The organism is Mesorhizobium sp. L-2-11 (assembly GCF_016756595.1).
Taxonomy (GTDB): Bacteria; Pseudomonadota; Alphaproteobacteria; order Rhizobiales; family Rhizobiaceae; genus Mesorhizobium.
Genome location: NZ_AP023257.1, coordinates 2,035,125 through 2,489,797, shown reverse-complemented (window position 1 = coordinate 2,489,797; position 454,673 = coordinate 2,035,125). Strand labels below are relative to the sequence as shown.

General features: G+C 62.7%; 424 protein-coding genes, 1 tRNA gene and 17 pseudogenes (2 of these 442 cut by a window edge). 247 read left to right on the top strand and 195 right to left on the bottom strand.

Features of this window, described 5'->3' with window-relative positions:
* On the top strand, positions 1-117 hold the 3' end of the coding sequence (locus JG739_RS11955) for a glycoside hydrolase family 5 protein (RefSeq protein ID WP_244749830.1). 1,128 nt of this gene lie to the left of the window's left edge; the window shows 117 of its 1,245 coding nt (coding positions 1,129-1,245); the start codon falls outside the window, past its left edge; the stop codon is at positions 115-117.
* On the opposite strand, the gene JG739_RS11950 is transcribed toward JG739_RS11955, so the two are convergent.
* Both JG739_RS11950 and JG739_RS11945 read right to left on the bottom strand, forming a co-directional pair.
* The gene (locus JG739_RS11950) at positions 111-1,529 is read right to left on the bottom strand and encodes a phenylacetate--CoA ligase family protein (RefSeq protein WP_202366628.1); all 1,419 of its coding nucleotides are present in this window, start codon (positions 1,527-1,529) and stop codon (positions 111-113) included. The genes JG739_RS11955 and JG739_RS11950 overlap by 7 nt on opposite strands.
* Positions 1,526-2,644 carry a glycosyltransferase family 4 protein gene (locus tag JG739_RS11945; RefSeq protein WP_202366627.1) on the bottom strand — a complete coding sequence of 373 codons (1,119 nt, stop codon included), beginning with the start codon at positions 2,642-2,644 and terminating at the stop codon, positions 1,526-1,528. Before JG739_RS11945 ends, JG739_RS11950 begins: the two co-directional genes overlap by 4 nt.
* Before the next feature lie 166 nt (positions 2,645-2,810).
* Here JG739_RS11945 and JG739_RS11940 point away from each other — a divergent pair, with 166 nt between their 5' ends.
* On the top strand, positions 2,811-4,259 hold the full coding sequence (locus JG739_RS11940) for a lipopolysaccharide biosynthesis protein (RefSeq protein ID WP_202366626.1): 1,449 nt from the start codon (positions 2,811-2,813) through the stop codon (positions 4,257-4,259).
* A 152-nt stretch (positions 4,260-4,411) separates the two neighbouring features.
* Here JG739_RS11940 and JG739_RS11935 read toward each other — a convergent pair whose 3' ends face one another.
* The 4 genes from JG739_RS11935 to wecB all read right to left on the bottom strand — a co-directional run bounded on the left by JG739_RS11935 (position 4,412) and on the right by wecB (position 9,322).
* A complete protein-coding gene (locus JG739_RS11935; protein WP_202366625.1) occupies positions 4,412-5,572 on the bottom strand; it encodes an acyltransferase family protein in 1,161 nt (386 codons plus the stop codon).
* A 471-nt stretch (positions 5,573-6,043) separates the two neighbouring features.
* Positions 6,044-6,847 carry a WecB/TagA/CpsF family glycosyltransferase gene (locus JG739_RS11930; protein WP_202366624.1) on the bottom strand — a complete coding sequence of 268 codons (804 nt, stop codon included), beginning with the start codon at positions 6,845-6,847 and terminating at the stop codon, positions 6,044-6,046.
* Positions 6,844-8,175, bottom strand: coding sequence for a UDP-N-acetyl-D-mannosamine dehydrogenase (gene wecC / locus JG739_RS11925; RefSeq protein ID WP_202366623.1), 1,332 nt, complete (start codon positions 8,173-8,175; stop codon positions 6,844-6,846). The genes JG739_RS11930 and wecC overlap by 4 nt, the downstream gene beginning before the upstream one ends.
* Positions 8,168-9,322 (bottom strand): non-hydrolyzing UDP-N-acetylglucosamine 2-epimerase, encoded by a 1,155-nt coding sequence (gene wecB / locus JG739_RS11920; protein WP_202366622.1) that lies wholly within the window; start codon positions 9,320-9,322, stop codon positions 8,168-8,170. Before wecB ends, wecC begins: the two co-directional genes overlap by 8 nt.
* A 264-nt stretch (positions 9,323-9,586) precedes the next feature.
* Between wecB and JG739_RS11915 the strand changes: the two genes are divergently transcribed.
* Positions 9,587-10,966: a glucosamine inositolphosphorylceramide transferase family protein gene (locus JG739_RS11915; RefSeq protein ID WP_202366621.1), complete on the top strand. Its 1,380-nt coding sequence runs from the start codon at positions 9,587-9,589 to the stop codon at positions 10,964-10,966.
* A gap of 17 nt (positions 10,967-10,983) precedes the next feature.
* Here JG739_RS11915 and JG739_RS11910 read toward each other — a convergent pair whose 3' ends face one another.
* Complete coding sequence (locus JG739_RS11910; protein WP_202366620.1) at positions 10,984-12,291, bottom strand: VpsF family polysaccharide biosynthesis protein; 1,308 nt, start codon at positions 12,289-12,291, stop codon at positions 10,984-10,986.
* Between the two features lie 291 nt (positions 12,292-12,582).
* Between JG739_RS11910 and JG739_RS11905 the strand changes: the two genes are divergently transcribed.
* The 7 genes from JG739_RS11905 (at position 12,583) to JG739_RS11875 (ending at position 21,095) form a co-directional block, all read left to right on the top strand.
* The gene (locus tag JG739_RS11905) at positions 12,583-14,022 is read left to right on the top strand and encodes a GumC family protein (protein WP_244749828.1); all 1,440 of its coding nucleotides are present in this window, start codon (positions 12,583-12,585) and stop codon (positions 14,020-14,022) included.
* 7 nt (positions 14,023-14,029) lie between these two features.
* The gene (locus JG739_RS11900) at positions 14,030-15,136 is read left to right on the top strand and encodes a glycosyltransferase (protein ID WP_202366618.1); all 1,107 of its coding nucleotides are present in this window, start codon (positions 14,030-14,032) and stop codon (positions 15,134-15,136) included.
* Positions 15,137-15,205: 69 nt separating this feature from the next.
* Positions 15,206-16,414: a mannonate dehydratase gene (uxuA, locus tag JG739_RS11895; RefSeq protein WP_202366617.1), complete on the top strand. Its 1,209-nt coding sequence runs from the start codon at positions 15,206-15,208 to the stop codon at positions 16,412-16,414.
* A gap of 182 nt (positions 16,415-16,596) precedes the next feature.
* Positions 16,597-17,760, top strand: coding sequence for an IS4 family transposase (locus tag JG739_RS11890; RefSeq protein ID WP_199202850.1), 1,164 nt, complete (start codon positions 16,597-16,599; stop codon positions 17,758-17,760).
* Between the two features lie 280 nt (positions 17,761-18,040).
* Positions 18,041-19,012: a tripartite tricarboxylate transporter substrate-binding protein gene (locus tag JG739_RS11885; protein WP_202366616.1), complete on the top strand. Its 972-nt coding sequence runs from the start codon at positions 18,041-18,043 to the stop codon at positions 19,010-19,012.
* Positions 19,013-19,114: 102 nt separating this feature from the next.
* Complete coding sequence (locus tag JG739_RS11880) at positions 19,115-19,576, top strand: tripartite tricarboxylate transporter TctB family protein (protein WP_202366615.1); 462 nt, start codon at positions 19,115-19,117, stop codon at positions 19,574-19,576.
* A gap of 10 nt (positions 19,577-19,586) precedes the next feature.
* Entirely contained in the window at positions 19,587-21,095 is a 1,509-nt protein-coding gene (locus tag JG739_RS11875; protein ID WP_202366614.1) for a tripartite tricarboxylate transporter permease, read from the top strand.
* Positions 21,096-21,545: 450 nt separating this feature from the next.
* Here JG739_RS11875 and JG739_RS11870 read toward each other — a convergent pair whose 3' ends face one another.
* Positions 21,546-22,139 (bottom strand): DJ-1/PfpI family protein, encoded by a 594-nt coding sequence (locus JG739_RS11870; RefSeq protein ID WP_095518861.1) that lies wholly within the window; start codon positions 22,137-22,139, stop codon positions 21,546-21,548.
* Between the two features lie 63 nt (positions 22,140-22,202).
* A complete protein-coding gene (locus tag JG739_RS11865) occupies positions 22,203-22,904 on the bottom strand; it encodes a GntR family transcriptional regulator (RefSeq protein ID WP_202366613.1) in 702 nt (233 codons plus the stop codon).
* Between the two features lie 142 nt (positions 22,905-23,046).
* Here JG739_RS11865 and JG739_RS11860 point away from each other — a divergent pair, with 142 nt between their 5' ends.
* From JG739_RS11860 to JG739_RS11850, 3 genes are read left to right on the top strand one after another with little or no spacing between them, the layout of a single operon-like run.
* On the top strand, positions 23,047-24,273 hold the full coding sequence (locus JG739_RS11860; RefSeq protein WP_202366612.1) for an iron-containing alcohol dehydrogenase: 1,227 nt from the start codon (positions 23,047-23,049) through the stop codon (positions 24,271-24,273).
* Between the two features lie 18 nt (positions 24,274-24,291).
* Positions 24,292-25,779, top strand: coding sequence for an NAD-dependent succinate-semialdehyde dehydrogenase (locus JG739_RS11855; RefSeq protein WP_202366611.1), 1,488 nt, complete (start codon positions 24,292-24,294; stop codon positions 25,777-25,779).
* An 11-nt stretch (positions 25,780-25,790) separates the two neighbouring features.
* A complete protein-coding gene (locus JG739_RS11850) occupies positions 25,791-26,615 on the top strand; it encodes an alpha/beta hydrolase (protein WP_202366610.1) in 825 nt (274 codons plus the stop codon).
* 38 nt (positions 26,616-26,653) lie between these two features.
* Here the strand turns inward: JG739_RS11850 and JG739_RS11845 are convergent, their stop codons facing one another.
* The 5 genes from JG739_RS11845 to JG739_RS11825 form a co-directional block, all read right to left on the bottom strand.
* Entirely contained in the window at positions 26,654-27,463 is an 810-nt protein-coding gene (locus JG739_RS11845; protein WP_202366609.1) for a formylmethanofuran dehydrogenase subunit C, read from the bottom strand.
* Positions 27,460-28,368 carry a formylmethanofuran--tetrahydromethanopterin N-formyltransferase gene (fhcD, locus tag JG739_RS11840; protein WP_202366608.1) on the bottom strand — a complete coding sequence of 303 codons (909 nt, stop codon included), beginning with the start codon at positions 28,366-28,368 and terminating at the stop codon, positions 27,460-27,462. Before fhcD ends, JG739_RS11845 begins: the two co-directional genes overlap by 4 nt.
* Positions 28,356-29,987: a formylmethanofuran dehydrogenase subunit A gene (locus JG739_RS11835; protein WP_202366607.1), complete on the bottom strand. Its 1,632-nt coding sequence runs from the start codon at positions 29,985-29,987 to the stop codon at positions 28,356-28,358. The genes fhcD and JG739_RS11835 overlap by 13 nt, the downstream gene beginning before the upstream one ends.
* Positions 29,981-31,084, bottom strand: a complete 1,104-nt coding sequence (locus JG739_RS11830; RefSeq protein WP_202366606.1) for a tungsten formylmethanofuran dehydrogenase — start codon at positions 31,082-31,084, stop codon at positions 29,981-29,983. Before JG739_RS11830 ends, JG739_RS11835 begins: the two co-directional genes overlap by 7 nt.
* A 118-nt stretch (positions 31,085-31,202) precedes the next feature.
* Positions 31,203-31,583: a 4a-hydroxytetrahydrobiopterin dehydratase gene (locus JG739_RS11825; RefSeq protein WP_202366605.1), complete on the bottom strand. Its 381-nt coding sequence runs from the start codon at positions 31,581-31,583 to the stop codon at positions 31,203-31,205.
* A 138-nt stretch (positions 31,584-31,721) separates the two neighbouring features.
* On the opposite strand from JG739_RS11825, the gene JG739_RS11820 reads away from it, so the two are divergent.
* On the top strand, positions 31,722-32,300 hold the full coding sequence (locus JG739_RS11820; protein WP_244749826.1) for a beta-ribofuranosylaminobenzene 5'-phosphate synthase family protein: 579 nt from the start codon (positions 31,722-31,724) through the stop codon (positions 32,298-32,300).
* Positions 32,301-32,361: 61 nt separating this feature from the next.
* Here the strand turns inward: JG739_RS11820 and JG739_RS11815 are convergent, their stop codons facing one another.
* On the bottom strand, positions 32,362-32,742 hold the full coding sequence (locus tag JG739_RS11815) for a 4a-hydroxytetrahydrobiopterin dehydratase (RefSeq protein WP_202366605.1): 381 nt from the start codon (positions 32,740-32,742) through the stop codon (positions 32,362-32,364).
* A 138-nt stretch (positions 32,743-32,880) separates the two neighbouring features.
* Here JG739_RS11815 and JG739_RS11810 point away from each other — a divergent pair, with 138 nt between their 5' ends.
* The 7 genes from JG739_RS11810 (at position 32,881) to fae (ending at position 39,489) form a co-directional block, all read left to right on the top strand.
* The gene (locus tag JG739_RS11810; protein WP_202366604.1) at positions 32,881-33,849 is read left to right on the top strand and encodes a beta-ribofuranosylaminobenzene 5'-phosphate synthase family protein; all 969 of its coding nucleotides are present in this window, start codon (positions 32,881-32,883) and stop codon (positions 33,847-33,849) included.
* Positions 33,850-33,909: 60 nt separating this feature from the next.
* Positions 33,910-34,803, top strand: coding sequence for an NAD(P)-dependent methylenetetrahydromethanopterin dehydrogenase (locus JG739_RS11805; protein ID WP_202366603.1), 894 nt, complete (start codon positions 33,910-33,912; stop codon positions 34,801-34,803).
* A complete protein-coding gene (locus JG739_RS11800; protein WP_244749824.1) occupies positions 34,781-35,929 on the top strand; it encodes an ATP-grasp domain-containing protein in 1,149 nt (382 codons plus the stop codon). Before JG739_RS11805 ends, JG739_RS11800 begins: the two co-directional genes overlap by 23 nt.
* Entirely contained in the window at positions 35,926-36,882 is a 957-nt protein-coding gene (gene mch / locus JG739_RS11795; RefSeq protein WP_202366602.1) for a methenyltetrahydromethanopterin cyclohydrolase, read from the top strand. The genes JG739_RS11800 and mch overlap by 4 nt, the downstream gene beginning before the upstream one ends.
* Positions 36,883-36,961: 79 nt before the next feature.
* Entirely contained in the window at positions 36,962-37,918 is a 957-nt protein-coding gene (locus tag JG739_RS11790; protein WP_202366601.1) for an ATP-grasp domain-containing protein, read from the top strand.
* 59 nt (positions 37,919-37,977) lie between these two features.
* A complete protein-coding gene (locus JG739_RS11785; protein ID WP_244749822.1) occupies positions 37,978-38,814 on the top strand; it encodes a triphosphoribosyl-dephospho-CoA synthase in 837 nt (278 codons plus the stop codon).
* 168 nt (positions 38,815-38,982) lie between these two features.
* Positions 38,983-39,489, top strand: coding sequence for a formaldehyde-activating enzyme (gene fae, locus JG739_RS11780; protein ID WP_095489033.1), 507 nt, complete (start codon positions 38,983-38,985; stop codon positions 39,487-39,489).
* Between the two features lie 556 nt (positions 39,490-40,045).
* Here the strand turns inward: fae and JG739_RS11775 are convergent.
* Positions 40,046-40,744 (bottom strand): HisA/HisF-related TIM barrel protein, encoded by a 699-nt coding sequence (locus JG739_RS11775; protein WP_202366600.1) that lies wholly within the window; start codon positions 40,742-40,744, stop codon positions 40,046-40,048.
* 56 nt (positions 40,745-40,800) lie between these two features.
* On the opposite strand from JG739_RS11775, the gene JG739_RS11770 reads away from it, so the two are divergent.
* Positions 40,801-41,835 (top strand): hydantoinase/oxoprolinase family protein, encoded by a 1,035-nt coding sequence (locus JG739_RS11770; RefSeq protein ID WP_202366599.1) that lies wholly within the window; start codon positions 40,801-40,803, stop codon positions 41,833-41,835.
* 312 nt (positions 41,836-42,147) lie between these two features.
* Here JG739_RS11770 and JG739_RS11765 read toward each other — a convergent pair whose 3' ends face one another.
* A complete protein-coding gene (locus tag JG739_RS11765) occupies positions 42,148-44,853 on the bottom strand; it encodes a DUF447 domain-containing protein (RefSeq protein ID WP_244749820.1) in 2,706 nt (901 codons plus the stop codon).
* Between the two features lie 95 nt (positions 44,854-44,948).
* Here JG739_RS11765 and JG739_RS11755 point away from each other — a divergent pair, with 95 nt between their 5' ends.
* Positions 44,949-45,347 (top strand): hypothetical protein, encoded by a 399-nt coding sequence (locus JG739_RS11755; protein WP_244749818.1) that lies wholly within the window; start codon positions 44,949-44,951, stop codon positions 45,345-45,347.
* Between the two features lie 305 nt (positions 45,348-45,652).
* Here the strand turns inward: JG739_RS11755 and JG739_RS11750 are convergent, their stop codons facing one another.
* Entirely contained in the window at positions 45,653-47,239 is a 1,587-nt protein-coding gene (locus JG739_RS11750; RefSeq protein ID WP_202366598.1) for an adenylate/guanylate cyclase domain-containing protein, read from the bottom strand.
* A 231-nt stretch (positions 47,240-47,470) separates the two neighbouring features.
* Between JG739_RS11750 and JG739_RS11745 the strand changes: the two genes are divergently transcribed.
* Complete coding sequence (locus JG739_RS11745; RefSeq protein ID WP_202364099.1) at positions 47,471-48,379, top strand: tyrosine-type recombinase/integrase; 909 nt, start codon at positions 47,471-47,473, stop codon at positions 48,377-48,379.
* 2 nt (positions 48,380-48,381) lie between these two features.
* Entirely contained in the window at positions 48,382-49,593 is a 1,212-nt protein-coding gene (locus JG739_RS11740; RefSeq protein ID WP_202364100.1) for an IS91 family transposase, read from the top strand.
* 359 nt (positions 49,594-49,952) lie between these two features.
* Here the strand turns inward: JG739_RS11740 and JG739_RS11735 are convergent, their stop codons facing one another.
* The 5 genes from JG739_RS11735 to JG739_RS35295 all read right to left on the bottom strand — a co-directional run bounded on the left by JG739_RS11735 (position 49,953) and on the right by JG739_RS35295 (position 56,495).
* Entirely contained in the window at positions 49,953-51,725 is a 1,773-nt protein-coding gene (locus tag JG739_RS11735; protein WP_202366597.1) for an adenylate/guanylate cyclase domain-containing protein, read from the bottom strand.
* A gap of 395 nt (positions 51,726-52,120) precedes the next feature.
* On the bottom strand, positions 52,121-52,711 hold the full coding sequence (locus tag JG739_RS11730) for a DUF447 domain-containing protein (protein WP_202366596.1): 591 nt from the start codon (positions 52,709-52,711) through the stop codon (positions 52,121-52,123).
* Positions 52,712-52,714: 3 nt separating this feature from the next.
* On the bottom strand, positions 52,715-54,109 hold the full coding sequence (locus JG739_RS11725; protein ID WP_202366595.1) for a DUF6513 domain-containing protein: 1,395 nt from the start codon (positions 54,107-54,109) through the stop codon (positions 52,715-52,717).
* Positions 54,102-54,653: a flavoprotein gene (locus JG739_RS11720; protein WP_202366594.1), complete on the bottom strand. Its 552-nt coding sequence runs from the start codon at positions 54,651-54,653 to the stop codon at positions 54,102-54,104. The genes JG739_RS11725 and JG739_RS11720 overlap by 8 nt, the downstream gene beginning before the upstream one ends.
* A gap of 3 nt (positions 54,654-54,656) precedes the next feature.
* Positions 54,657-56,495 carry a (5-formylfuran-3-yl)methyl phosphate synthase gene (locus JG739_RS35295; RefSeq protein ID WP_244749816.1) on the bottom strand — a complete coding sequence of 613 codons (1,839 nt, stop codon included), beginning with the start codon at positions 56,493-56,495 and terminating at the stop codon, positions 54,657-54,659.
* A gap of 225 nt (positions 56,496-56,720) precedes the next feature.
* Between JG739_RS35295 and JG739_RS11710 the strand changes: the two genes are divergently transcribed.
* From JG739_RS11710 to JG739_RS11685, 6 genes are all read left to right on the top strand, one after another.
* Positions 56,721-57,971: an ABC transporter substrate-binding protein gene (locus JG739_RS11710; protein ID WP_202366593.1), complete on the top strand. Its 1,251-nt coding sequence runs from the start codon at positions 56,721-56,723 to the stop codon at positions 57,969-57,971.
* Positions 57,972-58,037: 66 nt separating this feature from the next.
* Positions 58,038-58,964, top strand: coding sequence for a YVTN family beta-propeller repeat protein (locus JG739_RS11705; protein WP_202367430.1), 927 nt, complete (start codon positions 58,038-58,040; stop codon positions 58,962-58,964).
* 82 nt (positions 58,965-59,046) lie between these two features.
* On the top strand, positions 59,047-59,547 hold the full coding sequence (locus JG739_RS11700; protein WP_202366592.1) for a hypothetical protein: 501 nt from the start codon (positions 59,047-59,049) through the stop codon (positions 59,545-59,547).
* A gap of 100 nt (positions 59,548-59,647) precedes the next feature.
* Positions 59,648-60,436, top strand: a complete 789-nt coding sequence (locus JG739_RS11695) for an ATP-binding cassette domain-containing protein (RefSeq protein ID WP_202366591.1) — start codon at positions 59,648-59,650, stop codon at positions 60,434-60,436.
* Complete coding sequence (locus tag JG739_RS11690; protein WP_446720549.1) at positions 60,433-61,308, top strand: ABC transporter permease; 876 nt, start codon at positions 60,433-60,435, stop codon at positions 61,306-61,308. Before JG739_RS11695 ends, JG739_RS11690 begins: the two co-directional genes overlap by 4 nt.
* Positions 61,308-61,937: a hypothetical protein gene (locus tag JG739_RS11685; protein WP_202366590.1), complete on the top strand. Its 630-nt coding sequence runs from the start codon at positions 61,308-61,310 to the stop codon at positions 61,935-61,937. Before JG739_RS11690 ends, JG739_RS11685 begins: the two co-directional genes overlap by 1 nt.
* 23 nt (positions 61,938-61,960) lie before the next feature.
* Here JG739_RS11685 and JG739_RS11680 read toward each other — a convergent pair whose 3' ends face one another.
* The 4 genes from JG739_RS11680 to JG739_RS11665 all read right to left on the bottom strand — a co-directional run bounded on the left by JG739_RS11680 (position 61,961) and on the right by JG739_RS11665 (position 65,205).
* The gene (locus JG739_RS11680; RefSeq protein ID WP_202366589.1) at positions 61,961-62,161 is read right to left on the bottom strand and encodes a hypothetical protein; all 201 of its coding nucleotides are present in this window, start codon (positions 62,159-62,161) and stop codon (positions 61,961-61,963) included.
* Between the two features lie 259 nt (positions 62,162-62,420).
* Positions 62,421-63,233 (bottom strand): oxidoreductase, encoded by an 813-nt coding sequence (locus tag JG739_RS11675; RefSeq protein WP_202366588.1) that lies wholly within the window; start codon positions 63,231-63,233, stop codon positions 62,421-62,423.
* Positions 63,234-63,301: 68 nt separating this feature from the next.
* A complete protein-coding gene (gene fabF / locus JG739_RS11670) occupies positions 63,302-64,579 on the bottom strand; it encodes a beta-ketoacyl-ACP synthase II (protein ID WP_202366587.1) in 1,278 nt (425 codons plus the stop codon).
* 47 nt (positions 64,580-64,626) lie between these two features.
* Entirely contained in the window at positions 64,627-65,205 is a 579-nt protein-coding gene (locus JG739_RS11665; protein WP_202366586.1) for a TetR/AcrR family transcriptional regulator, read from the bottom strand.
* A 120-nt stretch (positions 65,206-65,325) separates the two neighbouring features.
* Between JG739_RS11665 and JG739_RS11660 the strand changes: the two genes are divergently transcribed.
* Positions 65,326-65,784 (top strand): nuclear transport factor 2 family protein, encoded by a 459-nt coding sequence (locus tag JG739_RS11660; protein ID WP_202366585.1) that lies wholly within the window; start codon positions 65,326-65,328, stop codon positions 65,782-65,784.
* 229 nt (positions 65,785-66,013) lie between these two features.
* On the opposite strand, the gene JG739_RS11655 is transcribed toward JG739_RS11660, so the two are convergent.
* Complete coding sequence (locus JG739_RS11655) at positions 66,014-67,228, bottom strand: integrase core domain-containing protein (RefSeq protein ID WP_202362542.1); 1,215 nt, start codon at positions 67,226-67,228, stop codon at positions 66,014-66,016.
* Between the two features lie 465 nt (positions 67,229-67,693).
* Here JG739_RS11655 and JG739_RS11650 point away from each other — a divergent pair, with 465 nt between their 5' ends.
* From JG739_RS11650 to JG739_RS11635, 4 genes are all read left to right on the top strand, one after another.
* Positions 67,694-68,107 carry a hypothetical protein gene (locus tag JG739_RS11650; RefSeq protein ID WP_202366584.1) on the top strand — a complete coding sequence of 138 codons (414 nt, stop codon included), beginning with the start codon at positions 67,694-67,696 and terminating at the stop codon, positions 68,105-68,107.
* Between the two features lie 35 nt (positions 68,108-68,142).
* A complete protein-coding gene (locus JG739_RS11645) occupies positions 68,143-69,255 on the top strand; it encodes an efflux RND transporter periplasmic adaptor subunit (protein WP_202366583.1) in 1,113 nt (370 codons plus the stop codon).
* Between the two features lie 2 nt (positions 69,256-69,257).
* The gene (locus JG739_RS11640; RefSeq protein WP_202366582.1) at positions 69,258-72,368 is read left to right on the top strand and encodes an efflux RND transporter permease subunit; all 3,111 of its coding nucleotides are present in this window, start codon (positions 69,258-69,260) and stop codon (positions 72,366-72,368) included.
* A 180-nt stretch (positions 72,369-72,548) separates the two neighbouring features.
* Positions 72,549-73,124: a TetR/AcrR family transcriptional regulator gene (locus tag JG739_RS11635; RefSeq protein ID WP_446720548.1), complete on the top strand. Its 576-nt coding sequence runs from the start codon at positions 72,549-72,551 to the stop codon at positions 73,122-73,124.
* A 42-nt stretch (positions 73,125-73,166) separates the two neighbouring features.
* Here JG739_RS11635 and JG739_RS11630 read toward each other — a convergent pair whose 3' ends face one another.
* Positions 73,167-74,123 (bottom strand): LysR family transcriptional regulator, encoded by a 957-nt coding sequence (locus tag JG739_RS11630; protein ID WP_202366580.1) that lies wholly within the window; start codon positions 74,121-74,123, stop codon positions 73,167-73,169.
* Positions 74,124-74,240: 117 nt separating this feature from the next.
* Between JG739_RS11630 and JG739_RS11625 the strand changes: the two genes are divergently transcribed.
* Genes JG739_RS11625 through gph form a run of 10 tightly spaced genes read left to right on the top strand, consistent with a single transcriptional unit; the run spans position 74,241 to position 84,231 of the window.
* Positions 74,241-75,302 carry a class 1 fructose-bisphosphatase gene (locus JG739_RS11625; protein WP_202366579.1) on the top strand — a complete coding sequence of 354 codons (1,062 nt, stop codon included), beginning with the start codon at positions 74,241-74,243 and terminating at the stop codon, positions 75,300-75,302.
* A 5-nt stretch (positions 75,303-75,307) separates the two neighbouring features.
* Positions 75,308-76,180: a phosphoribulokinase gene (locus JG739_RS11620; RefSeq protein ID WP_202366578.1), complete on the top strand. Its 873-nt coding sequence runs from the start codon at positions 75,308-75,310 to the stop codon at positions 76,178-76,180.
* A 10-nt stretch (positions 76,181-76,190) separates the two neighbouring features.
* Positions 76,191-78,200, top strand: coding sequence for a transketolase (gene tkt / locus JG739_RS11615; RefSeq protein WP_202366577.1), 2,010 nt, complete (start codon positions 76,191-76,193; stop codon positions 78,198-78,200).
* Between the two features lie 13 nt (positions 78,201-78,213).
* Positions 78,214-79,293, top strand: a complete 1,080-nt coding sequence (gene fba, locus JG739_RS11610) for a class II fructose-bisphosphate aldolase (RefSeq protein ID WP_202366576.1) — start codon at positions 78,214-78,216, stop codon at positions 79,291-79,293.
* A gap of 21 nt (positions 79,294-79,314) precedes the next feature.
* Positions 79,315-80,808, top strand: a complete 1,494-nt coding sequence (locus tag JG739_RS11605) for a ribulose-bisphosphate carboxylase large subunit (protein WP_370463524.1) — start codon at positions 79,315-79,317, stop codon at positions 80,806-80,808.
* 18 nt (positions 80,809-80,826) lie between these two features.
* Positions 80,827-81,261 carry a ribulose bisphosphate carboxylase small subunit gene (locus JG739_RS11600; RefSeq protein ID WP_023797690.1) on the top strand — a complete coding sequence of 145 codons (435 nt, stop codon included), beginning with the start codon at positions 80,827-80,829 and terminating at the stop codon, positions 81,259-81,261.
* 7 nt (positions 81,262-81,268) lie between these two features.
* A complete protein-coding gene (cbbX, locus tag JG739_RS11595; RefSeq protein ID WP_202366575.1) occupies positions 81,269-82,207 on the top strand; it encodes a CbbX protein in 939 nt (312 codons plus the stop codon).
* 60 nt (positions 82,208-82,267) lie between these two features.
* Positions 82,268-82,954, top strand: a complete 687-nt coding sequence (gene rpe / locus JG739_RS11590; protein WP_202366574.1) for a ribulose-phosphate 3-epimerase — start codon at positions 82,268-82,270, stop codon at positions 82,952-82,954.
* A gap of 21 nt (positions 82,955-82,975) precedes the next feature.
* Positions 82,976-83,533, top strand: coding sequence for a thioredoxin family protein (locus JG739_RS11585; RefSeq protein WP_202366573.1), 558 nt, complete (start codon positions 82,976-82,978; stop codon positions 83,531-83,533).
* Positions 83,530-84,231 carry a phosphoglycolate phosphatase gene (gene gph, locus JG739_RS11580; protein WP_202366572.1) on the top strand — a complete coding sequence of 234 codons (702 nt, stop codon included), beginning with the start codon at positions 83,530-83,532 and terminating at the stop codon, positions 84,229-84,231. Before JG739_RS11585 ends, gph begins: the two co-directional genes overlap by 4 nt.
* 115 nt (positions 84,232-84,346) lie before the next feature.
* Here the strand turns inward: gph and JG739_RS11575 are convergent, their stop codons facing one another.
* Positions 84,347-84,727, bottom strand: coding sequence for a c-type cytochrome (locus tag JG739_RS11575; RefSeq protein ID WP_202366571.1), 381 nt, complete (start codon positions 84,725-84,727; stop codon positions 84,347-84,349).
* Between the two features lie 457 nt (positions 84,728-85,184).
* On the opposite strand from JG739_RS11575, the gene JG739_RS11570 reads away from it, so the two are divergent.
* The 6 genes from JG739_RS11570 to JG739_RS11545 all read left to right on the top strand — a co-directional run bounded on the left by JG739_RS11570 (position 85,185) and on the right by JG739_RS11545 (position 90,597).
* The gene (locus tag JG739_RS11570; RefSeq protein ID WP_202362577.1) at positions 85,185-86,384 is read left to right on the top strand and encodes an IS256 family transposase; all 1,200 of its coding nucleotides are present in this window, start codon (positions 85,185-85,187) and stop codon (positions 86,382-86,384) included.
* Between the two features lie 430 nt (positions 86,385-86,814).
* The gene (locus JG739_RS11565) at positions 86,815-87,024 is read left to right on the top strand and encodes a hypothetical protein (protein WP_202366570.1); all 210 of its coding nucleotides are present in this window, start codon (positions 86,815-86,817) and stop codon (positions 87,022-87,024) included.
* Positions 87,025-87,062: 38 nt separating this feature from the next.
* Positions 87,063-88,061 carry an ABC transporter substrate-binding protein gene (locus JG739_RS11560; RefSeq protein WP_202367427.1) on the top strand — a complete coding sequence of 333 codons (999 nt, stop codon included), beginning with the start codon at positions 87,063-87,065 and terminating at the stop codon, positions 88,059-88,061.
* 44 nt (positions 88,062-88,105) lie between these two features.
* A complete protein-coding gene (locus JG739_RS11555) occupies positions 88,106-88,885 on the top strand; it encodes an ABC transporter permease (RefSeq protein ID WP_202367425.1) in 780 nt (259 codons plus the stop codon).
* Positions 88,854-89,594 (top strand): ABC transporter ATP-binding protein, encoded by a 741-nt coding sequence (locus JG739_RS11550; RefSeq protein ID WP_202367426.1) that lies wholly within the window; start codon positions 88,854-88,856, stop codon positions 89,592-89,594. Before JG739_RS11555 ends, JG739_RS11550 begins: the two co-directional genes overlap by 32 nt.
* 31 nt (positions 89,595-89,625) lie before the next feature.
* Positions 89,626-90,597: a quinoprotein relay system zinc metallohydrolase 2 gene (locus JG739_RS11545; protein WP_202366569.1), complete on the top strand. Its 972-nt coding sequence runs from the start codon at positions 89,626-89,628 to the stop codon at positions 90,595-90,597.
* Positions 90,598-91,074: 477 nt separating this feature from the next.
* Here the strand turns inward: JG739_RS11545 and JG739_RS11535 are convergent, their stop codons facing one another.
* Complete coding sequence (locus JG739_RS11535) at positions 91,075-91,878, bottom strand: class I SAM-dependent methyltransferase (protein ID WP_244749814.1); 804 nt, start codon at positions 91,876-91,878, stop codon at positions 91,075-91,077.
* Positions 91,879-92,281: 403 nt separating this feature from the next.
* Between JG739_RS11535 and JG739_RS11530 the strand changes: the two genes are divergently transcribed.
* Together JG739_RS11530 and JG739_RS11525 are read left to right on the top strand one after the other, a co-directional pair.
* Complete coding sequence (locus tag JG739_RS11530; protein WP_202366567.1) at positions 92,282-93,220, top strand: SUMF1/EgtB/PvdO family nonheme iron enzyme; 939 nt, start codon at positions 92,282-92,284, stop codon at positions 93,218-93,220.
* A gap of 423 nt (positions 93,221-93,643) precedes the next feature.
* On the top strand, positions 93,644-94,507 hold the full coding sequence (locus JG739_RS11525; protein WP_202366566.1) for a quinoprotein dehydrogenase-associated SoxYZ-like carrier: 864 nt from the start codon (positions 93,644-93,646) through the stop codon (positions 94,505-94,507).
* 54 nt (positions 94,508-94,561) lie between these two features.
* Here the strand turns inward: JG739_RS11525 and JG739_RS11520 are convergent, their stop codons facing one another.
* Positions 94,562-94,915: a hypothetical protein gene (locus JG739_RS11520; protein WP_029350321.1), complete on the bottom strand. Its 354-nt coding sequence runs from the start codon at positions 94,913-94,915 to the stop codon at positions 94,562-94,564.
* A gap of 685 nt (positions 94,916-95,600) precedes the next feature.
* Here JG739_RS11520 and JG739_RS11515 point away from each other — a divergent pair.
* The 9 genes from JG739_RS11515 to pqqE all read left to right on the top strand — a co-directional run bounded on the left by JG739_RS11515 (position 95,601) and on the right by pqqE (position 103,180).
* Complete coding sequence (locus JG739_RS11515) at positions 95,601-97,499, top strand: methanol/ethanol family PQQ-dependent dehydrogenase (protein ID WP_342216450.1); 1,899 nt, start codon at positions 95,601-95,603, stop codon at positions 97,497-97,499.
* A 186-nt stretch (positions 97,500-97,685) separates the two neighbouring features.
* Entirely contained in the window at positions 97,686-98,210 is a 525-nt protein-coding gene (locus JG739_RS11510) for a c-type cytochrome, methanol metabolism-related (RefSeq protein WP_202366565.1), read from the top strand.
* 1 nt (position 98,211) lies between these two features.
* Positions 98,212-99,072, top strand: coding sequence for a substrate-binding domain-containing protein (locus JG739_RS11505; protein ID WP_202366564.1), 861 nt, complete (start codon positions 98,212-98,214; stop codon positions 99,070-99,072).
* 19 nt (positions 99,073-99,091) lie between these two features.
* Complete coding sequence (locus JG739_RS11500; protein ID WP_202367422.1) at positions 99,092-99,649, top strand: PQQ-dependent catabolism-associated CXXCW motif protein; 558 nt, start codon at positions 99,092-99,094, stop codon at positions 99,647-99,649.
* Positions 99,650-99,807: 158 nt separating this feature from the next.
* Entirely contained in the window at positions 99,808-99,903 is a 96-nt protein-coding gene (locus JG739_RS11495; protein ID WP_101918690.1) for a pyrroloquinoline quinone precursor peptide PqqA, read from the top strand.
* Positions 99,904-100,075: 172 nt separating this feature from the next.
* Complete coding sequence (pqqB, locus tag JG739_RS11490) at positions 100,076-101,014, top strand: pyrroloquinoline quinone biosynthesis protein PqqB (RefSeq protein ID WP_202366563.1); 939 nt, start codon at positions 100,076-100,078, stop codon at positions 101,012-101,014.
* Positions 101,011-101,769 (top strand): pyrroloquinoline-quinone synthase PqqC, encoded by a 759-nt coding sequence (gene pqqC / locus JG739_RS11485; RefSeq protein WP_202366562.1) that lies wholly within the window; start codon positions 101,011-101,013, stop codon positions 101,767-101,769. The genes pqqB and pqqC overlap by 4 nt, the downstream gene beginning before the upstream one ends.
* Complete coding sequence (gene pqqD / locus JG739_RS11480; protein ID WP_202366561.1) at positions 101,766-102,062, top strand: pyrroloquinoline quinone biosynthesis peptide chaperone PqqD; 297 nt, start codon at positions 101,766-101,768, stop codon at positions 102,060-102,062. The genes pqqC and pqqD overlap by 4 nt, the downstream gene beginning before the upstream one ends.
* The gene (pqqE, locus tag JG739_RS11475; protein ID WP_202366560.1) at positions 102,059-103,180 is read left to right on the top strand and encodes a pyrroloquinoline quinone biosynthesis protein PqqE; all 1,122 of its coding nucleotides are present in this window, start codon (positions 102,059-102,061) and stop codon (positions 103,178-103,180) included. Before pqqD ends, pqqE begins: the two co-directional genes overlap by 4 nt.
* Here pqqE and folP read toward each other — a convergent pair.
* The gene (gene folP, locus JG739_RS11470) at positions 103,144-104,022 is read right to left on the bottom strand and encodes a dihydropteroate synthase (RefSeq protein WP_202366559.1); all 879 of its coding nucleotides are present in this window, start codon (positions 104,020-104,022) and stop codon (positions 103,144-103,146) included. The two genes, pqqE and folP, sit on opposite strands and share 37 nt — an antisense overlap.
* Before the next feature lie 103 nt (positions 104,023-104,125).
* Here folP and JG739_RS11465 point away from each other — a divergent pair, with 103 nt between their 5' ends.
* Together JG739_RS11465 and JG739_RS11460 are read left to right on the top strand one after the other, a co-directional pair.
* Positions 104,126-104,596, top strand: coding sequence for an SRPBCC family protein (locus tag JG739_RS11465; RefSeq protein WP_202366558.1), 471 nt, complete (start codon positions 104,126-104,128; stop codon positions 104,594-104,596).
* 22 nt (positions 104,597-104,618) lie between these two features.
* Positions 104,619-105,035, top strand: a complete 417-nt coding sequence (locus JG739_RS11460) for a GFA family protein (protein ID WP_202366557.1) — start codon at positions 104,619-104,621, stop codon at positions 105,033-105,035.
* 139 nt (positions 105,036-105,174) lie between these two features.
* On the opposite strand, the gene JG739_RS11455 is transcribed toward JG739_RS11460, so the two are convergent.
* Positions 105,175-105,894 (bottom strand): DUF899 domain-containing protein, encoded by a 720-nt coding sequence (locus tag JG739_RS11455; RefSeq protein ID WP_202366556.1) that lies wholly within the window; start codon positions 105,892-105,894, stop codon positions 105,175-105,177.
* Positions 105,895-106,119: 225 nt separating this feature from the next.
* On the opposite strand from JG739_RS11455, the pseudogene JG739_RS11450 reads away from it, so the two are divergent.
* Positions 106,120-106,703: pseudogene (locus tag JG739_RS11450) on the top strand (GNAT family N-acetyltransferase).
* A gap of 250 nt (positions 106,704-106,953) precedes the next feature.
* Here JG739_RS11450 and JG739_RS11445 read toward each other — a convergent pair.
* Both JG739_RS11445 and JG739_RS11440 read right to left on the bottom strand, forming a co-directional pair.
* Positions 106,954-108,027, bottom strand: coding sequence for a tartrate dehydrogenase (locus JG739_RS11445; RefSeq protein ID WP_202366555.1), 1,074 nt, complete (start codon positions 108,025-108,027; stop codon positions 106,954-106,956).
* A gap of 67 nt (positions 108,028-108,094) precedes the next feature.
* The gene (locus JG739_RS11440) at positions 108,095-109,054 is read right to left on the bottom strand and encodes a tripartite tricarboxylate transporter substrate-binding protein (RefSeq protein WP_202366554.1); all 960 of its coding nucleotides are present in this window, start codon (positions 109,052-109,054) and stop codon (positions 108,095-108,097) included.
* A 177-nt stretch (positions 109,055-109,231) separates the two neighbouring features.
* Between JG739_RS11440 and JG739_RS11435 the strand changes: the two genes are divergently transcribed.
* Positions 109,232-109,909 (top strand): GntR family transcriptional regulator, encoded by a 678-nt coding sequence (locus JG739_RS11435; RefSeq protein WP_202366553.1) that lies wholly within the window; start codon positions 109,232-109,234, stop codon positions 109,907-109,909.
* Positions 109,910-109,949: 40 nt separating this feature from the next.
* On the opposite strand, the gene JG739_RS11430 is transcribed toward JG739_RS11435, so the two are convergent.
* The 6 genes from JG739_RS11430 to JG739_RS11405 form a co-directional block, all read right to left on the bottom strand.
* Entirely contained in the window at positions 109,950-110,786 is an 837-nt protein-coding gene (locus JG739_RS11430; RefSeq protein ID WP_202366552.1) for a 3-keto-5-aminohexanoate cleavage protein, read from the bottom strand.
* Positions 110,779-111,222 (bottom strand): type II 3-dehydroquinate dehydratase, encoded by a 444-nt coding sequence (locus JG739_RS11425; protein WP_202366551.1) that lies wholly within the window; start codon positions 111,220-111,222, stop codon positions 110,779-110,781. The genes JG739_RS11430 and JG739_RS11425 overlap by 8 nt, the downstream gene beginning before the upstream one ends.
* Positions 111,223-111,226: 4 nt before the next feature.
* Positions 111,227-112,528: a TRAP transporter large permease gene (locus JG739_RS11420; protein ID WP_202366550.1), complete on the bottom strand. Its 1,302-nt coding sequence runs from the start codon at positions 112,526-112,528 to the stop codon at positions 111,227-111,229.
* Entirely contained in the window at positions 112,525-113,043 is a 519-nt protein-coding gene (locus tag JG739_RS11415) for a TRAP transporter small permease (protein ID WP_202366549.1), read from the bottom strand. Before JG739_RS11415 ends, JG739_RS11420 begins: the two co-directional genes overlap by 4 nt.
* Positions 113,044-113,109: 66 nt before the next feature.
* On the bottom strand, positions 113,110-114,096 hold the full coding sequence (dctP, locus tag JG739_RS11410) for a TRAP transporter substrate-binding protein DctP (protein WP_202366548.1): 987 nt from the start codon (positions 114,094-114,096) through the stop codon (positions 113,110-113,112).
* A 48-nt stretch (positions 114,097-114,144) separates the two neighbouring features.
* On the bottom strand, positions 114,145-115,053 hold the full coding sequence (locus JG739_RS11405; protein ID WP_202366547.1) for a shikimate dehydrogenase: 909 nt from the start codon (positions 115,051-115,053) through the stop codon (positions 114,145-114,147).
* A gap of 176 nt (positions 115,054-115,229) precedes the next feature.
* Between JG739_RS11405 and JG739_RS11400 the strand changes: the two genes are divergently transcribed.
* The 7 genes from JG739_RS11400 to JG739_RS11370 all read left to right on the top strand — a co-directional run bounded on the left by JG739_RS11400 (position 115,230) and on the right by JG739_RS11370 (position 121,540).
* Positions 115,230-115,916, top strand: a complete 687-nt coding sequence (locus JG739_RS11400; RefSeq protein ID WP_202366546.1) for a TetR/AcrR family transcriptional regulator — start codon at positions 115,230-115,232, stop codon at positions 115,914-115,916.
* An 85-nt stretch (positions 115,917-116,001) separates the two neighbouring features.
* Positions 116,002-117,894: a bifunctional sugar phosphate isomerase/epimerase/4-hydroxyphenylpyruvate dioxygenase family protein gene (locus JG739_RS11395; RefSeq protein WP_202366545.1), complete on the top strand. Its 1,893-nt coding sequence runs from the start codon at positions 116,002-116,004 to the stop codon at positions 117,892-117,894.
* A gap of 5 nt (positions 117,895-117,899) precedes the next feature.
* Positions 117,900-118,700: a 3-oxoadipate enol-lactonase gene (gene pcaD / locus JG739_RS11390; protein ID WP_202367421.1), complete on the top strand. Its 801-nt coding sequence runs from the start codon at positions 117,900-117,902 to the stop codon at positions 118,698-118,700.
* Positions 118,697-119,095 carry a 4-carboxymuconolactone decarboxylase gene (gene pcaC / locus JG739_RS11385; RefSeq protein ID WP_202366544.1) on the top strand — a complete coding sequence of 133 codons (399 nt, stop codon included), beginning with the start codon at positions 118,697-118,699 and terminating at the stop codon, positions 119,093-119,095. The genes pcaD and pcaC overlap by 4 nt, the downstream gene beginning before the upstream one ends.
* Positions 119,096-119,097: 2 nt before the next feature.
* Positions 119,098-119,856 carry a protocatechuate 3,4-dioxygenase subunit beta gene (gene pcaH, locus JG739_RS11380; protein ID WP_202366543.1) on the top strand — a complete coding sequence of 253 codons (759 nt, stop codon included), beginning with the start codon at positions 119,098-119,100 and terminating at the stop codon, positions 119,854-119,856.
* The gene (pcaG, locus tag JG739_RS11375) at positions 119,856-120,470 is read left to right on the top strand and encodes a protocatechuate 3,4-dioxygenase subunit alpha (RefSeq protein WP_202366542.1); all 615 of its coding nucleotides are present in this window, start codon (positions 119,856-119,858) and stop codon (positions 120,468-120,470) included. The genes pcaH and pcaG overlap by 1 nt, the downstream gene beginning before the upstream one ends.
* A complete protein-coding gene (locus tag JG739_RS11370; RefSeq protein WP_202366541.1) occupies positions 120,467-121,540 on the top strand; it encodes a 3-carboxy-cis,cis-muconate cycloisomerase in 1,074 nt (357 codons plus the stop codon). Before pcaG ends, JG739_RS11370 begins: the two co-directional genes overlap by 4 nt.
* 165 nt (positions 121,541-121,705) lie before the next feature.
* Here JG739_RS11370 and JG739_RS11365 read toward each other — a convergent pair whose 3' ends face one another.
* Both JG739_RS11365 and JG739_RS11360 read right to left on the bottom strand, forming a co-directional pair.
* The gene (locus tag JG739_RS11365; protein WP_202366540.1) at positions 121,706-122,830 is read right to left on the bottom strand and encodes a Gfo/Idh/MocA family protein; all 1,125 of its coding nucleotides are present in this window, start codon (positions 122,828-122,830) and stop codon (positions 121,706-121,708) included.
* A 9-nt stretch (positions 122,831-122,839) separates the two neighbouring features.
* On the bottom strand, positions 122,840-123,517 hold the full coding sequence (locus JG739_RS11360) for a GntR family transcriptional regulator (protein WP_202367420.1): 678 nt from the start codon (positions 123,515-123,517) through the stop codon (positions 122,840-122,842).
* Between the two features lie 128 nt (positions 123,518-123,645).
* Between JG739_RS11360 and JG739_RS11355 the strand changes: the two genes are divergently transcribed.
* Positions 123,646-124,803 carry an LLM class flavin-dependent oxidoreductase gene (locus tag JG739_RS11355; protein ID WP_202366539.1) on the top strand — a complete coding sequence of 386 codons (1,158 nt, stop codon included), beginning with the start codon at positions 123,646-123,648 and terminating at the stop codon, positions 124,801-124,803.
* A 67-nt stretch (positions 124,804-124,870) separates the two neighbouring features.
* Entirely contained in the window at positions 124,871-125,416 is a 546-nt protein-coding gene (locus tag JG739_RS11350; protein ID WP_202366538.1) for a flavin reductase family protein, read from the top strand.
* A 38-nt stretch (positions 125,417-125,454) separates the two neighbouring features.
* On the opposite strand, the gene JG739_RS11345 is transcribed toward JG739_RS11350, so the two are convergent.
* On the bottom strand, positions 125,455-126,498 hold the full coding sequence (locus tag JG739_RS11345; protein ID WP_202366537.1) for a LacI family DNA-binding transcriptional regulator: 1,044 nt from the start codon (positions 126,496-126,498) through the stop codon (positions 125,455-125,457).
* Between the two features lie 119 nt (positions 126,499-126,617).
* On the opposite strand from JG739_RS11345, the gene bglB reads away from it, so the two are divergent.
* The 7 genes from bglB (at position 126,618) to JG739_RS11310 (ending at position 135,587) form a co-directional block, all read left to right on the top strand.
* Positions 126,618-127,706, top strand: a complete 1,089-nt coding sequence (bglB, locus tag JG739_RS11340; protein ID WP_202366536.1) for a beta-galactosidase BglB — start codon at positions 126,618-126,620, stop codon at positions 127,704-127,706.
* Positions 127,703-128,539, top strand: a complete 837-nt coding sequence (gene kduI, locus JG739_RS11335; RefSeq protein ID WP_202366535.1) for a 5-dehydro-4-deoxy-D-glucuronate isomerase — start codon at positions 127,703-127,705, stop codon at positions 128,537-128,539. The genes bglB and kduI overlap by 4 nt, the downstream gene beginning before the upstream one ends.
* Positions 128,536-131,061 carry a hypothetical protein gene (locus JG739_RS11330; RefSeq protein WP_202366534.1) on the top strand — a complete coding sequence of 842 codons (2,526 nt, stop codon included), beginning with the start codon at positions 128,536-128,538 and terminating at the stop codon, positions 131,059-131,061. Before kduI ends, JG739_RS11330 begins: the two co-directional genes overlap by 4 nt.
* An 82-nt stretch (positions 131,062-131,143) precedes the next feature.
* Complete coding sequence (locus JG739_RS11325) at positions 131,144-132,406, top strand: ABC transporter substrate-binding protein (protein WP_202366533.1); 1,263 nt, start codon at positions 131,144-131,146, stop codon at positions 132,404-132,406.
* 15 nt (positions 132,407-132,421) lie between these two features.
* On the top strand, positions 132,422-133,447 hold the full coding sequence (locus JG739_RS11320; RefSeq protein ID WP_202366532.1) for a carbohydrate ABC transporter permease: 1,026 nt from the start codon (positions 132,422-132,424) through the stop codon (positions 133,445-133,447).
* The gene (locus JG739_RS11315) at positions 133,444-134,496 is read left to right on the top strand and encodes a carbohydrate ABC transporter permease (RefSeq protein ID WP_202366531.1); all 1,053 of its coding nucleotides are present in this window, start codon (positions 133,444-133,446) and stop codon (positions 134,494-134,496) included. Before JG739_RS11320 ends, JG739_RS11315 begins: the two co-directional genes overlap by 4 nt.
* An 8-nt stretch (positions 134,497-134,504) precedes the next feature.
* Entirely contained in the window at positions 134,505-135,587 is a 1,083-nt protein-coding gene (locus tag JG739_RS11310; protein WP_202366530.1) for an ABC transporter ATP-binding protein, read from the top strand.
* Between the two features lie 199 nt (positions 135,588-135,786).
* On the opposite strand, the gene JG739_RS11305 is transcribed toward JG739_RS11310, so the two are convergent.
* Positions 135,787-135,942 (bottom strand): DUF1127 domain-containing protein, encoded by a 156-nt coding sequence (locus JG739_RS11305; protein ID WP_202366529.1) that lies wholly within the window; start codon positions 135,940-135,942, stop codon positions 135,787-135,789.
* A 74-nt stretch (positions 135,943-136,016) separates the two neighbouring features.
* Here JG739_RS11305 and JG739_RS11300 point away from each other — a divergent pair, with 74 nt between their 5' ends.
* Complete coding sequence (locus tag JG739_RS11300; protein WP_202366528.1) at positions 136,017-137,048, top strand: LysR family transcriptional regulator; 1,032 nt, start codon at positions 136,017-136,019, stop codon at positions 137,046-137,048.
* 141 nt (positions 137,049-137,189) lie between these two features.
* Here the strand turns inward: JG739_RS11300 and JG739_RS11295 are convergent.
* Positions 137,190-137,396 (bottom strand): annotated as a pseudogene (locus JG739_RS11295) (transposase domain-containing protein); the annotation flags it as partial.
* A gap of 23 nt (positions 137,397-137,419) precedes the next feature.
* Here JG739_RS11295 and JG739_RS11290 point away from each other — a divergent pair.
* From JG739_RS11290 to JG739_RS35290, 3 genes are all read left to right on the top strand, one after another.
* Positions 137,420-138,058, top strand: a complete 639-nt coding sequence (locus JG739_RS11290; RefSeq protein WP_202366527.1) for a class I SAM-dependent methyltransferase — start codon at positions 137,420-137,422, stop codon at positions 138,056-138,058.
* Positions 138,059-138,096: 38 nt separating this feature from the next.
* Positions 138,097-138,333, top strand: a complete 237-nt coding sequence (locus JG739_RS11285; protein ID WP_244749939.1) for a GNAT family N-acetyltransferase — start codon at positions 138,097-138,099, stop codon at positions 138,331-138,333.
* A 219-nt stretch (positions 138,334-138,552) separates the two neighbouring features.
* A complete protein-coding gene (locus JG739_RS35290) occupies positions 138,553-138,804 on the top strand; it encodes a DUF6074 family protein (protein WP_244749812.1) in 252 nt (83 codons plus the stop codon).
* Between the two features lie 220 nt (positions 138,805-139,024).
* Here the strand turns inward: JG739_RS35290 and JG739_RS11280 are convergent, their stop codons facing one another.
* Entirely contained in the window at positions 139,025-139,201 is a 177-nt protein-coding gene (locus JG739_RS11280; RefSeq protein WP_202366526.1) for a hypothetical protein, read from the bottom strand.
* Positions 139,202-139,407: 206 nt separating this feature from the next.
* Here JG739_RS11280 and JG739_RS11275 point away from each other — a divergent pair, with 206 nt between their 5' ends.
* From JG739_RS11275 to JG739_RS11235, 9 genes are all read left to right on the top strand, one after another.
* Positions 139,408-140,547: a transporter substrate-binding domain-containing protein gene (locus tag JG739_RS11275; protein ID WP_202367419.1), complete on the top strand. Its 1,140-nt coding sequence runs from the start codon at positions 139,408-139,410 to the stop codon at positions 140,545-140,547.
* Positions 140,548-141,177 carry an ANTAR domain-containing response regulator gene (locus JG739_RS11270; protein WP_027151253.1) on the top strand — a complete coding sequence of 210 codons (630 nt, stop codon included), beginning with the start codon at positions 140,548-140,550 and terminating at the stop codon, positions 141,175-141,177.
* A gap of 262 nt (positions 141,178-141,439) precedes the next feature.
* Positions 141,440-142,285 carry a nitrilase family protein gene (locus tag JG739_RS11265; protein ID WP_202366525.1) on the top strand — a complete coding sequence of 282 codons (846 nt, stop codon included), beginning with the start codon at positions 141,440-141,442 and terminating at the stop codon, positions 142,283-142,285.
* A gap of 54 nt (positions 142,286-142,339) precedes the next feature.
* Positions 142,340-143,506, top strand: a complete 1,167-nt coding sequence (locus JG739_RS11260) for a substrate-binding protein (protein ID WP_202366524.1) — start codon at positions 142,340-142,342, stop codon at positions 143,504-143,506.
* 168 nt (positions 143,507-143,674) lie between these two features.
* Positions 143,675-144,508, top strand: a complete 834-nt coding sequence (locus JG739_RS11255) for a branched-chain amino acid ABC transporter permease (protein ID WP_202366523.1) — start codon at positions 143,675-143,677, stop codon at positions 144,506-144,508.
* The gene (locus JG739_RS11250) at positions 144,495-146,273 is read left to right on the top strand and encodes a branched-chain amino acid ABC transporter ATP-binding protein/permease (protein WP_202366522.1); all 1,779 of its coding nucleotides are present in this window, start codon (positions 144,495-144,497) and stop codon (positions 146,271-146,273) included. The genes JG739_RS11255 and JG739_RS11250 overlap by 14 nt, the downstream gene beginning before the upstream one ends.
* Complete coding sequence (locus JG739_RS11245) at positions 146,266-147,039, top strand: branched-chain amino acid ABC transporter ATP-binding protein (protein WP_446720547.1); 774 nt, start codon at positions 146,266-146,268, stop codon at positions 147,037-147,039. The genes JG739_RS11250 and JG739_RS11245 overlap by 8 nt, the downstream gene beginning before the upstream one ends.
* A 76-nt stretch (positions 147,040-147,115) precedes the next feature.
* The gene (locus tag JG739_RS11240) at positions 147,116-147,379 is read left to right on the top strand and encodes a hypothetical protein (protein WP_202366521.1); all 264 of its coding nucleotides are present in this window, start codon (positions 147,116-147,118) and stop codon (positions 147,377-147,379) included.
* Positions 147,380-147,445: 66 nt separating this feature from the next.
* The gene (locus tag JG739_RS11235; protein WP_202362577.1) at positions 147,446-148,645 is read left to right on the top strand and encodes an IS256 family transposase; all 1,200 of its coding nucleotides are present in this window, start codon (positions 147,446-147,448) and stop codon (positions 148,643-148,645) included.
* Positions 148,646-149,044: 399 nt separating this feature from the next.
* On the opposite strand, the gene tnpC (JG739_RS11230) is transcribed toward JG739_RS11235, so the two are convergent.
* From tnpC (JG739_RS11230) to JG739_RS11220, 3 genes are all read right to left on the bottom strand, one after another.
* Positions 149,045-150,685 (bottom strand): IS66 family transposase, encoded by a 1,641-nt coding sequence (gene tnpC, locus JG739_RS11230; protein ID WP_183445373.1) that lies wholly within the window; start codon positions 150,683-150,685, stop codon positions 149,045-149,047.
* Positions 150,686-150,761: 76 nt separating this feature from the next.
* Complete coding sequence (tnpB, locus tag JG739_RS11225; RefSeq protein WP_183445374.1) at positions 150,762-151,106, bottom strand: IS66 family insertion sequence element accessory protein TnpB; 345 nt, start codon at positions 151,104-151,106, stop codon at positions 150,762-150,764.
* On the bottom strand, positions 151,103-151,489 hold the full coding sequence (locus tag JG739_RS11220; RefSeq protein ID WP_183445375.1) for a transposase: 387 nt from the start codon (positions 151,487-151,489) through the stop codon (positions 151,103-151,105). Before JG739_RS11220 ends, tnpB (JG739_RS11225) begins: the two co-directional genes overlap by 4 nt.
* A gap of 89 nt (positions 151,490-151,578) precedes the next feature.
* Between JG739_RS11220 and JG739_RS11215 the strand changes: the two genes are divergently transcribed.
* Entirely contained in the window at positions 151,579-151,752 is a 174-nt protein-coding gene (locus JG739_RS11215) for a DUF2905 domain-containing protein (protein WP_446720546.1), read from the top strand.
* A gap of 267 nt (positions 151,753-152,019) precedes the next feature.
* On the opposite strand, the gene JG739_RS11210 is transcribed toward JG739_RS11215, so the two are convergent.
* The 5 genes from JG739_RS11210 to JG739_RS11190 form a co-directional block, all read right to left on the bottom strand.
* The gene (locus JG739_RS11210) at positions 152,020-152,844 is read right to left on the bottom strand and encodes a 5'-3' exonuclease (protein WP_202366520.1); all 825 of its coding nucleotides are present in this window, start codon (positions 152,842-152,844) and stop codon (positions 152,020-152,022) included.
* An 11-nt stretch (positions 152,845-152,855) separates the two neighbouring features.
* Entirely contained in the window at positions 152,856-154,055 is a 1,200-nt protein-coding gene (locus tag JG739_RS11205) for a mandelate racemase/muconate lactonizing enzyme family protein (RefSeq protein WP_202366519.1), read from the bottom strand.
* A 17-nt stretch (positions 154,056-154,072) separates the two neighbouring features.
* Complete coding sequence (locus tag JG739_RS11200) at positions 154,073-155,434, bottom strand: mandelate racemase/muconate lactonizing enzyme family protein (protein WP_202366518.1); 1,362 nt, start codon at positions 155,432-155,434, stop codon at positions 154,073-154,075.
* A 62-nt stretch (positions 155,435-155,496) separates the two neighbouring features.
* Positions 155,497-156,663: a mandelate racemase/muconate lactonizing enzyme family protein gene (locus tag JG739_RS11195; protein WP_202366517.1), complete on the bottom strand. Its 1,167-nt coding sequence runs from the start codon at positions 156,661-156,663 to the stop codon at positions 155,497-155,499.
* 50 nt (positions 156,664-156,713) lie between these two features.
* Positions 156,714-157,421 (bottom strand): GntR family transcriptional regulator, encoded by a 708-nt coding sequence (locus JG739_RS11190; protein ID WP_202366516.1) that lies wholly within the window; start codon positions 157,419-157,421, stop codon positions 156,714-156,716.
* 212 nt (positions 157,422-157,633) lie between these two features.
* On the opposite strand from JG739_RS11190, the pseudogene JG739_RS11185 reads away from it, so the two are divergent.
* From JG739_RS11185 to JG739_RS11160, 6 genes and pseudogenes are all read left to right on the top strand, one after another.
* Positions 157,634-159,109 (top strand): annotated as a pseudogene (locus JG739_RS11185) (ABC transporter substrate-binding protein).
* Positions 159,110-159,304: 195 nt separating this feature from the next.
* A complete protein-coding gene (locus JG739_RS11180) occupies positions 159,305-160,264 on the top strand; it encodes a carbohydrate ABC transporter permease (protein WP_202366515.1) in 960 nt (319 codons plus the stop codon).
* On the top strand, positions 160,261-161,151 hold the full coding sequence (locus JG739_RS11175) for a carbohydrate ABC transporter permease (RefSeq protein ID WP_202366514.1): 891 nt from the start codon (positions 160,261-160,263) through the stop codon (positions 161,149-161,151). Before JG739_RS11180 ends, JG739_RS11175 begins: the two co-directional genes overlap by 4 nt.
* 10 nt (positions 161,152-161,161) lie before the next feature.
* The gene (locus JG739_RS11170; protein ID WP_202366513.1) at positions 161,162-162,259 is read left to right on the top strand and encodes an ABC transporter ATP-binding protein; all 1,098 of its coding nucleotides are present in this window, start codon (positions 161,162-161,164) and stop codon (positions 162,257-162,259) included.
* A 24-nt stretch (positions 162,260-162,283) separates the two neighbouring features.
* Complete coding sequence (locus JG739_RS11165; protein ID WP_202366512.1) at positions 162,284-163,447, top strand: mandelate racemase/muconate lactonizing enzyme family protein; 1,164 nt, start codon at positions 162,284-162,286, stop codon at positions 163,445-163,447.
* Positions 163,448-163,469: 22 nt separating this feature from the next.
* Positions 163,470-163,901: pseudogene (locus JG739_RS11160) on the top strand (RraA family protein); the annotation flags it as partial.
* 9 nt (positions 163,902-163,910) lie between these two features.
* Here JG739_RS11160 and tnpC (JG739_RS11155) read toward each other — a convergent pair.
* The 3 genes from tnpC (JG739_RS11155) to JG739_RS11145 form a co-directional block, all read right to left on the bottom strand.
* Positions 163,911-165,551 (bottom strand): IS66 family transposase, encoded by a 1,641-nt coding sequence (tnpC, locus tag JG739_RS11155; RefSeq protein ID WP_183445373.1) that lies wholly within the window; start codon positions 165,549-165,551, stop codon positions 163,911-163,913.
* Between the two features lie 76 nt (positions 165,552-165,627).
* Entirely contained in the window at positions 165,628-165,972 is a 345-nt protein-coding gene (gene tnpB / locus JG739_RS11150) for an IS66 family insertion sequence element accessory protein TnpB (RefSeq protein WP_183445374.1), read from the bottom strand.
* Positions 165,969-166,355: a transposase gene (locus JG739_RS11145; protein WP_183445375.1), complete on the bottom strand. Its 387-nt coding sequence runs from the start codon at positions 166,353-166,355 to the stop codon at positions 165,969-165,971. The genes tnpB (JG739_RS11150) and JG739_RS11145 overlap by 4 nt, the downstream gene beginning before the upstream one ends.
* A 72-nt stretch (positions 166,356-166,427) precedes the next feature.
* Here JG739_RS11145 and JG739_RS11140 point away from each other — a divergent pair.
* Positions 166,428-166,757, top strand: a pseudogene (locus JG739_RS11140) (RraA family protein); the annotation flags it as partial.
* Positions 166,758-166,819: 62 nt separating this feature from the next.
* Here the strand turns inward: JG739_RS11140 and fdhF are convergent.
* The 4 genes from fdhF to JG739_RS11120 all read right to left on the bottom strand — a co-directional run bounded on the left by fdhF (position 166,820) and on the right by JG739_RS11120 (position 173,115).
* A complete protein-coding gene (fdhF, locus tag JG739_RS11135; protein ID WP_202366511.1) occupies positions 166,820-169,609 on the bottom strand; it encodes a formate dehydrogenase subunit alpha in 2,790 nt (929 codons plus the stop codon).
* A 1-nt stretch (position 169,610) separates the two neighbouring features.
* Entirely contained in the window at positions 169,611-171,284 is a 1,674-nt protein-coding gene (locus JG739_RS11130) for an NAD(P)H-dependent oxidoreductase subunit E (RefSeq protein ID WP_202366510.1), read from the bottom strand.
* A 205-nt stretch (positions 171,285-171,489) separates the two neighbouring features.
* The gene (locus tag JG739_RS11125) at positions 171,490-171,729 is read right to left on the bottom strand and encodes a sulfurtransferase TusA family protein (protein WP_202366509.1); all 240 of its coding nucleotides are present in this window, start codon (positions 171,727-171,729) and stop codon (positions 171,490-171,492) included.
* 129 nt (positions 171,730-171,858) lie between these two features.
* Positions 171,859-173,115 (bottom strand): molybdopterin molybdotransferase MoeA, encoded by a 1,257-nt coding sequence (locus JG739_RS11120; RefSeq protein ID WP_202366508.1) that lies wholly within the window; start codon positions 173,113-173,115, stop codon positions 171,859-171,861.
* Positions 173,116-173,296: 181 nt separating this feature from the next.
* Between JG739_RS11120 and JG739_RS11115 the strand changes: the two genes are divergently transcribed.
* Together JG739_RS11115 and mobA are read left to right on the top strand one after the other, a co-directional pair.
* A complete protein-coding gene (locus JG739_RS11115) occupies positions 173,297-174,190 on the top strand; it encodes a formate dehydrogenase accessory sulfurtransferase FdhD (protein WP_202366507.1) in 894 nt (297 codons plus the stop codon).
* A complete protein-coding gene (mobA, locus tag JG739_RS11110) occupies positions 174,180-174,812 on the top strand; it encodes a molybdenum cofactor guanylyltransferase MobA (RefSeq protein WP_202366506.1) in 633 nt (210 codons plus the stop codon). The genes JG739_RS11115 and mobA overlap by 11 nt, the downstream gene beginning before the upstream one ends.
* Here mobA and JG739_RS11105 read toward each other — a convergent pair.
* The 3 genes from JG739_RS11105 to JG739_RS11095 all read right to left on the bottom strand — a co-directional run bounded on the left by JG739_RS11105 (position 174,809) and on the right by JG739_RS11095 (position 178,198).
* A complete protein-coding gene (locus tag JG739_RS11105; RefSeq protein WP_202366505.1) occupies positions 174,809-176,749 on the bottom strand; it encodes a molybdopterin biosynthesis protein in 1,941 nt (646 codons plus the stop codon). The two genes, mobA and JG739_RS11105, sit on opposite strands and share 4 nt — an antisense overlap.
* A gap of 7 nt (positions 176,750-176,756) precedes the next feature.
* A complete protein-coding gene (locus JG739_RS11100; protein WP_202366504.1) occupies positions 176,757-177,884 on the bottom strand; it encodes a molybdopterin-binding protein in 1,128 nt (375 codons plus the stop codon).
* A gap of 107 nt (positions 177,885-177,991) precedes the next feature.
* Positions 177,992-178,198, bottom strand: coding sequence for a DUF6494 family protein (locus tag JG739_RS11095; RefSeq protein ID WP_128180972.1), 207 nt, complete (start codon positions 178,196-178,198; stop codon positions 177,992-177,994).
* A gap of 109 nt (positions 178,199-178,307) precedes the next feature.
* Between JG739_RS11095 and JG739_RS11090 the strand changes: the two genes are divergently transcribed.
* Positions 178,308-179,594 (top strand): hypothetical protein, encoded by a 1,287-nt coding sequence (locus JG739_RS11090; protein WP_202366503.1) that lies wholly within the window; start codon positions 178,308-178,310, stop codon positions 179,592-179,594.
* A gap of 3 nt (positions 179,595-179,597) precedes the next feature.
* Here the strand turns inward: JG739_RS11090 and JG739_RS11085 are convergent, their stop codons facing one another.
* Entirely contained in the window at positions 179,598-181,637 is a 2,040-nt protein-coding gene (locus tag JG739_RS11085) for a 4Fe-4S binding protein (protein ID WP_202366502.1), read from the bottom strand.
* A 101-nt stretch (positions 181,638-181,738) separates the two neighbouring features.
* On the opposite strand from JG739_RS11085, the gene JG739_RS11080 reads away from it, so the two are divergent.
* The 10 genes from JG739_RS11080 (at position 181,739) to JG739_RS11035 (ending at position 190,867) form a co-directional block, all read left to right on the top strand.
* Positions 181,739-182,476 carry a biotin/lipoate--protein ligase family protein gene (locus JG739_RS11080; protein WP_202366501.1) on the top strand — a complete coding sequence of 246 codons (738 nt, stop codon included), beginning with the start codon at positions 181,739-181,741 and terminating at the stop codon, positions 182,474-182,476.
* Entirely contained in the window at positions 182,467-183,009 is a 543-nt protein-coding gene (locus tag JG739_RS11075) for a DUF6505 family protein (protein WP_202366500.1), read from the top strand. Before JG739_RS11080 ends, JG739_RS11075 begins: the two co-directional genes overlap by 10 nt.
* The gene (locus JG739_RS11070; RefSeq protein WP_202366499.1) at positions 183,006-184,022 is read left to right on the top strand and encodes a DUF6352 family protein; all 1,017 of its coding nucleotides are present in this window, start codon (positions 183,006-183,008) and stop codon (positions 184,020-184,022) included. The genes JG739_RS11075 and JG739_RS11070 overlap by 4 nt, the downstream gene beginning before the upstream one ends.
* Before the next feature lie 12 nt (positions 184,023-184,034).
* The gene (locus JG739_RS11065) at positions 184,035-184,547 is read left to right on the top strand and encodes a DUF3305 domain-containing protein (protein WP_202366498.1); all 513 of its coding nucleotides are present in this window, start codon (positions 184,035-184,037) and stop codon (positions 184,545-184,547) included.
* A complete protein-coding gene (locus tag JG739_RS11060) occupies positions 184,544-185,239 on the top strand; it encodes a DUF3306 domain-containing protein (RefSeq protein WP_202366497.1) in 696 nt (231 codons plus the stop codon). The genes JG739_RS11065 and JG739_RS11060 overlap by 4 nt, the downstream gene beginning before the upstream one ends.
* A 103-nt stretch (positions 185,240-185,342) precedes the next feature.
* Positions 185,343-186,014 (top strand): TorD/DmsD family molecular chaperone, encoded by a 672-nt coding sequence (locus JG739_RS11055; protein ID WP_202366496.1) that lies wholly within the window; start codon positions 185,343-185,345, stop codon positions 186,012-186,014.
* Positions 186,015-186,047: 33 nt separating this feature from the next.
* Positions 186,048-186,266 carry a formate dehydrogenase gene (locus tag JG739_RS11050; RefSeq protein ID WP_202366495.1) on the top strand — a complete coding sequence of 73 codons (219 nt, stop codon included), beginning with the start codon at positions 186,048-186,050 and terminating at the stop codon, positions 186,264-186,266.
* Between the two features lie 7 nt (positions 186,267-186,273).
* Positions 186,274-189,186 carry a formate dehydrogenase subunit alpha gene (locus JG739_RS11045; protein ID WP_202366494.1) on the top strand — a complete coding sequence of 971 codons (2,913 nt, stop codon included), beginning with the start codon at positions 186,274-186,276 and terminating at the stop codon, positions 189,184-189,186.
* A gap of 13 nt (positions 189,187-189,199) precedes the next feature.
* Entirely contained in the window at positions 189,200-189,796 is a 597-nt protein-coding gene (gene fdh3B, locus JG739_RS11040; RefSeq protein ID WP_202366493.1) for a formate dehydrogenase FDH3 subunit beta, read from the top strand.
* 54 nt (positions 189,797-189,850) lie between these two features.
* Positions 189,851-190,867, top strand: coding sequence for a formate dehydrogenase subunit gamma (locus JG739_RS11035; RefSeq protein ID WP_202366492.1), 1,017 nt, complete (start codon positions 189,851-189,853; stop codon positions 190,865-190,867).
* Positions 190,868-190,996: 129 nt separating this feature from the next.
* Here JG739_RS11035 and JG739_RS11030 read toward each other — a convergent pair whose 3' ends face one another.
* From JG739_RS11030 to JG739_RS11020, 3 genes are all read right to left on the bottom strand, one after another.
* A complete protein-coding gene (locus JG739_RS11030; RefSeq protein WP_202366491.1) occupies positions 190,997-191,218 on the bottom strand; it encodes a hypothetical protein in 222 nt (73 codons plus the stop codon).
* Between the two features lie 45 nt (positions 191,219-191,263).
* Positions 191,264-191,953, bottom strand: coding sequence for a hypothetical protein (locus tag JG739_RS11025; protein WP_202366490.1), 690 nt, complete (start codon positions 191,951-191,953; stop codon positions 191,264-191,266).
* A 451-nt stretch (positions 191,954-192,404) separates the two neighbouring features.
* Positions 192,405-192,740, bottom strand: coding sequence for a hypothetical protein (locus tag JG739_RS11020; RefSeq protein ID WP_202366489.1), 336 nt, complete (start codon positions 192,738-192,740; stop codon positions 192,405-192,407).
* Between JG739_RS11020 and JG739_RS11015 the strand changes: the two genes are divergently transcribed.
* Positions 192,739-193,587 carry a helix-turn-helix domain-containing protein gene (locus JG739_RS11015; RefSeq protein WP_202366488.1) on the top strand — a complete coding sequence of 283 codons (849 nt, stop codon included), beginning with the start codon at positions 192,739-192,741 and terminating at the stop codon, positions 193,585-193,587. The two genes, JG739_RS11020 and JG739_RS11015, sit on opposite strands and share 2 nt — an antisense overlap.
* A 104-nt stretch (positions 193,588-193,691) precedes the next feature.
* Positions 193,692-194,585: an aldo/keto reductase gene (locus tag JG739_RS11010; protein WP_244749808.1), complete on the top strand. Its 894-nt coding sequence runs from the start codon at positions 193,692-193,694 to the stop codon at positions 194,583-194,585.
* Positions 194,586-194,815: 230 nt separating this feature from the next.
* Here JG739_RS11010 and JG739_RS11005 read toward each other — a convergent pair whose 3' ends face one another.
* Positions 194,816-195,226, bottom strand: coding sequence for a hypothetical protein (locus JG739_RS11005; protein WP_202366487.1), 411 nt, complete (start codon positions 195,224-195,226; stop codon positions 194,816-194,818).
* Positions 195,227-196,427: 1,201 nt separating this feature from the next.
* On the opposite strand from JG739_RS11005, the gene JG739_RS11000 reads away from it, so the two are divergent.
* The 6 genes from JG739_RS11000 (at position 196,428) to JG739_RS10975 (ending at position 206,447) form a co-directional block, all read left to right on the top strand.
* Positions 196,428-197,639: an efflux RND transporter periplasmic adaptor subunit gene (locus tag JG739_RS11000; protein ID WP_244749806.1), complete on the top strand. Its 1,212-nt coding sequence runs from the start codon at positions 196,428-196,430 to the stop codon at positions 197,637-197,639.
* The gene (locus JG739_RS10995; protein ID WP_202366486.1) at positions 197,636-200,812 is read left to right on the top strand and encodes an efflux RND transporter permease subunit; all 3,177 of its coding nucleotides are present in this window, start codon (positions 197,636-197,638) and stop codon (positions 200,810-200,812) included. Before JG739_RS11000 ends, JG739_RS10995 begins: the two co-directional genes overlap by 4 nt.
* Positions 200,813-201,212: 400 nt before the next feature.
* Positions 201,213-202,769: an ABC transporter substrate-binding protein gene (locus JG739_RS10990; RefSeq protein ID WP_202366485.1), complete on the top strand. Its 1,557-nt coding sequence runs from the start codon at positions 201,213-201,215 to the stop codon at positions 202,767-202,769.
* Positions 202,770-202,816: 47 nt separating this feature from the next.
* Positions 202,817-204,598, top strand: a complete 1,782-nt coding sequence (locus JG739_RS10985; RefSeq protein ID WP_244749804.1) for an oligopeptide/dipeptide ABC transporter ATP-binding protein — start codon at positions 202,817-202,819, stop codon at positions 204,596-204,598.
* Positions 204,595-205,458 (top strand): ABC transporter permease, encoded by an 864-nt coding sequence (locus JG739_RS10980; protein ID WP_202366484.1) that lies wholly within the window; start codon positions 204,595-204,597, stop codon positions 205,456-205,458. Before JG739_RS10985 ends, JG739_RS10980 begins: the two co-directional genes overlap by 4 nt.
* A gap of 53 nt (positions 205,459-205,511) precedes the next feature.
* Positions 205,512-206,447, top strand: coding sequence for an ABC transporter permease (locus JG739_RS10975; RefSeq protein ID WP_244749938.1), 936 nt, complete (start codon positions 205,512-205,514; stop codon positions 206,445-206,447).
* A gap of 9 nt (positions 206,448-206,456) precedes the next feature.
* Here the strand turns inward: JG739_RS10975 and JG739_RS10970 are convergent, their stop codons facing one another.
* Positions 206,457-208,298, bottom strand: a complete 1,842-nt coding sequence (locus JG739_RS10970; protein WP_202366483.1) for a PAS domain-containing sensor histidine kinase — start codon at positions 208,296-208,298, stop codon at positions 206,457-206,459.
* Positions 208,299-208,390: 92 nt separating this feature from the next.
* Entirely contained in the window at positions 208,391-209,029 is a 639-nt protein-coding gene (locus tag JG739_RS10965; protein ID WP_202367412.1) for a response regulator transcription factor, read from the bottom strand.
* 623 nt (positions 209,030-209,652) lie between these two features.
* On the opposite strand from JG739_RS10965, the gene JG739_RS10960 reads away from it, so the two are divergent.
* Together JG739_RS10960 and JG739_RS10955 are read left to right on the top strand one after the other, a co-directional pair.
* Positions 209,653-211,053, top strand: a complete 1,401-nt coding sequence (locus JG739_RS10960) for a patatin-like phospholipase family protein (RefSeq protein WP_342216446.1) — start codon at positions 209,653-209,655, stop codon at positions 211,051-211,053.
* 262 nt (positions 211,054-211,315) lie between these two features.
* Entirely contained in the window at positions 211,316-211,678 is a 363-nt protein-coding gene (locus JG739_RS10955) for an SPW repeat protein (RefSeq protein ID WP_202366482.1), read from the top strand.
* A 313-nt stretch (positions 211,679-211,991) separates the two neighbouring features.
* Here the strand turns inward: JG739_RS10955 and JG739_RS10950 are convergent, their stop codons facing one another.
* A complete protein-coding gene (locus JG739_RS10950) occupies positions 211,992-212,615 on the bottom strand; it encodes a TetR/AcrR family transcriptional regulator (protein WP_202366481.1) in 624 nt (207 codons plus the stop codon).
* An 81-nt stretch (positions 212,616-212,696) separates the two neighbouring features.
* On the opposite strand from JG739_RS10950, the gene JG739_RS10945 reads away from it, so the two are divergent.
* Positions 212,697-213,725, top strand: a complete 1,029-nt coding sequence (locus JG739_RS10945; protein ID WP_202366480.1) for an HlyD family secretion protein — start codon at positions 212,697-212,699, stop codon at positions 213,723-213,725.
* Positions 213,722-215,431 carry a DHA2 family efflux MFS transporter permease subunit gene (locus tag JG739_RS10940; RefSeq protein ID WP_202366479.1) on the top strand — a complete coding sequence of 570 codons (1,710 nt, stop codon included), beginning with the start codon at positions 213,722-213,724 and terminating at the stop codon, positions 215,429-215,431. The genes JG739_RS10945 and JG739_RS10940 overlap by 4 nt, the downstream gene beginning before the upstream one ends.
* Before the next feature lie 392 nt (positions 215,432-215,823).
* On the opposite strand, the gene JG739_RS10935 is transcribed toward JG739_RS10940, so the two are convergent.
* Positions 215,824-216,342, bottom strand: coding sequence for a carboxymuconolactone decarboxylase family protein (locus tag JG739_RS10935; RefSeq protein WP_202366478.1), 519 nt, complete (start codon positions 216,340-216,342; stop codon positions 215,824-215,826).
* A gap of 283 nt (positions 216,343-216,625) precedes the next feature.
* Here JG739_RS10935 and JG739_RS10930 point away from each other — a divergent pair, with 283 nt between their 5' ends.
* The 4 genes from JG739_RS10930 to JG739_RS10915 are packed head-to-tail and all read left to right on the top strand — an operon-like array spanning position 216,626 to position 221,964.
* Positions 216,626-220,237: a PAS domain-containing protein gene (locus tag JG739_RS10930; RefSeq protein WP_202366477.1), complete on the top strand. Its 3,612-nt coding sequence runs from the start codon at positions 216,626-216,628 to the stop codon at positions 220,235-220,237.
* Positions 220,234-220,881, top strand: coding sequence for a response regulator transcription factor (locus JG739_RS10925; RefSeq protein ID WP_202366472.1), 648 nt, complete (start codon positions 220,234-220,236; stop codon positions 220,879-220,881). Before JG739_RS10930 ends, JG739_RS10925 begins: the two co-directional genes overlap by 4 nt.
* Positions 220,878-221,267, top strand: a complete 390-nt coding sequence (locus JG739_RS10920; RefSeq protein ID WP_202366470.1) for a response regulator — start codon at positions 220,878-220,880, stop codon at positions 221,265-221,267. The genes JG739_RS10925 and JG739_RS10920 overlap by 4 nt, the downstream gene beginning before the upstream one ends.
* The gene (locus JG739_RS10915; protein ID WP_202366469.1) at positions 221,257-221,964 is read left to right on the top strand and encodes a response regulator transcription factor; all 708 of its coding nucleotides are present in this window, start codon (positions 221,257-221,259) and stop codon (positions 221,962-221,964) included. Before JG739_RS10920 ends, JG739_RS10915 begins: the two co-directional genes overlap by 11 nt.
* A gap of 137 nt (positions 221,965-222,101) precedes the next feature.
* Here the strand turns inward: JG739_RS10915 and JG739_RS36010 are convergent, their stop codons facing one another.
* From JG739_RS36010 to JG739_RS10885, 8 genes and pseudogenes are all read right to left on the bottom strand, one after another.
* Complete coding sequence (locus JG739_RS36010; protein ID WP_274609432.1) at positions 222,102-222,224, bottom strand: hypothetical protein; 123 nt, start codon at positions 222,222-222,224, stop codon at positions 222,102-222,104.
* A 383-nt stretch (positions 222,225-222,607) separates the two neighbouring features.
* A complete protein-coding gene (locus tag JG739_RS10910; RefSeq protein WP_244749802.1) occupies positions 222,608-223,063 on the bottom strand; it encodes a glutathione S-transferase N-terminal domain-containing protein in 456 nt (151 codons plus the stop codon).
* A 56-nt stretch (positions 223,064-223,119) separates the two neighbouring features.
* Complete coding sequence (locus JG739_RS10905) at positions 223,120-223,554, bottom strand: CBS domain-containing protein (RefSeq protein WP_202366467.1); 435 nt, start codon at positions 223,552-223,554, stop codon at positions 223,120-223,122.
* Positions 223,555-223,644: 90 nt separating this feature from the next.
* On the bottom strand, positions 223,645-224,067 hold the full coding sequence (locus JG739_RS10900) for a cupin domain-containing protein (RefSeq protein WP_202366464.1): 423 nt from the start codon (positions 224,065-224,067) through the stop codon (positions 223,645-223,647).
* A 97-nt stretch (positions 224,068-224,164) separates the two neighbouring features.
* A complete protein-coding gene (locus JG739_RS10895) occupies positions 224,165-224,995 on the bottom strand; it encodes an alpha/beta fold hydrolase (RefSeq protein WP_202366462.1) in 831 nt (276 codons plus the stop codon).
* 188 nt (positions 224,996-225,183) lie between these two features.
* Positions 225,184-225,954, bottom strand: a complete 771-nt coding sequence (locus tag JG739_RS10890) for an SDR family oxidoreductase (protein ID WP_202366460.1) — start codon at positions 225,952-225,954, stop codon at positions 225,184-225,186.
* Positions 225,955-226,284: 330 nt separating this feature from the next.
* A pseudogene (locus tag JG739_RS35285) lies at positions 226,285-226,377 on the bottom strand (NmrA family transcriptional regulator); the annotation flags it as partial.
* 60 nt (positions 226,378-226,437) lie between these two features.
* Positions 226,438-227,223 (bottom strand): alpha/beta fold hydrolase, encoded by a 786-nt coding sequence (locus JG739_RS10885; protein ID WP_202366458.1) that lies wholly within the window; start codon positions 227,221-227,223, stop codon positions 226,438-226,440.
* Between the two features lie 441 nt (positions 227,224-227,664).
* On the opposite strand from JG739_RS10885, the gene JG739_RS10880 reads away from it, so the two are divergent.
* The gene (locus JG739_RS10880; RefSeq protein ID WP_202366457.1) at positions 227,665-228,423 is read left to right on the top strand and encodes a sensor histidine kinase; all 759 of its coding nucleotides are present in this window, start codon (positions 227,665-227,667) and stop codon (positions 228,421-228,423) included.
* Between the two features lie 95 nt (positions 228,424-228,518).
* A complete protein-coding gene (locus tag JG739_RS10875; protein WP_202366456.1) occupies positions 228,519-228,800 on the top strand; it encodes a GNAT family N-acetyltransferase in 282 nt (93 codons plus the stop codon).
* A gap of 140 nt (positions 228,801-228,940) precedes the next feature.
* Here the strand turns inward: JG739_RS10875 and JG739_RS10870 are convergent, their stop codons facing one another.
* Entirely contained in the window at positions 228,941-230,347 is a 1,407-nt protein-coding gene (locus JG739_RS10870) for an IS30 family transposase (RefSeq protein WP_202363131.1), read from the bottom strand.
* 46 nt (positions 230,348-230,393) lie between these two features.
* On the opposite strand from JG739_RS10870, the gene JG739_RS10865 reads away from it, so the two are divergent.
* Positions 230,394-230,750: a DUF1810 family protein gene (locus JG739_RS10865; RefSeq protein WP_202366455.1), complete on the top strand. Its 357-nt coding sequence runs from the start codon at positions 230,394-230,396 to the stop codon at positions 230,748-230,750.
* A gap of 86 nt (positions 230,751-230,836) precedes the next feature.
* Here the strand turns inward: JG739_RS10865 and JG739_RS10860 are convergent, their stop codons facing one another.
* The 8 genes and pseudogenes from JG739_RS10860 to JG739_RS10825 all read right to left on the bottom strand — a co-directional run bounded on the left by JG739_RS10860 (position 230,837) and on the right by JG739_RS10825 (position 240,495).
* On the bottom strand, positions 230,837-231,742 hold the full coding sequence (locus tag JG739_RS10860) for a pirin family protein (RefSeq protein ID WP_202366453.1): 906 nt from the start codon (positions 231,740-231,742) through the stop codon (positions 230,837-230,839).
* Positions 231,739-233,301, bottom strand: coding sequence for a mechanosensitive ion channel family protein (locus JG739_RS10855; RefSeq protein WP_202367410.1), 1,563 nt, complete (start codon positions 233,299-233,301; stop codon positions 231,739-231,741). The genes JG739_RS10860 and JG739_RS10855 overlap by 4 nt, the downstream gene beginning before the upstream one ends.
* 47 nt (positions 233,302-233,348) lie before the next feature.
* The gene (locus JG739_RS10850; protein ID WP_202366452.1) at positions 233,349-234,602 is read right to left on the bottom strand and encodes a cytochrome b; all 1,254 of its coding nucleotides are present in this window, start codon (positions 234,600-234,602) and stop codon (positions 233,349-233,351) included.
* Between the two features lie 140 nt (positions 234,603-234,742).
* The gene (locus tag JG739_RS10845; RefSeq protein WP_202367409.1) at positions 234,743-234,949 is read right to left on the bottom strand and encodes a (2Fe-2S)-binding protein; all 207 of its coding nucleotides are present in this window, start codon (positions 234,947-234,949) and stop codon (positions 234,743-234,745) included.
* 52 nt (positions 234,950-235,001) lie between these two features.
* The gene (locus JG739_RS10840) at positions 235,002-235,961 is read right to left on the bottom strand and encodes an MBL fold metallo-hydrolase (protein WP_202366451.1); all 960 of its coding nucleotides are present in this window, start codon (positions 235,959-235,961) and stop codon (positions 235,002-235,004) included.
* Between the two features lie 780 nt (positions 235,962-236,741).
* A pseudogene (locus JG739_RS10835) lies at positions 236,742-236,831 on the bottom strand (hypothetical protein); the annotation flags it as partial.
* A gap of 39 nt (positions 236,832-236,870) precedes the next feature.
* The gene (locus JG739_RS10830) at positions 236,871-238,859 is read right to left on the bottom strand and encodes a CocE/NonD family hydrolase (RefSeq protein ID WP_202366450.1); all 1,989 of its coding nucleotides are present in this window, start codon (positions 238,857-238,859) and stop codon (positions 236,871-236,873) included.
* Positions 238,860-238,932: 73 nt separating this feature from the next.
* Entirely contained in the window at positions 238,933-240,495 is a 1,563-nt protein-coding gene (locus tag JG739_RS10825; protein WP_202366449.1) for an ABC transporter substrate-binding protein, read from the bottom strand.
* A 104-nt stretch (positions 240,496-240,599) separates the two neighbouring features.
* Here JG739_RS10825 and JG739_RS10820 point away from each other — a divergent pair, with 104 nt between their 5' ends.
* Positions 240,600-241,421, top strand: a complete 822-nt coding sequence (locus JG739_RS10820) for a helix-turn-helix domain-containing protein (RefSeq protein ID WP_244749800.1) — start codon at positions 240,600-240,602, stop codon at positions 241,419-241,421.
* On the opposite strand, the pseudogene JG739_RS35280 reads toward JG739_RS10820, so the two are convergent.
* The 5 genes and pseudogenes from JG739_RS35280 to JG739_RS10795 form a co-directional block, all read right to left on the bottom strand.
* Positions 241,384-241,545 (bottom strand): annotated as a pseudogene (locus JG739_RS35280) (LysR family transcriptional regulator); the annotation flags it as partial. The gene JG739_RS10820 and the pseudogene JG739_RS35280 sit on opposite strands and share 38 nt — an antisense overlap.
* A gap of 316 nt (positions 241,546-241,861) precedes the next feature.
* Positions 241,862-242,005 carry a DUF2274 domain-containing protein gene (locus tag JG739_RS10810; RefSeq protein WP_240992694.1) on the bottom strand — a complete coding sequence of 48 codons (144 nt, stop codon included), beginning with the start codon at positions 242,003-242,005 and terminating at the stop codon, positions 241,862-241,864.
* Positions 242,006-242,869: 864 nt separating this feature from the next.
* Positions 242,870-245,956 (bottom strand): efflux RND transporter permease subunit, encoded by a 3,087-nt coding sequence (locus tag JG739_RS10805; protein WP_202366447.1) that lies wholly within the window; start codon positions 245,954-245,956, stop codon positions 242,870-242,872.
* Complete coding sequence (locus tag JG739_RS10800) at positions 245,953-247,029, bottom strand: efflux RND transporter periplasmic adaptor subunit (RefSeq protein ID WP_370464231.1); 1,077 nt, start codon at positions 247,027-247,029, stop codon at positions 245,953-245,955. The genes JG739_RS10805 and JG739_RS10800 overlap by 4 nt, the downstream gene beginning before the upstream one ends.
* Entirely contained in the window at positions 247,026-248,471 is a 1,446-nt protein-coding gene (locus tag JG739_RS10795; protein WP_202366445.1) for an efflux transporter outer membrane subunit, read from the bottom strand. Before JG739_RS10795 ends, JG739_RS10800 begins: the two co-directional genes overlap by 4 nt.
* A gap of 150 nt (positions 248,472-248,621) precedes the next feature.
* On the opposite strand from JG739_RS10795, the gene JG739_RS10790 reads away from it, so the two are divergent.
* Positions 248,622-249,311 (top strand): response regulator transcription factor, encoded by a 690-nt coding sequence (locus tag JG739_RS10790; RefSeq protein WP_202366444.1) that lies wholly within the window; start codon positions 248,622-248,624, stop codon positions 249,309-249,311.
* Positions 249,311-250,597 (top strand): HAMP domain-containing sensor histidine kinase, encoded by a 1,287-nt coding sequence (locus JG739_RS10785; RefSeq protein ID WP_202367408.1) that lies wholly within the window; start codon positions 249,311-249,313, stop codon positions 250,595-250,597. The genes JG739_RS10790 and JG739_RS10785 overlap by 1 nt, the downstream gene beginning before the upstream one ends.
* A gap of 743 nt (positions 250,598-251,340) precedes the next feature.
* Here JG739_RS10785 and JG739_RS10780 read toward each other — a convergent pair.
* On the bottom strand, positions 251,341-252,366 hold the full coding sequence (locus JG739_RS10780) for a LacI family DNA-binding transcriptional regulator (RefSeq protein WP_202366443.1): 1,026 nt from the start codon (positions 252,364-252,366) through the stop codon (positions 251,341-251,343).
* A 209-nt stretch (positions 252,367-252,575) separates the two neighbouring features.
* Here JG739_RS10780 and JG739_RS10775 point away from each other — a divergent pair, with 209 nt between their 5' ends.
* From JG739_RS10775 to JG739_RS10760, 4 genes are all read left to right on the top strand, one after another.
* Positions 252,576-253,604, top strand: coding sequence for a sugar ABC transporter substrate-binding protein (locus JG739_RS10775; RefSeq protein ID WP_202366442.1), 1,029 nt, complete (start codon positions 252,576-252,578; stop codon positions 253,602-253,604).
* Positions 253,605-253,699: 95 nt separating this feature from the next.
* A complete protein-coding gene (locus JG739_RS10770; RefSeq protein WP_202366441.1) occupies positions 253,700-254,662 on the top strand; it encodes an ABC transporter permease in 963 nt (320 codons plus the stop codon).
* A 17-nt stretch (positions 254,663-254,679) separates the two neighbouring features.
* Positions 254,680-255,459 carry an ATP-binding cassette domain-containing protein gene (locus JG739_RS10765; protein WP_202366440.1) on the top strand — a complete coding sequence of 260 codons (780 nt, stop codon included), beginning with the start codon at positions 254,680-254,682 and terminating at the stop codon, positions 255,457-255,459.
* Positions 255,456-255,941, top strand: coding sequence for an ABC transporter permease (locus JG739_RS10760; protein ID WP_244749798.1), 486 nt, complete (start codon positions 255,456-255,458; stop codon positions 255,939-255,941). Before JG739_RS10765 ends, JG739_RS10760 begins: the two co-directional genes overlap by 4 nt.
* A gap of 25 nt (positions 255,942-255,966) precedes the next feature.
* On the opposite strand, the gene JG739_RS10755 is transcribed toward JG739_RS10760, so the two are convergent.
* Positions 255,967-257,166 (bottom strand): IS256 family transposase, encoded by a 1,200-nt coding sequence (locus JG739_RS10755; RefSeq protein ID WP_202362577.1) that lies wholly within the window; start codon positions 257,164-257,166, stop codon positions 255,967-255,969.
* Here JG739_RS10755 and JG739_RS10750 point away from each other — a divergent pair.
* The 4 genes and pseudogenes from JG739_RS10750 to JG739_RS10735 all read left to right on the top strand — a co-directional run bounded on the left by JG739_RS10750 (position 257,165) and on the right by JG739_RS10735 (position 260,199).
* Positions 257,165-257,869: an ABC transporter permease gene (locus JG739_RS10750; RefSeq protein ID WP_244749796.1), complete on the top strand. Its 705-nt coding sequence runs from the start codon at positions 257,165-257,167 to the stop codon at positions 257,867-257,869. The two genes, JG739_RS10755 and JG739_RS10750, sit on opposite strands and share 2 nt — an antisense overlap.
* A gap of 10 nt (positions 257,870-257,879) precedes the next feature.
* Complete coding sequence (locus JG739_RS10745) at positions 257,880-258,902, top strand: Gfo/Idh/MocA family oxidoreductase (RefSeq protein WP_202366439.1); 1,023 nt, start codon at positions 257,880-257,882, stop codon at positions 258,900-258,902.
* Positions 258,899-259,234 carry a MurR/RpiR family transcriptional regulator gene (locus JG739_RS36355; protein ID WP_202366438.1) on the top strand — a complete coding sequence of 112 codons (336 nt, stop codon included), beginning with the start codon at positions 258,899-258,901 and terminating at the stop codon, positions 259,232-259,234. Before JG739_RS10745 ends, JG739_RS36355 begins: the two co-directional genes overlap by 4 nt.
* A gap of 2 nt (positions 259,235-259,236) precedes the next feature.
* Positions 259,237-260,199: pseudogene (locus tag JG739_RS10735) on the top strand (sugar phosphate isomerase/epimerase family protein).
* 405 nt (positions 260,200-260,604) lie between these two features.
* On the opposite strand, the gene JG739_RS10730 reads toward JG739_RS10735, so the two are convergent.
* A tRNA-Ile gene (locus tag JG739_RS10730) sits at positions 260,605-260,680 on the bottom strand.
* A 239-nt stretch (positions 260,681-260,919) separates the two neighbouring features.
* Between JG739_RS10730 and JG739_RS10725 the strand changes: the two genes are divergently transcribed.
* On the top strand, positions 260,920-261,630 hold the full coding sequence (locus tag JG739_RS10725) for an SIMPL domain-containing protein (RefSeq protein WP_202366437.1): 711 nt from the start codon (positions 260,920-260,922) through the stop codon (positions 261,628-261,630).
* A gap of 119 nt (positions 261,631-261,749) precedes the next feature.
* Here JG739_RS10725 and JG739_RS10720 read toward each other — a convergent pair whose 3' ends face one another.
* Together JG739_RS10720 and JG739_RS10715 are read right to left on the bottom strand one after the other, a co-directional pair.
* Positions 261,750-262,112, bottom strand: coding sequence for a hypothetical protein (locus tag JG739_RS10720; RefSeq protein WP_202366436.1), 363 nt, complete (start codon positions 262,110-262,112; stop codon positions 261,750-261,752).
* A gap of 242 nt (positions 262,113-262,354) precedes the next feature.
* Positions 262,355-262,801 carry a YcgN family cysteine cluster protein gene (locus JG739_RS10715; protein ID WP_202367407.1) on the bottom strand — a complete coding sequence of 149 codons (447 nt, stop codon included), beginning with the start codon at positions 262,799-262,801 and terminating at the stop codon, positions 262,355-262,357.
* A 211-nt stretch (positions 262,802-263,012) separates the two neighbouring features.
* Between JG739_RS10715 and JG739_RS10710 the strand changes: the two genes are divergently transcribed.
* The gene (locus JG739_RS10710; protein ID WP_202367406.1) at positions 263,013-265,202 is read left to right on the top strand and encodes an OmpA family protein; all 2,190 of its coding nucleotides are present in this window, start codon (positions 263,013-263,015) and stop codon (positions 265,200-265,202) included.
* Positions 265,203-265,467: 265 nt separating this feature from the next.
* On the opposite strand, the gene JG739_RS10705 is transcribed toward JG739_RS10710, so the two are convergent.
* Positions 265,468-266,334: an SDR family oxidoreductase gene (locus tag JG739_RS10705; RefSeq protein WP_202366435.1), complete on the bottom strand. Its 867-nt coding sequence runs from the start codon at positions 266,332-266,334 to the stop codon at positions 265,468-265,470.
* A 165-nt stretch (positions 266,335-266,499) separates the two neighbouring features.
* Between JG739_RS10705 and JG739_RS10700 the strand changes: the two genes are divergently transcribed.
* Together JG739_RS10700 and JG739_RS10695 are read left to right on the top strand one after the other, a co-directional pair.
* Positions 266,500-266,766, top strand: a complete 267-nt coding sequence (locus JG739_RS10700; protein ID WP_202366434.1) for a type II toxin-antitoxin system VapB family antitoxin — start codon at positions 266,500-266,502, stop codon at positions 266,764-266,766.
* Complete coding sequence (locus JG739_RS10695; RefSeq protein ID WP_202366433.1) at positions 266,763-267,152, top strand: type II toxin-antitoxin system VapC family toxin; 390 nt, start codon at positions 266,763-266,765, stop codon at positions 267,150-267,152. Before JG739_RS10700 ends, JG739_RS10695 begins: the two co-directional genes overlap by 4 nt.
* 6 nt (positions 267,153-267,158) lie before the next feature.
* On the opposite strand, the gene JG739_RS10690 is transcribed toward JG739_RS10695, so the two are convergent.
* The gene (locus JG739_RS10690; protein WP_202366432.1) at positions 267,159-267,809 is read right to left on the bottom strand and encodes a helix-turn-helix transcriptional regulator; all 651 of its coding nucleotides are present in this window, start codon (positions 267,807-267,809) and stop codon (positions 267,159-267,161) included.
* An 8-nt stretch (positions 267,810-267,817) separates the two neighbouring features.
* The gene (locus JG739_RS10685) at positions 267,818-268,690 is read right to left on the bottom strand and encodes a S1C family serine protease (RefSeq protein ID WP_202366431.1); all 873 of its coding nucleotides are present in this window, start codon (positions 268,688-268,690) and stop codon (positions 267,818-267,820) included.
* 176 nt (positions 268,691-268,866) lie between these two features.
* Between JG739_RS10685 and JG739_RS10680 the strand changes: the two genes are divergently transcribed.
* Positions 268,867-269,817, top strand: a complete 951-nt coding sequence (locus JG739_RS10680; protein ID WP_202366430.1) for a S1C family serine protease — start codon at positions 268,867-268,869, stop codon at positions 269,815-269,817.
* 3 nt (positions 269,818-269,820) lie between these two features.
* Here the strand turns inward: JG739_RS10680 and JG739_RS10675 are convergent, their stop codons facing one another.
* The gene (locus JG739_RS10675) at positions 269,821-270,732 is read right to left on the bottom strand and encodes an arginase family protein (RefSeq protein WP_202366429.1); all 912 of its coding nucleotides are present in this window, start codon (positions 270,730-270,732) and stop codon (positions 269,821-269,823) included.
* 110 nt (positions 270,733-270,842) lie between these two features.
* Positions 270,843-271,265 (bottom strand): VOC family protein, encoded by a 423-nt coding sequence (locus tag JG739_RS10670; protein WP_202366428.1) that lies wholly within the window; start codon positions 271,263-271,265, stop codon positions 270,843-270,845.
* Between the two features lie 67 nt (positions 271,266-271,332).
* Here JG739_RS10670 and JG739_RS10665 point away from each other — a divergent pair, with 67 nt between their 5' ends.
* The gene (locus JG739_RS10665) at positions 271,333-271,950 is read left to right on the top strand and encodes a TetR/AcrR family transcriptional regulator (protein ID WP_202366427.1); all 618 of its coding nucleotides are present in this window, start codon (positions 271,333-271,335) and stop codon (positions 271,948-271,950) included.
* Here JG739_RS10665 and JG739_RS10660 read toward each other — a convergent pair.
* Positions 271,892-272,839 carry a LysR family transcriptional regulator gene (locus JG739_RS10660; protein WP_202366426.1) on the bottom strand — a complete coding sequence of 316 codons (948 nt, stop codon included), beginning with the start codon at positions 272,837-272,839 and terminating at the stop codon, positions 271,892-271,894. The two genes, JG739_RS10665 and JG739_RS10660, sit on opposite strands and share 59 nt — an antisense overlap.
* Positions 272,840-272,948: 109 nt before the next feature.
* On the opposite strand from JG739_RS10660, the gene JG739_RS10655 reads away from it, so the two are divergent.
* Entirely contained in the window at positions 272,949-273,587 is a 639-nt protein-coding gene (locus JG739_RS10655) for an FMN-dependent NADH-azoreductase (RefSeq protein WP_202366425.1), read from the top strand.
* Between the two features lie 98 nt (positions 273,588-273,685).
* On the opposite strand, the gene JG739_RS10650 is transcribed toward JG739_RS10655, so the two are convergent.
* From JG739_RS10650 to JG739_RS10625, 6 genes are all read right to left on the bottom strand, one after another.
* Positions 273,686-273,976, bottom strand: a complete 291-nt coding sequence (locus JG739_RS10650; RefSeq protein ID WP_202366424.1) for an HlyU family transcriptional regulator — start codon at positions 273,974-273,976, stop codon at positions 273,686-273,688.
* Between the two features lie 138 nt (positions 273,977-274,114).
* Entirely contained in the window at positions 274,115-274,495 is a 381-nt protein-coding gene (locus tag JG739_RS10645; RefSeq protein ID WP_202366423.1) for a thiol-disulfide oxidoreductase DCC family protein, read from the bottom strand.
* A 187-nt stretch (positions 274,496-274,682) separates the two neighbouring features.
* A complete protein-coding gene (locus tag JG739_RS10640) occupies positions 274,683-274,976 on the bottom strand; it encodes a GYD domain-containing protein (RefSeq protein WP_202366422.1) in 294 nt (97 codons plus the stop codon).
* A 207-nt stretch (positions 274,977-275,183) separates the two neighbouring features.
* Positions 275,184-277,205: an RNA polymerase sigma factor RpoD gene (gene rpoD, locus JG739_RS10635; RefSeq protein WP_202366421.1), complete on the bottom strand. Its 2,022-nt coding sequence runs from the start codon at positions 277,203-277,205 to the stop codon at positions 275,184-275,186.
* Positions 277,206-277,589: 384 nt separating this feature from the next.
* Complete coding sequence (gene dnaG / locus JG739_RS10630) at positions 277,590-279,581, bottom strand: DNA primase (RefSeq protein WP_202366420.1); 1,992 nt, start codon at positions 279,579-279,581, stop codon at positions 277,590-277,592.
* A 154-nt stretch (positions 279,582-279,735) separates the two neighbouring features.
* Positions 279,736-280,098, bottom strand: coding sequence for an RcnB family protein (locus tag JG739_RS10625; protein WP_202366419.1), 363 nt, complete (start codon positions 280,096-280,098; stop codon positions 279,736-279,738).
* Positions 280,099-280,482: 384 nt separating this feature from the next.
* Here JG739_RS10625 and JG739_RS10620 point away from each other — a divergent pair, with 384 nt between their 5' ends.
* From JG739_RS10620 to JG739_RS10605, 4 genes are all read left to right on the top strand, one after another.
* Entirely contained in the window at positions 280,483-282,147 is a 1,665-nt protein-coding gene (locus tag JG739_RS10620) for a Na/Pi cotransporter family protein (RefSeq protein ID WP_202366418.1), read from the top strand.
* A 165-nt stretch (positions 282,148-282,312) separates the two neighbouring features.
* Positions 282,313-283,256, top strand: a protein-coding gene (locus JG739_RS10615) for an IS630 family transposase (protein WP_446720497.1) whose coding sequence is annotated in 2 segments (ribosomal slippage) — positions 282,313-282,649 and positions 282,649-283,256 — 945 coding nt in all. Because the reading frame shifts where the segments join, the coding sequence is not laid out codon by codon here.
* Positions 283,257-283,323: 67 nt separating this feature from the next.
* Positions 283,324-283,536 carry a DUF2061 domain-containing protein gene (locus JG739_RS10610; protein WP_202366417.1) on the top strand — a complete coding sequence of 71 codons (213 nt, stop codon included), beginning with the start codon at positions 283,324-283,326 and terminating at the stop codon, positions 283,534-283,536.
* 77 nt (positions 283,537-283,613) lie between these two features.
* The gene (locus tag JG739_RS10605) at positions 283,614-283,772 is read left to right on the top strand and encodes a hypothetical protein (RefSeq protein WP_202366416.1); all 159 of its coding nucleotides are present in this window, start codon (positions 283,614-283,616) and stop codon (positions 283,770-283,772) included.
* Here JG739_RS10605 and JG739_RS10600 read toward each other — a convergent pair.
* Entirely contained in the window at positions 283,754-284,311 is a 558-nt protein-coding gene (locus JG739_RS10600; protein WP_202366415.1) for a GNAT family N-acetyltransferase, read from the bottom strand. The genes JG739_RS10605 and JG739_RS10600 overlap by 19 nt on opposite strands.
* Before the next feature lie 109 nt (positions 284,312-284,420).
* Here JG739_RS10600 and JG739_RS10595 point away from each other — a divergent pair, with 109 nt between their 5' ends.
* Positions 284,421-284,924, top strand: coding sequence for a DUF1801 domain-containing protein (locus JG739_RS10595; protein WP_202366414.1), 504 nt, complete (start codon positions 284,421-284,423; stop codon positions 284,922-284,924).
* 13 nt (positions 284,925-284,937) lie between these two features.
* On the opposite strand, the gene JG739_RS10590 is transcribed toward JG739_RS10595, so the two are convergent.
* Positions 284,938-285,828, bottom strand: a complete 891-nt coding sequence (locus JG739_RS10590) for an arginase family protein (RefSeq protein ID WP_202366413.1) — start codon at positions 285,826-285,828, stop codon at positions 284,938-284,940.
* A 192-nt stretch (positions 285,829-286,020) separates the two neighbouring features.
* Here JG739_RS10590 and JG739_RS10585 point away from each other — a divergent pair.
* Positions 286,021-286,420 (top strand): annotated as a pseudogene (locus JG739_RS10585) (DUF1801 domain-containing protein).
* Between the two features lie 110 nt (positions 286,421-286,530).
* On the opposite strand, the gene JG739_RS10580 reads toward JG739_RS10585, so the two are convergent.
* Positions 286,531-286,980, bottom strand: coding sequence for a GatB/YqeY domain-containing protein (locus JG739_RS10580; protein WP_202366412.1), 450 nt, complete (start codon positions 286,978-286,980; stop codon positions 286,531-286,533).
* A gap of 35 nt (positions 286,981-287,015) precedes the next feature.
* Between JG739_RS10580 and JG739_RS36005 the strand changes: the two genes are divergently transcribed.
* Both JG739_RS36005 and carA read left to right on the top strand, forming a co-directional pair.
* On the top strand, positions 287,016-287,147 hold the full coding sequence (locus JG739_RS36005; protein ID WP_274609431.1) for a hypothetical protein: 132 nt from the start codon (positions 287,016-287,018) through the stop codon (positions 287,145-287,147).
* Between the two features lie 110 nt (positions 287,148-287,257).
* On the top strand, positions 287,258-288,475 hold the full coding sequence (carA, locus tag JG739_RS10575; RefSeq protein ID WP_244749790.1) for a glutamine-hydrolyzing carbamoyl-phosphate synthase small subunit: 1,218 nt from the start codon (positions 287,258-287,260) through the stop codon (positions 288,473-288,475).
* Between the two features lies 1 nt (position 288,476).
* Here carA and JG739_RS10570 read toward each other — a convergent pair whose 3' ends face one another.
* The 4 genes and pseudogenes from JG739_RS10570 to JG739_RS35270 form a co-directional block, all read right to left on the bottom strand.
* Positions 288,477-289,730 carry a TCR/Tet family MFS transporter gene (locus JG739_RS10570; RefSeq protein ID WP_202366411.1) on the bottom strand — a complete coding sequence of 418 codons (1,254 nt, stop codon included), beginning with the start codon at positions 289,728-289,730 and terminating at the stop codon, positions 288,477-288,479.
* A gap of 180 nt (positions 289,731-289,910) precedes the next feature.
* On the bottom strand, positions 289,911-290,834 hold the full coding sequence (gene ypfJ / locus JG739_RS10565) for a KPN_02809 family neutral zinc metallopeptidase (RefSeq protein ID WP_202366410.1): 924 nt from the start codon (positions 290,832-290,834) through the stop codon (positions 289,911-289,913).
* A gap of 203 nt (positions 290,835-291,037) precedes the next feature.
* Entirely contained in the window at positions 291,038-291,226 is a 189-nt protein-coding gene (locus tag JG739_RS10560; protein WP_202366409.1) for a hypothetical protein, read from the bottom strand.
* 106 nt (positions 291,227-291,332) lie between these two features.
* Positions 291,333-291,478, bottom strand: a pseudogene (locus JG739_RS35270) (manganese-binding transcriptional regulator MntR); the annotation flags it as partial.
* 151 nt (positions 291,479-291,629) lie between these two features.
* Here JG739_RS35270 and JG739_RS10555 point away from each other — a divergent pair.
* Positions 291,630-292,283 carry a dihydrofolate reductase family protein gene (locus tag JG739_RS10555; RefSeq protein WP_202366408.1) on the top strand — a complete coding sequence of 218 codons (654 nt, stop codon included), beginning with the start codon at positions 291,630-291,632 and terminating at the stop codon, positions 292,281-292,283.
* A 79-nt stretch (positions 292,284-292,362) separates the two neighbouring features.
* Here the strand turns inward: JG739_RS10555 and JG739_RS10550 are convergent, their stop codons facing one another.
* Positions 292,363-293,541 (bottom strand): MFS transporter, encoded by a 1,179-nt coding sequence (locus JG739_RS10550; protein ID WP_202366407.1) that lies wholly within the window; start codon positions 293,539-293,541, stop codon positions 292,363-292,365.
* A 192-nt stretch (positions 293,542-293,733) separates the two neighbouring features.
* Between JG739_RS10550 and JG739_RS10545 the strand changes: the two genes are divergently transcribed.
* The 4 genes from JG739_RS10545 to carB all read left to right on the top strand — a co-directional run bounded on the left by JG739_RS10545 (position 293,734) and on the right by carB (position 300,016).
* On the top strand, positions 293,734-294,090 hold the full coding sequence (locus JG739_RS10545; RefSeq protein WP_202366406.1) for an ArsR/SmtB family transcription factor: 357 nt from the start codon (positions 293,734-293,736) through the stop codon (positions 294,088-294,090).
* 278 nt (positions 294,091-294,368) lie between these two features.
* Positions 294,369-295,127, top strand: coding sequence for a metallophosphoesterase family protein (locus JG739_RS10540; protein ID WP_202366405.1), 759 nt, complete (start codon positions 294,369-294,371; stop codon positions 295,125-295,127).
* A 285-nt stretch (positions 295,128-295,412) separates the two neighbouring features.
* On the top strand, positions 295,413-296,285 hold the full coding sequence (locus JG739_RS10535) for an SH3 domain-containing protein (protein ID WP_342216445.1): 873 nt from the start codon (positions 295,413-295,415) through the stop codon (positions 296,283-296,285).
* A gap of 233 nt (positions 296,286-296,518) precedes the next feature.
* Positions 296,519-300,016, top strand: a complete 3,498-nt coding sequence (gene carB / locus JG739_RS10530) for a carbamoyl-phosphate synthase large subunit (RefSeq protein WP_202366403.1) — start codon at positions 296,519-296,521, stop codon at positions 300,014-300,016.
* A 98-nt stretch (positions 300,017-300,114) separates the two neighbouring features.
* On the opposite strand, the gene JG739_RS10525 is transcribed toward carB, so the two are convergent.
* The 3 genes from JG739_RS10525 to JG739_RS10515 form a co-directional block, all read right to left on the bottom strand.
* Entirely contained in the window at positions 300,115-301,230 is a 1,116-nt protein-coding gene (locus JG739_RS10525) for a branched-chain amino acid ABC transporter substrate-binding protein (RefSeq protein ID WP_202366402.1), read from the bottom strand.
* Between the two features lie 337 nt (positions 301,231-301,567).
* Entirely contained in the window at positions 301,568-302,032 is a 465-nt protein-coding gene (locus JG739_RS10520; RefSeq protein WP_202366401.1) for a DUF6644 family protein, read from the bottom strand.
* The gene (locus tag JG739_RS10515; RefSeq protein WP_202366400.1) at positions 302,033-302,422 is read right to left on the bottom strand and encodes a DUF6152 family protein; all 390 of its coding nucleotides are present in this window, start codon (positions 302,420-302,422) and stop codon (positions 302,033-302,035) included.
* 475 nt (positions 302,423-302,897) lie between these two features.
* Here JG739_RS10515 and JG739_RS10510 point away from each other — a divergent pair, with 475 nt between their 5' ends.
* Complete coding sequence (locus JG739_RS10510; protein ID WP_027151140.1) at positions 302,898-303,218, top strand: DUF1476 domain-containing protein; 321 nt, start codon at positions 302,898-302,900, stop codon at positions 303,216-303,218.
* 115 nt (positions 303,219-303,333) lie between these two features.
* Here the strand turns inward: JG739_RS10510 and JG739_RS10505 are convergent, their stop codons facing one another.
* The 5 genes from JG739_RS10505 to JG739_RS10485 all read right to left on the bottom strand — a co-directional run bounded on the left by JG739_RS10505 (position 303,334) and on the right by JG739_RS10485 (position 307,011).
* Positions 303,334-303,885, bottom strand: a complete 552-nt coding sequence (locus JG739_RS10505) for a DUF4142 domain-containing protein (protein WP_202366399.1) — start codon at positions 303,883-303,885, stop codon at positions 303,334-303,336.
* Positions 303,886-304,006: 121 nt separating this feature from the next.
* Positions 304,007-304,750, bottom strand: coding sequence for a DUF899 family protein (locus JG739_RS10500; protein ID WP_202366398.1), 744 nt, complete (start codon positions 304,748-304,750; stop codon positions 304,007-304,009).
* A gap of 300 nt (positions 304,751-305,050) precedes the next feature.
* Positions 305,051-305,500 (bottom strand): lysozyme inhibitor LprI family protein, encoded by a 450-nt coding sequence (locus tag JG739_RS10495; RefSeq protein WP_202366397.1) that lies wholly within the window; start codon positions 305,498-305,500, stop codon positions 305,051-305,053.
* 153 nt (positions 305,501-305,653) lie between these two features.
* The gene (locus JG739_RS10490; protein WP_202366396.1) at positions 305,654-306,142 is read right to left on the bottom strand and encodes a GNAT family N-acetyltransferase; all 489 of its coding nucleotides are present in this window, start codon (positions 306,140-306,142) and stop codon (positions 305,654-305,656) included.
* Between the two features lie 5 nt (positions 306,143-306,147).
* A complete protein-coding gene (locus JG739_RS10485) occupies positions 306,148-307,011 on the bottom strand; it encodes a lytic transglycosylase domain-containing protein (protein WP_202366395.1) in 864 nt (287 codons plus the stop codon).
* A gap of 223 nt (positions 307,012-307,234) precedes the next feature.
* Here JG739_RS10485 and JG739_RS10480 point away from each other — a divergent pair, with 223 nt between their 5' ends.
* A complete protein-coding gene (locus tag JG739_RS10480; RefSeq protein ID WP_202366394.1) occupies positions 307,235-307,804 on the top strand; it encodes a methylated-DNA--[protein]-cysteine S-methyltransferase in 570 nt (189 codons plus the stop codon).
* Between the two features lie 12 nt (positions 307,805-307,816).
* Here the strand turns inward: JG739_RS10480 and JG739_RS10475 are convergent, their stop codons facing one another.
* A complete protein-coding gene (locus JG739_RS10475) occupies positions 307,817-308,143 on the bottom strand; it encodes a hypothetical protein (protein WP_202366393.1) in 327 nt (108 codons plus the stop codon).
* Between the two features lie 329 nt (positions 308,144-308,472).
* On the opposite strand from JG739_RS10475, the gene JG739_RS10470 reads away from it, so the two are divergent.
* The 3 genes from JG739_RS10470 to JG739_RS10460 all read left to right on the top strand — a co-directional run bounded on the left by JG739_RS10470 (position 308,473) and on the right by JG739_RS10460 (position 309,403).
* Positions 308,473-308,685, top strand: coding sequence for a cold-shock protein (locus tag JG739_RS10470; RefSeq protein WP_023678332.1), 213 nt, complete (start codon positions 308,473-308,475; stop codon positions 308,683-308,685).
* 260 nt (positions 308,686-308,945) lie between these two features.
* The gene (locus tag JG739_RS10465; RefSeq protein WP_202366392.1) at positions 308,946-309,146 is read left to right on the top strand and encodes a hypothetical protein; all 201 of its coding nucleotides are present in this window, start codon (positions 308,946-308,948) and stop codon (positions 309,144-309,146) included.
* Positions 309,143-309,403 carry a type II toxin-antitoxin system RelE family toxin gene (locus JG739_RS10460; RefSeq protein ID WP_202366391.1) on the top strand — a complete coding sequence of 87 codons (261 nt, stop codon included), beginning with the start codon at positions 309,143-309,145 and terminating at the stop codon, positions 309,401-309,403. The genes JG739_RS10465 and JG739_RS10460 overlap by 4 nt, the downstream gene beginning before the upstream one ends.
* An 8-nt stretch (positions 309,404-309,411) precedes the next feature.
* On the opposite strand, the gene JG739_RS10455 is transcribed toward JG739_RS10460, so the two are convergent.
* From JG739_RS10455 to JG739_RS10445, 3 genes are all read right to left on the bottom strand, one after another.
* Entirely contained in the window at positions 309,412-310,023 is a 612-nt protein-coding gene (locus tag JG739_RS10455; RefSeq protein WP_202366390.1) for a glutathione S-transferase family protein, read from the bottom strand.
* Positions 310,024-310,137: 114 nt separating this feature from the next.
* The gene (locus JG739_RS10450) at positions 310,138-310,992 is read right to left on the bottom strand and encodes an EAL domain-containing protein (protein ID WP_202366389.1); all 855 of its coding nucleotides are present in this window, start codon (positions 310,990-310,992) and stop codon (positions 310,138-310,140) included.
* The gene (locus JG739_RS10445; RefSeq protein WP_202366388.1) at positions 310,989-311,882 is read right to left on the bottom strand and encodes an EAL domain-containing protein; all 894 of its coding nucleotides are present in this window, start codon (positions 311,880-311,882) and stop codon (positions 310,989-310,991) included. Before JG739_RS10445 ends, JG739_RS10450 begins: the two co-directional genes overlap by 4 nt.
* 206 nt (positions 311,883-312,088) lie before the next feature.
* Between JG739_RS10445 and JG739_RS10440 the strand changes: the two genes are divergently transcribed.
* Positions 312,089-313,291 carry a pyridoxal phosphate-dependent aminotransferase gene (locus JG739_RS10440; RefSeq protein ID WP_202366387.1) on the top strand — a complete coding sequence of 401 codons (1,203 nt, stop codon included), beginning with the start codon at positions 312,089-312,091 and terminating at the stop codon, positions 313,289-313,291.
* Positions 313,292-313,350: 59 nt separating this feature from the next.
* Here the strand turns inward: JG739_RS10440 and JG739_RS10435 are convergent, their stop codons facing one another.
* Complete coding sequence (locus JG739_RS10435; RefSeq protein WP_202366386.1) at positions 313,351-313,746, bottom strand: (R)-mandelonitrile lyase; 396 nt, start codon at positions 313,744-313,746, stop codon at positions 313,351-313,353.
* Positions 313,747-314,090: 344 nt separating this feature from the next.
* Here JG739_RS10435 and JG739_RS10430 point away from each other — a divergent pair, with 344 nt between their 5' ends.
* Complete coding sequence (locus tag JG739_RS10430; protein ID WP_202366385.1) at positions 314,091-316,142, top strand: elongation factor G; 2,052 nt, start codon at positions 314,091-314,093, stop codon at positions 316,140-316,142.
* Positions 316,143-316,903: 761 nt separating this feature from the next.
* Positions 316,904-317,401: a methyltransferase family protein gene (locus JG739_RS10425; RefSeq protein ID WP_202366384.1), complete on the top strand. Its 498-nt coding sequence runs from the start codon at positions 316,904-316,906 to the stop codon at positions 317,399-317,401.
* A gap of 97 nt (positions 317,402-317,498) precedes the next feature.
* On the opposite strand, the gene JG739_RS10420 is transcribed toward JG739_RS10425, so the two are convergent.
* Complete coding sequence (locus JG739_RS10420) at positions 317,499-318,395, bottom strand: LysR family transcriptional regulator (RefSeq protein WP_202366383.1); 897 nt, start codon at positions 318,393-318,395, stop codon at positions 317,499-317,501.
* 73 nt (positions 318,396-318,468) lie between these two features.
* The gene (gene trxB / locus JG739_RS10415; RefSeq protein WP_202366382.1) at positions 318,469-319,443 is read right to left on the bottom strand and encodes a thioredoxin-disulfide reductase; all 975 of its coding nucleotides are present in this window, start codon (positions 319,441-319,443) and stop codon (positions 318,469-318,471) included.
* A 252-nt stretch (positions 319,444-319,695) separates the two neighbouring features.
* Between trxB and JG739_RS10410 the strand changes: the two genes are divergently transcribed.
* Positions 319,696-320,172, top strand: coding sequence for an Lrp/AsnC family transcriptional regulator (locus tag JG739_RS10410; protein WP_202366381.1), 477 nt, complete (start codon positions 319,696-319,698; stop codon positions 320,170-320,172).
* Positions 320,173-320,453: 281 nt separating this feature from the next.
* On the opposite strand, the gene JG739_RS10405 is transcribed toward JG739_RS10410, so the two are convergent.
* The 3 genes from JG739_RS10405 to rfaE1 all read right to left on the bottom strand — a co-directional run bounded on the left by JG739_RS10405 (position 320,454) and on the right by rfaE1 (position 323,248).
* Positions 320,454-321,083, bottom strand: a complete 630-nt coding sequence (locus JG739_RS10405; RefSeq protein ID WP_202366380.1) for an HAD-IIIA family hydrolase — start codon at positions 321,081-321,083, stop codon at positions 320,454-320,456.
* A complete protein-coding gene (locus JG739_RS10400; protein WP_202366379.1) occupies positions 321,076-321,648 on the bottom strand; it encodes a D-sedoheptulose-7-phosphate isomerase in 573 nt (190 codons plus the stop codon). Before JG739_RS10400 ends, JG739_RS10405 begins: the two co-directional genes overlap by 8 nt.
* Positions 321,649-321,754: 106 nt before the next feature.
* Positions 321,755-323,248, bottom strand: coding sequence for a D-glycero-beta-D-manno-heptose-7-phosphate kinase (rfaE1, locus tag JG739_RS10395; protein ID WP_202366378.1), 1,494 nt, complete (start codon positions 323,246-323,248; stop codon positions 321,755-321,757).
* A gap of 273 nt (positions 323,249-323,521) precedes the next feature.
* Between rfaE1 and rfaD the strand changes: the two genes are divergently transcribed.
* The 3 genes from rfaD to waaC are packed head-to-tail and all read left to right on the top strand — an operon-like array spanning position 323,522 to position 326,432.
* Positions 323,522-324,472, top strand: a complete 951-nt coding sequence (rfaD, locus tag JG739_RS10390) for an ADP-glyceromanno-heptose 6-epimerase (protein WP_202366377.1) — start codon at positions 323,522-323,524, stop codon at positions 324,470-324,472.
* Positions 324,445-325,452 carry a lipopolysaccharide heptosyltransferase II gene (gene waaF / locus JG739_RS10385; protein ID WP_202366376.1) on the top strand — a complete coding sequence of 336 codons (1,008 nt, stop codon included), beginning with the start codon at positions 324,445-324,447 and terminating at the stop codon, positions 325,450-325,452. Before rfaD ends, waaF begins: the two co-directional genes overlap by 28 nt.
* Complete coding sequence (waaC, locus tag JG739_RS10380) at positions 325,449-326,432, top strand: lipopolysaccharide heptosyltransferase I (protein WP_202366375.1); 984 nt, start codon at positions 325,449-325,451, stop codon at positions 326,430-326,432. Before waaF ends, waaC begins: the two co-directional genes overlap by 4 nt.
* A 186-nt stretch (positions 326,433-326,618) precedes the next feature.
* Here waaC and JG739_RS10375 read toward each other — a convergent pair whose 3' ends face one another.
* The 3 genes from JG739_RS10375 to JG739_RS10365 form a co-directional block, all read right to left on the bottom strand.
* Positions 326,619-327,833 carry an integrase core domain-containing protein gene (locus JG739_RS10375; RefSeq protein ID WP_202362542.1) on the bottom strand — a complete coding sequence of 405 codons (1,215 nt, stop codon included), beginning with the start codon at positions 327,831-327,833 and terminating at the stop codon, positions 326,619-326,621.
* A gap of 174 nt (positions 327,834-328,007) precedes the next feature.
* Positions 328,008-328,481: a transcription elongation factor GreA gene (gene greA / locus JG739_RS10370; protein ID WP_202366374.1), complete on the bottom strand. Its 474-nt coding sequence runs from the start codon at positions 328,479-328,481 to the stop codon at positions 328,008-328,010.
* A gap of 275 nt (positions 328,482-328,756) precedes the next feature.
* Complete coding sequence (locus JG739_RS10365) at positions 328,757-329,305, bottom strand: tetratricopeptide repeat protein (RefSeq protein ID WP_202366373.1); 549 nt, start codon at positions 329,303-329,305, stop codon at positions 328,757-328,759.
* A 214-nt stretch (positions 329,306-329,519) separates the two neighbouring features.
* Between JG739_RS10365 and JG739_RS10360 the strand changes: the two genes are divergently transcribed.
* The 6 genes from JG739_RS10360 to JG739_RS10335 all read left to right on the top strand — a co-directional run bounded on the left by JG739_RS10360 (position 329,520) and on the right by JG739_RS10335 (position 335,487).
* Positions 329,520-329,945: a DUF3775 domain-containing protein gene (locus JG739_RS10360; RefSeq protein ID WP_202366372.1), complete on the top strand. Its 426-nt coding sequence runs from the start codon at positions 329,520-329,522 to the stop codon at positions 329,943-329,945.
* A gap of 75 nt (positions 329,946-330,020) precedes the next feature.
* The gene (locus JG739_RS10355; protein ID WP_202366371.1) at positions 330,021-331,004 is read left to right on the top strand and encodes an extensin-like domain-containing protein; all 984 of its coding nucleotides are present in this window, start codon (positions 330,021-330,023) and stop codon (positions 331,002-331,004) included.
* 312 nt (positions 331,005-331,316) lie between these two features.
* Positions 331,317-332,099 carry an extensin-like domain-containing protein gene (locus JG739_RS10350; RefSeq protein WP_244749788.1) on the top strand — a complete coding sequence of 261 codons (783 nt, stop codon included), beginning with the start codon at positions 331,317-331,319 and terminating at the stop codon, positions 332,097-332,099.
* Between the two features lie 181 nt (positions 332,100-332,280).
* Complete coding sequence (locus tag JG739_RS10345; RefSeq protein ID WP_202366369.1) at positions 332,281-332,988, top strand: LssY C-terminal domain-containing protein; 708 nt, start codon at positions 332,281-332,283, stop codon at positions 332,986-332,988.
* 156 nt (positions 332,989-333,144) lie between these two features.
* Positions 333,145-334,455: a hemolysin family protein gene (locus JG739_RS10340; RefSeq protein WP_202366368.1), complete on the top strand. Its 1,311-nt coding sequence runs from the start codon at positions 333,145-333,147 to the stop codon at positions 334,453-334,455.
* Positions 334,456-334,551: 96 nt separating this feature from the next.
* A complete protein-coding gene (locus JG739_RS10335) occupies positions 334,552-335,487 on the top strand; it encodes a methyltransferase (protein WP_244749786.1) in 936 nt (311 codons plus the stop codon).
* Here the strand turns inward: JG739_RS10335 and JG739_RS10330 are convergent.
* The 3 genes from JG739_RS10330 to JG739_RS10320 form a co-directional block, all read right to left on the bottom strand.
* A complete protein-coding gene (locus JG739_RS10330) occupies positions 335,477-335,743 on the bottom strand; it encodes an alpha/beta fold hydrolase (RefSeq protein WP_202366366.1) in 267 nt (88 codons plus the stop codon). The two genes, JG739_RS10335 and JG739_RS10330, sit on opposite strands and share 11 nt — an antisense overlap.
* A 278-nt stretch (positions 335,744-336,021) precedes the next feature.
* A complete protein-coding gene (gene otnC / locus JG739_RS10325) occupies positions 336,022-336,687 on the bottom strand; it encodes a 3-oxo-tetronate 4-phosphate decarboxylase (RefSeq protein WP_202366365.1) in 666 nt (221 codons plus the stop codon).
* On the bottom strand, positions 336,684-337,700 hold the full coding sequence (locus JG739_RS10320) for a LacI family DNA-binding transcriptional regulator (protein ID WP_202366364.1): 1,017 nt from the start codon (positions 337,698-337,700) through the stop codon (positions 336,684-336,686). Before JG739_RS10320 ends, otnC begins: the two co-directional genes overlap by 4 nt.
* Positions 337,701-337,916: 216 nt before the next feature.
* On the opposite strand from JG739_RS10320, the gene ltnD reads away from it, so the two are divergent.
* Genes ltnD through otnK form a run of 3 tightly spaced genes read left to right on the top strand, consistent with a single transcriptional unit; the run spans position 337,917 to position 340,972 of the window.
* A complete protein-coding gene (gene ltnD / locus JG739_RS10315) occupies positions 337,917-338,861 on the top strand; it encodes an L-threonate dehydrogenase (protein WP_202366363.1) in 945 nt (314 codons plus the stop codon).
* 18 nt (positions 338,862-338,879) lie between these two features.
* A complete protein-coding gene (gene otnI / locus JG739_RS10310; protein WP_202366362.1) occupies positions 338,880-339,698 on the top strand; it encodes a 2-oxo-tetronate isomerase in 819 nt (272 codons plus the stop codon).
* Positions 339,695-340,972 (top strand): 3-oxo-tetronate kinase, encoded by a 1,278-nt coding sequence (gene otnK, locus JG739_RS10305; protein ID WP_202366361.1) that lies wholly within the window; start codon positions 339,695-339,697, stop codon positions 340,970-340,972. Before otnI ends, otnK begins: the two co-directional genes overlap by 4 nt.
* 43 nt (positions 340,973-341,015) lie before the next feature.
* On the opposite strand, the pseudogene JG739_RS10300 reads toward otnK, so the two are convergent.
* The 4 genes and pseudogenes from JG739_RS10300 to JG739_RS10285 all read right to left on the bottom strand — a co-directional run.
* Positions 341,016-341,260: pseudogene (locus tag JG739_RS10300) on the bottom strand (alpha/beta fold hydrolase); the annotation flags it as partial.
* 59 nt (positions 341,261-341,319) lie between these two features.
* On the bottom strand, positions 341,320-342,198 hold the full coding sequence (locus JG739_RS10295; RefSeq protein WP_244749785.1) for an alpha/beta fold hydrolase: 879 nt from the start codon (positions 342,196-342,198) through the stop codon (positions 341,320-341,322).
* Positions 342,195-343,088, bottom strand: a complete 894-nt coding sequence (locus JG739_RS10290; protein WP_202366360.1) for an alpha/beta fold hydrolase — start codon at positions 343,086-343,088, stop codon at positions 342,195-342,197. The genes JG739_RS10295 and JG739_RS10290 overlap by 4 nt, the downstream gene beginning before the upstream one ends.
* A 185-nt stretch (positions 343,089-343,273) precedes the next feature.
* Positions 343,274-344,146: an NmrA family NAD(P)-binding protein gene (locus JG739_RS10285; RefSeq protein ID WP_202366359.1), complete on the bottom strand. Its 873-nt coding sequence runs from the start codon at positions 344,144-344,146 to the stop codon at positions 343,274-343,276.
* 116 nt (positions 344,147-344,262) lie between these two features.
* Between JG739_RS10285 and JG739_RS10280 the strand changes: the two genes are divergently transcribed.
* Positions 344,263-345,195 carry a LysR family transcriptional regulator gene (locus tag JG739_RS10280; protein WP_202367403.1) on the top strand — a complete coding sequence of 311 codons (933 nt, stop codon included), beginning with the start codon at positions 344,263-344,265 and terminating at the stop codon, positions 345,193-345,195.
* Positions 345,196-345,451: 256 nt separating this feature from the next.
* On the opposite strand, the gene JG739_RS10275 is transcribed toward JG739_RS10280, so the two are convergent.
* Positions 345,452-345,841, bottom strand: coding sequence for a RidA family protein (locus JG739_RS10275; protein WP_202366358.1), 390 nt, complete (start codon positions 345,839-345,841; stop codon positions 345,452-345,454).
* Between the two features lie 142 nt (positions 345,842-345,983).
* On the opposite strand from JG739_RS10275, the gene JG739_RS10270 reads away from it, so the two are divergent.
* Both JG739_RS10270 and JG739_RS10265 read left to right on the top strand, forming a co-directional pair.
* Positions 345,984-346,907, top strand: coding sequence for a LysR family transcriptional regulator (locus tag JG739_RS10270; protein WP_202366357.1), 924 nt, complete (start codon positions 345,984-345,986; stop codon positions 346,905-346,907).
* 51 nt (positions 346,908-346,958) lie between these two features.
* Positions 346,959-347,063 (top strand): annotated as a pseudogene (locus tag JG739_RS10265) (IS481 family transposase); the annotation flags it as partial.
* A 115-nt stretch (positions 347,064-347,178) separates the two neighbouring features.
* On the opposite strand, the gene melA (JG739_RS10260) reads toward JG739_RS10265, so the two are convergent.
* From melA (JG739_RS10260) to melA (JG739_RS10235), 6 genes and pseudogenes are all read right to left on the bottom strand, one after another.
* Complete coding sequence (melA, locus tag JG739_RS10260; RefSeq protein WP_202366356.1) at positions 347,179-348,552, bottom strand: alpha-glucosidase/alpha-galactosidase; 1,374 nt, start codon at positions 348,550-348,552, stop codon at positions 347,179-347,181.
* 23 nt (positions 348,553-348,575) lie between these two features.
* Positions 348,576-350,246 (bottom strand): ABC transporter ATP-binding protein, encoded by a 1,671-nt coding sequence (locus tag JG739_RS10255; RefSeq protein ID WP_202366355.1) that lies wholly within the window; start codon positions 350,244-350,246, stop codon positions 348,576-348,578.
* 13 nt (positions 350,247-350,259) lie between these two features.
* A complete protein-coding gene (locus tag JG739_RS10250) occupies positions 350,260-351,396 on the bottom strand; it encodes an ABC transporter permease (protein ID WP_202366354.1) in 1,137 nt (378 codons plus the stop codon).
* Positions 351,393-352,406, bottom strand: coding sequence for an ABC transporter permease (locus JG739_RS10245; protein WP_202366353.1), 1,014 nt, complete (start codon positions 352,404-352,406; stop codon positions 351,393-351,395). The genes JG739_RS10250 and JG739_RS10245 overlap by 4 nt, the downstream gene beginning before the upstream one ends.
* Positions 352,407-352,528: 122 nt before the next feature.
* Positions 352,529-354,588 (bottom strand): annotated as a pseudogene (locus JG739_RS10240) (ABC transporter substrate-binding protein).
* 204 nt (positions 354,589-354,792) lie between these two features.
* Positions 354,793-356,265 (bottom strand): alpha-glucosidase/alpha-galactosidase, encoded by a 1,473-nt coding sequence (gene melA, locus JG739_RS10235; protein WP_202366352.1) that lies wholly within the window; start codon positions 356,263-356,265, stop codon positions 354,793-354,795.
* Positions 356,266-356,495: 230 nt separating this feature from the next.
* Between melA (JG739_RS10235) and JG739_RS10230 the strand changes: the two genes are divergently transcribed.
* Positions 356,496-357,362: an AraC family transcriptional regulator gene (locus tag JG739_RS10230; RefSeq protein ID WP_202367402.1), complete on the top strand. Its 867-nt coding sequence runs from the start codon at positions 356,496-356,498 to the stop codon at positions 357,360-357,362.
* Positions 357,363-357,439: 77 nt separating this feature from the next.
* Here the strand turns inward: JG739_RS10230 and JG739_RS10225 are convergent, their stop codons facing one another.
* Both JG739_RS10225 and JG739_RS10220 read right to left on the bottom strand, forming a co-directional pair.
* A complete protein-coding gene (locus JG739_RS10225; RefSeq protein WP_202366351.1) occupies positions 357,440-357,826 on the bottom strand; it encodes a YybH family protein in 387 nt (128 codons plus the stop codon).
* A 29-nt stretch (positions 357,827-357,855) separates the two neighbouring features.
* Positions 357,856-361,272 (bottom strand): adenylate/guanylate cyclase domain-containing protein, encoded by a 3,417-nt coding sequence (locus JG739_RS10220; RefSeq protein WP_202366350.1) that lies wholly within the window; start codon positions 361,270-361,272, stop codon positions 357,856-357,858.
* Positions 361,273-361,343: 71 nt separating this feature from the next.
* Between JG739_RS10220 and JG739_RS36185 the strand changes: the two are divergent.
* A pseudogene (locus tag JG739_RS36185) lies at positions 361,344-361,465 on the top strand (tyrosine-type recombinase/integrase); the annotation flags it as partial.
* 72 nt (positions 361,466-361,537) lie between these two features.
* Here JG739_RS36185 and JG739_RS10215 read toward each other — a convergent pair.
* Positions 361,538-362,518: a quinone oxidoreductase family protein gene (locus JG739_RS10215; RefSeq protein ID WP_202366349.1), complete on the bottom strand. Its 981-nt coding sequence runs from the start codon at positions 362,516-362,518 to the stop codon at positions 361,538-361,540.
* A gap of 97 nt (positions 362,519-362,615) precedes the next feature.
* Here JG739_RS10215 and JG739_RS10210 point away from each other — a divergent pair, with 97 nt between their 5' ends.
* Positions 362,616-363,038, top strand: coding sequence for a winged helix-turn-helix transcriptional regulator (locus JG739_RS10210; protein ID WP_202366348.1), 423 nt, complete (start codon positions 362,616-362,618; stop codon positions 363,036-363,038).
* Between the two features lie 58 nt (positions 363,039-363,096).
* Here the strand turns inward: JG739_RS10210 and JG739_RS10205 are convergent, their stop codons facing one another.
* The gene (locus JG739_RS10205) at positions 363,097-363,702 is read right to left on the bottom strand and encodes an NADPH-dependent FMN reductase (protein WP_202366347.1); all 606 of its coding nucleotides are present in this window, start codon (positions 363,700-363,702) and stop codon (positions 363,097-363,099) included.
* A gap of 93 nt (positions 363,703-363,795) precedes the next feature.
* Between JG739_RS10205 and JG739_RS10200 the strand changes: the two genes are divergently transcribed.
* Complete coding sequence (locus tag JG739_RS10200) at positions 363,796-364,164, top strand: winged helix-turn-helix transcriptional regulator (protein ID WP_167366537.1); 369 nt, start codon at positions 363,796-363,798, stop codon at positions 364,162-364,164.
* 46 nt (positions 364,165-364,210) lie between these two features.
* On the opposite strand, the gene JG739_RS10195 is transcribed toward JG739_RS10200, so the two are convergent.
* Complete coding sequence (locus tag JG739_RS10195; protein WP_202366346.1) at positions 364,211-364,606, bottom strand: acyl-CoA thioesterase; 396 nt, start codon at positions 364,604-364,606, stop codon at positions 364,211-364,213.
* 112 nt (positions 364,607-364,718) lie between these two features.
* On the opposite strand from JG739_RS10195, the gene JG739_RS10190 reads away from it, so the two are divergent.
* The 3 genes from JG739_RS10190 (at position 364,719) to JG739_RS10180 (ending at position 368,277) form a co-directional block, all read left to right on the top strand.
* Positions 364,719-365,291, top strand: a complete 573-nt coding sequence (locus tag JG739_RS10190) for a GNAT family N-acetyltransferase (RefSeq protein ID WP_202366345.1) — start codon at positions 364,719-364,721, stop codon at positions 365,289-365,291.
* 161 nt (positions 365,292-365,452) lie between these two features.
* On the top strand, positions 365,453-367,069 hold the full coding sequence (locus tag JG739_RS10185) for a GMC family oxidoreductase (protein ID WP_202366344.1): 1,617 nt from the start codon (positions 365,453-365,455) through the stop codon (positions 367,067-367,069).
* On the top strand, positions 367,066-368,277 hold the full coding sequence (locus JG739_RS10180) for a mandelate racemase/muconate lactonizing enzyme family protein (protein ID WP_202366343.1): 1,212 nt from the start codon (positions 367,066-367,068) through the stop codon (positions 368,275-368,277). The genes JG739_RS10185 and JG739_RS10180 overlap by 4 nt, the downstream gene beginning before the upstream one ends.
* A gap of 138 nt (positions 368,278-368,415) precedes the next feature.
* On the opposite strand, the gene JG739_RS10175 is transcribed toward JG739_RS10180, so the two are convergent.
* Positions 368,416-369,354, bottom strand: a complete 939-nt coding sequence (locus JG739_RS10175; RefSeq protein WP_202366342.1) for a diacylglycerol/lipid kinase family protein — start codon at positions 369,352-369,354, stop codon at positions 368,416-368,418.
* Between the two features lie 307 nt (positions 369,355-369,661).
* Complete coding sequence (locus JG739_RS10170; protein ID WP_202366341.1) at positions 369,662-370,693, bottom strand: CapA family protein; 1,032 nt, start codon at positions 370,691-370,693, stop codon at positions 369,662-369,664.
* Between the two features lie 142 nt (positions 370,694-370,835).
* Here JG739_RS10170 and JG739_RS10165 point away from each other — a divergent pair, with 142 nt between their 5' ends.
* From JG739_RS10165 to JG739_RS10130, 8 genes and pseudogenes are all read left to right on the top strand, one after another.
* Positions 370,836-372,089 carry a hypothetical protein gene (locus tag JG739_RS10165; protein ID WP_202366340.1) on the top strand — a complete coding sequence of 418 codons (1,254 nt, stop codon included), beginning with the start codon at positions 370,836-370,838 and terminating at the stop codon, positions 372,087-372,089.
* A 111-nt stretch (positions 372,090-372,200) separates the two neighbouring features.
* The gene (gene uvrB, locus JG739_RS10160) at positions 372,201-375,449 is read left to right on the top strand and encodes an excinuclease ABC subunit UvrB (RefSeq protein ID WP_202366339.1); all 3,249 of its coding nucleotides are present in this window, start codon (positions 372,201-372,203) and stop codon (positions 375,447-375,449) included.
* 75 nt (positions 375,450-375,524) lie between these two features.
* Complete coding sequence (locus JG739_RS10155; RefSeq protein ID WP_202366338.1) at positions 375,525-375,803, top strand: hypothetical protein; 279 nt, start codon at positions 375,525-375,527, stop codon at positions 375,801-375,803.
* 302 nt (positions 375,804-376,105) lie between these two features.
* Positions 376,106-377,561 (top strand): annotated as a pseudogene (locus JG739_RS10150) (ABC-F family ATP-binding cassette domain-containing protein).
* A gap of 264 nt (positions 377,562-377,825) precedes the next feature.
* Positions 377,826-378,122 (top strand): HigA family addiction module antitoxin, encoded by a 297-nt coding sequence (locus JG739_RS10145; protein WP_202366337.1) that lies wholly within the window; start codon positions 377,826-377,828, stop codon positions 378,120-378,122.
* Positions 378,123-378,252: 130 nt separating this feature from the next.
* Positions 378,253-378,438: a hypothetical protein gene (locus JG739_RS10140; protein WP_202366336.1), complete on the top strand. Its 186-nt coding sequence runs from the start codon at positions 378,253-378,255 to the stop codon at positions 378,436-378,438.
* A gap of 199 nt (positions 378,439-378,637) precedes the next feature.
* Positions 378,638-379,066 carry a VOC family protein gene (locus JG739_RS10135; protein ID WP_202366335.1) on the top strand — a complete coding sequence of 143 codons (429 nt, stop codon included), beginning with the start codon at positions 378,638-378,640 and terminating at the stop codon, positions 379,064-379,066.
* Between the two features lie 184 nt (positions 379,067-379,250).
* Complete coding sequence (locus JG739_RS10130; RefSeq protein ID WP_202366334.1) at positions 379,251-379,604, top strand: DUF1428 domain-containing protein; 354 nt, start codon at positions 379,251-379,253, stop codon at positions 379,602-379,604.
* Between the two features lie 13 nt (positions 379,605-379,617).
* On the opposite strand, the gene JG739_RS10125 is transcribed toward JG739_RS10130, so the two are convergent.
* Both JG739_RS10125 and JG739_RS10120 read right to left on the bottom strand, forming a co-directional pair.
* Positions 379,618-381,252 (bottom strand): tetratricopeptide repeat-containing sulfotransferase family protein, encoded by a 1,635-nt coding sequence (locus tag JG739_RS10125; protein WP_202366333.1) that lies wholly within the window; start codon positions 381,250-381,252, stop codon positions 379,618-379,620.
* Between the two features lie 195 nt (positions 381,253-381,447).
* Positions 381,448-381,642 carry a hypothetical protein gene (locus JG739_RS10120; RefSeq protein ID WP_202366332.1) on the bottom strand — a complete coding sequence of 65 codons (195 nt, stop codon included), beginning with the start codon at positions 381,640-381,642 and terminating at the stop codon, positions 381,448-381,450.
* A 367-nt stretch (positions 381,643-382,009) separates the two neighbouring features.
* On the opposite strand from JG739_RS10120, the gene JG739_RS10115 reads away from it, so the two are divergent.
* Together JG739_RS10115 and JG739_RS10110 are read left to right on the top strand one after the other, a co-directional pair.
* A complete protein-coding gene (locus JG739_RS10115) occupies positions 382,010-382,276 on the top strand; it encodes a hypothetical protein (RefSeq protein WP_202366331.1) in 267 nt (88 codons plus the stop codon).
* A complete protein-coding gene (locus JG739_RS10110; RefSeq protein WP_027151070.1) occupies positions 382,273-382,521 on the top strand; it encodes a hypothetical protein in 249 nt (82 codons plus the stop codon). The genes JG739_RS10115 and JG739_RS10110 overlap by 4 nt, the downstream gene beginning before the upstream one ends.
* Before the next feature lie 74 nt (positions 382,522-382,595).
* Here the strand turns inward: JG739_RS10110 and JG739_RS10105 are convergent, their stop codons facing one another.
* Complete coding sequence (locus tag JG739_RS10105; protein WP_202366330.1) at positions 382,596-382,997, bottom strand: Kazal-type serine protease inhibitor family protein; 402 nt, start codon at positions 382,995-382,997, stop codon at positions 382,596-382,598.
* 515 nt (positions 382,998-383,512) lie between these two features.
* Here JG739_RS10105 and JG739_RS10100 point away from each other — a divergent pair.
* The 3 genes from JG739_RS10100 to JG739_RS10090 all read left to right on the top strand — a co-directional run bounded on the left by JG739_RS10100 (position 383,513) and on the right by JG739_RS10090 (position 384,905).
* Positions 383,513-383,725, top strand: coding sequence for a cold-shock protein (locus JG739_RS10100; RefSeq protein WP_023799871.1), 213 nt, complete (start codon positions 383,513-383,515; stop codon positions 383,723-383,725).
* 278 nt (positions 383,726-384,003) lie between these two features.
* Entirely contained in the window at positions 384,004-384,216 is a 213-nt protein-coding gene (locus tag JG739_RS10095) for a cold-shock protein (RefSeq protein ID WP_095807042.1), read from the top strand.
* Positions 384,217-384,488: 272 nt separating this feature from the next.
* Positions 384,489-384,905 carry a BA14K family protein gene (locus JG739_RS10090; RefSeq protein WP_202366329.1) on the top strand — a complete coding sequence of 139 codons (417 nt, stop codon included), beginning with the start codon at positions 384,489-384,491 and terminating at the stop codon, positions 384,903-384,905.
* A gap of 96 nt (positions 384,906-385,001) precedes the next feature.
* On the opposite strand, the gene JG739_RS10085 is transcribed toward JG739_RS10090, so the two are convergent.
* The 3 genes from JG739_RS10085 to JG739_RS10075 all read right to left on the bottom strand — a co-directional run bounded on the left by JG739_RS10085 (position 385,002) and on the right by JG739_RS10075 (position 387,135).
* Entirely contained in the window at positions 385,002-385,643 is a 642-nt protein-coding gene (locus tag JG739_RS10085) for an MBL fold metallo-hydrolase (RefSeq protein WP_202366328.1), read from the bottom strand.
* A gap of 135 nt (positions 385,644-385,778) precedes the next feature.
* Entirely contained in the window at positions 385,779-386,096 is a 318-nt protein-coding gene (locus tag JG739_RS10080) for a hypothetical protein (RefSeq protein ID WP_027151066.1), read from the bottom strand.
* 145 nt (positions 386,097-386,241) lie between these two features.
* A complete protein-coding gene (locus JG739_RS10075) occupies positions 386,242-387,135 on the bottom strand; it encodes a branched-chain amino acid aminotransferase (RefSeq protein ID WP_202366327.1) in 894 nt (297 codons plus the stop codon).
* Positions 387,136-387,383: 248 nt separating this feature from the next.
* Between JG739_RS10075 and JG739_RS10070 the strand changes: the two genes are divergently transcribed.
* The 5 genes from JG739_RS10070 to JG739_RS10050 all read left to right on the top strand — a co-directional run bounded on the left by JG739_RS10070 (position 387,384) and on the right by JG739_RS10050 (position 391,983).
* A complete protein-coding gene (locus JG739_RS10070) occupies positions 387,384-387,917 on the top strand; it encodes a MarR family winged helix-turn-helix transcriptional regulator (RefSeq protein ID WP_202366326.1) in 534 nt (177 codons plus the stop codon).
* Positions 387,904-388,623 (top strand): response regulator, encoded by a 720-nt coding sequence (locus JG739_RS10065; RefSeq protein ID WP_036261013.1) that lies wholly within the window; start codon positions 387,904-387,906, stop codon positions 388,621-388,623. Before JG739_RS10070 ends, JG739_RS10065 begins: the two co-directional genes overlap by 14 nt.
* A 52-nt stretch (positions 388,624-388,675) precedes the next feature.
* Complete coding sequence (locus JG739_RS10060; RefSeq protein WP_202366325.1) at positions 388,676-390,088, top strand: ATP-binding protein; 1,413 nt, start codon at positions 388,676-388,678, stop codon at positions 390,086-390,088.
* A gap of 202 nt (positions 390,089-390,290) precedes the next feature.
* The gene (locus tag JG739_RS10055; RefSeq protein WP_244749780.1) at positions 390,291-391,376 is read left to right on the top strand and encodes a glycosyltransferase family 4 protein; all 1,086 of its coding nucleotides are present in this window, start codon (positions 390,291-390,293) and stop codon (positions 391,374-391,376) included.
* A 220-nt stretch (positions 391,377-391,596) separates the two neighbouring features.
* The gene (locus JG739_RS10050) at positions 391,597-391,983 is read left to right on the top strand and encodes a hypothetical protein (protein WP_202366324.1); all 387 of its coding nucleotides are present in this window, start codon (positions 391,597-391,599) and stop codon (positions 391,981-391,983) included.
* Between the two features lie 68 nt (positions 391,984-392,051).
* Here the strand turns inward: JG739_RS10050 and JG739_RS35265 are convergent.
* The 4 genes and pseudogenes from JG739_RS35265 to JG739_RS10030 form a co-directional block, all read right to left on the bottom strand.
* Positions 392,052-392,422, bottom strand: a pseudogene (locus JG739_RS35265) (YybH family protein).
* A complete protein-coding gene (locus tag JG739_RS10040) occupies positions 392,400-392,714 on the bottom strand; it encodes a tRNA-binding protein (RefSeq protein WP_202366322.1) in 315 nt (104 codons plus the stop codon). Before JG739_RS10040 ends, JG739_RS35265 begins: the two are co-directional and overlap by 23 nt.
* 18 nt (positions 392,715-392,732) lie before the next feature.
* A complete protein-coding gene (locus tag JG739_RS10035) occupies positions 392,733-393,233 on the bottom strand; it encodes a YbjN domain-containing protein (RefSeq protein WP_006202532.1) in 501 nt (166 codons plus the stop codon).
* Positions 393,234-393,544: 311 nt separating this feature from the next.
* A complete protein-coding gene (locus JG739_RS10030) occupies positions 393,545-393,847 on the bottom strand; it encodes an accessory factor UbiK family protein (protein ID WP_202366321.1) in 303 nt (100 codons plus the stop codon).
* 174 nt (positions 393,848-394,021) lie between these two features.
* Between JG739_RS10030 and lgt the strand changes: the two genes are divergently transcribed.
* The 6 genes from lgt (at position 394,022) to JG739_RS10000 (ending at position 399,819) form a co-directional block, all read left to right on the top strand.
* Positions 394,022-394,876: a prolipoprotein diacylglyceryl transferase gene (gene lgt / locus JG739_RS10025; protein ID WP_202366320.1), complete on the top strand. Its 855-nt coding sequence runs from the start codon at positions 394,022-394,024 to the stop codon at positions 394,874-394,876.
* Positions 394,873-395,961 (top strand): class I SAM-dependent methyltransferase, encoded by a 1,089-nt coding sequence (locus JG739_RS10020; RefSeq protein ID WP_202366319.1) that lies wholly within the window; start codon positions 394,873-394,875, stop codon positions 395,959-395,961. Before lgt ends, JG739_RS10020 begins: the two co-directional genes overlap by 4 nt.
* A 114-nt stretch (positions 395,962-396,075) precedes the next feature.
* Positions 396,076-396,870: a peptidoglycan editing factor PgeF gene (pgeF, locus tag JG739_RS10015; protein WP_202366318.1), complete on the top strand. Its 795-nt coding sequence runs from the start codon at positions 396,076-396,078 to the stop codon at positions 396,868-396,870.
* The gene (locus JG739_RS10010) at positions 396,870-398,021 is read left to right on the top strand and encodes a M24 family metallopeptidase (RefSeq protein WP_202366317.1); all 1,152 of its coding nucleotides are present in this window, start codon (positions 396,870-396,872) and stop codon (positions 398,019-398,021) included. The genes pgeF and JG739_RS10010 overlap by 1 nt, the downstream gene beginning before the upstream one ends.
* 54 nt (positions 398,022-398,075) lie before the next feature.
* Positions 398,076-398,717, top strand: a complete 642-nt coding sequence (locus JG739_RS10005; protein WP_202366316.1) for a hypothetical protein — start codon at positions 398,076-398,078, stop codon at positions 398,715-398,717.
* 166 nt (positions 398,718-398,883) lie between these two features.
* Positions 398,884-399,819, top strand: coding sequence for a ribose-phosphate pyrophosphokinase (locus tag JG739_RS10000; RefSeq protein ID WP_023799890.1), 936 nt, complete (start codon positions 398,884-398,886; stop codon positions 399,817-399,819).
* 103 nt (positions 399,820-399,922) lie between these two features.
* Here JG739_RS10000 and JG739_RS09995 read toward each other — a convergent pair whose 3' ends face one another.
* Positions 399,923-400,801 carry an AraC family transcriptional regulator gene (locus JG739_RS09995; RefSeq protein WP_202366315.1) on the bottom strand — a complete coding sequence of 293 codons (879 nt, stop codon included), beginning with the start codon at positions 400,799-400,801 and terminating at the stop codon, positions 399,923-399,925.
* Positions 400,802-400,932: 131 nt separating this feature from the next.
* On the opposite strand from JG739_RS09995, the gene JG739_RS09990 reads away from it, so the two are divergent.
* The 4 genes from JG739_RS09990 (at position 400,933) to ychF (ending at position 405,358) form a co-directional block, all read left to right on the top strand.
* Positions 400,933-402,165, top strand: coding sequence for an MFS transporter (locus tag JG739_RS09990; protein WP_274609430.1), 1,233 nt, complete (start codon positions 400,933-400,935; stop codon positions 402,163-402,165).
* Positions 402,166-402,766: 601 nt separating this feature from the next.
* Complete coding sequence (locus tag JG739_RS09985; RefSeq protein ID WP_202366313.1) at positions 402,767-403,408, top strand: 50S ribosomal protein L25/general stress protein Ctc; 642 nt, start codon at positions 402,767-402,769, stop codon at positions 403,406-403,408.
* 22 nt (positions 403,409-403,430) lie between these two features.
* A complete protein-coding gene (gene pth, locus JG739_RS09980; RefSeq protein WP_202366312.1) occupies positions 403,431-404,156 on the top strand; it encodes an aminoacyl-tRNA hydrolase in 726 nt (241 codons plus the stop codon).
* 98 nt (positions 404,157-404,254) lie between these two features.
* Positions 404,255-405,358, top strand: coding sequence for a redox-regulated ATPase YchF (gene ychF, locus JG739_RS09975; RefSeq protein WP_202366311.1), 1,104 nt, complete (start codon positions 404,255-404,257; stop codon positions 405,356-405,358).
* 171 nt (positions 405,359-405,529) lie between these two features.
* Here the strand turns inward: ychF and JG739_RS09970 are convergent, their stop codons facing one another.
* A complete protein-coding gene (locus JG739_RS09970; RefSeq protein ID WP_202362951.1) occupies positions 405,530-406,693 on the bottom strand; it encodes an IS4 family transposase in 1,164 nt (387 codons plus the stop codon).
* A 279-nt stretch (positions 406,694-406,972) separates the two neighbouring features.
* On the opposite strand from JG739_RS09970, the gene corA reads away from it, so the two are divergent.
* The 3 genes from corA to JG739_RS09955 all read left to right on the top strand — a co-directional run bounded on the left by corA (position 406,973) and on the right by JG739_RS09955 (position 409,031).
* Positions 406,973-407,947 (top strand): magnesium/cobalt transporter CorA, encoded by a 975-nt coding sequence (gene corA, locus JG739_RS09965; protein WP_202366310.1) that lies wholly within the window; start codon positions 406,973-406,975, stop codon positions 407,945-407,947.
* Positions 407,948-408,078: 131 nt separating this feature from the next.
* Positions 408,079-408,564 (top strand): MaoC family dehydratase, encoded by a 486-nt coding sequence (locus tag JG739_RS09960; RefSeq protein WP_202366309.1) that lies wholly within the window; start codon positions 408,079-408,081, stop codon positions 408,562-408,564.
* Positions 408,561-409,031: a MaoC family dehydratase gene (locus JG739_RS09955; protein ID WP_202366308.1), complete on the top strand. Its 471-nt coding sequence runs from the start codon at positions 408,561-408,563 to the stop codon at positions 409,029-409,031. Before JG739_RS09960 ends, JG739_RS09955 begins: the two co-directional genes overlap by 4 nt.
* Before the next feature lie 166 nt (positions 409,032-409,197).
* On the opposite strand, the gene JG739_RS09950 is transcribed toward JG739_RS09955, so the two are convergent.
* The 4 genes from JG739_RS09950 to petA form a co-directional block, all read right to left on the bottom strand.
* Positions 409,198-409,743: an adenine phosphoribosyltransferase gene (locus JG739_RS09950; RefSeq protein WP_202366307.1), complete on the bottom strand. Its 546-nt coding sequence runs from the start codon at positions 409,741-409,743 to the stop codon at positions 409,198-409,200.
* 223 nt (positions 409,744-409,966) lie between these two features.
* Complete coding sequence (locus JG739_RS09945) at positions 409,967-410,839, bottom strand: cytochrome c1 (protein WP_202366306.1); 873 nt, start codon at positions 410,837-410,839, stop codon at positions 409,967-409,969.
* Positions 410,840-410,928: 89 nt separating this feature from the next.
* Positions 410,929-412,233: a cytochrome b gene (locus JG739_RS09940; protein WP_202366305.1), complete on the bottom strand. Its 1,305-nt coding sequence runs from the start codon at positions 412,231-412,233 to the stop codon at positions 410,929-410,931.
* Between the two features lie 17 nt (positions 412,234-412,250).
* On the bottom strand, positions 412,251-412,811 hold the full coding sequence (petA, locus tag JG739_RS09935) for a ubiquinol-cytochrome c reductase iron-sulfur subunit (RefSeq protein ID WP_202366304.1): 561 nt from the start codon (positions 412,809-412,811) through the stop codon (positions 412,251-412,253).
* Between the two features lie 312 nt (positions 412,812-413,123).
* On the opposite strand from petA, the gene JG739_RS09930 reads away from it, so the two are divergent.
* Positions 413,124-413,480, top strand: a complete 357-nt coding sequence (locus tag JG739_RS09930; protein WP_202367401.1) for a cupin domain-containing protein — start codon at positions 413,124-413,126, stop codon at positions 413,478-413,480.
* Between the two features lie 166 nt (positions 413,481-413,646).
* On the opposite strand, the gene JG739_RS09925 is transcribed toward JG739_RS09930, so the two are convergent.
* Entirely contained in the window at positions 413,647-414,264 is a 618-nt protein-coding gene (locus JG739_RS09925) for a cupin domain-containing protein (protein ID WP_202366303.1), read from the bottom strand.
* Between the two features lie 247 nt (positions 414,265-414,511).
* Positions 414,512-414,718 (bottom strand): hypothetical protein, encoded by a 207-nt coding sequence (locus tag JG739_RS36180; protein WP_342216442.1) that lies wholly within the window; start codon positions 414,716-414,718, stop codon positions 414,512-414,514.
* Positions 414,719-415,053: 335 nt separating this feature from the next.
* On the opposite strand from JG739_RS36180, the gene JG739_RS09915 reads away from it, so the two are divergent.
* Positions 415,054-416,751, top strand: coding sequence for a winged helix-turn-helix domain-containing protein (locus tag JG739_RS09915; RefSeq protein WP_202366302.1), 1,698 nt, complete (start codon positions 415,054-415,056; stop codon positions 416,749-416,751).
* A 391-nt stretch (positions 416,752-417,142) separates the two neighbouring features.
* On the opposite strand, the gene JG739_RS09910 is transcribed toward JG739_RS09915, so the two are convergent.
* From JG739_RS09910 to JG739_RS09895, 4 genes are all read right to left on the bottom strand, one after another.
* Complete coding sequence (locus JG739_RS09910) at positions 417,143-421,756, bottom strand: nSTAND1 domain-containing NTPase (protein ID WP_202366301.1); 4,614 nt, start codon at positions 421,754-421,756, stop codon at positions 417,143-417,145.
* A 466-nt stretch (positions 421,757-422,222) separates the two neighbouring features.
* On the bottom strand, positions 422,223-422,537 hold the full coding sequence (locus tag JG739_RS09905) for a DUF6665 family protein (protein ID WP_202366300.1): 315 nt from the start codon (positions 422,535-422,537) through the stop codon (positions 422,223-422,225).
* Positions 422,538-422,567: 30 nt separating this feature from the next.
* The gene (locus tag JG739_RS09900; RefSeq protein WP_202366299.1) at positions 422,568-424,451 is read right to left on the bottom strand and encodes an ABC transporter ATP-binding protein; all 1,884 of its coding nucleotides are present in this window, start codon (positions 424,449-424,451) and stop codon (positions 422,568-422,570) included.
* A 25-nt stretch (positions 424,452-424,476) separates the two neighbouring features.
* A complete protein-coding gene (locus JG739_RS09895) occupies positions 424,477-426,354 on the bottom strand; it encodes an ABC transporter ATP-binding protein (RefSeq protein WP_202367399.1) in 1,878 nt (625 codons plus the stop codon).
* 913 nt (positions 426,355-427,267) lie between these two features.
* Here JG739_RS09895 and JG739_RS09890 point away from each other — a divergent pair.
* Positions 427,268-427,726 (top strand): tRNA (cytidine(34)-2'-O)-methyltransferase, encoded by a 459-nt coding sequence (locus JG739_RS09890; protein ID WP_202366298.1) that lies wholly within the window; start codon positions 427,268-427,270, stop codon positions 427,724-427,726.
* Between the two features lie 160 nt (positions 427,727-427,886).
* Positions 427,887-428,339: a redox-sensitive transcriptional activator SoxR gene (gene soxR / locus JG739_RS09885; protein WP_202366297.1), complete on the top strand. Its 453-nt coding sequence runs from the start codon at positions 427,887-427,889 to the stop codon at positions 428,337-428,339.
* A 139-nt stretch (positions 428,340-428,478) separates the two neighbouring features.
* Here soxR and JG739_RS09880 read toward each other — a convergent pair whose 3' ends face one another.
* Positions 428,479-428,736, bottom strand: coding sequence for a hypothetical protein (locus tag JG739_RS09880; protein WP_006202578.1), 258 nt, complete (start codon positions 428,734-428,736; stop codon positions 428,479-428,481).
* A gap of 105 nt (positions 428,737-428,841) precedes the next feature.
* Here JG739_RS09880 and hemF point away from each other — a divergent pair, with 105 nt between their 5' ends.
* The 3 genes from hemF (at position 428,842) to JG739_RS09865 (ending at position 430,699) form a co-directional block, all read left to right on the top strand.
* Complete coding sequence (gene hemF / locus JG739_RS09875; protein WP_202366296.1) at positions 428,842-429,756, top strand: oxygen-dependent coproporphyrinogen oxidase; 915 nt, start codon at positions 428,842-428,844, stop codon at positions 429,754-429,756.
* Positions 429,757-430,003: 247 nt separating this feature from the next.
* Positions 430,004-430,264, top strand: a complete 261-nt coding sequence (locus JG739_RS09870) for a DUF1344 domain-containing protein (RefSeq protein ID WP_027151030.1) — start codon at positions 430,004-430,006, stop codon at positions 430,262-430,264.
* 249 nt (positions 430,265-430,513) lie between these two features.
* On the top strand, positions 430,514-430,699 hold the full coding sequence (locus JG739_RS09865) for a DUF1059 domain-containing protein (RefSeq protein ID WP_126034401.1): 186 nt from the start codon (positions 430,514-430,516) through the stop codon (positions 430,697-430,699).
* A 38-nt stretch (positions 430,700-430,737) separates the two neighbouring features.
* Here JG739_RS09865 and JG739_RS09860 read toward each other — a convergent pair whose 3' ends face one another.
* Genes JG739_RS09860 through JG739_RS09850 form a run of 3 tightly spaced genes read right to left on the bottom strand, consistent with a single transcriptional unit; the run spans position 430,738 to position 433,325 of the window.
* A complete protein-coding gene (locus JG739_RS09860) occupies positions 430,738-432,006 on the bottom strand; it encodes a CCA tRNA nucleotidyltransferase (protein WP_202366295.1) in 1,269 nt (422 codons plus the stop codon).
* Positions 432,003-432,635, bottom strand: a complete 633-nt coding sequence (locus JG739_RS09855; RefSeq protein WP_202366294.1) for a CoA pyrophosphatase — start codon at positions 432,633-432,635, stop codon at positions 432,003-432,005. Before JG739_RS09855 ends, JG739_RS09860 begins: the two co-directional genes overlap by 4 nt.
* A gap of 60 nt (positions 432,636-432,695) precedes the next feature.
* Positions 432,696-433,325: a DUF1285 domain-containing protein gene (locus JG739_RS09850; protein ID WP_202367398.1), complete on the bottom strand. Its 630-nt coding sequence runs from the start codon at positions 433,323-433,325 to the stop codon at positions 432,696-432,698.
* A gap of 145 nt (positions 433,326-433,470) precedes the next feature.
* On the opposite strand from JG739_RS09850, the gene JG739_RS09845 reads away from it, so the two are divergent.
* From JG739_RS09845 to JG739_RS09830, 4 genes are read left to right on the top strand one after another with little or no spacing between them, the layout of a single operon-like run.
* The gene (locus JG739_RS09845; RefSeq protein WP_202366293.1) at positions 433,471-434,475 is read left to right on the top strand and encodes an AAA family ATPase; all 1,005 of its coding nucleotides are present in this window, start codon (positions 433,471-433,473) and stop codon (positions 434,473-434,475) included.
* Positions 434,475-435,389 carry a DUF58 domain-containing protein gene (locus tag JG739_RS09840; RefSeq protein ID WP_202366292.1) on the top strand — a complete coding sequence of 305 codons (915 nt, stop codon included), beginning with the start codon at positions 434,475-434,477 and terminating at the stop codon, positions 435,387-435,389. Before JG739_RS09845 ends, JG739_RS09840 begins: the two co-directional genes overlap by 1 nt.
* On the top strand, positions 435,386-438,226 hold the full coding sequence (locus JG739_RS09835) for a DUF4159 domain-containing protein (protein ID WP_202366291.1): 2,841 nt from the start codon (positions 435,386-435,388) through the stop codon (positions 438,224-438,226). The genes JG739_RS09840 and JG739_RS09835 overlap by 4 nt, the downstream gene beginning before the upstream one ends.
* A 3-nt stretch (positions 438,227-438,229) precedes the next feature.
* Positions 438,230-440,317 (top strand): hypothetical protein, encoded by a 2,088-nt coding sequence (locus JG739_RS09830; protein WP_202366290.1) that lies wholly within the window; start codon positions 438,230-438,232, stop codon positions 440,315-440,317.
* 239 nt (positions 440,318-440,556) lie between these two features.
* On the opposite strand, the gene clpS is transcribed toward JG739_RS09830, so the two are convergent.
* The 4 genes from clpS to JG739_RS09810 all read right to left on the bottom strand — a co-directional run bounded on the left by clpS (position 440,557) and on the right by JG739_RS09810 (position 444,180).
* Positions 440,557-440,862 (bottom strand): ATP-dependent Clp protease adapter ClpS, encoded by a 306-nt coding sequence (gene clpS, locus JG739_RS09825; RefSeq protein WP_029349886.1) that lies wholly within the window; start codon positions 440,860-440,862, stop codon positions 440,557-440,559.
* A 181-nt stretch (positions 440,863-441,043) separates the two neighbouring features.
* On the bottom strand, positions 441,044-442,225 hold the full coding sequence (gene choV / locus JG739_RS09820; protein ID WP_202366289.1) for a choline ABC transporter ATP-binding protein: 1,182 nt from the start codon (positions 442,223-442,225) through the stop codon (positions 441,044-441,046).
* Positions 442,222-443,076, bottom strand: coding sequence for a choline ABC transporter permease subunit (gene choW / locus JG739_RS09815; protein ID WP_095494431.1), 855 nt, complete (start codon positions 443,074-443,076; stop codon positions 442,222-442,224). The genes choV and choW overlap by 4 nt, the downstream gene beginning before the upstream one ends.
* A gap of 156 nt (positions 443,077-443,232) precedes the next feature.
* Entirely contained in the window at positions 443,233-444,180 is a 948-nt protein-coding gene (locus JG739_RS09810; protein ID WP_202366288.1) for a choline ABC transporter substrate-binding protein, read from the bottom strand.
* A 427-nt stretch (positions 444,181-444,607) separates the two neighbouring features.
* Between JG739_RS09810 and JG739_RS09805 the strand changes: the two genes are divergently transcribed.
* The 6 genes from JG739_RS09805 (at position 444,608) to JG739_RS09780 (ending at position 453,545) form a co-directional block, all read left to right on the top strand.
* Positions 444,608-445,696, top strand: coding sequence for a hypothetical protein (locus JG739_RS09805; RefSeq protein ID WP_202366287.1), 1,089 nt, complete (start codon positions 444,608-444,610; stop codon positions 445,694-445,696).
* Positions 445,697-445,732: 36 nt separating this feature from the next.
* A complete protein-coding gene (locus JG739_RS09800; RefSeq protein WP_202366286.1) occupies positions 445,733-446,878 on the top strand; it encodes a hypothetical protein in 1,146 nt (381 codons plus the stop codon).
* Between the two features lie 24 nt (positions 446,879-446,902).
* On the top strand, positions 446,903-448,813 hold the full coding sequence (locus tag JG739_RS09795) for an AAA family ATPase (protein WP_202366285.1): 1,911 nt from the start codon (positions 446,903-446,905) through the stop codon (positions 448,811-448,813).
* 141 nt (positions 448,814-448,954) lie between these two features.
* Positions 448,955-450,259: a DUF6638 family protein gene (locus tag JG739_RS09790; protein WP_202366284.1), complete on the top strand. Its 1,305-nt coding sequence runs from the start codon at positions 448,955-448,957 to the stop codon at positions 450,257-450,259.
* Positions 450,260-450,309: 50 nt separating this feature from the next.
* Positions 450,310-451,452, top strand: coding sequence for a DUF2333 family protein (locus JG739_RS09785; RefSeq protein WP_202366283.1), 1,143 nt, complete (start codon positions 450,310-450,312; stop codon positions 451,450-451,452).
* A gap of 413 nt (positions 451,453-451,865) precedes the next feature.
* The gene (locus JG739_RS09780; protein ID WP_202366282.1) at positions 451,866-453,545 is read left to right on the top strand and encodes a formate--tetrahydrofolate ligase; all 1,680 of its coding nucleotides are present in this window, start codon (positions 451,866-451,868) and stop codon (positions 453,543-453,545) included.
* Positions 453,546-453,852: 307 nt separating this feature from the next.
* Here the strand turns inward: JG739_RS09780 and JG739_RS09775 are convergent, their stop codons facing one another.
* Positions 453,853-454,500: a cysteine hydrolase family protein gene (locus tag JG739_RS09775; RefSeq protein WP_202366281.1), complete on the bottom strand. Its 648-nt coding sequence runs from the start codon at positions 454,498-454,500 to the stop codon at positions 453,853-453,855.
* 129 nt (positions 454,501-454,629) lie between these two features.
* Between JG739_RS09775 and JG739_RS09770 the strand changes: the two genes are divergently transcribed.
* Positions 454,630-454,673 carry the start of a helix-turn-helix domain-containing protein gene (locus JG739_RS09770; RefSeq protein WP_202366280.1) on the top strand. 943 nt of this gene lie beyond the right edge of the window, so 44 of the gene's 987 nt are visible here — the first part of the coding sequence; the start codon lies at positions 454,630-454,632; its stop codon lies beyond the right edge, outside the window.

Below are 454,673 nucleotides of genomic sequence, written 5' to 3'. Positions count from 1 at the left end.
ATACCCTGGTCCGTCTGGGAATTCGCCAATCCGCATGGCATGTCGCTGATCCTCCCCGACGGACCGCCCGTAGCTGATGGCGGACTGGTGCGAGCGCTGGGTCTTGCGTCTCAGTAACGCGACATGTCGAGCTGCTGGTTGATGAGCGCCCGCTTGCCGCCCCGCCCGACGGCAATGCGGTCCACGGCTTTGGGGCAAAACCGGATACGGCCGTTTGTGCGGTTGACCAACGTCTCGACGAGTCGCGCGGCGCAGGCAGGTGGCGCCCCGGCGGTCGGGATATAGCGAATCAATGCCTCGCCGGGATGGTCCTGGTAGAATTGCAGCTCCTCTATGCCGTCGAAGAATGCGGGGCCGTCGGGCACGAGGTGCGTCGTCACCACCCGGCCGCCGTCGGCGGTCACCAGATAGTCGACGTTTCGGCGCGGCATGACAGCCTCGACTCTAAGCCGCTGGCCGTTTGCCTCATTCGGCAATTCCACCAACCGGGCAGAGTCGCCGGTATCGTAGCGGATGAAAGGCATGCCGGTCGACAGGAAGCCAGTGCCGACGAGCCTTCCCTCCTTGCCTGTCTCTGTTACTGGCTCGCCTGCGGCATCGACCAATTCGGCGAGGCCGTAGAGAGGATTGAACGCGTAGCTGCCGGGGGCTCCGGGCGTTTCTTCGGCGAACAGCACCTTTTCGCTGAGCCCATAGAAGCAGGACAGCGGTACGTCGCCAAGAACGTTTCGGATGATCTCCCGTTGATGGGGATGGACTGGCTCTGAGATCATCATCATGCCCTTGACGGGCCGTTTTGGTACTCGGTCAAGCACTCGCATATGCCGGCAAAACAGCTCTATGGCCGAGGGATAGCCATAAAAATACGTGATGCCCCGCGCGTCGATCAGGTCGAGATAGGCATCGGCGTCGTCGACGGTCATTGGAAAGACAGCGAGCCTCAGCTCACGGAGTGCCGGGTCCCATTCATGCCGTCGCTTGCCGGTGGCATCGAGGCTGAAGCCGCGGAAGCAGACGCGCGCCGTGCCTTCATCAAAACCGATCCGCGACCAGACGTGGTAGACGAACGCCATCTCGCGGGCGCTCCGATCCTTATCGAGATAGAAGTGAAATGGCTTGTCGGTGCTGGAGCCGTTGCCGGAGGCCTCATCCAGTTGGGCAATCGGCACCGCCAACGCTGCAGTTCCAGCCTTCCGCAGGATGTCCTTGGACAGGACCGGGAGGCGGCGCAGGTCGGCAAATCCCAGCGTCGACAGATCAAAGCCCGGACCGAGGGCTTGGTCGATCGACTCGCGATAGAACGGACTTCCGGCATGGGCTTTCCGCAACAGCGCGCGCAGCGCGGCGAGATGAAATTGCCCGGCATAGACAGGATCCTCGGCGGCCATGGCGATCCGGCTCCGCCACGACCGATAGGTCGCACCAAATTTTACCCGAGTTGGCGCCAGCGCCAGCATGGGCGCCAGCAGCCGCCTGACCGCTGTCGGGCTTCGCACATAGGCGCCGCGCGCTACGTCAAGAAAATTCATGATTTTGCACCGGACCTGCCGTTTGCCGCCTCATGCCACACACGGCATATCGATGCCGCGAACGAAGAAAGCTCCAGCCGTTCCCGGTGCACCGCCATGGCAGCCGAGCCAAGACGGGCGCGCAACGCCGTGTCGTCAACCAGTTCTGTCAGTGCCTCGGTCAGCGCCGCCACATCGCCGGGCGGCACCAGCAACCCGGTCTTCTTGTCGATGATGATGTCCTCTACGGCGCCGACAGGCGTGGTTACCACCGCGAGGCCGGAGGCCATTCCCTCGATGACCGAGACCGGCAGGTTTTCGGCGAATGAGGGAAGCGCCAGAATGTCGGCCGAAGCGATCAGCGATGCAACCTCGTTAGGACCCACCCAGCCTGGAAAGGCAATACATCCGGCAAGCCCCAGCCCGGCCGATCTTGCCCGTACGGCCTCGACGTCACCATCGCCGGCGATTGTGGCGCGCCACTGTTTGGCAGGCTTCATGCGATGCAGTGCGTCCAACAATTGCGGCACGCCCTTGCGGTCGCCGATACGACCCAGGAACAGGATGTGAACGCTGTCTCCACCACCGACATGGGCGAGCGACGGCACTTCGGTAGCATTGGGCACAATCACTATGTTCGCGGCCGCGCCTGGCGCCCGTGCAGTGACGAAGTCGCGCCAGATACGGCCCAGAACCACGATCCGTTCGGCATGCTCGAACATATGCCGGATGCGGCGACCCATGAAGCTGCGGTTTTCCTTCCAGAACGTCTGGTATTGAGCTCCATGCAAATGCAGCACATAGGGGATGCCGAGCAACCGCGCGCACCTCGCGATGACCATCTTGCGGTAGGTACTGCCAAAGCTCGATACGTTGATGTGAACGACGTCGGCACGGCCGCCAATACGCGCGATGAACATCCGAAGGCAAAAGCCAATCATGTAGAAAACCGACAGCGCGACCGAGCCCGAACCGCGACTGGGAAGGAACCGCGCTTCGATCTTTCCAACTCCCTGTCGTTGGAGTTCGCGATCAAGCGCCACCATGATGCGGTCGATACCGCCCTGCCCCGACACACCCGACGGGGTCGCGACCAGGACATGTATTTTTCGATCGGGTAAGAGACTCTGCAGCATGGTATTCTGGATAGCACGGATCGAGTAACCACAAAGCAAACGTTCCCGGTAAGTTTACGGCAAATCTTTTAGTTCAAACTGAATCTGTTCACCCTTCGCCGCTGTCGCGCTGGATTTTCCGCCGGTTGACGGTTAGTCGAGGCGGAATTTTTCCGGGGACAACCCTTTGCTGCTGCGCTCCACGCTCATCTATGCCCCGGCGATCCTGCTGACGCGGATTTCCGCGCTGCTCCTGCTGGTCATCGTGACGCGGCTGATCGATCAGACCGAGTATGGCCTGCTGACCCTGGTGGTGACCGTCGGCGAAATGACCGACATTGCGGTCACCAACTGGCTGCGCATCGCTTTGCTCAGGCTTGGCGGCAAAGGCGACGTCAGCCGCGGCAGCCTGATGCTGGCCGGGCGGGTGCTGCTTGCCAGCACGGCGCTGGCGCTGATCATATCCGTGGTCGCCTCTGCAGTGATCGTGCCGGAGCGCTGGGTAGAGTTCGCGATCGCCGTCTGCAGCTACCTGATCGCCGGTTCGATCGGCCGCTACGCGCTGACGGTGCTGCAGATGCAGCAGCGTCATTCCATCTATTCGATGCTCGAGTTCCTGCGCGCCGCGCTGCAGCTGGCGTTGCCGATCGGCGCCATCGTCCTGTATCAAGATTCCTTTCTGACGGTATCGCTCGGCTCGAGCCTCGGTGTTTTAATCGCCGGTATCGTGGCGGGCATCATGGCATCCCGACGCATCGTTGCCGGTCCGCCACGCTTCACCCAAAAGGAGTTCTTCGTCCTCGGCGTGCCCCTGGTCATCATGGCGCTGGTAGGCTTCGGCCTGCATAGCGCCGAGCGTGTGTTCCTCAAGATCTATTACGATGCCGGCGCAGTGGCGATCTTCGCCGCAGCCTATGCGCTGGCCCGCCAGCCAATCGATATGGTCGCCAATTCCATCAACATGGGCGCCTTTCCCGAGGTGGTCAGTCGGTTCGACGACGACGGGCCTGCTGCATCGGGCCGGTTGCTGTCGCAATTGATGGCCTTGATGATGCGTCTTTGCCTGCCGGTTGCAGCGATGCTGGTCGCGCTCAGCAGCGATATCACGCAGCTCCTGCTGCCCTCTGAATATCACGGCCGTTTCGGCCTGCTCTTTCCGATCATCGCCTTCAGCGTGCTGTGTGCCAATCTCGCCAGCTTCGTCTATGGCACCGTGGTGCACGCGCACAAGCGGCCGTGGCTGCTGATCATCGCCAATTCCTTCGGCTCGGTGGCGACAATCGCGCTGTCCGTGCTGTTGATCCCGCCGATGGCGGAGGTCGGCGCTGCTTTGGCGCTGGCGGGCGGATCGCTGGTCGGCCTTTTAGCCTGCATTATCATCAGCGAACGGCTCACCCCGGTGCCGGTGCCATGGCGCGACATCGGCATGTCGGTCGTCATCTCGCTCAGCACGGGGCTGGCCGCCGGCCTTGCCAGCGCTCTATTCGGCGATATGCCGGTCATCTTCTCGCTCGTCGCGGGCGGCGCCGCCGGCACGGTGGTTTTCTTCGGGCTGACCTGGCTGGTCTACCCTGCCGCCGCGATGCAATTTGTAGCCAAGCTGAGGGCGCGGCTTCGGCTCGCAGAGACCCGGTGATGGCATTTTGAATCCGTGGTCCTGAAAAGCAGTTCCAGCGTCCAATTGCTTCTCGGCGCCAGCGCCCTATTGGTTGGCGGGGAAGAAAATAGTGCACTGTCACCGAAATTTCGCACCGAAATTTCGGAACGAGCACGGGTGCCTGCCTCTCTTCACGGCACAAACCTTGATGGAAGGGGCCACTTGGGAACGGCAGCCGCCGCCCGAACGCTGACCGCGCTTGGATCAGCTGTTGTCGACTTATGACCCACATATCGTACGCGCAGGCGCAGGAATGGGGCTTCGATGCAGGTGTAGCTGAGATAGCCGATCGGGATCATCGCCAAGAAGCACAGGCCGGACCATAAGCAAGCAACGTAGAAATTGCTGATGCTCATGATGTGCGTGTTTATGAATTCGGCCAACTGCATGACGAAAAACAGGTGCAGCAGATAGATTGAATAGCTGTAAGAACCGGCCTTCTCCATTACCTTGAACAGGGGGCCCGTTCGCTTCTTCGAGAAGCTCGTGTCGTAGTATGCGATTGCAAATGAGTAGGCTGCCGCCTCCAAGGTCGGCAGGATGATCCATATCCAATGTGGCGATGGATAGCGCTCCAACTGGTAGAATCCGCCGGCGGCATCGAACCACCAGAAGAACCCCGAAAATGCCACAATAACGAACAGCGCCAGCCAATGCCGGTCCTTCGCATAGGCACGAACATGAAAGGCAAGGATGCCGGCCAGAAATTGGTCGCCATGGCCTATGATGGTCAAGGACGCTGCCGACTGTACCTCGCCTATTTGCAAATACAGCACGGACCTCAGCACAATGGCTGCCGCAATAAATAGCAAGGGGGCGAACAAGAACCGCCTAGACGCCATGAGCAGAAATGGCAGCAACAGATAAAAGTGAGCTTCAATGGTTATGGACCAGCCGCCGTTCGGAAGCGTCGGAAAAATAAATCCCTTGCCGACACGGGTAAAATACTCGGCCACAGACTGACCGGCCATGTATCTACGGCAGGCCTCGATGCATATTACGGCCAGCAGGAGCGGAAGCAGTCTTAGGGCCCGGTTGGCAAAGAAGGGCAGATATCTGATCTGCTTTCCGTCAAGAAGCTTGGCGAACAGATAACCGGAGAGCGCCATGAACAGTGAGACGCCGGTGTGTCCCTCATCCAGAAGGCTGAATATGGGCAAAGCTGGCACGATTCCATAAGGCACTGGCCCTTCAGGCGACTCGTGAAGAAAATGCCAAGTAAAGACCATGAAAGCGGCAAGGCCGCGAATATGGTCAAGCGCGGGATAGTGTTCTCCGGTTGAGGATCTCATAATTCAGGCCAACGTTCCGTATCTCGTAAGATGCTTCACAAAAACAACTGTTCATCTCTGCGCCAGAACTATTTTCAACTGATTAATTTGAAATCATCGAGGCTTGTTCGATGGCACCCTTTGGGCGGGTAGAGACGCCGATCGGGGCCCCATGATCGGTAACGCTGTCTGTGACGCCTCGAAGCGCCGGTCGAATGCCAAGGCCAGCGACAATGTAAGTCGAGTCATGCGGTCAATTTACAAACAGCGACAGCCGAGCAAACATGGCAAAACACGGCAAAAGTGCACTGTCACCGTAATTTCACGGCAAAAGTGCACTGTCACCGTAATTTCTGAGGGCGCGGCTACGGCTCGCATAGAACCATGATGGCATTTTGAATTTGCCGTGCCGTAGTCCTGGAAAGCGGTTCCGACTTCGGACCGATGCTGTAGCGCCAGGGCGGGCGCCGTGTTTGCTGGGGCAATCGCTCCTTATAGATCGACCTTTCGGCGCCCCCGACGGCCCCATAACTCCCGGCACAGCAGCGCCGCGTAGGCGGTGTTGGTGTCATAGTAGCGGCGCCACAAGCGCCGCGGCTCCTGTGCCACGCGAAACAACCATTCCAGACCGGCCGCTTGAACCAGTTTTGGCGCCCGGGCGACCTTGCCGCCATAGACGTCGAAACTGCCGCCCACGCCCATCACGAAACTCGGGGTGAGTTCATCACGATAGCGCTTGATAAAGCGCTCCTTGCGCGGCGTCGGCATCGCCACCAACAGGCAGTTGGCCCCCGAGGCGTTGATCGCCTCGACGATGCCGGCCTCGTCTTCTGGCTTGAAATAGCCATTGCGCATGCCGGCGACGATGAGACCCGGATGATCCCTGGCAAGTCGCATTTTAACGGCATCTAGCACGGATTGTTCGGCGCCCAGGAGGAAGGGCCTGAAGCCACGCTTCGCGCAGAGGCTCAGCAGATTGAACATGATGTCGACACCCGCCACGCGCTCCGGCAGCGCAACGCCGCAAAAACGCGCCCCCCAAAGCACGCCGATGCCGTCGACGTTGATCACATCCGCCGTCGCGACATCCTCCCGCAGCTCGCTATTGTTGCGCATGTTCACAAGCTTGGCGACATTCACCACCACATGATGCAGCGGCCGCCGCAGGGTCATCGCCTCATCGGCGATGGCCAGTGTCTCGGCCATGGTCAACGCATGGATCGGCGCGCCGAGGAATTCCCGGCGCCGCGATGCCAACAGGCGATGCTGCGCCCAGGCTGGGTCGTGCGCGTTCATGCGGCCTCCTCTGCACTTGCAGCAAGCGCCTCGAGCGCTGATTTCTTGCCTTCGATGCGGGCGTCGGGCTTGCGCGCCTTGCGCCAGGTCCACAAACCCCTGGTGTCGATGAGCTTCTTGTCCTTGAGCGCTTCGGGATCGACCAGATTGAACTGCCGATGGTCGACCAGCAGGACGACGATATCGCACTGGTCGATGGCGGAAAGCGCATCGGTGAAGACGATGCCCTTGCCCTCGAGCTCAAGCGGCAGCCTGCGTGCGTTGGGTTCAGCCGCAATGATCTTCAGGTTGGGAATATCCGACAAAAGCTTCACCACCTCGACAGCCGGGCTTTCGCGCATATCGTCGATATTGGGTTTGAAGCTGAGGCCAAGGCAGGCGATCGTCTGCTTGCGGGATGGGTCGAGCAAGGCTTGTATATCCCTGACCACCGACAACGGACGCTCGGAATTGATCCGGCGTGCCGAAGCCATCAGCCGCGTGCTGTTGGGCGCAGCGTCGATGATAAAATACGGATCGACCGCAATGCAGTGGCCACCAACCCCTGGGCTCGGCTGCAGGATGTTCACGCGTGGATGCCGGTTGGCGAGATCGATCACCTCCCAGACATTGAGCGACAGATCCTGGCACACCGCCGCAAGCTCGTTGGCAAAGGCGATGTTGACGTCGCGGAACGCGTTTTCGGTCAGCTTCACCAGTTCCGCGCTTTCGGCCTGGGTCGTGAACAGGTCGCCGGCAACAAAGGTTGAATAGAGTGCAGCGGTGCGTTCCGACGACTTGCGCGATAGTCCGCCGATCGAGCGATCGTTGTTGATCAGCTCGGTAAGGACCTTTCCCGGCAATACCCGCTCGGGCGAATAGGCGACCAGGACATCGGCCTGTTCGCCATGCGCGAGAGGAAATTTGAGATCAGGCCGCAACTCGGCAAGCAGTCCCGTCATGATGCGCGTCGTGCCGACCGGCGATGTCGATTCCAGCACCACAAGGTCTCCCCGCTTCAGCACCGAGGCGATGCTTCGTGCCGCCGCGAGCACATAGCTCACGTCAGGCTTGTGGTCCCCGGTCATCGGGGTCGGCACGGCGATGACAAAGGCGTCCGCCGGTTGCGGCGTGCTGAAAGCCCTGAGCTTGCCGTTGGCTACAACCTTCTGGATCAGACCATCGAGGTCCGGCTCGACGATGTGGATCTCGCCGCGATTGACCTTCTCGACCACCGCTTCGTTGACGTCGACGCCAATGACGTCGAGCCCACGACTGGCGAAGATGGCACAGGTCGGCAGGCCGATATAGCCCATGCCGATAACGGAAACGGTCTTGATCTCAGCCATGATGCAGCAGTTCCTCAACGATCCGGTTACTGGCCCGGCCATCGCCATATGGGTTGTGTCGTTCCGCCATGCCGCGATAGGCCGCCTGGTCGTCGAGCAGGCTGTTGGCATTCAACAGGATCTTTTGGATATCGGTGCCGACGAGACGGGCAGTGCCGGCCGCGATCCCCTCGGGCCGCTCGGTATTCTCACGCATCACCAGCACCGGCTTGCCGAGCGAAGGCGCTTCTTCCTGCACGCCGCCGCTATCGGTCAGCACCAGATAGCTCTGCTTCTGCAGGAACAGGAACGGCAGATAGTCCTGCGGGTCGACCAGGTGGATGTTGGGCACGCCGCCCAGTTCTGCGTTGACCACCGAGCGCACATTGGGGTTGGGATGGACCGGATAGACGATCTGCACGTCCTCGCGCATTGCCAGTCCCTTCAGCGCCGTGCAGATACGATGGATGCCGCCGTCGAAATTCTCACGGCGATGTCCGGTGACGAGGATCATTTTCTTGGCCGGATCGAGGAACGGAAAACGGGCGGCGAGTTTTGCGCTCATCAGCCTGTCGGCGTCGATCGCGCCGGAAAAATGCAGCAGCGTGTCGATCACCGTATTGCCGGTGACGAAGATGGTGTTTTCAGCCTTTCCTTCGGCGATGAGATTGTCGCGCGCCTGGATGGTCGGCGCGAAATGCCAGGTCGCGATATCGCCGGCAATCTTGCGGTTCAATTCCTCTGGAAACGGAGAGTTGATATCGTGGCTGCGCAATCCTGCCTCGATATGGGCGACCGGGATGCGCTTGTAGAAGGCAGCCAGAGCCGCAGTCATCGCCGTGGTCGTGTCGCCTTGCACGAGGACGATATCGGGCTTCGCCTTCTCCAGCACTTCGGCCATGCCCACCAGCACGCGCGAGGTCACGTCGAACAATGTCTGGCCGGGCAGCATGACGTCGAGGTCGTGATGCACCGGCAGGCCGGTCAGTTCGATGACCTGGTCGACCATCTCGCGATGCTGGCCGGTGATGCATGTCTCGGTAACAAAACCCGGATGGGCAAGCGCGGCACGCACCACCGGAAAGCATTTGAGCGCCTCCGGCCTCGTGCCGAACGCGATCAGCAATTTTTGCCTGGACGGCAGTTTTGGATGTGAAAGGACGTTCATTATTGATCCTGGTCGCCAGAAGGCGTCGCGACCTGCTGATTATTCGCTACAAGAGCTATCATAGCGGCAGAAGCCGCCTCCGTGACCTTAAATCTTAATATATGATTAACAGCCAAGCCCACGATCTCCTGAGGTAACTCTTATGAAAGACTAGACCGATAGATATCCTGGCAGAGTAGTCTTGAAAAAGAATATATTCGATTGACTAATATTTTAACTATCGGCCACACGACCGGATCCCGGCGCTGGGAAAATGAGCTTCTGGTGCGGTTGAGCGCAGCCGGTCACGTGGTGTCGAGTTCCCGCGCGCCGACGCCTGCGCCGATCGCACGCGGACTGGATAGTGTGCTGGCGATCGAGAGCCGGCGCTTCGGCCCCTCATTGGCAAGCCGCTCCGCACCGTTGCCGTCTGGCGGTTCTGGTCCGGCCGACCTCATCATCGATCTCACCGGTACTTTCGCGCGACGTGGCGCGCCGGTTCTGACGCTCGAATTTTGCGGCCGCAGCACCTTCCCCGCCGGTGTGGCCGAGATGCTGGCGAGCGGGCGGTTGCCCGAACTTGCCGTTCGCCTCGACGGCGTCACAGTCGCCCGCGGCCGACCGATGCTCGGCGACCGGCTCTGGCTGTCTCGCAGCTGCAACGCCCTGCTCGCTGGGGCCATCTCGCTGGTTGCGCAAAGCGTCGCCCGGTTTGCCGCGGGCGAACTTGCGCCAATAGCCGATAGCCCGGCTCCGATGCTGAGGAACGGCAGTTTTGTCCGGCACTATCTGCCCTTTTTCTGCAGCGGATTGGTCGATCGCGCCGTGCAAAAGCTCAGGCTTGGACGGCGTCCCTTCTATTGGCAGGTTGCCTATCGGCTGATCGACGGGCCAGGTGTCGCCGAAACCGGACAGCTTGACGGTAAGCCGTTCACCGTCCTGTCGGACGATGGCCAGCGATTCTATGCCGATCCATTCGTCCTCGAGCGGGATGGCCGCCACTATCTGTTTGTCGAGGAATTTCCCTACGCTTCCGGTCGCGGCGTGATTTCTGTCGCCGAATTGGGCGACGACGGCAGCTTCGGCGTGCCGAGGGTGGTGCTGGAGGAAACCCACCATTTGTCGTATCCGCAGGTGTTCGCTCACGCCGGCGAGATTTTCATGATTCCTGAAAGTGCGGCGGCGCGCGAGCTTGTGCTCTACCGCGCTGCGCAGTTTCCAGATCGCTGGGTACGCGATACCGTGCTGTTGACGGACAAGGATTTCAATGACGCCACGCTGCTCGAATCGGCCGGCCGCTTCTGGCTATTGGGGACGGAGCGGTTCGGTTATGGCAGCGCGTCGGATACGATGGCGGTCTATTCCGCACCCTCGCTGCGCGGGCCGTGGGTCGCGCACAAGCTCAATCCCATCGCCGTCGATCACTCCGCTGCTCGCCCCGGCGGCGCCTTTATCCGCCACGATGACGCCCTGGTGCTGCCGGTGCAAAACGGCTCGAGAGCCTATGGCGGCGGTCTCGGGTTGATGCGCCTGGAACGGCTTGACGATTTCGACGTCCGTTTTGCGCCGCCCCGCCCGATCGGGCCGGGACCGGCATGGGCCCGCGCGGGCATTCACACGCTCAACCGCGCAGGCAATCTCGAGGTTGTGGATAGCGCCGGCTGACGCGTCTGGAGCCTGCGCTAACCAGGCCGATCCAGTGTCGGCTCGGATGCAGAAGTGGCCGACAGAATGCTCTTCGGCCGGCTTCGAAACGGTGCGTTCCTATAGGCAAGCAGCAGCACCACGATAATGGTGATCTCAGGCGATTTTGACGAGAGCGCGTTGTTCGACAGCGCAGCAAGCAGGAAAGTCATGGTGCCGATCCATGCCGGCAGCGGCGCCCCGCGCAGCAACCGGAAAATGAACCAGAATACCAGCACGATAAAGAGCGCGGCGATCGGCATGCCGAAGAGCATGATGATGACCACCGGCGCGCTCTCGATGTAGGGCAGATGCAACTTCTCGTTGACGATCGCCAGAAGGTCGTCGACGTTCATGCCGAACAGGATGTCTTTCCAGCTGACAAGTCCGAACACCTGGTAGATCGTCACCCGCGCCATGAAATTCTCGTCAAAGATCGTGTTGCCGAATCGGTTCAGCAGCCCGCCCGAAAACAGTATGGCCACCAGCACTGCGCCGCCCGCCACGGCGAACAGCAGCACGACAGACTTGGCCTGGCGCTGATGCTTGAGGGACAGGCGCGGCCAAGGCACGAACATCAGCAGAATGAGGGTTTCTGCGGCAGCGAGCAACAGGGCGGCGCGCGCGCCTGATGCAGCACAGCCGACGAGCAATACGAAGATCGCCAGCACCCGCACCCATATGCGCCAGTTCGTCAGCGGTACGAACCCGATGGCTGTGGCGCAGAGCGCGCCCAGGGCCAGCGGGTGCGCCGATAGCCCGATCGGCCTGAACTGCAGTTCGTTGAGACCGTAGGGCAGAAATCGATGTTGAGTCACTGCTTCGATCGTGCCCATCACCGCGCTGAGGATCACCATCCCAAGCACGAGGTCGCCCAAGGCACGCCGCACTTGCGCGTTCAGGGCCAGCATCAACAGGCCTGCGGCGCCCGCCACCAGATAGGTATCGATGATAAACCCGGAGGAGCCGGCACGGCCGGTGATGAACAGATACGGCACCAGCGCGAAAATCACCGCAGAATAGAGCAGCAAAGCCTTGAAGATTCCGATTTCGTCGCCCTGCAGCAGAAACGGTCGGCTGAAAAGAACGATAGGGAGCAGCAGAAAGATAGCATAGGTGCCGACATGCAGTTTCTCGTAGAATGAACCGCCGTCGGCGGTATAGTCGACGACCATGTTCATGATCTGCGGCGAGACCGTGAAGCGGAGCAGGAACGCCAACGCAGCGCACAGGAAAAACAGCAGCGACAGCGCGTTCTGACGGCGCGCCTGGCTGGATCGTTCCGATGCGGCAGCTGGATAGCTCATGGCCGATCCAAGTGGGGGTATTCAAATGCCATTCTGGCCAACGAGATCCATTCAACGGACCGCTGAACGGACGCGGTGCATGACTCGGCAAAATATGCCAACTTGGAAAATGACATGTTAACGATCTTTCTGTAGTGCTGGTCCGCGTAGCGAACAACCAGAGTTAGCGCCATGTCCGCCGCTTCCGGCACAACCCCTCCCCCTGTAGCGGATTCCAATATCAGCGCATTCGAGCGAATCGCCAATGCGCGGCGCGCCAGCAGGGCAAGGCTGCAACAGGATGCTCCAGCCATGGCACGCCCCCCTGTCACTCCGCCCACGCCCGAGCCTGTCCCGACGGTGACGCTCGACAAGATCGGCGATTTCCTCGAGCTCGATTTTCGACGCCTGTTTGTCTGGCTGCGTGCCGGGCTCGTCTGGGCATTGATGCTGGCAGTGGCCGGCGGCGTCATCGGCGCCGCCTACGGGTTGCTGAGCAAACAGCGTTATACCGTTACGACGGAAATCCTCATCAATCCTGCCAATTTGCAGGTCGTGGAAAACGATGTCTACTCGCAACCGGGCCAGGTCGACAGCCAGATACTGAACGCGCGCAGCAAGCAGCGCATCTTGACCTCCGGCAACGTGCTTGCACGTGTGGTGGACGAACTCGGTCTGGCCAACGATCCGGAGTTTTTCGATCCGGACCAGACCGCTTCCACCTCTGGTGCTGCAGCGAGTGGCGGCAAGTCCGATCCGAAGCTTGTCGCCCAAAAAAACCTGGCGCAGCGGGTCAGCGTCGCTGCAGATGAAACCTCGTTCGTCACAACCCTCGCGGTATCGGCAGAAACCACCGGCAAGGCGATCCTGATCTCGCAAGCCATCGTGAAGGCTTTCCAGGAAGAACTGGCCAAGGCCGAAGCTGCTGGTGCCGGCCGTGCCGCAGCTGCTCTTGAGGGCCGGCTCGGCCAACTCAAGCGCGACGTGCAGGCAGCCGAAGAAAAGGTCGAGAGCTACAGGCGCAGCCACAATTTGTCGGCCAGCAATGGCCAGCTTGTCAGTTCGCAGACGATGACGCAGCTCAATAGCGAAATTGGCGAGGTGCAATCGCGCGTCATCGCTGCGCAGGCAAGTTACGACGCCCTGGTTGCTTCCGGCGTCAATGGGGCCAATCCTGACCCCGCGGTTTCGGCAGCACTTTCAGTATTGCGCGACAAGGCGAATGGCCTGCGGCAGCAGATCGATTCGCAGTCCATGACCTTTGGTCCGCGCCACCCGACGATCGTCCGGCTTAGGACAGAATTCGAAACCGTCAGTTCTCAACTCAGGGCAGAGTTCTCCCGCACGGTCGGCACGGCAAAAGCCAACCTGGACAAGGCCAACGCTTCGCTGGCCTCTCTCACCGCCAGGATGAACGATCTGAAGAACAGCGTTTTCAGCGACAGCGAGTCCCAGGTCGCCCTGCGTGAGCTTGAACGCGACGCCGCTTCGAGAAGGGCGGTCTATGAAAGCTTCCTGTCTCGCGCCCGCCAAATCACCGAGCGCGAGCAGATCGACACCACAAATGTGCAGGTGATTTCCACCGCCGTGCCGCCACCGGGGCGCTCGTGGCCGCCCCGCACCCCTCTGACGGCAGGCCTGGGAGCTTTCGCCGGCTTTGCTCTGGGCATGCTGCTGGCCATAGCCATGGGCATTGTTCGCGACATGCGCAAGCCGCCGAACCGATCAGGCATCGGCGTCAGCCGAGCCTGAATCCGGCATGGCGAAGCGCATTGTCTTTCACATCGCCAGTCTCAGGGGCGGCGGCGCCGAGCGTGTCTTCGTCCTCATGGCAAACGAATTGGCATCGCGGGGGCACGATGTCACACTTTTTACCTGGAACGCGGAAGGACCCAACGCCGCGCTGCGCTCGCCTGCCGTGCATCTGGTCGATTTCGACCTTCCCATCCGGGGCGAAGGTTACGGCAAGTGGGAGACGCTGAAAGGCATCGTGCGAAGCGCACGTTTGTTCAGCCGCCTTGCTCCGCATGCGGTCTATAGTGCCCCGGAATTTGCCAATCTGGTCGTGGCGCTGGCGCTTCTCCTAGGGCGAAGCCGAGCGCGGTTCTTTCCAAGCTTCCACGCAGCCGCCTCACTGCCTTCCAGCAGTCTCGGCGCGAGAATAGCGGTCTGGCTTTCCGCGCTGGTTGCAGCGCGCGCAACCAAAGCCATCGCCGTCTCAGCGGGTGTCGGCCGCGACATTGCGGCCCGCGGCTTTCCACAACCCAAGATTGTCACAATCAACAATCCGCTGCCGCCGGTTGCCGCGCTCCAGCAGGATCCCCATGCATGGCAGGCACAGTTGGCGACGATGGGCGATGGCCCGGTCATCGCCACCGCCGGGCGCCTGGTGCCGGTCAAGGACCATCGGACCTTGCTGCGGGCTTTCGCTATCCTGCGCGCCGGCCGCCGCGCCAGGCTTGTCATCTTCGGCGAAGGTCCGCTGGCTGCCGAGCTGCGCGCCTATGCCGAGGAAACCGGTTCCGGCGCGGATGTGCTGTTTGCTGGCTATGTCAACGACCCGGCGGCCTGTTATGCCGCAGCCGATATGTTCGTGCTTTCCTCGACGAGCGAAGGCTTTGGCAATGTGTTGGTCGAGGCCATGGCTGCGGGCGTCCCGGTAGTCTCCACAGATGCGCCACATGGCCCGCGCGAGATTTTAGGTGATGGTCGTTTCGGCGCCCTGGTGCCGGTCGGCGATGCCGCGGCTATGGCAAAGGCGATGGCTGACATGCTGGACCACCCCACTTCTGCCGCCATCCTGAAAAGCCGGGCGGCGGATTTCAAAGTTGAAAAGATCGGCGATCTGTACGAAGCACTGCTCTGATGCATGTCGCCCAAAAGCCTGCCCCGGGCCTGACCGAGGGTGCGCAGCGTTTTTTAACGGAGTGCTCGAATGAGAAATGTGTGGCGTTGGTTCGGCCCGGTCGACAAGGTGACGATTGCGGATGCGCGTCAAGCCGGGGCGCAAGGCATCGTCACGGCGCTTCACCACGTTGCTCACGGCGCCGTCTGGCCGCCCGCTGAAATCGAAAGGCGTCAGCGCGAAGTCGCGTCGTTGCCGGATGGAAGCGCAAGCGAACTGAACTGGGAGATTGTCGAAAGCCTGCCGGTTTCCGAAGCGATCAAGACGCAGGTCGGCGAATGGCGCAGCCATCTGGCCAACTACAGGACTTCGCTGGAAAACCTGGCGCGGGCCGGCATTTCGGTCATCTGCTACAATTTCATGCCGGTACTCGATTGGACCCGCACCGATCTTGCCTGGCGCCTGCCGCATGGCGGCACCACCATGCGCTTCGATCTGATCGACTTCGCCGTATTCGACATCCATGTCCTGAAACGCCGAGCGGCGCCCGGCGATTATACCCCGGAGATCGCCGCCGAGGCAGAGCGCCGATATGCGCGCATGGATGACCGTGCCCGGAAGATTCTGGCAAAAAACGTCAATTCCGGCCTGCCCGGCTCGACCGAAGACACGTCTCTCGACGGTCTCGCGGCTCAACTGTCAAATTATGACCGTATCGACGCAACAACCCTGCGCCGGCATTTCGTCGATTTCCTGGCGGAGGTCGTGCCCACGGCTGAGCGCCTCGGCCTGCGTCTCTGCTGCCACCCCGATGATCCGCCGTTTCCGCTGCTCGGCCTGCCGCGCATCATGTCGACCGAGGCCGACTACAGCTACGTTCTGGACGCAGTCGACAGCCCGGCCAACGGCGCGACGCTGTGCACCGGATCGCTCGGCGCAAGACCGGATAATGATCTGCCCGGCATGATCGAGCGGATGGGCCCAAGAATCCACTTTGCGCATCTGCGCAATGTGCACAAGGAAGCGGCCGGCACCCCCTGCTCGTTCCACGAGGACGAGCATCTTGCCGGCGACACCAACATGGTGGCAGTGGTGGCGGCGCTGCTCCACGAGGAAGCGCGGCGCAAGACCGAAGGTCGCCAGGACGCCGTCATCCCGATGCGCCCCGACCACGGCCAGGATATCCTCGACGACCTGACGCGCGGGGCGCAGCCCGGCTATCCGGCCATCGGTCGGCTCAAAGGATTGGCCGAGCTGCGTGGCGTCGAACTTGCGATTCGCAGGTCGATATCAGCTTAGCGTGCCGAGCGAGGCGCCCCCCTCTGTCCTGCCCTCTTTGTCAAAACTTGGCATCTCCCCCACAAGGGCAGGGCTGTCCGGGGAAAGTTTTGAGTGAATCGAAATGCCACATGTGCATGCCCCGTAAAACGGGGTTTGTCCGTCTTTTCTCTGGTTGTCGAGACTCAGAAAAGGAACGGGGCATGCGCTTTGCACCTAGCATCTTCGGGCAGCTTCTTGAACCCATCGATCGGCGTCAATTCCAAGCAATTGTGGATCGCCACGACGGGGATGCGTACGACAAATCGTTCAGAAGCTGGGATCATCTGGTGGCGCTGATCTATGCCCAGTTCTGCGGCAGCAGCAGCTTGCGTGGCCTGGAAGCCGGCTGGAACGCCAACAGCCAGCATCATTATCACCTGGGCAGCGGTCCGTTGATGCGTTCGACCTTGTCGGATGCCAACAGACGGCGTCCGGTCGCCATCTTTGCCGAGGCGTTCGGTCTGGTGGCGAACCTGCTCGACAGGCAAATGCGGCGCGAGGGCGAAGCAATGCTGCGGCTGATCGACTCGACCCCCATTCCGCTCGGCAAACTGTGCGATTGGGCCAAGTCGAACGGGCGCATTCGCGGCATGAAGGTGCATGTCGTCTATGACCCGAAGACCGACTGTCCGCGCGTCCTCGACATCACCGACGCCAACGTCAACGACGCCCAGGTCGGTCGCCAGATCACGATCGAAGCTGGAGCGACCTACGTGTTCGACAAGGGCTACTGCCATTATGGCTGGTGGACGGCGATCGCCGAAGCCGGATCGATCTTCGTGACGCGGCCCAAATCCAACATGAGGCTGGCGCTGCTGCGTGATCGCCCTATAGCCGAGCCGCAGGGCGACGGCTTCCTGGTTGTGGAAGACAGTGAGGTAAGCTTGGTCAGCAAGGCTGCTTGCAAGCTGCCGATGCGGCTGCGTCGCCTGCGCGTTCAGCGCGAAACGGGCGACACCATCACGCTTTTGACCAACGATCTGGAGCGCTCTGCCGTCGAGATTGGACGGCTTTACAAAGGCCGCTGGCACATCGAGCTTCTGTTCCGATGGATCAAGCAGCACCTCAAGATCCGCAAGTTCCTCGGCAACAACGGCAATGCAATCCGCCTGCAACTCTTTGCCGCAATGATCGCCTTTGCGCTGCTGCGCATTGTCGCGCGCACCCGCCGCGTCACTATTCCTATCTTGAGGTTCACAGAACTGGTCGCTCAATACTTGTTCGGGCGGCGGAAACTGCACACCATCGATAAGCCGCCACCGGTCAATCCAAGCCGACCAAGGGACCGAGCCTCTCCCAATCAGATGGCCTTCATTTATGAATAACTTTCCCCGGACAGCCCTGCCACAAGGGGGGAGATTGGCAGCTTTGGCGGGGGGAGATGTCCGGCAGGACAGAGGGGGGCGCGAAGGATCGCTGCATCAGCATTTATCCTGAGCCGCTGCATTCTTCGGCTGATTTGCGCGGACTTGTGTATAATAGCAGCTTGCGGCTTGAGTCAGATTGCAATCCGCTAGGTTACGCTCGTTATTGGTCCACCCGCAGCCGGCGTTGAGAAGGACTCCAGGAGGCGGTTGGGAATTCATATCCTGGGAGGAAATCAAAATGAGAAAATTCGCCGCCGCTCTGGCCGCCGCCGCTACGCTGTATTCGTTCGCCGCGGGCGCGCAAACCTATCCCGAACGCACCATCACCGTCGTGGTGCCGTTTTCGGCCGGCGGCCCGACCGACACGGTCACGCGCCTCGTCGCGGAAGCCATGTCGAAGGATCTCGGCCAGCAGATCATCGTCGAGAATGTCGGTGGCGCCGGCGGCACGCTGGGCGCCGGTCGCGTCGCGCAGGCCGATCCCGACGGCTATACGCTGCTCCTCCATCACATCGGCATGGCGACCAGCGCCACGCTGTACAGAAAGCTCGCATACGACACGCTGAACAGCTTCGAATATGTCGGTCTCGTCACCGAGGTGCCGATGACCATCGTCGGCCGCAAGGACCTCGAGCCGACCGACCTGAAAGGGCTGGTCGACTACGCCAAGGCCAACAAGGATACCGTCACCGTCGCCAATGCCGGCATAGGCGCGGCCTCGCATCTGTGCGGCATGCTGTTCATGAGCGCCATCGGCACGCCACTGGTCACCGTGCCCTACAAGGGCACCGGACCGGCGATGACCGACCTTCTCGGCGGCCAGGTCGACATCATGTGCGATCAGTCGACGAACACCACCAAGCAGATCCAGGGCGGCACGATCAAGGTCTACGCCGTCACCTCGGCTGAACGCCTCGATGTTCTGCCGGACGTCCCGACCACGACGGAAGCCGGTCTGCCGGAGGTGCAGGTCGGCATCTGGCACGGCCTCTACGCGCCCAAGGGCACGCCGGCCGAGGTCACCGAACGGCTGTCGAAGTCGCTTCAGGTCGCGCTGAAGGACCAGAATGTCGTCGCCCGCTTCGCCGAACTCGGCACCAAGCCGTCGTCTGAAGCTGACGCGACTCCGGCCGCGCTGAAGGCCAAGCTGGAAGGCGAGATCGCGCGCTGGAAGCCGATCATCGAAGCCGCCGGCCAATACGCCGACTGAGGTTTTCACAAACGGGGCGCCCACCAGCGCCCCGTTTTTTCACACCGGCCCCATTTTCACACCGGCATCGGGGCGCCCGCGGCGCGGGTCTGGGAGGACGTCATGAAACCTTTCACAATCGACACGACCAACGGCATATGCGCCGCGCTGTTCATCTTTCTCGGCGGATTTTTTGCGCTGCAGTCGCTCGGCCTCGAGATCGGCACCGCCTTCCGCATGGGACCGGGCTATTTCCCGCTGGTCCTGGCGATCGTGCTGATCCTGCTTGGCGCCGTCATCCTCATCGAAGCGGTGCGCTTCGAGAGCGAGCCGATCGGCCATGTAGCCTGGCGCGGCATGCTGTTCATCCTGCCTGCCCCGATCTTCTTCGGCCTGACCGTGCGCGGCCTCGGCTTCCTCCCCTCGATCTTCCTGACGGCGCTGATCGCATCGTTTGCCAGCGGTCGCATGAGGCCGCTGACCGCGCTCGTGCTCTCCGCCGGCCTGACGTTGTTCGCGTTCCTCGTCTTCAGCTATGCGCTCGGCCTGCCGTTCCAGCGCTTCGGCCCGTGGCTACAGTTTTGAGGAGATGACCATGGAACTCCTCGACAATCTCGCGCTCGGTTTTTCGACGGCCTCGTCGCTGGCAAATCTCGGTTTCTGCCTGATCGGCGTCCTTCTCGGCACGCTGATCGGCGTTTTGCCCGGTATCGGCGCCACCGCCACCATCGCCATGCTGTTGCCGATCACCTTCCAGATCGGCGACCCGGTTTCCTCCCTTATCATGCTCGCCGGCATCTATTACGGCGCGCAATATGGCGGCTCGACCACCGCCATCCTCATCAACATGCCTGGCGAATCCTCGTCGGCCGTCACCGCCATCGACGGCTACCAGATGGCCAGGAACGGCCGCGCCGGGGCGGCACTCGCCATCGCGGCGATAGGCTCGTTCTTCGCCGGAACGGTGTCGACCTTCCTCGTGGCAGTTTTCGCTCCACCGCTGACGGCGATCGCGCTGGAATTCGGCGCGGCCGAGTATTTTTCGCTGATGATCGTCGGCCTTGTCTCGTCCGTCGCGCTCGCCCACGGCTCGATTGTCAAGGCGCTGGCGATGGTCGTGCTTGGGCTGCTGCTCGGCCTTGTCGGCACCGACATCTACACCGGCACGCCGCGCTTCACGCTCGGCATCCGCGAATATGCCGACGGGCTGAATTTCGTCGCGGTGGCGGTCGGCGTCTTCGGCGTCGCCGAGATCCTCCGCAACCTCGAAAACGAGCACGAGCGCTCGGTGATGATCCGAAGGGTCTCCGGCCTGATGCCGACCCGCGAAGACTTTCGCCGCATGGCGGCGCCCATCGTGCGCGGCACCATCATCGGTTCGGCGCTCGGCATCCTGCCGGGTGGCGGCGCGATCCTTGCAGCCTTCGCCTCCTACACGGTCGAAAAACGCATCTCGAAAAACCCCGGGGAATTCGGCAAGGGCGCCGTCGAAGGCGTCGCCGGACCGGAATCGGCCAACAATGCCGGTGCGCAGACCTCCTTCATCCCGATGCTGACGCTCGGCATTCCGGCCAACCCGGTGATGGCGCTGATGATCGGCGCGATGATCATCCAGGGCATCGTGCCCGGCCCCAATGTCGCGACCGAACAGCCGGCGCTGTTTTGGGGCATCATCGCCTCGATGTGGATCGGCAATCTGATGCTGATCATCTTGAACCTGCCGCTGATCGGGCTTTGGGTGAAACTGCTGACGATCCCCTATTACGTGCTCTTCCCAATCATCATGGCGTTCTGCTCGATCGGTGTTTACAGCGTCAACACCAACATCTACGACCTCTACGCCGTCGCCTTCTTCGGCTTGCTCGGCTATCTCCTGACCAAGCTGCGCTGCGAACCGGCGCCGCTGCTGCTCGGCTTCGTGCTCGGCCCGCTGCTCGAGGAAAACCTGCGCCGCGCCATGATTCTCGCGCGCGGCGACCCGACCACCTTCGTGACCAGGCCGATCAGCGCCGGTCTGCTGTTCATCGCGTTCGCCGTGCTCGTCATCGTCTTCCTGCCGGCGGTCAAGAAGAAGCGCGAAGAGGTGTTCGTGGAGGAGAATTAGCGAAAGTCACGCGGCCAGAGCGTCACGACGGTGCAGTACCTTTGATGGCGGAGCGAGGCGCCCCCCTCTGTCCTGCCGGACATCTCCCCCACTTGGGGGGAGATTGGCAGCTTCGCTGACGGCGCCTGTTCATCAACGCTGGACGTTGGCGAAAGCCGCAATGACAGCCGATCTCCCCCCTTGTGGGGGAGATGTCCGGCAGGACAGAGGGGGGCGCGAAGGATCGCTACGCAGCGCTTTTATTCTGAGCCGCTTGCATTCCTCATGGCATTGCCCGGCGGCCACGGCAGCCAGCAGGAGGACCACCTCAGACGGGTCCCGACCGGAGCGAGTGCGAGCCCGGTCGAGTCGATCATATCCGAAAATGCAAGAGGTCTAGGAACTGCAAAAACCGAGCCGGATTTTGGAGCGCGCCGATACATCCCGTCTGCGATGCATCGGACGATCGACTCAGTTGTGGCGGATTTCCGTTCCCAGCACCTTCAGGCACTCGCGGATGAACGCGGCTAGTGCGGTCCAGCCCTTTGCCGAGACCATCGTTCCGTCGACATAGGCCTCAGTCGGCGACAAGTCGATATAGGTTCCGCCGGCCAGCGTCACTTCCGGCTCGCAGGCAGCCAGCGCACCGACTTTCTTGCCACGCACGACGCCGTCGACCGCGATCAGGATCTGGACGCCATGGCAGATGGTAAAGATCGGCTTCTTGTTTTCGTGGAAATGGCGGACCATCGCCTGCACGCGCTTGTCGGTGCGGATGTACTCGGGGCCACGACCGCCCGCGCAATAGACGGCATGATACTGGTCGAGCTGTCTTTCCGCCTCCGAAAAGGTCTTGTTCAGCAAGGCATAGTGGCCGGGTTTTTCGGTGTAGGTCTGGTCACCTTCGAAATCGTGAAGCGACGTCTTGATCAGGTCGCCGGCGTTCTTGTCGGGACAGACAACATGGACGATGTGGCCGACGGCCTCCATCGCCTGCTGATAGACGAAGATCTCGTATTCTTCGGTAAACTCACCGGTCAACATCAGTATTTTCTTGCCTGGCATGGTCGGTTCCTCGTTTTGTGGATGGAAGGGGGGGCGGGCATTGACTAGCCGGCGGCGCGAATCTCAATCGAACGCCGGCAGCAAACGATCACGGGAATGCTCGATATGACGGCGCATCGCCTGTTCCGCTGCAGCGGGGTCGGAGGCGGCGAAGGCGGCCAGGATGGCCTGATGCTCGTCGAGCGCTTCCTCGGTGACGCGCGAATGGAACATCAGGCGGAAGATGTGGAAGTGGGTATGCTGGAAGGCGAGGGTCTCGCGCACCAGTTCATTGTTGGCAAATTCCATGATCCGGTCGTGGAAGATGGCGTCCTGCCGCGCAAAATTGGAGTAACGCAGCCGTTCATCCTTGCCTTCGCGGCGCGCCATGCCGCCTGCTGACTCCTCAAGCACCGCAAGTTTCGTCTCATCCATCAATGCGGCTGCTTTGGCCGCCGCATGCGGCTCGAGCAGCAGGCGAAGCTCATAGAGTTCGTCAAATCGGCGCCTGGTTATCTGCGGCGCGGCGCGGTAGCCGATCAAATGTGTCTTCAGCACAAGGCCTTCGCCTTCGAGGCGGCCAAGCGCTTCACGGATTGGCGTGTGGGAGACGTCGAGTTCCTTGACCAGACTGTCGACGGTGATCCGTGAGCCAGGCGCGATCTTCAGCGACATGAGTTGCGCGAAGATCGCTTCATAGACGTCCTCAACCAGGCTGGTGGATCGCTGGATGCGCCCGCCGGCGGGGTCGACTTCTCGGGCGTTGCTTGCGTTCGTGACCTGCATCTTTGCCTCTTGACAGGACCACTGGCTAACACGATGCTTCGCTCAATACAATCCTATATCCTATACGATTTAATAGAGGATATTTTTGGGACCGAGTTCGGCGAGCTTTCGCCTTTCCACCACCATCGAGGGACGCAAGAACATGAGCCTTTTCGCTGCCATAAGGCTGCCGCGTGAAATCCTCTTCGGCAAGGGTCAGCGCCAAGTCATTGCAACCGTTGCGGCCAGGCTCGGCCGTCGCGCTCTGGTCTGCACGGACGAGCGCTTTGCCGCAACTGTCGCCTTCTCCGAGATCATCGCGGCGCTCGAGGGCGCATCGATCGCTGTGCTGGTGCACGATCGTGTGCAGCCCGATGTGCCGCGCGATACGGTTGCCGTCTGCGTCGAGGAGGCGCGGGATTTTGCGCCCGACATGGTGATCGGCATCGGCGGCGGCAGCTGTCTCGACATGGCCAAATGCGCCGCGTTGCTCATCAGTCACGGCGGCCTGCTGCAGGACTACTACGGCGAGTTCAAGGTGCCCGGTCCGACGCTGCCGCTGATCGCGGTGCCGACGACAGCCGGCACCGGCTCGGAAGTGACCCCTGTCGCGGTGATCTCCGATCCGGATCGCACAATGAAGGTAGGCATCTCCAGCCCGCATCTGATCGTGGCAGCCGCCATCTGCGACCCGGAACTGACGATGACATGTCCCCCGGGGCTGACGGCGATCGCCGGCGCAGACGCGCTGACGCACGCGGTCGAGGCCTTTACCGCCGCCAGGCGCGGCACCGACCCCAGCCTGCCGCAACAGCATGTCTTCATCGGCAAGAGCGCTCTGACCGATCATTTTGCGCTGCTCGCGATCAAGCTGCTTGGCCGCAGTCTCGAGAAGGCATACCGCGATCCGGCCGACGAGGACGCTCGCACCGATGTGATGATGGGGGCGCTTGCAGCCGGCTGCGCGTTCGGCACTGCCGGAACGGCGGCGGCGCACGCGGTGCAGTATCCGGTCGGAGCCCTTACCCACACCGCGCACGGGCTGGGTGTCGCCACCATGCTGCCGTATGTCATGAAGTACAACCGGGCCGCCGCGGCCGCCGAGATGGCCGAGATCGGCCTTGCCCTTGGTCTCGACGGCAAGGACCGGAGCACCGCTGAGATGGCCGACGCGACGATCGACGAGGTCGCCCGGCTGTTTGCAGCGATCGGGATCACGCCTACGCTGGCCAGGCTCGGGCTCCCCGCCGACAAGCTCGATTGGACGGCCGAACAGGCGCTCGGCATCGACCGTCTCATCAAGAACAATCCGCGTCCATTCGATCCGGCGGCCATGCGGGGCCTGATCCAGGCCGCCTATGATGGCGACCTCGCCGCCTCTGTCATGTGAGCAATCGAGGAGCAGGCCATGAACATATCGCATCAGCTGCTGGAGGACGAGCAGGACACTGCCGGTTTCCATAGATTCTCCCACGGCTTGTATATCGGCGGCCAATGGCGGCAATCCACCGACGGCAGGGAAATCGGGGTTGTCGACCCTTCCACCGAGGCGGTGATCGCTGCGGTTCCCGATGCGACGATCGAAGATGCCGCAGCCGCCGTCGAGGCTGCGGCCAAGGCCGCCGATGGCTGGCGCACGACGGCGCCGCGCAAGCGTTCCGAAATCCTCAGACGCTGCTTCGAGCTGATGACGCAGCGTTCCGAGACGCTGGCCACACTGATCTCGCTGGAAAACGGCAAGGCACTGCGGGACGCGCGTGGCGAAATCGCCTATGCCGCGGAATTCTTTCGCTGGAATGCCGAGGAAGCAGTTCGCATCACCGGCGAATTCGGCATGGCGCCTTCCGGCACCAACCGCATCGTCGTCGACTACGAGCCGATCGGCATCTGCGTCCTTGTCACACCCTGGAATTTTCCTGCCGCCATGGCGACGCGCAAGATCGCGCCCGCTTTGGCTGCAGGCTGCACAGTGATCTTGAAGCCGGCCAGCGAGACCCCGCTCACCGCCTACGCGCTTGCCGCCCTATATGAAGAAGCGGGTGTCCCGCCGGGGGTTGTCAACGTTCTGACAACCTCCAAGCCCGGCCCGGTGACGGCCGCGATGCTGGCCGATCCGCGGGTGCGCAAACTCTCCTTTACCGGTTCGACTGATGTCGGGCGCGTTCTGCTGGCCGAGGCCGCAAAGCACGTGGTTTCGTGTTCGATGGAACTTGGCGGCAACGCGCCATTCCTCGTGTTCGACGACGCGGACCTCGACGCGGCGGTCGATGGCGCGATGGTGGCGAAGATGCGCAACGCCGGCGAGGCCTGCACGGCCGCAAACCGCATCTATGTCCAGTCCGGCGTCTACGATGCGTTTTGCAAAAACCTCGCCAGGCGGATGTCGGCACTCAAGATCGGCGCCGGCCCGGACGCGGCCACGGAGTGCGGTCCGATGATCACCAGGAAGGCCGTCGACAAGATCGACCGCCTGGTCAACGATGCTGTCGCCCGTGGCGCGCGGGTGCTGTGCGGAGGCGAGGCAGGCTCGGGAACGGGATACTACTATCCGCCGACCGTGCTCTGCGACGTCCCGGCCGAGGCGGAGATGGCGCACGAGGAGATTTTTGGGCCGGTGGCGCCGATCTCGAGATTCGAAACGGAAGCCGAAATCATCGCCCGCGCCAACGACACCGAATACGGTCTTGCCGCCTACATCTACACGCGCGATCTTCAACGTGGAATGCGGGTGGCATCCAGCATCGAAGCCGGGATGATCGCTCTCAACCGCGGCCTGATGTCCGATCCGGCAGCACCGTTCGGCGGGGTCAAGCAGAGCGGCCTCGGCCGCGAGGGCGGCCAGCATCACGGCATTGCCGAGTTCATGGAGGCGAAATACCTCGCCATCAGCATCTGAGCGGAGGAAGAGTGCAAAACGATCCGTTCCGCATCCGCGACCATGTCGCGGATTTCGATCAAATCGTCCAGGACATCGTTCACCGCAGCGAGGCCGTTCGCGCAACCATTCCAATGACTGCCGACATTGCCTATGGGCCGGATCGGACCGAAACCATCGACCTGTTCTTTCCCCCGGGCAAACGAAGCGGCCTGCCGGTGCACATGTTCATCCATGGCGGCTACTGGAGGATGTTCTCCAAGCGCGACTACTCATACGTCGCGGCGACGATTACCCAGGCCGGTGCGATTGCCGTCATCGTCGACTATGCTCTGATGCCGAAGGTGAGAATGGCGACGATCGTCGACCAGGTCCGCCGCGCCAAGCGGTGGGTTCAGGACAATATCGCCGACCATGGCGGAAACCCGGCAGACCTGACCGTCAGCGGTCATTCGGCCGGAGCACATCTTTCGACGTTCCTGTTCAACAGCGACCATACCCCCTCCAATGTGCGGTCAGCCCTTCTGCTCGGCGGGCTCTACGATCTGAAACCGCTCCAAAACTCCTTTCTCGCCAACGAGATTGCAATCACCGATGAGGAAGTCGCCAGCTTTACACCGCTTGCCCATCGGCATGATCCTCAAACCAGGGCGATGGTCCTGGTCGGAGCCAACGAGACGCCGCCTTTCCATCAGCAGGCAGATCGATTCAAGGAGCACCTGCTGCAGCAGGGTTCGTCGGTAATTTCGCTTGTTCTCACCAACCGCAGCCACATGGACAGTGTCAGGGATCTCGGCATGCCCCAGAGCCAGGCGGGTGATTGCCTGGCGAAACTGATTGCCAACGACGACCGTTGACCGTCCCCGCAGACATGCCGGCCGTTATCAGCGGCGCCTCAGCGAGGGAAAAGAACCTCGCCCATGCCAAGCACTGCGTTGTCGCCGCCATATCTCTGCGGCGCGTTGCCCAGCAGCGGCCGTTTCAAAATACCCTCGGCGATCAGATGGCGATCGATGAGGGCGGCAAAGACGCTCTCCGGCGCGCCGCATTCGACGAAGCTCGGCGACAGGCTTTTCGGCGCGCGGTCGAGAAGGATCGAACCTCGCCGCATCAGATAGCCGGGCATCTCGCCGGCGCCACCGGCCACCACCAGCGTGCCGGCGATCATGCGGCTGCCGGGATGATCGCCTGAGCCTTTCAGCACGGCGATCAGGCCGCGCCGCATGCGGTCGGCGGCAAAGGCGCCGGCTTTGCCCCTGACGATCAGCACGCCGCCATTCATGCCGGCCAGTTCGCCGGCGAGCGGCCCACCAAGGTGATCGCCGGCATTGCCGGTTATTTCAAGCCTGCCACCGCGCATGCCGGAGCCGGCATGTGGACCCGCATTGCCTTCGATCGTCAGCGTGCCGCCGCGCATGGCGCGCCCGGCCTGGGCGCCGGCATCGCCGACGACGCGAACCGAACCGCCCCGCATGCCTTCCGCCACCCGGTCGAGGCGCGCGCTGCCGCCTTCGAAGACGACGTCCAGCAGGTTGTTGCCGGCGACGCGAAAAATATCGCCGACCTTCGATCCATGTTTCGACATGCCGATCCGGATTTTTTCGAAATCGCGCCTTTCGATCCCGGCAAGCCGCTCGGCCGTCAGCAGCGACAGATCAAGGCGCTCGGGCGGCTCGGCGACAAGGGTGAAGGTCAGCGCTTTCACGGCAGCATATCCTTCAGCGAATAGATGAACTTGCCGAGCTTGCCGCCGTAATTGCCGGCGCTGATGCGAACCGCGCCTCGCTTCGGCCCGAGCTCGATGACGGCCTTGATGCCGGCCCTCATCGCGGCGGCAACGGCGTCGTTGGTCTCGCCGTCGATGACGATTTCCAGCACGGCGTTGATGTCGGCGCCGAGCTCACTCCTGACGACGCCGCGCAGTGTCGGCGCGTAGGCTTCGTTGGCCGAGGCGATCATGCCCTTGTATTTACCGCCGATCTTGGAACCCGAACGGGCGATGCCGCCCGGAAATGGCACGATCGCGCCCGGCACCAGGCCTATCGCGGCAACCGCGACCTCGGCGGCGAGCAAGGCCCTGGCGCTGGTTTCAGCCATGACGAAGAAATTGCCGCCGCCGACGGCAGCCTTGGTCAGCCCGGTCGTTGCTTCGCACAGGAATTCGCCGTCCATGACGGGAACGCGCCAAAAATGCCTGCCGCCGATTTTCTTGGAGATCTGCCAACCGTCGCCGAAATAACGCAGCGCCGAACCGAGCTTCAACGCGGCGCTGCCTTCCAGTCCGGCGAAGCAGGCCGAACCCGGCGAGGTCAAGACGCACTGGCCGACGCGATTGAGCAGTTGCTTCTGCAGCTCGTCTGTTCCCATCGCAAAAATCATCACGCGGCAGCCGGGCCGGCCGTCCGGCGTCGCCGATGGCGGCAGTTCGACATCGATTGCCGCTTCGCAGCCGCAGCCGATCACCGAGGTGGCGAAGCCGGTCATGGTGACCGCCGCCTGGCGCGCCCATTTCCGGTTCGGGGCGGTGATGATGATGGCGGTCGCGCGCATGCCGAAGGCCTCGGCAAAGGTATCGTCGATCACGATGCCATTTACGCTCACGTTCGGCATGCAACCTCGCCGAAATGCTGTTCGCGCGCGACCGCCGAATCCGGAAAATCGAACCAGTCCAGCGACAGGCCGTAGCGCTGCTGGTGATAATCCTCCAGGCGCCGCAGCATCGCCTTGTCCGGCGACGGATTGAGCCTGAGCGCCTTGCCCCAGCGGTAGTGGGTGATCTCTCCGTCCTGCACGACGAGATCGCCGTCCTTGAAGACATACGCCGCCTGCCCCAGCATTTTCGCGATATTTTGGTCCCTGCGGTAGACAGCGATATCGGCGATAGCGCCGGCGCCGAGATGGCCGCGGTCCGTCAGCCCGAGCAGCCTGGCCGGGGCCGCGCGCGTCATGATGGCGATTTCCTCGAACGTGTATTCGCGGTCGATCGCGGAAAGGGTCGAGAGCGCCATGGCCGAAGGTGAAAGTCCGGCAATCATTTCGGTGCGCGCCTCCCGGCTCATCAGCAGCTCGAACAAAGCCGGATAGGCGGTGAAGGGCGCGCCGTTGGGATGATCGGTGGTGAAGAAGACACGCCACGGATCGTCGATCAGCAGAAAAAGCTCGAGCCCGATCGCCCACTGCATCGTGCCATAGAAATCCTTGGAATAGCGGTAGGGCACGATGCCGCCGCCATTGCCGTCGCCGTCATGAATGACGGATTTCTTCGGCTGCGCGCTACCACGCGCCGAAAACTGCCGCATGACGTCGGAGGAGACGGTGACCGTCTGGCCGAACATCACCTGGCCGATATCGATGGTGACTTCCGGCGTCGCATTGACCAGTTCGGCAAGACGCGCCGCGGCCGAGGAAAACCTGCGCTTGCCTTCCATGCCGTAGCCGTAGAACTGGAGATGGGCGAGGTGCAGCGGCAATCCCTCCGCCGCCGCGATCGTCGCGGCCGCCGTGTCCGCCGATCCGGGGCTGCCCAGATTGTTGCAATGGACATGCAGCGGATGCGGGACGCCAAGGCTGTCGACGGCCGCCTGCAGCGTCTTGACGATCTTGCGCGAGCTGACGCCATAGGAAGGCACCACATCGTCCAGTGAGAAGGTGCGGACGTTTTCCTTGAAGGCGGCCGCTGCACCGGCATTGATCACCTTGACCCCAAGCGCCCGCGTCGAGGCGACCGTCCAGGCGACATAGTCCTCGATCATGTGCGAGGAGGCGTCGTCGCGGATCATCGACAGCAGGAAATCGTCGTTGCCGAGAATGGCCAGCGTCGCCTTGTCGATGATCGGGATGTCGGCCAGTTCGAGATGGGTGTGAAGTGCTGCTCCCGGCGACATCGCCGGCTCGACCACCGTGGTGAAACCCATCTTGGCGTAGAGGCAGCCGGTCTGGAAGGTCGACCAGCCGGCATTGGAGAGCGGCGTCGTCGCCGGCCGCGCCTGGTGCGCAGCATGCTGCTCGGGCAACAGCAGCCGCGCCGTATTCACATTGCCGCCGCCGATGTGGGAATGGATGTCGATGGCGCCCGCCATGATGATGCAGCCGGCAGCGTCGATGGTCCGGTCGGCAGAGCCGCCGGCCGGCGCCGCAACGATCTTGTCGTCCCTGATCCACAGGTCGCCCTTGCCGAGACGGCCGTTGACCGGATCGATGATGTCGCCGCCGGCGATTTTCGTCAGCATGGCAACGCCGCCTCGGCGGAGACATGACTGGCAACCAGCCGGATGACAGTCGCAGCAGACGGCAGTTCAGACGCCGCTCGCGCGTCGACCGACCTTAGCGAACCGGTGCGGCTGGAATAGACCACCGCCTGGTGATCGACGCCCGCTTCGCCGATGGCGATGGTGACCGCAGCGCCCGCGACCGGCTGCTGCGTTTTCGCCAGCGCGATCAGCGCCATGCGGTTCCTTTTCTTCTGCGGCTGGACGATTGAGGACGAGATCCGCAGGTGCAGGTCGGCTTCGCCGGCAGCGATCATGCGCGCGACATCGTAACGCCAGGGATCGAATTCGGGCAAGCCGCGCGCAAAGCCGGTTCGCAACGGAAAACCGGTCATCCAGGTCGAGGCGAGCGCGCTTCCCCAGCCATCTTCGCTCGCCGGCAGATGCAGGCCGGATGCCCGCGATTTGCGGTTGAGATCGGTGATCAGCCCGTGCAGCATCTCCAGCGCCAGCCCTTCGGTTGCGCCGCCTGAAAACAGGAAGACGGGAAAATGCGCAGCCTCCAGGGCTTTGGCGAAATCGTCGAAATTCGACACCGGCTGCGATGTCTGGCGCCCCCTCCACTGTGCCCGCAGCGCCGCCAGCGTCGCGCCGAGGCTTGCCTCGCCGCAGAACAGCAGCGTCGCCGTCCGCCCGTTGCTCAATGGCGGCGCCGTCGTTTCGTTCGACCCGACCACAAAGATTTCGCGCCGATTCCTGCCTGAGAGGGGGGGAGAGAGATCGGGAACCGTCTCGGCGAGTTCGCCGACAAATTGATGATGGATTTTTGGGAGTTCGCCGACGATCACCACGACATCGGCGCGCCGTCGCGTCTCGCCGGGCGCCACGGTCATCGCGCCTTTGTCGGTAAAAAGCGCGGCCTCCCGGGCAACTACCGCGCCATCGGCATGATCGTATGCCGCGCCAACCCGCTCAGCCAGCGCGATCGCCGCCCTGGTGCCGTGTATATCCGTATCCAGGCTGAAAACCGGGCACCGGCTCGACCCCAACAGCGCGGCGGCATGTGCAGCCGCGCGCTCGACCAGCGTTTCCCGGTTGCCGATCCAAGCAACCGCCATTCACTACGCTACTTTCTGGTGCCGGCTCGATCCTAGACGAAACTGGATCGGCCGTGAACCCCGCCAGCCAGCAGATTAGCGAATGTTTTCATGCGCTATCAACAAATTCCGACCGCGCTTAATCATATTTGATGTAGGCGAAGCGCTGATCGGTCGGCGGAGTGCCTTCCAGCGCGCCGCCTTCCCTGGCCGGCTGCCACTGGACGACATCCTCGATCTTTTTGGCCAGCTCGAAGTCCTTGTCGGTGATGCCCTTTGCTGCATGGTTCATCAGGCGCACCTCGACCCAGGCATAGGACGCCGTGATGTCGGGATGGTGCCACGCCGCCTCGGCGAGATGGCCGACAGTGTTGATGACCATCAGTGTCGATTTCCAGCTATGGGTCTTGTATTTGCGCCGGATCCAGCCGTTCTCGTAATACCATTTCGGCAGTTCCTTCTCGAGCCGGCCGGCAATCTCGGCTTCCGAATAGACTTTTTCCCTCGGCGTCTCGTTCATCTCGACCTCCGCGAATTGCCCGGTCCGTTCTCGCGCCGGGGCCAAAAAGAAGATTTGCCCCTTCGACGAAAACAGCTATCATGGCGACGGGCACCTAAACTTCCATGATGCGTCTATGATGCACCCATCGGGGGGTAGATGTCGAATTCTGTTACCATACGAGTGCCCGCCCGCCTGCATCTTGGCTTCCTCGATCTCAACGGCGATACCGGGCGTCGCTTTGGCAGCGTCGGGCTGCCGCTGAGCGAACCCGAAACAACAGTCACCCTGTCACGGTCCAGCGAGACCATCGTCGAAGGCGCTGAGAGCCGGCGCGCCGGCGAACATCTGTCGACGCTCTGCAGCCATCTCGGCATTCGCGGCCAGCACCGTCTGGTGGTCGAACAGTCGATCCCGAGCCATGCCGGCCTCGGCTCCGGCACGCAGATCGCCCTTGCCGTCGCCGCGGCGCTGCGCACGCTCCACAAACTGCCTCTCGATATCGGCAACGATGCGACCCTGCTCGAGCGCGGCGGACGATCCGGCATCGGCATCGCCAGCTTCGAAAGCGGTGGCGTCATTGTCGACGCCGGCAAGGACGACAGCGGCAGGCCGCCGCCGGTCGTGGCGCGACTGCCGTTCCCGGAAGCGTGGCGCGTCATCCTGATCCTCGACCATGGCGGCCATGGACTGCATGGCGAGGCCGAGATCGCCGCGTTTCGTTCGCTGCCGCCGTGAACCCCGCCAGCCAGCAGATTAGCGAATGTTTTCATGCGCTATCAACAAATTCCGACCGCGCTTAATCATATTTGATGTAGGCGAAGCGCTGATCGGTCGGCGGAGTGCCTTCCAGCGCGCCGCCTTCCCTGGCCGGCTGCCACTGGACGACATCCTCGATCTTTTTGGCCAGCTCGAAGTCCTTGTCGGTGATGCCCTTTGCTGCATGGTTCATCAGGCGCACCTCGACCCAGGCATAGGACGCCGTGATGTCGGGATGGTGCCACGCCGCCTCGGCGAGATGGCCGACAGTGTTGATGACCATCAGTGTCGATTTCCAGCTATGGGTCTTGTATTTGCGCCGGATCCAGCCGTTCTCGTAATACCATTTCGGCAGTTCCTTCTCGAGCCGGCCGGCAATCTCGGCTTCCGAATAGACTTTTTCCCTCGGCGTCTCGTTCATCTCGACCTCCGCGAATTGCCCGGTCCGTTCTCGCGCCGGGGCCAAAAAGAAGATTTGCCCCTTCGACGAAAACAGCTATCATGGCGACGGGCACCTAAACTTCCATGATGCGTCTATGATGCACCCATCGGGGGGTAGATGTCGAATTCTGTTACCATACGAGTGCCCGCCCGCCTGCATCTTGGCTTCCTCGATCTCAACGGCGATACCGGGCGTCGCTTTGGCAGCGTCGGGCTGCCGCTGAGCGAACCCGAAACAACAGTCACCCTGTCACGGTCCAGCGAGACCATCGTCGAAGGCGCTGAGAGCCGGCGCGCCGGCGAACATCTGTCGACGCTCTGCAGCCATCTCGGCATTCGCGGCCAGCACCGTCTGGTGGTCGAACAGTCGATCCCGAGCCATGCCGGCCTCGGCTCCGGCACGCAGATCGCCCTTGCCGTCGCCGCGGCGCTGCGCACGCTCCACAAACTGCCTCTCGATATCGGCAACGATGCGACCCTGCTCGAGCGCGGCGGACGATCCGGCATCGGCATCGCCAGCTTCGAAAGCGGTGGCGTCATTGTCGACGCCGGCAAGGACGACAGCGGCAGGCCGCCGCCGGTCGTGGCGCGACTGCCGTTCCCGGAAGCGTGGCGCGTCATCCTGATCCTCGACCATGGCGGCCATGGACTGCATGGCGAGGCCGAGATCGCCGCGTTTCGTTCGCTGCCGCCGTTCCCGGCGTCCGGCAGCGGCGAGATCTGCCGGCGGGTGCTGATGGGCATCATGCCGGCTTTGATCGAGCACGACCTGCCAGCCTTCGGCGCCGCCGTCGCCGCGATCCAGATGATGATCGGCACCCATTTCGCCCCGGCGCAAGGTGGCGTGTTCACCTCGAAGCGGGTCGAGAGGGTGGCCCATGCTCTCAACCAGGCAGGCGCCGTTGGCATCGGCCAGAGCTCGTGGGGGCCGACAGGGTTTGCCTTTGCCCCATCGCAAGACGCCGCAGCCAGCTTCGTCAGCGCGGTTCAGCAGACAGTTGAAGACGGCATCGAGATCAGGATCGTCAAGGGCAGGAATTCCGGCGCGAAGATCAGTTCGACCAGACTTGATCTCGTCGGCAGCTGACGGCTGGGCAAACGCGATCACGCTCAAGTCGAACAATGAGAAGTGGCAGAAAGGCGAAAAATGGCCCGCAAACATATCCTGCACATGCTGACGCCGCTGAAGCATATGAGCCCGTTCGACGTGAACATGGCGCTCGATGCAGGTTTCGACGCCGTCGTCCCCTATGTCGATGTAAGCCTGGGAGAGGTGACGGGCCTCGTGCAGGACGCGATCTTTTCGCGCCCGCCCGATGCGGGCGTCGATACCGGCATCTTCATCGCCGGCAAGGATGCCGCGCTGGCGCTCGACATGTTCGAGGCAGCGCGAAAGGCGATGGTGCCGCCTTTCCAGGTTTCGGTATTCGCCGATCCGGCCGGCTCGTTCACCACCGCGGCGGCGATGGTGGCCAAGGTCGAAAAAGCGCTGGAGAAGAAATTCGAGCGCGGGCTGAAAGACACGAGGATCGCTGTCTTCGGCGCTACCGGCGTCGTCGGCTTCTGCACCGCCGTCATCGCCGCCAGGGAAGGCGCGGGGGTGACGCTTGTCGGTCATGACGGCATCGCAAGGGTCGAGCAGATCGCGGCCGAGATCAAAAACCGATTCGACATCGCCGTGGATGCGGCAGACGGATCAACCGACGCCCGCAAGACCAAGCTGGTCGAGGCGAGCGAGGTGATCCTGGCCTGCGCCAAGGCCGGCGTCCAGGTGGTCTCGAAAGCCCAGTTGAAAGGCGACGGCCTGCTCATTGCCGCCGACGTCAATGCGGTTCCACCGGCGGGCATCGAAGGCGTGGCCGTGAATGCCAATGGCGATCCGCTCGAAGCGGCAAAAGCTGTCGGCATTGGTCCGCTCGCCATCGGCAACGTAAAATACAAGGTCGAGTTCGGCCTCTTCAAAAGAATGATCGAAGCCGAAAAAACTATCACGCTCGATTTCCAGGAAGCATTTGCCCTTGCACGCGAGATCGCCAAATAACACCGGATCTCTGCTGATCGCGGCGATTTCAGGCCGGGCGCTGGCTGCCGCTGCCCGCCGCGCGGGCTATCGTCCGCTGGTCGCCGATTTCTTTTGCGACACAGACACGGTGGCGCTTGCCGAGCGCGCGACAATGCTGCCGGGCGACCTGCAAGGCGGCATCGACCGCGAGCGCATCATCGAAACGCTTCGGCAACTGGCTGGAGACGACCAGCCGGTCGCCATCATCCTGGGTTCCGGCTTCGAGCGGATGACAGAGGCCGTCGACGAGATCGCGCGCCATTTTCCGCTCGCCGGCAACAGCGGCGCCGCGATCCGCAGGATCAAGGACCCGCAATTGCTTGCCGCCGATTGCGCCGAACTCGGCATTCCGCATCCGCAATTCCGATGGGACCCGCCGGCCGATCCGGAGAACTGGGTGGTCAAGATCGCGGGCGGCGCCGGCGGCGCGCATATCAGACGGGCCGCCGGAGATACCCCGGCATTACAGAGTGAGCCTTCGGGCGGCCGTTATTTCCAGCGCTTCGTTGCCGGCCGCAGCATCTCGGCCCTGTTCGTCGGCGACGGCCAAAGCGCTGACATCGTCGGCTTCAGCCGGCAATGGGCGTCGCCCGCCCCGGCAGCGCCCTATCGCTATGGCGGCGCCGTGCGGTTGAGGCGCTTCGACCGCAGGCAGGCGGCGATGATCCGCGGCTGGCTTTCAGGTCTGGCGCGCCGCGCCGGCCTGGTTGGATTGTGCAGTGCCGATCTCATTCGCGGACCGGATGGCTATAAGCTCATCGAGATCAATCCGCGGCCCGGCGCCACGCTCGACATCTTCGACGATGCCGACGCGCCGTTGATCGAAGCGCATCTGCGCGCCGCGGCAGGCAAGACATACCGTCTGCCGCGCTTCATCGATTCGATGGCGTCGATGGTGACCTACGCAGCGGCGCCGATCGCCCGGTTTCCATCGATCGCCTGGCCTGAGTGGACTGCCGACCATCAGTCGCCCGGTACCCGTTTGATTGCCGGCGATCCGGTCTGCACCATCTTCGCGCGCGGTCCGAGCGCCGATCTGGCCAGGCGGCTGATCAAGGGACAAGCCAGCCGGTTGCAACACCAATGGGAAGGAGACCGGACATGAAAGATGGTTCGGCATTCCTCAACGACAATGCCCAGCGCATCATCGACGGCATGATCGGCGACGCCGAACGCCTGCGTATCGCCGTTTCCACCGGGCCATTGGGCGAGTGCCTGATCGATGCCGGCGCCAGGGCCGCCGGCGGCGTCGAGGCCGGGCTGCGCATGGCGGAAGCCGCGATGGGCGGCCTCGGCAGCATTTCGGTCGCCATGGACCGTGGGTCGCAGAAATGGCCGCTCACCGTCGAAGTGCAGTCGTCGCAGCCGGTGCTTGCCTGCCTGGGCAGCCAGTATGCGGGCTGGAACCTGTCGAGCCAGGGCTATTTTGCCATGGGGTCGGGACCGGCGCGAGCGCTCGCCCGCGTCGAACCGCTGTTCGAAACACTCTCCTATCGCGACACCGCGTCGTCCGCCGTGCTGATCCTGGAGACGGCCGAACCGCCGCCCCAGGCAATCGTCGAGAAGGTCGGCAGGGCAACCGGATTGGCACCCGAAAAGCTCACCTTCCTCTATGCGCCGACACAAAGCCTTGCGGGCGGCGTGCAGATCGTTGCGCGTGCGCTCGAGGTTGCGCTGCACAAGACCAACGATCTCAAATTTCCGCTGGAGAACGTCGTCGACGGCATCGGCACGGCGCCTATCCCCGCTCCGCATCCGGATTTCCTGACTGCAATGGGCAGAACCAACGATGCCATCATCTATGGCGGCAGCGTCCAGCTTTTTGTAAAAGGCTCGTCGAAAGATGCCAGCGAACTCGCCGAGCGACTGCCGAGCCGCGCCTCGCGCGACCACGGCCAGCCCTTCGCCGAAGTGTTCAAGCGGTTCAAAGGTGATTTCTATGCCATCGATCCGCTGCTGTTCAGCCCGGCCGAAGTAATCGTCACGGCGATCGAGACCGGCGATACGTTTCGCGCCGGCGAGCGTGATCTGCAGATGCTCGAACGGAGTCTTGGCTAGACCATGGCGCTGGAATGGATTCATCCGCCTGCCGGGCCGCTCGTTCCGGATTTCGCTATACCGGTATCCAGGGCGTGACATGATCCCTCGCATCCTGATCGTCAGCGACAACTCGGACGCCCGCTCCAGGGGCCTGGCGGCAAGGCTGGAGCGGCGCGGCGCCGTGGTCGCAACCGTGCCGCTGGCGGCGATCGCGTTCGACACCGGCAGCCCGAGCGGACTGTCGATCCCCGGCTTCGACGGCGCGCTGCCCGACGCCGTGCTTGTCCGTTCGATCGCCGCCGGATCGTTCGAAGCGGTCACCCGGCGTCTCGGCGTGCTGCACGCATTCGGCAAGCTTTCCATTCCGGTGTGGAATTCCGCGCAGGCGATAGAACGCTGCGTCGACAAATCGATGACCACCTTCCTCCTCAAGAATGCCGGCCTGCCGACGCCGCCGACATTTGCGGTCGAGGGTTTTGCCATGGCCGAAGCGGTCGCCAGACGCGAACTGCCGTTCACGCCGCTGGTGCTGAAACCGCTTTTCGGCGCCCAGGGCCGCGGCATCCGGCTGATCGAGACACTGTCCGATCTCCCCGCCGAGGACGAGGTGAACGGCGTCTACTATCTCCAGCATTACGTGCCGCGTCCCGGCCCTCCTTACCGCGATTTTCGCGTATTCGTCTGCGCCGGCGAAGTTTTGGCGATGATGAGCCGGCGTGGCGACGACTGGATCACCAACGTCAATCGCGGGGCGGTGCCCGAACTGGTTTCAGAGCTGGTTTCGGGGCATGGCGAAACCGAACTGGCGGCGCTGGCAGGGGCCGCCGCCGCCGCAATCGGCGCGGATTTCGCCGGCGTCGATATCGTGCCAGCGGCCGACGGCAAGCTGTTCGTGCTGGAGGTCAACAGCATGCCCGCCTGGTCCGGGCTTCAATCAGTCGTCGCGGTCAACATCGCCGACGCGATTGCCGACGCCCTGCTGAAATTCCTGACTGATCGCAGCGAGGCGGCGGCGACGCGACCCTACCGCCTCACCGCGCCGGCGAATTCGTGACCGACGGCATGGCGCTTTCGCGTGAACGCCTCCGGCTTGCCTACAAGGACGCCTGCCGGATGGAGATCGAGGCGCTGAAACCGGGCAACGTGCATCTGTTCGCCGACGGGCACGGCATGTCCGCTGCCCAGTTTATGACCAGCGCCGAGGTCTCGTCCATACCGCTGACCGATCCGCGCCTGCCGGTCGGACGGCGCATGCTGGAAGCGGTCCGCGCGACACGCCTGGCGGTCGCGACCAACACCAATCTCGGTATCATCCTTCTCGCAGGGCCACTGCTGTGCGCCGCCGAAATGGCGGACGCCCAACTGCACGACGATCGACTGCCCGACAATCGCCTGCCCGACAAGAGACTGCGCGACAATCTCGACGCGGTGCTGCGCGCGATGAGCATGGACGATACCAGGGCTGTGTTCGAGGCGATCGTCGCCGCCGCGCCGGGCGGCCTCGGAGAGGCCGCGAACGATGTGCGGCAGGAGCCAAAAGTTCATCTGCTCGAAGCCATGCGGGAGGCGGCCGACCGCGACATGATCGCCCGCCAGTATGTCACCGGTTTCGGCGACGTGTTCGGCGTCGGGCTTGCGGCTCTGCAAGCGGCCTTGGCACGCGGCGAAGGCGGCATGTGGCCGACGGTATTCGCCTATATGGCGTTTCTCGCCGGCTTCCCGGACAGTCATGTGGTGCGCAAGCATGGCGCTGAAGTCGCAGATCTGGCGCGCCAACAAGCCCTTGCCGTTGAAGCGGCGCTGCATGCCAATGATGACGAGGCGTCACGCATTCGTCTGCTCATGGAACTGGACCGCCGGCTGAAGGCCGACAACCTCAACCCCGGCACCTCGGCCGACCTGACCGTGGCTACTCTTTTAGTCCACACCCTCGGCGTTCAGCTTGCATAATCGCGACGTTGGTGGTTGACTTTCGCGGGCGGAAGCTGGGCTTCCGCGGCTATCCAGCCAACCGGCCCGGATCTCCGGGCGCTGCCAACAAGGATAGCTGTCCATCGAGCGCTCGCTCGGTTTGCGGCGTCTTTGGACACCATAACTGTGTCTTGGAGGAGAATTGGCATGGCAAAGATCTCGAAAGTAATGGTCGGTGAATCGCTGGTAGGAGACGGCAACGAAGTGGCGCATGTCGACCTGCTCATCGGCCCACGGGGGAGCGCAGTCGAAACAGCATTTTGCAACGCGCTGACCAACAACAAGGACGGCTTTACCTCGCTCTTGGCGGTGATAGCGCCCAATCTTCAGTGCAAGCCCAACACCGTGATGTTCAACAAGGTCACGATCAAGGGCGCCAAGCAGGCGGTGCAGATGTTCGGCCCGGCCCAGCATGCGGTCGCCAAGGCCGTACAGGACAGCGTCGCCGAGGGGATCATTCCCGCCAGTGAGGCGGACGATCTGTTCATCTGCGTCGGCGTTTTCATCCACTGGGACGCGGCGGACGACGCCAAGATCCAGAAGTACAATTACGAAGCGACGAAGGAAGCCATCCAACGCGCCGTCGCAGGAACGCCGACGGCCGCCGAAGCCACGGATAAGCGGGACCAGGTGAAGCATCCGTTCGCGGCTTAGACAAGAGACAGCCCCGCACAGGCAAAACCCTCCGCGGAGCCGGATGGTCTGTTGCGCCGCCTGAAAAAATTTCTGGGCCTTTAGGCATCGCTGCGCGATCTTGCCTTCTCCCCTTCCTGTGGGAGAAGGTGGATTGGCGCAGCGCGGCTCTTCCTTCTCCCCCTGTGAGGCCTTTGGACAGAATCAAAATTGGTGATTCCGTGCGCAAGGAAGATACAAGGGGGAGATGCCCGGCAGGGCGAAGGGGAGTGTGGATCGCGGCCTCATTCCAGCTTGGGTTCCTCGCCCCCACGAAAGTGGGGGAGAGGTGGCTCGGCGAAGCCGAGACGGAGAGGGGGACTGCGCCCTACGAAAGCCCCCTCTCCGGCCGCTTCGCGGCCACCTCTCCCCGCCTTTGGCGGGGGCGAGGAACCCAAGTCTTGAGAGCTCGAGCGACAGCCCCCTCTCCTCGACCCACGCAAAGCCTCCCTGTGGGAGAAGATGGCCGAGCGAAGCTCGGTCGGACGAGGGGTGTTCCAGCTTGGCACCGCCGGCGATCCGTCTTGGCGCACAAACCTCAGGCACCAAGCGTTGCGAGGTGCCCCGGCGTGAGCCTGCCGTCATGCAGCGAGGTTGCGACCAGCGCCGCAGCGATACCGAGCGATGAAAGGGCGCGAATGTCAGCCTCGCTGCGTACCCCGCCGGCCGCGATGACGGAGCGGCTTCCAGCCTTCGCCTTGATCGCCTCGAGCCGCGTGAAATCGGGACCGGAGGCGGAACCGACCTTGGCCAATGTCATGACGATCACTTTTTGCGGCCAAAGTGCCGGCTCGTCGAGAAATGCTGCCGGGCCGCGAAACCCGTCGTCGAAGAAATCCAGCGACAGGATAAGCTCCGGATGATCGCAAAAACGCCGCAGCAGCGCGTCGTCCTGCTGCGATTCGGAACCCAGGACCGGGCAAAGCCAGGGTTCGGCAAGTGCTGCCGAAAGTGTTTTCTCGTCGGCGAAGCCGGCATCGACCCAAAGCTCCGGCGGCTGCGCCATCGCCTTCAGCCGGGCAAGCGCGCCGCTGTTTGGCGTTCCGCCTTCGATGGCATCGAGATCGGCGATATAAAAGGCCGCAAAAGGGTAAAGCCGGCGCAGGCCCTCGGTGACCGCCACGACATCGGAACTTTGGCTGAGCGGCGTGACGATTGGCCTGTAGCGATCGCGGTTTCCTTGCTGGGCGCGCACCACTTCGCCGCCTTTCAGGTCGAGAACCGGAATGATACGCAACGCTGTTTTTCTCGCTGACCGACTGCCCCTTACCAACTGTGATGAAAGCTTGAAGTGTGGAAAAAAGAAAGAGCATCGTTGCCGGCTTCGATATTGGCGGCGCGCATCTGAAGGTGACGCGTGCGCAAGACGGCCGCATCGTCGAGGCAGTAACCATCGCCACGCCGCTTTGGCTCGGGCTCCATACCCTGACCTCGGCATTCGAGGAAACGGCTCCGATCTATGCCGGCGCCGATCTCAACGCATTCACCATGACCGGCGAACTGGCTGATATCTTTCCGTCCCGCGACGCCGGCGTCGCGGCCCTGCTGGATGAGATTTCAGCCCGGGTCCCAGGCGAAAACTTGATTTATGCCGGACCGTCCGGCTTTGTCGGGGCCGAGCAGGCAGCGCGACTGAGCGGCGATGTCGCCTCCGCCAACTGGCATGCGACAGCGTCGTTGGTGGCAAAGCTCGCCGGCGATGCCCTGTTCGTCGACATGGGCTCGACCACCACGGACATCATCGCCATCAAAAATGGCGCCGTCGCCAATGACGGCTACACCGATGCCGGACGGCTTCTGAGCGGCGAACTGGTCTATACCGGCTTCACCAGGACGTTCCTGTTCGGCGTCGCCTCGTCGGCCCCCGTCCGCGGCAGGCTGACACCGCTGATGAACGAGTATTTCGCCTCGATCGCCGACGCGCACCGGATCCTCGAGGTGCTCGACGAGAAGGACGACAGGCACGCTTCCGCCGACGGCAAGGAAAAGACCGTCGATGGTTCGATCGCCCGGCTGGCGCGCATGATCGGGCGCGACGCCACCGAGCTGACCCTGCCGGAATGGCGCGAAGTCGCGCGCTGGTTCAGCGAACAGCAATTGCGCAAGATCCACGACGCAGCGTCCCTGGTTGCCGGGCCCATGGCGCGGGACGTGCCGATCGTCGGCGCCGGAACCGGCCGCTGGCAGATCAGGCGGCTGGCCGAACGCATGGAACGCCGCTTCGTCGACTTCGCCGAGATCATCCCCGCAGATGACGCCGTTCGTGGCGAAGCCAGCAGCGTCGCACCTGCGTCAGCGGTGGCGCTGCTGGCGGGATCTCAATCGTAGATGCTTTATGGCCATCCGATCAGTCGGTTCGATGAGACCGGCTTGAAAGATCCCAACTCGTACCAGCGCAAGGTCGCAACAGAGTGGAAAGTTCGCGTTCGGCACGCGCTCGGCGCATGTCGGGTTCGGGGCCGTAAGCTGTCCGCCCGGTTACAGGTGTTGTGCAGACGAAAGTTGCCGTTCAACAACGACGCCATTTCTGTCGTTTAGACGTTTCGCTCACAACCCCAGAAGTGGACGCTCCAGCGAACAGCAGAATTCCTCTCCTCCCATACGCCAGAAGCGATCGTGGACAGCGTCGAAGGGAAGGCTCTATGGCATAGCGCGCTGTGGCGGCCGCGGCTGAAGGCGTGTTCGAACCTGATCGTAGAGACGGAGCTCGCCCGGCATTTCGAGTGAAACGGCCAGCCCGAAGGGGACCGCCTCATCGACTGGAGCAGCAGGATCTGGATCGCGCTGAATTTTCAGCGTGACCGTCATTCCTTCCGTAACGACAGCTGCACGATCGCCGCTCCATTGACGCGTGTACACGGTCCCGCGATTGGTCTGGTTCATATCAGGCTGGCCACCATGGCCGGTCACCGCCAATACATCGAGTTCGCCTGGTTCGAGTATCTTCATTCTGACGGACCGATAGGACTTTCGCCCCGGCAGCACGGGTGTAAACCAAGCGAGTGTCGCGGAAATGGAATGAGGGCGAGCTTGACCACTTATCGCAGAGGGGATCGGGACAACCACGTCGACAACGCGCTCGCGACCCAAGTCACCAACGCACCAAAAAGTTGCCCGATCTGCCGCACAGGCAACAGCGTCATCGGCATCATACAACCCATAACCGAAAAACCTGCGGATATTGTCCTTCTGGCGTGGTGCCTGGCCTCTTCCTAACGGGCCAAGAAGGCGTTTCACGAGCGTGGCAGCCTCCTGAGGCCAGCGGGCAGGATGAACCAGAAGCGCTTTTATCAGGACGGCGCGGTGGGTTCCGGACAACTGCAAGAACTCTTGGCCATAGGCCGCTTCGAGTGCATCGTGGATGCGATGCGCCGTTCGCGATGCGAGCGCTGTTGCCGCGCTTGTCCCATTCGTGAATGCCTCGGCGCCCTCGATGCCTGACCGCGGAGGTGCTGCGACCTTCAGGCCGGCCCCACGCGCCGGGCTGGTAGGGCTGACGATGACACCACTACCGCTGCCAATGACACGAAGATGCTCACGTGCTGCCGGCATGAGGATGTCAGGTTTGACGGAGTTGGCAAAACCTGGACCGAGCGCGCTGGAAGGATTTGCGGTATCAAGGTCCGTGAACGGATCGACATTAACCCTGGCGGACGCCCGATCAGCTTGCGAAACCCAGTCGAGATTGCGCCCACCGATCGTTAAGCCGTTGATAGTTTCGGATGGAGACAGGATTCGTCTGTCTGCTACGACAGCCGCGAGGGCATTTACGACACCTTCGGCGCGCACGGCTGGGGTCGCATCCTCGAAGGCCGTGCGGGTGTGGAAGGCGGAGATGGGAAAGTTCCCCGTCACGTTGCCAGCGCTCACCAGGAAAAGAAGGCCGAACCGATAGGCGAGGCGGTCAAGCAACCGCGCCCAAGGCGATAGCTGTCCGTGGAAAGGTCGCCTGACGTTTCCAAGCGAAATATTGACGATAATGACCCACGGCGCTGACGGCTGCTCCCCTCCGCGCATCTTCAGAACCGCCTGGTAGATGAGATCGACGATCAGCCGATCTGGGGGAAACCGATCATTGCTGCCCATAACGGGGATGCAGTGGATCTGGCGCGGAAGCGGCGGCTCTGGTCGGTTGCGGTCCCCGTGAACGATGAGCGACGCCATGGCCGAACCATGAACGCGTTGCGCGACAAGCGCATCGGGTTCCAAGCCAAAATGGTCCTCGACATTCAGGTGGCGGCGCAGCAGCGGATGGCCTGCGACAGGTACACCATCGAGCAAGGCCAGGATTGATGCTTCGCTGACTGGACGCTCGGCGACCGGCGCGGCTGGTGCAATACTGTCGTTGGCCTCGATACCGGTGACGACGCTCTGGGGCCGGATGTGCATGATCGGCTCAACGCCGGCCAGGCTCCCCGGCGCGCGGGCAATCAGCATCCGGATTGAGGCAACCGGGATCCGCGCCAGGACTGCATGATAGGCGATATCGTCGATACGGGCGCGGTGGATTACATTTCCGCCCGCTTGGGCGATCGATTGGACGACAGCGCTCTCGGCCGCAGCGCCGACCGCCACCGCCCCGCGATAGATGAGCTCAAACTCTAGGGATACAAGCTCCTCGTCATCACGGCCCTCAATCTCCTCCTCGAGGATTTCGACATCCAGAGGCTGCACGCGGTCTGCGGGACCCCAGACGCGTAGATCACGAAGGCAGCCAAAGACATCGCGCCATGGCGCATAGCCATCAGGAAGCTCCCCCCCGGACAGCCAAGTTTGCCAAAGCGATAAGATTTGTCGCAGCGCGACGAGGTCAGGCACGAGCAGGTAGGCGAAGGGCGCCTTGTCCTCGTCGCTCGGAAGCTCCTCTTCGTCGATCAATTCCAGGCCGGGAACTCGGCTGACGGCGCGAGCAAAATTGGCAACGTCACCCTTCACCTCGAAAACAAGAAGCCGTTCGGGAGCGAGCGCGCTTGGATCGGCCCGCAAGGAGAGCCCTGTCGGGTCGCGCTGGAGGACTTGGGCCAGCCGCGCAAATTTTGGCGTGAACTCTTGATCCTTGGCGCGGTTGAAGCCGGTGAACGGCGCATGCATTTCCTCCTGCACCACCCGGCAGAAATGGCGCGGCCGCATGGCATCGTCGTCGACGCGTTCGACTTCGAGGACCGAATGCGCGAGCGCCGCTGCCAGCCGCGGCACCGGAAACCCGTCGACCGCAACGGTCGGCCAATGCTTGCGGCCGGTCAGGCAGCCGGCAAAGATACGCACGTCGTCGGTATAGTTGGCGATGGCGAACGGCACTTCGGCGAGATTGTCGAGCGTGACCGACGGCCGGAAAGGCGCGATCACCCAGCCGTCCTTCTCGGCGATGATGCCGATCGGCGCGATGTGGACGTCGCCGGCTTTGTTCCGCGGTGGTGATGATCGATTCTCTGATGTAAGGCATGGTCGGGGTGCTCGACGAGAAGGACGACAGGCACGCTTCCGCCGACGGCAAGGAAAAGACCGTCGATGGCTCGATCGCCCGGCTGGCGCGCATGATCGGGCGCGACGCCGCCGAGCTGACCCTGCCGGAATGGCGCGAAGTCGCGCGCTGGTTCAGCGAACAGCAATTGCGCAAGATCCACGACGCAGCGTCCCTGGTTGCCGGGCCCATGGCTCGGGATGTGCCGATCGTCGGCGCCGGCACCGGCCGCTGGCAGATCAGGCGGCTGGCCAAACGCATGCAACGCCGCTTCGTCGACTTCGCCGAGATCATCCCCGCAGATGACGCCGTCCGCGGCGAAGCCAGCAGCGTAGCGCCTGCGTCCGCAGTGGCGCTGCTGGCAGGTTTTCAATTGTAGGTGCTATATCATGGCCATCCGATCAGTCGGATCGATGAGCCCTCGGGCTTGAAGGATCCCAACCCGTACCAGCGCAAGGTCGCAACAGGGTGGAAAGTTCGCGTTCGGCACCCACTCGGCGCATGTCGGGTTCGGGGCCGGTTGCTGACAGTCCGGTTAAAGGGGCTAGTTCCAGGATAGCTGCCATTCAACTCCTGAGGCGCGAAGCGGTCATCCATGGGGCTCCGCGTGCAGGAGTCTACTTCGAGTCGAGGGCGCGTTTCCGAAACGGCTCTGTAGCGGCAGAACCGGACGTTCAAAGACCCCTAAAAAGTAGTGGGCTTGCTTCGGGCGGTTAAGGCCAGGAGCGCCTCCGAAAGACGTTTCTTCGCCCGTTCGACCCCGTTCTCGTCGATAGCTTCGACATCGAGGAACAGGTCGAGGCCAGTCGCGTGCTCGCTGATGACCTGAGGGCGTTGGGCCAGTTCACCAAGGAGGCCCTCGACCTCATAGGGGACTACCTCCCGACTGATCCCCTTCATGGCGATCGGCGCCAACGGACGCGCTCGGACAAGGTCGCGCACGAGCGCATAGGTCTCATAGCTAAGGCAGATGCCGCCAGGTTCGGCAATCGATTGCAGGCGGGCCGCTAGATTCGCTTCGGCCCCGATGATCGTGTAGTCCATGCGATCATCGGAGCCGAAGTTGCCGACATTGCAGTAGCCCGTGTTGATGCCCATGCGAGCTCGGAACGGCTGCTCAATTCCTCGATCACGCCACAACCTGTTCAGCTGCTCTAGCCGGCGCTGCATGTCGACAGCCATGCGCAAGCAGGCCCTCGCGTCCTCCTCGACACCCTTTGTCTCGGGGTCTCCGAAGAACACAAGAAGTGCGTCGCCGATGAACTTGTCGACCGTAGCCTCGTGCTTGAGCGCGATCATTGACATCTCGGTGAAGTACTCGTTGAGGAGTGCCGTGAGGTCCTCAGGCTGGAGCCGTTCCGCGATCGCGGTGAAATCTTTGATATCTGAGAAAAAGATTGTGAGCTTCTTGCGCTCGGTCGCGATAGTCACGTCCTTTTGGCCGCTGAAGATGCTTTTATAAATTTGAGGCGAGAGATATTTGGCGATCTTCAATGAAATTGCGGCCAGAAAGTCGTTTGCCTCGGCGAGTTCCGTGTTCATGCCGTGAACCAAGGCGGACTGCCGACGCTGCAGGAATATGAACGTCAGACCCGCCGCAGCGGCGAAGCCGAAATACAGAAGCAGATACTTGAAAGAGAGGACGTTCGCCCCGATCGGCTGGGCGACCGATATCTCCTGGATACCTCGGACATCCCCCACCTTCCAGTCTGTCTTGGGGCTGTCCGGATGCGAGTTATGGCAGTTGACGCAGACTTGTCCCATTACGACGGGAGCCGCCGCGCGAACGTGTCGGTCAAACAGCGAACCCGAGGCTTCGATGATGGGCTCACTTGGATTGGCGCGAAAGGCAGAGATTGCGTTGCGCTCGAATGTGTCTAGCTGGTGGGGCTCGCGGCCTTTGAAAGGCAGGTCCGAGATGAAGCGATATTTGACGGACCCGTCGTGAGCGCTGATGCGCTTGCCGAGTTCGATTGAGAGGGTTGCTGGGATAGGGATCGCACCTGGTACATCCCGGTAATTGTGCGTCGCGGTCACGGCGCGGTCAGCTTTCAGGACCCGTCCCACGACGTCGCTGCCGTAGAATCCGCGCATGTCGTCGATGATCCGGCTGATTTCGCTGGCTTGCGTGCGCAGCATGCGTTCCGACAAATCTCGGAGGTCGAGCCAAGCTGCGACTGGCAGACCTATAAGGCCGACGGCCACTGCCGCAACCAGGAGCGGTCCCATGGTGCGTTGCTCACGCGCAATCTGTTCACCCAATCCCGCCATTGTCCAGGTTACCGCCCACCCGTTATCCAATACCTGAACTATACCTCATTCGCGGCTCGCTACCAGCGCCAGTGGCTCGGTGAGAACACGATGGGGCCGAAGAACGAACCCGCTCGCGCGGGAGGGCACCCTGTGGTTGAGGTAAGGGTTATGGGTCGATCGTCGCGCTCGCGTTGAGCGTCGTTCGGCTGGAGCAGAGCATGGCGGGCTTCTTCAACAAGGAGCCTGACCATGCCCTATCCTGTTCTTGATGCACCTATCAGTCCACTTCGTCAGCGGCTGATCGACGACATGAACATGCGGCGTTTCTCACGGGAGACGCAGCGCAACTATCTCCGCGACATCGGACGCCTGGCGACGTTCCTCGGGCGTTCACCAGACACAGCGACCACCGACGACCTGCGCCAGTTCCAGATCGAGCAGCAGGACGACGGTGTTCCCGTGCCGACGATGAACAGCATCGTGTCGGCGCTGCGCTTCTTCTTCACGCATACGGTCGATCGTCCCGATCTGGCGCGCAAGCTCGTTCGTCTGGCGCACCCGCGCACGCTGCCGGTGGTGCTGAGCCGCGACGAGGTCGCCCGGCTGCTCAACGCCACCACCTGCCTGAAGCACCAGGCCGCGCTGTCGGTCGCTTATGGCGCGGGCCTGCGCGTGGCGGAGGTGTCGACGCTGAAGATCGCCGACGTCGATAGTGAGCGCATGCTGCTACGTGTCGAGCGCGGCAAGGGCGGGCGATACCGGAACGCCATGCTGTCGCAAGACCTGCTCTTGTTGCTGCGCCAGTGGTGGAAGGTCGGACGCCAGCAGGGCGTGATGCACCGCGACGGCTGGCTGTTTCCGGGGCAGCATGCGATGAAGCCCATCTGCACCCGCCAGCTCTATCGCGTGGTCGTCGAGGCAGCGCAGGCGGCCGACATCGCCAAGCGCGTCGGGCCGCACACGCTGCGCCACAGCTTCGCCACCCACCTGCTGGAGGACGGCACCGACATCCGGATCATCCAGGTCCTGCTCGGGCACGCCAAGCTAAATAGCACCGCCTTCTACACCAAGGTTGCAACCCGCACGGTGCGCACCGTCACGAGCCCGCTCGACAAGCTTGGCCTCTTCAAGCCGGAAGAGATCTCACCCGACGGCTGAGCGTGCGCGCCTCGATCGAGGTTGCCGACATCTTCCGCACTGCCGGGCCCGCCTACCGGGCCGCCCATGCAGGGCATCTGACACTGCAGCAGCTCAAGGTCATGTCGGCGATCGAGCACTGCCGCACCGCGGCCCTTGGCGGTCACGTCGAGGCCTGCGAGGACTGCGGCCACTGGCGCATCGCCTACAACTCCTGCCGCAACCGGCACTGTCCAAAGTGCCAGGGTGCCGCGGCGCGGACATGGCTTGCCGAGCGCGAGGCCGACCTGCTGCCGGTCGGCTACTTCCACGTCGTCTTCACGCTGCCAGCCGAGGTCGCCGACATCGCCTTCCACAACAAGGCGGCGGTCTACGACCTGCTGTTCAAGGCGGCGTCGGAGACGATGCTGACCATCGCGGCCGATCCGAAGCATCTGGGCGCACGCATCGGCATCACCGCCGTGCTCCACACATGGGGTTCGGCGATGACGCATCATCCGCACGTGCACATGATCGTGCCAGGCGGTGGCATCTCGCCGGACGGAAGCCGGTGGATATCGTCGCGTCCCGCCTTCCTGCTGCCGGTGCGGGTGCTCGGCAAGCTGTTCCGCCGGCTGTTCCTCTCCCGGTTGGTCGCGCTGCACGACGACGCTGGCCGGCTCGCCTTCTTCGGCGCGATTGCTCATCTCGCGGAACGGCGGGCATTCCTGCGCCACCTGTCGCCGATCCGGAAGAAGCGCTGGGTGGTCTACGCCAAGGCGCCCTTCGCCGGCCCGGAAGCGGTGCTCGCCTACCTGTCGCGCTACACCCACCGGGTGGCGGTCTCGAACAGCCGCCTCATCCGCCTCGACGAGAGCGGCGTCACCTTCCGCTACAAGGACTATCGTCGCGAAGGCGCCGACCGGCAGCAGCTCATGACGCTCGCGGCCGACGAGTTCATCCGCCGCTTCCTGCTGCATGTCCTGCCGCGTGGCTTCCATCGCATCCGGCATTGCGGCCTGCTTGCCGGTTCTGCTCGCAAGGCCAGCCTCGCGCTTGCTCGTGAACTCCTGAACGTCGCCGCACCGTCCGACGATGACACCATGGACGAACCGGACAACTTTGAACCGGACAACTTTCGCCCGCCATGCCCCTGCTGTGGCGGCCGCATGATCGTGATCGAGGTGTTCGAACGATGGAGGCAGCCGCGCGGACCGCCACACGATTCCCCATCAACCGGGAGAAGCACGCCATGACCCGGCATGGCATGGTCCAGCCTTCAATCGCAGGCACTCAGCCTCCGGCAACGAACCCACGCCGTCCATGGTGACCATCGGCGTCGACAGGGCTGCGTCCGACCGCGCACCGAGCCGACGATGCCGCACGGCCGGAAGACAAGGCGGTCCGTGTGCATCAATCCCGCCGCTCCTCGACGGCGGTCGCGCCATCGCTGACATCGGCCGAAATCCGAAATCCCCATAGCCATCGCCTGTGGCCCGCGGGTTCCTTCCTCGGGGACTTTCGTACGCCTGCCGGCGCCCGAAACCCTTCACGAGAGCAGTAGGTCCGCTTGTGGTGTAGGGATGAGCGATAGCGGACGTCGATGCAGAGGAGCCTAGCTCTTTGCCGCCACGTCATTCTCAGCAGGATCTAAATTCGGCCGGTCGATCCCTTGCGTCTCAACATTGTAGACGCGAACGTGCCCGTCTAGGCCTTTGAACTGGCGAGTGCCGAGGTCGGCGATCGGAATTTTGTCACGCAGATGGCGCGCCACGGAATAGTCGATAAGGATTTGTCGATCGTCAGCGGATGAACACAGCCTCGATGCAAGGTTCACGACATTGCCGATTGCGGTGTAGTCGACGCGGGCCTCATAGCCAATTCGGCCCACCGTTGCCCACCCCATAGCGAGCCCCATGCCGAAACCAATCTGATAGCCATGCTGCCGCCACCCGGATATGAGTCCTTGAATGGCTTCCTGCATGTCGACAGCCATTTTTACGGCATGAAGCGCCGGCTCTTGACATGGAACCGGGGCGTTGACGAGGATCATCAATCCATCCGCCGAAAAACTGGTCAGCGTCACCTCATACCGGGTGACGATCGCGCCGAGCGCCTCGTAGTATTCACGCAAGAGCTGCATAATGTCCTCAGGCTCAGCGTGCGCCGAAAATGCGGTGAAGCCACGCAAATCGCAAAAAACAGCGACCACTTCCGCGCGCTGTCCGGCAAGCATTCTCTCGTCGCCAGCCTTTTCTACGAGTTCCGCCACCTGTGGTGCCAGGAAGCGCTTCAGTCGCGTCATTCGCTCAGCGCGATCCCGCGATTCGGCGAGTTCCTGCGCCATTTGATTGAACCGCGAGGCCAGCCGCTCAAGCTCGTCTCCAGTGGCGATGTTGATCCGATGATCGAACTGTCCAGCGCCGATCTTCTCTGTGCCCTCTTCCAGCAGTCGGATGGGGCCGCTCATCCGTCCGGCAAGCCAATAGGCGAGTACCGCCGCAAGGACTGTGGCGGCGAGTAACAACCCGCCTGTCCGCCACAACAAAGCGTATAAGGGTGCAAAAGCCTCTGCCTGCGACTGCTCGACAAGTACCGTCCAGCCGGCCGCGGCAACCGGCGCGCCGGCGGTCACAACGCGTTCATTCTCGGAGTTGCGGCTTGCAATCGCAGTCCCGCCCGTGGCTGCGATCGCATCCCGCAATCCGCGCAGGGCCAACGCTGCTTTCTCGTCGGCGCCCTGCATCACTTCGCTGATCGCGGGGTGAGCGATGAGGCGGCCGGTCTGGTCGATGACAAATGCCCGGCCGCTGCGGCCCACGCGAATCTCGGAAACGATGAGCCAGACAGGCTTCAGACTGATTTCGGCGATGATCGTGTTTTCTAGGACTGTATCGTCGTAGTTGGCCATCGCCATGGTTACCGACGGTTCGGAACCCTGGCGATAGGCGATCGGGCCATACCAGACCTTCGCCGTCCTGGCGCCCACGACAGCGGGATCGCCCGAGCGATCCGCCCCGCCTTCCGTCCTGTTCGAGCCCGTGCGCGACACGTGCAGCCGTTCCGCGCCGGCGCCGTCGACGAAACTGATGCTGAGAATTCCCGGGACCTGGTGCATCACGCGCAGGAAAAGAAGCCGAAGCTGTTTCACGCCGGCATTGGCCGACACGTCCTCGGGGATCGTGGAGCCAAGCGGAATTTTGATGCCGTCAAGAAAGCTCTCAATCTTGTCGGCCGCAGATGTCGCCTCAGACCGCAGCAGGGCGCTGAGGATCGCATGCTGGTCGCCATAGCTGAACCACGTGTTGCTGATGCCACTAGCGGCCATCGGAAAAACGACCGCCGCGAATAAGACCAAAAAATACTTCCGGAATAGCGATCGACGCATGGAAGCGGCTTTGAGATTGGAGAAAGGTCTCCCACATGATGCGACCCGACCATAAGTCGCGACAGCTCAGTCCCAGAAAGGTAACCTAAATTCTTGCGTCTTGGTATCGGCTGAGCCGTTCCCACTAATGGTCGAGTCTCGTGCCTTCCATGGGTCTTAGATAGGCGGGAATGTTTCCCTGATCCGGGAGAGTCGCAACCACGACCCTCAGCTTAGTGGTATCCGCTTCAGGGCAACAACGAACTTTGCCTGTTAGGTCGAAATTGGCACACTCCGGTCATCGTGCATACTGGGCTCAATGACCGCAAAAGGGTCGAACACCGCCGTTTGAGATCAGCGCCACCGCGTATCATGCTAAAACACGTCAGCCCCGACGCTTACCCAGGTTCAGCGGTTCAGCTCCGCACCTCGTCGCCGTGCGACTCCTGGACCGACAGGTGGTCGCCGACACGCTGCATCAGCCAGTCCCAGGCTTGCTTTTCGGCCTCGCCCGCGGTCTTTTCGATTGCAATCGAAAGATAGGCGATTTCCGCCTCGATCTTGTCGCGCGGCAGCATGCCGAGCCGGCTGACCAGGATGGCCAGTTCCAGCACCGCCGCCTTGGCGCGGTTGAAGCCGGTGAACGGCGCATGCATTTCCTCCTGCACCACCCGGCAGAAATGGCGCGGCCGCATGGCATCGTCGTCGACGCGTTCGACTTCGAGGACCGAATGCGCGAGCGCCGCTGCCAGCCGCGGCACCGGAAACCCGTCGACCGCAACGGTCGGCCAATGCTTGCGGCCGGTCAGGCAGCCGGCAAAGATACGCACGTCGTCGGTATAGTTGGCGATGGCGAACGGCACTTCGGCGAGATTGTCGAGCGTGACCGACGGCCGGAAAGGCGCGATCACCCAGCCGTCCTTCTCGGCGATGATGCCGATCGGCGCGATGTGGACGTCGCCGGCTTTGTTGACGGTAGTGATGATCGATTCGCGAATGAACGGCATGGTTTAGCGCTCTTTCTTCGAGCGAAGCGTGGGGCCCGCTTCGGCAAGACGGCTGCGGTCGGTTTCGGGAGCCGGCGCGGCAACGCCCCATGCGAGCGGCTCGTCCTGCACATAGCGCTTGCCGAGGCGCCAGGCGATTTCGGCCTTCATCAGCTCGGCGCCGAGATAGAATGCATGTGCGCCATCCGCCTCAACGCCAAGCCCGGCAAAGAGTTCGAACGCATCCGTGGCAACCGCATGCCCCTTGCCGTTGAAAACATGGATGCCGTCCTCGGCGGTCATGATGCGGAAGTTGGCGTCGCGCACCTCGGCTGCGAGCGCTTCGATATCCTCGGTCGAGGCGGTGAACGGCTTGCGGTCGTGAACCTGCAGCAGCCCTGGATGATAACTGCGCGGCAGCGCACCGTCGTTCTTGGCGGCAAACAGGATGCGGCGGGCAATGTCGTGCTCCTCGATCGTTCGCAGTGTGTGCGGGCTGACATGCACGGCAAGCACGTTTCGGATCTGAAGTTCCGAGCAGAGCCCGGCCAGAACGGCGGTAACGCCGGAACTGTCGGCGTCGGTCAATTCGGTGAGATTGCCGGTGCCCATCAGCAGTTCGACCTCGGGCCAGCGGCGGCGCGCCTCGATAAAGCGCCCGAGTGAGGCGGCAAAGCCGAAATGGATCGGGTCGAGCACCGGATCGGCGAGGAAGGCGACGCCGGCCTTTTGCGCCGCCTCAACGGCGCGGCCGAGCGAATCCAGGTCGCCGGGGGTGGCCGGGATCAGCACTGGTACGGCCTTGTAGTCGAAGGCCAAGGGCAGCGTGTTCTCGTCGAGGCTGAGAAGATAGTCCGCACCGGCGCGTGCGCCGATCGACAGTTCGTCTGATCTGGCCGAATCGACGCTGACCAGAAATCCCTGTGCCTTCAGCTCGCGCACCGCCTCTTCCAGCAATGGAAACGGCGTTTCCGGCAGGCAGCCGAGATCGATGACGTCGGCGCCGGCCGCAGCCAGCGTCCTTGCTCTCGCCACCAGCGCCTCGACCGACAGCATCGGCGCATCGACGATTTCAGCGAAGATGCGCATGTCGTGACGCGAAAGGTCGGGCGGCTCGCCCGCCCGGCCGAGAAAGGCCGGCAGATCGGCGATCTCGTCGGGCCCGCGCACGAAGGGCACGCCGAAATGGTTCGACAGATGCTCGATGTCGCCGCGATAGCGGCCGGGCAGGATGACGCGGTCGACGGCGCCTGTCAGGCTGAGCCGCCGCTTGATGATATCTTCGCTCATCAGCGCCGCGACCTTGACGCCGATGTCGATGATCTCCCAGGCAAATTCGGTTTCGCCCAGTCCGGCCAGCAGCCTCTCCAGCCGAACCTTGGCCAGATGGCCGGTGAGAAAGACCAGCCGCTCAGCCATGGCTTGCGAGTTCGGCGTGGCGCCGCCTGACCGAGGCTTCGAGATCGACAAGCGACTCGACCACCTGGGTTCGCTCAAAACTCTTCAGCTGGTTGGTGTTCTCCAGGTCGATGCTGCGCGGATAGACCTTGACCAGCCCATGCGGCGCCATGGTTTCGAGTTCCGGCGCGGTGTCGCAGGCAAAGACGATGGCCGGCACCCGGCATTTTCCGGCCTGGGCAAAGACGTTGGTGGCGAGCGTGTCGGAAATGCCGTGCACGCATTTGGCGACCGTGTTGGAGCTGGCCGGCGCCACCACCACGGTATGATAGACACCGTGATAGAATTCGCCGACCGGGATCGCGCTCGCCGTCTTGTCGTGCAGCACGCGCGTCGTCTCCGGAAAATCGAGCTTGAGCTTGTACATGCGCAGCACTTCGTTGGCGGCTTTCGACACGAAGACATCGCAATGCTCGATCTGGTGGATGAGTGCAAAACTCTCGGTAAAAAAATGACCGGAACCGGTCAAAACCCATGCCCAGCGCGGCGTATGTAGCGTCGCCATCGCCTACCCTGCTATTCTTGCCGACCGGATCGGGGCGGCGATCCGAATGCCGGGCAGAACGCCCGCCGCGAGCAACCCCATGGCCTCGGAGGCATCTTTCGGGCCGGCGAGATGGACATCGACACCGTCGGGCAGCATGGCGGCGAAGCCGGCGTCGACGATGCCTCTGGCCGCCAGGCCGTCGATCGTGTCGCTGCCGGAGAAGGCGCCTGTCTGCTTGATCAGGAGCAGCGCATTTGCGCCGAGCTTGCCGGCAAGCCAGGCGGCAAGGGAATCGGAGGTAACATCCCAGGAAGCCGGAATGTCCGGCGCCGGCAGCGTCAATGACGACGGCAGCCACACCGGCACCTTCCCCGCGTCCAGCGCCCGCCGCATTTCTTCCAGCGACCGTGCCGGCTCCAGCCTTTCGTCACGGTCGAGGATGATTTGGGCGAACTGCTCCATGGCGAGGATCGCCATGGCGTGCGCGGCGGTGTCGGAAAAATCCATGTAAATCTGCGTCTCGCGCACCTGGTCGGCAAAGCGGCCGCCGCCCGGCACGATGACGATCGGCAGCTTGGAACCCGCCAGCGCCGCGACCCAGTCCGCCATTTCCGCCGCATCGGCCGTGCTGCCGCCAAGCTTGACGACGGCTGGCTTGACGGCTCGCCTGATGGCCTCAGGCCTTTCCTGTCGCGCCCGGGAAACGGCGCTTTGGTCTTTTCGGCCGGCAGAGCCGGAGGCAACGCCGCGGCCTGCCGATTGGCGCTTGCGTTCGATCTCGACGCCGACGCCGCCTGGGCCGAGTTCGAGTTTTTCCACCCTTACCGTGACCCGCACGACACGCGGGTTTTCCAGGATGTAGGACGCCACCTGCTCGGCCAGGGCCTCGCTAAGCTGGATGTGGCCGCGCGCGACGATGGTGCGAATGCCGTCCATGATGATGTCGTAGGAAAACACATGGCGCATGTCTTCGGGATGGTCGGTGACTTGCAGCACGTCGGCGATCACGTCGAAACGCACTTTTTGGGTATGGCCGTGCTCAAAACTGTAGGCGCCGATCTGGACCGGCAGGACAAAGTCCCGCACGAAGATCTTGTCGGTACCCAGTGTCGGGTCGGTGCCCGGCGAATAGCCCCTCGCCGCCAGCAGGCGGTAGTCGACGCTCGACGCGCCGCCGACCCGGGATGCTTTCGGGATCAAGTCGCGGATTTGCGCAACCGCCTCGGCGCTGATCGAGCCGACGCGGCCGGAATGGCCGCACAGCGCCCCGCGAAAGCCGAGAAAATCGGGAACGAAGGGCAGCATGCGCGGGATATCAGGGGCTTCCAGCGATCCGCTCAACCCAACCATGAGGCCGAGCGATTTGGCTCGATCGACGAAACCCGGAATACGCTCGGGCGGCACATGGTCGAGCAGGCGCCCGCTGGCCTTGATCGCAGTGTCGACCATTGCGCCATGAAAGCGATGTCCGGCAAGCATCGGCAGAAGCTCGAAATCCGGCGCCAGGTCGGCGAACAGGACCGCGATCAGTTTCGTTCGGGCGGCGAGCGGTTCGAGCGCAGCCGCGCAGGCGGTGGCATTTGCCGTCGGGAAAAAACCTATCTTGACGTAATCGACGCCGGTTGCAGAAATCTCTTCGGCCTTGGCGCGAATGGTCTCCGGTTCCATCGGCAGGTCGCCGCAGACCGCGCTGACCGGCGCCCGGCCGGCGATCAGCGAAATCGTCCGGCGGATGGTCTGCGTGGACACCGCGCCCAGCGCTCCCGCCTTCGGATCCTTCAGGTCGACGATGTCGACGCCGCCTGAAAGCGCGATCTCCGCCTCGTCGACGCCGGTGACGCTGGCCAGCATTCTGGTCATTGACGGACTTTCTCCGGCATGAGGGACAGAGCGTTCTTGGGCCCGAATACCGAAATCCGCTCGGTCGCCGTTCGGGCGAGCAGGCACGGCACTAAAGCAGACGTGAGAAGTCCACTTTCAGGGTTTGATAAAATTTGCCGGTCAGCTAAGCTCATCATGGGCACCTTGACTTCGCGCCGCTCCGACAACAATCGGACTTTAGCGCAAGAATGGGTAATTTTATCGATGACGAGCGCGGTGCCGGGCACTCTGGCGGCCTTTTTGTGCTTTTTTTCCCTGACCGTCAACGTTGCGGGCGCGCTGGCCCAGGAAGCGACGGGCAAGCAGCCGACCGCAACGGCCAAGCCGGAAAAAAAACTGACCGAGATCAAGATAGGCTATTTGCGCGCCTATGCGCCGCAGTTGGCGTTGTCGGTGCTCGACGTCCCGCCGCGCGATGAAGGCGTTGCCGGGGGCAATGTGGCGATTGCCGACAACAACACGACCGGCAGCTTCCTCGGCCAGAAGTTCAGCCTCGACGTGACCGAGGTGAAGCCGGATGCAGATGTCGTCCCGGCCTTCCAGGAGATGATCGCCAAAGGCAACCGCTATGTGGTCGCGGATCTCTCGGCCAGGCAGTTGCTGTCGATCGCCGATCTTGCCCGCGACAACGGCGTTTTGATCTTCAACGCCGGCGCTACCGACGACAGTCTGCGCGAGGAGGAATGCCGCGCCAATATCTTTCACACCATCCCGACGCGCAGCATGCTGGCCGACGGGCTGGCGCAATATCTCATCTGGAAGCAATGGCGGCGCTGGGTGCTGATCTACGGCTCGCACGAGCGCGACCAGCTTTTTGCCGAGGCGCTGCGCCGGGCGGCGACGCGCTTCGGCGGCGAGATTGTCGGCGAAAAGCTGTTCGAGGATACCGGAACGGCACGGCGTACCGATTCCGGCGTCGTCCAGATCCAGCGCCAGATGCCTGTCTTCACCCAGGACCTGCCGGAGCACGATGTGCTGCTGGTCGCCGACGAAAGCGAGGTGTTCGGCACCTACGTTCCGTTCCGCACCTGGGTCCCACGGCCGGTCGCCGGCACCGCCGGCCTCACCCCGTCGGCCTGGCATCCGGCCAGCGAGCAATGGGGCGGCACCCAGATCCAGAACCGCTTCGCCAAGGCGAATAGCCGCCGCATGGTGTCGAAGGACATGGCGGCGTGGACGGCGGTGCGCGTCCTCGGCGAGGCGGCGACCCGCACGCAGGGCGCCGACCCGCGCAAGATGGCCGACTTCATCCGCTCCGACGATTTTTCGATCGCCGCCTTCAAGGGGCAGAAACTGACCTTCCGCAAGTGGAACCAGCAGTTGCGGCAGCCAATCTTCCTCGGCGACACCAGATCAGTCGTCTCGACATCGCCGCAGGAGGGATTTTTGCACCAGCTGTCGGAGCTCGATACGCTCGGGGTCGATGAACCGGAAACAAAATGCGTGCTTAAGTAGAAAAGATCGGGAGGAACTTTAGTGCAGAGACGAGCTTGCGCACTCGCCATAGTTGTGACCGGCTTCATGGCCGGCCCGGCGTCGGCCTACATGGCCTATGTCTCCAACGAGAAGGACAACACGATTTCCGTGGTCGACACCGCGACGATGCAGGTGGTGAAGACCGTCAATGTCGGGCAGCGTCCGCGCGGCATCACCATCTCGCACGACGGCAAGCACATCTATCTCTGCGCCAGCGACGATGATTCGATCGAGGTCATCGACACGGCGTCGCTGGAGATCGTCGACACCTTGCCTTCCGGGCCCGACCCGGAGCTGTTCGTGCTGTCGCCCGACGGCAAGACGCTTTATGTCGCCAATGAGGACGACAATCTCGTCACCGTCATCGACATCGAGGGCAAGAAGGTGCTGGCCGAGATCCCGGTCGGCGTCGAGCCGGAGGGCATGGGCGTCAGCCCGGACGGCAAGACGATGGTCAACACGTCGGAAACGACGAACATGGCGCATTTCATCGATACGTCGACGCACGAGATCACCGACAACGTGCTGGTCGACGCGCGTCCGCGCTTCGTCGAGTTCACCCCCGACGGCAAGCAGGCCTGGGTGAGTGCCGAGATCGGAGGCACGGTTTCGGTGATCGACAATCAAACGCGCGAAGTCGTCCACAAGATCACCTTCGAGATTGCCGGCCTGAGGCCCGAATCCATCCAGCCGGTCGGCGTGCGCATCACCGCCGACGGCAAGAAAGCCTATGTCGCGCTCGGGCCGGCCAACCGCGTCGCGGTGATCAACACGCAGACATACGAGGTCGAGAAATATGTGCTGGTCGGCCAACGCGTCTGGCAGCTCGCTTTCACCCCGGACCAGAAAACCATCATCTCGACCAACGGCGTGTCGAACGACATCACTTTCATCGACGTGGCGACCGACGAGCCGGTGCAGTCGGTGACCGTCGGCGCGCTGCCGTGGGGCGTCGTCGTCTCTCCCAAATGAAACCCGCCAAATGAACCCAATCAACCATTGAATAAACCAAGTGAATCAAACCGACAGAAAAACAGCACAAGGGCAGGAAATCATGCGGAAATTTCGGGCAGTCGCTTTCGCCGCGCTGGTGGGCATGACGCTCACCCAGGGCCAGGTCTGGGCGCAGGACGACGGCGATGACGATGACGCAGCCGCCGCCGCAGCGGCCAGCACGGAGGCCAGTCCGCAGGCCGAGAAGGCGACCCGCGCCAGCAAGGACGTGCCGGAACTTATCCTCGGCAGCAAGCAAGACCAGTTCACCGTCAACCAGAAGGACTTTGAGCTGATCGCCGGCCAGGGCTATCGCTGGAAGATTACCGCGGCCGGCGGGCTGGAGTACAAATTCCATACCGACCTGTTCCGCAATGTGTGGAACAACCAGATCGTCATCAACGACCTTGAAGTGCACATGAACGGCGCACCCGCATGGCTCGAATTCGACGCCGACGGCACCATCCAGGTACAGTTTAGCACCGTGAGGCCCGGCATTTACACATGGTCGGTGCCCGACCTCGCCGACAAGGGCATGAAGGGCACGATCACGATCAAGTAAGATGACCGGAAAGCGAGACCTTCGCGATCTGGCCCAGTGCACTAGACTCGTGGTGCGCCAGGTGCGCTAGACTATTGTCGACGACAAGGAGCCAGCCGGCGTGCAGCATGTGAGGACAAGCGGACCGGGAGATCAGGTGGCGGCGCTCGACGTTGCCGCCGTCAGCCACTCCTATGGTTCGAAGCGGGCGCTCAACGACGTCTCGTTCTCGATCGCGCCGGCGACGTTCACCGTCCTTCTCGGTCTCAACGGCGCCGGCAAGACGACCCTGTTCTCGCTGATCAGCCATCTCTACGACACCCGTCGCGGATCGATCCGCATCTTCGGCCATGACGTCAGCCGCGCCTCGGGCGAGGCGCTCAGGCGTGTCGGCATCGTGTTCCAGGCGCGCACGCTCGACCTCGATCTCAGCGTTCACCAGAACCTCTCCTACCACGCCGCGCTGCATGGCATCGGCGGACACGAGGCCCGGCAGCGCATCGCCGCGTTGCTCGATATCGTCGACATGCCAGGTCGGCAGCATGACAAGGCGCGCAGCCTTTCCGGCGGCCAGATGCGGCGCATCGAGATCGCCAGGGCGCTGCTCCACCGCCCATCGCTGCTGCTGCTCGACGAGGCGACGGTCGGTCTCGACATCCAGTCGCGCGCCGGCATTCTCGCCACCATCCGCAAGCTCGTCGAAACCGAGGGCATCGGCGTGCTGTGGGCGACGCATCTGATCGACGAGGTCGACGACGGCGACCATGTCGTCGTGCTGCGGCAGGGCGAACTGGTCGCCAAGGGCAAGGTGGCCGATGTCGTCAGGACGAGCGGCGCCGGCTCGATCCGCGACGCCTTTTCCAGGCTCAGCCGCATCGAGGCGGCCGGCACCGCGGAGCTATCGCCATGAGCGCCCCGGCAATGCCTGAAAAAGTCGCCGGCATCATCCCTGTGAAGTTCGAGAAATTCGGCCTGCGCCACTATCTCATTTGCCTCAAGGGCGTCGTCCTGCGCGAGTGCCTGCGCTTCCTGCACCAGCGCGAGCGCTTCATTTCCTCACTGGTTCGGCCGCTCATCTGGCTGTTCATCTTTGCCGCCGGATTCCGGCAGGTGCTCGGCGTGTCGATCATCCCGCCCTACAAGACCTACGTGCTCTACGAGGTCTACATCACGCCGGGGCTGTGCGGCATGATCCTGCTGTTCTCAGGCATGCAGTCTTCGCTGTCGATGGTTTATGACCGCGAGATGGGCAACATGCGCACGCTTTTGGTCAGCCCCTTCCCGCGCTGGTTCCTGCTGGTGTCGAAGATGCTCGCCGGGGTCTCGGTATCGATCGCGCAGGTCTACGCGTTCCTGATCGTGGCCTGGTTCTGGGGCGTCAAGGCGCCGCCGATCGGCTATCTCATGGTGCTGCCGGCGCTGTTCCTGTCGGGCATGATGCTTTGCGCGCTCGGCATACTTTTGTCGTCGATGATCAAGCAGCTCGAAAATTTCGCCGGCATCATGAACTTCGTCATCTTTCCCGGCTATTTCGCCTCGCCGGCGCTCTATCCGTTGTGGCGCATCCAGGAAGCGAGTCCGCTGCTGCACAAGATCTGCCTCGCCAATCCGTTCACCTATGCCGTCGAACTGATCCGCTTCGCCTTCTACGGCCAGATTGAGTGGCTGTCGCTGGGCGTCGTTGCCGGCTGCACCGTTCTGTTCCTTGCCGCCGCCATCATCGCCTACGACCCTTCGCGCGGCCTGGTGACCCGCAAACAAGACACCGGAGGAAATGGCTGATGGCACGAATGAGCCTCGTTCGCAGCCTGGCTGTGGTTGCCATGCTGACGCCGAGCGTGAACGCCAGGGCGGCGAACACCGATCCGGACTGGCCCTGCATACAGCGCAAGGTGCCGCAGCTCTCGCTCGGCCAGATCTGGAACGGTCCGGAGCTTCCGCCAGCGGCGAAGGACTTTTCGAAGGACCCTGCCGTCTCCGCTCTGGTCGAGGAGGTGGCAGCCCGGCGGATGCCGATTGCCGAAGCCCAGAAGAAGATCAAGGATTTCGGCGCCTCGCTGCCGGCCGAGCAGCTGGCGCCGAAAATGGCGATGCTGGTGCAAGGCATGTTCGATCACATGGACGCCGAGCGTTCGCACGTGATCTCAGGCATTTCCCGGTACGCCCGCAAGCAGCTCGAAATGGCCGCCGCCTTGCGCAAGGCAGCCTCCGACGTCGATGCGTTGCGGGCAAAGCCGGATGCAGACCCCGACGACATCGAACGGCGAACCGAACAGCTGAAATTCGCAACGCGAATTTTCAATGAACGCGTCCAATCATTGACTTATGTCTGTGAAGTGCCGACGATCATCGAGCAGCGACTTTATCAATTGTCCAAGGCCGTCTCGGAAACGCTCGCCGCGAAGAAGTAGAACCTCTATCTGCGTAGCGGATCTCACGTTCCCCGGCCGGGCAGCATGCGCCAGCGCTGCACGAAATAACCGGGATGCGTCTCGATCCACTGGGCGACCAGCGGCTGCGCCTGCATGAAGGCGGTCCCGGGGTTCATCGCCAGACCGTCCACAATCTGTTCGCGTTTTTCACAGGTCTGCGGCACATCCGTCATGCAGACCATCATAACCAGCGTGTAAAGCATTACCCCTTGTCCCCATCGAATCCCGAACCCCATGCCCGGGAGTTTCAGTGATACCGACCAGTCTGCAGGGGTCGCACATACAGGGTTTGAAAGGACGTGGCCCCCGCTCTTTCGCACTGCAACATAACATGTCGCTTATCTAACGCCAACAACCGCCGGGCGTTCTCCAAAGCAAATTGCGTCAGGTTTGGGCTGCCTCAATGTGGCGCCGACGTTTCCAGGGCCGATGATTCCGATTTTCACGGAGTCGTCGGTATCGTCAGGCCGGCAGCCCGTTCTGCTTACGCAGGCTCTTGTCGAATGCGGATGCGGGGACGAAACGGCGCAGGAGACTGACCTGGCGGGCCATTTTTCCCGCCGCATAGCGCCTCTTCGGAGCGCGATCGGTCGCAGCCGCCAAAACCGTCTTGGCTACCACTTCGGGTGAATCGCCTTTTTCCATTGCTCTCCGCACGACTGCTTTCATGCCAACGCGCGCAGCGTCATAGATATCAAGCAACTGATCCGGCTTGGCGAGATTATCCTCGAAGGATGTGCGGGTATAGGCGGGTTCGACCAAGGCAACGCGAATCCCGAACGGGCGCAGTTCATGGTCGAGTGATTCGGAATAGCCTTCGATGGCATGTTTGGTCGACGCATAAAGCGCGAAATAGGGAGCTGGAATGAACCCCTGCACCGAACTCAGATTGACGATTCTACCCTTGCCTTGACGGCGCATTATCGGCAGGACCGCGTTGGTCACGCGAAGCACGCCGAAGACGTTCACATCGAACAGTGCCTGAGCCTGGGCCATGGAGGACTCTTCCGCGCCACCAAACAAACCCATGCCGGCATTGTTGACGAGCAGGTCGATGCGCCCGGTCTCGGCCAGCACGTCATCGACCAGTTTCGCCACGGACGCGTCATCGGTCACGTCACAGGCCAGCATGGTCAGGCCGTCGGAGTTTTCGGCTGCGCGACGGCTGGTGCCGAACACGCGGTATCCGGCGCTTTGCAAAGCTATGGCCGTCGCGCGCCCGATGCCGGAAGACGCCCCCGTCACCACGGCGACGCCAGGATTGGTTTTGTTCATGGAGATCATCTCTTTCTCTGGGGTTGGACTGATTTGGATTGGCATGGAAGAAGCGCGAAAGGTCGGAGTCAGGCGATCTCGTCCGTCCAGCGCCGGAATAGCGCGCTGGCGTTGACGCCGCCAAAGCCGAAGCCGTTTGATATCGCGTAGTCCATTGCCATCGGCCGGGCCTGGTTGGCGACGAAGTCGATGCCGTCGCCGGCTGGATCCGGCGCGCCCAGATTGAGGGTTGGCGGCGCCACCTGATCCCTGAGCGCCAGGATTGCGAAGATGGCTCCAAGCCCGCCGGCGGCTCCGAGCAGATGCCCGGTCGCCGATTTCGTTGCGCTGACGGCGATGGTGGAATCTGCGCCGAAGAGTGTTTTGATCGCCGCGATTTCGCCGAGATCACCGATCGGCGTGGAGGTCGCGTGCGCATTGAGGTGGCGAACCTCACGCGGCGAAATGCCGGCTTGGGCAATCGCGATCTGCATGGCTCGGCGCGCCCCGTCGCCATCCTCGGGACCGGAGGTGACGTGATGCGCATCCGCCGTCGTGCCGTAGCCGACGAGCTCGGCGAGCGGTTTCGCGCCGCGCGCCAGCGCGTGGCTCAGTTCCTCGATGACCAGCACGCCGGCTCCTTCGCCCATGACGAAGCCGTCCCGCGACACGTCGAAGGGCCGTGACGCCTGAGCCGGCGCCCAGTTGAAGCCGGTTGAAAGAGAGCGTGCGGCAGCAAAACCACCGAGACTGACGATGTTCATGCAGGCTTCGGTGCCGCCGCACACGGCGATATCGGCTTCGTTGGCGCGGATGAGACGAGCAGCATCGCCAATCGCCTGGGTGCCTGCCGCGTACGCCGTCACCGGCGCGCCGAGCGGCCCCTTGAAGCCATGGCGGATCGAGATGTGGCCCGCCGCGAGGTTCACCAGGAAGGACGGCACCGTAAACGGCGACAGGCGGCGGACACCGCGCTGGTCGACCGTGCGCACCGCCTCCGTTATGGCGGGGAACCCGCCGATGCCGGAGGCGATGATCGTGGCCGTGCCCAGGCGATCCGCTTCCGAGACCGGCGCCCATCCTGCTTGCGCGAGAGCCTCTTGTGCAGCGGCGAGCCCGAATATGATGAATCGGTCTACCTTGCGCTGGTCTTTTGGCGCCAGGACGGCATCCGGACCGAAACCAGCATCCGGATCGTCTTCCAGCGAGGGAACCACCCCGCCGATCTTGGCCGGCAGGTCTGCCACCATATCGTCCGGAAGCCTGCGGATGCCCGAGCGACCGGCCACGAGCCGCGACCACGATGCCTCGACATCGGCAGCAAGGGGCGTGACCGCTCCCATGCCTGTGACAACGATCCGTCGCATCTATTTTCCTATCGATTTGGCTGCGCCGCCAGCGCTGCGCACGCCGTTCAAGCGGCGGCTGCTTCGCGAACCTGTTCGGTCGCCGCGTCCAGAAAGGCCTGGGCGAGGTCCGGGTCGTTGACAACGCGCGATAGGGTCAGCGCACCGACCATCGTCGAGAGAATGGCCATGGCCTTTCTGTCGGGCTCCTCACCCTTGGCCTCGGCAATGAAACGGCTGAGGACTTCGAGATGCTCCTTGATCCCGGCTTCGAACGACGCTTTCACGTCGCTGCCCTGCCTGGCGGCATCCGAACCGAGCGCGACAATCGGGCAGCCGTCCATCTTTTCTCCGCGATGGTCCATACTGAGGTAGAATGCGATCACCGCGCCAAGCGGATCCTCGGATTTTGCCGCAGTCGCGGCCGACCACCGCAGCGTGGCGCTCTCCATCGCCCGCCTCGACGCCTGCACCGCCAGATCGTTCTTGGAGGCGAACTGCTTGTAGAACGCGCCCTGGGTCAGACCGGCAGCCTCCATCAGGTCTTTGAGGCCGATGCCGTCAAAGCCGCGCTCCCGAAAAAGCCGGCTTGCCACATTGATCACGGTTTCGCGGTTTTCCGCCGCCTGAACGCGACTCACACGCATCGTCGACCTCCTTAATTAGCTTGCGTTCGACATCTATAGCAGATATAGAATTCGAACGCAATCTAATTTGGCTGCGCACGGTGCCCAGGATCACGCATCGAAGTTTGGAGGAGAGGTCAAATGCTATACAGTTATATCGTCGAGAAATCGATCCGGCAGAGCTTCGACCACGTCAACAACCATCGCTGGGATGAGGCGGTGAAGGCACTCGTGCCGCATGTCTATCACCGCGTTTCCGGCGACCACGCGCTCGGTGGTGAGCGCCACGACAAGCAAGCGGTGCGCCGCTGGTTTGAGCGCCTCGGCCGTGTCCTGCCCAATCTCCATCTCACGGTGAACCACGTCTGGGTGACGGGCTGGCCGTGGCATACGACCGTATTTGCCCAGTGGGACGGCACCGCGACGCTGCTCAACGGCGACGCCTCCTACGTCAACAGCGGTCTCCACGTATTCACCCTGCGCTGGGGAAAAGTCTATGCACTTGAGGAATTCTATGATTCCCAAGCAGCAGCCCGCGGTCTCGCCGCCCAGGCGGCATCGGGTCTCGAAGAAGCTGTCGCCGAACCAATTGTTGGCTAGCAGAAGCGCAGTCAGCGGCCCGCAGCGTAACCGCGGGTACGCTAGCCCGTGGCCATGCCGGGCATCGCCCGCAGACGGCCCCATCAGCATGCTCTTGGTGCAATTGCGTCAGACGAATGGCCGTTTCCAACTTTAGTGGCGACCACCATTTTTCGAAGTCGGCGCCGCCCCTCATTGCCCTGCCGTGTCCAGCCGATAGATAGGTAACAGTTTGAACCGGATACATAGGTTACAGTTTTCCCCCCTTCTCCTGCGCAGTGGTGTCCGCCGCAGCGCCGGCTGGTCGGGGTTGCAAGGCGCTGCGGCGGACCAGGCGCATTCGCTTGAGATCGATGTGGCCGAGCGGGTGGGCGTAGAAGCGTAAGGCCCATTCGCCGGTTTCGGTTTCTTCGACGGCGACCGGCTCGCCGGCAAGCGAGGCCGAGACATAGATCTCGCCGCCCTGCCACTTGATCGCGCCATTGTTGCGCACGCGCCTGACTGCGGCCTCGGCCGGATAGTCGGGCTCGGGCACGTTGGCCGGCATTTGCCGCTCGCTACCGCGGTAGTATTCGGCCGGCGTGTCCATGCCGAGCGCCTCATGCGGACGCTCCTCATTGTACTCGCGACGGAAGGCGTCGAAAGCCTGGCTCTGCGCCTGTCTGTCGATCTCAGGCGCCTTGGCCAGCGGCAACATGGTCAGGTGAAAGCGCTCGTGGCAGCCGTTCTGCTGAGGCTTGCCGGGCGCGATCCGCTCCAGCGCGATGCCGAGCTTGATGAAGCGCACCGCAAGCGGCGTCAGCCCGGTGACGCCGGCCGACGCGAAGGGTGAACCATTGTCGCTTCTGAACCGATCCGGCAGACCATGCTCCTCAAACAGCCGTTCGAACACCGGCCAGGCCTCCTCATCTGCCGTCGAACCCGTCGCTTCGAGCGCCAACAGGTAGCGGCTCCACGCATCCAGCACTGTCAACGGTTCGCAGCGCCACCCGTCACGGGTCCGGAACCAGCCCTTGTGGTCGCCCGTCCACACCGCATTCGGCCTTTGCGCATCTGGCCAGGGGCCGTTGCCCACAGCTCTCCAGCGCCCCCGCCGCCGGCCGACAAGGCCGTGGCGCTTCAGAATCTCGCCGGCCGTCGAGATCGCCGGCCACGGGTGCGACGGCGCCTCACGCTTGAGCCGCCCGATGATCTTCTTGGGCCCCCATGCCGGATGCGCCTCCTTCAGCGCAACGATCCGCTCAACCAGATCGGCAGCGGTCGCGCGGCCGTGATTGAGCGGCGCTCGCGGCAGATCATGCAAACCTTCCGGGCCGAACTCCCGGTAACGACCAAGCCACTTGTAGCCGATCTTGCGCGATATCCCGTACCGCTCGCAAACAGCCGTCATCGTCTCCTCTCCCGAAAGGCAATCCACTATAAACCTCAACCGCTCGTCCATGATGTCAGTCTCTCGCCAAACCATCGCCGGTACCTCCCGGCGGACAAGAAAACTGTCACCTATGCAATCGGTCTACTCTGTTACCTATCTATCCGGTTCGGACAGCCGGGCATTTCTCCCCGTATAGTGACGGGGAGAAAGAAGCCGGCCGCAGTCTCGGCGCCCTTCTTGCAACGCCGGCGATTGGCGAAACCGGCGACGACAGCGCCCCTCTCCCCGTCACTATACGGGAAGAGGATGCCGGCAGGCAGGTGAGGGGCAGCGCCAATGCCCGCAAAAGCGTGATGCCGCGAATTCAGGCCAACTTTAGAGTGTTCCGCTTGCCCAAGGTCATCCCGCTCTGATCTGCGGATAGCAAGCCGCCCTCGCCGTTTCGCGGTTTTCTGCAGCACCTCCCACGCATCATCAATTTTTTCATTTTTTAGATTGCATTCGTAATCTAACTCAGTTATAGAGTTCGAACGCAATCTAACAAGAAGGAGATACGAGATGATCCGCAACACCCTGAGCGCCTCGGTTTTGGCCGCCCTGTTTCTTGCCGCCCCGGCGTTTGCCGATGAAGCCACCATAGGACGCCCGATCGAAGCCGGCAGCCTGCACGAGGGACACCTCGACATGGTCGTCTATTACGTCCCGGCCGAGCGCGACCTCCTGGAGGTCACCGCCACCTTCGCGCCGAAGACCGGCGGCGATCCGCAGCGCGTCGTCATGGGGCTCGCCGACGGCGACTCGGTGGCCTTTTCGATGCCGGGCCACCGCGGCCCGCTCTACGCGTTCTCGCGGTCCGGCGAGAAGGTGACGGTGTCGTCCGAGACCGGCATGCGCGCCGACGCCAATGCACCGATCCGCCTTGCAGACGGCAGCCTGCGTGCTGCTGGGCTCGCGTCCGCCGGGCCGATGTAAAGGTCAAACGCAATCTTTCTTGGGAGGCGACGAACGTGAAAAAGAGACCCGCTGTTGTGCTGGGGGGCGTGCTGATCGCGATGTCAGGAGCGGCGGCATTCGCCACACTTGCCATTCCTACGCAGCGAGCCTCCGCCGTAGACGACCCGAGGCAGGAACCGCCGATCGTCAGACTGGTGACCGCGGCACCTGTGACCGCATCAGAACGCAGCTTCACAGGCATCATCGGAGCGAAGGTTGAGAGCAATCTCGGTTTTCGCGTCGCCGGCAAGATCGTGCAGCGGCTTGTGAATGTCGGTGAACGGGTCAAGGCGGGCCAACCGCTGCTGCGGATCGACGACACCGATCTGGCCCTTGCGCTCACCGCCAAGCGCAACGCCGTTGCTGCGGCACGCGCCGTCCTGGTGCAGGCGAGTGCGGACGAAAAGCGCTATGCCGTTCTTGTCCAGAAGGAACTGGCCGCAACCCCGCAGCGTTACGAGCAGGCGAAGGCCACGCTGGATACCGCAACGGCACAGCTTGCCGCCGCTGAAGCCGAAGCACGGGTCGCCGAGAACGAGGCGACTTACGCGGTCCTGGTGGCGGACGCGGATGGAACGGTGGTCGAAACGCTTGGCGAGCCGGGGCAGGTCGTCCCCTCCGGCCAGACAGTGGTTCGGATCGCTGACGCCAGCCCGCGCGAAGCGGTGGTCGCGCTACCCGAAACAATCCGGCCGGCGCTCGGCTCGGCGGCCGAGGCCAGCGTGTATGGGGGCAATGGCCGTCGCTATACGGCACATCTCCGGCAACTGTCGGATTCCGCCGACGCCCAGACCCGTACCTATGAGGCGCGCTACGTGCTCGACGGAGAGGCTGCGGCAGCACTGCTTGGCGCGACGGTGACCATTCGGCTTGCAAGCCAGGCACACCAGCCTGAAGTCCAGGTGCCGCTGGGAGCCGTGCTCGATGACGGCGAGAAGACCGGCGTCTGGGTCTTGGACCGCGCCACTTCGACCGTGCGCTTTCGGCCGGTCAAGCTTGTTCGGGTGAGCAGCGAAAACGCCGTGATCTCCGGACTGAACTCCGACGATCCTATCGTTTCGCTCGGCGCTCATCTCCTGCAGGAAGGCGCTCACGTCAGGACTGCGTCCCAAAGCGAGGGCAACTGACGATGAACCTCAATCTTTCCGCGATCGCCGTCCGCGAACGGGCGGTCACCCTGTTCTTCATCCTCCTGCTGGTGGCCGCCGGCGCCTACGCTTTCGTCATGCTCGGGCGGGCAGAGGACCCCAACTTCACCATCAAGACGCTGACGGTCACGACGGCATGGCCGGGTGCCACGGCGCGCGAGATGCAGGACCTCGTCGCCGAACCGTTGGAAAAGCGCCTTCAGGAGTTGACCTGGTACGACCGGGTGGAGACGACCACTCGGCCGGGTTATGCGTATATGACAGTTACGCTGAAGGACAGCACACCGCCATCCGTCGTGCAGGAGGAGTTCTACCAGGCCCGCAAGAAGCTCGGGGATGAAGCCCGCAACCTGCCGTCGGGCGTCTTCGGCCCCTTCGTCAACGACGAATATTCCGACGTGAGCTTCGCCCTCTATGCGCTGAAGGCCAAGGGCATGCCGATGCGTGAGCTGGCCAGGCAGGCCGAGGCGATCCGCCAGGACCTCCTGCACGTCCCCGGCGTCAAGAAGATCAACATCCTCGGTGAGCGTCCCGAACAGATATTCGTCGAGTTCTCCTATGCCAGACTGGCGACCCTCGGCGTGTCGGCACAGGACATCGTCGGCGCCCTGCAGCGGCAGAACACCGTCACACCGGCGGGCTCGATCGACACCCATGGGCCGCAAATCTTCATCCGGGTCGACGGCGCTTACGACAGTGTCCAGGCGATTGCCGAGACGCCGATCGTCGCTTCGGGGCGAACACTGAAACTCTCCGACGTCGCCGAGGTCCGCCGCGGCTATGAAGACCCTGCCAAATACCTCATCCGACGCCAGGGCGAGCCGACGATCATGCTCGCGGCGGTGATGCAGGAGGGCTGGGACGGTCTCGCGCTCGGCAAGGCGCTGGAGGACAGGACTGCGGCCATCGCCCAGACACTGCCGCTCGGGATGACCCTCGACAAGGTGACCGATCAGGCCGTCAACATCACCTCGGCGGTCGACGAGTTCATGATGAAATTCGCGATGGCGCTTGGCGTGGTGCTGCTGGTCAGCCTGCTCAGTCTGGGCTGGCGCGTCGGCATCGTCGTGGCGGCGGCCGTCCCGCTGACGCTTGCCGTCGTCTTCCTCATCATGCTGGAAACCGGCCGGTTCTTCGATCGCATCACGCTCGGCGCCCTCATCCTGGCGCTCGGTCTTCTCGTCGACGACGCCATCATCGCCATCGAGGTCATGGTGGTGAAGATGGAGGAGGGCATGGACCGCATCAAGGCGGCGGCCTATGCGTGGAGCCACACCGCGGCGCCGATGCTGTCGGGTACACTCGTGACCGTCGCCGGCTTCCTGCCGGTGGGCTTTGCGCGCTCGACGGCCGGCGAATACGCCGGCAACATCTTCTGGGTGGTGGGGTTTGCCCTTATCGTCTCCTGGATCGTCGCTGTGGTCTTCACGCCCTATCTCGGCGTCAAGATGCTGCCCGAGATCAAGCCGGTCGAAGGCGGCACCCATGCGATCTACGACACGCCGAACTATCGGCGCCTGCGACGGCTCATCACCTTTGCCGTGCGCCATAAGTTCGCAACCTCCGGCATCGTCGCCATCGCCTTCGCGCTTTCCGTTGTCGGCATGGGCTCCCTCAAACAGCAGTTCTTCCCGACATCCGACCGCCCCGAAGTGCTGGTGGAGGTTCGCCTGCCGGAAGGCGCCAGCATCGAGACGACGACCGCCACGGTAGAGAAGCTGGAACACTGGCTCCACGACCAGCCCGAAGCCAAGATCGTCACCAGCTATGTCGGTCAGGGCGCACCCCGCTTCTTCTTCGCGATGGCGCCGGAACTGCCGGATCCCGCCTTCGCCAAGATCGTCGTGCTGACGCCGGACGCCGAGGCGCGCGAAGTGTTGAAGCACCGGCTCAGAGAGGCGGTGTCACAGGGCCTTGCGCCTGAGGCCAATATCCGCGTCACGCAGCTCGTGTTCGGACCCTACACGCCGTTCCCGGTCGAGTTCCGTGTCATGGGACCCGATCCCGCGCAACTCTATAGCATTTCAGAAAAGGCCCTCGACATCATGCGGGGCGTCCCTGACGTGCGGCAGGCCAGCCGCGACTGGGGCAATCGCACGCCCGTGCTCCGTTTCGTCCCCGATCAGGATCGACTGAACCTCATCGGCCTGTCGCCGGCAGAGGTCGGCCAGCAGCTCCAGTTCCTCCTCACCGGCATTCCCGTCACGCAGGTCCGCGAGGACATCCGCAATGTCCCCATCGTGGCACGCAGCGCCGGCGAAGAGCGGCTGGATCCGGCGCGGCTGGCGGATTTCTCGCTGATGAGCAGGGACGGCCGGCAGATTCCGCTCGACCAGATCGGCCATTCGGAAATCCGCCTGGAAGAGCCGATCCTGAAGCGCCGCGATCGCACGCCCGTCGTCACGATCCGCTCGGATATCAACGAGGCGACGCAGCCTCCGGAGGTTTCCAAGCAGATCATGACGGCCCTTCAGCCGCTGATCGCATCCCTTCCGGCCGGCTATCGCATCGAACTGGGCGGATCGATCGAGGAGGCTGAAAAGGCCAACACCGCGCTGGGCAAGGTCTTTCCGGCCATGATCGCCGCCATGCTGATCGTCATCATGCTGCAGGTGCGATCGTTCTCGACGATGGCCATGGTCATGCTGACGGCGCCGCTTGGCCTTGTCGGCGTGGTGCCGATGCTGCTCACCTTCAACCAGCCCTTCGGGTTCAACGCCATTCTCGGCCTGATAGGACTGGCCGGCATACTGATGCGCAACACGCTGATCCTGACCGAACAGATCAAGGAGAACCGCGCCGCCGGCCTTGACGACTATCACGCGCTCATCGAGGCCACGGTGCAACGCACCAGGCCCGTGATCCTGACGGCCCTCGCCGCCGTGCTGGCCTTCATCCCGCTCACGCACTCCGTCTTCTGGGGATCGATGGCTTATACGCTGATCGGCGGCACGGCGGTCGGTACGGCGCTGATCCTGCTCTTCCTTCCCGCGCTCTACGCCGCGTGGTTCCGGATCAAGCCGACTGCTGACGAGGTCTGTGAGGGCGCGGCGGAGGAACTGGAAATGCACACGGCAATTGCTGCTGAATAGGGCCCTGTTGTCGAGCAGGCGGATCAGATTTCGCCGCTGGCTTTGCCTGAACATACGCAGGGCCAGTCGCACGACCTTACCGCTTGCAAATGATCGTTCCGGGCGAGCCCGGCAGATCCATCATCAGTTCTGGAGACATCCATGAATCATCCGGTCGGAACGCGAACGGATCCCGACGAGGTGCGCGCTCGCATCCTCGAGGTGGCGGAGGAGCATTTTCGCCGCATCGGCTACCATAAGACGTCGATAGCCGACATCGCCTCCGAACTCGGCATGAGCCGGGCGAACGTCTACCGTTTCTTTTCCTCCAGGGAGGCAATCAACGAGTCCATCTGCAGGCTGGTCGTGAACGAGGTCGCGGACATCGCCGTTGCGATCGCACGCACCAACGTCCCGGCCTTGGAGAAACTCGACCGGCTCCTAACCGCCGTTCACCGGCACAACAAGACGAAATTGATCAAGGAAAGAAGCATGCACGACTTGATCGTCGCCGCCATGCGCGGGAATCGGGCGGTCATCAAGGCGCATGTCGAGCGAATGTTGAGAATCCTTGAGGCGATCATTCGCGAGGGGACCGAGGCGGGCGAACTCAAGGTCGAGGACCCGGCAGAAGCGGCGCGTGCGGTCAATACCGCGTTCACGCCGTTCTTCCACCCGATTCTGATCGAGCACTGCGTTCAACACGGCGAAGACACCGAAGCGGGCCTGCGCACGCAGATTCGCTTTGTCCTGAAAGCTCTCGGCACATCGAACTAGGCGGCCTGGGAAGGCGGCTGCCAGCGGCGTTCCGTCCTCAATTCAGACGCGACCTCTAGTGTCCGGTCCTTCGTGTGGATAGAGCTTGCCAAACAGCGGCAGGTACATCGCGCCCTTGCGCATCAGGAAATCGTGGAACGTCGCCATCGCCGGCGAGATCGCGTGATCGCTGCGCATCACCGAAAACCATTGCCGGCGGATCGGCATGCCGACGACGTCGAGGATGACCAGCCGGCCGGCTTCGGTTTCGGCGGCGATGGTGTGGGCGGAGATGAAGGCGATGCCGAGCCCGGCCATCACCGCCTGCTTGATCGTCTCGTTCGAGCCCATCTCGACGCCGAGGTCGTCGATGCGGCCGGGCACGTCGCTCAAAAATATTTCCAGCGAGATGCGCGTGCCGGAACCGGGCTCGCGGATGAGGAAATGCTCTTCGGCGATCCGCTCCTTGGATATCTCGCGCACTGAGGCCAGCTTATGGTCGGGCGGCGCGATGATAACCAGCGGGTGATCGCCGAACACCGAGGCACGCACCGGAACTTCCCTCGCCGGGCGTCCCATCAGCGCGATGTCGATGTCGTGGTTCTTCAGACTGTTGATGGTTTCGGCGCGGTTGCCGATGGCGAGTCGCATATCGATGTCGGGATGTTCCTTCATGAAGCCGGCCATCAGCCGCGGCGCGAAATATTTAGCGGTGGAAACGACCCCCAGCCGCAAGCTGCCGATACGCACGCCCTTGATCGCATCCATCTTGTCTTCGAGCAGGCGAAGCCGCTCCTCGATCGCCTGCGCCGTCTCGACGAAGGCCAGACCTGCGGCAGTCGGACGCATGCCGTCCGACGTCCGGTCGAACAATGCCAACTGGAACTCCTCCTCGACCTGCCGCAACTGAATCGTCACCGCTGGAGGAGACAAGCCTAACACCTTGGCCGCGCTAACAATTTTTCCATGGCTAATGATGGCCTGAACGGTCTTGAATTGCTTGAGCGTGAGGTTTCTCATAGGCCATACTAAATTTTTTTTAGCACAAAAGTAAAGTTATTGAATTTTACTTATCTCGCGCCGTTTGTTCTCATTCCCCAATCCGGCCGGAGTTTGCGGCTGGATCGGGAGGTTACGATGCCAGCGGCAACGCTCGACGCATTTCTGAATTCCTATCTCGGCCCGCCCGACGAACTGCGTTCCGCGGTCGTCGCCACCGTTCGCCAGCTGACGCTGGCCGCCACCAAGGTCCGCAACACCATCAATCAGGGGGTGCTCGGCACTGCCTTTCCCAGGACCCGCAGCGCCAATGCCGACGGCGACATCCAGAAGGATCTCGACATCTTCGCCGACGACATCTTCCTCGATGCCATGCGCCACGCTCCGGTCGCGCTCTACGCCTCCGAGGAACTGGAGCAGCCGGTCCTGCTCGACAGCCAGGCGCCTCTCGCCATCGCCATCGACCCGCTCGACGGCTCTTCCAACATCGACACCAACGTGTCGATCGGAACGATCTTCTCGCTCCTCCCTGCAGCTGGCCTCCCTGCAACTGGCGCGCCGGACGAAAATCCGGCCGCCGTTTTTTTGCAGGCAGGTGCGAACCAGCTGGGCGCCGGTTTCTTCATCTACGAGCCGCAGCTGGCGCTGGTTCTGTCGCTCGGCAGCGGCACGCATGTCTTCGTTCTCTCGACCAGGCTCGGCACCTTCGTCCAGGCCTACGAGAGCCGGATCATCCCGCAGCGTACCCAGGAGTTCGCCATCAACGCCGCCAACTACCGGCATTGGGACGAGGCGGTGCGGCTTTACATCGACGACTGCCTCGAAGGCACTGAAGGCCCACGCGGAAAGGACTTCAACATGCGCTGGATCGCCTCCCTCGTCGCCGACTGCTACCGCATATTGATGCGCGGCGGCGTATTCCTGTACCCAGGCGACAAGCGCAAGGGTTACCGCCAGGGACGGCTGCGCCTCGTCTATGAGGCCAACCCGATCGCCTATCTCATCGAACAGGCAGGCGGCGCCGCCACCGACACGATCACCCGCATCCTCGAAATCGAACCCGAGAGCCTGCACCAGCGCGTGCCCGTGGTGTTCGGATCGGCGCGCGAAGTCGCACGCATCACCCGCTACCACATCGAACCCAGCGCGATCGGCGAGCGTGCGCCGCTGTTCAGCCGCCGCGGCCTGTTCAGGGCCTGAACATCATGTCGGCAAAGCACCCCATCATCACCATCACCGGGTCGTCAGGCGCCGGCACCACCTCGGTCAAGCGCATCTTCGAGCTGATCTTCCGGCGCGAGAACATCGACGCCGCCTTCATCGAAGGCGACGCTTTCCATCGCTACGACCGCGCCACGATGAAGGTCAAGGTGGCCGAGCAGGAGAAGGCCGGCAATCCGAACTTCACTCATTTCCATGCCGAGGCCAACGAGCTCGCAATCCTCGAAGAGGTGTTTGAGGAATATGGCCGCCGCGGAACCGGAAAGACCCGCACCTACATCCATGACGAGGACGAGGAGAAGCAGTACGGCACGCCGCCGGGACAATTTACCGAATGGCGCGAATTCCCTCCGAGCGACCTGCTGTTCTACGAGGGCCTGCATGGCTGCGTCGTCACCGATAAGATCAACCTGGCCAGGCACGCCGACCTCAAGATCGGCGTGGTGCCGGTCATAAATCTCGAATGGATCCAGAAGATCCATCGCGACCGGGCAACCCGCGGCTATTCCACCGAGGCGGTGATGGACGTCATCCTGCGCCGCATGCCGGACTATGTCCGTTACATCGTCCCGCAATTCTCGCAGACCGCCATCAACTTCCAGCGCGTGCCGATCGTCGACACGTCCAACCCGTTCATCGCGCGCTGGATTCCGACGCCCGACGAATCGATGCTGGTCATCCGCTTCGCCAATCCGCGCGGCATCGATTTCCCCTACCTGCTTTCGATGATCCACGACTCGTTCATGTCGCGGCCGAATTCCATAGTGGTTCCAGGCAACAAGCTCGATCTCGCCATGCAGCTGATCCTGACGCCGCTCATCCTGCAATTGATCGAACGCAAGAACCGTGTGTCGTGAGGAGGACGCCATGAACAGCCAAGCAGCAGCAGCCCTGAAGCCCGTCGCCGCCGTCTCGGAGCGCGACATGGCGAACGCCATTCGCGCGCTGGCAATGGACAGCGTCCAAAAGGCCAATTCCGGTCACCCGGGCATGCCGATGGGCATGGCCGACGTCGCCACGGTGCTGTTCAGCCGCTTCATCAACATCGATCCGTCGGCGCCCAACTGGCCCGATCGCGACCGCTTCGTGCTTTCGGCCGGGCACGGCTCGATGCTGCAATATGCGCTGCACTACCTGCTCGGCTACGAAGACATGCCGATCGAGCAATTGCAGCGGTTTCGCCAGCTGGGCAGCCGCACCGCCGGACATCCCGAATATGGCCATGCGCTTGGCATCGAGACGACGACCGGCCCGCTTGGACAAGGCATCTCGACCGCCGTCGGCATGGCGCTGGCCGAGCGCATGCTTGCTTCCCGCCATGGCGCCGATCTCGTCGATCATTTCACCTACGCCATCGCCGGCGACGGCTGCCTGCAGGAAGGCATCAGCCACGAGGCGATCGACCTTGCCGGTCACCTGAAGCTCGCCCGGCTGATCGTCTTCTGGGACGACAATGCGATCTCGATCGACGGACCGACTTCGCTGTCGACATCGATGGACCAGCCGGCCCGGTTCGAAGCCGCCGGATGGCATGTCCAGTCGGTGGACGGCCACGATACCGAAGCCGTCGCTGCGGCAATCGAAGCGGCGCAGCAGTCGGACCGGCCGTCGCTGATCGCCTGCCGCACGGTGATCGGCAAGGGCGCGCCCAATCTGGGCGGCTCGGAAAAGACGCATGGCGCGCCGCTGGGCGATGCCGAGATCGCCGCGACGCGTGAAAACATCGGCTGGGCCTGCGCGCCGTTCGAGGTGCCGGACGACATCCTGTTCGCCTGGCGCGAAATTGCCGAGCGCGGGCAAGCGGCGCGGCACGCCTGGGAGCAGCGGCTTGCCGCCTCACCGCAGCGCGAGACCTTCGAGCGTGCGGTCGCCGGCACCCTGCCCGACGCTGTCTTCGAAGCGCTCGACGCTTTCCGCAGGGAGCATGTCGAAAAGGCGACCAAGGTCGCAACGCGAAAAGCCTCCGAAATGGCGCTCGCTGCGATCAACGCCGCAACCGAGCTGACCGTCGGCGGCTCCGCCGATCTGACGCATTCGAACCTGACGATCACCAAGGGCATGGATCGCATAACGCCTGGTGCCTATGCCGGCCGCTACATCCATTACGGCATCCGCGAGCATGGCATGGCCGCGGCCATGAACGGCATCGCGCTGCATGGCGGCTTCGTGCCTTATGGCGGCACCTTCCTGTGCTTCGCCGACTATGCCCGCGGCGCGATGCGGCTCTCGGCGCTGATGGGCCAGCGCGTCATCTATGTGATGACCCATGATTCCATCGGCCTCGGCGAGGACGGCCCGACCCACCAGCCGATCGAGCACCTGGCGATGCTGCGGGCGACGCCGAACCTCAACGTCTTCCGGCCGGCCGACATCATCGAAACGGCGGAGTGCTGGGAACTGGCGCTGAAGAGCAAGAACCGGCCGAGCGTGCTGGTGCTCTCGCGGCAGAACCTGCCGATGCTGCGCCAAGCATATAGCGACGAGAACCGGTCGAGCCGGGGCGCTTACATCCTGCGCGAGCCAGCCGGGCACCGCGCCGTGACGCTGATCGCCACCGGCTCGGAGGTCGAGATCGCCGTTGCCGCCGCCGAGCGGCTCGAGGCCGAGCACGGCATCGCCGCCGCGGTCGTCTCGATGCCATGCTGGGAGCTGTTCGAGGAACAGGATGCCGACACCCGCAAGACCGTTCTCGGCTCGGCGCCGCGCATCGCCGTCGAAGCTGCAGCACGGCTCGGCTGGGACCGCTGGATCGGCGACACCGGCGCTTTCGTCGGCATGGCCGGTTTCGGCGCCAGCGCCCCTGCCCCGGATCTCTACCGGCATTTCGACATCACGCCCGAAGCCGTCGCCGCAGCGGCGCTGAAGCTCATCATCTAGGAAGGACCCCAAAATGGCCCGCATCACCCTTCGCCAGCTTCTCGACCATGCCGCCGAGCACGGCTACGGCGTTCCGGCATTCAACATCAACAACATGGAACAGGGCCTTGCCATCATGGAGGCGGCCAGGGCCTGCGACGCGCCGGTCATCATCCAGGCCTCGTGCGGCGCCCGCTCCTATGCCAACGACATCATGCTGGCCAAGATGATGGAGGCGTTGACTGAAATGCATCCGGCCATTCCGCTCTGCATCCATCAGGACCACGGCAACAACGAAGCCACCTGCCTTTCGGCGATCCGCCACGGCTTCACCTCGGTGATGATGGACGGCTCATTGATGGCGGACGCCAAGACGCCGGCGAGCTACGACTACAACGTCGCCATCACCGAACGTGTCGCACGCATGGCGCATTGGGTCGGCGCTTCCGTCGAAGGCGAGCTCGGCGTGCTCGGCTCGCTGGAAACCGGCCAGGGCGAGGCCGAGGACGGCCACGGCGCCGAAGGCGCGCTTTCGCACGACCAGCTTTTGACCGATCCCGATCAGGCGGTCGACTTCGTCACCGCCACCCAGGTCGACGCGCTGGCGATCGCCTGCGGCACCTCGCACGGCGCCTACAAGTTCAGCCGCAAGCCCGACGGCGGCATCCTCGCCATGCAGGTGATCGAAGCGATCCACGAAAAGCTGCCCAACACGCATCTGGTCATGCATGGCTCTTCCTCGGTGCCGCAGGAACTGCAGGACGTCATCAACAGATATGGCGGCGAGATGCCCCAGACCTTTGGCGTTCCGGTCGAGGAGATCGAGCGCGGCATCCGCTACGGCGTGCGCAAGGTCAACATCGACACCGACTGCCGCATGGCCATGGCCGGGCAGTTCCGCCGCGTCGCGACGGAGGACCCGCGCGAATTCGATCCGCGCAAATTCCTGAAACCGGCCATGGACGCCCTGCGCGACCTGTGCCGCGACCGCTTCGAACGCTTCGGCACCGCCGGCAACGCCTCGAAGATCAAGGTTATCGCCATGGACGAGATGGCCAAACGTTACGCCGCGGGAAAACTCGACCCGCAAATCGCAACCGCGAAAGCCGCCTGAGCGGCGAACAGGAGACCTGTCATGAACAAGATCGACATGCAGTCAGCAGGCACGCTCAAGGAGGGCAGCGAACGCTACAAGTCTGGCGTCATCCCCTACAAGAAAATGGGCTACTGGGAGCCGGACTACCGGCCCAAGGAGACCGACCTGATCGCCATGTTCCGGATCACGCCGCAGCCCGGCGTCGACCACGAGGAGGCCGCCGCCGCGGTTGCCGGTGAATCCTCGACCGCGACTTGGACGGTGGTGTGGACCGACAGGCTGACCGCCTGCGAACTCTATCGCGCCAAGGCGTTCAGATCCGAGCCGGTGCCGAACACCGGTCCCGGCACCAAAGTCGAGCAGCAGTACTTCGCCTACATCGCCTACGACCTCGACCTGTTCGAGCCGGGCTCGATCGCCAACCTGACCGCATCGATCATCGGCAACGTCTTCGGCTTCAAGGCAGTCAAGGCCTTGCGACTCGAGGACATGCGTATTCCGGTGGCTTACCTCAAAACCTTCCAGGGCCCGGCGACCGGTATCGTGGTGGAACGCGAGCGGCTCGACAAGTTCGGCCGGCCGCTGCTCGGCGCGACGACCAAGCCGAAGCTCGGCCTGTCAGGCCGCAACTATGGCCGCGTCGTCTACGAAGCGCTGAAGGGTGGCCTCGACTTCGTCAAGGACGACGAGAACATCAACTCGCAGCCGTTCATGCACTGGCGCGACCGCTTCCTCTACTGCATGGAGGCGGTGAACAAGGCGTCGGCCGCCACCGGCGAAGTCAAGGGCCATTATCTCAACGTCACCGCCGGCACGATGGAGGAGATGTACGAGCGCGCCGAATTCGCCAAACAGCTTGGCTCCTGCATCATCATGATCGACCTGGTCATTGGCTACACGGCGATCCAGTCGATGGCCAAGTGGGCACGCCGCAACGACATGATCCTACACCTGCACCGCGCCGGCAACTCGACCTATTCGCGCCAGAAGAACCACGGCATGAATTTTCGCGTCATCTGCAAATGGATGCGGATGGCCGGCGTCGATCACATCCATGCCGGCACGGTGGTCGGCAAGCTGGAAGGCGACCCGCTGATGATCAAGGGTTTCTATGACACGCTGCGCGAGGAGCGCACGCCGCAGAACCTCGAAACCGGGCTGTTCTTCGATCAGGAGTGGGCCTCGCTCAACAAGGTGATGCCCGTCGCCTCGGGCGGCATCCATGCCGGCCAGATGCACCAGCTGATCCATTATCTCGGCGAGGACGTCATCCTGCAGTTCGGCGGCGGCACGATCGGCCACCCGGACGGCATCCAGGCCGGCGCGACGGCCAATCGCGTCGCCTTGGAGGCGATGATCCTCGCCCGCAACGAGGGCCGCGACTATCTGCGCGAAGGCACGCAAATCCTCGAGCAGGCGGCCAGATGGTGCACGCCGCTGAAGGCGGCCCTGGAGACCTGGAAGGACGTCACCTTCAACTACGAATCGACCGACACCGCCGACTTCGTGCCAACCGCAACGCCCAGCTTCTAGACGAAAGGAACCGTCGCCATGATGACCAATCCGGGAAACAAGGTCACGCAGGGACAGTTTTCGTTCCTGCCCGACCTGACCGATGAGCAGATTTCGGCGCAGATCAAATACGCGCTGAAAAACCACTGGGCGGTCAGCGTCGAGTACACCGACGATCCGCATCCGCGAAACACCTACTGGGAAATGTACGGCAACCCGATGTTCGACCTGAAGGACCCGGCGGGCATCCTGCTTGAAGTCAACAATTGCCGCAAAGCCATGCCCAACATGTATGTCCGGGTCACCGCCTTCGATTCGAGCAAGGGCTGGGAAGCGCCGCGCATGTCGTTCATCGTCAACCGGCCGCCCAACGAACCCGGGTTCCGGCTGCTGCGCCAGGAGCGCGACGGTCGCAGCCAGGGCTATTCGATCGTGCCTTATGCGACCGACAGGCCCGAAGGCGAGCGGAGCTAGCCGAACCATGCTGGACGCGATAGCAAGGGGCGCTGCCGCGCCGGACGCGCCGGTCGATCTGCAGGCCGAGTTCGAGGCGTCCAACATCGACGAGGTGCTGGGCAAGCTCGACCGCGAACTCGTTGGCCTGAAGCCGATCAAGACCCGCATCCGCGAAATTGCGGCGCTGCTCCTGGTCGACCGGCTTCGCCGCAAGTTCGGCCTGACCTCGGGCGCGCCGACGCTGCACATGAACTTTACCGGAAATCCCGGTACCGGAAAGACCACCGTAGCGCTCAGGATGGCCGAAATCCTGCATCGTCTCGGCTATGTCCGCGAAGGCCACATGGTCGCGGTAACGCGCGACGATCTCGTCGGCCAGTATGTCGGCCACACCGCGCCCAAAACCCGCGAAGTGATCAAGCGCGCCATGGGCGGGGTGCTTTTCATCGACGAGGCCTACTATCTCTACAAGCCCGAGAACGAACGCGACTATGGCCAGGAATCGATCGAGATCCTGCTGCAATGCATGGAAAACAACCGTGACGATCTGGTTGTGATCCTTGCCGGCTACAAGGACAAGATGGACCGCTTTTTCGACAGCAATCCCGGCATGCGCTCGCGCATCGCCCATCACCTCGATTTTCCCGACTACGGCGTCGGCGAGCTCAAATCGATCGCCGAGATCATGCTGGCGGAACAGAATTACCGTCTCAGCGAGGCGGCGGCCAAGGCGCTCGAAGAGTACCTGCCGATCCGCATGCGGCTGCCGCATTTCTCCAACGCTCGCTCGGTCCGCAATGGGCTCGACCGGGCGCGGCTTCGCCAGGCCAACCGGCTTTTCACGTCGCGCGACCGGGTGTTGACGAAAACCGACCTTATCACCATTGAGGAATCCGATATTCGCGGCAGCCGTGTGTTCGCGGAAGGCAAGCTCGAAGGCGAACCGGAGACGAAGCCGCGCTGACAAGATGGGCCGGTTGATGTGCAGCGACCGGAAACCGAAGATGGAATGGAGCCGACGACCATGGGTACCAAGACAATCATCGCGCCCTCGGTGCTTTCTGCGGATTTCTCGCGGCTCGGCGACGAGGTCGAAGCGGTCGTCCGGGCGGGCGCCGACTGGATCCATCTCGACGTGATGGACGGCCATTTCGTGCCCAACATCACCTTCGGCCCGCCGGTGATCAAGGCAATTCGTGACCGAACCGACAAGGTCTTCGACTGCCATCTCATGATCGCGCCGGCCGACGCCTATCTCGCCGCCTTCGCCGATGCCGGCTGCGACATCATCACCGTGCATGCCGAGGCCGGGCCGCATCTCGACCGTTCGCTGCAGGCGATCAAAAATCTCGGCAAGAAGGCCGGCGTGTCGCTGAACCCGTCGACGCCGGAAAGCGTCATCGAATATGTGCTCGACCGGCTCGATCTGGTGCTTCTGATGACGGTCAATCCGGGCTTCGGCGGCCAGGCGTTCATTCCGGCGGTCGTCGACAAGGTCAGGCGGGTCAAGGCGCTGATCGGCAATCGCCCGATCGACATCGAGATCGACGGCGGCGTCACCCCGGAGACCGCCCCGCTGGTCACCGCGGCCGGCGCCAATGTGCTGGTCGCCGGCTCGGCCATTTTCAAGGGCGGCAGCGAGGCGGCCTATCGCACCAATATCGGCGCCATCAGGCAGGCGGCCGACGGCGCGAGCCGGAAAGCCGCGTAAACCATTTCATCGGAGGGCAACATGGGGGCGATCCCACCCGTCTGCGATTTCGGCTGGCAAGCCATCGATGCCGTTTTGCCCGGCGTCGACGGCAAATCGCATTCGATCTTCAGCCACGCCGGCCCGAACGGACTGGTCGTGGCCTTCATCTGCAACCATTGCCCTTATGTGAAGGCGGCGATTTCCCGCATCGTCCGCGATGCCAACGACCTCAAGCCCGAAGGCATCGGCTTTGTCGCGATCAACTCCAACGATGCCGACGCCTATCCGGATGATTCCTTCGACAACATGAAGCTTTTCGCCAAGGCGAACGGCTTCACTTTCCCCTACCTCCACGACGAGCGCCAGACGGTGGCGCGTGCCTATGGAGCCGTTTGCACGCCGGATTTCTTTGGGCTCAACAGCGAGCTGACGCTGCAATATCGCGGCCGGCTGGACGCGGCGCGACGCGACGCGGGACCGCCCGGACTAAGACGCGACCTGTTCGAGGCGATGAGACAGATCGCCCGAACCGGCGACGGACCGCTGGACCAGATCGCTACGATCGGCTGCTCGATCAAGTGGAAGGATGCTGCATGAACGTCGGCGCAGGCAGGCGGTTTCGATCGCCGAAAGCGATCCTGTTCGACCTTGACGGCACGCTGGTCGATTCGGCGCCTGACATAACGGCCGCCGTCAACGAGTTGCTGGCCGGCCATGATCTGCCGCCGCTGCGCCTGGAGCAGGTCAGGGCGATGATCGGCGGCGGCGTCAGAAAACTGGTCGAGCGCGCCTTCGCCGCTTCCGGCGCGCCGGTGCTCGGCAGCGCGCTTGACGAGGCCAACCGCGCCATGGCGCCGATCTACCGCAGACATCTGACCGGCCTGACGACGCTGATGCCTGGGGTCAGGGAGGTTCTCACGTACTTCCATTTGAGCGGAATAGCCATGGGCGTGGTGACCAACAAGCCGCAGCTGGCGGCTCGCGAAATCCTGCTGCATTTCGGGCTGACGGAGCATCTCGGCGCGATCGTCGGCGGAGACGCGGTGACCTCCTTGAAACCGGCGCCCGAAGCTCTGCTGCTGGCGCTCGACCAGCTTCAGGTCGAGCCTCGTGACGCGCTGATGGTCGGAGACAGCGGCGCCGACGTGGCCGCCGCCCGCGCCGCCGCCATGCCGGCTATCCTGCTGCGTGGCGGCTACACCCAAATTCCGGTTGAAGAGCTTGGCGCCGACCTGGTTTGCGACGGCTTGCTCGACCTGCCTTCGGCGATGCGCAGGCTGCAAGACGCCGCGTGACCGGCGCCAACCAGTGCGGGCGCCGGCCGAACGCAGTAACGAACGGCCGGCGAAGTTACTTCCTGCGGAAGAACCGGGTTACTTCCGGGGGAAGAACCTTCCGGGAAGAACCGGGTTATTTGGAGTATTGCTTTAGATAGGCGATGACGTTGGCGAGATCCTCGTCCTTCTTGAGACCGGGAAACGCCATCTTCGTACCCTTGATCATGGCCTTCGGGTCGCGAAGATAGGTTGTCAGCGTGGCTTCGTCCCATTTGACGCCGGATGCGCCCGCCTCGGTCATGGGTTTAGAGAACTTGAACCCCGGATGCGTGCCGGCCGTCCGGCCGATAACGCCGCTCAATGACGGACCGATCTTGTTCTTGTCCGAATCGACGACGTGGCAGGCCTTGCATTTGGCGAAGACCTTCTCACCCGCCGCGGCATCCTGTGCCTGAGATTGGTTCGTGATAGCAGTCGCAACGGACACGACGGCGAAAAATGCGATTGCACGCATGGCATTTCCTCATTGATCGTCAAGGTGCCCTGGACGATTTGCGCATGCCTTTGTCTGATCATCGGCATGCGTCGTTTTATGCAGAGCGAGAGCGTCCCCTTGTGGAGTTGCGGCGCCTGCATCCTGGAAGCTACCCGGCAGATGGGGGAAGTCAACCGTTACCCCGAATTCAAGGCAGTCGCTTCAGACCAATTGCTGTGGCGCAGTCGGCGACGCTGCCGATCTCCCCCCTTGCGGGGGAGATGCCCGGCAGGGCAGAGGGGGGTGCTGTCCCGCGGCCTGTCAGTCAATTACAGCCACGCCATCCGGCTGTTTTCGGTAGGGAATGGATTAAGATAGTGTTCTGAAGGTTCTGCAAAAAGCTCTGGAGAGAGAACAGCCCTTACTCTGAGGCGAGGGGCGGCCATGGCACGCTGGTGACGTTGCGATCACCGATTCCCGTGGAAGGGTAAGTGCCATGACCAAGCGAGAGGTTAGACTGAGCAGAGGCGAGTTGAAAGCGTTGCTGTTGTCGGATGAGGACGGCTTCCGCAGAGTTTTGCAGACTGTGGTGCAGGAGGCTTTGGAAGCCGAGATGACGGAGGCGATCGGGGCCGAGAAAGGCGAGCGGACGACGGAGCGGGTTGGTTACCGGTCCGGCTATTACGAACGCAAGCTTGTGACGCGGGTTGGCGTGCTGGAACTTCGGGTTCCGCAAGATCGGGCCGGCCGGTTCTCGACGGAGTTGTTTGAGCGTTACCAGCGCTCGGAGAAGGCACTGGTATCGGCGCTGGTCGAGATGTACGTGCAAGGCGTGTCGACGCGCAAGGTGAAGGCGATCACCGAGGATCTGTGCGGCCATTCCTTCTCGGCCTCGACGGTAAGCCAGGCGACGGCGCGGCTGGATGAGGCGCTGAAGGCGTTCTTTGAGCAGCGGCTTGCCGAACCTTACCCGTACCTCATTCTGGACGCGCGCTACGAGCGGGCGCGCGAGGCCGGCGTGATCGCCAGCCAGGCCGTCTTGGTGGCGATCGGCGTCGACTGGGAAGGCCGGCGCCAGGTGCTCGGTGTCGAGCTGGCCAACCGTGAAAGCCATTCGAGCTGGCGCGCGTTCGTGGCAGGGCTCAAGCAGCGCGGGCTCGCCGGCGTCGAGTTTGTCGTCTCCGACGACCATCCGGGGCTCAGGGCAGCGATCCGCGAAGTCCTGCCCGAGGCAGTCTGGCAGCGCTGTTACGTGCACTTCCTCAGAAACGCGCTCGATTATGTGCCGCGCAAGGTCGATGACGACTGCCTGATGGAGCTCAGATGGTTCTATGACCGGCGCGACCTCGCCGAGGTCAAGCGCGACCTGGCGCAGTGGATCGCCAAATGGCAGGCCAAATACCCGAAGCTGGTGGATTGGGTGGAGAACAACATCGAGGAGACGCTGAGCTTCTATCGGCTGCCGCTGCCGCATCACAAGCACATGAAGTCGACGAACATGCTGGAGCGGCTGAACCAGGAGATCAAGCGGCGCACCCTGGTCGTTCGCATCTTCCCCAACCCGCAGAGCTGTTTGCGGCTGGTTCGGGCATTGGCGGTGGAGATCCACGAGAACTGGCTCGAGGCGACCCGCTACCTCAACATGGATCATCTGCGCGAGCACAAGAAGGAGAACCTGAGGGCACTGGCCGCCTGACGCGGCCGCCATGTCCGCCGCTCCGCTAAACACGGGGGCTGCGCGGCGGACACGCCAACGTCACCGCTGAATGCCACGCCATTTTTGCAGAACTTGACGCACACAACTTGGATTAAATCGAGAGTTGGCGATCCTTCCCACCCCCCTCTGTCCTGCCGGACATCTCCCCCGCAAGGGGGGAGATTGGATGCCGCTTCGGCTTTCGCCAACCACCAACGCTGGAAGACTGGGCAAGCAACCGGCGGAGTTCGGCATCGGCTCCACCATCCATTCGCCGTTGTTGACGGCCATCGGGCGAACGCGTAGCCTCAAACCATTCCGGTTTTCCATGGGCACCTCGGGACACCGGCAGCTGGCGATTCTGTCCAGGCTCGCAGACCGGGCCGGATCTCGCCGAAGCGGGCGTCTTCAAGCGCGCAAGAGGTGCTGAATGGATATGGTCGACCTCATCTTGACGGTTTGCCTGATTGCCGATCCGAGCAATTGCCGAGACGAACATCTCTATTTCGAGAGCCGTGGCTCTCTCGTCCAATGTATGGTCTTGGCGCCCAGCGAAATCGCGAAATGGTCGCAGGAACACCCGAAGCTAAGGGTCAAGCGCTGGAAATGCGCTTTCCCGAACAAAGACCGCGCGATCTGACCGGCGCCCCGGCCTGTTACGGCCCGGGAGGAGACATCATCATGATTTCGCGTCGAGGAACGCTCGGTCTGGCAGCCCTTGCAACGGCAGCAGCGCTTGTCCCAAAAACGTCCTTCGCCGCGGCCCCCGCCACGGCCGTGGTTCGCATCGGTGTGCTGAAATTCGGCACCGTGAGCTGGGCGCTCGACACGCTGAAGCACCACGGATTCGCCACCGCCAACGACATCGATCTGGAGGTTCTCGATTTCGCCGGCGAGGATGCAACCAACGTCGCCTTGCTGGCCGGCGCGATCGACATGATCGTCTCCGACTGGCAGTGGGTTTCGCGCCAGCGCTCCGAAGGCGTCGACCTCACATTGGTCCCCTATTCGACCGCCGTCGGCGCGATCATGGTGAAGGAGGCGGCGCCGATCCGGTCGATTACCGATCTCAGGGGAAAAAAGCTCGGCGTCGCCGGCGGACCTCTCGATAAAAGCTGGCTGCTGATCCAGGCGCTGGCCAGACGCGATCACGGCCTCGACCTGGCGGCAACCAGCGACGTCGTCTTCGGCGCGCCGCCGCTGATTTCGGAAAAGGCGATGCAGGGCGAGCTCGATGCGGTGCTCAATTTCTGGCATTTTTGCGCCCGGCTCGAGGCCAACGGCTTTCGTCGGCTGATCGGCGCCGATGCTGCGGCGCAAGCGCTCGGGGCCTCGGGCGCCGTATCGGCGCTCGGCTATGTCTTTCATGACAAATGGGCGAACGAACATCCGGACGCTATCAGGGGCTTCATCAAGGCTTCGGCGCAGTCAAAGGACTTGCTGGCCAGATCCGACGATGAGTGGCTGCGCCTCGCGCCTGTCGTCCGCGCTCAAGGCGAGGAACTGGCAAAACTGCGTGACCGCTATCGCGAAGGCATTCCCAGACGCCCCGTCGCCGAGGATGCGGCCGACGCGGGAAAACTCTATCGCGTGCTGGCCGAGATCGGCGGCGAAAAGCTGGTCGGCGGCGCGCCCGAGATGGCGCCCGGCACGTTCTGGCAGGTACCCCCGCAATGAGCGCACCTGGTACCGGCGATCGCCGGCCTGGGGCTGCGGTCGGCATGTCCAGCCAGTCCGGCCTGGCAGCGGCGCTGACACCGGTGTTGACGGTGGCGGCCTCTCTGCTCGGGCTTTGCCTGCTGTGGGGTGTTGCGGCACATGCCTGGCCGAGCCGTGCCTTTCCAGGGCCGGGACAGGTCTGGCAGGTGCTGCTTGCAGAGGCGGCGAACGGCGATCTTTTCTCCCATCTCGGCGCGACGCTCGGCCGGGTTACCGCGGCCTATGTCGTCGCGATGGTCGTTGGCTCGGTCATCGGCGTCATCCTCGGCAGCCACCGCAGCGCAGACCGGTTCTTCGCTCCCTGGGTGGTTCTGTTCCTCAACATTCCCGCGCTGGTCGTCATCGTGCTCGCCTACATCTGGTTCGGCCTCAACGAAGCGGCGGCGATTGGCGCGGTCGCCGTCAACAAGATCCCGAATGTCGTGGTGACGATGCGCGAGGGCGCCAGGGCGATTGATCCGAGTTACGCCGAAATGGCCGCCGTCTACCGCTTTGGTCATCTCGACCGCATTCGCCATGTCCTGCTGCCGCAACTGCAGCCCTATCTTGCCGCCGCCTCACGATCAGGCATCGCTCTGATCTGGAAGATCGTCCTGGTGGTCGAACTGCTCGGCCGCTCCAACGGCGTCGGCTTCCAGATCTATCTTTATTTCCAACTCTTCGACGTCGCCGCCATTCTTGCCTACACCCTGACTTTCGTGGCGGTGATGCTTGTCATCGAACTCCTTCTGGTGCAGCCCGTTGAACGACATGCAACCCGTTGGCGCCGTCGTCCCGCTTAGGGTCGACATCGCCGAAAAAACCTTCAGGTCCGCGCAAGGCGTCTCGATCACGGCGCTCCAGGACCTTTCCTTTGAGGTCCGGCAAGGCGAATTCGCCTGCCTGCTGGGGCCGTCCGGCTGCGGCAAGACCACGACGCTGCGCATCCTGCTTGGGTTGGACAAGGACTTTTCCGGCTCGTTCCAGCTGCCTGAGGGCGGCTCCGGCCGGATCGCCGCCGTGTTCCAGGAGCCGGTCTTGCTGCCGTGGCGGACGGTGGAGCAGAATGTCAGGCTGGCGCTGCCGAAAAGCCTGAGGACGAAGAATCTCGACGGGCTGTTCGACACGCTCGGCCTCGCCGGAATGCGCTCGCTCTATCCGGCGGAGCTTTCGCTCGGCCTTGCGCGCAGGGCAGCGCTTGCCAGGGCCTTCGCCACCGAACCGGCGGTGCTGTTCCTGGACGAACCTTTTGCCTCCCTCGACGAACGGACCGCCGAGCGGCTTCGGCACCTGCTTTTGACCGTGTGGTCGGCGCGGCCCACGACCGCCCTGATGGTAACCCACAATCTGCGCGAGGCGCTGATGCTGTCGGACCGCATCATCGTGCTCGCGCAGCGGCCGGCCCATGTGCTCGGCATGTTCGACGTGAGGCTGCCGCGGCACTATCGCAATCCACAGGTGATGAGCGACCTTTTGCGGTCGTTCCAGCAAAAATTTCCGGGCGTGGCCTGATCGCCCTGCAGTTCGGAACCGGGAGGGAGCCATGCCGATCGACAGGATACGACGCAAGCTTGTGAACGGCTTCGCCTGCACCGCGGTCAGCGCCGCGATGCTGCCTTGTTGCCTCGGGCGGGCCGCTCTCGCCGCAACCAACGGCCTTGAATTCAAGCTCGGGAAAGTCGCCGACGGCGTCTTCGCGTTCCAGGGCGTCGATGAATTGATGAGCGCTGCCAACCATGGCGCGATCTCCAACCTCGGCGTCGTCGTCGGCACCGACGCCGTCGCCGTCATCGACAGCGGCGGCAGCCTGATCGAGGCGAACGCCCTCATCGCCGCGATCAGCGAGATAAGCGCCAGGCCGGTTCGCTACCTGATCAACACCCACATGCACCCCGACCATGTCTTCGGCAACGCGGCGTTCCGGCAAATCGGCGCCACCATCGTCGGCCACCGAAATCTGCCGCGCGCTCTCGAGGCGCGCGGCGCGTACTACCTGCAAAACTTTCGCCAACAGATCGGCGACGCGCTGATCGAGGGGATCGAGATCATACCGCCGACGATGCTGGTCGACGATCGCCTGCAGCTCGACCTTGGCGGCCGCGTGCTCGAACTGCAGGCTTGGAAGGCGGCTCACACCGACAACGACCTGACCGTCTTCGACAGCGCGACCCGCACGCTGTTTGCCGGCGATCTGGTTTTCATCGGTTCCTTGCCGACGCTCGACGGATCGCTGCTCGGCTGGCTTCGCCAGATGGATGCGCTCGCCGCGATCGGCGCAGTGCGCGCCGTGCCGGGTCATGGCCCGGTGCCGGCCGACTGGCCGGCGGCGCTGATGGCGGAGCGGCGCTATTTCGAAATTCTGGCGCGCGATATTCGCAAGGCGATTGCCGACGGGGTACCGCTGCGCGACGCCGTCAAGACTGCCGGCGCAAGCGAACGGGACAATTGGCATCTGTTCGACGACTACAACGAGCGCAATGCAACGGCCGCCTTTGCCGAACTCGAATGGGAGTAGATCACAGCGACAAGGCGGTAGTGGTGAAAATCTGACGCTTGGTACCCGAGACGAAATACCGCTTTGGTGGTTTCCTGCCATACGTCTCGTCGACCGGAACGAGCAACGAGCGCCATTTCGCGACATTCATGGCGCTTCTCAAAAGCTGCCCTTCACGCAACGGCTCGAGTCGACCCTAAGCAGACGCTCGGCTATGGTCTTGGGCTGATGTCGGGCCGGATGGGTGGTTCCGGCCGGGCGATGGGCCACTCGGGCGGCGGCCCGGGCTGCGTCAACGCCGTCTATCATTTCCCCGATGTCGCCCCTTCTATCACGGTGGCGGTTTTCACCGATGGTGAAGATGAAGCACCGGCGGAAAATGAGGCTGCAGCAGTGGTACGTCGGACAGTCTGATTGACCGCTTTCCTAAACAGACATCCGCCGACCGACGCTATCGACCCCATGCAGACATTCCGGTGGAACGCGGAGTAGCTTCCTTCAGCCTGCCCGCCGGGCAATATAGAGGCTCGTCGTCATGTTTCGGACAACGCGATTCATAAAGACTTCGCGAGCGATGCGGCCGATTTCAGCCAAGACGGCCTCGCGGTCGAGACGGGCACTCACGTTCGAGTAAGTTGCGTACAACGCTACCGTTTGGTTTGCATCGAGAACTAGGGACCATGGGTTCGTCCTGTTCTCCACAACATCGAATGCTCCTGTACGCTTCAAGGCAGCCAAGCGAGCCCCAGAATCCAATCCGAAGGGAATGCCCCTCTCCCCGGCTGAAGGGCTGGCAGGGGCTTCTAGCAATTCCTTGGTCGCCTCGTGAAACGGATCGGGTCGGCTGTCATCGCCGAACACGTTCCAAACTGCCGCCCACCAGCCACCGGGGCGAATCAGGCTGGCGATCTTCACGAGAGCCGAGTCTTCGTCGAGCCAATGAAAAGCGGTAGCGCTTACACCCAGATCGAAGGCTTCCTCTTCGAGCGACGCATCCTCGAACGGGGCGACGACCACCTTCAAGGCCTTGTCCGGATTGTTCGTGCGCAGGAAGTCGGCGAGGCGTTGGTCCGGCTCTACGGCCATCAGCGGGTCGGCGCCAAGGTCGAGCAATCGGCGTGTTGCCGTGCCGGTGCCTGCTCCGATCTCGAAAACTGCAGCGTTGCGGTTTAAGCCGCATCTTGAGGCGAGGGTGGCATACACCCATTCCGGATACTCAGGCCGCGAGCTGTGATAGCTGGCGGGGTTCTCTCCGAAGGCCTGACGGCCAAGATGCTTGGCAAGCTTGGTCGCAGTCACCATGTCGTCCGAATCCTGAGTGCACTTCGATACCACTGCCGCCCCTCGCGATAAATGCGCGAGATCGGATGAAATCAGCTCCCGGCCCAGAGGTCAGCTATCCACCCGATTGAGACGTAGAACGCCCCATCGCGTTATAATCCGAGCCGATGCCCCAGCCGGCTCGATCGCGCCATGAGCTGCCATTCCCCGCGCTTCTCCAAACCTGACCTTCGCGCTACGGCTTGAGTCGACCCGTTGCCGCCATTCGGATCACGGGCAGGCGATCAACGCCTCCAATATTGCTAGGCATTGTTACCCGCGGCCAAGCGGATGTTCGCTTAACGGCTGACTTAGCAGCGAGAGCGCTGACGGGATAGACTTCTGGTATGTGTGAGACGTCGTGCTTGCTGCTGGATCGTACTGGATGGGGGCGACGGAAGAAGATGCGAAGCTGCCGTTTACCGAATACCACATTCCGTCGGAAACGCCGCGGCATGAGGTGACGTTCGATTACCAATTCGCAATAGGCAAGTTCACAGTGACGGTAGCCGAGTTTGCTGCCTTCGTGGAGGACACTGGATTCGAAGCCGGCGGGGAGTGTTACCTTCGGATTCCGGACAGTGGACCTAACCAGGGCAAGTTCATCGGCGCCGTCAGCCGAAAGGCAGGCCAGTACGAGCGGGGCATCATTCCCGGCTCTGGTGGCGGCGGTCTGGTATTGGTTGAATACGCCGATTTTCGGAAGCCCGGCGTTGAAGTAGAGGATACCCAGCCGGCCACCTGCATATCGCGCAATGAAGCGAAGGCTTACCTCTCGTGGCTCTCAAAGAAAACGGGACGAAGATATCGCTTTCCCACGGAAGCCGAGTGGGAATATGCGACGAGAGCGGGCGAAACACGGCCATTCTTCTACGGTGCTGGCCGGGATGAGCTTTGCGATCATGGCAACTTTGCCGACGGAGATTCGGTCTACTCGTCTGCAATGGCTGCGCAATGCGCCGAAGCCCCATCGCTTGAGTACACTTACCCCGTCGGTAGCTTTGGGCCGAATAACTGGGGTCTCTTCGACATGGTCGGCAACGTCTTTGAATACATAGAGGACTGCTACTTCCCCAACTACAAAGGGGCGCCTGACGATGGCTCCCCGTGGCTGTTTAGCAATGCTCATCAGGAGTATTCCACCCCTGCGGAAGGAGCCTGCAAGGTATGGGGGCTTCGCGGTTACTTCTTCGACTCAATCGATATCGCGCTTCGTTCCGCAGCGCGGTGCGGGGTTTATGAAGATGAGGATATGCGCGGCAACAATATTGGCATGCGCGTTGCCGTTTCGATTTCGTCCGGCGCTTGGGATGACCCCAGGTAGTAGCCGTCGGTCGCTGAAGTCCAACCGAACAGTGATGAGAGGCTGATACCAACTCGCCTGGCCAAGCTTAACCGACAATGGCTCCCTGCGGGACCCAGTAAGTTGACACCATTGCGAGATCCGGGCTTCGCGGAGCGTGCCGCGCGTCTGTTCCGGCGAAGGTCCGCTTGCGAGCGGCCGAATCGGCGTGGCAAGGTCCAGCGAATTTGGGGATTGAAGGGCCGCTCAGGGTCATGGGCGTGAGCTCAGCCCGGCCAGGCGAACGTGCGCTTGGGTCGGAAGCGGAATCTCGCCTCGGGTACCAAACGTTAGATTTTCACCGCAAGACGTGATGAAGTGGACCGATTTGCCAACGCATCGTCAAGGGTCTATCCTCGACCTCGGCCTGGGCACCACCTCTCTGACATTGGTGGAGGCATCGAAATGCACAACCGCGCTTACCGGAGCCGGCAGCTCGGCTTGCCGCTCGCAGCCGTCTTTGCCGCGATTGTCCTGGCCGTCGGCACGCTGTTTGGCGCCTCCGGCGCCGCCAACGCCCAGCAGACAACCGCGTCTTCAAACAGGATCTGGCAGGCTCTGAAAGGCGACGTGTTCGGCGATCGGGCAATTCTGGTCGATAGCGGCGTCGTCAGGATCGAGGCGCCGAAGCGGGCGCAGGATGCCGCCATCGTGCCCGTCGACATCTACATCGATCCGGCCAAGGCGCCCGCCGGCATCAAATCCGTCACCTTGATCATCGACGTCAACCCGGCGCCGGTGGCGGCGACGTTCGAGATCGGCAAGGACGCCGGCGTGACGCATCTGTCGACGCGCGTGCGCGTCGACGACTATTCCTATCTGCGTGCCATAGCAGAGACGCAGGGCGGCGAGCTTCACATGGCCCAGACCTTCGTCAAGGCGTCAGGCGGATGCTCCGCCCCGGCGGTCAAGAACCAGGACGAGGCGATGGCGACGATGGGGCAGATGAAGCTGCGCCAATTCCCGCCGCAAGAGACGATGACAAAGGCGCAGGAATTGCAGCTGATGATCCGCCACCCGAACAATTCGGGCCTGCAGCGCAATCCGCTGACCCAGTATTTCATCCCCGCGCATTTCGTTCAGAAACTGTCGGTCTCGCAGGCCGACCGGCTGATCCTGTCGATGGAAGGGGGGATATCTATTTCGGAAGACCCCAATTTCCGGTTCGATTTCACCGCGCACGGCTCTGGCCAAATCCAGGTCGAAGCGATCGATACGGATGGCAAGGTATTTCGCAATCAATGGCCGCTGGAGGTTACGGGGCTTTGAAGCCTCGAAACCACATGCAAAGCGTCGCATGAATCCACTCAAACGCGACGCGCTTTAAAAGCAGCGCACGTCGGCCTCCGCCTGCGCGCGCTTCAGTTCCGTGCTTGCGGCTTTTGCCGGCGCGTTTTCGCGGAACAGTCCCGAACGCTCCCCTGTCGTCAGGGACATGCTCTTGAAAGTCTCGGCCCTTTCATAATCCTCGAACGGAAGGATCGAGGCGATGACGTCGATCGAGCAGGAACAACTCTCCAGCGCCTGACGTGTCTGGCCATTCGTCTGCATGCAGCCGAGCACATAGTCGACGACCGTCACCGTCGGATAATCCGAGGCGGCGCCGGCCGGATTGGCGAAGGCCAGGGCCGAAATGAGCAACAGCGGCAGGCTCGAGAAGCCGACAAATCTGATCATGGAGAACCTCCGATTGGCCCGGAACGTGACAGGCCGAGCCCGCTGGCCGAGCTCGCTGGATCGAGACGGATCACCGCTCCAGTTGGCCTCGCGAATCCACGCCAGTCAAGTTCTCGTGCACGCCATATAGTACCAAAGGACAGGGCCGTCCCGGCCGGCAAAACGCCTCCCCGACAGCACGAACATCGGCTCCGAATCCTGGTGCTGAGCTTGATTTCAGGTCTCCTCCACTATCGGCAACCGAAGCGACGTGCGCATACTTAAAATCATACGCTCCAACGAATATTCGCGAATAAAAATCAATACATTTTGCGCAAAAAATACGCAAAATTTAACCACTTATATAAATCTCGCTTCATCCACAGTCGATCAATAGCTTTCAGCACGGGTTTTTTCACATCTATTTCTCTATATTGCAGTGCAACATAGATGGAAGTGATTTTTCTTGCCTTCCGTCTGGGGATGACATAGCTTCATCCTGTTTCCGGCTTCAAGGGCGTCACCGTCATTAGGGAGCGGCGACAGTCTTTCGTAGGCCAGGTGGGATGGGCAGTAACGGTGCCCTCTGCTCATTCGGCTTAGGTCGTGACACGCTGCCGGAAATACTTCCCCCACATGAATCGCTTGGGCAAGCCCTGGTGGGCTCAACGGACGATTCGTCATTGTGCACCCTGGGAGGACTTTGATGCGTGTATTAGCGAAAACTGCCTACCTACTAACGACCGCGGCGCTCATGTCGTTCGGCGCGGTCCACATGACGTCGGCCAATGAAGAGCTGATGAAAATGTCCTCTGACCCCAAGAACTGGGCGATGCCAACGGGTGACTACGCCAACACCCGTTATTCGAAACTGAACCAGATCAACAAGGACAATGTGAAGGATCTGCAGGTCAAGTGGACGATGTCCACTGGCGTGCTGCGCGGCCATGAAGGCGGCCCGCTGGTGATCGGCGACGTGATGTATATCCACACGCCGTTCCCGAATATGGTCTACGCTCTCGACCTCAATAACGAGGGCAAGATCCTCTGGAAGTACGAGCCCAAGCAGGATCCGAACGTCATTGCGATCATGTGCTGCGATACGGTCAATCGCGGCGTCGCCTATGGTGACGGCAAGATCATCCTCAACCAGGCCGACACCACTGTTGTGGCGCTCGATGCCAAGACCGGCAAGGTCGTCTGGTCGGTCAAGAACGGCGAGACCGACGGCAGCAAGGGCGAATCCGGCACAGCCGCGCCTATGGTCGTCAAGGACAAGGTCATCATCGGCGTTTCAGGCGCTGAATTCGGTGTCCGCGGCTGGACCGCGGCGTATAATCTCAAGGATGGCTCGCTTGCCTGGAAGGCTTATTCCACCGGTCCGGATGCAGAGACGCTCATCGATCCGGAAAAAACCACGCATCTCGGCAAACCCGTCGGGCCGGATTCCGGCATCAACACCTGGGAGGGCGAGCAGTGGAAAACAGGTGGCGGCACGACCTGGGGATGGTTCGCTTATGATCCCAAGCTGAACCTGGTTTACTATGGCACCGGCAATCCCTCGACCTGGAACCCGGTCCAGCGCCCGGGCGACAATCGCTGGTCGATGACGCTCATGGCGCGCGATGCCGACACAGGCGTGGCCAAATGGCTCTACCAGATGACCCCGCATGACGAGTGGGATTATGATGGCGTCAACGAGAACATTCTCGTCGACGGCATGGAGGTCAACGGCGCCAAGCATGACGTGCTGGTGCATTTCGACCGCAACGGCTTTGCCTACACCATGGATCGCGCCAGCGGCGAGCTTCTGGTCGCCAAGAAATACGATCCCACGGTGAACTGGGCGACCGAGGTCAACATGGACCCCAAGAGCGACCAGTATGGCCGCCCGCAGGTCGTGGCCAAATATTCGACCCAGCAGAACGGCGAAGACACCAACACGACGGGCATCTGCCCGGCTGCGCTTGGCACCAAGGACCAGCAGCCGGCGACCTATTCGCCGAAGACTGGCCTGTTCTACGTGCCGACAAACCATGTCTGCATGGACTATGAGCCCTACAAGGTGAGCTACACCGCCGGCCAGCCCTATGTCGGCGCCACGGTGGCGATGTACCCGACCCCCAACAGCCATGGCGGCATGGGCAACTTCATCGCCTGGGACGCTGCCAAGGGCGAGATCGTCTGGTCCAAGCCCGAGCAGTTCTCGGTCTGGTCCGGCGCGCTTGCCACCGAAGGCGACGTGGTCTTCTACGGCACGCTGGAAGGCTACATCAAGGCCGTCGATACCGAAGGCAAGGAACTCTACAAGTTCAAGACGCCGTCGGGCATCATCGGCAACGTCAACACCTTCGAACATCGCGGCAAGCAGTATGTAGCCGTCCTGTCGGGTGTCGGCGGCTGGGCTGGCATCGGCCTCGCAGGTGGCCTTTTGGGAGCCGAAGGCGCCGCGGCCTGGCAAGCGGCAGTGGCGGGTGAAAAAGCTCCGACCGAGGAAGAAAAGTCCATCTCCACGGCTGGTCTTGGTGCGGTCGGCGGCTATGCCGCTCTTGCCGACTACACGACGCTGGGCGGTCAGCTCACCGTCTTCGGCCTCCCGGATTGATCTTCCGGGACATCGCACGACCCTAGCGATGCAAGGGCCCATGGCCTGAGAAATGGCCTGAGAAACGAGAGCCCGGATCACCGGCAATGCCGCCGGGCTCTCGATTTCGCCGCGCTCCAAAACACCGATCAATGCCGCTTCACGACAGCAAGACCGTGTGCAGGCGAAATGAAGGAAAGAGTCTGAATGTCCGTTCGCATTGTAATTTCCGCTCTCGCTCTGGCTCTGCTGCCTTTGGCAAGCTTAAGCCTCGCACAAGCCCAGGACAGCGCGGAAAAAGCCAAGGCAGTGACGGAAGAAAACGGCAAGCATTTGGACGCGGACGGAAATCCGACCTACAAGATCGAAAACGGAACCGTGGATTGGTACACGTTCAGCGGTTACCGCCGCTATCATTCCGATTGCCATGTCTGCCACGGGCCCGATGGCGTCGGCTCGAGCTACGCGCCGGCCCTGGCGGAGACCATGAAGAACATGGACTATGGAACCTTCCTGTCGATCGTCGCCGAGGGGCGCAAAAATGTTGGCGGCGGCAAGGAAAACGTCATGCCGGCCTTCGGCGACAACAAGAACGTCTACTGCTACATGGATGATCTCTACGTCTATCTGCGCGCACGCGCCGTCGGCGGTGCTCCGCGTGGCCGCCCGCCCAAGAAGGCGGAGAAGCCGCAGGCAGCCAAGGACCAGGAAGCGTCCTGCATGGGAGGATGATATGAGTTGGTACCGCGATAGACTGCGCCTCTTCCTGTTCGCTGCCACGGCTGCCGCGTTCGTCCCCGCCCATGCGCTGGCGCAAGATGCGGGCCTCGGCGCCGCCGGAGAACTGGTCGACCCGCAAGTGCTGCGCGTCTGCGCCGATCCCTCGAACATGCCGTTCACCGACCAAAGTGGTGAAGGTTTTGAAAACAGGCTGGCCGAACTGGTTGCCGAAAAGACCGGCCGGAAATCGGTCGCCTATACCTGGTTTCCGATGATCACCGGTTTCGTGCGCAACACGCTGACAGCCAACCGCTGCGACGTCATCATGGGATACGCGCAGGGCGACGAACTGGTCCAGAATACCAACGCCTATTACCGGTCGGCTTATGTGCTGGTTTACAGGAAGGGCGGCGGTCTCGGCGGCGTCGAAACCATAGGGGATCCCAAGCTTGCGGGGAAGAAAATCGGGATTGTCGGCGGAACGCCGCCGGCTTCCAACCTGGCCGCGGCCAAGCTGATGCGGAGCGCCAAGACCTACCCGTTGATGGTCGACACGCGCCTCGCCCCATCGATGGCTGAAGTCATGATCAAGGATCTTTTGGCAGGCACGATCGACGCCGCGATCGTGTGGGGGCCGATGGCGGGCTACTACGCCAAGAAATCGGGCGCCGATCTCACCGTCGTTCCGCTGGTGAAGGAAAAAACCGGTGCCCGCATGTCCTACCGTATCACCATGGGCGTGCGTCCATCCGACCAGGAATGGAAGCGGACGCTCAACCGGGTGATCAGGGAAAACCAGGCGGAGATCAACAGGATCCTGCTGGACTACAACGTGCCGCTGATCGACGAACACGATAATCCGATCACGCAATGACGAGAAACGTATGAAGGGCATGAAGGGAAAGGAGACGATTTTGCTGGTCGCCGCGGGCCTTCTGGGTCTGACCGAACCGATGTGGGCTGGCGATATCGCCGAGCCCGGCGGCTACCGGATGGACGAATATCGGGCGCCGGTGCCGCAGACGCTGCAGGGCGCGAAGGTGGTGACGACGGCGGAGGCAGAGGCGCTGTGGCGGGGGAAGAAGGCGGTGTTCTTCGACGTCATGCCGAACACGCCGAAGCCGGCCAATTTGCCGGCAGGAACGATTTGGAGAGCCGCGATCAGAAAGGACATCCCCGGCAGCACCTGGCTGGCCAATGTCGGTTACGGCGCTCTCTCCGAGGAGACCGCCAACTATTTTCGCCAAGGCCTCGCGGCCGCAGCCGGTCCCGACAAGTCGCGTGCCATTCTGTTCTATTGCATGACCAATTGCTGGATGTCGTGGAATGCTGCGAAACGCGCCATCGAATGGGGCTACAGTTCAGTGATCTGGTATCCGCCCGGCGCCGATGGATGGGAACGTGCCAACCTTCCACTTGAGGAAAGGAAGCCTTATGTGATTAGCAATTGAGCATGAGCATTGTTATTTTCTTGTTTTTCGACTTTTCAGGACCTGCCGTTTCATTTGTCCATTTTGAGAGCTGATGGACGAGCCATTGCAATGGTGCCCAGCAATGGTTGACTGAGAAAGGATCGGCCCCTTCGGGCTGGTAGAAGAGGAGATATGCCATGAAGAAGAGCTGGACGAAACCGACCATGTGCCAGGTTGCTGCGGGCTTCGAGATTTCGCGGTATCTGCCTGCTGAAATTACTCCCAAGAAGTAGGCCGCAGAGGTGCGTGTCCCCGGCAACGGGGACACGCACTGCCATTTCGCGCGAGGTCCTGGTGAAAGGCTTTGACGCGTTCAATGCGGACGCGAAGCCATTCGCGGTCGAAAATTTGCTGTTGGTTGAACAGGCCGTTGTTGATTGAACAAGCCGTTGGGCGGGCATTGCAATGCGCTTGAAGATCATCGGCTCGGCGGCGGGCGGCGGCTTTCCGCAGTGGAATTGCAACTATCGCCTGAGCCGCGCGGCTCGCACCGGGATGGCTGGCGTGCATTCGCGAACCCAATCAAGCATCGCCGCGTCAGCGGATGGGGCCGGCTGGGTTCTCTTCAACTCCTCGCCCGATATCCGCCAGCAGATTGCGCAAACGCCTGAATTGCAGCCGGCGCAGGATGCGCCGTTGCGTTCGACGCCTATCCGCGCGGTGGTTCTGACCAATGCCGATGTCGATCATGTCGCCGGCCTGCTCAGCCTGCGTGAGCGGCAGCCCTTCGCCATTTACGCAACGACACAGGTGCTGGCGACGCTGGAGGCGAATTCGATCTTCAATGTCCTCGATCCGGCGCTGGTGCCGCGACGCATCTTGCCGCCGGCGGAAGAACTGGCGATCTGCGACGCAGACGGCCACGACACCGGCGTGACTGTCGAGAGTTTTCCCGTGCCCGGCAAGATAGCCCTCTATCTCGAGGAAAGAAGCCGGCCGGAAGCCAATTTCAGTTCCGACGCCGGCGACACGATCGGCGTCCGTATCACTGGTGCCGGCAGCCGCGGCTCCGTCTTCTATATCCCGGGCTGCGCGCGCATCGATGCGACGCTGCGCACGCGCCTGGCCGATGCCGCCTGTGTCCTGTTCGATGGCACGGTCTACACCGACGACGAGATGATTGCCGCCGGCGTCGGCCAAAAGACCGGGGCGCGCATGGGGCATCTGGCAATGTCGGGAGACGCCGGTTCGATCGCCGCCCTGGCCGATGTGAGGATCGGCCGCCGTGTCTTCGTCCACATCAACAACACCAACCCGGTTCTGGACGAGAATTCGGCCGAACTCGCAGCGGTCGAGGCGGCTGGCTGGGAAGTCGCCCGCGACGGCATGGAGATGGAATTTTGAGTGATTTCCACGACGCGGCCAGGAACCGCCTGTCCTCCAGCGAGCTCGAAGCCGTGCTGCGGCAGGTCGGTGCCGAGCGCTATCACAACCGCCATCCTTTCCATCACCGGATGACCAGCGGCGCGCTGTCGAGGACCGAAATGCAGGCCTGGGCGCTGAACCGCTATTGCTACCAGGCCGTCATTCCGCGCAAGGATGCCATGATCCTGGCACATGCGCAGGACCCGTCGTTTCGCGCCGCCTGGCGCAAACGCATCGAGGACCATGACGGCGAGGACGGCTGGAGCGGCGGCATCGCGCGCTGGCTGCATCTGGCGACCTCGCTCGGCCTCGATGCCGACGACGTGAAGAGCGAGAGATTGGCGCTGCCGGCGACACGTTTCGCGGTCGGCGCCTACCTCGCCTTTTGCACGAACCGGACGCTGTTCGAGGCGGTCGCCTCGTCGCTGACCGAGATGTTCTCGCCGCTGATCATCGGCGAACGGGTGCCGGCGATGCTGGCCAGATATGATTACATCACCGAGGATACGCTGGCCTATTTCAGCCGACGGCCCCAACAGGCCTCGCGCGACGCCGACTTCGCCCTCGCCTACGTGCTCAGCCATGCCGACACGGCGGAACGCCAGCAGCAGGCGATCGATGCGCTGGTGTTCAAATGCGATATCCTGTGGGCCATGCTCGACGCGCTTCAACACGCCTATGGCGAGCCCGGAAACATCCCGCCCGGCGCCTTCCGTCCGGAGCCAGCCCGATGATGGCGCTGCGCGAAAGAGCCATGGTATCGCCGCAGTCGGTGCCGTCGCTGCCGAAGCACGTGCGCATCCAGTACGACCGGGTGCGGCAGGCGTTCGCCGTGCTTTCGCCGGAAAAAGTGTTTTGGCCAAACGACATCAGCCTCGATATATTGCGCCGCTGCGATGGACGGTCCACGGTCGGCCACATCATTGCCGAGCTTGCCGCGGATTATGACGCCGAACAGGAGGCCGTGGCGGCCGACGTCGTCGCCTTCCTGCAGGAATGGTCGGACAAGCTGCTGGTAAAACTATGAGCGAGCCCCTTCTCCCTCCGATCGGCATGCTGGCGGAACTGACGCATCGCTGCCCGCTGCAATGCCCGTATTGCTCCAATCCGCTCGAATTGCTGAAGGCCAATCGCGAACTCGATACACAGACCTGGCTCGACCTGTTCTCGCAGGCCGCCGATCTCGGCGTTCTCCACGTGCATCTGTCGGGCGGTGAACCGACGCTGCGCCGCGACCTCGAGCAATTGATCGCCGGGCTTTCGGCGCGCGGCGTCTACACCAACCTGATCACCGCCGGCGTCGGCATTGCCGAAGGCCGCATCGAGGCGTTTGCCGAAGCCGGGCTCGACCATCTGCAACTGAGCTTTCAAGGCGCACGGCCGGCGACCACCGACCGCATCGGCAATCACAAGGGCGGCCACGAAAAGAAGCTGGAGACGGCGCGCCGCGCGCGCGCCGCCGGCCTGCCGCTGACCATCAACGCGCCGATCCATCGTCACAACATCGAGGAGGTGCCGGAATTCATCGACCTGGCGCTCTCGCTGGGCGCCGAGCGGCTCGAGATCGCCAACGTGCAGTATGCCGGCTGGGCGCTGACCAATCGCGATCAACTGATGCCCGAGCGTGCTGCGGTCGACCGGCAGGCGGAGATCGTCGCGGCGGCGCGCGAACGGCTCACCGGCATCATGAACATCGATTTCGTCACGCCGGATTATTTCGCCATCTATCCCAAGCCGTGCATGGGCGGCTGGGCGCGCGACGCCTTCATGGTGGCGCCGGACGGCACCGTGCTACCGTGCCATGCCGCGCAGACCATCCCGTCGCTCAGTTTCGAGCACTTTGGGGCACGCAGCCTGGCCGAGATCTGGAGAGACTCGCCGGCATTCAACGCTTTTCGCGGCACCGACTGGATGCATGAGCCTTGTCGCAGCTGCGAACGGCGTGAGATCGACTGGGGCGGCTGCCGCTGCCAGGCGATGGCGATCGCCGGCGACGCCGCCGCGACCGACCCGGCTTGCGCGAAATCGCCGATCCATGCGCGCATGGCCATGCTGATCGACGAGGCCCGGCGTGCTGCGGCAGTTCCCTCGAACGACGGACAATTCATCTACCGGCGGATCGGCGTCGTCACCGAGCCCGCCTGACGCGCCCTCTCTTCCCCGGTCTCGCGCTCGCGCACCGCGTCGGCGAAGGCCAGTGCGTCGCGATTGACCGCAACGTTGTGGACGCGAAAGATCGAAGCGCCCTTCAGCCGCAGGATGACGCTTGTTGCCGCTGTGCCGACGTCCCGCCCCTCGTCAATTTCGCCGACCAGGTGACGGGCAAGACGCTTGCGTGACGTGCCGACGAGCAATGGAAAACCGAGCCCGCGCAATTCACCGAAGCGAGCCATGAGCGCGAGGTTTTCTTCGCCGTCCTTGGCGAAGGCGAAGCCGGGGTCGAGCACGATCCGCTCGTCCGCGATGCCGGCGTCGCGCGCGATCTCCAGCGATCTGTCCAGGAACAGGAACTGGTCGGCGATCACATCCGCCAGTTTTTCGCGGCCGCGCCCGGTGTGCATGATGACGAGACCGGCCCCGGTTTCCGCCGCGACGTGGGCGATGCCGGGTTCGCGCTGCAGGCCATGCACGTCGTTGACGATATGCGCGCCCGCGGCGACCGCCAGCCGCGCCGTCTCAGCCCTGTAGGTGTCGACCGAAACCAGGCTGCCGCCTTCGGACGACAGCGCCTCGATGACCGGCAGGATGCGCAGCTGTTCCTCGCGCGCCGAAACAGCGCCGGCGCCGGGCCGGGTGGATTCGCCGCCGACATCGATGATCGCCGCGCCCTCGCCGATCATGCGCCGCGCCTGCTGCAGCGCCCGCTCCGGCCGGTCGAATTCTCCGCCGTCGGAAAAACTATCCGGCGTGACGTTCAAAATCCCCATCAGCAACGATTTCGCGCCAAGATCGAGATGCCGTCCATGAGCAAGCTGCCAGCGCGTCATGCGTCAACCCTTTCATATCAGATGCAATTCGCGACAAGATTGTCACTCACACGAACCCGGTTTCCCCATCTACCTATGCTCGCGAAACAAAAGGAGCGTAGCAATGACCAAGGAAAGCTTTATCTACACGACCTACATTGTCTCGACACCGGCAAAGGTGTTCGAGGCCATAACCAAACCGGACCTCGCACGGCGCTACTGGGGCCACGAGAACGTCTCCGACTGGAAGCCCGGCTCGAGCTGGCAGCATATCCGCGCCAATGACGAACGCACCGTCGAGCTCGTCGGCAAGGTCATCGAGGTGTCGCCGCCGACCCGTCTCGTCATCACCTGGGCAAACGCTTCGCAGGCGTCCGATCCGGCGAGTTATAGCCGGGTGACCTTGGAGCTCGAGGAATACGAGGCCATGGTCCGTCTGACAGTCAGCCATGACGAACTCGAAGCCGGCAGCGGCATGGCGAACGGCATCAGACGCGGTTGGCCGATCGTCCTCTCCAGCCTGAAATCCTTCCTCGAAACCGGCCAGGCGATCGATGTCTTCGCCAAGCCGCGCGAGTCCGAACTGGCGGCCTGACCCAGCACAAGGGACCGAGCAGATGAGCACTCTCTACTCCGGCGGATGCGCGTGCGGCGCGCTCCGCTACGAGGCCAAGGCCGCCCCGATCTTCGAAAACCACTGCCAATGCCGCGACTGCCAGAAAAGAAGCGGCACCGGCCACGGATCTTACCTGACGTTTCCGTCGCGGGCGGACGTGACGATCACCGGCGTGACCGCGGACTGGCGTGTTGCGGCCGACAACGGGAATGTCAAAATCCATTCCTTCTGCCCGGTCTGCGGAACGCCGACACACTTGACATACGACGCCATGCCGGACGTGATCACGGTCCACGCCGCAAGTCTCGATGATCCGGGCCGGTTCAATCCGACCGTGGTGACCTACGGCAGCCGGGCTCTCCCCTGGGACAAGATGGATACCGGGCTGACGACGTTCGAGAAGATGCCGCCAGGCTGACCGGCCCGGCGGCAGGGCGGACGCGCACTATCTTCAGGAGGCGGATCTGCGCCCACCGCGGGCGCGGGTCGAGGGGCACGGCAGGCAGAAAGGAAAATCGCGCCCCTGTCCCCGTAATTCGCGGTCGTGCCCATGACACTCAGCCATTGCCGTACTCGTCATGGCGGCGCCACCACGCCTGGGGGAACTCGAGCCCGTTCTCGTTCCTTCCCCACGGAGCCAGGTCGAGGAAACGGTAGACCCCCATAAACACCTCGGTGCCACGGGCGTAGGTCGAGTAGGTATGGTAGACGGCACCGCCCTGGAGCGCGAAGACGCTCATTCCCTCCTTCTGCGGCTCGGCCCTGTCGACATGCTGATAGTTGTAGTCAGCGCCGTCCCTCTGCTGCTCTTCGGTAAAGGCGGCGCCGAAGTCGTATTTGAAATCGTTGCCGAGCGAGGAAACCCACGGGAAGCGCCAGCCCATTTGCTGCTTGTAATCCTGGATCTCCTGCAACGGGGCGATCGATTCGCAGACGAGGGTAACGTCGCGGCCGTTCAAGTGGGGGATGACGCAGTCGAAGTGATCGGCGATCAAGGAGCATCCGGTGCATCCTTGGCGCTCATCGGTGAGCCGGTATCCGTAGCCGAACATGAAATGATAGACGAAGAGTTGCGAGCGCCCCTGGAAAAGGTCGGCGAGCGAGGCGCTGCCCTCCCCGGTTTCGAATAGATACTCCTTATCGATCCGAACCCACGGCAGTTCCTGTCGCTGTCGCGCCAGTTCGTCGCTCTGCCGCATGAGCCGTTTCTCCGCCTCGATCAGTGCGAGCCGCGCTCCGAGCCATTCCTCGCGTGTTCCGGTCTTGTGTTTCGTCATCGCTCCTATCTCCTTCCTCGTTTCCTTTCCGTTTCTCGAAACAACTTGTTGCGGTCAGGAGATAAACTTAACGCCGGAGGCGAAACATGCTAGCCAGATGTGAGGCGGGTTTCCGATGGACTGCCTGGTCACGGACTGCCTGATCACGGACTCCAGCCCGCTTGTTGCGCCGCCCGCTTGAGGGCGCGGGCGCCTCGTCGAACCACCTGTGTCATGGAGGGCAGCATGAAATCGTCGACAGTGAGAGTTATGGCCGCGGCCGATGAAGATCCGGCGATCGGAACAATCTTGCTGGCGTTGCGACGGATCCCATGGCGCGATGGACCTGGCCGCATGCACACCAGTACCTTGCGGCCATGCCGCGACTGGTCCGCGCCTTCGGAGCCAAGGCATTCTCGAACGGAAGCGGCTTTTGTACCGATGGCTATATCGGGACGGCGCTGTGGCTGTCGCCCGGTGTGCATCCCGACGAGGAAGCGCTTGGTGCGCTTGTCGAGGGCACGGTTGCGCCCTCTCTTGCACCTGAAGTCGCCGCTATATTCGAGCAGATGGCCAAGTACCACCCGACCGAACCGCATTGGTACTTGCCCGTGATCGGCGTCGACCCGGCGCATCAGGGCGAAGGTCTCGGCGACGCCTTGATGGCATACGCGCTCGCGCAGTGCGATCGCGATCACGCGCCCGCCTATCTGGAATCCTCGAACCCGCGCAACATTCCGTTCTACCGGCGCCACGGCTTCGAACCGCTCGGCGCGATCCAGGTCGGTTCATCGCCGACGCAAGTCCCGATGCTGCGACGACCGCGCTGAGCCAGGCAGGGCAGACGAGCGAAGCCTCAGCCGCCGTCCCATGGAATCGGCGCAAGGGCATTTCAGTGAAGGGCATTTCGGTGACAGTTTTTGCCGTGCTCGGCTGTCGCTGTGTAGATTGAAGACATCGCTCGACTTGCATTGCCGCACCGCCGATGTCGGCGGCAGGAAGTCGCGTGCCGTCTGCGGCTGAAATCGAGCGTCCGCCATCGGCTCCTCCCAATGCGCATGGCTGGGCGAATGGCCGGTGCTAAATGTTCGAACGGCGGATCGCCTCGCAGACGGCGTCGGTCACCTCTTTCGTCGTCGCCTTTCCGCCCACGTCAGGCGTCAGGATCCCGTCACCGGTAACCTTCTCAACCGCATCCATCAGCCGCGCAGCGGCGGCCGGCTGGCCCAGATGTTCGAGCATCTGGGCAGCGGTCCAGAACGTGGCAACCGGGTTGGCAATGCCTTTCCCGGTGATGTCGAATGCCGAACCGTGGATTGGCTCGAACATCGAGGGGTATCGACGCTCCGGATCGATGTTGGCCGTAGGAGCCACGCCAAGGCTGCCCGCAAGAGCGCCCGCCAAGTCCGAAAGGATGTCGGCGTGCAGGTTGGTGGCGACGATTGTATCAAGGCTGCGCGGCTTCAGCGTCATACGCGCGGTCATCGCGTCGACCAGCATCTTGTCCCAGGTCACGTCCGGGAACTCGCTTGCCACCTCGGCCGCGATCTCATCCCACATCACCATGCCGTGACGTTGGGCATTCGATTTCGTGACGACGGTCAGCAATTTGCGCGGCCGAGACTGAGCCAGCGTGAAGGCGTAGCGCATGATGCGTGTCACCCCGGTGCGCGTGAAGATCGACACCTCGGTGCCGACTTCCTCCGGGTGTCCACGATGCGCCCGCCCGCCAATGCCCGAGTATTCGCCTTCGGAATTTTCCCGCACGATCACCCAATCCAGGTCGCCCGGGCCAACGCCGGCGAGAGGCGAAGCTATGCCCGGCAGAACCTTCGTGGGACGCACGTTCGCATACTGATCGAAGCCTTGGCAGATCGGCAGGCGTAGACCCCAGAGTGTTATGTGATCGGGAACGTCGGGCGCCCCGACGGCGCCGAAGAAGATTGCATCAAATGCCTTGAGCTGCTCGGTGCCATCAGCAGGCATCATGGCGCCGTGTTTCTTGTAATAATCCGACCCCCAGTCGAACGTCGTCACCTCCAGCGTGAAAGTTCCCTCGCGCTTTTCCAGGGCTTCGAGCGCCTGGAGGCCTGCGGCGATGACTTCAGGACCGATACCGTCGGCGGGAATTGCCGCAATCTTGTAGCTCTGCATGGAGACCTCCGAAGGCTGCTGACGCCGGACAAGGCGACGCCAGTCACGAATTAAGCTGTTGTCGCAATCATTTCGCCGAAAGAAGCTTGCCCCAGCGCTCGACCTCGGAATGGAAGCGTTCATCGAGTGCCGCTGGCGTGGCCAGTTCCGGTGCCACAGGCACAGTTCCGAGGGCGGCGAAGCGCTCGATCAACTTCGGCGTGGCGAGTGACTTCTGAAGCGAGGCCGAGAGCTTGCTCCTGATTGCCTCCGGCGTGCCTTTCGGCGTCCATATTGCGTGCCAGGCGGTGACCTCGAAGTTTTTCACCCCGCTTTCATTCAAGGTGGGCAGGTCGGGCAGAGCGTCGATGCGCGCCTTGGTGGTTAAGGCGTAGGGCTTGATCTCGCCGGCCTTGATCTGATTGATGGTATTGGTGGTTTGATCGCACATGAGATCGATCTGGCCGCCAACGAGGTCGGTCATCGCCGGGCCGGTGCCCTTGTAAGGCACGACAGTCAGATTGATCCCCGTCGCTTCGGTCAGGAGCTTGCCACACAGGTCCGATGCCGCACCGACGCCGGCGGTGCCGAACGTCGCGCCCGCACCTTCGCCCTTGAGATAAGTCAGAAGTGATCCGACGTCCTGCGGCGGCAGATCCTTCTTGCCGACCAGCGTCATCGGAACCTCGGTCACCAACCCCACAGAATCGAAAGCCTCTATGGGCTTGTAGGCGAGGTCCGGGTAAAGTGCGGCGAAGGTGGAGACACCGTGGTAGAGCAGAAGCGTGTAGCCGTCCGGTTCAGCGCTCGCGACACGGCCAGCGCCCAGCGAACCGCCAGCACCGCCGACATTCTCGACCAGCACCTGTTGACCCAGATCGACGCGCATCGCTTCAGCGACGAGGCGTGCAACCGTGTCGCTTGGCCCGCCGGCAGCGGCGGGAACGAGGATGGTTATCGGCCGGTTCGGATACTCTTCCTGTGCTGAAGCCGAACCCGTGAAAATGACGAATGCGGACGCGAGCGCGGCCGCCAGCAATCTTCTCATATCAAACCTCCCTTGAGAGATGGCCGCAACGTGCGGTGCATCTCGCATTGATGCATACCAGCTTGTATGCATGCTGATATGCATCTAGACAAAGACTTGCAGTGTGTCAATCTTGTCGGGACAAAAAGAATCAGGACGGGTGCGATGCCGCTTAAGCGTTCAGGACCGGCGCGAGATATGGAAGCTGCTGAGGAGGCGCGCGGCGATGCCGCCTACCGGTTCCTCCGCCAGGCGATCCTGGCCAATGAGTTACCGGCAGGCTTTCAGGCAACCGAGGTCGATATTGCGGCCCGGCTGGGCATGAGCAGGACGCCGGTGCACGAGGCGATGGCTCGCCTTCAGGAGGAAGGCTTCGTCCAGATTCTTCCGCGGCGAGGCATACTCGTCAAAGCGCTGACGCCATCCGACCTTCTGGAAATTTACGACATTCTCATTGGGCTTGAAGGCGCCGCAGCCGAGCGCCTGGCATCTCTAAACCAAAACGAAGAAACTTCCCGCGTGTTGGACGAGCTTGGTTCCTTCACCGACAGGATGGAGATCGCTCTTAGCAGGGGAGATCTGGATGCCTGGGCCGATGCAGACGAACGTTTCCACGATACCCTTGTCTCGCGTTGCGGAAACGGGCGCATCCGCCGCATGATCGAAACTGTGGCTGGTCAATCTCAGCGGGCTCGGCGGCTGACGTTGCATCTTCGACCAACCCCGACACAGTCGGTTGTGGAGCACCGAAAGATCATTGAAGCAATCCGGGACGCTGATCCGGCGGAGGCCGGCCGGGCTGCAAGGGGCCATCGCCGAGGCGCGAGAGATCAGCTGGTTCCGATCCTCAGGCGGCTCAATCTGACGACGTTATGAGGCAGCTTCGGCCTTCGCGGCGCGAAGTTGCAGCCAGGAATTACGGTCCTGACGCCAGACCAAGCGTTTGGCGCGCCTCGCTGACGGTGGCCACGCGCCGGCCAAGCTTCTCGACCGACGCCGCCGCGAGTTCGACGAGCTCGGCGTTGCTGCGCGCCAGGCGTTCCCTGGTGATCCTGATATTGTCCTCAAGTCCGGTCCGCACTGCGTCTGCTCCGCGTGCCAACGCCCATTCCATGACGATCGTTTGGTTGCGGCCTATTCCGGCCGCTGTCCAGGTGGATTGTGGAAACAGGAATTTCGCTTCCCCGAGGAGCGCGTCGAGCAATCTCTCCTCCGCAGGCAGTGCGTTTTGCACGCCCATGACAAACTGGATGTGCGGGCGCTCACCTATAAGTCCCGCGTCGGCCAGCCGCCTGGCTGTGTGAAGGTGCGAAAGATCGAAGATCTCGATCTCCGGCAGCACGCCATTTGCCTTCATCGCGGTTGCGAGATCAGCGATCAGGGCGGGATGGTTCTCATAGACGATGGATGGAAAGTTGACCGAACCGGTCGAGAGCGAGGCCATGTCCGGCTTCAGATAAAGTGCCGAGCCACGCGCGGCAGGATCACGACCGCGCCCGCCGGTCGAGAACTGGACGATCATGCCGGGGCAGTGCCTGCGCACCCCCGCCTGGACGGCAGCGAAGCGCGTTGGTTCTGACGATGAACTCTGATCGTCATTGCGCACGTGGATGTGCACCAGCGACGCACCCGCTTCAAAGGCTTCCTGGGTCGACTCGATCTGTTCGGCCACGCTGATTGGCACCGCAGGATTGTCTTCCTTGCGCGGCAGCGAGCCGGTGATCGCAACAGCGATGATACAGGGTTCAGTCATGGCGACGGTCGACCTGGTCGATGAGCCAGCGGATTGCGAGCGGATACCCCTCGGCGCCCAGCCCCGCGATCACGCCGCTGGCGACCTTCGATACCAGCGACCGATGATAGATCTCCTCGCGGCGATGGATGTTCGAGATATGCAGTTCGACGATCGGGCCCGCAAACATTTTGAGCGCATCGAGCACCGGGATCGAAATAAAACTCAAACCCGCGGGATTGATCAGAATGCCCGCGCCGTCGTCGATCGCCTCATGCACCCAGTTGACGATTTCGCCTTCGATGTTCGACTGGTGAAAACGGATCGGATGATCGCCGGCGGCGTCACGGCACATCACCTCGATTTCTGCGAGTGTCGTCCGCCCATAGATCTCCGGCTCGCGCATGCCGAGCCGGTTGAGATTTGGCCCGTTGAGAACGAAGATTGGCTTGGTCATGGTCCTATCCTTGATAGCCCAGCAGGCGCGGCAGCCACAGCACCAGCGATGGGAAGAAGGTGATCAGCATCAGGGCGGCAATCATGGCGTAGAGAAACGGCATCACGTCGTGCACCAGGTCGCGCAACGGCACCTCCGCGATGCGGGTCATGATGAACAGCAGCAACCCGTAGGGCGGGGTGACGAGCCCGAGCATGATGTTGACGACGACCATAACGCCGAAATGCACCATGTCGACACCGAGCGCCTGCGCCGTCGGAATCAGCACCGGCACGATGACCAGCAGGATAGTCGTGCCCTCCAGGACGCAGCCCAGGATCAGCAGCAGGATGTTGACCAGGATCAGGAACCCCATCGGCGAAAGGTCCCAGGACTTCAGGATCACCGACAGGGATTGCGGAATGTTCTCAACCGTAACGACGTAGTTGAACACCAGGGCGCCGGCGATGAGCATGCCGATCGAGGCGGTGGTGCGGGCGCTGTTGAGAAGCGCATGGTAGAGCTGGCCCGGCGTCACGCTGCGATAGATCGCGACCGAGATGAGCAGCGCGTAGCCGGCGGCGACCGCCGCGGCCTCGGTGGGGGTCATCACGCCGCCCCTTATGCCGACCAGCAGAACGACCGGCAGCATCAGCGCCGGAAATGCGCGCAAGGTGATCCCCGGCAACTCCCTGAGCGGCACCGGCTTCTCGACCGGAAAGTTCTTCCGGCGCGCGTCGATGGCGACGATGATCATCTGCGCCAGGGCGAGAAGAAGGCCCGGCACGATACCGGCAATGAAGAGGTAGCCGATGGATGCATCCGAGATCAGTGCGTAGATGACCAGCGGAATCGATGGAGGAATGATCGGGCCGATGACGGAGGTGACGGCTGTCAGCGCAGCGGCATAGCTCGCCGGATACTTGCCATCCCTGGTCATGAGTTGCTGCATCATCTTGCCGGTGCCTGCAGCGTCGGCGATGGCCGAGCCGGACATGCCGGCGAAAATGATCGACTGCAGCACGTTGACTTGCGCCAGGCCGCCGCGGAAACGGCCGACGACGGCATTGCAGAATTGCAGCAGCCGGTCGGTCATCGTCCCGGCGTTCATCAACTCCGCGGCGAGAATGAACATCGGTACGGCAAGCAGAATGTAGCTTGTGTAGAGCCCGTTGAGGAGCTGCTCGGCCGAGGTGCCCATGTCCAGCCCTGCAAGCCAGAGATAGAGGATCGACCCGGCGATCATCGAGTGACCGATCGGCAGGCCAAGCAGGGCCAGCGCTGTGATCGCGACGACTGACAGCGAAAACGGACTCGCGAGATTCATACGCCGGAGCTCGCTTTGGTGGGGTCGAATTCCGCCGGTGCTTCGCCGCGCAGAGCACGCCACGCCAGCCACAGGTAGCGGGCGATCACGGCGACCACGAAGACCAGATAGATCGAGAACAGCCAGTCGAAGCGTATCTTGAGGTAGGCGGTGCTCTCGACCTTCATGAAGGTCACGTAGCTGAAGACGGCCGGAAAGGACCAGCCATAGAGCGCGACGAGAGCGATTGCGAAGGCAAGCGTCATGACCCGCCTGATGTCCGGACCGACTGTGGCATAGAGGAGATCAAAACGGATTTCCTCCTCTTCGCGAACGACGAACGCTGCGCCGAACAGCACAACCCAGATCCAGAGTACGACGGTGAGCTCGTTGCTCCAGCCGGTCGGCCAGTTGAGAAGGTAGCGAAAAACAACCTGCAGCAGAAACGCGGCGAACATGGCGCCGATTGCGATGGCGATTGCGTTCTCGGCGCGCCGGTAGAGCCAGCCGCCGACCTTTCTCAATCCCGGGTTCATGATGCCTCCCTGCCTGGTCAAACCGGCCAGCCGGTCGCAAGCGGACCGGCCGGCGAGTTCGTCGCGTCAAAGCGCGTTGATCTTGTCGACCATCCCGGCAGGCCATTCCTTGGCCAGGTCGGAGGCAAGATATTGCTCCTGCACATGCTTGCGGAATGCTGCGACATCGGGCTCGTAGATCTTCAGGCCCTTGCCCTTGAACGTTTCAACGAGTTCCTTCTCGCGCGTCAGGTGTTTCTCTGTCGAGAAGTCGATCGCCTTGTCCGCCGCGGCCTGGACCTTTGCCTGCTTCTCGGCCCCCATCTCGTCCCACACCTTTTTCGAGATGCTGAGAAGGTCGAAACCGACAAGGTGCGAGGTAAGCACGATCTGCGACATGACCTCGTAGAACTTCATGTTCTCGACGTTGGGCAACGGGTTGTCCTGCCCGTCGATTGCGCCTGTCTGCAGGCCGGTATAGACCTCGGCGTAGGCCATTGGCGTAGGGTTCGCACCGAGCGCCTGGCCGAGGAATTGCCACGCGTCGCCACCCGGCATACGCAGCTTGATGCCTGCCATGTCGGCGGGAGTCTTGATTTCCTTGTCCGGCTTCAGACCGACCTGGCGCAGGCCGAAATAGGTAGGGCCGAGCACCTTCACGCCGAGCTGGTCCTCGGCCATCCGCTTCAGCTCCGCACCGGCATCGCTGGCAAAGAACGCCTTCACGTGCGCGGCGTCACGGAACAGGTAGCCGGCGGTGACGATAGACCACGCCGGAATCTGCTTGGAGATGTCCTGCGGGGCCACATTGCCCATCTCGAGGTTGCCGCGCTGGATGGCGACAAGTTCGGTGCCCTGCTTGAACAGGTTGCCGCCGTAATAGCCCTCGAAGGCAAAGTCGTCCTTGATGGCTTCGGCGAACATTTTCATCATCTCGGCCCGGATGTCCTGCTCCGAGAACACGGCCGAGAAACGCAGCTTCGGCTTATCCTGCGCCAGGGCGGGAATGGCGGTCGCGGCGGCGAGTGCGCCGGCGGCGACCATAAACAGGCGTCGGTTCATTTCAGTTTTCATGTCGATTTCCTCCCTATGGTCTTCATATGGTTATAGGCGTCATTGCCTTCATGCGGCGGCCTCGAAATGATCTGCCATGGCGCGGCGGTCGGCCTTGCGCCCGGTGAACAGTTCGAACGCGCGGACGGCCTGATAGACCGCCATGCCGGTGCCCGGAAGCGTTCTGCAGCCGATCGTTCGGGCTGCGACCAGCAACTCTGTTTCGGTCGGAAAGTAGATTATGTCGGCGACCCATTTTTCGGCTGTCAGAAGAGCCGTGTCGAACGGTGTTCCGGGGTATTTTGCCATGCCCACCGGGGTCGTGTTAACGATGCCGTTTGCCATGCGCACGGCTGCGGCCGGGTCCGGCCACGTCTCGACGCGACCGCCGAACAAGGCGCCCATGCGCGACGCAAGTTCCGAGGCGCGACCGGGTTGGCTGTCGAGGACGAACAGCCGGCCAACGCCCATTTGCATCAGCGCGTTTGCGACTGCAGCGCCCGCTCCGCCGGCGCCGAACATTGCGACACAGCCCATCGATGCGCCTGTCATTGCCTCGCGAAAACTCTCCGCGAAACCCCAGCTGTCGGTGTTGTGGCCTTCCTTGCGTCCGCCAGCAAAGACGACCGTATTCACCGCGCCTATCGCGCGCGCTTCCGGCGACAGCACATCGAGGACGGAAATGGCAGCCTGTTTAAACGGATGAGTGATGTTGAGGCCGTGAAAGCCGGCAATTTCCGCCGCCGCGATCAAGTCGCCGATCGCCGCGTCGGGAAATCCGAGCCGGTCGAAATCGAGCAAAAGGTATGAATAGCCGATGCCAAGGCGCCGGGCTTCACGCTCGTGCATGCCGGGAGTGCGCGAGGACTGAATACCGCGCCCGACAAGGCCAATCACCACCTTCTCGCTGTCGCCGCCGGCGGCGCCTTTGTGCTCGTCCGCTAGACGGCAAAGCAGGTCGACAAGGCTATCGCCCATCTCCCGAAATTCCTCCCTGTGCGGGCCGCCTCCCAGCCCGAATGCGGCAATTCCTGGATCGCCCTTGTGTTCACGCCAGACGCGCCGGTAAATGAGTCCGTCGTGATTTGCGAATGATGTACTAACTGGTTAGTTTAGTCAAATGCCGGCTGCGCCGGGGCGGGAACTCAAACTGCATGGCCGTTATCAAGAAGGAACGAAAGCCGAAGCCGGACGCGAATACGACGCGTATCCAAGACCCTGAGGGCACGCGCCGCAACATCCTGGAGATCGCATCCAAGGAGTTTGCCCTGAACGGTTTGTCGGGCGCACGCATAGACGAGATTGCGGCGCGCACACGCTTCAGCAAGCGCATGATCTACTACTATTTCGGCGACAAGGAAGGCCTCTATCTGCGCGCGCTCGAGAACGCGTATCGCCAGGTGCGCGAAGGCGAGGCTCAACTTGACATCGAGGGCCTGCCCCCCGTGGCGGCACTGACACGCCTGGTGGAGTTCACGTTCGACCACCATCACCGACACGAGGAATTCATCCGCATGGTGATGATCGAGAACATCCATCACGGCCAATACCTCGAACAATCGGATGCGATCCGCGAACTGAACGTGACTGCGATCGACCATATCTCTCGCATCTATTCACGCGGTGTCGAAGAGGGGGTCTTCCGGCCAGGACTCGACGCGGTCGAACTCCATTGGCAGATAAGCGCGCTGTGCTTCTTCAACGTTTCCAATCGCACCACCTTTTCGATGATCTTCGGACGCGACTTCGGCGCGCCGGCACAACTCGAGCGGCTCAAACGCAACAGCGTCGAGATGCTGTTGCGTTTTGTCGCCAAGGACAGAGCTCCCGCAGAACGCTGAGCGCGCCGGAACTTGCGGCGCTGCCAGCGTTGCTTTAATTATGTACGAACTGGTTCGTTCACAACAAACCAGGGAGGAGGCGCGTTTGAAGACGTCGATCGCGACGGTGTCGATCGCCGGTGACCTGGCGGAGAAATTCGCGGCAATTTCCGCCGCGGGCTTCGACGGTGTCGAAATCTTCGAGAACGATTTCCTCGCCTTTGACGGCTCACCGCGCGACGTCGGCCGAATGGCTGGTGACACAGGTCTGACCATAACGCTGTTCCAGCCGTTCAGGGATTTTGAGGGTTTGCCGGAGCCGCAGCGCAACCGCGCCTTTGATCGTGCCGAGCGCAAGTTCGACGTCATGCAGGAACTCGGCACCGACCTGATGCTGGTATGCTCGTCGGTGTCGCCGGTCTCACTTGGCGGGATCGACCGGGCGGCCATGGACTTTCACGAGCTTGGCGAGCGCGCCGCCAAGCGCGGTCTGCGCGTCGGCTACGAGGCATTGGCCTGGGGGCGTCACGTCAATGATCATCGCGATGCGTGGGAAATCGTGCGCAGGACTGACCATCCGAACGTCGGGCTGGTTCTCGATTCCTTCCACACGCTGGCCCGCAGGATTGAACTCGGCTCGATCCGTTCGATACCCGCGGACAAGATCTTCATTGTCCAACTCGCCGACGCGCCGCTGATCGAAATGGACTTGCTCTATTGGAGCCGGCACTTCCGCAACATGCCAGGCGAAGGTGATCTGCCGGTGCGACAGTTCATGCAGGCGGTCGCGGCAACCGGTTATGACGGCTATCTGTCGCTCGAGATTTTCAACGACCAGTTCCGTGGCGGGTCGGCAAAGGCGATCTCCGTCGACGGACGGCGGTCGCTCGTATGGTTGATGGATCAGGTGCGTCGTGAAGAACCGGTACTTGACATGGCCATCCCGCCCATGCCCGACCGCATCGGGGTTGGAGGGATCGAGTTCATCGAGTTTGCGGCCGATCGCCAGGACGCCGGACAGCTTGGATCACTGTTGCGCATGCTCGGGTTTGTCGAGGCCGGTCGGCACGTCTCGAAGGACGTCACGCTCTACCGCCAGGGTGAGATCAATATTGTCATCAATACCGAGCGGCAGGGCTTTGCCCATTCTTCCTTTGTTGTCCATGGCACGTCGGCATACGCGATGGGCCTGAAGGTCGAGGACGCCGCCGCCACGGTGGCGCGCGCCGAGGTGCTGGGCGCGGAGATCTTTCACCAGCGGGTCGGGCCCGGCGAGTTGTCGATCCCGGCGATCCGCGGCGTCGGCGGCGGACTGATCTACTTCCTCGATGCCAAGACCGACCTGGCAAAGGTCTGGGACATAGAGTTCATGCCGGTCACGGCGGCAAGTTCCGGCAATGGCGTCGGCCTCACCCGTATCGACCATGTCGGGCAGACCATGGCACAGGAGGAGATGCCGAGTTGGCTGCTGTTCTATGTCTCGATCTTCAGGACGACCAAAACCCCGATGGTCGACATCGTCGATCCGGCCGGCCTCGTGCGCAGTCAAGTGATCGAGGGTCTGGACAAGCGCTTCCGCCTCACGCTGAACGGCGCCGAAAGTCGCCGCACCCTGGCTGGTCATTTCATCGCCGAAACCTTTGGTTCCGGCGTCCAGCATCTGGCACTCGCGACGGACGACATCTTTGCGACGGCGGCGAAGCTGCAGGCCAACGGCTTCGAACCGCTTCAGATCTCGATGAACTACTACGACGACGTAGAAGCGCGCTTCGGTTTGGATCCGGAGGTCGCCGATCGGTTACGCTCAGCCAACATCCTTTATGACCGCGACGACAACGGCGAATTTTTCCAGCTCTATGCGCCGACATTCGGAGAAGGGTTTATTATCGAGTTCGTTGAACGGCGCGGCGCTTATGCAGGATATGGTGCGCCGAACGCACCATTCCGCATTGCAGCGCAAAAACGGCTGATGCGGCCCAAAGGAATGCCAAAGCTATGACGGTTATGAACTTTGCTCGCATTAATGGCGCGACGATCCACTACCGGCATCGCCCCACAGCTGGCAGGCCGACGGTCGTCTTCGCGAACTCGCTCGGCACGGATATGCGCATCTGGAACGAGGTCGAGCGAAGGCTGGCCGACGACTGTACGTTCGTTGCGTTCGACAAGCGCGGACACGGCCTTAGCGAACTGGGTGACGCGCCGCAAACGATCGAGACCCATGCGACGGACCTTGCAGGGCTGCTCGACCATCTTGGCGTAAAGCGCGCGGTGATCTGCGGGCTTTCGATCGGCGGCGTCATTGCGCAATGCCTTTACAAGACGCGGCCGGATTTGATCGAGGGGTTGATCCTTTGCGATACAGCGGCGAAAATCGGTACGGCCGAGATGTGGAACGGGCGCATCAACGCGGCCCTGTTGGAGGGCATCGCGAGCTTTGCCGACGACGTCATGCGAAAATGGTTCACACCGGATTTCCACAAGAATCGCGGCGAGGAGCTGGCGGGTTATAAAACGATGCTGACGCGCCAGGATCCGGCCGGCTACGCTGCTGCCTGCGCTTCTATCCGCGACGCCGATTTCACCGCGACGACCGCCGCGATCAAAGTGCCGACACTCTGCATTGTCGGCGATCAGGACGGATCGACGCCGCCAGAACTGGTGGAATCGCTGGCCCGCTCAATCCCCGCTGCACGGTTCGAGGTCATCGCCGGGGCGGGCCACATCCCCTGCGTCGAGCAGCCGGAAAGGCTCGCGGGGCTGATCCGTGGCTTCCTGAACGACATGCCAAGAGAGCGCACATGAGCAAGCCACAAAACGGCGACCGATACGTCGAAGGGATGGCGACACGCCGTTCGGTGCTGGGTGACGCCCATGTCGACCGCGCAGAGGCGGCCAAGACCGAATTCGACATTCCTTTCCAGGACCTGATCACCGAGGCTGCATGGAGCCACGTCTGGTCGCGGCCTGATATCACCAGGCGCGAGCGTTCCATGATCACCATCGCGCTGCTCGCCGCGCTGAAGCAGGACGAAGAGGTTGCGATGCATATCCGCGCCAGCGTCAATACCGGGGCGACGCGCGACGACATACGCGAGGTGCTGCTGCATGTGGCAATCTATGCCGGGGTGCCGGCGGCAAATCATGCAATGAAGATCGCCAGGAAGACGTTCGACGAAATCGACGCTCAAGCCGGCTAATCATGACCAGATCGCGCTTTCCCGCCAACCGCACGCCGGAAATCGGCGCCTTCTTTCCGCGCGACCGCAACTGGCATCCGCCGGCCTTGACGCCAGCCTACAAGACTTCCGTGCTGCGCTCGCCGCAACGGCCGCTTCTTTCCCTCGACAACACCCTGTCGGAGCTTACGGGGCCCGTCTTCGGCCACAATATCCTCGGTGAACTGGACAATGACCTGATACACAATTTTGCCGGGCCGGGCGAAAGCGCGATCGGGCCGCGCATCCTCGTCTATGGCAGCCTGCTCGACGAGCGCGGCATCGGCGTCGGCGGTGCGTTGCTGGAGATATGGCAGGCCAACGCCGGCGGACGCTATCGACACAGGAAGGAGACTTATCTCGCGCCACTCGATCCGAACTTCGGCGGCTGCGGCCGCACCATCACCGGCGAGGATGGCTCCTATTGTTTCCGCACGATCCAGCCGGGACCATATCCCTGGCCCAACGGGCCCAACGACTGGCGTCCAGCTCACATCCATTTCTCGATCTTCGGGCACGGCTTCGCGCAGCGCTTGATCAGCCAGATGTATTTCGAGGGCGACCCGATGATTTGGAGGTGCCCGATCGTGCGGACCATCAACGACCGCCGCGCCATTGAAGGCCTCACCGCCGCGCTCGACATGGAGGCAACGATACCGATGGATGCGCGGGCATACAAATTCGACATTGTACTGCGCGGCCGCCGCTCGACGCTGTTCGAAAACCGCATCGAGGGCAACTGATGGTCCAGACTCTCGGTCGGCTGAAGGAAAGCGCCTCGCAGACCGCGGGACCCTACGTCCATATCGGGCTGACGCCCAACTTTGCCGGTATCGCGGGCGTCTATGAACGCGACCTTGGCACCGCAATGGTCAACGACAAGACCAGGGGCGAACGCATCAGGGTCAAAATCCGGGTGATCGACGGCGCCGGTTCGCCGCTGAACGACGCGCTTGTGGAAATCTGGCAGGCGGACGCCGCCGGCATTTACAATTCGCCCTCGGATCTGCACGGCTCCGCCGACCCGAATTTTACCGGCTGGGGCCGGCTGCCCACCGACATGACGACGGGCGAATGCATGTTCGAGACCATCAAACCCGGTCGCGTGCCCTTTTTTGACGGCCGCAAGATGGCGCCGCATTTGACGGTCTGGATCGTCGCACGTGGAATCAACATCGGCCTTCACACCCGCATGTATTTCGGCGACGAGGAAGCCGCCAACGCCGAGGATCCCGTCCTCATGCGCATTGAGCAAAGAGAGCGCGTGTCAACGCTGGTCGCGCCGCGCGATGGCGACATCTATAAGTTCGACATTCATCTGCAGGGCATCAACGAGACGGTCTTCTTCGACATATGATCGCAGGATTCGACAATCCCCTCCTGTCCGGGCCCCTCCTGTCCGGGCTTCTCGGCGATGAGAAGATGGCGACGCTGCTCGGCGTCGAGGCCGAACTTGCGACGATGCTGCAATTCGAGAAAGCGCTCGCCGACGCAGAAGCTGCACTCGGCATCGTCCCGGCGGCCGCGGCAAGCGCAATCGGGCGCGTCCTCGACAACTTCCGGCCGGAAATCCAGGCCCTGAGGGACGCAACGGCGCGCGACGGCGTTATGGTGCCGGAACTCGTGCGGCAGATCAGGCATGCTGTCGGAGAGCCGCATTCGGAGCATGTGCATTTCGGTGCGACTAGCCAGGACGTGATCGACACGGCGATGATCCTGAGAATTCGCGCCTGCATCAACCTGTTGGAAGAACGGCTTTCGGCTCTGGTGGTCGCCTTCGCCGATCTTCGCCATCGGTTTGGCGATCGCCCGCTGATGGCCCGAACCCGAATGCAGGCAGCGATTCCGATTTTCGTAGCCGACCGCGTCACAAGCTGGCGCGAACCGCTCCTGCGCCACCACGAGCGGCTTCAATCGGTGCGAGGATCGGTTCTCGTCGTCCAGTTCGGCGGCGCCGTCGGGACACTTGAGAAGTTCGCAGACAAGGGCGCCGCCGTCCGTGCTGCACTGGCCCGGCGCTTGAGCCTCGGCGACGCGCCGCAATGGCACAGCCAGCGCGACCGCATCGCTGAGCTGGCCAGCTGGCTGTCGCTTGTGACGGGCGGCCTCGGCAAATTCGGGCAGGACATTGCGCTGATGGCGCAGGCAGGCGACGAGCTGCAACGGGCGAGCGGCGGTTCGTCGTCCGCCATGGCGCACAAGCGCAATCCCATCGACGCCGAGATGCTGGTGACGCTTGCCCGCTACAACGCAATCCAATTGTCGGGAATGCATCACGCGCTGATCCATGAGCAAGAGCGCTCTGGTGCAGCCTGGACGCTGGAATGGTTGATCCTGCCGCAGATGCTCATGGCGGCTGGAGCATCGACCTGTGTCGCGGACAGGCTGGTCCGAACCATAGCGGCAATCGGAGGCAAGATCGACTGACCCCGCTAGAGCGGGATGCGTTCAAATTGAACTAGGATCCCGCTCTATCTACTTGTTTTAGCCGCATTTTATGCGACGCCAAGTGATTCCACTTGGCTGCAAAATGCTCTACGCGGCTCACGCCGTTGCGATTTGGCCGTCTCCGCTACCACTTGGTCGGTACCATCAGCCACACTCTGCGCTCTCGCCGGCATCGAGTGGGTTGGAAATGGCCGTGCCCTGGCTTGCCGACCATTGTGCGGCCATACCCATGGCGACAGCTTTCCAGCCATCGTCCATCGTCACCTCGACCGGCCCTTCGCCTCGCAGGGCGGCGCAGAACCGCTGATGCTGATAGAAAGTCGAGCCGTTGTGATCGCCGGCCGTCAACAATTGCGGGTCGACCGAGATCTCGACGGTGTACGGTCCCTGCGGAGAGCGCGGGCTGACGATCAACTGCGGCGTCGGCGCCGCGCCGAGATGAACTGGCCAGAAGCGGCCGGGACCCGGCACTAGGCATTCGACTTTACCTCGCGCACCGACGGCGCTGATCTCCTCCTGATAGCGGCTGCCCTCTGCATACATGCATAGTTCCAGCATGGCGCGCGCGCCGCTGGCGAAATCGACCAGCACGTAGCCGCAATCCCAAATATCGGGTGTCTCGCCATCATAAATTTCGTTGAGATGGTTCACTTCCTGCCCGGCCGACGCCATGATCCTCACCGGTTCCGATTTCAGGATCAGCCGCATGAGATCGAAGAAATGGCAGCATTTTTCGACGAACGTGCCTCCCGATCGACGGTTGAAGCGGTTCCAGTGGGCCACCTTGTCCAGGAACGGATAGCGATGTTCGCGGATTGTCAGCATCCGGATGCCGCCGGTGGCGTCCTGTGCCTGCTCGATGAATCGAGCGACCGGCGGCATATAGCGGTATTCCATCGCGACCCAGACTGGTGCGGTATAGGTCGCGACGAAGGCCTTCACCGCGGCTGCGTCGACCGGATCGGTGAAAAGCGGCTTCTCGACCAGGATGGGCAACGCACGGATAGCAGCGATTTCCTTGAGCTGTGCGAAATGCACATAGTTCGGGCTGGCGATGAGCAAGCAGTCGACGCGCGGATCGGCCGCCACTTCCGCGACCGAGCCGGCGATCGATGCATGCGGGGCAAGGTCTGCCGCGCGGGCGCGCATCGTCGCGTCGGGCTCGAAGATCGCTGCGACGCCGACATCGGGCAGCAGCGCGATATTGCGAAGATGCTCCTGCCCCATCATGCCGCAGCCTATGACGCCGTAGGAAATGTGCTTCGCCATATCCGTTCCCTATCGCAGCCGCGCGACATAGCGCGCGACGCCATGATCAAACCAGGTCTTGGAAAACTCCGCGCTGGCGCCGTCCTGCATCCAGCCGGTACGCTCGATGAAGCCAGCGGCGGCGCCCGGCGCGAGGCCGAACTCGGGCGGCGCCCATCCCGGCACCTGGCCGACCCCGACGCGGTCCTCTGCACGCAAGATCCAGATGCCAAGCGCCTTGCGGTAGTAGAGATAGAGCGAATCCGACAGTTCTTCGATAGCAACCGTCTCCGCACGGGAACCGTCGAGCCAGATCTCCTCCAGCGCCGCCGGCTTGCCGCCGAGGCTCCGCAGCCGTCTTATCCTATGGGCCTCGCTGCTCGACCCGAACACCGGCAGGTCCGTCGGTTTCGCCAGCCGATCGACTGACAGAACGCGCGCCGTCGGCAGCCCGCCTCCCCCCAGGAGTTCCAGCCGGAACATCGAATAGACACTTGCCACGTCGGGTTGCGACCGTACGTAGTTGCCGGAACCCTGGATGCGACTGAGCAAGCCCTTGCGCTCGAGATCGCCGAGCGCCTTGCGCAAAGTACCGACCGCTATTCCAAGGCTCGCAGCCATGTCGCGCTCCGGCGGAAGCTTCTCGCCCTCGATCATCCTCCCGGCCGCGATCTCGCGGATCAGCATTTCGCTGACCTTTTGATGCATCGGAAGCGCGTAGGCGTTTCTGGACGGGGTCACATTGTCTCCAACGCAAATTGATACACTATTGATCTACACCAACACGAATGATATGCAACAGGGAAATCCAGTTTCTGAACGAGGGAGTACCGACATTGACGGTCGTTCCGGTGACGTCCGCAGATCTCGATGCTGCTGAAGTGTCGTGGTTTTCCGCTTTGTGTTCCGATGATTTCCGCTATCTCGGCGTACCGGACGGCGCGCTGCGGTCGAGTTGGGAGCACTGCTCCGATATCGTCAAGACAGCCGAAGGACTGGGCTTTCGCAATATCCTGTGTCCCTCGTCCTATCAGGTTGGCCAGGATACTCTGTCCTTCGTGGCGGGCTGCGCTCCGATAACCTCGACGATCAACCTTCTCGCGGCGGTGCGTTGCGGCGAAATGCAACCGATCATGCTGGCGCGCACGCTGGCAACGCTCGACCACATGCTGAAGGGCAGATTGACGGTCAACATCATCTCTTCCGACTTTCCCGGCGAACTCGCCGACAGCCGCTTCCGCTATCAGCGTTCGCGCGAGGTCATCGAGATCCTGCGTCAGGCCTGGACGCGCGACGAAATCGACCATCAGGGCGAGGTCTACCAATTCAGGAAAGTAACCGCCGACCCCGCAAAGCCCTACCAGCAGAATGGCGGGCCGCTGCTCTATTTCGGCGGCTATTCGCCCGACGCGCTCGAACTCTGCGGCGCGCAGTGTGACGTGTATCTGATGTGGCCGGAGGCGAAGGACGTGTTGGCGCAACGCATGCGTGATGTTCACGAGCGTGCGGCCGCCCATGGCCGCACATTGGATTATGGCCTGCGCGTCCACGTGATTGTGCGCGACACCGAAGCCGAAGCCCGCGACTATGCCGAGGAGCTGGTTTCGAAACTCGACGACGAGCAGGGCAGCGTTATCCGCGCCCGCGCACTGGACGCGACATCCCTGGGCGTCGCGCACCAGGCAAAGAACCGTGCCGGCGCCGACGCACACGGCTATGTCGAGCGGCATCTGTGGACCGGCGTTGGCCGCGCACGCTCCGGTTGTGGCGCCGCGATCGTCGGCTCGACCGATCAAGTCATGTGCGAGATCGAGGAATACCGGAAAATGGGCATCCGCGCCTTCATCTTCTCAGGCTATCCGCATCTCGACGAGGCCTTGTCCTTCAGCAAACGCGTGCTGCCGAACATCAACACCTGCTCGCTGCCGCATGCCTATGGCCGGGTGCCGGAAATCACCCCGCCGACCCCACTCGGAACCGGGGAGCGGCGATGATGATGCTGCGAATGCGGCTCAACGAGATTGAAGCTTCCACCGCAGCCCCTGGCCAGGAGGGCGGCTGATGTACCACTTCCTCAACCCCGAGCAGCAACCGATGAAAAGCTTCGTGCCCGGCCCCGACCGCAAGCGCGAGTTCCGCGACGCGCTCGGCCGGTTTGCGACCGGTATCACCGTCGTCACAACGATGACGCCTGATGGCCCCGTCGGCATCACGGCGAACAGCTTTGCATCGGTGTCCCTCGACCCGCCGATCGTGCTCTGGTCGATCGGCCGGCATTCGAGGCGCTTTGCCGCCTTCGCAGGTTGCGAACATTTCGCGGTTCATGTCTTGGGCGCAGAGCAGATCGAGCTGAGCCAGCGCTTCGCTCGCGTCGGTCAAGCCTTCGACGGCCTCCCGCACGACCTGAACGATGCCGGCGTGCCGCTGCTGGGTGGCTGCCTGTCGCGGTTCGAATGCGTGCGGATCTCCGGGCATGAGGGTGGCGACCATTTGATTGTCGTTGCCCGCGTAAGCGCCGCGACCTTGCGAGACGGCGAACCTCTGCTTTTCTTCGGCGGAGGTTACGGACGCTTCGAAGACGGTTCGAACGTGACCCCAGCGATGTAGCGATGGCCTGGCCCGGGCAGCGGCGTCAACCATACTTCTCAGGCGCGAACCGGGCCGGTCGACTGACGTTGCACGATATGGCAGGCGAATTCGATACGGCGCGGCGGCAGGTCCCCGCCGAGATCGGCGAGCAGGAGGTCGAGCGACGCCGCGCCGATCTCGCGCATCGGGATATGCATCGTCGTGAGGGGCGGGTTTTGGAAAGCCGCCTGCGGAAGGTCATCCATGCCCATGATCGACACGTCGGCAGGCACCTCGTAACCCGACTTGCGGATCGCCATCATCGCGCCGATAGCGAGGCTGTCGCCCGCGGCGAGCACAGCTGTGAAGTCGAGGCCACGCGCCTCGATGCGCCGCGCAATCGCTTCGGCCGCAAGGTCCGGCAGCCAATCCGTCACCTCCACAGCCAGGTCGCCGGCCGCCAGGCCGCGCTCTCGCAGTGCATCCTGCCAGCCCTCGAAGCGACGCTCGATCGTGCGCCGCCCGCGCCGCATCAGGAACAGGATGCGCCGGTGGCCGAGGTCGAGCAGGTGCTGCGTCGCGAGATGCGCCGCCGAGCGGTTGCATGGCGTCAGGCTCGAATGGTGCATCGCCGGGTCGTCGCCGTTTATGAGCACGATCGGCTTGCTGAAACCGCCGCTCAGCGTCAGCACCGCCTCGTCGTCGAGCGTCAGAAACAGGCAGCCAACGACGCTTTTGTCTTGCCTGGCCTCATCGAGCAGCGCGATCTGCTCACCGGCGTCGGCGATCGAGCGCGACACCAGCTCGACGCCGAGAGTTTTTGCGCGCTCGTTCAGTCCGTCGAGCACATAGAAGGTGAACTGGTTGCGGCCATAGTCGATCCTCGCAGCGTTGCTTGCGGCGAGGACCACCTTGCGGCCGGCGATCGAAGTCGCGACCGTGTAGTTCAGCTTCCTGGCAGTTTCGACGATCGTCGACCGAAGGTCACCGCGCACGCCCTTGCCGCCGGCAAGCGCCCGCGACGCCGTGCTGACGGAAACGCCACAGCGCGCGGCGACGTCTTCGAGCCGCACGCGCCGGCTGGGCGTGCCGCGCTTCCCGCTTTCGACCTTGACGACCATCGGCTGTTTCCTCACCAGGCCTTCATGCTGCAAAAAATTTTCAGATTGCGCAATAAAAATGTCTGTGGCACCCATTTGCCCGACATCGCGCAAGCTTGGGAGGAGTAGTGGCGTCGTCCATGAGAGATATGCGCTCAAAGCTCGACCTGCTCGTGCGCGGCATGACCGCCCTGCGCCATGACGGCCGTTTCGACGAGCCCAACCTCGACGGCACGGCCGGCGACTACATCAGCTTCGATTCCTGGGAATGGCCGCAGGGTGTGGGGCTCTACGGCCTGGTTTGCCTCTGGCGGCACGATCGCGACCCGAAACTTCTGAAGACAATCGAAGACTGGTACGACCGCCATTTGAGGGCGGGCCTGCCGCCGATGAACATCAACACCACCGCACCGATGATGGCGCTGGCATTGCTCTGGGGCGAGACACGCGATCCGCGCTGGGAAACGCCTCTCGGCCAATGGGCCGAAAGGCTGCTTCGCGACATGCCTCGCACGCCCGAGGGCGGGTTCCAGCACAATGTCTCAGACAAGATCAACGACGACGAATTGTGGGATGACACGTTGTTCATGGCTGGCCTGTTCCTCGCTTTCTACGGACGCGCGGCCGGCCGGCAAGCTTGCATCGACGAAGCTGTTCGCCAGTTCCTCGTCCATGCTCGCTATCTCGCCGACCCGAAAACCGGCTTGTGGTTCCACGGCTGGACATTTGCCGGCCGCCATAATTTTGCCCGCGCTCTCTGGGCTCGCGGCAACGCCTGGATCACCGTCGGCATCCTCGACCTGATCGAAAATGGCGGTGTCGGCAAGCCAGTCGAAGCCTATCTGCTCGGCGTGCTGGAAGCGCAGATCGAAGCGCTGCTGCACCTGCAGGCGCCATCGGGAGCATGGCACACTTTGCTCGATGACCCGACATCCTATGAAGAGATGTCGGCCACCGCCGGCATCGGCTATGGTCTCATGAAAGCTGCGCGCCTAGGCTTCGGACCCAAGGCGTGCGGTCCAGCGGGCCGGCGCGCACTCGACGCGGTGCTGGCCAGCATCGATGAGAACGGCGTGCTCGGAAACGTTTCCTACGGCACCCGCATGGGCCATGATCTCCAATTCTACCGCGACATCCCGATCCAGCCCACCGGCTACGGCCAGGCGCTGGCGATCCTCTGCCTCACCGAGGGGATGATCCATGCCGAAGCTGCCGAGGCGGCGGCATGACGATGCGCGTTCTCTTCGGCGCCGGTCCGGGCGACATCGATGGCTACGGGACGGAACGGCTACGCGCGGAGTTTCTGGTGGAGCGGCTGTTCGAGCCCGGCCGCGTCGCCTTCGCTTACACCCATGTCGACCGCATGATCGTCGGCGGCGCGTGCCCAACCGGAGAGCCGCTGAGTTTCGGCGATGGCGCGGACGTCGGCACGCCTCATCTGTTCACCGCGCGCGAGATGGGCATTGCCAATCTCGGCGGCGCAGGAACGGTGAGCGTCGACCAGCAGCGCTTCGCGCTCGCCAACCGCGATGTGCTCTATGTCGGGCGCGGCGCGAAACAAGTGACGCTCGAAAGCGACAGCGACGCGCACCCCGCCTGGTTCTATATGAACTCGGTTCCGGCCGGCGCAGACATCAAGCATCGGCTGATCACGAAATCCGAGGCGAAACCGCTCGAACTCGGCGAGGAGCGACGCGCCAACAAGCGGACATTGCGCATGTACATTCATCCCGAAGTCGCGCCTTCCTGTCTGCTGCTGATGGGCATCACGGATCTTGCTGCGGGAAGCGTCTGGAATACCATGCCCCCTCACCTGCATGAGCGGCGCATGGAAGCCTATCTCTATTTCGATCTCGCGGCGGAAGACCGGGTGATCCATCTGATGGGACGGCCGGACAATACCCGCCATCTGATCGTGGCCAATGGCGATTGTGTCATCTCGCCGGCCTGGTCGATCCATATGGGCAGCGGAACCGGGCCCTACGCCTTCGTCTGGGGCATGACGGGCGAGAACCAGGCCTATAACGACGTGTCGCCCGTGCCCGTTGAGACACTGCGATGAACACCGTGGAACCGATTACGCATGATCTTGCGCTGCGCCGGCCGCTCGCGCTCGGTGGCCCCGTCGCTTATTGGCTCGTCGGCACGACGTCTGAGCAGCGCTACGATGTTGCAGATCGGCCGATGCAAGGGGAGATGGACCCCTTCTTCTTCCTGACCAAGCACAAGAATTTCATCCCGCACGAATATCCGTGCCGAACCGAGTTTGCCGCTGAACGCCGCGGGAAACGGCCCACGCCGCAGGGCGCGTTCGAGCCGGACCGTGTTTGGCTTCCGTTCGGCTCGCCGCGCGTCGACCTGTCGGGCTTCTGGTTCCGCCCGACCGTGGTCGCCACCTGGGCAAGTACCGCGCTCGACGCAGTCTCGGACGGCCGGGCGCGGCTGCGGCTGCGCACCTGCGGCGGCGCCGTTCTGTTCGTCAACGGGATAGAGGCCGGCTGGATGGCGCCCTACGGGCGCAATCTTGAGGCTTCCCAGGATTTCGAGGTCGATCTCGTCGCCGGCGCCAACGAGATCAGCATCTGGTTCGACGACCTCGCCGAGCGTGACGCACGCTACTTCTTCCAACTCGACTATCTCCGGGGCCCAGCTGCCGAACAGGTCTTGCCCACGACCGTCAAAGGCGACGTCGCGGCGGCCATGGAAGCCGCTCTCGACGCAATGCATTTCGAGCATCCATTTTATTCCGGCGGCGAAGTGGCGCTGGTGACGGATGTCGCGCTGCCGGTTGCGATGGATGTAGCGATCGTGATCGAGGGCGACTTCATGTCGATCGAGGCCCCCGTGATCTTCCGCCGTCGCGTCGAAGCGGGGGCAAGACGCATCACGATTGCCGCAACGGAAGACCTTCCCGCCGACTTCCGGCATTTTGCCGTATCGCTCTCGTCGTCAGGCTTTGTTGCCCGGCGGGTCTTCGGCGTGGAGATCTGTCATGCGGCGCGTCAGGGCCGCGCCCCTGCCATCCTTGCCGACCGGATCGGCGAAGCCCTGGAAGAGGTCTCCAACTTCGCGGAGGCCGATACCGTGCGGGCGCTGGCGCGGCTGGCGACCGGCCGCGGCGGCGCTGAAACCGACGCCATCATTGCTGCTGCACTGCCGGCGATCGAAGATTGCCACGACTGCGCCGATTTCATCCTGGTTCCACTGCTCTGGTGCCGTCATGCCTACGGCAACTCGATCGCGGTTGATCTGCGTCACCGCATTGACGAGGCGATCCTCAATTACCGCTATTGGATGGATGAGCCGGGCAACGACGTGCAGTGGTACTTCTCCGAAAACCATGCGCTTCTGTTTCACACCGCGGCTTATCTCGGCGGCCATCTCTTGCCCGACGCCCGCTTTGTCCGCTCGGGGCGCACCGGCGCGGAGCAGTCGACCGTGGGCCTTGCGCGGGTGCGCGCCTGGCTCGATCATTTCGAGGCATGGGAAATGGCGGAATTCAACTCCGCCCCTTATTTCCCGATCGATCTCAAGGGATTGACGATCCTTTACGCGCTTGGGCCAGATGCCGACGTCCGCCGGCGCGCCGGGGCTGCGATCAACCGCCTGCTCGAGATCGTCGCCCGCTCGGCTCAGCAGGGCATGCTTACCGGCGCGCAGGGACGCTCCTACGAGCACACGCTGCGCGCCGCTTGTTCGCTGGAACTTTCCGGCATTGCACGCATGCTGTGGGGCAAAGGTTTCTACGGCATGCGCTTCCACGCCCTGCCGCAGCTAGCGCTCTGCCTGCGCGACCATGGGCTCGACGTCCCGCAAGAGCTGACCGGCATCGCTTGCATGGCGGGCGACGACGCGCAGGAATGGTGCTTCGCGCAGGGCCAGAACCGGATCGCCAAGCTCTACCACTACAAGACCCGCGATTTCGCCATGGGAAGCGCGGCAGCCTATCGCTGGAACGAATGGGGTTATCAGGAAACGGTGCTGCACCTGCGCCTCGGCGGCAATCCCGACGCGCAGATATGGATCAACCATCCGGGCGAGACGATTCATTCGGGCTATGGCCGGCCATCCTACTGGGGCGGCTGCGGATCTCTGCCGCGCGTGCATCAATACCGCGACCTGGCAGTTGTGTTGTTCAGCTGCGCTGCCGAGCAACCCGACTTTACCCATGTCTGGTTCCCACAGAGCGCGTTCGACGAGGCGTGGGTCAAGGAACACATCGCTTCGGCGCGCGGCGGCGACGGGTTCGCGATGCTGAAGGCCGACAGCGCCTTCGAGCTTGTCGGCCGCGGGCCGACCGCTGGAAACGAGCTGCGCGTGCCGGGCCATCAAGCCGCATGGATCATCCGCTTGGGCCGGCGCCGGCAATATGGGTCGCTGGAGGAGTTCGAGGCGCAGTTTTCTCAGCTCGCGCTCGGCCACGGAAAAAACGACCTTCTGCATGTCAATGACCCGGAATATGGCGACGTGCTGTTCCATTCGGATGGCCGCATGGAGGCTGAGGGTCGTGTCATCGACCCGGCCGACTGGCAGGTGACGGGCGAAGCCACGTTCTTCACAGCCGACGCCATCGCAACCAGGTGAGGAACGGATCAAAAGGAGCCCGACAAGCAGTTCGGACAGCGACAATCAAGCGGTGAAGACCGCAAAAGCGGAGGAGTGAACCATGAGAATGAATTCGATAATCCTGGGCCTTTCGGCTGGCCTTCTGTCGTCGACCGCGTTCGCAGGCGACGTTCGCGTGATGTGGTACTCGGACGGCGTCGAGGGCGAGGTGATACAGGACCTGCTCAACCGCTTCATGAAAGACAATCCGGACATCAACGTCATTCTCGACAATGTCGCCTACAAGGTTGTCCAGGAGCAGCTTCCGGTCGAACTCGAGGCGGGACGGGGTCCCGATATCGCCCGCGTCACCAACATCAAGGAACTCGCCGATCATTGGCTCGACCTGACGCCTGTGGTTGCCGATCCGGCATACTGGCAGACGAATTTCGGCGACCAGTTCGACTGGATGCGCCCTGACGGTTCCAAGATAATTCCGGGCTTCATGACCCAGATCACGCTGACCGGCGGCTTCGTCAACAAGACGCTTTTCGAACAGGCCGGCGTGCCGATCCCCGCCGACACCGCAACCTGGGACGAATGGATCGATGCCGCCGGCAAGGTGCAGCAGAGCCAGCAGCTCAATGCTGCCTTTGCCATCGATCGCAGCGGCCATCGTATCTCGGCGGCGACCATTTCTTATGGCGCCAATTACATCGGCGCTGATCGACTGCCGGCGCCGATCGACGCCGGCACGAAAGCCTTCGCCGAAAAGCTGGTCAATTGGGTTGCCGACGGCCGCATGAACAAGGAAATCTGGGTGTCGGCGTCGGGCACCACCTATCGCGCCGGGGCCGACGACTTCATCAATGGGCAGATTGCCTACTATTATTCGGGCAGTTGGCAGGTTGCCAACCTCGCCAGCAAGATCGGCAAGAACTTCGACTGGGTGGCGACGGGCTCGCCGTGCGGGCCCGCCGCCTGCACCGGCATGCCGGGCGGCGCCGCACTGGTCGCCGTCAAATACACGAAGAACGCCGCTGAAGTCGGCAAGGTGATGGACTTCCTGGGCCGCGAGGACATCATGCGCGAATTCACCGAGCGCACCCTGTTCCTGCCCGCACACAAGGGCGTTCTCGCCGGCAAGATCGATTACAAGACCGATGACGAGAACGTCAAGGCGTCGCTCGAAGCCTTCCTGAAGGCATCGGACAAGATCGCGCCGAATGCCGCCGCCCTGCCGGCATGGAAATGGGGAACTCCGGTTTATGGCGCGCTGGTGACCCGCATCAGTCAGGTCATGGCCGGCGAGCTGAAGCTCGACGAGGCTTTCGTCCGCATCGACGAGGATATCAAGGCACAGGTGGCCGAGGCATCGAAGTAGCGTCGCGGCAGTGTCATGGCAGACGTCCGAAACGGCATAGCAACCCGCGCCGGCGCCATGATCCTGGCGCCGGTCGGCTGGCTTGCGAATGTTTTCGATGCGCCGCTGCGCATGTTGCAACGGCGCACGGGCAGCAACGGCATGGCCGTGTTCTTCCTGGCGCCGAACATGCTGGTGTTCGGCATTTTCGTGCTGTTTCCGCTGGTTATCAACATCCTCTATTCGATGACCGGTGGCGGGGCGCTGTTCCTCGGCGACCGCACCTTCGTCGGCGCCGATCAGTATGGGCGGCTGTTCAGCTGCGGCAGCTATCTCGATCCGAAGAGCTGCACCGAGGACCTGTTCTGGATCGCGGTTTGGAACACCCTGGCCTTCGTCGTGCTGCAAGTGGCGATGATGGTCGCCGTGGCGCTTGTCACCGCACTCGTACTCAACCGTGAGTTGCGTGCGCGCAGTTTCTGGCGCGCCGTGTTCTTCTTCCCGGTGCTTTTGTCGCCGGTAGTGGTCGGTCTCATCTGGCGCTGGATTCTGCAGCGGCAGGGACTGCTCAACCTAATGGTGTTCGAGGCGGGCGGAACCCCGGTCAACTGGCTGGTGGAGCGCAACTGGGCCTTCACGGCGACGATCATGGTGTCGGTCTGGGCCCATGTCGGCTTCTATGCGCTGATCCTTCTCGCCGGCCTTCAGGCCATTCCGAAAGACCTCTATGAGGCCGCTGAGATGGACGGCACCCGGCCCATGCGCGTCTTCTGGCGCATAACGCTGCCCTTGCTGGCGCCCAACCTCCTGGTCGTGCTGGTGCTGACACTCATCCGCGCCGTGCAGATATTCGACGAGGTCTATGTGCTGACCGGAGGCGGTCCCGGCACCAGCACGCTGTTCCTCACGCAGTACATCTACGAGGTCGGCTTCGCCTCGATGCTGCGCAATCCGGGGCTCGCCTCCGCGGCCTCGATCCTCATGGGAGCGGTGCTGGTCGTGCTGACCTTGATCCAGCTGGGCATCGCAAGGCGCAACGAGCAGCGGGGCAAAATGCGATGAGCAGGGTTGCGGAATTTCTGTTCCGCCGGCGCGGCGGCGCCGGCTGGCACTGGACCGACGTTTTCACCTGGTTCTGGCTGATCGGCGGGCTGCTTGTCATGTTCGGCCCGGCGCTCTGGCTGGTCAACTCCTCGTTCAAGACGCCTGCGGCGCTGGCGGAGTTCCCGCCGACTATTTTGCCCTATGTCACCGCCGAAGCGATTGTGGAGGGTTACGAGAAGCCGCTGCCGCTCTTCGAAGTGCGCAATGACGACGGCAGCGTGCGCGTGCTCGCCGAAGTGCGCCGCCTCGGCACCGTCGCGCAGATGGTCGATCCCGCCAACCCGGGCGAGATCATTCGTGTCAACATCCGGAACCGTACGCCCAAGCGCAGCATCGCCTTCGCGCTCGACAATTATGTCCAGCCTTTCCTCGCCTTTGACTTCTTCCTCTATCTGCGCAACTCGGTCTTCGTCACCGTGGTCGCCACCCTGATTACGCTCCTGACCAATTCGATGGCCGCGTTCGCACTGTCGAAGTACAATTTTCGGGGACGCTCGGCTGTGATGATGCTCATCGTCGCGACGCTGATGGTGCCGCTTTCCGTCATTCTGGTGCCGCTCTATTCGGTCATCTCGGCAATGGGACTGTTCAATTCGCTATGGGGCGTGATCCTGCCCACAGTGGCGACGCCCACGGGCGTCTTCATGCTACGCCAGTACATGCTGACGATCCCCGACGAGCTGATCGATGCAGCGCGCATGGACAAGGCGTCGGAATGGCAGATCTACTGGCGCATCATCCTGCCGCTGACCGCCCCCGCGCTGGCGGTACTGGCGATCTTTTCGGTGGTCTGGCGCTGGAACGACTTCCTCTGGCCACTGATCGTCTTGTCGCGCAAGGAGGTCTATACGCTGCAGGTTGGCCTCAACACCTATGCCGGCCAACTCAATGTGCAATGGCATTACATCCTGGCCATGACCGTCGTCACCATGATCCCGGTCGTGCTGGTGTTCATATTCCTTCAGCGCTTCATCACCACCGGCATTGCCGGCTCCGGTCTGAAATAGAGGCTACCATGAGCCAGATCACACTCACCGGCGTATCGAGGGCTTTCGGCAAGGTCGGCGTACTGCACGACATAAATCTCAATATCCTTGACGGCGAGCTGATCGTCTTCGTCGGCCCCTCCGGCTGCGGCAAGTCCACGCTGCTGCGGCTCATCGCCGGGCTTGATCGGCCGACAGGCGGCGCCATCGCGATCGACGGCAAGGACGTGACCACGGTTCCGGCCGCCGACAGGGGATTGGCGATGGTGTTCCAGTCCTACGCGCTTTACCCGCACATGAGCGTGCGCCAGAACCTGGCCTTCGGACTGGAGAACGCCCGTATGGCGCGTGCCGAAATCGATGCGCGCATCGCCGAAGCCGCGCGGATGCTGGAAATCGCGCCGTATCTCGACCGGCGCCCCGGCCAGCTCTCCGGCGGCCAGCGCCAGCGCGTCGCGATCGGCCGCGCCATCGTGCGCAATCCAACCGCTTTCCTGCTTGACGAGCCGCTGTCCAATCTCGACGCCGAGCTGCGCATCTCGACACGCGCCGAACTGGCCGCCCTGCACGAGCGGCTCTCGGCGACGATGGTCTATGTCACGCACGACCAGATCGAGGCGATGACGCTTGCCGACCGCATCGTCGTGCTGCGCGCCGGCCGCATCGAGCAGATCGGCACGCCGCTCGACCTCTACAATCATCCGGCCAATCAGTTCGTCGCCGGTTTCATCGGTGCGCCGCGTATGAACTTCCTGCCGGTAAAGGTGGCACCCGGGGGCACTGGCCGGTCAAGCCTCACGCTGGACGGTTCAGCTGGATTCGAGATCGACGGGAACGTCGGCGCGGCCAATGGCGACGTGACGCTCGGGCTGCGGCCACATCACATCAGCCTCGCCGATGCCGGCAAGGGAGACGTTGCGGCGCGTGTCGCGCTGGTGGAAGCCCTCGGCTCCGAGACAATCGTCCACACCAAAACAAGCGGCGGCCAGACCATGCTGGCGGTTGTCGCCGGACAATGCCCGGTGGCTTCCGGCGACACGGTGGATCTAAAATTCGATACCAGCCATCTGCATCTTTTCGATGACACCGGCCTGCGCATCGCTGTGAGTTAGAAGTTGGCTAACCCCGTCCGGCATGGAGTCGGACGATGACTGGGCTTCCCGGCATGACTGTTTGGTTCGTGTTCGTGTGAGAACAATCAAACTGTGCGGTGTGGGGCTAGCGAAGCTCGATGGCCCACTTCAGCGCTAAGCTGGTAAGAGGGGCAAAGTCGTGGCGAGGGCTGCGTCATCATCTGCATGCCCCGCCCCCTCAACGACGCAGGCTGGCGTGGCGGGCATGCTCGCGGACCTCTTCGCGAGAAATGCCAGCATCCGCCAGTGTGCTGTCTGGGGCCTGCCTCAAGCTCGCAAGCGTCTGGCGATAGGCAAGCCAGCGGGCGAAACGGTGTCGAAGTTTATCGAACATGATCATCTCCTTTGGCGCGCAGAAAGCCCGCGCGCTTGGGTTGGTCGAAAGCGCAAAGCATCTGCGCGAAGCGCATGCGCGTTTCGCAAGGATTGCGCTGGTTTCTTGGCCAGCCGAGGCGCTTGTCGCTGTCGCTGCAAGCAGGATTGTCCAACGCCTGCAATGCCTGGATACTTGCGCGTGATGCCCGCTTCGCGCTACAGCCACGGTCGCAACGAGTTTTTCATTTCTGCAAAATGGATATCGACTGGGACGATCTGAGGTTGTTTCTCGACGTTGCCCGGCTCGGTGGCTTGAGCGCGGCGACCGGAATCACGCGCCTCAGCGCAGCCACCCTCGGACGACGCGTCACCGCGCTCGAAAAGCAGATCGGCGAACCGCTGTTCGTGCGCCAGCAGACAGGCTACCGGCTGACCCCGGTCGGTGAAGAACTGCTGCGGCGCGCCGAAGACGTCGAGGCAGCAATGCAGTCGCTGACCCGCTGGCGCGAGGGAAACCTGCCCGACCGTATTGTCCGCGTCTCGGCCGGGCCATGGACCTCAGCCTTCGTTTCCACCCATATCGGCGAAATCTGGACGGTCGATGACGGCATCAGGGTCGAGTTCGTCACCACCACCGACCGCGTCGACATCGGCCGCCGTGCCGCCGACATCGGCATCCGCAGCGAGCGCCCGACCGAGCAGTGGCTGGCCGGCCGTCAGAGCGGCAAGGTCGCCTACGCCATTTATTCCGGACGCCGCCTGATCAACGGCATCGCCGCCGGGTTGTTCGTCGGCGTCACCGGCGAAGCGGCAAACATTGCCTCGGCGCGCTGGCTCCAAGCCCATCACGGCGACCGCATCGCGGTGCGCGGCAACAACACCCATTCGGTGCGCGAACTGGTGGCCGCCGGCGCCGGCCTTTCGATCTTTCCGTGCTTCGTCGGTGACAGCGATCCGCGGCTGGTTCGCGTCGCTCAGCCTATCCCCGAACTGGAAACCGACCAATGGATCGTCACCCACCACGAGGAACGTCACGCGCCGCCGGTGCGAAAAGTCGCCGACCGGATCACCGCCTTGATGCGGGCGCACCAGCCGCTGTTTCGCGGCGAGACGCCGATAGGGTAAGCCTCAGACGTCGATCGGCCGCCAGCTGAGCCGCATGCTGAACTCCTGCGCCGTCAGGCCTATAGGCCGTAACACTTCAACAGGGACTCCAACTGTAAGCGCCTTGCCGATACCCAATGCGTCGGGACTTGACGCTTTCCAGAAGTTCCATGGCATAAGCTCCTCGATACGGCTCTGAGGATGGCCGTTGAGGATGGCCTGCAGGGTTTCGGCGATATAGGCGGCCGGGTTGACGTCGTTGAGTTTGCAGGTCGCCACGATGGAGGCCAGCAGCTCCCAGTTCTCGGCCCCGACCTCGTGCCCCGCGAAGAGCGCATTTTTTCGCGTGAGAGCCACCGCCCTGATGGCGCATTGCAAAGGAGCACTCCACCATGAGCACGGCGAATGACGCCCGTTTCTGGAACCGGACTTCACGGAAGTACGCCACGGGTGCGATTGCGGATCCGGTCGGATATGAGCGCACGCTGGACCGGACCCGCGCCCTATTGGGATCAGACGACAGGGTGTTGGAACTGGGCTGCGGAACGGGCACAACGGCACTCCGGCTTGCAGGCGATGTGCAAAGCTATCTTGCAACGGATATTTCCGCTGAAATGATCGCAATTGCCAACGAGAAACACGCTGCCGGCCCTATCCCTGAGCTTGTCTTCAGCACCGCGACTGCAGAGGCACTCACGCCTGAGACAGATCAGTTTGACGCAGTTCTGGGATTCAACTATCTCCATCTGGTCCGCGACCTGCCCGGCACGTTGCGCCGCATTCATGACCTCCTTGCAGCGAAGGGCTTGTTCATCTCCAAGACACCCTGCGTCGGGGATATGAACCCACTCATCGGGCTTGCCTTGCTGCCCGCGATGCGCGCGATCGGCAAAGCACCCTACGCAGGCGTCTTTCTGGCGGCGGAACTCAGCCAGCATATTTGTGCCGCAGGCTTCGACATTCTAGCCACGGAAAGCCACGCAACCAGGGGCAACGACCACCGTCCTTACATCGTAGCGCGCAAGAGGTGACTTGAGCATGATCGACTCCGGCGCTTGCATTGGGATTTGTGCTGGCGCGTGCGCATTGGGGGCATGGACTGGGCAGCGAGGCGGCGCGCGAAGTCCTCCGCCACGCCTTTGAGACTCTGGCGCTTGAACAGGTGACGGCCGAGGCGGCGGCGCGCAATTTCGCGTCGCTGCGGATATTGGCGAAGCTCGGCTTCAAACATATCGAGAGCTTCATCGATGAGTCCGACGGCGAGCGCTGCGAGCGTTTTGCGCTCGACGGAGACATAGGATCGTGACTGTTGGCGAGCAACGCGATGCCGGGCTGATGGGCCCCATAACAGGACGTTGATTCTCGAACTCGCCATGCCGCTGCGTCCAGCCGCTATTCGCGGCACCGACCATCGAGGCCAGCGGACGCTTAGTTCCATTGCTGACCACCGTCAAAAAGAGCGCTGTTAACCAAATTTTCTAATCCGCCAATGCTTATTCGCCCGACTGAAGGGGTGAGGTGATCGATGTGCGATTCAAACATAAGCGCATTTCCGCTGCATCGGCGGCGGAAGTTGGTCGAAGGGATCGCCCGGATCCTAGAATCCAAGAACGGGGAGGACGCGAACGCCTTCTGGCGCAACACCGCCAAGGCAATTCTCGTTCAACTATCCGAATCAGGAATTGCACCCGGGCTGGCCGAACAGGAAGTCGGAACGCTTCTTCATGCTGTCTTAGATGATATAGCCACCCGCAGTGCGGCGAAACTAGCACAATAGCATCGGCTGGCTCACGACGATGGATTGCCCAATTACGCAATTACGGTGACAGTGCACATTTTGCCAGGTTTGCTCAGTTCGACTTGCATTGCCGCGCGCCGCCGATGTCGAAATCGGGCGGCCGGTGAGCAACAAGAAAATAGTGCACTGTCACCGTAATTCGACGGCTAGCTAGTGCGCCACGCAAGCTATTCTACTCGCCGGCGTTGGCGGTTGCGGGTCAGACGATTCCCACGGCCAAGTGAGCCCAGATCATCAGCACGACCAGCACCACGCCGACTAACAAAATGGGGCGAAGTACCCTGCCATGGACGTTGCGCCGAACCAGCGCAATCCCCATCCATGCTGCGGCAAGTAGCGCGGCCGCAGCCGTAAAATCCTCAATACCCCAGTTCATTGCGACGGTCCTGGTCCGATCGAGGGACTATGCAGCAGGACCCTCTGCAGCGCCAGATGCATGGCTCCTCAACGAGGCCGGCATCTAGTCGATGGCGCCCATTCCTGACCCAGACGGTACTTCGAACGCAAGTACAGCAGGCATTCGATGGCGATTGCCATGACGCCTCGCGTGCAATAGGCCTTTGCCGGAAAAGCCCAGGGAGGATTGCCGTGAGAGAAACAGCCGGGACATGGCGCGTCGGCATCCTTTTTTCGCGCAGTGGCATCACCTCGGTCACCGAAAGCGAGCATTTCTATGGAACCGCGCTCGCCATCGAGGAGATCAATGCCGGCGGCGGCGTGCTGGGGCGGCAGATCGAGCCGATCGCCTACGATCCTGGCAGCGACCCCGAGGCGTTCCGCTCGCTGGCCCGCAAGCTTCTGACCGAGGACGATGTCAACGTCATCTTCGGCTGCTCGATGTCGGGCAGCCGCAAGGCGGTGCTGCCGATCGTCGAGCGCTACAACGGCCTGCTCTGGTACCCGTCGATCTACGAAGGCTTCGAATATTCGGAAAACGTCCTCTACACCGGCGCCACGCTTAACCAGAACACCTTCGCACTGGCCGACTTCATCCTGCAGCGCTACGGACCGCGCGTCTTCATGGCCGGGTCCGACTACATCTACCCGCATGAATCCAACCGGGTGATGCGCGACCTCCTGGAATGCAAGGGCGGCACCATCGTCGAGGAACAATATGTGCCGCTCGACGCCGACGAACGCCGCATGCGCCGGCTGATGGCCGACATCGAGAGGGCCGCGCCGAACGCCGTCTTCTCGACCGTCATCGGGCGCAGCGCACAGATCCTCTACCGGCTCTATGCCGAATCCGGCATCGACCGGACACGGCGGCCGATCGCCAGCCTGACCCTCGCCGAAGGCGAGATTCGCGTGATCGGCGCCGAGCACTGTACCGGACATGTGCTGGCCGCCCCCTATCTGGCGAGCGTCGACAGCGGCGAGAACCAGCGCTTCGTCGGCGAGCTTGCTCGCCGCTTCGGCGACCGCACGACGGCGACCATGTGGTCGCAGACGGCGTATACGCAGGTTCACCTGTTCGCCCGCGCGCTGGAAAAGGCCGGAACCCTCGACACGTTCCGCCTCGGCCAGGCGGCGCTTGAGATCGACTATGCGTCGCCGGAGGGCAGGATGATGTTCGACCAGGAAAACCGCCACGTCTGGTCGACGCCACGCATCGGCATCGCCAACGCCAGCGGCCAGTTCGACATCGCCTGGCAGTCGCAGGTCGCGATCCGGCCAGACCCCTATCTTGCTGCGACCCATTTCGAAGAGCCGTGGCTTTAGATGACGGCGACGCTCAAACGCATCCTCAACGATCTCCGGCAGGCGAAGATCCTCGTCGTGCACCCGAAGGACGAGGATGGTGCCGCCCTCGTCGACCACCTCAGGCGACTTGGCTGTGAAGTCAGGGCGGCGTGGCCGCCGCCGGCCTCGATCCCGGCCGACATCGACACGGTGTTCGTGCAGGTCGGCGAGGCGCCGACGGACGCGATGGTGTCGCTCATCGAGGGCGCCAACGCCGCCGTGGTCGCCATCGTCACCTATGAAAGCCCGACCTCGATCAAGGCGATCATCGACCTCAACGCCCATGGCGTCATCACCAAGCCGCTCAGGCAGTTGGGTGTGCTGACGCAGTTTGCACTTGCCCGCTACCGCTACGGCTACGAAGGGCGACTGGCCAACAAGGTTCGCAAGCTGGAGGATACGCTGAAGGGACGCCGGACGATCGAGAAGGCGGTCAAGGTACTGGTCGAGATGAACGGCGTCGACGAGGAAACCGCCTACAAGCTGATCCGCGACCAGGCGACTTCGAAGCGGGTGGCGCTGGTTTCGGTGGCCGAAGGCATCCTGGCAGCGCAGGAGGCGATGCGGACTTTCGGCTTCGGGATTTCCGCGCCAGGCAATCAGAAATAGCCGGACAGCCGACAGCCCGACACGATTTACCGCATCAGAAAATTCTTACAGCCATTTGATTTTATTAATCTAAACAGCCACTTCCTCACGCTGTAAACTGTCAGACTTTTTGACCCTTGACGCGGGCTCCCGGCTGTGCAACTGCTTAAAGCACGAGCAGGTTTGCTCATCGGCAGGAGTGCCGTTTCACATTGATGGCTATGTAGCCCTTGGCTCGCGGATGATGTCCGCGCCAGGGGTTTTTTGCGTTTGGAGACTGGTCTTGGCAATATCTGAGAACGCATCCGCGGACCTCCGTCTGGCCTGCATCCAGTTCCAGCCGGCCATCGGCCGGCTGGACGACAATCTCAAGTCGATGGAGCGGCTGATCCGCCAGTCCGCCGGGCTCGGCGCAACGGTGGTGGTGCTGCCCGAACTCGCCGACAGCGGTTATGTCTTCGACAGCCAGGAAGAGTTGGCCGCAATCGCCGCCCCCATCCCTGCCGGACGCAGTGCCGCGCTGCTATGCTCGCTGGCACATGAACTCGGCATGCACATCGTCAGCGGCCTCGCCGAGCGCGATGGCGACCGGTTCTTCAACGCAGCCATGCTGTGCGGGCCGTCCGGCCCTATCGGCACCTACCGCAAGCTGCATCTGTGGAACCGAGAGAAGCTTTATTTCCAGCCGGGCAATCTCGGCCTGCCGGTGTTCGACACGGCGATCGGCAGGGTCGGCGTGGCGATCTGCTACGATGGCTGGTTTCCCGAAACCTACCGGCAACTGGCGCTACAGGGCGCCGAGCTGGTCTGCGTTCCCACCAACTGGGTGCCGATGCCCGGCCAGGGCCATCACCTCGAGCCGATGGCCAACATCCTGCACAAGGCGGCCGCCCACAGCAACGGCATCTACATCGCCTGCGCCGACCGCGTCGGCACCGAGCGCGGCCAGCCCTTTGTCGGCCGGAGCCTGATCGTCGGGCCGACCGGCTGGCCGATCGCCGGCCCGGCCAGCGAGCAGGACGAGGAAATCCTCATCGCCACGATCAGGCTCGGCGACGTCGCCAGCAGCCGGGCGCTGAGCGAGCGCAACGACGCGATCGGCGACCGCCGCACCGACGTCTACGGATAACCAAGAAGAAGCCGGCACGACCCGGTACGATCAACACTAAGAAAGGGGAATACCATGAGAAACAGAACAGTGATCCTTGCAATCGCCAGCGCCGCCTTGGCCGGCGTCGCCCTGGCGACCACCGCCTTCGCCGAAGACGGGCCGATCAAGATCGGCATCCCGGTCGGACTGTCGGGCGCCAACAGCGTCGTCGCACCTTCGGTCGTCCAGTCGGCCGAACTGGCGGTCGCCGAGATCAACGCCGCCGGCGGCGTGCTGGGGCGGCAGCTTGCGCTGGAGATCGCCGACGACGCCTCCGGTGCGGCCGGCGCGCAGAAGGCCTTCGATGCGCTGGTCTTCCAGAAGGAGGTCGACGCCGTCATCACCATGGAGACGAGCGCGGCGCGCAATGCCGGCCTGCCGATCATCTCGAAGGGCGACATCCCCTACATCTACACCTCGTTCTACGAGGGCAAATCCTGCAACCCCAACTTGTTCGTCAACGCCTGGGTGCCCGAGCAGCAGGTCCCGCCGATCGTCGACAATTTCATCAAGTCGCAAGGCGCCAAGAAATTCTTCCTGATCGGCTCGGACTATGCTTTCGGCCGCGGCATGCTGGAGTTCGCCAAGGGTTACATCGAGAAGTCGGGCGCCAGCATCGTCGGCGAGGAATACCTGCCGATGGAAGGCAGCGACTGGACGGCGATCATCTCCAGTCTGAAGAGTTCTGGCGCCGATGCCGTGATCACCTCGACTGCGGGTGGCGCGCCCAATGTCACCTTGACCAAGCAGCTGCGCGGCGCCGGTGTCGCCATCCCCTACGGCAACCTGGCCGTCGATGAAGGAACCGCCAGGAGCATGGGCGCAGACGCGGCCGGTATCTTCATTTCCGCTTCCTATGTCACCAGCATCGACAGCGCCGCCAACAAGAGCTTCCTTGCCGCCATGCAGAAGAAGTTCGGCGCCGAACTTCGCACGCCGAACGACCTTTCGGTGCCGGAATATGAAGGCATCTATCTCTACAAGGCCGCAGTCGAGAGAGCCGGGTCGACCGACACCGCCGCTGTGCTCGCAGCCCTCGCCGAGGTATCCTTTGTCGGCCCGCGCGGCACGGTCTCGATGAGCAGGCAGCACCATGCTCCGCTGACCATGTATCTCGGCCAGGTAAAGCCGGATGGCTCGGTCACGGTGGTGGACACTTTCGAGGGAGTCGACCCCGGCGAACAGTGCCCGAACCTGTAGTCGCGCCTGCAATCGCTAAAGCGCGTCGCGTTTGGCCGGCATCATGCGACGCGCTTTGGGTTTTGTCTTTCTGCATGTCGTTATCGCAAAACCGCTGCACACTTTTGCGCGACATGCATTGAGGGTGGCGATTGCCCGCCACCCCTTCCAGATGATCGGGGACTTGCCATGATGCTTCTCCTGGACATGGTGACGACAGCGGCGATCCTGTTCATCGTCGCCGCCGGCCTGCTGGCGATTTTCGGAGTGCTGAAGATCATCAATTTCGCGCACGGCGCCTGGCTGACGATCGGCGCCTATTGCGCGGTGGCAACGGCCGGGCTTGGGCTCAACCCCTGGCTGGCGCTGCCGATCGCCTTTGCCGTCGGCGCAGTCCTTGGCGGCATCACCGAATTGGTCATCGTGCGGCCGCTCTATCGCCGCCCGCTCGACGCGATCCTGGCGACCTGGGGCCTGGGCATCGTCATCGGTCAGTTGATCACGCTGTGGTTCGGGCGCGACGTGCAATTCACCCCCAATCTCCTGTCGGGCACCGTCGATGTGTTTGGCGTCGGCTATTCGCTCTATCGGCTGTTTGCGGTCGCCGCCGCGCTGGTGATCGGGCTCGCCTTCACCTTCCTTCTCGAAGGCACGCGGCTCGGCCTGTCGGCGCAGGCGGTGATCATGAACGAGATGCTGGCGCGCGCGCTCGGCATCGACACCGCGCGCGTGCGCCTCGCCACCTTCATGATCGGCACCGGGCTCGCCGCGCTGGCCGGCGTGCTGTTGACGCCGCTGACCAGCGTCGACCCGAACATGGGAATAGCCTGGCTGATCGGCTCGTTCATGCTGGTCATGGTCGCCGGCTCGTCCTTCTCGACGCTGGCCATCGCCTGCCTCGTCTTCGGTGGCGCCCAGGTTCTGGTCAGCACTTTCGTCAGCCCCATTTTCGGCGGCATCACGGTGGCGGTCCTCTGCGCCCTGGTGCTGCGCATCAGCCCGAAGGGATTTGCCCGTGCCTGAGAGCCGTTCCACCCCGCCAAGGGTCTGGATATTTGCCGCGCTGGCGCTTGCAACGGCGGTCGTCGTCATCATCGGCCCGGCGCTGTTCGACCGCTTCACGCTCAATGTGCTGACCCGCTCGATGATCTACGCCATGCTGGCGGTGACCGTCGACATCCTGTGGGGCTACACTGGCATCCTGACCTTCGGCCAGGCCGCGTTCTTCGGCACCGGCGCCTATGCCAGCGCCATGGTGCTCAGCCATCTCGGCGCCTCCCCGGCGCTGATGGTCCTGGCGCTTGCATTGGCGATCATCGTGCCGGTGCTGCTCGGTGCCTTCGTTGGCTGGCTGTCATTCGGCCACGGCTCGACGCCGCTCTATGCGACGGTGATTTCGCTGGTCGTGCCGATCGTCGTCACGCAGCTGGTGTTTTCGGGTGGCGTGTGGACCGGATCGAGCAGCGGGCTGGTCGGCTATTCCGGCCTGCCACTCGGGCTGCCGGGCTATTTCCGGCTGACCGGTATCTGCCTCATCGTCACCACGCTCGTCGCCCTCGTCTTCACCCGCTCGGATGCCGGCAAGCTGCTCGTCGCCATTCGCGACAATGAAGCGCGCTGCGCCTATCTTGGCCTCGATCCGCAGCGGCTGAAGATCGTGCTGACAACGATTCTCGCCGGCGTCGCCGGCATTGCCGGCTTCCTCTATGCCAACGCTTCGGGCGTGGTGGCGCCCGAAAATACCGGCTTCGTCTTCGGCACCGAGATCGTCATCTGGACGGCGCTGGGCGGCCGCGGCACGATCATCGGGCCGGTGATGGGCGCGATCGGCATCGATTACCTCAGTGCCCAGCTCTCCGGCGACCTTCCTTTCCTGTGGAACCTGGTGGTCGGCGCGCTGTTCGTCGTGATGATCATCCTTCTGCCGAACGGGCTGGCGCAACTGGCCAGAATGGTCCTGCCGCGCCGCAATGGAGAGCAGACAAGCCAACCGGGGTGCCCTACCCTCACCACTGACCCGGCCGGCACCGGGTCGCAGCCCGGCAACCGTGTGCTCGCCGTCAGCGGCCTCGGCAAATCCTTCGGCAGCCTGCAGGTGCTGCAAGGGATCGACCTCGAGGTTCACCCCGGCGAGCTGGTCAGCCTCGTCGGTCCGAATGGCGCAGGCAAGACGACGCTGATGCGCTGCCTGAGCGACGGCGCCGAAGCCACGACCGGAACCGTCACCATCGCCGGCCAGGACATTAGCGGCATGACGCCGAACGAAATCGTCACCCTCGGCGTCGGACGCAAGTTCCAGGTGGCGAGCGTCTTCGACAGCCTGACCGTCGCCGATTGCCTGCGCATGGCACGCGCCTCGCGCACGGCGCCGAACCTGCTGCGCCGCTCCGCCGCGCTTGGATTGCCGGCGGCCGCCGCCGACATTCTGCGCTCGACCGGGCTCGACCGCATGCTCGGCCGGCCGGTGTCGCTGCTGTCGCATGGCCAGAAGCAGAGCCTCGAGCTCGCCATGGTCGTTGCGCTCGAGCCAAAACTCATCCTGCTCGACGAGCCGACGGCCGGGCTGACCAAGGTCGAACGCACCACCATCGGCGAAACGCTGCAAAAGCTGACCGGCGAACTCGGCTTCGCCGCCATCCTGGTCGAGCACGATCTCGATTTCGTCCGCGACATCTCGACCAGGATCGTCGTTCTCCACCAGGGCAAGCTGGTGCTCGACGGCAGCGTCGATCAGGTCGTCAATTCCGAAGTGGTGAAGACGATCTATTCGGGAGGCGCCCATGCTTGAGGCAAGGCAGACATCCGCTGGGAAACCGGGGGCGGATGCCAAAACCACCGCGCCGAATCTGTCGCTGTCGCCGAAACTGTCGCTCTCGAACGTGTCGAGCGGCTACGGGCCGGTTGCCATCATCGAGGCACTGTCGCTGGCGATCGCGCCCGGACAGATCTTCGCGCTGATGGGCAAGAACGGCATGGGCAAGACCACCGTGCTGAAAACCATCCTCGGCTTCGTGGCGCTGCGTTCGGGCGACATCCGCCTCGATGGCGCGTCCATTTCAGGTGTCTCGCAGGCCTCGCTGATCGCGTCCGGCGTCAGCTACGCTCCGCAGGAGCAGGCGCTGTTCCAGGATCTCAGCGTGCGCGACAATCTGCGCCTCGCCTTGCGCTCGGATCGCGATTTTGCGCAAGCCGTGGAACGGGTTTTTGGGCATTTCCCGTTCCTCAGGGCGCGCCTGTCGCAACGCGCCGGAACGCTGTCCGGCGGCGAGCAGAAGATGCTCATTCTCGGCCGCGCGCTGATGCTGCGGCCGAAGCTGTTGCTGATCGACGAGATTTCCGAGGGCCTGCAGCCCTCCGTCGTCGAACGCATCGCCGCGGCACTCAGGGACGAGCGCAGGACTAACGGCACGACGATCCTGATTGTCGAGCAGAACCTGCCCTTCGCTCTCGGCATCGCCGACAGCTGGGCAGTGCTGAAGCTCGGGCGGATCGACGATGCCGGAGATGTGACGGCGGGCACGGCGGCGCGCGTTCTTCAGCACCTGAAGATCTAACGCATCGCGCAAAGCATACCCTTGGGCCTGACCCGGGCCTGACCCAGGGCCCGACCCGAGCGCGTGCAGGCCAAAAGTGCTGGCGGCTGACCGCGCGGAGACGCAGGAAGTGGCGACCGGGCAGAGAGCATGCCCCTTGCAGGAGGAGGACCAGGCTCGCGCCAGCTGCCACCTGTTCCAAGTGGATGATCCGCTGCTTGCCGACGGCACCTATAACCAGCCCATGGTCGACCCGAAGATCCTGCAGCCCACCAAGTCCGCCGCTCCCCGAGCCGCTGTCGAGGATAGTGTTCTGAAGGTTCTGCAAAAAGCTCTGGAGAGAGAACAGCCCTTACTCTGAGGCGAGGGGCGGCCATGGCACGCTGGTGACGTTGCGATCACCGATTCCCGTGGAAGGGTAAGTGCCATGACCAAGCGAGAGGTTAGACTGAGCAGAGGCGAGTTGAAAGCGTTGCTGTTGTCGGATGAGGACGGCTTCCGCAGAGTTTTGCAGACTGTGGTGCAGGAGGCTTTGGAAGCCGAGATGACGGAGGCGATCGGGGCCGAGAAAGGCGAGCGGACGACGGAGCGGGTTGGTTACCGGTCCGGCTATTACGAACGCAAGCTTGTGACGCGGGTTGGCGTGCTGGAACTTCGGGTTCCGCAAGATCGGGCCGGCCGGTTCTCGACGGAGTTGTTTGAGCGTTACCAGCGCTCGGAGAAGGCACTGGTATCGGCGCTGGTCGAGATGTACGTGCAAGGCGTGTCGACGCGCAAGGTGAAGGCGATCACCGAGGATCTGTGCGGCCATTCCTTCTCGGCCTCGACGGTAAGCCAGGCGACGGCGCGGCTGGATGAGGCGCTGAAGGCGTTCTTTGAGCAGCGGCTTGCCGAACCTTACCCGTACCTCATTCTGGACGCGCGCTACGAGCGGGCGCGCGAGGCCGGCGTGATCGCCAGCCAGGCCGTCTTGGTGGCGATCGGCGTCGACTGGGAAGGCCGGCGCCAGGTGCTCGGTGTCGAGCTGGCCAACCGTGAAAGCCATTCGAGCTGGCGCGCGTTCGTGGCAGGGCTCAAGCAGCGCGGGCTCGCCGGCGTCGAGTTTGTCGTCTCCGACGACCATCCGGGGCTCAGGGCAGCGATCCGCGAAGTCCTGCCCGAGGCAGTCTGGCAGCGCTGTTACGTGCACTTCCTCAGAAACGCGCTCGATTATGTGCCGCGCAAGGTCGATGACGACTGCCTGATGGAGCTCAGATGGTTCTATGACCGGCGCGACCTCGCCGAGGTCAAGCGCGACCTGGCGCAGTGGATCGCCAAATGGCAGGCCAAATACCCGAAGCTGGTGGATTGGGTGGAGAACAACATCGAGGAGACGCTGAGCTTCTATCGGCTGCCGCTGCCGCATCACAAGCACATGAAGTCGACGAACATGCTGGAGCGGCTGAACCAGGAGATCAAGCGGCGCACCCTGGTCGTTCGCATCTTCCCCAACCCGCAGAGCTGTTTGCGGCTGGTTCGGGCATTGGCGGTGGAGATCCACGAGAACTGGCTCGAGGCGACCCGCTACCTCAACATGGATCATCTGCGCGAGCACAAGAAGGAGAACCTGAGGGCACTGGCCGCCTGACGCGGCCGCCATGTCCGCCGCTCCGCTAAACACGGGGGCTGCGCGGCGGACACGCCAACGTCACCGCTGAATGCCACGCCATTTTTGCAGAACTTGACGCACACAACTCTGTCGAGAGCAAACCGCGACTTTCTCACGCGCCTGTCGGCCGTCTGGAACCTGCGCCAAACTCGTGAGTTCCAGACAATGCCCAAGCACCGCCTGGCAATCCGTGCGGCGCCCTGGCTGATCTTCGACCGCTCTGGGTTAGACCGGCCTGGCGGCGCGGCTCTTGCGCGTTGACGCTGGTCATCCAGCGCCCCGAGACGTCGGCAACGGAACGGCGAAGGTGAACGAGAAAGAAGCAGCGGAAATTGAGCGCAACGAAGATGTCGCGAACCCTGATTATCGTGTAAGCGGTCAGCCGATAACGTCAGGCCTAAAGTTCCAAGGCATGAGCATTTCGATTTCGGATGCCGGCCAGCCTTGAGCGATGCGGGTCAAGGTCTGCGAGAGCCAGTCGAGCGGATCGACGCTGTTCATTTTGCAGGTTTGCAGCAAGGTGGCTACCGTCGCCCAGGTTCGTCCACCGCCGTGGCTGCCGGCGAATAGACTATTCTTTCGCGTGATCGTCTGGGGCCTGATTGCACGCTCGACGATATTGGAGTCGATTTCGATGCGACCGTCCATCAGAAAGCGTTCCAGCGCCTCCCGCCGGGTGAGCGCGTAGCGGATCGCCTCGGCGGTCTTGGATTTTCCGGAGACCTTGCCCAGTTCCGCTTCCCATAGATCGAAGAGGCTCGCGACAATGGCCACGGACTTTTCCTGACGTAGCGCGGCGCGGCTTCCGGCATCCTTGCCGCGGACCTCGTCCTCGACCTTCCACAATTCGGTCATGGCGATGATCGAATCCGTCGCGGCCTGCGAGACCCCGCTGATGTGCAGGTCGTAGAATTTGCGCCGCAGGTGAGCCCAGCACCCGGCGAGCCGGATTGTTTCATTGCTGCCGGCTTTGGCCCGTGCCTTGACCAGGTTGGTATAGGCCGAGTAGCCATCCACTTGCAGGATACCGCTGAATCCGGCGAGGTGGCGCGCCACGCAATCCGCACCTCTGCTGTCTTCAAAACGATAGGCAACCATTGGCGGACTGGTTCCGCCATAGGGTCGGTCATCCCGTGCGTAGGCCCACAACCAGGCTTTCGTGGTTTTCCCGGAACCAGGGGCAAGGGTGGGCAAGGTCGTCTCGTCGGCGAAGACCCTTTCGCCCTCCTTGATGCGCTCCAGTATGTAATCAGCAAGCATCTGCAGCTCGAAGCCCAGATGCCCCATCCACTGCGCCATCAACGACCGGCTGATCTCGACGCCGTCGCGCAGATAGATCGCCTCCTGCCGATAAAGCGGGAGGCCGTCGGCGTATTTGGAGACGGCGATATAGGCGAGCAGCCGCTCCGTCGGCAGCCCGCTTTCGATGATGTGCGCCGGCGCCAGAGCCTGGACCACGCCGTCACGGCCCCGGAAGGCGTATTTGGGACGGCGCGTGACGATGACCTGGAACTTCGGCGGCACGACGTCCAGCCGCTCGGATCGATCCTCGCCGATCAGAACCTTTTCAAGCCCCTCGCAGTCGGCCGGGATTTCCGGCTCGACGACCTCCTCGATGCGTTCGAGGTGGGCAGCAAAGCCCTTGCGCGGACGCGGGGCGCGCTTCGGCTTGTTCCCGACCGCGCGGTCGAGTTCGCTCCGGATTTCCGAAAGGCCGGTCTCGACCTCTTCGAAGGCAAAGGAGGCCTGCTCGTCGTCGATGGCCAGGCGTAGCCGCTCGGAACGCGTGCCATGTTGCGTGCGCTGTAAAACTTTCAGGATTGACGTGAGATTGGCGATCCGCTCGCTGGCGCTTTTCTCGACAGCTTTCAGCCGGGCGACCTCCGCCTCAGATGCTGCGATCCGAGCGTCGGCGACTGCGATCCGGGCCTCGCTTGCAGCCTGCTCGCGAGCCATGGAAAGGATCATCGCCTTCAGCGCATCAACGTCGTCGGGAAGGGCAAGACCCGGTAGAACCATGGCAAGCAACAGAGCACAAAAACAGCCGCTTTCCCAACCGTTCCAGCCGCATGATTCATCTTGCCGCAGGCCGGTTTCAGCCCGTCGATAACGGCCGCCTGACCCTGGCCGGACGAATCTTTTTCCAGTCCAGTCCGGCCAGAAGCGCCATCAACTGGGCGTGGTCGAGACGCATGCGCGCGGCCGATATCCCCGGCCAGCAGAAGCTGTGATCTTCCAGAGTCTTCGAATAAAGACAAACCCCGCTGCCGTCCCACCACACGATGCGAACCCGGTCCGCACGCTTCGAACGGAATACGTGAAGTGCCCCCGAGAATGGGTCCAGGCCGCCATCCCTGACCAGCGCCATCAAAGATGCCGCGCCCTTGCGGAAGTCGACCGGCTGGCACGACACGTAAACCACCACACCGGAAGCGATCATGCCTTACGAACCGCGCGGATGATCCTCGCCAGGCGATCGGGATCGACATCGCCGCCGGCGCGCACCACTGCGTCGCCAATGACGATTTCCACCGTGTCGCTGCCCACCGCTTCAAAGCGCGTGAACTTCGCCGGCTTGCTCGCTCCCTCCGTCAGTGGCGCAACCATGCCCGACGAAAGCGCCTTGCGGCGCCACGCATAGAGCTGCGAGGGGTCCAGCCCCTCGGAACGCGCAACCGCCGAGACATTGCCCCCTGGCGAGAACGCTTCGGCGACAAGCCGTGCCTTCTCTTCGTCCGACCGATGGCGCGGCTTGCGTCGGGACGGCACAGGCTCCGCCGTCAAAATCTCGAATGTTCGATGATGGCTCATACTGTCGCTCATAGGATTCTCCGCATGATTCATGCTGAAAATGAGCGATCAACCGCCTGCACGCTACGTGGGGACGCCTACGCGCTTACATTATCGTTGGTTTGATCATAGTCGCCACAGGCCTGTTGTGGCCCTGGTTGTCGCGGATCGGTCTGGGGAGACTGCCTGGCGACATCGTCATCGAACGTGAGAACTTCACGTTTTATGCTCCGATCGGCACCGGGATCTTGATCAGCATCGTTCTCTCTTTTGTTCTGTGGCTACTCAACCGGTAACGGCGTCCACTTCGGAGGAAAGAGCGCGAGATTCCGTACGGAATATTCGTGTTTGTCAGGAGGCCTGAAATGCGCCGGGATTATCGCAACTGGGATGCTGTGATGCTTTGGTCGGGTATCGGGTTCATTCTGATCCTATGGTCCACGCCGCTTCTCAAGGCCCTGACCGAGTGACTCAGAAAAGGCCGGCTGCTTGGATCGCTATCTTTGCTGCCGCCAAGCCTTGAGCGCACGGGTGAGGAGCCGGGCGTCATTTAGCTGGATCACTCACATATCGAACGCTTTGGTCGGGCCGTGCCAGCGCAGTGCCTCGACATTGTCGAACAGCCGAGCGTCGGTGCGCAGCGTCGCGAGATTCTTGAACAAAAGCGCGAGCTCTCTCCGCTTGCCGAGGATTTCAGGCGGAAAGCTTTCAAGCGGGCCGTAACGGCCAAGCAGCCGGGCGGCCGAAACCAGGCCGATGCCTTCGAGGCCCGGGTAGCCATCGGCGGCATCACCCACCAGCGCGAGGAAATCTGGAATCAGGGCCGGCTCGACTCCGAACTTCTCGCGTACGCCGGCGGCATCGCGAATTTTCTGGGTCCTGCGGTCTACCTGGACCACATGGTCGCCGCGCACACACTGCGCGAGATCCTTGTCCGGCGTCCAGATGCACACCTTCTGCACACCCTCATCGGCAGCCGCGCTGTGTGCCGCGGATGCCAGCGCGTCGTCGGCTTCCAGCTCGACCATCGGCCAGACCGCCACTCCCATCGCCGCCAGGGCGTCCTCGAGGGGGTGGAACTGCGCGAGCAATGCCGGCTCGATGCCATCCCCGGTCTTGTAGCCGGGCCAGAGCTGATTTCTGAACGATTCGATCACATGATCGGTGGCCACCCCAACATGTGTGGCGCCGTTCTCGATCATCTCCAGCACTGTGTTCAGCACGCCGACGACGGCGCCAAACGGCTTGTCTTGGCCATTGTTGAACCGGCGTTGCCCATAGAAGTGGCGAAACAGTTCGTATGTGCCGTCTACCAAATGAACGATCATCGCAATCCTTAGGGAAACAACATCCGGCCCGGTCTGCAAAGCCAGACCGATGGCTGGCATACAAGGATGGTTCAGTCGAAGAAGGCCGCATCCTCTTGCCTGAGATACTTTCGGGCTGCTTCGGCGTCGATATCGAGGCCCAGCCCCGGCGCTTCCAGCAGATCCACCATGCTGTCCTTCACGATCGGCGACGGCAGGCCGATGACGAGGTCCTCCCACCAGGGGTCGGAGGCGCTCGGATATTCGAAGGCGATGTAGTTGGCGGGCAAGGTGGCGCAGACATTGATCAACGCGCCGAGGCCAAGCAGGCCGTTCGCCGTGCCGTGCGGCGCCATCAGGATCGAGTGCATATGGGCGTGCTCGGCGACCCATTTGAGCTCGGCAATGCCGCCAATATCGGCTGGATCGGGGCCGATGACGCGCACTGCCTGCGTCTCAATCAGCTCCTTGAAATTGTGCCTGAGGTAGATCTGCTCGCCGGTATGGATTGGCGTCGAGGTGGAGGTGGTCAGCTCCCGATAGGCCTGCGGATTGACCCACGGCACATAGTCGCCGGTCAGCATGTCCTCGAGCCACATCAAGTTGTACTTCTCGACCGCGCGAGCGAACCTGATCGCATCGGGCAGCATCCAGCCCGGGCCGCAGTCGAGCGCCAGGCTGACCTTGTCGCCCAGCACTTCCTTCATCGCGATCACGCAGTCGAGCATGTGATTGAAACCACGCTCGCTGATCACACCCTGATCCATGGCGCCGTGATAGCCGGCGTTGTTCTGCGTCACGCCGTAATGGAAGCCGTCGATGGTGTCCTTCATGTTGGAGTGGAACGAGATTCCTTGCTTGATCATGAAGAAGTTCTGCGGCTGCTCCATCATCCATTTGACGTCAGCGGCGTAATCCTGTGGCCGGTCGCCTGTGCGTTTCCGGCGGATCGAGCCGTTGTAGACGCGCACCTTGTCGCGCACCTTGCCGCCGAGCAGTTTGTAGGCCGGCACGCCTGCCGCCTTGCCGGCAATGTCCCACAGCGCATGCTCGATAGCGCTTACCGCTGCGCCATAGGGCTTGAAAGAGCCGCGTTGGCGGATCTTCAGCATCACCCGCTCGACATCGGTCGGGTCCTCGCCGATCAGCGCCTCGCGAAAATGCAGGACCCAGGGCTTGAGGTAGGGCTTGGTGTACTCGACCTCGCCCAGGCCATAGAGGCCTTCGTCGGTGACGATGCGAACGATGGGGTGCTTGCCGATGACGGCGCAACGGAGGTCGGTGATCTTCATCTTCGGTTCTTTTCGCCTCAGCTCCAGGTGCGATCCCAGGAATATTCGTTGTCCCAGTGATCGGTGGGCTGCCAGATGCCGGTGACACCCGGCTGCAGATGCTGCGAGATCACCTCGTCGACGACGTCGTCAATCCCCAGGCCCGGTCTGTCGGGAACAGTGATAAAGCCGTCCTTCACCAGCGGCTTGGCAACGCCGGTAACGATATCGTCCCACCAGTCGACATCGGCAGAGTGGTATTCGAGCGCCATGAAATTTTCGGTCGCGGTCGCGACATGCGCCGCGGCCATTGCCGCAATTGGGCTTTCCGCCATATGGATGGCCATTGCGACGCCGTGGTCCTGCGCCATGTCGCCGATCTTCTTGGTTTCGAGAATGCCCCCGCTGGTGAGCAGGTCTGGGTGGATAATGGAGAGGCCGCCGCTCTTGAGCAGAGGCTCGAACCCCTCCTTGAGGTAGATGTCCTCGCCGGTGCAGATCGGCACTGTGGTGGCGTCCTGCAATTGCCGGTAGTGCTCGGTATACTGCCATGGGATCACATCCTCGAGCCAGGCCGGCACATATTTTTCAATCCGCCTGGCGAGGCGAATGCCGTTCTGCAGCGAGATGTGGCCGACATGGTCGATGGCGAGCGGAATATCCATGCCGATAATTTCGCGAACGTCGGCAATGTACTGCTCAAGCAAATCGAGGCCCTTGTCGGAAAAGTGGAGACCGGTAAATGGGTGGGGGATGTTATGCAAATCGTAGGCGGCGTTGCGGGCGCGCCGCTCGTCAAGGGTCGTGACCTGGCCGCGGCCGGGCTGGACGCGGTATCCATCAAGTGAGCCGGCAGGAGATACGACCGCACCGGGGACATCGGCGATCTGCATCAATCCCAGATCCATCTTGAGGAACGTGAAGCCGAGCGCCATGCGCTGCTTGAGCCGCCTGCCGGTCTCGGTGCCGCTCGGCACGGTGGCGTCGGTATCGCAATAGAGGCGCACCTTCTCGCGAAACCGGCCGCCGAGCATCTGGTAGATGGGCACGCCATAGGCCTTGCCGGCGAGATCCCACAACGCGATTTCGACCGCAGAGACGCCGCCGCCTTGCCGGCCGTGCCCGCCGAACTGCTTGATCCGGCGAAACAGGCGGTCGATGTCGCAAGGGTTCTCGCCAAGCAGCCGGCTCTTCAGCATCAGCGCGTAGGTGGCGCTGGCGCCGTCGCGCACCTCGCCAAGTCCGACGATGCCCTGGTTGGTGTAAATCTTGAGCAGGGTCGAGGTGAACGGCGCGCCGACGATTTCGGCTACCCGCATGTCGGTGATGCGAAGCTGGGACGGCTTGGAGTTCGCGTTCACCCGATTGAGCGCCTCGTCGGCGCCACCCGTCTTTGCCATGACTTATCCTCGTTCTGGTGGATGGGGCTTGTCGCCCCACGCCGGGCCGGCATAGGGCGTTGCTAGCCCAGCTCAATCTCGTGGGCCTGCAGGTAGTCACGGTCCATCTCGATACCGAGACCAGGCCTCTGCGTCAGCTTGAGGCTGCCGTTCGAGACGTCGAGCGGTCTGTCGATGAGGTGATCGTATTTGCCCAGGTTCCACTCCGACGTTTCGAGCCTGTAGAAGTTAGGAACGGTCATCATCACCTGGGCTCCCGCAACCACGTTGATCGGCCCCGCGGCGTCATGCGGCGAGACCGGGATGTAGTAGGCTTCGCATAGGGCAGAAATCTTCTTGAGTTCGGTAATGCCGCCGGTCCAGGTGACATCAGGCATGATGTAGTCAGCGAGCCTGTTCTCGAGTACCGGCACGAAATCCCACTTCGTGTGGCCGCGCTCGCCCCACGAGATGGCGGCACTGACCTTCTCACGCACCTGCTTGAGGGCGTTCAGGCTCTCGGGCGGGCAAGGCTCCTCGAACCAGTCGATTTGACCGGCCTCATCGAGGCTCCGACAGAGGCGAATGGCGGTGGGAACGTCGAAGCGGCCATGCGCATCGATGAGAATGTCGACGTCAGGCCCCGCCGTTTCGCGGATCAGCGCCGTGAGTTCGGCGGCTTCGCGCTCGTCCTTGCGGGCCATGCTGCCATCGAGGTAGCCGTCCCGCTGTTCGCGGGACAGGCCATCGGCGCTGCAGCCCTGGTGGGGGAAGGGATCAAACTTGAGCGCAGTGTGTCCGGACTCGACAATGTCCAGAATTTCGCGGACCACAGCCTCCTTGCTGGTGAATTTGGCCTGGTTGGGATGGGTGTAGAGCGCGACTTCGTCGCGTACCGGTCCGCCCAGCAGCTCGTAAATCGGCTTGCCGAGGACTTTGCCGCGGATGTCCCAAAGGGCAATATCGATGGCGCTCACGCATTCGACGGCGGCGCCGCGGCTGCCCATATAGGTGAAGCTGCGAAAAATCTTGTGCCAGAGATGCTCGATGCGCGCTGGATCCTCGCCTGTCACGGCGACGCCGATCTGCCGCAGGATCGTGCAGAGAGCGCGGTTGGCGAGCCTTGTCGTGGTGGTGATCTCTCCCCAGCCACTCACCCCCTCGTCGGTCGTCACTTCGACGAACAGGAACTCTCCCCAATAAGAAGCATCGGACCTGATCAGCCACGGCCGAATGCTCGTGATTTTCATCTCAATTCCCTATCTGAAGGCTAACGGTGTTCGAGACTGGACGTTCGTTCCTATCCGGCCCGGGCGGCGTTGCGCGCACGCATCTGTTCGAGGATATGCCGGCCGGAACCCTCGACATGGCGGGAAACGAGTTCGGCCGCCTTGTCGGCTTCTCCCGCTTTTACGTGCGCGATGAGTTCGCGGTGCTCGCGAATGATCGCGGCACGCCGCGCCAGCGTGAAATTGAAACGCCGGCTCACGGCTCGCAGCACTTCGCGATGCTTCCACCAAAGTTCAGCGGCATGGCGGTTATAATGCCGCTGGTACATCACGGTGTGGAAAGCGGTATCCAGTTCGCTGTGCCTGAATGTGTCGGCAAAGTTGTTCTCCTCAATCAGCCCTTGGAGACGTTCGAGTTCGGCGATGTCCTCGCCGGTCGCCATATTCACAAACCACCGTGTCAGGGCCGGCTCGATCAGAACACCGATTTCATAGATATCCCGGACAAAATCCTGATCTATGGGTCGGACGCGCGCCCCGCGGTTGGGGAGAAAGGTGACAAAACCCTCCCCGCGCAAGAGCTGCAGGGCCTCGCGCACGGGGTTGGTCGAGGTGCCGTGACGCCGGGCGAGATCGGTGACCACAAGCCGTTCGTTGGCGGCGAGCCGCCCCTCGATGATGTCTTCCCTGATCAGTTCATAAAGCGAGGCGCCCTCGCTGGAGGCCATGGGGTCAGTCTCCACCGGTGGCATGGCTTTAAAATCATCTTTTTCAGCCAAGGCCGGCTCCCCTGATCAATACATACCATGCCCGATATCACACATGGTTTTCACAAACAATGTACGATCCAGTGCGTTGACAGGCAATCCACGATCTGAAAACGTACAAAATGATCGAAGGGATACATAGAAGAGAAAGGCGTCCCGCGGTCGAACGAGCTAGCCCGCTCTGCCTCGGCGCACGGCGGCATGGAGAACCAGGGAGGATACCTATGACGAGGATTACGCTCGGCAGTGCGATCCTGCGCGGCACTGTCGCCACTGCTTTGATGGCATCGCTGATGTCCACATCGGCGCTGGGAGCGCCCGTCGACCTCAGCAAGTGGTCGCCGGAATATGTGCGCTCCATTGCGGGCACAGAGGATTTTGACACCGCGGCCGATTGCGCCAAGGTCACCCCGCTCGACTACAAGGGGCGACTGACTTTCTGGTATCAGGGCGTGTTCGAGGGCGACCCCGACCTTTTGCGCCAGTACTACAAGGATTTCTTCGAGACCTTCCGCAAGACCTATCCGAACATCCAGCTCGAGGAACAAGCCCTCACCTATAACGACCTTCTTGACAAGTTCCGCACGGCGCTCCTGGGCAATGCCGCGCCGATGGCGGTCCGCCTGCAAATCCTGGGTGGTACCGAGTTCGCCTCAAAAGGCTACCTGGAGCCGCTCAAACCCGAGGATGTCGGGTATTCCACCGAGGACTTCTGGCCCGGCGCCATGAAGGCCGTGACCTGGGAGGGGGTGACCTACGGCATTCCAACCAACAACGAGACGATGGCGTTCATCTGGAACGCCGACATCTTCAAGCGTGCGGGTCTCGATCCGGACAAGGCTCCGGCAACCTGGGACGACGTCGTCAAGTATTCCAAGCAGATCCACGACAAGCTCGGCATTGCCGGTTACGGCCTCGTGGCACGCAAGAATGCCGGCAATACGCCGTACCGCTTCATGCCGCAACTGTGGGCCTATGGCGGCGGCGTCTTCGACGAAGCCACCGCGAGCCCGACCTATGAGGAAGTCAAGCTCGATAGCCCGCAGAGCAAGGCCGCGCTGCAAGCCTCGTACGACATGTATGTTCGCGACAAGTCGGTTCCGGTTTCGGCGCTCACCAACCAGCAGGCCGATAACCAGCCCCTGTTCCTCGCCGGCCAGCTTGGCATGATGATCTCGCATCCGTCCGACTACGACGTCATGCTCGACCTGCAGAAGAAGGCGACGGGCGCCGACAAGGACAAGGCGCAGACCGTGATCGACAATATGCGCTACGGCCTGATTCCCACTGGCCCCGACGGCAAGCGCGCAGTCGTGTTCGGCGGCTCGAACATTCACATCCTGAAGCCTGAATATGTGGAGGGCGGCAAGGTCGATGAGCCGGCCGCAAAGGCTATCATCTGCATGTGGACGAGCCCTGAATGATCGCTGAAGATGGCCTATGCCGGCTCGAACCCGGGCAATCTTAACGGCTTCAAGACCAAATGGATGAAGGAACGCCTGGACAACATCAAGTTCCTCGACGTGACGACCTCGATGCTGCCATACGGCATCCCGTTCCCAGCGCTGCCTCAGGCCCCCGAGATCATGAACATCATCGTCCCGGACATGCTGCAGAATGCCCTGACCGGAGCGATGACCGTCGACGAGGCAGCCGACGACGCGGCCAGGAAGGTAAGAGACCTGATGGGCGGACTCTAATGCATGTCGCGCAAGAGCATGCCCACGGGCCCTGACCCGAGGGTGTGCAGCGGTTTTGCGATAACGACATGCATAAAATAACAACCTAAAGCGCGTCGCGATGGGCCGATCAAACGCGACGCGCTTTAGTCCAAGCCTGACCGGCTGCACCGATAGTGCAGCCGGTTCGTTCAGAAGAAACAAGGGCGCGCCATAGTGACGATCGTGACCGGCAAGGCCGAGGCCCGCCGAAGAGTGCAATCCGGCAGGTCCGGCGTGCTACGCCAGATATGGGAGCATCGCGCCGACTACGCGTACGTGCTCCCTGCGATCGCCGTGATGCTCGTCGTCATCGCCTACCCGATCTACTACACGATCGAGCTGTCGTTCTTCAAGACGCCGCCTGGCCTGCAGCTTCGCGACAAGACCTTCGTCGGCCTCGACAACTACACGACCATCCTCACCAGCGAGGTGTTCTGGAGAGTCACCTGGAACACTCTGATCTGGACGCTGGGCTCCACCTTGATTGCCTTTGTCCTGGGGTTTGCCACCGCGCTGGCGCTCCACCGCGAGTTTGCCGGCCGCGGTGTGCTGCGCGCAATCCTGATCATTCCCTGGGTCATCAGCGCGGTCGCCGCCTCCTATATCTGGAAGTGGATCTATCATTCGGACTTCGGCATCATCGGTGCGGTGCTGGTCGGCCTCGGACTGGCCGACCGACCGCCGAATTTCATCGACAGCGTCAGCACGGTTCTGCCTTCCCTGATCGTCGTCAATATCTGGCGCGAGTTTCCGTTTGCCATGATCATGATGATGGCCGGCCTGCAGACCGTGCCCGAGCAGTTGCTGCGCGCCGCGCAGGTCGACGGCGCCAGCGCCTGGCAGCGCTTCTGGCACGTCACCTTCCCGCACTTGCGCAACGTCTCGACGGTGACGATCCTGCTGCTCGCGGTGGCCAACTTCAATTCCTTCATCATCCCCTGGATCATGACCGGCGGCGGGCCGTCCAACGCATCGCATATCTGGATCACCCACATTTATGAGCTCGCCTTCGGCCGGCAGCGCTGGGGCGTGGCATCTGCCTATTCGGTGCTCCTGTTCCTCACCCTGATGACGCTCGGCTACTTCTACGTCCGTGCGCTAAGCGGTAACGAGCGGCAAGAGGGGAGCGCATGAGCACGACTGCCGAGACAGCCCCGCGAGTCCTGAGCCGACGCCGGATGCGCGTCGACGGATGGCGGTGGACCGGGCGCATCTTCCTGGCGTTCATGCTGTTTTACACCGCGGTGCCGATGATCTGGATGCTGATCACCTCGATCAAGTCCGGGTTCGCGGCGATGGAATTCCCGCCGCAATGGTGGCCGGACGAACCTACCCTCGCCAGCTACGAGAAACTGCTCGATCCCCAGAACAGCGTCGGCCAGGACTTCCTCCGCTTCTTCTGGAACAGCCTTTTCGTGTCGACCGTCACGACAATCCTCTCGGTGATCGTCGCCGTCCCTGCGGCCTACGCGTTTTCGCGCTTCAGTTTCCCCGGCCGGAACTTCCTGTTCTTTGCCGTGCTGCTGCGCAACATGTTCCCGGCGGTGATCTTTCTCGTGCCGCTGTTCATCCTGATGCGCCTGCTCGGCTTGATGAACACGCATGGCTCGCTGATTCTCACCTATCTCACCTTCGGCCTGCCGCTGGCGATCTGGTTGCTCAAGGGCTTTTACGACAACATTCCGGTGCAGCTCGAGCAGGCCGCGCGCATCGATGGGGCAACGCGGTTCCAGGCCTTCATCTTGATTGTGATGCCGCTCTCGGCGCCGGGGATCATCGCCACCGCGATCTATTCGTTCATCGGCGCGTGGAACGAGTACATCTACGCCTACACCTTCCTCACCAAGAACGACCAGTTGACGCTGCCGGTCGGCATCCAGCGCTTCTTCTCGGAAAATACGACGGACTTTCCGGGGCTGATGGCGGCAAGCTTCATGATGAGCGTGCCCGTCGTGGTGCTGTTCCTCGTCCTGCAGCGATACTTCGTACGCGCCCTTACAGAAGGCGCGGTCAAGCACTAGGGAGTTGCCGATGGCCCACGTGGTCCTCAAAGATCTCGTAAAATCCTATGGCAGCTTCAAAGCTGTCAACGACGTGTCGCTTACCGTCAATGACGGCGAGTTCGTTGCGCTCGTCGGCCCTTCAGGCTGCGGCAAGACAACCACGCTCAATCTCGTCGCGGGGCTGATCCCGATCACATCGGGCGACATCGTCATCGGCGACCGGGTGGTCAACGACCTCGACCCCAAGGACCGGGACATCGCAATGGTGTTCCAGAACTACGCGCTCTATCCGCAGAAATCGGTTTACAAGAACCTGGCGTTCCCGCTGCAGATGCGCAAACTGCCCAGGGACGAGATCGACAAGAAGGTCAAGGAAGCGGCGCGAGTGCTCGACATGACGCACCTGCTCGAGCGCAAGCCGCGCGAACTTTCGGGCGGGCAGCAGCAGCGGGTGGCGCTCGGCCGTGCGCTTGTCCGCGACCCCGCCGTGTTCCTGATGGACGAGCCGCTCTCCAACCTCGACGCCAAACTGCGCGTGCAGATGCGGTCTGAGATCAAGCGCTTCCACCAGGACCTCAAGGCGACGATCATCTATGTGACGCACGACCAGCTCGAAGCCGTGACCATGGCCGACAAGATGGCGGTGATGAACGGCGGCTACCTGCAGCAATACGATTCACCGGCGCAGGTCTTTGCCCATCCCGTCAACATGTTCGTCGCCAGCTTCATAGGCAGCCCGGCGATGAGCCTTATTCCGCTGCAGGCATCGACGGCAAACGGCAACGCTGTGCTGACCAGCGCGGAGGGCTGGAGCTTTGAGCTCTCGCCGCGCAACGCCCGGAAGGTCGCAAGGGCAACGACCAGGAAAGTCGTGCTCGGCGCACGTCACTCGACGATCAAGCTGCGCAACAGCGCGGTCCCCGGTGCCATTCCGGCCAAGGCCTACACGGTGGAGCCGACCGGAGACGTCACCTTCGTGCAGGCGTTCCTGTCCGGCGCCATCGTCAACGTCAGCGTGCCGCCGAACATTGCCGTCGCGCCCGATGAACAGATCTGGCTCGAGTTCGACCAGGAGCGGATGCATCTGTTCGACGGCGAAACCGAAATGGCCCTCAAGGCGAACTGAGAGAGGGCGGATGCGTGGGCGCGGATGACTGAGAAGCTTAAGATCACCGCGATCAAGCCCTACCCGGTGTGGGTAGGAACGCGCAACCAGATGCTCGTCAAGGTCGAGACCGACCAGGGCGTCTTCGGCTGGGGCGAGAGCGGCTTGAGTGGTCGCGAGAAAGCGGTGGCCGGCGCGGTCGAGCACTATCGCGAGTTTCTCATCGGCCGCGACCCGATGCAGATTGGCCGGATCTGGCAGGAGCTTTATCGCAGCCAGTACTTCGAAGGCGGACGTGTTCTGCAGGCGGCGATTTCCGCCATCGATATCGCCCTTCACGACATCAAGGGCAAGGCGCTGGGAGTGCCGGTCTACGAGCTGCTAGGCGGCAAGCAGCGCTACCGCATCCCCACCTTCGCCTCGACCGGAGACGAGGCCGAAGGTGATGCTGCCATCGAACGCGCCCGCGAGCTACGCGCACAAGGGTGGCAGGCGATCCGCTTTTTCCCCGCCGGGCAAAACAGCAGCGACATCTTCGAGCCGCGCCAGTCGATCGGCGCTACCGCGAGCATCCTTAACCGGGCGCGCGAGGCGCTGGGCGACGACGTCGTCCTCGGCATCGACTATCATCATCGGCTCTCGGTGGCCGAAGCGGCGAGCTTCTGCAACAAGCTCGGCCGCGGCGTGCTTGATTTCCTCGAGGAGCCGATACGGGACGAGACACCGGAGGCCTACGAATCGCTGCGCAAGATGACCGACATCCCCTTTGCCATCGGCGAGGAATTTTCCAGCAAGTGGCAATTCCTGCCCTACATCGAGCGCGGCATTCATCAGTTCAACCGGCTCGATGTTTGCAATGTCGGCGGGCTTACCGAGGCGATGAAAGTCGCTGGCTGGAGCGAGGCGCACTATGTGGACCTGATGCCGCACAATCCCCTTGGTCCGGTATGCACGGCCGCGACCGTGCATCTCGCCGCCGCAGTACCCAACTTCGCCTGGCTCGAGACCAGGGAACCCGAAACAATGCTGGGCTTCGACAGTTCCGACTTCTTCCCCGTGCAACCACGGCTCGACGGGACCGACTATCCGGTCGGCGATCTGCCGGGGCTCGGCGTCGAGGTCAACGAGGAGGCGATCCAGGCGGCGCGGTTTCGTTTTTGGGAAGCGCCTCACCTCAAGCGCCGCGACGGTTCTGTTACGAACTGGTAATTGCTTTCAACCGGAGTCCACCATGACACATGCTCCCGACATCACGCGGCCGCCAAAAGACCTGATCGACGCGCTAAGCGGGATCGGCGCCGCGACGGTTTCCGGCACGCTTGGCCACATGGGATTTCGCAATCCGCACATGGTCGGACCGGTGGCGCAGAACCACGGCAAGTCGATCGTCGGGCCGGCGCTGACGCTGCAGTTCATGCCACAGCGGCCGGACCTGTTCACCGAGGGAGAATATGCCGATCCGGAGACGCAGCTGCATCGGCACGTGCTTTATCACGCACAGGAGGGCGATGTAGTCGTGGTCGACGCGCGCGGCGACATGAGCTCGGGCGTCTTCGGCGATATGATGTCGACCTATTTCAAAGGCAGGGGCGGCGCGGGCATCGTCATCGATGGATGCATGCGCGACCGGCCCAATGTTGAAAAGCTCGATCTGCCCCTATGGCGTAAGCGGTCAGCCGATAACGTCAGGCCTAAAGTTCCAAGGCATGAGCATTTCGATTTCGGATGCCGGCCAGCCTTGAGCGATGCGGGTCAAGGTCTGCGAGAGCCAGTCGAGCGGATCGACGCTGTTCATTTTGCAGGTTTGCAGCAAGGTGGCTACCGTCGCCCAGGTTCGTCCACCGCCGTGGCTGCCGGCGAATAGACTATTCTTTCGCGTGATCGTCTGGGGCCTGATTGCACGCTCGACGATATTGGAGTCGATTTCGATGCGACCGTCCATCAGAAAGCGTTCCAGCGCCTCCCGCCGGGTGAGCGCGTAGCGGATCGCCTCGGCGGTCTTGGATTTTCCGGAGACCTTGCCCAGTTCCGCTTCCCATAGATCGAAGAGGCTCGCGACAATGGCCACGGACTTTTCCTGACGTAGCGCGGCGCGGCTTCCGGCATCCTTGCCGCGGACCTCGTCCTCGACCTTCCACAATTCGGTCATGGCGATGATCGAATCCGTCGCGGCCTGCGAGACCCCGCTGATGTGCAGGTCGTAGAATTTGCGCCGCAGGTGAGCCCAGCACCCGGCGAGCCGGATTGTTTCATTGCTGCCGGCTTTGGCCCGTGCCTTGACCAGGTTGGTATAGGCCGAGTAGCCATCCACTTGCAGGATACCGCTGAATCCGGCGAGGTGGCGCGCCACGCAATCCGCACCTCTGCTGTCTTCAAAACGATAGGCAACCATTGGCGGACTGGTTCCGCCATAGGGTCGGTCATCCCGTGCGTAGGCCCACAACCAGGCTTTCGTGGTTTTCCCGGAACCAGGGGCAAGGGTGGGCAAGGTCGTCTCGTCGGCGAAGACCCTTTCGCCCTCCTTGATGCGCTCCAGTATGTAATCAGCAAGCATCTGCAGCTCGAAGCCCAGATGCCCCATCCACTGCGCCATCAACGACCGGCTGATCTCGACGCCGTCGCGCAGATAGATCGCCTCCTGCCGATAAAGCGGGAGGCCGTCGGCGTATTTGGAGACGGCGATATAGGCGAGCAGCCGCTCCGTCGGCAGCCCGCTTTCGATGATGTGCGCCGGCGCCAGAGCCTGGACCACGCCGTCACGGCCCCGGAAGGCGTATTTGGGACGGCGCGTGACGATGACCTGGAACTTCGGCGGCACGACGTCCAGCCGCTCGGATCGATCCTCGCCGATCAGAACCTTTTCAAGCCCCTCGCAGTCGGCCGGGATTTCCGGCTCGACGACCTCCTCGATGCGTTCGAGGTGGGCAGCAAAGCCCTTGCGCGGACGCGGGGCGCGCTTCGGCTTGTTCCCGACCGCGCGGTCGAGTTCGCTCCGGATTTCCGAAAGGCCGGTCTCGACCTCTTCGAAGGCAAAGGAGGCCTGCTCGTCGTCGATGGCCAGGCGTAGCCGCTCGGAACGCGTGCCATGTTGCGTGCGCTGTAAAACTTTCAGGATTGACGTGAGATTGGCGATCCGCTCGCTGGCGCTTTTCTCGACAGCTTTCAGCCGGGCGACCTCCGCCTCAGATGCTGCGATCCGAGCGTCGGCGACTGCGATCCGGGCCTCGCTTGCAGCCTGCTCGCGAGCCATGGAAAGGATCATCGCCTTCAGCGCATCAACGTCGTCGGGAAGGGCAAGACCCGGTAGAACCATGGCAAGCAACAGAGCACAAAAACAGCCGCTTTCCCAACCGTTCCAGCCGCATGATTCATCTTGCCGCAGGCCGGTTTCAGCCCGTCGATAACGGCCGCCTGACCCTGGCCGGACGAATCTTTTTCCAGTCCAGTCCGGCCAGAAGCGCCATCAACTGGGCGTGGTCGAGACGCATGCGCGCGGCCGATATCCCCGGCCAGCAGAAGCTGTGATCTTCCAGAGTCTTCGAATAAAGACAAACCCCGCTGCCGTCCCACCACACGATGCGAACCCGGTCCGCACGCTTCGAACGGAATACGTGAAGTGCCCCCGAGAATGGGTCCAGGCCGCCATCCCTGACCAGCGCCATCAAAGATGCCGCGCCCTTGCGGAAGTCGACCGGCTGGCACGACACGTAAACCACCACACCGGAAGCGATCATGCCTTACGAACCGCGCGGATGATCCTCGCCAGGCGATCGGGATCGACATCGCCGCCGGCGCGCACCACTGCGTCGCCAATGACGATTTCCACCGTGTCGCTGCCCACCGCTTCAAAGCGCGTGAACTTCGCCGGCTTGCTCGCTCCCTCCGTCAGTGGCGCAACCATGCCCGACGAAAGCGCCTTGCGGCGCCACGCATAGAGCTGCGAGGGGTCCAGCCCCTCGGAACGCGCAACCGCCGAGACATTGCCCCCTGGCGAGAACGCTTCGGCGACAAGCCGTGCCTTCTCTTCGTCCGACCGATGGCGCGGCTTGCGTCGGGACGGCACAGGCTCCGCCGTCAAAATCTCGAATGTTCGATGATGGCTCATACTGTCGCTCATAGGATTCTCCGCATGATTCATGCTGAAAATGAGCGATCAACCGCCTGCACGCTACGTGGGGACGCCTACGCGCTTACCCTATGGCTGCGCGGCTGGACGCCGAATTATCATGTGCAGACCAGCATCTATCCCAATGCCGTCAACGTTCCGATTGCCTGCGGCGGTGTCACCGTGATCCCCGGTGACATCATCGTCGCCGACGACGACGGGGTGGTGGTGCTTCCCGTCGCAATGGCCGCAAAGGTGATCGAAGAGTCGCAGAAGCATCACGACTGGGAGGAGTTCTCGCGCGTGAAGCTGATGGAGGGCGGCCCGTTGCAACGCTACTATCCGCTGCATGACGATGCCCGCGGTGAGTACGAGGAGTGGCGAAAGACAAACCGCCTGGAGAACCCCAGTTAGCGCATTGGATTAACTGTGGCGGGCGCCAGCGGGCAACCGTTCGCAGATGGCGCGGTACTGGTTCATTCGGCAGCTTCGGCCTTCGCCGCCGGCGCAATTCGCGCGGCGCAGTATTTGAACTCCGGGATCTTGCCGTAGGGGTCCAGCATCGGATTGGTGAGCACGTTGGCCGGACTTTCGTTGAAGCAGAACGGCATGAACACTGTGCCGTCGGCGACCTCCCGGTCGGCGCGGAGGATGGCGTCTACCGTCCCGCGCCGGGTCTCGACCGCAATCATCTCTCCTTGGCGCAGGCCGTGCCGCTTGATCTCATAAGGGTTCATCGCAGCGATGCCTTGTGGCTCGATCGCGTCCAGCACGCCCGCCCGGCGGGTCATGGAGCCGGTGTGCCAATGCTCGAGCAGGCGGCCGGTGGTGAGCACCAGTGGAAACTCTTCATCGGGCACTTCGTCGGGCGGCAGCAAATCGGCCGGCACGATGCGGCCGCGTCCGTCCGCGGTCGGGAATCCGGACGAGAAGATGATCTCATTGCCGGGCTTGTCGGGGCCGTCGGCCGGATAGATCACCGAACCTTCGCGCTCGATGCGGTCCCAGGAGATATGCTTCAAGGACGGCATCACGGCCGCCATTTCCGCATAGACCTCGGAGACATGGTTATAGTTCCAGTCCAGTCCGATGCGCCTCGCCAGTTCGACTATCAGTTCCCAGTCCTGGCGCGCTTCGCCTGGCAGTTCGAGCGCCGGCCGCCCAATCTGCACCTGCCGGTTGGTGTTGGTGTATGTGCCGAGCTTTTCGGCATGCGCCGAGGCTGGCAGCACCACATCTGCGTGCCAGGCGGTCTCGGTCAGGAAGATGTCCTGCACCACGAGATGGTCGAGCATGGCCAGTGCTTGCCGGGCATGGGTTTGGTCCGGATCGGACATGGCCGGGTTCTCGCCCAATATGTACATGCCCTTGATTTCGCCTTCATGGATGGCGTCGATGATTTCGACGACCGTCAGGCCCCGTTTCGGGTCCAGCGTCTGGCCCCAAAAGTTTTCGTATGCGCCGCGGATGTCGATGTTCTCGACCGATTTATAGTCGGGGAAATACATCGGGATGAGCCCGGCATCGGATGCGCCCTGCACGTTGTTTTGGCCGCGCAGCGGGTGCAGGCCCGTTCCCGGCCGGCCGACATGCCCGGTGATCAGCGCCAGAGCGATAAGGCAGCGCGCATTATCGGTTCCGTGTGTGTGCTGGGAAATGCCCATGCCCCAAAAGATGATCGAGCGCTCGGCGGTCGCGTAGGTGCGGGCGACGTCCCGCAGCACGCTCGCCTCGATGCCGCAGACCTCGGCCATCGCCTCGGGCGAAAAATCCTTCACCTTGGCCTTCAGCGCCTCGAATCCGGAAGCGTTGGCCTGGATATACTGCTCGTCGTAGAGCTTTTCCTCGACGATGACGTGGATCAGTGCGTTCAGCATGGCGACGTCGCTGCCGGCCTTGAATCGCAGCGCATGCGACGCATGGCGCATCAGGTCCTGGCCGCGCGGGTCCATGACGATCAGCTTGGCGCCGCGCTTGGCCGCCTGCTTGAAATAGGTCGCGGCGACCGGATGGTTGGTGGTCGGCCGTGCGCCGATGACGATGATGCATTCGGCCTTCAGCGCGTCGTTGAAGGGCGCCGAAACCGCACCCGAACCGACGCCTTCCATCAGCGCCGCCACCGAAGATGCGTGGCAAAGCCGCGTGCAATGATCGACATTGTTGGTGCCAAAACCCTGGCGCACCAGCTTCTGGAACAGATAGGCCTCTTCGTTGGAGCCTTTTGCCGAACCGAAACCGGCCAACGCCTGCCCGCCATGATCCCTAAGGATTGTCTTCAGCCCGCCGGCGGCGCGCGCGAGCGCCTCTTCCCAGCTAGCCTCACGAAACACTGTCAGCGGATCGACGCCGCGCATATCGGCATCGCCCGACTTCGGCGCGTCGTGCCGTCGGATCAGCGGTTTGGTCAGCCGTTCAGGCGACATCGCATAATCGAAGCCGAAACGGCCCTTGACGCACAGCCGGTTCTCGTTGGCATAGCCATTGCGGCCATCGACCTGAACTATCCTGTTGTCTTTGACGGCAACGCTGGTCTGGCAACCGACGCCACAGAACGGGCACAGCGTGTCGACGACCTTGTCGAATTCCTGGATGACCCGGGTTTTGCCTGCATTATCCATCAGTGACTTTTCGTAGAGCGCGCCGGTCGGGCAGGCCTGCACGCATTCACCGCAGGTGACACAGGTCGACAGGCCCATCGGATCGTGCATGTCGAAGACGGGAAGCGAGTGATTGCCGCGCTCGGCCATGCCAATCACGTCGTTGACCTGGACTTCGCGGCACGCCCGCACACAGGCGCCGCAAGTGATGCAGGCATCGAGATTGACGGCAATGGCGGGATTCGTGATGTCGAATTCCGGCTGAACATCGTCCGTGGCGAATTTCGAGCTGTAGCGGCTGCCTGAAATGCCCATCGAACCAGCCCACTGCCAGAACATCGACTGCTGATCCGGACCGTCGGCCGCCGGCCGCATGTTGCTGGCGAGCAGCTCGAACACCATCTGGCGCGATTTCCTGGCACGTTCGGTATCCGTCTTCACCACCATTCCGGTGGAAGGCTTGCGGATGCAGGAAGCGGCAAGCACCCGTTCGCCCTCGACATCGACCATGCAGGCGCGGCAATTGCCGTCGGGCCGATAGCCGGGCATGTCGACATGGCACAGATGCGGAATCCTGGTGCCTTCGCGCTTTGCAACGTCCCAGATCGTCTCGTCGTCAGCGGCTGTGACCGTTTTGCCGTCGAGGGTGAATATGACGCCATCTGCCATTTCAAAGATCATCCCTAAAATGCGTCAAAAGGTGATTGACCGGATTGGGCGCCGCCTGGCCGAGACCGCAGATGGAGGAATCGCGCATCACTGTTTCAAGGTCGCGCATCGCCGTCTCATTCGGCACGCCCTTCTCTTTCAAGAGCGTTACCAGCTTTTCGGTTCCTTCCCGGCACGGCGTGCACTTCCCGCAACTCTCATGTTTGAAGAAATTCATGAGATTGAGGGTCACATCCCTGATGTTGTCGGCTTGCGAAAGCACGACCACCGCATGTGAGCCGACGAAGGCGCCCTGTTCGGCGAGTTCGCCGCCGAAATCGAGTTCGATGTCGCCCATCGACGCCGGAAGGATGCCGCCCGAGGCTCCACCTGGCAGATAGGCCTTGAATTCATGCCCGTCTGCCATGCCGCCGCAATAATCCTCGATCAATTCGCGCACGGTGACGCCGGCCGGGGCCAGCTTGACGCCCGGCTCCTTCACATGTCCGGAAACCGACCAGGAGCGAATTCCCTGATGGCCGGGCTTGCCCTGCGCGGCGAACCATTCGGGCCCCTTCTCGACGATGTCGCGAATCCACCACAGCGTTTCGACGTTGTGGTTGAGTGTCGGGCGTCCGAAAAGTCCGACTTCGGCAATGTAGGGAGGCCGGTGGCGGGGCATGCCGCGCTTGCCCTCGATGCTTTCCAGCATCGCGCTTTCCTCGCCGCAAATATAGGCGCCGGCGCCGCGCCGAAGTTCGATGAAACCCGGCCTGACGATGCCGGCCGCCTCGAGCGCCGCGATCTCGGCGCGCAAAATGGCGAGCACCGCCGGATATTCGTCGCGCATATAGAAATAGATGCGTTCGGCTTCGACCGCGTGGGCGGCGATCAGCGCGCCTTCGAAGGTGCGGTGAGGATCCTTTTCGAGATAGATGCGGTCCTTGAAAGTGCCAGGCTCGCCTTCGTCGCCATTGATCGACATCAGCCGCGGCCCTGGATAGCCGCGCACGAAGTTCCATTTCTTGCCGGCCGGAAAGCCGGCGCCGCCGAGCCCCCGCAAGCCGGCGTTCTGCATGGTATCGATGATAGCGTCAATGCCGGTCTCGCCCGCCTTCACCTTCCGGAGAAGTTGATAGCCGCCAGCGGCCCGATAGGCATCAAGGCCGACATAATCGGGCACGACAACTTTGGTGTCGCCCGAGCGAGCCAGATCGATGAGGATATGGCTGCTGGCTTGGTCGACCTCGCGGTCGCCGACGCGTGCGGCAGGGGCGGTGGCGCAGCGGCCCATACAGGGCGCACGCATGACGCGGACGGTCTTCGAGTCGGCCTTGGCGGCCAGTTCGCCAATCAGGTCCTCGGCGCCCGCCAGCATGCAGCTTATCGATTCGCACACCCGGATTGTCAGCGGCGCGGGTCTTGCCTCGCCTTCCCTTACGACATCGAAATGGTCGTAGAAGGTCGCGACCTCGTAAACCTCGACCTGGGACAGGCGCATGTCCTCGGCAAGCGCGCGCAGATGCGCGGCCGACAGACAGCCGTAGCGGTCCTGGATCAGATGCAGGAACTCGATCAACAGATCCCGGCGGCGTTCGCGCTGGCCAAGAAGTTCCCGGACCTCGGCCAGGGCAACATCATCCAGCGCCCGCCCCTTGGGTCCGCGATCGGGGGCTCGCCGTTGCTGCATTGTCATTCTCTCTCCTCCCGGACCCTTCGTCTGAGGAAGGCGGCTGCCGCCAGCAATGTGGCTGTGAGCCGCCTTCAGCCCGGCGCACCTTGGATCAAGGACTTGGCACAAAAACGAGTTGGCACACAATTGAACCAAAGGCCGGTCTGGCAATTTTAGCAGACCGGGGCGCCACGACAGAACCGATCTGCGCCCTGATTTGTCGCACGGCCTATACCGGGGCAGCTTGCGCCTTCTCGATCAAGAAAATGATGTGGTCTCCCTGCCGTTGCATCGCCTCCAGGCGGTCGCCCATTTCGTTGATCAGATTGGGAATGTCTATGGCTGCCAGCGGATCGGTGCAACGGACCTCAAGGCGCTCGCCTGGGCTTATGCCGGTGAGCGCCTTGCGGGTTTTCAGCGCCGGCAAGGGACATTTCAATCCCGTCAGATCGAGCTGTCTCGTCGTCATGGTGGCGCACCATGGCGGACCGCCCACCGGTCGTCAACGGTCGCCGCGTCAGCGGTACCGCAAATGAGAGCGGCCAGGCGTCGCACCGCATTTTTGCCAAACTGCGTGCCGCGGGCTCGACGGCGTTCGTCAATTCAGGTCCGAATAGGCAAGGAACTGAACGGTCTGGCCCGGCTCGACCTCGGCTATATCCTCGCCGAGTTCGACAAGGCCGTCGGTTTGAACCAAGGAAGACAGCATGCCAGCGCCCTCGCGCGGGAATTTGACGGCTTCATATGTGCCGTCCTGCGTCCCATGCAGGCTGACCCGCACATATTCGCGTCGCCCCGGCTTTTTGCGGTAGGAGAAGCCGGCCCGCACAGGCCGCGAAATTGGCGGCTGCTGCCGTGCGCCGGCCAGTGCAAAGATCGCGGCGCGCGCAATATGGGCGAATGTGACGAAGCTCGCCACCGGATTGCCGGGCAGCCCGATGAAGGCTGTTCCGCTGATCACCCCCATGGCGACTGGCCGGCCGGGTTTTATCGCCACCCGCCAGAAGACCAGGGTGCCCACACTCTCGACGGCGGCCTTGACGCAGTCGGCCTCCCCGGTCGAGACACCGCCGGACGCCAGGATCAGGTCCTGTCCTGGCGCAGCCTCGCTCAGCACATCCGCGATCAGGCTGCTGTCGTCAGTCAGAATGCCCAAATCGGTGGTCTCGCAGCCCAATCTTGCGAGCATGGCCATCAGCATGAAGCGGTTCGAATCGAAAAGCTGGGCCGGTCCCCGGACCTCTCCCGGCGCGACGATCTCGTTGCCGGTCGAGAAGATCGCGACGCGAATCTTGCGCCGCACATCGACCTGCGTCATGCCGAGAGCCGCGGCGAGCGCAACATCCTGCGGGCGCATGCGCTGGCCGGCCTGCAGGACCACCTTGCCTGCTGCGACGTCCTCGCCCGCCGGCCGCACGTTGGCTCCTCTTTTCAGGCCGGGCGGAAGGACGACCCTGCCGCTAGCGTCGACGCGGACATCTTCCTGCATGTAAACCGTGTCTGCCCCTTCCGGCAGCGGCGCGCCGGTGAAGATGCGTATGGCTTGTCCGGGCGCGGCGGGCCGATCCGGCGCCACCCCAGCCTGGATCCTGACGCTCACGGGCAAGGCCTTTTCTACGGTTCCGGGCAGGTCGTCGCCGCGCAGCGCATAGCCGTCGACGGCTGAGTTGGTGAACGGCGGCAGGGGCAGCGGCGCCACTAGATCTCTCGCCAGGACGCGTCCATCGGCAATCGCTAGCTGGACGGATTCCGTCCCGTCGACAACGGTCAGCCGTGAAGCAATCAGCGCGGCAGTATCATCGAGCGATCGCATCGGGCCGCCGAAAGCGAAGCAGTCGTCTGAAAGTTGCGCCATCGAGCCTTCAGCCTCTATGGATCTGGCCGAACCGGCAGCTCGGCGCCATCCGGCAAGCCCAGTCTGCGCTTGATGGCGCTTTTGTGGACCGGCCTTGGATTGAACAGGCTATATAGTAGACGTCAAGCCGAAGGGAACACATCCACTCCGGCGAGCGGGATTGCAATTTCATGAGAGCGCCATGCAGCAAATGAAAACCCGACCAGACCTCGCCATCATCATGCCGAACCCCGACGACATCCGTTTGACCGAGCAGGTCAGCGGCATCGATCATACCGGCGCTGCTGTTCAAGTCCGCGTCCCGGTTGAACGCCCGCTGACGCTCTATCTGAATGCGCAGGAGATCGTCACGATGATGACGATCGGCGACTACCCCGAATTTCTGGCGCTGGGCTACCTGCTCAATCAGAACATGCTCAAATCCGACGACGTCGTAACCGAAGTCGAATATGACGACGACCTGCAGGTCGTGATCGTTCGTACCGAGCGCAACACCAATTACGAGCAGAAGCTCAAGAAACGGACGCAGACTTCAGGCTGCGCGCAGGGGACGGCTTTCGGCGATCTTCTCGAAGCGCTGGGGAATACCGCTCTGCCGGCAGCCGTACTGCACACCTCCTGGCTTTACCAGATGACCCGCACGATCAACACGACGCCGTCGCTCTATCTTGAAGCGGGCGCAATTCATGGCTGCGTGCTTTGCAGGGAAGGCACGCCGATCTGCTATATGGAAGATGTCGGGCGCCACAATGCCGTCGACAAGATCGCCGGCTGGATGTATCGCCACGGCATCGATGCCGCGGACAAGATCCTTTATACGACTGGCAGGCTGACGTCGGAAATGACGATCAAGACGGTTCGAATGGGCATTCCGATCCTCGTCTCGCGTTCGGGCTTCACTGCCTGGGGGGTGGATTTGGCGCGTCAGGCCGGCCTGACGCTGGTCGGTCGGGCACGCGGCAAGCGGTTCGCCGTGCTATCGGGCGCGGATCGCATCGTCTTCGACCAGGACCTCGCTTCCGTCGACGAGGAAGCACCGCGTCACAGGCGCAAGGGAGCCGCCGATGGGGAATGAAAAGATGCCGACCCTGGGCGTCGTTCTCGCCGGGGGGCTCGCAAGGCGCATGGGCGGCGGCGACAAATCGATGCGTCGGATCGACGGACTCACCATCCTCGATCGTGTCCTCGAGCGCCTCGGCCCGCAATGCGACGGGCTCTTGCTGAACGCCAATGGCGACCCTGCCCGATTCGACCGTTTTCGCCTTCCAGTCATCGCCGACCCGGTCGAGAACTATCTGGGGCCGCTGGCTGGCGTGCTTGCGGGCCTAGACTGGGCTGAGCAGAACAGGCCCGATGTCGAATGGATCGTCAGCGTCGCAGCGGACTGTCCTTTCTTGCCGCGCGACCTCGTCGAACGGCTGCATCGGGCGCGCATGGCAAAAGCTGCGGATCTGGCGGTGGCGATGTCAGCGGGGCGGACGCATCCTGTCGTCGGGTTGTGGCAGGTGGCGATGCGCGATGCGTTGCGCCATGCGCTCGTCGAAGAGGGCGTTCGCAAGATCGACCTGTGGACGGCTCGCTACCAGGTTGCCACTGCGTCCTGGCCGGACAAGCCGGTGGACCCTTTCTTCAATGTCAACACGGTCGAAGATTTTGCCGAGGCCGAACGGCTGGTTGGGCACCTTGCCGACCCTTAACCCGGTCGGGAAAAACCCATGCGCTCGACCGCCGCGTTGAATTCAGGCGAAGCGAGCGCAGTTAGGAAGGCCTGCACCGCGGGTCGCTGTTTGCGGACAGAGACCAGCGCGAAATCATAATGCTCTTCCTTCAGCGCGATGAAGCCGAGCCCGGCTGAGCGCGCCACCGGCGCAATGGTGACGCCCCAGTCTGCCCGGTTCTGCGCGACGGCCGCCGCGACGGCATTGTGCGAGCGGGGCTGGTTCCAATATCCGTCGGGACGCACCGCACCGAGCAGTTGGTCGATCAGGATGCGCGTACCCGAGCCCTGGTTGCGGTTGACCATCATGCAATTGGGATCGGCGAGCGCGGCTCGAACCGCTTCCTCTGGGTCGGTCCCCTGGAAGCGCAGGTCGCCCGGGCGGTAGACGATGCCCTGCATGCGTCGCCATCCCTGCACGAGTTCGAGGCCTTCGCTCAGGAACGGCGCATTGTAGCTTTGCGTCTTGGAGTCAAAGAGGTGGATGGGCGCGATATCGCACTCGCCCCGCTTGGCCGCGGCCAGGCCGCCCAGGCTGCCGACCGCGATGGACCGCACCGTCAGGCCGGCGCGAAACAGAATGCCCACGACAAGATCCAGGCCGGTGCAATTGCTGCCGATCACCACGAGATCGGGAACACGGACGTGCGGCGTGAACAGCGTCACCGACGCCTCGCTTCCGGCAGGCATATGGTCGGCTAAAGCTTCAATGCTGATGAAGCCGTCGGCCTGGGCAAAGGACGTTATCGCCCCCGAGCCCTTGCCGGTGGGATAGGCGACCAGCCCCTGCTCACCCTCGACCAGCGATACCATGACGAACTCCGTGCGGCCGAGTTCGGAGCGAATACGCAGCGGAACCTTGGCCGCGACCTTCGCTTCGCTCCGAGGCGGCAGGCCCGCCATGCGGCGCAGCACAGGTACGATCATGTCGTGGAAGGTGAACATGGCCGAAGTCGGGAATCCCGGCAGCGCGACGACCGGCTTGCCGTCGCAAACGGCGAGGCAAAGCGGCTTTCCCGGCTTCAGCGCCACGCCATGGGCAACGATGCCGGGGGCGCCGAGACGGTTCACGATGCGGTGGCTGACATCACCCGCGCCCTTGGACGTCCCACCCGACACTATCAGCACGTCATGCGCGGCCAGCGCCTCGCGCATGGCGGCTTCCAGCGTGGCTTCGTCATCCGGATAAGCGCCGAGAAAGCTCGCCTGGCCGCCATTTTCAGTTATCGCGGCGCTGACGATTGCGCCATTGGCGTCGTAAATGCCGGCGGGTCGCAGGGTGTCGCCCGGTTGGACAAGTTCGTCGCCGGTCGACAAAACCGCCACGCGCAGCTTGCGCGCCACCGTCACCAGCGCAATTCCGCAGGCGGCAAGCATGCCGATTTCTCGCGAGCCGATCACCGTTCCGGCGCGCAGCAGAACTTCACCGCGGGCAATATCGGATCCGGCATGCGAGATGAACTGGCCGGGCGAGGCTCCGCGCCTGACCTCGATGGCATCGCCTTCGGCTGGTTGTGTGTGCTCCACCATGACGATGGCGTCGGCGCCGCGCGGCACGGGCCCGCCCGTCGAGATCGAGGTGGCGGTGCCTGCGAACACAGGGATTTGCGGGGCGACACCGCAGGCGATGGTTTCGCGGTTGAGCAGGAGCCTGGCAGGAAACGCCTCCGACGCGGTGACCATGTCGGCGGCGCGCACGGCAAAACCATCGACGTTCGAACGGTCGAAGGGCGGCACGTCGATCGGAGCCGTGACATCATCGGCAAGCGCCAGCCCAAGCGCATCCGCCAGCATCAGTTCTTCGGTCGGGATCGTCCTGGGAAATAGCGCGGCCTCGAAACGGGCGAGCGCCTCGTCGCGCGACAGGACCGTCAGGAACTGCTCCTGGCCGGTATCTTGGCGGGTGGATCTGGTCATGACCGACTCATCTGGGATCGTCGAACACAAAGGCGCCGACAGGTGTTCCCGCGGCCCACCCCTCACTGCCGCCTGGAATGGCAAGCCATGCATCCGCCAGGCGGATCGCCTCCAGCGAAAAATCGCCTATCGCAAGCGGCCGCCATCTGTCTTGTTCCTGCTTCAGGAGGACGATCTCGGCCAGTCCGACCGTGGAGGAGATTTTTCGCTCCAGCGCCAGGACCGTCTGTCGCCGGGCGCTCCTGCCCGACAGGTGATCGATAGCCGGCTGAACCAGCGCCAGAAAGGCTCCAAAGGCCTGATCGGGCGCGCCGGGCAGAGCAATGATCGGGACCGCTCCGAGCCGGCCGATCGCCGCGGTTCGGCCGGGCAGTAGCGCGACGTTGTGGGCGATGAGCGCCCGACGCGCGGCAAGCGCGTCGGCTGTAGCGTCGGCGCGCCCCGCACCGGTGCCTCCAATCAGGATGATCAAATCACCGGCTGCATTCCCAATCGCCTGGGCGACGGATTTGGCGTCGCGCGAAACCGTTTCGATATCCAACACCGTCGCGCCAGAAGCTCTCGCGAGGTCGGCGATAAGATGGCCCGTGAAAGTATCGCTCGTTGGGGCGGCGACATCGATCAGGCGCACCTGCGGCGCCCGCACCGCAATTTCGCCAATCCCTGCACTTCGCACTGTCAGGAGGTCCGCGGCTGACAGCCTGTCCCCTGCAATGATCAGCGGTCGGCCCGCCTCCATGTCCTCGCCAGCGCGTCGCACGCCCTGGCCTGGTGCTGCTTCCTCGAGCGCCTGGGGCATCGGGCTGCAGTCGATGAGATCGGCATCGAGCACGCAATCGCATCCCTCCGGCATGGCGCCGCCTGCCTCTATCCAGACCGGAATTGCCATGAGCGGCAGCGGCGAATAGGCCGACGCACCGGCAAGATCGAGCGCGCGACACGCCCAGCCATCTGTCTTTGCCGTGTCGTGGATGGGCAGCGCGTGTGCCAGGGGCGGCATGGCGGCGCCGATCTTCCCAAGCGTCTGGTCAAGCGGCAGAAGAGTGGGCGCAACCGGCTCCACCCCGTCGAGGAGTGCGGCGAGAGCCGCTTCGAGACCGGTCAGCGCGCCGACGGAAGGCTGCATTCTCATCATGTCCGATGATGGGGCAGATGCGAACCGATTTGCAACCGACTTCAGGAGTCCGGTTCTTCCATTGATGTGGGGTATCGATGGGGCGCCGGGCGCACCGCCGAACCCGTTCAGCCAAGGTCGATGTCGCCTTCGACGACGTGGTGCAGACCGGCGCGTTCAGCCGTAATCACGGCCCTCACGGTCAGGCGCCCCTGCCCTTTCAGTCCCGCATCGGCCACGGCCTTTTCGATCGCCTGCTGCGAGGTGACACCAACCTGCTTCAGGAACTTGCGCATCGACACGTTGAACGGATCGGTTTCCATGTTTTGGGTCATAGGATTGCCTCTAATAGCTGTGACGGTGCGGTTGGGCGGATTGCGATCGCATGCTGCTGTCCGGCGAAGGCGCTGCCCACCAGCGGAACACGGAAACGTATGATGCGCAATGCATAAGTCGCTCGCAATAGCTTTGCTCGCTGCTGATTTCCTCGCCTGCGCGACGGCACATGGTGCGGAACTGCGCGGGCATGGCGGTCCGGTGCGGGCGATTTCGGTAGCACCGGACGGAAAGACGGTGGCAACCGGCAGTTTTGACACCAGGACGATCATCTGGTCGCTTGAGACCGGCGAAGCACGCGACGTGCTGCTCTTTCATGAAGGTGAGGTAACTGCCGTCGCCGCACTGCCGAACGGGCGCTTTGCCAGCGCCGGTGCGGATGGTCGTATCGCGATCTGGCAAACCGGTCGAGGCGAGCCGGCCCAAATTCTGGAGGGTCACACCGGACCTGTCGCCGACCTCGAACTGTCACCCGACGGATCGATGTTGGCTTCGGCGTCCTGGGACACCACCGTCCGGCTCTGGCCGCTTGCCGGTGGGCTAGCGCGCGTCCTTGAAGGCCATCGTACAAACGTCAATGCGCTCGCCTTCCTGGCGGACGCAACCCTGGTCAGCGCCGGCTATGACGCGACAGTCATCTTTTGGCCGAGCCAGGCTGGGGCGCCGCCGGTTCGGGCCATCATGCCGACGCCGCTCAACGCGCTTGCAAGAGCGTCCGGCGACCGCCTGCTCGTCGCAGGTGCGGACGGGCAGCTACGGCTGCTCGACCGGCGCGGCAAAGTGCAGCTGGAAATTCCGGTCTTGGGCAAACCGGTGACTGCTCTCGCCGCCACGCCAGACGCGAACTATCTCGCCGTCGCCGGCATCGGCGATGGAATCCTGTTGCTGGACGCTATCAGCCTCTCCACCATCCGCACTCTCGACACGTCCGGCGTGGCGGTATGGTCGCTTGCGTTCGCGGCTGGCGGCAAGACGCTTCTGGCTGGCGGCGCCGACCATCTGGTGCGGGAATGGAACGTCGAGACGGGCGAGCGGCTTGGGGCGGCTGCGGCAGGCAGGACCGATCCGATGGCCCGATACGCGGGTAATCCGGACGCGGAAGCATTTCGCGCCTGCGTTGCCTGCCATACGCTCGACCCGAACGACGGCAATCGAGCCGGGCCGACGCTGCATGGCATTTTCGGGCGCAAAATAGCGTCCGTGCCGGGTTACCACTATTCGCCCGCTTTCCGCAAAATGGACATCGTCTGGACACCGGAAACCGTGTCGGAGCTGTTCGAGTTGGGTCCGAACGCCTACACCCCCGGCACCAAGATGCCTGAACAGACGATCAGCAACGCCGAGGATCGGGCAGCCCTGATCCGCTTTCTTCAGGCCGAGACACGCACCGACTAGGGCTCAGACCGCCTTGTCGCTCGAGGCCTTGCGCTCCCGCAGATAGTCTTCAGTGGTTCGCGGCGGCGAGCGACCAGGGCCTGCATAAGGATCGAAGCCCTCAGTCATGGCCGCATCGACGCGGCAATTGTCGCACATCCGTACAAGGTCGAGCCGCCGTGCGTTCTCGCCTGCAAACATCCAGTGTTTGCCTTCGAGCTTGGCGACGATCCGCTCGACAGTACTCCTTGTGCCGAACGGCTTTGCGCAGCGGATGCAGTTGTACGGCTGCTCTTGCTTCACGACCCGGCTGCGAGCGCCCCATGCCTGGAAATCCACCTGCGGCGTCAAGGTGATGACCTTTTCCGGGCAGGTCGCGGCGCAAAGGCCGCACTGCACGCAGGCGCTCTCGGAAAAATACAAGGCCGGCTGCTGCTCGCTGTCGGAAAGCGCCCCGGTTGGACAGGCCGATACACAGGACAGGCAGAGCGTGCAGCCGTCGACATTGACGTCCAGGCCGCCGAACGGAGCTGCAGCAGGCAACGCCACGCGGTCGACTGGCGTCGGCGCGGCTCGATGTAGCTCGAGCATGGTGCTCGTCAGCAAGCTGCGCTTCTTGCCGAGCGGCAGGAATGCCGCCGGGCGCCTTGACGCAGCGCCTGGAGTAATCAGGTCGAGGGCCGAGGCGAGGATGTCGGGGTCGTCCGCTTCGATCAATCCGCAAACCTCCGCGCCATAACCGAGAGACCGGCTCAAAAGGTTGGCGATTGCGATGTTTGCGGCAATTCCGGTAAGCTCATGCCTTGGCTTGGCCGACGACAGCGCCCTTACGGCGCAAGCGCCCCAGGCGACCGGCGCGGTCCACGCCTCGACCCCTAACTGGGTTATCTCGTTCACCGCGACCGGCAGGACATTTGCGGGGAGACCCGCGCCGAACCGGGCAAGTGCGTCGATCAGCGGCTCGCCATGGCCGAGATCATGGAAAAGCACAATCGCATCCAGGCCGCCCGCCTCACGATAGGTGACAAGAAGCGTCCGCAGCCGCCGAAGCAGCGACTCGGCATCCGGCACGGCGTAGGCGGCAGCGCCCGTAGGACATGCCGCCGCGCAGCTGCCGCAGCCGGCGCATACTTCCGCATCGATCGCGACGTGGTTGCCGGCAGGCGCTATCGCCCCAGTCGGGCAAAGGTCGAGGCACCGCGTGCAGCCGGTGATGCGCGATCTCGAATGGGCGCACAGATCGGCGGAGAAATCGATGAAGCGCGGCTTGTCGAACTCGCCGACCAAATCGGCTGCCCTTGCGATCGCAACGGCAACGGAGGCGCGATCGCCGGGATCGGCCTTCACGTAGCCGTCGCGCAATTCATGAGCAGGAAAAAGCGGAGCCCCGCCGGAGAGATCAAGGATGATGTCGGCGTTCGAGACCGCTCCATCCCGCGATATCCCGAAGCCAAGCCGATCGCGCGAAGATGGAATGGGCGCCGCGAAATCGTCGACTGTCAGCTCGAAGGCGCCAAGATGGCCGCGCGCTTGCCGGATCGTTCCCTGCATGACGGGAAAATCCCAGACCCGGTGCGGCGCGATATCGCGCGGACGGCTAAGCAACACAGTGACGTCCAGCTTTTCGGCGAGTTGCCGGCCCGCATCGATCGCCGTCGCGTCGCAGCCATAGACCAGGACGACACCATTGCTTGAAAGCGTAACCAGCGCGGGTGGCGAAGCGGGTTCGGCCGCCATGGCGAGCAGAGCCGCCGCTTTCGGGCCGGCAGCAGCAGCATCCTGCGACCAGCCGCCCGTCTCGCGAATGTTTGCGAAAACCAGATCGCCTGCGAAACCGAGTTCCTCGGCGAGGTCGCCGAAAAGCGGCGCCTGTTGCGTGCAGCTGATGGTGACTGCTTCGCCGCCGCCCAGGGCGCTGCGCACCCGGTCGAGTTCCGCGCCGCAGAACTGGTCCCCCGCCTCGACCCGTGCGCCCTTGCATCCGCGGGCGACGCTGGCGCCGAAGCGTGGCATGCTCCGCTCGCAGGAGCAGACCAGGACCGTGCGTGGTTTGTCCAGGCTCATTCCGACTCCCGTGGCATCTTGCTTGTCCACGCGGTAGCGCCTCTTGCCTGGAAGTATTATAAAGACATTACAGTCGCCGTCATCAAAATATGGATCGGCCTATGCGGCCCTCTGTCAGCGACCTCCAACTGCCACCGCCTTACAGCCTCGTGCCGCTGAGAGAGGCCGGTGACGCCTTTGCGCACGCCTGCGCTATCGCGCCAAACGAAGGCGCAGGCACGCTTGCCTGGGTGCGCCGTTACGATCTGGCCGAATTCGCAGTGGTGCTTGAGCCTGAAGAGCCGCTGGAGAATGCGCGTCGCGCGATCTATGCCGGCATGAACGCACTTGCCGATGCGCTTGCGGTCCATGCTCCGCCGTCGCGGCCCATCACCTTCGACTGGCCCGACACTGTTCGCGTCGACGGAGTTCTCGTCGGCGGCGCCCGCCTGGGCTGGCCGGAAGGGGCACGGGAGAACGAAATCCCCGACTGGATCGTCTTCTCCGGCATGATCCGCACCGCCGTCATCCGCGCGGGCGAGCCCGGTCTGCGTCCGCTGCTTGGCGCGCTTGACGAACTCGGCTTCGTAGCGCTCGATGCCGGTGAGATCGTTGCGAGCTTCTCCCGCCATCTGATGGCCGCATTCCACGAATGGAGCGACACCGGCTTCGGCTCGATCGCCAGCCGCTGGCTCGACCGGCTGCCCCGAAAGGGCGATGAGCATGCAGAGCTTGCCGGCAACGGCGATCTGCTGATTTCCCACACGGCCTCTCACGGGCTTCGCGAGCGAAGAAGCCTGCCCGAGGCGCTTGCCAGGCCGTCCTGGCTCGATCCGATGACGGGCACGCCATGGCTTTGAAGCTGCCGCGAACGATCCGCCTCGATCCATCGGACACGTTTGTCTATTCGCGCGCTGCAGAACCGGGCGAGTGGGCGGTGACCGGCACCTTCCTATTCTTCGGCGCCGATGTGGCCAGGCTTTCCGGCAAGCAACGGCAGGCATTCCGCGCCGGGTTCCTCGGCATTGACAGTTTCGGCTGGTCCACCCTCGTCGTGGTCACGAACGCGACCGCGCATGATCGCGCGGCAGCCGTCGATCGGCTGGCCGAGCAGCTTGTGATGCGATGCGGTGCGCCGGACATTGAAACGGCGCGCGCCGCCGCCGAAGAGGAGATAGAATTCGCGCAATCGCTGTGCGACCACCCGCCAAACACGCTGATCGGGGTCAACCGCACCAGCGAACAGGCCGGCACCCGAGAGTGTTTTCGCACCCTGCACCGCAAGGCGAGCCGGCTGGAGCCGGCAACGGCATTCCGCTTTGTCGCAATCGAGGGCGAGGATGCGTCGACGGAAAAGTTCGATCTCCTAGCATTGGCCGGGAGGCAGAAGTGAAGGATTTCTGGGTTTCGTCAGGTCATCACCTTCTCGACAGGGATGAGGCCGGGCGCCTGCTGGTGACCGACTCCTTTCTGAAGGCGTATTTTGCGCGGCCAGAGCTTCTCCCCCCGGCGACCGCCTGCCCGGCGGAGTTGCGCCTGCATCACGAACTTTTGATGCATCACCCGCGCCGGCCGGTCGCAAAGCAGGAGATCGCCGCCTTGGCGGACCCGGATGCGCGCGAGAACTGGGAGTTCATGATTGCCTTTCGCGACCATGTTCTGGACGCCCCCTCACTCGAGGCCGCATATCTCGCGCTGGCGCGCGGCTCGGCCGAAAATATCCCGCCGCTGTTCATGAACCAGCTTGCGCAGGTCGTCCTGCGCAATGCGCTGGATGGTCAGCACGACGCCTGCGTGGTGCGAGCCGCGGAGCTGTTTTACCGGCCGCAACGGGTGACGTCTCACGAGGGGGCTGTGCTTCTCGCCGATGCCGAAACCATTGAACGGCATGAACAGAACCGCCATGCCTCGCCGCTCCTCGGCATGCTTGGTGGCCCAGCTGTCACGGAACTGGAGATACTCGACGAGAATAATTCCGAGCGTTACTTCGCCAGGAGCGACGCTTTCGATATGGTGCTTAAGCTCGGCAACGCGCGCAGTCCGGCCCGGCGCGGCCTTGCCACCGCAATGGAGATCTGGATTCGCCATCTTGTTGCGGTGGACGTCGAGATCGAGCCGGTGGAGCGGATCGAGGACGATGACTGGGCCTGGTTCGTCGGCCTCGACGCCGAAGCGACCCGCATCGGCAATACGCTCTGGGCCGGCAATGAACTTGACCCGGAGGCTGCAAAGCGCGTCATTGCACTGTTCCGGCTCACCTTCTCCGACACAGGTGAAGTACTGCCGCAGGTGGGCGCCAGGCCCGTCTGGCTGATAATGGCCATGACCCCCGACCGAACGATCCGTATGAAGCCGCAGAACCTCGTCGCCGGCCTGCCGTTTCGCGCCCCGGGGACGGTGAATTAGGAGGAACTGCGCATGGTTCGGGAGACTTGGGAAGTCGGGGTGATCGTCGAGCGACGGGCTCTGGACAATCCCTGGGTCGACCATGGCTGGATGCCTGTGTCCGTGCTGCCGGGCGCGCCGAGCGCGGCGCCATGGACGGTGCTGCACGAAACCGACGGGCTGACGCGCTTTTATGCCGGAACTTTCGAACTTGAGCTCTTCGGGTGCGACACGGGCATGTACCGGGACAACCTCCATTCGGGGCGGCCCAGCCTTTGGATCGCGCTCCGGTCGACTGAATCTCCACCGGGGGTTGCGCTGCACCTGGTGACCGCCGACCCTTACGAAACTGAATCGCGGACGGAGGTTGGCACCGACATCATCGAGGCCGTGCCGATGCCGATCGAGCTTCAGCAATGGCTGGCCGCCTTTGTCGAGAAGCATCATGTCGAGCGTCCTTTCATCAAACGCCAGCGCAATCGGGCGGACGCAGATGCCCTGGCGAGGCGCGGTCCTCGTTCGGGAACGATGGATGATGCCGAATGAGCGCGGGACGCGACAATGTCTTCGCCCGCTGGTCGCGCCTGAAACAGGCGGCGCGTTACAGTTCGACTGCGGGGCCGCAGAAGGGTCAGCCTGCGCCTGAGGCAGATGCGGTGCCAGCCGATATCGGCGAGCAGCTTGCACCTGCAATTGCGGAGCCGGAGGGCGCCCAACCTGCCGAGCCCCTCCCCCGTATCGGGGACTTGACCGCCCAAAGCGACCTTTCAGCCTTTTTGCGCAAAGGCGTGCCCAAAATGTTGAAGCGCGCCGCATTGCGCAAGATGTGGTCGCTCGATCCGGCAATCCGCGATTATATCGGGCCTTCCGAATATGCCTGGGACTTCAATAAGCCAGGCTCGATGGCGGGGTTCGGCCCCCTGAAAGCATCCAGCGAACCTGTCGTGGATTTCCTGTCGAGCGGCGGCAATCCGGTCGATCCGGCACGCGCGGCCGCGGCTTTGGAGGCGCCGGAGAAGGCGCCGGCGGCCAGCGCCGTCACGGCGGACGAAGACGCGAACGCAGCACCCGACGGCTCGTCGGCTACCACGCCCGACAGTTCGATCGAACCGGCAAACGCCCAATCCCCTTCGACCGACGTCGCCGGCACCGCCACCGACCGTGACGAAGGAGCCGGCGCCGCGGAATCATCGCCGATCGATAGCCAGCGGCGCCATGGCGGCGCCATGCCGCGCTGATCTGGATTTGTGGCCAATTTGACACAGTCGCTGTTGCAATTGCCGGGCGGGGGACTAGTATTCACTTTACCCACTCGTTGAGGGGCACGGTCGAGGTCAGTAGATGAACCCAGACTTGCGCCTGGAGGAGGCAATCGGCACGTCGTGCGGAGCTGACGCTCTGGTTCCCGGCGTAAAAGATGCTGACGTCGACGACGTGAACAGCGCACGCGCGGATGAGTATGCGCTGCTCGCCACGCTTCTGCTGGCCGCTCCGGATGCAAACCTCATGGCGCGGCTTTCCGGGTTGCGCGGCGACGCCGAGACCCCGCTAGGCAAGGCTCATGCCGCACTCGGCCAAGCCGCTTCTTCGGCCTCTCCGGTTGCCGTCACTCGCGAGTATTTCGAGCTCTTCATCGGGGTCGGGCGCGGCGAACTCCTTCCCTACGCCTCATACTACCTGACCGGCTTCCTCAACGAACGGCCGCTTGCCCGTCTGCGCGCGGACATGAGGCGCCTCGGCCTTGAACGCGCGGACGGTCATTTTGACCCGGAGGATCATCTCGGCACGCTATTCGAGATCATGAGCGGCTTTGCCGCCAAACATTTCGTGGTTCCCGCCGGCGAGGAGCGGGACTTCTTTGAACGTCACATCGCGCCCTGGGCGAGCCGCTTTTTCGCCGATCTGGAAAACGCCGCCTCGGCCAGGTTTTACCGGGCAGTCGGCGCGTTGGGGCGGATTTTCATCGACATCGAAGCCGAAGGTTTTGCCATGGAGGCGCGACCAAGCTCGTGACCTGATCGCGTCGACGCATAGGGAGGAAGGCAGATGCAGGAAAACAAACAGACGGCAATGAACCGCCGCAATTTCCTTCGCGCCTTCGGCGGCGCATCCACCACCGCCGTGGCCGCCGCCGCCGTGGCGCTCACCCCAGGAGAAGCGCAAGCTTACGATCCCGGTGAGGAGGAGACGAGGGCCCGCTACCGCGAGACCGAGCACGTCAAGGCATTCTACCGTGTGAACGGTTATGAGACGTTGAAGAAATGAGGGCGCCATGCTGACCAAGCGCAAGAGCGGTCAGGCGAGCCGCACAAGATTGCACACACTGATGGGTACGGTCGCCTCCGCTCCCATCGACCGGCGAACCTTCCTTCGCCGTTCCGGTCTCGCGGCCGGCGGAATGGCTGCACTCGGGTCGTTCCAACTCGGCACTGTTCAGAAGGCGGCGGCGATCAGTCCGCCGCAGCCAGGCGTGCCCATAGAACTGAAAAAAAGCGTCTGCACGCATTGCGCGGTCGGCTGCACCGTTACCGCCGAAGTCCAGAACGGAGTTTGGACCGGTCAGGAGCCTTCGTGGGACAGCCCGATCAACCGCGGCTCGCATTGCGCGAAGGGAGCAAGCGTACGCGAGCTCGTACACAGCGACCGCCGGCTGAAATACCCGATGAAGCTCGTCGGCGGCCGATGGGAGCGCATCTCCTGGGACGAAGCGATCAATGGAATCGGCGACAAGATGATGGAGATCCGCCAGGCCTCGGGCCCGGATTCCGTCTATTGGATGGGCTCTGCCAAGTTTTCCAACGAAGGCACTTACCTGTTCCGCAAGCTCGCCGCCTTCTGGGGAACCAACAATCAGGATCACCAGGCGCGTATCTGCCATTCGACGACCGTCTCCGGCGTGGCCAACACCTGGGGTTACGGCGCGATGACGAACTCCTTCAATGACATCCGCAACTCAAAGACCATGGTCATCATGGGCGGCAATCCGGCGGAAGCGCATCCCATCTCCTTGCAACACCTCCTGGAGGGCAAGGAGCTCAACCACGCCAACTTCGTCGTCATTGATCCGCGCTTCACCCGCACCGCCGCTCACGCGACCGAGTATGTTCGTCTGCGGCCGGGCACCGACATAGCGGTTCTATGGGGCATGCTCTGGCACATCTTCCAGAACGGCTGGGAGGACAAGGAGTTCATCGCCCAGCGCGTCTACGGCATGGACGAGGTCCGCAAGGAGGTGGAGAAATACCCGCCTGACGAGGTCGAACGCATTTCCGGCGTGCCCGGTGAACAATTGAAACGCGTCGCCGAGCTGTTCGCAACGCAGAAGCCGGCCACACTGATCTGGTGCATGGGGCAAACGCAGCACACGGTCGGCACCGCCAATGTGCGCGCAAGCTGCATCCTGTGCCTTGCCACCGGCAATATCGGTAAGCCCGGCGCCGGCGCCAACATCTTTCGCGGCCACGACAATGTGCAGGGGGCGACCGATATCGGGCTCGATGTGGTCACCCTGCCCTTCTATTACGGCCTGACGGAAGGCGCATGGAACCATTGGGCGCGGGTCTGGGAGGTCAGTTATGAGGACCTGCTGTCGCGGTTCGAATCCAAGGACATCATGGAAACGCCCGGCATCCCGCTGACGCGCTGGTTCGACGCGACATTGTTGCCGAAGGACGAGATCGAGCAGAGGGACAATCTGCGGGCCATGTTCGTCCAGGGACACGCAAGCAACAGCATCACGCGTATCCCCGAATCCGTGAAGGGGCTGGCAAAGCTCGACCTTCTGGTCGTGGCCGACCCGCATCCGACCACCTGGGCCGCGCTCGCCGTCCAGGCGGGACGCACGGAAAACACCTACCTTTTGCCGGTATGCACGCAGTTCGAGACATCGGGCTCGCGCGTCGCCTCCAACCGCTCGATACAATGGGGCGAACAGATCGTCGCGCCTTCATTCGAGCAGAAGGACGACTATCAGGTCGTCTACCGCATGGCGCAGAAGTTCGGTTATGCCGAACAGATGTTCAAGAACATCGCCGTCGAAGGTGACCGGCCGGTGCCCGAAGATATATTGCGCGAGATGAATCGCGGCGGTTGGTCGACAGGTTATTGCGGCCAGTCCCCCGAGCGTCTCAAAGCGCATATGAAGAACCAGCACAAGTTCGACCTGGTGACCTTGCGCGCGCCGAAGGACGATCCTGAAGTCGGCGGCGACTATTACGGCCTGCCGTGGCCATGCTGGGGCAAGCCGGAACTGCGCCACCCCGGCACCCCGAACCTCTATAATCCGAGTCTGCACGTCATGGATGGCGGCAGCCCATTCCGCGCCCGCTTTGGCGTAGAGCGGAATGGCAAGACCCTTCTCGCGGAAGGATCTTACACCAAGGGCTCAGAGCTCACCGACGGCTATCCGGAATTCACCATGGCCGTCCTGAAGAAGCTCGGCTGGGACGCCGATCTGATGCCGGAGGAACTGAGTATGATCGAGAAGATCGGCGGCGACATCAACAAGGTCTCGTGGTCGACCGATCTTTCCGGCGGCATCCAGCGTGTCGTGCTCAGCCATGGGTGCCATCCCTATGGCAACGGTAAGGCACGCGCGGTTGCGTGGAACCTGCCCGATCCCGTCCCCACCCACCGCGAGCCGATCTATACGGCCCGGGTCGACCTGGTCGAAAAGTATCCGACCCTTCCCGATGCCATGCAGTTCCGGGTGCCGAACATGGGCTTCACGGTGCAGCAGGCGGCCATCGAAAAGGGCATCGCCAGGGATTTCCCGTTGATCCTCACCTCGGGCCGGCTTGTCGAATACGAGGGCGGCGGCGAGGAAACGCGGTCGAACAGGTGGCTCGCCGAGTTGCAGCAGGAGATGTTCCTGGAGATCAACCCGGCCGATGCCGCCGAACGCGGCATCTCCGATGGCGGCTGGGTGTGGGTGACCGGCGCCGAGACCAATTCTCGTGCCCGGGTAAAGGCCTTGGTGACGGAGCGTGTCGGCAAGGGCGTGGCCTTCATGCCGTTCCATTTCGGCGGCTGGTTCCAAGGCAAGGACCTGCGGGGCAACTATCCCGAGGGCACGGATCCCTACGTCCTCGGCGAAAGCGCCAACACCATCACCACCTACGGTTACGATCCCGTGACAAACATGCAGGAGCCGAAGGCCACGCTCTGTCAGGTCCAGGCTGCGTGAGTGGGAGGAAAAAATGGCCAGGATGAAATTCCTTTGTGACGCCGACCGCTGCATCGAATGCAACGCCTGCGTCACCGCCTGCAAGAACGAGCACGACGTGCCCTGGGGCATCAATCGCCGCCGCGTCGTCACCATCAATGATGGCAAGCCCGGCGAACGCTCCGTCTCGATGGCGTGCATGCATTGCACCGATGCGCCTTGCGCGGCGGTCTGTCCGGTCGACTGCTTCTACACCACGGCGGACGCCGTGGTGCTCCACTCCAAGGATCTATGCATCGGGTGCGGCTACTGCTTCTACGCCTGCCCGTTCGGCGCGCCGCAATATCCGCGCGTCAGCAATTTCGGTTCGCGCGGCAAGATGGACAAATGCACCTTCTGCGCGGCGGGCCCGGAAGGAGATTCCACCGAAATCGAATATGCCAAATATGGAGCCAACCGGCTGGCTGAAGGCAAGCTGCCGCTTTGCGCCGAAATGTGTTCAACCAAGTCGCTCCTGGCCGGCGACGGGGAGATCATCGCGGCGATCTACAAGGAGCGTGTGACACAGCGTGGCTATGGTTCGGGAGCCTGGGGCTGGCAGACGGCCTATCGGGAAACCATTGACGTCTAGGAGGCAGTCGGGCTCGTCGCGGGCGCAAGCGGAGCTATCACGGAGGACGCAGAAATGCCGGACAACAGGCTTGGTCGACTGATACCGCAGGCTATCGCAGCGTTCATGGCGCTCACGCTGCTGGTCGCCGCGCCGGTGTACGCGCAAACCCCATCCGGCAGCAACCCGACCGCACAGGCGGTCAGCGAACAGCAGCTTCTTGATGAGCTGCAGAAGATCGAGGGGCGCGTCACCCTGCCCAATACGGCAGCCGGCTTGCTCGAGCAACCGCAAGGCCGTGATTACCGCGGCTTCCACGAGGGCTGGCTGCCGTGGATCGGCGGTATCGCGATAACAGGCATTTTGCTGCTGCTGGCGCTGTTTTATTTCTACAGGGGCCGCATCCGCACACTGGCGCCCGAATCGAATGTCAGGATTTTGCGCTTCAATGCTCTTGAGCGGCTGACCCACTGGATGACCGCCACGGCGTTCATCATCCTGGCCATCACCGGCCTGAATTTTATCTTCGGCAAGCGTCTGCTGATGCCGCTGATCGGCGCCGATGCATTTTCAACCTGGTCGATTTGGGCGAAATACGCCCACGACTTCGTCTCCTGGGCGTTCATGCTCGGCATATTGGTCATGCTGGTGACATGGATCTGGGACAATCTTCCCGATCGCCATGACGCGCATTGGCTCAAGGTCGGCGGCGGTTTCTTCGACAAAACCAACAGGACGCATCCGCCGGCCGGACGTTTCAACACCGGCCAGAAGCTCATTTTCTGGGCCGTCGTGCTCGGTGGAATTGCGCTGTCGGTATCCGGCATATTCATGCTGTTCCCGTTCGCATTCACCGACATAAACGGCATGCAGACGGCCCAGTATATTCATGCGACTGTGGGCATAATCCTGATCGCTGTTATCATCGCTCACATCTATATCGGCACGCTCGGCATGGAAGGCGCCTATGAAGCAATGGGCTCGGGCACGGTCGATGTGAACTGGGCGAAGCAGCATCATAGTCTTTGGGTCGAAAGACAGGCGGACAAAGGTGCGATACCGCCGCGCTCGGCGGCCGAAGCGGCCGAATAATAGCTTCTGCGCACAAATCGAAATGCCCGGACCACTGGTCCGGGCATTTTTTGGCGTGCTCGCAGGCCTTCATTGCGCGGCCTCGAAATCCATGCCCGCCAGCGCAGATCCAGCCCGGATATAGCTCAGCTAGGAAGGCGTCTCCTCGCCGCCCGCGGCTGCCGTGGAGTTGGCGCCCGGCTCGCCCGTCCAGTTTTGACCGACCAGATTGTGCCCTGGATCGCCCACGCGAGTGCTCTCGCTGCTGTAAACCTGCCATGCTGGCTGTTGCTGCTGCGCGCTCAGAAGAAAATAGCCGGCCCCGAACGCAATTGCGATCGAAACGACAATTCCGGTCAAGATCATACCCATCCCGCCTTCTCCCTTTCACCTGCTCAAAGTTCCGCAGTCATGTTCTCATTGTGGCGGTGGCGTCTGCGGCGCTGGAGTCTGCGGCGCTGGAGTCTGCGGCGCTGGATCCTGCCCCGTCACAGATGGACTGCCAGATCCCTGAGGGGCCGCACCGGACTTTTGCTGATACTGCAGGTCGAGTGCCGCCAGTGCAAGCAACGGCGGCGGCATGGCGACACCGGCCACTCGCATTTGCCGCGCGGTCTTCTGGCATTGTGCGATGTCATTGGCGGCGGCCAGTTCCTCCGCTTTCGCGGCATTGATCACCGAATCCTTGGGAGTGCTCGACGTATCGGAGGGGGGCACCGGCGCGGCCCTGCTTTCCTTCTGGGGCGCGTTCGTCACCGATCCGCTGGCCACCTTCTCCTTGCTTGGTTGTGGAGCATCGCTGGCAACCCCAGCCTGCCCGGTAATTTTCTGCGCCGAGCCCGTCCCGGTCTCGGGCTTGGCGGGCGCGGCTGCGCTGGTGGAAGATGTGCCAGACTGCTGAGCTGGGGCAGCAGCGGTCGGGCTAGCCGCTTCGGCAGGCGCCTTCATGAAAGCGAGGAGCTCCTGGCAGAGATTTGCAGGCCCGCCTGGCTGCTGGGCAGCGGGCGTTGCAGCCGCTGGAGGCGCGGGCTCGGGGGCAGTGCTCGTCTGCGCCAGCGATGTTGACGCCGACAGGGCAACGATTCCTGCGAGAAGCATTTTTTTCATCGCTTTGCTCCTTCCCTAATGAAATCACCCGCCTCGGTGACAACATAACGTTAGAAGCTGCCAGAACGATCCATGGGATTGCGAGCCTGCCTCGCAATTCGGCCACCGCTATCCTCGATGACGGTGACTGACGACTACGTGGGCGAGCCAACAGAAAGCGGATGGCAATCGACATCGCGAGGGCGATCGATCATCGCAAGGAAAAGCGCGATCAGATGAGGCGGCGGGCGAATTTGCGGATCGTGCGGTAAGCAGGAATCGCGAGGCGATCAAGCAGGCGCATTTGGTCGCTCTCTCTTATCGACCGCCGCGCCGTGGGCAACGTGTTTGACAGCGCAGTCATTCTGCCGTTTTAGGCGACCGATGAGAAAGGCCGCGGACGGAAAAATGCCGCAAATCAGCGGCGTATTTTAGCCGCGGAGCCGCTCAGGCGGCCGTTTCGCCCACCACGTCAGCGGGAAAGCCGAAGGATGACCAGCCGCGCGCAACCCGAGATCATCCGCCGGGAAAGCAAAACCTTCCGATTGGCGCATTGCCTTTTGCCGGCATGGCGCGACGGCGAGATCGACTCGACGTCGGCGCCCGGGTCGATCGGCATGGCTTTCACAGGCCAGGCGGCTGCCGTTGTGCGCGTAGCCGATGGCGCTGCAAGGCCGCGGCCCGTGCCGCCTATGACAATCGGGCTTGGCGGCGACACGCCGATCGCCTGGTTGGAGACGGACTCACCCTCCGACGTTCTGGAAATCACCGGGGCGCCCGGGCTACGCAGCGAGATGGCGCGGGACATGCATGTCGAAAGCCACGCCGATCTCGACGACGTGCATGGCTGGCAGGATCCGATCATCCAGGCGGTTGCGACCAGGCTGCGCGCCGCCCTGCGCGGGTGGATACCGATGTCGGACCTGGAGGCCGAGACACTGGTTCGCGCCGCCTATGCCCAGGTGCTGCGACGGCACTTCGGTGGCCGCGAGGGTATCCGGCGAACGCTTGACGCGCGGCGGCGTCAGCGTGTGGTGGAACTGGTGCTGGACACCGCCGACAAACCCCTGACCTTGGGAGATCTTGCCGAGGCGGCCGCACTCAGCCCGTTTCACTTCGCGCGCAGTTTTGCCAACACCTTCGGCATGCCACCGCATCGCTTTGTGACCGTAAGTCGACTGGATCGAGCGTTTCACGCTCTGCGGTCGACCCAGGCAACCGTGCCGCAGGCGGCTGCTGCTGCGGGGTTCTTGAACCTGCATCATTTCCGTCAACTGTTCCGGCGGCAGTACGGCGTGCCGCCATCGGACGTAGGCGGGCAGGCGCGGGCCCAGTCGATCCGGCACCGAAGTGAGCAAGAATCGACCCTGTCCGTAGCGCCGGCCGTGCTTATCTTCAGCAAACCACCCTTTGAGGCCGGCGGCCGCACCGAACATCCGCGCCGGCCTCATGCCTATCCCGAGGATCGTGACATGACGAAATCTCACCGAGCCAATCAGTCTCCCTCAAACATTGACAACCCGCAGCGGCGGCAATTTCTGGCGTCGGCAGCTTTTCTCGGCGTTGCCCCCTGGCTGCTGTCTTCGCTTGGCAGGCCAGCCCGCAACCCGCGAGCCAGCCCCGCAAGCTGGGTGCCCTCGAAGTGTTTTCCGTAGGGCTCGGATGCCAGTGGAAACCTGGCCCTGACGACGGCACCGCCCAGGATTATTTCGGCAGCCCCATAGATCGCTCCGCCGCCGTTGCGCTTATCAGGCGCGCGGTGGACCAAGGCGTCACCCTCATCGATACGGCGGAAGTGTATGGACCCTTCATTTCGGAGGAGATCGTTGGCGATGCGCTGCAGGGGCTGCGCGAAACCGTCGTTCTGGAGAGTAAGTTCGGCTTCAACGTTGATCTTGAGACCGGCAAAATCGGAGAGGGCCTGAACAGCCGGCCCGAGCACATCAAGCGCGCCGTCGAAGGCAGCTTGCGCCGCCTGCGCACCGACCGGATCGACGTGCTCTACCAGCACCGCGTCGACCCGCGGGTGCCGATCGAAGATGTCGCCGGCGCGGTCAAGGATCTCGTCGCCGAGGGCAAGGTTCTGCATTTCGGGCTCTCGGAGCCGGGACTGGAGACCATCCGACGCGCGCACGCGGTTCTGCCGCTCGCCGCAATCCAGAACGAATATTCGATGGTCTGGCGTGGTCCCGAGACCGACGTGCTGCCTCTGTGCGAGGAACTGGGCATCGGCTTCGTGAGCTGGGCTCCGCTGGGCTATGGTTTCCTGACCGGCACGATTACGGCAGAAAGCCGCTTTGGCGACGACCCCGAGCGAGACTTCCGCGCCTGGGTTCCCCGCATGGCTGAGGATGCCTTGGCGGCGAACATGGCGCTCGTCGAAGTCGTGCGGACGTGGGCGCAACGCAAGCAGGTCAAACCCGCCCAGCTGGCGCTGGCCTGGCTGCTGGCACAGAAGCCGTTCATCGTGCCGATCCCCGGTACAACGAAGGCCGCCCACCTCGACGAGAACATTGCGGCCGCTGCCATCACCTTTACGCAGGACGAGCTGCACCGGCTCAATGCTGACGTGGCTGCGGTCAAGATCGAAGGCGCTCGGCTTCCTCCCCCGGTTCTCGCAATGTCCGGCGTGGAGGCGCCACCCAAGACTTAGTCCGGGCTGCTCGATGGCCGTCAAATAGCTGGACCATGCATGGCTGCACGAAGCTGATTGAGGAACGAGAGGCAATAGAGCTTGAGAGCAGGCAGAACTCGCCCTTTCCTCGGCGGGCGTGCTCGCAATATTGATTCCATTGTCTTTTTCGTGGACCAGAATTGGAAATCTTCCGGTATTGTGTCGTACAGTTCTGCGGCTTTGCCCTGACCGAAATTGCCAGCTACTTTTCAGCTGGCAATTACCGCCGCGCCTGCCGCAAACGCGGGCAAGACGAGAAGCTTATAGAACTCCGCCGCGACCGGCTCTTCGACGCCAAGGCCGCGGGCCGCGTCGGTGACGAGCTCGGCCAGCGTAGTCTCCCAACTACGCCCGCCGATCTGGATCCTGCGCGGGTCGATCTGCCAGGTTCTGCGCACGTCGCGATCGAGCACCGTTTCCTCGCCGCGTCCATGGGGTGCCGCCTCGGCTACGGCGACCAGCCGCTCGGCCTGCGCCTCCGGAAGCGGGAAGGCGATCCTGCCCACCCCCTCCACGTCGATCGTCGGCGTGAAGATTTCCCGCAGGCCGCCAACGCAGAAGTCGCCGGGGCGTTCGACCGAGCGCAGGCAATCAGGCAGGGCGGTGACGATCGACGACATGAGAACTCCGACAGTCTGGAAAATAAACGTATGGAAAACGCTACCTAGACCTGGCGCGTCGGCCTCTCAAGAAATTTTGCACAGCAAGCCACCCCGATACGTGTCGTTGCGCTTCATCTGAGAAACGGCCCTTCTCGTTCATCGCGAATATCAGACCCAGCAGCGCTGTGGAGCGATCGCCCTATGCAGGGCCACGATAGAGAATTTCCGCGGCGCAATCGCCGACGGATAGCACCGACGACGACCCCCTTACATCAGTTCCTCGACACAGTAGTTTTAACAGGTCGAGCCGATCGGCAGCGAACGTCAGTAATCCCCGTCTGTGGCAAATCTCAGTGGCAGATCGCAACGTTGGAGATTGGCCGAAACACCCCTCCACTTCGCCATCCCAGGGCAAGCAAGGAGCGAAGCGACGCGCGCAGACCTTGGGATCCATGCCGTTACCTCAGCCGAAGAATGCTAAGGGCCCAGCATAATTCAGATCTGTAGCGATCCTTCGCGCCCCCCTCTGTCCTGCCGGACATCTCCCCCACTTGGGGGGAGATCAGCCGTCATTGCGGCTTTCGCCATTGTCCAACGTTGATGAATAGGCGCCGTCAGCGAAGCTGCCAATCTCCCCCCTCGTGGGGGAGATGTCCGGCAGGACAGAGGGGGGCGCCTCGCTCCGCCATCAAAGGTTCTGCACCGTCGTGACGCTCTGATGTAACGGCATGCATCCCAGGGTCTCCGCGACGTCGCTTCGCTCCTGCTCCGCCCTGGGATGACGAAGGTGTGTTGGCCTGCGGCTTGACGAGCGGACGTGCGGTTGTCACGTCCCAGTCGTTTTCTGAGTGTAGAAAATGTCCAATCTGCCGATTTCATCGAAGCCTATATCGCCGCCTATAATCGCAGAATGAGAAGCAGGTCGGACCTCTATGCGAGAGCGGCCCTGTTCCTCCCGACAGAACCGCCGCACGTCGGGATGCGCAATGGCTTGTCAGATCCGCTTTAGCTCGAGCGCATGGCTATGCCTACGCAGCGGATAAACGCGAGATGTGCGTTCGCGCTCCCCGGTTGGCCGCTTCCTTGTCAAGGTTGATGATGTTTGTTCAATAGCAAGCTGTCGGTTGTGGTGGTCAGTTCAAAAAGATTGATTTGTGCGGCACACCCGCTGCCTAGATGTTACGGACTTCGCATGAAGGGCCGATTACGAGGGGTAACCATGGTTCACACTGCACGCCTCCGCCACGTTTCTCTGGCCGCCCCCTCCAGCAGAAACGTCCCTGCAAAATGGCTCGCCGCCGCGGCCTTCGCGGCCATCGGCTTGCTCGCGGCCCCGGCCGCACAGGCGCAGGAAGCGCCTCCCGCGCCCGTCGTCACGGTAGCCAAGCCGGTGGTGCGCGATATCGTCGAGGACGATGAATTCGTCGGCCGTTTCGAAGCCGTCGACCAGGTTTCGCTGCGCTCCCGCGTCGGCGGCTATCTCGACCAGGTCCATTTCCAGGACGGTACGCTGGTCAAGCAGGGCGACCTCCTGTTCACCATCGACCAGCGGCCGTTCAAGGCGGCGCTGAACCAGGCGCAGGCGCAGGTCGACTCGGCCAAAACCCTGGTCGAATTCAGCAAGATGCAGTTCGAGCGCGCCGAGACCCTGTCGCGCGAAGGCAACATACCGGTTTCGACGCTGGACGACCGCCGCCGCGAATATCTCGCCGCCCAAGCGCAACTGGACGGCGCGGAGGCGGCACTTGAAAACGCAAGTCTCGATCTCGAATTCACCGAGATCAAGGCGCCGTTTTCCGGCCGGGTCGACCGCCGGCTCATCTCGCCGGGCAATCTGGTGCAGGCCGACCAGACCGTGCTGACCACCATCGTCTCGATCGACCCGATCAACTTCTATTTCGACATCGATGAGCGGACCTACTTCGCTTATGCGCGCGACGCCCGCGAGCGCGGCGGCGTCATGCAGGAGGGCGCCGGCGGCGTCGATGTTGGCGTCCGTGTCGCCGATCGTGATGCAGCGACGTTCAAGGGCAAGCTCGACTTCGCCGAGAACCGTCTGGACGAAGCTACCGGCACGATGCGGGCCAGGGCGCGCTTCGACAACAAGGACGGCGTGCTGCAGCCGGGCATGTTCGGCCGCATCAACGTGCCCGGCTCGCTGCCGCATCCGGGCGTGCTTCTGCCTGACGAGGCGATCGGCGCCGACCAGAACCGCCGCATCGTCTTCGTTGTCGATGAGGCAGGCCTGATCTCGGCCAAGCCGGTCCGCACCGGCCCGCGCATCGACGGCTATCGCGTTATCCGCGAGGGCCTCACCGGCGAAGAAACCGTGGTAGTCAACGGGCTGGTGCGAGTGCGGCCGGGCGTCACCGTCAAGTCCGAGATGACCAAATTGCCGCCCAAGGTTGAAGCCGAAGGGCAGACGCAATGAACTTCGCTCATTTCTTCGTCAACCGCCCGATCTTCGCGGCGGTGCTGTCGATCGTGCTCGTGCTCGTCGGCGGCATCGCCTATACGCAGCTTCCGGTCGCGCAATATCCCGAAATCGCGCCTCCGACCATCGTGGTGCGCGCCTCCTATCCGGGCGCCGACGCCGAGACGGTCGCCGCGACCGTGGCGACGCCGATCGAACAGGAAATCAACGGCGTCGAGCACATGCTCTACATGTCGTCCTATTCCTCCGGCGAAGGCTCGATGTCGCTCACCATCACCTTCCGCCCCGGCACCGATCTCGACGCGGCGCAGGTGCTGGTCCAGAACCGCGTCTCGATCGCCGAAGCGCGCCTGCCGGAAGAGGTGCGCCGGCTCGGCATCACCACGGCGAAAAGTTCGCCCGACCTGATGATGGTCATCCATATGCTGTCGCCCGACGACACATATGATCAGCTCTACGTCTCGAATTATGCGCGTTCGCGCGTGCGCGACGTCCTGCTGAGACTGGACGGCGTAGGCGACGTGCAGATCTTCGGCGAGCGCGAATATTCGCTGCGCGTCTGGCTCGACCCGGAAAAACTGTCCGCCTACGGCATGACCGCAGGCGACGTAGTCCAGGCGCTGCGCGACCAGAACGTCCAGGTGTCGGGCGGCTCGATCGGCGCACCGCCGGTTGGCGATGGCTCGGCCTTCCAGTATACGGTCACCACGCAAGGACGCTTCGAAGACGCGCGCGACTTCCGCTATGTCATAGTCAAGTCGACCGAGGACGGCCGCTTGATCTCCCTGCAGGACGTGGCGCGCATAGAGCTCGGCGCCAGGGACTACGTCACCAATTCCTATCTCAACAACAAGGCGGCGGTGGCGCTCGGCATCTTCCAGCGGCCGGGCACCAATGCCTTGGCCTCGGCGGAAGAAATCCAGAAGACCATCGCGGAGCTTTCGCAGGATTTCCCGGAAGGGCTGGCCTACGAGATCATCTACAATCCCACCGAGTTCATCGCCGAATCGATCAACGAGGTCTATGTCACCATCGCCGAGGCGATTCTGCTGGTGGTGATTGTCATCGTCGTGTTCCTGCAGTCATGGCGCATTGCGGTCGTGCCGATCGTTGCGATACCGGTCTCGCTGATCGGCACGCTCGCCGTGCTGCTCGCCTTCGGCTTCTCGCTCAACATGCTCACTCTGTTCGGGCTGGTGCTGGCGGTCGGCATCGTTGTCGACGACGCCATCGTGGTTGTGGAAAATATCGAGCGGAACATCCGGCTGGGACTCGCTCCGCGCGCCGCTGCGCACAAGACCATGGATGAAGTGGGAAACGCGGTCCTCGCGATCTCGCTGGTGCTGATCTCCGTCTTCGTTCCGGCGGCTTTCATTCCCGGGATTTCCGGCCAGTTCTACCTGCAGTTCGCCATCACCATCGCGGTCTCCACCGCGATCTCCGCATTCAACTCGCTGACGCTTTCGCCGGCTCTCGCTGGCGTGCTTTTCAAGCCGCACAGCGAAGAACATTCGAACTTCTTCCTGGCAAGGTTCGGTCGCGCTCTGGCGAACGGGTTCAACAACGGGTTCGACAGGATGGCGCACGGCTATGCGTGGCTGGTGCACAGGCTGGTCGGCACGACTCTGGCGCTTGCCGCCATGCTGCTCGTCTTCGCAGGCCTGCTCTACGCGACCTATCACATGCTGCAGACGGTGCCGCGCGGCTTCATCCCGAACATGGACCAGGGTTATGCGATCGTCGTCGTGCAATTGCCGGAGGGCTCTTCGCTCGCCCGAACGGACGCAGTCATCCAGAAGGCGTCGGATATCATCCGCAAGACGCCGGGTGTCGCCAACGCCGTCGCCTTCGCAGGATTCAACGGCGCGACATTCACCAACGCCAGCAATTCCGGCGTGATCTTCGCGCCATTCAAGAGCTTCGAGGAACGGCTCGAGAGCGGCGATACTTCCGACAAGATCATCGGCACGCTGTTTGGCAGCCTGCAAAGCATCCAGGAGGCCTTCATCATCGCGCTGCCGCCGCCGCCGGTGCGGGGCATCGGCAACTCCGGCGGCTTCAAGATGATGCTCCAGGAGCGCAACAGCGCCGACATGCGGCCGATTCTGGCGCTGGCCAACGAAATCGCCGGCAAGGCCAACCAGACGCCCGGGTTGATGGGCGTCTTCACCACCTTCTCGGCCTCCAGCCCGCAATTCTTCCTGGCGATCGACCGCGACAAGGCGCGCATGCTGAACGTGCCGATCCCCAACATCTTCGAGACGCTGTCGATCAATCTGGGCACCGCCTATGTCAACGATTTCAATGCCTTCGGTCGCGTCTACCAGGTGCGGGCGCAAGCCGACCAGGCTTTCCGCATCGATCGCGACGACATATTGAAGCTGAAGGTGCGCTCGGCGGCCGGCGACCTGGTGCCGCTCGGCACACTGATCGAGATCCGCGACGTCACCGGTCCCTCGCTCGTGCAGCGCTACAACATGTACGTCTCCGTGCCGCTTCAGGGCAATGCAGCGCCGGGTGTCGCCACAGGCACGGCGCTCGACCTGATGGAGGGGATCGCAGCCGAATCGCTGCCGCAGGGCACTTCCTTCGAATGGACTGAACTCGCCTTCCAGGAGCGGCAGACCGGCAACACGGCGGTCTTCATCTTCGGCCTGTCGGTTCTGTTCGTCTTTCTGGCGCTCGCCGCGCTATATGAAAGCTGGATTACCCCCTTCGCCATCGTGCTTATCGTCCCGCTCAGCGTGCTGGCCGCCCTCTTGGGCGTCGCCTTCCGCGGTCTCGACAACAACATCCTCGTGCAGATCGGGCTGATCGTGCTCATCGGCCTGGCGGCGAAGAACGCGATCCTGATCGTCGAGTTCGCGCGCCAAGGTGAGGAGCGCGGCCTTGACGCCGTCGAGGCGGCTGTCGAGGCCTGCCGGCTGCGGCTGCGGCCGATCCTGATGACGGCATTCGCCTTCATCCTGGGCGTGGTGCCGCTGGTGATCGCCAGCGGGCCTGGCGCGGAAATGCGCCAATCGCTCGGCACGGCCGTGTTCTCCGGCATGCTGGGCGTGACGGTGTTCGGCCTCTTCCTGACGCCGGTCTTCTACGTTGCTCTGCGCAGGACATTCCGGCGCAGGCGGCCTGAAGCCGGCCTGGCTTCCGAGAGCGGCGCAGCCGAGTAGACGCCGGGTCGATGAGGCGCCGGGTTCAGGCTGAAGCCGGACCGGCGGGTTCCTGGATCTCGCGGAGGGATGGATCGGCGATCCATCCCTCAAGCGGATCGAGATGTTTCGGCGCGCCGCGTCTGCAAGCGTCCACATACCTGTCCGGCGGCGGCACGATCTATACCCTGAGGATAGGGTGACCTCTGCTTGATGCTCATAGACCGCGATCAGCGGGCTGAGGTAGCGTGGCGAAAATGTCCGGGTGTCCGCGTCGATGCCAAGCGCCGCAAGAAGACCTTGATGGCATCGGTGGGACAGTGCGTTGGACAAGAGTGTGGAATGCCTCGTTGGCCAAGAATTGACTGCGGGTGGCCTTCCCGCAGTCCCTAGTGAAGTACCAGGCCAACGGGAATCCTTGATGCAGATTTACGCGTACCGGGCCGAGCGATTCTACAAGCACAGCTTCGGGCTGCAAATGCTGGGACTCGTTCTCGGTCTGCTGGTCTGGATCGCGCCGGTTTATGCGCAAGAGGTGCTGCGCATACCCTACGTGGCCGATATCGGCACTTTCGATCCGGACAACGGGTTCGAGGTCGGAGGAGTCAGCGCAATCAACAATGTCTATGAAGGGCTTGTCGAATACGAACCGGGTTCAACCAGGATTGTCGGCTTGCTCGCCAGGAACTGGGAGGTTTCCGACGACGGGTTGACCTACACCTTCCAACTGGCCGAGGGAGTGAAGTTTCACGACGGCATGCCATTCAATGCGGCGGCGGTCATAAAGTCGTTCGAGCGCCGCCGCGATCGTGGACTGATCCTGAGCTATTTCCTGGCCAACGTGAAGGACATGAGGGCGCCCGACGATTCGACAGTCGTGCTCACGCTGACCCATCCTCAGCCTTCGTTCCTCGACGCCCTCGCGAGTCCCTGGGGACCGAAGATCATTAGCCCGCAAGCGCTTGCTGAGCATGAGAATGGCGATTTCGCGACGACTTGGCTCAATGAGCATGCGATCGGAACGGGTCCATTCAAACTGGCTGAGTTCAAACGCGGTCAGCGCTATGTGCTCGAGCGCAACGACGACTACTGGGGCAACAAACCGTTCTTCCGGCAGATCCAGATTTCGGTCGTGCCCGATATCAGCCAGCAGATACTTCAATTGCAGGCCGGTGCGATCGACGCCGTGCCGATCGATTATCCGTTCGCGCAACTCACCAGCCTGCCCCGGGGTCTGGAGATCACCGCCGCCCCGAGCATGATACCGTATTATCTCTTCGTTAAGCCGAACTCGCAGCTCGAGGACGCGGAGGTCCGCAAGGCGGTTTTGATAGCGATCAACCCAGCGCTGTGGGTCAAGGACGCCTTTGGAGAGTTCGCAAGCCTGTCGAGGTCGGTTTATCCGAACGTGATGCTCGACCCGGTGAATCCGATCCGGTTCCCGACCGACTTCGAGGCAGCGACGGGCGCGATCGCCAGACATGGCGCGGTCAACTTGACCATTGGCCTCTATAGCGCGGCCCCGAGCTATGGCCGCATCGCTGACCTGATGATAGCGCAACTGGCGTTGATCGGCGTAAAGGCGACGGCTTACGTGCTGCCCGCCGGCGCTGCTTACGCCTTGAAAGGCGACCCAAACCCTCCCGATTTGCTCCTCACGATCGCGGGACCGGACGCCGCTCATCCGGAGAACCAGGCCAAGACTTTTTTTTCGAAGAACGGTTCCCTCAACTTTTTTGGGCGGGTGATGCCGGAAGCCGACGCCATTGTCGACCAGGCCGGACAAATGACCGACGTCAAGAAACGCGACGCTCTCTACGAGAGAGCGGGGCAGATGTATTTCGACGCCGGCATCGTCATCCCGCTTGTCGACGTCAACGATGTGGTTGTCCACGCCAGGGGCCTGAAGGACCTTGGACTCCGTCCCGTGAACCCACCCGGCAACATCGACTTCGCCACCGTTCGCTGGGGACCCTGAATTCCAGAACCAGGGCAGGCTCGTCCATAGATGAGCTTTCGCACCGAATGTCGGAACCCGTGACCGAACCAGTCCTCGCCGTTAAAGACCTCTCCGTCATTCTCAGCCGAGAAGGCCGGCCCTCCCGCGTGCTCGACGGCATCAGTTTCGACATGTTTCCGGGCGAGATCATCGCGCTGGTCGGGGAGAGCGGCTCCGGCAAGACAAGCATCGGGCTGACGCTTCAGGGGCTCCTGCCACGCGAATACCTGCCGCAGGTTGCAGGCTCGATCCGGCTTGCGGGGATCGAGCTTGTCGGTGCTGGAAGGCGCACCCGGCAGTCGGCCCGCCGCCACCTCGTCCGCGTTATATCGCAAGATCCGATGGGCGCGCTCAATCCCACCATGACGATCCGCCGCCAGATGCGAGAATCCAATGGGAGGGCCGAGAGATCGATCGAAGACTGGCTCAGCCGAACCGGCTTGCCTGATCCGGAACGCATCGCCGATGCGCTTCCGCATCGCCTGTCGGGGGGGCAGCGTCAGCGAGTGCTTATTGCCATGGCGATGATGGCAAGACCGAAGCTTCTCATCGCCGATGAACCGACCACCGCGCTCGACGTCATCATGCAGGCGCAGATCCTATGCCTGCTGCGCGATCTCGCTCGCGAGCATCAGACGGCAATTCTGTTCGTCACCCACGATCTGACTGTGGCGGCCTCATTGGCCGATCGCGTTCTGGTTCTCTACGCCGGGCGCATCGTTGAAATGGGCCGCATGCAGGACGTGGCCCGCAATGCCGCGCATCCCTATTCCGCCGGCCTGCTCGCCGCTCGCTTCGATCTGGACTCCGATCGACTGCGCCCGCTTCCCACGCTCCCGTCCGAGCACAGGCCCTCCATAAATGTTGAAAACGCCTGCGCCTACGCGACACGCTGCCCGATCGCCCAGCCAGATTGCACGGCGATCCGTCCACCACTGGAATCTGCTTCTGTCCATGGTGGCGCAGTCGCCTGCCTTCATCCCGAGCAAACCGCATTTCTCGCAATGCAGCGCGCTGGTGCGAAACCATGGCCGGCCCAGGCAATCCAGGAAACCGCCGCCTTGAGGCTGTCCAAAGTCGGAAAAACATTCCCGACAGGCGCCCGATCGGTTTGGGGACGGCGTCAACCGCAGCCCGTTCTCAGGTCGGTCAACCTCTCGATCAAGCTTGGCGAGTGCGTGGCCCTGGTGGGCGAGAGCGGCGCCGGCAAATCTACCCTACTAAGGATCGCTGCCGGGCTTGCGGTCCCCGAGAGCGGCACCGTCACACGCTTCGACAAGCTTCCTCCGCAAGTCGTGTTTCAAGACCCCGTGGCGGCGCTGACGCCGTGGCTCACGATCGGCGAGCAGATCGGCGAGCGCCTGCGGGCCGTTTCGCCGGACAGCGACTACGTCCGCCGTCGCGTCGGGGAGGCCATGAAGCTTGTCGGCCTCGATCCGGTCCTGATGGACGCGCTGCCGGCCGAGATATCGGTCGGGCAATGCCAGCGCGCGGTTTTGGCTCGCGCGGTGATCGTCCCGCCAAGGCTTCTGCTGTGCGATGAGCCAATCAGCGCCATGGACGTGTCGCTGGCGGCCACTACCTTGAACCTTCTTAGCGACCTTCGGCGGCGACTCGACATGGCCATGCTGTTTGTCACCCACGATCTGGCGGCCGCCAGGATCATCGCCGACCGTGTCGCGGTGCTGAAGGACGGCGTTTTGGTCGAGATTGCCGATCCAGACGCCATCATTGCCGCACCGCAGTCCTCCTACACGCGATCTCTCGTCGCGGCGATGCCGTCCCTTCAGCCGGGAGGCGGACGATGACCGGAGGGCCAAGCCCTGACACGCTGCCTGCGCGGCCTCTATTCAACTGGCGCGATTTCTTCCGGCGCGCCGGTTGGCTTGAAAGCGTCGGTATCATCGGCGTGCCTGTCGTCACCGTTGTGGCCGTGCTGGCGCCCTGGATTACGCCGTTCGACCCGCAGCTGCGCGTCGCCGGAGCCTACCTGCCGCCTTCAGCCGGACATTGGTTCGGCACCGACGAGATCGGCCGCGACCTGTTCTCGCGCGTCATCCTCGGCGCTCAATATACGTGGCTGCCAGCGCTTGCCGTTATAGGCTTCAGTCTCACTGTGGGCACCCTGGTCGGACTGATTTCAGGCCTGGTGGGCGACAAGGTCGATCTGGTGATCCAGCGGATCGTCGACCTGTTCCTGGTCCTTCCGGCAACGCTCATCGCGCTCGCTGTCGTGGCTTCCCTTGGCCCCGGGCTCGGCAACACGATGATCGCCATCGCCATTGTCTGGTGGCCCTGGTATGCGCGCATATCCCGTGATGAAATTCGTCGCCTGAAGGCCCGTCCACATGTCGAGGCGGCGCGTATCGCCGGGGTCCGCGGTCCACGCCTGCTGTTGCGTTACTTGTTGCCGGGAGTCGTCCCGGCCTTGCTCATCGGGGCATCGCTGGATGTCGCCAACATCGTCATGACTTTGTCGCTGATGTCGTTCCTTGGCCTTGGACTGCCCGCACCGACGCCTGAGCTCGGAGCGATGACGTCGCGCACCCTCGACAGTCTCACGATCCATTGGTGGCTGCCGATCCTGCCGGCCGCGATCATCTTTCTCCTCTGTCTCCTCGCCAACCTTGCGGGCGACGGCATTCGTGCCGCGCTGAGGGGGGCGTAGTGCTGGCATATCTCACCAAAAGTATCGTCGGCGCCGTCGTTGTTCTCCTGGTGATGAGCTTCATTGTTTTCGGTCTCCAAAGTATCATCCCCGCCGATCCGGCGCGGGCCATTGCCGGGCCCAGCGCTCCGCCGCAAACGGTCGAAGCGATGCGTGAGCACCTCGGATTGGAAGACCCGGTCCTTGTTCAGTACGGGCGCTTTCTATTGCGCCTCTCGCGTGCGGATCTGGGGACGTCGGTAAGGACGCGACAGCCGGTGTTTGACGACATACGGGAATATCTGCCCGCTACGCTTGAACTTGGACTGGCGTCGATCGCTTTGGGGGTGGCGCTCGCCGGCGTCATGGCGGCGCTTCAGTTCCTGATTCCGGGATCGGGCGGAATAAGGTTCGCAATAGTGGGGATAGGCTCAACGCCGATCTTTCTGTCGGCCTTGCTTCTCGCTTACTTTTTCTGGTTCCGTCTCGATTGGCTTCCCGGAGCGGGTCGGCTTGCCTACCGCGACTTCGCAGGCCCAACGGGACTTTACGTCATCGACGGACTACTGGTCGGCCGGCCCGAAGTCAGCATCGACGCGCTGCTGCACACGATCTTGCCGGCGCTTGCGCTGGCCTTGCCAATCGGCGTCGCAGTTGGGCGAAGCCTGAACGGTGCGCTTCACGAGGTGATGAGGCAGACATACATCCGGACCGCGCGTAGCAAGGGTCTCAGCGAGACAAAGGTGCTGTTGCGCCACGGTTTGCGCAATGCGGCCACGGCCCCACTATCCATGCTCAGATTGCAGGTTCCCATTCTCTTCGGCAATTTGCTTGTCGTCGAGCGCGTTTTCGGGTGGCCTGGTCTGGGTCTTTACACGGTCCAGGCTTTTGCCAGCGCTGATCTTCCGGCAGTGCTGGGCGTCGCAATCGTCTTTGGAATTTTGTACATTCTAATCAGCACGCTCATCGAGATCGGACAGTCGATGGCCGACTCCCGGATCAATCTCTGAAGCGGCCACTCAGGCGCTTACTGTCGCGCTTGTGGGCGTCCGGGCCGAGTCGGCAATGGGGAGGCTGAAGGTTATGGATGCTCCACCGGTCTCGGCATTTTCCGCCCAAATCCGTCCGCGGTGCGCCTCGACGATCGAATGGCAGATCGCCAGGCCCATTCCCATCCCATCCGGCTTGGTTGTGTAGAACGCCTCAAAAATCCGTTCCGGATCGCTAAGCCCACGGCCGCTGTCTCGCACTTCGACCTCGACTGTTCCGTCATCCTGACGCCGCGACACGATCCGCAGGCTTCGCACGTTGATTTCGACGTCCTCCATCGCTTCGATGCCGTTGCGGACGATGTTGAGGACGACTTGCTCCATCTGAACGTGATCGGCAACCGTCGCGGGAAGGCGGAGGTCGAGGTGAAGGGCCAGCTTGACGCCGCTCGATGCGAGCCGGTCACCCAGGAGATCACAAACTTCGCGGATCACCGCGTTGAGATCTATCGCGTGCGGTTCGCCTTCGGTCTTGCTGAACAGCGCACGGATGCGGGTGATCACCTGTGCCGCCGCGTCGGCGTTTCTGATGATTTTTTGGGCGACCCGGCTGGCGTGATTGAAGTTTGGCGGATCGGCGTTCAGCCATCTCTGGAACGCGCCGGCGTTGGCCACGACCGCCTGGAGCGGCTGGTTGAGCTCGTGCGCGATGGACACCGACAGTTCGGATAGGCTGGCGGCGCGCAATGCGCGCGCGAGCCGCTCGTCGGCAAGACGCAGGGAGTCTTGTGCGCGGACCTCGTCGTCGATATCGAAATTGACGCCGTACCAGCGAAGGATAGTGCCGTCTTCGTCGCGTAGCGGTTCGAAGCGCGAATCAATCCAGCGATATTTGCCGTCCTTCCGGCGCAAGCGACCTTTGTGCTGGAGCGGCTCTCCACGGGCAAAGGACTTCTCGAACACAGCCTTCACGGTTGCCCGATCCTCGGGATGGAACAACTCCACATGAGAGGCGAATTGCCGCGTGCCTCGCGGTTGCTCCTTGGTCGAGTCGATGCCTGCCCAGTCGACGAAGCGCTTGTTGAAATAGTACGGCAATCCCGCCGGCGTCATTAGCCAGATCATGGTGGGAACTGTATCGACCAGCAGGCGCAACTCACGCTCACGCTCGCGCAACGCAGATTCGGCCTTCTTCTGATCGTCGATATCCGCCGTGTGGCCGTACCAGCCGGTTATCCTCCCGTACTCATTGCGGGAAGCAATGCCGGTGTCGCGAAACCATCGATACGTTCCGTCGAACCGACGCATACGGTGCTCGTCGATCACAGGCTCGCCCGTCTGCAAGCTGTGACGCCATCGCGCCATGCTCGCCTCGACATCGTCCGAATGGACAAACTGTGTCCAATGATAATCATCGCCATCCATGATCCGGCGCATCTCATCGGCTGTCACACCTACATACTCGAGCGCCGCGGGACTGACCAAGCGAAGGCGGCCATCCGCAGAGGCCGACCATCCGAGGCCCGGAATATCGGCAACGCCGGGTCCGGTATCATGGTAGACCCGGTCATAGAAGCTCGTGGTCCTGAAGATCTTTATCACGAACCATAGGGCTAACGCCGCGACGACAAATACCGCCAACCGGACCGCGCCGCCTGTGGCCCCCAATTCCAGCGAAAACAGGATCACGCATGAAAGCAGACCGGCCGCGGCAACGGCCGCCAAACCGACCTCCCAGCCGATGCAGATGCATATGACTGCAACGGCGACCAGCAGAATGTATGGCTCGTTGACGAATAATGCCAAAAAGACGCTCGCAGCGCCAATGGCCAATGCGACGGCGCGGCGTTGTTTCGTTGACGTCAGCTCCATTTCGACCTCTCGAGACCGCCTCTGCGTCCCACTCCCTGTCGCGGTCGATGTCCGAGTCAGTTACGGAGCGCCAATGCCTGATTGTAAGCCGCTCAGCGGCTGTCGACTGGAAGCGACTGCCACACATTGAAGAGATGGGAGATGGACCTTGCGTTCATCTTCTTCATCATGTTGCTCCGATGGAGCTTTACGGTGATCTCGCTGATGCCGAGATCCGATGCAATCTGCTTGTTTATCGCACCGGAGACCACTAGCCTCAGCACTTCCCGCTCGCGGGGCGTAAGGGTCTCATAAAGTGCCACGTTCTTTCGCGATACAGTCGATGCTGCTCTTCGCGCGACGTCGTTGGCGATAGCGGTGGACACTGCGTCAAGGAACGTCTGGTCGCGCACCGGCTTGGTCAGGAAATCCACCGCCCCCGCCTTCATCGCCTGGACGCCCATCGCGATGTCGCCATGGCCGGTCAAGAATACGATCGGCGTTAGTATGCCTTTGGTTGCCAGGACATGCTGAAGATCGAGGCCGCTCAGGCCCGGCATTCGCACATCGAGAACGAGGCAGCCTGGGCGGTCCGGCAGTTTTGCGTCCAGTAGTTCCTGGCCCGAAGAAAACGACATGGTGTCGATGCCGACCGAATTCAGCAACTCCTCCAACGCGTCGCGGACCGTTGCGTCGTCGTCGACCAAAATTGTTATGGGACTGTCTGCGATTCCTGAAGTTGCCACGCCCATGACTCTCGCCTCGGGGAGATCTGCTGAACACGAATTGACCGCGTTCACGCAGTCAGTATCAACGGCGCTTCTGTCACACGTCAATCAGGACCTGCGCCTCACGCGAGGCGGCCGAAGCTTGCTCTGCGCCAGCTATGCCCGCCAATTCGTAGTCTCTACGTCAGGTCTTGCGTACCCGTATCGCGGCGGGCAACGCAACACTATAAAGGGTGATCGGACCTAACGATTTGAATGGCTGACCTAGACCTCGGTATAGGTGCATGGTCCGTCGGTTCTTGCCCTATGTCATTAACCTTCGGAGCAGGACATCGCAGTCGCGGTGATCGGCTGCCTGCTGCGCCCTCAATGGGGTCCCGCGATCCTGGGACTAGCCATGAAAGCCGCATCGGCACGCCATTCCTTGCACTCGGCGCCTGCCTAGTCGTGCAGTCCCGTGCGCTGGAGTTTTGGTAGATACCGGGCGTCAGGCGCGTCCTCTGGAAACGCGCGCCGAGCCACGATTACAGCGGATAGAACCGCGGTCCGCCGACGTCACCGCAGCGGGGCGATCTCTACCGTGGTATTGCTCGCCCTCATCCCTTGGATCAATCGACTACAGCCGTGCCTTTCACATAGCCTTCTCGATGTGGTTCATCACCGACATCGTGTCGGGCAAAAATGAGAGCATGCTGTCCCGCATGATGCGTCAGGCTGACGGCAAATATCGTGCTGCCAGCGTTGCGCACGGCCGATGGAAATCAGGCTCTTTGCCGAAGCGAATCGTTCGACCGAAGCGTCGGAGACCCGCAGCTGTCGGTTATGCGAACTACTCCGCGTTTCACGAAGCCGAGCACGGGAGATCCGGTTTGCGTCCTTTGAAAGTATCGGTGCTCGTTGGGCTGGCAGCACTGGTCGCGACATTCGTTTGGTTCCCGGGTTGCGACACTCGGATCGCCGCCACGGACATACCCCTTGACGCGGCGGAAGCAGAGAAGGCTTCGATCGCCGGCTATGGCGAGATCAGGATATATCGCGACGCTCAGATCGCTGCGGGAGATGTGCGCGACTGGACGCCGGCAACCGAGCCGGATGGCCTCGATGTCCTCATGATCTCCGGCGGCGGTGCGGGAGGCGCCTTTGGCGTCGGCGTGCTTTCGGCGTGGAGCGAGACCGGGACCCGCCCGCAATTTGATGTAGTCACCGGCGTAAGCACTGGCGCCCTGATCGCGCCATTCGCGTTCCTCGGATCGGCTCATGACGGCACGCTGGTGCATCTCTTTACAAGCGGCGTCGCCGACGATCTTGTCGCAACCAAATTTCCCGTGGGCTTGATCGGATCGAGCTTGCTTAAATCCACGCCAATGAGGCGGATGGTCGAGGAGTTCATCACACAAGCGGTCCTGCAGCAGGTTGCAGCCGAGCATCGCAAAGGCCGCCGCCTCCTGATCCTCACGACGAATCTCGACACCCAGCGGGCCGTCGTGTGGAACATGGGCGCCATCGCCAACAGCGGCCGATTGGACGCGCTGAAGCTGTTTCAGGACGTTATGATCGCTTCGGCGAGCATTCCGGGCGTTTATCCGGCGGTCATGATCGAAGCCGAGTCAGGAGGGCGACGCTTCCAGGAAATGCATTCCGATGGAGGGTCGACGTCGCAAGTCTTGATACTTCCGCAGGCAATTCTGGCAAGCACGAACCCTCTCGTGCCGGGGAAACACCAGAGTGTCGATTTTCATGTGATCGTAAACAATGCGCTCATACCGGAATTCGCCACCACGCGAAATCAAACGTTGTCCGTGATCGCAAGAGCGTATTCCATCCTCCTCAAGTCACAGACACAGAGCGAACTGGCTATCCTCTACAATTATGCCAAACTGACCGGGGCACGTTTCCACCTTGCGACCATTGACGCTCAAGTCCGATATTCGATGCTCGATCCTTACAACGCCAGCTATATGCAAGCTGTCTATGACCTCGGATACGCCAGGTTGGCGGCTGGCACCCTTTGGAAAGACAGCCCTGTATTCGCCGACAGGCGCCTGTGATCGGCATCCTCAACGTCAGGCTCTGCTCGGCAGGAGCATGTCCGACAGTAAGAAGGCGGGTTTCCTACGCCCAGTAACGCTGTGACCCCAAGCGCTTCGATATGCTCCGCCAGCACCGCGCTCAGCTGCACTAGACCTTAGCATCGCCCGACAGATGCCTGCGTAGAATAGGTTACTGCGCGGGACTGCGTCATTCTCATCGCATCGGCCGCCCCCGACATCGATGGCGTGGTGCGGAGCCGGACTGGAGAAGGAGACGAAGATGACAAATGAAGTACCGAGCAAGGGGTTGGAGTGGACCAACCTCGTTCTGGGCGCAGGTCTGGCCTGCGCTGCCTTCGCGTTCACCGAGCTGCCCGCGGCGGCTTGGAACGCAGGGATCGTCGGCGCGCTTATTGCCTGCTGCTCCGCCGTGGCGCTCTACCGCTACGGAGCATGGACGGAGTGGTCCAATCTCGGCTTGGGGTGCTGGGGCGTAGCCGCTCCGTTCCTGCTCGGCTTCGGATCGGCGCAGGCAGCGATGTGGACGCACGTCTTGGTTGGGCTTTGCGTTGCGACGATCGCCATCATCCAGCTTTCGAGCGGCCGCAAGGCGCAGATGCTTTCCAAGTCCGACGTCAGATAATTTCATGGAAGCCCAGGCACCAGGGGACGGGGGCGCCGAACTGTTTCCGCGACCGTCCCCTGGGATGTTTCGGCGAGTTGCGCGTCAAAACCCGCGCCGCAAGCCCGAACCGGCAAGAGAACAGATCATGGACCCCGCGAATTCCGAACCAACACTCCAGCATCTAATGCGGCGCGACAACGTCTGCGCCGACGATGTGAGGCGGATCGTTCATGAGGCCCGTGAGGCATATCGGCGTCGAGGCCTGCTCGAACGGGGCACGCCGCTCGACTTTTCGCCAAACGGCCCGATGCTGACGGCAACGATTGCCCTTCTACTTCCGGCTGCGTCGAACGCCGTTCAGGAAGATTTCCACAGCAGAAGCAACCGCCTCCCGCGCTTCTTCTTCCGACGGCGGGGGCCGGAGCCCGAGAACGACCTGCAGATGCAGGTTGTCGCGGGTCATGCCTACAAAGTGCCCGGCCAGACGCAAGCAATCGTCCGCCTGGATTTCGCCCCGTTCCCTGGCGGCTTCGAGGACCTCGGCGAGCCGGACCGCGGTCCGTCCTGGCCCCTGTTCGTAGAACGACTTCACGAGATCCGGGAAGCGGTTGGCCTCGGTAACGGCAATTCGGTAGATTCCGATCAAAATGGGAGACATGTAGGCGTCCATGGAATGCCGGCCGAACGCCGTCAGTGTCGCCCGCAGATCGTGGCCTTCTATTTCCTCGATCACCAAGGACGACAGCAGATTGTCTGCGCTTTCCTTGACGATAGCGGAGAACAGGCCCTCCTTGTTGCCGAACTCATTGTAAATGTTGCGTTTCGATCCGCCGGCACGTTCGATAATCGCGTCGATGCTCGTCGCGACGTAGCCTTGTTCGAAAAAGACCTCAGCAGCCGCTTGAAGAAGAGCCTCCCGGCGGCCGTTGCGCCGTGTGGTCCTTGCAGCAGCCATTCATCCACTCCAGTCCATCCCTTGACTGGTAACAACCATTACCATAAACGTCAATGGTAACGCCTATTACCGGAGGCCCTCATGCCGCATAGCAGGAAAAAGACGATCGGCCTGCTGCTGTGCCTCTCAGCCGTGGTCGCCCTTGGCGCAGGATGGGCTTGGGCCCGTTCGGATGACACGTCGACCGACAATGCGTACGTCCGCGGGGATGTGACAGGGCTTGCGCCGAATATCGCGGGCTACGTCACCACAGTAGAGGTTCGGGACAACCAGGTCGTCCGGGCGGGTGACGTCCTGTTCCGCATCGACGACCGCGACTACCGCGCGCGGCTCGCGCAGGCTGTGGCCAATGTCGAAGCCGCTAAGGCGCGCCTTGGCAATGTCGACGCCGAAGTTCAGCTTCAGCATGCCCTCATCAGGCAGGCCGAAGCCCAGACGCGTTCGGCCGAGGCCGAACTGAACCTCGCGACCAAGGCGTCAGGCCGCCGCCGCGAACTTATTCGTACCCACGCCGTAAGCCAGGCCGAGGTCGACGAAAGCGATGCCGCGCGGTCGAGGGCCGAGGCGGCCGTGGCGGCGGCATCGGCAGCACTGGAGGCACAGCGGCAGCGCATCGCCGTGCTCGACGCCCAGCGCGAAGCCGCCGTTGCCGCGGTAGCGCAGGCCCGGGCCGCGGAGGAACTCGCTCAAATCGACCTCGACAACGCCGTGGTTCGCGCGCCGGTAGACGGCGTCGTCGGCAACCGCCAGGTTCGCATAGGCCGGCTTGTGGCGCCGGGTGCCTCTCTGCTCGATATTGTACCGGTCAATGATCTGTGGGTGGTGGCGAACTTCAAGGAGACCCAGATCAAACATATCCAGCCCGGTCAGCACGTCCGCGTCACCATCGATGGCTACCCAAACGAGACGTTTGAAGGGATGGTGGACAGCTTTGCGCCCGGCAGTGGGTCTGCCTTCAGTTTGCTCCCCGCAGACAATGCGACAGGAAACTTCGTTCGCGTCGTTCAGCGCGTTCCGGTCAAGATCCGATTTATCGGCAATCCGCTGCCCGGTCGCCTCGTGCCCGGCCTGTCCGCGCGTGTCGAGATTGATCGCGGTAGAGACTCATGACCGCAGTGGTCATCGCCATCCCGGACCGCAACCGACCAGCAACAGGAGCCCTTCTCGTCGCGGGCATAATACTCGCCACTCTGACAGAGGCGATCGCCAGCACAGTCCTGGCGCTCGGGCGTGGCGATATCATCGGCGACACCTATGCAACTCCCGATGAGTTCGCCTGGCTCGATGTGGGATATACCGCTCCGAAGCTGATCGGGTTCATGGCCGCCGCCTGGCTGATGAACCGCGTCAGTCCACGCTGTCTGATCGTCGGCTCGACCATAGCCATGGGCGCAGCCTGCGCCCTTGCCGCCATCACAACGCAATTGGATCTGCTGGTTGTGCTCCGCGTAATGCAAGGCTTCTCCGGAGGCGTCCTGCTCGTCGCGGGGCAGACGATCATTTTTCTCGCTTATCCGCGACGCCACCAGCCGATCCTTCAGGCCCTGTTCGCAATCGGTTCGGTCGTTGCCCCCGCGACGATCGCCCCAGCCTTTGAGGGCTGGTTGCTCGACAGCCAGTCGTGGATGTGGATCTTCTTTAGCGTCGTCCCGGTGGCGCTGGCGGCCGCCGGATTCTTGCTGCTCGCGGACTGCCCGGCGCCCGTCAAAGCCGGACCCCGCCCGTTCGACTGGCTTGGCTTCTCGCTCCTCTCGACCGCACTGTTCTGCTTCACATACGTGCTCGGCCAAGGCAGCCGATGGGACTGGCTGGAAGAACGTCACATCGTCTGCCTAACGATGGTCGGCGCGGCCACTCTGCTGGCATTTCTCGGCCAACAAATGATCGCCAAAGGTCAGGGCCTGCTGGACTTCACACCGTTCCGGTCGGACGATTTTTCCTTCGCCTTCATAGTCAGTTTCGTCGCCGGCGCCGCCTTGTTCGGGAGCGCGTTCCTGATCCCGTCGTTCGCCGTGTCCGTCCTTGCGTTCACACCAACCGACGCCGGCCTGCTCCTGTTGCCGAGCGGCGCACTTTTCATCGGCGCGCTCCTCATCGCTGCTTTCCTCATGCAGGTCCGCCGCATTCCTCCGATCGCCACGGTGCCCTTTGGAATCCTGATGATCATGGTTGCGATGTGGATGCTGTCCGGTTCGACCATCGAAAGCGGCGCGGACGACATGATGCCAGCCATTCTGTTGCGTGGCCTCGGCCTCGGCTTCCTGTTCCTGTCGATCACTCTCATCGCTTTCGGCAAGCTCAACCACCAAAACCTCGCATCCGGCGTAGGCCTCTTCAATACGGGTCGCCAGCTCGGTGGCCTCATGGGTGTCGCCTGGCTGCAGACATTGATCGAGAATAACGTCGCCGCCAATGTCGCGGTGCTCGGCGCCAACGTCACCGCGGGCATTCCCGCGGTCAGCGAGCGTCTGGCAACGACGACAGCCATGCTCGCGGCAAAAGGAATGGATCCCGTGGCAGCTGGCCGGGCAGCGACGAGCCTGCTGGGCAGAGCGGTCGCCGGTCAGTCCACAGTGATCGCCTTCGACACCGCGTTCAATGCCGTCGCGCTTTTGTTCGTGGTTGCCGCGCCCGTGCTGGTCACGATCAAGTTCGGCCTCGCCCGATACTTGAGAAACCCGTCCCTGGCGCTGAGGGCGGTTCCGATGCCGATCGCGCCGACGCCCGACATGATCCCGAGCTTGCCGCCTTTGGCCTCGAACGCCCTTGTCGAAGGGAGTCCGAGGCAAATGGAAGACGCACAGTTGCCAGCATGACAAACGCCCTGGAAAGATTCTCGCCAGCCAGCCATGTCGTGGATGCCCGCAGTACGGTGTGATCGATTGGCAGCCATGACATGCGCAAGGGCCCGAGGCCGATGAGTTGGCATTGGAATTCGAAATCTGGCCGGCGTGATGGAATGAAACGCGAGACGGCCGAGCTAGCTCGCAGGGCGAGTGTCCGGACAAGTCCAGGTGAGTTCTCGGATTGTCGTGAAATGAGCGTAGGAAAGCCGCACTGGCCGCCAGTGGCGCCAAACGCGGCGGAAGCCCGGCCGCAGCGGTTCGGCGATACGCATGGTTCTCGATAGCGCGTCCCCGGCGGTCATTGCGCACCGCCAGGGATCAGCGGCGACACGGCGACAGCCGCGCCGCCGGTCTGTAGCGGGCTAATTGAGCCCCGCTTTGTCCAGGCCATACATTCCATCGGCGGAACCCGGCACGGTCTTGAAGCCGACGTTGAGGCGGTTCCACGAGTTGATCAGCATGACAGCGAAGCTAAGATCGGAGATCTCCTTTTCCGACAGCTGCGTGCGGACGCGCTCATAGATCTCATCGGAAATGCCCTGGTCCGGCAGCTTGGTCAGGACTTCCGTCCATGCGAGTGCGGCGCGCTCGCGTGGGGCGAACAGGGTCGAATCCCTCCACGCGGCCAAGTGGTAGAGGCGCAGTTCGCGCTCGCCGTGCATCTTTGCCTGCTTGACGTGCATATCGAGGCAGAAGGAACAGCCGTTGAGCTGCGAAGCACGAATATTGACAAGATTGAGGATGGACTCCTCGATCGAGCTTGCACGGAGAGCCGTGGCAACCCCGGTGAACTTCTTCACGAGTTCCGGAGATTGCTCGACCCAGTTAACACGGGGCAGCTTAGTCCCGGCCTGCGTCGTCGGTTTGGTGGCGATATTCATGAATGTCTCCTTGAAGGCGGTTTATCGCCTGCAAATCATGCCGGGACGCGCCGGGCCTAGCCATCACGCGAGAGGCCATGTCGCCACTCGGCTGGTCTAGGCAGTATCATCCTGAGGGCTAGGCCAGGTATGCTTCGGCCACGCCTCATGGATTTCCATGAGGTGCAGCCGGGGGGGCGCCGAATTAGAGTGGGCCATGAGTTCGCCAGCCCAGATATCGCGGAGACGTGCTACACGCAGCGTTGACAATCCCCAGCCCTTCTTTGCCCGGCAGGAGAAACCGATGATGTCCGTCTGGTCGCGCCCGCAATTCCTTCATCTGGGGCTATTTTTTGCGGCATATGTCTTGGGCTGCGGGTTCGCCCAGGCGCTCGCAATCGTCCCCGGAATAACGGTTTCCATCTGGCCTCCGGGCGGCGTTTTCATCGCGACGCTCATCCTCACCTCTCCTTACAGTTGGCCGTGGTGGATACTGGCGGGTTGCCTGGCGGAGATGTTCGCGCAGTTCGTGTGGTTCCACAGTCCGCTGCCTGCGGGCTTCCTGATCTATATCGGCAACGCCCTTGGCGCGACTGTCGGCGCAACGCTGGTGAACCGGACATGCGGGCGCCCGGTTCGGCTTGAAACCTTGCAGGAAGTTCTCGCATTCGTCGTTCTGGGTGCTGGAGTTGCGCCCCTCGTAAGCGCGACGGTGGGAAGCGCGACGCTTGCGTGGTTTGGCGTAGAATCGCAAACCTTCACGACGGTATGGCCGCTGTTTTGGATTGGAGACGCCACCGGAATCCTGCTCGTAGCGCCACCGGCGCTGGTCGTGATCCAGTATTGGCGCAGCAAGACCCAATTCTCTCCCGCGCAGCGGGCGGAAGCCGGGGTCCTAGGTCTGATCTTCCTAGGGGTCGCCACACTTTCCTTGAGCGACATCTATCTGCCCACCCCCTACATCATCATGCCGCCCCTTCTTTGGGCCGCGGCGCGCTTCGAGTTCAGAGGTGCTGCCGTCGCCTTGATGCTCCTCGCCCTGATCGCGATGGCGCTGACGATATCCGGTGACAGTCAGTTTGTCGGCGATCCCGACTCGCAGAGGGAAAGGCAGGTCATGCTGCAGCTTTTCCTGGCAATCTCGGCGTTTTCGGCGCTCATCGTGGCGGCCATATCCCGGCAATATCAGCTGGCGCTGGCCACATCGCGAGACCGGGAACGGGAGCTCTCGCAGCTCGTCGATATGGTTCCGAGCCACGTCTGGCGTCTCGCGCCCGACGGCGAGCCGATTTTCTTCAACAAGCGCATGGTCGATTTTCTCGGCCTGGACGTGGCGGATACGATCAAGCCGGGCATGAGCCGCATGACGGCGATGATAGAGGCCGGCGTCCATCCGGACGACAGAGTAGCGTTCTCGGACACGCTCCGCCATTGTCTCGCCACCGGCGAGGTCCTTGCGATGCGGTATCGCTTGCTCCGTCAAGACGGGGTCTACCGCTGGATGTCGAGCCGCGCCGAGCCGATGAGGGACCAAGACGGGCGCATCGTCCAGTGGTACGGGCTCTGTCACGACATAGACGATCAAATGCATGCCGAAGAGGCGCTGCGGCGGAGCGAGCGGCAGCTTCAGGAGACGATCGATGCCGTACCAGTCCGGATCTGGAGCGCAAAGCCTACGGGCGGACCGGTTTACTTCAACAAGCGCTACCAGGACCATTTCCGCTCCGTCATCGCGGATTTCGAAGCTCTCGGAGAGCCGCGCATCGAGCAACTGCTGCAGGAGCTGATCCATCCCGAAGATGCTCCCGAGGTACAGAACACCCTACGGAATTGCTTCGAAACCGGTGGCATGTCCACGATGCGATTTCGTTGGCGCGAACAGCACGGCGCGTACCGCTGGGCGGAGTGCAGGGTAGAGCCTCGGCGTAACGAAGACGGTGAGGTCGCGGAATGGTACGGCGTTTCCCTCGACATCGACGAGGAGGTGCGTGCGCAGGAAGCCTTGCGCGACAGGGAGCGCGAGCTCTCGCAGCTCGTAAATATGGTTCCCGTCCATATCAGGCGTCTGACGCCGAAAGGTGAGCCGACCTTCTTCAACAAGCGCTTGCTCGACTTCTTCGGCTTGAACGACCTGGCCCAACTGGACAAGCCGGACATGAGCCGACTGGCGGCAGCCATAACGACCCTCGTCCATCCGGAAGATGCCGCACGTCTGCTGGAGACCGTCCGCCACTCCTTCGCCACCGGGGAGCCCTACTCCATGAAGTACCGCATGCGTCACGCGGATGGCGCGTATCGCTGGGTGGACGGCCGCGGGGAACCGGTGCGGGACCAAAGCGGCGCGATCATGCAATGGTATGCCATTTCCATTGACATCGACGATGAGATGCGCGCGCAGGAAGCGCTGCGCAACCGGGAACGTCAGCTTCAACAGCTCATCGACACCGTGCCCGTGCAGATCTGGTGCGTCACGCCTGGCGGGGACCCTGCATATATCAACAAAACGATGATGGACTATATCGGCCTGAAGCTGGATGATTTTGATGCCGACGGAGGCCTGCCCAGTGCGATCCGGACCATCGTCCATCCAGAAGACAGGGCCCCTTTGCTGCAGGCCTTGACCCATTCCTTCAGCACGGGCGAACCGTTCGAGCTGAAGTTTCGCAACCGCCGGTGGGATGGTTCATACCGCTGGACGGAGGGGCGTGCTGAACCACTCCGTGACGAGAGCGGCCGCATCATCCGGTGGTTCGGCGCCAACGTCGATATCGACGATTTCGTAACTTCTCAGGAAGCGCTGCAAGAGCGGGAGCGCTTCCTCTGGCAACTCGTTGAAACGCTGCCGGCGATGATCGATTGCGCGGCCCCGGATGGCGAGCCGGTCTATCGTAGCCAGCAGCTCCGCGAGTTCCTGGGGTATGAGCTTGAGCGATTGGACGGCACCGGAAAGTCCCGGCTGGCCGGCACGCTTGACGCCGGTGTGCATCCCGACGACTTGGCGGGCGTCAAGGGAGGATATGCTCATTCGTTGTCCACCGGCGAGCCCTATGCGCGCAGGCACCGCCTGCGGCGGTTCGACGGCGAGTATCGCTGGGTCGAGACACGCGCCGCGCCGATGCGCAATACCGAAGGGACTATCGTGCAGTGGAATGTCATCTGCCTCGATGTTGAAAATGAGGTTCGGGCGGAGGAAGAGCTGCGGCTGGCGCAAGAGAGCCTTGCACGAGCGAGTCAGGCCGCGAGCCTTGCTGAGCTCTCTGCTTCCATCGCGCACGAAGTAAACCAGCCGCTGGCGGCCGTGGTGGCGAACTCGCATGCCTGCCAGCGATGGCTTATGGCTGAGCCGCCAAATCTCGAGCGTGCGCAGAAGACGGTGGAGCGCATTATTCGTGACGCAAATGCGGCCGCCGACGTCGTGAGTCGCATCCGCGCTCTGTTCAAACAATCCGGCGAGGCAAGGAGTTCTACGGCGCTCAGTGGCGTTATCGCCGAGGCGCGCAACCTCATGGCCGAGGAAGCGGCGCGGCGGCGCGTCCGCATGGATATCGACGTCGAAAGCGACCTGCCGCTCGTCGCGCTGGACCGCGTACACATCCAGCAGGTTCTGGTGAACCTCATTCGCAACGGCATGGATGCCATGGACGCCGTTACGGGCGACCGGGTTCTTGAGGTCCGTGTGCGCCGCATAGGCGATGTGGTTCAGACGGAGATCAGCGATCGTGGCGCGGGGATCGAGTTTCCCGACAACATATTCGAACCGTTCTTCACGACGAAGGGGAACGGAATGGGCATGGGGCTCGCGATCAGCCGTTCGATTGTCGAATCGCATGGCGGACGCCTGTGGGCGGAGAAGAACGAACCGCAGGGAGCGACGTTCGTCTTCACCTTGCCTATTGAAACGAAAGCGGCGCCATGACCACGGATGACCATATCGTCTTCATCGTGGACGACGATGCGCGCCTGCGGGAGGCGCTGAGCGAACTGCTGGATTCGCACGGCATCCGCGCCGCTGCGTTCGGATCTGCCAGCGAATACATCGGTGCAAACAAGCCGGACATCCCGGCATGCCTCATCCTCGACGTCGAGCTGCCCGACATCAACGGCCTGGATCTGCAGAGGCAGATATCAAAGGGAGATCATCCGCCGATCGTTTTTATAACAGGGCACGGCGACATCCCGTCCTCCGTCCAGGCGATCAAGCATGGCGCCGTGGACTTTCTCACCAAGCCTTTCAGTGATGCGGATCTCATGGCTGCAATCCAAGCGGCGCTCGCCGAGGATCGGGAAAGGAGGTCCGCGCGTGCTGAACTGGTGGCGCTGGAGCAACGTTATCTCGACCTGACGCCGCGCGAACGCGAGGTGCTGCCGCTCGTGGTGAGCGGCCTTCTCAACAAACAGGCAGCCGCTGAGCTCGGAATCAGCGAGGTCACGCTGCAGATCCACAGAAGGAACGTGATGCAGAAAATGGCGGCGGCGTCGCTCGCTGATCTCGTGAGGATTGCGGAGCGATTGGAGATACCGATCACCCACTCGCGCCGAGCGGGAGGGAACCGGGCGTGACCAAGGGAAGACCTGTCGTGGCCGTTGTCGATGACGATCCAAGGCTACTCGAGTCGCTGGAGGATCTGCTGGAGTCCGCCGGCTATGCGGCCCGCAGCTTTTCGTCGGGGCGATCATTGCTCATCAGCGGGCTGTCGGGCCTTGACGTGCTCATAACCGACATCGGGATGCCCGGCATGGACGGCTTCGAACTTTGTGATCTGGTGAAGAAGGTGCGCCCGGACCTGCCGGTGTTCCTGATCACCGGCCGCCACGAGATTGCCGATGCGGACAGAGCCCAGGGCGTCAGCGGGCGCTTCCGTAAGCCCTTCGATGCGAAAGTCATGCTGGCAGCCATCGGCAATGTATTACGCAAATCGAAAAATGGAGATGAGCATGAGGGTTGAGCAGCCGCCGCACCTACGGAGATCGGCGCCGTTGTCATCGCAGCGCAGGAGCGAAGCGGAACAGCCACTCGTTATCATTGTGGATGACGATGCGTCTGTTCAGGAGGCGCTGTCCGAATTGATACTTTCCGCCGGGTTCCAGCATGTCTGTTTCAGCTCGACGCGCGAATTGCTCGATGCCGACGTACTGGATAGTGCCGGTTGTCTGATCCTCGATGTGCGCATGCCGGGAGCGAGCGGTCTCGATCTGCAGCGGCATCTGGCCCAAAGCGGCAACCCCAAGCCAGTCATTTTCCTGACCGGGCATGGTGACATTCCGATGACCGTCCAGGCGATGAAGGCCGGGGCTGTGGATTTTCTCACCAAGCCGGTGCGGGACCAAACGCTGCTTGACGCTGTTATTGCGGGCATTGCGATGGATGCCGCGCGGCGGGCGGAAGCTGTGGTCGTCAAGCGCAACCTCGACCGCCTCGAGACGCTGACGCCACGCGAGCGCGAGGTTCTTCATCAGGTCGCCCGTGGACGCCTCAACAAGCAGATCGCCTTCGATCTCGGGATTAGTGAGGTGACGGTGAAGCTGCACCGCGGCAACGTCATGCGCAAGATGGAGGCCGCATCCATCGGCGAGCTGATCCGCGCCTGGGAGACGCTGCCGGCGGCGATGCGCGACGCCGGCGGGGCGAGGACTGTGGCATGAGCCGATCCCCGCGTCGCCCGACGGGTTTAGCACGCCTGACGAACGGCGCGCCGCCAACGAAGGGCGAAACGGCCGGGAGAGACCGAACCGGCCGGCACGGACGAAAAAGATCTCGTTAGAGGTATTCAGTCAGCCGCTCACGTAAGGCCAAGGCCGCCGTCGACGGCGTTCACCTGGCTGATCACCCCTGGCACCGCGGCCCTGCCGATGCCGGAACTTTCGCCGGTTATGATGACGGCATTGTCATCCAGTGTTAACATGGTCCCGCTCCTGGCCAGCTTCCGGCAAATTGTTCCGCGGGCGCTCCGGAACGAACACCGCGATCGGATCGCTCGCTGGAAGGTCAGCTCCAATGCCTCGCCGAGTTGCATATCCTGGTGCTGGACCTCTGATGCCGGCGCTCGGTCAGCCACCAAGCCGCCCCCATTGGCGTCCGATCGATCGGAACGGCCGAAGGCTGCGAAGAGGGGGCCATCGCCGCGTCAGGCGGCAGTGGAGGCTTCGCGGTCATTTGCCGAGATCAGCCCCTCGTGCCGCATGGCCTCTTGCACGGCGGACGGTTCGCCATGCGCTGACGCAGTGCAACCAACTGCGCGGGAACGGAGACGTCGAAGCGCTCGGCCCATAGCAGCATCACGAACAGTTAAAAGTCGGCCACGCTGGGCGTTGCGCCAAACAAGTAGTTGCCCGCAAGGCTCTCCGAAAGTATGTCCAGCAGCTTCGAGATCGTCGCTCTTGCCTGTGCCTTTTGGGTTTCGCTGCTTGCATGCCACATTGGCTTGAAGCTGCGGTGCACTTCAGTCGATATGAAAGCCAGCGCTTCCAGGACGCGCGTGCGGCCAAGGTCTCCCGAAACACTGAGAACCGGATACTGCATGGCGAGCCAATCGAGAATAGCGATGTTCTCGGTAAGGATCTCTCCGCTGTCCAGCACCAGTGCCGGAACGTAGCCCTTGCGCGTTATTGCGTTGAAATCGGCCCCCGATGCCGTCCGCTTGGTCTTCAGGTTGACGCTCTCCCGCTCGAATGGCACGCCAGCCTCGATTAGGGCGATATGGTCGGCAAGACTGCAAGCAAGCGGGCTGTAGTATAGTTTCATCCTTACGATCCTTCCGACGGGCATATTCTTAAGGGCGGTCACTGCGGGGTGACGGGCTAGCGGTAGCCGACCCCGGCGACGTAATTGAAGAGCATCCGCTCCTGCATTTCTTCCTGCTCGAACAGAGCTTTCATCGCGTCGCGTACGTCCAATATGCCGAGAGGCCTGGCGCCATCGGCGATCACGGGAATATTTTGGAGGTTTAGCGCGGTCATGATTTGCCACACTTCGTGGACGTCATCCTGCGGGCTGCACGAGACGATGGACCTGCTCATCAGGGCCGATACCGGTGGCGCCGACGTCGAACCTGCGAGATGGCGGATGAGATCGGATTTGCTCAGGACGCCTTCCGCGCTTCCGCTGCCATTGCACACCACCACGAGGCCGACTCCAGTCCTGGAAAGCCAATGGGCAGCAGTTTGCACGGTGGCATTTAAGTCGATCACGGCGAGACGCGGCGACGTCAAAGAATGCAGTTTGTCGATAAGCATTGCTGCTTCCTTGGTTTCGTTGGCCGCGCCGCCAATTCTTCAGGCGGCGCGGCTCTCTTCCCATCCAAACAGGACGATGAAATCCCGCCCTCATTCGTCGTAGGGCAGCACCAGTTCCGTCTCGTTGGTGTCGACGACGAAGACGGCCAGCAGCCGGGCGGGTTCGGTTGCGCTGGCATTCTCGCTGACGCTGTGACGATCGCCAGGCGACTCGGACCAGCTCTCGCCGGCGCGATAGGTGACCACCGGGCCATCATTGACCTTGCTCTTGATCGCCCCTTCGAGAACCGTGGCGTAGATGAAAGCAGATTTGGGATGGAGATGCGCGGGCGAGTTGCCGCCTGGCTCATATTCGACGAGCACACCTCTCATGCTCTTGCCGGGCACGTTCGGAAGCGGTTGATCATAAACGAGCTTCACGTTTTGGAAGGCGCCGGCCGAATTGTCGGCCAGCGCGGCGGTGGCGAAAAAAGCCGCGAGAGCGGCGGTGCTGTAGAGTATGCTCCGGATCATTTGTCTGGCTCCAGTTTGCGGTTGAGATTGGGGCGATCGCCGGCCGGAGGGGAGGACGGCCGGCGATCGGGCTCTCGCCTCAGGACACGGCGCGAGCCTAGGACCTGATGAAGGTGAGCAAGTCGGCGTTCACCACATCGGCATGCGTGGTACACATCCCGTGCGGAAAGCCCTCATAGATCTTGAGCGTGCCGTTCTTCAGAAGCTTTGCCGATAACGGCGCGGAATCGGCAATGGGCACGATCTGATCGTCCGTGCCATGCATGACGAGTGTCGGCACGTCGATGATCTTGAGGTCGTCGGTGAAATTGGTTTCCGAAAAGGCCTTGATGCCGTCGTAGTGCGCCTTGGCGCTGCCCATCATGCCCTGCCGCCACCAGTTCTGGATGATGCCAGGGATCGCTTTCGCGCCCGGCCGATTGAAGCTGTAGAAGGGGCCCGATGGGAAATCGATGTAGAACTGCGCGCGGTTGTCGGCGAGCGACTTGCGCAGCCCGTCGAACACTTCGATCGGAAGGCCGCCAGGGTTGGCCGGCGTCTTCACCATGATTGGCGGCACCGCGCCGATGAGGACGAGCTTCGCGGTGCGCCCGTTGCCGTGGCGGGCGACGTAATGAGCGGCTTCGCCGCCGCCGGTCGAGTGGCCGATATGGATTGCGTCCCTCAGGCCGAGATGCTCGACCACCGCCGCCGCGTCGGCAGCATAGTGATCCATATCGTGACCGTCGCTCACCTGCGCGGAACGGCCGTGCCCGCGCCGGTCATGGGCGATGGTGCGATATCCATGCCCGACGAAGAAAAGCATCTGCGTGTCCCAGTCGTCGGCGCTGAGCGGCCAGCCGTGGTGGAAGACGATCGGTTGAGCATCCTTCGGACCCCAGTCCTTGTAGTAGATCTCGGTGCCATCCTTGGCGGTGATAGTGCTCATATCTTTCGATCCTTCTTGAGAGATGGATGAGTTCGACTCCTGGCCGGCTGTCCCTTGCCCGAGCGCGCGTTTGGGCAGGCCGGTTGCAATGCCGGCGGCCGCCGCGCCGAGGAGGAAGGCCCGGCGACTTGCCTGAGGCGCAATGGGCAGCTTGTGGTCCATCGTCGTTTCCTCGTCAGATGACGCCGTTACGCCGCAACACCGCTTCGCCGCGGCGGGGCGTGGTTGAACCAGTCTTCGAACGACGTCGAGCCGATCCGGGCGCCCGCGCCCGGGACAAGCGAGCGGTCGTCTAGCTCGGTCCCGAAATAGAGCGCGTGAGGATCGCCGATCACCTTCTTGGGATCGTTGGCGAGCTGCAGAAAACGCGCGACCAGCTCGTTCATGCGGAAAGGCTCGGGGCCGCCGATCTCCATCACGCCGTTAATCGGCTGGGAGAGTGCCACGTCAGCCATGACATCCGCGACGTCATCGGAGGCGATGGGCTGGAAGTAGGCCGACGGTACCGTGACCGTGTCGCCGACGGTTGCCGACTGCACAATGCCGCCAAGGAACTCGAAGAACTGCGTCGAATGAACGATCGTGTAGGGAATTCCCGACTCCCTGATCAGCTTCTCCTGAGCCATCTTGGCGCGCAGGTAGCCGCTGCGGGGCAGGCGCTCCGCCCCGACTACCGAGAGCGCAATGTGATGCTTCACGCCGGCGGCCTTCTCCGCCGCGAGCAGGTTCTTTCCGGCTGTTTCGAAGAACTCGAGAACGGCCTTGTCCTCGAACGACGGCGAATTGGCGAGGTCGATGACAACCTCCGCCCCGGCAAGAGCCTTATCCAATCCCTCACCGGTGAAGGTGTTGACGCCGCCACTTGGCGACGCCGCCAAGACGTCGTGGCCCTTCACGCTCAGCCTTGCGACGGTCTTGGAGCCGATAAGTCCGGTGCCGCCTATGATTACGATTTTCATGTCATTCTCCTGTTCTGACTTCGAAAAGATCTGATTTCGATAATGCCGGCGGCTCCTCACTCTGCCGGTCCTGCATCCCTCAATTAGAGAGGCGCCTCAGCGGCTCGCTCGCCAAACGGGGTAGGCTCAAGCGACACCGTCTTCGCAGCCTCCCTCTTGACCCCGGACCCCATACCTCTGAGGCGCTGCCGTAGTGGGCCTGAGCCGAAGATGCCGGCCGTGCCAAAGGTGGCGCAGGATAGAGGTGGTGTTCTGGAGGAATTCCCGAAGAGGTCTGCCAGCGTGGCCGGGATCACGAGGTGCCGTTGTTGTGAGGGAACGACATTGCCGCGACGCCGCCACGACGTCGTGCCCCTGGTGACGCAGCCTCTCGACGGTCGCCAACTGGATGTACCGAGTGCCGCCAATGACCACGATTTTCATGTCGATGTCTCCTGAGGCTTGCACTTGCCGAACGCAGCCGGCGCGGGGCGGTCGGTTTCGTCACTCTGCCGATGCGGCTTCCTCGATTAGCGAGGTTACCTCCGCCGGGTGCGAAACCATTAAGGCGTGCGATGCGCCCTCGACGACGATGGTCTTCACCGAATCCGCGCGCTCGGCCATGAACTTCATGACCGCCGGCGGGATGTTTCGATCAGCCGAGCCGTAGATTGAATAGGACGGAATTGTCTTCCAGGCAGCGGTGCCTGAGGGCTCTGCCAAGGCGGCGTCGGCCACCGGACGTTGTGTTGCAGCCATCAGGCTGGCCTGCGCTGCCGGTACGTCGGCCGCGAACTGCTCGTGAAACTTTTCCGGCTGGATGTAGAGGTCCTGTCCTCCATCCGGCCGCGCCACCGGCAGGAGCGCCTCGCCAAGCGTGCTGCCTGGGAACTTTCCCGAAAGCGTGAGACTGGACTCGCCTTTGTCGGGGGCGAATCCCGCCACATAGACTATCGCTTTCACATTGTCCTTCCCGTTGGCCGCCTCGGTGATGACAGGACCGCCATAAGAATGGCCTACGAGAACGACCGGTCCGCTTATGGATCCGATGACGGCCGATACGGTGGCCGCATCGCTTGCAACGCCGCGAAGTGGGTTGGCCGCGGCGATGGTCCGGAAACCGTTCCTGTTGAGCTCGGCGATGACGCCGTTCCAGCTTGACGATTCAGCAAAGGCCCCGTGCACCAGCACGATCGTCGGTTTTGCCTGATGGTCCGCGGCCTGCGCCGTCCCGCTGTCCGACACGCAACATGCGTAAACAAGGGCCAGAGCTCTGATGATCTTGTGCACGTGTCTTCTCCTGTGCGGCGGGTCGTCCGATACCGAGGAGAATGCGCCCACTTGGCGCGCAAAAATATTCGACGGACGGCTCGGTCAGGCGATCCGAAAGTCTAGGGCAATGCACCCGGGGGAGTGGCAGCTGTAGCCGGAGGCCGGCGCACGGGTAGGTTCCCGGCATCGATCGAACGCATCGCCGGCTGCGCCGACGTTCCCAGGCAGCGCGTCCAGGGTTGGCAGGGAGTGCGCGGCCGACTGGCGTCGGCTGTCAGTGTCTCCCTTCACCGGTCTCTACAAGTGCCATGACGATCAATCCGGCGAAAACTGCGACGAGACATATACCGCCGTATGGCTCGCCCTCGTCCTCAATCCAATCGACCCGAAATGCTCCTCAACATAGTGTCCTCACACGACTGAGTTGCCAGGTGTCGACCGAACAAAAGAGGGCATGAAATGTCAGGCGCGGAAACAAGATCAGGCACGGCCGGCAACCATGTCCTTGACCGGACCGATGATGTTTCCCTGTTTGCCCCGCCGGTAGAGCAGCCGACGGCGGGCATTGTTCATGATCTGGGCAATCTTATTCAGGTCGCTTCATCCGCGCTGAACCGGGTCGCGCGCCATCCGAGCGTCTCAACGGCTCCAGCGCTCGAACCCGTAATCGTCAGCGCCAGGACCGCCCTGCAGCAAGCAGGCGCGCTGGTGCGGGAAACGGTCTGCCGCGCCGCGGCGAGTCATCGAGCGCCTGAACATGCAAGCGTTGGCGCCTGCTTGGCCGAGGTCGAAAACCACGTCCGAAGTGCATGGGAGACCAATGTTCGCCTCGAAGTTCACGCTGGGCGCGATCTACCCGCTGCGAAATGCGATCCCCTGGGTTTGCAGAACGCGGTCTTTAATCTCGTATTCAACGCACGCGACGCAATGCCGGATGGCGGGTTGATTTCGATAAACGCCGCCGCGGTCGTTGAGAGTCATGGCATTGTGGTCGAACTCCGGGTCGAGGACAGCGGCATCGGAATGACTCGCGAGACCGTACTCCGGGCCTTTGATCCTTTTTTCACGACCAAGGGCACGGGTCTGAGCGGCGTCGGACTGCCGATGGTGAAGCATTTTGCCGAGAGCCACGGAGGGCGAGTCCACATCGAAAGCGCCTTCGGGTCGGGCACGACAGTGATATTGCAACTGCCCGCCATGGAGGCCCGGCAGGATTGACCGCAAGCCAATCGGACGCGGGCTCAGAGCGCCCGGTCATTCATGCCTGCAACCGACATCTGAACACAGGCCAGGCGCACAGCGGAGGCTCCCAAATGAACGCGAAGGTAACGGAAAATACACAACAACATCGTTTCGAGCTGCCGATTGCAGACGGAGCGGTCGCTGCCGCCTACTACCGTCTCGAGAATGGCCGGGTTGTTCTGATCCATACCGAGGTTCCGTCGGAATACACCGGACAGGGCATTGCATCGCAGTTGGCGCAGGGCATTTTTGAGGTGCTGCGCAAGACCCGCCGCAAGGCGATTCCGAGGTGCCCGTTCATGGGCCGATTCCTCGTCAAGAACCCGCAATATTCCGACATCGTCGCTGGATGATCTCGGCCGAATACTTGCTTTCCAGGAGATCGGGTGAGCTGCAATGAATGATGAGTACAATCTGCAGCGATTCGTCCACGCGCAGGAGCCGGTTTACGAAGATGCCATCGGCATTCTGCGTCGGGGAATGATGGGCGGATTCAAGCGGTCGTCGCAACACCGATTGTGTTCACTCGCGACAGCAACTCGTCAAGCGCTTCTGCGGGTGTTTTCCATCCCAGAGTTTTTCTCGGTCGGGCATTGAGGGCCACGGCCACGGCGGCGATCTCGTCGGCGCTGTGGACGCTCAGGTCGGTGCCTTTCGGGAAGTACTGACGCAGCAGTCCATTGGTGTTCTCGTTGGTGCCACGCTGCCATGGGCTTTGCGGATCGCAGAAGTAGACTTGGACACCCGCGTCGATCTTGAGACGATCATGCTGAGCCATTTCGGCTCCCTGATCCCAGGTCAGCGAACGCCGCAACTCTTCGGGCAAGGTGATGATGGTGCGCGTAATCGCGTCACGCACGGCTTCAGCTCCGTGTCCCGCGAGAGCAGGGCCATTCTTCATGCGCGGAGCTTCGCCATGCCCCGCAAGTCGGGGAAGATGCAGCAACATCGTGAAGCGCGTCGTACGCTCAACCAGCGTGCCGATCGCCGAGCTGCCAAGACCAAGGATGAGGTCTCCCTCCCAGTGACCCGGCACCGCGCGATCGACCGCTTCGGCGGGGCGTTGACTGATCATGATCTCCGGCGAGACAAAGCTCTTGCCTCGCCCGCGTACGCGCGCCCTGGGGACCCGCAACACGCGCCCCGTTCTCAAGCAGGCCGACAGTTCGCGGCGTAGCGCTCCCCGGCCCTGAACAAAAAGGGCCTGATAGATGGCTTCGTGGCTGATGCGCATCGTCTCGTCGTCCGGGAAGTCGATCGGCAAGCGTCGGGCAATCTGTTCCGGGCTCCAGGCCGTGGCCCACCGCCGATTCTTTCGCGGGCCATGCCGGCGGCCCTTCCACGAAACGGCGGGACCCGGAACGGGAGCGCCGCTCGGAGTCATGACGACGCCGGCCAGTCTCTGCTCAACATAAGTGCGCAAGGTCGTGTTGAGCGCAAGCTTGGTCGGTTTGGGTCGACGGGCCGATCGCTCGGCATGCCATTGGGCTGTCGATGCACGATACTCCAGGCCACCGCTGCGCGTCGCGGCATTGCGTCGTAGCTCGCGGGAGATGGTTGAGGCGGATCGGCCAAGTTGGCGACCGATCTCGCGTCTCGAAAGGCCTTGAACGCGAAGTAGTGCGATCTCCTCACGTTCCACAAACGAGAGGTACCGCCCGGACGGCGGCTTGCTCGAAGATCTGAACATCGCTGGTGCCATGCCACCCGCCTGTCGGAACAATCTGGTTCCAACAGGCTGCGACATACCAGCAGCCAGCGCAGCATCTTCGCTTGTCATTCCTTGCGCGATCCCCAACCAGAATCGCTGGAGTTCAGATCTCTCCGCCACTGGCGGACGTCCCGGTGACGGCAACGGCGCTCGTCCAGAACGGTGTGATCGTCGCTTTTGGATGCCCATCGCAACCTCCTTCGTTTAGGTGTTGCGACGACCGCTTGAATCCGCCATGGGCACGCCCTACATGGAATTCATCTTTCCCAGGCTGGCCTCCAGCGCAAGCGTCGGTGTGCTTGAGCCCTACGCGATCAGGTCGCTCGAGGAGGCTAACGCCTATATTTCCTCTCCGCTGCTCGGCGGTCGCTATCGCGAATGCGTCGGTACGTTGCAGCGGCTGGTCAACTTCAGCGCCGACACCGTCTTCGGCGATACCGACGCCTGCAAACTGCACGCGTCGTTGACGCTGTTCTCCGAAGCCAGTTACGACGAATTCCTGCTCGAAACTATGTTCGACGTCTGGTTCGACGGCCTGCTCGACGAGGACACCATGACCAGGATCCGCTCGATTCAGCGGCAAGTCGCTTAGCTGGCCAAGCACAGAGTTTCCGCCGTCAAGAACCGCGCCTGCGGTCGCATGCTGCCAGGCAGATCAGGGCAAGCGATTTGCCCTGGTCAATCCTCCGGCAGAGGAGTGAATTCCTCCTCCCCCGGCACTTCCGGGAAACGGCGTTCACGCCAATCGGTCTTGGCCTGCTCGATGCGCTCGGTTGAGGAGGATACGAAGTTCCAATAGACGTGCCGCGGTTCGGAAAAGGGCTCGCCTCCCATCAGCATCAGTCGTGCTGAATGAAAAGCCGGCGCCTTGAGCACGATCTCGGCGTCGGGTTCCAGCAGTATCAGTTCAGCCTCACGAAACGAGCCCGGCCGGCCGACGATCTCGACCTCGCCGGCGACGACATAGATAGCACGCTCATGATGTTCGGGCCTGACCTGGTATCGTGCACCGCTGGTCAGCACGATTTCGGCGAACACCAAGTCGGAGAAGGTTTTGACAGGCGAGACCAGACCGTCCGAGGTTCCTGCGATCAAGGTGAACTCCACTCCCCTGGCACACGTCCTCGGTATCGCCAGTTCAGCATAATGGGCAAAATCGGCGGCGACTTCCTCATGCCTGCAAGGAAGAGCGACCCAGGCCTGGATGCCGAAAAAATTGCTCCCGGACGTTCGAGCCTCCAGCGACGTCCGCTCCGAATGGACGATCCCTGAACCGGCCGTCATCCAGCTGACTTCACCGGGGCGGAGAGCCTGCACCTTACCGAGACTGTCCCGGTGAACGATCTCCCCATCGATCAGGTAGGTCACGGCAGCGAGGCCGATATGGGGATGCGGTCTCACATCAAAACCCTGGCCGGTATTGAACACCGCGGGGCCCATTTGGTCGAAGAGAACAAAGGGGCCGATCATTTGCCCGTGCTTGGAGGGCGGTACGCGCCGTACCTTGAAACCGCGCCCAGGTTCACTGGACACTGGCAAAACGACGGTATCGATGTCTGAGACGCCGGCATGTCGGATGGTCATGGCCTTTTTCTCTCTTGGGCATCCTGTCCGTTGGCGCTCAAAACGCGCCGGAACGGAACGGCGTGAAACACCGAATCCATGGCTTTGAGCAGTGCAAGTTTCGAGCTCGTGTGCCGTTGTCCGGCGATGTCGCTCGCGCCGAAAGAAGACATTCTGGCGGAAAGGACCGCTGCGGGATCTTCGGCCATTTCGGGCCGGTCGAGCAGCAGGGGCGCGAAGCTTTGCTGGTCAATCTCGTAAACCACAACATGGTTCATTGCGCGCAATGTCGAGGTCTCGCCGATGCCTGCTAACAGACCTGTCTCTCCAAAGAAGTCGCCTGGAGCGAGGCGACCGACTTCTTGCGGGTGAGCGTCATCGTCGTGTTCTCGGACAATGATGCCTGCCCGAACAATCATGAGGGACGGCAGCATCTCTCCCTGTCGTGCTATGATATCGCCCTTGCGATAGGTGCGCACCGTAACCGTTGCCGCGAGGGCTTCCTTTTCGTCGTCCGTCAACGCCGAGAATATCGGTATGGCGTTTATAAGCTTGATCGGCGTGACTTCCGGGAGATTTGCTGTCTCTTCGCTTGGCAAGTCATTCATGAGAATCGCAGAGGAGGGTGGCGTCGCCAGCCGCAAACCCGCGGACTTGGAATGACGGTAGGCAAGATCGAAGATTTCGTTCTTCGCTGGAATTCGCTGGCCAACATTTGCGACGCGAAAAAACAAATTGACCTCGATCGCCGTCGCATCCAGAGCTTTGATGGCGACAACTGGTGGGGGATCCCTCAGTATTGTGTTGCTGCTTTGTAAGGCCGCGTTCATGACGTCCGCGACGATCGCCGGCATCTTGGTCGGCGCCAATCTTATCGTGACGGACAGCCCATGGCTCTCCTCAGGGCTGCTGACATTGGTCAGCCCTAGCTTCGCGAGGAAGCTGTTCGGCAGCGCCACCACGTTGTGCGCCAAGGTGAGCAGGTGGGTCGATCGCCAGTTGGTCTCCACGACGCGCCCTTCGGTGCCGTCGCTCAGGACGATCCAGTCCCCAAGCACATAAGGTCGGCCAAGGTTGAGCGCGATGCCCGAAAAGACGTCGCTCAGCGTATTCTGGAGCGCCAGTCCGAGTACGATGGCAAAGACGCCCGAAGTGGCGATCAGCGTTCCGACCGGCGCACCGAAGACGAAAGCCAGGATCGACAGCAGCATCCCAACATAGACGGCGCCGACGACGAGGTCCTGCAGAAGGCGCGCCTCGCGCGGCTTTCGCTCGAACACGAGATAGATGCGGACAAACCCGATCAGCGCCCAGGCGAGGTGAACCCACCACAGCAACTTGGCCGAACCGACGAGGATTGCGCTAGCGGTTGTCTCGGTGCCCCGTGTCGGTTCGTAGGGGAGCACGGCTCCGTCAAGCAGCAGGACCGACATGGTAAGGAAGAAGGCGATCTGGACAATCAGCCTGGTGGTGGAGAGCCGCCGCGGAATGACGTGCCAAACGACTATGCCGGCGAGACCGACCAGCACCATGTAGAGATGGGGAGCATTCCACCAGCTCGTGACCGGATCCGAATCCATAAAATCCTCGCACAATCCTCGCCTTGGAGCACGGCAATCGGGCAAGCTTATTCCTGGCTTTTCTCCAGGATCGCCTCGGATATCGAGTTCGGCAGCCGGCGTGGCGTCTCGATCACGCCCAGCAGCGGCATGACGACGAGAAAGAACGCGAAGTAGTAGAGGGTCGATAGTTGCATGGCGGGAATGTACCAGCCTTCCGCCGGCTTGGACCCCAGCCAGCCAAGGAAGAGGGCGTTGATGACAAACAGCCAGAAGAACCGCCTGTACCAGGGCCGGTAGACAGCCGAGCGCACCTTCGACATATCGAGCCACGGCACGAAGAACAGCACGGCGATGGCGCCGAACATGGCGAGCACACCGCCGAGCTTCGAGTCGACCGGCCCGATGTTGAAGGTGACCGCGCGCAGGATCGCGTAGAACGGCAGGAAGTACCATTCGGGCACGATATGCGCCGGCGTCTTCAGCGGGTCGGCGGCGGTGTAGTTGTCTGGATGCCCGAGATAATTCGGCACGTAGAAGACGAAGTACGCGAAGGCGAGCAGGAACACCACGGCCCCGAATATGTCCTTGATGGTGGCGTGCGGCGTGAAATCCACGACGTCGGTTTTCGATTTCACATCAATGCCTGCCGGATTGGTCTGGCCGGCGACGTGAAGCGCCCAGATGTGCAGGATGACGACGCCCGTCAGCATGAACGGCAGCAGGTAATGCAGCGCAAAGAAGCGGTTGAGGGTAGGATTGTCGACCGCGAAGCCGCCGAGCAGCAGTTGCTGCACCCAGTCGCCCACCAGCGGAATGGCGCTGAAGAAGCCGGTGATGACGGTGGCGCCCCAGAACGACATTTGTCCCCAGGGCAGCACGTAACCCATGAACGCCGTAGCCATCATCAACAGAAGGTTGGTGCACCCGAGGACCCACAGCAGTTCGCGCGGCGCCTTGTAGGAGCCGTAAAAGAGGCCACGGGCGACATGGACGTAGACCGCGATGAAGAAGAACGACGCGCCATTGGAGTGCAGGTAGCGCAACAGCCAGCCGGAATTCACGTCGCGCATGATTTTGTCTACGGAATTGAAGGCGAGTGTCGTGTCGGCCGCGTAATGCATGGCCAGCACGACGCCGGTAACGATCTGCGCGGCCAGCATCATCGACAGGATGCCGCCGAACGAATAGGCGTAGTTCAGGTTGCGCGGAACCGGGTAGACGATGAACTGATCATGCACCAGGCGCGACACCGGCAGGCGGGCGTCGAACCAGCGTCCGATCCTGGTCTTGGGAATATAGGTGGAATGCCCACCGCTCATCGGAGTGCCTCTGGTTTTGAAGTCCCAAGCATGCCAGCCTTTCCAGTGTTCGAACTATCATGCCGGGGACGCATGCGTCCGATACGTTGGTCTATGGGTTCCTGACTGAAAGGCTGCGCCCGACGGCCGAGGCGGCCGAGTCAGGACTGCGCGCGGTCGTTGCAGGATGCCGCACGGGCGCTGGCGAGCGCCTCGTCAATGATGCGGCGGATAGTACGCGCGCAACGGCCGCACTGGGCGCTGCAGCCGAGACAGCCATAGACTTGGCGGATCGAGCACGTCCGCTCCGCCTTGACGGCGGAGCGGACATCCTGATCGCTCAACACATTGCACGAGCACACGATCATGGCGCGATAAGTATTGATGCCGACCTGGTGCGGCTCTGACCCGACAAGCGGGTCAGTAGTCCCAGACAGCCGGTACGCAACGAAATACATCGCCGTCCACCGCCACATGGCAGATAGACGGGAATGGCAGGTGAGTGGCCACCAGCGGCTCACGGGTCGCGGCCAGCTCCCGCAAAAGATTGATGCGGACGCGGGCCGCCTCCTCAGGGTCGTGTTCGAAGCCGTTGTGCCAATCGGGTTGGTCGAACCCGACCTGGAACACGGCGTCGCCGGCGAAGGTCAGCCTATCGCCGCCGGACGCCAGGCGGACCACGCTGTGCCCGGGGGTGTGGCCGCCAGTGAGAGTGACAACCACCCCCGGCGCCACCTCGTGCTCCGTCTCAAACGGCCGCAACTGGCTGCGGTACTCGTTCACGAACCGCTTGGCCGCCCGCCGAAGCGCATCCGGGAACCCCGTTGGCATGGAGGCGCGGGAGAAATCGGGCGACTCCCAGAACTTGATCTCGGCGGCCGCCACGTGAATCCGCAGATCCGGACGCAGCTGGTCCTTCACCCCGTCGATGAGCAGCCCGCCGATATGGTCCATATGCATATGGGTCAGCACCACGTCGGTGACGGAAGCAAGATCGATGCCGGCTGCCTCCAGTCGCGAGACCAGCCGCCCAGCCCTCGGCAAGTGCAAGTCCGGATCCATCCCCAGCCCGGCGTCCACGAGTATGGTCCGGCCGCCGCTGCGTACGACGACCACGTTCAGCGGCCACTCGAGTACGTCCGGCGGCAGGAACATGTCGTCCAGCCAGGCCGCCCGGACGGCCGGGTCGACGTTGTATGCCATAACCGGGGCTGGTATCGGCAGCACTCCATCGCTGATCACCAGCACTTCGATGTCGCCGACCCGTAGCGCGTAGCGCGACGGAACCAATTCGGGCTCCGGTCTACCGTTGCTGTGCTTGGCGTTCAGGCTGTCGGCGCAATGCTGGATCGAGGGGTGTGAAATGTTGTCCAGGGTCATGTTTGTCTCCTGCTGACCACGGCCGTATCGGCCACCTCCGCCGCTGGCGCCCGTGGATTTGGCATGAGCCTCCAGGGACCGCCACCTGGCGTCTACGGAGGAAGTTGCACCGCCTCGGCCTGCGCCACCATCGGACGGAAGCACCGGTCAGGCGATGCGAAAGTCTATGGCAGACCCGTTGCGAGCATGGGTGATATCCCGCGAAAGTCGGAAGACGCCGTTTTGAGCAGCGAGCAACGGCTGTGCCTCTCGCCTGTTGGCAGTACGCCCAGCTGTGTTGACACCAGCTTACTTGCCGCCGCGGCATTCTCGATCGGTCCCGCCAATCGTCCCATTCGCACGTCGTTACCGCCTTTTGCCGCACGCGTCGCCCAAGGGTCTTCCAGCCTTGAAATAGCTGGACTATACATGGCTGCACAAACCTGACTGAACAGAGCGACTATAGAACTTAAGAGCAGGCATAACTCGCCCTTCCCGCTCATGGATTAAGTCGATGCACCTGCTCCTGGGGCTTAGAATCTAGATTGGCCCACTTCTAAGCGAAGTCGACCATAACTGGTTGATATTGAATAATTTTGGTGGGCCCGGAGGGACAAAGTACCCCATAGGAAATCAATATGTTAGCGGATGGTTTGCCAACCCGTTTCCCCCGTATTCTCTCGTATGGTCGGGCGAACCTAAAGACGATGAACGAGATTAATTCCTGGCTTAGGGATATAGCAGCATCTCGGATTTCGGGCGTCTCGAGCAGAAATCGGACTTGGCGCAGCTCCATCCGGTTCACGCATTGGTAGAACCGCTTGCGCATCGGTTCGGATGCCATACATGGGTCGGGGTGATGCCGGTGTGCTGGCGAAACACCCGGCTGAAATGCCCGGCATTGCCGCAGCCGCAGCGATAGGCGCTCTATTACATGTGGTCACGCGAGATGCGGGAATTGCGCTCGCGCTCAAACACCTTGCGGCCGTCATCCAGTGCTTCGATCCGTTGCGACACCCATTCGGTCGCCGTGCAGGAGAGATGCGTGATGGAATGGCTCTGCGTTCGCCAGCCTTCCCGCTCGGCACGGCACGTCCAGCGGACCTCTGCCGTCAGCGACAGCGGGTCATCGGGCGCTATCGACCATACCTCCTGCCGGATGTCGCGCGTGCACAAGCCGTTGCCCGGATGGCGGCTAAGACCTGTATCCTCGTGCACCCGGTAGCGCGTCACGCCATTTTGCAGATCGCGTTCAACAGAGCGGCCCGACGATCCGTCCGTCAGGACCTCGTAACGGGGCAGAGGATCGGGATTGGATGGCTGCGGGATTTCGACCCTGCGATGCTCGCCAAGCAGCGGCAGTTCCAATCGCAGCGTGGCAAGATCGATCATCAGCGTTGCGTCGCAGGGCGGCGGCAGGATCGTCGGCCAATAGGCGCTCGACAAGGACAGACGCAGACGGTGGCCGGGCGCAAAACGGTAGCCGCACGCATCGAGCACCAACTCGATTTCGACCGTCTCGCCCGGCTTCAGAGGCTGTGGCTCGGCATTGCCGTTGCGATGCGCAAGGTTGAGCACACCGTAGCTGACGCGCGTCGCCGCACCGTCGGGATGGACGTCGACGAGCCTGACGGCAAGGTTGGCGAAGTTGGCATCACTGGAAAGCGACAGTTTTGCGAGCGGCTGGCCAAACACGATGTATTCTTCGGCAAGAACGACGCTGTCGAAAATGAGTGATCCAGCATCGTCGATACGCTGGTCGCCGGCCATTTCCGAATCCGGCTTCAGCGTGAAGAACTCTCCCGCAGCGGTGCCCGTATCCTGAGGAGAGTGCAGGAGGGTATTTCCTTCAGCATGCGATGAATTGCACCGAGCGAGCCTGCCCGACGCGTCCAGGCTAAGGACGAGTGCGTCGGGAACGTCCCATCTGTCCATGGCAACCCAATAGCCCGGGTCGGTCTCGCGCCGGCGGCCGGGTCGCGGCCCGTCCAGGATATAAGCACGCAGCCTCGGCGTATTCTCCACCTTGTTGTCTTCTGCGCACAGCCAATGCCGCCACCATGAAATTGCCTCGGCATGAAAATCGACGCAGGGCTTCGGATAGGCGAAATGCGGATACTTGTGAACCCATGGACCGATCAGGCCCCAGGCCATTTCCGGCATCCCGGCAACCGCCTTCAAGGGCGTGTTGCGGTAGCCGTCGGCCCATCCGGCAATCACCAGTGCTGGAACAGAAAACCCGGCAAAATCCTCGCAGACCGAACCGTGACGCCAGAAGTCGTCGCGGCGTTGGTGGGACAGCCACTCCTCCATGAAGAACGGCTCGCCTTCCAGGCGCTCGAGCCACATGTCGCGCCAGCGTTCTCCGACAAGATCGGGGTCGGGGGATCGCGACTGGTAGGCATTCATCGTCGCCGCCCATGACAGTTGCGCCGACAGATGGGCACCATTCTTGTAATGGATGTCGTCATTGTAGCGATCGACGGTGGACGACAGCGAAATCACGGCCTTGAGAGCAGGTGGCTTCAAAGCCGCCACCTGGAGTGCGTTGAACCCGCCCCAGGAAATTCCCATCATGCCGACATTGCCGTTCGACCAGTCCTGCGCTGCGATCCATTCGATAACCTCGATCGCATCGGCAAGCTCGCGCACGGTATATTCGCCGTCGATCACGCCATCGGACTCGCCGCAGCCGCGAATATCGACGCGCACGCCCGCGATGCCGGCGGCCGCGAATACAGGATAGGTGGACTCATCCCGCGGGGCGGTGCCGTTGCGTTTGCGATAAGGCAGGAATTCGAGCACCGCCGGCACCCCGCCAGGAACCGCTTCGGGCATCCAGATGCGTGCGGCGAGCCGGGTGTCGTCTTTCAGGACGATCCACTCATTTTCAATGACACGGAAATTCCTGTTCGTCATGCGATCAACCACAAAAGCTCCACGCGGTGGCAAGCACACTACCCGCCGCCGGAAAAGCACGATCATTTCCGGTTCAAGCCTCCAGCCAGACCCGGCTGGCGATGCGGCCATTGGAAAAGTCATTGCCAATATCGGGAACAAAACCCTTGAGATGGCTCGTGCAGGCGTTGATGAAGTCGTTGAACACCGGCAGTATCAGGCCGCCCTCATCTCGCACCATCAGCGCCATGTCACGGTAGAGTACGCGCCGCTTGGTCTCATCCAGTTCACCGCGCGCCTGCACCACCATCTTGTCGAAGTCGGGCCGCTTGAAGCGGGTGTCGTTCCACTCCGCGTTGGAAACGTAGGAAGTGGAATAGCGCGCGTCCTGCGTCGGACGACCACCCCAAAAGGAGGTGCAGAACGGCTTGACGTTCCAGACTTCCGACCAGTAGCCGTCACTCGGCTCGCGCTGCACATTGATCTTGATGCCGGCCTTTTCCGCGCTCAATTGGAAAAGCTGGGCCGCATCGACCGCGCCGGGGAACGCCGCCTCGGAAGTGCGCAGCAGGATCGGATCCTGAAGGCCCGACTTCTTGAAATGGAATGCGGCCTTGTCGGGATCGTATTTGCGCTGCTCTATGTCGGTAGGCGCGAGCGCATAGTTGGCGTTAATCGGGTAATCATTGCCAATGGTGCCGAACCCGCCCAGAACCCGCTTGAGGATAGCCTCGCGGTCTATCGCATATTTGAGCGCCAGACGCAGATCATTGTTGTCGAACGGCGCGGTGTCGCAATGCATCAGAAAGGAATAGAACCCCTTGCCGGAGGTACGGAGGATTTCGACGCCCGGATCCCGCTTCAGCAACGGCACGATCTTGGGTTCGACGGTGCTGATGAAATCGACCTGACCGGACCGCAAGGCGCTGGTCCGGGCAGTCAGGTCGTTCATCACGGTAATAAGGACGCCGTCGACGTAGCCCCGGTCCTGGCGCCAGTCGTCGGTGTTTTTTTCGAAAGCGGCGCGAATGCCCGGCTCGAACGCAACCAGCTTGTAGGGGCCAGTGCCGATCGCAGCTGTCGGCTTTTCCACACCGCCGCCCGGCTGGATCTGAAGATGATAGTCGGTAAATATCAGCGGCAAGTCAGCGTTGGCCTCTTTCAGCGTCACCACCATGTCGCCCGCCCGTTCCTCGATGCGGTCTATGCCGGACAGCAGGCCGAATGCGCCCGATTGCGATTTCTTTCCGGCGTGGCGGCGCAAGGTCTCGACTGCATCGGTAACAGTAAATGCCTTGCCATCGTGGAAACGAACGTCTTTGCGTATCTTGAAGGTCCACTCCTTGGCGTCGGCCGACGGGGACCAGGATTCGGCCAGCGAGGGAACCGCCGCGCCCGTCTTGGGATCGGATTCGACCAGCGTATCGCCCCAGCAATGCGCGATCACAAAATTGACGCTGGCGGACGCCAGGGCCGGGTCGAGCGTATCGGCAGAGGCGCCGCCATCGAGCCCCAGCCGCAACTGTCCGCCGCGCACTGGCGTTTGCGCCGCGGCCGGTGACGTCAGTGAGCCTGCGGCTGCGACAAGGCCCAGAGCCACCCCCGCTTGAAGAAGATCACGGCGTGAGAGACTCGATAACCTGCTGGAAGCGCTCATTGGGTTCCCCTTTGGACTGAAGCCTTGTGGCCGATACTAGGCAGAGGCCGCGGCAACGCAATTTCGTCGCTTGAAGCGTTTTTAAGCGAGTTTATACTGTCTCCATGAGCAAGCCATGGGCCAATTTCAGCAGCAACCTGAAACTTGCCTGCAGCACCCACAGATCGGTATCCGATTTGTGCCGCACCATCGGTATCAACCGGCAGCAGTTCAACCGCTACCTCAATGCAGGAACCCTTCCTTCCGCTCATAACCTCCTGACGATCGCGGCAGCTTTTGGCCTCGAACCAGCCGATTTCGACCTGTCCCCTGGCGTCTTCCGCAGCAAATTGAGCGAGCGGCGCCGACAAACGGCCCTCCAAGGGCCGCTGGCGGACGCCTTTCCGGGTGACCTGCATGCACTCAGACCATATCTCGGATTCTACCAGGCATGGCACACGTCGCTGTCCTGGCCTGACCGGATCGTCTGCGCCTGCGCTCACTTGCGCGAGAATGGCGGACAAGTTCTGGTTTCCTCGCTTGAGCGCATCGAAGATGCCGAAAACGGCATCGTGCAGCGTTCACGCTATACGGGGCTCGCGGCGTATCGGCACCAGCGCATCTTTTTGACGGAACTGACGCGCGGCGATGCCCCAACCTTTGGACAGACGATCCTCATGCCGTTCGAAACGTACCAGCGGCGTTACCTGCGGGGCGTCACTATGGGCATATCGTGGCGAAACAACAATCTGCCCTACGCCACCCGCACCGTCTGGCAATATCTGGGGAAGCGCGTCAACAAGAGAAGTCTTATTTCGCGTTGCGGCATCTATGCGCCCAATTCCGCAGCGCTACCCACGGCCGTGCTGTCTTTTCTGACCGAGGCCCAGCCGGTTGCCGCCGCGTCTGTGCAGGCCCCAAGACCGGATCGCCGAGCGCCTCCCTGAGCCGCGACAGGGTGCGGCTCATCGCGGAGGTGCTGAGCCGAAGCCTGAGCGCAGCCCTTGTCACGCTGCATTGCTGGAGCAGGACGTCGAGGGCGGTGAGCAGGTTCAGGTCGATGTCACGCATGGCGTTTCGCGCAAAGGTCAATCGAGTTCGTTGCTTCTGGCGCGATTTCAGGCGGCGCCACATCAGGACGGAGTAACAAACCATATCTCGGACGATACCTGAATCCATGTCGACGGTCTGTCGGTGCCGCCCCGCTACTTCGCCATAGCCGTCCTCCTCCTGACCTTGGTATCCTCGAAATGGCGCGTGATGCCGGGCGCAAATACGCCATCTCCCTTCGGCTGCCATGCCTGATCAGTAAAATTCGGTGGAGCAGCCCATCGAAGGCGGCGCGGCAGGATCAAGAGCCGGCCGTGCTGCTAGAGCGATGCCTCACTTAAGTGTTGTCTGATGTTAAAGCTGATTGCCGTCCGGTCTTCGCCGGCACGCCGGCGCGTGGCAAACCTTCCTTCCTCGCCTTGGCAAACGCCCGGTCGCCTTCCAGGAACCCGACCAGCATAAACGGGATCAGTTCAGCCACGGCTTCGGACTCGCCATAGGTCTGACGGTAAATCGCCGCGTAGTCGTTCAGCGCTTGGCTTCGTCACGCGCAAGCCGATGCTTGGCGAACCTATTGGCGAGCCTCGTGGCGAACCACCCTATAAAGCATTGATAAATAACGACAATGGTGGGCCCGGAGGACGTACTCAAAGCCTTGATTTTATTTCCCTTTTCGTGGGCACAGATCAGACATCCTTCCCGTATCGTTCCGTATGGTTCCGCAACCGTCGTCGGCCGACATTAGCTGTCTATGCCGCCTTCGCCCACCGAGCCGTCCTCGCCAAACCGATCATTAGATGTCGTGTTTGGGCCGGTTTCGGATGGACAGCTTCTAGGCTGAAGTCATCAGCAAGCGGACGGAAGGCGCGGCTGAAAACCTCCTCCGAGCCATGCCGGAACTGACGGCGACATCCGATACCGGTGCCGCGCTTGCCTCAGCAAGGGCCTCAAGTTTCGTCACGTCCATGCCGGCGTAGAAAGCCCGCCCCTCGCCAGTCAGGACAGCGATGCGCACTTGCGGGTCAGCGTCGACTTGCCTCATGGCTGCCTAGAACTCACGCTCCATGACGGCGTTAACGCCGTTCATTCTGTCCGGGCCATCTAACGTGACCGCTGCAACGCCCGGCTCGACCTGCAGCTTCACCTGCGTGAATTCCATCGCGCTCATATCTTGCGCCGCGGCTGCTACAGCAACCGATATTCGAGAAAATCATCAAGGCCGTACCGACCGTTCTCACGGCCGATCCGGACATCCCGCAGCTACCGAAAGGCGCGTCGAAGCTCCGCCATCGACGTTGACCTGGCCGGCGCACACCCGCCGCGCCACCTCCGATCGCACAACCAGTCAGCCAGCTTCCGCAGGCATCGGTTGCGTCTTTTTCCCTTGTCTCCCGCGAAACGGCCGCTTGAGAAGTTCGAGGAAGTCGTCGACGAAGGTGAAGATGACCGGGATGACGAGCAGGCTGAGGAATGTGGAGGTCAGCAGCCCGCCGATCACGACGATCGCCATGGGCTGGCGGAAACTTCCATCCCCGCCGCTGAGACTCAAGGCCGCCGGCAGCATGCCGCATCCCATGGCGATCGTGGTCATGATGATCGGGCGTGCCCGCTTGTGGCAGGCATCCACCAGGGCATCGAAGCGCGCCATGCCGCCACGCCGTGCCATGATGGCGTATTCGACCAGCAAGATGGAGTTCTTCGTCACCACGCCCATCAGCATGAGCAGTCCGATGACCGCCGGCAGGGAGAAGCTCGTGTCGGTGACGATGAGCGGCAGAAGCGCTCCGCCGAGCGACAGCGGCAACGCCATGAGGATGGTGAGGGGCTGCAGGAAATCGTGGAAGAGCAGGACCAGCACGGCGTAGATGCAGAACACGCCGATCGCCATGGCGATGCCGAAGCTTTCGAACAGTTCGGAACTGCGCTGCAACTCACCTTGCTCGACGAGCCGGACGCCTTGCGGCAGGTTCTTGAGGGCGGGTAGCGCCTGGGCCTCGCGGTTTACGTCACCGAGGATGCGGCCGTTGAGCTCTACCGACAGGGTGACGTTGCGCGAGCGGTCGATGCGGTTGATCTCGGCCGGGCTGCCGCCGATGTGGATGTCGGCGATGGAACCAAGGTCGACATTGCCGTTCGTACCGCTCACGCGAAGGTTGGCGATATCGTCCAGCGTCATTCTGTTTTTGGGGTCGAGCCGCACCCGGATCGAGATCTGGCGCTGCGGGAGGTTTAGCTTCGCCATGGACGTGGAGTAATCGCCGTTGGTCGCGACGCGGACCGCTTCGGAAATTGCTTCCGATGTGACGCCGAGTGCCGCCGCTCGCGTAAAATCAGGTACGATCTGGACCTCGGGCGCCTGGAGGGAGGCGCTGGACGTGACGGCCCCGATGGCTTCCAGGGTGCGCAACTGCTCCTCAAGCGCGCTGCCGGCCCGATCGAGGGCATCGGTATCGTCGCTGGCGAGCGTGATTTCCAGCGTCGTCCCGTTTCCACCCGTCCCGACTTCGACCCGCACGCCCGGCAGCACGGCAAGCGCCTGCCGGATATCGTTCTCGATCTCTGATTGTTTCCGGTCGCGATCGCCGATCGGCGTCAGATTGACGACGAGGGTTGCCGAGGCGACGTCGCTCGTCGCCGAGGCATCCAGGCCACCGCCCGAGGAAGCACTTCCCACCGACGAGAACACGCGGGTTACGTCCGGAAGCTTCATGATGATGTCCACGGCATGCCGCGTCGTCGCATCCGTCTGATCGATGGTGCTGCCGGGTTGCAGCGTCAGCGTGACTTTCGTCTGCGCGTCGTCGGAGGCCGGCAAAAAGCCCGATTTGAAAAAGGGAATTGTCGACAGGGACAGGCCGAGAAAGACGCAAACGCCAAGCACCGTCAGCTTCCGATGGCTGAGGCAGGCTTTCATGATCGCCATATAGGCGCGCATCATGTGGCCGTCCTTCTCTTCAGACGGATGCGCCTTCATCATGTAGGCGGCCATCATCGGCGTCAGCAGGCGCGCGACCAGAAGGGAGGCCAGGACAGCGACGGCCGCCGTAACGCCAAACTGGCGGAAGATGAGACCGGGAATGCCGCTCATGAATGCGGTCGGCAGGAACACGGCGACCAGTGTGAAGGTCGTGGCGATGACGGCAAGGCCGATCTCGTCGGCAGCCTCCAACGCCGCATCCATCGGCGATTTCCCCATGTTCAGGTGACGGGCGATATTCTCGACTTCCACGATGGCGTCGTCGACGAGGATGCCGACCACCAGGGAGAGCGCGAGCAGCGTCACCGTGTTCAGGCTGAAATCCGCGAGATACATCGCCAGGAAGGTCGGGATGACAGACAGGGGGAGTGCTATCGCCGACAGGAAGGTTGCCCGCCAGTTGCGCAAGAACAGCCAGACCACGACGACGGCGAGGATGGCGCCCTCGTAAAGCATGTGCATCGAACCGTCATAGTTCTCGATGATCGGCCCGACCATGCTGTAGGCCTCGATAATTTCCGCGTCGGGATTGGCGCGCGCAAAGTCCTGCATCGCGGCCTGGATGGCGGCTGCGACGCCGGTATCCGAAAAGCCGTTGGAACGCTTGATTTCGACGCCGATCACCGGTTGTCCGTCGAGATAGGCAAGCGAAGAGCGGTCGGCGAAGCTGTCGGTCACCGTGCCGATCTCGTCGAGGCGCACCAGCTTGCCGTTCGGCAGCGGTATCGCGAGGGCCTTCAAATCCTCGACCGACGCGACGGCCCCGAGCGTGCGGATCGTCTGCCTGTTGCCGCCGATCTCGCCACGGCCGCCCGAACTGTCCGCCTGGACTGATCTCAGGCGGGAAGAGACCGTGGCGGCCGTGATCCCGAGCGATCCCATGATCTGCGGGTTGAGATCGACATGCACCTCGCGGTCGATTCCCCCCATCCGGCTTACTTCACCGACCCCGGACACGGACAGCAGGGCCTTGGTCATGTCGTTGTCGACGAACCAGGACAGCTCCGTCTCGTTGAGCCGGGTCGAGCGGACGGCATAGGTGATCAGCGGTGAGCTTTGCACCGTGACCTTGGTGACGCTCGGCGATTCCATGTCGGCCGGCAGGTCCGTCGTGCTGTCCACGGCGTTGCGGACCTCGTTGAGGGCCGCCTCGCTGTCCTTCTCCAGTTCGAAGGACACGCTGATCGACACGGACCCGTCGGTGATGGTCGTGGTGATGTGATCGAGCAGGCTGAGCGAGGCGAGATTGTCCTCGATCTTCCGGGCGACCTCGGTCTCCAGTTGCGACGGGGCAGCACCCTCCAGCGTCGCGGTGATTTTCACCGTCGGCAGGTCCATGTCGGGAAAATTCTGGACGGCGAGCCGCTCGAAGGCGAGCAAGCCGCCCACGGTCAGCAGGACAAAAAGCAGAATCGAGGGAACGGGATTGCGGATTGACCAGGCGGAGAAGTTCATTGTGTTTCTCCCTCGACCCGGACCAGAGCCTTGTCCGAAAGGAAGGCGCCGCCGGACTTCACAACCGAGGCGGATCGATCGATGCCGGACAGGATTTCCACCTCCGCGCTATTGCGCCGTCCGGTCTCGATCCGCACCCGCGCGGCGCGGCGATCCGCATCGACCGTGAAGACGTAGTTGATGCCATCGCGGAAGACGAGCGCCGTCTCGGGCACCGTGAGGGCGCTCGTCGACTGCAACTCGATCTGCCCGGTGACATAGATGCCGACCGGAGGATGATCTTCCGGCGGCAGTGTGACATAGACGATAGCGCGGCCCGTATCGGTGCTGACGGTCGGGCCGACCAGCCTGACGTTCCCTTCGATCCGCCTGTCGCCGGGGCTCGCAATTTCAGCGTCAAGGCCTTGGATAATGTGCGGAAGATAGCGCGCCGAGACCTCGGCCTGCCATTCGACGCGTTGCTGCCGCACGAGCCGGAATAGCTCGGTGCCGGACGAAACCACGGCGCCGAGCTGTGCGGAACGGGAGCTGATCAGTCCGTCGTCGACCGCGACGATTGTGGTCTGATCGACCTTGATCTTCTGGCTTTCCAGCGTGGCTTGCGCTGATTTGAGGCTGGCTTCGGCAGTCTGCTCGGCAATCAGGTATTCCGTGACTTTCTCGTCCGAAAGCGCGCCGCTGCCCTGCACCTTACGCGCACGGTCCGCATTCGACTTCGCCTTGGCGAGATCGGCTTTTGCCGTTTCGAGCGCCGCTTCTTCCTTGCGCAAATCCGCAAGCACGGTCTCGTCCGCCAGCCGGACGAGCGGCTGGCCCTTCGAGACCACCGACCCGACATCGACGAGGACATCCGTGATGCGAAGACCGCCGATCTCCGAGGCGATGATCGCCTCGTGCCAGGGCTTCAGCCAGCCGCTCGCCGGCACGGTCTCCGCCCATTGGCGTTCCGCCGGCTTGACGACGGCCACGGTCAGAGCCGCGGCTTCCTGCTGCTGCGCATGCGAGGGCGTGGCGGCGAGAGCAAGGTTTGCCCCGGCGAACAGGGCAAGCAGAAGGCGGGCGGGCTGCATCAGAAAAGTCCTTGTGTCTTCGTCTGGCGCTGCGGCGGCGAGGCGGCGCCAGCGTCCCAGCCTCCGCCGAGCGCCTTGTAGAGCGCGATCCAGTAGCGGACCGCATCGCGCCTGATTTCGATGAGCGAGATCTCCGCCGACTGCGCCGAGCGACGGGCTTCTTCTCGGTCGAGCAGGCTGACGCCGCCCGCCCGCCAGTTCGAATCGATCGAGTTGAAGTAGGTCCGGTAGTTACGGGCCGCGCCGCTGGCGTCACCGATCCGCCTGCGGGTGCTGTCGACTCGAACGAGCGCGGTCTCGACTTCTGCCACCGCGCTCAGGACCCCGGACTTGTAGTTGGCGACAGCCGTGTCGTAGTCGGCGATCGTGCTCTTGACGACGGCCAGTCGTGATCCACCGTCAAGCAAGGGAATGGTCAGCGCGGGGCCGAAGGACCAGGGGAGAGATTCACCTGTCAGCGATGAAGCGCTGATCGTCACCGAGCCGCCGAGGCTCAGGCTCGGATAGAGATCGGCTTTAGCCGCGCCGACATCGGCAATGGAGGCGGCCAGTTCCAGTTCGAGCGCGCTAATGTCCGGACGCTGCCGCAGGGCATCGGCCGGCACAGCGGCGAGCTTGAAGTTCTTCGGCGTCGGGATGCCTGTCTTGCCCTTGGCCAGCAACTGGCGAACCCTTGCCTCGTCACCGCCGGTGACCTGGGCGAGCGATTTGACCAGGACCTCGCATTCGGCCCGCTGCGCCGTCAGTGTCGAGGAGGATGAGGCAGCGCTCGCTCGCGCCAAGGCCAGGTCGGCGGTGGAAGTGAGGCCGGAGGTGGCGGCCGTCTCCGTGGCGCGGATTGTTTCCCGTTGCGAGGCGAGCTCAACGCTGTAAGCGTTCTCGAGCTGCCGGCAGGCCCGGTACTGCACATAGTAGTCGGCCACTTCGGCGGCGAGAGAGACCCGCGCCTCGTGCCAGTTGGCGATCTGTTCATGGACCCGAAGCTGCGCCGCTTCGCTCTTTTGCCGCGTCTTGCCGAACAGATCGATTTCCCACGACGCGTCCAGGCCGCCGCTCGAGGTCGTCGAGGCGGCAATGCGGTTGTAGGCATCGCCGTCCGTGCCGGAACGCGTGACGGAGGCCGAGCCGTCCAGCCCCGGAAACAGGCTCGCCCGTGCGGAAGCCAGTGTCGCGCGCGCCTTTTCGATGTCGGCGGCGGCCGAAGCTAGGCTGGGGTTCTCCTCCTCGGCATAGCCGATGAGAGAGGTCAGCGACGGATCGTTGAAGGTCGACCACCACGACACGAGGCTGGATGTCTTGCCGCCATGCGGCACTGTCGCGTGCCAGACATTCGCGATTCTGAGGTCCGCCGGTCGGAGCTCTGCGAATGTGGCGCAGCCGGACAGAAGCAGACTGAGTGCGACTGACACGCACGGCAGAAGTTTCTTTTCGAGTGCAGTTTTCATTGACCTGCCCGGACAGCCGACGATTTTCTGACGTCCGTAGCAGGCGGAATGTTAAGTAGGGTCAAGCCAGTGTTAAGATAGGTAAAATCGACTGTCCGACAGGCATTTGTCTTGTATGGCTGTGTCCTGAATGAACGACAGGCTTCCAGGATGGCAAAGGTTCTCCTCATCGACGACGACGTCGATCTCACGACGCTCCTGAAGGAATATCTCTCCGAAGAGGGTTTCGAGGTCGCGACAGCGCAGGACGGGCGCGCCGCGATCGCCCAGGCTGCGTCGAGCGCCGTCGACATCATCGTCCTCGACATCATGATGCCGCACATGAACGGCATCGACGTCCTCCAGCGGATCAGGCGGCTGAGTCAGGTGCCCGTCCTGATGCTGACGGCCAAGGGCGATGATGCGGACCGGATCGCCGGGCTTAATCTCGGCGCCGACGATTATGTGCCCAAGCCGTGCTCGCCCGGCGAGCTCGCGGCACGGCTGAAGGCCATATTGCGCCGTGTCGGCTCCTCTGGTGGCGGCATCTCGCAGGATGTCATACGGGTGGGCGAGCTCGTCATGCAACCGGGAAACCGGACCGCGGAATGGGGCGGCGAGCATCTGGAGCTGACAGGCACCGAGTTCAGCCTGCTCGAGGTGCTTGCCCGCAATGCCGGCCAGCTCGTCTCCAAGCAGGAGATATCGAAGCATGCCTTCGGACGGCCACTGACGCCTTTTGACCGGCGGATCGACGTTCATTTGAGCAGCGTCAGACAGAAGCTCGGCAGCAGGGAGGATGGCCAATCCTGGATACAGTCCGTGCGGGGACAGGGCTATCAGTTCCTGCAGGACCCATGATGCGTGGCCTGTTCTGGAAGTTCTTCACCATCACCTGGTTGATGATGGCAGCCTCAATCGCAGGTTTGTTCGCAATAAGCGCCTTGCTCGATGTCGGCCCGCTCTCCCAGGACATCGCACGCCAGCAGCGGGTTTTCGCCCTTGATGTGGCAGAACGGTTGTTGGCACAAGAAGGAGAGGAGGCTGCCAAATCGTTCGCGCGGGCTGCAAGGGCGGCGCCTCAGCTTGTCGAACTGTCTATATCCGAAATCGGTCCGGCTAGCGTTTGCGGCGATATCGATACCGAGACGATGCGTGACGTCGTTGCCGACGGCAGATGCATCCGCGTAACATCGACCACCCCTGAACCCGGTATCGTCGCGGGGACTTGGCCAAAGCTGGTGCCATGGCTATCCGCCCTCATCGCAAGCGCGGTGTCCGCCTTCTGGCTCGCCCGTTATCTCATTCGCCCCGTCGCCTATCTCCGTCACGGTCTGAGCGCTCTTGCCCATGGCCGGTTCGATGTCCGCATCGGCGACAAAATGGATGGCCGGAAGGACGAGGTGATGGCGCTGGCCCATGACTTCGATGCCAGCGCCGCGCGCCTGCAGGAGCTCCAGGAGGTCCAGCAGCGACTGTTCCACGATGTGTCCCATGAGCTGCGCTCGCCGCTGTCCCGGCTTCAGGCGGCAACCGGTGTGCTTCGGCAGAATCCGTCGAAGCTTGAGGCCATGATGGATCGCATGGATCGCGAAATCGAGCGAATCGACGGACTGGTTGGTGAGATCCTCACGCTTGCTCGATTGACCGCCGGCTCGGGCGATCGCGCCGTACAGACACTCGATCTGATGGATTTGCTTAACGAGATCGTCGAGGACGCAACTTTCGAGGCTCAGGCGCGTGGGATTGCCGTTTCCCACGACCGCGCCGCCGCGTTCGTCGCGGAGGTCGATGGGGAGTTGATCTATCGCGCCTTCGAGAACGTCATTCGCAATGCCTTGAAATATTCCCCCGACAACTCCCGCGTTTCGATTTGCTCCCAAATTGTCGACGGGACGCTTCGTGTGACGGTCACGGATGAAGGGCCGGGCGTGCCGGTGTCCGAACTCGAGAGAATCTTCCAGCCGTTTTCGCGCGGAACCGATGCGGCTGCGCTAAACGGCTTCGGACTTGGTCTGGCCATCACAAGGCAAGCAATCGAACAGCATGGTGGCCGGGTCACAGCTTCGACAGCCGCCCGTGGTGGCCTGGCGGTCACCTTGGAGATTCCCCAGGCGACTGCCCATAAACGGGGCGGAGCCACTTAGGGGTGGAGCCCCTTAAAAGAGGGCTATGGCGCAAACGTAGTTCTCATCATCACCCGGTGCACCGGTAGGGCTCTGGAACTTTCTGTCCGACAATGAGATCGGTGCGACAAACATGTCCGCTTTCAGTGGGGGCTCGGAGTGTGTGAATGACGGAGATGAGGCTCAAAGCGGCCGTTCGCACATTACGAATTGAGAGCTTGGTACGAGTCAAACCCGCTTATTCGCACGTCGTTGCCGCCGATTACCGCATGCACTGTAGGGAGGTCTTTCGAGGTTAGCATCGTTAGGTTAGGTGTGCGTCCAGAGCTTTCTGCGAGAAGGAGAAATTGACGGAAAGAGCCCAACCAGTTTTATTGGAAGGCTACCACGTTGGCGGAGATTGCTACATCTGCTTGAAAAGAAGCAGATGTAAGTGATTGATGTTTACTGTTTTGGTGGACCCGGAGGACGTACTCAAAGCCTTGATCTTATTTCCCTTTTCGTGGGCACAGATCAGACATCCTTCCCGTATCGTTCCGTATGGTTCCGCAACCGTCGTCGGGCGACATTAGCTGTCTATGCCGCCTTCGCCCACCGAGCCGTCCTCGCCAAACCGATCATTAGATGTCGTGTTTGCGGCCGCGAGCGGACTGGCAGCTTCAGGCCTCGGATCTTCAACAGCCGGCATTCAGGTCGGTGTGCGCATCGTCGTGATCTACCCACAGGGGGACACCTGCGCAGTGACTAGCTTTGATTTTGGCCGCTCAGAGCCCGCAATTATAACGCGTGTGGACCAGAATCTGGGAGTGAGGCGGTTCGGCCGTCGCTCCGTTGAGGTTGTCGCGTATCCACCTGACGGCCGCCGTTAGCTCACCGGCGAAGTCGTGCGAGATGACGTAGTCCATTACGCCCGACTCCAACAGCGCGCGGGAGTTGTTCGTCAGTTCGTGCCCCACAAAGACCGTCTTGCCGGCTTTTCCGACGGTTTCAAGCGCCTTGGCCACGCCGCGGTTCGCGCCCGCGACGTTGTAGATGGCGGCGGGATGATCGTTGGTCTCAAAGAAGCGGATGAGCTGCTCGCACGTGGTCTCCGGCCTGTCGCACGAAATTACCCTTTCCTCGATCTTCAGGTAGGGGAAATCCGAGCGCAGAACCCTGCGGAAACCCATCTCCCGCTCCTGCTGGCACCGAAACGGCACGCTCATCACGATCAGGATGTTGTTTCGCTCCTTCGGCAAACCGTTCCCGATCAGCAGGGCCGCGACGCTGCCGGCCGCATACTGATCGTTGCCGACATAGGTGCTCCGCCGAGAGCTCGGCAGGTCCGTCGTGAGGCACACGACGGGCATCCCGACCGAGCGCAGTTTGCGTATGGCCCGATTGATCGCTGGATGCTCCCGCGCCACGACGACGACGCCGTCGGCTTCGCTTCCGTCGTGTTCGATCCGGCGGCCGAATACGCCTGGCTCAAGCTGGCTCGTCGTCACGTAGTGCGCCTCGATCGAGGCGCCGGGAACCGACCGGTTGACCTCGGCCGCCGCCGCGGCCATCGCGGCATTGAAGGTCTCGCCGGACTCGCAAAACAGGCGCACCGACAGCGGCGACTCGATTTCCGACCGTTCCTGCGACAGCTTGTCGAGCGCGCCAAGCACGCGCTGCCGCGTCTTTTCCCGAACGCCGTGGCGGTTGTTGAGGACGCGATCGACCGTGGCAGGTCCCACAGTCGCGAGCTCCGCGATTTCGCGTACGGTTGGCCCCTTCCAAGTTCCCGACGCCCTTCGAATCGTCATTTCGCCTCCGATCGTGATGTCTACGACATCATCCGCTAGCGCCACCGCGCCTGTAAAGGCTTATCATACAAGGCGTTTGCGTTCCTCCACGTCGCCTCGCGATTAATGAGGTATATTACATCACAAATGCATCATTGATGTCCTTGAGTGATGCGATTTCAATCCAAATAATAGCGTTGCTCCTGGAGGAGCTTGCGGAGGAGAATCCAATGAAGCTTACGTGTAAGGTGCTTGCCACCACCCTTTTGGCTGCCACGGCGCTCAGCAGCGTGGCGGTCGCCCAGGACCAGAAGCAGTACCGCTTCGTGATGGTTTCCCATATCGGATCCAACGACCCGAACATGGGCTGGCTGACGAAGTCGATGGAGGAGTTCGAGAAGAAGTATCCGAACGTCAAGACCGAGTACATCTCGACCAACAACTACTCGGTCCAGGAGCATGTCCGTCTTCTCGAGCAAGCAATCTCGACCGGTCCTGACGGCATCGCCGTTCCGATCGTGAGTTCCGATGCTTTCGAGGGTCCGCTGCGCAAGGCGATCGACGCCGGTATTCCGGTGGTTGCCTTCAACATTCCGGATGCGCGTCCCGACGGCGAGCGCATTCCCTACCTGACCTATGTCGGCGGCGACGAATATCTGACGGGCAAGAAGCTCGGCGAATACGCGCTCGCCAAAGTCGAGGCTGGTGAAATCCCGAAGCCGACGCGTGTCGTTTGCGCCAGCCACGACTCCGCCCACCAGGGTCTCAAGGCCCGGTGTGCCGGGATGAGGGACGCGATGGAAAAGGCGGGCGCCAAGGTCGATGAGCTTTTCATCGGCGCCGAGCCCGCGACTGCCCGCAATACGTTGCAGTCGTTCCTGCAGGCCAACACCGACACGAACTACGTCTTCACCGTTGCCGGCTGGTCATCGCCCTGGGCTTGGGGCGTCGCCAAGGACATGGGTCTCGACCCCGACGTCGATGGCAAGGGCGTGACAGTGCTGACCGTCGACGAAGGGCCGGTTTCTATCGAGGGCGTTCGCGCCGGCCATCTTCTCGCGACCAACAGCCAGGGCTTCTGGCTGCAGGGCTACGCGCCGATGGAATGGCTCTACTGGAACAAGGAGTTCGGCTATGCGCCGCAGTCGGACATCCTGACCGGGCCGGTCATCATCAACAAGGACAACGCCGACAACTGGGCCACGCTGGTCCGTGGCGTGTTCGGCGACAAGGCCTACGACGAGCAGAACACCTGGTGAGGCGTTCCTCCCGAGGCGGGACGGTCGAGCAACGAGGGAGCTCGGCTGTCCCGCTCTCCTTAGCGAGGCTTGAGCCTCCATTCTGGCGCTCTGCAATGACTGTCAAACAGCTTACTCACACCCAGGGCCTCGGCGCCATCATCGGCGTGGTGATCATGCTTGCCGCGTTCACGATGATCGACGTCTCGGGCTGGTGGACCAGGCAGACCATCGCCAACGTCGTTCAGTTCACCGCGATCCTCGGGTTCGTGGCGATGGGGCAAGCACTGGTGATCATGTGCAAGGAGATTGATCTGTCGGTCGGCTCGGTCTACGGCCTGACCGGAGTCGCCTTCATTACGCTGGAGCCAACGCTTGGCGTGCCCGGGTCGCTGCTGGCGGCACTTGTCATCGCCGCTCTCGCGGGACTTGTCCAGGCGATCGCGGTGGTGAAAGGACAGTTGCCCTCGATGATTGTCACGCTTGGCGGTCTCTTTACCGCCCGCGGCATCATCTATGTCTGGACAGGCGGCTCGGTGCACAATTTCTCCGAGGATGCCCGCAATCATCCGGTGACCCGGCTGCTGGGAGGCGAGCTTTTCGGCATCGAGGCGGCCATCTTCTGGCTGATCGCTGTCGGCCTCGCGCTCAATCTGCTGCTCTGGGTCACGCCTTTCGGCAACCAATTGCTGGCGACGGGCGGCAGCAAGGAAAGCGCGGAATCTCGTGGGGTTCGCAGCAATCGGGTGAAGGTTACGGCCTTCGTTCTCTGCGCGCTGCTCGCGGGATTTGCCGGCGTCTTGACCTTGTGTGACCGACCGCAGACGCACGTCACATTGGGCGAGCTGATGGAGCTGGAGGCCATTTCCGCTGCGGTGATAGGCGGCTGTCTGCTCACCGGCGGACGTGGTTCTCTCGTGGGCGCCGTGCTCGGCGCCTTCATCGTCGTGAGCTTCCGTTACGAACTTATAGCGCTCGGGGCGCCGTCCTCCTGGTACATCACCTTCGTCGGCGTCGTGCTCATCGTAGCGGTCATCTTCAACCAGCTCCTGGCCCGCCGCCTCGGGCACAGCGTTTGACGCGGGAGCAGGCTCGCATGACAAACGGTCATCCCCTCATCCAGGTCAAGAATCTCGACCTTTACTTCGGCGCTTTCCATGCGCTCAAGAGCGTATCGGTCGATTTCCATGCAGGCGAACTCGTCGGATTGGTCGGCGACAACGGCGCGGGAAAGACGACCCTGATCCGCGTACTGTGCGGCATGCATACCCCGACTTCGGGCGAGGTCTATTTCGACGGACAGCGCGTCGAGAAGTTCCATCCCAAGCTCTCAATCGATCAAGGCATCGAGACGATCCAGCAGTCGGTGGGCCTGTGCGACAACCTCTCGATCGCGCGAAACTTCTACCTCGGCCGAGAGCCGGTCCGGCGCATCCTCGGCATTCCATTTCTCGATTTCGCGACGATGCGCGACAAGTCGACACGCGTGATCCGTCAGTTCGGACTCCGCGACAACGTCTCCGCCGACGATGAAGTCGAACGCCTGTCGGGCGGTGAACGCCAGTCGGTCAAGATCGGCCGCGCGGTCGAGTTCAGGAATCGGGTCGTCATCATGGACGAGCCGACCAACCATCTTTCAGTACGCGAACGCGAGCACGTCAACGAACTTGCCGTGCAGCTCAAGAAGCAGGGCTTGCTCGTGATTTACATCACTCACGACATCTTCCAGGTGCACAAGCTCGCCGACCGCATCGTCATCATGGAGAACGGCGAGAAGATCGAGGATGCCTCGACCAGCAAGATGACGGCCGAACAGCTCGAGGAGGTCATCCGTCAGGGCGGCCGCGTCGTCGAGAGGCGGGAAGCACTCTCATGAGCCTTGCCGCGATAAAACCGCTGGTGAGGCGGCATGCCGAGATCGGCATCCTGTTGATCGCCGTCGCACTGGTCGCATTCTTTTCGACCACGTCCGACGGGCGGTGGGCGAACATCTACAATTTCGGCACGATCCTCCAGGTGACCGCTACGCTCGGCCTGATGACGCTCGGCGTTGCGCTGGTTATCGGCACCGGCGAGATCGACATTTCCGTCGGCTCGACCTTCGGCATGGGCGCGCTGGTCTATCTGTGGCTCGCGGCCCGGGTCGACCCTGCCGCCGCGGCCGTAGCGGCCGCAGCCGTCGGCGCGGCAATAGGTTCGCTTAACGGGCTGCTTGTCACCCGAACCGGTACGCCCTCGCTGATCATCACGCTTGGCACGCTGATGATCTTTCGCGAGTTGTGTGCGTCAAGTTCTGCAAAAATGGCGTGGCATTCAGCGGTGACGTTGGCGTGTCCGCCGCGCAGCCCCCGTGTTTAGCGGAGCGGCGGACATGGCGGCCGCGTCAGGCGGCCAGTGCCCTCAGGTTCTCCTTCTTGTGCTCGCGCAGATGATCCATGTTGAGGTAGCGGGTCGCCTCGAGCCAGTTCTCGTGGATCTCCACCGCCAATGCCCGAACCAGCCGCAAACAGCTCTGCGGGTTGGGGAAGATGCGAACGACCAGGGTGCGCCGCTTGATCTCCTGGTTCAGCCGCTCCAGCATGTTCGTCGACTTCATGTGCTTGTGATGCGGCAGCGGCAGCCGATAGAAGCTCAGCGTCTCCTCGATGTTGTTCTCCACCCAATCCACCAGCTTCGGGTATTTGGCCTGCCATTTGGCGATCCACTGCGCCAGGTCGCGCTTGACCTCGGCGAGGTCGCGCCGGTCATAGAACCATCTGAGCTCCATCAGGCAGTCGTCATCGACCTTGCGCGGCACATAATCGAGCGCGTTTCTGAGGAAGTGCACGTAACAGCGCTGCCAGACTGCCTCGGGCAGGACTTCGCGGATCGCTGCCCTGAGCCCCGGATGGTCGTCGGAGACGACAAACTCGACGCCGGCGAGCCCGCGCTGCTTGAGCCCTGCCACGAACGCGCGCCAGCTCGAATGGCTTTCACGGTTGGCCAGCTCGACACCGAGCACCTGGCGCCGGCCTTCCCAGTCGACGCCGATCGCCACCAAGACGGCCTGGCTGGCGATCACGCCGGCCTCGCGCGCCCGCTCGTAGCGCGCGTCCAGAATGAGGTACGGGTAAGGTTCGGCAAGCCGCTGCTCAAAGAACGCCTTCAGCGCCTCATCCAGCCGCGCCGTCGCCTGGCTTACCGTCGAGGCCGAGAAGGAATGGCCGCACAGATCCTCGGTGATCGCCTTCACCTTGCGCGTCGACACGCCTTGCACGTACATCTCGACCAGCGCCGATACCAGTGCCTTCTCCGAGCGCTGGTAACGCTCAAACAACTCCGTCGAGAACCGGCCGGCCCGATCTTGCGGAACCCGAAGTTCCAGCACGCCAACCCGCGTCACAAGCTTGCGTTCGTAATAGCCGGACCGGTAACCAACCCGCTCCGTCGTCCGCTCGCCTTTCTCGGCCCCGATCGCCTCCGTCATCTCGGCTTCCAAAGCCTCCTGCACCACAGTCTGCAAAACTCTGCGGAAGCCGTCCTCATCCGACAACAGCAACGCTTTCAACTCGCCTCTGCTCAGTCTAACCTCTCGCTTGGTCATGGCACTTACCCTTCCACGGGAATCGGTGATCGCAACGTCACCAGCGTGCCATGGCCGCCCCTCGCCTCAGAGTAAGGGCTGTTCTCTCTCCAGAGCTTTTTGCAGAACCTTCAGAACACTATCCTTTCGCGGCATTGCCATCGCGCTGACCGAGGGGTTTTCCTTCTCCATTCCTTATGCGGCGCGCAAGGGCCGGAGTTTCGAGATCCTCGGCGGCGGCGAGTTCCTCGGCTTCAACACCGCGCTCTACTGGCTGATCCTGCTTCTGGTCCTTTTGACCGTGGTACTCACCGCGATGCCTTTCGGGAACCGGCTGCTTGCCGTAGGTGGGTCGGCAGACAGCGCCCATTCGCGCGGGGTCCGTGTCGGTCGCGTCAAGCTTTCCGCCTTTGTCATCTGCGGCGCGCTCGCCGCCTTCGCCGGAACGCTGGAAGCGGGCAAGCTCGGCTTCGCCGATGGCTCGATGGGAAGGCTCATGGAGCTGCAGGCGATTGCATCCTGCGTCCTGGGCGGGTGCCTGCTGGCTGGAGGGCGGATCTCGCTCGTCGGGGCACTGCTCGGCGCCTTCGTTCTCTCGTCGATTCAGTCCTACCTCGTGGTGATGGGCGTGGCGCCGCAGTGGTTCCTGCTCTTCCTGGGGATCATCGTCGTGCTCGCAGCCTACGGAGATCAATCGCTCCGGCAGTGGGCGCTCAAGAAATAGAGGATTGCAGATGTCGATCAGGCTGGCGATCATCGGCGCAGGTGTAATGGGCGCCGACCATGCCCGGATTGTCGCCGAGAGCCTGCCGGGCGCGAAGCTGCAGGTGATCTGCGACGCATCGCTGGAACGCGCACGGAAGGTCGCTGACGACTTCGGTGCGGTCGATGTCGCAACCGATTCCCTCGATACCATCAGGCGGAGCGATGTCGACGCCGTGCTGATCGCGAGCCCGGACGAAACCCACGCTCCCCTGTCGCTCGCTGCGATCGAAGCTGGCAAGCCCGCGCTGTGCGAGAAGCCATTGTCGCAAAGCGCCAGGGAGTGTCTCGACGTGATCAAGACCGAGACCTCGTGCGGGCGACAGTTTGTTCAGCTCGGCTTCATGCGCCGCTTCGACCCGTCCTACGCCGAGATGAAATCCGCGCTCGACGACGGGGCGCTCGGGCGGGCGATCATGATGCACAACTTCCACCGCAACGTCGAAGCGCCGGCGAACTTTACCGGCCAAATGGCGATCACCAACTCGGCTCCGCACGAATTCGACGTCGCGCGCTTCGTGCTCGGCTCCGACTACCGGTCGATCTCCGTCTTCCAGCCCTCCGTCGTGGACGCGTCGAAGACGGGTGCGCCAGTTTTCATGGTGCTCGAAACGACGACCGGCCAGCTCGTCAACATCGAGATCAATAACAACGCCGCCTATGGCTACGACGTGCGGGGCGAGCTGGTCGGCGAGAAGGGGTCAGTCTTCCTCAACGGACCGATACACGCCCGCTACAATCTGTCCATGCAGTCGCTCGAACGCTATGCCACTGACTGGCGGCCGCGTTTCGCCGAGGCCTACAGGCTCCAGAATAGAGCGTTCCTGGAATTCGTCCGGTCAGGTGTGTTCCACGCCGTGGCGGCCGACGCCTGGGATGGCTACTGCGCCGCGCTGGTCGCGGAAGCAGGCGTCGAGGCGCTCGCAACGGGCGGGCGTGTGAATGTCGTTTTGGAAGCCAAGCCCGCCCTGTACCAAAGGCGGATGCATCGATGAGGAGCCTCGCCGCAACATCCGAATCGCGACGTGCCCCCGAGCCCGGAAACGCGTCGGTCGCGTGCGATCCGCCCGAGGACATGGCGGCGCTGATACGGTGGGTGCTGAGCAACCCCACCACTCTGTCGAAAGTGAGCATGCGCATAACCCGTTTCGCGCTGGAGCACCCAGCCGAGATAGCAATGAGCAACGGCCGCCGAGTGGCTGGCCTTCTTGACGTTTCGCCGAGTTCGGTGACGCGCTTCGCGGCAGCGCTCGGCTTCCAGAACTACGCGGAACTTCGCAGATTTTTCCAGCGAGAAGTTCTGAAGGCCAGGCAAACGAGGGACTAGCAATGAAATTGGGGTTTGTATCCGACTCCCTCGCACAATTGAGCTTCGAGGAAGTCCTCGACGTTGCTGCCGAACTCGGCCTGGACGGTGTTGAAGTCAATACAGGTAATTGGTCCTCGGCGCCGCACTTCGATCTCGAACGGATGAAGGCCGGTCCTCAAGCCCGAACGGCTTTCTTGAAGGCCTTCGCCAGCCGTGGATTGGAGATCGTCGCACTCAACGCCAACGGCAATCAGCTGCATCCCGTTTCGGGCGGCACCCAGTCTGCCTGCCTCGAGGAGACGATCCGCATTGCCGGCGAAATTGGCGTGAAGAAGGTCTGCCTCATGTCTGGACTGCCAAGCGGCGCACCGGGCGAGAAGACGCCGAACTGGATCGTATCGTCGTGGCCGCCGGAGACGCAGACCATCCTGAGATGGCAGTGGGAAGACGTGCTCCTGCCGTACTGGCATGGACTTGCGAAGCTGGCGAAGGCGAGTGGCGTCGATCAACTCGCCATCGAGCTGCACGGCAACCAGTTGGTCTACAACGTGCCGTCGCTGCTTCGCCTGCGCGCCGAGATCGGCCCGGTCGTGGGGGCAAATCTCGATCCAAGCCATCTGTTCTGGATGGGCGCCGATCCGGTCGCGGCAGTCGATGCACTGGGAGACGCGATCTTCCACGTTCATGCCAAGGACACGTTCCTCAACGCTCCGAAGCAGGCGACGACCAGCCTCCTGGAGAACGGTTCGCTGATGGACATTCCGGCACGTTCGTGGAGCTATATCACCCTGGGCTTCTGACACGGCGAGGAGTGGTGGCGCTCCTTCTGCTACCGGCTGCGAATGGCCGGCTATGACGGCTGGCTCTCGATCGAACACGAGGATGTCATGTTGTCCCGGCTCGAAGGGGTAAAGAAATCGGTCGAGCTATTAAGGACTGTGATGCCGATCGAGGCGAGCGACTACGTGCCGCAGGCCATCTAGCTCCTGCTGATTGTTGGTTCATGTCCGTCGTGTGTGTCTGCTTTGTTAGCACAGCGGCGACGTCCAGCCCGCCGACGGCAATGGCCGCTTTCAGGCAACACAAAGTTGACCGCAACGGCCGAGATCGGGCGCAAAGCGGCCGCACGCGTTTTACGAATTGAGAGTCCGCTTCGGGGTCACAAGACCCGCCTATTCGCACGTCGTTGCCGCCGATCACCGCACGCATCTCTGAGGGGCCTTTCGAAATCCGGAGGCTTGAGCTACGTGTGACAGGTGCCATCAACAAGACGGAGAACATTGACGAAGAGGCCCCAAAATCATTTCATTCAAAACTCACGAACTTATCCCAACAACGCTCAATTCAATCTCGAAGAATTAAGCGTAACGTACTGATATATAATAAGCTGGTGGGCCCGGAGGGACTCGAACCCCCAACCAAGCGGTTATGAGCCGCCGGCTCTAACCATTGAGCTACAGGCCCCACACGCGGCTGGATTAATGTTTTTCCCCGAATCGCACAAGGCTTTCCGGATGGGCTGGCCGAAATCGTCCAAATCAGCCCATATTCAGGCATTAGAGCGACATGCGTCCACTTAGACGCGAAAAATACGCTCTAACGCTTTTGAATCTACGCAGCGTGCTTCCCGAAATCGATTCCGATTCTTGGGCTGATGCGGTAGTCGACAGGCGCGACTGGATCGCAGACCGAGGAGTTTTTTTATGACCAGACATCTTTTGCCCTTGGCGCTCGCCGCCGCAATCGCGTTTCCGGCGATCGCCGGCGCCGCCGATTCGCCGCCGCCGCCCCGCATCGTCGTCACTGGCGAAGGCGAAGCGACCGCGGCCCCCGATCTGGCGCTGCTGACGCTCAGCGTCATGCGCGAGGCCAAGACCGCGCGAGCCGCGCTCGATGCCAACAACGACGCCATGGCTTCGGTGATCGCCGCAATGAAGTCGGCCGGCATCAAGGAGCGCGACCTGCAGACAGCCGGCATCCAGATCAGCCCGCGCTACAATTATACCAACAAGCCGGACGGCAGCCAGGAGGCCGAACTCATCGCCTACCAGGTGGCCAACACGCTTTCGGTGCGCATCCGCGACATCGACAAGACAGGCGAGATTCTCGACAGGGCGGTATCGCTCGGCGTCAACCAGGGCGGCGGCATCTCGTTCTCCAACGAGGATCCAACGGCAACTCTCACCGAAGCCCGCAAGAAGGCGGTCGCCGACGCCATGGCCAAAGCCAGGACGCTGGCCGAAGCCGCCGGCGTCAGCATCGGGCGGGTGCTGGAAATCACCGACCAGAATGTCCCGCCGCCGCCGATACCGATGAACGCCAAGGCCTTTGATGCGGCCCGCGAATCGGTTCCGGTGCAGGCTGGCGAGAATTCCTACACGGTGCAGGTCACCGTCACTTTCGAGTTGAAGTGACCGCCATCTGAAGTGGTTCGGCCCTGTTGCGGCACCATTGACTTTGCTGCATGAAAAAAACCCCGGAGGACCGATCCTCCGGGTTTTTTCGAGCCGCACCCTTGCCGGTGGATGAACATTTACCGGTAAAGGACCGGGCAGCCGCGCTCGTTGGCAAACACGACCAGCACGCGGTCGCCGTACTGGCGGCCCGCTACTTTGACGGTGCGGCGGCTGACGTCGACGATACGGGCGCGGCGCAGACCCATGCGCTCTGCCTTGCCGAGGGCGCGGTTTGGCGAGCAGGACCGGCGCCAGTCGCGTTCGCGGCGGCGTTCGCGGTAATAACCATCGTCATCGCCGGTATAGACGCCGACGCGCGGATCATAATCGTTGCCGAAGCCGAGATAGATGCTGTCTGCATGGGCTGTGGCGGGAATGGCGGCAAGCGTGCCGAGGCCGATAAGCGCTGAAAGGGCCGCCGTCTTGATCGTGTTGAACATGTCTTCTCTCCTTGTTCAGGGCTTCCGCCCGCCTTTGATCGAACCAATCATGTCTTGGTCGAACCGATGGCGAGGAGAATGCGCTTGCGTATCTGAACTTTTTACGAACCGGCCGTTCATTTCGGGTTCATGTTTGCGCAGTCTTCTCGGCTTTCCGGTTCTGGACAATCCGGTCGGTTCTGAACCATTTTGGTGGAAAACGCGCTGTCGGGCAGCCGGTTCCGGGTCCTGAAGGCCCGTCGCTAGGGCTCGTCGTCCAGCATGTGCTCGAAATAGTCGTCCGGCTCGGCAAGATCGGTCTCGCTGGCGCTGACCCGGCCGCGCATGGAGATGCCGGCCTCATGCACCGTCTCGGCACTGCCTGACACCAGCCTATGCCACCAGTAGAGATCGTGGCCCTCGGCGACCAGCCGGTAGGCGCAGGTCTTGGGCAGCCAACTGATGGTGCGCACATTCTGCGGCGTCAGCCCGACGCAGTCCGGGACGCGTGCCAACCGGTTGGCATAATCGGAACAGCGACAAGTTTCGGCGTCGAACAGCCGGCAGCCGACGCTCGTCCAGTAAATCGCGCCGGTGTCTTCGTCCTCGAGTTTCGACAGGCAGCATTTGCCGCAGCCGTCACAAAGCGATTCCCACTCGGCCGGGGTCATCGCCTCGAGCGCCTTGGTTTTCCAGAACGGCGTTTCCATCGACGGGATGTGGCCCCTGGCCGGGTGAAGGTCAAGCACCGCAACAGACGCAGACCCGGCCAGCGCCATAGGCCGGCACCATAGGAATAACACGAAGTCGCCTTCAAAACGCCGGCCAATTGCCCTTCGTAGCCGTTAATGCCCACTAACCGGAACCAATCCGGTTGATGAACAGTTTGGGCCGGGATGGGACGCCAAAGGAGGATTTTTGATGAAACGCCAACCACGGATTCTGGCAGGCACGGCACTTGGCCTGCTGATGGCGTCCGCGCCGTTGGGCGCATTCCCGTTGCAGGGCAGCGCCGCGTTCGACCCACCGCAGAGTACCGCCACGCCGTTGATCCCCGTGCAATCGAATTGCCCCGAAGGCGAAGCGGCGGAAGGCTGCCCACCGCAAGCGGAACCGGAGCAGAAGCCTCGCAAGAAGCGCGAGCGGCAGGCTGAATCGGCGCCCGCGGAACAGGCCGCGCCTTCCGGTGAGGAGCAGCAGGGCGGCCAGCGCAGGAAGAAGCGCGAGCAGCAACAACAAGAAGCCGCACCCGCCGAGCGGGCCGCACCTGCCAGCGACGAACAGCCCGAACCGCGCAGAAAGAAGCGGGAGCGGGAGCAGCAGCAGGAAGCCGCGCCGGCCGAACGGCCCGCCGAGCAGGCCGCACCTGCCAGCGACGAACAGCCCGAACCGCGCAGAAAGAAGCGCGACCGCCAACAGCAGGAGGAAGCCGCGCCGGCCGAACGGCCCGCCGAGCAGGCCGCACCTGCCAGCGACGAACAGCCCGAACCGCGTAGAAAGAAGCGCGAGCGGGAGCAGCAGCAGGAAGCCGCACCGGCCGAACGGCCCGCCGAGCAGGCCGCACCTGCCAGCGACGAACAGCCCGAACCGCGCAGAAAGAAGCGGGAGCGGGAGCAGCAAGAGGAAGCTGCACCGGCCGAGAAACCCGCCGAGCAGGCCGCACCTGCCAGCGACGAACAGCCCGAACCGCGCAGAAAGAAGCGCGAGCGGGAGCAGCAGCAGGAAGCCGCACCGGCCGAACAGCCAGCCAGGAAGCAAGCCGGCGAGCAGGCCGAGCCGCTTCCGACCGACCAGCAAACGGCTCCCGCTGAGGGCGACAAGCCCCGGGATCAGGCCAGGGAACGTGGCAAGAAGCCTGCCGACGAACAGCCGGTGACGGGAGAGCAGCCCTCAACCGGCGAGCAGCCCGCCGAGCGCGAACAGGCCGCGCCTGCCGAAGGCGAAGGTCCGGCACAAGGCGAGGCTCCCGTGTTCGACAGCCAGAAGGACGCTAGGCGCAAGCGCAAGGGCGGCAGGGACACGCAAGAGACGGTCGGCCAGGACGCGGGTGGTCAGCCCACCCAGCAGAACGGCGAACAGGCGGAAGCCCCGAAGCCGGCTCCGATCGACCCGGGACCGCCGCCCACCGACGACAGGACGGCCCAGCAGGCGATCAAGCTTGAGAGGATGGTTCGGGCGACCGAGGAAAAAGGCAGACGCGTCGAGCGTGTGCCCGAGGTCGAGGACATTCGCCGCCGTCCACGCCCGCGAGGGGTCGACGTCGTCAGGGAACTCGGAGACCGCGTTATCCTCCAGTTCAACAACCAGACGATCGTGGAAAGCGACGATACCCCGCGCATGCGCCGTGGCGCGCGGAATGTCTACTACGAGGAACTGTCGGGCAATCGCACCCGGGAAATCGTCGAGCGTGACAATGGAATCCAGATCGTCACCATCCGCAACCGCTACGGCGATGTCGTCCAGCGTTCACGCATTGCGCCCGATGGTCGCGAATATGTGCTGAGCTATGTCGATGAGCGGTACTATGAGGACGATGGCGACTGGCGCGATCCGGGCGACGACCTGCCGCCGATTCGGATCGACATTCCGCGCGAGGAGTACATTCTCGATTCCGAGGAGGTCGAGGATCCGGACGACTACTATGCCTTCCTCGAACAGCCGCCGGTGGAGAGGGTGCAGCGCCTCTACTCGATCGACGAGGTCAAGCGCTCGGCCCGCGTGCGCGACATCGCCCGCCGCATCGACCTCGACACGCTGAACTTCGAATTCGGTTCAGCCTCGATCCCCGAGACCGAGGTGCAGAAACTGGAAGGCGTCGCCAGCGCCATGGAGAAGCTGCTGGAGAAGAACCCGGCGGAAACCTTCCTGATCGAGGGCCATACCGACGCCGTCGGCAGGCCGGAGGCGAACCTCGCCCTGTCCGACCGTCGCGCGGAGGCGGTCGCCGAAGCCCTGACCAACGCCTTCAGCATCCCGCCGGAGAACCTGACGACACAGGGCTATGGCGAGGAGTACCTCAAGGTCGACACGTCGGAGCCTGAGCGCGAGAACCGTCGCGTCGCCATCCGCCGCATCACCTCGCTGGTGGCGCCGGTCGCCAGCGCGAATTAACTCGCAGTTCCAGAAACCTGAACTGGTTTCTGGAATCTATGCGGGAAGACGTTGCCCACTCCGGTTTCACCGGGATGGGCGATTTCCGGCAATGAGCCGAGGTTGAAGGAGAATGTAAGTCGCGATTAACCAGGCATTGAATCGCGAGGTCATCCACCCCAGATTCTGGCTAGGGCTTCCCTGCCCTGTCCCGACTCCAGCGGGACACATGAGCCCCGCCGGTACCCCCTCGCCGGCGGGGTTTTGTTTCCGGCTCCAGGCATCCTTAGAACAGTCTCTTCACCTTTGTGTCCGTCCGGGCAAACACCTCGTCCGGCACGAAGAAGTCACCGGCGAGCGGGCCTGTCGCATCAGGCGCATAGATCGAAAAATCGCTGACGCCCTCGGCGCGCAGCACCTCCTCGTCGATGTAGAAATTGCCGGTCGCTTCGCGCGACGGCCTGAGCAGGATCGCGTGCGCGGCATCGGCCATGATATCGGGCGAACGGCTCATCGCCGCCACTGTCGCCCCGCCCAGAAGATTGCGCACCGCTGCCGTATCGATCGTCGAGATCGGCCACAGCGAATTGACGGCGATGCCGTCCCCGGCGAACTCCGCGCTCATCCCCAGCGTGCACATCGACATGCCGAATTTGGCCATCGTATACGCGACATGGTTCTTGAACCATTTGGCCTTCATGTCGAGCGGCGGCGCCAGATTCAAGATGTGAGGATTGTCAGCCAACTTCAGGTGCGGAATGCACATTTTGGAAACCAGGAAGGTGCCGCGTGTGTTGATCTGGTGCATCAGGTCGTAGCGCTTCATGTCGGTTTCCAGCGTGCCGGTGAGCTGGATGGCGCTGGCATTGTTGATGCAGATGTCGATGTCACCGAATTTTTCGACGGTGCTGGCGACCGCCTCGGCCACCTGCTCCTCCTCGCGTATGTCGCACAGCATCGGCAACGCCTTGCCGCCGGCCTGCTCGATCTCCTCAGCCGCCGTATAGATCGTGCCCGGCAGCTTGGGGTGCGGCTCGGCGGTCTTGGCCGCGATCGTCACATTGGCGCCATCGCGCGCGGCACGCAGCGCGATCGCCAGCCCGATGCCGCGCGACCCGCCGGAGATGAACAGCGTCTTTCCCTTGAGCGACATGTTTTGCGTCTCCCTTGCAATTCTGTTGGTCGCGATCCTTGCCCGCGCCGTCGCCGGATACAAGAGCGGGGAGCATCGAGAGATGGTGACGCTGCGGAGCCGCCACGAATCTATGGACTCAACGGCGAAGCAGTATATATTCTGTAAAAAGAGGTTGAATATAGAATGGCCCTGTCGATCAAGAACACCGAAGTCGAGCAATTGGCGCGGGAACTTGCCCGCCGTCGTCGCGTGTCGGTGACGGAAGCGATCCGTCAAAGCCTCGAGCGCGAAGTTGCGCGCGAGCGGCTTGTGCCGCGCGACGAGGCCGACGACCTTTTTCAGCGCCTGATGGCAATCGCCGAAACAGCCGCACAGATACCGAAACGCCAAGATGCGATGACCGAAGACGAAATCCTCGGCTATGACGAACTTGGAATCCCGACGCGATGATCATCGACTCCTCTGCCCTCGTCGCTATTTTGCGCACGGAACCAGGCTATGATCGTTTGGTGCTGGCGATCGCTCAGGCTGAAAGGCGGCTGCTCGCGGCACCGACCCTGCTTGAGACGACGATGGTGCTGGTCGGCCGCTGGCAAGACCAGATCGTCGACCGCTTCGAAGCCTTTTTGCGCACCGCATCGATCGAGACGATCCCTTTTACGGCCGACCATGCCGCTGTGGCCCGTCAGGCCTTCCTGCGCTATGGCAAAGGCCGGCATCCGGCCGCCTTAAATTTCGGCGACTGCATCGCCTATGCCACGGCCCGTCTCGAAGCCATGCCACTGCTGTTCAAGAGCGACGATTTCCGGCTGACGGATATCGAACCGGCTTTGTAGTCCCCGTCAGACCAGCACCAGGCCTTGGCGCATGGCGATGGCGATCGCGTCGGTGCGGTTGGCCGCACCAAGCTTGATCAGGATCGCCGCGACGTGGAACTTGGCCGTATGCACGGAAATGTTCAGGCGCCGCGCAATCACCTTGTTGGGCGCGCCCTCGGCCAAAAGCGCCAGCACTTCGCTCTCGCGCGGCGAAAGCGCCGGCCGGCCGGCGCTCTCGTCGACCGGCTCCTCGTCGGAGAGGTCGTCGTCATGAAAGGCGAAATCGTCATGTCGATCGGATAAGGGGCGGCCCTCGCCCGAGATCCGATAGCCAGCCGCCGCCAGTCGCGCGGCGGCAGCGATCAGCAGATCGTCCGCTGCCGCCGGCAGCACGGCAAACACGGTATCGGCCGGCCGCTGCCGGCTTGCTCGTTGCGACAGAAGCACCCGAGGTATCGCTGTATCGGTAGCCCCGCCCTCGATGCCCCCTCGTTCCAGACTATTCTCATCGACAACCGCGACATCCGCTCTGTCGGCGCTATTGCTGCTATCGGCCACGATCGGCAGCAGATCGCCGGTCGCGGCAAAGGCGGTGGACAGGTGCTCGGCGCGCACGACGTCATCGAGCGCGATCAGCACCGTCAGCCGCCGCCCCGTGATCCCGTGACTTGCCATCGATCTTCTCAGTTCAGCGGCTTTTCGCCGATGGTCAGCGCGACGTCGCGCCGTTCGCCGCCGCGCACCACGCCGAGCGTCACCGACGCGCCGGCGCTGTCCGGCCCGAGCCTGCGGATCAGGTCGCGCGGACCATGCACGGCCTCGCCGTCCCACGACGCGATGATGTCGCCAAGATGCAGGCCGGCCGCCTTCGCCGGGCCATTGTCGTCGAGGCTCATCACCATGGCGCCATGCGTGTCGCCGTTGCGGATTGGATGCAGGCCGGCGCCGAGATAGCCGCGCGCGACATGGCCCTTCTCGCGCAGCGTCGCCACCGCCCGTTCGATCGTCTCGTAAGGCATGACCAGCGCCCGCCGGCGCGGGCCGAACAAAAGCATGCCGATCAGTGCGCCCTTGGCGTCGAGCACCGGGCCGCCCTCGAAACGGCCGCCGGCATTGACGGCCAGATTGATGCGCCGGTCGATTGTACCGCCGCGCATCGAGCGCCAGGCCGGACCGACCTCGCCAACCGTGCCGAATGCAGCGAGCGACGCTCCGTCGCTATTGCCGACGGCAATGGCCAGATGGCCCGGCCGCGCCGTGCCTGCCTTGGTCAGCGGCGGCACGTCCGGCGCGCCGGTCGGCTTGAGAAGGGCGGTCCCGGTGGATGGATCGCGGCCGACCAGCTCAGCCTTCACCTTGTCGCCCGAAGAAAGCGTCAGCTCGATCGCCTCGCCGGCCTCCACCGCCTCCTCGGCAGCGACAAAATAGCCGTCGCGCCAATGGAAGGCGGTCGCGGTGCGATGCTGATGCGTGGCGAAGCTCGCCGTCGCCGGCGCCGCTGCGGCGGCGATATCGGCGATGGCGTCGGAAAATGCGCTCAGATTGAAGTCGCTCATTTTGGTCTCCTGGGTTTTTTTCATACCCCAGATATCGCTCGGCACCGCGTCGGCGGGTACTCGCCTGACGGCTAGTTGGGCGTTTGGACTGGCCATCTGGTCAGGTCGCGGCCGATCCGGCCGCTGCGCACATATAGGCATCCTTCATCTTGCTCTAAAAGATACGGAGCCCTGCCATGTCCCTCCCAGCCCAGCAATTACAATTCGACGATGCGCTGCTCGACGATTATTCGGCAACGGTCGCCGATGCCGTGGACCGCATCGGTCCCGCCGTCTGCCGCATCGAGCGCATCGGTAGCGCCGGCGGCGGCCAAGGCTCCGGCTTCGTCATCACACCGGATGGGCTGGTCGTCACCAACTTCCACGTCGTCGGCGATGCTCGCAGCGTCCGTGTCACGATGCCGGACGGCATCTCCAGAGAAGGCCGTGTTCTCGGCCGCGACCCCGACACCGACATCGCGCTGGTGCGTGCCGACGGCAGCTTTGCCGATATCGCGCCGCTCGGCGATTCCAAGCGCCTGCGGCGTGGCCAGATCGCCATTGCCATCGGCAACCCGCTCGGCTTCGAATGGACCGTCACATCAGGCGTTGTCTCGGCGCTCGGCCGCTCGATGCGCGCCTCCACCGGCCGGCTGATCGACGACGTCATCCAGACCGACGCAGCGCTCAACCCCGGCAATTCCGGCGGACCGCTGGTGTCGTCGGCGGGCGAGGTCATCGGCGTCAACACCGCCATGATCCATGGCGCGCAAGGCATCGCCTTCGCGGTTGCCTCCAACACCGCCAATTTCGTCATTTCCGAGATCATCCGCTTCGGCCGCGTCCGCCGCGCCTTCATCGGTGTCTCCGCCGATACGACAAACCTGCCGCGTCGCGCCGCCCTTTTGTCGCAAGTGTCGAGCAGCACGGCGGTGCGCCTGCGCAGCGTCGAGGCGAACAGTCCGGCGGCGAGAGCAGGCCTGAAAGAGGGCGACATCATCGCCGCCATCGACGGCCGCCCGGTCACCGGCGTCGACGATCTGGTGCGCCTGCTCGATGCCGAGCGCATCGGCCGCGAAACACTGTGCACGGTGGTGCGCCGCTCCGGCATTGCTCAGGTCACGGTGATGCCGGTGGCGCGAAGCTGACCTTTATCGCGGTGCAAAGATCTGGCCAAGCAGCGAAACCAGCAGCACTGCCAACTCGCCAGTCGGATCGAGGTCCGGATCGAAAATGGTCATGTCCATTCCGGTACAGCGCGGATCCGCCACCAGCGCCGCGAGGATGGCGACGAGATCGTCGGGATCGATGCCGGGACTGCCTGGTGAATCCACCGCCGGCATCACCGTCTGGTCGAGCGCATCGACATCGAAATGCACCCAATAGGGCCAGCCGGTTCGCGCCAGCGTGTTCCAGGTCTTTTCCAAAACCTTTGCCGCGCCAAGCTCTCGCACGGCAAAGACATCGATCAGCGTCATTGCAGTCGAATTGATGTCCGGCCAGGCAAAGTCGCGGTCGCGGTTCTCGCGTTCGCCGATCTGAATCACCTGTTCGTCCGCAACAAGGGGGCCTCGGATATCGGGCCAGTCGGTCAGCAACGGCTCGCCGCGTCCGGTGGCGAGCGCAAGGTCCATGCCGGCGGCCGAGCCAAGTGAAGCGTTAATGTCGTAGTTGCCCGGATGGCGGAAATCGCTGTGGCCGTCGACATGGACCAGCGCCAGCGGACCGGATCGCCGTGCGCCAGCCAGTGCGCCAAGCAGGACCGCGCAGTCGCCGCCGACCACCAGCGGGAACTCGCCTTGTCCCAGTGCGCCGGCAACGACTTCGGCAAGTTCGAGATTGAAGCTGCGTATCGCGTTGCCGTTGCGCAGCCGGGTGCCCGGCTGCGGCTCCGTGCTATAGGCAGGCCGATCGAGATCAACCACTTTGAGGGGCGAAAGCGTCTCGATCAAGCCGGCTTCGGTCAATGCCTGAGGCGCACGCCACGTCCCCGGAATATGACCCGGCCTCAGCGGGCGCAGGCCAAGGTTTGAGGGTGCGCGGACAAGGCAGATTTCACGCATGGAGTGGCTCAGGCTGATGAGCCCTCAGCATAGACCGCAAAGACACGACCGGCCATGCGGCTGAAGCCTTCAGGTGATATCTACAGACAGTTCCCGCCAGCCTGTCGCGCTCAGGCCGCCGCGCCTTCAACAAACTGCTCCAGAAACTCGGCGCTCGGCGGGATCGGCTTGATCACGTCGATCAGCACGCCATTGGGATCCTTGGTGATGAAATGGCGCTGACCGAAGGGTTCGTCGCGCAGCGTTCGCAGGATCGGCAGGCCAGCGGCTACGACCCGCTCGTAGACCGCATCCGGGTTCTTGACCTCGAAATTGATCAGCAGGCCGGAGGTACGGCCACGCCCCTCCTCAGGAATCGTCTCGTGGTCGCCTTGGACGATGCCGAGATTGACGCGGCGATCCTCGGTGGATTGCAGATGCACGTACCAGTCGCTCTCGAACAGCGGCTTGAAGCTGAAATGCGCGACATAGAAGGCTTTTGTGCCGGCAACGTCGCCGGTCATCAGCACCGGGTAATAGCTTGTCGTCTTCATCTTTCCTTCTCCCGTCAAATAACATACAGTCTGCATGTAAATATCCACTAACATACAGGCTGCATGTATGCAACAGGAATCTGCGCGCCGCTCCAACCGCGATCGTACCGAAGCGACGCGCGCCGACCTGATATCAGCGGCGCGAAAACTGTTCACCGAAAAGTCCTATTCGGAGACTGGCACGCCCGAGATCGTGGCTACGGCCGGCGTCACGCGCGGCGCGCTCTATCATCACTTTGCCGACAAGCAGGCGCTGTTCGCCGCCGTGGTCGAGCAGGAGGCTGCGGCGGTAGCTGAAGAGATCGAGCGCGCCTCGCCGCCCTCGCTGTTTGCCCGCGACGCCCTGATCGCCGGCTCGGATGCCTATCTTGCCGCCATGCGCGCACCCGGCCGCACCCGGCTCCTGCTGCTCGACGGACCGGCCGTGCTCGGCCGCGCCGCCATGGACGAAATCGACAACCGCCACGGCAACCGCTCGCTGCGCGAGGGTCTCGTCGCCGCGATGCGCTCGCAATCGATGATGAGATTGCCGGTGGAGGCGCTGACCGCGCTTCTTGCCGCAGCCTTCGACCGCGCGGCGCTCGCTATCGAGGCCGGCGCTTCAGCCGCAGACTATCGCGCCGTTCTCATGGCGCTGATTGATGGGCTGTCTCCTCAGGCGCCTGGTTCGGTTCGAACTCGTTGAAACAGCCAAGCTGGCGCTTGAACTGGTCGATCAGCCAGGCCGCAGCCGGCTTCGGGCTGCGGTCGGGGCGGTGCATGGCATAAAGCGGCGAGCGGACTTCGCGATACGGCTCCAGATCGAGCTCCACCAGCCGGCCGTTGGCCACATCGTCAGCAATCAACCATCGCGGCAGTCCGCCCCATCCCAACCCTTCGCGCATCAGCGCATGCTTGGTTCGCATATCCGTAAGTCGCCAGGTGCGGTAGGCATAGACGCCGTAGTCGCGCCCTTTGGTGCGCTCGGACTGGTCGCTGACGACAAGTTGGATGTGTTCGCGCACCTCCTCCAGCGGCACCGGCTTGGGAAGCAGCGCCAGCGGATGGCTTGGCGCGGCCGCCGGCACCATCGACATGAAGCCAATGCGCACAAGATGCACGTCGACCTCGCCCAGCAGGCCACCAATACCGAGATCGGCATGTCCATTGACGACATGATCCGGGATCAGCCCGAGGGTACCGATATGCAGGCGCAGCATCACGGTTGGAAATTGCGCCTCGAACGCCTTCAACACGCGCACCAGCACGGTAGAAGGCAGCGTCGCATCGACCGACAGCGCGACTTCAGCCTCCAGGCCTTGCTTGTGGCTGTCGACGCGAGAGCGGATGCGCTGCAATACGCCGACCATGCGCCGCGCATCTTCCAGCGTCGCCCGGCCGACATCGGTCAGATGCGGCTCGCGCGTGCCCTCGCGCTCGAACAGTTTCAGCCCAAGCTGTGCCTCGAGATTGGCGATAGCGTAGCTGATGACCGACTGCGCTCGGTTGAGCTTGCGGCCGGCGGCAGAGAAACTGCCGGTGTCGGCGACGGTGACAAGAATCTGAAGCTGATCGAGCGTCGGGTTTGGTTGCATCGTTCTATCCACTATTTAGATGGAACATACATAAAATATACCGGTTTTTCAAATGGGTCAGCAAGTCCATATAGGTCGGGACAGATCATTCCAACCCTGGAGACCCGCCATGTCCATCCTACTCGTCACCTCGAGCCCGCGGGGCGCTGCCTCGCATTCGACCCGCATCGCCACTGAACTTGCAGAAAAGCTGCTTGCCGCCGATCCTTCGGCCAAGCTGGTCGTTCGCGATCTCGTGGCAAACCCGCTGCCGCATATCGATCCAGACTATTCGGCCGGCATCTATACGCCAGCCGAGGCCCGCACCCAGCGCCAGGCCGAGGTCGTCGGTGTTTCGGATGCCGTGGTGGACGAACTGTTTGCGGCCGACACCATCATCCTGGCCACCGGCTTCATCAATTTCGGCATTTCGTCGACGCTGAAATCCTGGGTCGATCACGTCGCCCGTTCCGGCAAGACTTTCGCTTATGGCGAGAGTGGTCCGAAAGGCCTCGTCACCGGCAAGAAGGTCTACGTCGTCCTCGCCTCGGGCGGCATCTATTCGGAAGGCGCTGCCGTGCAGATGGATCACGCCATCCCTTACCTGCGCAGCGTGCTTGGCTTCATCGGCATGACCGACGTCGAAGTCATCCGCATCGAAGGCGTCGGCATGGGGCCGGATGCGGTCACTGCCGCCCTGGCCAAGGCATCAGCCACGGTGGATGCGGTGGTGACATCGACCGAAAGCAAACAGGCGGCGGCGGCGTAGGCCACCAGCCGTCGGTAACTTGAAATCAAAGGCAGGCGCCCGACAGGGCGCTTGCCTTGATCGTCTTTACGGAAGATGCGACGGAAACCGAACGGATCTCACCCGAACATCTTCTCGCCCTGCTCGTCGACCAGCTGAATGCCCTTTTTGATCGAGATGTCGACAGCGTCGTCGAGCCCGGCGAAACGATCGGCGCGGATGAATTTGTGCTCCTTCACCACGCCGTCGATCTCCTTCGAAACCACGCCGCAGGTCTGGTATTGGCCCTCCGCCTTGTACGGCGTGGCGCTGATCAAAAATCCCTTGTGCTCGATCTGCTTTGCCGGTGCAGCACTCTTTGGCTCGCCCGCGTCACCGCCGCCGCCGAAAAGACGTTTCAGAAAAGACATGGGCGCGCCCTCCAACGGCAATCATCCTGTATCACATAGCGTGATTCAGGATGATTTCACTAGCGGTCGTTAGACAAACGGGCAAGGGCCGCATCCCGGGGCAGCCCGGGCCATTGACGAACAGGATTTCTGTGCCGCTTACCAGCGGCCCTTGCGCCGATTCCAGGCATGGAGAAGATCGGCGAAGCGATCATAGGCATAGCGCGTCAGCGGCAGGACGGCGCGGTTGCCGAACAGCGCTGCCAGCCAGCCCTCGCCCGGCGTTCTCAGCCAGACGGCAATTGCAACGTCGGCGCCGACCAGCAGCTTGCCGTCCGCATCGATTGCGTGCAGCCGGCGGCGGATGTCGTCCAGCGACACGCCGTATCCGGCCAGCGCCGCCGGTTCGGCATTGATGTCGCGAAACGCAATCCGCCCGGCCTTGATCGCCTCGACCAGCCGCCGCTTCTGCCTGACGATGCCGGCATCGCAAACCGGACAACGTGTATTGTACCAGATGGTCAGCAGAGGCTTGGGCATGGGTCTCGAGACGCGAGCTGAAGTGCGGCGCTGACTATCCGGGAAATACCCTCGCCCCGCAACATTTCGGCCAGCCACCTTCGGACCAGCCGCCTTTGGGGCCAGCCACCTTTGGGCGGATTGGCCGGGCGCCGTCGAGCGGCGCCTGACCGTCGGATCTCCGGCAGCTTGCGCGAGCCGCAACGCCTCACCCGAGCGAGGCGATGATTTCGCGATAGGCCAATTCCGGGAACGCCTTGAGCGTCCGCGTCCTCACGTTGCCGGCTGTCGCCAGCATCAGCGAGAAACGAGCGAGCACCGCATCGTCAGGCGCTTCGACGACCGCCACCATATCGCATTCGCCCATGGTGAGATAAAAAGCCTTGAACGAGCCGCCCATGTCTCCCAGCAGCTTCTTGGCGGCATCGAGCCGCTTCGGCGACTCGCGCACATTTCTGGCGCCCTGCTCAGTCCAGTTGATCAGCACGATATAGGTTGTCATGTACACCTCCCTCCGGAGGCCTCGGAGCGCGGCGTCACTGCCGGGGCGGGCATCCGGGTTTGTCGCCCAGAAAATGCATCCGACACGCGATTATCCTCCCACAGCCGGTATGCTGCAACAACAACCGCACGTCGCGGGACCATCTCTGCGGCACGATCGAAAAAGGGCGCCGCAGCGCCCTTTAAATTGCTTATTCGTCATCCGGCATCAGCTGTCGAGGAAGCTCCGCAGCTTGCGCGAGCGGCTCGGGTGCTTGAGCTTGCGCAGCGCCTTGGCTTCGATCTGGCGGATTCGCTCGCGGGTGACCGAGAACTGCTGGCCGACTTCCTCCAGCGTGTGGTCGGTGTTCATGCCGATGCCGAAGCGCATTCTGAGCACGCGCTCCTCGCGCGGGGTGAGCGAAGCGAGCACCCGTGTCGTCGTCTCGCGCAGATTGGCCTGGATCGCCGCGTCGATCGGCAGGATCGCCATCTTGTCCTCGATGAAATCGCCGAGATGCGAATCCTCCTCGTCGCCGACCGGCGTTTCGAGCGAAATCGGCTCCTTGGCGATCTTCAGCACCTTGCGCACCTTTTCCAGCGGCATGGCGAGCTTTTCCGCCAGTTCCTCCGGCGTCGGCTCGCGGCCGATCTCGTGCAGCATCTGGCGCGAGGTGCGCACGATCTTGTTGATCGTCTCGATCATGTGCACGGGAATGCGGATGGTGCGCGCCTGGTCGGCAATCGAGCGGGTGATCGCCTGCCGGATCCACCACGTCGCATAGGTCGAGAACTTGTAGCCGCGGCGGTATTCGAATTTGTCGACCGCCTTCATCAGGCCGATATTGCCTTCCTGGATCAGGTCGAGGAATTGCAGGCCGCGATTGGTATATTTCTTGGCGATGGAAATGACGAGGCGCAGATTGGCCTCGACCATTTCCTTCTTGGCGATCGCGGCTTCGCGCTCGCCCTTCTGCACCTGGTTGACGATCCTGCGGAATTCCTGGATCGAGATCGCCGTCTCGGTGGCGAGGTTCTGGATCTCGGCGCGCAGGTCGCGGATCGCGTCCTTTTCGTTCTTGGTGAATTCCTTCCAGCCGCGCGAGGTCAGATTGCCAATCGAGATCACCCAGTTCGGATCGAGCTCAGAGCCCTGGTACTCCTTCAGGAATTCCTCGCGGCGCACGCCATAGCTTTCGGCCAGCCGCAACAGCTTGCCTTCGTTCTGCACCAGGCGCTTGTTGATGTCGTAGAGCTGCTCGACCAACGCCTCGATGCGCGCCGTGTTCAGGGATAGCGACTTCACCGCCTTGATCAGCTGGTCCTTCAGCTCCTTCAACCGGCGGTCCTGGCTGGGCGACAGCGTGCCGGCGGCAGCCAGCCGGTTCTCGACCTGCTGGTCCTGCAGCTTGCGCAACTTCTTGTAGGTGTCGGCGATGACGTCGAGCGTCTCCATCACCTGCGGGCGCAGCTCCGCTTCCATCGCCGCCAGCGACAGGCTGGCTTCGTCCTCGTCTTCCTCGTCGTCATCCGTCAGACCGCGCGTGTCGCCGCCGACATTGGTGATGTCGTCCTCGTCCTCGCGCGAACGGCGCGGTTTTTCGTCGGTCTTAGATTCTTCGATCCGCTCGACCACCGGCGCCTGCTTGGCCTCCGGCCCGGCATAGGTCGCTTCGAGGTCGATGATCTCGCGCAACAGGATCTTCGATTCGTTGAGCTCGTCACGCCAGATGATGATGGCCTGGAAGGTCAGCGGGCTTTCGCACAGGCCCGCTATCATCGTCTCGCGGCCGGCCTCGATGCGCTTGGCAATCGCGATTTCACCCTCGCGCGACAGAAGCTCGACCGAGCCCATCTCGCGCAAATACATGCGAACCGGATCGTCGGTACGATCGGTCGGCTCTTTCTTGGTGGTCGTCGCAGCAACCGCGGTGCCGGTCTGCTCGGCCAGTTCGTTGGCGTCTTCCTCGGCGTCGGCAGCCGCATCGGCGGCTTCGGGCTCCTCGCCCTGCTCGTCGTCCTCGACCACGTTGATGCCCATGTCGGAGAGCATGGCCATCGTATCCTCGATCTGCTCGGAGGTCACTTCCTCCGAGGGCAGCACCGAATTCAGTTCGTCCATGGTGACATAGCCGCGCTTCTTGGCGGCCTTGATCATCTTCTTGACAGCATCGTCGGAAAGGTCGAGCAGAGGGCCATCAGTGGCGCCTTCACGTTCGGTCTCGACCTCTTCCTTTTCTTTTGTCGCCATTCTTTATTTTCTCCAAGCGGCCAGGTATCTAGCCGCATAAGTATCTAGCCGCGTAAGCTGCCGTACCGGTTAAATCAGATGCGCTCGCGCTAGAACGCGTTTCCCCGGGCCAGTAACTGCATCTCTCATTAAGTCCAGATTAACCCTGGTATCTGTGGCAGGCTGGCTGCCTGTCCAGTGACCGGTACCTCACATCGCTGCATTTCCGTCGACGCCGGCGCGGGTTAACGTTTCGAATCGTCCTGATTCCGTCATTCTGCCAGAAGGTCAAGCGCCTCTCGCATGATTCGCATGAAAAAAGCGAATCATTTACCCGACTTGAAGCGCCGCGGCTGATTCGGCGTGCAAGCACGGTCTGCACTTTCACTCTTCGTAAGCTTCGACCTACACCCGCCCAGCCCGGCCCGACGACACGCCGAACCCTTCAATCAGCGCTTCCGTTGCTTGCACATCACGGAATTGCGCCTGGATCTCGACGAGATGCCGGTAATTTTCGTCCGTGGGATCGCTGGCGAGCGCCGCTTCTGCCTGTTTCAGCTCCTTATGTAAGGTGCGCGCGCTGCGCTGCAAGTGGAGCGCCTGGCTGAAGGCGTCGCGGGCATCGTCAAGTCCGGCTGTTTCCAGCGCTGGCCATTGCCGCGCCCGTTTGATCAGCGCCACCACGCGTGCCCAGATCTCGCCGCAGCCGGCCCGTTCGATCGTCGCGATCACCGCGTTGCGGTCGTTGGCCATGTCATGCGCCATCGCATCGAGGATCGCCGTGTGCAATCGCTTCAGATCGGTGTTGGCGAGGTCGAGGAACTCGACATGGGCGAAATTCTCGTCGATCAGCGCCGGATGATTGACAAGAGCTGCGATGATCGTCGCCTCGCGCACCGACATCCCCTCGCTGCCGCGCTTGACCAGCGCCGAGCGGCCAAGGCTTTCGGTGATCGCGGTGCGTCCGCCGGGGTTACCGCCGCGTGCGAACTGTCCGCTAGGAACTGAGCCCTTGCCCTGAAAACGCCCACCGGGCCGCCCATCTTGACGCCCCCCTGGATAGCCTTGGCGCGCCCCACGCTGCGCGCCGAAAAAGCTTAGCACCCGCTCGCGCATTTCCTGTTGGTAGTGATAGCGCAAGCTCTCGTCCCGAATCCGGCTGGTCAGTTCGCGCAGCGTTTTTTCCAGTTCCGCCCGTCGTTCCGGCGTGTCGAAGATGCCGCCGGCCGTTTCGCGCATCCACAAAAGGTCGGCGAGCGGCCGCGCCTCGGAAAGCACGGCGCGAAACGCGTCCGGTCCTTCGGCCTTGACCAGATCGTCGGGGTCCTTGCCTTCGGGCAGAAGCGCAAAGCGCACCGAGCGGCCTGCCTGGACCGCCGGCAGCGCCATGTCGGCGGCGCGCCATGCCGCCTTCAGTCCGGCCTGGTCGCCATCGAAGCACAGCACCGGCTCGCCGGCCATCCGCCACAGCAGTTCGAGCTGGTTTTCGGTCAGCGCGGTGCCGAGGGGCGCCACGACATTCTCGAAACCGGCCTGCGCCAGCGCAATCACGTCCATATAGCCTTCGACGGCGATGACCGTGCCGCCCTTGGCCAGCGCCCCCTTTCCCAGTGCCCCCTTTCCCAGTGCTTGGCGAGCACGGGCGAAATTGTAGAGCACATTGCCCTTGTGGAAGAGCTCGGTGTCGGGCGAATTCATGTATTTGGCAAGCGCATCGGCTGCCAGCGCCCGCCCGCCAAAGGCGATTATCTTGCCTCTGGAATCCGGGATCGGGAACATGATGCGGTCGCGGAACCAATCGTAGGAGACCGGAACGTCGTCGCCATGGCGCACCAGCCCGCAGGCTTCGATATCGGCCTTGGGCACGCCCTTGGCGGCAAGATGCTCCTTCAGCGCATTGCGGCTGTCGGGCGCATAGCCGAGCCGGAACGACTGCTGCGTCGCCGGCGTCAGCCCGCGGTCGCGCAGATAGGCGCGGGCTTTTGCGCCTTCCGGTCCCTGCAGCCGCTCCTGGAAGAAGGCGGTCGCCATTTCCATGATTTCGGTCAGGCTGGCGCGTTCCTTTTCGCGCCGTTCCTCCTCGGCATCGCGAACCGGCATCGGCACGCCGGCCATGTCGGCGATCTTCTCGACCGCTTCGGGAAAGCTCATTCCGTCGAGTTCGGTGAGGAACTTGAAGTGGTCGCCCGAAACCGAGCAGCCGAAGCAATGGTAGCGGCCCTTCTTGTCCTCGCAATGGAAGGACGGGCTCTTCTCGCCATGGAAGGGACAGCACGCCCAATAATCGCCGCGCGGCGCGTTGGTCTTCTTCCTGTCCCACGCCACGCGCTGGCCGATTACCGATGAAATCGGCACGCGGTCGCGTATCTCGTCCAGGAAGGTAGGTGGAAAGCGCATCGGGAACGGCTCGTTTGTCCTCCATATAATCACGCCGGCGAAACCCGACGACTCCTAATGCGGACCATACCCGGTTTTCACAGGGCAAAAGAAGGCGGCCGTTGCGGCAGCCTTCTTTCCTATTCCGGCATAGTGCCGGTCGACGTTGTGACGGTCAGTGCGCGGCGATCGCGCCGAAGATGATGCCGGAGACGACGCTAACCAAGAGATAGTCGTTGCCGACGCGGATCCATTCCTGGCCGCGGCCCGGACGACGCAGGCCATAGTGGCGATAGTCGCGGATCGAATGGTGACGCTTCCAGCTCGAATATTTCTGGCCGTTGCGCCAGCGGTTCCTCTTAACGACGACTTTCTTCTTCACCACGACGCGCTTCTTCACGTCGACATGCCTGTCCGGCTCCTTCCAGCCAAGCTTGCTGTAGGTCGACTGCGGCGCGTTCAGCGGCGCTGCCTGGCCCTGCAGCGACGTGGCAGCCAGCATCGAGACGGCGACTGCGGAAAGAATGATGCGTTTCATCACCGGGTACTCCCTGGTTGTCGATGCCCAAGCAATAGAGCCCGAAGAATGAACCGAAACTGAACATGAGAATTGCGTTTTTTTAATGATTTCATATATTTAGAATAGCTAATTCAACACTCCACTCAAACCGGACCTGAAGCTGTCGCCCGCACTTGACCGCGCGGTCATCCGGAAGCCGGCCGGCAATGCAACCATTTTGCGATCCAGCCATTTCCGACACGCCCTGTCGCGCAACAGCCTGCCGAATCGGGCAAAATTTATTATCCGGCTAAAAGCAATCGTAGTAGTATCGACGTTTGCAATGTCTTTGATTCGCCCTCTTTTGCCTCTTTGCCGTCACGGCTGCCATATCGCTGGTGGCTGTCGGAATGCGAGCCTGACATGAGCGGTTCGGTCGTTTTGCTGCATCTTGCCGGCGCGGTGGCGCTGATGCTGTTTGCCACCCGCCTGGTGAAGACGGGTGTCGAGCGCGCCTATGGCGATGTGCTGCGCCACAAGCTGCGCGCCACCATGCGCAATCCTTTCATGGCGGTTCTGGCCGGCTGCGGCCTGGCGATCGCCCTGCAAAGCTCCACCGCCGTCACCTTGCTGGTCGGCTCCTTCGCCGGCGCCGGCATCGTCAGCGGCATATCGGGCCAGCTTGCCGTGCGCGGCGCCGAGATCGGCTCGGCGCTGGTGGTCAAACTGCTCACCTTCGACCTGTCGCTGCTGGTGCCGGTCTGTCTTGTCGCCGGCACCGTCATGTTCATGGCCACCGAGCGGCGCGACTGGCGCCAGTTCGGCCGCATCCTGGTCGGCATCGGCCTGCTGGTGCTGTCGCTGGAAATGATCGGTCAGGCCTCGGAGCCGCTGCGCCAGAGCACGCTGATGCCAGTCGTCGTCGATTACTTTTCCGGCGACCCGGTCACCGCCTATCTGCTGGCGGCGCTGGTCACCTGGCTGTTCCATTCCTCGATTGCCGCGGTCCTTTTGATGGTGACGCTCGCCGGCCGCGGCTTCATCCCGCCCGAACTCGGCATCGTGCTGGTGCTCGGCGTCAATCTGGGCTCGTCGATCATCGCGCCGCTGCTCACCCGCAAAGCCGAGCCGGGCGTGCGTGTCGTACCGGTCGGCAATCTCCTGATGCGCGGCATGGGCTCGCTGGCCATGCTCATCCTGTTCCTGTGGTTGAAGCCGCCGGTCGCCTTTCTCGGCGCCACCGTGCCCGACCAGATCGTCAACGCCCATATCCTCTTCAACGTCCTGATCCTGGTTGCCGGCCTGCCACTGGCCGGCCTCGTCTACCGCGTTTCGGAAAAAATCGTGGCGCTCGGCACCAAACCGGCACCGGCAGAAGCGCTCGACGTCGTCGAATTGTCCGCGCTCAACGACAGCGCCCTCGATGTGCCGAGCCAGGCGCTGGCCAACGCCACCCGTGAGGTGGTGCGGGTATGCGAGACGGTCGAGATCATGCTGAAGCGCATCATCGAGCTCTATGAGAGCGCCGACGCCGACAAGATCAAGGCGCTGGCCGCGCTCGACGACCGCGTCGACAAGAAACATGCGTCGATAAAGCTCTATCTGGCCAAGGTCACCAGGAACCCGCTGAGCGAGGACGAGGCACTGCGCTGCCAGGAGTTGATCGGCGCCTGCGTCAAGCTCGAACAGGTCGGCGACATCATCGTGCGCAACATGCTGGTGCATGTCAGAAAGAAGCTCGAGCGCGGGCTGGAGTTCACGCCCGAGGGTTGGCGTGAGCTTAGCGCCTTCCACGCTTCGGTGCTCGCCAACGCGCGGCTTGCCTTCAACGTGCTGGTCTCGCGCGATCCGGAGACCGCCCGCCAGCTGGTGCTGGAAAAGGATCGGCTGCGCGACCGCGAGAAGGAGACCAGCGCCAGCCATTTCGTGCGGCTGCGCGACGGCACCGCCAAGAGCGTCGAGACCAGTTCCATCCATCTCGACACTATCCGCGACCTGAAGCAGATCAACTCGCTGCTCGCCTCGATGGCCTACCCGGTGCTCGAGGAACGCGGCCTGCTCACCGGCTCGCGGCTGAAGGCCGGATAGATCGGGCCCAGCGCCGGAATTGCCGTGGAGCCGGCGCGCGAAAATTAGTCTTTGCTAACCCTGCCGTCTGTCGGCTAGAGCGGGATGAGATTTATGGGAGTCGTGGGATTCCCAAATCAGCGATGATCTGATTCAACCTTGCTGCTGGGCAGGAGGCCAGCATTGATGGTTGGATATTCAATGGACCTGCGCGAACGGGTTGTTGCGGCGGTCAAGGTTGAAGGGCTTTCGCGGCGCGCGGCGGCTGCTCGATTTGGCGTCAGCTACAGCGCGGCGATCGAGTGGCTGAAGCGGGTGGAACAGACGGGGAGCGTGGCGCCCCGCCAAGTGGGCGGCTACAAGCCGAAGAAGATATCGGGAGCGTGGCGCGACTGGCTTGTCGAGCGCTGCCGGGAGAAGGACTTCACCTTGCGCGGGCTTGTGGCCGAACTTGGCGAGCGTGGCCTGAAGGTTGACTACCGCTCGGTGTGGGAGTTCGTGCACGCCGAGAAGCTGTCTCACAAAAAAAGACGCTGATCGCCGCCGAGCAAGATCGTCCCGATGTTGCGCGCCGACGGAGGCAATGGGTTCTGTATCAGGACCGGATCGACCCCGCCCGCCTGGTGTTCATCGACGAGACCTGGACCAAGACCAACATGGCCCCGCTCAGGGGTTGGGCACCGGTCGGACAGCGGATCAAGGCCAAAGTTCCCAATGGCCACTGGAAGACAATGACCTTTCTGGCTGCGCTGCGTCATGATCGCGTCGAAGCGCCCTGGCTCATCGACGGGCCGATCAACGGCGAGAGGTTCCTCCTCTATGTCGAGAAGGTTCTCGTGCCCACTCTCCAGCCGGGCGACATCGTTGTGATGGACAATCTCGGCAGCCACAAAGGCAAGGCCGTGCGTCGCGCCATCCGAAAGGCCGGCGCGAGGCTCTTCTTCCTGCCGAAATACTCGCCTGACCTCAATCCGATCGAACAGCTCTTCGCCAAGCTCAAGCACTGGCTGCGAAAGGCCGCAAAGCGCACCGTTGAAACGGTCTGCAACGCCATCGGCCAGATTCTCAACCGCGTCACACCGCTCGAGTGCTCAAATTACTTCGCAAACTCAGGCTATGACCGCAGGTAATCTCATCCCGCTCTAGAGCATTTTTCAGCCAACCGTCTTCGCTTAAAATCCGCCGGGAGGAAAGTCGATGGATACCCATTCGCGCAGTTTCGCCAAGGCGCTTTCCTGGCGCGTCACCGGCACGGTCGACACGATAATCATTTCGCTTATCGTGACAGGCAGCATCAAGCTCGCTGCGGCCATCGGAGTGACCGAGGTCATCACCAAGTCGCTGCTCTACTATTTTCACGAGCGGGCGTGGTTGAAAATCCCCTACGGGAGGAAGACGACGGCCATCTAGCCCGGATTTCTCATACTGGCCTTGTGCGGCCGGAGCATGGCTGAACCGATCAAGAAAACCTAGAGCGGCGTCGAGCCATGCTCAATGCCGGTTATGGCTATCGAAGTCTGCCGGTGGTTGGCGAAATGGCCATGCTGGTCGCCGTGGCGGTCGCGCTTGCCTCGCATATCTGGGCCGAAACGCGATGCCGCGCTGGCTGCCGAATAATCGGCAGCCGCTACAGGTCGATGCGATAGCGCAGGCTTTCGGCGCCGCCATAGGCAGCATCCTCGAAGAATCGCCCGACGAGCCGTCCGCCATTGGCCAGGACCACCTTCCGCGAGGCGAGATTACCCGGCTTGGCAGTGATCTCGACGAAGGGCAGTCCGAGCGCCCTCGCCTCACCGAGCATCAGCCTCACTGCCTCTGTCGCATAGCCGCGCCGCCGCTTCCATGGCACTACGGCATAGCCGATGTGGCCGAGCACATGTGGCGGCAGCTCGGCGGTGCCGCGTTGCCAGCGAAGGCCGATCGATCCGGCGACTTCGCCGTCCCAGATCCAGCGCCGGAATCCCGGCAGGCGCGGCACTTTCGTCCCATCGGGCAATGTGATCGGACCACCCTTGGCATCGGGGTCGTCGAGATCGGCGAGGAAGGCCGTTGGGTCGTTGTCGATGGCCGCAAGCTGCTCGCGCGTCGCCTCCATCAGCCGCACATTGTCCGGCGACCAGCCGCGCTCGAGGGCGGCCTTGTACGACGGCAGATGTTCAAGCGCCGGTTTGACGAGTTCGACCATGGGGAAGATCGCTCCGCTGCCGCCCTCATATCTCCGAAGTTGATCTTCAGGGGCGGCTTTCTAAAATCAAATGTCTTCGATTGGGTCCACCTGTTTTGGAGTGAACACAATGGCCGAGCACAGGTCTGAGAAGTCGGCGAAGGTCGCCGCCGAGCGGGTCACAACAACCAAACCGCGCAAGGCGACGCCGAAGCCGCAGTCCGGCAAGAAAGCGAAGCCGGCACTCCTGGCAGGCGGCAACCCCCAGATCGCCAAGGCCGAAGGTGACGCCCCAGTGCAGGCCTACATCGCGGCCATGCCGGGCTGGAAAAGCGATGTCGGGCGCCGCCTCGACGCAATCATCATGCGCACCGTCCCCGGCGTGCACAAGGCCGTCAAATGGAACTCGCCGTTTTACGGCATCCAGGGCCAGGGCTGGTTCCTGTCGTTCCACGTCTTCACCCGCTACGTCAAAGTGACGTTCTTCCGGGGCACTTCACTGCGTCCTGTTCCTCCCGGCCAGTCCAAGCACAAGGACGTGCGCTACCTCGACATTTATGAGGACCAGCTCGACGAAGCTCAGTTCACCGCCTGGGTGAAGCAGGCCAGCCAATTGCCAGGCGAACGACTGTGAGATGCATCTTGGATCAGCCAAGGGCGTCTGCAAGCACCTCATTCAAGCGGGCAAACGCGGCGGGCTCGTCTGGCGCATGGGCCGGATTAACTTCTGTGACGGTCAGGCCGCGCCATTGCATCAGGGCGGTCAACTGCTTTAGCACGAAGGCGGCCTGCTCCAGTTTGAGACCGTCGCAACGGCGCACATTCTCAGCAATCGGAAAATCGATAAAGGAGAGCACATCGACATCGAAGTGAATAAGCACGCAGTCAAACCGCGCCGCCCATTCGGTCGCGCGCGTCGCCGCCGCCTCGATATCACTCAAAGCTTCCTCACGCGATATGACCTTGATCGCATTATCCCTGATGGCGGTGGCTTCGGGCGGAGTGATGTTCTCGACGCCGAAATAGAGGAGTTGCTGAGGCACGAGCATCGGATGCGTTGGGCCGAGGCCGGCGAGCGAAGGCTCGCATCCCGGGATGTCGAGCAGATGAGCGACACCAGTCCAGTCCAAGGCGCCGTCGCTCGTGTCAGGTGTGTTGAGATCGGCGTCGAAGTCCATGTAGACGAGTCCGATCCGCGCTCCGGCCGCGTTCGCTCCAGCGACCGTTCCCAGTTCCACAGTACAGTCGCCGCCCAAAACAAGCACGTCCTCCTGCGCTGAAATCGCCGTCGCCACATGGCTTGCGACCAAGTCACAGGCCCCGCGCACGGCCTCCAGGTTCATGGCCTGCGGCCGCGAAGGATCCGGCCGCCAGCGGAACGATGCAACATCGCCATGATCCCTGATGGTTCTGCCTCGGCTGGCGAGCGCCTCTGCGAGCCCATGCCGCCGAAACGCCGCGGGGGCTTGTTCCTGCCCTGGCGAATAGGCGCCGGCGCTGGTGGCGGCGCCGAAAATGTTCAACAAACGCGCCGCCAAATCGAAGCTCCATTTTTCGTATGATCCTGGTTGCAAAACGGGTCTGGAGCGACGAAGGTTCCTCGTCGACGTCGAGAGTTTGTTGCCCGCGCCGGAACGGCAAACGGCTCATCGTATCGAAGCCGTCGTGAGACGCCAGACGCCGACGTGCACAAAGCCACTGGGACCAAGCATGACCAAACGACAACAGCCATGAAGAAGAGCGGCTCGAAGGAAGGAGCAGGAGGAGGCACTCCCTCTCAGTCGATAGATGCGAGAATCAACGAGTTGGGCGACTGGCGGGGCGAGATGCTCGCTCGGGTCCGAACCCTCATCAAGCAGGCCGATCCCGAAGTGGTCGAGGAGTGGAAGTGGAGAGGGGTTCCGGTGTGGGAACACGCTGGAATTATCTGCACCGGTGAGACGTACAAGAATGTGGTGAAAATGACCTTCGCCAAGGGCGCCTCGCTGGAGGACCCTTTCTGGCCTCTTCAACTCCAGCCTCGAAGGCAACACCAGGCGCGCCATCGACATCCATGAGGGCGACCAGATCGATGACGAGGCGTTGAAGGCGCTCATTCGCGCCGCCGTGGCACTGAACCTGTCGGTGTGAGCTGCTCGCTCTCGGAAACCAAAGAACGCTTGAGGATCATCCGGCCGGGCTGGCGCCTCGCGCTCGCCTCTTTCGAGGCTTTTTTTTGAGTATCGCTGCAGCGGCAAATCCTACTGCAGCAGTCCCTTGACGATGCCGCTCGCCTTGGAGAAATCCATCTGGCCCGCGTATTTCTCCTTGAGCACGGCCATAACCTTGCCCATGTCCTTGACGCCGCTGGCGCCGGTCTCGGCGATGGCGGCGCGGATCGCCGTTTCGGTCTCGGCCTGGCCCAGTTGCGTCGGCAGGAAATCGCGGATGATGGCCATCTCGTCGCGCTCCTGCGCGGCAAGCTCTGGCCGTTTGCCGTCGTCGAAAGCCTTGGCCGACTCTTCGCGCTGCTTCACCATTTTGGCCAGGATCTGCAGGATCTCGTCGTCGCTGGCCGGCTCCTTGCCGGCGCCGCGATTGACGATGTCGCGGTCGTGAATGGCCGCCTGGATCAGCCGCAATGTCGGCAGCCGACGCTTGTCCTGCGCCTTCATCGCGCTCTTCAGGGATTCGGCGATTTTGCCGCGCATGATGCTTTCTCCTTCGAATGCGACGGACAATAGCCGTGCCGAATGCCCAAGGCAAATTCGACGCGCCCGGCAAACCGCTGATATTGCTCGACGAAATAAATCGCGCCTGCGGGCGTCGCATTATTGACCGCTATGGCGCCTTCCCCTATGTACTGGGCCTTGCATGAACTGAATTTTTGTTGCGCGCGCTGGCTGCGAGATCGCCGCTGCGCGCGGTTTGCTGCGCAGAATGGTTCGCCGGACCGATTGAAGGGCGCAGCCTTTTAGGAGTGCCGCCATGGCAACGATGACCGCCGCGTCGACCCCGCCCTGGGCCACCGAGAAGCCGACCGCTTTGCTGGTGCTGGCCGACGGCACCGTCATCGAGGGCCGCGGCCTTGGCGCCACCGGCTCCGCCGTCGCCGAAGTCTGCTTCAACACCGCGCTGACAGGCTATCAGGAGATCCTCACCGACCCGTCCTATGCCGGCCAGATCGTCACCTTCACCTTTCCGCATATCGGCAATATCGGCACCAATGACGAGGACATCGAGGATCTCAACCCGGTTGCCCGCGCCGGCGCAGTCGGCGCAGTGTTCAAGGCCGACGTCACCAATCCGTCCAGCTATCGCGCCGCTTCTGGTCTTGACCAATGGCTGAAGAAACGTGGCATCGTCGCGCTTGCGGGCATCGACACCCGCGCGCTGACCGCGCTGATCCGCGAAAAGGGCATGCCCAACGCCGTCATCGCGCACGCCCCCGATGGCATTTTCGACATCGACGAGCTGAAGCGCCGCGCCGCCGCCTGGTCCGGCCTGATCGGGCTTGACCTGGCCAAGGACGTCACTTCCGGCCAGTCCTCGGTCTGGCGCGAGACGCCCTGGGTCTGGGACGAGGGCTTTGGCGAACAGACCGATCCGTCCATGCATGTCGTCGCCATCGACTACGGCGTCAAGCGCAACATACTGCGGCTGCTTGCCGGCCTGGGCGCCAAGGTCACCGTGGTGCCGGCCAACACCGGCGCCGAGGAGATCCTCGCCATGCGGCCCGACGGCATCTTTCTCTCCAACGGTCCCGGCGACCCGGAAGCCACTGGCAACTATGCCGTTCCGGTCATCCAGGACCTGCTGAAGACCGACATCCCGGTCTTCGGCATCTGCCTCGGCCACCAGATGCTGGCGCTGGCGCTGGGCGGCAAGACCGCCAAAATGCATCAGGGCCATCACGGCGCCAATCATCCGGTCAAGGATCACACCACCGGCAAGGTCGAGATCGTCTCGATGAATCACGGCTTTGCCGTCGATGCCGACTCATTGCCGAGCGGCGTCGAAGAAACCCATGTCTCGCTGTTCGACGGCTCGAACTGCGGCATCACGCTGACCGGCAGGCCTGTGTTCTCGGTCCAGCACCATCCCGAGGCCTCGCCCGGCCCGCAGGATTCGCACTATCTGTTCCGCCGCTTCGTCAATCTCATCCGCGAAAAGCGCGGCGAGCTGGCACTGGCGGAGCGCGCCTGATTCAGGTTCGCACCGTCGCGGTCGTGACATCCTTCACCGCCGCCGGTCTTTCGACCCTGAGCACGAATGCGATCAGCGACAAAGCAAGAAAAATGCCGCCGAGCACGAAGGGCGCGCCGCCGAATGTCACCGGCGCGCTCGGCCCGGTGAACCAGGCGAAGATTCCCGTATAAAGCAACGGCGTGATGATGCTGGTGATCGAAAACACGCTGGTCATCGCACCTTGCAATTCGCCTTGCGCGGAGGGCGGCACCTTGGCTGCCGCCAAGCTCCGCAGCGGCGGGTCGGCCAGCGCTTCGAGACAGGTCGCCACGATCACCGCATAGATCATCCAGCCCTTCCACGCCGCGGCATACCCGAAGGCGGCGAGCGCGGTAAAAGCAAGGCCGATGGCGGCGGTCCGCCATTCGCCGAGCCGTGGGATGACGCGCGGCAGGACAAAACCCATCACCAATGCCCCGCCAAGGCCGAAGACGCCGAGTGAGAAGCCGATCTGCTGCTCGCTCCAGCCGTAGCGGTAACTGCCGACGAACGACCACACGGCAGGGTACATCATGTGACCGAGCGTCATCAGGAAGAACACCAGCCCGATCCAGCCGATCCCCTTGTAATTGCGCATCTGCTTCAGGGCGCCGAGAGGATTGGCGCGGCGCCATTCGAAGCGGCGCCGGTGATGCTGCTCGAGCGTTTCCGGCAGGAAGAACCAGCCGACGATGAAGTTGATCAGAGCAAGCACCGCCGCGCCCCAGAACGGCACGCGCGGCCCGAATTCGCCAAGCAACCCGCCCAGCACCGGGCCGATGACGAAACCGACGCCGAAGGCGATGCCAAGCAGGCCGAAATTCTTCGCCCTGTTCTCGTCGGTGCTGACATCGGCGATAAAGGCGGATGCGGTCGAATAGCTGGCGCCGCTAATGCCGGCCAGCACCCGGCCGATGAACAGGACCCAATAGGACCAGGCCACCGCGCAGATCAGATTGTCGACGGCGAAGGTCAGCACCGAGGCCAGCAGGATCGGACGGCGTCCGAAGCGGTCGCTGAGATTGCCGACCAGCGGCGCGAACAGGAACTGCATGGCCGCATAGACGAAGAACAGCCAGCCGCCTTCGATCGCCGCTTCGCTGACACCGACGCCGGTCAGCTCCTGCAGATAGGCCGGCAGCACCGGCATGATGATGCCGATGCCAGTGATGTCGAGCAGCAGCGTGGTGAAAACAAGCGCAAGGCCCCGCCTGGCGGTTTTGGCTTCGATCATGACGGTATCGACTCCTGGAGCCGCCTCGCAGCCGAAGGCGGAAGGGCCTTTTATAGGCGAGTCAGCCACACAGAACAATAAGGGAACAGGCCAGGAATTTTCATCCTGACATCAACTGTCGACTGAGCGCGGCTGCATCGCCGCCGCTTTCAACGCCATTTCAACGAGAGTCCAAATACCTCAGATCGGGGTGTTGAACGTATCGCAATCCGACAGCTTGCCGCTCTTGTAGCCACGCGCCAGCCAGGTTTGACGCTGCTGCGAGGTGCCATGGTTGAAGCTTTCCGGCACCACATAGCCCTGCATCTTCTTCTGCATCGTGTCGTCGCCGATCTGCTGGGCAGCGTTCAGCGCCTCGTCCATGTCGCCCTGTTCCAGAATGCCCTTCTGCCCGGTGAAATGAGCCCAGACGCCGGCGAAGCAGTCCGCCTGGAGCTCGACCTGCACCGACATGTGGTTGGCCTCGGCCTCGCCCATCTGCTGGCGCATCTGATTGAACTTGGGCAGGATGCCGGTGAGGTTCTGCACGTGATGGCCGACCTCATGCGCGATCACATAGGCCTGGGCAAAATCGCCCGAAGCTCCGAATTGCTGGTCGAGCTGCTGGAAGAAGGTGGTGTCGAGATAGACCTTGCGGTCGCCGGGGCAGTAAAACGGGCCGGCCGCGGAAGAGGCGAAGCCGCAAGCCGAACGGATTTGGCCGCTGAACAAGACCAGCTTGGGGTCTTCGTAGGTCAGGCCCTCGGCCTGGAAAATGCCGGTCCAGGTGTCCTCGGTCTCGGCCAGCACCGTCGAGACGAATTGCTTCATCTCGTCGGAGGCGGGCGCACCGGTGCCCTGCCCGCTACTGTCGGTGATCTGACCGCCGCCACCCGGCCCCAAGCCGCCACCGGCCAAGATCTGCAGCGGGTCGATGCCGATGGCTTTCAGCCCGAAATACAGAACCACGAGAATGATGATGGTCGACAGCGACATTCCGCCGCCGGAGCGGCCGCCGATCGGGATGCGAAGACGGCCGGGGCCGCCGCGCGGCAGGTTGAACCCGCCGCCCTGGCCGCGTTGGTCCTCGACGTTGTCACTTTGACGACGACCTTTCCAGAGCATGGCAACTCCCCGGGGTGCGCGTATCGGTATCTTGCCGATCTCATGGCCCGATCCGACCCAACAAACAATTATCCCAATGGTTGCGCCAAGTCACAGTATTTTTCGCGTGAAGGGGCCCTCCGGCTCTGGGGATCGGTCCCTGCACGACCCCGCGGCTGAGAGCCCTGGCGGCGCTTTTTTGGTCTTGGACTTGTCGGTCACGCTCAGATCTTCTGCTTGGTACCGGCGCTCTTGCCGTCCGAGCTTTTCGAGCGCTCCTCGAAGCGGGCCCCGCCCTTCTTGAGCGGGCGTCCAGTATCCGCTTCGGTCTTGCGTTCGTCCTTCGCCGCAGACTGCTTCAATCCCTTGGCCGCTTGCTTGCCCTTCGCTGTCGGTGCCTGTTCAACGCCCATCATATCCTCCTCGGTCTCGCGCCAATTGCTGGCACGATCTCAAACGCAGCGGCAACACGGCGGTTCCGGCAGGACTGTCGGCAAAATAGCAGTAGACTTCGCCCGTCATCGCCTTATGAAACGCTTCAAGCGTCTCGGCGCTGACCTGGTGCTCGACGGCATCGATACGCGCCGTTTCGGCGCTGACGCCGAGCGAGCGCAGAAGGCTTCTACCGTCTGATGGCGAATACGGCTCGCTTCCGCATGCGGCCGGCATCGGTGAGGCACGCCACGTCCCGTGCTCGCCGCTCGACATGCGCCGGAGCCCAGAAATTTTCCGACCCTGTCGGACAGGCATCCGCTCGCACGTCCTTTGGCCGAAATCCGGCCGCAACGGCTCGGATGACAAAAAAGGGAGAATCCCATGAGGAAGATCACCACTGCGACATTCGTCAGCCTCGACGGCGTCATGCAGGCGCCCGGTGGGCCGGAAGAAGACCCGGTCGGCGGCTTCGAATTCGGGGGCTGGACGTTCCATTACTGGGACGACGTCGCGGGCGCCTTTATTGGTGAGACCTTCGCAAAACCCTTCGCGCTGCTCCTCGGCCGCAAGACCTACGACATCTTCGCCGCGCATTGGCCGTACCAGAAAGACGATCCGATCGCCGACCGTTTCAACGCCGTCACCAAATATGTGGCCACCCACCGGCCCGACACGCTGTCGTGGCAAAACAGCCAATCGCTTGGCGACGACGTCGTGGCCACACTGCGCCAGCTCAAGCAGGAGCACGGCCCCGACCTGCTCATCCAGGGTTCGAGCGAACTGATCCAGACCTTGCTCGCCAACGACCTGATCGACGAGATCAGCCTGCTGACCTTCCCGCTGGTGCTGGGCAAGGGCAAGCGGCTGTTTGGCAGTGGCGCGATCCCGGCGGCTTTCAAGCTGAACCGCTCACAGGCATCGACCACCGGGGTCATCATAGCGAGCTATGAACGCGCCGGTGAGATCAAGACTGGATCCTTCGCCCAGCGACAGCCGTCCGAAGCCGAGATGGAGAGGCGCCGGACCTGGAAGTAGTGTGGGGTTACAGGACCTGGGTTTCTCGCTCCGCTTGAATTTTGCCCTGGCAGCGCGACGAGGACAGCGCCACGCTCCTTTACTCCGCCGGCATGGCCACCGCCCGGGCGGCCCGGTGGCCGGCCAGCATGACGCCAAGACCCAGGATCGGGAACACCGCTGCGACCAGGCCGAGATCAGCCGGCGCGCCATAGCGAAGCACCGCGCCGCCGACAACGGCGCCGAGCGCCACGCCAAGATAGAGCGCCGACCCGTTGAGCGACAGCACGATGGGCGCTGCGTCGGGCGCCAGCCTGATGATGCGGCTGGCCTGCGCCGGCGGAAAGGCCCAGCCGACGATGCCCCACGGCACCATCATGGCCATCAGCGCCGGCCCGGCGATGTTTTGCGGCAGGAATGCCGGGATGACCGAAAGCAGCACCAGCATGACCGCACTCAGCGCCAGCGACCAGCTGACGGTGCGCGTCGCGCCGAAGCGGTCGGCGGCCTGCCCGCCGGCGATGTTGCCGATGACGGCGCCGACCCCGAACGCAAGCAGCATGCCGGGCAGCGCGATCGGGCTCAAGCCGCCGCCTTCGATGGCTAGCGGCGCGACAAAGGCAAAGACCGTGAAGGCGCCGGTGAGCGCCAAAAGTGTGGTCAGCAGGATCGATGGCACGCCGGGGCGAAGCGTTGCGGCCAGCCGCTGCCTGAGCGGCAGCCTGGTGCCGACGATGCCGCGCGGCAGTCGGTACCACAGGATTGCGCCGGCCAGTGCGCCGAGCCCGGCGATGGCAAAGAACGTGCCGCGCCAGCCGGCAACGGTCGCGACAACCGCGCCGAGCGGTGCGCCGACCGCCACCGCCACCGTAGTGCCGCCGACAACGACGGCAATGGCGCGGGCGCGGTGATGATCATCGACAAGCGCCACGGCCGTCCCCTGCGCCGTGGCCGCGAACAGGCCGGACGACAGCGCCATGACAATGCGCGCGATCAGCAGCAGTTCGAAGGAGGAACTGAGCGCCGCCGCCAGATTGCCCAGCACGAAGAACACCAGCGTCCACAAGATGACGCGCCGCCGGTCCCATTCGCCGGTGAGCGTCGCCAGGATCGGCGTGCCGAGGGCATAGGCGAGCGCGAAGGCGGTGATCAGCGTGCCGGCGAGTGGAACCGAGATGCCGGCATCCCCCGCGATATCGGGCAGCAGGCTGGAGATGACGAAGCCTTCGGTCGCGATCGTGAATGATCCGAGTGCAAGCCAGATAAGGCGTTTGTCCATGGTGAAATCCTTAGTTCAAAGGTTATTGAACAATTGTACATAATGGCGGATAATGTCAATGAAGCCGCCCGAAAATAACCGAACCCTGCTGACAGCTCTCTGTCAGGACAAGGGAGCAGGAGGTGGAAACTGCTTGCATCCACCAAGAGGAGATGCGTTGAAATCGGCCCTGATTGCGCTTAGTTCTCCGGCATGACGCTGCCCCACCCCACCGCCGACCAGATCAGCCTGCCGAACGTGCTTGCCGTGCTCGGCGATCCCACCCGGCTGGCCATCGTGCGCTATCTCGCCAGCAAGGAAGGCGCGCCGCTGAATTGCAGCCAGTTCCTCGATCTCGGCTCAAAAACCAATCTCAGTTACCACCTGGCCAAATTGCGCGAGGCCGGCGTCACCCGCACCGAGGTCGTCGGCACCAGCCGGCTGATCACGCTGCGCCGCGACGATCTCGATGCCCGCTTTCCGGGCCTGCTCGATAGCGTCATTGCCGCAGCCGTCGATGACCCGGCACTGCCCGCGGTCGGCGCCGCCGAGATCGAAGTCCGCGCATAGCCTTGCAGGACTTGGGTTCCTCTCCCCCGCATAGCGGGGGAGAGGTGGCCGCCCACGGGTCTTGCCTTTGGCAAGCCCGAGGACAGGCTCCGCGGTCGGAGAGGGGGCCTCCGAAGTGGCACAACAGGGGAAAGTTGTCTAAAGCATTCGGAATCAGGTCGGCGCAGTCCCCCTCTCCGTCTCGGCTTCGCCGAGCCACCTCTCCCCCACTTTCGTGGGGGCGAGGAACCCAAGTCCTGCAAGGTCCCGACCAGTCATTCGACCCAACGGAGCTTCCCATGCGCATTGCCGTTCTCGCCGATATCCACGGCAACATCCTCGCCCTGGACGCCGTGCTCGACGATCTGCGGCAGCGCGGCGGCGCCGATCTTGTAGTCAATCTCGGCGATTGCGTCTCCGGCCCGCTCTGGCCGCGCGAAACCATGGAGCGGCTTGAAGCGCTCGCCCTGCCGACAGTGCGCGGCAACCACGACCGCCGCGTCGCCCGCGATACCGCGGATGAAGCCATGTGGCCGTCCGACCGCTATGCGCAGGAACGGCTGACATCGGTCCAGCGCGAGGCACTGTTGGCCTTGCCGCTCACGCTGGAGATCGCGCTTGGGGTGACCGCCTTCCATGCCCGACCCGACCATGACGAAAAATACCTGATCGATACGATGGCCGACGGCCGCCTGGTGCGCGCGCCGCTGGCCGCCATCAAGCGGCGGCTGGCCGCACTCGATCCCGCTTGCCGCATCGTGCTGTGTGGCCACAGCCACCGCAGCGAACTGATCCGTATCCCCGACGGCCCGGTGGTCTTTAATCCGGGCAGCATCGGCTGCCCCGCTTATGGCGATGACACGCCACCGGCGCATGTCTCCGAGCAAGGCTCTCCGCATGCACGCTATGGCATCGTCGAACTGGGTGGGCCGGGCCGCCCCGACCGCTTCGAAGCCATCGCCGTCGACTATGACCATGAGGCGGCGGCGCGGCAGGCCGAACAGGCGGGACGGTCGGAATGGGCCCACGCGCTGCGCACCGGATTTATGTCAGGCTGAGCGAGGTACGAGCTCATGCCTCCGGCTGAACGCAACGCGTTCATGCCATCAGGCTGAGCGAGGTACGAGCTCATGCCCGGCTGAGCTTGCGTATGCCGACCGAACACCATTCCCCAGCCGCATTTTCCAGCTTACATAGCGCCATGTCGTCGCTTATAAATCGTCCTGGAATGCGGTGGTGATTCCGTGCCTGGCCGCGCATTCGGAAATGCTCCTATCGCCCACGGCAAAATGAAGAGGCGCACAGTTACGCTCCGGACGACGCTGCTGATTGCCGCCCCTCTCTTGCTGACGGCGCTGCTGCCGGCCAGGGCCGAGGAAGCGCCGTTCGTCTCCATCGTGACCGACCTCGCTCCGGGCGATCTCCTGAACGTCCGCGCCACGGCATCGGCGATGGGCAAGATCAAGGCTCGGCTGCCGAATGGCACGAGCGTCAACAATCTCGGCTGCAACGACGTCAAGGGCTATCGTTGGTGCAAGGTCGCAGAAATTGACAACCCGCAACTGATGGGATGGGCTCCCGCGCGCTACCTGAATCCGGAGAATCCGGCGGCCGTTGCGGACGTCGAAACGACCGGCGAAAACATGACCGCGGCAGCCGGCGACTCGAACCCGGCAACTGCAGATCAGCCACCGCCGGACCTGACGGCGCGGCTGGATGCGACCGGTCGCGAACCCACGATGACTGCCATTGAGGCTATCGGCAGGGCGGCCATCGAGGATGCCTACCGCCTGGCGCTTGCCGCCAGCGAAAATCCTGCGGCCGGCGAGACGCAGGCGCCCGCGGCAGCGGACAAGCCCATCCGCAAGCGCGCCGCCAATACGGCGCCTCCGGCCAACGCGCAAAGCGTTGCGCGGCTGCAGCCGCCAGGCAGGCCCGCGCCGGCCCTGGGTGCCCGCAACGAGATCCCTTGCGCGCGCCATGTCGGCCAGCCGATGACCAGCTGCAAGGCAGGCGTTGTGCGCTCAGGCGACAAAGCCGAGGTGACCGTGACCTGGCCCGATGGCGGCACCCGGGTCATCAGATTCCAGGCCGGCCGGCCCGCCGGCTCGAATGCATCAGGTGAATTCCGCTACACCCGCGAGGGCAGCCTGAGCATCATCCGTGTCGGCGTTTCCGAACGCTTCGAAATTACGGATCAGTGGTTAGGGGAATAGGCGGATTAGGGGAATAAGGCAGTAGGGGAGTAGGGGAATATGTTTTAAGGTGCGCTCCCCCACTGCCCTACAGCCCTACTGCCCTACTCCCCTACTCGCATTTTAGGGGGTTACATCAAGCAAAACTCTTCCCTATAAGGCCCTCCTAGCCTGATACCAGAATCGCGAGCACAACCGGCCGGGTCTTCCCGTCCGGTTTTTCGTGCAAGCCACCTGCCGAACGGACCCTCGATATGCCAAGACGCACCGACATCAAGTCGATCCTGATCATCGGGGCCGGCCCCATTGTCATCGGTCAGGCCTGCGAATTCGACTATTCCGGCACCCAGGCCTGCAAGGCGCTCAAGGAAGAGGGTTTTCGCGTCATCCTGGTCAATTCCAACCCGGCCACCATCATGACCGACCCGGAACTGGCCGACGCCACCTATGTCGAGCCGATCACCCCGGAAGTGGTGGCCAAGATCATCGCCAAGGAGCGGCCGGACGCGCTGCTGCCGACCATGGGCGGCCAGACCGCGCTCAACACCGCATTGTCGCTGCGCCGCATGGGTGTGCTCGAACGCTACAATGTCGAGATGATCGGCGCCGACGCCACGGCAATAGACAAGGCCGAGGACCGGGCGCTGTTTCGCGAGGCGATGAAGAAGATCGGCCTGGAAACGCCAAAATCGATGCTGGCCAACGCCACCGACGTCAAGAACGCCGACCGCAAGACGCACGAGGCCGAACGCGCCGCGCTGAAGGCAGAGAAGCCGGAAAACCTCGACGCCGCGCTCGACGCGCTGGAAACGCGCTGGAACCTCGGCGAGGGCGACCGCAAGCAGCGCTACATCAGCCATGGCATGGCGATCGCCGCACAGGCGCTCGACCATGTCGGCCTGCCCGCCATCATCCGCCCGTCCTTCACCATGGGCGGCACCGGCGGCGGCATCGCCTACAACCGCGCCGAATTCTACGAGATCGTCCAGTCCGGCCTCGACGCCTCGCCGACCACCGAAGTGCTGATCGAGGAAAGCGTGCTCGGCTGGAAGGAGTACGAGATGGAGGTTGTCCGCGACAAGGCCGACAACTGCATCATCGTCTGCTCGATCGAGAACATCGACCCGATGGGCGTGCATACCGGCGACTCGATCACCGTCGCCCCTGCTCTGACCTTGACCGACAAAGAATACCAGATGATGCGCAACGCCTCGATCGCGGTGCTGCGCGAGATCGGCGTCGAGACCGGCGGCTCCAACGTTCAGTTCGCCGTCAACCCGGCCGACGGGCGCCTGGTGGTGATCGAGATGAACCCGCGCGTCTCGCGCTCCTCGGCACTCGCCTCCAAGGCGACCGGTTTTCCCATCGCCAAGATCGCGGCGAAGCTTGCCGTCGGCTACACGCTGGACGAGTTGGAGAACGACATCACCGGCGGCGCGACGCCGGCCTCGTTCGAGCCGTCGATCGATTACGTCGTCACCAAAATCCCGCGCTTTGCCTTCGAGAAATTCCCCGGCGCCGAGCCGGTGCTGACGACGGCGATGAAGTCGGTCGGCGAGGTCATGGCCATCGGCCGCACTTTTCAGGAATCGCTGCAGAAGGCGCTACGTGGGCTTGAAACCGGCCTGACGGGTCTGGACGAGATCGAGATCCCCGGCATCGCGCACGGCGCGGCCAGCCACGCCGACGACCGCAACGCCATTCGCGCTGCCCTCGGCACGCCAACGCCCGACCGGCTGCGCATGGTGGCGCAGGCGATCCGCATGGGCACCTCTCTGGAAGACGTGCACGCCATGTGCAAGATCGACCCGTGGTTCCTCGAACAGATCGCCGGCATCCTCAACATGGAAGACCGCATTCGCGAGCACGGCATCCCCGAAGACGCCGCCAATCTGCGCATGCTGAAGGCAATGGGCTTTTCCGATGCCCGCCTCGCGTCCCTGGTCAGGAAAGACGTCGAAGAGATTCAAAAGATACGCGAAAAGCTCGACGTTCATCCGGTTTATAAGCGCATCGACACTTGCGCCGCCGAGTTCGCCTCGCCGACCGCGTACATGTACTCGACCTATGAGGTGCCCTTCGCCGGCGCGCTGGCCAACGAAGCGCAAGTCTCGTCGCGGAAAAAAGTCGTCATCCTTGGCGGCGGCCCGAACCGCATCGGCCAGGGCATCGAGTTCGACTATTGCTGCTGCCACGCCGCCTTTGCGCTGCGCGACGCCGGCTTCGAGGCGATCATGGTCAACTGCAACCCGGAGACCGTGTCGACCGACTACGACACCTCGGACCGGCTCTATTTCGAGCCGCTGACGCCGGAGGACGTTTTGGAGATCCTGCGCGCCGAACAGGCGTCGGGCGAACTGGTCGGCGTCATCGTCCAGTTCGGCGGCCAGACGCCGCTGAAGCTGGCCGATGCGCTGGAGAAGGCCGGCATCCCGATCCTCGGCACCTCGCCCGACATGATCGATCTCGCCGAAGACCGCGACCGCTTCCAGAAATTGTTGCACAAGCTCGGCCTCAGTCAGCCGAAGAACGGCATCGCCTATTCGGTCGAGCAGGCCCGCCTCGTCGCCGGCGAGCTCGGCTTCCCGCTGGTGGTACGCCCGTCCTATGTGCTCGGCGGCCGCGCCATGCAGATCATCCATGACGAGAGCATGCTGCAGACTTACCTGCTCGATACCGTGCCCGGCCTGGTGCCGGAGGACATCAAGCAGAAATACCCCAACGACAAGACAGGCCAGATCAACACGCTGCTGGGCAAGAACCCGCTGCTGTTCGACACCTATCTCAGTGGCGCCATCGAAGTCGATGTCGACTGCCTGTGCGACGGCAAGTCGACCTTCGTCTCCGGCATCCTGGAACACATCGAGGAGGCTGGCATCCATTCGGGCGACAGCGCCTGCTCGCTGCCGGTGCACTCGCTGCCCTCGGAACTCGTCGACGAGCTGGAGCGCCAGACGGCAGCACTTGCCCGCGCGCTCAATGTCGGCGGCTTGATGAACGTGCAATATGCGATCAAGGACGGCACCGTCTATGTGCTGGAGGTCAACCCGCGAGCGTCGCGCACCGTGCCCTTCGTCGCCAAGACCATCGGCCGTCCCATTGCCAAGATCGCCGCCCGCATCATGGCCGGCGAGAGCCTGGAAGACGCCTTCGCCCATTACGGCGCCATGCCCGATCCACGCAAGCCCGGCCATATTGCGGTCAAGGAAGCGGTGTTTCCCTTCGCCCGTTTCCCCGGCGTCGACATCCTGCTCGGCCCGGAAATGCGCTCGACCGGCGAGGTGATGGGCCTCGACCGCGACTTCGCGCTGGCTTTCGCCAAGAGCCAGCTCGGCGCCGGCGTCGACCTGCCACGCTCCGGCACGCTGTTCGTCTCGGTGCGCGACGAGGACAAGAAGGGCATATTGCCGGCGGTCAAGCGCCTTGCCGGCCAGGGTTTTAAGGTAATGGCAACCTCAGGCACCGCCCGCTTCCTCGCCGAGAACGGCGTCGCCGCCGAGAAAATAAACAAGGTGCTGGAAGGCCGCCCGCACATCGAGGACGCCATCCGCAACCGCCAGGTGCAGATCGTCTTCAACACCACGGACGGCCAGAAGGCAGTGTCGGACTCAAAATCGCTGCGCCGCGCCACGCTGATGCAAAAGGTGCCGTATTACACGACGCTGTCGGGTGCGGCTGCGGTGGCGGAGGCGATTGCGGCGTTGAGGGCTGGGAGTTTGGAAGTACGGCCGCTACAGGAGTATTTTGCTTAGGCTGCTATTGGCTCTCTTCTCCCCGAGGAACTGGGAGAAGGTGCCGACAGGCAGATGAGGGGCGGCGCTCACATCTGAAATTGAACTGACAAGGTTGCCTATTTCATCGGCTCCAGCGAAAAGCCACCGTTCGCCTGCTTCGTCCAGACATACATCATGACGTCTGGCTCACGCCGGTCGCCTTTCGCATCGAACGTCAGATCCCCCAGCACGGTCGAAATCGGCTTGCCTGATCTTATGGCGGCGGCGACAAGTCTTGGCGCCTGGGCGCCTGCCATCTCGATACCCCTCGCGATCACCTGGACGGCGGCGTACGACTTCAGCGTATAAGCCTCGGGTTCGAAACCCTGAGAACGAAACCGTGTGACAACATTCGCAGCGGCTGGATTAGACCGGTCTTCGGGTGAAAACACGATCAGGGTGTTTTCGACAGCTGGCCCAGCCAGGACAGTCAGATCCTTGATCATGGCTCCGTCACCCGAGATGAATTGCGCGTGCAGACCGGCCTCGTCGGTTTGACGAATAAGCGGACCCAACTGGCTCCCTAGCCCGGCAAAGAAGACAACTTCGATCTTCGCGGCTTTCATCTTGCGGATGAGGTCGACGAAATCGGCTTGATCGTACCTGATCTTAGTGGCCAGTTTTTCAGGGTGCCCCTTTGCTCGAAGCACCCTCCTGGCTTTGTTCGCTAGGCCGTCACCATAGGGCGTGCCATCACTTACGATGGCCAGATTCCCCTGTGGAAAATGATCCGCCATGTACTCGCCTGCAAACGTCCCTTGGACATCGTCGCGTCCTGCTGTCCGAACAACATTCCAAAGTTTGAATTCAGTAAGCGCGGGATTTGTTGATGCCGGGCTGACCATCAAAGTATTGTTCTTGGCGTAGATCGTCGAAGCGGGAACTGACGCGCCTGAATTGTAGTGGCCAACAACAAAGCGGACCATGTCCCTGGCAAATGCCCTGGCAATGGCGATGGCGGTGGCCGGGTCGCCTTGATCGTCAAGGACCATAAGCGCTATCTTGCATCCTCCTATCCCGCCTCTGGCATTGATGTCGTCTGTCGCGAGTTGAGCACCACGACGCATTTCCTCGCCGTAGACGGCCCAATCTCCCGTCATGGGGCCAGCCACTGCCAGGGGAATATCCGGGCATTCCGCAGCCGCCAGCCGGGGTGCCGCCACAAAGAAGACGACCATCACCAATCCAAGCAAGTGGCCAATCCACAAACTTCTCAATACCCTTCGGAGTTTATCTCGCGACATCGGCAGCAACTACTTTCGTAGCCTTGTTCTTAGCTCGCTCCAGCTGAGCCAGCGTAATCCGTTGAGATTTCTTGAGATTCGACGCAACTCGTTCGACGAATTTCTTCGGCAGTTTATTCAATGAATCGCCCTCCCTATCCCGGGGAGTATCTGAGAACGAGTTTACTTGAAAGACAAGCGGAAATTGTCGCCTCTCTCTGCGTCGAGATCACCTCTCCCAGTCGCAACGCCCTTCCCGCCTACATGGAACTGATCGCTGAATCGCCTAAACTTGTCGTCACTCGGCTCAGTTGAGAAACCCAATAAACCGCCCGGCAAACAGCACCGATGTCCACAGCACCAGCGACAGCACAGCCAGCATGGTGACGGTCCCGCCGGTCGGCTCGTCGCCGCCTTTTGCGAGGCGCATGAAGGTGAGAAAATTAGCGCCGGCGAGGAGTATGAGCGTCATCTTGGTGAGAAAGATCGGCATCGCGGCATACTCGCTCGCCCTGACGGAAAAGAGCAGCGACCCCGTGAGCAGCGCGCCGGCGAACGCGGCAAATGCGGTGCGGCGCAGCAGCGCGACGAACGCCGCCTGCGGCAACGAGCGGAAGGCGCCCAAGATCCGGAGGTCCATGAGCCAGACGCTGGTCAGCAGCGCGCCGATCGACATGATGTGCAGTGCATTGACTATGGGATAGGCGACGAAGGAGGCCTTCAGTGCCCTTACGATGGCGACTTGCTCGATACCGGCGAGGTACTCGTCCATTCAGGCCGGAGGGACGCGGTCGGGATAGACGTCATAAGTCTTGCCGTTGACGATGATGCGGGATGCTTTCATCCACTTCTCGGTCTCGTCGCGCGAGCGGTGGCCAATCGCAGTCACCTCGTCGCCAATTTTGGCGACCTCCTCGGTGAAGCCGGCGGCGATCGTGCGGGACGGCGGCGCCAAATCCACCCGCCAGGCCTCTCCCTCGGCGTCGACATCCAGTGTGGCGTGCGGATTGCCGATATAGATGGCCGTGATCTTGCCCCGGAGCTCAAAAAACCCATCCTGGGTCCACGACCAGCCGTGATGGGCGTAGGCTGCGGTGGCGGCGGCAAGGATCACTGCCGCTGCCAGCGTGACGCTCCTAATCCCGTTGAAAGGTGACTGCATCGCTCGCCTCCTCGGCTCATCTCGCCATTCGAGAGTAGGTCACGGCGCGGCAACGTCAAATCACATCGGTGCGAAGGCCGTCGGCGAAGCTGCCGATCTCCCCCCTTGCGGGGGAGATGCCCGGCAGGGCAGAGGGGGGTGCTGTCCCTCCGACCTGCTAACCAATACACGCGCTCAAACTGAATCCCGGTTGGGAATGGCTCAAGTCAGAAGTTGGCGATCCTTCCCACCCCCCTCTGTCCTGCCGGACATCTCCCCCGCAAGGGGGGAGATTGGATGTTGCGCCGGCTGTCGCCAACCACCAACCCTGGAAGGCAGGTCGGTGAGGGGCAGCGCCAAGCTGAAGAGATTGCCCTGCGGAATGAACGGTCCGGTCTTGCTTATGACATCTATGCACGCCATGTTCGGCCCCTACCCGCCGCCCTTCTTCTCCATCGGATGAAGGTCGGCGACTCACACCTGAACGAGGCAAATTATGAGCAGTATGAGAGACCGTCAGGAAGGCTTCGAAAAGAAGTTTGCGATGGACGAGGACACGAAGTTCAGGGCCATGGCGCGCCGCAACAAGCTGCTCGGCCTATGGGCCGCCGAAAAGCTCGGTAAGTCAGGCGAGGACGCCGACGCCTATGCGAAAGAGGTGGTGCGCGCAGACTTCGAGGAGGCCGGCGACGACGACGTGTTGCGCAAAATACGCGCCGATTTCGACGCGGCGGGCGTTGCCCAGTCGGATGTTCAGATTCGCGGCGTCATGAACGACCTGCTGGCGACGGCGGTCGAGCAGATCAAAAACACCTGATAGCAGTTCCAGCTCAAAGCGCGTCGCGACGCGCTTTAAGCTCTCTTTTATGCGTTTCCCAAAACCGCTGCGCATCTCGGGTCTGGCCGGAGGGCATGCGTTTGGGCGACATGCATTAGCTGTGGGCGGCCACAAGGTCCTTTAGGCGCTCTTCGTGCATCCGCAGCGTCGGCAGCGTCTTCTTGGCGAATTCCTTCAGCGCCGGATCTTCGCCCGACTGCGCATAGGTTGAAAATAGCGCCAGCGCCTGCTTGTGCGCCTCGGTCTGCAGGAGGATGTATTTCGCCTGGAATTCATCGCCATCGAGGTTCTTGAGCTGGTCCAGCATCGCTTGATCCTTTGGCAACAGGGCGGGGCCGCTCGCTGTCACCGAGGCAGTGGTCTGGCTCTGTTCGAGAGCTGCCTTGAAATCCTCGCCAGCCTTGGTGTGATCCCTAATCATCAGCGAGGCGAAATCCTTCACATCGGCGGCGATATTCTTTTGTTCGGCCAGCTTGCTGCTTTCAATCTCGAACCGGTTGGCGCTGGGGACGGTTCTGGAGAAGGTTTCCGTGTCGATCCTGGTTTCATCGACAACAGGTATATCGGCCGGCGCGGTGGACTGGGCCAAGGCCGCCGGCGCGCCGGCAAGCAAGGCGACCATGGCAAGCGTGAGATGCGTTTTCACAGAAAATCTCCGGGTTTGTGATCCTCGGAGAGTTCAACGCGACACAAGCAGCGAAGTTGCGCGGAGCTTGGAGCGCCCTCCCTTCTCCACAACGCCCACGAGGGAGAAGGGAAGGCCAACGTCAGTGGCGGCACGCGCCGTCATATTGCAACTGCTCGTCCCAGTTCGGCCGGCCCTCCGGTGTGAAATCCATCAGGTTCCACAAGGGCTCGCAAGTGCCGATGGCGCGCGGGTCTTGGCCGGGTTCGGACGGCGCGAAGCCAAGCTCCGAACTCCAGAAATGGCGGATGCCATCGGCGTCGCGATGGAATACCGACAGCATCGGAAGTTGCGCGCCGTCGTCGGCCTCGGCGTGGTAGTCGCGCTTGAAGCTGTTGCCGGCCGACGAGAGCAGCCGCATGTTCGTCCAGCCGCGATCGCGGCCAAGCGTGATCAGGTTCTCAAGCGCGGTCTTGCCCACGACGGCGAAATTGAAGCCGGCTGCCTCGAGATGGCCGATGGCGCCGTCGAACTGGTCGAGCAGCGCCGTGCAGGACGGGCATGGCTGATCGGCCCGCGCGAGCTTGGCCGTGCCGCCGCTTGTCGCCACGTCGCGCGTTTCCTGCGGATGGCGCGGAAACATCATCGAGTAGACGATCAGCGTGTCCTTGCCAGGCGAAAACAGCTCCGACAGTTTTATGCGGGCCGGCTTGCCGTCGGCGTCAAGCCCGTCGAACACATAATCCTTTGGCACCAGCCCACCCGGCGGCAGTGCACGGCGGGCGACGGCCACATCCTCCATGGCGCGGCGCAGCTCGATTTCCTTTTGCAGCAGCGTTTCGCGGGCGGCGCGGTATTCCTGGGATTCATTGGGAAAGGTGATCATCGTCATCTCCATCTGTGGGGATTTTGACGACGCGCGCCAAGGTTCCGGCAACGCGCCTTGCCTCTCAAGGACGCAGGGCGAAGGACGGTTCCGACATTTTTGCGCACACGGATGGCAAAAGCCCCCTCACCCGGATTGCCAACCGAATTGCGAAGGGCAATTCGGTTGGCAATCCGACCTCTCCCCGAGGGGAGAGGAGATTGCCGCCGTTGATGCCAGCCTCTTCTCCCCGGCGGGGAGAAGGTGGCCGCGAAGCGGCCGGATGAGGGGGCCTTCTATGCGATTGCCAATCGGCCGAAGCTACGGCGCCACCGGCACCGGGCAGCTCGTGTCGCCCTCCTGGCAGTTGAGATAGCCCTGAAAATCCTTCAGCCTGATGTTGGTGAGGCTCTCCTGGCAGCCGGCGATAACCATCGGATACATGCTGCCTGCCATATCGGGCGGGCCGCCTTGGAAAGCGCATTCGGCATCGCGAAAGGCGACCCAGGCGCGCTGTGCGCCGACCAGCAGCTTCTTCGTCGCCGCGTCGTCCTGCAGCCGGCCCTCGATCTGCCTGTAGGCCTGGTTGAGCTTCTTGTCGGCTTCGGCGAACGACTTGCCGGCGCATTCGCTCATGGTCGCCTGGTCCTGCGCGTTGGCGCAATCGTCGGCGCGCGCACCGCCGGCAAGAAGCGGAAGGGCGAGGATCACCAGACAGGTTTTGGCCAGACAGGTTTTGGCCAGACCGGTTTTGGAAAGTAAAAGCCGCATCGTGTTTCTCCGGTTTCGGTCGAGACCCCGCCCGCGGCACCAAAGCCGCAGGATCGCAGCTTAACGCCCGAACGGTTGCCGGCAAGATGCAGCCTGCCGCCTTGGTGCTTCGTTTCCGCACAATGCTCGCCGATCGGCTTCGCCGACCGCTCCTCACCCCGCCCAGTCGACTTCGAACATCCCCAGCCGCACGTAAAGCCTGACGGCGGCGGCGTTCTCAACCGTGTTGGTTTTGAGATCGACATGCGCAGCGCCGCGTGCGTGAAAGGTGGTGAAGACGTGCCACATCAGCGCTTCGGCGATGCCTCGGCCGCGCGCCTCGGGGTGGACGGCAAGGTCTTTCACGAACGCTCTCGTCCAGCACAGCGCCGCCCCCGCCAGCCGACCCTTGCTGTCGATAACCAGGAAACACAAGGCAGGGTCGAATTCCGCGTCGCTTGAAATGCACGGCCACCATTCGTCGAACGGCCCATCGGCGCCATCGTCGAAGACGGTGGTCAGCAGCGTATGCAAAGCAAGCGCGTCGGCGGCCTCAAAACCGCGCATGACAAAACCTTCCGGCCAGCGCGGCGGGGCGAGCGTGTCGTCGAGGATCTTACGCAGCCTTATGTCGTTCGGCGCCGGCGGGCGCGGCTCAGGCATGTCGTTCAGGCGTCGGGCTGCAGGCGACGCCGACCACGGTCGCGGCCAAGGCCGGTTTGTTCCAGCAGGCCCTTGCGCTTGGCGTCGTAATAATAGCCGCTCTGGTAGAGCCGATCGGCGCGCTTGGCGTTGCCGCCGGCCACCAGCCAGGCGCCGCGCAGATATTTCACCGCATATTTCAGATTGGTCTCGGCATCGAACAATCCGCTCGCCGGCCCGTCATAGCCCATGCCGCGCGCCGTCGCATGCTTGATCTGCATCAGCCCCCAATGGCCGCGATTGTAGGCCTTGGGATTGAAGGTGCTCTCGCGGTTGACGACGCGGCGCACCAGATCGACCGGAACCTGATAGAGGACGGCATATTTCTCGATCAGCCGCTCGATCTCGCCGCGCGGTCCCGCGGAATACTCTTTGGCAGGACTGGTCGAAAGTAGGGCGGACTGATTCTCAGCCCGGGCGTAAGCGACCTGCTGGACGCCGGGCATCGTCTCGGCTGTCTCGCCGGTGACCGGCATCGCAACGACGGCGGTCGCATAGACAGGCGCTGTGCCGGCTGGCGCGGCATCGGCCGTCATGACTGCAGGCGCAGTTGCGGCCAACGGGGTCGGGCCGGCAAAGGCGGTAGGCTGGGCAGGTGTCGCGGCGGGATCGACGGCCAGCGCCGCGGTCTGGACGGGCGTGACGCCGGACGATTCCGGCAGCACCGAAACCGTGTCGGGCAGCGCCAGCGCATAGCCGGCATCGCTACCAGCTGCGGCGGTTTCAGTCAGGGAAGGCACGGCCTTGGTCTGCGCGGTCGAAGTGCAGCCGCTGAGACCGGCCGCAGCGAGCATCACGCCGATCGCGGGAAAGATGATTCTTGCTGGCAAGCCGCGCTCGGGTCCGGTTCGTCTGTTAAGAAGTCCTTACACCAGCGGCTTTCCCGCGGCAATCCGCAGCCAGTTGGGATTTCGACTGGTTTTCGGGTGGCGACAGGCCACTGAGAATGCGATATCTCGTTCTCTATATGTACTGGCCCGATATGTACTGGCCGATATGTGCTGGCCCGATATGTACCGGATTGCCATTCGTTCCCTGGGAAAGGAGCACATCATGCAAGACACCTCTCAAGCCATCGCCGGCCACACCGTCTTCGAAACCGTGATCGGCTTCATCGGCATCGCCTGGAGCGAGGCCGGGCTGACGAGGCTTTGCCTGCCCCAGCGCAGCCGCGACGCGGTGGAACGGCGGCTGCCGCGCCATGCCGGCAACGCCGCTTCGAGCGCCCGACCGCAATGGGTTGCCGAGCTGATCGCGTCGATAAAGGCCTATGCCGCCGGCGAGGACGTGGATTTCTCAGACGTGCCGGTCGATCTCACCGGTGTCGACGATTTCCGCCTCGCCATCTACGACGCGGCGCGCAAGCTCGCCTTCGGCGAGACCACCACCTATGGCGAACTGGCCAAGCGCGCCGGCCATGCCGGGCTGGCGCGAGAGACGGGCGCCGCGCTCGGCGCCAACCCGGTGCCGCTGGTCATCCCTTGCCACCGCATTCTTGCCGCCGGCGGCAAGATCGGCGGTTTTTCAGCGCCAGGCGGCTCGACCACAAAAGAGAAGATGCTGGCGATGGAAGGCGTGCGCGTCGGTCCGCCGCCGCCGGCGCAGGTCTCTTTTGGATTTTGAGGCCCGACATAGCTAGTCCGGAAAGATGCGCCGGCGGAAAAGCCGGTCTGTTTCCACGCGCTTGCACTTGTAGACGATGCAGGAGTTGGTATCGGCGCTCGGCACCGAAGCGCGTGCCCTGACCTCGCCCATGTCGCAGAAACTCTGGCTCCGCACATAACGGTCGTAGAGCGGCAGCCCCGGCGTGCGCGTCGACTGATAACGCAGGATGACGGCGCCTTCCCGTGCGATCGTCGCGCGCACCGTGCCGCAGCTCATGCGGCTCGGGTCATAGCGCGAGATCGCCTGCGCCTCGGCGGCGACCAGCGTCAGGCAGGCGGCAAACAGGACAGTTTTCATGGTCCTCTCCCCAAACAGGATCGGACGCTCGGAGGCGGCACGATCCTTCCCCGCAGCGTGCGCGATAGGCCACGCGACCCGGCGCAACGCCCGGCATTGCAACGCTTTCACGCGATTGGGGCGGCCGTTGGGCAGCGCCGCACCAGCGCCTTTTTTCATGCAGTCTTGTTTTTTGCGGAGAAGCAGACTATATGACGTCCATTGATATTTCGGCCGATCGATCCGGGCCTCGCGATATTCGCGTTTGCTGACGTCTATCTCCAAAATCTCGATACAAACCGGCTGGACTTCGGTTCAGTCAAGCTAAAGCAAACGTAAGGACTATCGAAATGGCAACAGGTACGGTCAAGTGGTTTAATTCCACCAAGGGTTTCGGCTTCATCCAGCCTGACAGCGGCGGCGCGGACGTTTTCGTCCACATCTCCGCAGTCGAGCGCGCTGGGCTGTCGACCCTGGTCGAAGGCCAGAAGATCAACTTCGAGATCGAGCAGGACCGCCGCACTGGCAAGTCGTCCGCTGGATCTCTGAGCAAGGCAGCCTGATTTTGCGAATGGCGCGCGCCGGGCGATAGCTCGGGGCGCGCGGCAAGTCACGGATGTACTGACGGTCGCGCGAGAAGCGCGCCGGAGCGGAAAGAACCCGACAAGCCGAAGCAGCAGATTGCTGCCGGCCCGGCCAAAGCGCTCCCGATCAGGCTACCAAGCATGGGAAGGCGGGATTTTGTCCCGCCTTTTTGCTGTCCGGATTTCCGGATGAAACAGCTACCTTGGCCTTATTGTACCAATCATGGTATTTTTGACCCATGAGCAAGCTTGAACAGATCGAGAAATCCGTCGCCGAACTGAGCCCTGAGGAACTGAAGGCATTTGCCGCCTGGTTCGAGGCACTGAAAGCGGACATCTGGGATCGGCAGATCGAAGCCGACGCCAAGGCTGGCAGGCTGGATAAGCTTGCCGAGCAGGCCTTGGCCGACCATCGCGCCGGCCGGACCCGGCCTCTGTGAATCATGTCGCCACTCCCTTATTCTGGGAGGCTTATGCAAAACTGCCCTCGTCGATCAGAGCCAAGGCGGACAAACGTTTCGCCAAGCTGCGTTCCGATCCGTTTCACCCGTCGTTGCATTTCAAACAGGTCGGACGCTACTGGTCGGCGCGGATCGATCTCAACTACCGCGCTGTAGCTGTCCGTGACCACGATGACGTTGTGTGGTTTTGGATCGGCACCCACTCCGAATATGACCGACTCCTAAAACAGCCATAAGGACAGAACTACCCCAGCCACTCCATCGGCACATGGCCAGGATCAGTCTCGACCCGTTTCAGCCAGGCCGCCACCGCCGGGTAGGCGTCGAGCTGAAAACCGCCCATCGCGGCCGTATGCGTATAGGCGTAGAGCGCGATGTCGGCGACGCTCAATGCCTCGCCGGCAAAGAACGCATTGCCCGCCAGATGCTTGTTCATCACGCCGAGCGCCTTGTTGCCGCGCTCCAGCGTAACCGCCAGCCGTTCCGGCGTTGCATCCTTGGCCCGTTCCGGAAAGGTCAGCAGCGCCTTGCGCACCGCGATATAGGGTTCGTGGCTGTATTGCTCGAAGAACAGCCATTGATAGGCCAATGCCCGCTCGTATTTGTCGGCCGGCAGGAACCGCGTGCCTTCGGCGAGATAGAGCAGAATGGCGTTGGATTCGGCAAGCCGCCGGCCGTCGTCGAGCTCGAGCAGTGGCACCATGGCGTTCGGGTTCTTGGCGACATAGTCTGGCTTGCGGGTGTCGCCGGTGTGCGAGCTGACCTCGACATTGGTGAAAGGGATGCCGAGCTTGGCCATCAACAGGCGCGGCTTGTAGCAATTGCCGCTGTCGATCATTCCATAGAGTATCGTCATTCTTGCTCCCATCGCCGCTCCCCTCGGAGGGGGCGCCTTTACCTGCGATTATCCCGGCAGCGACGGCTTCATCCAGTGATTTGTTTTGGCGCAAGCATCAGCGCCGCTGATAGATCACCCGAACAAAGGCACGACGTTGCTGGCCGTGCCAAGCAGGCCGTCGATGGGCAGCGGCTCCTCGTCGAAGACCGTGCCGGCCAGCGCCGGCCGGGCAAGGTAAAAGCCCTGCATCAGGTCGACGCCGCCGTCCAGCGCGACGCGCAGATGCGTCGATTGCTCGATGCCTTCGACCAGCACCTTGGCGCCGCGGTCATGCAGCGCCGAGACCAGCGGCCGGAAGAACCGTTCGGCGGCGGCATGGCGGCAGAATTCCGCGAACCAAGTGCCGTCGATCTTGACGATGTCGGGCTGGACAAGCGCGACCCGTTCTTCCGTCGAATGCCCGGTGCCGAAATCGTCGATGGCGATGCGGATGCCGTCACGCCGCATCTCGCGCGCCAGGCTGACGAGCACCTCGTCTTCGGCCGCCTGTTCGGTGATCTCGCAGACCAGCATGCCGGGGTGCAGGTCGAACTCGGCGAGACGCCTGGTCATCAGCCTGATTTCTGCCAGCGCCCGCCGGGGGTCATCATTGATCAGCGGATTGTAGTTGAAAAACAGGTCGAGCCCGCCGACGCCGATGTTGCGGAAATTCCGCAGATGCAGCACCCGGCACATCGTCTCGACGAACAGGCGATCCGGCACGGGGATGCCCTCGAAGAATACGCGCGGCGCGACCGGCCTGCCGGCGCGGTGCGGCTCGATCAGGCCTTCGACGGCGACGGCCTGCAAAAACCTGCCGCGCGGCGCAAAAATCGGCTGGTAGGCGCTCCTCAGCCGGAACGCGCCATAGACGCCATATTCGATCCCGACTTCGTCGGCAAAGATTGCCTCTCCGACATTGCGCCGCCTGTCGGGCCGCCCGGTCATGGCACCACCTTGCGTCCGAAAGCCCGTTTCGGCCGCGGCGAAGGCGAGACGGTCGCAGGCGCCTCGCCGGCGTCAGGCGCTGTCACCGGCATCTGCCGGTCGTTGCCGAAGACGTGAAAGCTGGTCGGTGCAAGCTCCGGGCGCGCCAGCGCGAATCCCTGCACCATCGAGGCTCCCGATTTCTCGGCCAGTTCAAGCTGCCAGCTCTCCTCGATACCCTCGAACACGGTGCGGATGCCTTGCTGTTCGAAACTTGCCACCATGGCGGTCAGCAGCGCGAAGCCGGCGCCGGAATCCATCAGTTGCATGATCCAGTGGGCGTCGAACTTGACGATGTCAGGCCTGAGTTCCTTGATCCGGTTGATATCGGACTCTTCGGCGCCGTAGTCGTCGACAGCGATGCGAAACCCGTTGGCCCTGAGCGCCTCGACGAAATTGTAGAGCGTTTCCTGCGACGCCGATTTCTGCTCGGTCACCTCGCAGACGACGCGGTTCGCATCGATCCCAGCCTCATGCAGCACCAGCCGCATGTCGCGCAGCGCCTTGTCGGCGATGCTGCGATCGGTGAACACCGACGGATCGAAGTTGATGAAGATGGATGCGTCCTGTGGCAGGCAGGCGCCGGCGTTCAAAAGATGCAGCGTCCTCGTCAGCGCTTCGATATGCAGGCGGTCGACCGCCGGACAGGCGTTGAAAAAACTCACCGGCGACTGCGGCTCGGCGTCGCGGAACGGCCGGATCAGCCCCTCGAATCCGGTGATGGACAATTTGCCGTTGCTGAAGGCGAAAATCGGCTGGAAGGCGCTTTGCAGCGTATAATTGCCCCAGACACCGCTGGCGGTGCCGTCGTCGTGACGGACGATATGGGCAAGATCGATGCTGCGCGACACGGTTCCTCCGTTGCGAGACTGGTGGAATGGGTCGTGATCCAGCCACCCGGAGTTTTTACCGCGTGTAAGTGAATTTATTGTTGCCGGATTTGCCGGGGATTTGAGGTCTGGCTCATCCGACAATGCTTGCGCTTGGCGGGATGATGCGACATGAGAGACGCCGCGGTCGGACGCACCGCCTGGCCCTACAAGGAGACAACGCCGTCATGGCCTTTCTTGCCGACGCCCTTTCCCGCGTTAAGCCTTCCGCGACCATCGCAGTGACGCAGAAAGCGCGCGAGCTGAAAAACGCCGGCCGTGACGTGATCGGGCTGGGTGCCGGCGAGCCCGACTTCGACACGCCGGACAACATCAAGAACGCTGCGATCGAGGCCATCCGCCGCGGCGAAACGAAATATCCGCCGGTTTCCGGCATCGTGCCGCTGCGCGAGGCAATCGCCAACAAATTCAAGCGCGAGAACAATCTCGATTACCGGCCGGAGCAGACCATCGTCGGCACCGGCGGCAAGCAGATCCTGTTCAACGCCTTCATGGCGACGCTGAACCCCGGCGACGAGGTCATCATTCCGAGGCCGTACTGGGTCAGCTATCCCGAGATGGTAGCGATCTGCGGCGGCACCCCGGCATTTGCCGACACCTCCATCGACAACGGCTTCAAGCTGACGGCGGCGGCGTTGCAAAAGGCGATCACGCCGCGCACCAAATGGCTGTTGATGAACTCGCCGTCGAACCCGTCGGGCGCCGCCTACAGCAAGGCAGAATTGCGCGCTCTGGCCGACGTGCTGCTCGAACATCCGCACGTCTGGGTGCTGACCGACGACATGTACGAGCACCTGATCTATGGCGATTTCGTCTTCACGACCATCGCCGAGGTCGAGCCGAAGCTTTATGAGCGCACACTGACCATGAACGGCGTGTCGAAGGCCTATGCGATGACTGGCTGGCGCATCGGCTATGCGGCCGGGCCGGTGGCGCTGATCAAGGCGATGGACATGATCCAGGGCCAGCAGACCTCCGGCGCCTGCACCATTGCCCAGTGGGCATCGGTGGAGGCGCTGAACGGTCCGCAGGATTTCATTGCGAAAAACAAGGCGATTTTCCAGGCTCGGCGCGATCTCGTCGTGTCGATGCTCAATCAGGCGCGCGGCATCACATGTCCGTCTCCGGAAGGTGCTTTCTACGTCTATCCGTCCTGTTCCCAGCTGATCGGCAAGACGACCAAAGCCGGCAAGCTGATCGACAGCGACGAAGCCTTCTGCTCGGAACTGCTCGAGGCCGAGGGCGTGGCGGTCGTGTTCGGTTCGGCATTCGGCCTCGGCCCGAACTTCCGCATCTCCTATGCCACGTCGGAGGCGTTGCTCGAAGAGGCCTGCGCGCGCATCCAGCGCTTCACCGCCTCGCTGACCTGATCTGGCGCATCTCGAACACCCGGCTCGCAATCGGGCTTGGTTTAGTGGGCTCAAAAGCCTCAGCCGCCATACTGCTCGTCTGTCACCTTCTCCAGCCAGTCGGCATGGACGCCGTCGAGCGCCTCCTGCATGGCGATATGTGCCATCGCCGATTTTGGACCGGCGCCGTGCCAATGCTTTTCGTCAGGCGCAAACGAGATGACGTCGCCGGCCCTGATTACCTGCATCGGCTCGCCCCAGCTTTGTGCGAGGCCGGCGCCGGACACGACATAGAGCGTCTGGCCTAGCGGATGCGTATGCCAGTGGGTACGCGCGCCGGGCTCGAAACCGACCATGACGGCGCGTAGCCGCGCCGGCGCTTCCTTCTCGATGATCGGCGTCTGCCACACGCGGCCGGTGAAGTAGTTTTCCGGCGCAATGACGGTCGGCACGCTGCCGCAAGCAATGATCTTCATCGTCGCGAGTCCTCAAGCTGATGGCGGATCGGTCGGCGACGACCGTTCTGTCGCAGGAAGGGGTACTTTCATCCGATAACCATCATGGCGCAACCGCTTTTGCTGCCGTTCGGCGACGGGCCCTGTCACGGGATTGACGCGAAGCCCAGGCCCGCATCCTACGGCTCGCCGATTCATGGCTCAACATCCGCGACATGGCGATCCTCCGATCTCAAATCACTTGCCCTCCCGGCTAACCCGTGGGACGATGCCTTTGGGTAGGTGGCAAACTGAAAAACGCCCCGCCCGCGACGGTCGACAGGCCGGCCGCCGCTCCCAGGGAAACGCCTGAGTGGAGGTCAGTCATGGGAACTCGCGCCGGAGGACGACGCACGGGACCGAAATGCGTTGCCATAGTCGGTCCCTTTGCAAGCGGTAAGACGACACTTCTCGAAGCCATATTGGCCCGCACGGGCGCCATCCCCCGCCAGAATCCGGTCTCCTCGGGAAACACAGTTTCCGATCATTCGCCCGAGGCACGCGCCCACGCCATGAGCGTTGAGGCGACGTTTGCCACCACCGACTTCATGGGCGAGCAACTCACCTTCGTCGATTGTCCCGGCTCCATCGAATTCTCCTTCGAGGCAGAGCCGGTTCTGGCCGCCTGCGACATCGCCGTGGTCGTCGCCGAAGCCGACGAGAAGAAGATCCCTGCCCTGCAGCTGATCATGCGCAAGCTCGACGATCTCGGCGTGCCGCGCATCATGTTCCTCAACAAGGTCGACAAGGCGACATCAGGCGTGCGCGAGACGCTGAAGATGCTGCAGCCGGCAAGCTCGTTGCCTTTGCTGCTGCGCCAGATCCCGCTGCGCAAGGACGGCGTGGTGATCGGCTCGATCGATCTGGCGCTGGAGCGCGCCTACATCTATCGCGAATATGCCGAAAGCGAGGTCGCCCAGATCCCCAGCGACGACAAGGCGCGCGAGCTCGAAGCGCGCTTTTCCATGCTGGAGACGCTCGCCGACCATGATGATCAACTGATGGAGCAGCTGCTCGACGAAATCGAGCCGCCCAAGGACGCTATCTTCGACGACCTGGCCGCCGACTTGCGCGATGGTGCCGTGACGCCGGTGCTGATCGGCACCGCCGAGAAGGGCAATGGTGTGCTGCGGCTGCTGAAAACGATCCGCCACGACGCCCCTGATGTTGAAGCAACGCGCAAGCGCCTCGGCGCACCTGACGGCACTGCGACCGTGGTCCAGGTGATGAAGACCATCCACACCGCGCATGGCGGCAAGCTGTCGATCTCTCGCATCCTGTCCGGCCAGCTTGCCGACGCCTCCGAGCTGTTCCTTTCGAACGGCGCGACGGCAAAGGTCTCCGGCATCTACAGAATGCTCGGCAAGGACCAGACCAAGCTCACCTCGGCCCCGGCCGGCGACACGGTCGCGCTCGGCAAGATGGACGAGGTCACGACCGGTCAGACCTTGAGCTCGATCAAGGGCGGCACCAAGCCCTTGGTCACGCTGGCGCCGCCGCAACCGGTCTTTGCTTTTGCGTTGCGACCGAAGGAACGCAAGGACGAGGTCAAGATGTCGGCGGCCATCCACCGCCTTGCCGAAGAAGATCCCTCGCTCAGCGTGCGCCACAATCAGGATTCGGCTGAAACCGTGCTGTCGGGCCATGGCGAAATGCATCTGCGTGTCGTGCGCGAGCGGCTGGAGGGCAAGAACCAGATTCCGGTCGAAGGCCATCCACCGGCCGTGCCTTACCGCGAGACGATCCGCAAAGCGGCGCAGCAGCGTGGCCGTCACAAGAAGCAGTCGGGCGGCCATGGCCAGTTCGGCGACGTGGTGATCGAAATCAAGCCGCTGCCGCGCGGCTCCGGCTTCCAGTTCACCGACACCATCACCGGCGGCGCCGTGCCGAAAACCTATATCCAGTCGGTCGAGGCCGGCGTGCGCGATTATCTGAAATCGGGCCCGCTCGGCTTTCCGGTGGTCGACGTCGCCGTCAACCTGTCCGACGGCTCCTATCATTCTGTCGATTCGTCGGACATGGCCTTCCAGATGGCGGCGAAGCTGGCGATGAAGGAAGGCATGGCCGCCTGCTCGCCGGTGCTGCTTGAACCGATCATGAAGGTGGAAATCGTCACGCCGTCCGACGCGACATCGAAAATCATCGCCCTGATCCCGCAGCGGCGCGGCCAAATCCTCGGCTACGATGCGCGGCCCGGCTGGCCGGGATGGGATGTCGTCGAGGCGACCATGCCGCAGGCCGAGATCGGCGATCTGATCATCGAGCTGCGTTCGGCCACCGCGGGCGTGGCCAGCTATCGTGCCAGCTTCGACCATATGGCCGAACTCACCGGCCGCCTGGCCGACGAGGCGTTGAACGCCAATGGCAAGGCCGCCTGACACTGGGACTTGGCGACAGTCAGGCTGCAGAACACAAGGAACGGCGTCCGGAAATGATCCGGACGCCGTTCTCTTGCGGACCGTCTTCGTGGGAGGCGAAGCGGCAGGTCCGCCGCACATGCCGCCAACGCTTGACAGCCTCAGCGGAAGAATGGTTCGGACGCGGTAGCCGCCTGAGCCCGGATCGTCCGAGTGATGCCCCCATCTCCCGCACGAACCACACCGCGTCCTATGATCTGCTTAGTCGATGCTGCGCGCCTGCGACATGTTACCTGAGGTTACATGTCACTGTTACATGACAATTTCGGTCGGCTTTGCGTCAGCGCCGGCAGGGTCCGGGATACAAAAAAGCCGGATCAACGAAGATCCGGCTGAGTTTGATTGGAAGTGCCTGTTAAGGCTAACCTCCAGAGGGGAACACTCGAGGGCGCTAATGGGAGGAGAACGCGCCCAGGAGATGGTCCATATATGTGCTCATCGTGCCCAAGAAACAAGCATCTATTTTGCAACACTCGCATGCAAAATGACACAGGCTGTGGTCTAACCCGTTGCTTGGCCTCGTAGGACCAGAAGAATCGCGAAATGAGGTGCGCAGCCAGTCAAGAATCATTGCGAAATAGCCAATCAGCGCCGAATTTCGGTCCAGAACGCAGAAAACAACGAGTGATGGCGAATCAGGCAGCGCGCGTTTATTTTTGCGGCAGCCATTATTTTTGCGGCAGACACGCATCGGCCCGAAAATCGCGGCCAAGGAAGCCCCGATGAGGACCCGTCAGGCGATCGCCGGCAGCGCGCTGTTCTTCATCGCAGCGCCCGGCGTGGTCGCGAGATTGCTGCCCTGGCTGTTGACCGATCGCTATCGTCTGCCATGGTCGACCCAGCTCGGCCTGGTCGTGGGCGGCTGGGTCCTGATTGGCGCCGCAACGGTCTTGCTGCTTCATGCCTTCGCCCGTTTTGCTCTCGAAGGCCTCGGCACGCCCGCTCCGGTCGCGCCAACCGAGCGACTGGTTGTCGGCGGCATCTACCGCCATGTCCGCAACCCGATGTATGTGGCTGTGCTGGCGATCATCCTTGGCCAGGCGCTGCTGTTTTCGAGCGCGGCTCTCGTCGCCTATGCCGCTATCGCCGCCGTCGCCATGGTCTCGTTCGTGAAGTTCCATGAGGAACCGACGCTTGCCCGCCGCTATGGCGCCGAGTACGAGGCCTACCGCCATGCCGTTCCAGGCTGGCTACCCCGCCTGACGCGGTGGCGCGGGTGAGTCGGAATCGGAGCTGCGCCGTTTCGGGTGTGTTGAGATTCAGGTCAGGACGAGTAGCGCCTCGCACGTATCCGTTCAAAACAAAACACGACGCGCTTTAGAACGACCAGCTTCGGGCCTTGGCGACGATGAAATCGCGGAAGACGTGCAGCTTCGCCTGGTTCTTCATCGCGTCGGGATAGGCGAAATAGGTGTCGAAGGACGGCACTTCGGTCTCCGGCAGCAACTGCACCAGGCCTGAATCCTTGCTGACCACATAGTCGGGCAGCATGGCGATGCCGGCGCCACCCTGAACTGCGCGCTTGATCGACAATATGTCGTTGATCTGCAGCGTCGGCACCCTTTGCCCGCCTTCGAAATCGCCGACCGTTTCCAGCCAGTTCAATTCCGACAGATGCGCCGGCACCGGCACGCCGAAGGTGACGATGCGATGGCTCTTCAACTCGGCGATCGACGCCGGCTTGCCATATTTGTTGACGTAGGAAGGGGCGGCGTACAGATGGAAATGCACGGTGAACAGGCGGCGCTGGATAAGGTCGGGCTGCTGCGGCTGGCGCAGCCGGATCGCGCAGTCTGCCCGGCGCATGGTGAGGTCGAGTTCCTCGTTCGCCAGGATCAGTTGCAGGCTGATCTCGGGATAGAGTTCGATGAATTCCTGCACGCGCTCGGTCAGCCAGCCGGCACCGAGCCCCACCGTGGTCGTCACCCTAAGCACGCCGGAAGGCCGATCCTTGGCCTCGGTCAGCCGCGTCTTGATCGTCTCCAGCTTCATCAGCACGTCATGCGCCGTGCGGAACAGCATTTCACCCTGCTCGGTCAGCACCAGGCCGCGGGCATGGCGATTGAACAGCGGCACGCCGACATCATGTTCGAGCGCGCTGACCTGCCGCGAGATCGCCGATTGTGACAGATGCAGTGTCTCGGCGGCATGGGTAAACGACCCAGCTTCCGCTGCAGCGTGAAACACGCGTAGCTTGTCCCAGTCCAACGCCATAACGCCCCTCGCTTGTTCTTTTGGCGTTTGAATGAAAAATCAGGCTTTTGCGCGGCTTTTCTCGGCCGCTTGTTTACTCCGCCGCTTCGCGGTGAACTTCGATCCCGGCGAGGTACTTTTCCGCCTCGAGCGCGGCCATGCAGCCGAGCCCCGCCGCCGTCACCGCCTGGCGGTAGATGTCGTCGGTCACGTCACCGGCGGCGAACACGCCCGGCACGTCGGTGCAGGTCGAATCCGGCGCCGTCCACAGATAGCCGTTCGGCTTCTGCTTCAGCTTGCCGGCGAACAGCTCGACCGCCGGCGCATGGCCGATCGCGACGAACACCCCGTCGACCGTCAGATGCATTTCCTGGCCAGTCACCACATTGCGCAGCTTCAGCCCTTCCACCGACGGCGGCATCGGCATCTTGCCGGACTGACCGGTGATCTCATCGACCACGGTGTCCCAAATGACGCGGATATTGTCTTTCTTGAACAACCGCTCGCTGAGGATGCGCTCGGCGCGGAAGTCGCTGCGCCGGTGGATGACCGTTACGCTCTTGGCCAGATTGGAAAGGTAAAGCGCCTCCTCCACCGCCGAATTGCCGCCGCCGATGACCGCGACGTCCTTGCCGCGATAGAAGAAACCGTCGCAGGTGGCGCAGGCCGATACGCCGAAGCCCATAAAAGTCTGTTCGCTCGGGATGCCCAGCCATTTCGCCTGCGCACCGGTGGCGATGATCAGCGCGTCGGCGGTATAGGTGGCGCCGGAATCGCCCTTGGCGCGGAACGGCCGCACATTAAGATCGACCTCGGTGATGATGTCGTTGATGACGTCGGTGCCGACATGCTCGGCCTGTTTCAGCATTTGCTCCATTAGCCACGGACCCTGGATCGGATCGGCGAAGCCGGGATAGTTTTCGACATCGGTGGTGATCATCAACTGACCGCCCTGCTGCAGGCCGGCGACCAGCATCGGCTTCAGCATGGCGCGGGCGGCGTAGATTGCCGCCGTATAGCCGGCGGGACCGGAGCCGATGATGAGAACGGGTGCGTGCTTGGACGTCATATCAGGGCTTTCACAACAACCGGACGCCAATGAAGCGTCCGGCACAGGGATCGATTTCGGCCCTAATCTAGGTGTTGCAGGCGGCGCCAGCAAGACGACCTGGCCTTCGTCCCCGGAAAGCTTCCGCACAAACAGACGATCCATGGACATCCTGGCGCATGATTGCCCGAAAATCACTGGGGATGGAATGGACACCAAAGTCGTTTAATTACAAAATCACGAAAGATTCTTGCGTGAAGGCCGAAGGTATCCATGCCGCTCAAAGCCGATCTCGATGCCATCGACTGGAAAATCCTGCGCGAGCTTCAGCACGACGGGCGCATGACCAATGTTGAATTGTCCGGCCGCGTCGGCATTTCGGCGCCGCCATGCCTGCGTCGCGTCAGGCGGCTGGAAGAGACCGGCATCATCCGCGGTTATCGCGCCTTGCTCAATGCGCCGGCGCTCGGCCTGGATGTCGTCGCCTTCTGCCTCATCGGCCTGCATCACCAGGCCGACGCGGAACTGAAGACCTTCGCCGAACGCACCCGCGGCTGGCCGATCGTTCGCGACGCCTGGATGGTGTCGGGCGAGTCCGACTTCTTGCTGCATTGCGTGGCGAGCGACCTCGGCGCCTTTCAGACCTTCGTCATCGAGGAACTGGCCTCGGCGCCGAATGTCGACACGGTGCGGACGGCACTGACCATCCGTCGCGTCAAGGACGAGGGCCTGGTGGCGTTTCCAGCTTGATCGGGATGGCAGGGCAATCGCCGATTCCAGCGCTGCCCCTCATCCGCCTGCCGGCACCTTCTCCCCGGATAGTGACGTATAGCTGTCGTCGCCGGTTTCGCCGATCTCCAGCGTTACAGAAAAGGACGCCAACGTTGCGGCCAGCCCTTTCTCCCCGTCACTATACGGGGAGAAATGCCCGGCAGGGCAATGAGGGGCGGCGCCGACTTCGATGACTGGTGCGTCACGACCGAAAGCGCAGGAAACCTACCATTTGCAGGCCGGCTGAGTGTCAGCACATCTTATAGTGCCTCGATTGCGGCCAGCAATCCGTCGAGATCATTCCCGTCCCGCAGCGGCGAAACCCTGAACCCGCCATGATCGGACGCCTCGCCGTCGACCAGCCAGCCGCGCGACAAGCCCGCACGCCGCCCCGCCTCCATGTCGGCCGGCTTGTCGCCGACGATGAGTGAACGCCGGAGATCGAGGCGGAGGCGCGCGGCCGCCTCGAGCAGCATGCCCGGATTGGGCTTGCGCACTGGGTGGTCGGCAATCGCCAGCGGCCCTCTGCCTGCCTCGTGATACGCGCAGGCAAGGACCATGTCCGCGAATGCGCCCTGATCGCGCAGCAGTTCCAGAACACGGCCGTTCACGTCGGTGAAAACGCTCCAGTCAAAATACCCACGCGCGATGCCGGACTGGTTGGTCACCACGACGACCGGGATTCCGGCCTGGTTGGCAGCTCTGATAGCAGGCACGATGTCGTCGCGCAGCACGATGTCGGCCGGATCGCTAGGGTAGTCGGTATCGACATTGATGGTGCCGTCGCGGTCTAGGAACAGCGCCGGCATACGCTCGGGAAAAACCTTGTCGCCGATCCTCTCCACCCACAGGCCCGGCTCCACCAGCGGGTGCGGAGCCCTGTCAGCCATCACAGAGGCGCGCTTCGACCATTTCGCACAGATGATGATAGAGGCACAGATGCCCCTGCTGGATGATCGGCGTCGAGTTCGAGGGCACGTTGAGCAGAATGTCGGAGAGCGGCCTGAGCTTGCCGCCGCTGTCGCCGGTCAGGCTGATCACTGTCATGTCCATCGTGCGCGCCTGCTCGGCAGCGGCAAGGATGCTGGCCGAGTTGCCGCTGGTCGAGATGGCGAGCAGCACGGCACCCGCTGAGCCATGTGCCTCGACCTGGCGTGAAAATACCGTGTCGAAGCCGTAATCGTTGCCCCAGGCGGTCAGTACCGCCGCATTGGCCGGCAGCGCGATGACGTTGTAGGCCTTGCGCTCCTTCAGGAAGCGGCCGACCAGTTCACCTGCGATGTGGATGGCGTCGCTGGCCGAGCCGCCATTGCCGCAGATCAGCAGCGCCTTGCCCTGCGAAAGCGCGGCGACGACGGCGGTCACCGCCCGCTCCATCTCGCCGGTGAGATCGCGCTCGACCATCGCGCTGATCGCGGCCGCCGAGCGGACCAGGTATTCGTTCAGTTCGGACATGAAACCCTCAGTTTGTGCTGCCGGCCTAGAGCGCCGTGCGTCCAATTGGACGCACAAAGGACGCTCTAGCACTTTTAGTCTGCTGCATCGTGCTTTCCGAAAATCATTACGATTTTCGGGCCGATGCAGTAAACTTGCCGATGGTGCCGGTGGTGCTCTTGCCGGCGACATGATCGATCAGCACGACGCGGCCACCCGCCTTGTGCACCACTTCGGCGCCGACCACCTGATCGATCGTATAGTCGGCGCCCTTGACCAGTATGTCGGGCTTCAGCGCCTCGATCAGCGCGAGCGGCGTGTCTTCCTCGAAGACGACGACGGCATCGACCGAGGCAAGCGCCGCCAGGACGCAGGCGCGATCATGCTCGTCGTTGACCGGGCGTCCCGGCCCTTTCAGCCGGCGCACCGAGGCATCGCTGTTGAGGCCGAGAACCAGCCGGTCGCACTGGCTGCGCGCCGCATGCAAAAGGCTGACATGGCCGGCGTGAAGGATATCGAAGCAGCCATTGGTGAAACCGACGCTCAGGCCTTCGTCCTTCCACGTCGCCACCAGCCGTGCGGCGGCAGCAGCATCGAGGATTGCATCCTTGTGGGCAATCGGTCCATGCGAGCGAAACAGCGCGCCGCTGAGTTCCTCGACGGTCAGCCGTGCCGTGCCGCGCTTTCCCACCACCACGCCAGCCGCCGCGTTGGCAATGGCCGCGGCAATGACGCGGTCGGCGCCCGCAGCCAGGGCCAACGCAAACGAGGCGATGACAGTGTCGCCGGCGCCGGAAACGTCGAACACCTCCCGCGCCTGCGTGGCAATGTGGCGGGCATCGTCGGCGTCGACGACGCTCATGCCTTTTTCGCTGCGCGTCGCGACGACGAAATCGAAGCCATGTGCCGAGATCAACTCACGCGCCGCGGCGACGATCTCGTCATCGGCAAACACCGCGCGTCCGACCGCCTCGCCAAGCTCCTTGCGATTGGGCGTGATCGCCGTCGCCCCGGAGTAGCAAGCATAGTCGCGGCCCTTGGGATCGACCAGCACCGGCTTTCCCGCCTCGCGGCAGATCGAGATCAGCTCGCCGGCGACGCCGTCGAGCAACATGCCCTTGCCGTAGTCGGACAGAATGACGATGTCGGCCTGCGCCAGCCCGGCGCGGAAAAGCCGGATCAGCGTCGCCCGCTCGGCGTCGCGCAGCGGCTTGATTTCCTCTTCGTCGAAGCGCAGCACCTGCTGGCCCTGCGCGCTGAAGCGGCTTTTCGACGAGGTCATCCGGTTGGCGTCCTGCGCGAGACCGCCAGTGTCGACGCCAAGCCCGGCGAGCATGCGCATGAGATTGTCGCCGGCCGGATCGGCGCCGATCACCGAAACCGGTATCGCGGCAGCGCCGAGCGAGACGATGTTGGCGACGACATTGCCGGCGCCACCCATCGCCGAGGTTTCGCCACGCCCGCGCAGCACCGGAATGGGCGCTTCAGGCGAAATCCGCTCGATGACGCCGTTGACGAAACGGTCGAGGATGAAGTCGCCGACCACCAGCACGGTGACGTTGCTGAACCGCGAGACGGCGCGGTGAAGCGGTTCGGGAGAAGGCAGGTATTGCTCGCTCATGTCATCTTCGACGTGCAATGAGAGCCGGTCCCGATGCTGAGAAAACGCTGGACTGGCAGGGCTGGTCGTTCATGGCGAAGCCGATATACCGCAATTCGGCTCAGCGCAACGGCAGGCTCGGAACGGACCACAGCCAACGCTGGTTGGCGGATCAACTTTTCTACGGAAGAGTTCATTGGCCCCTGCCCTCTGTGGGTGCTTTATCGACAGGCCTGCCAGCCTCCCTTATAAGGGCCGGAATCGGCAAGCAAACCGCAGGTCAGGGTTACCAGCATGATCATCGTCACGGGCGGCGCCGGCATGATCGGCTCCAACATCGTCGCCGCGCTCAATGCCGAAGGGATCAGCGACATCCTCGTCGTCGACGACCTGACCGACGGCCACAAGATTGCCAATCTCGCCGACCTGCAGATATCAGATTATCTCGACAAGGACGATTTCCTGCCGCGGATGGAGGCCGGCGACCTCGGCCGCATCGAGGCCGTCTTCCACCAGGGCGCCTGCTCGACCACCACCGAGTGGAACGGCAAGTTCATGATGGAGGTGAACTACGCCTATTCGAAGCGGCTGCTGCACGCCTGCCTGGCGCTGCGCGTGCCGTTCCTCTATGCCTCCTCGGCTTCCGTCTATGGCGGCGGCACCGAGTTTCGCGAGGAGCCGGAATGCGAGCGCCCGCTCAATGTCTATGCCTATTCAAAGAAGCTGTTCGACGACTATGTCCGCCGCACCGTCTTCGATACCGATCATTCGCCGGTGGCCGGCCTGCGCTATTTCAACGTCTATGGACCGCGCGAGGCGCACAAGGGAGCCATGGCCTCGGTCGCCTACCATCTGTTCAACCAGGTCGAGCAAGGCCACAACCCAAAGCTGTTCGGCGCCTATGACGGTTTTGCACCTGGCGAGCAGAGCCGCGACTTCATCCATGTCGGCGATGTTGCCGATATCAATCTATGGTTGTGGAAACGCGGCTCAAGCGGCATCTTCAACTGCGGCACCGGCCGAGCCCAGCCGTTCCGCGCCATTGCCGAAACGGTGATCGGCGCGCTGGGCAAGGGCGAGATCGAGTTCATCGACTTCCCCGACCATCTCAAGGGCAGCTACCAGAGTTTTACGCAAGCTGATATGTCCCGGTTGCGCGCCGCCGGTTACAATGGTCAGTTTCGCACAGTGGAAACCGGCGTCAGAGACTATGTCGAATGGCTGAAAGCCCAACGATCCTCGTGATCGGCCCACGCTGGGTGGGCGACATGGTGATGGCGCAGTGCCTGTTCTCGGCGCTGGGAGAGCTTCACCCGGACGCCGCGATCGACGTGCTGGCCCCGGCATGGGCGGCGCCACTGGTCAAGCGGATGCCCGAAATACGCCGGCAGATTGATCTGCCGCTGAAATCCGGAGCGCTGGAATTCCGCATGCGAAGGCGCTTCGGCCGCCTGCTGCGCGGCCACTACGACATCGCCTATGTCATGCCTGGAAGCTGGAAGTCGGCGCTGGTCCCGTTCTTTGCCCGCATTCCGCGCCGTGTCGGCTACCTCAAGGAAATGCGCTACGGGCTGCTGACCGATATCGTCCCCTTGCCAGACGATGTGAAACGGCGCACGGCGCAGGCTTATTTCGGCCTCGCGCAAGGCGGCACGTTCCGCGCTCCCAGGCTCGCTGTCGACACGAAAAACCAGGCGGCATTGCTGGGCCGCTTCGGGCTGGAGGCGAAAAAATTCGTCGCGCTGATGCCGGGCGCCGAGTTCGGCCCGGCCAAACGCTGGCCGAGCGAACGCTATGCCGGCTTTGCCCGCGACATCATGGCCAAAGGTTTTGCGGTCGCGCTGTTCGGGTCGAAGAACGATGCCGACGTAACGGCGGAAATCGCCACGCTTGCACCTGATGTTGTCGACCTCGCCGGCCAGACGCGGCTGGAGGACGCCATCGACCTGATCGCCGCGGCCAGGCTTGCGGTGTCGAACGACAGTGGGCTGATGCATGTTGCCGCCGCGGTCGGCACGCCGATCGTAGCCGTCTACGGCTCGACCTCGCCGCACAATACGCCGCCGCTCGCCGAGCAGCGCGAACTGGTCTGGCTCGGCCTGTCCTGTTCGCCCTGCCATCGCAAAATCTGCCCGCTCGGCCACCTCAACTGCCTGAACACGCTTGAAGTGGCGCAGGTCGCGGCGGCGACGGAACGGTTGCTGGAAATGCCGGCCGCCGCATGAGGGTGCTTGTCGTCAAGACATCGTCGATGGGTGACGTCATCCACAGCTTTCCAGCCGTCGAGGATGCGCGCCGCAGCCGGCCGGACGTGTCGTTCGACTGGTGTGTGGAAGAAGCTTTTGCCGGCATCGTGGCGCTGCATCCGGCGATCGCAACCATCCACAGCGTGGCAATCCGGCGCTGGCGCACAAGCCCGCTCGTCCCCGGCACATGGCGCCAGGCAGCGGGATTGCGCCGCGCCTTGCGGGATCGCCGCTACGATCTCGTCATCGACGCGCAAGGATTGCTGAAGTCGGCCGTGGTGGCGAAACAGGCCGCGGCGCCGATAGCCGGCTTCGACCGGTCGAGCGCCCGTGAGCCTTCGGCGACCTTGTTCTACGACCGCCGCTATGCTGTGCCGCGCGATCTGCACGCCATCGAACGCACCAGGCGGCTGTTCGGGCTGGCGCTCGGCTATGAACCGGATTTTTCCGGGCTCAAGTCCGGCATCATGCCGCCGGCCGTCGCTTCGACATTTGTCGGCGGGAAAACCGCCTTCCTGCTGCACGGCACCAGCCGCGAGGACAAGAAATGGCCGGTCGGCAACTGGATCGAGACGGCCCGGCTTCTCGTGGAAAGAGGAATGACGCCGGTCACCACCTGGTCGAACGACAGGGAAAAGGCGGTTGCCGAGGCGATCGCCCAAGCCGTTCCACAGACCGTGCTGGTGCCGAAATCGCCGCTTGCCGAGATCGCCGCGATCATCGGCCGGTCGGTGCTGACCATCGGCGCCGATACCGGCCTTACCCACCTCGCCAGTGCCTTCGGTCTGCCGACGGTCGCGGTGTTTGTGGCGACAGAACCCGGCCTGACCGGTCCGCGCGGGCCGTTCTCGTCAACGCTGCTGGCCGCGCCCGGCAGCCGTGTCGGACCGTTAGAGGTGGTAGCGGAGGCAGAAAAGTTGCTGGGGCGCCAAGCGCTTGGTCAGGCCGGAAAAACTTGATTTCAAGGTTTGGCGCTGCACCCTCATTGCCCTGCCGGGCATTTCTCCCCGTTAACGACCGTTAACGGGGAGAAAGAAGCTGGCCGCAACGCTGGCGCCTTCCTTGTGCAACGCTGAAAATTGGCGAACCGTCGATGACGGGTGTCCAGCCGATAGATAGGTAACAGTTTGAACCGGATACATAGGTTACAGTTTTCCCCCCTTCTCCTGCGCAGTGGTGTCCGCCGCAGCGCCGGCTGGTCGGGGTTGCAAGGCGCTGCGGCGGACCAGGCGCATTCGCTTGAGATCGATGTGGCCGAGCGGGTGGGCGTAGAAGCGTAAGGCCCATTCGCCGGTTTCGGTTTCTTCGACGGCGACCGGCTCGCCGGCAAGCGAGGCCGAGACATAGATCTCGCCGCCCTGCCACTTGATCGCGCCATTGTTGCGCACGCGCCTGACTGCGGCCTCGGCCGGATAGTCGGGCTCGGGCACGTTGGCCGGCATTTGCCGCTCGCTACCGCGGTAGTATTCGGCCGGCGTGTCCATGCCGAGCGCCTCATGCGGACGCTCCTCATTGTACTCGCGACGGAAGGCGTCGAAAGCCTGGCTCTGCGCCTGTCTGTCGATCTCAGGCGCCTTGGCCAGCGGCAACATGGTCAGGTGAAAGCGCTCGTGGCAGCCGTTCTGCTGAGGCTTGCCGGGCGCGATCCGCTCCAGCGCGATGCCGAGCTTGATGAAGCGCACCGCAAGCGGCGTCAGCCCGGTGACGCCGGCCGACGCGAAGGGTGAACCATTGTCGCTTCTGAACCGATCCGGCAGACCATGCTCCTCAAACAGCCGTTCGAACACCGGCCAGGCCTCCTCATCTGCCGTCGAACCCGTCGCTTCGAGCGCCAACAGGTAGCGGCTCCACGCATCCAGCACTGTCAACGGTTCGCAGCGCCACCCGTCACGGGTCCGGAACCAGCCCTTGTGGTCGCCCGTCCACACCGCATTCGGCCTTTGCGCATCTGGCCAGGGGCCGTTGCCCACAGCTCTCCAGCGCCCCCGCCGCCGGCCGACAAGGCCGTGGCGCTTCAGAATCTCGCCGGCCGTCGAGATCGCCGGCCACGGGTGCGACGGCGCCTCACGCTTGAGCCGCCCGATGATCTTCTTGGGCCCCCATGCCGGATGCGCCTCCTTCAGCGCAACGATCCGCTCAACCAGATCGGCAGCGGTCGCGCGGCCGTGATTGAGCGGCGCTCGCGGCAGATCATGCAAACCTTCCGGGCCGAACTCCCGGTAACGACCAAGCCACTTGTAGCCGATCTTGCGCGATATCCCGTACCGCTCGCAAACAGCCGTCATCGTCTCCTCTCCCGAAAGGCAATCCACTATAAACCTCAACCGCTCGTCCATGATGTCAGTCTCTCGCCAAACCATCGCCGGTACCTCCCGGCGGACAAGAAAACTGTCACCTATGCAATCGGTCTACTCTGTTACCTATCTATCCGGTTCGGACACGGCGTCCTTCTCCCCGTCCCTATACGGGGAGAAGTGCCCGGCAGGGCGATGAGGGGCAGCGCGACATATCGCCAATAACGGCTGCGCGATCCCCTAGATGAACTGCACCTGGACGATCTCGTAGCCCCGCGCACCGCCTGGCGCGTTGACCTCGATGGCGTCGCCAACTGCCTTGCCGATCAGCGCCCGTGCGATCGGCGAGGAGATCGAGATGCGGCCTGACCTCACGTCCGCCTCCTGGTCGCCGACGATCTGGTAGGTCTTCTTCTCGTCCGTGTCCTCGTCGACCAAAACCACGGTCGCGCCGAACTTGACCTTTTCGCCGCTGAGCTTGGTGATGTCGATCACCTCGGCGCGGGCGATAAAATCCTCGAGCTCGTTGACGCGGCCCTCATTGAGACTCTGCGCCTCTTTCGCCGCGTGGTATTCCGCGTTTTCAGAGAGATCACCGTGCGAGCGCGCTTCGGAGATTGCTTCGATGATGCGCGGCCGCTCTTCCTGCTGGCGCCAGCGCAGTTCTTCCTTCAATGACGCGAACCCCTCGCCTGTCATCGGGACCTTGTTCATAATGCCTGACCTTTCCTGCCGCCGCCCCCGCGTTCCGGGAGCGACCTTGTCGATGGGTACAAAAAGAAAACGGTCCGGCAGCCTCGGGCTAACGGAACCGTGTCACCGCTATTTCCCTCAATATAGCAATCTTCGCGGGTTTTTCACGCCAAAAAATCGGTTTTGAAAAATTCGCCCGCTATTTGCAGAAATGCCGTCACGGCAGCCTGGCTGGCCGGGCGAGCCGCAATAAACACCGGCTGCGATTGCTCACAGCCGGTGGTTCGGGCTTCGAATCAGCTCTTCATGAAACGGTCTATCTGCTCGGACAGCATGCCGTATTCACGAGATCCCTTGCCGGTGCGTTTCTCGATCTCGCGTAGCTGTTCGCGGGCGCCGGCGAGATCGCCGATCTGCAGATGCGCCTCGCCGAGATATTCACGTACCAGCGTGTAATCAGGATCGATGCGCAGCGCTTCCTCATAATAGCCGAGACCGACGGCGACGCGTCCGGAATGGCGATGCGAGTAGCCGAGGTAGTTGAGGATGCGAGGGTCTTGCTTGTCCGCAGCCAGGCTGAGCACGGAGATCGCCTCGTCATAACGTCCGGCCATAGCCAGCGCGCGGCCGGCTTCATAGATGTTGTCGTCGTCCAGCATGCCTTGCTTGGGCGCAACGCACTTCTTCTTCTTCTTGTCCCAGACCATGCCTTTCTTACACTGCGTGACGGTCTGGTTGCCGCCGCCGCCGCCGCCACCACCACCTTCACCGGCCGAAAACGCCGGAACGGCAAACAGCGGCAGGGCGGCAACCGCCAGAACCTGGATCACCAATCGTCTGCGCATCGGACTCTCCTTGAACATGTCAATCCAGGACTAACGCTGGGCAAAAGCCGTTTCATCCCGGAAAAAAGCCGTTTCACCTCGAAAAAGTCTTGGGCCAGTGAAAGCTTTTTTAACGATCCGCGCCAGCGGAAAATAGAAGCGCGAACAAAACGTGACGAGCGCTGCAAATCCGCTATCATCCGGCAAACGCCAACGGAGTATGCGGAGACGGCCAGTGCAGCGGCGCCTTGAAAAAGAGTGGGAGCTTTCGATCGGTCCCGACACCGTGCGCCTGTTCATCCTCAAGGCGAAGGCGTTGAGCGCCGCCGTCAACGAAGACTACGCCGATGGCGCCGAGCACGAGGTAGAACTCGACGGCGAGGCGCATGACAACCATAATCATGACGGTCTCGTCGAGGAACGTTCGGAGGACCTCACCGAAGAAGAGCTGCGCGAACTGATCAACGACCTCAATGTCGACGAGGCGGCCGAACTCGTAGCACTCGCCTGGGTTGGCCGCGGCGACTATGACGCTTCGGAATGGGCCGACGCGCTGACGGCCGCGCGCGAGCGCGCCAACAAGCGCACTGCGAAATATCTGCTCGGCATGCCGCTGTTGGCCGACTGGCTGGAGGAAGGGCTGGAAGCGATCGGTGCGTAACATCGCGGTTACCGTTTGTGATCGGCCAAGACCCTCGTTCAGGCAACTTCCGCATTCGCCCGCCGTTAAGGGCGAATGGCGGCGCTGACCCCTCGCACATCGATCAGATTGGCCGGATTGATCAGATTGGCGCTGCCTTTGGCGGCGGCGATGCTGTTCGCAGGAGCAGCCCTGGCCCAAGCTCCGGAATTGCCTGAAACGATGCCTGCCCCGGAGCTCAATCAGCCGCAATCAGCGCAAGAAGCCGCGCCTGCCGACGTGCCGATCCCCGAGCCGCGCCCTGCGGATGCGCCAGAGCCTGATCAACCCGCGACCGACACGCTGAACCAGCAGAAGTCGGACCTGCATCAGGAAGACCGGGCGGAGCCGCCGGCAGTCGCTCCGACGCCGACCGAAAAGCCGGCCGAGGCGGAATCACCGGCCGCCGCGCCAAAACCACCGGAGAAGCCGGCGCAAGCGCCGGAAAAGGAAATCCCTCCCGACCCGCGCTCGGCCGCTGTGCCACAGGAGAAAATGCCGGACGAGGAACTGGCCTGCCGCAGGCGGCTGAAGTCGATGGGCGTCGATTTCGAGGAACGCAAAGCCGAGCATGATGCGGCGGTCGGCTGCTCTATCCCTTATCCGATCGCACTGAAGACGCTGGGCAAGTCATTGGATATCAACCCCGAAACCGAGTTGAACTGCCAGATGGCCGAGGCCGCCGCGCGCTTCGCCGCCGATATCGTCCAGCCGGCGGCCAAGGCCGAGCTCGGCGCCGAACTCAAGTCGGTCGGCCAGGCATCCGCCTTCGTCTGCCGACACCGCAATGGCGGCGGGAAATTGTCGGAGCACGCCTTCGGCAACGCGCTCGACATCGCCAGCTTCACGCTTTCGGACGGCAGGAGAGTCGACATCGGCCCGGCGCCGCCGGAAAAGGAGGCGAAATTCCTGAACGCAATACGCAAGGCAGCCTGCGGACCGTTCAAGACCGTGCTTGGCCCGGGCAGCGATGCCGATCATTCGCTGCATCTTCATCTCGATCTTGCACCGCGCCGCAACGGCGGCACCTTCTGCCAGTGATATGGTTGCGCACCGGCGCGCCGCAATTTGGCCGCAGCCGTAAACGCAGCCGCTGATTTTTCCTTTACTGTTGGCGGGTAAGCTCCGTTTCATCTGATCATGACCCGGTTTTCGGAGAAAGCTCATGATCAAGCGATGACATAGAGCCTGATCGGCTCGGGGACCGGGAACCTGCCAATGGCCGGGATATTTCGCGCCGCGACTGTCGCCGTGCGGCAAGTGAGACGCGCGCACCTAAGCAGGTACCGCAAAAGTGTGCCACGGTTTTCCGACAAGAACCCGCGACAAACGAGAGAATCCAAGCAGGCATTCGTGGGCTGGCCCACGAGTGCCTGCTTGATTGCCGGCGGGCTTGCCATCGCAGCGATCTCGGCCTGCACCACCGGCAGCGTGCTTTCGCTGGAACCGGCCGTCGATGTCGGCAGCCAGACATCAGCCGTCCCGACAAACGCTGTCCCAAAGTATGCTGGAATGCAGCGCCTCGTCCCGTCCAACCCTTACATGACCGCCGCCTATCCGCGCATGGACGAGCCGATGGCGCCGACCGAACAGATACCGGCCAGCGAGGTCGAGTGCCGCAAGGATTTGAAGCGCCTGGGCGTCGTCTACACCGACCTTGCGCCGATCCGCGAAGGCCAGTGCGGCATCGACTATCCGGTCAAGATCTCGACCATCGGCAGCATCCGGATGCAGCCGGCCGCGACGCTGACTTGCGACATGGCCGCCACCTTCGCCGGCTGGGCCAGGAATGAACTGGTCCCGTCCGCCCGCTGGCGTTATTTCTCCGGCGTCAGGACCATTCGCCAGGGCTCGAGCTATTCCTGCCGCAGGATCGCCGGCGAAGGCACGCTGTCGGAGCACGGCAAGGGCAACGCGCTCGACGTCATGAGCATCGAGCTCGGCAATGGCAAGGAGATCGACGTGCGCAAGCCCGGCCTGTTCGCCTTCCGCACCCGCGGCTTCCTCAACACCGTGCGCGCCGATGGCTGCCAGTATTTCACCACCGTGCTCGGCCCCGGCTACAATTACGACCACCGCAACCATTTCCATTTCGACATCAAGAACCGCAAGAACGGCTACCGCGCTTGCCGCTAGACGGCAGTTTTCCAGCTGCCGAAGCAAGGTGCGGCGATCCAGAACTAGGCACCCTCCGTCGAGTTCCGCCGGCATCATAGGTTCTGCACTGCAGCAACGCCCGCCTTCGCTCCAGCTCCGCCCAAGGATGACGAAGGCGTGGTAAGCTGTGGCCAGGTAGACCTAAGCATTCAGCTTTCGCATGAGCCGACGAAGCCTTCGACGACGCGCGACGACCTGGCTGGTGGCGTTCTGTGCCGGCTATCTCGCGCTCGCCTATTTGGCCGCGCCGGAATTCTGGACGCTGCGCGACCGCAATTTCCGTACGCAGCGTTTCGAGATGGTGGCGCACACGCCGCAAGGCATCGCGGGCGATCCGATCAATGTCGGCCTCGTCGGCACCAAAAAAGAGCTGGTCCATGCCTTCGCCGTCGCCGGATGGGACACGGCCGACGCCCTGACGCTGGAGACCGCGATCGAGATCGGCGAAAGCGTGCTGTTCGATCGGCCCTATCCCGACGCGCCGGTCAGCCGGCTGCTGTTCGAAGGCCGTGCACAGGATCTGGCCTTCGAGAAGCCGGTCGGCGACAGTGCCGACCGGCGTCATCACGTCCGCTTCTGGCAGACCGATGCGACCGGAGACGATGGCCGGCCGCTCTGGCTGGGTGCGGCAAGCTTCGATCGCGGCGTCGGCCTCAGCCACAACACCGGCCAGGTCACCCACTATATCGCTCCTGACATCGACGCCGAGCGCGATTTCCTGGTCCGCGACCTGTCTGCCGCAGGCATGCTGATCTCGACCAGCGAGATATCAGGCATCGGTGCGACAAAGACCGGGCGCAATGGCGGCGGCGATCCCTATTTCACCGACGGCAAGGCGGTGGTGGGCGTGCTGCGGCAGCTGCCGTAGGCGCAAGACCAACGGCCGGCCGCCGGCTCATCGACACCGTGATCGAGTATTTTTCGTCGCCGCCCTGGGATGCCGCATGAGATGGTTGCGCCCGCCGGCATGAAAAATGACGGCCGTCTATTTTCGAAGGCCGCGCCGCAATGCTATTGACCCCGCATGCTTTACGCTGAAATCGCTATCGTGGTCGTCCTCATCTGCGTGAACGGCCTTTTGGCAATGTCCGAGCTTGCCATCGTCTCGTCACGGCCGGCCCGCCTCAAGGCGATGATCGACCGCAACGTCACCGGCGCCGGACGCGCCTTGGCGCTCGGCTCCAATCCAGGAAAATTCCTGTCGTCGGTGCAGATCGGCATCACCCTGGTCGGCGTCCTGTCCGGCGCCTTTTCCGGCGCCACGCTTGGCGAGCGGCTGTCCGTGTTCCTGGCATCGATCGGCGTCCGCGACAGCCTTGCCGACCCGATCGGCGTCGGCATCGTTGTCGCGCTCATCACCTACTTCTCGCTGATCATCGGCGAACTGGTGCCCAAGCAGATCGCGCTGCGCGATCCCGAACGCGTCGCCGCCAGGGTTGCTCCGGCGATGACTATCCTCGCCACCGTCTCGGCGCCGCTCGTCTTCCTGCTCGACATTTCCGGCCGCGCCATGCTGTGGCTGCTTGGCCAACGCGGTGAAAGCGAGGAGAAGGTCACCGACGAGGAGATCAAGATGCTGGTCGCCGAGGCCGAGCATCACGGCACCATCGAATCCGACGAGCGGCGCATGATCGCCGGCGTCATGCGGCTCGGCGACCGCGCCGTCCGCGCGGTGATGACGCCGCGCACCGAGGTCGACTGGATCAACCTGCAGTCCGACGACGCGGCGACCCGCAAACTCCTAATGGAAACCCAGCATTCGCGCCTGCCGGCCGGCGATGGCAGCGTCGACGCCATGATCGGCGTCGTCCAGACCCGCGACGTGCTGGCCGCGATGCTCGGCGGTCGCGCGCTCGACCCGCGCCGGCACGTGCGCACCGCTCCCATCGTCCATGACCAGGCCGACGCGCTGGATGTTCTTTCGACACTTAAGGAATCCAACGTGCCGATGGCGCTGGTCCATGACGAATACGGCCATTTCGAAGGCATCGTCACCCCGGCTGACATACTGGAAGCCATCACCGGCGTCTTCCGGGCGGACCTCGACGCCGGCGACGAGGAAAACGCCGTCAAGCGTGACGACGGCTCATGGCTGCTCGCCGGCTACATGCAGGCCGACGAGATGGCGGACGTTCTCGGCATCGACCTGCCGGAAAACCGCGACTACGAGACCGTCGCCGGTTACGTACTGGCGCATCTGCACCATCTGCCGACGACCGGCGAATGCGTCGATGCGCAGGGCTGGCGCTTCGAGGTCGTCGACCTCGACGGCCGCCGCATCGACAAGCTCATCGCCACCCGCCTGCCCGGCGGCCATCGCGAGATCGTGCGGTGACAGGCAGCGATGTGTGGCCAAGTCGGTCCTGGATCACGGAATGGCATGGTGGATTCTGATCGGATCGACAAGCTGATCGCAGCGGTGCCCCCCGCCTTGGCGCTTCGCGCCGGGCTGGACCTTGGCATCTTCACCCGGCTCGGTGGCGGCGCGTTGACTGCTGACAGCCTTGGAGCCGCGCTCAAAGTCGAGCCCGATCGTCTGTTGCGGCTCCTCTACGCGCTCGCCAGCATCGGTCTTCTCGAAGTCAAGGATGGCCAATTTCGCAACGGAGCCGATGCGGCGGCCTTCCTCGACGCGTCAAAGCCGACCTATCGCGGCGGCGATCATGCGCTCCTGCGCGAGCTCTGGGGAGCCGACCTGCTGACCGCAGAGTCGCTGCGACAGAACCGGCCGGCTGCGCTGCACGACTTCTCCGAAGCCGGGCCCGAGGCAGCAGTGGCCTTCAGCCGCATGCTCGCGCCGGGCGGGGTGATTTTCGGCCGACATCTGGCTCGGGAGATGGACCTCTCGGCAATCGGTTCGGTGATCGACATCGGCGGCGGCCCCGGGACCATTTTCGTCGGACTTCGCGAGCGGTGGCCGCAGATTGCAGCGACGCTGATGGAACTCCCAACGGTCGCAGCGGCCGCCAAAGATATCCTGTCAGAATACGGTGCCGACGACGTGGTTGTCGAAGAGGGTGACATAACCGTCGCGCCATCGATCGGTCGGCACGATCTGGCGATCCTGAAGGCCGTCGTCCAGGTCCTGCCGCCGGACCAGGCGCGCGGCTCAATCCTGAACGCGGCGCGTTGCCTCACAGCTGGAGGCGAAATCGCAATTGCGGGGTGGGGCGTCGTCGATGACGACCGCCTCGGCCCGCCTGAGGGTGTGTTTCTGAATCTCACCTTCTTGAACCTCTATCGCCACGGCGAATCGTACACTGAAGGTCAGTATCGCGCGTGGATGACCGAGGCTGGATTCCGGGATATCTCCAGGTCGCGCCTGACGGACGGCTCCACCTTGTTTCGTGCGCGCCTCAAGGGCTGATCGTGACTGAATGGCCAAGCGCAATCCTGACGCTTCCGGAAGCAGCTGGCGACGGCCACGGGGCATCTGCGAGCGATAGTCGGGGGCGATGACGAAGGCGACGCGCAAGGCCGGGAATGATGCCCTGGAAGGTGCGCGACGAGCTCGGAAAGCCGTGCAGGAGCAACAGCGCGGGATTGGACGCATCACCCGCGGTGATGAAGGAAAGCTCGGTCCCGCCGGACAGGCGCAGCCGCTGTTTTATGGAGGATGTCATGCCTGCACTCCTCACACTGGTCCGGGATGGGCTCGATCAGGGGTGCATCTCCTGTGTTCGCTTGATGAACTCGATCATCAGGGAGAGCGCTATTTCTTGGCGGAGCGGTCGGGCTTGAAATGATCGGCGGCAGCGTTGCAGAGGCGGAAGGTATGGAATCCTTGCGCTATCGCATGCTGGCGAACATCGAAGAAGGTCTCGAACTTGTCGGGACTGACCTTTATCTACGCCACTACTCTCATACCGTGAGATAACCTCACGCAAGCGCTGAGGCTATGCTAATGATGGTGCTCGTCTTGCTCCGGCAAGGATATCCCGAAAACCCGCACCAAATCGGCGACCTGTTCCGGCGACAGGTAGCGGGGATTGAGGCCGCGTAACAACAGATAGAGCTTTGCGGTTTCCTCCAGTTCCTCGGTAGCGAATACGGCGGCCTCGAGCGTTTCGCCCGCGACCACGGGACCGTGGTTTGCCAGCAGCACTGAGGAATAGCGCCCGGCAAGGCCCTTGATCGCAGCGACAACCGCCGGGTCGCCTGGCCGATGGTAGGACACCAGCGCGGTTGGTCCGGCGCGCATCAGATAGTAGGGCGTCATCGGCGGCAGCACCGCCTTAGGATCTATTTCCGGCAGCATGGAAAGGGCGACTGCGTGGGTCGAGTGCAGGTGCACAATGGCGCGCGCCTCTGCCCTCGTCTGATAGATCGCAGTATGCAACGGAATTTCCTTGGTCGGCGCATCGCCAGAGGTCAGCCTGCCTTGCGCATCAAGGCGGGAAATTCGGGCAGGATCCAGGAATCCTAGCGAGGCATTGGTGGGTGTGACCAGCCAGCCGCCATCATCGAGCCGCAGGCTGATATTGCCTGACGATCCCGGCGTCAGCCCGCGCTCGAACAACGAACGTCCGAAGCGGCAGATATCGTCCCTTAGCTTGGTCTCAGTCACGTCGTCGCTCCTTCGATCAGCTCGAACCCGATATCGACCACTGCGGATGGTCCATCGGAGCAGACGAGCCGTGCTCCGATCTCACCGACAGTCACTCGCGGCGTCAGGATGGTCGAAAGCGGCTGCGGCGCACTTCTGGCTACATCGAGACCGTTGTAGCCGAAGATCGCCAGCCGGTCCGGTATGGTGATGCCGTGGGCGAGACAGTGGAAATAGCCGCCGATCGCCATGTCGTCGTTGGAGAAGTAAACCGCATCCAGATCGGGACAACGCTCCAGCAATCGAGCAAGTCCGTCGCGCCCGGCTTCGATCGACGATGCGGCAGGGATGATTTCTTCTCCAATGACGCTCAGCCCGGCTTCGCCCAGGGCCGCGCGAAACGCTGCGAAACGCTTGGCCGCGCGAAGGTCCAGACCGAGGTCGTGGCCGACGTAGCCGATGCAGCGATAGCCGCGCGACATCAAATGCTGAGCACTTACCCTGCCTGCCTTGCGGTTGGAAAAGCCCACGACGATATCGATGCCCTCGCCATCGGTATCGAGCAATTCGGCCACTCTGATGCGGGCATTCCGCAGCATGGCGCCGGTGCGCTCGGTATGATCGAGCCCCGCTACCATCATCCCGGCTGGACGCCAGCTGAGGAGTGACTCGATGACGCTCTCCTCCCGCTCCGGATCGTAGTCTGTCACTGCGACGACAGGTTGGAAGCCGGCTCCGACCAGTACTGTATTGGCGCCGCGCAGCACATCCGGAAAGACGATATTGCTTAGCGAAGGAATGACGACGCCGACGAGCTTGGACCCCATGGAGGCCAGGGTTCCCGCGATCCGGTTTGGCACATAGCCGAGACTCCGCGCGGCAGTGAGTACACTCTCGCGTGTCTTGGCTGAGAAGGAACCATGCCCGCGCAACACGCGCGAAGCAGTGCTTTCGCCGACGCCAGCCGCGCGCGCAACGTCGGTGAGGGTTATCATCGCGCCGGTTTGCGTACCGTCTTCTGCTGCGCTCTGCATTCCAGTTTCTCGGCTCGATGCGTCAGTACGACTCTAGTTCCTGACGCTTCTTTTGTCACATTCAGGCACCGCACTCAACAAAATTTGGCAGCGCTGCCACTTTTCGTTTGGCAGCGCTGCCATTCTGGTGTATCGGACTATGCAAGTGCTGCCAAAATCCAGCCCGGGGGACTGGTCAACCGCTAGCCGAACCGCTTCATGCAGGGAGTTTCCATTATGACCACGAACGACGAGCAGAAGGATATCCCAGCTGCAGCCACACTGCGGGTCGCGGTTATCGGCCTCGGTTCGATGGGGTTCGGGGTGGCGACGTCGCTTCGCCGCGCGGGGTTCGAGGTGACAGGCTTCGACGTCAACGACCAGATGGTGGCGCGCTTTGTCGCCACCGGCGGGCGGGGAGCACAAAGCCCCGCCGAGGCCGCCCAAGCTGCGGACGTCGTGATTTCAGTGGTCGTCAATGCGGCGCAGACCGAAGCCATCCTTTTTGGCGCCGAAGGGGTCGCCGAAACCCTGCCAGAGGGCGCGGTGTTCGTCTCCTCAGCCACCATGGATCCTGACGTTGCACGCAATCTGGCCGCCCGGCTTGAAACCACCGGACGGCTCTATCTCGATGCGCCAATCAGTGGCGGGTCAGTCCGCGCGGCGGAAGGTGCCCTCACCGTTCTGGCCTCCGGCAGCGCTGCCGCCTTTGCCAAAGCGCGGCCCGCACTCGACGCGATGGCAGCCAAGCTTTATGAGCTTGGAGATGAACCGGGCGTCGGCGCGGCATTCAAGATGATAAACCAGTTGCTCGCCGGTGTGCATATCGCGGCAGCGAGCGAAGCCGTCGCCTTCGCCGCGCGGCAGGGGCTCGATATTCGCAAAGTCTATGAGGTCATCACCGCCTCGGCCGGCAATTCATGGATGTTCGAGAACCGCGTTCCGCACGTGCTCGACGGCGACTATGCCCCACGCAGCGCCGTCGACATTTTCGTCAAGGATCTCGGCATCGTCCAGGATATGGCGCGCAGTGCCAAGTTCCCCGTGCCCGTGGCGGCCGCAGCGCTGCAGATGTTCCTGATGACCTCGGCGGCCGGGATGGGGCGCGATGACGATGCCTCTGTCGCCCGCCTCTACGCAAGGATCACGGGCACTGACTTGCCCGGCGAACCGCAAACCTGACCAGGACCGGACCCAGCCATGCCCCGCTTCGCCGCCAATCTCACCATGATGTTCAACGAATGGCCGTTCCTCGACCGGTTCGCTGCCGCCGCCGATGCCGGCTTCGAAGCGGTCGAGTTCCTTTTCCCTTACGAGCATAGACCCGATGCGATCGCCGAACGCCTCGCAAAGAACGGTCTATGCCAAGTCCTGTTCAACCTGCCGCCCGGTAACTGGGCTGGCGGCGAGCGTGGGCTGGCCTCCCTGCCGGGACGGTTCGAGGAGCTCCAGGTCGGTGTTGAAACAGCGCTCTCCTACGCAGAGGCGACCGGCGTCAAGCGCCTCCATCTCATGTCGGGGATTGCCTCTCGCGACGACAAGGAAGCTGTCGAGGCCTACCGGAACGCCATCGTCTGGACGGCCGGAAAACTCGCCGACCGAGGCATCGATCTCTTGATCGAGCCGATCAACGGCCGTGACATGCCGGGTTACTTGCTCAACGACTTCGGCTTCGCTGAAGCCCTTGCCGGCGATCTGGCACTACCCAATCTCAAGCTGCAATTCGACGTCTACCATCGCCAGATCATGCATGGTGACGTCACCATGGCGCTTCGCCGGCTAATGCCGCTCATCGGTCACATCCAGATCGCCAGCGTGCCATCGCGGCATGAACCGGCGACCGGGGAACTCAATGATCACTTCATTTTCGACGAGCTGGACCGGCTAGGATATGCCGGCTTTGTCGGCTGCGAATACCGGCCGAGCAGCAAGACGCTCGATGGGCTCAGCTGGCTTGCTCGCCATGGCGGCGAGCACCAGCGCGCACTCTCAGGTGCCAAGCGTGGAGCTCTGACATGACGCTCTCGCTCGGCTGCATCGCGGACGATTACACCGGTGCCTCGGACCTGGCGAACACGCTGGCCAAAGAGGGTTTGCGTACGATCCAGACCATCGGAATTCCCACGGACGACCTGGCTTTGCCTGAAGTCGATGCGATCGTCGTTTCGCTGAAGATCCGGTCGATCGCCGCATCTGACGCGGTCGAACGTGCCCGTGCCTCTGATCGCTGGCTGCGCGAGCGCGGCGCCGATCATGTCATGTACAAGATCTGTTCCACCTTCGATTCGACCGACAAGGGCAATATCGGCCCGGTGCTCGATTCCTTGCGCGCCGATGCCGGTGAAACAACGGTGCTGGTGACGCCGGCCTTTCCGCAGACCGGGCGCACAGTCTATCAGGGCAATCTCTTCGTCGGCGCGGCGCCGCTCAACGAAAGCCCCCTTAAGGATCATCCGCTCAACCCCATGCACGATGCCAATCTGGTCCGCGTTCTGGCTCGGCAGAGTGCTGCGGCCGTTGGACTCGTCGATCTCGCAATTGTTGCGCGCGGCGCGGAGGCGATCGTCGAGCGGCTGGCACAGCTGGCCTCCGATGGGAACGGAGCGGCCATCACCGATGCCGTGTTCGAGAGCGACCTCGAAGCAATTGGCGCGGCGGCGCTTCGTCAGCGATTGTCGATCGGAGCCTCGGGTTTGGGATTGGGTCTTGCCCGCGGCCTGATCGCAGCGGGCACCGTACGTCGCCACGAAAGGACCGCTGTTTACGGCAAGCCGGTCGCAGGACCAGCAGCTGTTCTTGCCGGAAGCTGCTCGCAGGCGACCTTGGAACAGATCGCCAAGGCCGAGCAGACGATGCCCGTCCTGCGGCTCGATCCGGAAAAGCTTATGAACCGGCGGGAGGAGGCCCAGCTTGCCCTCGATTGGGCGGCCGAGCGGATGGCCCGAACTCCCGTCATCATCGCCAGCAGCTCGAATCCGGATGATGTATCGAGGCTGCAAACCCGCTACGGACGCGACGCGGTCGGCCAGGTCATTGAACGATCCCTCGCGGCCATTGCCGAAGGCCTGGTGGAACGGGGCGTGCGTCGGCTGATCGTCGCGGGTGGAGAGACATCCGGCGCGGTGGTCGACCGGCTTGCCATTCCCGCATTTCAACTCGGTCAGGAGATCGTTGCGGGCGTGCCCGTCTTGCACAGTATTGGAGGTCGTCACGGCGGCATGGTGTTGGCTCTCAAATCGGGAAATTTCGGCGGCGAAAGCTTTTTCGCGGATGCTTTGGCCATTATGGCGTAAGCGCCGTGGCGGCTCTGGGGCCGGACAGCGGACAGGCAGCTTTTTTGGCGAAGTCGTCCGTGTATTGCGCATAGCTGGCACGGCCACGATCGGTCGCGAAATAGAACTGATACCACCATAGCAGTTCGGCCTGTGGGGGCGCGGCGTCTTGTTGGCCGCCTGGCTGCCGATCGGATAGCCGCTGACCGACACCATGGCCTTGCAGCGCTCCGGCCAGAGCGCGGCAAGGACATTTGCCGTCCTCGCGCCCCAGTCATAGCCGGCGACGATCGCTTTTTCGACGCCCAGTCGATGATATGGGCAGCGCAAACGTGTGGGCAGGTCGGTCCTGGATCGCGAGCGGTTGCTCAAGGTCGCGACGTGCGCTCAATAAAGTCGGTCATCAACGCGGCTGCCGCCTCGGCGTGGGTTTCGAGCAGGAAGTGGCCGCCGTCGAAGATGTGCGCTTCCATGCGTGGAAGGTCTTGCATCCACGACAGTGTTTCGGCGATGTCGAAAAACGGGTCGTGGCGGCCCCACAGCATGAGCGCCGGCGGTTGCCGCGTTTCGATATAGTCGGCGATGAGACTGAAGCGCGCGACATGGTTGGCGTAGTCGGCGAGGAGCGCGCGTTGTGTTTCCATACCGCCAGGCTGATTCATCACCCGCCAGTCCTCGATCCAGGGTTCGCCTTTGATCCGGGCAGCGACATCCTCCGGCAAGCCGCCCAAATATTGCTCGCTTGTGCCTTCCAAGGTCAAAAACGCGGTAGCCTCCCTTTCGTTCTCTTCCGTCGGGTTTGACCAGAACTCGAACGTGGCTTGCCATTGCGGTCCGAACCCTGTGCGGTGTGCGTTGGCGCTCTGAATGATGAGGCCGCAGACGAGGTCGGGGGATTGCATGGCCATCTGGAGACCTACAGGCGCGCCCCAATCGTGCAGGTAGATGAAGCGCCGATCGATCGCGAGATGCCTTAGGAGCTCTTGGATTGCGCCGCTGAACGCTTCGAACGACGGCGCGGGCAACGGCGCCGATTGGCCGTAGCCCGGCAAGTCGGGGGCGATGACGAAGGCGACGCGCGCAAGACCGGGAATGATGCCCTGGAAGGTGCGCGACGAGCTCGGGAAGCCGTGCAGGAGCAGCAGTGCGGGATTGGACGCATCACCCGCGGTGATGAAGGAAAGCTCGGTCCCGCCGGACAGGCGCAGCCGCTGTTTTATGGGGGATGTCAGGCCTGCACTCCTCACACTGGTCCGGGATGGGCTCGATCAGGGTGCATCTCCTGTGTTCGCTTGATGAACTCGATCATCAGGGAGAGTGCTGGTTCGGCGTGCGTCTCAAGCAGGAAATGCCCGCCGTCGAAAACATGCGCTTCCATGCGCGGCAGATCCTGCATCCAGGACAGCGTTTCGGCGATATCGAAATAGGGGTCGTGACGGCCCCACAGCATGAGCGCCGGCGGTTGCCATTTCTTCAAATAGGCGGCGATCGTATCGAAACGCGCGGCATGGCTTTTGTAGTCGCCGATAAGCGCGCGGTGGGTCTCCATGCGGCCGGGAAGATTCATCACCCTCCAGTCCTCGACCCACGGGTCGCCCCTGATCGTGGCGGCGACATCCTCTGGCAGGCCGCCGGTATATTGCTCGCGCGTGAACTCGAAGGTCAGGTCGGGGGTCGCGGCCGCTTCGTTCTCTTTTGTCGGTTCTGACCAGAATTTTAGCACGGCGTCCCAAACCGGACCGAAGCCGCTCCGATGCGCGTTTGCGTTCTGGATGATGAGACCTGAAACCAACTCGGGCGCTTGCATGGCAAGCTGCAGACCCACGGCGGCGCCCCAGTCATGAATGTGGATGAAGCGGCGCCCGATCGCCAGGTGGGTCAGCAATTCGGAAATCGCCTCGCTGATCGCGGCGAAGGAGGGTGTCGGCGGGACGTCGGACTGGCCATGGCCCGGGAGGTCGGGCGCGATCACATAGGCGGCGTCCGCCAGACCGGGAATCACATCGCGGAATGCACGTGCGGAGCTGGGAAACCCATGCAGGAGGAGCAAGGCGGGGTTGGATGGATCGCCCGCAGTGACGTAGGCAAGCTCGGTTCCACTGGAGAGACGCATTTGGCGCGAGGCGGGCAGTCTCATGTCAGGATTCCTTTTTTGCCGTCCGGAAATGGAGTTAAGTCCAAACCGGTGGCGCGAGTTCCGCATGTCGCCGACAGCCTTGGCCGGCGAGACGCGGGGTATTGCGGCCGAAAACATTTCCAAAAGCGGCTGGAAACCCGTAATCCGCTCCTGTTTCGGATTCGGTCGTCCCTACTCGCCGAGGATCAGCGGCTGGCTGGTGTTGCGACAACGCGCTCTATCGCCGTCGCCAGGGAGATCGTGCCGCGCCGGTGCTCGCTGCTGTCCTGGCGCGTGAGCAGGCCGTTGGCGATTCCCTCATACATTCCGAGCAGCGCGTCTGCCACCTCGCCGGGCACGCCTTCCTCGGCAAGCAGCGCGGCGCGTTCCTCCGGCGCAACAAGCACAGGCGTTACCGGCCGGCCGAGAACATCCGCGAAGGCCGATGCCACGTCGCCGGCGCTCCAGTCTTCCGGTCCGCCCAGCTCCACGACCCGCTTGCCAGTCCATTCCTCGCGCAGCACGGTCGCTGCCGCGCGCCCGACATCGATCGTGCTCACCATCGGGATTTTCTGCGACGGTTCGATAAAGGTCGGCAATATGCTTTGCGACAGGACCGGTTGCGCCACTTCGCTCCAGGTTTCGACAAAATAGCCCGACCGCAGGAAAGCGGTGGCCGGCGCCACGCCGTCGAGCAGCGCCTCGAACCGGTTGAGGGTGGCGATGACGCCGGTGCCGGAGGCATGCTGCGCGCCGATGGACGACAGGACCACGGCCTTTGGCAGACCTGCACGCCGAGCCGCATTGGCAAGCGCGGCGCCGATCTCTTCCGTGCGCTGGTAGGGATCACCGCTCACCGGCGGCGGGTTGAGCAGGAACGCGGCCCGCGCGCCCGTCAGCGCATCGGCGATGGCGTCGGCATCCTCGACGCTCGCCACCGCCACTTCGGCGCTGAGGGCCGTCCATTTATCACTCTGTTCCTTGCGACGCAGCACGACGCGCACGGCTTCGCCGCGTGCGATCAGGGCGCGCGCGACCTCGCCGCCGGCCCGTCCGTTTGCTCCAAGCACGACATACATCACTTCTTCTCCTTCAGCTCGCCTGACCTTCATCTCGCCTGACCTTCATCTCGCTTGACGGGGGAACAATAGGCGCAGGCTTTCCATGCGTCCAATGCATGGTGTATATAGACACCATGCGCGAAGTGGATTTACGCCGGATCGACCTGAACCTGCTGGTGGCGCTCGAAGCGCTGCTGGACGAGAAGAACGTCACCCGTGCCGCAAGCCGGCTCGGCATGAGCCAGCCTGCCGCGAGCCGAGCGCTCGGCCGATTGCGCGCGCTGTTTTCGGACGCGCTGCTGGTCGACGGACCGGGCGGCTATGTCCTCAGCGCCCGTGCGGAAGAGGTGCGCCCCGTGCTGCGCGGCATCTTGGCGGGTGTGCGAGAGATAGTCGAGGCGAACGCGTTCGATCCCGCCACGGCCACCGGCCGGATCCGGCTGCTGATGCCCGATCTCCAGGCCGCCGTGCTGGCGCCGCATCTGCTCGCCCGCCTTGGACGCGAGGCGCCGTCGCTCGATCTCGATATCGTCGCGCCGGGCACGGACGCGGTCGAAGCGCTGGAGCAGGGTATCGCGGATGCGATGGTGGCGCTGGTCGACGAAGCCCCGGCCGGCATCCGACGGCGCGGTCTCTATGACGAGAAGCTGGTGACGCTGATGCGCGCGGAGCACCCGGCACTGGCCCGAAAGCTGACGCTCGAGCGTTTCCTGGAACTTGAGCATATCGTGGTGAGTGTCACCAGCGTCGGGCCTGCGCCTGTCGACGAGGTGCTTGCCCGCATCGGGCGAACGCGGCGGGTGAAGCTGCGCGTGCCGAACTTCTTCGCGGCCGTCGAGATCGCCGCTCGCTCCGACCTCGTCATGACCCTGCCTTCGAGCCTGGCGCGAGCGGCCGCCAACATGAAGCGCTTCGTGTCGTTGCCGCCGCCCCTCGATCTTGGCAGCTTCACGATGAGCCTCGTCTGGCACGCGCGCCAGCAGGACGCGCCCAGGCACATATGGTTGAGACGTGCCATTGTCGCGGCGGCGGCGGATATGTCGTCGGCGGTCGACGTTGGAAGCTGAGGCCCGCAAAGCGGCTCTCTGGAGCACAACGCCTCGAGCCGACGTTGCGTTCAGGAAAGCTGCTCTGGAAGGGTCTCAACCGAAGCCTGGGTTCGCCGCTTGCGTTCCCGCCCGCTCTACACGGGGAGAAATGCCCGGTCCGCCCTCCGCAGCTGCAGCGCAGCTGCTGCGGAGGACGGGCAGGTCAATGAGGGGCGGCGCAGACCTGTCAAACAGAGCGCTCCACGCCTTCGCATAATCCGCCCATGATGGTCGTCTAAGGGATGCGGGCGATGACCTTGATTTCGAAATCGAAGCCGGCAAGCCAGTTGACGCCCACTGCCGTCCAGTTCGGATAGGGCGGTCCGCCGATCTCTTCCGCCCGGACGGCCAGCACCGTTTCGATCTGTTGGTCCGGGTTGGTATGGAAGGTGGTGACGTCGACAACGTCGTCGAAGCTGCAGCCGGCGGCGGCCAGGACCGCGTGCAGATTGGCGAAAGCCCGCCGAACCTGATCCTCGAATGCGGGCTCGGGCGAGCCGTCCTCACGGCTGCCGACCTGACCCGACACGAAGAGAAGATCGCCGGAGCGAATGGCCGCGGAATATCGATGAATATCGTATAAGGCGTGGCGTTTGGCCGGATAGATGGCGTCACGTGCAGGCATTTTGTGTTCCTTTCTGTCTTGATAGCGGGAGCGGTCCGGCAGCGAGCCGGAGCCGGCGAGTTGATCCAGGCAGGAGATAGCGCAATCGCATTGCGCGCATTAGCCGTTGAAATCGGCATGAGATGATGCAAAATCCCCATCAATGACCCGCCCGTCGCTCAACGATCTCACCGCCTTCGTCGCCGTTGCCACGCATCGCAGCTTCCGCCGCGCAGCCGACGAGATCGGCACGGCACCTTCCACATTGAGCCACGCCATGCGTGCGCTCGAGGAGCGCATGGGCGTGCGCCTTCTCAACCGCACCACACGCAGCGTCTCACCGACGGAAGCCGGGTTCCAGTTGCTCGATCGCCTTCAGCCGGCGCTCGCCTCGCTGGACGAGGCGCTCGACAGCGTCGCGGGGTTCCGGGGCAATGTCGCGGGCACAGTTCGCATCAACGCACCGCGGCTGGTGGCCGGGCTTCTCGTTCGCGGGGTTCTTCCGCAGATGGCGGAACGCCATCCGGACGTGACCGTGGACATCGTTGTCGAGGGGCGGCTCATCGACATCGTGTCCAGCGGGTTCGATGCCGGCGTGCGCCTCCTCGGATCTGTCCCCAAGGACATGATCGCCGTGCCGTTGGCACGCCCGTTAAGGTTCATCTGTGTCGCCTCGCCCGCCTACCTCGATCGCTTCGGCGACCTGGGAACCCCCGAGGAATTGCAACGCCACCATTGCATCGGCCACCGCATGCCCAGCGGCAAGCTTTACCGATGGGAGTTCGAACGCGCCGGCCAGGAACTCGTGATCGAGGCAAACGGCCCCATCGTCCTCGACGACGAGGAGTTGATGGTCGAAGCCGCAATAGAGGATCTGGGCGTCGCCTACGTGGCGGATTGGGCCGCCGAAGCGGCCTTGTCCGACGGCCGACTGCGCAAGGTCCTGACCGCATGGCTGTCCGCTCCGGAAGAAGTTGCGGTTTACTACCCCGGACATCGAGCCGTACCGCCCGCACTGCGGGCGTTTGTCGATGTCGTCAAAGAGCTGCGGACCAAAGAACCTCGGCGACGAGCAGCCGCGCCATGACTGGTCGTTGGCCAGCGGGATTCGGAGTGCTCGGTTCATTGCTATTGCGCCAAGACCGCCCTGCGCGAATGGGCCTACGCTCAGGCTTGCCCGACTTCGGATCGCCGAGCAGAGGAGTTCCCGATCTGGCTCCATCCCCACGGCAGCCTAAAATAAAAACCGCCCATCAGCAGGCTCGCCCTCGCCGAGGACAACCTGTTAAGACTCCACATCCAGCTTGAGCCCGGCCGCCGGTGCTTGCAGGAGTTTCCAAACCAGAGCCGTTCCGTCCTTACGCTGCCCGCACGTTTTTCGAGATCCGCGCCCACTCCGGAATCCAGTCGCGATGCGCGGCGAGCAGGTCGTCGACCAGCGACCAGATCTGGTCGAGATCGAGCTCGGCGGCGGTATGCGGATCCATCATCGCCGCGTGATAAAGATGCTCGCGGTTTTCCGTCATCAAGGCCGCGACAGTCAGTTCCTGCACATTGACATTGGTGCGGATGAGCGCCGTCAGTTGCGGCGGCAAGGCGCCGATGAAGGTCGGCTGGATGCCGGACGCATCGACCAGGCACGGCACTTCGGCCGCGCAATTTTCCGGCAGCGAGGTGATGCAGCCATTGTTGCGGACATTGCCGTAAATAACCGAGGGCTCGCCGGTCCAGACCGAGTTCATGATCGAGGAAGCATATTCATGGCTCTCCTCGATCTCGATGTTCTCGGCGCTCCGGTAGGCGGCCGCCTGTCCTTTCCAACGCTCGATCTGCTCGATGCAGCGCTTGGGATATTCATCGAGCGGAATGCCGAACTTCTCGATCAGATCGGGCCTGCCGTCCTTGATGAAATAGGGCGTGTATTCGGCGAAATGCTCCGAGCTTTCGGTGACGAAATAGCCGAGGCGGGTCAGCATCTCGTAACGCACCTTGTTCGGGCAGCGCGGATTCCAGTGGCTGGGTTTCGGAAATCGTCCGTCGCGATAGCCGCGCACAAGGTCCGGATAAAGGTCGCGATAGCTGCCATCGGCCTGCCGATGCTCGAATTTCAGGTAGAAGGCCATGTGGTTAATGCCGGCGGCACGGTAACGGATTTCCTCGAGCGGGATTTCGAGATCGCGGGCGAGCTCGAAAGCCGTTCCCTGCACCGAATGGCAGAGACCGACCTGCTTGATGAGCGGATACTTTTCCGCAATCGCCCAGGTGTTGATCGCCATCGGGTTGACGTATTGCAGGAGGATGGCGTTGGGGCAGATTGCCATCATGTCTTCGCAGATTTTCCAGAGATGCGGCACGGTGCGCAAACCCCGCATGATGCCGCCAACGCCGAGCGTATCGGCGATCGTCTGGCGCAGGCCGTATTTCTTCGGCACCTCGAAATCAGTGACCGTGCAGGGCTCGTAGCCGCCGATCTGGAAGGCAACGACGACGAAGTCCGCGCCTTCCAGGGCCTTGCGCTGGCTGGAATGCGTCTCGATGGTCGCCGCAGCGCCAAGCGTCTTGACCAGCTTTCCGGCGACGATCTCGCTTTCTTCGAGGCGCTGCGGATTGACGTCCATCAGCGCGATGGTCGCGCCCGAAAGAGACGGCCGCTGCAGCACATCGCCGATGACATTCTTCATGAAGACGGTGGAACCGGCCCCGATGAACGTGATTTTGGGTTGTCTCGTCATGAATTGCGCCTCTTGTCTGCGATTTATGCGGCTACCTCGAACGCCGCCTTGACGAGCCGTTCGGTGTAGGCGGTCCTCGGATGGGAAAGAACCTCGTCGACGGGTCCCTCCTCGACGATTTTGCCGTGCTGCATCACCACGACCCGATGACAGAGCGCGCGTACGACCTTGAGATCGTGGGAAATGAAGAGATAGCTCAGGCCGCGCTCGTCCTGCAATTTGCGCAGGAGGTCGATGATCTGGGCCTGAACGGAGAGATCGAGCGCCGATGTCGGCTCGTCGAGCAGGATGAATTCCGGTTCGAGTGCGATTGCCCGCGCAATAGCGATGCGCTGGCGCTGTCCGCCGGAAAACTCGTGCGGAAAGCGCGACAGGATGTTGTGCGGAAGCCCGGCGCTGACAAGCGCCTGCTCTACGCGCTGCAACCGATCACTTTTGTTGACGCCGAGCCGATTGACGACCAGCCCCTCCTCGATGATCTGGCCGACCGACATGCGCGGATTGAGCGAGGAGAACGGATCCTGAAAGACGACCTGCATGCGCGATCTGAGCGGCCGCATCTGGTCACGTGTCCTTGCGTGGATCGGTTCGCCGTCGAAGAAGATTTCGCCGCCGTCGGCCGTCAGGAGCTTCACCAGCGCCTGCCCGAACGTCGTCTTGCCGGACCCGGATTCGCCGACCAGCCCCAGCGTTTCGTGCCGGTGAAGCTTTAGGCTGAGGCTGTCGACGGCGACGAGTTCCTTGAGCCGCGGCTTGAAGAACCCGCCATGCTTTAGCATGAACGACACCCGCACATTGCTGCCCTCGAGAATGACGGCTGAGTCCACCGGCGTCGGATTGGCCATGCCCTTTGGTTCGGACGCCAGAAGATGGCGCGTATAGGGATGCTGCGGGTTCTTGAAGAGCGCTTCAGTGGTGTTGTGCTCCTTCACCTCGCCCTGGCTCATGACATAGACGTAGTCGGAAAACTGGCGAACGACTGTCAGATCGTGAGTGATCAGGATTACCGCCATATCGAGCTTCTGCTGCAGATCACGGATGAGGTTGAGGATCTGCGCCTGCACGGTGACGTCGAGTGCCGTCGTGGGTTCGTCGGCGATGAGTACGTCCGGATTATTGGCGAGCGCCATGGCGATCATGACGCGCTGGCGCTGACCGCCTGAAAGCTGGTGCGGATATTGTTTGAAGCGGCTTTCCGGGTCCGGAATCTGCACCTGCCGCAACAGCTCCAGCGTACGCTCCGCAGCTTGCCTGCGGCTCATCTTCTGATGGACGCGGATCGCCTCGATGATCTGCGCGCCGACCGTGTAGACCGGATTGAGCGAGCTCATCGGCTCCTGGAATATCATCGAAATGCGGTCGCCACGCAGCGCCCGGCGCTGCCGGTCGGAGAATTTCAGCACATTTTTGCCATCATATTCGATCCGCGAGTGCACGGCCACGGTGGCGCGCTTGGTGAGCAGGCCCATGACCGTGCGCGCCGTCACCGACTTGCCGGAGCCGGATTCTCCCACCACGGCGATGGTCTCGCCGCGATAGAGCTGGAACGAGACATCCTTGACCGCGTCGACCGTCCCCCCTTCCACCTTGAAGGTCACCGCGACATTGCGGGCGTCGATGATCGGACTGCCGGTCCTCACCGCATGATCGTGGCGTTCGCCCGGCGCCATCGAGGTCTTTTCCGTCAGAGCCATGGTGCCGGCCTTCTCAATAGGGATCGATCGCATCGCGAAGACCATCGCCCAGCGCATTGAACGCAAAGACGGTGACCAGCACGAAAGCCACGGGGGCAAGGATCCAGGGATAGGACCCAATGACGGAGTATGTCGAGGTATCCTGCAGCATCAGCCCCCAGGAGATCAGCGGCGGCTTCACCGCGAAACCGAGGAAGCCGAGGAAGCCGAGGAAGGATTCAAGCAGCACGACATTAGGGATCGCCAGCGTGACGGCGACGATGACGTGGCTCATGACGTTGGGGAAAATATGCTGAAAGATGATCCGGCGGTCGGTTGCGCCGATCGCCATCGCCGCCCGCACATAGTCGATCCGCGCCAGCGCCAGCGTCTTGCCTCGAACTTCGCGCGACAGCTGTGCCCAGCCGAGCGCCGACATGACGAAGATGACGAAGGCGAGGAAGACATTGGTCGGCGCCGTCACCGGAATCAGCGAGGTGAGCGCGAGATAGAGCGGCAGTTGCGGAAAGGCGAGCACCAGCTCGACGAAGCGCTGCACCCATGCGTCGAACCTTCCGCCGAAATATCCGGACACCATGCCGACCGTCGTGCCGACTAGCGTGATGATGAACACCACGGTCAGGGCGATCATCAGCGAAATGCGCGAGCCGTAGATGATGCGCGACAGCACATCGCGGCCGAATTTGTCGGTGCCGAGGAAATTGACGGGCGTGCCGTCGGTGGCGCCGAAGAAATGCCGCTGCGCCGGGATCAGTCCGAAAAGCCTGTATCCGAACCCTTTGACGAAAAAGCCGAGCGTCTGCGGGTTTTCGTAGTCGGGGCCTACGATCGGCTGGAACGTGACGGGGTCGAGTTCATCTGTTTCACGAATCGGATAGGTGCGCGGCGGGAAGACGAAGTTGCCGTCCCAATCCGTCATGCTGATGGTCTGAGGCGGCGCGAAACCGACGCCGGTCAGCTTCGGATCGACGGGTGCGAAGAACTCCGCGAATATCGTCATGATCATCAGGAGGCAGACAAGGATCAGCCCTATCATGCCGGTCCAGGATCGCTTCAGACGGCGCCAGACAAGCGCGGTATAAGTTTCGTTGCCATTGCCTTTGGCTGGCGGCACGGAGGTGCAGACTACGGATTGGACGTCGGCTTTCATGCGTCGGCCCCTCCCCCAAGGCGAACCCGCGGGTCGAGCGCTGCAAGCAGCATGTCGGCGATGATGTTGCCGACGATCAGGGTCACCGACAGAACCAACATGAAGGTCGCCGTGACATAGACGTCGCCGATCCACATCGAGCCGACGATGGCCGGGCCAACGGTCGGCAGGGCGAAGATGATCGCGGTTTCGATCTTGCCGGTCAGCATGTAGGGCAGCACGACGCCCTGATACATGACGAGCGGATGCAGCGCGTTCGGCACAGCGTGGCGCATGACCACCGTGCCCTCGCTCAAGCCCTTGGCCCGAGCCGTTTCGACATATTGGGCGTTCAGCGTATCGAGAAGATTGCCCCGCATGACGCGCATGTTGTAGGCGAGCCCGCCCAAAGTGGCGATCGCGATGACCGGCCAGACATGCTTGACCAGATCGACGAACTTGCCCCACGACCAGGGCGCCCCGCCGTAGCGGGCGGAATGGAAACTGTTGATCTCAGTGACATTGAAGTGGAACACCAGGATATAGACGATGATCAGAGCCATCAGGAATCGCGGCACCGTCATGCCGAGAAACGAGATCCCCGACAGCACGCTGTCCACCCAGGAATATTGCCGGGTTGCCGCCAAGACGCCGAAGGTGATGCCGATCACCGATGCCAGGATATGGCAGACGAGCGCCAGCGCCAGGGTGCGGGGCAATCGCTCGCCGACCACGTCGGCGACAGGCTTGTTGTAGAACAGGCTGTGGCCGAAATCGCCGCGGGTGACGATGCCGGTGATCCAGTTGACGTACTGCAGGGGCAAGGGCTTATCGAGGCCATGCGCGATCTTGTAGGCCTGCGCCTGGGCGTCGGCCTTTTCGAAGGATGCGCCACCCTGGTTGATCAGTTGCGAGCGCACATAGTCGCTGTAGTCGCCCGGCGGTGCCTGGATGATCGCGAACGTCACCACGCTCAGGACGAAGAGGACAGGAACCGCCGAGGCGATACGCACAAGCAGAAATCTGAACATGATCGTGTTTGCTTCTCTTGTGGCTCGTGGCGATCTGCTCCTTCACGAGGCGCGGTATCTCCACGGTTCAGTTCGCAACTTCCCCCCCGGCGGATGCCCGCCGGAGGAGAAATCGACTGCGGTCAGTTGATCGGGCCGCCTTCACCGGGCTTGCCCGGAAGCTGCTCGGGGAACAGCTCGTAGTCGCCCTGCTTGTCGGCGGCGACGAAGACCCGTTCACGGATGATCGTGTCCTCCGCCCAATTGAACATGAAGATCGGCACGCCTTCCGGAATGTTGGAGAAGCGCTTGTTGATGATGAGCGCACCCGGATATTCTGTCAGGCCGATCGTATCGAGATTCGTCGTCGAGACCTTCTGGAACTGCCTCATCAGATCAGCCCGCTCGTCATTGTCGTTGCTGGAGATGAACTTGTTGACGATGTTCACCATCTCCTGCTCGAACGGCATCAGATCGACCGTGCCGTCCGTTCCTGCCCTGTGATGCCAACCTGTGCGCGGACCGGTCGGGGCAAGCTGGGTCGTGTTCTGCACAACTGAGGTCTGTTCCTGCTCGTTGCGGCATACTGGGTTGCGTCGCGCTTCGCGCCATCGATTGTGTTCAGCACGACCTTGAGGCCAAGCTGTTCCATCTGGCCGACCAGACCTTCCGCGAGATTGCGATCGGTGCTGTAGTCGGAATTCACGAGAAGCACGATCTGTACGTCCGAGCCACCAGCTGTACCGGCCGGGAAGTTGACGGCGCCGTTGCCGTCCGTGTCCTTCAACCCGACCTTCTCCAGCAGCGCCTTAGCGCCTTCCAGATCGAACGGATAGTATACCGTCGAGGCGCGATCATAGAAGCTCGTGCCGGAGGAAATACCGCCGGGATAGATCGCGGTGAAGGGTCCTTTGACGAGGGATTCGCCGAGTTTCTTGCGATCGATGGCCATGGTCACGGCCTTGCGGAAGTCGAGATTGCGGTTGAGTTCCCGCACAGCTTTGGCCCGCTCGTCCGGCTCGCCCCAGCCATTGGCTGAAAAGTTCATGCGCAGATTGTAGCCGATCAGCCGAGCGCCAAAGGCCAGCCGCGCGGGAGCCGTTTCCTGTGCGGCGCGCTTCAACGATTCCACGAAATTTTCCGGTTGCTCCAGGTTCGAGATATCGCCGGACCCGGCGATCGCCTGCACGTCGCGATCGGCCCAAGTCGAAAGCTTGTAGTGCAGTTCGTTGAGATAGGGCAGCTGATTTCCCTCTTCGTCCACCTTCCAATAGTAAGGATTGCGGCGAAGCACGATGACGTCGTCCGAACGGTATTCGATAGGCACCCAGGCGCCCATGACGGGCATGTTCAAATATTCCGGCGGAAAGCCGTTCTTGTACTCGTCATAGGTGGTGCCTGCATATTTCGGATGCTTGGTCTTTAAAATGTGCGAGGGGCCGGGGCAGAAGGTCCCATAGGCCATCGCATAGAGATGCTGGCGCGGGAACGCGTCCTTAAAAGTCCATTCAATCGTATATTTGTCTATCGCCTTCAGGGTGGTGGCTTCGCCGAAGGTTTCCGGTGTTGCACCGTTCAGCGGCGAGACGTTCGGATCGACAACATTGTCGTCCCAATAGAACATCACGTCATCGGCGTCGAAGGGATCTCCGTCGGACCACTTTGCGCCTTCGATCAACTTCATCGTCAGTTTGTGGCCGTCTTGCGACCATTCCCAGCTCCTGGCAAGATTGGGCAGCGGTTCGACGTCTTTGGCATCGACCTGGAAGAGCGGCGCGGTGCGCGTCAGGCATTCGAACATCGCAATGTCAATGCCGCCCCAGCCCTGCGTCTGGCCGGCGGAGTAGTTCCAGCCTTCCGGCCGGCCGCCGACGACGTGGCGCATCGTGTCGCCATAGACGCCTATCCCGTCGGGCATGTTGCCTGTCTTGAAGACCATCGGCTCCTTCGGCAGCCGCTCGGCCAACGGAGGCAGTTTCCCGGTCTTGACGAATTTTTCGGTGACCCACTCCGGCTCGCGATATTCGGATAGCGCCTTGAATTCCAGAATTGAATCGCGCGGCACGTAATTGATCTTGCCTTGCGCCGGAAACGGCGGCTGTTCCGGCACGATCGTCGGCTCGGAGGCCACGGCCTGGATCGCGAACGCCGATACGCCAAACAGAAGCGCGGCGGCGGTTTTCATGCGGCCAAAAATGCTCATTGTCCTGGTTTCTCCCTTATGCTTCGGGCCTGCCGCGATGGCATGGCTCTCCTCCTACAAGCATCGAACGAAGCGGTATTCCGCTTTCTCAGAATCGGTATTCCGCTTTCTCAGATGACAGTGCCGTGCTGCCCGGGCGCATTCGCCGAGGCACGATCCTGTCCGCCCGGTTTTCCGGAACGTTGGCTTATCGCAACCAATGTCTCAGCCGGCCGCGCGCAATTTCATGGCTTCCTTTTCGGCCCTGATCTCTTCGATCGAGCGAACCTCGCGGCGGGCGACGCCCTTCCATTCCCGGGTTTTTACCGTCGCGCGGCTCAGCCGCTCCCTGGCGCCGTCGATCGCATGGGCGAATTGCGGCAGCCATTGCGCTTGCGCCACAACCATCTCGTCGACCATCTGCCAGACCTCTTCCGGCGTGCAGATGGCGCCAACCAGCGGATCGTGCAGCACGGCCAGTTTTAGGAGGTCGATGTCGCCGGAGATTGCCGCGTGGACGGACATGCGCTGGACATTGATCGACGAAATGCAGGTCGCGGCGCAGGCTTCCGGAAGCGTGATGCCGGCTACCATGTTGATGCCGAAGCGATCGACGAAGCCAGGCGATTCGATGATTGCATCGGACGGAAGATTGGTGATGACGCCTTCGTTCCTGACGTTGAAGTGCCCGCGATAGACCCGACCGGTCTCGAGCGCCTCCAGTATGTGGCTGGCGTGCTCGTTCGAGCGGCGCCTGGGATCGAAGGGCTTTCCCGCATCTTCGAGGAATTGCGGGAACTCGGTTTCGAACCAGTTCCGGGTTTCGGTCGAATAGCGCAGATAACCGCCGGTTTCGCCGTGGATCCAGTCCGACATGTCGATCCACTTGGCAGTCTCCTCAGGCCGTTTGCGGTACCAGGGCAGATACTCCGACAGGTGGCCGTTACTTTCGGTCGAATAGACGCCGAAGCGCTTCAACACGTCGATCCTGAGTTTCTCCTGCCGCGAGAAAACCGGATGCGCCTCGAAAGCGGCGACGAGCTCGTCCTTGCCGATCTTGCGGCCCTTGACGCGAACGTCGACGAACCAGGTCTGGTGGTTGATGCCGGAGCAGACATAGTCGAGCTCGCCTTCCCCGGCGCCGAGGACCTCGGCAATCTGCTCGGCCCCATGCTGGACCCCATGGCAGAGACCGACCGTATCGACCTTGCCGAATTCGATCGCCGCCCAGGTGTTCATCGCCATCGGGTTGGCATAGTTCAGGAATTTCGCGCCTGGCTCGGCCAGTTCGCGAATGTCCTTGCAGAAATCCAGAATGACCGGAATGTTGCGCTGGCCATAGAGAATGCCACCGGCGCAGATCGTATCGCCGACGCACTGGTCGACGCCATATTTCAATGGGATGCGGATATCGTCGGCATAGGCGGCGAGACCCCCGACGCGCACACAGCTGATGATGTAGCGCGCGCCCTCGATCGCCTTGCGGCGGTCCGTCGTCGCGGTCACCCGTGCAGGAAGCTGGCTCGACTTGACGATCCGCAGGAGAATGGACTCGATCATCTTGAGATTGTGCTCGCTGATGTCGGTCAGTGCGAACTCGACGTCGCGTAGCTCCGGCACACACAAAATGTCCGTGAACAGCTTCTTGGTGAAACCGACGCTGCCCGCGCCAATGATGGCGATCTTAAACCTGCTCATTCGAACCTTCCCTGCAAGCGGATCGGACCGATAGGTAAAATCGGTTCGTGAAAATCCGGCCTAGGCGTGTTATTCGGAAGACACGCAACCAAGCGGCGTGCGACCGGGATTTCATCCTCATCTCTTTTATTTTCGGTCAGTATGCGTAAGATCACGTCCCTCCGGTAGGGCGTAGATGTGCTTTGTAGGGTAATTTTGTGCTGCAAAAACTCGTCGATCTTGGACCGGTGATGAAGATGATTTCCCTGCCGCGGGCTCGGCAGCGATTGCACACCATGCCGACGAGCACCGGCTACGAAGTGAGAACGGATGCCGGCTACAGCTGGGATGGCCGCAGGCGCGGGCAGACGCCGTTCACAGTGATGCAGCACACCATCAGCGGCACCGGAAACCTGCGTTACGGAACCAGGTCCTACCGCATCGCTCCGGGCGAGACGATGCTGTTGGTTGTTCCGCATTCGCATCGCTACTGGGTCGAAAAGGGCGGGCGCTGGGAGTTTTTCTGGATATCGATGCATGGGGCGGAAGCGTTGCGCATCCATAGAGAGATCCTGGCAACGAAAGGACCGGTGTTCAGCCTGCGGGCAGCCACCGTCGATAATCTGGCCGACTGCGCCTACCGGCTGGTCAAAGGCGACGGCTCAACGCCTGCACGCGCCTCGGCAATCGCCTACGAGGCGGCCATGGCACTCTATGACGACGTGTTCGAACTGCACGGAAATGACGTGGCGGAGAATTCGGTCGTGCGTCAGGTGACTGACTATATCGGCGCGCATCTGCATCTGCCGTTGCCGGTCGATGAGCTGGCGCGGCTTTCCGGTCTCAGTCGCGCGCATTTCTCGCGTGTGTTCGCGGCGCATGAAGGTATTCCTCCGGCTGAGTTCGTCCTCAACAGACGCCTCGACCGCGCCGCAAAGCTACTGACCATGTCCGCCGACCTTCCGGTGAAGGATATTTCCGGCATGTGCGGCTTCGAAGATCCCAACTACTTCGCCAAGGTGTTCCGACATGGCTTCGGCGTCAGTCCGACAGAATTCAGAACCACTGGCATGTATGCAAGCGCCGGTTATCAGCAGGGGCAGATTTTGGACAGGTGACAAATAGCGCTGACCTGTCACCCTTTGGCCGTCAGGCGGCAAACCGCGACGGTCCGGGGATGCGCGACGGCGCAGCCTCAGTTCCAGGTGTGGAGGCAGGCTCTCCAGGATCCATCGCTTTGGCGTCTGAAGATCGTGACGATAGTTCCCTCATAGTGCTGCGTTTTACCGTCTTCGCCCAAAGCGTTGGCCGACCATTTCCCTGTTGCATAGGCAATGTCGCCGACAGCCTGCGCATCGATCATCTCGATGCGATGATCCTTCACTCCGGCCGAGATCAATCCATTCCAGAAGTCTTTGATTGCGCTCGTTCCCCTGACGACTGCGTGAGTGGATGGCAACACGACCGCGTCCTGTGTATACAGTCCAGCTACCGCGTCAGCATTGCCGCTGTTAAAGGCCGAATTCCAGCGATCGTTTGCCCGCTGAATTTCGCCGCTGATATTCTCAGTTGATTGTGTCATGGCGTCCTCCTCGTTTATCGCCTTTTCAATCAATTCGCGGCCCCAAGGCCTTCCTTCGTTGTTGCGAGCGTCTGTGCAGCTTGCAGGTCAGGCAATTTCAGGCCCTCGGTAAACCCGGAATAAATCAGTGCGAGCTGCTCGCGCGCGCCAGGGTCGTGACAGTCGGCCCGCACGAGGCTCAGCGCAGCACGCAGTTCCCAAAAACGCGCTCCCTGAGCCCGGGCCGTCGCCAATGCTTCCAAGAGGCGGTCCCTCGAATCTCCGGCCTTGTCCTCCCCAAGTTGCAGCAGTACCTCCCCCTGCAGACGCAGTATCTCGGCCGCAAACCAACGCTCCTCAGTGCGCTCAATCCCTGCTTGCGCTGCTTCGAGCAGAAGCAGTGCAGCACCATGATTGCCGGCTCTGACCTCGATTTGCGCCTGAAGAGCAATAAAATAAGGAACCATGAATTCGGCGCCGGTCGCGCGCCACTCAGTAAGACCTCGTTGGAGTTCGAGACGGCCACGACCGAAATCACCCGCCGCGGCGTTTGTCCAAGCGCTTAGGATTGTGGCGCCGGCGAGCCACAAGCGGAATCCGGCTTCGCTGGCGATGCGGGTCAATTCTGAACACTGTTCCTGGACGCCCTCGTGATCGCCAAGGACTTGGCGGATAACCCCACCGAAGAATAGCGGCAGCGCGAGGCTGTTGCGATGATCCACACGATGCGCTTCAGCAACCGCCTCGTCGTTGGCCGCCAGAGCCTGATCGGGAAACCCAAGCGGCAGTAATGTGCGGGCGAGATAGACCAGGCACACGACCCGTGGATCGAAGGCGTAAACAAACGCCGGCGATCTGTGCGCTCGGGGGTTGTAAAGGGCAAGCGCCTCCTCCAGATGTATCCGGGCGCGGGAGAACTCGCCGACAGGAAACGCACTGACGCCGGCTGCCCGATGAGCAAAGAAGGAGAGCCCGCTATCTTTGTCCGCTTCCGCCAATTCAAGCAGGCGATCCGCGACGCTACGTGCCTCAGTAAATTCGGCAGCATAGATGTGGTAAAGGGATAGGCCGTAGAGCACCGGAAAGAGCTGACGCGTCTCGCCCAACTCTTCACAGAGTTCGCGCGCCCGACCATAGGCCTCCGCTGTTGGAGGCGCAGCGAAGCCATGTGCCGCAACATGCGTGCTGCCAAGTGCCAGCTGAATTGAAAGTTCTCTCCGCGAGCGTTCTTCGGACGGGGGCATTGCCGAAAGCCCGCTTAAGGCGTTGTCGAATCGGGCGAGAGCCTCCGTCAGGACCGAGCGCGAAAGCGCTCGGCGACCGGCCAGTTCATTGTATTCGACAGCCTTTTCCAAGAGGCCCGCCTGACCAAAGTGGTGGGCAAGCAGTTCGGGCTCCGTGGCTACGATTTCGGGGAAGCGCTCCTCGAGAATTAGGGCGATCCGAGCATGCAGCTGCTGACGGCGGCTGTGCAGCAGACTGCTGTACGCCGCATCCTGCACGAGTGCATGTTTGAAGGCATAGCTCGCTTGACTGTCACTGCCACGGCGGAAAACAAGGCCCGACGTGACCAGCTGGTTCGTTGCGCGCTCAAGTTCCAATTCAGGAAGGCCCGTGGCTGCGGCAAGCAGCTCGTGCGTGAACTCGCGCCCGATCACTGCTCCGACCTGCGCCACGTCCCTGATAGAATCCAAACGGTCGAGGCGGGCCATCAGCGAGTCGTGGAGCGTCGCCGGAACCGCCAGCGGAGGTAGCGGGCCAGCCAGAACGAGCTCTCCATCGCGCATTTGAAGCAGGCCTGATTCAAGGACGACCTTGGTCAGTTCTTCGACAAATAGCGGAACGCCCTCGGTCTTGGACAGAATCTGGTCCAGCACTTCGGCCGGCAACTGCTTGCCCCCTGTCATCGCCGCAATGATAGAGGCCGCCTGGGCGCGGCTGAGCCGATTGAGCGTCAAAAATGTCGCGTGCGGGAGACCGCTCCAGCGGACTGCGCCTTCCGGACGCGAAGTTGCAATCAGCAGTACAGGTAGTTGCCGAATCCGGCCTGCGATTTGGTCGAACAGCTCGGCCGAGGTCGGATCTAGAAAATGCGCGTCCTCAAGCAGCATCAGCACTGGCTGGCTGCGGGCAAGAGCCTCTAGCTGCTCGATCAGCAACTCGAACGTGCGCGTCTTCTGTTTTTGCGCCATAAGATCGACCTTGGGATAGCGCCCCTCGGTCGGGATGGACAGCAATGCGGCGATCAGCGGTATTGCCTCGTTTGGGTACTTGGTCGAACCGGCGAGAAGTTGCTCGAGACAGTCAAGCTGACGGTCGGGCGGGTCGGTCCGCCTTATGTCGCCGGCTCGGAGTAACTGATCGGTGACAGGATAAAGGGCGGTTTCCACGTGATAGGGGGAGCAGTAGTACCGCAGTCGCGTGTGTGCCTCGTCTTTCAGGTGCTGCCGCAGCTCTTGCAGAATACGGGACTTGCCAATGCCAGCCTCGCCGAACAGCTCGACTACCTGTCCTTCACCGGACGCCGCGAGCCGCCACCGGTCGAGCAGCAAGGCGACATCGTGTTCGCGCCCGGCAAGCGGCGCAGATTCGTCTGCATGAAGTGCTTCGAAGCGACTCTCTGCGCGGCCCTCTCCAATCACTTTGAATGCGCTGACGGGCGTGTCGAACCCTGCCAGCACCTGCGGCCGAATGCTGATCACCTCGAACAGGTTTCCGATAAGTCGATAGGTGAGCTCAGAGATGATCACCGTCCCCGGCTCGGCGATGGCCTGGAGCCGCGCGGCAAGGTTGGGAGTCTCTCCCACGACCGCGTTCTCCTGCGCTGACCCGATGCCAATGAGGTCACCTACGACCACCACCCCGGTCGCGATCCCGACACGAACTGAGAGTTGCTGACCGCCCTTGACGGACAGACCGTTGACAGCGCTCACTACCGCAAGCGCCGCACGGACGGCGCGTTCGGCTTCGTCTTCATGCGCCTGCGGCCAACCGAAATAGGCCAACGCACCGTCGCCCATGAGCTTCGCGACGTGCCCTTCGAAGCGAAGGACTTCGCCTGCCGTGGTGTTCTGGAACTGCCTCAGGAGGTCGCGCATCTCCTCGGGGTCAAGCTGTCTGGCGAGCGCCGTAGAGCCGACGAGATCCACAAACATGACCGTCAGTTGCCGCCGTTCCGCCTCCCGGGGGCGACCAGGTTCGCCGAACCGCTCAACCGAAGCCGACATCGGTGAGGCAGAAGCCGGCCTGGCCGACACTACCTCCGGCTGGCCTTCCATCGCGGCAATCGCCTCAAGTATTCGCTTGCGGTGGCCAAGCGCGCCAACCCCAATTTCTTTCAGGTCTTCGGCGGTGAGGCGGGGCAGGATTTCGGCATCGATTGCGTTGTCGTCGAAAACCGGAACATATTGCTCCAGGCCCAAGCTCTTGAGCCAAACTGCAATATTCATTTGGCCCGTCACGGCCATCGACGCTTCCTTCGGCGGGGCACAAGTTTATCACACTGACATTGCGATAACACGCTCCTCGTGCGTCCACGAAGACGGGCAACATCGGCGCAGTCCACCTGCTACTCGGCCACAGAAGCTGGAGGGCACCGTCCACTACTTCGGGATAGAGGTCGATGACGCGCTGGCGATTTCCGAGCAAGTCGAACTATAGACGACTCGCATTGCTCCCGCCCGAGGCACAGGCTCCACGATCGGCCAGTGCGCAGTTAATCGACCACGCCACTCAAGGTACCAGCACGACCTTGCCGATCGAGCGGCGCTCCTCCAGCAGGCGATGCGCTTCGTTGGCCCGATCGAGTGGGTAGCGGCCGCCTTGCGTCACGGCAAGCTGCCCGCCGGCGGCCAGCTGGAAGAGCTCCGACAGGCTGGCCCTGAGGCCATCGGGAGAAAGCAGCGGCAGCAGGGCAAATCCTCTTAGCGACTGGTTTCGGGTGATCATCGCTTCCAGGTCCGAGGCGCCGATCGCGTATCTGCCAAGCGCCGCAAAGACCAGCTCTCCGCAAGCCGCGAGAGCCTGCAGCGATGCCGCCGTCATCGAGCCGCCGACAATGTCGTAGACGACATCGACGCCAGCGCCGCCAGCCGCTTTTCGCACACGCGCGGGCCAATCCGGCGGGCTATAGTCGACCTCGGCATCGGCTCCAAGCGACAGGGCGAGATCGAGCTTGGCCCTGCCGCCGGCGACCGCGATCACGGTGCTGGCGCCCTGGCGTTTGGCGAGCTGGACCAGCAACGAGCCGACACCGCCCGCGGCTGCAGTGACCAGCACGGATTTGCCGGCTGGCGGGCATTGCCGCAGCAGATGAAAAGCCGTCAGTCCCTGCACCATCAAAGCCGTCGCGTCTTCGAATGAGAGCACGTCGGGCAGAGGCACGGCCAGCTTTGCGTCGATCGTCACATAGTCGGCATAACCGCCAAACGGGCGCTTCGAAGCGAACAGCGGCGCCGCCACGCGTGTCCCGGTCAGCGAGATGTCGACCCCGTGACCAAGCGCCTCCACGGTCCCGGCAGCCTCGACGCCGAGAACCATCGGCAATTGCGGCGTCACCGCGTAGCGGTCCCCGCGCATCAACACTTCGAAGAAATTCACGCCGGCAGCATGAACGCGGATCAGCACCTCGCCTGCTTGCGGCTCTGGCTTTGGCATCTCGACAACGTCGAGGACGTCGGGACCGCCGAAACGGTTCAGTTGAATGGCTCTCATGGCATGCACCCATCGCTATGGCATCGGCTGCTGTTTGCCACTATCTGCCTGATCGCGACTACACACTCATTTGTCCCCTGCTGACCAGGAGGTGACCATGGCCATACCGACCAAGAGGGGGCCGACCAAAAGGCTGCCAACCAAAAGACTGCCTCTGCTGCCGGCGGAACGCGCGCTGAAAGTGATCTCGGGCCGATGGAAGGCTGTCATTCTCTACCATCTCTTCGACGGACCCCGGCGGCTGTCGGTGCTGAAGACGCTGGTGCCTGTTATCACCCAGAAAGTGCTGATCCAGCAGCTTCGCGAAATGGAGGAACACGGCCTTGTCAGGCGCGAGATCTTTGCCGAGATTCCCTCACGCGTCGAATATTCGGCGACGCGCCTCGGCCTCAGCCTCGAGCCCATTCTCCTGGCGCTCTGCGAGTGGGGCCAGCATCATGCGGATGAGTTGAACGAGATGGACCGCCTCGCCGACTGTATCATCAGGCCTCGGCAGGCGCGGCAGCCAGCCATTGCCTGAGTAAAAAAGGGGCGACGCAAGCGCCGCCCCGGAAACCCTTGGGAGGGTTGTCTGCGGTTCAGGCCGCCTTGACTTCCTCGGCCACCGCGTCGGCCTGGCGCGCCGCCTTCAGCACTTTGGCCCACCAAGCAACGTCGTTGACCAGCGCAGTCGCCGCCTGGTTCAGGTGCTCGAGCTCCTCAAGCTTCTTTTCACCTTGCCTGACGGCGAGGAAATCGCCCCAGGCGATATGGACTGCCGACTTGACCGGCGCCATCTGCAGCTCGACCGCATGCAGCCTCAGCTGCTCGACGGCACGCGCGCCGCCGACGCTGCCATAGCCGACGAAACCGGCCGGCTTCTTGTTCCATTCATTTGCCGCGTAGTCGATCGCATTCTTCAGCACGGCGGTCGGGCCATGGTTGTATTCGGCGGCGGTGAAGATGAAGCCGTCGAACTCGGCGACCTTCTTCTGCCAGCGCTTTGCCACTTCATTCTGCGACGGCGCCCAAGCGGACGAAGCGACCTCGTCGAAGAACGGCAGCGGGAAGTCGCGCAGGTCGACCACTTCCATGTCGATGTCGGCATGCGACTTGGCGATCCTGGCGATCCACTGGGTCGGAACGTCGGCGAAGCGTGCGGCGCGGGTCGAACCGACGACAATGGCGATTTTGGGTTTGGACATTTGGGAGGCTCTCCTTCAGGCGAATTTCTGGTATCGTTTAGATACCTGAGCTATATGAGTGACTGCGCCGACGAGGCGCAAGGAGGCACTTTTTTGATACCAAGGCACCCGCACCGCACCGAGGACTGCCGCGCCATCTCGGAAATCCTGCAGCGCGTCGGCGACAAATGGACCGTGCTCGTCGTCGGCAAGCTCGGTGACGGGCCGCTGCGCTTCAACGAACTGCGCAGCGCCGTCGGCGGCATTTCGCAAAAGATGCTGACCACCACATTGCGCGGTCTGGAGCGCGACGGCTTCGTCACCCGGACCGTGTTTCCGACCATTCCGCCGCGCGTCGACTATGAGCTGACCGACCTTGGCTACGAGCTGCTCGTGCCGGTCGGCGCGCTCGGCGAATGGGCGCGCAAGAACACCGAGCGGGTCAAGGCCGCGCGCGAAAAGTTCGATGAGATACATGCCTGAAACTCTTGCGCCGCAAGGGTTTGCGGCAGCAAGGGGAGAAGGTAACTCAGCTTTCCGCCGGAACCGCCTTCGGCTTGCCTTCGCCGTCCAGCGCCACCATGACGAAGTCGGCGTGGGTGACCTTCTCCATCAGGTCGGAGAGGTAGCGCTGCGCCCAAGCCTCGACCTTGAGCGTCATCGAGGTGCGGCCGACGCGCTCGACATGGGTATAGATGCACAGCGTGTCGCCGATCTTCATCGCTTTGGCGAACGACATTTCCTTCACCGCTGCCGTCACCACGCGGCCCTTGGCGCGCTCGGCGGCGCGAATGCCGCAGGCCAGATCCATCTGCGCCATCACCCAGCCGCCAAAAATGTCGCCCGCCGCATTGGCGTCCGAAGGCATCGCCAAGGTCCTCAGCGTCAGATCGCCAATCGGCCGCCCATCCGCGTATTGCACCATGCGCAAAGTCCCCTCGATATCGATCTTCTCCCGTATCGGGATGGCACTGACGCGTCAACGCGCACGCCGCCAAGTGCTAAACTGCGCACAGTGAGTGACGAAGGCAACCGACATGAAACTTACCACTCGCCCTCTGACATCAGATCTGTGGCCCGCGCTCGAAGACCTGTTCGGTGAGAGCGCCGTCTGCAGTCGCTGTTGGTGCATGTACGGGCGGATCGGCAGTTCTTATCGAAAGCGACCAGGCGAGGAAAACAAGGCTGCGTTCCGGCGAGCCGTCGAGCATGGTCCCTCCCCAGGCGTACTCGCTTTCGACGGCGATACTGCTGTCGGCTGGTGCCAGGTGACGCCGCGAAATGCCGTGCCCTGGCTCGATCGGCTGTGGCAGCTCAAGCGGGTGGATGACGCGCCGGTCTGGTCCCTGTCCTGCCTCTACGTGCGAAAGGCATACCGCCGGCAAGGCGTCACATCCCACCTGATCGCAGCGGCGCTGGAAGCTGCAAGGCGCGCGGACGCGCCTGCGCTTGAGGCCTATCCTTTTGATGCCGACGTATCGCCGAGTGCTTCCGGCAGCGGCTACGCTTCCACCTTCGCTCGCGCCGGGTTCAGGGTCGTCGCCCGCAGGGTGCCCGGCCGCCCGATCATGCGTTACGACTTCAAGCAAAATGCTGATTATGGCGTATGATGCTCCGACGCTTATTGATGAGGCAAAGGCCACTCGGGCAGGACACCGAATGCAAACCAAAGCGCCGGTCGCTTTTTTCACAGGCGATGCCGGAAGCTCCGGTGATCGCGGCGGCTTGCGGCGTCTAGGTTGAGCGAGAATTCGGAGCGGCCGCAGCCATCATGCAGACCTATGATTTCATCGTCGTTGGCTCCGGCTCGGCCGGCTCGGTTGTAGCCGAAAGACTTTCGGCCTCGGGCCGCTTTTCGGTGTTGGTGCTCGAGGCCGGCGGCAGCGACCGGCGTTTCTACGTGCAGATGCCGCTCGGCTACGGCAAGACCTTCTTCGACCCGGCGGTCAACTGGAACTACAAGACCGAGCCGGACCCCGGCCTCGCCGGCAATGTCGACCACTGGCCGCGCGGCAAGCTGCTCGGCGGCTCGAGCTCGATCAACGCCATGGTCTGGATCAGGGGCGCGCGCGAGGATTTCGACGCTTGGGCAGCGGCCGGCAATCCCGGCTGGGCATTCGACGACCTGCTGCCCGCCTTCAAGGCGCTGGAGGACAATCAGGCCGGCGCCGATCAATGGCGCGGCGTTGGCGGTCCGCTGCACATCACCGACTGCTCGACCTCGGTTCATCCGCTGACCAAGCGCTATCTGGCGGCCGCCAATCAGGCCGGCCTGCCGTTCAACCCGGATTTCAACGGCGCCTTTCAGGAAGGCGCCGGCATCTATCAGATCACCACCAAGAACGGCCGCCGCATGTCGGCCGCCCGCGCCTTCCTGCGCCCGGCGATGAAGCGCAAAAACCTCCGCGTCGAGACCAACGCGCTGGCAACCAGAATCCTGTTCGAGGGCAAGCAGGCTGTCGGCATCGAGTATCTCCAAAATGATGAGACGAAAACTGCCCGCGCCGGTCGCGAGGTCATCCTGTCGGGCGGCTCGGTCAATTCGCCCCAGTTGCTGCAGCTTTCCGGGGTCGGCCCATCGGCCCTGCTCGGCGCGCTCGGCATTGCCGTCATTCATGCCAATGAAAATGTCGGAGCGAACCTGCAAGACCATGTCGGCGTCAATTACACCTTCAGGGGCAGGCTGCCGACGCTCAACCAGATCCTGCGCCCGTGGTGGGGCAAGCTCATGGTCGGCATGCAATACATGCTGACGCGCTCCGGCCCGCTGTCGCTGTCGATGAACAATGCCGGCGGTTTTTTCCGCACCGACCCGGCGCTTTCACGGCCCAACATGCAGCTCTATTTCCAGGCATTCTCGACCGTCATCCCGAAGAGCGGCGAACGTCCGATCCTGACGCCAGACCCATGGCCGGGCTTTTCCATCGGTCTGTCCAATTGCCGTCCGTCGAGCCGTGGCGAGATCATGATCCGCTCCGCCAATCCGCTCGAGTATCCGAAGATCGTCGCCAACGCCTATTCGACCGAGGCTGATGTCGCCGAAATGCTGGCGGCGGTGAAGTTCATCCGGAAGATCGCCGCCATGCCGGCGATGGCCGAGATCATCGAGGAAGAGGTGTTGCCGGGCCCGTCAATCACCTCCGACGCCGACCTGATCGAGGATTTCAGGAAACGCTCGGGCACAGTCTATCATCCGGTCTCGACCTGCCGCATGGGACCGGACGCTGCCCGCGCCGTTGTCGACCCGCGCCTGCGGGTTCACGGCCTCGCCGGCTTGCGGGTCATCGACGCCTCGATCTTTCCCGATAACCTCACCGGCAACACCAACGCCGCCTCGATCATGACCGGATGGAAGGGCGCCGAACTGGTTCTGGAGGATCAAGAATGAAAATCACCGACGTAAAAACCTGGGTTGTCGGCAATCCACCGCCCGGCATCGGCGGCAAGTATTTCATCTTCGTTAAGCTCACCACCGACGGCGGCGTCGTCGGCTATGGCGAGGCCTACAACGCCACCTTCTCCGCCCACGTCACCGCGAGAATGATCGAGGACATGGCCGAGCGCTATCTCGTCGGCCGCGATCCGCACGACGTCGAGAACTTCTTCCGCCGCGCCTATTCTTCGGGCTTCACCCAGCGCCCCGACGTGTCCGGCATGGGCTGTTTTTCGGCGCTCGAAATCGCCTGCTGGGACATCATCGGCAAGGAGGCCGGCAAGCCGGTCTACAAGCTGCTCGGCGGCCAGGTTAACGAAACGCTACGTTCCTATACATACCTCTATCCGCACAGCGGCAGCGTCCATTCGGAAGATGCCCGCGGCAACAACGTCTACAACGATCCCGAAATGGCGGCCGAATGCGCGCTCGAATATGTCGAGCAGGGTTTTAATGCCGTCAAGCTCGATCCGGCCGGCCCCTACACCGCCTTTGACGGTCACCAGCCGCGTCTCGTCGACATCGATCTCTCCGCTCGCATGGTCAAGGCGATCCGCGCGGCGGTCGGCACAAGGGCCGACATCCTGTTCGGCACGCATGGCCAGTTCACCGCATCGGGCGCGCTGCGCATGGCCCGCGCCATCGAACCCTACGACCCGCTGTGGTTCGAGGAGCCGGTGCCGCCCGACATGCCCGAAGTGATGGCCCAGGTGGCGCGCGGCACGTCGATCCCGATCGCCACCGGCGAGCGGCTGACGACCAAGTTCGAGTTTGCCCGCGTCATCGAGAACCGCGCCGCGACCATTCTGCAGCCCGACCTCGGCCGCTCCGGCGGCATTCTCGAAACCAAGAAGATCGCCGCCATGGCCGAGGCCTATCACATCCAGGTCGCACCGCACTGCTATTGCGGGCCGATCGTCGGTGCGGCCAACATCCAGCTAGCCGTGACCTTGCCCAACTTCCTCATCCTGGAATCGCTGAAGCAGTGGGACGGTTTTCACGAAAAGCTGCTGAAGAAGAAGATCGAGTGGCAGGACGGCAACGTCATTCCGTCGAAGGAGCCAGGCCTTGGCGTCGAGCTCGACGAAGCCGTTTGCGAGGCGCATCCCTGGACCGGCACGGACCTGCATCTGCAGATGATGCAGACGCCGTTGACGCCGTGAACGCGCAAGAGCCACGCCTCCATCGGTCACCGGGTTTCGATCTCAGCCGTCAGGTAATTATCACGCGATTCCAGCATATTGGCCTGATCGCCGGACTCACGATCGAAGCCACCAAAACCAAAGTCTCAACGCCTTGATTCAATACCTCAGCGTCAGCGCGCCGGGCAGGATCTCGAAGGTCGCCGGTATTCGCCCCGGCGATTCACCGTCTACATCGACCAGCGCGCCGTTCTTCTGCACATCGCCGAGCGGTTCGACAACGACTTTCCTGCCGCGCAAAATGGTGATTGCCGGGTGGTTGCGATGCCGGCCGCCATAGAGCAGACGGATGTCCCAGATCAGCTTCAGCTTGCCAGCCGCGCGCAGGATGACGATGTCGAACTGACCGTCGTCCAGTTCGGCATCCGGCGCGATCATCATGCCGGCGCCGAAGAACTTTCCGTTGGCCACCGCCACCAGCGCGACGCGCACCTCGACCGGGACGCCGTCGTCGACGGTGATCACGACGTCCTGGAACCGGTAGCGCATGAATTCCCACACGGTGCGCCAGTAGAACAGCGCCTTGGCCGACACATTGCCCTTGCGCTTGTCGGCGTTGACCGCGCGGTCGGTGGCGCCCGACAAACCGAGGCTGGCGATGTTGATGAAATGGCGGCTGGCCAGCGCGCCATGGTCGTCGACATAGGAGATGCGGCCGGCATCGATCCTGCGGGCCTTGGCCTCGGCGATGCGCTTCAGCGTCAGGTCGACCTCGTCCGAAAGACCGAGCCCGCGGGCGAAATCGATGCCGGCGCCGCAAGGCAGCAGGCCGAGCTCGGCCGTCCGGCCGCTTTCCGCAAATGCCTGCAGCAGCCCGTCGGCAACTTCGCTGGCGGTGCCGTCGCCGCCCGCCGCGATCACCAAGTCGAAGCCGCTGGCGGCAAGGACCAGCGCCAGCCGTTCGGCGTCGCCGGTCACCTGCGTCTCGCGCAGCTCGAAATCGCCGAAATGTCTCCTGAGCGAAGCGCTGACCTCCGGCCAATGCCGCTTGAGCCAGCCGCCGCCGGCAATCGGATTGAGAACCACCCCGACCTTCAAGAATGCCCTCCCCTAACAAACTCATGATAGCCGATTTTATCGACGTCTCGACTACAGCACTGAGAGGCAGCGCTTCTCAAGCAGATGTTTGCGCTGCCCCTCATCCGCCTGCCGGCACCTTCTCCCCGTGAACGGGGAGAAGCCCGCTGTCGCTGCGCTGGCGCCCGTTCCGCGAGGCTGAGATTGGCGAAGTCATCACATGACGGCGTCTTTCTCCCCGCTTACGGGGAGAAATGTCCGGCAGGACAATGAGGGGCAGCGCATACTTGTGCGGTAGGCAACGTGCGGCTAGCCCTCTCTTACGGCGCTACGGAAAAATCGCTTTCCACCGATTTTCGACTTTGCTGCGCATTCGGCCCTCCAGCGCCTCGATGGGAACCAGCCGCTCATGGTCGCCGGCGCGCAGCCGCATGAAGGGATGCAGCCGGTAGGCGGCAATGGCGCCACGCGTGCCGGCGTCGGCGCTGATATCGACGGTCAGGATGCCGCCGATGCGGCCGGGCCACGGCTGCCGCGAAAAGGCGGTGCCGAGGAAATCGCCGAGCCCATAGGCGACGAGCGACTTGCCGATCTGCTCCACCGGCTGCACGACATGGGCATGATGGCCAGCGATCAGCCCGACGCCTTGCGCGGCCAGATGCCGTGCCAGTGCCCGCGTTGCGGCCTGTGTAAAATGCCGGAATTCCCAATCCCAATGTGGCACGGCGCAGGTAAGGTCGACGGCGTCGCGGCGCGGCCATTGTGCCGGCTCGCCTTGCATCGACACCCGGCCGGCGAACGCCGCTGCGCCGGCGTTGCGCCACAGCGTGAAGGCGGCAAAGCCGATTGTCAGCGGCCCGACCGCAAGGCATTCGACCGGACCGGCGGCTGCGGTACCGATGCTGCGGATGCCAAGCCGTTCCAGTGCCGCCACGGTCTCGTCGAAGCCCTCGACGCCCTGGTCGAGCGCATGATTGTTGGCGAGCGACAGCACCAGTTTCTCATGCGAGATGCCGGCGGCCCCCAGTGCCTCTGCAAGAAAGTGCCCGGTCATGGCGTGACGGGTGCCAAGCTTCGTGCCCATCGCCGCGCTCGGTCGCTCCACCACCGGGCTTTCGCAATTGCCGACCACCAGATCGGCGGAGCCGAGCAGCGTGGTGATCGCCGGGTCGCATTGCGGCGCGCTGCGATTGGCCACGGCGGAAATGTCGCCGACAAAGGCGAGTTGCACCGTCCGTGCCGGTGGCGGCTCGATCATGATTCCTGCCGCCGGCGCAAAGCCTTGTCGATCGCCACTGAGCGAAGGCTTCAAGAAGCGTGGCAGCCAGGACAATTTATAGGAAAGCGGATAATTCGACACGCGCAGCCTGCACCGGGATGAACGGCCACGGTAGACGATGCGCCCGATATAGCGAAGCGCCTCTGTTCGGAATCGTGCTGACAAGGCGCGGCACGCGAATTGCGTGTATGGTTGCCGCCGAACGGCATACCGGAGGACCAAGATGACGCGATTTTCGAGCCTGCTGGCATCCGCCCTTCTTCTGCTGCTGCCGGTTGCTTCCGCCGGTGCCGCGGCCTCCGAACCGGCCGCCCTGTTCGAGGCAAAAACCGTGGCCGACCGCGACAGCACGCTTGCCACGCTGGAAGCCGCTGCGCCCACTGATCCTGCGTCGGCCTACGCCGCCGGCGCCGGCCAATTCTTCACCGCGCTGGAGATCCTGGCCGGCGGTCTGCACCGCCACGGTTTCGAAAGCCCGCAATCGTTCATGCTGCCGCTGATGCGGCTGCCGGTGCCGGACAATCCCAATCCCGAGCCGCTGACTTACGACGGCTTCCGCGCCATCCTGATCGCCTTCCGCGATCGGCTGGAAAAGTCCGCCGCCAAGCTTGGATCCGTGCCTGCCGATGCCGACATCGGCATCGAGGTCGATCTCACCCGTCTCGGCATCGACCTCAACGAGAACGGCCAGATCGCGCCGGACGAAAGTGCCGCCGCAATCATGGCGTCCCTGTCACGCGGCGGCGGTGCGCCAGACCCGGCCGCACCCGCCCTCACCTTCCGCTTCGACCGTGCCGACGGCTATTGGCTGCAGGGCTATGCCGAATTCCTGATGGCGCAGGCGGATTTCTGGCTGGCGCATGATTTCAGCAACGCCTTCGACGGTTCGTTCCACATGCTGTTCCCGCGCGCCAAACTGCCGCTGCAGGACGCGCTGGTGCCGCCGGACGGCGGCATCAGCGGCGGCATGTTGTCGTCCGAGTGGCGCATCGCCGACTTCATCTCGCTGGTGCATCTGGTCAACTGGCCGGTGGTCGAACCGGAGCGCCGCCAGGCGGCGCGTCGCCATCTCATGGAAATGATCCGGCTGTCCCGCGAAGACTGGAAGGCGATCCGCGCCGAGACCGACAACGACCGTGAATGGCTGCCCGGCCCGCAACAGAAAGGCGCCAGCCCGCTCACCGGCCTGGAGGTCGGCGAGCAGCAGGTCCAGGCCTGGCACGCCGCGCTTGAGATGGCCGAGGACCTGCTCGAAGGCCGAACTCTGCTGCCGCATTTCCGCTTCGCCGACAAAGGCATCAACATGAAGCGCTTTTTCGACGAGCCAAAGCCCTTCGATCTGGTGCTGTCGATCACCGGCCCGGCCATCGCGCCCTATCTCGAGAGCGGAAAGATCCTCACCAGCGAGGAGTTCGGCCAGATCCAGCGCCAGTTCGGCGGCGCCGGGTTTTTGACCTTTGCGCTGTGGTTCAACTGAGAGCGCGTTCGACATCGCTCCTGACACCCTTGTGTCAGCAGCCTGGTTTCCTCTCGCGCCCCTGGTCACTCCGCTCTTTCCATTTTGGCCGATACCTCCCATATTTGCGGCATGGCCAAACTTCCTGACAAAAAGACGCCGCCGCCGGCGCGTGATGGTCGCGCATCGCCACCCAAGCGGCGCAGCCCGTTGACCGATTTCCTCGATGCGTCGGAGCCGCTGCACAAGGGCGGTTTTGCCGAGGCGCCGCAGACCGAATTCTCAGGCACGCCGCTGACCGGCTCGATCGCTGATTGGGCCGAGCAGATCGAACAGGAAGCCGAGAAGGAAGGGCGCCAAATCTCCCCCCTCGAGGGGGAGATGTCGCCGAAGGCGACAGAGGGGGTCGTCTCAGAAGGCACCGCCAGAGCGCCGAGCCCGGCCGCACCGACCCCACCCGGCGGCTCCGCCGCCACCCTCCCCTCAAGGGGGAGGGAAGGCGCCAAGGCGAAAAAAATTCCCGAACGCTCCTCCTCGCCGGGCCGCACGGCGCGCGGCACTTCGATGGGTGGCGCGGCTTCAGCGCGGGAGCGAACCGCGGCCGGCCTCAATCCGGTCGCCGGCCTCGATGTTTCGCTGGAGGAAGCCGAGACCATGGCCTCCGGCGGCGTCACCGCCACCGTCGCGGCGCTGTCGGCGCTGATCGAATCCGGCAACCCGCTGCACAAGGACGGCGTGCTGTGGACGCCGCACCGCCCGGCCCGGCCCGAAAAATCCGAAGGCGGCATCGCTATCAAGATGGTGTCGGATTTCGAGCCGGCCGGCGACCAGCCGACGGCGATCAAGGATCTTGTCGAAGGCGTCAACGACAACGACCGCACCCAGGTGCTGCTCGGCGTCACCGGCTCGGGAAAAACCTTCACCATGGCCAAGGTGATCGAGGACACGCAGCGCCCTGCCTTGATCCTCGCCCCCAACAAGACGCTGGCCGCGCAGCTCTATTCCGAGTTCAAGAAATTTTTTCCGGAAAACGCCGTCGAGTATTTCGTCTCCTACTACGACTACTACCAGCCGGAAGCCTATGTGCCACGGACGGATACGTTTATCGAGAAGGAATCGTCGATCAACGAGCAGATCGACCGCATGCGCCATTCGGCAACGCGCTCGCTGCTGGAGCGCGACGATGTCATCATCGTCGCCTCGGTGTCCTGCATCTACGGTATCGGCTCGGTCGAAACCTATACGGCGATGACCTTCCAGATGCAGATCAGCGACCGGCTCGACCAGCGCGCGCTGCTCGCCGACCTCGTCGCCCAGCAATACAAGCGCCAGGACATCAACTTCGTCCGCGGCTCGTTTCGCGTGCGCGGCGACACGATCGAGATATTCCCGGCCCATTTGGAAGACCGCGCCTGGCGTATTTCGCTGTTCGGCGACGAGATCGAGGCGATCACCGAGTTCGATCCGCTGACCGGCCAGAAGACCGGCGAATTGAAGAGCGTCAAGATCTACGCCAATTCGCACTATGTGACGCCGCGCCCGACCCTCAATCAGGCCATCAAGTCGATCAAGGAAGAACTCAAGCAGCGGCTGGTCGAACTCGAACGGGCAGGTCGCCTGCTCGAGGCGCAGCGGCTGGAGCAGCGCACCCGCTTCGATCTCGAGATGCTGGAAGCCACCGGCTCCTGCGCCGGCATCGAGAACTATTCGCGTTATCTCACCGGCCGCCAGCCGGGCGATCCGCCACCGACCCTGTTCGAGTACATCCCCGACAATGCGCTGGTCTTCATCGACGAAAGCCACGTCACCATACCGCAGATCGGCGGCATGTATCGCGGCGACTTCCGCCGCAAGGCGACGCTGGCCGAATACGGTTTCCGCCTGCCGTCCTGCATGGACAACCGGCCGCTGCGCTTCGAGGAATGGGACGCGATGCGCCCGCTCTCGGTGGCGGTTTCGGCGACGCCCGGCGCCTGGGAGATGGAGCAGTCCGGCGGCGTCTTTGCCGAGCAGGTCATCCGCCCGACCGGCCTGATCGACCCGCCGGTCGAGGTGCGCCCGGCCAAGACCCAGGTCGACGACGTCGTCGGCGAAATCCGCGAAACCACCAGGGCCGGCTACCGCACGCTGGTCACCGTGCTGACCAAGCGCATGGCCGAGGACCTGACCGAATATCTGCACGAGCAGGGCATTCGCGTCCGCTACATGCACTCCGACATCGACACGCTGGAGCGCATCGAGATCCTGCGCGACCTGCGCCTCGGCGCCTTCGACGTGCTGGTCGGCATCAACCTTCTGCGCGAAGGCCTCGACATTCCCGAATGCGGCTTCGTCGCCATCCTCGATGCCGACAAGGAGGGTTTTTTGCGCTCCGAAACCTCGCTGATCCAGACCATCGGCCGCGCCGCCCGCAACGTCGACGGCAAGGTCATCCTCTACGCCGACCAGGTCACCGGCTCGATGGAGCGGGCGATGGCCGAGACCAACCGCCGTCGCGAAAAGCAGATGGAGTGGAACGCGGCCAACGGCATCACCCCGGAATCGGTCAAGTCGCGCATCTCCGACATCCTGGACTCGGTCTACGAGAAGGATCACGTCCGTGCCGACATCTCGCAGTTCACCGACAGCGCCGGCGCGATGATCGGCAACAATCTGAAAACCCATCTCGACGCGATGGACAAGCAGATGCGCGACGCCGCCGCCAATCTCGACTTCGAGAAGGCGGCCCGCATCCGCGATGAGATCAAGCGGCTGCGCGAGATGGAGCTGTCCATCTCCGACGATCCGCTGGCCAAATATGCCGACATGGAAAGCCCGGTTTCGGGCCGCGAAAAGGGCAAGCACAACAAGGGCCGCGCCATCCACCGCACGGTCGACGACGACGGCAGGGGTCTGTTCCGCAAGCCCGCGCTCGATGAGATGGGCGCCGACGGCGCCGTGCCGGTCAAGAAACCGCTCTTCGCAAAACCTTCGCTCGACGCGATGGGCCCGGGCACCGATATGCCGACGCCCGCCGGTGCAGTGTCGCGCTCGCTGTTCAAGAAACAGTCGGCGCAAGAGGCGCATGGTTCCGACTTCGGCATCCCCGGAGAGCCGACCAAACCGCTGTTCAAGAAGAACACGCTCGACGAGATGACCGTGCGCCGGACCGAAAAACCGGTCGAGGGAAAAGTGCCAGCCAAGCCACAGCCGATCTCCCCCCGTGTGGGGGAGATGCCAAGTGGCGGCAAAGAGGGCAGGACAGAGGGGGGCGCGAAGGATCGCGACGATGCCAGTAAACCCACTGTCCGTCAGCGCGCCGGCATCGGCTCCTACGAGGATCCAGGCGACGCCCGCCGCGAAAAACGCCGGCCAAGCAAGACTGGGCGGCCCGGGCGGTAGTGATAGACACCCGTTACGATGATTGTCCCCCGCCGACTTGACGAAGACGAATTCAAGGCTTGCTTTGCAGAGCCTATGACCGACGTCACCGTCACGGCCGAGGCTGCCTTGGATATTTGGCCGTATGTCCACGCGCTGGACCTAGAGCAGATTGGCCTGCCCTATCTGAATGAGGTTCGGTATGTTTATCGAGACGCACGAGACCGATTTGACCAAGTGCTCATCGGCACTGGGCGCTTCAACACCCTTCTTGTTATCGTTGTCGACCTCGGCAATAGCACGGTGTTCGGGCATTTCCTGCTCGATCTGGACAAGGAATATGGATCAAGCGGTGGCCACTTGAGGTCCGTCTGATAGTCGCCCTTTGGTTGGCACCGACCAATCCCTTGCCACCAACCCCTCCCTGGTGTAGCCAATCCTCAATTCGAACTTCTTGAAAGGAGGGCTGCGTGACTTTCGACCACCACCGTCAGCGCGGCCCTGTCTGTGCCCTGCGAGCTTGCTTGCAGGGCTAACCAGAGACGGTCCGGGTTCTCCCGCTTCGATTTTCTTGGTCTGCCCTTCGTGGTGCTGCAACGCCGAGCCTGCTGGCCCGGCTGCGCACCGTAAAAGTGCATCGAACCGGAATTCATTCCGGGCAGACCAGAGAAACCAACATGGCCCTGATCAGCCTCAAATCCCTCGGCGTCACCATGAGTGCGCCGCTCTTTTCCAAACTCGACCTCAGCATTGGCAACGGCGACCGGCTCGGCATCGTCGCCGCCAACGGCCGCGGCAAGTCCACCTTGCTGAAATGCTTGACCGGCGAGATGGAGCCGACATCAGGCGACATCACCCGCACGCGCGGCCTGCGGATCGGCTATGTCGAGCAAGCCGTTCCAATGGCGCGTCGAATTGGTTCTCGCTTCGCTCGATGTGCCGCAGCCGATGCGCGAGCGGCCGATGCGGGCCTTGAGCGGCGGCTGGCAAAGACTGGCGCTGATCGCCCGCGTCTGGGTCACCGATCCCGACGTCCTGCTTCTCGACGAACCGACCAATCATCTCGACCTCGCCAAGATCAGTCAGCTCGAAACCTGGTTGAATGCGCTGCCGCGCGAGGTGCCGGTGGTGATTGCCAGCCACGACCGGGCGTTCCTCGATGCAACGACCAACCGGACGCTGTTCCTGCGCCCCGAACAGTCGCCGGTATTCTCGCTGCCCTATTCGCGGGCGCGCGATGCGTTGAGCGAAGCCGACGCCTCGGCCGACCGAAAATTCCAGCGCGACATGAAGGTGGCGCAGCAATTGCGCCGGCAGGCTGCCAAGCTTAACAACATCGGCATCAATTCGGGCAGTGACCTCCTAACGGTCAAGACCAAGCAGCTCAACCAGCGCGCCCAGCGCATTGAGGAGGTCGCAGCGCCGGCGCACCGCGAAAAATCGGCGGGCGCGATAAAGCTCGCCAATCGCGGCACCCATGCCAAGGTGCTGATCACGCTCGACGACGTGGCGGTCGAAACGCCTGACGGCACGCTGCTGTTCAGGACCGGCAAGCGCCACATCTGCCAAGGCGACCGCATCGTGCTGCTCGGCAGGAACGGCGTGGGCAAGTCGCGGCTGATCAGCCTGGTCAGAAAGGCCATCGTCGAGCCGGAGACCGCGGCGCAAGGCGTGAAGGTGACGCCGTCGACGGTGCTCGGCTACAGCGATCAGGCATTGTCTGATATCAGCGGCGACGACACGCCGCTGGCGATGCTCTCGCGCAGATTCGATGTCGGCGAGCAGCGCGCCCGCTCGCTGCTCGCCGGTGCAGGCGTCGGCATCGACATGCAGGAGCGCAGGATCGCGGTGCTGTCGGGCGGGCAGAAGGCGCGGCTGATGATGCTGGCGCTGAGGCTCGCCAATCCCAATTTTTATCTGCTCGACGAGCCGACCAACCATCTCGACATCGACGGCCAGGAGGCGCTGGAGGCGGAATTGCTCGGCCATCAGGCGAGCTGCGTGCTGGCATCGCACGACCGCTCCTTCATCAGGGCGATCGGCAACCATTTCTGGCTGATCGAGAAGCGGCGGCTTGCCGAGATCGACAGCCCGGAAGATTTCTTCCGGGAGGTCGCCGTGACGGCAGGTTGAAGCAGATCAGTTCCGCGTCTGCTTTCGGTGGGTGGACGGGGCGGAAGCTCAATCTTACCTTCTCCCCTTGTCTGCGGGAGAAGGTGGATTGGCGCGCAGCGCCAAGACGGTTGAGGGGGTGTTGGCCGAAGGGCCGCCGGCGCCAAGCTGGAGCACCCCCATCCGACCGCTTCGCGGCCACCTTCTCCACAAGGGGAGAAGGGGGAGCATAGCCACCGCCGTCGAAATTAACCGTTGTCAACCGCTCACTGCCAGGAGCTTATCATGTTGCACTTTGACACCCCGATCCATCCCGGAGAGATCTGTCGAGAGGAATTTCTTGTTCCGCTTCGTCTGAAGCCTTACACGCTGGCCAAAAAGCTGCATGTTCGACGCACGCGCCTCGAGCGCCTGGCCAGCGAGACGACACCGGTAACTCCCGACACCGCGCTGCGCCTTGCCAAGTTCTTCGGAACAACGCCGCAGTTCTGGATGAACATGCAATCCAGTTACGATCTCGCGGTAGAGGGCGAAGCCAAGAAGGCCGAACTCGACGCAATCGAGCAGATGGAAGCTGCTTGAGATCATCGACGGCGGAGTAAATCCGGTCCTGCGCCAAAAAAATTCCGCCAGTCCTGTCGGATGATAGTCGCGCGCCACGTCCTTGGGTTGCCGACACGGTGATGCCGGCGCCAATCGAGGAGAGAGCATCATGTCCATTCTGTCATCCGTTGGTCGCATAGCGACCCGTTATTCGGCGGCTCGCTCCCGTTACCGCAGCGAGCGCGCCCTGCTTTCATTGCCGATCGAGCTGCGCAAGGACATCGGCTGGCCCGAGATCGTCGTCGACGCGCAAAACAGCCGCCGGATTGCAATCTCCCTGTCTGAGGCAAGATGATCCGAGGTAAGATGAAGAGACCAACCGGCCGCAGCGGCGCCGTCACAAGCCTTGCGCGTCGCCCAGGGTTATTTCCAACCGCCGACGGCCCGGCGCATCTGGTCTCGGCATTAAAAAATGCATCTGACGTGTAGGATCGCCTCCGCTTCATTCGTCCTGTGGTCCGCAAGGTCAAACCAAACGCAGAGAGGAGCAAGAGATGAACGACCAGCCCCAAACCCAGCCTAAAGCGAAAGTCCTCGGCGGATTGACGCCCTACCTTCAGTTGGACGGCGCCTTCAAGGCTTCGGAATTCTATCAGAAGGCCTTCGGTGCCGAGCAGGTCTTCTTCTACCCGCCGGACGAGCAGGGCCGGACGATGCACATCCATCTCCACATCAACGGTTCGACCTTGATGATTTCCGATTTCTATCCCGAGCACGGAATGGCCCCGGTGAAGCCGCAGGGCTTCACCATGCAGCTGCATCTCGGCAGCGACGACATAGACGCCTGGTGGAAGCGTGCCATCGATGCCGGTTGCCAGGAAGTGATGCCGTTGCAAGTGATGTTCTGGGGCGATCGCTGGGGCAACATGCGCGATCCGTTCGGCGTGGAGTGGGCGATGAACGCGCCGGTGAAGGCGGCGTAGCTTATTTTGTCCTTCTCCCCTTGTTGTGGGAGAAGGTGGCCGCGAACCGGTCGGATGAGGGGTGTTCCAGCTTGGCACCGACGGCACTCCGTCCAGCACCCCTCTTCCGTCTTGGCGCTGCGCGCCAATCCACCTTCTCCCACAAGGGGAGAAGGAAGAATCCAGCAACCCAAGGAGAAACAAAATGTCCTATGTCGATGGTTTCGTACTTGCCGTGCCCAAGGCGAAGCTCGATGCCTATAAGAAAATGGCACAAATGGGCGGCATCGTCTGGAAAGAGCATGGTGCGCTCGCCTATGTCGAATGCATTGGCGACGACGTGCCCTATGGCGAGGTCACCTCGTTTCCGCGCGCCGTGCAGGCCAAGGATGACGAAATTGTCGTCTTCTCATGGGCCGTCTATGAATCGCGAGAAAGCCGCGATGCGGTCATGGCCAAGGTGATGGCCGATGAGCGGCTGAAAGGCGATTGGTCGACAATGCCATTCGACGGCAAGCGCATGATCTTCGGCGGCTTTCAGCCCTTCGTCGAGCTGTAGGCCCGCAAATGCATTACGCCAGCCGGTCGAGCAGTGGCTTGAGCCGGTCGCCATAGCGCTTCCACAGATCGACCGAGCCCTGGTACATCGGCTGGCGCACCTGCGCCGCAGACGCCGTGCGCACCGGCCGGTCGGTCTCATGGAACGACAGCACCGCATCGTCCCATGGCAGGCCGAGATGGGCGATCAGCGCCCGCGTCTGCCCTTCCTGATCGGCGACGAAATCCTCGTAGCGCACATCATGCACGACATCGGGCAGAACGGTGCGCCAATGCGCCATGATGTCGGTGTAGAGATTGTGGAAATCGGCGAGTTCGCCGAGGTCGTAGCCGTAGCGGTGGCTGTCGCCGCGGAAATGCACCTTGTAGATCGACAGGCAGGTCGCCGCCGCGTCGCGCGCGCAATGGATGATCTTGGCCTTGGGCAGCATCAGATGGATGAAGCCGACCAAAAGGAAATTGCCGGGCATCTTGTCGGTGACATGCCGGAACCCCGGATAGCGGGTGTGCAGAAGGTCCAGATAGGCCTGGCCTGCCTCGGCAAAGGCCTTGTCGGGCATGTCGGCGATGCCGCTGGGGAAACCGCCCTTCATACCAGGCGGAAACTGTTTTCCCACCGCCGTCTTCAAAATGCCGAGCTCGCCCGCGCCATAGACCTGCGGATGGCTGGCGATGATCTGCTCGACCAGCGTGGTGCCGGAGCGCGGCATGCCGACGACGAAGATCGGCGTGTCGTCGGCGATGCCGCTCGGTCGGTGCTTGTCGAAGAAGGCCTTGTCGAACACCGCCTTCATCGTTCCGAATTCGGCGCGTGTCTTGTCCGCATCATATTCGATGCCCGTGCGGCGGATGGCATTGCCTTCGGCGAAATAATCGAAGGCGCGGCCATAATCCTTCAGATCGTCATTGGCTTTGCCGAGGCCGAACGAAAGCTGCATGCGCGCCAGGCTGCCTTCCGGCGCCTTGGCGTGCTGCGCCTCCATCCCGGCAAGCTCGGCGTCGCGCTCCTGCTGGCGCTTGACCTGGGTGAGCATCAGCCAGGCCCTTGCCATGCCGGGATCGACCGCCAGCGCCTGCCGGAAATGCTCTGCTGCCTCTGCGAGCCTGCCCTTCTCCATAAGCCCGACGCCGAGACCGTGCAGCAGGTCGGCGTCCTTCGGCCGAATTGCCAATGCTTCGCGGAAGACGGCGAGCGCCTCGTCGAGCCGCCCAGCCTCCTGCAGCGTTTCGGCAAGCCCAATGCGGGCGCGAACATGGAACGGGTTGCGACCGATGGTGCCGCGAAAAATCGCCTCCGCGCCCTCGAACTGGCCGAGTTGCTTCAGCAAGGAGCCGAGATTGTCGCGCGCCGCGAGTTGGTCCGGCCGGATTGCCACCGCGCCACGGAAGAAATCGACGGCTGCACCGACACGGCCGAGGTCGCGCATCACCGTGCCGAGATTGTTGAGGAAATCTGGATTCTTGGGCTGCAGGCGCACCGACTGTTCGAGCAGATCAAGTCCTTCGGCGCTGCGCCCGGTCTGGTGCAGCAGCAAACCGAGGAAATGGGCCGCCGCCGCATGATTGGGCTTTTGCGCCAGCACCTGCCGGTAGAGCATCTCGGCTTCCTGCCGGCGCCCCGCCTGATGCAATTGCAGTGCCTGCTGCACGCGCTGGTCGAGCCCCAGCGGCGGCTGTCCGCCTGAGCCGAAATTGCCGCCCGCGCCTGCCGGTCTTCTCGGATCTCTGTTGATGGGAAACCTGCCGTGTTTTGTCCGCCTGCCGCGATCTAGGCCATCGGCGCGGCAGGATCAAGGGTCCGCAGGCCAGCTTGCCGGAAATCCTGGGTTCATGGCCGGGCCATGTCAGATCAGACGGTTGGTCTCCGCAACCTGTCTGGCCCGCCGCAGCGTGCCGTCGGTATCGGCGATCTTGCGCCTTGCTGCCTCGTCACTTCGTATCGTCAGCCGTGCCGACATGACTTTCGCAGGCCCGACGACCTGCTTAACAATCGGCTTGACTGTTACGGCCGAACCATCAGGTGTTTTCACGGAAACCATGGTTTTTCCTTTCAGATGTAAATAAAATCGATGCCGGGATTAATTTTTCCGGCACAACCTCAAACAATTCTTGTGAAGTTTCCGGATCGTATCACCATTTCCCAAATAGCCCTAGAAAAGTAATTTTACGACAAGGTGGGCGACGGACCGGAATCTTCTTGAATAAACCGCAATTTTGGATTAGTGAATTGAGATCGTTTTTTGGGCCAAGCTTGGCATCTCGCGGCGTCAGAAGTTCTCGACCCGCCAAACTCATTCCAGATCGCCGATACCCAAATTGCCGAACAGGGGACCCACGACCTTAAGTCCCGGTGCCGCGAAGCGGGCACCATCTTATCGGATCCAAAACGCATTTCGAGGCACGAGAATGTCTGGCCGAACTACCCATTCCATCGCGCATTTCGAGGCATCCTTTATGCTCGGCGGCCTGGAAGGAAAATTGCCGGCCGGCGACTACGACATCGACCACGATGAGGAGCTTGTCGATGGCATCTCGTGGCTTGCCTGGCGCCGTGTCGCCACCTTCATCCATCTGCCGGCGAGAACGGTGAAAAGCCGGACCAGCCAATTGGTCGCCATCGACTTCGCCGAACTCGAAACCGCGCTGAGGCGCGACCAGGAGAATGCCGCATGATCCGCTTCCAGCAGAACGCGCGCCCGCGCACCGACACGCCTGCGCATCTTTTCGCGATCGGCCAGACCGTTCGCATGAAGAGCCGCACCGGCCTTGTTCAGAAGACCGCCGAGCTGTTCCAGATCAAAAGCAGGCTGCCGGTCAAGGACGGCTCGCCGCAATACCGCATCCGCAGCGACGAGGAGACTCATGAGCGGGTCACCACGGAAGACAATCTCGAAGTGGCCGACGATCCAAACAGCTAGCCCCCATCTACCGTCGCCACCATGTTCACCGGATGAGCCCCTCCCCGCCCGGAGACGGGGATGAAACCAGCCTCTCAGCAGGGACGATCGCCGACGATGCGATAGTCGGCGGCGCGAGCTTCGCAGGCGTTGGGGAAGGTGCGCAACGCGCTGCCGCGGCGGGCGCAGACCGGGCGGTATTCGCGCGTGCAGAATGTCTGCTCTCCATCACCGCCATCGTCGCGGCACTGGCCGCCGCTGATGATGCGATATCCGGCCCGCTCGGCAAGGCAGGCATTGGCGAAGGTCTGGCGGTCGCCACCGCGCCGGGCGCAGACCGGATCATATTGTCTGGTGCAAAATTGCGGCTCGGGCCGAGGCGGGCGGTACCCCGGTCCGTCCTCCTCCACCACCACCGCGGTACAGGCTGCAAGAACAGGCGACAGCAACAGGATGGCAAAACCCTGTCGCGAGAAGATTGCCGCAAGAAATTTCATCACCAGACCTCCGCCGAGCCCCCGCTCCAATGCATGTCACCCAAAGCATATGCCCACGGGGTTCTGACCCGAGAGTGCGAAGCGGTTTGGGACAACGGCATGCGCGAAAATGAAGCCGATCCTCGCCATTCCACCCGCCGAATGCAACCCCGTTTGCAGGCTCCCAGCCGGCTGGACCATGCGCGAGGGCCGGGCTATGGCTTGTGACCACCGGGTGAGCACCCCCGCTTTGTCGATGCCATGTGTGCGAATGCGTCCAAGAGCGGTCGTTGGCGCTACCTTGCAACCATCGAGTTTCCGTGCGATAAATTTTGTGTTCGGGCATTTGCGACCCGGAGAGCGGAACGTTTTGGACGACCTTTCCCCGATACTGTGAATCTCTGACGGCCCCGTTTTTCGGCGGGGGTTCTAATCATGCGCCAATGCATGACTGCCGAAGCAACCACCGGGACTTGCCCACGGCGTCAGGCGGCGGGCAAACCACAAAGACTGACACGGGTGAAGGAGTTTCCCCAATGGCCCAGACCGGCACCGTTAAATTCTTCAACGCTACCAAAGGCTTCGGCTTCATCACGCCAGATGACGGCGCCAAGGATGTGTTCGTCCACATCTCCGCGATCGAGGCTTCGGGCCTGCGCACGCTCGTCGATGGCCAGAAGGTTACGTTCGATGTCGAGCCCGACCGCATGGGCAAGGGACCGAAGGCGGTCAATCTCCGCGCCGACTGAGTTGTCGGCGCGCATGTCCGCCCGGACGTGCCAGGCGAGGTGCCAGGCCAGAGGTGCCAGCAATAAGCCCGAGGCCCCTTCAGAGGCCTTGAACCGGCTTTCAGCGCCGGACCCGAGTTTCGAAGGCGCGGCGGTTTCGTCGCGCCTTTTTTGTGGCGGGGCGGCAAGCCACTGCTCGCAAAACTTTCTCTTGCCGATGGCGCTAAAATAAACGACAAATTTCCACTCGGGCATTTGCCGGCCCGAGACTGGACTTGATGGGATCAAAGGAGCTTCCCATGCCGCAGACCGGCACCGTCAAATTCTTCAATCATGCCAAAGGCTTCGGCTTCATCACGCCGGATGATGGCGCGAAGGATGTCTTCGTCCATATTTCGGCCGTGCAGGCGTCGGGTCTTCCCGGTCTTGAGGATGGGCAGAAGGTAACATTCGACACCGAGCCGGACAAGCGCGGCAAGGGTCCGAAAGCCGTCAACCTGTCGATCAGCTGAGCCGAGCTCGAGACAGCGTCTGGCGGTCCGCTGCGCAGCCCGCTCCTTGTTGAGCGTACGATATTTGTGCCTTGCGCCATGCCCGATCGAATTTGTGCCTTGCGCCATGCCTGATCGAATTTGTGCCTTGCGCCATGCCCCTGACCGATAAATCGACAGGTCCCAGCCCGCCAATCTCGTTCAGCCCCCGTTCAGCCACGGTCGCCTATTGATCTTCGGTAAAGCCGGACCGCATCCCAAGATTACCCTGGGCCGGCATGAAGGAGACCGAGATGAATCGAATTTTCAAGACCGCCGTCCTGTCCGCCGCGATTGTTGCAACCACGCTCGCGACCTTGCCGGCGGCCAGCGCTGGTGACTGGCGCCACCGGCACCACCATCGTGGCAATGGCGATGCGATCGCGGCAGGCGTCCTTGGTCTCGCGGCCGGCGCCCTGATCGTTGGTGCGCTCAACAACCCGCAGCCCAGCTATTACGACCCCGGCTATGACGATTATGGTCGCTATCCACGGCCCGCTCCGGTGCGCCGCTACTACGAGCAACCGCGGGTCGTCTACAATGACGGCTATGCCGAGCCGTGGACCCGCGGCTGGTATGAATATTGTTCGGATCGCTATCGGTCTTTCAACGCCCACACCGGCACGTTCACCGGCTATGACGGCGAACAGCATTTCTGCACCGCGAACTGAGGCTTCCCTGCCCGCAAAAAAAGCGCTGTCCGCAAGGCCAGCGCTTTTTTTGTCGGCATTATGCGCGTCGCGTGAGGCTCCGCAGCCACGACGCGTTTAAATCAGGAATGGATTGCTCCGGCGCTCCTCGCCGAAGCGACCGCCGGGACCATGGCCGCAGATGAAGCCGATGTCGTCGCCGAGCGGCAGAAGCTTGTCCTTGATCGAGGCGATCAGCGCGGCGTGGTCGCCGCCCGGCAGGTCGGTGCGCCCGACCGAACCGCGGAACAACACGTCGCCGACATGGGCGAACTTCGCAGCACGATTATAGTAGACGACATGGCCGGGCGCGTGACCAGGGCAATGAAGGACTTCGAACGCGTGCTGGCCGAACGAGACGGTATCGCCTTCGCCGAGAAAGCGGTCGGGCACGCAGTTGCGCACCGGATCGGTGATGCCGTAATGTTTCGCCTGCTTCTCGAGATTGGCAAGCAACGGGCGGTCGGCCTCGTGCGGACCGATGATCTCGATGCCAAGCGCCTCCTTCAACTCCATGGCGCCGCCGGCGTGGTCGATGTGACCATGCGTGATCCAGATCGCGCCGGCATTAATCGCATTGTCCTTGAGCACTGCCAGCACCTTGTCGATGTCACCGCCGGGATCGACGACAACGCCTTGCCTGTCGTCCATGTCGAAGAGGATGGTGCAGTTTTGCTGGAAGGCCGTGACCGGCACGATGCCGGCGTTGAGCTGACCCATTGATCGTCCTTTCGCTGTGTCGCTTCTGATTTAGAGACACACGCGAACGTCGTCCACCGCATCCGGCTGTCGCGACAACGCACAAATGAAATGGGCGGCCGAAGCCGCCCACGCAAAAGCCCGAAACCGCCAGGCTTACTTCTTCGTCGCGTTCATGACCGCGCCGATGATGGCCGTCAGAATGGCGCCACCACCGGCACCGCCGAGGATGTTCTGCACGTTCAGCGCGCTGCCCAATCCGCCCGTTGCCGCTGCGGCCGCAGCCGGATCGATCGTGCCGCCGCCGAGCAGGCTGCCGAGGATGGCCGCACCGCCGACGCCGCCAAGCGCGCCGCCGAGGATTTTGGTAAGCTGCCCCATTGCCGCTGTCTTGAGCGCCGCGCCCACCGCCTGGCCACCAATGACACCCATAATCACCTGAACAATGATCTGAAGAAGCGTGTTCATGTCCATATTAACAGTCCCTCCATAGCTGCCAGCCTCCCGGGCCGGCAGCATCATGAGACGCCGAACTGGACCAAAGTCAAATGCAGAAGCGCTTAAATAAAAGGGGCGGCCCGAAAACCGCCCCTACTTATAAAAAAAGTTGTGACTATCGTTATTCTGCGGCAATCGCCTGCTTGGGTTGAACGGCCGCAGAATAGTCGTTCATCAGAGTCTTGGCGATTTCGCCCACCTCGAATCGGTATGGACCGATCTCAGAAACGGGCGTCACCTCGGCCGCCGTTCCGGTGAGGAAGCACTGCTGAAAATCTTCGAGTTCTTCCGGCATGATGGTGCGCTCGATCACTTCGAAGCCGCGATCCTTGGCAAGATCAATGACTGTACGGCGGGTGATGCCGTCGAGAAAGCAATCGGGGGTGGGTGTGTGGATCTTGCCGTCCTTGACGAAGAAGATATTCGCGCCGGTCGCTTCCGCAACCTGGCCGCGCCAGTCGAGCATCATGGCGTCGGCATAGCCCTTGGCTTCGGCGGCATGCTTGGACATGGTGCAGATCATGTAGAGGCCGGCAGCCTTCGATTTCGACGGCGCGGTGCGCGGATCGGGGCGGCGCCATTCGGCCAGATCGAGACGGATGCCCTTCAGCTTCTGTGCCGGATCGAAATAGCTCGGCCACTGCCAGATGGCGATGGCGCAGTTGATACGGCTGTTTTGCGCCGAGACGCCCATCTGTTCGCTGCCGCGCCAGGCGATCGGCCGGACATAGGCATCCTGAAAACCCTGCTTCTTCAACAGCGTGCGGCAGGCGTCGTCGATCTCGGCAACCGAATAGGGAATTTTGAAGCCGAGCAGGCGTGCCGATTCGTGCAGGCGCTCGCTGTGTTCGGTCAGCTTGAAAATCTCGCCGCCATAGGCGCGTTCGCCCTCGAACACCGCGCTGGCGTAGTGCAGGCCATGGGTCAGCACGTGGATCTTGGCGTCGACCCATTGGACGAACTCGCCGTTCATCCAGATAAAGCCGTCCATTTGGTCAAAGGGAACGGATGCCATGGTAACCTCCCGCGGGCGGCCGCCCGCACATCATTGTGTCGTTGCGCGTTTCTTGTCAGCCGCACCGGGCGGCCGGTATCTCGAAGCGTAGGCGGATATATAAGGTCTGGCAAACACAGGAAGTTCCGGAAAATCGGCTTTCCCTTGCCTTTTCGTTCGCAATCCGCCGAAAAGCTTGTCAAAAATTACCATTGCCGGGAAATTACGTCAATAGTACTGACATAATTTCCCTTTCGCACGGAGAAAAGATGACGGATCGCAGCCACCCAGCCGGAAAACCGATCAGGACGGCGATCACCGACGAGGACGGCATCGACTTTGCCATCATCGAACTGTTCTTCTTCGCCTATCGCGATTTTACCTCCGATCCGGACCAGATCCTGTCCGACTATGGCTTTGGCCGCGCCCATCACCGGGTCCTGCATTTTGTCAATCGCAGGCCGGGCCTGACGGTCGCCGAACTCCTCGACGTGCTGAAGATCACCAAGCAGAGCCTGGCGCGCGTGCTCAAGCAACTGATCGATACCGACCACATCGTCCAGTTGCAGGGTCCGCGCGACCGCCGCCAGCGCGAGCTCTATCCGACAGCCAAGGGCCGCGCCCTGGCACTGGCGCTGGCACGGCCACAGTCACGCCGCATCCATGCTGCATTGGAAGATTCCGGAGCCACCGAACGCGCCTTGATCGAGCGCTTCCTGGAAGCGATGGTCAATCCGGAACTAAGGGCGCAGATCGACATTGTGCTCACAAAAACGTCAGGGAAAAGCCATGGAGACCATTGAAAGGGTTGATCAACCGGCAGCACCGGACGACGATGCGCCGCATCTGCTGGTGATTGATGACGATACCCGTATCCGCAATCTTCTCAAACAATATCTGACCGAAAACGGCTTTCGCGTCACCGTTGCCGGAAATTCCGGCGAAGCACGGCGCAAGCTCGCCGGCCTCGATTTCGATCTGCTGGTTCTCGATATCATGATGCCAGGCGAAACCGGCGTCGACCTCGCCAAGGCGCTGCGGGCAACCAAGAACGTGCCGATTCTGATGCTTACCGCGCTCTCCGAGACCGACAGCCGGATCACCGGGCTCGAGGCCGGCGCCGACGACTATCTGCCGAAGCCTTTCGATCCCCGCGAACTGATCCTGCGCATCAACAACATCTTGCGCCGCGGCGGTCCGGCGACGACGCCCAAGGTCGAGCAGCTGGTTTTCGGGCCTTACACGTTCCAGATCGCCAGGCGGGAGCTCAAGCGCGGCGGCGAGGCTCTAAAGCTGACCGACCGCGAGCAGGAGATCCTGGCGATCTTCGCGGCGCGGGCCGGCGAAACGATACCGCGTCATGAACTTGTCGGCGACGAGTCCGAAGTCGGCGAGCGCACCATCGACGTCCAGATCAACAGGCTGCGCCGCAAGATCGAGCGCGATCCGTCCAATCCGGTCTGGCTGCAGACCGTGCGCGGTATTGGGTATCGGCTCAGCGTGGAATAGACTGCCGCCCGCAGCCCCTTGTCGAGGAGCTGCGGATGAGCAAAAAGGGCGAATGGCGACCACGCAACTGGAACGGCCGGGAGATCGCGGCTTGAGCGCTCGCGCCAGGCGGGCGCTGAAGGCGGTGCCGCTTGCCTGGAAACGGTTCTGGCGCCTCGTTTCGCTTTACATGCCGAAGCGGCTCTATGCCCGCTCGCTGATCATCGTCATCGCGCCGATGATCCTGCTGCAATCGGTGCTCGCCTTTGTCTTCATGGAACGCCACTGGCAGACCGTGACGCAGCGCCTGTCGCAGGCCACGGTCCGCGACATTGCGGCGATTGTCGACCTGGTCGAAACCTATCCGAACGACGCCGACTACGCCAACATCATCCGCATCGCGCAGGATCGCATGCAGCTGAAGATCGACTTGCTGCCGCCCGATCCGCTTCCGGCGCCCGGTCCAAAGCCGTTCTTCTCGATCCTCGACGAAATTCTCTCGTCCGAGATCACCCATCAGATCAACCGTCCGTTCTGGATCGATACGGTCGGCAATTCCAATATCATCGAAGTCCGCGTCCAACTCGAGGGCAAGGTGCTGCGCGCCTTCGTGCGCCGCAGCCAGGCCTATGCCTCGAACACGCACATTTTCCTGATCTGGATGGTCGGCACCTCGCTGGTGCTGCTGATGATCGCCATCCCATTCCTGCGCAACCAGATCCGGCCGATCCTGACGCTGGCCGAGGCCGCCGAAAGTTTCGGCAAGGGCCGGCCGATGCCGCTCGATTTCCGTCCGCGCGGCGCCGAGGAGGTTCGCCGCGCCGGCTTTGCCTTCATCCAGATGCGCGAACGCATCGAACGTCAGCTCGAACAGCGCACCGCCATGCTGAGCGGGGTCAGTCACGATTTGAGAACCATCCTCACCCGCTTCAAGCTGCAGCTTGCGCTGACCGGGACCAAGGCCGACACCGAGGCGCTCGGCCAGGACATCGACGACATGCAGTCCATGCTGGAAGGCTACCTCGCCTTTGCCCGCGGCGAGGCAACGGAAGACGCCGGCCGTTTCAACCTTCAAGCCTATTTCGACAAGCTCGGCGAGGAGGCGACGCTGCGCAAGCGCAAGCTGTCGACCGCGCTCGCCGGCGATCCAAATGTGCATGTGCGGCCGCACGCCTTTGCCCGGCTGTTGTCCAATGTCGTCGGCAACGCCTTCCGTTATGCCAAGACGGTTGAGATCAACGCCAACCACGGCCGCGGCACGCTGCTCGTCACCATCGACGACGACGGTCCGGGCATTCCGCCCGAAAAGCGCGAGCACGTGTTCAAGCCTTTCGTGCGGCTTGACGAGGCCCGCAATCTCGACGCCAGCGGCACCGGCCTTGGCCTTGCCATCGCACGTGACATCGCCCGCAGCCATGGCGGCGACATCATGCTCGACAAGAGCCCGCTCGGCGGCTTGCGCGCCGTCATCAAGGTCCCGGCCTGATTAGAGCGACGTGCCTCCTTGGACGCACAAAGTACGCTCTACAATTTGAACCCACGCGAAGTGCGTCCAATTGGACGCACTGCCTTCATCGGCCCGTCATGAAACCATGCTGAAGAGCGCGCATGAAGCGCGTGATCCTGATTGATTCGGCCTCGCGGCCCCGCATCAAGGAAACCGACGACCTTTCAAGCAAAGGCCTGCTATGCGCATCCTGATGGTCACCGACGCCTGGCGCCCGCAAGTCAACGGCGTCGTCCATACGCTGGAACGACTTTCAGAAACCCTGAAATCCTTCGACGTCGAGACGGACTTCCTGACCCCGAACATCTTTCGCACCTTGCCGCTGCCGACCTACCCGGACATCCGGCTGGCGCTGACGACGCCAGGCCACGTCGCGCGCCTGATCGAAGCGCGCAATGCCGATCATATCCATATCGTCACCGAGGGCCCGCTCGGCATCATGGCGCGGCGCTATTGCCGCAAGGCAGGCCGGCCGTTCACGACTAGCTATCACACGCGCTTTCCGGAATATCTGAGCGCGCGGCTGCCGATACCGGAAGCCTGGGCCTATCGCTGGCTTCGCGATTTCCACAATTCCGGACAAGGCACGCTGGTCGCCACCCAATCGCTGGCGGACGATCTGGCGGCGCGCGGCTTCACCAAGCTCAGGCCATGGACGCGCGGCGTCGATACCGACCATTTCCGGCCGGACAAGAAGAAGGATATGGGGATCAAACGACCGATCTTCCTCTGCGTCGGCCGCGTTGCGATCGAAAAGAATCTGGCCGCCTTTCTCGACCTGGATTTGCCCGGCAGCAAGGTGGTCGTCGGCGAGGGACCGGAGTTGGCCAGGCTTAGGGCAAGATACCCCGATGCCCACTTTCTTGGCCACCGCCCGAACGACGAACTGGCCGAAATCTACGCCTCTGCCGATGTCTTCGTCTTTCCCAGCCGCACCGACACGTTCGGCAATGTCATCATCGAGGCGCTGGCCAGCGGCACGCCGGTCGCAGCCTATCCGGTGACCGGGCCAATCGACATTGTCGGCGACGGCGTCGGCGGAGCGGTGTCGAACGATTTGCGTGAGGCCGCGCTCGCCGCGCTCGATGTCGACCGCGCCGAAGCGCGCCAACGGGCAATGCGCTATAGCTGGAAAGCCTGCGCGGAGATGTTCCTGGAGACGGTTGGAGAGGCGCTGGGCACCCAGCGAAAACTGACACCACCCTTCGTCATCCACGGGCGAAGCGGCGGCAAAGCCGACGCGCAGACCCGAGGATCCATTCCGTGACCTGCGAGCGGCCCCTTCGGTGAAGAACTTGTTGGGCTGAGGCGGCGAGCTGCACCAAAGGCATCGGCGACGGCACGACCGTGCTCGTGATGCGGATGGCCTCCCGACATCTCGCTTATGCCTGGACTGAACCTCCTGACAGGATTCGGCTGCCCGTGATGCTATGGTGGGCGTGCAGCTGGGCGCGGTCCCACAGCCAGCACAGTGCCAGGAGTTCGCCATGTCCAGGGTCAACCGCCGCACCTTGATCCTCAATTCCGCAAGCGCCGTGATCACTTCAACCGTTGTCGGAACGGCCATCGCCAGGGAACCGCAGCGACGGAACCAGGTACCATCGCGCGAACTGCGGGCATTGATCGAAGCGCATAGGGCAACGTACGCGGCGTTCGGCAGGGCCGTCCACGAAAGGGGCAGTAGCGGCCGCGACTGTGCCAGGGCTAGCCGGGCTGAAGAAAAAGCGCTGGTGGCTGTCTGCTCCTATCCCGCTGTCAGCGAAGCCGATCGGCGGGCCAAGGCAAAGTATCTACTGAAGGTCGAAGCGCGCGGCGAGCTCGACCTCAAAGAGCACATGCAGGCCGTTCTGCGCTCGACGATGTGGCAGGCATAGAGGGTAGGCATAGCCGGGGCAGCGACCCGGTAGAGGACCCTCCCTTTGGAAGCAGAGAACGCCGTTGATCAGTTGAAGGTGTGCAGCCGGAGTTTCAGGCTGCTCCCACGGCTGATCCGCACCCTTGGCGTCTTTACCCTTGGCCGACCATTTCGCCGTGCCAAACAGCAGGTTGCCGTCACCTTCTGCTTCGATCAGTTCGAGCTTGTGGCCTGTCACTCCCATGCTGAAGAGGCCGCCAAAGAATTTCTCGACCCCGTCCGGGCGCCTTGATGATGTCATGGGTGGCGGGCAGGAAGATCGCGTCGTCAGTGTAGAACGCCGCAACCGCCTTCGCGTCTGCTTTGTTGAACGCAGCGTCCCAGGCCAGGTAAGCGGCGTCGGCTTCGCGCCCGCTCCGCCCGTGGATGACGAAGCTAGAACAGTCGGCCGCCGTCAGGCACCCTGCGTTCGATCGCACCGAGGACGACCGCCCCCTCTTCGTCGGGAAAGCCAAGCGTCAGCACTTCCGACATGAAGGGGCCGATCAGCGTCTCGGGCGTATAATATTTGGTGATCTGCGCCGACGATTTCTTCACCCCGATGCCAGCGCCGAAATCGATCTTCAGCTTGATCGACGGCTTGCGCGCCTCCGGAAACGGCTCGGCCTCGATGATCGTGCCGGCGCGAATGTCGACACGGTCGAAATCGGCGAAGCTGATCTCGGGCTTGCGCTGGCTGCTCGAACTCATCGAGGTTCAGGTCCTGGCTCAGGCGTTTCCGTAGGTCTCGAACAGGACGCCGGCCAGCGCATCCTTGGCCGAGGTTCCCGACCAGACGACGAACTGGAACGCCTGGAAATAGCATTCGCAGGCTTCCAGCGCCGACGACAACAGCACCTCGACCTGCTGGCTCGACGGCTCGACCCCGCCGGCGAGCAGCAGCGACTGGCGGAACATGATCGCGCCCTCCTGCTCCCAGAGGTCGAAATGGCCGAACAACATCTGCTCGTTGATCAGCGAAAGCAGCCGCATCACTTCGAGCGCGCGCGCCTCCGGCACCTTGATGTCGAAAGCGCAGGCCAGATGCAGCGCCTCGAAATCCTCCATCCAGGAAAATGAGACGTGGTAGTCGGTCCAGCTTCCGGCAACCGAAATCGAAATCTCGTCGTCGCCGGCCCGTTCGAATGACCAGTCGTTGTTGTGCGCCACCTGCTCGATAACATCCACCGGATGGATTTCGCGCGAGAATTCGAGTTCGAGAAGTTCCATGAATGCTTCCTGTCGTTCCTTCGCCTCGGCCAGGCGGGGGCACGCACAACGAACAATTTTGTCTAGAACTCGGACGGCCGGGACTTCGTCAACGCAAAGACCCCAGACCGGACCCACCGCCCGGCCGCATGACCCTGCTCCGAATCATGCAACAAATTCAGTCTATTGATCGGGAGTCGCGTGACCAGCCCAATTTTTCGCACTGCGTCATTCGCATGTGGAAAGCCGCTGTCACAAAGATTCACGCAATGCCGGTAAGCGATTCACGACAAAGCGCTTTTTGCGATTGTGCTTTGTGGAAAAGTTTAACGTTATTTTTTTGACCTGGGCTTTGCCGCAGCCGCAGGCGCGGGCTGTCCGGTCAATTCGGCGAGCTTTGCCTCAAGCGTCTCGATGCGCGCAGCCAGACGGGTGTTTTCTTCCCTGGCCTTCGCCGCCATGTCGCGGGCGGCCTCGAACTCTTCGCGCTGCACCAGGTCCATCGAATTGAGAATGCGCTCGGCCTGCCCTTTGAAGGCGGTTTCCACTTCGCGGCGCACGCCTTGCGCGGCACCCGCAGCGTCGGTCATCAGCTTGGCGAATTCATCGAGAATGCGGTTCGGTCCAGTCGACATGGCAAATCCTCGCTTGCTCAATTTGACGTAGTGGCGCGCGGCGCGGAATGCAAGAACGTTTGGACCTTGATGCCATCCTGTTCCCTGGGAGTGATAGCATCCAGGTCGCCTTGACCCCGTCAAAACCCTGCCGCATGGTCCGCGCCCGAACGTGATCGCAACCGGGAGATCCTGTTGAGCGAGTATCTTATGCTGCCGTTGGCCGCCCTGCCTTTCCCCAATATCGACCCGGTCATCGTCCAGATCGGGCCACTGGCGGTGCATTGGTATGGCGTCGGCTACATCGTCGGCATTCTCTTCGCCTGGTGGTATGCCAAGCGGCTCGTCACCAATGCCAAGCTCTGGCCCGACGGCACCGTGCCGATGAAGGCCGAGGATCTCGACGATTTCATCGTCTGGGCGGCCATCGGCGTGGTGCTTGGCGGCCGCACCGGCTACGTGCTGTTTTACGACCTGCCGCGCTACATCGCTCAACCGTTCGATATCCTTGCCGTCTGGCAGGGCGGCATGTCCTTCCATGGCGGGCTGCTCGGCGTCATCCTCGCCATGACGCTGTTTTCCTGGTCGCGCGGCATCCGCACATGGTCGCTGTTCGACGTGGTGGCGGCCGGCGTGCCGGTCGGCCTTGGCCTCGTCCGCGTGGCGAATTTCATCAACTCCGAACTCTGGGGCAGGCCGACCGACGTGCCATGGGCGGTCGAATTCCCCAATGGCGGGCCATTTGCGCGCCATCCGAGCCAGCTCTACGAGGCGCTGCTCGAAGGCCTGGTGCTGTTCCTGGTCCTGCGCTTCCTCACCCATTCCCGGCTCAAGCTAAAAACGCCGCGCTTCGTCGGCGGCGCCTTCATCGCCGGCTACGGCCTGTCGCGCATCCTTGTCGAATTCTTCCGCGAGCCCGACCAGCAGCTCGGCTACCTCCTCGGCACCGGCTGGCTGACGATGGGCATGGTGCTGTCGCTGCCGATGCTGCTGGCCGGCATCTGGGCGATGGCGACCGCGAAGCCGGTTACGCAGCCACAGCCGGTATGACACGGCTGAAAACCCGCATTGTCGAGCTGATCGCTGCGGCGGGGCCGATCCCCGTCAACCACTACATGGCGCTTTGCCTGTTCGATCCGCTGGACGGCTACTATACGACGCGCGAGCCGTTCGGGGCTGCCGGCGACTTCGTCACCGCGCCGGAGATCAGCCAGATGTTCGGCGAGCTGATCGCCGTCTGGCTCTACGAGGCCTGGCTGGCCACCGGCCGGCCGATGCCGGCCACCATCGCCGAGATCGGTCCCGGCCGCGGCACGCTGATGAAGGACATGCTGCGCACGCTTGCGCGGCTCGATCCGGCACTGACCGCCGGCGCATCGTTCGCCATGATTGAAACCAGCCCGCGGCTTGCAGACGTCCAGAAGCAAACGCTTGCCGCCACGCCTGCCACGATCGGCTGGCACGAAAGCATCGACACCTTGCCGCAGACCCCGCTTTTCATCGTCGGCAACGAAGTGTTCGACGCAGTGCCGATCCGCCAGTTCGTCCGCACCGGTACAGGCTGGCGCGAACGGATGATCGGCCTCGATGGCGCTGACGAATTGCACTTCTTCGTCGGCGCCGGCTCGGTCGATCCGACGCTGTTGCCGGACGATGCCGAAAACGCGCCACAGGGCGCGATTGTCGAGGTCGCGCCGGCCCGAGCCGCGCTGATGGCGAGCATCGCCGAGCGATTGGCCGGGCTCGGCGGCGCCGGTCTGTTTCTCGACTATGGCTATCTCCAGCCAGGGGTCGGCGACACGTTGCAGGCCTTGCGCAGGCACGATCACGAAGATGTGCTGGCCAATCCGGGCGAGGCCGATCTCACCGCCCATGTCGATTTCGCCGCGCTTGCCGCGATTGTGCGGGCGCATGGCCTTGATGCCCATCTCTCCACGCAAGGCGAATTCCTGGTGGAAATGGGGCTTCTCGAACGGGCTGGTCAGCTCGGCGCCAATGCCAATGAGGCGGCTCGCGAAAGGATTGCAGGCGAGGTCGAACGCCTCGCCGGTCCGCAAGCCATGGGCGACCTGTTCAAGGTGCTTGCCGTCCTGCCCGCCGGCGTCGCCGTTCCGCCTTTTGCAACGGCGGATTGACTTTTCGCTGCCGCCTCTCCCACTCTCCCGCCTTCCGACCGTCGCCATCTTTGGACTGTCGCCATCTTTCGACTGTCGCTTGACGAAATCGCTCTCACGGACAACAACGCAGCCATGCTGAATCAGACCAAACCGGATCCCGTTCGGTCGCCCTTGCTGGAGAAAGCGCGGGCGCAAGGCATTCGCCACGGCTATTTCACCCGCGTCGGCGGCGTCTCCAGCGGCATCTATCAGGGCCTCAACATCGGCACCGGCTCGAGCGACGACCAGACGCAGGTCGCCGAGAACCGCCGCCGCGTCGCCGACTGGATGGGCGTGCCGGCAAGCCATCTGTTGACCGCGCACCAGATCCATTCCCCCGACGTCGTCATCGCCAGGCAGCCCTTTTCCGGCGAGCGGCCCAAGGCCGATGCCGTCGTCACCGACCGGCCGGGCATCGCCGTTGGCGCCTCGACCGCCGATTGCGGACCGGTGCTGTTCACCGATGCGGAGGCGCGAATCGTCGGCGCAGCCCATGCCGGCTGGAAGGGCGCCTTGTCAGGCGTGCTGGAAAACACCATTGCGGCGATGGAAAGCCTCGGCGCCCGGCGCGAGCGCATCGTTGCGGTTCTCGGCCCTTCCATCGGCCCGGAAAACTATGAGGTCGGCCCGGAATTCGTCGCCCGCTTCGTCGAGGCCGACGCCGGCAACATCAGCTATTTCGCGCCCTCCGCGAACCCGGGACATGCAATGTTCGACCTCAACCGCTATACGGTCGATCGGCTGAGCCGGGCCGGCATCACCGCCGATGGGCTCGGCCGCTGCACCTACGCCGAGGAGGATCTGTTTTATTCCTACCGGCGCAGCACCCATCGCAAGGAGCCGGATTACGGGCGGCAGATTTCGGCAATCGTTTTGGAGACAGAATAATGGCGCTGCATTTCGAACGGTCGGAGTTTGACGCGCGGCGCGATCGGCTGATGATCGAGATCGCCGAGAAGAAGCTCGATGCCGTCCTTTTGTTTGCGCAGGAGAGCATGTACTGGCTGACAGGCTACGATACGTTCGGCTTCTGCTTCTTCCAGTGCCTGGTGGTGAAGGCAGACGGCTCGATGATCCTGCTCACGCGCTCGGCCGATCTGCGCCAGGCGCGCCACACCTCGATCATCGACAACATCGTGCTGTGGACCGATCGCGACGGCGCCAATCCGGCGATCGACCTGCGCAATTTGCTCAACGACCTCGACCTGCTCGGCGCCCGCATCGGCGTCGAATACGACACCCACGGCCTGACCGCCTACAATGGCCGGCGCCTGGACGAGCAATTGCAGACCTTCGGCCAGATCGCCGACGCGTCCGGCATCGTCAGCCGGCTGCGCCTGTTCAAGAGCCCGGCCGAAATCGCCAAGGTGGAAAAGGCCGCAAATCTCGCCGACGACGCTCTGGACGCGGCCCTGCCGCTGATCAAGCAGAGTGGCGACGAAGCCTTGATCCTTGCCGCCATGCAGGGCGCGATCTTTGCCGGCGGCGGCGACTATCCGGCCAACGAGTTCATCATCGGCTCTGGCGTGGACGCATTGCTTTGCCGTTACAAGACCGGCCGCCGCAAACTGAGCAAGAACGACCAGCTGACGCTCGAATGGGCCGGCGTCTTCCACCATTACCATGCGGCGATGATGCGCACCGTGCTGACCGGCAAGGTGTCGAAACGTCATCAGGAACTGTTCGAAGCTGCGCGCGCTGCACTTCTGGCGGTCGAAAAGGCGATGACACCCGGCAATACCTTCGGCGACGTGTTCGACGCGCATGCCCGTACGCTCGAAGCGCACAATTTGACCAAGCACCGGCTCAACGCCTGCGGCTATTCGCTCGGCGCCCGCTTCACCCCATCATGGATGGACATGCCGATGTTCTATCAGGGCAATCCCGAATCGATCGCGCCAAACATGACGCTGTTCGCCCACATGATCATCATGGACTCGGAAACCGAGACGGCAATGACACTTGGCCGCACCTATCTGACGACTGAATCGCAGCCGAAGCCGCTGTCCCGCCATGATCTCGACTTGATTGTGCAATGAATCCATAATGGTAAGAATGCAAGGGGCGTTCATCGCCAAGGAGTTTTGAGGCAAATGAGGCGATCGCATGCGACGACCGTGTCATTGCTCGCGGCGCTGACGCTGGCCGCCTGCACCAACGCGAAGGACGTTCTCGAACCCTCGGCCATCGCCCCGCAGTCGACGCAGACCGTGCCAACACCGGGAAGCGGCACGGCTGCAACGCCCACCGCACCTCCAACCACCGCCCAGCCTTCCGCCACGGCACAGCCTTCCGCGACAACACAGCCTTCCGCCCCTGCGCAGCCCGCAACCGAGCTGCCGGCAAAGAGCGCCGCCGTCATCGCACGCACCCGTCTGCAGGTGGCGCCGATCGTCGGCGCCTCGGTGGAAGCCGCGACACCATTGACCGCGCAGCTTCAGACGCGAGCCAAGCAGCGCGGCATCACCTTGGCGGGAAGTGCCGGCCAGACCCCGACGCACGTGCTGAAAGGCTATTTCTCGACGATGTCGGAAGGCAAGGATACCACCGTCATCTATGTCTGGGACGTCTATGACCCGGCAGGCAACCGGCTGCATCGCATCAATGGCCAGCAGAAGGCGCCCTCGGTCAACAATGGCGAAGGCTGGTCTGCGGTCGCGCCGGAGACCATGCAGGCGATCGCCGACCAGACGATCGACCAGTTTGCCACATGGCTTGGCGGTCAAGCGGGGTGACCGGCCGGCTGACATGTTGCCGGCTTTCCTCGCCGTTCATGTTTGTTGAGATTAGCCGGCGGATTCCGATCACGACGCTTGCAATACCGGCACGGGCCGCTAAAAGCCCCGACTAAGGGGCTCAAGAGAGTCTGCCAGAGTCTCCATCCTTCACCAGGAACGGTGCATGAAGCTTTTCGCGGGCAATTCCAACAGGGTGCTGGCCGAAGCGGTCGCCCGCTATCTCAACATCCCGCTGGGTAAAGCCAGCGTCAGGCGCTTCGCCGATCAGGAAATCTTCGTCGAAATACAGGAGAATGTGCGTGGCGAGGATGTCTTCATCCTGCAGTCCACCTCGTTCCCGACCAACGATCACCTGATGGAACTGCTCATCATGATCGATGCCTTCATGCGCTCGTCGGCCAAGCGCATCACCGCGGTCATTCCCTATTTCGGCTATGCAAGGCAAGACCGCCGCGCCTCAGGCCGCACGCCGATCTCGGCCAAGCTGGTCGCCAACATGATCACGCGCGCTGGCGTCGATCGTGTCTTGACGCTGGATCTCCACGCCGGCCAGATCCAGGGCTTTTTCGACATCCCGACCGACAATCTCTTTTCGGTGCCGGTCATGGCCCGTGACGTGAAGGCGAAATACAAGCGGCTGGCCAATGTCATGGTCGTGTCGCCGGATGTTGGCGGCGTGGTCCGCGCCCGCGCCCTCGCCAAGCGCATCGATGCCCAGCTTGCCATCGTCGACAAGCGTCGCGAGCGCCCCGGCGAATCGGAAGTCATGAACGTCATCGGCGACGTGCGCGGCAAGGATTGCCTGCTGATCGACGATATCATCGATTCGGGCGGCACCTTGTGCAATGCGGCCGATGCGCTGCTTGCCGCCGGCGCCACCAGCGTCACCGCCTACACCACCCATGGCGTTCTGTCCGGCGGCGCCATCGCCCGCATCGGCGCCTCAAAACTGCAGGAACTGGTCATCACCGATTCCATCCAGCCGACCCAGGCGGTGCTCGACGCCAGCAACATCCGCGTCGTCTCGATCGCCGACCTGATGGGCGAGGCGATCTCGCGCACGGCGACCGAAGAATCGGTGTCGAGCCTGTTCGACTGAAATCCCGCCCCGCCACAGCGCCGCGCGTTCAGCGGGCGCGCAAAGGACGCTGTAGCACTTTGATTTTGCGCATGATTCCGAACCGAAGGTTCGGGGTCATGCGCTACCCGTTCGATAGCCTGATGTTGTCCCTTGAGCCGCGCATATAGGCGCGCGGCGATGCCCCCAGCATGCGCTTGAACATGGTGATAAAGGCCGGCACGCTGTCATAGCCGAGATCGAGCGCCACCCTTGTGATCGGCTCGCCGTCGGCCAGCCGCGGCAAGGCGGCGAACAGGCAGGCCTGCTGGCGCCATGTCGACAACGACAATCCGGTCTGGCGATGAAAGGCGCGGGTGAAGGAACGCCGGCTCATGCCGACGATATCGGCCCATTCGTCGATCGTGGCGTGCGGCGAGGGTGCTGCGACGAAGCGCCGGCACAGTGCCGCAAGCCTTGGATCCCAGGGAAAAGGCAGGCCGAGCGGCCGTTCCGGCAGGTTCGGGATTTCATGCAGCAGCAGGCTCATGATCAGCCCGCCGCGCCCCTCAAGCTCGGCGCCTTGCGGCAGCTTTTCCGATTCCACGATCAGGCTGTGCATCAGATCGGTGATGCCGACGACGCGCAAGCCATCGGGCAGCCCGGCAATGGCGTCCGGCATCACATAGACCGAGCGCATGCTGACATCGCCAAGCATCTCGACGGAATGTTCGGTGCCGGCAGGAATCCACATCGCATGATCGGGAGGCACCATCCAGCGCCCATGCCGCGTCGTCACCAGCACGACGCCGATAAGCGCGTGCAGCAATTGACTGCGGCTGTGACGGTGCCGCGGCACATGGTAACCGTCGGGATATTCGGTCGGCAGGGCCACCGCCGGCCCGACGGCCTGCTCCAGCCATTGCCAGCGGCGCAACAGCCCGAGATCGGTGAACTGCCCCAGATCGGTAGATTGGCCGAGATCGGTGTCGCCCGCTTTGAAGATTTTGGTGCCATGCGGCATTGGCTAATGGCCCACTCGCGAAACTATTGGACCAAACCACGAAAGAAGTCGCCCGGCAAGTAACTTATAAGGCAGCGGGGCCACAAGGGCCGCCTGCGGGAGCGTCCGCCAAAAAGACCATGGAGCCAGTCTTGACCGATACGACAGCCACCACCGCCGCCACGCCGGCGACGGCCAGCCACACTTCGGCGCAAGCGACGGCCTTCACCGTCATCCTTGCGGTGAGCTTCTGCCATTGTGTCAACGACATCATGCAGTCGCTGCTGTCGGCCATCTATCCGCTGCTGAAGGACAATTACCGTCTCGATTTCTGGCAGATCGGTCTTTTGACCTTCACCTTCCAGGTGACGGCGTCATTGCTGCAGCCGCTGATCGGCATGGTCACCGACAAGCGGCCGATGCCCTATTCGCTGCCCTATGGCATGGCGTCCTCGCTGATCGGCCTGATCGTGCTGGCCTATGCCGGACATTATTGGCTGCTGCTGATCGGCGCGTCGCTGATCGGCATCGGCTCAGCGATCTTCCACCCGGAATCCTCGCGCATCGCCCGCTTCGCCTCGGGCGGCAGGTTCGGCCTGGCGCAATCGCTGTTCCAGGTCGGCGGCAATCTCGGCCAGGCCGTCGGGCCGCTGCTGGCCGCCTTCATCGTCGTGCCGTTCGGCCAGACCAGCATTGCGTGGTTCGCAGCCGGCTCGCTGATCGGCATCATCGTGCTGTGGCGGGTCGGCGGCTGGTACAGCCGGCTGCGCGCCTCGCTCGCCAACCGCAAGGCGGCAGGCTTCGTCTCGCCCTTCCCGCGCCGCAAGGTGATGGGCGCGCTGGCGGTGCTGACCTTGCTGGTGCTGACAAAAAACGCCTACGTTGCCAGCCTCGCCAGCTACTACACGTTCTACGCCATCGATAAATTCGGCGTTTCGGTGCAGATGTCGCAGGTCATGCTGTTCCTGTTCCTCGGCGCCTCGGCTTTGGGCATCCTGCTCGGCGGCCCGTTCGGCGACCGCTACGGACAGAAGCCGATGATCTGGTTCTCGATCGTCGGCGTGCTGCCGTTCACGCTGGCCCTGCCCTACGCCAATTTCGAATGGACGATGATCCTGACCGTGCTGATCGGCCTGATCCTGTCCTCGGCCTTCTCGAACATCGTCGTCTTCGCCCAGGAACTGGTGCCCGGCCGCGTCGGCATGATCGCCGGCATCTTCTTCGGCTTCGCCTTCGGCATGGGCGGCATCGCCGCCGCCGTGCTCGGCGTCGTCGCCGATGTCAAAGGCATCGACTTCGTCTTTCAGGTCTGCTCGTATTTGCCGCTGCTCGGGCTGCTGACGGTTTTTTTGCCCAATATGAGGCAAGCCAGGAAGCTCGATTAGCGGTAAGCCCCCACGTCTTCGTCATCCTAGGGCAAGCAAGGAGCGAAGCGACGCGGCGCAGACTCTGGCATCCATGCCGTGACATCAGCCGAAGAATGCAGCGGACCAGAATAAAAGCGCTCCGTAGCGATCCTTCGCGCCCCCCTCTGTCCTGCCGGACATCTCCCCCACAAGGAGGGAGATTGGCCTTCATCACTGATTTCGCCAACCACCAGCGTTGCAAAAAGGACGCTGTCGGCGAAGCTGCCGATCTCCCCCCAAGTGGGGGAGATGTCCGGCAGGACAGAGGGGGGCGCTGTCCCTCGGCATCTAAAGGTTCTGCATCGCACGGCCGACCCGCCTTGACCACCCGCCTTGGCCACCCGCCACGGCTGTCGGCCACGGCTGTCGGCCACGGCTTGCACCCCGCCCCGCCTTCCGCTATAGAGCCGCCACCCGCGTAGACACCCTTGGAGGCAACGCGGCGGAAGGCTGTCCGGCCTCACGTGATCCCAAAATTGATTTTGGAACAGATCATGTAAGGCCATGACGGCTTTCGACGTTTACGGCCCAGGTATCTCGCCGGCCGCGAACGCTCCAGAACAACGCGAAAGGAAATGCCATGAGCGATACTTACGAGCTCAAGGCCGAAGCGCGCGAACAGGTCGGTAAGGGGTCCGCCCGTGCAGTTCGCCGTAACGGTAAAGTGCCTGCAGTAATCTACGGTGACAAGCAGCCTCCCCTGGCAATTGCGCTGACCTACAAGGACATCTACTACAAGATCCATGGCGGCGGGTTCCTCACCACGATCGCCACGATCGATGTCGACGGCAAGAAGATCCAGGTCCTGCCCAAGGACTACCAGCTCGACCCAGTCAGGGATTTCCCGGTCCATGTCGACTTCCTGCGCATCGGCAAGGACACCGAAGTCAATGTCGACGTGCCGGTCCACTTCATCAACGAGGACAAGTCGCCCGGCATCAAGCGCGGCGGCGTTCTCAACATCGTGCGTCATGAAGTCGAGTTCCATTGCCCGGCCAATGCGATCCCGGAATTCATCACCGTCGATCTCACAGGCACCGACATCGGCGATTCGATCCACATCTCGGCGGTCAAGCTGCCGGCCGGCGTCAAGCCGGTGATCTCCGACCGCGACTTCACCATCGCGACCATTGCCGGCTCCTCGGCGATGAAGCCGGAGGCGGCAGAAGAGACGGCCGAAGCGGCGGAACCTGAAGAGGCTCCAGCCGACGAAGAGAAGTAATCCTTTCCGCCCGGAGGTGACGATGCTGCTGTTTGCAGGCCTCGGCAATCCGGGCGCGAAATACGCCAACCACCGGCACAATGTCGGCTTCATGGCGGCGGACGCAATCGCCCGCCGTCATTCCTTTTCGCCCTGGTCGAAAAAATTCCAGGGCCTGATCGCCGAAGGCACGCTTGCCGGCGAGAAAATCCTCCTGATCAAGCCGCAGACCTTCATGAATCTGTCCGGCCAGTCGGTCGGCGAAGCCCTGCGCTTTTACAAGCTCGACGCTTCGGCGCTGTCCGTCTTCTATGACGAGATCGACCTTGCCGCCGGCAAGGTGCGGGTCAAGGTCGGCGGCGGTTCCGGTGGCCACAACGGTATCCGCTCGCTCGAACAGCACGTCGGCAAGGATTTCCGCCGTGTGCGCATTGGCGTCGGCCACCCCGGCGTCAAGGCAATGGTGCATGGCCATGTGCTTGGCGATTTCGCCAAAACCGACCGCGAGTGGCTGGACGTGCTGCTCGATACCATCGCCGAGGCTGCCGGACTGCTTGCCAAGGGCGACGACAATTCCTTCATGAATCGCGTGACGCTGGCCTTGCGCGACAAGCTCGCGCCGACCGGCGACGACGACCGCCCGCCAGCCAAGGCGCCGAAAGCACAAAGCCACGTTCGCCCGGCGCGGCCGCAGCAGCCGGCGGCCAAGCTGCCCGAGACCGGGCCGATGGCCGCCATGCTGAAGAAGCTGTTTGGCGGCAAGGAATGAGCCTGGCCACGGATCGGGGCTGCAGGGCTTGACGTTCGTCACCCGTTTCGCCCATAGCCCTCATCAAATCTCGATTTCCCGATAGGACCGGACAAAAAATGGGTTTCAAATGCGGCATCGTTGGCTTGCCCAACGTCGGCAAGTCGACGCTTTTCAACGCGCTGACCAGGACGGCGGCGGCGCAGGCCGCCAACTATCCGTTCTGCACCATCGAACCGAACACCGGCGAAGTGGCGGTGCCCGACCCGCGCCTGCAAAAGATCGCGGCGATCGGCAAGTCGAAGGAGATCATCCCGACCCGCATCTCCTTCGTCGACATCGCCGGCCTGGTGCGCGGCGCCTCGAAAGGCGAAGGGCTGGGCAACCAGTTCCTGGCCAATATCCGCGAGGTCGACGCCATCGTCCATGTGCTGCGCTGTTTCGAGGATGATGACATCACCCATGTCGAGGGCCGCATCGATCCCGTCGCCGATGCCGAGACCGTCGAGACTGAGCTGATGCTCGCCGATCTCGACAGCCTCGAGCGCCGCATCGTGCAGTTCCGCAAGCGCGCTTCCGGCAAGGACAAGGAGGCGCTGACCGTGCTTCCGATGATGGAAGCCGCTCTTGAACTGCTGCAGGCCGGCAAGCCGGCCCGCATCCTGCTCAAAAATATCTCCGCCGAGGATCTGCGCATCCTGCAGGGGCTGAACCTGCTGACATCGCACCCAGTGCTCTATGTCTGCAACGTCGCCGAGACCGATGCTGCCACCGGCAACGCGCACACCAAAGCGGTCGAGCAGATGGCTGCCGCGCAAGGCGCCCGCACCGTGGTGATTTCCGCGGCGATCGAAGCCGAGGTCGCGCAGCTCAGCGACGAAGAGGAGATGGAATTTTTGGCAACGCTGGGCCTTGAGGAACCTGGCTTGAACAAGGTCATCCGCGCCGGCTACGAGTTGCTGCAGCTCATCACCTATTTCACCGTCGGGCCGAAGGAGACGCGCGCCTGGACCGTGCACAAGGGCGCCAGGGCGCCACAGGCGGCAGGCGTCATCCACACCGATTTCGAGCGCGGCTTCATCCGTGCCCAGACCATCGCCTACAACGACTTCGTCACGCTCGGCGGCGAAGTGGCGGCCAAGGAAGCCGGCAAGGCGCGCGACGAAGGCAAGGAATATGTCGTCCAGGACGGCGATATCATGCTGTTCAAGTTCAACACCTGAGCTGACCTTCTTCCTTCTCCCCTTGTGGGAGAAGGTGGCCGGGCGAAGCTCGGACGGATGAGGGGTGATCCAGCTTGGCACCAACAGCACTCCGTCCAGCACCCCTCAACCGTCTTGGCGCTGCGCGCCAATCCACCTTCTCCCACAAGGGGCAGGGCTGTCCGGGGAAAGTTATTCATAAATGAAGGCCATCTGATTGGGAGAGGCTCGGTCCCTTGGTCGGCTTGGATTGACCGGTGGCGGCTTATCGATGGTGTGCAGTTTCCGCCGCCCGAACAAGTATTGAGCGACCAGTTCTGTGAACCTCAAGATAGGAATAGTGACGCGGCGGGTGCGCGCGACAATGCGCAGCAGCGCAAAGGCGATCATTGCGGCAAAGAGTTGCAGGCGGATTGCATTGCCGTTGTTGCCGAGGAACTTGCGGATCTTGAGGTGCTGCTTGATCCATCGGAACAGAAGCTCGATGTGCCAGCGGCCTTTGTAAAGCCGTCCAATCTCGACGGCAGAGCGCTCCAGATCGTTGGTCAAAAGCGTGATGGTGTCGCCCGTTTCGCGCTGAACGCGCAGGCGACGCAGCCGCATCGGCAGCTTGCAAGCAGCCTTGCTGACCAAGCTTACCTCACTGTCTTCCACAACCAGGAAGCCGTCGCCCTGCGGCTCGGCTATAGGGCGATCACGCAGCAGCGCCAGCCTCATGTTGGATTTGGGCCGCGTCACGAAGATCGATCCGGCTTCGGCGATCGCCGTCCACCAGCCATAATGGCAGTAGCCCTTGTCGAACACGTAGGTCGCTCCAGCTTCGATCGTGATCTGGCGACCGACCTGGGCGTCGTTGACGTTGGCGTCGGTGATGTCGAGGATGCGCGGACAGTCGGTCTTCGGGTCATAGACGACATGCACCTTCATGCCGCGGATGCGCCCGTTCGACTTGGCCCAATCGCACAGTTTGCCGAGCGGAATGGGGGTCGAGTCGATCAGCCGCAGCATCGCTTCGCCCTCGCGCCGCATTTGCCTGTCGAGCAGGTTCGCCACCAGACCGAACGCCTCGGCAAAGATGGCGACCGGACGCCGTCTGTTGGCATCCGACAAGGTCGAACGCATCAACGGACCGCTGCCCAGGTGATAATGATGCTGGCTGTTGGCGTTCCAGCCGGCTTCCAGGCCACGCAAGCTGCTGCTGCCGCAGAACTGGGCATAGATCAGCGCCACCAGATGATCCCAGCTTCTGAACGATTTGTCGTACGCATCCCCGTCGTGGCGATCCACAATTGCTTGGAATTGACGCCGATCGATGGGTTCAAGAAGCTGCCCGAAGATGCTAGGTGCAAAGCGCATGCCCCGTTCCTTTTCTGAGTCTCGACAACCAGAGAAAAGACGGACAAACCCCGTTTTACGGGGCATGCACATGTGGCATTTCGATTCACTCAAAACTTTCCCCGGACAGCCCTGCACAAGGGGAGAAGGAAGAGGCTGCACGGGCCCTTTCCGCGCGGCTTGACTGCCCGCAATGCCCAGTCTAAGGGGCGTCTGCACCGGCCCGACTTTCGTCGAAAGCGCGTGCAATCCGCGCCCGCTCGAACCCATCCTTTTGGCCCCAGCAAGGGAGACCCGGCGATGATCAAGGCATTCGTCGTGGACAATGATCGCCTGCGCCTTGCCGACGATCTCCTGGCAAACAGCGACCAGATCGTCTGGGCCGATCTTGTGAGCCCGACAAAGGAAGAGGAAGCGGCCATCGAGGCCTGGCTCGGCGTTGCCATTCCGACGCGCGAGGAGATGGAGGAGATCGAGATTTCGAGCCGCCTCTATGTCGAGAACGGCGCCTATTTCATGACCGCCATTCTGCCGGCCCAGACCGAGGCCGACGATCCCCTGATGTCGCCGGTCACCTTCGTGCTGGCCGGCAACCGGCTGATCACCGTGCGCTACCACGAACCGAAGGCGTTCAAGACGTTTCCGCAGCGCGCCGAGAAGGTGGCGACCGGCTGCACCAGCGGCGACACCATCCTGATCGGCCTGCTGGAGGCGATCGTCGACCGCCTCGCCGACATTCTGGAGCGTGCCGGCCGCGACATCGAGGCGATCTCGCGCGATATCTTCCAGCCAAGCTCGACCAAGGCGTCGAAGCGCAATCGCGATTTTCAGGAATTGCTGAAAGCCATCGGCCGCAAGGAGGACATCGCCTCCTCGATCCGCGATAGCCTGATCTCGCTGCAGCGGCTCGCCGGCTTCCTCACCCACGCCTCGACCCAGACCAGGATGAGCAAGGACATCCGCGCGCGCATCAAGACCTTGTCGCGCGATGTGCTGTCGCTCGCCGACCACGCCACCTTCCTGTCGCAGAAGATCAACTTCCTGCTCGACGCGACGCTCGGCATGATCTCGATCGAGCAGAACGCCATCATCAAGATCTTCTCCGTCGCCGCGGTCATCTTCCTGCCGCCGACGCTGGTCGCCTCGATCTACGGCATGAATTTCAATGTCATGCCCGAACTGACCTGGAATTTTGGCTATCCTTTCGCCATCGGCTTGATGATCCTCTCGGCGATCCTGCCGTTCTGGTATTTCCGCCGCCGCGGCTGGTTGTAGAGGCTTCGGAGCCTCTATTGCGTTGGTCGCGATGGCCTGGCGCAGCAGAAATGACTTGACCAAATTGGCCCAGGCCTGCATCCGGGAAGCCGATCGTGGCGATCGTACAAACTTGAACCGGATTCCAGACCATGACCGGAGAGCAATCCAGGCGAACGACGTGGGCCTATGAGGATTTCGTCGAGGGCGCCTCGCTCGACCTCGGCACGAAGCTGGTGAGTGCGGCCGAGATCATCGAATTCGCGCAGGAGTTCGATGCGCAGCCAATGCATCTCGACGAAGCGGCGGGCAGGGCCAGCATCCTTGGCGGGCTGGCGGCCTCCGGCTGGCACACCTGCGCGATGTTCATGCGCATGCTGTGCGACGCCTTCCTGCTGGACTCGACCTCGCAAGGCGCCCCTGGCGTCGACCAGGTCCGGTGGAAGCGGCCGGTGCTGGCCGGCGACATCTTGAGCGGCAACACCACCGTCCTTGCCAAGCGACTGTCCAGGTCCAAGCCTCAGCTCGGCCTCGTCACCATGCGCAGCGAGCTTTTCAACCAGCGTGGCGAAGGCGTCTTCGAGCTCGAGAACACGGTCATGTTCCTCGCCCGTGATGCCGCACAGGGCCGATCATGACATTGGACGAGTTCTTCTGCATCGGCGTCACCGTCACCCTCGGTTCGCACAAATTCGAGCCAGAGGCGATCAAGGCATTCGCCAGGAAATACGATCCGCAGATTTTTCACCTCGACGAAGAGGCGGCGAAGAACAGCGTGTTCGGCGGCCTGTGCGCCTCCGGCTGGCACACGGCAGCAACCTGGATGAAGTTGAACCTTGCGACCGGCGTGGAGGTCGAGGGCATCAGCTGGGCCGGCGCCGGGCCCGCCCCCGAATTCGGCCCCTCGCCCGGCTTCAAGAACCTCAAATGGCTAAAACCCGTCTATGCCGGAGAAACCGTGACCTTCACCCGCACCGCGCTTGCCCACCGCCCCATCGCATCGCGGCCGGGCTGGCGAGTGCTGACGCTGCGCTCGGAGGCTTTCGATTCGACCGGCGACAAGGTCATCGAGTTCGAAAGCGCCGTGCTGGTGAAGGTGGGATGAAGCGCCCTTTTTCCTTCTCCCCTTGTGGGAGAAGGTGGCCGAGCGAAGCTCGGTCGGATGAGGGGTGCTCCAGCTTGGCACCGACAGCACTCCGTCCAACACCCCTCTTCCGTCTCGGCGCTGCGCGCCGATCCACCTTCTCCCACAAGGGGAGAAGGCAAGAGCGTCAATGCCCTTCGAACCCGATCAGCGTCCTGACCGGCACGCCGAGCGCCTCGAGCTTGTCGCGGCCGCCGAGGTCCGGCAGGTCGATGACGAAGCAGGCGGCGATAATGTCGGCGCCGATCTGCCGCAGCAGCTTGACCGCTGCCTCCGCCGTGCCGCCGGTGGCGATCAGGTCGTCGACCAGGATCACCTTCTCACCCGGAGACACGCCATCCCTATGCATCTCCATCTCGTCCAGCCCGTATTCGAGGCTGTAGGCGACGCGCACCGTCTCGTAAGGCAGCTTGCCCTTCTTGCGGATCGGCACGAATCCGGCCGAGAGCTGGTGGGCGACGGCGCCGCCAAGGATGAAACCACGCGCCTCGATGCCGGCGATCTTGTCGACCTTCTGGCCGGCATAGGGATGCACCAGTTCGTCGATGGCGCGGCGGAAGGCGCGCGCATTGCTTAAAAGCGTCGTGATGTCGCGAAACAGGATGCCCGGCTTGGGATAGTCCGGAATGGTGCGGATCGCGGCAAGCAGCGTGTCTTCGAGCGAAGGTTTCATGGGGCGGCTCTCCGAGCGTTCGTCCGACTTGAAGACGTGAAAGGGAATTTTGACCGATCGTAACCCGGCGCGGCCGGCGACGGCTACCGCGATGTGGCGCCTGGAAGAAATTGTCCGGCAAAGGACTGGAGCCGGGGACCTTCGGAGCCGGTCTTCGGAGGCAGTCCTGGACATCAAAAAGGGCGCCCTTCGACGCCCTTTCGATCTCGTGGCTTGGAGCAGCTCAGTGCGCCACGCCGGCCCACACCTTGCGCTTGGTCAGATAGACCAGCGCGCCGAACAGCAACAGGAAGACCAGCACGCGAAAGCCGGTCTTCTTGCGGTCTTCCAGATGCGGCTCGGCTGCCCACATCAGGAAGGCCGACACGTCGCGGGAATACTGGTCGACCGTCTGCGGCGAGCCGTCGTCATAGGTCACCTGATCGTCGGATAGCGGGTTGGGCATCTTCAGCGAGACGCCGGCTATGAAGTACGGATTGTAGTGGGTGCCTTCCGGTATCTCCATGCCCGCCGGCGGCTGCTCGTCATAGCCGGTCAGCAGCGAGTGGATGTAGTCGGGACCGCCCTGGGCGTATTGCGTGAAGATGTCGAAGACGAAGCGCGGAAAGCCGCGCTCGACGCCGCGCGCCTTGGCCAGCAGCGACATATCGGGCGGGGCAGCTCCGCCATTGGCGGCCGCTGCTGCCTGATCGTTGGGGTACGGCGACGGGAAATAGTCGGACGGTATGCCGGGACGATCGAACATCTCGCCGGCATCGTTGGGGCCATCGTTGATCGTGTACTCGGCGGCCAGCGCCTTGACCTGCGCTTCCGAATAGCCAAGGTCTTCCAGGGTGCGGAACGCCACCAATTTCATCGAATGACAGGCGGCGCAGACTTCCTTGTAGACCTTCAGCCCGCGCTGCAACTGCGCCTTGTCGTAGGTGCCGAACGGCCCGGCGAAGCTCCAGTCCATCTCCTTCGGCTCGTGTATCGGGAAATGCGTCGGCGCGGCTTCGCTGTGCGCCTCCTCCTGGGCGATTGCCACGGTGGTCGCGGCCGCAGTGCCTGCCAGCACAAAGCCGAGCAGCGCCAGCGAGGTGAGAATCGTCTTCATACCAAATCCCCTTGAGATTCTCTGGCGCGCTGTCGTCGTCTCGAGCATGATCTTGTCCGAAAACCGGTCTCCACTTTTCGGCAGCATGCTCAGCCCTTGGTTTCCGGCGCGGCTGTCGCGCGAGCCGGATGCCCGCCACCGCCACCCTTGTTCTTCTCGAGAACTGCCTCGGTGATTGAATTCGGCAATCGCCGCGGGGTCTCGATCAGGCCCAGCACCGGCAGCACGACCAGGAAGAAGGCGAAGTAGAACAATGTCGCCATCTGCGCCATGAAGACGTAGCTGCCTTCGGCCGGCTGCGAACCCAGCCAGCCAAGCAGGACGGCATCGATCACGAACAGCCAGAAGAACAGCTTGTACCAGGGCCGGTAGACCGCCGAGCGCACCTTCGAGGTGTCGAGCCACGGCACCAGGAACAGCACGGCGATGGAGCCGAACATCGCCAGCACGCCACCGAGCTTGGAGTTGATCGGCCCGATATTGAAGGTGATGGCGCGCAGGATCGCGTAGAACGGCAGGAAGTACCATTCCGGCACGATATGGGCCGGCGTCTTCAGCGGGTCGGCGACGACGTAGTTGTCGGGATGACCGAGAAAGTTCGGCAGGTAGAAGACGAAATAGGCGAAGACGAACAGGAACACCAGCATCCCGAACGCGTCCTTGATGGTCGCGTAAGGGGTGAAGGCGACGGTATCGGTCTTCGATTTGACCTCGATGCCGGTCGGGTTCGACTGGCCGACCACATGCAGCGCCCAGATATGCAGCACGACGACGCCGGCGATCATGAACGGCAGCAGATAGTGCAATGAAAAGAAGCGGTTCAGCGTCGGGTTGTCGACAGCGAAGCCGCCGAGCAGAAGCTGCTGGATCCATTCGCCGACCAGCGGAATGGCGCTGAAGAAGCCGGTGATGACGGTCGCCCCCCAGAACGACATCTGTCCCCAGGGCAGCACATAGCCCATGAAGCCTGTCGCCATCATCAAGAGGTAGATGATGCAGCCGAGGATCCACAGAAGCTCGCGCGGCGCCTTGTAGGAACCATAGTAGAGGCCGCGGAAGATATGGATATAGACGGCGACGAAGAAGAACGACGCGCCGTTCGAATGCAGATAACGCAACAGCCAGCCCGAATTCACGTCGCGCATGATCTTCTCGACCGAATCGAAGGCGAGACTGCTGTCCGCCGCATAGTGCATGGCCAGCACGATGCCGGTCAGCATCTGCGCCGCCAGCATGAGCGCCAGGATGCCGCCGAAGGTCCACGCATAATTGAGGTTGCGCGGCACCGGATAGGCGACGAAACTGTCATAGACCAGCCGCGGCAGCGGCATGCGGGCGTCGACCCAGCGTCCGATGCCGGTCTTGGGCGTATAGGTCGAGTGTCCCTCGCTCATAAAAATGTCCCCTCGCCTCAGCCGATACGGATCTTGGTGTCGGAAATGAACTGGAATACCGGCACCGACATGTTCTCCGGCGCCGGTCCGCCGCGGACGCGGCCGGCGGTGTCGTATGTCGAACCGTGGCACGGGCAGAACCAGCCGCCGAACTCGCCTTCCTGGCCGAGCGGAATGCAGCCGAGATGGGTGCAGACCTGGACCATCACCATCCAGGCCTCCTTGCCCGGCGTGGTGCGGTTGGCGTCCGTCGCCGGCGCATCGGCCGGCAGATTGGCGTTGCGGGCGAGCGGATCCTTGAGCTCGGCCAGATTGACCGCCTGGCCGTCCTTCATCTCTTTTTCGGTGCGGTTGCGCACCACCACCGGTTTGCCGCGCCATTTCACCACAAGCGACGTTCCCGGCGTCAGCGAGGAGACGTCGACCTCGACCGAGGCCAGCGCCAGCGTCGAGGCATCCGGGCGCATCTGGTCGATGAACGGCCAGGCGACGGCACCCGCGCCGACCACCGCAGCCATGCCAGTGGCGACGTAGAGAAAATCACGGCGGTTGGGATCCTGGATGTCGGTTGCGCTCACGGGTGCCTGATCCTTTCGCCTCTTCCGTGCCGGTGGCCGAGGCTTGTTCCCCGCTCTTTCACGCCAACCCGACAGCGCATGGCGAACAGGCTAGCGAATTCCTCCGGCAATTGGACTTCGGTTTATGCGTGAAGCCCGTTTTTGTCCAGACGGGTGAAGGCACAAGGGCAGATTGTCGCGGGGACGCAATTCGACGGTGGGCGGCGTGGCGACGGGCCCATGTCGAACACGGCGAAAACGACCGAAATCGACCCGCGAAGCAGCGCCTGCGTTGCCTCGACAGAAGACGTGGCCTCGGTTTATTCTCGGCTCATGGCGCATGTCATCGATCGCGACAAATGGGCCGGGACGCCCGACCGCTGGCCCGACCATTGGCAGGGCGAACTGCAGTGCGGCGCCTACGGCTCCAAAAGCTGCCTGATCTTCAACTATCTGCCGGAGATCGGCGGCGGCCCGCGGCTGCACATGCATCCCTATTGCGAGATTTTCATCATCCGCACGGGCACCGGGCTGTTCACCGTCGGCGACCGGCAGATCGAGGCGTCGGCCGGCCAGATCCTGATCGTGCCGCCGAACACGCCGCACAAATTCACCAATCTCGGCCCAGGCCCGCTGGAGACCACCGACATCCACGAAAACAGCAGCTTCATCACCGAATGGCTGGAGTAGGCCATGATCACGAACCGAAGGTTCCGCGTCAGCGAGAACCGGACCAAAACTGCCATTCGATGATGCGTGTAAGCGAAGATCCAAAATTTCGGGAAGCTTGCGGATCTTCGCTTGGGTGCCGCCTCAGCTCGTCCCGAACATTCGCGCCACCCCGGGAAATGTCGCCTCAGTCGAGGCTGGCCTTCGACGAGAACGGCTGATTGGCGTCGACCACGAAAATGGCCAGCTCATCGAGATCGGTTGTGCCGGCGCTGAACACTTCCATCGGCGTATCGGCCCCGTGTCCGGTCATGGCCGTGCCGGCTTCGGCGTAGGCTACGCCGTGGGGCGTCCTCTGGCCGAGCTTGCCGGCCAGCACGTAGAAGGCCTCGGGCCCCGGATGCGTATGGATCGGCGTCTTGGCACCGGGCGCTCCACCGGCGCGGTTGACGCGCAGCAAATACTCGCTCGCGCTGATCGGCGGAAGGGGACCGATCTCGACGACCTTGGTTCCGCCGGGCGTAGACCCATCCTTCGGTCCAAGCGTGAACAGCCAGACCTTGCCTGCGACCTCCGCCGCAAGCGAGGTCGGGCCCGCAGCGCTTTGGGCCTGCGCCAGCGTTGGGAAATTTTCCAGCCGCCAAAACAATGGTCCGGAGGGCAGTTCCTTCACCTTTTTCTCAACCACAGGCTCGACGGCGAATTTGCTGTCTGCGGGCATTGAGGCTGACGTCATCAGCCCGAAAGCACACAGTGAGAACAGAAGCACGCCAATACGGCGAGCTCTGAGGGAATGCGGCTTCATGGTGGGTTCTCCTTTTGCATGGTCGACCCCTCGACCTCAATATTAGCAACTTCTAAGATAACATCTGTGCCGCCCTACGGCACGACCAAATTTCGGGCCACCCCGAGAGCGCCTGCCGCCAAAGAAGTCGGATCGCACGAAGGTCCGCTTGTGGCGCGAGTGCGCCGGGCATTGGCAATTCGGCTGAACTGTAAATGCCGGCTTCAGCAGACATCCTGACACCGACGTGGTCATGACCCCGCAGCAGTCACACTGATCCTGGCGGCGCAAAGAAGCAGAAGACGGTGGCCTGCGTCGGGTAAAGACAGATATGATAATTGCCGTCGCCCGACCTGATCTCACTGCCGTATGGGATACGGAAGCTCTGTTTTCGCGTCACCAGGTGATGGTCGCCGGGGAACAGCACGACGGCAAAACCATCCGGCGCTTCCGTCACTGAGTTGGCCGGGATCATCTGACAATCGCCGATAGCGCCATTGCCGTCGCAACAGCTGGGCGGGTAGTACCATCCCGCTCCTGCATCGTGCGCGTTCACGCCCGGCGAACAAAGGGCCCCGCCCACGAAAATGACGGCAACGGTCGGCAGGGAACGGCGTCTCGGCATTCAACCCATTCCAAATCTTCGGAACGACTGAGACATTGGATCGTCGCCGCGCCAATGTAACGAACGACTGGTGATGGTTCGGTGAAAATTTGCCGAAAACAAAGGTCTCCGTCTGCATTCAAGCTTTTACAAGCATCTGCTATAATTAATTAGAAAATACCCGCGGGACACGCGGGAGGCGGAGGATGGATTCCCGGGCTGGCCGGACATTCGCCATCAACGGCGTCATCGTCGATGTTGCCGGAGGGTTTGTGCGTGACCGGGAAGGACGCGAGATCGCCCTCAGACCGCGGGCCTTCGACCTCCTGAAATATCTCCTGGAAAACGCCGGTCGCCTGGTCACCAAAGACGAGCTGATGCAGGCGGTTTGGCCAGGCGTATTCGTCACCGATGACAGCCTGGTGCAATGCGTGCGCGACATCCGCCGCGCGCTTCACGACGAGAGCCAGTCAGTACTTAAGGCCGTGCCGAAACGCGGATACAGGCTGGTGATCGCGGCCGTGGACCCGCCCTCCGCGCCGGCAAGGTGGAAATGGACCGCGGCGGCTGTGGCGCTGGGCCTGCTGGTCTTGTTGGCGGCAGGGGCAGTCTGGCTCTTCATGGGTCCCGCCATCGTGAAGCGTTCTGACACGGTCCTACCATCCGTCGCCGTGCTGCCGTTTCAAGCGATCGGCGGGGAAGCGAGTGTGCAGCGTCTGGCCGGCGGGCTCACCGAGGAGATCATTACCGATCTCGCACGGTTTCCGGAATTCCAGGTCATTGCCCATAACTCGACGGAAGTCTACGAAGGCAAGCCCGCCAATCCGACTGAGGTCGGTGCAGCGCTCGGAGCGGGCTTTGTGGTCGAAGGCTCGATTCAACGCCAAGCCGATCGGGTGCGGGTTACGGCTCAGTTCATCGACGCGAAGACCGGTAATCATCTATGGTCGAACCGGTGGGACCGACCGGACCGGGACCTGTTTGCGATTCAGACGGAAATTGCTGGGCAGGTCTCCAACCGGCTTGGTGGCGGCGCCGGCCTGATCCAAGAGGCAGGCCGGATAACGGCGCACCGCAAACCTCCCGGCAACCTCAACGCGTACGAACTCTACCTCCTCGGTACCGAGAAGCTGGAACAACTCAATCGCGCCGACGTCGAGGAAGCCATCAGACTGCTCAGCCGCGCTATCGAGCTGGACCCTACGCTGGCCCGCGCCTGGGTGGAACTGCACCATTCGCATTCTGTGCTGGCCAGTTTCGACGTCGAACCAGAAAAGAATCGACGTATCGCCGCCGAAGCCGCTAAACGTGCAGTGGCGCTCGATCCGGCCGATGCCGAAGCGCATGCGGTTCTCGCCAAGAGCTTGGTCGCAAAGGGCGAACGCGCGCGCGCCAAGGCGGAATTCGACGCGGCTCTTCGAATGGCTCCAAATCAGTTCGAGATCCTGACCTTTTATGTGCCTTGGGCTTCGGGTTTTGGCGAGGCCAAGCGGGGCGCCGAAATGGCTGATCATGCGATCCACCTGAATCCGAACTACCCGTTGTGGAGCACCAGGATGTTTGCCCACGCCTATTTTATGGTCGGCCGCTACAACGACGCGCTGCTCATGATGGACCGGTTGGCGCCGGAGAATTATGGGATCTGGGGATGGACGTATCGCCCCGCCGCGCTGGCGGCAGTTGGGCGTACCGAGGAAGCGAAAACCCTGTTCAGCGAGGCCCTCAAACGGTTCCCCGACCTGACTATCGAGGGAAGGGTGAATGAACCTCTTGTCTACACGGATGCGGACCGCAGGCGTCTCATAGAAACCATGCGCATTGTCGGTTTCCCGCCCTGCGCCAGGGTCGAGCTTCTGGCAAAGATCGACAAACCGGTGCGTCTTCCCGAGTGCCTTGCAAACTGATGGTCGTGGTTCGGGCGTTGGCGAGTTGGCAACGGCGCGCTCGCAATGCGCCATCCGGCAACGGCAATGGACATGACACCAGCCGCCGTGCCAATGCGGCTTCGGTTCGATCCGACAAACATGCGGGATCCGCAGCCTATTCGGTCCGATGGCTCGAGGCGACCCGCTACTAAAACGTCGGTGATTGGCCGTCCCGTTAGACCTCCTCTAGGGCGCACGTACGAGAAGGTGGGCTGGCATAGGCTCCGTTTATCAACCGAAGATCGCTTTTTTGCACGCGGTTTCAAAATTGCGGTTCAGCAAGGCAGAATTTTTGAACGCCAGAACTGCCAGCTCGGAATGGCTGACGCCGACCATCGCGTGGTGAGGTCGACAGCGCATTGGAGCGATATCAGCTTGGACAGTCGCCAACTTCACCTTCGACAGGAAGGAAGAAACGTCGCCGTTCGCAGGCGGTCAGTTCGCGTGGAACAATCCCACGTGCGTAGTCAATGAGGTCCAGAGGTGTTTGGAACGCGCGAATTATTCGGACGCTATCATCACCGGACACGATTGCGATCTTCGTTCCATCGGAATTGAAAGCCGCGCGCATCAGCGCCGGTCGGTTGGCCTCGTCCTCCCGGCTGGCAAGCACTGCGATCTCGCGCCCCGACTGCGCCGCCCAGAGCCTGACCGTGCGATCCTGAGACGACGTCGTCACGACATACAAACCGTCAGGACTGATTTGCGCGCTGTCCACTGCACCGCTGTGACCCCTGAGAACGACCTTTTCTGTTCCTACCGGAACGCTCCAGATTCGAACGGTCCCATCGCGTGAGGCAGTTAGGAGAGACTGACCGTCCTGGCTGAACGCGACTGCTGTCAGCTCGTCGCTGTGGCCCTTCAGCGTCGCGACACTGTTTCCGTCCTTGATCGACCAGATCCGCGCGGTGCGGTCGAGTGAACCCGTGACAACCAGTTGGCCGTCTGGACTGAAAGCGGCCGCGGTGATTCGGTTCTGATGCCCGATGAGAACCTTGAATTCAGTTCCGTCCATCTTCAAAAGGTGGGCAGCGTTGTCGTCCGTCGCGGTAAGGACGAGATCCCCGTCCCGGCCGAAAATCGCCTGTGGCAACTTCCCGCTTGTCTTGATGGTGGCCAGTTCGGCGCCGCTTGCCGCGTCCCACAACTGTGCGGTACCGTGAGCCGAACCCGCCGCTAACAGGTCTCCCTTGGGACTAAACTGAACTTGAAGTAGCCCGTCACGAGATTTGAGCTGCGCGACCTCGCGTCTGCTTGCAACGTCCCAAACAAGAACTCGGCCCCCAAGAGATGCGGTTGCAACGCGACTTCCATCAGGGCTGAACGTCGCACTTTGGACAGTTTCGTGTGTGTCAAGCTCGGCTATCTGACGTCCGCTTACAACCTCCCACAGGTGCGCTGCGCTATCCCCACCTCCAGTCAAAAGGTGCACATTATCGGGACTAAAGACCGCAAAGGTCGGCGGAAATTCATGGGACAGCGCAGTTGTCAGAACCCCGTCGATATCCCAGAGCCGAGCGGTGCGATCGTGCGATGCAGTGAGAAGAATGCTGTTGTTAACTGGGCTGAATTCCACGTGCTCGATCAAGGCGTCATGGCCGACGATGGTGGTGAGCAGCGACGTGCGCTCGACATCCCAAATACGAACCGTGCCGTTGAGAGAAGCGGCAGCCAAGAACCGATCGTCTTGGCTGAAGACGCTGTTCATCTCCTGATCGCGCTCATCCGGGCCCATGTAACTTAGTTTGAGCCCCGAGGACTCTTGGCCGAGCACGTCAAGTAATCTCCCCGAGATTCCGTCCCAGAGTCGTGCGCTACCATCGAGTGATACCGTCGCAATTCGACGGCCGTCGTGACTGAACATTACGCCTTGTAATTGTGTGTCGCTCGTGTGACCGGCCAATTTTGCAATTTCCATGCCTTTCGACACGTCCCAAAGGCGCGAAAGGAAAGGGTATGAAATTGGGCCCCGCGAGTTGATCAGGATGCGGCTCCCGTCCGGGCTGAATGCGACGCTGTATGGCCAAGTGCGAACCTGCAGAGTCCGGTTCAGCTTGCCATCTTCTGCATTCCAGATAAGAACAGCGTGATAATCGCCTCGTGCGGTTGCGAAGCTCCGGCCATCGGGACTAAAGCCAGCCAAGCAGTTTCCACGGCCGTCTACACTCAAGACTTTCCTTCCGGTTTGAGCGTCCCAGAGTGATGCATCGCTGTTCTCTCCCGCTGTTAGCACCCGGTTGCCGTTCGGGCTGAAAATCGCGGTAGGAAAATTGCCGACCGGCTGAAGGACAAAAAGCTGCTCCCCTGAGGTGGCATTCCAGATGCGCGCGGTGCCGTCTCTAGCAACTGTAATGACGCGGCTTCCGTCCGGACTGAACTCGGCTCTCTCCACGGCGCCTTGGTGGCCCTTCAAAACTGCAGTCTCGGTACCATTCGGGACGTCCCAAATGCGTGCCGTCTTGTCGTAGGATGAGGTGACAATGCGGTCGCCGGTCCGATTGAAAGCTGCATGTGTTACACCCGCGTCTTGGGGGAAGATCCTCGTTTGACGGTGCGCTAACAAAGCCTTGTAAAGCGCGGCCTCCGCTTCGAAGAGATACGGGCGTCTGTGTGCAGATGTACCTGTCGGCAGCGCTTCGAGCGCCAGTAAAATTGCGGCCTCAGTGTTACCGCTCACTGCGGTTTGTTGCGAAAGAAACGCAAGTGAAAGAGACTGGCTGCGGAGCGCCTGGTCGCGCGCTTCCAGGGCCTCCTTCTCGGCCGACCTGGCCTTGTCCGCGCTCATTTGCGCCAATACCGCCTGCCGCGTTGCTTCCTGCTGTCCTCTGAACCCAACGAATGCGCCTGCGCCAGCCAAGAGAGCCAACACCGTCGCGACAATGGCCGCATAGCGCGTGCGTCGCGCCAGCTGTATCGCAGCAGTCGCCGCCAGATCCCGACGCTCAGCTTCTCCCGCGAGCCGGTCGGCCTCGCGCTCCAAGCGTTCGCGTCTTGCTACTTCAGCAGCCTCGATCAGTGCCCTCTCTGCTTGCCGGTCCTTCTCCTCTCTCTCCTTCTGGGCACGCGAAGACGCCTCGATGTATTCAACGACTTGATCGTCGACTTCCTCGCGTCTCGACAGCAGCAATTCCTCGCCCTCGGCGAGACGCTTGCCGGACGGCAGCAGAAGCTCGCAGTTCTTGTTTTCCGAGTGCCATCGGTGGGCGTCAGCCTTGAGCCGAGCCCGCGTCTCGAGGAAGCTCCTATTCGCGTTGACAATGTCGCTGGCGCGCGGCCAGCGGCTGAGCAGCGCTTCCTGGGCCACGCGGACGAAGACATGGCCCGCGGCATCTTCATCACTGACGAGGAGCCGGGCGGCGATCAGCGCGTCGACGAGAGCCAATCGTGCCGGCGTTCCCGCCACTTCGCTGAGCAGGACTGGACTTGCCGTAACCGTTTCATCGCCCGGACGCACCGTGGTGAGAGCGCGCAGCACCGCCGGCAGGGCCTCCTGGATGTCGGGCGGGAGCGCGTCGACGACTTCATCGGCGCGGCGCGCGATCGCCCCTTCGAGGCCGCCAAGCGCACGATACGCAGCAAAGCTGAGGATCCGGCGCTCCCGGCCCACCTCGTACAGCGCATCGAGAACGAATTCGAGAAGCGGCAACGATCCGGGATCGGCGGCTGCCGCATCCTGCAGCACATCATCGAGCCGCCCCAGATCGGCGCGCTCCTCGAAGCGGAGCCCGGCAGCACGAGCCGGCTCACGAATGATCTGGGCGATCTCAGGGTTCGTCGGCGGCAAGAGTTCATAGCTGCCGAGGCCGTCCTTCAGCGCCGAGAAGCCTCGGACTTCGCCGCAGCGGTGAAAGAAATCCGACCGGATCGTCGCAATCACCCAGACCAGTCCGCTGCCGGCGAACGCCGCCAAGAGCCGCACAAGCGCTTCGCGCGACGCCGGTTCCTTCTCCGTCGTGAACAGCTCCTCTGTCTGATCGATGGCGATCAGCAATCGTATTTGCGACAGGACCGAGCCAGCGGCGGTGGCTGCTTTGCCGAGTGCCTGGCGGATCAGAGTCAGCGCGCGATCGGGAGCGCTTCGACAGAGTTGAGTCAGCTCTGCCGCTGGCAGTTCGAGAGCCAGCAACTCGGGCAAAGCACCTTCGCGAAGCAGTCCCGCGGTTAATGAGGCGACAGCATCCGGCCCTTCGGACGGGCGGATCAGGCAACGGCGCCACAAACTGATGCCTACCACTGCGCCGGGTCGGGTAATTGAAGGCATCAGCCCCGCGCGCAGAAGAGAAGACTTGCCGGAGCCGCTCATCCCGTAGATGAGCAAAAATGCTTTGCCGTTGGCCGCCAGCTGCTCCAGCCTTTCGGTGCAAGCAGCGATCGCCCGCGCTCTGCCGAAAAAGAGGTCGGCATTTTCAAATTCGAAGACGTCGAGACCGCGAAAAGGCGACCTGACCTGTTCCTCCGAAGCGAGGGGTACACGATAGACGTGCACAGGCCGGGCGATATTCTTCACCTTGTGCTCGCCAAGATCGATGAAATCGAGCGAAAGCCGATCGCGAGCCTGCGCATAGATCGCCTCGGAGACACATATTCCGCCCGGCCGTGATAACGGTTCCAAACGCGCGGCGACGTTGACGCCGTCGCCCATGAGGTTGTCACCCTCTACGACGACATCGCCGAGGTTGATGCCGATGCGAAATCGCAGGCGGCCTGGCTCGGGGAGGTCGGCGTTCTGTCTATCGATTTCCAACTGGATTTCGGTGGCACACCGGAGCGCCTCGACAGGGCTTGCGAACTCCGCGATGACACTGTCTCCGGCGCTGCCGAACACCCGTCCCTCATGGTGCACAATCAGCCGGTCAATGATCAGGCGATAGGCTCTCAGGGTCGCAAGGGTACCTTCCTCATCCCTGCCTATCAGCCGGCTGTAGCCGACCACATCGGCTACAAGGATGGCAGCCATTCTGCGCTGAACGCGATCCACGGCCATAGCTAGCTCCCGCGATCCTGGCGCATCCTAACGGAAATGGCGGCCGATGTGGAGGGAGGCGCCAAGCTTACCCGAAGGATGGCGTTGGCAATTACTCCTTTTGACCTCAACGCACAGCTTCCGTCTTTGCAGCGGAGAAATCCAAATCCCAGTCTATTCTGCCACTGCCAACATAATTCTGGTTTATTGATCGTCCCATTGGACCTCCATCCCGTGGCGCACTTGCGACAACGGGACACCGACATAAGTCCCGCCTATCGACCGAAGGATCGCGTTTTCGCACCCGGCTTCAAAATTGCCATTCGCAAACGACCGGGTTTGACCTGACCGGACTTCCAAGGTGGTTCCACGGCACGGCAGCTAGGGGTCATTGGCGTGAATTCGACTGAGGGCGATCGAGTTTCCGCTTAGGGTCGAAATCGGGTATTCGTCTTCGGTACCAAGCGTCAGATTTCAACACCGGCATCTATTTCGCGCCGAGTCTGGCCAGCACGGCCTTGGGGATGTTGTATTCCCGGATCACTGCGTCGTGCTTGCGCAAGCCGCACAATTCGCGCTGGATGAAGTAGGCGTGGACCGCCTCGGCCGCGTCCTTGAGCAGCCGGGCACGATGTTCGCCATCGTCGCCATGTTCACGCAATCTCGCCAGCGTTTCATCCACGCGTCGGCCGGCGCGGCCGAGCGCCGCCGCCTTTTCGCCGAGGATTTCATGGCCGAGCAAGTCGAGTGCGCTCTCCTGCGCTCCCGACCGTCCGAAATTCGATGGCATTCGCACCGACATGATTCACTCCGGTTTTTGCTGAAATCTGGCCTACTCCGCCGGCCGCGTCTCCTCCAGCACGCGCTCCTCGTTGAACAGGAAGCCGCCGGACTGCCGCTTCCACAGCCGCGCATAGAGCCCGTCGAGCGCGACCAGTTCGTCATGCGTGCCTTGTTCGACCATGCGGCCGCCGTCGAGCACCACCAGGCGATCGAGTGCGGCGATGGTCGACAGCCGGTGTGCGATGGCGATGACCGTCTTGTTCTCCATCAGCCGCGCCAGATTTTCCTGGATGGCGGCCTCGATGTCGGAATCCAGCGCCGACGTCGCCTCGTCGAGTATCAGGATCGGCGCGTCCTTGAGGAAGACGCGGGCGATCGCCACGCGCTGGCGCTGGCCGCCAGACAATTTCACGCCGCGCTCGCCGACAAAGGCCTCATAGCCTTGGCGATCGCGATTGTCGCGCAAGTCGAGGATGAAGTCGTGCGCCTCGGCCTTCTTCGCGGCCGCGATCACCTCGGCGTCGGTTGCTTCCGGCATGCCAAGCTTGATGTTATCGCGCAAGGAACGGTGGAAAAGCGCGGTATCCTGGCTGACGACGCCGATGTTGGCACGCAGCGAATTCTGCGTCACCTTTGAGACGTCCTGGCCGTCGATGCTGATCTTGCCGGCCTCGAGGTCGTAGAGGCGCAGGATCAGATTGGCCAGCGTCGTCTTGCCGGCGCCGGACGGCCCGACCAGTCCGACCTTCTCGCCCGGCCGCACGACAAGGTCGATCCCGTTGAGCACGCCGAACCCCTTGCCGTAGTGGAACTCGACGTTCTTCACGTCGATCCGGCCGCCGGTCACGACAAGTTTCTTGGCGTCGGACGCATCGGTCAGGCCGAGCGGCTGCGAGATCAGCGCCTTGGAGTTTTCCAGCACGCCGAGATTGCGCAGGATGCTGTTGAGCTGCATCATCAGCCGGCCAAGCAGCATGTTGAGCCGCAGCACTAGGGACAGCGTAAAGGCGACGGCGCCGACTGTGATCGAGCCTTCGATCCAGAGATAGACGGCAAAACAGGCGATCGCGGTGATCATGATCCCCGACAGCGTCGTCAGCGCCATGCGCACGCCGGTCAGCCTGCGGGTGAACGGGCGCAGCGCATCGAGATAGATATCGAAACCGCTCCTGATGTAACGGTCGTCGCCATCGGCGGAGAACAGCTTCAGCGTCTGCACGTTCGAGTAGGAATCGACGAAGCGGCCGGTGATCATCGAACCGGCCTCTGCGGTTCGCTCGGCATGCTTGCGGATCGCCGGCAGATAGCGCCTGGCCAGCCAGCCGAAGGCGGTGATCCAGATCACCACCAGCACCGCCAGCCGCAAGTCGAGGCCGGCGACCAGCACCAGTGTCGTCACCGTATAGACGACCATGAACCAGACGACCTCGATGAAGCTTTGCATCAAATCGCCGGTCGCCTGCCCGGCCTGCCAAACTTTGGTTGCGATGCGGCCGGCGAAATCGTTTTGGAAGAAGTCGTAGGACTGGCGCGAGACATGGCGGTGCGCCTGCCAGCGCACCAGATTGTAGAAGCCGGGGGTGATCGTCTGCTCGTCGACCAGCGCCGCCAGGCCGACGACGATGGTGCGGATAACCAGCACCACGGCGGCCATGAAGACGAGTTCGGGACCGGCGGCAGTCCACAGCGCGTCCCAGCTGCGCTCGCCGGGAATCTGGTCGAGAATGTCGACCAGCCTGCCGACGAAGTAGAACAGCCCAGCCTCGACCAGCGGCGCAATGCCGCCGATGACCAGCATGGCGAAGAAGGCGACCTTCGCCTGGCCGACATAGTGCCAGAGGAAACCGCTGACGCTGACCGGTGGCCGAAGGCCCGCGGGCTCCCTGAACGGATAAACCCAATTCTCGAACCAGCGATAGACGGCAATCATCATCCGGCGGCCATCATTCTGCTGCCCATCATTCTGCGGCTTGACCCTTGACGATGGCATCGTTGGCGGCGGCCGCACCCTCGTCGAGCAGGAAGCCGCCCGACTGACGCTGCCAAAGCTGCGCATAGAGCCCGCCGCTGGCGACGAGTTGCTCATGCGAGCCCTCCTCGATGACGCGGCCCTTGTCCATGACGACGAGCCGGTCCATCGCCGCGATGGTCGACAGCCGGTGCGCGATGGCGATGACGGTCTTGCCTTGCATAAGCTTGTAGAGGTTCTCCTGGATCGCCGCCTCGGCCTCCGAATCGAGCGCGGACGTCGCCTCGTCGAGGATGAGGATCGGTGCGTCCTTCAGCATAACACGGGCAATCGCGATGCGTTGCCGCTGGCCGCCGGACAATTTGACGCCGCGATCGCCGACATGCGCATCGAAACCGGTGCGGCCACTGGCGTCCGAAAGCTTTGATATGAAATCAAGCGCCTCGGCGCGGCGTGCTGCCTCGACCAGCATCTCGTTGCTGGCGTCCGGCCGGCCATAAAGGATGTTCTCGCGCACTGAGCGATGCAGCAGCGAGGTGTCCTGCGTGACCATGGCGATCTGGGCGCGCAGCGAATCCTGCGTCACCGCCGCGATGGCCTGGCCGTCGATCAGGATCCGGCCGCTTTCAAGATCGTAGAAGCGCAACAGAAGGTTGACCAGCGTCGACTTGCCGGCGCCCGAGCGGCCGACGATGCCGACCTTTTCGCCCGGCTTCACCGTCAGCGACAGGCTTTCGATCATGCCTTTCTGCTTGCCGTAGTGGAAGCGGATGTCCTCGAAACGGATCTCGCCTTTGGTCACGACAATGTCCTTGGCGCCAGGCCTGTCTTCGACGACGCGCGGCAGCGAGATCGAGCTGATGCCGTCCTGCACCGTGCCGATATTCTCGAACAGCGTGGACATCTCCCACATGATCCACTGCGACATGCCCCAGAGCCGAAGAACGAGCCCTATGACCACGGCGACGGCGCCGATCGTCACTAGCTGGCCGAGCCACAGCCACAGCGAGATCGCAGTGACCGAAAACAACAGCAGTGAGTTCAGGACGTAGAGCAGGCCGTAGAGCTGCGTCACCAGCCGCATCGACCGGTAGACCGTATCGAGAAAGCCGGTCATGCCTTCCCGGGCGAAGGACGCCTCGCGCCGCGCATGCGAGAACAGCTTGACCGTCTGGATGTTGGAATAGCTGTCGACGACGCGGCCGGTCATGGTCGAGCGCGCGTTGGCCTGCTCCTCGCCGACCTTGCCCAATCGCGGGATGAAATAGCGCAGCAACAGGACATAGCCGGCAAGCCAGACGGCAAGCGGTGCCGCCAGCCGCCAGTCGGCCGAGCCGACAATCAACAGCATGCCGAGGAAATAGACCACGACATAATTGAGCACGTCGATGAGCTTGATGACGCATTCGCGCACGGCGAGCGCCGTCTGCATCAGCTTGGTCGCGATGCGTCCGGCGAACTCGTCCTGGTAGAAGGCCATCGACTGCTTGAGCAGGTAGCGATGCACCTGCCAGCGGATCCGCATCGGGTAGTTGCCCATCAGCGTCTGCTGGTTGAGCAGCGCATGGAACGAGACCGTCGCCGGCAGCGCGAAAACCACGATGAAAGCCATGCCCGCGAGCTTCCAGCCCTCGGTCTGCAGGAATGTCTCGCGATTCTGCACCGACAGCCAGTCGACGATCCGGCCCATGAAGCCGAACATCCACACCTCGGCAAGGGCGATAGCCGTCACCAGCATCGCATCGATTGCGATGTAGGGCCAGGCGCCGCGCGTATAGTGGACGCAGAAGGCGATCAGCGTCTTCGGCGGCTCGACCGGCTCCTCGGCAGGGAACGGATCGAGCCTTGTTTCAAACCAGCGGAACATTGTCTTGGCACTCACATGCTCGTTTTCGCTCTCGCCGCGCGGGAGCGTGTAGCGTCCTGGGAGCGCATGGCGTCCTGGGTAGCGTCATGGGTCGCGTGGCAGCAAAGTCCGGCGTTCCGGAATCGCCCGGGCCGCCTATCCTGCTTCGCGCAATATAGGATGTCGCGGGCTTTTCGCCGACAGGCTCGTTTGACGATCCTGACAGCGCTGTGTCGACGACCCGGAGTTTCGCGCCGGTTTTCGCGCCAGGGCGGATCAGCCTGATGATCCGGCGCACCAGCGACGGCCGGCTGCGGTCGGGAACCGCGCGCGAGAAATCGACGTCCGGCAGCATGCCGCGATGCGGGCGCCGGCGGGTTTCGGCGTGAACCGCCGACGAGTAGGTGTCGCCGACCAAAAGCGCTGAGGTCGCCATCCTGCGCTCGTGCAGGTTTCTTGAACCGGGAATTTTGCAGGGATCGAACATCGGTCCGTCCTCCATGTGAAAATCGGGAAAAAAATCCGGCCTGTTCGCAGGTGAATGGCCAAGGAAAGGCGAGGCAAGCCAAGGCGGGGCCAACCAAGGCGGGGATTGAACAGCGGCGTGCTCAGGCGGGGCGTTCAGCCCCTTCGACAGCTTGAAAAACATCGCAGGATTCCTTCGAAGACCGAAAAAGGGTTTCGGCTGAGAATCGGTGCGATCGAAGTCTAAAAGATCAGGAGAATCGTCGAACCGAAACCGCCGGCAGGCTGGTAAGCCCACATGAGGGGCGCTGGTTGTGCATGATCATCATGAATTACCCCTCCATCGGTTCGGGTTGACAATGCCTGGCGTATAACCGACTTCGCAGAAAATGACCACCCGCCGGTCCAGCAATTTCCAAAACCGCGAACCTGTTGTGGCCGATCTGCAACTTATTAGAAGGATGCAGAAATGAACAACCGTCTCCGCATCGCGCTCTACCAACCGGATATCGCCGGCAACACCGGGACAATCCTGCGCTTCGCGGCTTGCCTCGGTCTCGGCGTCGACATCATCGAACCGGCCGGCTTCCCGCTCGCCGACCGGGCGCTGAAACGGGCCGGCATGGACTATCTCGAAATGGCGGCGCTTTCCCGGCATGTCGACTGGAAAGCCTTCGAGCACTGGCGCAGAGGCGAAGCGCGGCGGCTGGTGCTGCTGTCGACCAGAGCCGCGACCGCCTATACGGATTTCGCCTTCGCCGACGCCGACATTGTTCTGTTCGGCCGCGAATCCGCAGGCGTGCCGGATCCTGTCCACGAGGCGGCGGATGCGCGACTGATCATCCCGATGCAGCCCGGCGCGCGCAGCATCAACGTCGCGCTTTCCGTCGCCATGGTGGCCGGCGAGGCGATCCGGCAGCTCGGATAGGATTTGCAGAGGCGCACCGAGCATGGTCGCTTTCTGGCCAATCACCTCACCGTCGCTTGTCACTCTTACCCAGGCGCACATCGCCTTCTCCTGCGGTTTGCATATCAAGGGTTTCTTCGTTACAAGCTCAACTTAACTTGAGGTCAAGCGGAAAATTCGAATGGCTGCGGTGACGGAATTGACGGTCGGCCAGGTGGCCACGCGCAGCGGGGTGGCAGTGTCGGCGCTGCATTTCTACGAAGCGCGCGGACTCATCCGCAGCCACCGCACGTCAGGCAACCAGCGGCGCTACGGCCGCGACGTGCTGCGGCGGGTGGCGATCATCAAGGTGGCACAGGAGGTCGGCATCTCGCTGGCCGAGATCGGCGAGGCATTGGCATCGCTGCCAGAAGGCCGCACGCCGACGCGCGAGGACTGGAATGTGCTTTCAACCGCCTGGCGCGACCAGCTCGATCGCAAGATTGCCCAGTTGAAAAAGCTGCGCGACGGGCTGACCGACTGCATCGGCTGCGGCTGCATGTCGATCGACAAATGCCCGCTGCGCAACAAGGGCGACCGGCTGGCGAAGGAAGGAACAGGGGCTAGAAGACTATTGGTCCCTTCATCCCCCTGACGCTACGCTTCAGAGCAATCGAGTAGAAATGTCCGGTCCACCCTCCGCAGATGCAGCCAGCGCTGCGGAGGACGGGCAAGACAATGAGGGGCAGCGCCGGCCTTAGCAATTTGCCTGGGAAGGCCCGTCCCGCCAGATTCTAATCCGCTGCCGGCAAACGCCTGATGGTGAATTCGATGACGTCGCCCGGCCGCTCGAACCAGCTTTCGATCTCGGTCCAGTAGGCCTGCTTGGGAAAGCGCTCGAACCATTCCTTCGCCTTGAGCCGCGCATCGGAGCGCGGCAGAACGAAGGTCTCGCGCAAAAACCCGTCGCGCGGCATGCGCTCGCGCTCGGCGCGCGAACGGTCGAGCCTCTTCTTCAGGCCATCCAGCGGCGGTCTTGCCGGGGTGCGCACGAAAGTACTCCATTCACACTTGACCCTTGCACCTAAGAGATTAGGGATCGCGGCCACAAAAGACGAGTCATTTGTCGGGGTACGCCCCCCAACCGGAGACAGCATTTGCAACGACCCGAAATACCGGCGGGGCTGCCGGCCGACATCGAACAGAAGAAGATGAAGGCGCGGCTGTGGTTCGAAACGTTGCGCGAGCGCATCTGCGCCGCTTTCGAGCAGATCGAGCAGGACCTGCAGGGGCCGCAGGCCTCATGGTCGCCCGACCGCTTCGAAAAGACGCCGTGGGAGCGTGACGCCGGCAAGGGCGGCGGCGGCATCATGTCGATGATGCGTGGCCGCGTCTTCGAGAAGGTCGGCGTCCACACCTCCACCGTCTATGGCGAGTTTTCGCCGGAGTTCAGGAAGCAGATGCCGGGCGCCGAGGAAGACCCGCGCTTCTGGGCGAGCGGCATCTCGCTGATCGCCCATCCGTGGAACCCCAACGTGCCGGCGGTGCACATGAACACGCGCATGGTCGTCACCTCGCGCCAGTGGTTCGGCGGCGGCGCCGACCTGACGCCGGTGCTCGACCGTCGCCGTTCCCAGGACGACCCGGACACAGTCGCCTTCCACCGCGCCATGCAATTCGCCTGCGAGAAGCACGCTGGCGTCGCCGACCACGCGAAATTCAAGGCCTGGTGCGACGAGTATTTCTATCTGCCGCACCGCAACGAACCACGCGGCACCGGCGGCATCTTCTTCGACTGGCTGCATTCGGACGAGGACAGAGGCGGCTGGAACGCCGATTTCAACTTCGTCCAGGATGTCGGTCGCACTTTTCTCGTCGTCTACGGGCATCTGGTGCGGGCCAATTTCAACGACAACTGGACCGACGGCGACCGCGAAGAACAGCTCATTCGCCGCGGCCGCTATGTCGAATTCAACTTGCTTCACGATCGCGGCACCATCTTCGGGCTGAAGACCGGCGGCAACGTCGCCGCGATCCTGTCCAGCCTGCCGCCAGAGGTGAAATGGCCGTAAAATCTCGGTGAGTCGGACGTGAGCCGCAATGAGGTCCAATTCGCCGGATTTTGGCGTCGAATGTGGCGCGCAGAATATCTTTTTCGTCTAATATCCAGTTGAAAAAACAGGACTATTTTTCGTTCCGGGCCGGGAAACGCCGGCGGTTCTTGCCTCCCTGGAACCGCGACCCGACGCGACCGGACGGCCCATCATTGAGTGGGGCACCTTCCCAAAATGGTGCCCTCATTTTCCAGGAGAGCATGCCATGCGCAAGCTTATTATGTCGGTTGCGGCTGCTGCCGTTCTTGCCTCTGGTGGCGCTGCCTTTGCAGCGGTCAAGCACACCACGGGCACGGTCAAGACCTATGATGGAACGGCCATGAGCCTTGTTCTGGATAACGGATCTACCTTTACGCTGCCCAAGGCCTTCAAGAATCCTGGCCTGAAGGCCGGCGAAAAGGTCCGCGTTTCGTGGGACATGAGCGGCAAGCACAAAATTGCCGAGGCAGTCAGGATCGTGAAGTGATCGCCTGCCCGCTGGAGCAAGACGAGGTCTTGCCTCTGGGGTAGCGTAAGATGGCGGAGCAGCGATGCTCCGCCTTTTCGGACTTTGCGGCAACCAAAACCATTCGACCGTGTTATGCTTGCTCGGCCAGCGCATGACCCGAATACCGACACCCGGTTTCAGACGGGGATCATGCGTCGATCAAAGGTGCTGGAGCTTCCGCGTTCAAGCAAATGGGCGGCGCTCCGGGGAGGAAAAGGGAGAAATCCGATGAAAGAATTCCACTGCGGCTCGCTCGTTCCGGGTTGTGACTGGCATACGCGCGCCGACGAGGAAGCCGAGGTCATGCGGCGCGCCGTCGAGCATATGCGTGAGACGCATGGCGAGACGATTATTCGCGAGACGATGATTGAAGCGATCCGTTCGCGCATCGAGAAGGCTCGCGACGCGGCCTGATTTGCCTAAAGCGCGCTACGCAGTTTTGCGGACATGCATCAGTTTTCGAGTGCTTCTGCGGCGCGCTCGAGGAGTGCGCCGCGATCCAGCGCAAAGCCGGACTCGATCCACTCGTTTTCGAGGTTCTTAAGGGTTGCGCCGAGTTTTGGCCCGGGCGACGCGCCAAGCCTCGTCAGATCGGCGCCCCTGACCGGAAAGTCGGGTTTTTTCCATTTTCCGGCAAAGGCCAGCAGCCGCGAGAAGCCGCCGGCTTCGAGCAGCGCGTCGTTGTCCTCGACCGCTCGGGCACGAGCGGAAGCGAGCGACAGCCGCAAGCGATCAACAAGGCCTTGACGATCGCCACGATAGAGCCGTTTTGCGAGTTCCGCTTCGGTCGTCTTCGGCTCGACGGGCGCTGTCAGCGCCCACTGCCTGAGACGACTGGCGTCGCTGACGGAGAACCTCAACCGCTCGGCCAGCGTCTTCATCCGCGCTGCGTCCGGCGGCACGATCGCTTCCAGCCTGAGCAGCGGGTCCGGCGTCCAGCCGAGATCCTTCTCGGCCCTGGTCAGCGCATGGATCGCATCGATGCCCCATTTCTCGCTCTCCGGCAGAACGCTGGTGAGCACGCCCGCCTGGCGCATCCACAGCAGGGCGCGCGATGGATCGGGGGCCGACAGCAGCTTCTTCAGTTCGGACCAGACGCGCTCGACCGAGAGTTGGCGAAGCCCCTCCTTGAGCCGGGCGCAAGCCTTCAGCCCTTCGGCATCCGGCCGGCCGTCGCCATACCAGGCGAAGAAGCGGAAAAAGCGCAGGATGCGCAGATAATCCTCGCGGATGCGCGCTTCCGGATCGCCGATGAAGCGTAGCCGCCGCGCCTTGATATCGGCGATGCCGCCGACCAGGTCGATGATCGTGCCGTCGGCCTCGGCATAGAGCGCGTTGATGGTGAAATCGCGCCGTTCCGCATCGGCCTTCCAATCGCGCCCGAACGACACTTTTGCCCGCCGCCCGTCGGTCTCGATATCGGCGCGCAGCGTGGTCACCTCGAACGGCTTGCCGCCGGCAACAATTGTGATGGTGCCGTGCTCGATGCCGGTCGGCACGGCCTTGAAGCCCGCCGCCTCGGCACGGCGGATGGTTTCATCGGGCACGGTCGTGGTGGCGATGTCGACGTCGGCGACCGGCTGGCCGATGAGCGCATTGCGCACCGCGCCGCCGGCAATACGCGCCTCCTCGCCGCCATCCGCAAGCGCCGCCAGCAGGCGCTGCAAATGCCGTTCGCCGAGCCAGTCGGCTTTGCCCTCGAGCGACACTCGGCCGCTCACGTATAGAGCCTTTCATAAAGCGTGCGGATGATGCCGGCGGTGACCCCCCAGATGCGCTGCCCCTCATAGGGCATCTCGTAGAAGACCCACTCCAAGTCGTTCCACATGCGGCTGTCGCGGCCGTGGTTGGCCGGATCCATCAGGAAGCGGAGCGGCACCTCGAAAGCTGCGTCGACCTCCTCGGAATTCAGCGTCAGTGAAAAGCCCGGCCGCACGATTGCCAGCACCGGAGCGATCCGGTAGCCGCTGCCGGAGACGTAATCGGGCATGCGGCCAATGATCTCGACCCGGTCCTGGCCGAGCCCGATCTCCTCGAATGTCTCGCGCAATGCCGCCGCCTCCGGGCTTGCATCGCTCGGGTCGATCGTGCCGCCGGGAAAGGCCACCTGCCCCGAATGGTTGCGCAGGTTTTCCGCCCGCTTGGTCAGCAGAACCGTGGCGTCGCGTCCGTGATCGACCACAGGGATCAGCACCGCGGCATCGCGCAGCGCCTTTGCCAGCTTCAGACGCGGATGGCCGGGGTTGAAGCGATGGTCGCCATAATCATCGGCGGCATGCGCCAGCGGCTGCGCCGCGACGCGGGCGCGAAAATCCTCGGCCGAAAACGGCGTCCCTGTCATCTGGTCCATCGCGTCACCTGGTCCATCATGCCCCAATCCGTCTTGCGCTGGCCATTTGGCGCTGCCCGATCATGCGCTCAGCCGCTGCAGCTTTTCCGCCGGCATGATCGGATAGACCGCCCCGTTCGAGCGGACGGCAAACATCCTTCTGCCGCCGACCTCGATCTCCTCGCCATGCTCGACCAATTCATACATAACCGGCCGCGCCACCAGCGCTTCCAGCCGCCCGCGCACCAGCACATAGGGTTTCAGGCCGCCGGTCGCCTCCTCGTCGACAAAGCGCAGCGGATGCTCCGGCCCGGCCTCGACCACATCGCCGACATTGGTACGAAAGGTGATGACTTGGCCAGCGCCGGTGCCGCAAACATCCATCTCGACGGCGATGAACGGCGCGTCGACGACGCGGATGCCGACCCTTTCCACCGGCGTCACCAGATAGGTCCTGCCGTCTTCATCCTTGCGCAGCACCGAGGAAAACAGCTGCACCAGCGGCATGCGACCGATCGGCGTGCCCTGGTAGAACCAGGTGCCGTCCTGTCTGATCTCCATGTCGAGATCGCCGCAAAAAGCCGGATTCCAACGCTCCACCGGCGCCGCCCCCTTGCCAGCGCGGGCGGCACGCGAGATCAGCGCCTCCAGTCCGCGCGCCTCGGTCGCGGTCGTCAAACTTCCTTCACGATCGTCGGCGCGTTCTGTCATGGTCACGAAATAGTCACTGTTGTTCCGCTTGTCAGCCTAAGTCAGTGATTTAAGTTCAGGACGGGCGCCACGCGAGGCCGAATCGCGGCACTCTGTGGCGTCGAAGCTGCAAGCCGGTATTTCCAACGAGAAGGATCGATGCCGCATGAGCGTGATGATCAAGGAAAGCCCGATCAGCGAAAAGGACATGATCGCCCAGGCCGAGACGGCGCTGGCCGACATTTCCAGGGTTCGCGAGGGCGTCGGCCGCGTCATCTTCGGCCAGGAAAGCGTCGTCGAACGCACGCTGGTGGCGCTGCTGGCCGGCGGCCATGCGCTGCTGGTCGGCGTGCCCGGCCTGGCCAAGACCAAGCTGGTCGAGACGCTGGGCATCGTGCTCGGCCTCGATTCCCGCCGCATCCAGTTCACGCCCGACCTGATGCCGTCCGATATTCTCGGCTCCGAGGTGATGGAGCAGGACGAATTCGGCAAGCGGTCGTTCCGCTTCATCTCCGGGCCGATCTTTGCGCAGCTGCTGATGGCCGACGAGATCAACCGCGCCTCGCCGCGCACCCAGTCGGCGCTGCTGCAGTCGATGCAGGAATACCACGTCACCATTGCCGGTGTTCGCCATGACCTGCCGGCGCCCTTCCACGTGCTGGCGACGCAGAACCCGCTGGAGCAGGAGGGCACCTATCCGCTGCCCGAAGCGCAGCTTGACCGTTTCCTGATGCAGGTCGACATCCTCTATCCGGAAATCGAGGCGGAGCGCCGCATCCTTCTGGAGACCACCGGCATCGAGGACGCCAAGGCGCAGAACGTGCTGCAGCCGGCGCGGCTGAAGGAGATCCAGACCCTCATTCGCCGCATGCCGGTGCCGGAAAGCGTCGTCGAGGCGATCCTCCAGCTGGTGCGCTCGGCGCGCCCCGGCCAGGGCAATGCCGAGACTGACAAGCACGTCGCCTGGGGCCCGGGCCCGCGCGCCAGCCAGTCGCTGACACTGTGCGCCCGCGCCCGCGCCCTCTATGATGGACGGCTGGCGCCGTCGATCGACGATATCAGAGCGATGGCCGAGCCGGTGCTGCAGCACCGCATGGCGCTGACCTTTGCCGCCCGTGCCGAGGGCACGACCGTGCGCGACGTGGTGGCGAAACTGGCAAAAGGCATCTGATGGCGCGTATAGGCGAGGCCCAGGCACCGGCGGCGACGCATGACGCGCTCGCCCGCGGCCGGTTGCGGGCGTCGCTGGTGCCGGACCTGCTGGTCGAGGCGCGTCGCATCGTCAACACGGTGATCGCCGGCTGGCACGGCCGCCGCAAGCGCGGCATCGGCGAGAATTTCTGGCAGTTCCGGCCCTATGTCGAGGGCGACTCCTCGCGTATCGACTGGCGCCGCTCGGCCCGCGACGACCACATCTACGTGCGCGACCGCGAATGGGAGGCCGCCCATACGGTGTGGCTGTGGGCAGATCCCTCGCCTTCGATGCTCTACAAATCGACCGGCGCCACCGTCTCGAAAGAGTCCCGCGCGCTGGTGCTGGCGCTGGCCATGGCCGAGCTTCTGTCGCGCAGCGGCGAGCGCATCGCCTGGCCCGGGCTGACCGATCCGTTCACCGCCCGCAACGGCGCCGAGCGCATCGCAGCACAACTCACCCATGCCGGCGAATTGCCGGCAAAGCCCGACCTGTCCGCCATCCGCCGCTTCTGCGACATCGTCATCGTCAGCGACTTCCTCGACCCGGTCGAGGACACCATCGCCTGGCTTGACGTGCTCGCCCGCCACGGCGTGCGTGCCCATCTGATCGAGGTCGCCGACCCGGCCGAGGAGAGATTCCCCTATGCCGGCCGCACCGAATTCACCGATCCCGAGACCGGCGACAAGCTGACCGCCGGCCGCGCCGAAACGCTGGGCGATGACTACCGACTGCTTTACATCGCCCGCCGCCAGGAACTGACCGACTGGTGCAAGCGGCTCGGCTGGAGTTTTACCGTCAACCACACCGACCGCCTCGCCTCCGATGCGCTGGTGCGTGTCCACATGGCGATGACCGTCGATAACAGCTCAGCCGGGAGGATCCGCGCATGAGCTGGCTGCCGCTCTCCTTCGGGGCGCCGATGGTGCTGTGGGGCCTTCTGGCCCTGCCGGTGATCTGGTGGCTTTTGCGGTTCACCCCGCCCAAGCCGCAGACCGAGGTCTTCCCGCCGCTGAAGATCCTGGCCCGCGTGCTGAAGCGCGAGGAGACGCCGCAACAGAGTCCGTGGTGGCTGACCCTGCTCAGGCTGCTGATGGCGGCCCTTATCGTTGCGGCGCTCGCCGAACCTGTGTTCAACCCGCGTGAAAGACTGCCGGCCGAGGGCGCCGCACTTGCGCTGGTTATCGACAATGACTGGGCAAGTGCCGCCGACTGGGGCCAGCGCGTCGCCACTGCCGAACGGCTGATCGCCGATGCCAGCTCCAACGACGTGCCTGTCATCATCGCCTTCACTGCCGAAAAACCGAATGCCGAGATCGGCCCGTTCGACGCCGCCACTGCGCTCGACCGGCTGCGCGCGGCAAAGCCGCGGCCGATCCCGACCGACCGCCCGGCCGTCTATGCCCGCGTTGCGGCAACCCTGGAGAGCTTGCCGGGCGCCAGCGTCGCCGTGCTCGCCGATGGGCTGGCGGCGGAAGGCGACGAGGCCGCCTTCAACACGCTTCTGTCGAAGAACGCCGCCCGTGTCGTCTGGGCCGCCTCCGACCGGCCTGGCCTGATCGGCCTGACCGGCGCCGACAACCAGGTCGACGGCTTCGAGCTGACCGCAATCCGCGCACCGGGCGATCCGGCGCCGGCTCAGGTGACCGCCGGCGCATTCGACGACAAGGGCCGCCGCATCGCCGACGCCACGCTGACCTTCTCGCCCGGCGAATCCACCGCCACCGGCACGATGGCGGTGCCTTTCGAGCTGCGCAACGACTTCGCCTCGATCGCGCTCGACGGTCAGCGGCAGGCCGGTGCCGTCCGCGTGCTCGACGAGAGTTCCAAGCGCCGCCGCGTCGGACTGCTGTCGCAGGCCGAAGCCGACCAGGCGCAGCCGCTTCTGTCGCCGCTGTACTACATCCGCCGCGCGCTGCAGCCCTTCGCCGATCTGGCCGAGCCGTCGAGCGCCGACCTTGCCGAGGCCATCCCGCAGCTGCTCGACCAAAAGCCGGCGATGATCGTCATGGCCGATGTCGGCACCATACCGCAGCAGGTGCGGCAAAGGCTGGTCGACTGGGTCGACAATGGCGGCACTCTGGTGCGGTTCGCCGGCTCGCGGCTGGTCGCCGCCGGCAATGACGACGACCTGCTGCCGGTCAGGCTGCGCACCGGCGAGCGCTCGCTCGGCGGTGCGCTGTCGTGGACGACGCCGCAGCCGGTCACCGATTTTCCGAAGACCGGCCCCTTCGCCGATCTCGCTCCGCCCGCCGAGGTCACCGTCTCCAGGCAGGTGCTGGCCGAGCCGACGCCCGATATCGTCGAGCGCAGCTGGGCGACGCTTGCCGACGGCACGCCGCTGGTGACCGGGATGAAGAAGGGCAAGGGCACCCTTGTCCTGTTCCATGTCACGCCGGAGGCGACTTGGTCGAACCTGCCGATCTCCGGCAGCTTCGTCGAGATGCTGCGCCGCATCGTCCAACTGTCACGCAACCAGGGTGCGGCGGTCGCCAATGCCGAAGCAGCCGCCGCCTCGCTGGCGCCCTACCGCATGATATCAGCCGATGGCACGCTGGTGCCGCCGACGCCGGATGCACGGCCGCTGGTGCCGGGTGCCGGCCCGCTGCCGGTGACGTTCGAGAATCCGCCCGGCCTGTACGGATCCGACACCGGCGTCGTCGCCCACAATCTGCTCAATGCCGAAAGCAGCTTGGCACCGTTGGTGCGTCCTCAGATCACCGTGCCGGTCACCACCATCCAGTACGCTTTCGACGAATCGCACAATTTGAAGGGCCCGCTGGTGGCGGCAGCTCTCCTGCTGATGGTGCTCGACACGCTGGCGGTGTTCTGGATGGGCGGCCTGTTCTCGCGCCGGCCGCGCCGCGCCGGCACGGCCGCCGCAACCACCGCCGCCCTGCTGATTGCGCTCGGCGCCGTGGTCGGCCACATCGACATCGCCCGCGCCGAGGATGCCAAATCCGGTGATGCCAAACCTGGCGACGAACGGGCGATCGAGGACATTTCGAAAACCCGGATCGGCTATGTGCAGACCGGCGACCGGAGCGTCGATTCGATCAGCCAGGCCGGGCTGGAGGGCCTGACCCGCTTCCTGATCGAGAAGACCGCGCTCGAGCCGGGGGCGCCGGCCCGCGTCGATATCTCGAGGGACCAGCTTGCCTTCTATCCGTTGATCTACTGGCCGATCGATCCTGCCGCACCGATGCCGAGCCAGGCCGCGATCGCCCGCGTCGACGCCTATATGCAGCAGGGTGGCACGGTGCTGTTCGACACGCGCGACCAGTTCGCCACCGGCATCGGCGCGGAGCAGGCCAGCCCGGCGACGGAGCGCCTGCGCGACATACTCGGCAACCTCAACGTGCCGGCGCTGGAGCCGGTGCCCGAGGACCATGTGCTGACCAAATCCTTCTACATCCTGCCTGAGTTTCCCGGACGCTTCGCCGGTGGCCCGCTCTGGGTTGCAGCGTCGCTCGAAGCCAGCAACACCGAGAACCGCCCGGTACGCACCGGCGACGGCGTCTCGCCGATCATGATCACCGCCAATGATTTCGCCGGCGCCTGGGCGGTCGACGAGAATGGCGACCCGCTATTGCCGACCGTGCCGTCAGATCCGATGCAGCGCATTTATGCGCTGCGCGCCGGCGTCAACATCATGATGTACATGCTGACCGGCAACTACAAATCCGATCAGGTGCATGTGCCGGTGCTGCTCGAACGGCTGGGGCAGTAAGCCATGAACTTGTCGCTCGCCTTCGAACCGCTCATCTCCTGGCCGCTGCTCGGCCTGGTGCTGGCGCCGCTGTTGCTGCTGGCATTGATCGGCCTGTGGTTCCGCCAGCGCGGTGCGGTCTTCCGTTTTGCCGCCCTGCTGGCGCTGACTGCGGCCCTGCTCAACCCGGTATTGCTCGACGAAGAGCGCGAGGCGCTGAAAAGCGTCGTCGCCGTCGTCGTCGACCGCAGCCAGAGCCAGGACATTGGCGAACGCACCAGGCAGACCGACGAGGCGCTGGCCGGGCTTCAGCAGCGCCTCGGCCGATTCAAGCAGTTCGACGTCCGCGTCGTCGAGGCCGGCAAGTCGGAAGCCGCCGAGGAGCGCACCGAAACGCGGCTTTTCAGCGCGCTGGAGAGCGCTTTCCGCGACGTGCCGCCTTCGCGCATCGGCGGTGCCGTCATGATCACCGACGGCGAGGTGCATGACGCCCCGGGCGGCACGCCCGACTTCAACGCCCCGCTGCACGCGCTGATCACCGGCAACGACCAGGAGAAGGATCGTCGCATCCGCTTCGAGAATGCGCCGCGCTTCGGTCTGGTCGGCAAGCCGCTCGAAATGACCTATCGCGTCATCGGCACCAACAACGAGGCCGGCTCGGTCGATGTGCGCGTCTCGGTCAATGGCGAGCAGGTTTCGGTCGAGCGCGCCGCCATCGGCCAGGCCATGCCGCTGCAGGTGACCATTCCCGGCGCCGGCCGCAACATCGTCGAGCTCGCCATCGATCCCGAGCCCGACGAACTCACCGACACCAACAACCGCGCCATCGCGCTGATCGACGGCATCCGCGAGAATTTGCGCGTGCTGCTGGTATCCGGCGAACCGCATGCCGGCGAACGCACCTGGCGCAACCTTCTGAAATCCGACGCCTCGGTCGATCTGGTCCATTTCACCATTCTGCGGCCGCCGGAAAAGCAGGACGGCACGCCGATCAACGAATTGTCGCTGATCGCCTTTCCGACGCGCGAACTGTTTGTCGAGAAGATCAAGGATTTCGACCTGATCATCTTCGACCGCTACCAGCACCGCGACGTGCTGCCGATCCTCTATTACGACTACATCGCCGAATATGTCGAAAAGGGCGGCGCGCTGCTGATCGCGGCAGGACCCGAATATGCCGGCGAAAGCTCCATCGCCCGCACGCCTTTGATGTCGGCGCTGCCGGCGATGCCGACCGGCGAAGTCGTCGAAAAGGCCTTTTATCCGCGCCTCACCGAGCTCGGCCAGCGCCATCCGGTGACGCGCGGGCTTGACGGCTCCGCCACCGAGCCGCCGCACTGGAGCCGCTGGTTCCGCACCATCGGCGTCGAGAACCCCGGCGGCGAGGCGGTGATGAAGGGCGCCGACAACCGTCCGTTGCTGCTGCTCGACCGCAAGGGTGAAGGCCGCGTCGGCATGTTTTTGTCCGACCAGGGCTGGTTGTGGGCGCGCGGCTTCGAGGGCGGCGGCCCGCATGTCCAGCTCTATCGCCGCATCGCCCACTGGCTGATGAAGGAGCCCGAACTCGAGGAGGAGCGGCTGACCGCTGACGGCCGCGGCATGATGCTGGAAATCCGCCGCCAGACGATGAGCGACGATCCCGGCCCGGCGCAGATCATCACCCCGTCCGGCAAGGCGATGACCGTCAAGCTCGAGAGGGCCGAACCCGGCGTCTTCCTCGGCAGCATCGAGACCAGCGAGATCGGCCTTTATCAGGTCGGCAATGGCGACCTGAAAGCGCTGGCCCATGTCGGCCCGGTCAACGCACCGGAATTCACCGACGTCGTCTCCACCGAGAACCGGATGAAAGCCCCGGCCGAGGCCACCGGCGGAAGCGTGCGCCGGCTGGCGCAATCGTCGACCCTTAGCAACCTCGCCGGCGGTGTCACGCTGCCCTCGGTCGTCCCGGTCCGCTCCACGGGCGCGGCGTCCGGCAACGACTGGATAGGCCTGCGCACCACCGACGACAGCGTGCTGAAGGCCGTCTCGCGCGTGCCGCTGTTCGGCGGGTTCCTCGGCCTCGGCCTGCTGCTTCTGGCATTGGGCTCGATGTGGTACCGCGAGGGGCGCTAGCTCCCTTCTCCCCGTTCACGGGGAGAAGGTGCCGGCAGGCGGATGAGGGGCAGCGCCGGCCTGAAGTGATTAGCAATCTCTACGAGCAACCTGAGTTAAATTTGGCACCGTCGACGCCGCCCCTCATTGTCCTGCCGGACATTTCTCCCCGTATAGTGACGGGGAGAACGACGCTGTCGCGGATGGTTTCGCCAATTGTCAACGTCACAGACGGGGAGCCGAGGCTATAAACGACGGCACTACTCCTCCGGTTCCGTCGTGAACATCAGCGGGTAGCCCTTGGCCTTGCCGGCATCGGTTGCCCGCGTCGCCTTGGTCTCGGCGACGTCCCTGGTGAAGACGGCGACGACGCAGACGCCGCGCTGGTGCGCGGTGATCATCACCCGCCGCGCCTGATCTTCGCTCAGCTTGAATTCGCCCTTGAGCACCGTCACCACGAACTCGCGCGGCGTGAAATCGTCATTGAGGAGGATGACCTTGTAGAGCTTCGGCCGTTCGATTTGCGGCTTCGTCTTGGTGCGGGGTTTGGTGACGATCTCAGGCATCGGAACCGGCAACTGCGCGCAAGAATTTCGGGTTTATTCTGGCACAGCCAAAAGCGATCGTCCATTTTTGGACCGCCCGCAAAGCGCCTTCCCGGCGGGCGCGGCCGTTCACAAGTCCGTGCCTATATGGGACCGCCGCCAAGCCGCGCAGAAACGATACGGTCCGTTTCGTTTAGAAAAACTACCGCCGCAACACCGCACTCAGCACATCCCTGACGCCGATGGCGCCGACGAAGCGCGACTGGTCGTCGAACAGCGCCACCGGTGCGGTCTGCGAGCGGTGCATGGCCAGCATCACCGTCTTCAGCGAGGTGCCGGGATTGGCCCAGAATACCTGCGTCGTCTCCTCCGGCTGCGCCTCGACATCGACGCACGACACCCAGAACGCCGGCTTACCGTCGCGCTCGGCCGCCGCCACCAGCCCGTGCTCGTCGATCTTGAAACGCGTCGTCTTGCGGCGGTCGAGCCACACCCAGCCGTCCTCGCCGTGGTCGAGGTCGCGGCGGTCGCGCATCACGTTCCAGGCGGTCAGCACCGAGAGCGGGTTCACATTGGCGATGAAGTCGCGGACATAGTCGTTGGCGGGGCGCAGCACGATGTCTTCCGGCGCGCCGGTTTGCACGATACGCCCGCCTTCCATGATGGTGATGTGGCTGCCGATCTTCAGCGCCTCCTCGAGATCGTGGCTGACGAAGATGATCGTCTTCTTCAGCTCGGCCTGAAGCTGCAGCAATTCGTCCTGCAGCTTGGTCCGGATCAGCGGGTCGAGCGCCGAGAACGGCTCGTCCATCAAAAGGATCGGCGCTTCGGTGGCAAACGCACGCGCCAGCCCGACGCGCTGCTGCATGCCGCCGGAAAGCTCGTGGGCGTATTTCGACGCCCACTGGTCGAGGCCGACGAGCTTCAACTGGCGCTCGACGCGCACCTTGCGCTCGGCTTCGGGCACGCCGGAAAGCTCGAGGCCGAAGCCGACATTTTCCGCGACAGTGCGCCAGGGCAGAAGGCCGAACTGCTGGAACACCATGGCGACCCGCGTCTGTCGGATGTGGCGCAGCGTGGCGGCGTCGCAGGCCGCGACATCGACCATGCGGTCGCCATCCTTGACCATGACGTTGCCGCGCGCCGGCACGTTGAGCAGGTTGACGGCGCGCAGCAGCGTCGATTTGCCGGAGCCGGAGAGCCCCATCAGGACGGAAATCTCGCCCTCGTTGACGGTCAGATTGGCACCGGCGCAGCCGAGCACGGCGCCGGTCTTCTCCAGGATTTCCTGACGCGTTGCGCCGCTGTCGACGAGCGCCAGCGCTTCCTCGCGCGCCGCGCCGAAGACGATGTCGACATTCCTGAAATCGACCGCGGCGCTCATTTGGCGGCTCCCGTGCCGATGCGGCTGATGCGGTCGAGGATGATGGCGAGCACGACGATGGCGAGGCCGGCTTCGAGGCCGAGCGGGATGTTGACCGAGTTCAGCGCGCGCACCACCGGCTTGCCAAGGCCGTTGGCGCCGATGAGTGCAGCGATCACGACCATGGAGAGGCAAAGCATGATGCACTGCGTCAGCCCCGCCATGATGGTCGGCAGTGCCGCCGGCAGCTCGACTTTCCACAGCAGCTGGCGTTTTGTCGCGCCGAAGGCTTCGCCGGCCTCGATCATCGGTTTCGGCACCGAGGTGATGCCGAGATGCGTCAGGCGGATCGGCGCGGGAGCGGCGAAGATGACGGTGACGATGAGGCCGGGAGCGATGCCGAGGCCGAAGAGAATGAGCACCGGAATCAGGTAGACGAAGGTCGGCATCGTCTGCATCAGGTCGAGGATCGGCTGGAGATAGCGGTAGCCACGCTCGTTATGCGCAGCCCAGATGCCGATCGGCACGCCGATGGCCATCGAGGCCGCAGCAGCGCCCACGACCAGCACCAGCGTCTCGACGGTTTCCTGCCAGAGATCCTGGTTGACGATAAACAGCAGGCCGAGCGCGACGGCAAGCGCCAGCTTCCATGATTTCTGCAGGTACCAGGCAAGCCCGGCTATGGCGGCGACCAGGAGAACCGGCGGGACGAGCAGCAAAAGATCGACAAGCCCGTCGAGAACGACGGTGAGCCCGTCGGCGATACTGTCGAAAAACCACTCGAAATTGGTGGTCAGAAAGTCGAAGAAGGTCTTGCCCCACCGCCCGATCGGTATCTTGAAGCTCGAAATCAGTTGCGAAACCGGATCCATGGCAAAGTCCCCTCATTCTTCTTCACCCCCTGGCGGGGTGGGTCGAACCGCGCAGCGGAGCGGGGTGGGATGGTCACGGGTTACGCTCCGTTCCGAACCATCCCAACCGCGGCGCGTGCCGCGCCGAACCTCCCCGGAAGGGGAGGTGTAAGTCTGCTACGAACCGAGTGCGGTTTTCACGGCGGCCACGGCGTCGCCGCCGTCGAAGGTCGTCACGCCAGCGAGCCATGGCGTCAACGCGTCCGGATTGGCCTTGAGCCATTCGGTGGCCGCTTCTTTCGGGTCGGCGCCGTCATTGAGGATCGCACCCATGATCTCGTTTTCCATCTTGAGCGAGAACACCATGTTCTTGAGCAGCTTGCCGACGTTCGGGCATTCGCTGGTGTAGCCGGCCCGGACATTGGTGGCGACGGTCGCGCCGCCGAAATTCGGGCCGAACACTTCGTCGCCACCCGACAGATAGGCCATCTTGATGTTGGTGTTCATCGGATGCGGCTCCCAGCCGAGGAAGACCACGTCTTCGCCCGATGCCGCCGCCTTCTGCACCGCCGACAGCATGCCGGCCTCGGAGCTTTCGACGAGCTCGAAATCCTTCAGGCCGAACTTGTCGGCGGCGATCATGTCGAGGATCAGGCGGTTGCCGTCATTGCCGGCTTCGATGCCGTAAATCTTGCCATCGAGCTTGTCCTTGAACTTGGCGATATCGGCGAAATCCTTGAGACCGGCGTCATAGGTGTGCTGCGGAACGGCGAGCGTGTATTTCGCGCCTTCGAGGTTGGTCACGACCGTCTCGACCGACTTGTCTTCGAGATAGGGTTTTATGTCGGCTTCCATGGTCGGCATCCAATTGCCGAGGAAGACGTCGACGTCCTTGTTTTTCAGCGAGGTGTAGGTGACCGGAACCGACAGCACCTGCACGTCGGGCTCGTAGCCGAGCGCTTCGAGGATGACGCTTGCGGTCGCGGTGGTGGCGGTGATGTCGGTCCAGCCTACATCGGCAAACCGCACCGGCTTGCAGCTTTCCGGCTCGGCGGCGAACGCGCCGCTCGCCGAAAGAAATGCCGCCAGACCGAAGCCGGCGGCGAATAGTTTCATACGCGACATCTGTATTCTCCCATTGTGATCGATCGGCGAAGCGAAATTGCGGTTTTGTCTCCGCCTTTGTTTCGTCAGCCAAACACCATTCTGGTGCGGTTTCAAGCGATAAGACAATCGCGAGCAACGGCGTGGGATGGCCGACCAGCGACACGCCGCCTGCTGCTGCAGGCGTGGCCAGGCACTTTTCCGGTGGCCCGCCTTCCAGCGCTGGTGATTGGCGAAAGCCGAAGCGACATCCGATCTCCCCGCAAGCGGGGGAGATCGGCAGCTTCGCCGACGGCGCGGCTCAGGCCGCCCTTAAGCCGAGTTGTCCCGTCGCGGGAAGGGCGCGCTACCTTCGCGAACTCCTAATCTTCCGCCTTTCCTTCCCCCCTTGCCGTACATATATTCGCGGCGTTCGCGACACGAACGATTGCCGAAGCGGGAGGCTCCTATGGCGACATTGCAGAATTTCGATGCCGAAATTGCCAAGACCAATCAGGTCGTGCAGGACATGCGCACCAAGATCGAGCAGTCCGGCGCCGTGCTCGACACGCTTGCCAGGACCGACAAGAAGATCGGCGACGCCAATTTCGACCTCGAGAACGCCCGCATCGAGGATGTGCTGAAGCAGCAGAAGGTGATGGAAGGCAACATCGCCGACCTGATCATCGGGCTGGAGGACGCCACCAACGTCTTCGGCGCCGAATTCGAGAGCATGAAGAACTACACCGGCTGGGAGAGCTTCGTCGGCATATTTTCCGACCAAAGCAAGCAGCGCATGCGCACCGACCGCGTCCGCAACATGTCGCTGGCCGGCAATCTGCAGGAGCTTTTGGCGAAATCCGACACCATCGTCGGCATCCTCAAGGCGCAGAAGCAGATCCTCGACCAGCGTTACAACACCTCCGAGGCCAGCCTGTCGCAGGTGATCGAGCGCCGCAAGGCGACCATGTCCAACCTCGAGACCGTGCAGAAGCGCATCGAGGAGCTCAATCCGATGCTGCTCGACATCGAGAACAAGATCGCCGCCTCGACCAGCCAGAAGGAGCGCACCGAGCTTGAGGGCGAGCGTTCGAAACTGGCCACCGAGTACAACGAGAAGCAGGCCAAGGAGCAGGAGCTGCTGGCCGAAAGCCAGACGCTGGAGCGCTACACCTCGATGTTCCAGACGTTTGTCGATTCGCTCAACAACCAGATCGCGGCGCAGTCGACGCTGATCAACAAGCTGACTATCGATACCGAGCAGCGCATCGTGCTCTACAAGGCGCTGGAAGACTCGCTGAAGACCGCCGCCCAGCAGGACGTCGCCCACAAGATCAACACGCTGGGCAGCCAGGTCGACAACACCGCCGAGGAAACCATGGCCGGCATCGGCGCGGCCTCGCAGAAGCACATTGGCGATCTTCTGGAAATGCACGAGAAGAACATGGTGGCGACCGCCGACATCCAGCGCCGCAAGAAGCTGGCCGACGATGCCTTTGCCCGCCGCTTCGACGATGTGATGAAGAAGCACAATTCGGCCAATTACGTGCAGCCGTAATTGGCTGCACGTGCACTGCTCCCAAGGGCTGGCTGCATGACCCCCGAAAACGAAGCGGCAACGCGTTACTTCTCGGCGATCAGCGCGGCGCTCAGCGGCCTCGAAGTGTTCATGCGCGACGATCGCTCGCCGCTCTACCGGCACGGCATCGTCGCCAAGATCGTCGCCGAATACATTGCGCGGCTCGACAACTCGTTTGCCTGCTGGCGCAACCGGCTGGGTTTCATGGAGACGTTTCGCATCTCGCGTGCCGAAAGCGGCTTTCCGGTCTTCCAGAACGTGCTCGAACTGGAAAACGATCGCCGCCAGGCCGATACGCGTCTCGCCAACATACCGTTGGCCGACGAGTTGCGCGAGGAAATGGCCGACTTCATCCTGCGCCACAAGCAGTTCCCCGAGGCGCTGCAGAAGTCGATGGCCGAGCGGCTCTATCTGGAGGGCGTCAGGAGCGAAACGACCTTCGGGCCGTTCACCTTGGCGCAGACGGCAAAAGTCTCGGTCAATCCGAAGACCGGGCGGCCTTACTACCTCGTCCATTGGGCCGCCTTCGACGGCAGCGCCAACCTGCCGCTGGTCTACATGGTGACTGTCGAGGATTCCTCCGAAGAGATGATCAGGCAGCTTGTCGACCGCAATGGCAAGCTCAACGAAAAGGTCGACATTCCGCTTCCCGTTGAAGGGCTGCTCAATCCCGAGCTTGCCCACCGTTTCGACGACTTCACCGAGAAGAATTCCGCCTATACGCTGTCGCCGGCGACGATCGCGGTCAACCTCGACAAGGATTTCGAGCAACTCCACCCCAAGCAACTGCGCCGCGTCGTGCTCGGCCCGTTCTATTCGGCGGGGATCACCGACAACAATTCGACGGTGACCGACGTTTTGGACAAGGTGCGCAAGCCGGAAAACGCCTGGCTGCTGACCTGGACTATCCAGGAGGTCTATTCCAAGGCCGAAAAACCCGGCCGCAAAGGTTTGTTTTCGAGCGAGAAGGCGACGCAGGAATTCTTCATCGACACCGACGATCTGGAGGCGGCGCGCCAAGGCGTGTCGAGCTACGAGAAGCACGCGCTGATCCCGCACGAGGCCTATCAGGCGCTCTACGCCGCCGGCGAGGCGCAGAAAATCTTTTCCGGCTACAAGGTCCACATCCTGTCCAAAAGGCAGGTCATCAGTGACGTTTGACAGTCAAACCGCGGAGCATCCTTCATGGACACCGGCCTGACCACGATTTCGGAAGCGGCAATCGAAAAGCACCGCGCGACGGCGCAGAGCTTCATCACCCGCATCGTCGTGCTCGAGGACCCGTCGCGGGAATCCGGGACCGCGCTTGCCGGCACCAACCGCCGCTTCGTCTCGACCGTCTCGGTCGGCTCGGCGCGCCGCACGCGTGAGGTCGAGCTTTCCAAGACCGTCGCCGCCGTCCATCCCGACGACCAGCTGCTGAGCATTGCGCAGCACATGCTGCTCTATCGCACCCGGCGCGGGCTGGCGATCGCGCTGGCCATATCAGATGTCTTCGCCGAAGGCTCAGATCTCGAGAGCCTGAAGGCGAAAAACGCCCGCGCCCCGCTCGAAGGCGACGAGGCCGCCACATTCAAGAAGCTGCTGTCGGCCTCGGCCTATGTTTCGGCCTTCAGCCTCGCCTCCTATCTGTTCCAGCTGATCGACAGCGACGGCGAGGCACCGAACGACACGCCGGAGCCGGACTTTTTGTTCGACACGCCGCAGGATGCGGTGAAATCGATCGTTGCCGGCCTCGACAAGGCGATAGCTGGCGCCAAGGACGACGCCGACCTGATGACCCGGGCGCGCGCCTTCGCCCGTGTCGCCATCGACGGGCTTTTGGCGCGAAAGGGCCGCTTCGACGGCATCGGTCCGTTTGAGAACGCGCATATCCGCATCGACGTCGACGACTTCACCCTCGACGGCTTCGACGTCGCGCCGGGCAAGCGGTCGAAGCCGCTGGTGATGACCTTCAAGAAGCCGGAAGAGGTCGTCGGCAACCACATCGCCAAATACCAGTCGGTCAAGCTCGCCAAGATGCTGATGGCTTACGATTTCGAGCGCGAGCTGAACCCGTTCGTCGAGCTCGGCGGCTTCCTGTTCACCTTCATCGGCGACGGCGCGCCCGGCACCGGCAAGACGACGCTGATCCAGATGATCGCCGGTCTCGTCAACGGTTACTGCCAGGTGGCCGGCTATCCCTTCGCCTACGAGAATTTCGGCGTCGACCAGATCTCCTCCTACCAGGGCAAGTCGGGCCAGAACTGCCGCCAGTTCATCAACAATGTGCTCAACCCGCGCATCATCGGCTTCGGCACGATCGACGACATCGACCAGGTGGCGGCACGCCGCTCAGACGATCGTGCCTCGGCCGGCCAGCAGGAAATCACCGGCGTCCTGATGGACGCATTCGGGGGTGCAGCCACGGTGGTGCGCGGCAACTGCTCCTTCGGCATGTTCTCCAACTATCCCGAAAACGTCGACGACGCGCTGCGCCAGCGCGCCGGCGCCCGCTGGCTGGTCGATGGGCCACAAACGCGCGACGACTATATCGACATCTTCGTGCTGCTCGCCGGCAAGAACCACAAGATCCCGCTCGGCGACCACAAGCTCTATGCCGCCCAGGAGATCCAGCGCGCGGTGATGGAGGCCTATGAAGAGCACGAGAAGCCCAGGGAAGACGGGCTGATGAAGGTCTATGAGCGCTACATCAAGGAGAACGGCGCACCGAAGTCGATGGCCGACATCGGCACCTATCTGCACATGATCAAGGAGGCCGAGCCGCGCTTCACCGGCCGCGCCATCAAGAACGTCACCGATGCGATCAAGATGCGCGCCATGGACATCGAGCTGCCGGACGAATGGTTCGAGAAGCCGGAAGTCTTCATGCACAAGAGCTACGACGACAAAAAGGCGATGATCGAGGAACTGCGCCGGCCGTTCTCGATGGACATGGTCATGCAGGAGATCAACCGCTACGCCGACTCGGAGTTCCGCTACTCCGACAGGTCCGACGACGCGGCGGTGACCAAGATGATCCGCGACACCCGCCTGCGCGACCGCGCGATGCGCGAGATCGAAGAGCTGAAGAAGAAGGGCCTGTGGAATGCGTAAGATGCGCCGACGCCTCCTTCTCCCCCTGTGGGAGAAGGTGTCGCCGAAGGCGACGGATGAGGGGTATTCGTCAAGCTGGAACACCCCTCATCCGACCGAGCTTCGCTCGGCCACCTTCTCCCACAAGGGGAGAAGGGATAGATGAGCCCTGCCAAAAAACCCGACCTTTTGCGCGAGAACGAGCTGATCTATGGCCGGCTGCTGACCATCGACGAGCCGCATCTGATCCAGCGCTACAACAAGGCTTTGGTCGCCTTCGGCCTGAAGCCGACGAAGCTGAAGAGTTTCGAGATCGACCGCACCGGCTTCTCGCCTGAGGTGGCCGAGGAATGCGGCGACTACAACTACCTCGATCCCAACGGGATCAACCGTCGTTTCATCATCCTGACGCCGTCGCAGGTCGACCTGCCGGTGGTCCACACCGCCTTTTCCAACACCTCGCAGCTGATGTTCGAGTTCATGACGACAAACCAGCGCGCCATCGACGCGCTGACCATCAAGGATGTCATCTATGGCGAGATCGAGGATTCGGTCCCCAAGGTCGACGACATCGAGGACCTGCTGTCGATCAACCAGGTCGAGTTCAAGGTTCTGTCGGCGGAGGACGTGCTCGGCAAGGCCGCCGAACTCGGCAAGCTCGTCGACCGGCTGAAGCAGGAGCCGGACGCCTGGCGCGACAGCGCCATGCTCACCCGCATGGTCGAACTGGCCAAGATCTGCGGCGACATCCGCGAGAACGCGCTGGTGCCGGATCAGGTGATCTTTCGCCACAGCGCCTATTGGACCAGCCATTTCGGCGGGCTCTATGTGTTCATCGACCCCGACATGACGACGGTGATCAGCGACCCGGCAGCCCCCGGCTTCCGCCGCTCGCGGCCGTGGCAGGTGAGCTACCTCTCGATCAACGATGCCGACAGGGTGTTCAAGTTCCTCGCCGTGACCGGCCGCATCGAACTGCCGCGGGCCTCGTGGATCGAAACATCGGGCTATCTCGAGCACCGCGCCGAAATGGTGGTGCGGGCGCTGATCCGCGCCGCCGAGCCCGACCGCAATCTGACCGGAGTCGACAAGGTCTGGCTGCAGACCTGGATCCACAGCCATGCCGACCTGATCACCAGGGACGGCAATTTTCCTTTTCTCAACGCCGCCAAGCGCGAGATCGCCCACCTTGGCTATCTCAAGATCGAAGACGTGTTCCCGCAGCAGCGTTTCCTGACGATCCGGGCCAAGCCCGGACATCCCGACGCCTGGCTGACCAACCAGCTGATCTCGGATTTCGTGCCGCAGGATTTCGTCTCGCGCTACGTCTTCAACAAACCGGGTTTTTACAAGGACTATGACGGCTTCAGCGACGCCTGGCGATCGCATGTTGTGGACGTTCTGAAAACCACATATCTGAAAGACAAGGTGGCGTTTCGCACACGCCTCTACGGTCTTACCGATTGAATGCCTAACCTTATCGAAATCTTGGCTGACTGACGAGGGGTGACATCGCCATGCTTGATCCGATCGTGAATTTCTTCACACGGATATTCCAGTGGATCGGCCGCGGCATCGGCTTCGCCGTCGGCGTGATCCTGTGGCCGTTCATGTGGGCCGGGCGCTGGTATACGCAGCGCGGCTGGATCCTGAAGGCGGTGCTCGGCCTCGCTCTGCTCATTCTGATCGGCCTCTACGGCTATTTCATCTGGAACACGCAGGTCTGGAGCAATTTCAATCCCGCCTATGCGGAAGCATATAAATTCACGCAGCCGGCCGGAACCGCGCCGGCGCAGCCCGCTCCCTCCGCCACCGGGGAAACCGCTGGCGTCGAGGGAGAGGTCAAGACCTGCACCAACTCTGCCATTGTCCAGGTTTCGGCCGATCTCATCGATTTCAACGTCAACGAGAACGCCTGGATCTCGTCGATGATACTCTACAAGCTCGGGTTCTTCGGCATGGACTGGGACCGCACGCCGTTTCTCGACAACAAGGCCTCCTTCCAGCGCGGGGTCAATCAGGCGATCCGGCGCACCGCGGTCGAGCTTGTCGATACGCTGGGCCGCGTCCGCGGCACCAGCCAGATCGACCAGAATCTGCAGGATGCGCGCGGCGCCATCACCTTCGACGAGGAAACCTGGTATTTCGGCTTCAGGCCCTTTGGTCCGAAAACCCCGACGCCGAGTTTTTATCGCACGGCGGCAAACAGCCTTCGCGCCTTCAACGACCGGCTCATGAAATGCGAGGTGGTCTTCAACGCGCGCGCCGACAATCTGTTGCAGTTCGTCGACCGGATCGCGAGTGACATAGGCTCGACGTCGGACCTGATCCGCGACCGTTCGCAAAACTTCAACAGCGGCTGGTTCGACACGCGCGCTGACGACCGCTTCTGGTTCGCCTACGGCCAGCTCTACGGCTATTACGGCATCCTGACGGCGGCGCATCACGACTTCCAGCAGATCCTCGACAATCGCGGCCTCACGCCACTGTGGAACAGCGTTGAAGGCCAGCTCAAGGCAGCGCTCGCCATCCAGCCTCTGATAATCTCCAACGGCCGCGAGGATGGCTGGATCATGCCCACCCACCTCACCACGATGGGTTTCTATGTGCTTAGGGTAAGATCGAACCTGGTCGAGGTCAGGTCCGTCCTGGATCGGTGAAGAAGCGATTGGTGAAAGACGCCGTGGCTTGAAATCACCGCTGCCGTTTGTCGCGATCGGCAACGAGCCGACGCAGCACCAGATCGGAGCATTCTAGCTCGACCGCTCGAAGCCGACCGGCGCTCGAACCCTGTCGCATTCCGTGCATTCCGCGGCTGTTTTGAGACGGCAGGACGGCGCGTGCTCTGGCTTCTATACGGCGCGACAACCGGGCGCGAAGATCCGGAACAGGTCGACCGGGAAACAGACTGCCGTCTTTCTCTAGAGGAAACATAGTTGCATGCAAGTTGACGCCACGGCAGCGACAGGGGTAGAACGTGCCCTCGCCTGCAATACCGGGCTGTTTCGAACAGGCTTGCGACCACACTGATCAAACCCGTCCCCTCCACCGTCCAATCCAGAGGAAAGCCGCCATGGCCGAAGTGAAGTCCGACATCGAGATCGCGCGCGCCGCCGACAAGAAGCAGATCCAGGCGATCGGCCAGAAGATCGGCATTCCAAGCGAGCATCTTCTGCCTTACGGCCACGACAAGGCGAAGATCTCGGCCGAGTTCATCAAGTCGGTGAAGGCAAACAGGGATGGCAAGCTGATCCTCGTCACCGCCATCAACCCGACGCCGGCCGGCGAAGGCAAGACGACGACGACGGTGGGCCTCGGCGACGGTCTCAACCGCATCGGCAAGAAGGCCATCGTCTGCATCCGCGAGGCCTCGCTCGGGCCGAATTTCGGCGTCAAGGGCGGCGCTGCCGGCGGCGGTTATGCGCAGGTCGTGCCGATGGAGGACATGAACCTCCACTTCACCGGCGATTTCCATGCCATCACCACGGCGCATAATCTACTTTCGGCGCTGATCGACAACCACATCTACTGGGGCAATGAGCTCGGCATCGACATCCGCCGCGTCGTCTGGCGCCGCGTCATGGACATGAACGACCGCTCACTGCGCGAGATCATTTGCTCGCTCGGCGGCGTCGCCAACGGCTTTCCGCGCGAGGCTGGCTTCGACATCACCGTCGCCTCGGAAGTCATGGCGATCCTGTGCCTCGCCACCGACCTGAAGGACCTGGAAAAGCGCCTCGGCGACATCATCGTCGCCTATCGCCGCGACAAGTCGGCCGTCTACGCCCGCGACCTCAAGGCCGACGGCGCCATGGCCGTGCTGCTCAAGGACGCCATGCAGCCAAACCTCGTGCAGACGCTGGAGAACAACCCGGCCTTCGTCCATGGCGGCCCCTTCGCCAACATCGCGCATGGCTGCAACTCGGTCGTTGCCACCACGACGGCGCTGAAACTTGCCGACTATGTTGTCACCGAAGCCGGTTTCGGTGCCGATCTCGGCGCCGAAAAATTCTTCGATATCAAGTGCCGCAAGGCTGGCCTGAAGCCGGCGGCCACGGTTATCGTCGCCACCGTGCGCGCCATGAAGATGAATGGCGGCGTCAAGAAGGAAGATCTCGGCAAGGAGAACGTCGAGGCGGTGAAGAAGGGCTGCGCCAATCTCGGCCGTCACATCGAGAATGTCAGGCAGTTCGGCGTGCCTGCCGTGGTCGCCATCAACCATTTCTATTCCGATACCGATGCTGAAATCAGGGCGATGAAGGACTACGTCGCCTCGATGGGCGAAGAGGCGATCCTGTGCAAGCACTGGGCCCACGGCTCGGCCGGCATCGAGGAACTCGCCAACAAGGTGGTGACGCTGGCCGAATCCGGCTCCTCGCAGTTTGCGCCGCTCTATCCCGACGCCATGCCGCTGTTCGAGAAGATCAACACCATCGTCCAGCGCATCTATCGCGGTTCCGAAGCGATCGCCGACAAGTCGGTGCGCGACCAGCTCCACGCCTGGGAGCACGCCGGCTACGGCAACCTGCCGGTCTGCATGGCCAAGACGCAATATTCGTTCTCGACCGATCCGAACCTGCGCGGCGCGCCGACCGGCCACACCGTGCCGGTGCGCGAGGTCAGGCTGTCTGCCGGCGCCGGCTTCATCGTCGTCATCTGCGGCGAGGTCATGACCATGCCCGGCCTGCCCAAGGCGCCGTCTTCGGAGAAGATCTTGCTGAACGAGATGGGTCAGATAGAAGGCCTGTTCTGAGGGCTTGCTGCCCCTCACCCATGCCTCAGCTTCGGCGACTGGCCAGCGCGTCGACCAATTCTCAATGTCGGCGCCGCCCCTCATCTGCCTGCCGGCATCTTCTCCCCGTGACCGGGGAGAAGGGGCTGGCCGCAACCTCGGCACCCATTCTGTAACGCTGTAGATTGGCGAAATCGGCGATGACGGCATCTTTCTCCCCGTCACTATACGGGGAGAAATGCCCGGCAGGGCAATGAGGGGCGGCGCTGATTTCAACAATTGTCCTTAGTGAAGGAAACGCGGGAGACGCCTGAACATCTAAGTTCGCCTAAGCGGCGTTGCGTGCCAGCGCGCGCTGGTTGGAAGCGTAGATCGTGTCGCGTTCGGGCATCGTGCCGTTGTTCAAGCAGTCGATCCATTCAGCAGTCTTGAGAACAGCGGCAAAGCGCGACTGCAGGATAATAGTCACCACGCGATGGATGTCCTCGGCCGAGGCGTAGCCGGCGCTGTTGGCATAGGGCAACGACCCCGTTGCATCCGACAAGAACTCAACCGCAAAGCCCATATGGACAGCGTGGATGACCGTCGACAGATCGCAATTATGTGTCATGTAGCCGATGACCGCAATCGTATCGATAGCGTTGGCGCGCAGCCACGCCTCGAGATCGGTGCCGGTGAAGGCGCTGGGCAAGGTCTTTTCGATGTAGTGGTCACGGTTTCGCCTCGCGATCTCGGGATGCAATTCGGCGCCATGGCTGCCCTTGGCGAAGACCGGCGACGTTTCCGGCGCCAGCTGCTTGACGACCACCACCTCGACGCCCGCCTCGGCCGCCGCGTCCATGGCGCGCGCCACATTGGCGACGGTGTCGCGGAAGGGCGGGTGCGTGATGGCGAGATTGCCGCCGTCATAGTCGTTCTGAACGTCGATGACGATGAGGGCACGGCGTGGCGCCTTGCCTTTGGCTGATTCCGACATGGAGTTTTCCTTTCCTGTTTGACATTGATGGGTCGATGATAGGCTCGGCATCGGGCCGCAAAAGTGTCCCGATTGACATTGCTCGAAAGAATTGGGACAGTTCGAACCTAACCCTCATTGGTGCTCAGCATGGCCGATCCGATCGTTGCCGCCATCGCCTTCGATGGCATCAG

Excerpts from the sequence above, each read along its gene's own strand:
- JG739_RS09835 (WP_202366291.1), top strand. The coding sequence starts at position 435,386 with ATGAGCTGGCTGCCGCTCTCCTTCGGGGCGCCGATGGTGCTGTGGGGC.
- greA (WP_202366374.1), bottom strand. The coding sequence starts at position 328,481 with ATGAACAAGGTCCCGATGACAGGCGAGGGGTTCGCGTCATTGAAGGAA.
- JG739_RS10340 (WP_202366368.1), top strand. The coding sequence starts at position 333,145 with ATGCTTTACGCTGAAATCGCTATCGTGGTCGTCCTCATCTGCGTGAAC.
- JG739_RS10075 (WP_202366327.1), bottom strand. The coding sequence starts at position 387,135 with ATGGCATCCGTTCCCTTTGACCAAATGGACGGCTTTATCTGGATGAAC.
- JG739_RS10280 (WP_202367403.1), top strand. The coding sequence starts at position 344,263 with ATGCGCGAAGTGGATTTACGCCGGATCGACCTGAACCTGCTGGTGGCG.
- JG739_RS11815 (WP_202366605.1), bottom strand. The coding sequence starts at position 32,742 with ATGAACGAGACGCCGAGGGAAAAAGTCTATTCGGAAGCCGAGATTGCC.
- JG739_RS11030 (WP_202366491.1), bottom strand. The coding sequence starts at position 191,218 with ATGGGTATGATCTTGACCGGAATTGTCGTTTCGATCGCAATTGCGTTC.
- JG739_RS11290 (WP_202366527.1), top strand. The coding sequence starts at position 137,420 with ATGAGCACGGCGAATGACGCCCGTTTCTGGAACCGGACTTCACGGAAG.
- JG739_RS10705 (WP_202366435.1), bottom strand. The coding sequence starts at position 266,334 with ATGTCGCTCAAGGGAAAGACGCTGTTCATCTCCGGCGGGTCGCGCGGC.
- JG739_RS11460 (WP_202366557.1), top strand. The coding sequence starts at position 104,619 with ATGAGCACTCTCTACTCCGGCGGATGCGCGTGCGGCGCGCTCCGCTAC.
- uxuA (WP_202366617.1), top strand. The coding sequence starts at position 15,206 with ATGAGAAATGTGTGGCGTTGGTTCGGCCCGGTCGACAAGGTGACGATT.
- JG739_RS09795 (WP_202366285.1), top strand. The coding sequence starts at position 446,903 with ATGGACACCGGCCTGACCACGATTTCGGAAGCGGCAATCGAAAAGCAC.
- ychF (WP_202366311.1), top strand. The coding sequence starts at position 404,255 with ATGGGTTTCAAATGCGGCATCGTTGGCTTGCCCAACGTCGGCAAGTCG.
- JG739_RS11880 (WP_202366615.1), top strand. The coding sequence starts at position 19,115 with ATGAAACCTTTCACAATCGACACGACCAACGGCATATGCGCCGCGCTG.
- JG739_RS10430 (WP_202366385.1), top strand. The coding sequence starts at position 314,091 with ATGGGAACTCGCGCCGGAGGACGACGCACGGGACCGAAATGCGTTGCC.
- JG739_RS10925 (WP_202366472.1), top strand. The coding sequence starts at position 220,234 with ATGACCACGGATGACCATATCGTCTTCATCGTGGACGACGATGCGCGC.
- JG739_RS10770 (WP_202366441.1), top strand. The coding sequence starts at position 253,700 with ATGACTGTCAAACAGCTTACTCACACCCAGGGCCTCGGCGCCATCATC.
- JG739_RS11245 (WP_446720547.1), top strand. The coding sequence starts at position 146,266 with ATGCTTGAGGCAAGGCAGACATCCGCTGGGAAACCGGGGGCGGATGCC.
- JG739_RS11855 (WP_202366611.1), top strand. The coding sequence starts at position 24,292 with ATGAACATATCGCATCAGCTGCTGGAGGACGAGCAGGACACTGCCGGT.
- JG739_RS10610 (WP_202366417.1), top strand. The coding sequence starts at position 283,324 with ATGGATACCCATTCGCGCAGTTTCGCCAAGGCGCTTTCCTGGCGCGTC.
- JG739_RS10130 (WP_202366334.1), top strand. The coding sequence starts at position 379,251 with ATGTCCTATGTCGATGGTTTCGTACTTGCCGTGCCCAAGGCGAAGCTC.
- JG739_RS10080 (WP_027151066.1), bottom strand. The coding sequence starts at position 386,096 with ATGGACATGAACACGCTTCTTCAGATCATTGTTCAGGTGATTATGGGT.
- JG739_RS10355 (WP_202366371.1), top strand. The coding sequence starts at position 330,021 with ATGGCGGCGCTGACCCCTCGCACATCGATCAGATTGGCCGGATTGATC.
- JG739_RS11785 (WP_244749822.1), top strand. The coding sequence starts at position 37,978 with ATGGAGATCGAGGCGCTGAAACCGGGCAACGTGCATCTGTTCGCCGAC.
- fdhF (WP_202366511.1), bottom strand. The coding sequence starts at position 169,609 with ATGGCAGATGGCGTCATATTCACCCTCGACGGCAAAACGGTCACAGCC.
- JG739_RS10155 (WP_202366338.1), top strand. The coding sequence starts at position 375,525 with ATGACCGACGTCACCGTCACGGCCGAGGCTGCCTTGGATATTTGGCCG.
- JG739_RS11495 (WP_101918690.1), top strand. The coding sequence starts at position 99,808 with ATGAAGAAGAGCTGGACGAAACCGACCATGTGCCAGGTTGCTGCGGGC.
- JG739_RS10660 (WP_202366426.1), bottom strand. The coding sequence starts at position 272,839 with ATGCAACCAAACCCGACGCTCGATCAGCTTCAGATTCTTGTCACCGTC.
- trxB (WP_202366382.1), bottom strand. The coding sequence starts at position 319,443 with ATGACGTCCAAGCACGCACCCGTTCTCATCATCGGCTCCGGTCCCGCC.
- JG739_RS10230 (WP_202367402.1), top strand. The coding sequence starts at position 356,496 with ATGAAGATGATTTCCCTGCCGCGGGCTCGGCAGCGATTGCACACCATG.
- JG739_RS10860 (WP_202366453.1), bottom strand. The coding sequence starts at position 231,742 with ATGACCATCCGACATGCCGGCGTCTCAGACATCGATACCGTCGTTTTG.
- JG739_RS11430 (WP_202366552.1), bottom strand. The coding sequence starts at position 110,786 with ATGACTGAACCCTGTATCATCGCTGTTGCGATCACCGGCTCGCTGCCG.
- JG739_RS10205 (WP_202366347.1), bottom strand. The coding sequence starts at position 363,702 with ATGTCCAAACCCAAAATCGCCATTGTCGTCGGTTCGACCCGCGCCGCA.
- rpoD (WP_202366421.1), bottom strand. The coding sequence starts at position 277,205 with ATGGCGACAAAAGAAAAGGAAGAGGTCGAGACCGAACGTGAAGGCGCC.
- JG739_RS09995 (WP_202366315.1), bottom strand. The coding sequence starts at position 400,801 with ATGCCGCATGGCACCAAAATCTTCAAAGCGGGCGACACCGATCTCGGC.
- pcaH (WP_202366543.1), top strand. The coding sequence starts at position 119,098 with ATGACCAGATCGCGCTTTCCCGCCAACCGCACGCCGGAAATCGGCGCC.
- JG739_RS11280 (WP_202366526.1), bottom strand. The coding sequence starts at position 139,201 with ATGAACTGGGGTATTGAGGATTTTACGGCTGCGGCCGCGCTACTTGCC.
- JG739_RS11725 (WP_202366595.1), bottom strand. The coding sequence starts at position 54,109 with ATGGCTGAGCGGCTGGTCTTTCTCACCGGCCATCTGGCCAAGGTTCGG.
- JG739_RS10555 (WP_202366408.1), top strand. The coding sequence starts at position 291,630 with ATGAGGAAGATCACCACTGCGACATTCGTCAGCCTCGACGGCGTCATG.
- JG739_RS10035 (WP_006202532.1), bottom strand. The coding sequence starts at position 393,233 with ATGGAACTTCTCGAACTCGAATTCTCGCGCGAAATCCATCCGGTGGAT.
- mch (WP_202366602.1), top strand. The coding sequence starts at position 35,926 with ATGAAAGATGGTTCGGCATTCCTCAACGACAATGCCCAGCGCATCATC.
- JG739_RS10495 (WP_202366397.1), bottom strand. The coding sequence starts at position 305,500 with ATGCGGCTTTTACTTTCCAAAACCGGTCTGGCCAAAACCTGTCTGGCC.
- JG739_RS10245 (WP_202366353.1), bottom strand. The coding sequence starts at position 352,406 with ATGTTCAGATTTCTGCTTGTGCGTATCGCCTCGGCGGTTCCTGTCCTC.
- melA (WP_202366356.1), bottom strand. The coding sequence starts at position 348,552 with ATGACGAGACAACCCAAAATCACGTTCATCGGGGCCGGTTCCACCGTC.
- JG739_RS09905 (WP_202366300.1), bottom strand. The coding sequence starts at position 422,537 with ATGTCGGTGCGAATGCCATCGAATTTCGGACGGTCGGGAGCGCAGGAG.
- JG739_RS10755 (WP_202362577.1), bottom strand. The coding sequence starts at position 257,166 with ATGACCAAGCGAGAGGTTAGACTGAGCAGAGGCGAGTTGAAAGCGTTG.
- JG739_RS09970 (WP_202362951.1), bottom strand. The coding sequence starts at position 406,693 with ATGCGCTTTGCACCTAGCATCTTCGGGCAGCTTCTTGAACCCATCGAT.
- JG739_RS10425 (WP_202366384.1), top strand. The coding sequence starts at position 316,904 with ATGAGGACCCGTCAGGCGATCGCCGGCAGCGCGCTGTTCTTCATCGCA.
- JG739_RS11005 (WP_202366487.1), bottom strand. The coding sequence starts at position 195,226 with ATGTCGTCGATCGTCACCGCCCTGCCTGATTGCCTGCGCTCGGTCGAA.
- JG739_RS10120 (WP_202366332.1), bottom strand. The coding sequence starts at position 381,642 with ATGGTTTCCGTGAAAACACCTGATGGTTCGGCCGTAACAGTCAAGCCG.
- JG739_RS11130 (WP_202366510.1), bottom strand. The coding sequence starts at position 171,284 with ATGACAATGCAGCAACGGCGAGCCCCCGATCGCGGACCCAAGGGGCGG.
- JG739_RS09890 (WP_202366298.1), top strand. The coding sequence starts at position 427,268 with ATGAACAACCGTCTCCGCATCGCGCTCTACCAACCGGATATCGCCGGC.
- gph (WP_202366572.1), top strand. The coding sequence starts at position 83,530 with ATGAACGTCGGCGCAGGCAGGCGGTTTCGATCGCCGAAAGCGATCCTG.
- JG739_RS10685 (WP_202366431.1), bottom strand. The coding sequence starts at position 268,690 with ATGAGCGACTTCAATCTGAGCGCATTTTCCGACGCCATCGCCGATATC.
- JG739_RS11055 (WP_202366496.1), top strand. The coding sequence starts at position 185,343 with ATGAACCCAGACTTGCGCCTGGAGGAGGCAATCGGCACGTCGTGCGGA.
- JG739_RS09930 (WP_202367401.1), top strand. The coding sequence starts at position 413,124 with ATGGCGCATGTCATCGATCGCGACAAATGGGCCGGGACGCCCGACCGC.
- JG739_RS10670 (WP_202366428.1), bottom strand. The coding sequence starts at position 271,265 with ATGAAGACGACAAGCTATTACCCGGTGCTGATGACCGGCGACGTTGCC.
- JG739_RS10955 (WP_202366482.1), top strand. The coding sequence starts at position 211,316 with ATGACAAATGAAGTACCGAGCAAGGGGTTGGAGTGGACCAACCTCGTT.
- JG739_RS10345 (WP_202366369.1), top strand. The coding sequence starts at position 332,281 with ATGAGCCGACGAAGCCTTCGACGACGCGCGACGACCTGGCTGGTGGCG.
- JG739_RS11235 (WP_202362577.1), top strand. The coding sequence starts at position 147,446 with ATGACCAAGCGAGAGGTTAGACTGAGCAGAGGCGAGTTGAAAGCGTTG.
- JG739_RS09870 (WP_027151030.1), top strand. The coding sequence starts at position 430,004 with ATGCGCAAGCTTATTATGTCGGTTGCGGCTGCTGCCGTTCTTGCCTCT.
- JG739_RS11570 (WP_202362577.1), top strand. The coding sequence starts at position 85,185 with ATGACCAAGCGAGAGGTTAGACTGAGCAGAGGCGAGTTGAAAGCGTTG.
- pqqD (WP_202366561.1), top strand. The coding sequence starts at position 101,766 with ATGATGGCGCTGCGCGAAAGAGCCATGGTATCGCCGCAGTCGGTGCCG.
- JG739_RS10480 (WP_202366394.1), top strand. The coding sequence starts at position 307,235 with ATGCAAGACACCTCTCAAGCCATCGCCGGCCACACCGTCTTCGAAACC.
- fae (WP_095489033.1), top strand. The coding sequence starts at position 38,983 with ATGGCAAAGATCTCGAAAGTAATGGTCGGTGAATCGCTGGTAGGAGAC.
- JG739_RS11510 (WP_202366565.1), top strand. The coding sequence starts at position 97,686 with ATGTCCGTTCGCATTGTAATTTCCGCTCTCGCTCTGGCTCTGCTGCCT.
- JG739_RS11065 (WP_202366498.1), top strand. The coding sequence starts at position 184,035 with ATGGTTCGGGAGACTTGGGAAGTCGGGGTGATCGTCGAGCGACGGGCT.
- JG739_RS10135 (WP_202366335.1), top strand. The coding sequence starts at position 378,638 with ATGAACGACCAGCCCCAAACCCAGCCTAAAGCGAAAGTCCTCGGCGGA.
- JG739_RS11905 (WP_244749828.1), top strand. The coding sequence starts at position 12,583 with ATGGCACGCCCCCCTGTCACTCCGCCCACGCCCGAGCCTGTCCCGACG.
- JG739_RS11020 (WP_202366489.1), bottom strand. The coding sequence starts at position 192,740 with ATGTCCCGCGCCATCTCGCTGCGTAGCCCGGGCGCCCCGGTGATTTCC.
- JG739_RS10070 (WP_202366326.1), top strand. The coding sequence starts at position 387,384 with ATGACGGATCGCAGCCACCCAGCCGGAAAACCGATCAGGACGGCGATC.
- JG739_RS11455 (WP_202366556.1), bottom strand. The coding sequence starts at position 105,894 with ATGACGAAACACAAGACCGGAACACGCGAGGAATGGCTCGGAGCGCGG.
- JG739_RS10055 (WP_244749780.1), top strand. The coding sequence starts at position 390,291 with ATGCGCATCCTGATGGTCACCGACGCCTGGCGCCCGCAAGTCAACGGC.
- JG739_RS10090 (WP_202366329.1), top strand. The coding sequence starts at position 384,489 with ATGAATCGAATTTTCAAGACCGCCGTCCTGTCCGCCGCGATTGTTGCA.
- JG739_RS10105 (WP_202366330.1), bottom strand. The coding sequence starts at position 382,997 with ATGAAATTTCTTGCGGCAATCTTCTCGCGACAGGGTTTTGCCATCCTG.
- JG739_RS11935 (WP_202366625.1), bottom strand. The coding sequence starts at position 5,572 with ATGAGATCCTCAACCGGAGAACACTATCCCGCGCTTGACCATATTCGC.
- JG739_RS11425 (WP_202366551.1), bottom strand. The coding sequence starts at position 111,222 with ATGACCAAGCCAATCTTCGTTCTCAACGGGCCAAATCTCAACCGGCTC.
- JG739_RS11745 (WP_202364099.1), top strand. The coding sequence starts at position 47,471 with ATGCCCTATCCTGTTCTTGATGCACCTATCAGTCCACTTCGTCAGCGG.
- JG739_RS09910 (WP_202366301.1), bottom strand. The coding sequence starts at position 421,756 with ATGGCCGTGGATCGCGTTCAGCGCAGAATGGCTGCCATCCTTGTAGCC.
- fdh3B (WP_202366493.1), top strand. The coding sequence starts at position 189,200 with ATGGCCAGGATGAAATTCCTTTGTGACGCCGACCGCTGCATCGAATGC.
- JG739_RS10435 (WP_202366386.1), bottom strand. The coding sequence starts at position 313,746 with ATGAAGATCATTGCTTGCGGCAGCGTGCCGACCGTCATTGCGCCGGAA.
- soxR (WP_202366297.1), top strand. The coding sequence starts at position 427,887 with ATGGCTGCGGTGACGGAATTGACGGTCGGCCAGGTGGCCACGCGCAGC.
- JG739_RS10680 (WP_202366430.1), top strand. The coding sequence starts at position 268,867 with ATGTCCCTCCCAGCCCAGCAATTACAATTCGACGATGCGCTGCTCGAC.
- JG739_RS10190 (WP_202366345.1), top strand. The coding sequence starts at position 364,719 with ATGAAACTTACCACTCGCCCTCTGACATCAGATCTGTGGCCCGCGCTC.
- JG739_RS11305 (WP_202366529.1), bottom strand. The coding sequence starts at position 135,942 with ATGTTCGATAAACTTCGACACCGTTTCGCCCGCTGGCTTGCCTATCGC.
- JG739_RS11300 (WP_202366528.1), top strand. The coding sequence starts at position 136,017 with ATGCGCGTTTCGCAAGGATTGCGCTGGTTTCTTGGCCAGCCGAGGCGC.
- fabF (WP_202366587.1), bottom strand. The coding sequence starts at position 64,579 with ATGCGACGGATCGTTGTCACAGGCATGGGAGCGGTCACGCCCCTTGCT.
- JG739_RS09925 (WP_202366303.1), bottom strand. The coding sequence starts at position 414,264 with ATGAAGCCGCATTCCCTCAGAGCTCGCCGTATTGGCGTGCTTCTGTTC.
- JG739_RS11535 (WP_244749814.1), bottom strand. The coding sequence starts at position 91,878 with ATGGTGACTGCGACCAAGCTTGCCAAGCATCTTGGCCGTCAGGCCTTC.
- JG739_RS10715 (WP_202367407.1), bottom strand. The coding sequence starts at position 262,801 with ATGGAAACGCCGTTCTGGAAAACCAAGGCGCTCGAGGCGATGACCCCG.
- otnK (WP_202366361.1), top strand. The coding sequence starts at position 339,695 with ATGACGCTCTCGCTCGGCTGCATCGCGGACGATTACACCGGTGCCTCG.
- JG739_RS10020 (WP_202366319.1), top strand. The coding sequence starts at position 394,873 with ATGACACGGCTGAAAACCCGCATTGTCGAGCTGATCGCTGCGGCGGGG.
- JG739_RS10450 (WP_202366389.1), bottom strand. The coding sequence starts at position 310,992 with ATGACCGGGCGGCCCGACAGGCGGCGCAATGTCGGAGAGGCAATCTTT.
- JG739_RS11200 (WP_202366518.1), bottom strand. The coding sequence starts at position 155,434 with ATGGCAAAGACGGGTGGCGCCGACGAGGCGCTCAATCGGGTGAACGCG.
- JG739_RS11255 (WP_202366523.1), top strand. The coding sequence starts at position 143,675 with ATGATGCTTCTCCTGGACATGGTGACGACAGCGGCGATCCTGTTCATC.
- JG739_RS10040 (WP_202366322.1), bottom strand. The coding sequence starts at position 392,714 with ATGAGTTCGAGCAGCCAGCGCAAGCCCGAGATCAGCTTCGCCGATTTC.
- JG739_RS10290 (WP_202366360.1), bottom strand. The coding sequence starts at position 343,088 with ATGAGACTGCCCGCCTCGCGCCAAATGCGTCTCTCCAGTGGAACCGAG.
- JG739_RS36355 (WP_202366438.1), top strand. The coding sequence starts at position 258,899 with ATGAGGAGCCTCGCCGCAACATCCGAATCGCGACGTGCCCCCGAGCCC.
- JG739_RS10010 (WP_202366317.1), top strand. The coding sequence starts at position 396,870 with ATGGCGCTGCATTTCGAACGGTCGGAGTTTGACGCGCGGCGCGATCGG.
- JG739_RS11700 (WP_202366592.1), top strand. The coding sequence starts at position 59,047 with ATGCGGAAATTTCGGGCAGTCGCTTTCGCCGCGCTGGTGGGCATGACG.
- rfaD (WP_202366377.1), top strand. The coding sequence starts at position 323,522 with ATGATCATCGTCACGGGCGGCGCCGGCATGATCGGCTCCAACATCGTC.
- JG739_RS11075 (WP_202366500.1), top strand. The coding sequence starts at position 182,467 with ATGGCTTTGAAGCTGCCGCGAACGATCCGCCTCGATCCATCGGACACG.
- JG739_RS09800 (WP_202366286.1), top strand. The coding sequence starts at position 445,733 with ATGACCCCCGAAAACGAAGCGGCAACGCGTTACTTCTCGGCGATCAGC.
- JG739_RS10965 (WP_202367412.1), bottom strand. The coding sequence starts at position 209,029 with ATGGGCGTGGCAACTTCAGGAATCGCAGACAGTCCCATAACAATTTTG.
- JG739_RS10095 (WP_095807042.1), top strand. The coding sequence starts at position 384,004 with ATGCCGCAGACCGGCACCGTCAAATTCTTCAATCATGCCAAAGGCTTC.
- otnI (WP_202366362.1), top strand. The coding sequence starts at position 338,880 with ATGCCCCGCTTCGCCGCCAATCTCACCATGATGTTCAACGAATGGCCG.
- JG739_RS11000 (WP_244749806.1), top strand. The coding sequence starts at position 196,428 with ATGGTTCACACTGCACGCCTCCGCCACGTTTCTCTGGCCGCCCCCTCC.
- JG739_RS11165 (WP_202366512.1), top strand. The coding sequence starts at position 162,284 with ATGACTGAGAAGCTTAAGATCACCGCGATCAAGCCCTACCCGGTGTGG.
- JG739_RS11205 (WP_202366519.1), bottom strand. The coding sequence starts at position 154,055 with ATGAAGATCACCGACCTCCGTTGCGCCGTCATCGGCAAGCACCCCATC.
- JG739_RS10985 (WP_244749804.1), top strand. The coding sequence starts at position 202,817 with ATGTCGGAACCCGTGACCGAACCAGTCCTCGCCGTTAAAGACCTCTCC.
- JG739_RS09810 (WP_202366288.1), bottom strand. The coding sequence starts at position 444,180 with ATGTCGCGTATGAAACTATTCGCCGCCGGCTTCGGTCTGGCGGCATTT.
- JG739_RS11520 (WP_029350321.1), bottom strand. The coding sequence starts at position 94,915 with ATGATCAGATTTGTCGGCTTCTCGAGCCTGCCGCTGTTGCTCATTTCG.
- JG739_RS11220 (WP_183445375.1), bottom strand. The coding sequence starts at position 151,489 with ATGAGCGACAGTATGAGCCATCATCGAACATTCGAGATTTTGACGGCG.
- JG739_RS10945 (WP_202366480.1), top strand. The coding sequence starts at position 212,697 with ATGCCGCATAGCAGGAAAAAGACGATCGGCCTGCTGCTGTGCCTCTCA.
- JG739_RS11930 (WP_202366624.1), bottom strand. The coding sequence starts at position 6,847 with ATGAACGCGCACGACCCAGCCTGGGCGCAGCATCGCCTGTTGGCATCG.
- JG739_RS11945 (WP_202366627.1), bottom strand. The coding sequence starts at position 2,644 with ATGCTGCAGAGTCTCTTACCCGATCGAAAAATACATGTCCTGGTCGCG.
- JG739_RS10845 (WP_202367409.1), bottom strand. The coding sequence starts at position 234,949 with ATGATCGTGTGCTCGTGCAATGTGTTGAGCGATCAGGATGTCCGCTCC.
- melA (WP_202366352.1), bottom strand. The coding sequence starts at position 356,265 with ATGAGCAGGTTTAAGATCGCCATCATTGGCGCGGGCAGCGTCGGTTTC.
- JG739_RS10880 (WP_202366457.1), top strand. The coding sequence starts at position 227,665 with ATGTCAGGCGCGGAAACAAGATCAGGCACGGCCGGCAACCATGTCCTT.
- JG739_RS10595 (WP_202366414.1), top strand. The coding sequence starts at position 284,421 with ATGGCCGAGCACAGGTCTGAGAAGTCGGCGAAGGTCGCCGCCGAGCGG.
- JG739_RS09845 (WP_202366293.1), top strand. The coding sequence starts at position 433,471 with ATGAGCGTGATGATCAAGGAAAGCCCGATCAGCGAAAAGGACATGATC.
- JG739_RS11630 (WP_202366580.1), bottom strand. The coding sequence starts at position 74,123 with ATGAGAAACCTCACGCTCAAGCAATTCAAGACCGTTCAGGCCATCATT.
- JG739_RS10675 (WP_202366429.1), bottom strand. The coding sequence starts at position 270,732 with ATGCGTGAAATCTGCCTTGTCCGCGCACCCTCAAACCTTGGCCTGCGC.
- JG739_RS10185 (WP_202366344.1), top strand. The coding sequence starts at position 365,453 with ATGCAGACCTATGATTTCATCGTCGTTGGCTCCGGCTCGGCCGGCTCG.
- JG739_RS11835 (WP_202366607.1), bottom strand. The coding sequence starts at position 29,987 with ATGCTGACGAAAATCGCCGGCGGCGACATCATCGATCCGGTCAACGGC.
- cbbX (WP_202366575.1), top strand. The coding sequence starts at position 81,269 with ATGCTGGACGCGATAGCAAGGGGCGCTGCCGCGCCGGACGCGCCGGTC.
- JG739_RS10700 (WP_202366434.1), top strand. The coding sequence starts at position 266,500 with ATGGCCCTGTCGATCAAGAACACCGAAGTCGAGCAATTGGCGCGGGAA.
- JG739_RS11120 (WP_202366508.1), bottom strand. The coding sequence starts at position 173,115 with ATGGCGCAACTTTCAGACGACTGCTTCGCTTTCGGCGGCCCGATGCGA.
- JG739_RS11050 (WP_202366495.1), top strand. The coding sequence starts at position 186,048 with ATGCAGGAAAACAAACAGACGGCAATGAACCGCCGCAATTTCCTTCGC.
- JG739_RS11370 (WP_202366541.1), top strand. The coding sequence starts at position 120,467 with ATGATCGCAGGATTCGACAATCCCCTCCTGTCCGGGCCCCTCCTGTCC.
- JG739_RS10065 (WP_036261013.1), top strand. The coding sequence starts at position 387,904 with ATGGAGACCATTGAAAGGGTTGATCAACCGGCAGCACCGGACGACGAT.
- JG739_RS10910 (WP_244749802.1), bottom strand. The coding sequence starts at position 223,063 with ATGAAACTATACTACAGCCCGCTTGCTTGCAGTCTTGCCGACCATATC.
- JG739_RS11530 (WP_202366567.1), top strand. The coding sequence starts at position 92,282 with ATGGGGGCGACGGAAGAAGATGCGAAGCTGCCGTTTACCGAATACCAC.
- JG739_RS11660 (WP_202366585.1), top strand. The coding sequence starts at position 65,326 with ATGCTATACAGTTATATCGTCGAGAAATCGATCCGGCAGAGCTTCGAC.
- JG739_RS10400 (WP_202366379.1), bottom strand. The coding sequence starts at position 321,648 with ATGTCCGAACTGAACGAATACCTGGTCCGCTCGGCGGCCGCGATCAGC.
- JG739_RS11790 (WP_202366601.1), top strand. The coding sequence starts at position 36,962 with ATGATCCCTCGCATCCTGATCGTCAGCGACAACTCGGACGCCCGCTCC.
- JG739_RS10950 (WP_202366481.1), bottom strand. The coding sequence starts at position 212,615 with ATGGCTGCTGCAAGGACCACACGGCGCAACGGCCGCCGGGAGGCTCTT.
- JG739_RS09955 (WP_202366308.1), top strand. The coding sequence starts at position 408,561 with ATGACATTGGACGAGTTCTTCTGCATCGGCGTCACCGTCACCCTCGGT.
- JG739_RS10875 (WP_202366456.1), top strand. The coding sequence starts at position 228,519 with ATGAACGCGAAGGTAACGGAAAATACACAACAACATCGTTTCGAGCTG.
- JG739_RS11810 (WP_202366604.1), top strand. The coding sequence starts at position 32,881 with ATGTCGAATTCTGTTACCATACGAGTGCCCGCCCGCCTGCATCTTGGC.
- ypfJ (WP_202366410.1), bottom strand. The coding sequence starts at position 290,834 with ATGCTCTGGAAAGGTCGTCGTCAAAGTGACAACGTCGAGGACCAACGC.
- wecC (WP_202366623.1), bottom strand. The coding sequence starts at position 8,175 with ATGGCTGAGATCAAGACCGTTTCCGTTATCGGCATGGGCTATATCGGC.
- fba (WP_202366576.1), top strand. The coding sequence starts at position 78,214 with ATGGCCCGCATCACCCTTCGCCAGCTTCTCGACCATGCCGCCGAGCAC.
- JG739_RS10650 (WP_202366424.1), bottom strand. The coding sequence starts at position 273,976 with ATGTCTTTTCTGAAACGTCTTTTCGGCGGCGGCGGTGACGCGGGCGAG.
- JG739_RS11755 (WP_244749818.1), top strand. The coding sequence starts at position 44,949 with ATGGTCGGGGTGCTCGACGAGAAGGACGACAGGCACGCTTCCGCCGAC.
- JG739_RS10870 (WP_202363131.1), bottom strand. The coding sequence starts at position 230,347 with ATGGGCATCCAAAAGCGACGATCACACCGTTCTGGACGAGCGCCGTTG.
- JG739_RS11885 (WP_202366616.1), top strand. The coding sequence starts at position 18,041 with ATGAGAAAATTCGCCGCCGCTCTGGCCGCCGCCGCTACGCTGTATTCG.
- JG739_RS11435 (WP_202366553.1), top strand. The coding sequence starts at position 109,232 with ATGGAAGCTGCTGAGGAGGCGCGCGGCGATGCCGCCTACCGGTTCCTC.
- JG739_RS10760 (WP_244749798.1), top strand. The coding sequence starts at position 255,456 with ATGAGCCTTGCCGCGATAAAACCGCTGGTGAGGCGGCATGCCGAGATC.
- JG739_RS10270 (WP_202366357.1), top strand. The coding sequence starts at position 345,984 with ATGACCCGCCCGTCGCTCAACGATCTCACCGCCTTCGTCGCCGTTGCC.
- JG739_RS10050 (WP_202366324.1), top strand. The coding sequence starts at position 391,597 with ATGTCCAGGGTCAACCGCCGCACCTTGATCCTCAATTCCGCAAGCGCC.
- JG739_RS10805 (WP_202366447.1), bottom strand. The coding sequence starts at position 245,956 with ATGAACTTCTCCGCCTGGTCAATCCGCAATCCCGTTCCCTCGATTCTG.
- JG739_RS11035 (WP_202366492.1), top strand. The coding sequence starts at position 189,851 with ATGCCGGACAACAGGCTTGGTCGACTGATACCGCAGGCTATCGCAGCG.
- JG739_RS10520 (WP_202366401.1), bottom strand. The coding sequence starts at position 302,032 with ATGGACGAGTACCTCGCCGGTATCGAGCAAGTCGCCATCGTAAGGGCA.
- JG739_RS09780 (WP_202366282.1), top strand. The coding sequence starts at position 451,866 with ATGGCCGAAGTGAAGTCCGACATCGAGATCGCGCGCGCCGCCGACAAG.
- dctP (WP_202366548.1), bottom strand. The coding sequence starts at position 114,096 with ATGAAAACTGAAATGAACCGACGCCTGTTTATGGTCGCCGCCGGCGCA.
- JG739_RS10545 (WP_202366406.1), top strand. The coding sequence starts at position 293,734 with ATGACGCTGCCCCACCCCACCGCCGACCAGATCAGCCTGCCGAACGTG.
- JG739_RS11325 (WP_202366533.1), top strand. The coding sequence starts at position 131,144 with ATGAGAATGAATTCGATAATCCTGGGCCTTTCGGCTGGCCTTCTGTCG.
- JG739_RS11345 (WP_202366537.1), bottom strand. The coding sequence starts at position 126,498 with ATGGTCGTCAAGGTCGAAAGCGGGAAGCGCGGCACGCCCAGCCGGCGC.
- pcaG (WP_202366542.1), top strand. The coding sequence starts at position 119,856 with ATGGTCCAGACTCTCGGTCGGCTGAAGGAAAGCGCCTCGCAGACCGCG.
- JG739_RS10285 (WP_202366359.1), bottom strand. The coding sequence starts at position 344,146 with ATGTATGTCGTGCTTGGAGCAAACGGACGGGCCGGCGGCGAGGTCGCG.
- tnpC (WP_183445373.1), bottom strand. The coding sequence starts at position 165,551 with ATGGTTCTACCGGGTCTTGCCCTTCCCGACGACGTTGATGCGCTGAAG.
- JG739_RS10780 (WP_202366443.1), bottom strand. The coding sequence starts at position 252,366 with ATGACGATTCGAAGGGCGTCGGGAACTTGGAAGGGGCCAACCGTACGC.
- JG739_RS09895 (WP_202367399.1), bottom strand. The coding sequence starts at position 426,354 with ATGTTCCGCTGGTTTGAAACAAGGCTCGATCCGTTCCCTGCCGAGGAG.
- JG739_RS11640 (WP_202366582.1), top strand. The coding sequence starts at position 69,258 with ATGAACCTCAATCTTTCCGCGATCGCCGTCCGCGAACGGGCGGTCACC.
- JG739_RS10275 (WP_202366358.1), bottom strand. The coding sequence starts at position 345,841 with ATGCCTGCACGTGACGCCATCTATCCGGCCAAACGCCACGCCTTATAC.
- JG739_RS11565 (WP_202366570.1), top strand. The coding sequence starts at position 86,815 with ATGGATATGGTCGACCTCATCTTGACGGTTTGCCTGATTGCCGATCCG.
- JG739_RS11735 (WP_202366597.1), bottom strand. The coding sequence starts at position 51,725 with ATGCGTCGATCGCTATTCCGGAAGTATTTTTTGGTCTTATTCGCGGCG.
- JG739_RS11465 (WP_202366558.1), top strand. The coding sequence starts at position 104,126 with ATGACCAAGGAAAGCTTTATCTACACGACCTACATTGTCTCGACACCG.
- JG739_RS10990 (WP_202366485.1), top strand. The coding sequence starts at position 201,213 with ATGCAGATTTACGCGTACCGGGCCGAGCGATTCTACAAGCACAGCTTC.
- JG739_RS10330 (WP_202366366.1), bottom strand. The coding sequence starts at position 335,743 with ATGACATCCTCCATAAAACAGCGGCTGCGCCTGTCCGGCGGGACCGAG.
- JG739_RS10900 (WP_202366464.1), bottom strand. The coding sequence starts at position 224,067 with ATGATCCGGAGCATACTCTACAGCACCGCCGCTCTCGCGGCTTTTTTC.
- JG739_RS10110 (WP_027151070.1), top strand. The coding sequence starts at position 382,273 with ATGATCCGCTTCCAGCAGAACGCGCGCCCGCGCACCGACACGCCTGCG.
- JG739_RS11685 (WP_202366590.1), top strand. The coding sequence starts at position 61,308 with ATGGCACGAATGAGCCTCGTTCGCAGCCTGGCTGTGGTTGCCATGCTG.
- JG739_RS11440 (WP_202366554.1), bottom strand. The coding sequence starts at position 109,054 with ATGAGAAGATTGCTGGCGGCCGCGCTCGCGTCCGCATTCGTCATTTTC.
- tnpB (WP_183445374.1), bottom strand. The coding sequence starts at position 165,972 with ATGATCGCTTCCGGTGTGGTGGTTTACGTGTCGTGCCAGCCGGTCGAC.
- JG739_RS11145 (WP_183445375.1), bottom strand. The coding sequence starts at position 166,355 with ATGAGCGACAGTATGAGCCATCATCGAACATTCGAGATTTTGACGGCG.
- JG739_RS10895 (WP_202366462.1), bottom strand. The coding sequence starts at position 224,995 with ATGAGCACTATCACCGCCAAGGATGGCACCGAGATCTACTACAAGGAC.
- JG739_RS10500 (WP_202366398.1), bottom strand. The coding sequence starts at position 304,750 with ATGATCACCTTTCCCAATGAATCCCAGGAATACCGCGCCGCCCGCGAA.
- JG739_RS11365 (WP_202366540.1), bottom strand. The coding sequence starts at position 122,830 with ATGGCGAAGCACATTTCCTACGGCGTCATAGGCTGCGGCATGATGGGG.
- JG739_RS10690 (WP_202366432.1), bottom strand. The coding sequence starts at position 267,809 with ATGGCAAGTCACGGGATCACGGGGCGGCGGCTGACGGTGCTGATCGCG.
- JG739_RS11890 (WP_199202850.1), top strand. The coding sequence starts at position 16,597 with ATGCGCTTTGCACCTAGCATCTTCGGGCAGCTTCTTGAACCCATCGAT.
- JG739_RS11400 (WP_202366546.1), top strand. The coding sequence starts at position 115,230 with ATGGCCGTTATCAAGAAGGAACGAAAGCCGAAGCCGGACGCGAATACG.
- JG739_RS11625 (WP_202366579.1), top strand. The coding sequence starts at position 74,241 with ATGCCAGCGGCAACGCTCGACGCATTTCTGAATTCCTATCTCGGCCCG.
- ltnD (WP_202366363.1), top strand. The coding sequence starts at position 337,917 with ATGACCACGAACGACGAGCAGAAGGATATCCCAGCTGCAGCCACACTG.
- JG739_RS10165 (WP_202366340.1), top strand. The coding sequence starts at position 370,836 with ATGACGCGATTTTCGAGCCTGCTGGCATCCGCCCTTCTTCTGCTGCTG.
- JG739_RS09900 (WP_202366299.1), bottom strand. The coding sequence starts at position 424,451 with ATGATGATTGCCGTCTATCGCTGGTTCGAGAATTGGGTTTATCCGTTC.
- bglB (WP_202366536.1), top strand. The coding sequence starts at position 126,618 with ATGAGAGATATGCGCTCAAAGCTCGACCTGCTCGTGCGCGGCATGACC.
- JG739_RS11825 (WP_202366605.1), bottom strand. The coding sequence starts at position 31,583 with ATGAACGAGACGCCGAGGGAAAAAGTCTATTCGGAAGCCGAGATTGCC.
- JG739_RS10005 (WP_202366316.1), top strand. The coding sequence starts at position 398,076 with ATGAGGCGATCGCATGCGACGACCGTGTCATTGCTCGCGGCGCTGACG.
- JG739_RS11675 (WP_202366588.1), bottom strand. The coding sequence starts at position 63,233 with ATGAACAAAACCAATCCTGGCGTCGCCGTGGTGACGGGGGCGTCTTCC.
- clpS (WP_029349886.1), bottom strand. The coding sequence starts at position 440,862 with ATGCCTGAGATCGTCACCAAACCCCGCACCAAGACGAAGCCGCAAATC.
- JG739_RS10490 (WP_202366396.1), bottom strand. The coding sequence starts at position 306,142 with ATGCCTGAGCCGCGCCCGCCGGCGCCGAACGACATAAGGCTGCGTAAG.
- JG739_RS09850 (WP_202367398.1), bottom strand. The coding sequence starts at position 433,325 with ATGACAGAACGCGCCGACGATCGTGAAGGAAGTTTGACGACCGCGACC.
- JG739_RS11665 (WP_202366586.1), bottom strand. The coding sequence starts at position 65,205 with ATGCGTGTGAGTCGCGTTCAGGCGGCGGAAAACCGCGAAACCGTGATC.
- corA (WP_202366310.1), top strand. The coding sequence starts at position 406,973 with ATGATCAAGGCATTCGTCGTGGACAATGATCGCCTGCGCCTTGCCGAC.
- JG739_RS10600 (WP_202366415.1), bottom strand. The coding sequence starts at position 284,311 with ATGGTCGAACTCGTCAAACCGGCGCTTGAACATCTGCCGTCGTACAAG.
- folP (WP_202366559.1), bottom strand. The coding sequence starts at position 104,022 with ATGACGCGCTGGCAGCTTGCTCATGGACGGCATCTCGATCTTGGCGCG.
- JG739_RS10180 (WP_202366343.1), top strand. The coding sequence starts at position 367,066 with ATGAAAATCACCGACGTAAAAACCTGGGTTGTCGGCAATCCACCGCCC.
- JG739_RS10865 (WP_202366455.1), top strand. The coding sequence starts at position 230,394 with ATGGGCACGCCCTACATGGAATTCATCTTTCCCAGGCTGGCCTCCAGC.
- JG739_RS11870 (WP_095518861.1), bottom strand. The coding sequence starts at position 22,139 with ATGCCAGGCAAGAAAATACTGATGTTGACCGGTGAGTTTACCGAAGAA.
- JG739_RS10940 (WP_202366479.1), top strand. The coding sequence starts at position 213,722 with ATGACCGCAGTGGTCATCGCCATCCCGGACCGCAACCGACCAGCAACA.
- JG739_RS35290 (WP_244749812.1), top strand. The coding sequence starts at position 138,553 with ATGTGCGATTCAAACATAAGCGCATTTCCGCTGCATCGGCGGCGGAAG.
- JG739_RS10465 (WP_202366392.1), top strand. The coding sequence starts at position 308,946 with ATGAGCAAGCTTGAACAGATCGAGAAATCCGTCGCCGAACTGAGCCCT.
- JG739_RS11750 (WP_202366598.1), bottom strand. The coding sequence starts at position 47,239 with ATGGCGGGATTGGGTGAACAGATTGCGCGTGAGCAACGCACCATGGGA.
- JG739_RS10475 (WP_202366393.1), bottom strand. The coding sequence starts at position 308,143 with ATGAAAACTGTCCTGTTTGCCGCCTGCCTGACGCTGGTCGCCGCCGAG.
- JG739_RS10935 (WP_202366478.1), bottom strand. The coding sequence starts at position 216,342 with ATGAATATCGCCACCAAACCGACGACGCAGGCCGGGACTAAGCTGCCC.
- wecB (WP_202366622.1), bottom strand. The coding sequence starts at position 9,322 with ATGAACGTCCTTTCACATCCAAAACTGCCGTCCAGGCAAAAATTGCTG.
- waaF (WP_202366376.1), top strand. The coding sequence starts at position 324,445 with ATGGCTGAAAGCCCAACGATCCTCGTGATCGGCCCACGCTGGGTGGGC.
- JG739_RS09790 (WP_202366284.1), top strand. The coding sequence starts at position 448,955 with ATGAGCCCTGCCAAAAAACCCGACCTTTTGCGCGAGAACGAGCTGATC.
- JG739_RS11605 (WP_370463524.1), top strand. The coding sequence starts at position 79,315 with ATGAACAAGATCGACATGCAGTCAGCAGGCACGCTCAAGGAGGGCAGC.
- JG739_RS09915 (WP_202366302.1), top strand. The coding sequence starts at position 415,054 with ATGGATTCCCGGGCTGGCCGGACATTCGCCATCAACGGCGTCATCGTC.
- JG739_RS11830 (WP_202366606.1), bottom strand. The coding sequence starts at position 31,084 with ATGGCGGTTGCTTGGATCGGCAACCGGGAAACGCTGGTCGAGCGCGCG.
- JG739_RS09940 (WP_202366305.1), bottom strand. The coding sequence starts at position 412,233 with ATGAGCGAGGGACACTCGACCTATACGCCCAAGACCGGCATCGGACGC.
- JG739_RS11330 (WP_202366534.1), top strand. The coding sequence starts at position 128,536 with ATGAACACCGTGGAACCGATTACGCATGATCTTGCGCTGCGCCGGCCG.
- JG739_RS11705 (WP_202367430.1), top strand. The coding sequence starts at position 58,038 with ATGGCCGGCCCGGCGTCGGCCTACATGGCCTATGTCTCCAACGAGAAG.
- JG739_RS10820 (WP_244749800.1), top strand. The coding sequence starts at position 240,600 with ATGAGCAAGCCATGGGCCAATTTCAGCAGCAACCTGAAACTTGCCTGC.
- JG739_RS11085 (WP_202366502.1), bottom strand. The coding sequence starts at position 181,637 with ATGAGCCTGGACAAACCACGCACGGTCCTGGTCTGCTCCTGCGAGCGG.
- JG739_RS11650 (WP_202366584.1), top strand. The coding sequence starts at position 67,694 with ATGATCCGCAACACCCTGAGCGCCTCGGTTTTGGCCGCCCTGTTTCTT.
- JG739_RS10440 (WP_202366387.1), top strand. The coding sequence starts at position 312,089 with ATGGCCTTTCTTGCCGACGCCCTTTCCCGCGTTAAGCCTTCCGCGACC.
- pcaD (WP_202367421.1), top strand. The coding sequence starts at position 117,900 with ATGAACTTTGCTCGCATTAATGGCGCGACGATCCACTACCGGCATCGC.
- JG739_RS10830 (WP_202366450.1), bottom strand. The coding sequence starts at position 238,859 with ATGACGAACAGGAATTTCCGTGTCATTGAAAATGAGTGGATCGTCCTG.
- JG739_RS10795 (WP_202366445.1), bottom strand. The coding sequence starts at position 248,471 with ATGAAAACTGCACTCGAAAAGAAACTTCTGCCGTGCGTGTCAGTCGCA.
- carA (WP_244749790.1), top strand. The coding sequence starts at position 287,258 with ATGGCAACGATGACCGCCGCGTCGACCCCGCCCTGGGCCACCGAGAAG.
- JG739_RS09855 (WP_202366294.1), bottom strand. The coding sequence starts at position 432,635 with ATGGACCAGATGACAGGGACGCCGTTTTCGGCCGAGGATTTTCGCGCC.
- carB (WP_202366403.1), top strand. The coding sequence starts at position 296,519 with ATGCCAAGACGCACCGACATCAAGTCGATCCTGATCATCGGGGCCGGC.
- JG739_RS10140 (WP_202366336.1), top strand. The coding sequence starts at position 378,253 with ATGTCCATTCTGTCATCCGTTGGTCGCATAGCGACCCGTTATTCGGCG.
- JG739_RS10825 (WP_202366449.1), bottom strand. The coding sequence starts at position 240,495 with ATGAGCGCTTCCAGCAGGTTATCGAGTCTCTCACGCCGTGATCTTCTT.
- JG739_RS09865 (WP_126034401.1), top strand. The coding sequence starts at position 430,514 with ATGAAAGAATTCCACTGCGGCTCGCTCGTTCCGGGTTGTGACTGGCAT.
- tkt (WP_202366577.1), top strand. The coding sequence starts at position 76,191 with ATGAACAGCCAAGCAGCAGCAGCCCTGAAGCCCGTCGCCGCCGTCTCG.
- JG739_RS10375 (WP_202362542.1), bottom strand. The coding sequence starts at position 327,833 with ATGGTTTGGCGAGAGACTGACATCATGGACGAGCGGTTGAGGTTTATA.
- JG739_RS10975 (WP_244749938.1), top strand. The coding sequence starts at position 205,512 with ATGAGCTTCATTGTTTTCGGTCTCCAAAGTATCATCCCCGCCGATCCG.
- JG739_RS11865 (WP_202366613.1), bottom strand. The coding sequence starts at position 22,904 with ATGCAGGTCACGAACGCAAGCAACGCCCGAGAAGTCGACCCCGCCGGC.
- JG739_RS10580 (WP_202366412.1), bottom strand. The coding sequence starts at position 286,980 with ATGCGCGGCAAAATCGCCGAATCCCTGAAGAGCGCGATGAAGGCGCAG.
- JG739_RS11875 (WP_202366614.1), top strand. The coding sequence starts at position 19,587 with ATGGAACTCCTCGACAATCTCGCGCTCGGTTTTTCGACGGCCTCGTCG.
- JG739_RS11175 (WP_202366514.1), top strand. The coding sequence starts at position 160,261 with ATGAGCACGACTGCCGAGACAGCCCCGCGAGTCCTGAGCCGACGCCGG.
- JG739_RS11015 (WP_202366488.1), top strand. The coding sequence starts at position 192,739 with ATGCATGTCGAAAGCCACGCCGATCTCGACGACGTGCATGGCTGGCAG.
- pcaC (WP_202366544.1), top strand. The coding sequence starts at position 118,697 with ATGAGCAAGCCACAAAACGGCGACCGATACGTCGAAGGGATGGCGACA.
- rfaE1 (WP_202366378.1), bottom strand. The coding sequence starts at position 323,248 with ATGAGCGAGCAATACCTGCCTTCTCCCGAACCGCTTCACCGCGCCGTC.
- JG739_RS11585 (WP_202366573.1), top strand. The coding sequence starts at position 82,976 with ATGGGGGCGATCCCACCCGTCTGCGATTTCGGCTGGCAAGCCATCGAT.
- JG739_RS36180 (WP_342216442.1), bottom strand. The coding sequence starts at position 414,718 with ATGATCCCGGCCAACTCAGTGACGGAAGCGCCGGATGGTTTTGCCGTC.
- JG739_RS11730 (WP_202366596.1), bottom strand. The coding sequence starts at position 52,711 with ATGCCGTTCATTCGCGAATCGATCATCACTACCGTCAACAAAGCCGGC.
- fhcD (WP_202366608.1), bottom strand. The coding sequence starts at position 28,368 with ATGCCGAACGTGAGCGTAAATGGCATCGTGATCGACGATACCTTTGCC.
- pgeF (WP_202366318.1), top strand. The coding sequence starts at position 396,076 with ATGCTGAATCAGACCAAACCGGATCCCGTTCGGTCGCCCTTGCTGGAG.
- JG739_RS11555 (WP_202367425.1), top strand. The coding sequence starts at position 88,106 with ATGTCCAGCCAGTCCGGCCTGGCAGCGGCGCTGACACCGGTGTTGACG.
- JG739_RS11045 (WP_202366494.1), top strand. The coding sequence starts at position 186,274 with ATGCTGACCAAGCGCAAGAGCGGTCAGGCGAGCCGCACAAGATTGCAC.
- JG739_RS10515 (WP_202366400.1), bottom strand. The coding sequence starts at position 302,422 with ATGCAGTCACCTTTCAACGGGATTAGGAGCGTCACGCTGGCAGCGGCA.
- JG739_RS10210 (WP_202366348.1), top strand. The coding sequence starts at position 362,616 with ATGGCCATACCGACCAAGAGGGGGCCGACCAAAAGGCTGCCAACCAAA.
- JG739_RS11350 (WP_202366538.1), top strand. The coding sequence starts at position 124,871 with ATGTACCACTTCCTCAACCCCGAGCAGCAACCGATGAAAAGCTTCGTG.
- JG739_RS35295 (WP_244749816.1), bottom strand. The coding sequence starts at position 56,495 with ATGACCAGAATGCTGGCCAGCGTCACCGGCGTCGACGAGGCGGAGATC.
- JG739_RS10570 (WP_202366411.1), bottom strand. The coding sequence starts at position 289,730 with ATGATCGAAGCCAAAACCGCCAGGCGGGGCCTTGCGCTTGTTTTCACC.
- JG739_RS10085 (WP_202366328.1), bottom strand. The coding sequence starts at position 385,643 with ATGGGTCAGCTCAACGCCGGCATCGTGCCGGTCACGGCCTTCCAGCAA.
- JG739_RS10915 (WP_202366469.1), top strand. The coding sequence starts at position 221,257 with ATGAGGGTTGAGCAGCCGCCGCACCTACGGAGATCGGCGCCGTTGTCA.
- JG739_RS09985 (WP_202366313.1), top strand. The coding sequence starts at position 402,767 with ATGAGCGATACTTACGAGCTCAAGGCCGAAGCGCGCGAACAGGTCGGT.
- JG739_RS10655 (WP_202366425.1), top strand. The coding sequence starts at position 272,949 with ATGTCCATCCTACTCGTCACCTCGAGCCCGCGGGGCGCTGCCTCGCAT.
- pqqB (WP_202366563.1), top strand. The coding sequence starts at position 100,076 with ATGCGCTTGAAGATCATCGGCTCGGCGGCGGGCGGCGGCTTTCCGCAG.
- JG739_RS11320 (WP_202366532.1), top strand. The coding sequence starts at position 132,422 with ATGGCAGACGTCCGAAACGGCATAGCAACCCGCGCCGGCGCCATGATC.
- uvrB (WP_202366339.1), top strand. The coding sequence starts at position 372,201 with ATGGCCAAACTTCCTGACAAAAAGACGCCGCCGCCGGCGCGTGATGGT.
- JG739_RS10145 (WP_202366337.1), top strand. The coding sequence starts at position 377,826 with ATGTTGCACTTTGACACCCCGATCCATCCCGGAGAGATCTGTCGAGAG.
- JG739_RS10320 (WP_202366364.1), bottom strand. The coding sequence starts at position 337,700 with ATGCAGAGCGCAGCAGAAGACGGTACGCAAACCGGCGCGATGATAACC.
- JG739_RS10115 (WP_202366331.1), top strand. The coding sequence starts at position 382,010 with ATGTCTGGCCGAACTACCCATTCCATCGCGCATTTCGAGGCATCCTTT.
- JG739_RS11060 (WP_202366497.1), top strand. The coding sequence starts at position 184,544 with ATGAGCGCGGGACGCGACAATGTCTTCGCCCGCTGGTCGCGCCTGAAA.
- JG739_RS10220 (WP_202366350.1), bottom strand. The coding sequence starts at position 361,272 with ATGGCCGTGACGGGCCAAATGAATATTGCAGTTTGGCTCAAGAGCTTG.
- JG739_RS11025 (WP_202366490.1), bottom strand. The coding sequence starts at position 191,953 with ATGAAAAAAATGCTTCTCGCAGGAATCGTTGCCCTGTCGGCGTCAACA.
- JG739_RS10100 (WP_023799871.1), top strand. The coding sequence starts at position 383,513 with ATGGCCCAGACCGGCACCGTTAAATTCTTCAACGCTACCAAAGGCTTC.
- JG739_RS10930 (WP_202366477.1), top strand. The coding sequence starts at position 216,626 with ATGATGTCCGTCTGGTCGCGCCCGCAATTCCTTCATCTGGGGCTATTT.
- JG739_RS10470 (WP_023678332.1), top strand. The coding sequence starts at position 308,473 with ATGGCAACAGGTACGGTCAAGTGGTTTAATTCCACCAAGGGTTTCGGC.
- JG739_RS09950 (WP_202366307.1), bottom strand. The coding sequence starts at position 409,743 with ATGAAACCTTCGCTCGAAGACACGCTGCTTGCCGCGATCCGCACCATT.
- JG739_RS10890 (WP_202366460.1), bottom strand. The coding sequence starts at position 225,954 with ATGAAAATCGTAATCATAGGCGGCACCGGACTTATCGGCTCCAAGACC.
- JG739_RS11575 (WP_202366571.1), bottom strand. The coding sequence starts at position 84,727 with ATGCGTGCAATCGCATTTTTCGCCGTCGTGTCCGTTGCGACTGCTATC.
- JG739_RS11195 (WP_202366517.1), bottom strand. The coding sequence starts at position 156,663 with ATGAAAATCACGAGCATTCGGCCGTGGCTGATCAGGTCCGATGCTTCT.
- mobA (WP_202366506.1), top strand. The coding sequence starts at position 174,180 with ATGGGGAATGAAAAGATGCCGACCCTGGGCGTCGTTCTCGCCGGGGGG.
- JG739_RS10365 (WP_202366373.1), bottom strand. The coding sequence starts at position 329,305 with ATGCGCAGACGATTGGTGATCCAGGTTCTGGCGGTTGCCGCCCTGCCG.
- JG739_RS11095 (WP_128180972.1), bottom strand. The coding sequence starts at position 178,198 with ATGACCCAAAACATGGAAACCGATCCGTTCAACGTGTCGATGCGCAAG.
- JG739_RS11405 (WP_202366547.1), bottom strand. The coding sequence starts at position 115,053 with ATGGGCGATAGCCTTGTCGACCTGCTTTGCCGTCTAGCGGACGAGCAC.
- JG739_RS09830 (WP_202366290.1), top strand. The coding sequence starts at position 438,230 with ATGAACTTGTCGCTCGCCTTCGAACCGCTCATCTCCTGGCCGCTGCTC.
- pqqE (WP_202366560.1), top strand. The coding sequence starts at position 102,059 with ATGAGCGAGCCCCTTCTCCCTCCGATCGGCATGCTGGCGGAACTGACG.
- waaC (WP_202366375.1), top strand. The coding sequence starts at position 325,449 with ATGAGGGTGCTTGTCGTCAAGACATCGTCGATGGGTGACGTCATCCAC.
- JG739_RS10625 (WP_202366419.1), bottom strand. The coding sequence starts at position 280,098 with ATGAAACGCATCATTCTTTCCGCAGTCGCCGTCTCGATGCTGGCTGCC.
- JG739_RS11420 (WP_202366550.1), bottom strand. The coding sequence starts at position 112,528 with ATGAATCTCGCGAGTCCGTTTTCGCTGTCAGTCGTCGCGATCACAGCG.
- choW (WP_095494431.1), bottom strand. The coding sequence starts at position 443,076 with ATGGATCCGGTTTCGCAACTGATTTCGAGCTTCAAGATACCGATCGGG.
- JG739_RS10710 (WP_202367406.1), top strand. The coding sequence starts at position 263,013 with ATGAAACGCCAACCACGGATTCTGGCAGGCACGGCACTTGGCCTGCTG.
- JG739_RS10850 (WP_202366452.1), bottom strand. The coding sequence starts at position 234,602 with ATGAGCGGTGGGCATTCCACCTATATTCCCAAGACCAGGATCGGACGC.
- JG739_RS11805 (WP_202366603.1), top strand. The coding sequence starts at position 33,910 with ATGGCCCGCAAACATATCCTGCACATGCTGACGCCGCTGAAGCATATG.
- JG739_RS10410 (WP_202366381.1), top strand. The coding sequence starts at position 319,696 with ATGCCGCTCAAAGCCGATCTCGATGCCATCGACTGGAAAATCCTGCGC.
- JG739_RS09775 (WP_202366281.1), bottom strand. The coding sequence starts at position 454,500 with ATGTCGGAATCAGCCAAAGGCAAGGCGCCACGCCGTGCCCTCATCGTC.
- JG739_RS11545 (WP_202366569.1), top strand. The coding sequence starts at position 89,626 with ATGCCGATCGACAGGATACGACGCAAGCTTGTGAACGGCTTCGCCTGC.
- dnaG (WP_202366420.1), bottom strand. The coding sequence starts at position 279,581 with ATGCGCTTTCCACCTACCTTCCTGGACGAGATACGCGACCGCGTGCCG.
- JG739_RS11260 (WP_202366524.1), top strand. The coding sequence starts at position 142,340 with ATGAGAAACAGAACAGTGATCCTTGCAATCGCCAGCGCCGCCTTGGCC.
- JG739_RS11310 (WP_202366530.1), top strand. The coding sequence starts at position 134,505 with ATGAGCCAGATCACACTCACCGGCGTATCGAGGGCTTTCGGCAAGGTC.
- JG739_RS10970 (WP_202366483.1), bottom strand. The coding sequence starts at position 208,298 with ATGGAGCTGACGTCAACGAAACAACGCCGCGCCGTCGCATTGGCCATT.
- JG739_RS11105 (WP_202366505.1), bottom strand. The coding sequence starts at position 176,749 with ATGACCAGATCCACCCGCCAAGATACCGGCCAGGAGCAGTTCCTGACG.
- JG739_RS10720 (WP_202366436.1), bottom strand. The coding sequence starts at position 262,112 with ATGTTCAACACGATCAAGACGGCGGCCCTTTCAGCGCTTATCGGCCTC.
- JG739_RS10550 (WP_202366407.1), bottom strand. The coding sequence starts at position 293,541 with ATGGACAAACGCCTTATCTGGCTTGCACTCGGATCATTCACGATCGCG.
- JG739_RS11170 (WP_202366513.1), top strand. The coding sequence starts at position 161,162 with ATGGCCCACGTGGTCCTCAAAGATCTCGTAAAATCCTATGGCAGCTTC.
- JG739_RS10510 (WP_027151140.1), top strand. The coding sequence starts at position 302,898 with ATGAGCAGTATGAGAGACCGTCAGGAAGGCTTCGAAAAGAAGTTTGCG.
- JG739_RS09840 (WP_202366292.1), top strand. The coding sequence starts at position 434,475 with ATGGCGCGTATAGGCGAGGCCCAGGCACCGGCGGCGACGCATGACGCG.
- JG739_RS11505 (WP_202366564.1), top strand. The coding sequence starts at position 98,212 with ATGAGTTGGTACCGCGATAGACTGCGCCTCTTCCTGTTCGCTGCCACG.
- JG739_RS10995 (WP_202366486.1), top strand. The coding sequence starts at position 197,636 with ATGAACTTCGCTCATTTCTTCGTCAACCGCCCGATCTTCGCGGCGGTG.
- tnpC (WP_183445373.1), bottom strand. The coding sequence starts at position 150,685 with ATGGTTCTACCGGGTCTTGCCCTTCCCGACGACGTTGATGCGCTGAAG.
- JG739_RS10840 (WP_202366451.1), bottom strand. The coding sequence starts at position 235,961 with ATGACCCTGGACAACATTTCACACCCCTCGATCCAGCATTGCGCCGAC.
- JG739_RS36010 (WP_274609432.1), bottom strand. The coding sequence starts at position 222,224 with ATGTTAACACTGGATGACAATGCCGTCATCATAACCGGCGAAAGTTCC.
- JG739_RS11515 (WP_342216450.1), top strand. The coding sequence starts at position 95,601 with ATGCGTGTATTAGCGAAAACTGCCTACCTACTAACGACCGCGGCGCTC.
- JG739_RS10560 (WP_202366409.1), bottom strand. The coding sequence starts at position 291,226 with ATGGGCGTTGAACAGGCACCGACAGCGAAGGGCAAGCAAGCGGCCAAG.
- JG739_RS11680 (WP_202366589.1), bottom strand. The coding sequence starts at position 62,161 with ATGCTTTACACGCTGGTTATGATGGTCTGCATGACGGATGTGCCGCAG.
- JG739_RS10250 (WP_202366354.1), bottom strand. The coding sequence starts at position 351,396 with ATGAAAGCCGACGTCCAATCCGTAGTCTGCACCTCCGTGCCGCCAGCC.
- JG739_RS10225 (WP_202366351.1), bottom strand. The coding sequence starts at position 357,826 with ATGACACAATCAACTGAGAATATCAGCGGCGAAATTCAGCGGGCAAAC.
- JG739_RS10745 (WP_202366439.1), top strand. The coding sequence starts at position 257,880 with ATGTCGATCAGGCTGGCGATCATCGGCGCAGGTGTAATGGGCGCCGAC.
- JG739_RS09805 (WP_202366287.1), top strand. The coding sequence starts at position 444,608 with ATGGCGACATTGCAGAATTTCGATGCCGAAATTGCCAAGACCAATCAG.
- JG739_RS11820 (WP_244749826.1), top strand. The coding sequence starts at position 31,722 with ATGTCGAATTCTGTTACCATACGAGTGCCCGCCCGCCTGCATCTTGGC.
- JG739_RS11710 (WP_202366593.1), top strand. The coding sequence starts at position 56,721 with ATGACGAGCGCGGTGCCGGGCACTCTGGCGGCCTTTTTGTGCTTTTTT.
- rpe (WP_202366574.1), top strand. The coding sequence starts at position 82,268 with ATGGGTACCAAGACAATCATCGCGCCCTCGGTGCTTTCTGCGGATTTC.
- JG739_RS11115 (WP_202366507.1), top strand. The coding sequence starts at position 173,297 with ATGCAGCAAATGAAAACCCGACCAGACCTCGCCATCATCATGCCGAAC.
- JG739_RS11270 (WP_027151253.1), top strand. The coding sequence starts at position 140,548 with ATGACGGCGACGCTCAAACGCATCCTCAACGATCTCCGGCAGGCGAAG.
- JG739_RS10215 (WP_202366349.1), bottom strand. The coding sequence starts at position 362,518 with ATGAGAGCCATTCAACTGAACCGTTTCGGCGGTCCCGACGTCCTCGAC.
- JG739_RS09785 (WP_202366283.1), top strand. The coding sequence starts at position 450,310 with ATGCTTGATCCGATCGTGAATTTCTTCACACGGATATTCCAGTGGATC.
- tnpB (WP_183445374.1), bottom strand. The coding sequence starts at position 151,106 with ATGATCGCTTCCGGTGTGGTGGTTTACGTGTCGTGCCAGCCGGTCGAC.
- JG739_RS10960 (WP_342216446.1), top strand. The coding sequence starts at position 209,653 with ATGTGGTTCATCACCGACATCGTGTCGGGCAAAAATGAGAGCATGCTG.
- JG739_RS11445 (WP_202366555.1), bottom strand. The coding sequence starts at position 108,027 with ATGCAGAGCTACAAGATTGCGGCAATTCCCGCCGACGGTATCGGTCCT.
- JG739_RS10790 (WP_202366444.1), top strand. The coding sequence starts at position 248,622 with ATGGCAAAGGTTCTCCTCATCGACGACGACGTCGATCTCACGACGCTC.
- JG739_RS11525 (WP_202366566.1), top strand. The coding sequence starts at position 93,644 with ATGCACAACCGCGCTTACCGGAGCCGGCAGCTCGGCTTGCCGCTCGCA.
- JG739_RS10905 (WP_202366467.1), bottom strand. The coding sequence starts at position 223,554 with ATGCTTATCGACAAACTGCATTCTTTGACGTCGCCGCGTCTCGCCGTG.
- JG739_RS11500 (WP_202367422.1), top strand. The coding sequence starts at position 99,092 with ATGAAGGGAAAGGAGACGATTTTGCTGGTCGCCGCGGGCCTTCTGGGT.
- JG739_RS10060 (WP_202366325.1), top strand. The coding sequence starts at position 388,676 with ATGGCGACCACGCAACTGGAACGGCCGGGAGATCGCGGCTTGAGCGCT.
- JG739_RS10695 (WP_202366433.1), top strand. The coding sequence starts at position 266,763 with ATGATCATCGACTCCTCTGCCCTCGTCGCTATTTTGCGCACGGAACCA.
- JG739_RS10645 (WP_202366423.1), bottom strand. The coding sequence starts at position 274,495 with ATGCCCAAGCCTCTGCTGACCATCTGGTACAATACACGTTGTCCGGTT.
- JG739_RS10405 (WP_202366380.1), bottom strand. The coding sequence starts at position 321,083 with ATGGCTGACAGGGCTCCGCACCCGCTGGTGGAGCCGGGCCTGTGGGTG.
- JG739_RS10455 (WP_202366390.1), bottom strand. The coding sequence starts at position 310,023 with ATGACGATACTCTATGGAATGATCGACAGCGGCAATTGCTACAAGCCG.
- JG739_RS11620 (WP_202366578.1), top strand. The coding sequence starts at position 75,308 with ATGTCGGCAAAGCACCCCATCATCACCATCACCGGGTCGTCAGGCGCC.
- JG739_RS11910 (WP_202366620.1), bottom strand. The coding sequence starts at position 12,291 with ATGAGCTATCCAGCTGCCGCATCGGAACGATCCAGCCAGGCGCGCCGT.
- JG739_RS11600 (WP_023797690.1), top strand. The coding sequence starts at position 80,827 with ATGATGACCAATCCGGGAAACAAGGTCACGCAGGGACAGTTTTCGTTC.
- JG739_RS10665 (WP_202366427.1), top strand. The coding sequence starts at position 271,333 with ATGCAACAGGAATCTGCGCGCCGCTCCAACCGCGATCGTACCGAAGCG.
- JG739_RS11720 (WP_202366594.1), bottom strand. The coding sequence starts at position 54,653 with ATGGCGACGCTACATACGCCGCGCTGGGCATGGGTTTTGACCGGTTCC.
- JG739_RS10980 (WP_202366484.1), top strand. The coding sequence starts at position 204,595 with ATGACCGGAGGGCCAAGCCCTGACACGCTGCCTGCGCGGCCTCTATTC.
- JG739_RS11950 (WP_202366628.1), bottom strand. The coding sequence starts at position 1,529 with ATGAATTTTCTTGACGTAGCGCGCGGCGCCTATGTGCGAAGCCCGACA.
- JG739_RS10195 (WP_202366346.1), bottom strand. The coding sequence starts at position 364,606 with ATGGTGCAATACGCGGATGGGCGGCCGATTGGCGATCTGACGCTGAGG.
- pth (WP_202366312.1), top strand. The coding sequence starts at position 403,431 with ATGCTGCTGTTTGCAGGCCTCGGCAATCCGGGCGCGAAATACGCCAAC.
- JG739_RS11210 (WP_202366520.1), bottom strand. The coding sequence starts at position 152,844 with ATGCCAGCCATCGGTCTGGCTTTGCAGACCGGGCCGGATGTTGTTTCC.
- JG739_RS11415 (WP_202366549.1), bottom strand. The coding sequence starts at position 113,043 with ATGAACCCGGGATTGAGAAAGGTCGGCGGCTGGCTCTACCGGCGCGCC.
- JG739_RS09960 (WP_202366309.1), top strand. The coding sequence starts at position 408,079 with ATGACCGGAGAGCAATCCAGGCGAACGACGTGGGCCTATGAGGATTTC.
- JG739_RS10030 (WP_202366321.1), bottom strand. The coding sequence starts at position 393,847 with ATGTCGACTGGACCGAACCGCATTCTCGATGAATTCGCCAAGCTGATG.
- JG739_RS10855 (WP_202367410.1), bottom strand. The coding sequence starts at position 233,301 with ATGGATTCGGATCCGGTCACGAGCTGGTGGAATGCTCCCCATCTCTAC.
- JG739_RS10620 (WP_202366418.1), top strand. The coding sequence starts at position 280,483 with ATGAGCGGTTCGGTCGTTTTGCTGCATCTTGCCGGCGCGGTGGCGCTG.
- JG739_RS10420 (WP_202366383.1), bottom strand. The coding sequence starts at position 318,395 with ATGGCGTTGGACTGGGACAAGCTACGCGTGTTTCACGCTGCAGCGGAA.
- JG739_RS11360 (WP_202367420.1), bottom strand. The coding sequence starts at position 123,517 with ATGCATCAAAAGGTCAGCGAAATGCTGATCCGCGAGATCGCGGCCGGG.
- JG739_RS10750 (WP_244749796.1), top strand. The coding sequence starts at position 257,165 with ATGGCACTTACCCTTCCACGGGAATCGGTGATCGCAACGTCACCAGCG.
- kduI (WP_202366535.1), top strand. The coding sequence starts at position 127,703 with ATGACGATGCGCGTTCTCTTCGGCGCCGGTCCGGGCGACATCGATGGC.
- JG739_RS10725 (WP_202366437.1), top strand. The coding sequence starts at position 260,920 with ATGACCAGACATCTTTTGCCCTTGGCGCTCGCCGCCGCAATCGCGTTT.
- JG739_RS10765 (WP_202366440.1), top strand. The coding sequence starts at position 254,680 with ATGACAAACGGTCATCCCCTCATCCAGGTCAAGAATCTCGACCTTTAC.
- JG739_RS11690 (WP_446720549.1), top strand. The coding sequence starts at position 60,433 with ATGAGCGCCCCGGCAATGCCTGAAAAAGTCGCCGGCATCATCCCTGTG.
- JG739_RS11900 (WP_202366618.1), top strand. The coding sequence starts at position 14,030 with ATGGCGAAGCGCATTGTCTTTCACATCGCCAGTCTCAGGGGCGGCGGC.
- JG739_RS10000 (WP_023799890.1), top strand. The coding sequence starts at position 398,884 with ATGAAGCTTTTCGCGGGCAATTCCAACAGGGTGCTGGCCGAAGCGGTC.
- JG739_RS11860 (WP_202366612.1), top strand. The coding sequence starts at position 23,047 with ATGAGCCTTTTCGCTGCCATAAGGCTGCCGCGTGAAATCCTCTTCGGC.
- JG739_RS10605 (WP_202366416.1), top strand. The coding sequence starts at position 283,614 with ATGCTCAATGCCGGTTATGGCTATCGAAGTCTGCCGGTGGTTGGCGAA.
- JG739_RS11100 (WP_202366504.1), bottom strand. The coding sequence starts at position 177,884 with ATGATGAGAATGCAGCCTTCCGTCGGCGCGCTGACCGGTCTCGAAGCG.
- JG739_RS09945 (WP_202366306.1), bottom strand. The coding sequence starts at position 410,839 with ATGAAGACGATTCTCACCTCGCTGGCGCTGCTCGGCTTTGTGCTGGCA.
- JG739_RS10255 (WP_202366355.1), bottom strand. The coding sequence starts at position 350,246 with ATGGCTCTGACGGAAAAGACCTCGATGGCGCCGGGCGAACGCCACGAT.
- JG739_RS10540 (WP_202366405.1), top strand. The coding sequence starts at position 294,369 with ATGCGCATTGCCGTTCTCGCCGATATCCACGGCAACATCCTCGCCCTG.
- JG739_RS11315 (WP_202366531.1), top strand. The coding sequence starts at position 133,444 with ATGAGCAGGGTTGCGGAATTTCTGTTCCGCCGGCGCGGCGGCGCCGGC.
- JG739_RS11080 (WP_202366501.1), top strand. The coding sequence starts at position 181,739 with ATGCGGCCCTCTGTCAGCGACCTCCAACTGCCACCGCCTTACAGCCTC.
- JG739_RS10640 (WP_202366422.1), bottom strand. The coding sequence starts at position 274,976 with ATGACAACCTATATCGTGCTGATCAACTGGACTGAGCAGGGCGCCAGA.
- choV (WP_202366289.1), bottom strand. The coding sequence starts at position 442,225 with ATGAGCGCCGCGGTCGATTTCAGGAATGTCGACATCGTCTTCGGCGCG.
- JG739_RS11655 (WP_202362542.1), bottom strand. The coding sequence starts at position 67,228 with ATGGTTTGGCGAGAGACTGACATCATGGACGAGCGGTTGAGGTTTATA.
- JG739_RS10785 (WP_202367408.1), top strand. The coding sequence starts at position 249,311 with ATGCGTGGCCTGTTCTGGAAGTTCTTCACCATCACCTGGTTGATGATG.
- JG739_RS11090 (WP_202366503.1), top strand. The coding sequence starts at position 178,308 with ATGCATAAGTCGCTCGCAATAGCTTTGCTCGCTGCTGATTTCCTCGCC.
- JG739_RS11550 (WP_202367426.1), top strand. The coding sequence starts at position 88,854 with ATGCAACCCGTTGGCGCCGTCGTCCCGCTTAGGGTCGACATCGCCGAA.
- JG739_RS10775 (WP_202366442.1), top strand. The coding sequence starts at position 252,576 with ATGAAGCTTACGTGTAAGGTGCTTGCCACCACCCTTTTGGCTGCCACG.
- JG739_RS11125 (WP_202366509.1), bottom strand. The coding sequence starts at position 171,729 with ATGACGACGAGACAGCTCGATCTGACGGGATTGAAATGTCCCTTGCCG.